We start from the raw sequence: 461,373 nt of genomic DNA on the forward strand, positions 1-461,373 counted from the left end.
TCGGGCAGCTGAGCCGGGCCGTAGATGTGCAGCAGGATGTACTGGAATCGCCAGAAGAAGCGGTACCCCAGGCTCAGGCCCTCGTTCTCGGGTTTGCTCATCGCGTCTGCTCCTCAGATTCTTGGTACACCAATAATTTGTGTACCAACTGTTACTCTAGTCAACAGCACCCGGAGGTGGGAAATTGCCCGAGCCGCTCGAGATGACGGTCACATCCGCGGACGACCTGCTGGCGCTCGATCGCCAGGTCTGTTTCGCGCTGGCGGTCGCGTCCCGCAACGTCATCGCGCTCTACCGGCCGCTGCTGGAGCCGATGGGTCTCACTCATCCGCAATACCTGGTGATGCTGGCGTTGTGGGAGGACTCGCCGCTCACGGTGAAGCGCCTGAGCGAGCTGCTCGCGCTCGACCCGGGCACGTTGTCGCCATTGCTCAAACGACTCGAAGCCGTCGGCTATGTGACCCGCCAGCGTGATCCCCGCGACGAGCGCGCGCTGGCGGTGACGCTGACCGAGTCCGGTCGGGCGCTGCGCGAGGAAGCGCTCAAGATCCCGCCGGCCATCATCAGCCGACTGGGCATGTCCCTGCCCGAGCTCGAATCCCTGCACACCGCCCTGACCCAGGTCATCAAAGCCGCCGCCAAATAGGTCAGGCGGAGGCTTCGCATTGCTGGAGTTGGGCGGCGGTGGCGATCTTGCCCTCGATCCAGCGGCGGCGCAGGAAGTGGGCCTTGGCGAGCCGGTGCACGCCGTCGAGCACGACGAGGCGACCGCGATAGGCGACCAGGTGGATCGGGAAGTCGAGATCGGCCTCCATCACCCGCTCGTAGTGGGGACGGAAGTTCATCGGGGTGGCGGTGACCTGGTTCGGGGTGACCTTGTAGCGCTCACCGTTCAGCTGCCACAGCGGCAGATCGAACATCCAGATCAGATCGGCGACCTCGATGGGCTCGACCTTGAGGTCCAGCGCCCAGAGTTTCTCGATCTGCCAGCGGGTGGTCGGAAAAGCCTCCCGCACCGCGGCCGGCATCAACGCGACCAGTTCCTCGAAGGAGACGTCCGGCGCGATCCGGTCCGCTCCCACTCCCTCACCCATCCCAGGACCCATCACAGCTCTGCACGCTACGCCATCCCACCGACAACCGGCACAGAACCAATCAGCTGACGCGTACGGCAGTGACCACGGTATTGCTCAGGTAGACCTTGCCGGTCCAGTCCTCACACGTCACCAGGACAAGCCGACCCGGCACGCTCTGACTCATGACTTTGGCCGCAACTTTCGCGAGGGCCTGCTTGCGATAGATCACCACGGTCCGTACGACGTACCGAATCGGGCCGCGAGTAGTCGCAACCGTTACGGCATCACCTGGCTTGAGGTCTTCCAGATCGTCGAACGCACCACCTCCGGCATGAAGGGTATGCCCCGTGATGACGGCCGAGCCCTGTCGCGCACCAGGCATCGCGCCAGTGGACCACCAGCCGACCGTGCGCGGGTTCGAAGGCGGCGTGAGCGAACCGCCGTCCATCCAGATCGGCACCACGGGCGCGGTGATGCCGAGCGAGGGCAGCAGCAGCTTCTTGGGCTTTGCCGGCCGGGGCGCGGGCGTTGCTTTGGTCCGCGACGGAGTCCTGGTCGGCTTGGTGGCCGGTTTCGGCGTCGGCTTGGTGCTCGTTCGCGGTGTCGGCGTACTCACGACCGGCCGGGAGGACTCAACAGATGGCCCGGCGACGCCGCCTGGTTTCGATGATGGCGTGGTCTGACCGAATTGAAGGTAGCCACCGATCGCGACGGCGACCAGTCCCAGAACAGTGATCAGCCCGCCGCCGATGAAGGCGGCGGGCCGAGCATGTTTCATACGGGCCATCCTCAGACCGTGTGACGTCCACGGCGACGGAGGCCGAGGTAACCACCCGCGGCCAGCAGGAGACCGCCCAGGGAGAGCAGCGCGATCCCGGCCGGGCTGGTCGGGCCACCACCGCTGGATCCGTCGTCACCCGAGGTGCCACCCAGACCCGCGTCGAACGAGGTCGGTACGGGCGGCTCGGTCGTCTCTTCCGGCTCCGTCGGCTGAGTCGTCGGCGGCTTGGTCGTCGGCGGCTTGGTCGGCGGCACGGTCGGCTTGGTCGGCGGCACCGTCGGCTTGGTCGTCGGCGGCACAGTCGGCGTCGTCGGCGGCGTGGTCGGCGGGGTCGTCGGCGGGGTCGTCGGCGGAGTCGTCGGCGGGGTCGTCGGCGGCGTGGTGGGCGGTGTGGTCGGCCCACAGCCCTCTACCCAGAAGACCTTGTGCTTGGTGTCGGCGCCGATCGAGCCATCAGCGTGGACCGTCAGCTTGATGTGGAAACCCTGGACCGGATGCGGCTCACCCGTGAAGTCCAGCGTGTAGGTTTCCTTGGCGTCGAGGTCGGTGCCACCGCCTGCGGCGTCCTCACCGATGTCCAGGACAGGGCTGCCGGAGACGATGTGAACGCCACCGTCGGCCGTCGGCGCCTGGTCCGTGAAGGACACAGTCGCCTTCAGTTCCTTGCCCTCTTCGGCCTTGTCGTAGTTGTAGAACTCGATGGTGAAGGTACAGCCCTGATGTGGGTTGTTGTCCGGCTGCGGGGACATGACGACCCCTTCGACCTTGACGAACCCGTTATTGCCTGGCGGGGCCTCCGCCAGTGGAATTTCAGCGGCCGCCATTGCTGGTGCGGCCAGTGCCAGTGCCCCCAGTAGCACAGCGATCGATCCACTCGTGGCCAGTGTCGTCACCAGACGTTGTCCAGAAGATTTCTTGGTGGACATCAGGCCTCCCTCCCTAAGCATGGTGACGAAATGTCACCGACAGTTGCAGTATGGCCCCATCGTTGCCCGAATCAACCACTCAGGGTGACGTTTCTGCAACGACTCGGGCAGTATGGCCGAAACTGTTGCTGTTGGCATCAGTTCGCGCGTCGCGAGGCAACTAAATCCTCGACGACGATTCAGCGACCGGAAAGGGCCCAGCGGACGACCTTCAGGCGGCGGTCCGGGACTTGATCCGGATCAGGGCCGAGCGGCGCCTGCGCAAGAGCGATTGGGACTTCACCCGGCGGCAATCGGTGGGCAGGACCAGGTCGGCCGGGTTGACCTGGCGGTGGATCAGCACGAGCGCCGAGTCATCGCCCGGGCCGCCGATCTCATGGACGAGCTCCTCGGCGGCGTTCTTGAAGCCGGTCCCGACGAGGCGCTCGGCATGACCCGCCAGCCGGTCCGTACCGAGACCGATGTCGCGGCGCCGGGTCTCGACCATGCCATCGCTGTAAAGGAACAGCGCGTCGCCCTGCTTGAGAGTGCCGTGATTGCTGGCGAAGACCGGGTGGTCGACCAGACCGAGCAAGGGCCCGTCGGCGTCCCGCGTCTGCCAGCGTCCTGACCACGCGTCGAACTGGATCGCCGGCGGATGGCCCGCCGTCCGCACCTCGAACTCCCCCGTCACCATGTTGACCGAGACATGCACCACCGTCGCGAAGTCGTCGTCCCAGTCCTGACGGCGCAGATAGTGGTTGGCGGCCGGGAGGAACTCCTCCACCGGCACCACTCCGAGCAGCCCGCCGAACGCGCCGGACAACAGCAGCGCCCGCGTGCCGGCATCGAGGCCCTTGCCGGAGACGTCGACGAGCGCGACCTCGAGGATGTCGCCGTGGGTCGAGGACACGACGAAGTCCCCCGCGAACGACGCTCCCCCGGCCGACCTGATGGCGACCTCGGCCCGCCAGCCGGCCGGTAGGCGGGGCAGCTCCCCCTGCATCGTCAGCTGGTCCCGCAGTTCGATCAGCATCGACTCGCCCCGGGTGCCCTGGACGCCGAGCCGGGTCCGCACCTTGGCCCCGGCCAGCACGATCCAGGAGACGACCGCGAGTACGGCGATGCCGACCTTCGGCTGATACCAGTCCGGCGCGGTGATCGCGTACGACCCCAGCGCGAGGCTCAGACAGGTCAGCACCACCAGCGCCCGGAACTTCAGCAGCAATCCGCCGATCAGAACAGGAATGATCAGCGCGGATACGGGTATCACTAATGGCATCACCAAGGCGGCGACGCCCAGGAACACGGCGAGTGACATCAACCCGACCGCGGCCAGGGCGTGGCTTTCGCGCGCACGACGGACCAGCGAACCGGACAGATATCCGGCTCGTCGCATGCTCATGCCCACTGAAGCAGGCCCGCCGCGGCTACTCATCGTGAGAAGAAGATAACGGCACCGCTCGGTCCGCGCATCAAGTCGGCCGAATTCGCTCTCGCTTTTCTGCTTGAACTCAAGCTTTTCTGGTCAAACCGGTGCGCTGGCACTTCGGGCACCAGAACAGATTGCGCCCGGCCATGATTTCCGTACGGACCACGGACTGGCACACGTAGCACCGCTGACCGTGCCGGCGATACACGTAGACCTCGCCGCCGTGGTCGTCCTTGCGCGGGTCGCGGCCCATCGCCTCGGGGGTGTGGTCGTCGCTCACGGTGTCGATCCGCCCGGTCTCAACGCCGTACTTCATCAGCTCGACCAGGTCGGCCCACATGCCGTTCCACTCGCGCTTCTTCACCAGCGCGCCCGGGGTGAGCGGATGCAGCCGCGCCCGGAACAGCGTCTCGGCGCGATAGACGTTGCCGACCCCGCTGAGCACGTGCTGCTCCATCAGCAACCGGCCGATCGGCAGCTGGCTCTTGTGGATCCGCTTCCAGGCCAGTTCCGGATCGGCGTCGTCGCGCAGCGGGTCGGGCCCGAGCCGGCCGAGCAGTACGTCGCGCTCGCCGTCGGTCATCAGCTCGCAGATGGTGGCGCCGCGCAGATCGGCGTACGCCAGGCCGTTCTCGAGGCGGAGCCGGACCTGACCGACCGGTTCGGGCGCCGGTCCGTCGCCGAAGCCCATCTTGCCGATCAGGCCGAGGTGGATGTGCAGCCAGCCCGCGCCCTCGAACTCACCCAGGAAGTGCTTGCCGTGCGCCTCGGTCTGGACCAGCAACCGGCCGTCCAGCCGGGCGGCGCCGTCGGCGAATCGGCCCTGCGGGCTGCTCGCCCGGACGGGCCGGCCGCCGAACGCCGCGAAGACGTCGGCCGCCAGGCGGTGCAGGGTGTGACCTTCAGGCATGATGCCTCCATGGGTGATAAGAGAGGCGCGCCGACACCGGCCGTCGTCGGCACGGCGCGATCCATGCGGGCCCGGGATGTCTCACGTCCCCATACCGTTCCCACCGAGGGCCCCAAAAAGAAGAAGGCCCCCGAAGCACCGAAGCCGCGAGCCCCGGAACAACAGGCTCAGCAACAGCGGAGTCAGGAAGCGGACGGCGGCAAGGGCGGCAGCTCGCCGGTCTCCTCGTAACCGCTGAGCATCTCGATCCGGCGGGTGTGCCGGTCCTCGTCCGAGTACGGCGTCGCGAGAAAGGTCTCGACGAAGCTCACCACGTCCTCGATCGGATGCATGCGAGCGCCGATGCCGACCAGGTTCGCGTTGTTGTGCTCACGCGCCAGCCGGGCCGTCTCGACGCTCCAGGCCAGTGCGGCGCGAGCGCCCTTGACCTTGTTCGCCGCGATCTGCTCGCCGTTGCCCGAGCCGCCGATGACGATGCCGAGGCTGTCCGCCTCCGCGACCGTGGCCTCGGCCGCCCGCAGGCAGAACGGCGGATAGTCGTCCACGGCGTCGTACACGACCGGGCCGTGGTCGACGACGTCGTGACCCGCCTTGATCAGGTGCTCGAGGAGGTGGTTCTTCAGTTCGAAACCGGCATGATCGGAGCCGAGATGCACACGCATGCCCGAAGTCTCGCATGCCGCCTACTGGCAGTCCGGCACCCCCGGCAGCTTGGCCGGGCCTGAGCCGACGTACACGTTGGTGACGTAGCCGCCGTACTTCGGCAGGTACGCCCACCACTCGCTGGTCCTAGGCGGCGCCGAGATCACCTGGCCTCGCTTCTGACATGAGACGAGTACGTCGACACCAGACGGCAGTGTTCCCAACACCTCGCCACTGGTGTTCGGAGCGGTCCGAACTCGCACCCCCGCGCCGTACGTCGTGTGCCACGAACCGGGTGCGCGTATCCCGCCTGGAACGTTCAAACCACGAGTAAGACGCGTGAGATCGGTATAAGCCTTGCCGTACGGCGTACCGTCCGGGTGCAACGTGTAGACGGCAATGATCGACCGGTCGTCCGTACCGACCGTGCCGGTGGTGTGCAAGGCCTCCTGCACCAGATCCACCCCAGCGGCCTTACCGGGGATCGCGCAACCGCCGGAGTTCTGGAAGCCGGACCAGCCCTGCTTGACCGAGTACGCCAGGTCGAAGACGGACGCGATCCCGAAGTACTGGTCGAAGCCGTCCGTGCCACACCGGGTCGCCTGGTAGAGGTTGCCCATCACGTACTGCCGAACAGGCGCCGGCGCACGGTCCAGCAGGTAGCGGTAGATCCGCACGGTATCGGCGGGCGTGATGGCGACGTACCCCCAGAAGCCCGGGTGGCTCGCCGGCGGCCGGGCCGTATGGGTCAGGCCCAGCCGCGGCACCATCCGGTCGATGATGTCGCCGCCGCCGAGGGTGTCCCAGTAATAACTGGCGGCCGAGTCGTCGCTGCTCTGCAACATCACGTCCAGCCGGGCGCGGTCGGCCACGGGGATGTCGTACGCCGGGGCGCGGTTCCACAGGTAGTCCAGCACGATCAGGAGCTTCACCACCGAGGCCGACCGGAATTGCAGGTCCGGGTTGAGCCGCTCGGTGAACGTCCCGGTCCGGCGGTCGAACACGGCCACTCCGGCCGTCACACCCGGCGGCACGTCGACCGCCTCGGCATCGGCCCCGGCCGGCAACGAGTTCATCGCGGCCGCCAGCAGCACACTCGAGCCGGCCAGGGCCATGCTGAGACCACCACGCAGTAATCCCATCTCGTAACCCACCTACCGCTAGACGTCGGTTGTTGGTGGATTACCTTCACGTAAGTCCTCGCCAGGTTCAACCTTTGAACGTCAAACGAAAAGGCGCCGTCGACCTGCACCTTTGCCACGGGCCACCCGGACGAAACCTGCGATCAGTCGAAAATCGGGTCCTTGTCGCGGGTCCTCTTGATCTCGAAGAAGCCCTCCGTACCGGCGACGAGCAGTACGCCGTCCCAGAGCTTGCCGGCGGCATCACCCTTCGGCGCGGGCGTGACGACCGGGCCGAAGAACGCCATCCCGTTGACGGAGATGACCGGTGTGCCGACGTCCATGCCGACCAGGTCGATGCCGGCCTTGTGCGACTTGCGCAGGACATCGTCGTACCGGTCGGTGTCGGCGGCCTCGATCAGCGATGCGGGCAGACCGACCTCGTCGAGGGCCTCCACGATCACCTCACGGGACAGGCCTCGGCGTTCGTTGTGGATGCGGCGGCCGAGAGCGGTGTAGAGCGGCAGCAGCACCTCGTTGCCGTGGGCTTGCTCGGCCGCGATCAGGACCCGGACGGGCGCCCATTGGTTCGACCGGTCCTGGTCCCGCTCCTCGTTCAGCACTGCGAGGCTCATCACATGCCAGGTCGTCTTCACGGTCCGGACCTGCTCGACCTCGAGCATCCAGCGAGACGTCATCCAGGCCCAGGGGCAGGCGGGGTCGAACCAGAAATCGGCGGATTGGGGGGCGGTATCGGGGATTGTGGTCATGTCCCCAACCGTACAAACCTGGGGCAATACGGTCACCCGGTGAGGCGGTTCGATCACGGTGTGAGATAGCGGCCGGGCCGATTGAGAACGCTTTCAATACGAAGGTGATGTCACGGGGAAACCCGCGGGTGCGGAACTGAACAGGTGCATAGGATGCCTGCATGCCTGGAACCAACCTGACGCGCAATGAAGCGCGCGCCCGTGCCGGACTGATCAGCGATGTCCGGTACGCCGTCGACCTGGATCTCACCGGTGCCGCGGGGGGCGCCGCGACGTTCCCGTCCATCACCACGGTGAACTTCACCGCCGAGCCCGGGGCCGCCACCTTCGCGGACCTGATCGCCTCGACCGTGCACGAGATCACCCTGAACGGCCGATCGCTCGATCCCGCCACCGTGTACGACGGGGCCCGGATCCAGCTGGACGACCTGGCGACGAGCAACGAACTGCGCGTGGTCGCGGACTGCGTCTACTCGCGCACCGGCGAAGGGCTGCACCGCTCGGTCGACCCGGCCGACAAGGAGACCTACCTCTACACCCAGTTCGAGGTGCCCGACGCGCGCCGCGTGTTCGCCACGTTCGAGCAGCCGGACCTCAAGGCCCCTTTCACCTTCACGGTGACCGCGCCGGCCCGCTGGGTCGTCATCTCGAACGCGCCGACGCCCGAGCCCACGACGTACAAGGGTGAGAACGGCGAAGAGCTCGGCCGTTGGGAGTTCCCGCCGACCAAGCCGATGTCGACCTACATCACCGCCGTCGTCGCCGGGCCGTACCACGTCGTCACCGATGCGTACGAGGGCCCGCACGGCACTTACCCGATGGCGCTGCTGTGCCGGCCGTCGATCAAGCACGCGCTGGACACCGAGGACCTGTTCGAGGTGACCAAGCAGGGCTTCGAGCTGTTCGAGAAGGCGTTCGGCACGCCGTACCCGTTCGAGAAGTACGACCAGGCGTTCGTCCCGGAGTACAACATGGGCGCGATGGAGAACGCGGGCTGCGTGACCCTTCGCGACGAGTACCTCTTCCGCAGCCGCACCACCCAGGCCGAGCTGGAGAGCCGCGCCAACACGGTGCTGCACGAGCTCGCGCACATGTGGTTCGGCGACCTGGTCACGATGACCTGGTGGGACGACCTCTGGCTGAACGAGTCCTTCGCGGAATGGGCCAGCCACTGGGCGCAGGCCACCGCCACCACCAAGTACGCCGATGCCTGGACGACGTTCTGCAACGCCCGGAAGAACTGGGCCTACCGCCAGGACCAGCTGCCCTCGACGCACCCGATCGCGGCGGACATGGTCGACTTCCACGCGGTCGAGGTGAACTTCGACGGCATCACGTATGCCAAGGGCGCGTCCACGTTGCGCCAGCTGGTCGCGTTCGTCGGCGAGGAGACGTTCATCGCCGCGCTGAAGGAGTATTTCGCGGATCACGCCTTCGGCAACACGGAGTTGACCGATCTGCTCAAGCCGCTGGAGAAGGCGTCCGGGCGCGACCTGGACGACTGGACCGAGCGCTGGCTGCGTACGGCCGGCGTGAACACGCTGCGCGCCGACTTCACCGTCGACGCTTCTGGCGCGTTCTCGAGCTTCGCGATCGAGCAGACCGCGGCGGCGGAGTTCCCGACGCTGCGCCCGCATCGCCTCGCCGTCGGCCTCTACAACAAGACCGATGCGGGTCTGGTCCGGACCGAGCGCTTCGAGGTCGACATCGACGGCGTGCGGACCGAGCTGGCCGAGCTGGTCGGCGCGACGCAGCCCGACCTGGTGCTGCTGAACGACGATGACCTCACCTACGCGAAGATCCGGCTGGACGAGCGGTCGCGGGAGACCCTGGTCTCGTCCGGCGGCGCGCTGACCGAATCGTTGCCGAGGGCATTGACCTGGGGCGCGGCCTGGGACATGACGCGTGATGCCGAGATGCCCGCCAGCCAGTACGTCGCGTTCGTGCTCGGCGGTATCCGTGGCGAGTCCGACCTGACCGCCGTCCGGTCGTTGCTGCTGCAGGCCACGGCCGCGATCAACAGCTACGCGGCGCCGGAGAATCGCGCCGACCTGCGCGCGCAACTGGAGTCGGCACTGGCCGAGCTCGTCGCGAGCGCGGAGGGCGGCAGCGACCACCAGCTCGCGTTCGCCCGTGCGTACATCGCGTCGGTCTTCTCCGCCGAAGGCGCCGACCGGCTGGCCGGCTGGCTCGCGGGCACGGAGTTGCCGGATGGTCTGGTCATCGACACCGATCTGCGCTGGACCCTGCTGGCCGGTCTCGCCCGGCTCGGCCGGATCGACGCGGACACGATCGACGACGAGCTGACCCGCGACACCACCATCACCGGTCAGGAGCGGGCCGCCCAGGCGCTCGCCGCCCGGCCGACCGCCGAGGCCAAGGCCGCCGCGTGGCACACAGCCGTCGAGTCCGAGGACACCCCGAACGAGACGCAGTTCCGCACCATCATGGGCTTCACCCAGCCCGGCCAGGAGGAGCTGCTCCGGCCGTACGTCGGCAAGTACCTCGAGGCCGCGAAGGACGTCTACGGCCGGCTCGGCTCGTCCATGGGTGAGAACGTGCTGGTCTATCTCGCGCCGAAGGGTCTGCCCGAGCAGGCCACACTCGACGCGCTGACCGGCTGGCTCGAGACCGAGTCGTCCTCGGTCGACGCGCCCACCCTGCGGTACGTCAGTGAAGCCCGTGCCGATCTCGCCCGGGCGCTCGCGGCCCAGGGGTGCGACGCCGCCCGGTGACCGACCCAGAGCTCACGGGCGCATCCGCGGCGGCGCGGGACCGTACGTTGGCCGGTCTGGCCGGGGCATACCGGCCACGACCGGTCACACCGCTGATGCCGTGGCGGTTCGCGCACCGGCTGGTCAAGCCGTACGTGATCACCGCCCCGCGGCGACCGTGGGACGACCTGATGGTGGTGAAGGTGCGCGACTTCTCCACCCGTCAGCTCGACTTCGACGAATCCCAGGGCGGGTTGGGTCTCGCCGTGGTGGTGCTGCACCTCGGCGCCGACTCGGCGTACGTGGTGATCCAGACGTGGTCGCAGGACTTCCAGAGCCGCCTCAGCCTGTTCCGCGGCCAAGACCTCGACACGCTGCGCCCTGCTCCCAGCGGCGTCGGCCCGTGCGTCTGGGAACAAGAAGTCCTCAGCCACGAACGCTCGGCGTACATCGCCAACATCCTCACCGGCAACGTCAACATCGAAGCCTGGCTAGACAACGTCCTAGACACCCGCCCCACACCCCCCACCGACGGCTTCCCCTCCGGCGTCTAACCCACCCCACACGCCGACCACCCGCCCACGTTGCGTCGAGCAACCATCCACCTTGCGTCGATTGGTCTGGATTTGACCGCTTCGAGCGGCGGGTCAGGTCGATCGCCTACGGTCTGCGGGCAAATCCTGACCAATCGTCGCCTGCGTCCGCCACGCATCACCCGGTCCCGCGAAGCGCCGTACGGGACATCTCGGCTTCGGTCATACCGGGCAGGCGATGGCGACGATTGGTCAGGATTTGCCCGCCGACTGTTTGTGACCACAGTGGCCCGCCGCGGTAGCGGGCAAATCCAGACCAATCGACGCAAGGTGGACGGTTGCTCGCCGCAACGTGGACGGCTGGGCGCCGTCGCGGTGGACGGTTGCTCGCCGCAAGGTGGAGGGTTGCTCGCCGCGGTCAGTGGGGGGACGTGGCGTGGGATAGGAGGCCGTCTACTAGGGCGCGGAGGCCGGGGGGGTAGGTGTTTTGGGCCGACAGGGTGGCCCATTGGTGGGCGATGGCGGATAGGTGGGGTAGGTGGGTGGTGTCTAGTTGGTTGATGCGGGTGGTGATGTCTAGGTCGCGCTCGTTGGTGGCGCGGTCGGGGGCGGAGCGGGCGCGGACGAGGATTTCGCCGACCGTGTAGTACCAGATGCTGCGGAAGATGTGGACGCTTTGCGCGGGCGTGCATCCGTAGCCGACAGCTCCGGCCAGGATGGTTTCGACGAACCAGAGGGCCGATTCACCAAGCCGGCCGATGAACCCGTCGACGGTGAGGACCTCCGCCGCCCAGGGCCAGGCCGCGAGGGCGTCGTGGGTAGCAATGGCGGCCACGATGATCCGGTCCCGCGGCTCGCTCGGCAGCTCGGGATGCGGGATCTGATCCGCATACTCCGTGATCAGCAGAAGTAGCAGATCCTCCTTATCCCGCACGTGGTGATACAGCGTCGTCGCCCCGATGCCGAGCTCTGCGGCCAGCTGGCGAATCGTCAGCTTCTCCCACCCATCCCGGTCGATGAGCTGGCGAGCGGCCGCCAGGATCTGCGCACGAGACGTCAGGCGTGGCCGGCCGGTGCGGCCTTGCGGTGCTGGTGGTCGGGGCATCGTCCCATCATCCTTTCCCCCCTCCCATCCGTGGAACCGCCCCTCCCAGCCGTGGAACCGGGCCAACGTAGTCGACAGCGGGTTGATCTCGATGCTACTTTCGGAACATGTTCGAAAAGTCTACTCGCCCCGCCCTCGTCCTTGCCGCGGTGGCCGTCGTGCAGTTCATGGTTTCGCTGGATCTGTCGGTCGTGAACCTCGGACTTCCGCAGATCGCCGCCGCCCTCGGCTTCACCGAAGTGGGCCTGACCTGGGTCATCCACGCGTACGCCCTCTCCTTCGGCGGCCTGCTCCTCCTCGGCGGCAAGCTCGCCGACCGGTACGGCCGCAAGCGCGTGCTGCTGCTCGGGCTCGCGTTGTTCGGCCTCGCCTCACTCGTCGGCGGTTTCGCCCAGGAGGCCGGTCACCTTGTCGCCGCCCGTGCCGCCCAGGGCGTCGGCGCCGCCGCATTGGCGCCGGCCGCGCTGTCCCTGCTGACCTCGACCTTCCCCACCGGCAAGCCCCGCGTCCGGGCGTTTGGCGTGTGGAGCGCGATGAACGCCGCCGGCGGCGCGCTCGGCGTACTGATCGGCGGCGTGCTCACCGAGTACGCCAGCTGGCGTTGGGTGATGTTCGTGAATGTGCCGATGGTCGCCGTCGCACTGGTTCTGACCTGGCGCAGCGTCCCCGCGGATCCGCCCGCTGCGCGCCGCGGCCGCCCTGACGTACTGGGTGCTGTCCTGGCCACGGCCGGAATGACGTTGCTCGTGTTCGGCGTCGTCCGCACCGACCGGTACGCGTGGACCTCGCCGGTCACCTGGGCGACCCTCGCAATCGCCGTCGCCTTGCTGACCGCGTTCGTGTACGTCGAGCGGACCACCACCCGAGACCCGCTGATCCGGCTTGGCCTGTTCACCAATCGCGCGGTCGCCGGCGCCAACGCGTACAACCTCCTACTCGGCGCCGCCATGGCCTCGGCCTTCTATTTCGCGTCCCTCTACCTTCAGCGAGTGCTCGGGACCGGCCCGGCCATGACCGGGTTCCAGTTCCTGCCGCTCGCACTCGGCGTGGTCGTCGGCTCTGTGCTCGCCGTCAAACTCGGCTACCGTTTCCCGGCCCGGGTCCTCTTGACCGTGGGCGGACTGCTGACCGCGGCCGGGTTCGCCTGGTTCGGATTCATCAGCGCCGACGGCTCCTACGTCGTCGACGTACTCGGCCCGTCGATCGTCATCGCCATCGGCTTCGGGCTCTGCCTCGGACCGGTCGTCTCCACCGCCACCATGGGTGTCGCGCCCCACGAGACGGGCACCGCCTCCGGCTTGCTCGCCAGTTCACGTCAGATCGGTGCCTCGCTCGGACTGGCCGCCCTCGGCACCGCCGCCAACGAGCGAACCGGCGCGACCCGCACACTCGAGGCCCTCAACGACGGGTACGCGCTCGGCCTGTCACTCGGCGCCGCGCTCTTGGCCGGTTCCGTCCTCATCGCCCTCACCGTGCTGCCCCGTACGAGCGAAGAGGCAGCGGCAGGCGACGTCGCGACGAAGTTGACGAAGACGGGAGCGCGATGACCACGAGGCAGCTGCTGCGCCCTTATTTGCCAGGCTTCGCGGCCGTGATGGTGCTGCAGGTCGTCGGCGCTGTCGCGGGTCTGGCGCCGCTGCTCGCGGTCGTCGAGGTGGGTCGCGCGCTGCTGGCGCCCGAACCCGTTAATCGCGATCACGTCTGGCTCGTCGTGATCGCGGGCGCGGTCGGCCTGTTCGTCCGGCTGCTGTTCACGGCCGCGTCGTCCGGCATCGGGCATGTTCTGGACGACCGAGTGCAACTGTCGTTTCGCCGCCAACTGGCCGCGCGACTTGGCCGCGTACCGATCGGCTGGTTCTCCCGGCGCCGTACGGGCGAGCTGGCAAAGGTGGTGGGCGATGACGTCAGCGCCGTACATCCGTTCATCGCACACACCCCTGGCGAGGTCGTCGCCGCATTCGTGGTGCCGCTGGTGTCACTGGCCTATTTGTTCACCATCGACTGGCGGCTCACCCTGATCGCCCTGATCCCGGTCGCGCTGGCAATTGCGCTGGTCCCCCTGATGATGACGCCGACGCGGCTGCGTGAGCAGGAACAGTTCGACGCGGCCATGGGACGGATCACGAGTTCCGTCGTCGAGTTCGTGCAGGGCATCGCGGTGGTCAAGGCGTACGGCGGATCCGAGCGCGCCCACCGCAAGTTCCTCGCGGCCGCCGACGATTTCGTCAGCATCTTCTTCCGCTGGGTGCGCGGTATTTCGGGGATCGCGGCCGGGATGCAGCTGGCGCTCGCACCGCCGTTCGTACTGCTGGTCGTCCTGATCGGCGGAGCGACGCGGATCACCACCGGCGGCCTCGACCCGGCGGACCTGTTGCCGTTCCTGCTGCTCGGGCTAGGCCTCACCGCTCCGGTCGCCGCCCTCGGCCACGGCTTCGACGACATCCAGGCGGCCCGCCGTGCGGTCGGCCGGATCCGCGACGTACTCGACGTGCAATCACTACCCGAGCCTGCGCATCCGGTCACACCACAAGGTCACCGGGTGGAACTGCGTGACGTTCGATTCGGGTACGACGCCGATCACGAGGTGCTACGTGGGATCGACCTGGTGCTCGAACCCGGCACGGTCACCGCGATCGTCGGGCCGTCGGGCAGCGGAAAGTCCACCCTGGTTCAGCTTTTGCCGCGCTTCTTCGATCCGACGCGTGGTTCGGTCACGCTGGGCGGTGTCGATCTGCGCGAGCTCGGCAGCCGGGAGCTCTACCGGACGGTCTCGTTCGTCTTCCAGGACGTACGTCTGCTGCGCGCTTCGGTCGCGGACAACATCGCGCTGGCGGTACCGCATGCCGACCTCGGCGACGTGATTCGCGCCGCCCGGTTGGCGAATATCCACGACCGAATTCTCGAGCTGCCGCAGGGATACGAGACGGTCATCGGCGCCTCGGACTTGTCAGGCGGAGAGGCGCAGCGGATCGCGATCGCGCGCGCCTTGCTCGCCGACGCGCCCGTACTGGTGCTCGACGAGGCGACCGCCTTCGCCGACCCACAAACCGAACAGGCGGTACGACGTGCCCTGGCGACGCTTGGCGGCTATCGGACGATCCTCGTCATCGCCCATCGGCTCGAGACGGTCGCGGACGCCGACACCGTCGTGATGCTGGAGAACGGGTCGATCGTCGAACGCGGCAGGCCGGCCGACCTACTCGCGCAGAACGGAAAGTTCGCCGCGTTCTGGCAATCCCACCAAGCGCCCGACGACGTACGGCAAGGAGTTGAGCCCCGATGATCCGAATGCTGCTGCGCGTGTTGGGCAACGAGTACGCCAAGCCGATGCGACGAACTGTCGCCCTGATGACGCTGACCGCGATAGCCGAGGGGTTGTCGTACGCGCTCTTGGTTCCAGTGCTGCGGGCGTTGTTCGGGAGCACGCCCGGGGACGCCTGGCCGTGGCTGATCGCGTTCGGGGTCGCGGTCGCGGTCTACGCGGCGTTGCGCTATCGCAGCGACTTGTCCGGGTTCCGCGTCGGGACCGTGTTGTTGCGGGGGATGTATCACCGGCTTGGCGATCACCTGGCCCGGCTGCCGATCGGCTGGTACAGCGCCGGCCGCGTCGGGGAGGTGTCGGTACTGGCCGGACGCGGCCTGCTGGAGGTGATGGGGGTGGCGGCGCATCTGCTGGCGCCGTTCATCTCCGCCTGTGTCACTCCGTTGACGATTGTGGTCGTGATGCTGGCCTTCAATTGGCAACTGGGGCTGGCCGCGTTGGTCGCCGTACCGCTGGTGATGGCGATCCAGATCTGGACCGGACGCTCAATGGCCGCCGCCGACGCGGAGCGCGCCGAACGCGACCACGAGGCGACCGGGCGAGTCATCGAGTACCTGCAGGCTCAACCGGTATTGCGGGCCGGTGGCCGGACTGCCGAACGCTTCCGGTTGCTCGATGACTCGTTGCAGGAGGTCCAGCGCGCGTCCCGCCGTACGACGCTGTCAGCGCTGCCTGGCGTGGTGGGCTTGGCGCTCGTGGTGCAGGCGATGTTCACCGTGGTGTTGGTCTTGGGTGTCTACCTTGCGCTCGGCGGGAACATCGGTGCGGCAGAGCTCTTGACGATTCTCGTACTGGCTTCCCGTTGCGCAGATCCGGTTCTATCGCTGGCGGATATCGGCGGGAAACTCCGCGGAGCGCGGGCCGAGTTGGCGAGACTCGACGCGGTGTTGCGTACTGAGCCGCTGCCGGAACCTCGCGAGCCGATCCAGCCGGAACGCTATGACCTGTCGTTCGAGTCCGTTGGTTTCCGGCATGGCGATCGGGTGGTGATCGACGACGTCTCGTTGTCCGTGCCGGCGGGGCAGCGGCTTGCGATTGTTGGGCCGTCGGGCGCTGGTAAGAGCACCTTGCTGCAGTTGCTCGCGCGGTTCTATGACGTGGACGCGGGCGTGGTGTGTGTGGGCGGGGTCGACGTACGCGCGATCAGTACCGAGGTGTTGATGGCGCAGATCGCGATTGTCTTCCAGGACGTCTATCTGTTCGACGGCACGATTGAGGAGAACGTACGTCTCGGCCGTCCCGACGCGAGTGTTGCCGAGGTGCGGGCGGCCGCGACCGCGGCGCGGTTGGACGACGTGATCGAGCGACTGCCCGGCGGGTGGGCGACGAACGTCGGCGAGGGCGGCGCGCTGTTGTCAGGTGGTGAGCGCCAGCGGGTCTCGATCGCGCGAGCAATGCTGAAGAACGCGCCCATCGTGCTGCTGGACGAGGTGACGTCCGCGTTGGATCCGGTCAACGAGGCGGCAGTGCACGACGGTATCGAGCGGCTGATGGCGGGCCGGACCGTGGTAATGGTGGCGCACCGCATGCGAACCGTCCAACGCGCCGATCGCGTCGTCTTCCTGGACGCCGGTCGGGTCGTCGAGCAGGGCACCCACGACGAGTTGGTAGGTGTTGGCGGCCGCTATGCCGACTTCTGGGAGCTCTCCCTGACACCGGCCGCAAGCGACTGAGCCGCGTCTAGAGGCGCTACAGGTCAGGGATCCCTGACCTGTAGCGGCCCTCAGAACAAGGTGTAGCCGCCGTCGATGGTGACTACTGAGCCGGTCATGAAGCTAGAGGCGTCAGAGGCTAGGTAGACGACAGTGGGGGCGATCTCTTCAGGGAGGGCGTAGCGCTGCATTGGTGCGTCATCGATCCAGCGCGGCTTGAACTGCGGGTCGTCGACCGGTGCCATCTCCGTCTTGACGTAGCCGGGGGCGACCGCGTTGACACGAATGCCGAGCGGCGCCCACTCAGCAGCCAGTGACTTCGTCAACTGATGTACGGCGGCCTTTGAGGCGTTGTACGCCGGTTGCCACTGCGGGCGGTTGACGATCAGCGCCGAGATCGAGCCGATGTTGACGATGTTGCCGGCGCCCTGTTCCGCGAAGTGCCTACCTGCGGCCTGGCACATCAGCCACAACCCGTGCACGTTGGTATCGAAGACCTCCCGCCACTCCTCAATCGGGACCTCGAGCGACGGCTTGTGGATGCAGGCGCCGGCGTTGTTCACCAGAATGTCGAGCCGCCCGGTGGTCTCGAGCGCGGTGGCGACCACGCGTTCCGCGGACTCCGGGTCGGCCACATCGAGCGCGGTCCCCACCACGGTACGACCGGTCTCAGTGGCCAACGCTTCGGCCGCCGCCACCGACGCCGCCTCATCTCTTGCGCCAATCACAACATCCGCGCCCGCTTCGGCCAGCCCTCTCGCAAAAGCAAACCCAAGCCCGCGATATCCACCAGTAACGATCGCCGTCCGCCCCCTCAGCGAGAACGCCTCAAGCACACTCATCCGCCCACCACCCCCAAGATCGACAAGCTCGACCGGGTCCGCGATCCGGCCGGCCTCTTCCTGCCCCGCGCGTCGGTATCCCTTCCCCCACGATCTCCTTCGTCCTACTACCCGCCATCCCCTCGCCCTCTCCTCGACCCACCCCGACGAACCCCGCCGAGGCCACTACCCAGCACCCTATGAACGCACAACTCGCCATCGCCATGAACGCACGGCTCGCCATCGCCTCGACCGCTCCCCCAGCCCTTTCCCCCACCTCCACCCGCGAACACCCCTCTCCACCTCAGCCCGCGCCCCCTCCCCCGGCTGCGTTGATTCGTCTGCATCCGCTCGCCCCTTCCCGCGGCGGATCAGACGTACGGCAACGTAGGCGGGCGGATTCGGACGAATCAACGCCGACGCCTGCCCGGTATCAGCCTTCGGGCCGGGGTCTTTTGGTGGGCACCCGTCCCCCCGAGTTCTTCCGAATTGTCAGGCCGGCCCGGGCCGCGTCAAGGGCTCCATCGGCTAGCGCCGACGCTGACGCGCCCTTGACCCGGCCCGAACCGGCCAATGGCAGCGGGCTATCAGGGGGACGGGTGAAGTCTGACCGGGCTTGGTGGTCGCCTGGCGCTGCCGCGTCGAGTGGTGCCGTCACGGATGGTCGGCGGCGCATCTTCCCGAGCAGACTGGACGTTTTCGGGCCCTGAAAACGTCCAGTCCGGTCAGGAAGATGCGCGCGGCCCTCCATGTGCGTCGAGTCGTGGATTGTGGTGCGGGAAAGGCTTTGCTGGCCGCGCAAATCCACGACTCGGCGAGTGGCGGACCGCCACGCAGGCACAACCCGCGGGTGAAGCGGTTCAACCCGGCGAAACCGCACTTGTGCCTGCCTGCCGGTCCGGCCCGGACACCAGCGCAGCCACAACCCTCGAGTTAAGCGCTTCAACCCGGCCGAATCGGCGGTTGTGGCTGCGCTGGTGACCACAGGCGGACCGCCAGCACTACACAACCCACGACTGAACCGTTTCAACCAGGGCGAAACGGCACTTATGTAGGGCTGGCCGTCCGCTGCGGACCTGCACAACCACACGACGCCCCGAAACGCCCGTCTCGGCAGGAAACCGGCCGTCGTGTGGGCGTGCACGTCCGCGACCGACCGCCAGGTCCACAAGCCGACCGACCAAACGCAACCACTCGCGGCAGACCTACGCGCAGGCACGACAAAGCCCTCCCGCAGCACAGACGAATGACCAGACCCGACCACTCGCGGGCAGAGGCCTCGCGCCAGCACAGACGACTGACCAGACGCGGCCACTCGCGGGCGGAGGCCTCGCGGCAGCGCAGACGAATGACCAGGGCGGCAGCACTTGGCGAAGAGCCAGCGCGGCAGCGTCTCGCGGATCGCGGCGCGGCAGCGTCCCGCGGATCCCGGCGCGGCAGCGTCCCGCAACCACCGCACCCGGTCAGACTCCACCCGTCCCCCTGATAGCTGCCGCCCTTGGTCGGTTCGGGTCGGGTCAGGGGCGCGTTAGCGTCGGCGGTAGCCGATGGAGCCCTTGACGCGGCCCGGACCGGCCTGACAATTCGCAAGAACTCAGGGGGACGGGTGCCCACCAAAACCCCGGCCAACAAGTCGATATCGGGCAGGCGATTAGCGTTGATTCGTCCGAATCCGCCCGCCTACGTAGGCGATCAAGCGACTCGCCGTAGAGAAGGGGCGAGCGGATGCAGACGAATCAACGCAAGGAAGGGAGAGGCGCGAGGGGAGTCGTTAGAGGGTGCCGGTGGTGGTACCGCCCGAGCCGGTGGTGGGGGTGGTGAAGGTGTTGTTGGGGTCGGGGCCCCAGGCGTCGGCGGTGTTGGGGTAGTTGGACTCTTGCCGTTTGATGCATTTCCATTCGACGAGGGTGTTGGGCGGCAGGTTGGGGATGGTGGCGGTCCAGGTTGGGTACGCCGTGGGGGATAGTTTGACGGCGCTGGCGACCGACCAGGCGCCTAGTTGGGGGATGTTGCCGACGGCGTAGACCGACTGGCCGGAGGTCGTCGTCCCGTTGGCGCAGCTGAAGGTTTTCGAGACGACGGCCTGGCCCAACGTGAAGACGAAGGACTTGGCCGTTGCCGTGGACAACGATGCCGACTTGGCGATGATGAGGTTGCCGCCCGCGTTGTACCAACCACTCGACGCGGCGTCGAAGGCGGCCTTGTTCGCGTGCTGGGTAAGGGCCGAGCCATTGAGCGTCACCGCTGACGCCTGCGTGTCGGCGACCAACTCGACGACATTGGCACGACTCGCCACGGCGCCGGCGTACGTGCCGGAGGATGCGGCGATGCCCACGGTCGCAGTGGAACCTGAGCGCGACTGAGACAGCAACGTCGTGCGCTTGGCCCCGGTCTGATAGCCGGTCGACGCCCCGTCGTCCTCGGCCAAAGAGAACGACGTTGAGGTGGTATCCGAGTAGACCCGAGCGATCAGCTCGTCGCGACTACTACCGTCGGCCCGTTTGCCGAGCACGTTCATGCTCTGGTCATCGATATGCATCTTCGGCAGGATTGCCCCCGCCCGAGCGTAAACCGGCAGCTGGAACTTCCCGTTTCGCCAGAGCGGTACGTCGGCCAACGTCTGTCCCGTGCTGACCGTCTTGGTGTTCGTGTAGTAGTCGAACCACGTCCCGGCCGGAAGATAGACGTCCCGCTTGCGCTGCCCCGCGCCGGCCACAACACCAACCAGCAGGTCCTTGCCGATCAGCTTCTCGTGACCGATCTCCCGCACATTCGGGTCGTTCTGGTAGTGGTAGACCAACGGCGGCACCAACGGTTCGCCCGTGGTGTTGGCGCGATGCGCGAGCGAGTAGTAGTACGGCGTTAGCTCATACCGCTGGCGCAGGTTGGCCAGGTTGCTCGCCACATCCCCAATCGAATCCGGCGAGGTCTCCAAGCAATTGCAGAGATTCTCGGTATGCGGCCGGATCGGTACATCGAACCAGGACGAGTTCGCGAACCACTGCGTGTAGAGCTCGTTCAAATCCGTGTTGAGCATCTCCCGGCGGAACCCACCGATATCCGACCCGAAGTAGTCAACCCCGGACATCGACATATGCATCTGCGCGTTCTGCTGCGCCGCGAGAGCGGTGAGCTTCGACCCGATATCCCCCGACCACATCGCCGCACCAGTCCGCTGGATGCCACCCGCACCAGCCCGAGCCAATAGGAACGGCCGCTTCGTCGAACCACTGTCCGTATACCCCTTAGCGATCCCGCGAGCCCACTCAAGGTTGTAGAGGTTGTGGTAGTCCGAGTGCGCGTGCTTCCCAGGCAGCAGGCCGGCCGTCCAGTCACCACCGTCGTACATCTCGGGCTCACCAAGGTCGAGCCAATGCCCCATCACACCCGTGTTGATCAGCGGAGTGCGCTGAGTCGCATGCCAATGAGCACTCGCCGCAGGCTGAGTCCAGTCGATCATGCCGCCGCGACCCCACCAGTCGTTACTGGTCAGGTAAACCGGCGAGCAGCTGGAACACCCCTGCCGAATGAGATACCCCGTACCGGCCAGGTCGGCATGCTCCGGCAAGTTCTTGCCGACGTACGACTCCTCGATCGCCATCACGCCGACGCCCTGGTTGCTCTGGTACGACGCGAGCTTCCCAGCCGGGTCTGGGAAGTTGACCGTGTCCCAGTCCAACGACCCCATCCGCGTGTTGTCCGAACCCGCGGTCACCCCACCGAACCAGTCCACGTCGAGCATCACGCCATCTGTGGGGAACTTGGCCGCACGCAATCCCGCCAGCGTGGTGTCGATCTCGGCCCAGTTGTCGTAGCCGAATTCCGACATCCAGAGCCCGAAGGCCTTCTTCGGCGGTACCGGCGGACGGCCGGTGAGTTCGAGGTAGTCCTTGCGCAAGTCCGGCAGATCCGGGCCCGACATCACGAACCACCGGAGCTGATCGCCGAAGGTATCAACGGTCCACGGATCGCCGGTCAGGTTCCAGTCCTGCTTGTAGACCTGGTCCACGAACAGCCCGTAGTTCGCATTCGCCGCACCGACCGCGAACAGAACCGGAATCTGCGTATTGCCCACCGGCCCGTTGTCCGTGTCATAAAGCATTGCGTTGCCATAGGTGCCAGAAGTCCGTTGCCGACCCACCCAATCGCCGTCGGCGCTACCGCCCATAAAGAACTGCTCACCCAGCCCATAAGCGTTCTGCATCGACGACTTGGTGAACGACAATCCCTTCCAGGCTCGGGAAAGATTGCGCGGACACGTTGTGTTGAGCAACAACTGCGGCACCCGAGTGGTGTCATAAACCGTCGCGCACAACGTCGATGTATTGACGTCCACCTTCAGACCGGGAGTGGTCAAAACCCCACCGCTCTGGGTCAAACTCGTCGGCCCGGGATAGTCCGACTTCGCGATCTGCGTAGTCGTGAACAACGGCGACCCCGTGCCCGGCCCAGACCCCGCACCCAGCTCGAAATGCACCAGATCGTCGTCGAGGAACTCCACCACCAGGTAGTTGCCACCAGCAAGGAACTGCACCCGCTGTACGGCGGCCTGCGCGACCGTCGGCGGTACGAACAACGTAGCGGCGACCAACGCCAGAACCAGCATCAGCCGCTTCATGGCCGCGCCACCGTGATGTTGTCGAGGTTAATCCCGAACGAGCCGTAATTGACCTTGACCGTGCGTTTACCCGCAGTCAGGTTGACCGTCAACGTCGCCGTCCCCCAGGTATCCCAGTTCGGCAACGTCGGCAGATTGACCGTCCCAACCGTGACCCCGTCCACCTGGATCGAGCGCGTCGCCGTACTGCCCGAAGCGTTCGCGTAGCGGAACTTCAGCACGTGGCTACCGGTCACGGCCGCATTAACGTCGACCGATACCGAGTCACCAGCAGTCTCAAAGCCGTCAACAAATCCCGTACCAGTGAAGCCCGGGTGATCGGTGTTCACAGACGTACCGACGTTGCTGCCGAACTCCGCCTCGTACGCCGCCTTGTCGACGCCGTTGAGCACGATGCTCCGGGCCGACGCACTCGACGCGGTCTTGACGAGCGTGAGCTGCTGAACCGGATCCCAGTACCAGCCATCCGTCGCCGCCTTGAGCGCGGCCAACGTGGCGTGAGCGGTCATCGCAACACCATCGCGCGTGACCGAAGTCGGCTTGCTCGACGCGACCTGCAGCGTGCTCTTCGTCGTCAGAGGCGGCACGCTCACCGTCACCTGGTGACTCGCAAAAGCCTCAACACTGGAGACCGTCCGCATCAACCCGGCCGAGTCCTCGAAGTAGTCGTAACTGGTCGTGCCCGACGGATAGACCCGGAAGGTCAAGTTCGGATAAGTCGTCACGCTGTTGCCAATAGTGCCGCCGAGCTCGTAATCCGCGTTGAGGTTGAGCGGCACGATCGCGCCCGCCTTCGCGAACACCGGGATGGTCTCCGTGCCCGCGTTGTAGACCTTGGTCCCAGCCCCTTGCGCCCGGCCGCCGTTCCAGAAGTCGTACCACTCGCCGGCCGGCAGGTAGACGCTCTTCGAGGTCGCGCCCTGCGTGGTGATAGGTGCCACCAGCAACTGCCTGCCGAACATGTACTGCTGGTCCTGCGCGGCCGCCGTGGCGTCGTTGCCATAGGCAATGCTCATCGCCTGCATGATCGGCAGACCGGTCGTGGACGCGTTCTTCGCCTCGGTGTAGAGGTACGGGATCAGGTTCATCCGCGTGTTCGCGAACTTCTTAAACTTCGGTACGACCGTGCTGTCGCCAGAGCGCGCCTGCACGTTCCACGGCGTACGGGCCTCGGAAACGCCCGGGTTCGACTTCTCCGAGTGGTACTGCATGATCGGCGAGAACGTCGCCTGCGCCGCCGACCTCAAGTACAGCTCACTCGACGGGAACGATCCCGTGAACCCGGCCAGATCCCAAGACCAGAAGGGAATTCCGGACTGCCCAGCGCTGATCCCGGCTCGCACAGCCTCCTGGAAGGCGCCGAACGTCGAAGCCTGATCGCCCGCCCAGAAGATCGAATTACCCTGCGCCCCCGACGTACCGGCGCGACTGAAGAGAGTGCCCTGGCCGGCCGTCTTGGTTTGCACGAAGTCGTTGTAGGCCCGGGTGTACTCGTTCGGGTACGCGTTGTGCAGCTCGTCGCCCTTGCGCCCGCTGCCACTGGTGACGTTGCGGCCGAACACCGCCTCGCTGCCGTCGGTCTTGAGCCCGTCGATCCCAATGTCGTCGAACAGGTAGGACCGCTTGCTCATCCACCAGTTCGTCGCGGTCGTCTTGGTGAAGTCCGGCACGGTCCCGTCGCCGAACCACTGCCCGGTCGGCACCCGGTACGGACCGCCCGCGCCATCGCCGAGAACGTAGCCCTGGGCAACGGCATAGTCCCGGTCGTTGACGTGTTGCTGCGGAGCCGTCGGTGGATTGCTGTCGAAGTTCTGCTTGAGCACAGGGATCTGCCAGAGCACGACCTTGATGTTCTGGTTGTGCGCCGCCGTGACCATGGCTTTCGGATCACTCCACGCAGATCCCGGCGGGAACGTCAGATCGCTATAGGCCAACGCCTGCGCACCAGGCTTCGGCGTGTACGTCGCACCGTGCCAGAGGTAGAACGTTGCCTCGTCACTCCATTGCTCAAGCACCATCGCGCTGTGCGGAATCCCGGTCGAGGTGACGTTTGCGAGTTCGGTGTTGACCTCGGCCTGGGTATTCCACTCGTTCGCGGACATCCACAGGCCGAAGCTCCACTTCGGCGGCAGCTTCGGCCGAGCCGTCACAGCCGTGTACTGGTCGAGCATCTGCGCCCGCGTACCGGTGAAGAAGTGGTAGTCCACGGTGGAGTTCAACGCGCCACCCGTATCAACCGTGAAGCCGGCCATATCGGCGAAATGCGTGCCCAGGTTGAAGATCGAGTAACGCGTACTCGGCACGTAGATGCCATAGCCGGCCGAGTTCGTGAAGAACGGCACGGACAGGTACGTCCGATGGGTCGCACCCTGATCCTGGTACTGGTTGTAGACATAGTTGTGTACGTCGCGACCGCGTTGGTCGAGCTGGTCATACCGTTCGCCGAGGCCCTCGAACCGCTCCCCCGCGGGCGAATGCCAATGGTCCTCCACCTTGGTCACACTCGTACTTCCGTCACTCGCCCAGCCGACATTCCGGAACGACGCAGGGTCGTACTGGCGCGCGATCAACGTCACGCCGTCAGCCTTGTAAACCGACACCCGGTACGGCGACTTCTGGATCCGCACCTGGATTTGCGAGGTGGCGATCTGCAGTTGCGAGGCGGTGTTCGTGATGGTGTACGCCGCTCCCCCGCTGATGTTCAGGCCGAGACCGCGCGGCGCGATCTGCACATGAAACCGGTCCGCGGCCGGGAAGGCGAACCGCACCTTCGGCGTGAAGCTCCCGGCGCTATCACCAGTGACGACGTCGACCGAGGTCCCGTTGTCGACGTACGAGCCGACAGCCGTCGGACCGCTCCAGGAAGTGACCGCGAACGAGAACGGCCCAGTGGTCTTTTGCCCAGCACCATCCACATCGGCATTGACCGTGTACGTGATCTGGTCGCCGCGGGCGAACGTGCCGAGCGTGAGCTTCCAATAGGTGTTGTTGCCGCTGTTGTAGTCGAAGGCGGCACCAACCGGCGTCTGCGCAACACCGTTCTTCGTCCACGTGACCCAGAGGGTCTGGCCGGATGAGATCGGCCAAGTGGTCGCCTTGATCTGGACGGCCTCACCGGCCATCGGGTCACGCGGCAGCCGTTCGGTCGGCTGCGCGGCGTACAACTCGTCGGCACCGGTCGGTGCGTGGAAAACGCCGGTCAAAGTACCGGCCCACGCCGGGGCGGGAGCCAACTGGAAGACCAGAAGCGCCAGCACCAGGATGGCGGCTCTGAACCTAAAGCGGGACATAAAACGGGACCTCACAACGGCCTCACTTCCCGACCCACCAGGGGCCGACGTCACAAACGGTCAGCTGGCCGAACGGGCTGTCAAAGAAGGCCTTCCGGCCTCGTCTGGCCGCAGATTCGGCTGGAAGAGCTCCCCCAGGAACAGACCCGCGGCACCTTGCGCCCAGGTCTCGTCATCCCATTGGCCGATCACGATCTCGAGATCCCGCTGCAGGCCTTCGAACACGGTGGCCCGCAGGGTCGAGTCGAACTCGGCCTTGAACAGATCGCTGAACCGCGTGCCCTCACCAGCGAGCACGATCAGGTTCGGATTGAGCAGATTGACCAGATTGCCGACGGCCATCCCGAGGGTGCCGCCGAGTTCAGCAAAGACCTCCACGAGTCGCTCATCACCTTCACGAGCCAGCGCCGCCGCCTCGTCCAGGGTGACCTCACGACCAAGCAAATCAACAGCTTTAGCGATCAGCGCTGGTTCCCCGATGAGGGTTTCCAGGCAACCCCGGCCGCCGCAAGGGCACTCGATGCCGTTGGCAACAACCTTGGTGTGGCCGAACTCGCCCGCACCACCACCGGCACCGCGGTAGAGCCGGCCGTCCAGCACCATACCGAGACCGACACCACGCCCGATACTGACCACGGCCACGTCGGCGACACCCCTCCCGGCGCCGAACCACTGCTCGTTCGCGACCAACGTGTTCACGTCGTTGTCGACCACGACGGGCAGCTCGAGCTCTCGATGCAGCAGCCCGGCCAGGTCGACGTCGTGCCAGTCCGAGTACGTGCCGTGCCGGACCACGCCCGCGGCCCGGTCGATGACGCCGGCCAGGCCGACCCCGACGCCGTACAGTCTGCTGGGCACGTCGGCCGCGAGGGCGTGGACGGCCTTCGCGACGGTCTGGATGACCGTCGGCACGGACGTCCGCGGCAACGCGAGAGTCAGGCGACCCAGGATCCGGGCGTTCAGGTCGGTGAGGACCGCGATGACCTGGGTCTCGGTGAGTTTGATGCCGACCACGGCGCCGGCGTCCGGTTTGAGGGCCAGCAGGATCGGGCGACGGCCGCCGCCCGATAGCCCGGTAGCCCGTTCTTCGATGATGCCGGTGTGCAGCAGGTCGCCGGTGATCTCGGAGACCGTCGGCAGGCTCAAGCCGGTTCGCTTGGCCAGCTCCGTGCGGGACAGCAGCGGTTCAGCGCGGAGCTCGTGCAGAACGTGGGCGGCGTTGATCTCGCGGATCAGCTCCTTACTGCCGGTACGGACCGGTTGCACCGCGTCACCGCCTTACTAAGGTCACCGAAGGAACTCGGACGCTAACGGCCAGTTTGCTGCCGAGTCAATGGCTCGGTGTAGAGATTCGCCGCATCTCAGATCGGCTCACGCGGCAGTCTGCTGCGCAAGTTTGGTCCGCCAGACCGGTGACGACACTCAGTACGCGATTGCCGGTGCTGCCTCGATGACCAAGACTGGAACCGGCTCAAGGACAGCGCTGAGACGCGCCGGGGGAGGTCGATTTGGACGTCGAGGTCCTTGCTGGAGACGATTGGAAGATCCTCCAGGACGTTCGTCTGCGTGCCCTCAGGGACTCCCCGGACGCATTCCTATCGAAGGCCGAAACGTCCTGGGGTGAGGCGGAATGGCGCGCCTTCGCTGTCGAAGATGCCTGGATCGTTGCTCGGAGCGGGGATCAGGTTATTGGTGTCCTGCGCTCCGTTCGTGTTGATGACCGACCGGCGGAAGAACGACATCTCGAGTCGGTCTGGGTCGATCCCTTGCACCGCAAGAAAGGTGTTCTGCGCGCGATCCTGCGCTACCTGGCCGAGTTGGAGCCGGAAGTCCGCACTTGGATGGCGTGGGTTCTCGACGGCAATGACGAGGCCCGTGCGGCTTACGAACGCTTGGGCTTCGAGACCACCGGGATGCGTCAGCTTCTGGCCGGTACTCCGCGCCGCGAGGAGCGGTTGAGGCTGGATCGCAAGGCAGCGATCAGCGACTCGATCGATCCCTGATCGGCGTCGTAACCGCAGGCAATCCAAGTCTTCAGCCCAAGCTCGTTCATGGCCTCGCGTTCGCTGAGAACAGTGCCAGTACCTGGCAAGACTTTCTGCCAGCGGTCGTTGTCCTCCCGCCACTTCTCGATGAAGTCGACGCAGAGATCTGGTGTGAAATTCTCCAGTTGATTCGCAGCCCGGCGCAGGGCCTCCTGCGCGGCCTGCACCGTCGTCGAAGCCGTCGAGGCACTGATGTACCGCGCAACTGAAAGACGATCGAGCGTCTCGGTAATCATGGAATGCCGGTCCTCTAAGAACAGTCGCCAGTGACGTCCGCTGGCCGCGGCTCTCAGTTGATCCATCAGGTCCCAGCCAGGCGTCCCACTGAACAACGCGTAGAGGCCCTCGGCAAGGACGTCACCCAACTCCTCGCGGGCTGCCCGCTCCGGATCGGCGTACGGCTCGTACTCGTCCTGCCGGACCTCGCCCACTTTGGGTAGTGAGCGTGCGGCCGCGTGCTGAGCGAAGAAGAACCAGTCTTCGTTGTAGATGTCGGGAAAGAACGACAGTGTCGGGCGCTGCGTGTTGACGCCAAGCACTGCTCCGCTGACGAACACGTCCTGTCCCAGCCCGGCCAGACGTCGCGCGTGACATACAACCGAGTTGTCCGGAAAGTACTTTGTGGCCATCGACGCGACCGGATGACGATCGAGCGAGCCGGCCAGCCGCGAAATGTCGTGCGGCCGCAGTTGGTAGATGTCGTCGTCGACGAAGAGGATCTTCTTCCACCCCCGTAGACGGGCTAAGACCAGTCCGATGTTGCGCTTGATGCTGAGATCGCTCGAACGTTCAGCGCTGGCTTTCCAAAAGGCACGATCGGAGGTGAGATGGCAATGATCCAGCAGTTGATAGTCGTCGGGCACATCGATGACCAGGGCCCGCGCACCGAACGTGTCCTCAACTCGTTCCGCGACCTTCTCTGCTTTCGCCTGTCGGCTACACAGCACTACCAGTGGAATTGACAGCTGGGCGGACAGTGAAATGAGGCGATGCAGCGATGGTCGCGCTGCAGGGACCACGATGGCATCCAGACGACTGCTCGCGGCCGACGAGGACACTGCCGACACATCTTGCAGAAGTGAAGCATGTGACGGCACATGCTTGGTCTGATGGTTCACTCGGCCTTCGCCTTCTTACTCGGAGACCATTCGTAGAGTCGGTACGAAGCGATCTCCAGATCCGGTGAGAGCGCAGCCCCGCTCACGACTGGTACTCGCATGAGCAACGCGAACGATCCGCCCGGAAAGTGTTCGGCGAGGTAGGCCTCGTTGCGCTCGCGGACGTTGAGATCGGTGAGGGCTCGCACGGATCCCAGCACGCCGCGGCTGTGAATGCCGTTGCAAATGGTGACCGTTCGGCTGTGATTGAAAGGATTACGCAGGCGTGCCAGCAGCGCGACGTCCTCGACCAGCACCCGACCGTCTTCCGCTTCTTCCCACAGCGGACGGAACTCCCGGCCGCCCGCTCCGCTGGACCTGAAGATCTCCCCTGTGTCCAGGTCCGCAACCTCGACCTGGGATACCGGCAACTCGCGGAATGTTTTCAGTAGCCGCTTCGCCAACTCGTTCCAGGCGATGCCACCGAGCACGACAAGATGACCGGACAGGTGGTCGGCAGTTACTTCTGAAGGCAGCCGATGGACCACAGTCAGGTCGGGGTTGACAGCGCGGATGTGCCCCCATAGTTCGATCAGTGCGTCAAGGTCGGCGTACCGATACATCCGTGTGTAGTTGGGGTCCTTCTCGTTTGCCAGCGGAGGCCAGTCCACTCTCGGGGCCTCTGGGCAGATGATCGTGATCGGCCCGTCCTCGAACTTCCATGTGGAGGAGCCACTCAGGGAAGAACCGCGTGCACCACCATGGACTGCGTCGCGTAGACCGATGAGCTCCTGGTGAAGGTCTTGATAGTGCCGGAGCTCATCTGCCGAGAGCTCGGTCTCCGGCACGAGTTGCGGTCGATCCGTGCAGAAGAACAGTGCGTAGGAGTGCAGTCGCTCGGCCGGCGGCAGCTTGGGAGTGGTCAACGACTCCCACGAACTGATCGTCGCGACTGCCACCGGTCTTTCAGCGCTCAGCGCATCGGCCAACATCGCCTGAGTCAGCCTCGGCTCATGCGATTCGCGGAGGTCACGTAGCTTGCTGGCAAGACGAACGGCCTCGGCTGAAGGGGCCAAGATCACTCCCGGATTGTTGACTTCCCGCGCACCAATGTGGTCGATAACCGTACACCTTGTATATACACCCGAAGACACCCGAAGTGCTGTAGGAGCGTGCCATTTGAGACCTTGCGGAGAGAAGTCAGGCTCAGCTTCGGGAACTTCCTCAGCACTCCGTGAAGAGAGACCAGCACACAGTAGCCACCTGCCACCGGTTCACACCAAATCGACTCGCCGCGTTGCAAGTCGACCATACCGGCTCTACTCTCTATATATGAAGTCTACTGACTTCAGGTGTAGTCAGCAGTAGCGGTAGAGGAGACGACAGGACCCCACTCAGCCATGCGAAGCGCTCATGGAGTCCTGCCCTGACTGGTCGGTTCGTCGATCACAGTGGGCGCCCACCGAGCGACGCAGCCGACGTGGCGAGTTCGTCCAAGTCCAGGCCTACGCCGATCTCCGACGGCGTTGCTGGTCCTCCATGCAAGTAGGAGGTGGTGACAATGCTGAAATCCACGCGCGGTACCTCTCGCTCCGCCACCAGCATGTGGGTCCTGATGGCTACCGATCTGATGGCAGTCGTCTGGATGCACACCTTCGGTCCGTGGCTGGACCACTCGTCACGGCTCACATCTACGGCAACGCTCGGCGGGCATCACCTGATCGTGATGGTTTCCGCGGGCATCGGCTTCGGCATGCTCGCCACTCTCGCGATCCTGACCGAAGGCTTCACGAAGTCGGACGCCAAGCTGGCCATGGCCACGAACGTCGCTTGCGTCATCTCGGTGATCGCCTTAGCGGGGCTCATCGCGCTTGTTCTGGCCGCTCTGCTTAGTCGGGTGCTCTTCGGGAAGCTGCGGCCCTGATGGGGGGCCCGTCCGGACTGGACGGGCCCGACGCCGAAATCTGAGATCTGGCGGATCTCGACCACTCGGAGGTCTTGACGTGCGAGCCTGGGTGACTTAGTTTCTGGCTAAATTTAGTAGCGAACTAAGTCGGATGGCGGTGTGCAGTGGCGACAGGACAGGGCCCGATTCCCCGTGGGGATCTGGTGCCGGCGGGCATTGTGGGCCTGCTCGGTACCCGCGGGCCGACCTCCCGGGTGGACATCTCCCGTGAGCTCGGGCTCAGCCCGGCGACGGTCACCCAGGTGACGAAGGACCTGATCGCCCGCGGCCTGGTCGAGCAGCTCGAGTCCGTGCCGTCGAACGGCGGCCGCCCGGCGCGACTGCTCGGGCTGGTCCAGCAGGCGGGCGTCGCGCTCGGCGCCAAGGTCACCGCGGACCACATCGCGATCGTCACGGTCGAGCTCGACGGCTCGGTCCGGAGTTCGACCAGCCAGCCCTTCGACCCGACCACCCCGGACGCGGCCCACGCGCTCGGCCGGATCCTCGCGGCGGAGGTCGACGGCCTGACCGAACGGCTGCTCGGCGTCGGCGTCGGCGTGCCGGGTTCGGTCGACACCCAGGCCTCCGGGATAGTCGATGCGCCAACGCTCGGCTGGCGCGCGATGCCGATCGGGCAGACCCTGCGGGAGCGCCTCGGCACCCCCGTCCTGGTCGACAATGACGTCAACACGTTGGCCGCGGCGGAGCGCCTGTACGGCGTAGGGCGCGCGCATTCGTCGTACCTGGTGGTGACGATCGGGCGCGGTATCGGCTGCGGGATCGTCGTCGACGGTTCGGTTTATCGCGGAGCGGCCGGGGGTGCCGGGGAGATCGGGCACATCCCGGTCACGGCCGACGGCCCGGTCTGCGGTTGTGGTGCGACCGGTTGCCTGGAGGCGTACATCGGGGCGGCGGCGTTGAAGGGCCGTGGCGTTGAGGCATTCGCTGAGGCGGGCGAACTGCTCGGCCGGGTCCTCGCGGGGATCGTGCACACGGTCGACCCCGAGGTCGTCGTACTGATGGGTGAAGGCGTCGACGACTGGCAGCATTGGGAGCCGGCGTTCGAGGCCTCGCTGCGGAGGTGCCTGCTGCCCGCGAGGCGTGGGCTGCCGGTCGTGGTCGAGCCTTGGACCGAGGACCAGTGGGCTCGTGGTGCCGCATCGCTCGTGCTCGCGTCGCCGTTCGACTCGTCCGGAAACGGCGGCGAACAAGGCCGTCTCGTTCGGGTGCGGCTCGGAAGGTCGGGCGCGTGAGGGGCGGGCACGTGAGGGGCGGGCACGTGAAGGCCGGGAGGCGTAAGCAGTACGGCTGGGTGCTGTTCTTCCTGTTGCCGAGCGCGATCCCGTTGCTGATCTTCACGCTCATCCCGATGGTGTCGTCGATCTGGGTCAGCCTGCACAAGTGGAACCTGATCTCGCCGATGGAATGGGTAGGCCTCGGCAACTACCGCAACCTGCTCACCGAACCGGCGACCGGTCGCGTCTTCCTGCACACCCTGCTGTACGTCGTCGGCTATCTCCCACTCGTGTACGTCGGCGGGCTCGCTCTCGCGCTGGCGTTGAACCGCAAGCTCAAGGGACGCGCGTTCCTCCGGGCGACGTACTTCCTGCCGGTGGTGACGAGCTGGGTAGTCGTCGCGCTCGTGTGGAAGTGGTTGCTCAACCCAACCAACGGCCTCGTCAACCAGATGCTCGGCGCGATCGGTCTGCCGGAGCCCGGCTGGTGGACCGATCCGGCCTGGGCCTTGCCCGCGGTCATCCTGTCGTCGGCCTGGAAGGACCTCGGTTTCGTCATGGTCATCCTGCTGGCCGGTCTGCAGTCGATCCCGGCCGACCTGTACGAGGCGGCCGAGGTGGATGGGACCAGCCCCTGGCAGCGGTTCTCCCGGATCACGCTGCCGCTGCTGTCGCCGTCGACCTTCTTCGTGGTGGTGATCTCGCTGATCAACGGGTTCCAGGTCTTCGACCAGGTCTACGTGATGACCGGCGGCGGTCCGTCCGGATCGAGCCAGGTGGTGGTCGGGCAGATCTACGACCTGACCTTCCGCTACGGCCGGGCCGGCGAAGCGTCCGCGCTGTCGTGGATCCTCTTCGCGGTCATCCTGATCATCACGGTCTTCCAGATCCGCGGCCAGCGTCGGTGGGTGCACTATGCGTGAATCTCGCTCTACGACAGGCCGGATCCTGCTGTACGTCGGCGTGGTGGCGGGCGCCGCGATCATGCTCTTCCCGTTCCTGTGGACGGTGATCACGTCGATCACGCCCGAGGGATCGCTGGCCGACGGCCCGAAGCTGTTCGTCCAGGACCCGACGCTCGACGCATATCGCACGCTGCTGGACGCCGTACCGATGTGGCGGATCGTGCTCAACTCGCTCGGGATCGCGATCGCGTCCACCGCGTTGCAGCTGGTCACCGGATCAATGGCGGCGTACGCCTTTGCGCGACTGTCGTTTCCCGGGAAGAACATTGTTTTCGGGTTCTACCTGGCTACGTTGATGGTGCCGCTGCAGGTGCTGGTCGTGCCGTTGTTCATCGAGATGAAGACGCTCAACCTGCAAGACACGTACTTCTCCTTGCTCGCGCCGACGATCGCCTCGGCCTTCGGGGTGTTCCTGCTCCGGCAGGCCGTGGCCGGCGTACCGGTCGAGCTGGACGAGGCCGCCACCCTGGACGGCGCGGGGCATCTGCGGATCTTCGCCGTCATCGTTCTGCCGCTGATCCGGCCGGCCCTCGCGACCGTCGCCGTGTTCGCGTTCATGGGCAGCTGGAACAGCTTCCTCTGGCCGCTGGTGGTGATCCGGTCGCCCGAGTTCATGACCTTGCCGCTGGGTCTGTCCACCCTGCAAGGCCAGTTCACCACCCAATGGGACGTCGTGATGGCGGGTTCCGTCGTCTCGATCGTGCCGATCGCCGTGGTCTACCTGCTCGCGCAGCGCCACATCATCGCCGGTGTGGCTCACACCGGTATCAAGTGAAGGGATCCCCTGATGCGCAAGATCAAAATCGCTGCCGGTCTGGTGACTGCAGCACTGGCGCTGACCGCCTGCGGGCAAGGTTCGGCCACCAAGCAAGAGGCCGGGCCGGACGGTAAGACCGTCGTCCGGTACATGAACTTCTCCGCCAACGACGGCCACGAGAAGGACCTCGACGCGATCGTCGCCGCGTTCCAGACGGCCAACCCGGACATCACCGTCCAGGTCGAGACGATCCCGTACGCGGACTACTTCACCAAGTTGCAGACGGCCGTGGCCGGTGGCACCGCCGCGGACACGTTCGAGCTGAACTACGAGAACTTCGTGACGTACGCGAAGAACGGTTCGCTGGCCGAGCTGAAGGACGTCGACTCAGCCGTTTACAAGAAGTCGCTGTACGACGCGTTCAATGACTCGGGCAAGCAATTCGGTTTGCCGGAGTCGTTCTCGAACGTAGTGCTTTTCTACAACAAGGCCCTCTTCAAGAAGGCCGGAGTCGCCGAACCGACGGCCGAGTGGACCTGGAAGGACGAGCAGGCCGCCGCGCAGAAGCTGACCAGCAAGGGCATCTGGGGCGACTACCAGCCCGTCTCGTACAACGAGTTCTACAAGGCGCTTGCCCAGGCCGGTGGCTCGTTCTTCAACGCCGACAAGACGGCCGCTTCCTTTGACTCGCCTGAGGGTCTCGCTGCCGCGAACTGGCTGATCGGCAAGACCGGTAAGACGATGCCGACCGAGGCCGATGGCGCGGGCACGCCCGACTTCGACTCGAAGCTGTTCAAGTCCGGCAAGCTCGCGATGTGGCACACCGGCGTGTGGATGTTCAGCGCGATGGCCGAGGCGCCGTTCGACTGGGACATCGTGGTCGAGCCGGGTTCGACGACGAAGGCCTCCGCGATGTTCGTGAACGGCCTCGTCGTTTCGGCCGCCTCGAAGAACGCCGCGGCCGCGCAGAAGTGGATCACCTTCCTGTCGTCGTCCGAGACCACCACCAAGGCCCGGCTGGCCACCTCGTGGGAGCTGCCGCCGATCGCCGACGAGGCCCAGCTCTCGTCGTACCTGGAGCAGAAGAAGCCGGCCAACCGCAAGGCCGTCCTGGACGCCCTGGAGGCGACCGTACTGCCGCCGGTGATCGAGCGTCAGCAGGAGATGCAGGACATCGTGACCGCGGAACTGACCGCCGCCGCGGCCGGCCGTAAGCCGGTGGCGAAGGCGCTGACCGATGCCCAGACCAAGGTGAACGGGCTGCTCAAGAAGTGACCACTATTGATCTGGCCCAGCTCGCCGTTCACAGTCATGCGGTGATCGTGGCCAACCAGGATGCCGGTGGTGCCTATCCGGCCGCGCCGACCTTCTCCGCCTACCGGGGTTACGCCTGGTTGCGAGATGGGTCCTTCACGGCCGAGGGTATCTCGCGGTACGGCGACACCGGGTCGGCGGATCGCTTCCACGATTGGGTGAACGGCGTGCTCGGGCGTCGTCGCGATCAGGTCACTGACCTGGTCGCGGCGGTTGCCCGGGGCAAGCAACCGGCCGTCGAGCAGATGTTGCCGACGCGGTTCACGTTTGACGGCAGCAACGGCTCGGACCCGTGGTGGGACTTTCAGACCGACGGGTACGGCATGTGGCTGTGGTCCGTCGTCACGCACGCCTCGCGTTTCGGCTTGAGCCTCGAGCGCTGGCGTGAGGGTATCGAGGTCGCGGCCGACTACCTCTTCGCGTTCTGGGATCGGCCTTGTTATGACTGGTGGGAGGAGCACGTCGAGCATCGGCACGTGTCGACGCTCGGCGCGATCTACGGCGGACTCATCGCCGTCGCACCCGCGCTGGATGAGGAGCGTCGTACGACGGCCTTGAAGGTGGCCGCCGAGATCCGGTCTTTGGTTGTTGCCGAGGGCACCAGTCGGGGGCATCTGTCGAAGTGGCTGGGTAGTCCGCATGTGGATGGCTCATTGCCTGCTTGTGTGGTGCCGTTCGGGTTGGTCCCTGCTGACGACTCGTTGGCTGGGGCAACGCTGGACGCGGTGGCGCGTGATCTCGATGTGGATGGCGGGGTGCATCGGTTCACCGCGGACGTCTTTTATGGTGGTGGCCAGTGGATCCTGTTGTCGGCGTTGCTCGGCTGGAACCTCGCGGCGCGGGGTGACACCGAGGGCGGGTTGAGGCATCTGCGGTGGATTGCCGCGCAGGCGTTGGAGAATGGCGATCTGCCTGAGCAGGTGCCGCATCACCTGTTGCACCCGGATTCGCGCGACGAGTGGATCGCCCGGTGGGGCGAGGTGGCGACACCGCTGCTCTGGTCGCACGGCATGTACCTGATTCTCGCCGACGAACTCGGCATCATCTCGAGGGATAACGTTCGATGATCCAGCACCGACCGCACGGGATCGAGCACCCGTACGCCGCCTCACCCGACCAGCGCATTCCGGTCATTCCGTTGGCCGGTTCCGCCGTCCGGCTTGGTGTGATCTCGTCTTCGCCAGTTGTTTGCGAATGGTCTACTGACGGCGTTGTGGCTTCGTTGCCGATGGCTCCTGGTTCAGTGGCTGCAGCTGACGCGGCAGCGCTTGCCGGTGGCGAAGGGCATTTGAGCGAGGCGCAGGCGAAGGCGCTTGGCGGGGATGACGCGTGGTCGGTGGAATCACCTGCGCTGGTTGACGGTACGACGTACCGCTATCGGTTTGTCGCCGAGTCGGAATCGACTGAGTGGTTCGAGGTGGTGCCGGCGGTGTGGACGTCGGAGCCGCGTGGGACCCTCACCGGCGCAAAGGTTGTCGGTGCGGTCGAGTGGCTCGTGGCCGGCCCTGTCGTCCATCGCGCGCGGTTTGCATTGGCGTTGGCGGCGGGCGATCACGTGGTGGGCTTTGGCGAGCGGTACGACGCGGTGGATCAGCGCGGACGTCGGCTGGATGCGGTGGTGTTCGAGCAGTACAAGTCGCAGGGCGTGCACGGGCGGACGTACCTGCCGATGCCGTTCGCTCAGGTGATCGGTGCTGACGGCAACGGGTGGGGCTTCCATGTTCGGACGTCCCGGCGGACTTGGTACGACGTGGGTGTTTCATCGCCGGATCGGCTGGTGGTGGAGGTCGAGCTTGGGGACTCCCCTGTGGTCGATCTGGGGATTTACGAAGGTGGGCCGGGCAAGGTGCTGACGGCGTTCCTGGATGAGGTCGGGCGGGCCGAAGAGCTGCCGTCGTGGGTCTTCCGGTTATGGGCCTCGGGCAACGAGTGGAACACCCAGGAACTCGTGATGGGTCAGATGGACACGCATCGGGACAGCGATATTCCCGTTGGCGCGGTGGTGATCGAGGCCTGGAGTGATGAGGAGGGCATCACCATCTGGCGGGATGCGACGTACAGCGTCTCCGCTGATGGCGCGGCGCATGCGGCTGATGACTTCACCTATCCCGCCGGCGGTGCGTGGCCGGATCCGAAGGCGATGATCGACGAGTTGCACTCACGTGGGATCAAGGTCATTCTCTGGCAGATTCCCTTGCAGAAGACCGATCCCGAGCTGACCGGGCAGGTCCGCGCGGATGCCGAGGCGATGGTTCGGGACGGCCACGCGGTGCTCGAGGCTGATGGTTCGGCGTACCACAACCGGGGTTGGTGGTTCCCGCAGGCGCTGATGCCGGACCTTTCGGTGCAGCGGACGCGCGACTGGTGGACGGACAAGCGGCGCTATCTCGTCGAGGACCTGGACGTGGACGGGTTCAAGACCGACGGCGGCGAGCACGCGTGGGGGCACGACCTGCGGTACGGCGACGGGCGGCTCGGTGCCGAGGGCAACAACTTGTTCCCGGTGCACTACGCCCGGACCTTTGGCGACTTGTTGCGGTCTGCCGGTAAGGCGCCGGTGACGTTCTCGCGTTCTGGTTTCACTGGATCGCAGGCGCACGGCATCTTCTGGGCGGGTGACGAGGACTCGACTTGGGAGGCCTTCCGGTCGTCGGTGACCGCCGGTCTGACGGCTGCGACTTGCGGGATCGTCTACTGGGGCTGGGACCTTGGTGGATTCTCGGGGCCCGTGCCGGACGCCGAGTTGTACCTGCGGGCGGCAGCGGCGTCGGCGTTCATGCCGATCATGCAGTACCACTCCGAGTTCAACCATCACAAGCGGCCACTGCGTGATCGCACTCCGTGGCACGTCGCCGATACGACTGGTGACGAGCGGGTGATGCCGGTGTTCCGGAAGTTCGCCAAGCTGCGGGAGGACCTGGTCGACTACCTGACCGAGCAGGCCCGCATCACCGTGGGCACGGACCAGCCGTTGATGCGGCCGTTGTTCTTCGACCACGGGGACGACCCGGCGGTATGGGAACACCCGTTGCAGTTCCAACTGGGCGACGACTTGCTGATCAACCCCATTACCCAGCCCGGCGCGACCACCTGGACGACGTACCTGCCGAAAGGTGATTGGATCGACGTGTGGACCGGTGAGGCCGTGCGCGGTGGGCGGCTGATCGAGCGGGAGGTGCCGATCGACGAGTTGCCGGTGTACTGCCGGGCGGCCGCCTGGTCGCGACTCGCGGGTGTGTTCGGCTTGTGACGTTCCACTCGGGAGTTATTTGCCAGGTAAGGTTAGTCACCTTGTCTGTCGGATTCTTTGGGTAGTTCTGTAGCACCGGCGCCGGTGCTCGAGAGGGGCTGAACGTGGCTCGACCGGCCGGTTCGTCGCGGCTTCTGCGAACCATGAACGAGACCGCCGCGCTGGCGTTACTGTTCGAGCGTGGTCCGCTCACGCGCAGTGACCTGCGTGATCTCACCGGGTTGTCCAAGCCCACGGCCTCCGAGGTGCTGCGCCGCCTCGAGGACGCGGGCCTGGCGATCGTCGTCGGTCATGCCAGCGGCGGCCCCGGCCCGAACGCGGCGATCTACGCGGCCAACGCGGCGGCCGGTTTTGTCATCGCGTTGTCGATCCGCGACGTCGGCGATACCGACCGGCCGACGGTCGCGGCGTCGATCGCCGACCTGGCCGGCGAGGTGCGGAACAGCGTCGAGCTGTCCGTCGACTTCTCCCTGGTCGATGCCGTCGACACGATCGTGGACCTGGTCGGCGACCTCTGCCGCAAGTCCAAGGTCGCCCGGAAGAACCTGCTCCAGGTCCAGCTCGGCGTGCCCGGCTCCCCCGATCCGCGCAGTGGCGACATCCGCTACATCGACGTGCCCGGCTTCGAGCGGCCCGGCCTGATCAAGGATCTGCGCACGCGGTTGCGGACCGAGGTGACGGTCGACAACGACGTGAACCTCGCCGCCTTCGCCGAACGCGCGCACGGGGTCGCCGCCGACGTGGACGGCTTCACCGTGCTCTGGCTGGCGGAGGGCGCGGGCTTCGCGATCGACCAGGGCGGCACGCTGATGCGCGGCGCCCACGGGTGCGCGGGCGAGCTCGGCTACATGCCCGTCCCGGCGACGAGTGACACGCCTGCCCGCGAGTTCCAGGACTTGGTGGGCGGCTCGGCCGTGATCGAGCTCGGCCAACGCTTCGGCCTGACGGGCAGTACGTCGCCCGAGGTCGTCGCTCAAGCCGTCAGTGACGACGCGCCCGCGGGTGCCGAGCAGTTCCTCACCGAACTGGCCGACCGCATCGCCATCGGCCTGATGACCGTGGTGACCCTGATCGATCCCCCGTTGATCGTGTTGGCAGGCGAACTGAGCCAAGCCGGCGGCGAACCCCTCCGCGACGCCGTGGTGGAAGCCCTATCCCGCCGCTCCCCCCTCGAAACCGAAATAGCCGTCACTGGTGTCCTCGACGACGCCGTCCTCCGAGGCGCCCTCTCCTCCGGCCTAGCCACCCTCCAAGACCGCCTCCTAACCGGCCTAAGCACCCCCACCCCACCCCGCGCCCTCACCAACTAACGCCTCCCGCGCGCCCGTCGACTCTTTGCGTTGATTCGTCTGAATCCGCTCGCCCCTTTCGTGCGGCGGGTGCGTGTGGTCACCGGCGTAGGCGGGCGGATTCGGACGAATCAACGCTAATCGCCTGCCCGGCATGCACTCTTCGCCGGGGCTTTTGGTTACCCGTCCCCCGAGTTCTTCCGAATTGTCAGGCCGGTCCGGCCCTCGTCAAGGCTTCAACCCGGCGGAAACCGGACTTGGGTATGCCTGGCGGTCGATTCCTGGCGGGCCTCTAGCGTTGATTCGTCCGCATCCGCCCGCCTGCGTCCGCTTCCACCTGACCCGCCACGGGATGGGCGAGCGGATACAGACCAATCAACGCAGCAAAGAGGTAATGGGCGCCGCCCGACTGTGGTGCTGGTTGGGGGTTTGTGGTGGCGTTTGGGGTTTTCTGGTCACGGATCTTGACCGGGTGGATACGCCAGGTCATCATCGGACGAGCGAAATGGTTAGGCAACCTTCCTGACCAAACCTGATCCGCCCGCAGGTTGGAGCACGTCATGCCCACTGTGTCCTGGCTGCGCCGTTGGTTGGCAGCCGTCCTGATCGTCGTCCTTACCGCTACCGTCCTGAGCCCGGTTGAAGCGTCGCCCCGGGCCGTGGCCGAGCTGCAGCATCCGCGGCAGCAGTTCCTTCGTTCGTCGACCGCGGGGTTGTTCCTGCACTGGGGAATGCGGACCTCGCCCGGTTACACCAGTTGCAGCGCCTGGGAGAACGCCGTCAAGGCCGGCGGCTGGGATCCGGCGTACTGGGTGACGGAGGCCCAGAAGCTGCACACGCAATACCTCGTACTCGCCACGTTCCACAGCCGACTTGGGTACGCACGGCCTTGGCCATCGGCGGTGCCGGGTAGTTGCCGGACCACGCGGGACATGGTGCGCGAGGTCATCGACGCGGCCACGGCCAAGGGGCTGAAGGTCGTGCTCTACCTGACCGATGACCCGCAATGGCATGCCGAAGGGCTGCCGGACGGGAAGAGCTGGCTCAATTCGCAGGCGTATTCGGCGTACAAGGGTCACAACGTGGACCTGACCACGCGGGATGGGTTCGGCGAGTTCAGCTATGACCTGTTCGTCGAGGCGATGCAGCGGTATCCCGACCTGGCGGGGTTCTGGATCGACAACGACAACGCCTACTGGGAACGCAACGGCCTGTACGAGCGGATCCGCCGCGACCGGCCGAGCTTCACCTTGAGCAACAACAACGAGGACACGCCGATCATGGACATGATCAGCAACGAGCAGAAGACCGGCATGTCCCCGGCGTACGACTATCCGCAGGCGGCGTACACCGCGGCGCCGAGGCTGATCGAGGCCGACTTCAAGCTCCCGTCCTCCGGACCCTGGTGGTACGGCGGCTCGGACCAGTCGGTCGACTACAAGCTCACACTCGGGCGGCTGATCACGAATGCCGGGTCGTCGATCAAGGCGCTGATGGCCGAGACCGCAATGGTCAACGGCAAGTTCCCGAGCAAGCAGGCGGAATTCAACAATCTCGCTGACAAATATCTCGGCGCCATCTGGCCGTCGATCGGCGGCACCGAGGGCGGCGGGTACTCGTTCGGCGGGTTCAAACCCGGCTTCTGGAACGACGGCGCGCACGGCGTCACCACGATCAGCAAGACCGATCCGAACCTGCACTACTTGCACGTCCTCACCCGGCCGTCCGGCAGCTCGCTCCGGATCAGGGACAACGGCTATCGGGTCACCCAGGTGACGAACTTCCGCACCGGCGCGGTCATCGCCCACAGCCAGAGCGCCGGCATTCTCACGCTGACCGGCATCTCCTCGTGGGACCCGTACGACACCGTCTTCCGCGTCACGACCAACGGCCGCGCCGGGATCATCCCGCCATCGTCGTACGTGATGAGCGCGTCGGCCGGGTCGTCGCCGAGCAACGTGGCCGACGGCAACTATCTGACGTACTGGGACAGCAACAAGACCACGCCGGTCTCATTGAGGTTCGACCTGGGGACCGCCCAGCGAGTGCAGTACGTCGGGATCAACCAGCGCGAGGATTCCGTCAGTTACGCCCGCTCGTCGACTGAGCAATCGGCGCGGATCCGTGACTACAAGGTGTACGTCAGCAGCAATGGCACGTCGTGGGGTAGCCCGATCAAGACGGGTACTTTGCCGAGCCGGCGAGGCGTCGTCTTCATCGACCTGCCCGTTACGACCACTCGCCATGTCCGCCTGGAAGTCGTCAACACCCATGCGGCCTCGAGCGACACCACTCGCTACAAGCGTCTGCGCATCGACGAAGCCTGGCTCGGCACGTCGTACTAACCCCACCCTCGAACGCTAGCCACTGGAGGAAGCTGTGAAACGACGATGGACCAGCATGACCCTGGCAGTAGCGGCTTTAGTCATTTTCCCAATCGGCCCGGTGGAGTCGTCGACCGCAGGCAGCACCGGGATGGCCGAGTTCAACGTCCGCGATTACGGTGCCACCGGCAACGGTTCGACCAACGACACCGCGGCCATCAACCGGACCATCAACGCGGCGAGCAGCGCGGGCGGCGGCACGGTCCGGTTCCCGTCCGGCACCTACCGGTCGGCGAACTCGATCCATCTGAAGAGCAACCTCACCATCCAACTGGACGCCGGATCGACGATTCTCGGTTCGCCCAACGACACCTACGATCCGCCCGAGCCCAACCCGTACGACGACTACCAGGACTACGGGCACAGCCACTTCCGCAACGGCATGATCACCGGCGACCGGTTGACCAATATCGCGTTCGTCGGCAGCGGCACCATCGACGGCGGCGGCAACCTCATCACCGGCAATCCAAAATCCGGTGAGGCCGACAAGATCATCTCGCTGACCCGCTGCGAGAACTTGACGGTCAACGGGATCCGGCTGCGCCGCGGCGGGCATTTCGCAATGCTCACCAACGCGTGCAACAACATCACGTCCGACGGGTTGCGGATCGAGACCGCCGACGATCGCGACGGCTGGAACGTGATCAACGCCAAGCACGTCCGGATCGTCAACGCGAAGATCGCGGCCGACGATGACGCGCTCGCGTTCAAGAGCGACTGGGCGCTCGGCAAGACGTACGACAACGGGGATGTCCGGGTCAGCGACTCGGACCTGTCGGCGGGCTGCTGCAACGCGTTGATGTTCGGGTCGGAGACCTGCGGTGACTTCACCGACTACCGCTTCGAGCGGATCAGGATCACCGGCGCCAGCAAGTCCGGCCTCGGCATGGTGTCGATGGACGGCACCACCATCTCCGACGTGCACTACCGCGACATCACCATGAGCGGGACACGCAGTCACATCATGCAGAAGATCGGCACCCGGCGCCGTTGCGGCGACAACCCAGGCGTCGGTTCGATCCACAACATCACCTACACGAACGTGACCGGGACGTACGACGGTGCGAGGGGTACGGCGTACAGCCCGACGTTGTGGGGTGAGGCGGGAGCCGCCAACCGGATCCGGAACATCACCTTCGACAACGTCGATCTGACCGTGCCCGGCGGCAGTCCGACCATGAGCACAGGGGTGCCGGTCAACGACCCGAACGACTACAACCCGAAGGCGATCGGCACGCGGCCGGCGTACGGGTGGTACCTGCGGCGGGTGGACGGGGTGCGGTTCGTCAACAGTTCGGTCCAGTTCACCGCGAACGACGGACGGCCCGCGGTGATCGCGAACGAGAGCGCGAACGTCGTCCTCGACGGCATCATCGCCGAACGCGGTACCGACAGCCCGCACGACCTCGGCTTCCAGACCGTCAACGGGTATTGCGCCACAGGCACCAACACCTCTGGAGGCATGCTCAGGATCTACACGAGTAGCTCGAGCCAGAACTGCGCTCCCGCGGGCAATCGCGCCGAGGCGGAACAGGCCGTCTGCCAGGGGTCGATCGACAGCGACCACGGCGGCTTCTCCGGCAACGGCTTCTGCAACACCACCAATGCCGTCGGCGCCTCGGTCGAGTGGACGGTCAACGCACCAGCGGCCGGGACCTACACACTCGCGCTCCGGAATGCCAACGGCACCACGACCAACCGGCCGATGAGCGTCGCCGTCAACGGCACGGTGGTCGCGCCCGCGCAGGCTTTCGCACCGACCGGTGCGTGGACCAACTGGCAGACGGTTCCCGTGACGGCGACCCTCCAGGCCGGCGCCAACACCGTACGGATCAGCGCGACCACAGCCGCCGGCGGCCCGAACATCGACTACCTGGAGAGGCAGCCATGAAAGTGAACGCCGACACGCCACGTCACAAGAGTCCGATGAACGGGGACACGCCGGGTCAGAAGGGTCCGATGAGCGGGAGGTGGTGGGGCACGAGGTTCGTCACTGCGGTGGTTGTCCTTGCCGCGGGGCTTACCGCCGTGGTGACGAGCTCACCGGAGCCGGCCGTTGCCCTGGACAACGGGTTGGCCAGGACTCCACCGATGGGCTTCAACAACTGGAACACCACCCACTGCCGGGCCGACTTCAACGAGGCGATGGTCAAGGGCATCGCCGACATCTTCGTCTCCCGCGGGCTGAAGGACGCCGGCTACCAGTACGTCAACCTCGACGACTGCTGGGCACTCCCCCAACGCAACTCCCAAGGCAACCTCGTCCCCGATCCGGCCAGGTTCCCGAACGGCATCAAGTCTTTGGCCGACTACGTGCACAGCAAGGGCTTGAAGTTCGGCATCTACACCAGCGCCGGAACGAAAACCTGCAACACCGCGGGCTTTCCCGGCGGGCTGGGCCACGAGCAGGACGACGCGAACCTCTTCGCCTCCTGGGGCGTCGACTACCTCAAGTACGACAACTGCAACAACCAGGGCGTCGACGCGCAGAAGCGGTACACGGCCATGCGCGACGCCTTACGCAACACCGGGCGGCCGATCGTCTACTCGATCTGCGAGTGGGGCCGGACCGGACCACCCCGCGTCTGGGAGTGGGGCAAACCGGTCGGGAACCTCTGGCGCACCACCGGCGACATCAGCGACAACTGGACCAGCATGATCGGCAAGGCTCAGGCCAACCGGGTGCTCGCCCAGTACGCCGGACCCGGCCACTGGAACGACCCGGACATGCTCGAAGTGGGCAACGGCGGCATGACTCCGACCGAATACCGCACTCACTTCAGCCTCTGGGCGATCATGTCGGCGCCGCTGCTGATCGGGTCCGACCTGCGCAAGGTCAACGAGGACACTTTCACGATTCTCAAGAACACCGACGTGATCGCGATCGACCAGGATAAGCTCGGCCGCCAGGCCACGGTGATCAGCTCATCCGGTGGACTCGTTGTCTACGGCAAGGTTCTCGCGAACGGTGATCGGGCCGTTGCCTTGTCCAACGAAACCACCAGCACCGCGACGATCGGCACCACCGCGGCCGCGCTAGGCCTCGGCGGCTCCTCGTCGTACACGCTGAAAGACCTGTGGAGTAAGGCGATCCGGACCACGACGGGTTCGATCAGTGCGTCGGTCCCGGCTCATGGCACCGTGCTCTACCGCGTGAGCAGGGCCGGTACGACGACGCGCCACGAAGCCGAGGCGGCGACGTTCACGACTGGCACGACGGTCGACAAGGATCACTCGGGCTTCTCCGGCCTAGGGTTTGCGAACACCCCGAACGCGGTCGGCAGTTACGTCCAGTGGACGGTCGAGCGAGCTGAGGCCGGACGAGCGACCTTGGTGTTCGACTACGCGAACGGGACCAGCACCGACCGCCCGATGACCATCGCCGCCAACGGCACCCCCTCGGCAACAGCGAAGTCCTTCCCCGGCACCGGCGCCTGGTCGTTGTGGCGAACCGCCCACCTGACCGTGGACCTGAAAGCCGGGACGAACGTCATCCGCGCCACCGCCACGAACAGCGGCGGCGCGCCCAACCTCGACTACCTGGAGGTGGCCACTCCCTGACTGCGGTTCCCGCCCAGCCGAACAGTTGAGAGGAAAGCAATGAAGCGCTACACAGCGGCCTTAGCGGCCGTCCTCCTGATCATCCCCACTACGGCCAACGCAATACCCGCCGCCGTTGACTACCAAGCCGAGAGCGGCACGATCTCCCAAGGGGTGGTCGAGTCCAACCACACCGGCTACACCGGTACGGGGTTCGTCAACTACAACAACGTGACCGGCAGCTACGTCCAGATCTCGGTGAACGCGGCCGCCGCCGGACCGGCGAGCCTGGTCTTCCGGTTCGCCAACGGCACCACCACCGACCGCCCGATGACCATCGCGGTCAACGGCACCAGCGTCGGCGCGGCCAAGTCGTTCCCCGGCACCGGCGCGTGGACCACCTGGCAAGAGGTCACGATCAACGCGACGTTGAACGCCGGCGCCAACACCGTGCGCGCCACCGCCACAACCGCGAACGGCGGCCCGAACCTCGACCGCCTGCGAGTAGACGCACCCGTCGACACCCAACGGCCGACCGCACCAGGTCAACCGGTGTGCAGCGATATCAGCTTCGACTCGTTGACGCTGACCTGGCCGCCTTCGACCGACAACGTCGGAGTTGTTGCCTATGACATCTACAACCAAGGCCAGAAGATCGCCGAGGCGCCGAACACGCCGCACCGGCTGACGGGTCTCCGGCCGAACGCCACCTATGAGCTAAGCGTCTTCGGTCGCGATGCCGCGGGCAACGTGTCGGAGACGAGCCCGGAGGCGATCTGTACGACGACCTCGGACCCGGGCGATCCGACCCCGCCGACCGCGCCGGGCCAACCGACCGCGTCCAACGTCGGGCAGACCTCCGCGACCTTGAGCTGGGGCGCATCGACGGACAACCGGGGTGTCACGCGGTACGACATTCGCAACACCACCGACACCGTCGTCGACTCCGTCACCGGCACCCCGCCGGCCACGACCAAGCAGCTCACCTCGCTCGCCTGCAACACGGCGTACACCTTGCACGTGGTGGCGAAAGATGCCGCGGGCAACACTTCGCCTCGCAGCGGCACGGTCAACTTCACCACCGGAACGTGTGCCGGGGGCAACAACCCGGGTACGCCGACACAGGTGTCGAGTGGCTGGTCGATCCCGTGGGACGTCAACTTCGCCCCGAGTGGCGCGTTCGCCCTGGTGACCGAGCGGGACAACTTCCGGGTCTACAAGATCAACAAGGACGGCTCCGGCAAGACCCAGGTCGGCACCGTGCCGAACAGCCAGACCACCAGCGGAGAGGGCGGCCTGATGGGCGTCGCGTTCTCCCCGACCTGGAACGGCACCACCGACCAGGAGGTGTTCTTCATGCACACCTCGACGGACAACAACCGCATCGCCAAGATGAACTTCAACGGCACCAGCCTGTCCGGATACAGCGTGGTGCTGAACGGCATGCGGAAGAGCCGCTACCACAACGGCGGCCGGCTGCGCTTCGGTCCCGACGGCTACATCTACGTCGCGATCGGCGACTCGCAGCAGAGCAACCTGGCCCAGGACAGGAACTCGCTGAACGGCAAGATCCTGCGCATCACCAAGTCCGGCGCACCCGCACCGGGCAACCCGTTCGGCACGGCGATCTATAGCCTCGGTCACCGCAACCCGCAGGGCCTGGCCTGGGACTCCGCCGGCCGGCTCTGGTCGTCGGAACTGGGCAACTCCAGCGTCGACGAGCTCAACCTGATCCTGCCCGGGCGCAACTACGGCTGGCCGACATGTGAGGGCAACTGCAGCGTCTCGGGTATGACCAACCCCAAGCGAACCTGGTCGACCTCGTCGGCCTCACCGAGCGGGCTGGCCTTCGCGAACGGCGCGCTCTACATGGCGGCACTCCGTGGTGAGCGGCTGTACCGGATCGTGCTCAACGGAGAGAGCGTCAGCTCCGTCACCTCGCATTGGACCGGCACGTACGGCCGCCTGCGCGCGGTCAACAAGGTGCCGGGCGAGAACGCGATCTGGTTCGGCACGACCAACGCCGACAACAACGGCGGCGAACCCGACGGCTCCGACAAGTTGTTCCGGTCCAACCTCTCCTAGGGAGTGCGTATGTCGTCGACCAAGTTCCTTCGCCGCGGTCTGGTCGCGGCGTTGACGGTCGGCTCCCTGGCGGCGGGCGTCCTGCCCGCCGCCCAGGCGAGGCCCGACCAGAGCACAACCCACGTGACCACCACCGAGACCGACTGGTCGGTGCAAGTGGTCGAGTCCACCATGGCCAGGTATACGCCGGCCACGCTGGGCGGATGGTCGTACACCCGCGGCCTCTATCTCTACGGCCAGTACCTGGTCTACCAACGCACGAAGGACCCGAGGTACTTGAACTACCTCAAGGCCTGGGTGGACCGATTCGTCGACAGCAGCGGCAACATCACCAACAGCTTCAACAACCTCGACAGCATGTTGTCCGGCCGCCTACTGGTCATCCTGCACAAGGAGACGGGCCAGGACCGCTACAAGATCGCTGCCGCCAAGATCCGCAACCGGCTGAACACGTACCCCCGCACGGCCGACCGCGGGTTCTGGCACGCCACGAGCCGGGAGCACCAGCTCTGGGCGGACGGCGTGTTCATGGTCAACCCGTTCCTCGCGGAGTACGGCCGCCAGTTCGGCGACTCGACGTACGCCGACAAGGAGACGGTGGACCAGCTACTGGTCTACGCAAAACGGCTGCAGCGTTCGACCGGTCTGCTCCGGCATGCGTACGACGAGGCGCGTGAGCAGTCGTGGGCCAACACCACGACCGGCCAGTCGCCTGAGGTGTGGTGCCGCGCCGAAGGCTGGTACGGGATGGCCACGATCGACGTACTCGAAGTGATCCGGCCGGACCACCCGCGCCGGGCGGAACTGCTCAGCGTGCTCGGGAAGCTCATCGCCGGGTATGCCCGCTACCAGGATCCGAAGACCGGTAGGTGGTTCCAGGTTGTCGACAAGGGCAGCAGGGCCGACAACTGGACAGAGACGTCGTGCTCCAGCATGTACGCGTTCACGATCGCCAGAGCCGTGCGACGCGGGTACGTCGCGGCGTCGTACCAGGCGACAGCTGATCGCGGCTACCAAGGGGTGCTCGCGAAGATCTCCCTCGGCACCGACGGCCGGACCAACCTGAACGACATCTCGATCGGCACGAACGTCGGCAACTACGCCTACTACATCGCCCGCGAACGCGCCACGAACGACTTCCACGGCCTCGGCGCTTTCCTGATCATGAACGAGCAGCTCAGGCCGAGGGCGAGGTGACTACTTGGTCTGGGCGCCTTGTTGGTGGATCTGGTCGGCGTGGAGCATCGGCAGCTGGCGGGCGTGCTCGCCCAGCTGCTGGACTCCCGTCACCAGACCACCGGTGAGGTCGCCGGCCGCGAAGGACGCCTGCATGGTCAGCGCGGCCAGGCCGGCCTGTACGTCGGTCACCACGCGCTTGGCCTGCGAGCCGGTCACGATCTCGAGCCGACGGCCGGCCGGGTCGACGTACACCAGGACACTGCGGTCCGGGTCGTCCAGCTGACCGAGCAACTCCAGCGCGAACGGCCGGGTCTCGGAGTCGGCACCGCCGACGTAGACCGAGAAGTGCAGCCCGGAGGCGTTCTCGGCGTTGCGAACCGCACGCTCGAGGTCGTGCAGCTGGTCCGGGGAGAAAGCGTCACCAGCTGGCACTTGCGCCTCCAGGGCTCTGAACGACGACGGTCTTGGCAGCCGCTTCGCCTGCGGTCAGTTCGGGTGCGGTCGTGGTGGTCCGGTCGCCAGGTCCACCGATCCAGACCGGCGGGGCCCACCAGGACAGGCCCGGGCGGTAGCGCGGGCCCTTGGCGATGGACGACGCGTACACGAGCAGCGCCACCACGGCAACGATCAGGGCCGGTATCCCGACGAACACCGCCACGGTGTGGCCGGAGAGCTGAGCAATCACGGCTACAGACTAGAGGCCGCACTGGTCCCCACGAAGCACGGGGGCCGGTGCGGGCTCAGGTCCCGGCGGTGTCAGCAGCCGCCGCAGTTGAAGTACGTGACGTCCCAGTGGTTGCTCTCGAGCGCGTAGATGTTGCCGGCGCCGGAGCGCCACTGTGCCGCGCCGTCACCGCGGTCGGCGATCCGGGTGAAGTTCCCCCGGATGTAGTTGCCGATGCAGGTGTAGAGCGAGAAGTCGACCTTGTAGCCGTTGCGGTGGCTGTAGGTGCCACTGGCGTGGCCGACCTCGGTGCCACCGGTGATGTTGAGTGCACAGCCGCTGGCCTGCTTCAGCGTCCGGGCGCCGTACACGGTGGTGTCGTTGATGTTGGTGAACGACGTACAGGTGCTGACGTTCCAGTCCGAGCAGTTGCCGGTCGAGGACCAGGTGATACCGGCGGCACGGAAGATCGAGGCGGCTTGCGAGTGGGTCATCTTGGTGACCGCCTCGGCCTGCTGGACCGCCATCACGCCGGGCAGGAACCCGACGAGGAGGGCGGTGAGCGGAACGAGAATGCGGCGGACGATGCGGTTCATGATGGTCTCCTCCGGGCGGGAAAAGGTTACCGATCCAACACTGCCCTCGAAAGATACTGGCGAAGTGTGGACCTGGCGAGCCCTCGGCACGGAAAAGCCAGATGAAAACTGGGGATAACGGACGATCCGCTATCCCCAGCCGGGATTACCCGAAGTTCACATCCGAACACTGGTAGAACGCGTTGGCCGTGTCATGAATGGTCCAAACCGCCAGGATGAGATGACGCCCGCTCCTGGACGGAATGGTGCCGGGGTGTTGCGGGTCGGTCGACGGTTGCGCGCCGTTGAGATTGACGGTGAGGAAGGGCGTGAGATCCAGTGCCGACCGGGTCAGTGGCGCGTTCGAATTCCAGCCCTGCTTGGTGATGTAGTACTTGAAGTTCGTGGTGCGATGAGGCGCCGTGAGGTGCCAGCGGAACGTGTAAGACTGTCCCGACCGCACCGAGGTGGTGGGCCAGGCGCCACCGCGCGGGTCGTCCAGTTGGGCGAACTGGCCGAGACCGGCGGAGCAGAGCTTTCCATCGGCGGGACCGGCACCCGGGAAGCCCTTCGGGCCTTCCACGCTCTGCGGCTCCCACTGGATCTGGCCGCAGTTGCTGACGGTGCCCTGCTGACAGAACTTGGCACGACTGGTCGGTGCGTTGGTGAAACCGTGACCGTAGGCCAACGGCACCGACGTCGTGACCATCAGGGACGCCGCGCCGAGGGCGATACAGGCCGAACTGAGCTTGCGCGAACGGAGCATTGCTGACCACTCCTTCTGTTTCCCGAACATGGGGGCAAGGGGGAACACAGGGGGTTAGCAGGGGATAAAGAAAGGGTTCTTGCACAAAGCGCGCTGGTGAATAGGTAACAACGTTGCCTTTCTGCTGTCAACCGTTCGACAAGCAGATATGCGGTGTTCATCCAAAACCTGCGGAGGCAGTTGCACGCCCTGCAATACAAGGCCTGCAATACAAGGCGGTTCAGATGGAAAGCGTGCCCACCAAGCGACGCAATCGGGCGTTGTTCGGCAAGTCCTCGAGCAACACCGCCGTACCGTCCGGCCCGCCCAACGGCACCCGCCAGTTCGGGTACTCGTCGGTGGTGCCAGGCTGATTCTGCGTACGACGCTCGCCCACAGCGTCAGCGAGCGCCACGCCGAGAAGCCGCGACGGCGTCTGCGCGACGTACCGGTGCAGCGCCTCCACCACGCGCTCGACGTCGGTGTCGTCCGGCCCGAGCAGCTTGCGATCGCGCAGCACCTTCAGCCAGGCCTCGCGCTCGGCCGAGTCGACCGCGATCTCGGTCTCGAGGTCCCGCGTGAGCAGGCCGAGGTCGTGCCGCAGCTGCACGTGGTCGCCGGCGAGATAGCCCGCGGTCGGCGGCAGGTCATGCGTGGTCACGGTGGCAAGGCACAACTCGCGCCAGCGCTCCGGCGCGAGCGGCTGACCGTGTTCGTCGCGCTCGAACCACAGCACCGACGTACCGAGAATGCCGCGCTCGGTCAGGTAATCCCGCACCCACGGCTCGAACGTGCCGAGGTCCTCCCCGATCACCACGACACCTTCGCCGCTGTCGGCTCGGGTTGCCTCGAGGACGAGGATGCCGAGCAGCGCCTCGTGGTCGTACCGCACGTACGTGCCGTCGGTCGGCCGATCCGGCGACGTCACCCACCACAGCCGGAACAACCCGAGGATGTGGTCGATCCGCAACCCACCGCCATGCCGGAGCACGGCGCGGACCAGGTCCCGCCAGGCGGCGTAGCCCGTTTCGGCGAGCGCGTCGGGACGCCAAGGCGGCTGCGACCAGTCCTGCCCCTGCTGGTTGAACGCGTCCGGCGGCGCACCAACGTGCATGCCCGCCGCGAGCACGCGCTGCAAGGCCCAGGCGTCCGCACCATCGGGATGTACGCCGACGGCGAGGTCGTGCACAACCCCGAGCGCCATCCCGGCCGAACGCGCCCGCGCCTGCACCCGTCCGAGTTGTTCGTCGAGCTGCCACTGCAGCCAGCAATGGAAGTCGACCAGCTTGGCGTGCTCCCGCCGGAAGGCCACCACCTCGGGCCCGACCGGATCCGACAACTCCTCGGGCCATTTGCTCCACTCGGGCCCGTGCACATCCGCGATCGCGGCCCAGGTGGCGAAGTCGATCAAGCCCTGGCCCTCGCGATCGCGGTAGGCGCCGTACTCCGCGATCCGGCCGACCGAGGGCCGCACGGCGAAGAGCAACTGCAGGGCCTCGCGTTTGGCGGCCCAGGCGACATCGCGTTCGAGCTGGGTGGCGTCCTCGTTGAGCGCGCGCGCCTGCAGACCGAGGGCCCGCACCTGGTCGCGCTCGGCCGGCGCGAGATCGCCGTACTCCTCGATGTCCTCGACGCGCAGGTAGATCGGGTTACCGAAGCGGCGCGAGGCCGGCAGGTACGGCGAGGGCTCCATCCGACCGGCGGTCTCGGCCGCGTGCAACGGGTTGATCAGAACGAACCCCGCGCCGAGGTCGTGCGCGGACCACGCGGCCAGATCGCCGAGATCGTGCAGGTCGCCGATCCCCCACGAACGACGCGAGCGCACCGAATAGAGCTGCAGCACCCAACCCCAGCTGCGCCGCCGCTGCCGGGCGTTCGGCTCGATCCGCTCGGGGGTGACGATCAACGAGCAGACGGCGATCTTCGTCTGACCGGCGACGCGGGCGTGGATCCGGTGGTACCCGAGCGGCAGATCGCCAGGCACCTGGTACGTCGCTTCGCCGACCTGCATGCCGTCGATCCACTCGGGCTCGACCCAATGCTCCTGCTGGGCGACATCGCGCCGCTGGCCGCCGTCCTCCAGCTCGATCCAGACCTCGGCGGTCGAACCATGCGGCAGATGTACGGCGAACCAGGGCGTCCAGCCTTCGCGGATGACCAACGTGGCCGGCAACGTACGACGCCAACGAGCCTGGCGGTGATCGACCAGAGCCTGCGCCGCGCGGTCGGGCGTGGAGGCGTCGACACCGAGGGCGGCGAGCACGGCCGCGACCACTTCGGTCGAGACGATGACGTGTTGCCCCTGCCAGTCCCAGTACTCGGTCGCCACTCCATGCGCGACGGCCAACTCGACGAGGGCGGGCGTAGGTGCGGTCACCGGCACGAGTCTGCCCCATCCCCGCACCCCGGGTGAACTCCTTCGCGCTGCGGGGTGTCGAGGAAACCTGGATTACCGATCGGAAGGCCGCTATCGGTCGCGGCGGGAGAGCACGATGACGGTGGCGATCAGGGCTGAGCTTGCGATCAGCAGGCCGATCGCGACACCTGCCACGTTGTCGGTCAGGCGGTAGAGGCTTGTCGGCCAGACCACCAGCAGGATCGAACACCCGACCACGACGTACGCCGGGGCGCGGTGGCGGGAGTAGGCCAGGAGCACCGCGGCCGAACCAGCGGTGCCGACGGCCAGGGCCATCAGCTCGCCACGGTCTTGGACCAGCCAGCACATCGAGGAGCCGAAGGCCGCCGCGCCCGCCAGCGTCCAGGCGGTGACCCGGTCGCGGACCAACCCGAGCAGGCCCATCACGGCCGCGACCAGGATGAACCCGGCGCCGGCCAACCCGGCCGTGTCGTTGCGGCTGCCGTTCTGGTCGATGAGGTCGAACACCACCTCGAAAACGCCGACCGCGAGGATGGCGAAGGTTGCCGCCAGCAACGACGTACCGCGTAACAACCAGAGCCCGATGCCCGCGACGATCAGGGCGACCAGTACGCCGATGAGGCGGCCCGGGGCGTCGGCGATGATCACCGAGGTGGCGAACCCGGCGGTGCACGCGCCGAGGGCGGCCAGCGCGGAGGACGGCTGATCGCGGTCGCGGATGTACGCGACGACGGCTGAGGCGCCGAGTAGCACGAGGGCGGACACCACCGCTGTGGTGATGCGGGCGCCTTGGCCCATCAGCGACCAGTTCGCCACGGTCAGTAGGCCGACGGCTCCGAGCAGTAGCACTCCGCCGATATAGCCGAGGACTTCGATCAGGGCGGAGGTTTTTCTGGGACCAGGGATCGGTGCGGGTTTTTCCGGCTTGGCGAGGCCGAGTGGGATCTGGCCGACGAAGGGCTCGGCGCGGCTCGCGGCCGCGTCGGCTTCCGCCGCGGCGCGCAGGGCATCCGCCTGGTAGATCCGCAGCACCCCTGCGCCGACCAAGCGGCGCAACTCGTCGTCGAGACGGCTCGTCATCCAGCCCCTTCCCGAGTACCCCTGGTCCAGCCTCTATACAGTAGGGCGACGAGATGGAAAAACTGCTGATACCCCTCGTGTCCAGCCTCGAATTCCCGACTCTGTGGCGAGTGGGCAACGACGGCAAGCTGGAACTGACCGACCAGGTCATCGTGTTGCCTGCCAAGATCGCCGGCCTGTTCATCGGGTTCTTCGTGCTGCGCTGGTTCCTGCACCGGGCGATCCACAAGATCGGCCGCCGTACCGGTAATGGCAATGGTCATGTCGCCGGTCTGCTGGCCAAGTCGAAGCGCGGCAGCCAGTTCGTCGAGTCCACCCTGCAGAACGAGCGCCGCGCGCAGCGGGCCGAGACCGTCGCGTCCCTGCTGTGCAGCGTCGTCACGATCGTGCTCAGCGCCGTCCTCCTGGTGATGCTGCTCAACGAACTCGGCTTCAACGTGCTGCCGCTGGTGGCGTCGGCCAGCATCATCGGCGTGGTGCTCGGCTTCGGCGCGCAGACCCTGGTGAAGGACTTCCTCGCCGGCATTTTCATGATCTTCGAAGACCAGTACGGCGTCGGCGACCTCATCGACATGGAAAAGGCAACCGGTGTGGTCGAGTCCGTGGGCCTCCGCATCACGCGGCTGCGCGGCGATGACGGCACCACCTGGTACGTCCGCAACGGCGAAGTCCTGCGGGTCGGCAACCTCAGCACCCGCTCCCCCGACCAGGTCGCCGCCGCCGAAACCAACGCCGAGGCCGCCGCCAGCGCGCGCGAATCCGCCGCCAACGCCCCCGCGCCGTACGAGGCTCCCGCCGAAGGCCATTGACCTGTTATGACGACAGCCCCCGGCCAGAAGGCGCGGGGGCTGTCGGTTAGAGCGAGGTCAGGCGGTGAAGGTGACGTCCAGGGTGATGGTCGTCCCGGTCAGGGCCTGGCTCACGGGGCAGTTCTTCTTGGCGTCCTCGGCGAAGCTGGCGAACTCCTCCGCGGTCAGGCCGGGCACCTTGCCGTTGACGGCGAGCTTGATGCCCGTGATGCCCTCGCCGGGCTGGAAGGTGACGGCCGCGGCGGTGTCGAGGGCCTCCGGCGGGTTGCCGGCGGTGGCCAAGGCGTGCGACAGGGCCATGTTGTAGCAGCTCGAGTGGGCGGCGGCGATCAGCTCTTCCGGGCTGGTCCGGCCGCTGGCGGCTTCTTCCGTACGGGCGGCCCAGGTGACGTCGAAGGTACCCAGTCCGGACGACTCGAGGTTCACCTGACCGGCGCCCTCCAGCAGCGAACCTTCCCAGTGGGCCCTGGCATTGCGGGTAGCAGCCATGCTCGTTTGTTCTCCCTAAAGATCAGCGATTAGCGGTTCTCGGACACGTCGATCGCGCCCGGGTGGATCGGCTCGTCGGCGTTCACCATGCTGTGCGCGGCCATCACCATGTACTTCCAGATCTCCTCGTCCCGGTCCGGGTCGAGCTTGATCCCGTCCAAGGCGTCGCGCATATGCCCCAGCCAGCGGTCCCGAGCGGCCGGTGTCACCGCGAACGGGTTGTGCCGCATCCGCAGCCGCGGGTGTCCGCGCTGTTCGGAATAGGTGCGGGGTCCACCCCAGTACTGCTCGAGGAACATCCGGAACCGCTGCTCGGCCGGTCCCAGATCCGCCTCGGGATACATCGGCCGCAGGACGGGATCCTCGGCCACGCCGCGGTAGAACGCCGCCACCAGCCGGTGGAAGGTGTCCGCCCCGCCGACGGCGTCATAGAAGCTCTGTGGTTCGGTCATCAAGATCATTGTCTCAAGTACCTGGTAAGTGCCGAACGCTCGGCATCACCTAAAGCCCGTTTCACGTGCGTGACGGCCTCCACCGCGACCAGCACGGACGTGGCCTTCGCGTACACAGCGTCACCGTCCACGATCCGGGATCCCAGCGTGTATGACGAGTTGCCGACCGCGTCGACCCAGACCTCCACGTCGTACGGCGGGTGGCGCAACACGATCGGCCGGAGGTAGTCGACGGTCTGGCTGACCAGCACGCACGGGTAGACGTCGAAGAAGCCCGCGTCCGGGAGCTCGGCCACCTGCGCGAGGAACGCGATCCGGGCCTCCTGGAAGTAGTCGAAATAGCGCACGTTGTTCACGTGGTCGTACGAGTCGATATCGGACCAGCGGACCAAGGCGGGATAACTGAAGGTCATGAGGACACCAGCTTCTCCAGCGCCTCGCGCTCGATCGGGGTGATCCGGCGCAACCGGTTCGCGGTGAAGTCGAACGGCACCAGCCGCGTGCGCGCCTCGACGTACACCTTGCGCTCGGGCTCGACGTCCAGGATCTCGTAGTCGACCTCGAACGAGGCGGCCCGGATCCGGCTGATCCAGAGCTCGATCCGCACCGGCGCCTCCCGGTAGACCAGCGGCGCGCGGTACTGCACCTCGTGCCGGGCGACCAGCAGGCCGGTATCCAGCTCGTCGGCGCCGAGCTCCTTGGCCGTCCGGAAGAGCAGATCGACGCGGGCGTCCTGCAGGTAGTCGACGTACCGGCTGTTGTTGACATGGCCGAGGGAATCCATGTCACCCCAGCGCAGCGGACAGTGATAGACGTGACGTGTCACACGCAGATCCTCCCACTCGTGTCACAGCGAGCACGAGCAGGCGTGAGTAGTCTCATGCCGAACCCCATCAGACTTGGTAAGGAGCATGGCCTCAATGAGCGAGCAGCAGAGCCGGGTAGCGATCGTGACCGGAGCGGCCCGCGGGATCGGCGCGGCCGTGGCCCAGCGCCTCGCCGCCGACGGTAACGCGGTCGCCGTACTGGACCTGGACCAGGCCGCCTGCGAGGCGACCGTCAAGGCCATCACCGAGGCGGGCGGCAAGGCCGTCGCCGTCGGCTGTGACGTGAGCAAGTCCGACCAGGTCGCCGCCGCGATCGAGCGGGTCGTGGCCGAGCTGGGCGCGCCGACGATCCTGATCAACAACGCGGGCGTCCTGCGCGACAACCTGCTGTTCAAGATGTCCGAGGACGACTGGGACACCGTGATGTCGGTGCACCTGCGCGGCTCGTTCCTGATGTCGAAGGCCTGCCAGAAGCACATGGTCGACGCCGGGTACGGCCGGATCGTCTTCCTCTCGTCCACCTCGGCGCTGGGCAACCGCGGCCAGGCGAACTACGCCTCCGCGAAGGCCGGGCTGCAGGGTCTGGCGAAGACGCTGGCGATCGAGCTGGGCAAGTTCGGCATCACCTCGAACGCGATCGCGCCGGGCTTCATCGAAACCGACATGACGGCCGCCACCGCCGCCCGGGTCGGCGTCGACTTCGAGGAGTTCAAGAAGGCCACCGCGGCGCAGATCCCGGTCAACCGCACCGGTAAGCCCGAGGACATCGCCGCCGCCGCGTCGTACTTCTGCAGCGACGAGGCCGGGTTCGTTTCCGGCCAGGTGCTGTACGTCGCCGGTGGGCCTCGGAACTGATTTCCGACTGGGTTGAGGAGACTCCTATGGCGCACGAGTTCACGGGGATCGATGAGGTCGCCCATTCCGTCGGGACCCAGTTGGGTGAGACCGAGTGGCTGGAGATCACGCAGGAGCAGGTGAACCAGTTCGCCGAGGCGACCGGTGATCACCAGTGGATCCATGTTGACGTGGCGCGGGCGGCCAAGGGGCCGTACGGCGGGACGATCGCGCACGGGTATCTAACGCTTAGCCTGATCGCGCGGTTCGGCGAGGAGCTGTTCTCGGTCAAGGGCGCGACGGCGAAGCTCAACTATGGGGTGAACAAGGTCCGCTTCCCGGCGCCTGTGCCGGTTGGGGCTCGGGTTCGGGCCAGCGCGCAGATCTCGGGCGCCCAGGAGACCCCGGCCGGCGTCCAGGTCTCGCTGCAATGGGTGATCGAGATCGAGAACAGCCCCAAACCGGCCTGCGTCGCCGAAACCGTCGTCCTCCTCGTCCGCTAACGCTCCCGCCTGCCTCTTGTTGCGTTGATTCGTCTGAATCCGCTCGCCCCTTGGTGCGGCGGGTCAGATGTACGACAACGTGGGCGGGCGGATTCGGACGAATCAACGCTAATCGCCTGCCAGGTACGGACTTGGGCCGGGTTGTGTTGGTTGCACCCGTCCCCTGAGGTCTTGCGAATTGTCAGGTGGACCCGGTCCGCGTCAAGGGTTCCATCGGCTACCGCCGACGCATGCGCGCCCTTGACCCGGCCCGGGTCCACCAAGTGCGGCGGGCTATCTCAGGGGACGGGTGAGGTATGACCGGGTTGGACGTCTCCCGTTGCGTCGACGCCTCCGCCCGGCAAGTTCGGCGTGCCACCTGGCTGCGTGTGAGTGGCTAGCCGTCGCGCGGGTGGCGCCTTGTGAGCTCGTCGGTCAGTTCGCGGCCCGGAAACGTCCAGCCCGCTCACAAAGGCGCCGACCAGCCCGAAACGCACCACTTCACGCAGTCCGACGGCCGCGCGCGCAGCTTGCTGAGCGGACTGGACATTTTCCGGGCCGAAAAACGTCCAGTCCGCTCAGGAAGATGCCCGCGCATCCTCGATGGGCATCCGCCCGCCTCTGTCCGACTTCAAACGACCCGCCACCGACAGGGCGAGCGGACGCAGACGAATCAACGCAAGGGAGGGGCGGGAGCCTTTCGGGCAGGGTGGAAGGGATTCCATCGTTGTAGGGCGGTGGCCCAGACTCCCTAGGGGGTCAAGGGGAGGCAGATATGCGTGGGATGAAGTTGGCGGCAGTGGTCGCCGCGCTCATGGTTGGTACGACGGTGGTGGCGCGGTCGGCACCCTCGGCGCCGAGTGGGACGACGGCTGGGGCTGCGGCGACGACGGTCGCGGCGTCGTACAGCAGTAATGCGGGGGTTCTCGACAAAGGCGTGCTGCTCAATGCGTCGCAGGGTGGTTACCTGACGATGCAGAACCTCAACTGGTTCGCCGACCAAGCGCCGGCCTTGGCCGAAATGGGGCTGAAGCAGGTCCGGCTCGACCACGTCTTTGACGACGACTTCTATGGCGTGGTGACCAGTGCCACGACGTACGACTTCCGCAAGCTCGATCGGGTCATCCTGCCGCTGCTGGAGAACGGGATGACGCCGTTCATCAGCCTCTCCTACATGCCGAAGGCGCTCGGGCCGGCCTGGAACAGCCCTGCGCGTGACAACAACCAGTGGGCCGCGGCGGTCACCGCGATCGTCAAGCATTACAAGGATCTCGGCCACACCGGGTGGAATTGGGAGTTCTGGAACGAGCCGGATCACGGCGACTTCTGGACTGGTACGCCCGCGCAGCTCCACGCGATGTACGCCGCGACGGCCACCGCGGTGAAGGCGGCCGATCCCACCGCGAAGGTCGGCGGCCCGGCGACGTCGAACGCGGACAACCCCTGGATGGACGGGTTCCTCGACTACATCGCGGCACGGACTTTGCCATGCGACTTCATCTCCTGGCATGACTACGACCTGACCACCCCGAACTTCAACCGGGTCGCCACGATCCAGGCCAAGCTGGCCGCGCGACGTTTGACGGGCAAGCAGTTGTACGTCACCGAGTGGAACGCCGATTGGCGGATGGCCCAGGGCGCGGGCGCTCCGCAGGACACCAACCTCAATGCGGCGTACGTCGCGCAGCGGCTGCACGACGCGTCGAACCGGCCCGGGCTTACCGGGGTGTTCTTCTTCAGCCCGGTCGAGGGATACAGCCCGAGTACGACGTTCAACGGCGACCTCGGTCTCATCACGGTCGACGGTCATCGCAAGGCTGCCGCGAACGTCTTCGAGATGGTCAACCGCCTCGGCGGCACCAAGCTCGCCACCAACGGCACAGCGCTCATCAGCAAAGACCCGGGCAAGGTCACCGCCTTGCTCTGGAACAACACCCCGAACGCGACCTCGACCGAGTTGGTACTCGACGATCTCCCGTTCACGACCGACTTCACCGCGACGCACTCGTTGCTCGACGCAACTAATGGCAACTACGCGTTCGACCATGGGACGGGCATCCACAACCAACGCGCCGGGCCCAACGAGAAGCTCAAGCCGCACTCGCAAACCATCCACGCCGCGTCGACGAACTGGTCGCGTTCGATCGCGATGCCGCCGCATTCGGTGCACCTGGTCGAGCTCGGCACCACGCCCGCCGAACCGCAGCGCGCGGCCGTCACGAACCACGCGCAGGAAAAGGCCGTCACGAGTACGTCGAACTACACCGGGCAAGGGTGGAGCCCGGAGGCACTCGTGGACGGCAGGCGGTATTCCTTCACGACGGCCAACGTGGGCCCGACGACGATGGGCTGGACCTCGACGAACCACCCGAGCGCCGTCGCGACGGAGTCGGTACAGGTGGATCTCGGCAGCAAGCGTTACTTCGACAACGTGACCCTTCGGCCACGCAGCGATCAGGCCTGGGAGGGGCATTCCTTCCCGGCGGATTTCGTCATCGCCGGGTCGAACGACGGCAACAGCTGGACGCCTTTGGTGACGAGGACGGGGTACGGCGCGGGGCAACCCGTGCTGGGGAAGCAGACGTTCGCCACGGCCGGAGCGTCGTACAGATTTGTGCGAGTGACCGCGACAAAGCTCGGGCTGCCCGTGACCGAGGGCGTGCCGACCTGGCGGTTCCAGTTGGCCGAGCTGGAGGTCAATCGCTGAACGAGCGGATGACCGTGGACTGGGTCGCGACCCGGTGGTAGCCGAGCCATTGGTTGACCGCGAGCATCGCCCGGTTGGCCTCGTCGTTCGCGGTGTAGGCGACGGTCGCTCCGGCATCGACGGCTCTGCGCAGAGCTGCCGCCTTGACGATCTTGGCCAAGCCCTGGCCGCGATAGGCCGGGATCGTGCCGGTCATCGTGGACCAGATCCGTTCGCCATCAGTGTCCACCGCGGTGAAGCAGACCACCTCATCCCCGGCGACGACTGCGACGCTCAGTTCGAGATCGGGCGACGGCCCGTGCCAGAACGAACGCAGCCACTCGTCGAAGGCGATCGCGTCCGTCGGTGAGTCGGCCGGCTTGTCCCGGTTGGCGATCACGTCGGCGGCGTACACCTGGCGTGGGTCGAGCTCGGCCAGCGCCACCAACCGCAACCCGGGCGGCGGTTCGAGCACCGGCGGCGAACGCAACTCGAGCCCGGCGAAATGGATTTGCCTGGTCTCGGCATAACCGCGGGCCTGGGCGAAATCCAGGTACTCGGACTGGACCCAGACCCGCACCCGGCGCGCGCCCGCCTCGCGCAGATGTCGTTCGCCGAGATCCGCGAGAGCGGTGCCGAGGCCTTGGCAGCGGTGATCCGGATGCACCGACAGGCCGAGATACGCGGCACCTCGCTCGCTGCTCCACCGTTGCAGGCCCACTGACAGTACGGCGGCCAGCCCGGTGTCGGCCTCAGCGACGTACATGCTGAAGCGCTCCTCCGGCGGCCGGCTGGCGAGGGCATGCCGGACACTGTCGGCGGGATGCACCAGGTACGGCGTCACGATTCGGCGCAGGGCGCAGATCGCCTCAGCGTCGCCGGTAACCGCTTGTCGTATAGAGGTCACACTTCACAGTGTGCGGGTCAAACCCGTATGCGTCGCGACTCGCCGGTACCCGAGCCACTCGTTCACCGCCAGCATCGGCCCGTTGACGTCATCGTTCGAGGTGAACGCGCCGACCACGCCGGCCTCCGCCGCGCGGCGCAACGCGACCGACTTGACCAGTTTCGCCAGACCACGACCGCGGTACGCCGGGATCGTGCCGGTCATACCGGACCAGACCCGATCGCCGTCCCGCTCGACGGCCGTGAAGCTCGCGATCTCGTCGCCGGCCATCACCGCGGCGCTGAGTTCTTTGTCGAGGCCGGGCGCATCCCAGACGTCCTTCACCCATTGCTCGAAGGCGACCGCGTCATTGGGGGAATCGCCCGGCTCGTCGGCACCCGCGACGACGTCGGCTCGGTAGGCCTGCTCCGCGGTGACGGTCGCGATCGAGACGATCTCCAGGTCCGCGGGCGTCGGCGGCATTTCCGGCAGCACGCGTGGGTCGGCGCCCGAGTAGTGCACGAGCCGGGTCGGCTCGAATCCCTGCCTGGTGGCGAATTCGACGGCGGCCTCGGTCGCGAACGCGCGGATCTTCTTCATCCCGGCCGCTACCAGATGGTCCTGCGCGATCCGGGCCAGCTCGGTGCCGAGACCGCGACGGCGGTACCCAGGATGGACGTACACGTCGATCATCGAGACGCCCTCGTCGCTGGTCCAGGTGTTGGAACCCCCCGAGCCCCAACCGACGACCTCACCATCTTCCGTGGCGACCCAGGCCTCGCGATGCTCCTCAGGCGTCCGCGTGGTCAGCGCGTACGACACCAGTTCGGGCTTCATCACGAGGTAGGGAAAGACGATACGACGCAGCGCGGCAACGGCCTCAGCGTCTTCGGGTACAGCGAGTCTGATGTCCACCTTCGGACAGTAGCGCCGGGCCATCGAGAACGGCCACGCGTTTTCCTGCCTGCGGATGGGCTGGCTTGCCGTTAGGGTGTGGGCCGTGCCCGTGATCGCGACCCAGTCGCTGACCAAGCGCTATCCCCGAGTGACCGCCCTCGACGAACTGTCGGTCGAGGTTGGTACCGGAGTCACCGGACTGGTCGGTGCGAATGGCGCCGGAAAGTCCACCCTGCTGAAGATCCTGCTCGGCCTGATCGCCCCGACCTCGGGCAGTGCCGTCGTGCTCGGCCACGACGCGGTCACCGGCGGCGAGGCGGTCCGGGCGCTGGTCGGGTACATGCCCGAGCACGACTGCCTACCGCCGGACGTGTCGGCCACCGAGTTCGTCGTACACCTCGCCCAGATGTCGGGGCTGCCCGCCACGGCCGCCCGCGAACGCGCCGCCGACGTACTGCGGCATGTCGGTCTCGACGAGGCCCGTTACCGGCCGATGGGCGGCTACTCCACCGGTATGAAGCAGCGGGTCAAACTCGCGCAGGCCATCGCGCACGACCCGAAGCTGGTCCTGCTGGACGAGCCGACGAACGGCCTCGACCCCGCCGGGCGCGACGAGATGTTGCACCTGGTTCGGCGGATCGGCACGGAATTCGGCATCCCGGTGCTGATCACGTCGCATCTGCTGGGCGAACTCGAACACGTCTGCGACCACATCGTCGTACTCGATGGCGGCCGGTTGTTGCGGTCGGAATCGAAGGCCTCGCTCACCGGCGAGACCGGCGTACTCGCGGTCGAGGTCCGTGACCTGAGTGGACGCGATCGCCTCTGCGCCGCGCTCGAACGCGCGGGTGCCCGGGCCCGCGCGGATGGGCCGTTGGTGCTGGTGGAGATCGCCGGCGACGAGACGTACGACTTGGTGCGCGACACCGTCGCCGATCTGGGCCTCGGCCTGGTCCGCGTCGAGCAGCACCGCCACCGCCTGGAAGAGGTCTTCAGTGTCTGAGCCCATTAACCCGGCGAGCGGTGTCATCCACGACATCGGCTATCGGCATTACGACGGCCCGCGCCTCGGCCGCGCCGCGATCACTCGCGCGCTGACGGTGAACAGCTTGCGGCACGCGTACGGTCTCGGCCGGTCAGGCAAGTCCAAGGTGATGCCGATCCTGCTGCTGGCCGCGATGGTGGTACCGGCCGTGATCATGGTCGGCATCATGACTGCGATGAAGATGCCGGACCCGATCATCAATCCGATCGAGTACGCCACCATCCTGCAGATGGTTATCGCGTTGTTCCTCGCCGCGCAGGCACCGCAACTGTTCTCGCGCGACCTGCGGTACCGGTCGATCGTGCTCTACCTGGCCCGGCCGCCGCATCGCTCGGACTACGCCTTGGCGAAGTTGATCGCCCTGATCGGCGCTCTCTTCATCCTGATCGGACTGCCGGTGTTCGTCCTGTACGCCGGTTCGCTGCTCGCGAAGCACGACTTCGGCACCTCGACCAAGCAGTTCCTGCTGGCGTTGGTCGGAGCCCTACTGCTGTCGGTGCTGCTCGCCGCCATCGGTGGACTGATCGCCGCCGCGACACCCCGACGCGGGTTCGCCGTCGCCGCGATCATCGCCGTACTGCTGGTCTCCTTCGCGGCGACGAACATCTCGATCGGGATCATCAACCAGGACATCGGCGGCCCGATGAAAACCGCCGCCCGGTACGCACACCTCGGTTCGCCGTTCACGCTGGTGGACACGCTGCAGACCTTCCTGCTCCGGCAGGTCCCGGACGGCGGCTGGATGCCGACGACCGAGCAGGGCATCGTGTTCGCCGCGGTGTACGTCGCACTCGTCGCCGTGTGCGTGTGGGGAATCAACCAGCGTTACGCGAAGGTGGCCCGCGGATGAGCGTGATCCAGATCCAGCAGGTCTCCCGCTGGTACGGCAACGTTGTCGCGGTCAACGACGTGACGATGACGATCGGCCCGGGTGTCACCGGTCTGCTCGGGCCGAACGGCGCCGGCAAGTCGACGCTGATCACGATGATGGCGGGATTCCTGCCGCCATCGGTCGGGGTCGTCACGCTGGACGGCGTACCGGTCTGGCGCAACGAGGGCGCCTACCGCCACATCGGGCTGGTGCCGGAGACCGAGGCGGTGTACGACACGCTGAACGGCTTGCAGTTCGTCCGGGCCAACGCCGAGCTCCAAGGGCTGCCCGATCCGGGTGCGGCCGCGGCCGCCGCGATCGACGTGGTCGCGATGGCCGACGCCGCCGACCGGCGCATCTCGACGTACTCGAAGGGCATGAAGCAGCGCATCAAGATGGCGGCAGCACTCGTGCATCAGCCGTCGGTGTTGTTGCTGGATGAGCCCTTCAACGGTATGGACCCGCGGCAGCGGCTGCACCTGATGGAACTGCTGCGCAAGATGGGTGCGGAGGGCCGGACCGTGCTGTTCAGCTCGCACATCCTCGAGGAGGTGCAGCAGGTCGCGACACATATCGAGGTGGTGGTGTCCGGGCGGCACGCGGCCTCGGGCGACTACCGGACGATCCGGCGGTTGATGACGGATCGCCCGCACCTGTACCGGATCCGGTCCAGCGACGATCGCCGGCTCGCCGCCGCGCTGATCGGCGACGGCTCGACTTCCGGCGTACAACTCGAAGGGCCCGCAATCCACGTGCAGGTGACGGATTTCGAACACTTCAGCAAGGTGCTGCCAGGGATCGCGCGCGATCTCGGCATCCGGCTGTGGGAGGTCTCGCCGACCGACGAGTCCCTCGAAAGCGTCTTCTCCTACCTCGTCGGAGGACGGGCATGACCGCGACCATCGCCCGGCTGACGTACTCGACCTTGTTCGGGCATCGGCGTGGGTTGCTGATGTTCATCCTGCCCGGCGTGATGCTCGGGCTCGCGTTGTTGTTGCGGTTGACCGTCGACGACAGCGCGTCCTTCAGTACCGACCTGCTGCAGCAGTTGGCGCTCGCGGTGATCCTGCCGTTGGTCGCGCTCGTCGCCGGGACCGGGGCGATTGCGACGGAGATCGATGACGGCTCGATCGTGTATCTGCTCAGCAAGCCGATCAAGCGGCACACGATCGTTTTGACCAAGGCCGTTGTTGCCTTTGCCTGCATCGCGGTGTTCGGTGCGCTGCCGACGTTGCTGTCCGGGGTGATCCTCGGCGCGTCGTTCAAGGTGTCGCTGGCGTTCGCGATCGGGGCGTTGGTGGCCGGAGCGGCGTACACGTCGATCTTCTTGGCGTTGTCGGTGATGACGGGGAATGCGGTCACCATCGGGCTGCTCTACGCGTTGCTGTGGGAGAGCGTGATGGGCAGTTACGTGCCTGGGGCAAGGACTCTCAGCGTTCAGCAGTGGGGGTTGTCGGTGGTGGACAAGCTTGCCGGGGACAACGTTGTTGAGCCGTCGGTGAAGCTGCCGCTCGCGCTGATCCTGCTGGTCGTCGTTACCGTCCTTGGTTTGGCGCTGGCTGTTTCGCGGCTTCGCTCGCTCACTTTGTCTTCGGCTGAATAGGGTCTTTCGGTTTGTAGAGCTCGATCACTTCGTTGGCGAGGCGGGTCAGGTCGTGCCGGAGGTCTTCGGGCTCTAGGACCTCGACGCCGTTGCCGAATCCGAGCAGTACGGCGCATGCGGCTTGCCTCACTCTGAACCGCATTCGCAGCTGGACCCACTCGTCGTCGGTTTCGATCTCTTCGGGCCGCTGGCCTTCGGTGAGCAGCGACGTACTGACCTGTCTCAATCGCTGCGCCAGGTCGGGACGGACCCTGACCCGCATTTCCGTTGCCTCCGGCATCGTTTGCTCCAGCCCTCGCCGGAGCCGGCGCCACTCTTCTTTCAGGTCCAAGTTGTCTGGTTTGGTCGCGGGTTCCTCGAGTACGTCAACGCGCTCGACCCTTGAAACGCGGTACATCTTCGGTTTGCCCTTGTACGCCGCGACGAGATACCACCGTCCGGCGTGCTCGACGAGCCCCCAGGGATCGACTGTACGACGTTGCGTCTTCCCCTCCGACGCCGATCGGTAGGCGAGCGCGATCCGCCTACCCGCCACGACCGCCTGCCTGAGCACGGGAAGCGCGTCGTTGTCCTCGGTCTCGCTGAACCACCTGCGCCGGTCCACCACCACGACCCCGGACAACGCCTCGGCATCGTCCTGAAGCTCGGCGGGCAGGGTCGACGCCAACTTCCCCATCGCCGACCGTAACGCTTTGTCCAGCCCAAGCTCCCCCATGACCGCCCGCCCCGTCCAGGCGAACAATGCCTGCGCCTCCCGCGGCGTCAACTCACTCACATCAGCGCGATATCCCGGCAGCAGCACGCACCCCCCATTGCGCCCCCGCTCGGTATAGACCGGCACGCCTGCAGCCGACAACGCCTCCATATCCCGCTGAATCGTGCGCCGCGAGACCTCCAACCGCCGCCCCAACTCCCGCGCACTCATCCGCTCATGCCGCTGCAACAACAACAACACCTGCAACAACCGATCCGCCCGCACACCCCAATCCTCCCACCCATACCCGACACCCTCTGTCCGGTATTCCCACCCCCGCTCTCCCCACCCACCCCCGGCGCCCCCGGTCCTCGGCCCGGCCCCGGCCACCCCGGCGTGTCGGTATCCCACTCATCGGGCCCTTGTAACGCGGCGCGTCGCCCTTCATCGGCCCCTTCTGACCAACCCCCGACGCGTCATCGGGCACTTGTGACGCGGCGTGTTGCCGTTCATCGGTCCCTTCTGACCACCGCGGAAGCGTCAGCATGAACGCCAGCCAGACCCCTTTGCATTCATTCGTCGGAATCCGCCCTCTCAGCCACAGCGGTCCGGTGCAGGTCAGCGAACGTAAGAGGGCGGATTCCGACGAATGAATGCAAAGAACGGACGGCTCGCCGCGGTGGTCAAAAGGGACCGATGAACGCCGACACGCCGCGTCACAAGGCCCGATGAACGGGATACCGACACGCCGGAGGCGCGGGAGCGCCGGGGCCGGCGGGAGCGGCGGGAGCGGCGGGGGCGCGCAGGCGCAGTGGGCGGGCGGTTAGGGGAGGCCGAGGTGGCGGTAGCGGGTGTGGCGGGTGGTGGTGCGGGATGACGGGGTTTGGGTGGTGAGGTGGTGGAGTTCGTGTTCTAGGGCTTGGCCTAGGCGGAGGCAGAAGGGTTTGGGTTCGTCGGCGGCGTCGGGGTGTTCGGGGATTACGCGGTCGACGATGCCGTGGGCCAGGAGGTCGGCGGAGCGTACGCCTTGGGCGGCGGCCATTTCGGGAGCGTGGGCGGTGTCTCGCCAGACGATGGCGCTCGCGCCTTCCGGAGGTAGTGGCGAGAGCCAGCCGTGCAAGGCGGCGAGGACGCGGTCGGCTGGTACCAGGGCCAGCGCGGCACCGCCCGTACCTTGGCCGAGCAGTACCGAGACGGTGGGCGCCTCGAGGGTGACGAGTTCGGCGAGGCAGCGGGCGATTTCGCCGGCCATACCGCCTTCCTCGGCGGCTTGGGATAGCGCGCCACCTGGCGTGTCGATGATCGTCACGAGGGGCAGACCGAGTTCGGCCGCAAGTCGCATCCCGCGCCGCGCTTCGCGCAACGCCGCCGGCCCCATCGGCTCCAGCTCGGTTTGGGCGCGGCGGTCTTGGCCTAGGACTACGCAAGGGGCTGTGCCGAAGCGGGCGAGGGCCAGGAGTAGGCCGGGATCGGTTTCGCCTTGGCCGGTTCCATTCAGTGGTACGACGTTGTTGGCCGCGTAACGCAGCAATTGGCATACGCCGGGGCGATCCAGTCGACGGGAGATCGTGATCGAGTCCCACGCCGGTATGTCGGGGAGTTCCTCCTGCGGCAAGTCCTCAAGAGACGGCCCGCCGCCGCGCGGACCCATCAGGACCGAAAGCGCCTTATCCGCAACGGCTGCGAGCGCCTCGGGTGGTTGGACCGCGTCGACGATGCCGTGGCGGTAGAGGTTCTCAGCGACCTGCACGCCTTTGGGGAACGGCTCGTCATAGAGCGCCTCGTACACCCGCGGTCCGAGGAAGCCGATCATCGCGCCGGGTTCGGCCACGGTCACATGCCCGAGCGATCCCCACGAGGCGAAAACGCCGCCGGTGGTGGGATGGCGGAGATACACGAGGTACGGCAGGCCCGCCGCCTTGTGCCGGGCGACGGCGGCCGCGATCTTCACCATCTGGAGGAACGCGACCGTACCCTCCTGCATCCGCGTACCACCCGACGCCGTTGCCGCGAGCAACGGTAGGCCTTCCGCGGTGGCGCGTTCGACGGCAGTCACGAGGCGTTCGGCCGCGGCCACGCCGATCGAACCGGCGAGAAATCCGAACTCGCAAGCGACCACCGCCACCCGGCGCCCACGCAGCAGCCCCTCCCCCGTGATCACCGACTCGTCCAACCCGGTCCGCTCCCGCGCCGCCGCCAACTCAACGCCATACCGCGCCGAAGCGTCATACCGGTCCGACGCGTCGGACCGTGTGGATACGCCAGACCCCGCCGAAGCGACGGCTCCGGACGACGCGGCGGACGCGGGCGGAGCGGCGGAGCGGGTGTCAGTTGGTACGGCGACGAGGGGTGTGTCCCAGCGGGTGAAGTCGTCGAGGACTAGGTCAAGGAGGGCGGACGCGCTCAGGCGATCCATGCGCGGACCTCCTGCTCATCCCCGTTAAGCAAGGGCGGTGCCGCATGCGCGGTCCGCGTCGTCTCGGCGCCACTGGAATCGAAGAAGCGCAACGGCGGCCCCGGCAGGGTGAGCGTCCCAGCCGACGCGTGGTCGACGTCGATCAGCAAACCCTGCGACCGCGTCTGCTCCCACTCGTACACCTCATCGAGCCGCCGCACCTTGCCCGCCGGTACGCCGATCTCCGCCAGCCTCGCCAACAACGCCTCCGCAGACCAATCCGCAAAGGACTTCTCGATCAGCGCGATCACCTCATCCCGAGCACCAACGCGCTCGGAGTTGGTCGCAAACGCGGCCGGGTCCAACCCGAAGCCCGCGCAGAACCGCTCCCACAACCCCTCGCTCCCAACAGCGATCTGCACCGCGCCATCGCGGCAGCGGAACAACCCGTACGGCGCGATCGACGGATGGTGGTTGCCCTGGGCAACGCCCACCTCGCCCGCCACCGTCCACCGCGTGCCCTGGAAGGCGTGTACGCCGACGATGCTCGCCAGCAACGACGTACGGACGACTTGGCCGCGACCCGTTCGCTCCCGTTCATACAAGGCGGCCAGTACGCCGTACGCGCCGTACATCCCAGCGAGCAGATCCCCGATCGGTACGCCGACGCGCTGCGGGTCATCCGGCCCCGGCCCAGTGAGCGACATCAGGCCGGCCTCGCCCTGCGCGATCTGGTCATACCCGGCGCGGCCGCCCTCCGGCCCGTCGTGCCCGAAGCCGCTGATCGACAGGATGACCAGGCGCGGGTTCAACTCGAGCAGCCGCTCGGCGGGGAACCCGAGGCGATCGAGTACGCCGGTGCGGAAGTTCTCCAGCAGCACATCCGCCTTGAGAACAAGGGCTTCCAGCGTTTCCCGGCCGTCGTCGGACTTGAGGTCGAGCGCGATCGACTGCTTGTTCCGATTGCACGACAGGAAGTACGTCGACTCACGGCCGCCATCCGGCGTCGCCACGAACGGCGGACCCCAGCCGCGCGTGTCATCGCCGGTACCAGGCGTCTCGACCTTGATCACCCGTGCACCGAGATCGCCGAGCATCATGCCCGCGTGCGGCCCGGCCAAGGCCCTGGTCAGATCGACCACGGTCACGCCGTCGAGCGGACCCGTCACGGCAGTGCTCCGGGCAGGACCAGCACCGTCCACGTCAGGATCGGCGCGACCACGACGATCGTCATTCCCCAGATCATCAGCTTCTTGAACACGACATCGCGTTGATCGAGATCGGAGTTCGCGACGACCAGTGCGCCATTGGTGGAGAACGGGCTGCAGTCGACGACCGAGGACGAGATGGCGAGGGCGACCACCAGGCCCACCACGCCGACCTGCCCGGTCTGCAGGAACGGAACCGCCAACGGGATCAGCGCGCCGAGGATGCCTGTGGTGGACGCGAACGCCGAGACCACCGCGCCGATGAGACAGATCAGGAAGGCCGCCAGCAAAGGCGATCCGACCTCGGCCACGCTGTCGCCGAGCCACTTGACCGTGCCCTGATCCTCCAGCAGCGAGACGTACGTGACGATGCCGCCGATCAGCAAGACGGTTCCCCAGCTGATCTTGTCGACCGCGCCACGTGCCGCCGACGGGAAGATCAACGTCAGTGCAACCGCGACGGCCAGCGCCAGGAAGCCGACGTCTAGGTCGAAGATCAGGGCGCCCGCGGCCAACGTGACCAGGCCGACCAACGTCATCGCGCGCTGCGGGTCGAGCCGGAGCCGGTCATCCGCAGGCTCATCGGCAGGACCGGGACCGCCGAGGCCGCGCTCGACCGCCGCGCCGGGCGTCCCGGTCACTGGGGCGCGAGTGGCCGCCGTACTGGTCTCAGCCGCGACAGTCGCGACGGCAACCACCTCGTCCTCATCGCGCCCGCGGCGGATCAGGTCGCGGCCGCCGAGCAGGATGAAGGCAGTCAGGCAGATGATCAGGGACGCGACCAGCGATCCGCCGAACAGGACGGCGGCATTGCTCTCCAGGTTGCTCTTCTCGACCACGCCGTTGGTGATCGCGCCGAAGATGCCGATCGGCGAGAAGCTGCCGGCCGTCGCACCCTGAACCACCATCAGGCCCATCAACACGGGGTTGATCCGGTAGCGCGCGGCGAAGCCCATCGCGATCGGCGCCACGATCGCGACCGCCGCCGGGCTGACCGCGCCGATGCTGGTCACCAGGGCGCAGACGAAGAACATCACCCACGGCACCAGCGCGACCCGGCCGCGGACCAGCCCGACCGAGGCCTGGACGATCCAGTCGACCGTGCCGTTGTTCTTGGCTAGCGCGAACAGGTAGGTGACACCCACCAGGATCACGAACAGGTTCGCCGGGAAACCGCCGAGCACGTCGGCCGCCTCCACGCCGTACGCGGTGGTGCCGACCACGAACGCGGCGACCAGCGCGAGGGCGCCCATGTTCACCGATCGCACGCTGGCGATCAGGAACACGAGGACCAGGACTATCAAAGCGATGACTTCGGTGGACATGACAACACCTCGCGGTCAGAATCGGATTGGCCTAGCCTCTTGGCCACTGAGCCAACTGTCAATAGGCTGTGCCAGTGAGCAAGCCGGAAAGCCCCAGCCCGGGTCCGTTACAACGGCCCCGGCTGTACGAACAACTCGCGGACCACATCGCCGCGTTCATCGACGCGCAGGGCCTGTCCCCTGGCGACCGCCTACCGCCCGAACGGCGCCTGGCGGCCGAGCTGGGAGTGAGCCGTGCGACGCTCAGCCGCGCCCTGGTCGCGCTCGAGGTGCAGGGCCGGGTCGAGGTGCAGCACGGCAACGGCGCGGTGGTGCGCGACCCGAATGCTGTCGCCTGGCCGTTCGAGAGCCGCGACCCGACATCGATCGCGCTGGCCCGCGAAGCCGTCATGGCCGGCCTCGCCCGGGACGCGGCAGCGCATCCCGACCGGAGTCTGCGCATCGCCTTGCTCGGCCCCGACGGCCGAAAACCTCAGTTGGCCGAGGTCTGGCGCTGCGTCCGGCGACTGGCCGGTACGTCGCTACTCGCCGAACTGGACGACGTCCTCGCCCCCGCCACCAATTCGCCCGACACCCCGCTCCAGCGCGAACGGGCAGCGGCCCTCGCGAAGGCGATCGTCGCCGGAAACGGCCAACTGGCCTCAACCGTCTGCCACCGCATGCTCACGGGAGAGCCAGACTGAGCCTTCCTTTTCATTCATTCGTCGGAATCCGCCCTCGCTCAGCACAGCGGACCTGCACAGGTCCGCGGTGGTCGAGGGCGGATTCCGACGAATGAATGAAAAGGAAACCGGACAATGGGTGTCGTATATACCTCGCGAGAGTGGGTGTCATCACCGAATCGATCGAGGAGACACCCTGATGAGCACCACCACCGATCCCCGCCCCGGCTTCGCCCTTGCCCTCGACCAGGCGGGCCGCATCATCGACGCGGTCGACCCGTCGCAATACGGCCTGCCCACACCGTGCGACGACTACGACGTACAGACCCTGCTCGGGCACTTCATCGCCGTCATCCGGCGGATCGACCTCGCCCTGAACGGCGGCATTCCGATGGAGCTCCCGACCGTCGTCACCGGTATCGACGACTACCCGGCCGAGTGGAAGACCGGCCGCGAGGCACTCGACCACACTCTCGCGCCGGACGACGTACTCGCCCGAACCTGCACGTTGCCCTGGGGCGTCGCACCGGGCGCGGCCGCGATCGGCGGCTACACGGCCGAGTTGACCACCCACGGCTGGGACCTCGCGACCGCGATCGGCCGCACGGACCTACTCAACGAAGACCTCGCGCGCGCCTGCCTCCCGATGATCCGCCAGTTCTTACCGGCGGACCCGCGCGGCGGACCCATCCCGTTCGCCCCGGTGGTCGACGTACCGGCGGATGCTCCGGTGTACGACCAGCTGGCCGGCTGGATGGGCCGCAACCCGCGCTAAAGCTAGACCAGCCCGCCGGTCAGCGTGACGCCACCATCAACGGTGATCGTCTGCCCGGTAAGCCAGCCGGCCTCGTCGGAGAGCAGGAACCACACCAGCCCGGAGATGTCGTCCGGCGTACCCAGCCTCTTCATCGGGTACGTCGCGGCGACCTCCTTCTCGCGCCCCTCGAACAAGGCGCCGGCGAACTTGGTCTTCACCACCGCGGGCGCGACCGCGTTGACCCGGATCGTCGGCGCCAGCTCCATCGCCAGCTCGGCCGTGACCCGGCTGAGCATGGCCTTGGTAGCGCCGTACCAGCCGATGCCCGGCGACGGCTTGAGCCCAGCGATCGAGGACAGGTTCACCACCGCACCACCGTTGGCGCCCATCCACGCGTTCCGGCAGGCCTTCACCCAGGCGATCGTGGCCAGCACGTTGGTGTCGACCATCTTCGCCGCCACCTCGGGCTCGATGTCGAGCAACGACCCATAGATCGGGTTGATCCCGGTGTTGTTGACCAGGAAATCGACCGAGCCGAACTTGGCGACGGCACCCGCGACCACGCTGGCCCGGTGCGCCGGATCGGCCGCCTTACCCGCGAAGGCGATCGCGTTCTCCGGGCCGAGCGCCTCGACCGCCTGGTCGAGGGTCTCCTGGGTCCGGCCGGTGATCACCACCTTCGCGCCGTCGGCGACGAGCCGGTGCGCGATCGCCAGCCCGATCCCCCGGGAGGCGCCGGTGATGATCGCGGTCCGGCCCTTCATCGTCGAAACGGGCATCAGCTCAGACGCTCGAGAATGATCGCCATACCCTGACCGCCGCCGACGCACATGGTCTCCAGACCGAACTGCTTGTCGTCGGTCTGCATCCCGTTGATCAGCGTGGTCATGATGCGCGCGCCGGTCGAGCCGAACGGGTGACCAAGAGCGATCGCGCCACCGTGCACGTTCAGCTTGCTCTCGTCGATGCCGAGCTCGCGGGCCGAGGCGATCACCTGGACCGCGAAGGCCTCGTTGATCTCGACCAGGTCGATGTCGCCGATGCTCATCCCCGCACGGGCCAGCGCCTGCTTGGTGGCGTCGACCGGGCCGAGGCCCATGATCTCCGGGGACAGACCGCTGACACCGGTGCTGACGATGCGCGCCAGCGGGGTGAGGCCGAGCTCGCGAGCCTTGGTATCGCTCATGATCACGACCGCGGCGGCGCCGTCGTTCAGCGGGCAGCAGTTGCCGGCGGTCACGGTGCCGTCGGGGCGGAAGACCGGCTGCAGCTGGCTGACCTTCTCCAGCCGGGTGCCGGCGCGAGGACCGTCGTCGGTGCTCACGACCGTGCCGTCGGGCAGCGTGATCGGGGTGATCTCGCGAGCGAAGAAGCCGTTGTTGATCGACTCCTCGGCGAGGTTCTGCGAGCGAACACCGAAGATGTCCTGCTCCTCGCGGCTGATCCCGCGCAGCGTGGCGACGTTCTCCGCGGTCTGGCCCATCGAGATGTAGACGTCCGGGATCTGACCGTCGGCGCGCGGGTCGTGCCAGGTCTCGTTGGTCTCGGCGTACTTCAGCGTGCGCTGCTGCGCCTCGGCGAAGAGCTCGTTCTGCGAGCTGGGGTCGTCCACGCCGGCCGAGCCGAAGCTCTTGTAGCGCGAAACGCACTCGACGCCCGCGCTGACGAAGATGTCGCCCTCACCGGCCTTGATCGCGTGGAACGCCATCCGCGCGGTCTGCACCGAAGACGCGCAGAACCGGTTGACCGTGGTGGCCGGCGTCGAATCCCAGCCGAGCTGTACGGCGATGCGGCGCGCCATGTTGCCGCTGTGCTCCTCGTGCGGCTCGGCGCAACCGACGGCGACGTCGTCCACCTGATCGCCGGTCAGGCCGATCTTGTCCATCGCGGCCTGGATCACCTGCACGGACAGGTCGTCCGGCCGGATGTCCTTCAGCGAGCCCTTGTAGGCGCGGCCGATCGGCGAGCGCGAGGTCGAGACGATAACTGCTTCAGGCATGTCCTTTTCCCTTTTCTACAAGGAGTTTTAGAGACCGAGATCGCGGCCGATGAGTTCCTTCATAATCTCATTCGAGCCGGCCCAGATCTTGGTGACACGGGCGTCGCGCCAGGCGCGGGCGACCCGGTATTCGTTCATGTACCCGTACCCGCCGTGCAGCTGGACACATGCGTCGAGGATCTCGTTCTGGATGTGCGCGCTCCACCATTTGACCTTGGCGGCGTCCACGGCCGACAGCTTCTTCTCGCTGTGCGCGACGATCGCGTTGTCGACGTACGCCTGGGTGACCTCGGCCTTGGTGACCAGCTCCGCGATCAGGAACTTGTTGTACTGGAAGGAGCCGACCGACTGACCGAAGGCCTTGCGCTGCTTCACGTAGTCGATGGTCTCGTCGAGGATCTGCACCGCGTGCGCGATATTCGAGACGGCCGCGCCGATCCGCTCCTGCGGCAGCCGCTCCATCATGTGGATGAAGCCGCGGTCCACCTCGCCGAGCACGTTCTCGTCGGGAACGAAGACGTCCTCGAAGAAGAGCTCGGAGGTGCCCGATTCGGTCTGCCCGGCCTTGTCGAGTTTGCGGCCGCGGGCGAACCCCTTCATGCCCTCCTCGATCGCGAACAGCGTGATGCCCTTGGCACCCTTGCTCGGATCGGTCCGGGCGGCGGTGATGACCAGATCGGCCATATCGCCGTTCGTGATGAATGTCTTCGAGCCGTTCACGATCCAGCCGCCGTCCACCTTCTTGGCGGTGGTCTTGAGCGCCGCGAGGTCGGAACCACCCGACGGCTCGGTCATTCCGATGGCGGTGACGAGCTCGCCCGAGCAGAACTTGGGCAGCCAGCGCTGCTTCTGCTCCTCGGTGCCGAGATCCACCAGGTACGGCGCGGAGCAGTCCGAGTGGATGCCGAAACAGCTCGAGAGCGAGGCGGAGACCTTGGAGACCTCTTCGGCCCAGATCGCGTTGAACCGGTAGTCGCCGACCGACGAGCCGCCGTACTCCTCGGGCACGTCCACACCGAGGAAGCCCTGCTTACCGGCCTCGAGCCAGACCGCCCGGTCGATCGTCTTCTCGTCGAGGAACTGGTCCATCCGCGGGATCAGCGAGCGCTCGGCGTACTCCTTGGCGCTGGCGCGAAACGCGTCGTGGTCCTCGTCGAAGATCGTGCGCTGCATCTGGTGACCCCTTCGGCCTGTCGACGTACGGCAGCGCTCCGTGGCCCTTACATGAGACGGGTCACTAAGCGCTTGCTTAGCTTCGCCAATCTGAGGCAGGGTGTCAACGTGTCCGCGATCACCACTGCCCTGACGGACTGGGAACACGTCCAGCCGCCGGCCGCCCGCCGCCTCCTCACGGGCGCCATCGCCGCCTTCGCCGAGCGGGGCTTCCAGGCGACGACCACGCGCGATATCGCATCGCGAGCCGGGATGAGCCCGGCCGCGCTCTACGTGCACTACCCGTCGAAGGAGCAGCTGCTCTTCGAGATCAGCCTGTACGGACACCGTGCCGCGCTGGACGTCCTGACGTCAGTGCAGGGTTCTACTCCGGCCGAGCGCCTACGGGGAATGGTGTCGGCCTTCACGATCTGGCACGCGGAGCACCACACAGTCGCGCGAGTAGTGCAGTACGAGCTGGCAGCCCTCTCCCCCGAACACCTGGCCGAGGTAGCCACCTACCGCCGCTCGATCAGCGCGGTGATGGAAGAGGTCCTCGCAGACGGCGTACGCGACGGCACGTTCCAGGTGGACGACCTACCCGGTACGGCGCTTGCCGTGCTCTCGCTATCGATCGACGTGGCCCGCTGGTACGACCCGGCCCGGCAGGCGCCTGAGCTTTTAGGCACCCTGTACGCCGACCTGGCGTTGCGAATGGTCCACGCCTGACGTTTCACGCCCACGGATGCGCGAATGGCCCTGGGGATACGCGAAGGCCCCGCGGCCACCCTGGACTGGGGGCGCGGGGCCTTTCGGTGGGCGCAGCCGTTCTGGCCGAGCACGCGGAGGGGTGCGCGCGGGTCAGGTCGGCCTGCGCCGAGGGGGTCAGGCCTGGAGGGCGGCCTCGACGATGAGGTGGATGTCGACCTTCTCGCCGATGACGAGGCGCTCGCCGGCACCCGGCATGTTGAAGTCGACGCCGAAGTCGTAGCGGTTGATCTTGGTCTTGGCCTCGAAGCCGGCCACGGTCTGGCCGTACGGGTTCTGCTCGACGCCGAGGAACTCGAACTCCAGCTCGACCTGCTTGGTGACCTCGCGAATGGTCAGGTCACCGGTCAGGATCCAGTCGTCGCCGTTGGCGCGGACCGAGGTGCTGACAAACGTCATCTTCGGGCTGGTCTCGATGTTGAAGAAGTCGCTCGAGCGCAGGTGGTTGTCGCGCGTCTCGTTGCGGGTGGTGACCGAGTTCAGGTCGATCTCGACCGAGACCTTGCTGTCCTCGACCTTCTCGGCGATCTCGATGGTGCCGCTGTACTCGGCGAAGACGCCGCGCACCTTGCTCATCAGGTGGCGAACGGTGAACCCGACCTCGCTGTGGGCAACGTCGATGGCCCAGGTGCCGGCGACGACGCCGGGGAGGTTCGCGATCGGGGTGGCGGTGCTGGTCTCGCTCATTACTGACCTTTCGGAGAGGGTCTCAAGGTTTGATCTGGACGCCGGGGATGCGACCATTGCTTTAAGCTTCAATCTTTCCCCGACACTAGAGCCAAACGATTTAAAAGTCAACTACATTCCCGGTACACTGGTCCCGTGACGATGATGACTGGCACCCGATGGCTGAACTCCGAGCAGCAGGTGGCGTGGCGCGCCTACCTGCTCGGCACCGCGCGGCTGATGGCGAAGCTGGACGATGATCTCCGGCAGTTCGGCATCGGCATCAACGACTACGAGATCCTGGTCCGGCTCTCCGAGGCGCCCGATCGGCGCCTGCGGATGGCGGATCTGGCCGACCGTCTGCACCAGAGCCGCTCGCGTCTGACCCACACGGTCGGCCGCCTCGAAGCCGCCGAGCTCGTCCGGCGTACGTCGTGTAAGAGCGACAAGCGCGGAGTCTGGGCGGAGCTGACCGAGGCGGGCTTCGGTCTGCTCGAGCAGGCGGCGCCGCATCACGTCGAGGGCGTTCGCGAGAATCTGCTCGATCTCGCCGATCCGGAGGACTTCGCCGCCGTCGGCCGGGTCTTCGACGCCGTCTCCGAGCACATCGGCCAGCGCTGACCTCTCAAACGACGACGCCCGGTCCCACCGTGAGGTGAGACCGGGCGCCTTTCGTTTGCTTCGTTCGCGGTTTTAGTCGCGGGTCAGCTTGCGGTACGTGACGCGGTGCGGGCGAGCCGCCTCCGGGCCGAGGCGCTCGATCTTGTTCGCCTCGTACGACGCGAAGTTGCCCTCGAACCAGAACCAGTTCGACGGGTCCTCGTCGTTGCCCTCCCAGGCCAGGATGTGGGTACACACGCGGTCGAGGAACCACCGGTCGTGGGAGATCACCACGGCGCAACCCGGGAACTCGAGCAGCGCGTCCTCCAGGGACTGCAGGGTCTCGACGTCCAGGTCGTTGGTCGGCTCGTCGAGCAGCAGCAGGTTGCCGCCCATCTTCAGGGTGAGGGCCAGGTTCAGCCGGTTGCGCTCACCACCGGAGAGCACGCCGGTCGGCTTCTGCTGGTCCGGGCCCTTGAAGCCGAACGAGGCCACATACGCCCGGCTCGGCATCTCGAAGTTCGCGACCTTGATGTAGTCGAGCTCGTCCGACACCATCTGCCAGACCGTCTTCTTCGGGTCCAGCCCACCGCGCGACTGGTCGACGTACGAGATCCGGACGGTCTCACCGATCTTCAGCGCACCCTTGTCCGGGGTCTCCTCGCCGACGATCATCCGGAACAGGGTCGACTTGCCGACGCCGTTCGGGCCGACGACACCGATGATGCCGGCCCGGGGCAGGCTGAAGTCGAGCCCGTTGATCAGCGTGCGGTCGCCGAAGCCCTTGACCAGGCCGTGCGCTTCGAGCACGGTGCTGCCGAGGCGCGGACCCGGCGGAATGGTGATCTCCTCGAAGTCCACCTTCCGGTTGCGCTCGGCCTCGGTCGCGAGCTCCTCGTACCGCGCGAGACGGGACTTGCTCTTGGTCTGCCGGGCCTTCGCGTTCGACCGGACCCACTCGAGCTCGCGCTCCAGGATCTTCTGCCGCTTCTGGTCCTTGCGCCCCTCGACCACCAGCCGCTGCTGCTTGGTCTCGAGGTACTTGGAGTAGTTGCCCTCATACGCATACGTCCGGCCGCGGTCGAGCTCGAGGATCCACTCGGCCACGTTGTCCAGGAAGTACCGGTCGTGGGTGATGGCCAGGACGGCACCGGAGTACTGCTTGAGGTGCGCCTCCAGCCACTGCACAGACTCAGCGTCCAGGTGGTTGGTGGGCTCGTCGAGCAGCAGCAGGTCGGGCGCCTGCAGCAGCAGCTTGCACAACGCGACCCGGCGGCGCTCACCACCGGACAGGATGTCGACCGGCGAGTCCGGTGGCGGGCAACGCAGCGCGTCCATCGCCTGCTCGAGCTGCGCGTCGATATCCCACGCGTTGCGGTGATCCAGGTCCGTCTGCAGATCGCCCATCTCGGCCAGCAGGGTGTCGTAGTCCGCGTCCGGGTCGGCCAGCTCGGCGGAGATCTCGTTGAACCGGTCGAGCTTCGCCTTGGTATCGCCGACGCCCTCCTCGACGTTCTCCAGGACCGTCTTGCCCTCGGTCAACGGCGGCTCCTGTAGCAGGATCCCGACGGTCCCGCCCTCGGCCAGCCGGGCCTCACCGTTGGAAACCTGATCGATCCCGGCCATGATCTTCAGCAGCGACGACTTACCCGTACCGTTCGGCCCGACGACGCCGATCTTCGCACCCGGCAGGAAGTTCAGGGTGACGTTGTCGAGCACGACCTTGTCGCCATGGGCCTTCCGCACGCTACGAAGCGTGTAAATGAATTCCGCCATGCCCCGAAGACTATGCGCTCACACCCGCCGCATCCCAACCGGCGGCCCCAGCCGGACGGGCCAGGACCGCCACGAATCCCGTCAGGCGGCCCGCCGATCGGCCTCCAGAGCCTCGGAACCCTGCGGCGGGAACGGATTCGCCTCAGCCTGTGAGTCGACGAACTCGGACAACTCGCGCATCTCCTCCTCCAGCGAGCTCGTCTGCACGCCGACCTGAGGTGCACGCTTGGTGAACATGGCGACACCCCTGGTCAGGTCATGACCGATCGAGGTCGCCTCCAGCACCGTCTTCGACCGGGGATTGCCCTCGGCGTCCTGCCACTCGGTGGTCTTCAGCTTGCCGAACACGACCACCGGCTGGCCCTTGCCGACCGATTCCTTCACGTTCTCCGCGAGACCGCGCCAGCACTCGACCGTGAACCAGGTCGTCGGCCGGTCCACCCAGCCTTTGTCGCGGACGAACTGGCGCGGATTCGACCCGAGCCGGAACGACGCGATCGACACTTGCCCGGCCTGCCGGAACTCCACCTCGCTGCCGACCCGGCCCTGGATGGTCACATAGATCTCATTCACGACGTCCACCTTCCGTTGATCGTGTTCTGTGGGGACACCAGAGAAGATGCACCCGAGAACACCCGCCGGCAGACCCGATCTGAAACCTGTGGATGACGGCCAAAGCCCTCGCCTCCGAGAGGCCATCGCCTTGCACCTTCCTGCAACGGCAGACATTGCGAGCAACTTTTAGCCCGAACACCCCGTCACTGTTGGTACGAGGTCGAATCGGGGGCGGAAATGGAAGCGGTACAGGGGGGAACAGCGAGGGTCGACTGGTCACGGTTCGTGCCCGGCGTGCTCGTCTGGTTCGCGACGGCGCTGGTGCTGACGAAGTTCGGGACCACGGCGCTGGACGTCGTGCGCTACTCGGCGTACCTCGCCTTCTGCGTCACGCTGCCCGGCATGCTCGTCTGGCGTGTGCTGCGCGGAAACGTCGACGGATTCGCTGCCGATCTCACCTTCGGCACCGGCCTTGGCCTGGTCGGCTCGATCCTCACCTATCTCCCGGCCCGAGCGTTGGGTGTTCCGTTGGCTGGTCTGGCGGTGCCGGTGGCGGTGATCATCGCCTTCCTGGTGCTCCCCTCGCTGGCCATTCACTGGCGAAGCTGGGGGCCGGTCCTGCCACGTTGGTGGTCGTGGGGTGTGGGCGTGGCGTGTCTGCTCGGCTTGGCGGTCGTCACCCGGTTCGCGCTCGTCATGGAGCCGATGAAGTTCCCCGACGCCTCTTATCAGTACGTCGACATGCCCTTCCATCTGGCGCTTGCAGGGGAGCTGAGGCACCACTTTCCGGCGCAGATCCCGTACGTCACGGACGAGCCGCTCTACTACCACTGGTTCGTGCATGCTCAGGCGGCCGCGTCGAGTTGGCACACCGGGATCGAGCTCGACCAGTTGCTCCGACGGCTCCTCCCGGTCACGATCACGCTTCTGACGGTTCTCGCGGTCGCCGTGCTGGCAACCCGGCTCGCTCGCGTGGCCTGGGCCGGCCCGGTCGCGGGCGGGCTCCTGCTCCTGGTGACGACCTTCGACGCTTACGGCTGGAACGGCACCGGCTCGGTGCTGGAGATGGGCTTCTCCAGCGGGGTCCTGATCTACAGCCCGACCCAGGCGTTCGGGATGTTCCTGGCGATCCCCGTCGTCTGGCTCGTCATCGCGCTGCTACGGGGTGACGGCGCCAGGGCCGGCACCTGGATTCTGCTCGTCGTCGGACTGGTCGGCGTATCGGGTGCGAAGGCGACCTTCGTGCCGATGGTGACCGCGGGCCTGCTCGCGGTGGTCGTGGTCCGGTTGCTGCTGACCCGGCGGTTCGACCGGCTCGCGGCCTGTCTCGCGGCATCGACCGTCGTCATCCTGGTGTTCGCCCAGGCCGTGCTGTTCGGTGGGACGACGGCCGGCACCTCGGTGCGAGTCCTGCGTACGTTCGTCGATCTCGCGCCGCGCTACGGGCTCACCGCGAAGCCGGGCGAGGTCTTTGCCGTGCTGATGACCGCGCTGGTCTCCTGGGGCCTTGTGGCCGCCGGAATGGCCGGACTCGCGCGCGGACGAAAATGGCGTGAGCGCGACGCGATCTTCCTGGTGGGTTTCGTCGTCTCCGGCCTCGCAGCCGCCGCGGTCGCTTCGCAGCACGGCCTCAGTCAGGTCTATTTCCTTCGAGGACTGTTCCCGGTTGCGATCGCCGGCTCAGTCTGGGGTCTGAGCCTGCTTCTGGCCGGGCGCTCGTTCCGGGTGATGGCGCCGTGGCTCGTGATCGCGTTCCTGGCCGGTCTGCTGATCGGCTGGCGCGTGACGGTCGCGACGCCCGACAAACCCGGTCCCGGTGGTGGTGGGACGGTGGTGTGGCAGGTGACGTGGCCCTGGCTTGTCGTTGTGGGCAGTGCCTTGATGCTGGTCTTCCTGAGTCGGCTCACGCCACCCCGGTGGCGGTTGCGAGGCCTAGGCGGCGCCGTCGCCGTCATGCTGCTGTTCGGAGCCAGCTCGCTCAATGTGCCGACCAGGGTCGCTGACCTGGCAAAGGTCACGCTGTGCACAGCCGGTCCCGAGCGGCCGGATTGCTACAACCCGCTGCAGCGCGTCCCTCGTGATGGTCCCGCAGCCGCGCGGTTCATCCGCGACCGGTCAGCGCCGTCGGACGTGCTGGCCACCAATTCGCATTGCACCCCCACCTCACCACCCAAGCTCTGCGACTCCCGGAACTTCTGGCTCGCCGCCTATGCCGAGCGCCGCGTGTTGCTGGCCGGCTGGGCGTACACGCCGACGGCGAACGCGCGGGCGAGCTCGGCGTACGAGGCGATCTTCGGCGCCTACTGGAACCCCGGCCTACGCAAGGCCAACGACGCGGCGTTCCGGACGAATCCGTCGAGAGCCGACCTACGGTTGCTGCGCGAGCGGTACGGCGTGCGCTGGCTGGTCTTCGACACCACCCTCGGCGAGGCGTCGCCCGTGATCCGGAAGCTGCTGCCGCGACGGTTCAAGCAGGGCAGCCTGGAGGTCTACGAACTGGTCGAAATCCGCGACGGGATGCCGGCCACGCCCTCAAAGCACGTCGAGCGGGATGGCCGGGTTCCGTGAAGTCCGTCAGGAACGCGCCTTGCTGAGGTTGTCGCGGCAGGTCGAGTAAGCGTCGAGCTCGGCGAGGGCCGGGTTGATCACGTGGCTGTCGGCGACCGTCGCCAGCTCGGCCCGCATCGCCTTGTCCACCGCCGACGCACGACGCTTCGCACCCACGGCCGCGAACAACCGGCAGGTCACCGCGACGAGCACGCCGAGCACGACGCCGCCGATCAGCATGATCGTGGCGTACGGAATGCCCTGCCACTCGGGCAGCGACGGCTGATCAAGCTGGAGATAAGCGAAGCCGATCAGCGATCCCAGCCACAACGCACCGCCCAACGCGACCAGGAACAAGGCCCACTGCACGAACCGGGCAGCACTCCACCACCGCGGCACGCGCTCAGCGCCGAGGTCCGTCCGCGCGACCGCGGTATCGAGCTCATCGCTGAGGCCCTCCTCGCCGCGACGAATCGCCGAGCGGACCGAATCGGCCCACGGGCGGGACAACCCGGCCGCGGCCTTCGTCGTGATGTTCCGTACGGCGGTGTCGACTCGTGCGCGCTGGACCGGAGTCGCCGCCGGCAACGAGGTCCGCGCCAACGTCACTTCCTCGGCCGTCGTACGCCGCAACTCCCGGCGCCGGTCCTTCGGCACCCGGTCGAGGTGCAACCGCCGCAGCGGGTCGGGCTTGAACCGCACCAGCCACTTCGTCACCGGCCAGCCCGTCGCCCCGCGAGCGCGCTGCAGATACGAGCGCCGTACGGCGTCCACGACAACGGGCACACCCGCGGCCTCGGCCAGAGCGTCGACCAGCGTGGCGGTGTCGGCCTTGTCGAGCGCCGGCGTCTTCGCCTCACCGCACTGCGCGGCCATCCGGTCGGCGACCCGTTCGACGTCCGCGCCCAAGCGTTCGCGGGCGGCCTTCTTGTCCTTGACGCGCTTGACCATGAGCGTGCGGAGATCGTCGAGGCCGTCGCCGGTCGTGGCCGAGGTCGCGACGATCACGGCGTTGGTGATGCCGTCCGCCTTCAGTAGGCGGGTGAAGTCCGACATGCAGGTCTTGCGCTCTTCGTCGCTCAGCTCGTCCGCGTGGTTCAGGACGAAGATCATCACGCCCGCATGTGACGACAGCGGCTTGAGGTAGCGGTTGTGCAGTGCGGCGTCTGCGTACTTCTGCGGGTCCACCACCCAGATCAGCGCGTCCACCAGCTCTACAAGCCGGTCAACGATCAGCCGGTGCTCCATCTCGGTGGAGTCGTGGTCAGGCAGATCGAGCAGCACTAGGCCGTCAAGCTCCTCGGACCGCGCATCCTCGAGTGAACTCCGGTGAGCCACCTGGTGCCGCCGGGGAATGCCTAGCCAGTTCAAGAGCTCACCGGCCGGCTCGTCGCCCCAGACGCACGCGAGCGGCATAGACGTCGTAGGACGCCGTACGCCGACTGCAGCAAGGTCTAGCTCAGTGATCGCGTTGAACAGCGAGGACTTGCCTGAGCCAGTAGCGCCGGCCAGAGCCACCACTGTGAGCTCGCCGGACATCTTGAGCCTCTGACCGGCTCTGTCCACGATCTGCGCCGCCTCCGACAGCACGACCGGGTCAAGTCTCCCCCGGCCCGCCGCCGCAGCGTCTTGCAGTGCCTCGATTTTCGTCAGGACGTCGGCAGAGCCCCTCACCAGGCCCTTGACCGCCTCCACAATTCCCGTCACGTGCAGTCCTCCACCGCGCGCGCGGCCTCCGTCAGTCGTCTTGGGGCGTCGGGGTCGACCGGATGCTGGTCGAGCACCGTCAAATAGCGGGACAGCTCTGCATCCATCAGCGAACGAACTCTACTGTCCAGATCGCGGCGTGCCTTGGTAGCCAGCGTCCGGACGGCCTGGTCGCCGAAGACTGCCTCCAGCAACTTCTGGCCGACAGCGGCGGTTCCAGCGCCTACACCCACCTCTGCGCCGGTCGGGATCCCCGCGGTGCTGGCGAAGATCACGATCATCAGGGCGATCCCTAGACCGTTGAACCCGTACGCCAGGATCCGGGCGGTCGAACGCTTGTCCGCGCCTTCCTTGCGAACCAGCTCCAGCACGTACCCCTGCCAGTCACGGACCATCCGACCAGCCTGGGCGTTGAACTCGCGGGACGACCGGCCGAGGTCGCGATCGCCGGCCTCGAGCAGCTGGCGCCCGGCGACCGTCGACTGCCAGGACTCCTCGGCCCGCTCGGCGGCGGCCTCGGCGTGCTCGCGCAGCAACGACTCCAGCCCGGACTCCACCGCGTCGGCGACATCCCGGGTCGGCATCTGCTTGCCGCTGATCGCCGTACGCATCTTGTCGCGGAAGCGCCCGACGTTCGTCTGCAGACCCTTGAGCAACTCGCCCGTGCCGACGAACTCCTGCCAGCGCGCGAGCACCTCGCCACGCAGCATCGAGCCGTCCTGCGTGGCCTTGCTGATGTCCTTCACGGCTCGCACGTACGCCGTTTCGGCGGCAGAGCGCAGCTCGATGACGGTGTCGGCCTGGGCTTGTACGGCAAGCGCGAAGGCCGGCGTCTTCTTGGTCATCGCCGTGACCGCGCCCTGCAGCGTCCGCCGTACGACGGCAGCGCGAGCGCCCGCGTCCTCGGCGAGTTCGGACAGCCATTCCTTGACCGGGGCAACGACCTCGGGCGTCAGCAGGCCGCCGTCCGATACCTCCGACTCGGTGATCGCGAACATGGGCGAATCACCCAGACCACGCTCGAGCAGCATATGCGCGAGGTGGCCGCTGATGTCCTCGACGGACCCGGGCGGTACGCGATCAAGCACAACCGCGATCGCCGTACTCCGCTCGGCCGCGTCCTTCAGGAAGTCCCACGGTACGGCGTCCGCATAGCGCGCGGCCGTGGTGACGAACAGCCAGAGGTCTGCCGCGGCCAGGAGTTGTGCGGCCAGCTCGCGGTTCGCCTCGACGACGGAATCGATGTCGGGCGCATCCAGCACGGCCAGGCCTTGCGGAATGGTGTCAGCGGCAACTAGTCGCAACACGCCCGCATCTTCCGTGCCGCCGGGGGCGTCGCCGGTGGAGCGGGCCAGGCCGGGCAGCACCCGGTCGCCGGTGAACCAGTCGGTGTCGGCCGGGTTGTGCACGAGGACTGGGGAACGGGTGGTGGGACGCAGCACGCCGGGCTCGCTGACGACTCGGCCAACGAGGGTGTTGACCAGGGTGGACTTGCCCGCGCCGGTCGAACCGCCTACGACCGCTAGGACCGGGGCCTCGAGTTGGACCAGGCGAGGGAGAACGTAGTCGTCGAGCTGGTCGAGCATCGCCTTCTGCTGCTGCCGCGCCTCATCCGCCCCGACCACGTCGATCGGCAGCCGGCTGCTGGCCAACGCCTCCCGCAAACGCATCAGCGCCGCGATCAACGCCATCGCCACCTGCTCAGCGGGCGTCTGATCGTCCCCGGCGCCCCCAGCCGCCTTGCCAGCAGCCACCTTCGCACCAGCCGTCTTGGCGCCGGCGGTCTTCGCCCCAGCCGTCTTGCCCCCGGCCGCCTTCGCACCAGCCGCCTTGCCGCCGGCTGCCTCGCCGCCGGCTGCCTTGCCGTCAGTGGTCTTGACTTCGGCAGTCTCGGCGTCAGCTGCCTCGGCGTCGGTGGTCTTAGCTTCGCTGGTCTTGACGTCGGCCGTCTCGGCGTCGGCTGCCTTGGCGTTGGTGGCCTCGTCGTCGGTCGTCTTAGCGTCGGCTGCGTTCGCTTCGCTGGTCTTGGCGTCGGCCGACTTGGGGTCGGCTGCCTTCGCATCAGCCGACTTGCCGCCAACTGCCTTGGCCGCGACTGCCTTACCTTCGTCCGCCTTGCCAGCTGACTTGGCCTCGGGCGACTTGGCGTCGGTGGTCTCAGCCTTGGTCGTCTCTGCCTCGGCGACCTCGGCAGTGGCTTCGGCCGACTTGCCCTCGGGCGACCCGGTTTCGGCGGCCTCGGCCGTGGCCGACTTGGTCTTGGCGCCCGTCTTGCCATCCGTCTCGGCGTCGCCCGTCTTGCCGTGCGCCTCGGCGTCGTCCGGCTTGGCGTCCGCCTTGACGTCGTCCGGGTTGGCGCCGTCTGCCTCTGCCTTGGCGTTTGCCTCGACGGCGTGGGTGATGAGCGCTTCTACGGTTTCGGTCTCGGCGGCTGGTACCTCGACGGTTTCGTCGGTTTCGCCCGTGTTCTCGGCCGCATCGCCTTCGCCGGTGCCGGCGGCGTTGGTCTCGGCGTTCGCCGCTGGGGTGGGCTTGGCGGGATCGACCTTCGGTTTGGGCAGGCCGATGATGATGTCGTCGTAGTTGGGCGGGAGGTGCTCGGCCAGCTGAGATTCGTCCAGCTCGTCGTCCGCGCCGACCTCCGAGACCTTCGCGGATTCGACGGGCTTGGGCAGGCCGATGATCATGTCCATGTAGTTGTCGGGCAGACCATCGTCGAACTCGGCCTCGGACGTGCCCGATCCCCCGGCCGTACCCCCGACGGACGCTTCCTCCTTGGCCTCCACGCCCTTCGCGTCAGCCTCGGCGACATCCTCGTCATCGCCCGCTTCAACGGCCTCCGCCTCAGCGCCATCTTCTTCAACCGCGTCCGCGCCAGCGGCTTCTGCCTCAGCCGCGTCCGCTTCGGCCGCGGCTGCATCTGCTTCGGCGGCGTCTGCTTCGGTGACCTTTGCCTCAGTGGCGGTCGCCTTCTCGACGGTACCCGCGGCGGGCGCAGTCGGCTCGGCCTCGGACGCATCGCCGTCTTCGCCGACTTCGGCGGCGGCGTTGGAGGCGTTGGAGGCTTCGGGCTGCTTGGTGCCCGGTGCGGCCTTGGCGTCCTTGCCGTCGGCAACGACTGGGACCGGGCCGGGGGCCGGGACCATCGGTTCGCTTGCCTTGGGCCCGCTTTCCTTGGCGGCGGTCATAGCGGGTACGTCCGCGGCTTGCTCGGCCGGCTCCTCGGTGGAACTGACGTTTGTCGAGGTTTCATCGGCAGCGGTTTCGCTCTCGTTCGCAGAAGCCGCGGCCGCCTCGGGCGAGGCGCCTCCGGTCGTACCTTCCGACTCGTCGGCCTTCACCGCTTCGCCAGTCGAACCAGACTCCCCGGCCTCGTCGCCGGACTCGCGCGCATCCGCACCAGCCTTCACAGCCGGATCCACCTCGGCTGCGACGGCCTTCACACCCGGATCACCGTCAGCCGCATCGGCCGCGACGACTGGATCCACCTGAGCCGGATCGGCTGCGGCGACCGGATCCGCGTGAGCCGGATCGGCCTCGGGCGTCGTACGGGCTGGGCTCTCCGATGCGGTGTCACCCGAGGCGTTGGACGACGTACCAGCTGGGGCTGCGGACGACGTGTCGGCGTCGGGTGGGGTCTTACCCGGGTCGCGGACTGCCCAGGGCGACGGGTCGGCTGAGGGCTGCGGCGTACCGCTTGAGGCTTGTTTGTTCTTGCGGCGGAGTTTGCGCAGCAGTTTGCTCTTCGGCTGGTCCGGCTGGGCAGGCTGATTCGCGGCCGGAGCGTTCGGCTCATCCGAGCGCTCTGGACCGGCACCGGACGATACCGGCGTGGTGTCAGGCACAGCGTCCACCCACGAGCACAGAGTGCCCGGTCGGACAGCGCAGAAGCAAAGTCATCTTGATCCCGTGATGGCTCGGGCGGGCGGGGTCACTGCGACGGTGGGAACTGCGATGGTGGATACGGACCGTACCCTCCGGGTGGTCCCTGGTAGCCAGCGGGTCCCGGTGAGTAACCGGACTGACCAGGCGGCAGTCCCATCGCGGGCTGGGGTGGGCGGAAGACGGGCATCGGCGGGAACGGCACACTCGGACGCCGGGCGCGCAATTCGTCGAGCAACTTCTTCTCCACTGGCAGGGCCTCCGGGCCGATCACCTGGCGAACGATCTTGTCTCGCAGGTAGGCGAGTTCGGTCGCGGTGTGCTGGAAGGCCTTCGCGGCGGAGGCGGGGCCGGCGCCGTACCGCTTGGCGTTCTGGCGGAGCGCCTTGCGGCCGCGCAGCGACGCGATCAGGGGCACTTCGGGCGCGGTCAACCAGCCGAACCGCACGTAGTCGTACAGCCGGGACGCGATCATCTGCGACTCCCGCGCGCGCATGACCAACGCGAAGATGACGAGTCCGATGAAGATCGGGACCATCAGCACCAGATAGGTACCGAGGAAGCCGGCGGCACCGGCCCAGCTGGCGACACCGTTCCAGAGGGCGTGCGCGAAGACGGCCGCGAGATACCCGACGATCGGCGCGAGGTAACGGACCGCCGTGTTGCGATGACGGACCGCGATACCGATACCTATCGCGGTGAACGACGTGAAGAGTGGATGCGCGAACGGCGACATCAGCCCGCGCAACACGAACAGCACCAACGCGCCCTGCAGCCCCTTGTCGCTTCCGCCTTCTTCGGCCAGCTGCGTATAGATACGGCTGTAGTAAAGGATGTTCTCCGTGAACGCAAAGCCGATGCCGACCATGCCCGCGTACACAAGCCCGTCGATGATGCCGTCGAACTCCTTGCGCCGGATAAGCGCCAGCAACAAGATGACCGCGCCCTTGGCGAACTCCTCGACGGGCGGAGCGACGAAAACCGCCGCCCGCGAACCACCGGCGGCACTCTCCCCCAGCAGCCTGCCCGCCTCGGTGTTGATCCAGAGGGCCATCAAGGTGGCTATGAAAGCACCCCACGCGAACGCGAACATGATGTACTTGGCTGGCTCCGGTTCGTAGCGATCCAGGAGCAGGTACAGCAACACGATAATCGGCACCGGAATGAAGGCGAGAAGGATCACCCAGCCGAGCCCGCCGGCATCGGCCCCGGACAAGATCCGCCAGAAGACCGCAAGGCCCGCCACCGCCATCACCACCACGATCAAGGTGGCGAGCAGCACATTGCGGTTGCGCTGCTGTCCGGGCACGGGATGATCCCCGAGCACGTTGGGCTGCGGGTACGGGCTGCCCGGCGGATAGGCCGGACTGCCCGCCTCGGGAGGCTCGGGCGAAGCCCCCGACGGGATACCTGAGGGGTAACTCATGGCCGAAGCCTAGTCATGACCAGGCCCGAGCGCCCCGACCGCCACCAGGCGTTATGCGGATGGAACTCCCGCCACCCCGACACCACCCGTCACAACCGGGAGGTTGACGAGCGGGACAGGCCCTCGATCTGAGAGACTCTGAGCGGGTCACCGGGCCACCGGCGACCAGGCGCCCGTAGCTCAGCTGGATAGAGCGTCGGACTTCTAATCCGTTGGTCGCAGGTTCGAATCCTGCCGGGCGCGCCCTTCTCTGACCTCGCCATATGCCTCAGCTGACATCTTCAACTTGAGGCCCTTGGGAACAGTTTTGGGAACACGCGCCCCTAAACTGCCTGCATGGCAGGGCAATCCAAACAGCGCGGTCACGTCGAACCACACGGCAAGAAGTTCCGAGCGGTCGTCTCGGCCGGGAAGGATCCCCTGACCGGGCGACGTCGATTCCTCAAGGAAACGTGGCCAACTGAAAAAGAAGCCGAGGTCGCGAAGACGCGCCTCCTGAACCAGGTGGATGAACAGCGCCATCCCCGAAGCAAGATCCTGGTGCGCACTCTGATCGAGAAATGGTTCGAGGTCGAAGACCACGAAGACAGCACTAGTCAGCGGTACGCCGGTTTGAACGCCAAGTACATAGAGCCAACGTTTGGGTCTGTGCAGGCGGCCAAACTCGACCCCGAGCTACTGGAGACGTACTACGCGCGGCTCGGGCGCTGTCGAGAACTCTGCGCCGGAAAGCGCAGCGCGGCCGGCCATCAGTGCCGGCCATTGTCGAGCAGCTCTATTCGACAGATCCATTTCGTCCTTCGCGGCGCCCTCGATCGTGGGGTGCGGTGGAAGTACCTGAGCGTTAACGCAGCCGCGCTGGCTGAACCGCCGGCCGCTAACAGAACGACACCTGATCCGCCCTCAGCGGCCGAGGCGGCCGCCATACTCAACGAGGCTTGGAAGAAGCCGGCCTGGGGCACGCTGCTCTGGCTCGTCATGGTCACTGGTTGCCGACGCGGTGAGCTCTGCGCGGTGCGATGGTCAGATGTCGATCTGCAGCGCGGAAAGATAAGCATCGAACGATCCCTGCGCAGGGATCTGAGCGAGAAGCGGACGAAGAGCGAGCAAGACCGCCGCCTCACGCTTGATCCGTACACCATCAAGCTGCTCGAGGCGCACCGCGCAGCCAGCGAGGAACAATGCGACGCGCTGGGCATCAAGTTGAGTCCGCATGCGTTCGTGTTCTCGCTGGAGCCTGACTTCTCCGAGCCAATGAAGCCGGACACCGTCACGCAGAGGTACGCCCGACTGGCTCGGCGGAACAATCTACGCAGCACGAGGTTCCACTCTCTCCGGCACTACTCCGCGACGGAGCTGCTTGGCTCGGGCGTCGACCTGAGGACGGTGTCCGGCCGGTTAGGGCACGCGAGTGGTGCTACCACCCTCCGCTTCTACGCCGCGTGGCTCGAAGAAGCGGATAAGAACGCAGCCAGCAACATCGCCGAGATCATGGCTAGGCCCGAGCCACTGAAACGGACACCGCGCAGCCCATACGAGCTCATCGCCACGGAGCTTCGCATCGCGATCGAGCGAGGCGACTACCCTGTCGGCGCGCAGTTGCCTGCAAACGAGGAGATCCGAGCGCAGTACCGGGTGGCGACCGGCACCGTCAGCAGGGCGATTGCATTACTCAAGGACTCAGGCTTGATCGCTGGCCCCCGCGGTAAGAAGCCCAAGGTAGTCGCAACGAAGGCTCGCGCGCCCAGGGACGGCTAACGACCTGCTGCCAGCAGGAGGTCAGGCAGCCCCCACTCGCACCCACCGGGGCTACCAGAGCGGACGACCCGCGTGGCAACCTTGCCCCGTGCGAGTCGTCCTGTCGGCGCCCTACAGCGGTGCCCTATACCGGTGGTTCCGGGAGCTTGCCGGAGGGCGAACTCCGGACGCGCAGCCGTACTACAGCGCCCTCTACAAGGAAGCGGGGGCTGCAATTGACATCGCGTTAACGAGTCTCATCGTCTATGAGGAGATCGTTCTGCCTTTCGCAGATAACAACCTTCCGGGGCACGGCGACCTCCGCCATCTTGGGCTCGAGGAACTCGGTCTCTCGGTCACGCACGAGCCCGTCCACCGCGCAAGCGCAATTGCCGAGCGGTGGCTCGAGGAACTAAGCAACGACGGCAACCTGCAAGGGCTGTTGCACACTCAAGGCTTCTCCAGTCGGGAGGCGCCCATCGAGATCAACTACGCCATTGCCGACATCCTCATCTCGCAGGAGGTAGATGTCGCGGTGGTCGCTTCGCCTGGGCGGCAGCAAATCGCTCGACGAATAATCGAGCTAGGTGTGCTCGATGACGAGATCAGCGACGCCAACCGTCTCACGTTGACAGAATTCCGCGAAGGCCCAGCTGATCCAGTTGCCGAGTATGTCGACCTTATCGGACTCACAATCCGGCGAGATGACTACAACGCGATCGTCGATCTGAAGCACGATCCCAATATCGCCCGATATAGCCGCACCTTCCGAGATCGTCTCGGACCATCAGGTGCGCGGGAACCGATCGACTTCTCCGACGCCCTGGGGGAGGTTCTCGAGAAGCAGGCTGCGCAAGGAACTGTTCGAGGCGTCTTCAAGCATGGAGGTAGGGCGTTGGGTCTAGCGGGCCTGATACCAGGTGTCGGGACCGCAACCGGGCTTCTTGGCATCGCGGGTGACGCGGCCGAGGCTGCTCTCGAAGGTCGTCGCTACACGCTCTGGCACGAGCTAGGCACAGCCATAAAGGCACGCGAGTTCGATGTGGCAATGCGGCAGCGCGTTCAGAAGGCCCGAAAGCAAACGACCGATGAGCTCCTCACGGACCTCGGCTTCAGCGACGGCTAATGTCCCACTCAGGCGGTTCCGCCCTACGACGGTGCCGCCATCCGCTGTCCCCGCGATTGGGGGTGGCGACGGCAAGGTGTCGAGCCGCCGACCAGGGATTATGAGTCCGCAGTCATTGCTACCACTGGGAAACTTCAGGCTGCAGGAGTGACGAACCCAAGCCCATCAGTCGCCTTAACCCACTTTGATAGACGTGAGTTGATGGCACAAGGCATGGCACGTGTGAGCACCACGAGGCGGCGGTGTCGCCAGCGTAGAGCTCGGATCCTCGACTGACTAGGCAGCCTTGCGACCAGGGACTCTGCGGATCACCAGCGAGGCACTAGCAGGGTGCCAGCGGCCCGAGGAAAGGCACCGCGGTCTCCCTGTGATCTGCGAGTCATAAGCGAGCCGAGGGCGCGGCTCTCAGGATTTTGGCGGTTCCGATGAGGGCGACCCAGTCGCGTCCAGCAACGTACCCGAATCCTCGCTGAGCCGTTACCGGCCCGGGCTGGTGTACACAGGCAGTGACAAGGCAAGGTGTAGCAGGTCGCCCTGGGGGGATCGGGGACAAAGGGCACATCCGAGGGGAATTAAGCATGAAGCTGGCCGAACTACAAAACACGATCGAGCATTCGAGCGCCGAGAACTGGTCAAAGCTCTCGCACCATGGCTTCCGGTACAGCCTGCATCCGGCCTCGATCAGTGCCGTCGGCATGGTAGAACTCGACGCCGACTTCCACCACACGCTCCTCACCTATCGCGACGACATCGATATTCAGGTGGCGTACGGGATCGATCAGAACTTCGCCGGCACAGGGCAAGTACAGCACCACGCACCCCAATTCGACTGGGCCGAAAAATTCATACACCCCAAAGCCACAGTCGTTCACGTGGACTACCTGTACCGCGGAAACATCGTGGACAGCATTTGGGTTCTCTCTTTCGACGGAGCATGGCTGCCCTTTCCGGAACGTTCCGACGAGAACCCCGACGGTCAATTCAGCGGGCGGTCACTCAGAATCGCCCGACTCCTGCAGAAAGTCGACTACTCCGTCCATGACTTCAGCGAGCAGGAGAGCCTGATGAGGCAGTCCGACTTGCCTACCGTCGAGGACTGAACGGCCCGTCGTATAAGTGGAGCGCCCGCTCCTCTGATCGGGGAGGTGGACGCCTTGCTGGGTCTGTCAGAGCGGAACCATTCGCCAAAATGCTGCGTCGAACGCGCACCGTCGCGCTGCGCAGCAGAAGGAACATCATGGACGTCGTAACGCTCATCATCGCGATCTTGGGCTTCGTGATCGCCCTCGTCTCATGCGTCTGGCAGATCGCGACCTGGTTCTGGTCGACGGCGCGGCCACGGGCGACGATGATGCACGGCATCCTCATTGGGTCGGGGGCAGGCATGACAGTGACCCGGTCGGTCGGCAAGAACGGCAATCCTTACCCCGTCGAGCAGATGCGACGGCAGGGCTACAACGGTCCCGAGATCATTGGCATCGAGGTCGTCAACCACGGCCGAGCGCCAATGAGCATCACGAAATTCGAAGTAAAACACGAGTCTGGCGCCAGCTTTGTGCCGATCGGCGAAGCGATCGGCCCGGCCTTCCCTCACCGGATCGAGCCGGGTGCCTCGCAGAGCTGGTTTGCCCGCATGGAGATGATCCGCGAAGCAGCCAGCGCTGCGTCGGACGTGTGGAAGACAGGCCGTACAGTCTCCATCGAGGCGACGCTGGCCACGGGCAAAACGATCAAGACACGGCAAAGCATGCAGGTCTAAGGTCGCCAGCCCCCCGACCTTCGTTGTGTTGGGACCTCGCTCCTCGACGCACTGCGAGCGGCGGCAGCGCCGGGCAGTGTGGGAGCGGAGGCTGGCTGCTGCAGCCGACCTCACGTGCACCGCCGCCGGAAACAAGGGCACCCGAGCAACAGCCGCGCCGGTCATCACCTCAGCGAATCAAAGCAATATTGACATGGCGGGCCAGAACGCGCCTACGACGGGGGCTACAGTTCGCAAGGTTGTCGGAGTTGCTGATGGCACTGCCGCGTCTGTGGTGGTCAGTTGACTGCACCAGCTTGGGTTCGGGTTGTCATCCTCGTGGAATTGATGATGAGCTGCCGCGTAGTCGATGGCAGTCGCCGACGTCAGGTGAGCCACCGACGGACTGATCGTTCTGCCCCGGCCTGACGCCCTGATTAGTGGCACAGTGGAGTCTCTTTTGTGGCTGGTAGCAACTCGCGCTCCACGCCGACAATTATCTTGCCAACGCGCTGGAGCGACCTTAATAACTAGGCCTCCGGAAAATGCGCACGTCGAGGGCAATACGGGTACGGTTAGGCTCAGGAACCGAAGAAAGGTGCCCCAGCCCATGAGCGATAACGAGCGGATCAAGTCGTTGGCAGACGCCGCGATCAGCGGAGGTTCAGCCATCCAACAGTTGCAGGCTGCCTATGATGAAGTCGGTTGGCGAATTCAGGAACCGTCGTGGGCCAAGGCACGGCACCTTCTATATCACCTGCTGTCTGCAACCACTGAGCTGGCGCTGTTGGTCGAAGAGGTTGAACATGCCGAAGACCGTGGCGAGACCGTGACCAGCGACGAGTTCATCAAGACGATTTCCGAACATGCAAGCGTCAGCGCACACCTACTTTTCCACGCCGCACAGATCGCTAACATGGCCGGCGCGGACCTCGGCGCCGAGTTAGTCAAGCTTCACCACGGGAACGCCCAGCGCTTCGCCCCCGATTCTGGGTTCGCCCAGCTCGACCTCTGAGCGCGACTCACGTCACTGTCGCCCGCGAGAGGTCCCCCAGGGCATCTGAAACGCGCCTGTGATCCTGCGTCCGACGAGTAGATCCGGGATCCGCGATTCGCCTGCCGAGAAGAGCGCAGCACAAGACACCTGATAGCCAAGTCCCTCTAGCTCGACGCGCACAGCAGCTTGGGCATCTCCAGTCAGGACCCGATCATCCACCAGGGCGATTCGGTATCCGATTGGAAGATGCCTCAGTGCTCCGGGCAGGTAGATAGACCACTTTGATGTTTCGACATGAAATCCATTGCTTATCCGTGTCGCGCGGGCGAACTGACGCTCCACGTCGGATTGCGTATTGCGTCGAGGGAAAGTCACTGCCATCACGACCGGGACGTCACGCGGATTGAACTGCATCATGTAGCAGGCCGCGAAGCTCCCCGGCCCGGACATGGTGATCACCAGGTCCGGGCTGAGTTGCTGCTCAAGTGTGCGGTGGAGGTCGCGGGCGCTTCGTTCTAGCGCATCGAAGCTGAGATGGATCTCTGGTTCTAGTGAGGCAGGCAATGCGAGTGCGCCCACCCAGGCACCAAGGAAGCCTGCGAAAGCGCGGAGGAGACCGTCCTCATACTTCCTCCGGAACTGGTCCCAGCTGACGTTGTAGACCTGGCCGGCGTGGGTGCGGAGGCCGCCGGGTCCGTTCAGGACGCGCTTGCCTCGATGACTGTCCAGGTCGAGAAGTTTCTCAACCGCTAAAGCATCTTTAGGGGCCGCATCTTGCCATGCGACAAGCGCGGATTTGATCGTTCGCGCGAGGATGCGGCTGCCGGTTGCGATGTCCGATGTACCGCCAGCATCGATGAAGGGTTGCCACGCACGGAATACCGTGAGTGTAGGAAACGAAGCCCACACTCCACGCTTGACGACATCGTGGAGTTCAGACTCCAACGTGTTTCCCATTATCCGAGGATAATCCCAGATACTCCGCGATTTTTCCATGTTTACTCCGCGTGCATCCCAGTTCGGACCGCACACGCTGGCTTTGACATTACCGAAGCCGTGGGAGCACAACATGAGTACACGAACACAAACACAAACCAAATCCAACCGGGCGCAGCGATCAAACGCTTGGGCGACCTTGGTTTTAACCGACACCGAGAGGGACATTCTGGCCACCGCCGCAGGGTCAACCGCGCCCGACCCGCACCTCGCGCCGTCGGCGTTTCGTGCGATCGCGCAGGCGGCCTGGAGCGAACTCCGGAGCAGCACCCGCGACCGTTTCATCGAGCTACGTACCGGGACCTCCGAGCGGCCTGAGCTCCACGTTCAGAACCTTCCCCTGGTGCCGGCACTGCCGCCGACACCGCTCGCATCGTCATGGTCGCGAACAACCGCAGGGCACTTCAGCGAGCTGCTGATGATCGCGTTTACGACTGAACTCGGCTATCCCATCTCCTACGCGGACCAGCGCGACGGGGCGCTGTTTCACGACATCTACCCGACGCGGGCCAACGCCACGAAGGTGTCCAGCCAAAGCCACAAGGTAGGCCTCGGCTTCCATTCCGAGATGTTCTTCCACCCGACCCCTCCTGCCTTCCTCCTCCTCCACTGTCTCCGCCCTGATCCGGCCGGAGTAGCGCTCACCAGCGTGGCAGATCTCGCGACCATCGAGAGGTCATTGTCCTCAGGCGACCGCACCGCATTGCGTCAGCCCGCCTACGCACTCGACCTCGCTCGACTGCACGGCAGCTACACCTATAAGGGACGACCAATCACCAAAGACGACCCACGCCCATGCCTCCCGGTCATCTCTTCCGATGACCGGGCAAAGTTCCGGTTCGAGCCGGCGTTGACCACCCCCATGACGCAGGTTTGCAGCGACGCGTTGCTGAACGCCGAGCACGCTGCAGATGCCACCGCCGTGCACGGCGCTCTGCGGACGGGCAGTCTGCTGATCATCGACAACCGCCGTGCAGCTCACTCTCGATCCTCGTTCCCAGCTCGCTTCGACGGCTCGGACCGCTGGTTGCGCCGAATGATGGTCGCCGCCAGCCCGGCGGACCCCGCAGATGGCGTGGTCCGGTCGGAGAATTTGGATCTGTTCACGCCCTGGCAAGACGCCGGTGCATCCTTCGCTCACGTTCCGTACGTCGCGAACTGCGGAGGGCAGGCATGAGCAGCGTGTTGGCTCCAGAACTCGAAACCATCAGCTGGAGGCGGATGGACGGCCCCGAGCTAGTACATGCCGCGCGCGCGGCTCTCGCGGGCCCAGGTGTCCTGCGTGTCAGTGAATTCCCCACCACGACAAGGGAGTACCTGCGGTTCCTACGAGCATTCGGCGAGCCGCTCAGGTACTACGGCAGCGACGCTGGCACGCATCCAGAAGCCAGTGAAATCTGGCAGATTAAGTACGACCCGGAATCCGCCGCACGCGGCGAGACCCACGCACTCGCCGGACCGCTGTCCGCCCATTCGTCGCAATCCCTCAGGGACCCCCGCCCTCGATTCTTCAGCATGCTCATGGTCAACGCCGGCTGGCAGCATCTGCCGCTCAGAACAAATGGGGAGTCTGTACTGGCGCCATGGCGGCTCGCCGTGGAAACGATGCGGGCCGACCTTGGGGCCGCATTCGACTCGGTTCGCCAAGCGCTACTGGACGAGGTCCCTTTCCCAGACGGATCCAGCCGAACGGTCGCTTACCAGCTCGCATCTGCGCGGTCCGTGGACGACCTCGGCATCCGTCTCAAGAGCGACCTTCTGCCGTTCCTGGAACAGGCTTGGCCCATGCATCGTGGTACCCACGCCGTGCGGCACCTCGTAGATGCCGCCCAGAAGACCGCGCTTCGGATCAGCCTCCAGTCCGGGGACCTGGTGCTCCTCGACAACGACCGATGGGGCCACGGAAGGGAATCAGTCGTCGGTACGGCGCAGAACTTGGGTGGCGAATTGACGCTCAACCCGCGCGAGCTGTGGAGCGTGACCATTGACTAGCGAACGCTCGAACCGGTGATCGGGCGTTCGAGGTCGTTTGCGTGACATGTGTTGAATCGCCAGCTCACCCAAAGGAGGCGAAGGCGCCTGCATCTTCTGCTCGCACACAACCTCGACTTGCACCCACCACCGACACCGATCGTCACGCGCGTTCGGTCGGCCGCCGCAGCGCGGGTGAGGCCCCAGGCAGCGTATGCGGCTGCCTGAGGCCTCTTCGTCGTGCTGCGGGGCAGGTCATCGTCGAGAGCGCGGGTTGTGGGCTCCTGCCGTCAGTCCTGAGTTGATGGCGCGTTCCGCTTCGGCCCTGGGTAACCCGACCCGACCGGCCGCCGAGATCAGCTCGTCGCGGGTGCTGACTTCGTCAAGCATGCCGGCACCGACCAGCGTGCCCAGCACGAACGCTGCGCCGGTGAGAGCGTCGCAATGGTCACGGCACCGCCGCAGCTCCGCGTAGAAGGAATCGGTGATCTCGACATCTATCGCGCGGACCTTCTGCGTACCGATGCACCTGAGGATGTGCTTGTCCGCCTGGCTGCGGTAGTTCTTGCAGTCGTGAGGCCGAGCTTCGCGTCGGCAAGATGGCGCTCGATGAGCTGTTCAACGGTCGCGTTCGTCCGAGGGTGGTGGCGCTCATAGCTCGTGCCGGAATCAAATCGATGACCTTCTCATTACGAGGAAGATATTCACTGGCGCATATGGCCTCTCCAGGCGCAAATCCTCACAGCCGAGCTGGTGTTGCGCCCCTTATTCCTCATGTCTGTCCGCGTTGGGGTCCACGGAAGGATCCACGGGCTAAGGCTCGGCTGGCGACCTGCAAACTGTCGGTGGCGGGTGGGACCGTTGAGGTATGCAGATCACGAGCGAGGTACTGGCCGGTGTGCCGGCCGAGAACGTGCGCGTGCCGGTGGAGGACTTCGGCGCGGTATGGCGGCGGGCCGAGAGCGAGTGTGTGCGGCTCGTGCTGTCGTCGTCGAGGGATATGCGTGCAGCGGACTACGCGTCGGGTGTGATGGGGGCGTGTCGCTGGCTCGCGGCGGCCGACGTACCACTTGGCGGTGGTGGCGGGATGGAGCCGTTGTGGACACCCGCCTCTGCACCGATTCCGGTGGATGGCCAGTGGCCGGCGGCCACGCCTGCGACGATCGAGGCGGTTCGACGTGAGGGGTGGTCGTTGATGGAGCGGTTCCCGGGCGGTTACGTGCGTCGGCCTGGTGCTGAGGCGCGGCCGGGGTTCCTGGAGGGCATCGTGGACGCGCTCGTCTGGGCCTACGGCCAGGGTCCACAACCGAAGCTGGGAGCCACCGATCACCACCACGCCTGACCACTGCTCTGCCGCTCCCTGAGGGGCTTCCACCACCGACCTGGTGCTGGAAGCCCTTCACTGCTTCATGAGTCCGTAGGAGACCGATGGTGGCCGGAGGCGGGAATCAGGCTTGCGCGATGGACCGGGCGCGTGCCTACCCTGGACAGATGAAGGGGGCTTACGGCAACGAACCAATCCAACAGACGGCCACCAGGCAAGGGAATCCACCGGCCATTCCCGTACCGCAGCCAGTGACACGACCGGGTGAAGCAGGCCGCGGGATTGGTGTGCTTCCTCCACTACCTCGACGTTCAGGCGGCTTCGAGGCGTCCGGCTGGACCGACCTGTGGCTCGCACTCCCGTGGGCGCTGTGGTCATACCTGGCGTTGACGGCGGTGTTCGGTCTAGTCGTCGACCTGGACGAGACGCCGACACTGTCGATGGTGATCGCACTGTGGATCGTCTCGGGCCTGGCCGTGCTGCACCCGCGCACCGAGGACCTGATCGCCCGGTGGGTGTACCGGCTGCGGGATCTCACGGTGAAGGAGGAACTCGCCGTGCGTCCGGCGTGGCAGGAGGTGTGCGCCACGGCCGGCGTCGACCCGAGCGCGTACCGGTTGTGGATCTACGAAGGTCAGCAAGTGACAGCGCCGGCCACGGCCGGCCGCACGGTCGCGGTGACGAGCTGGGCGGTCGAAGAGCTGCCGCCACGGCCGTTGCGGGCGGTGCTGGCGCACGAGCTGGGCCACCACCTTGGTACGCCGCCGCGATGGTCGGTGCTGGTGCTGTGGTACTCGATCCCTGCCCGGCTGGCAGCGGTCGCGATCCAGCGCGGCGTCCCCGCGCTACGGCAGTTCCCCGCCGTGGCCATCGCGGCCCTGGTGTTCCTGACCACCGCGCTAGTTGGCCTGATGTTCTACGTGTTCTTCCTCGACGTGGGCGCGGCTTCGCTGCTGCTGATGCTGTCGCCGTTGGCCGGTCCGCCGATACTCGGTCTGGCCGGCCGCGCAGCCGAGAGGTTTGCCGACCGCAAAGCCGCCGACCTCGGCTACGGCAACCAACTGCAAGACGTGTTCTACGGCTGGATGCGGCAGGCCCGCACAAGCGGCACCACCCCCGGCGTGATCACGACACCGGTAGATCCGAGTATCCCGCGACGCCTGACCGCACTGGAAGGCCACCTGGGAGATGTGGCATACCTGCCGTTCGGTGGCCGTCCCGGCGCACCATGAAGCGGGACCGTCACTCGGTCCGCGCGGGATGCCACGTGCACCGCAGCGTCAGTTCCCTAGTGCTTCGTCGGTTGTTGCGGCCGCAGCTCTAGCTCGGGGCTCGTCCATCAGTCAGACTCCTCAACAGCAGCTCGTTGCAAGGGGGGCAGATGGGAAAGAAGGCGCGAGACGCTCGTCGGCGCGAGAGGCGCGAGCTCGATGCTCAGAGGGCTGGACAACTTCGGATCGCGGTGGCAACGTCACCGAGGATGACCAACGGTGAGATCGATGCTCGCCATGACGTCGAACTCGCAAAGGCCGCGTTGCTATACGCCGATAGCGTGGAGATGTACAGCGCCACCATGACGTTGATAGGCCACTCGGAGCTGTTTGCCAATAGCGGACCAGGCGCATTCGGCGACCTGCTTGCTGGCCTCACTGACGCTGAGGCGACCCATCTGATCCGCAGCCAGCTAAACCCCGATTGGCGAAACGAGCTGTCGTACCTGCGGAATCCCCAGACTCCAGCGCATCGTCGGCTGGCGCGGGAGATCGAGGAAGAACTACAGAAGGTCATCCGGACGTTTGTTCATGACTCGGGGGCTATCGATCTCGCACCAGCTTTTCGCGCTGGCATCGTGACGCAGTCCGACACGGTCTTGAGCATAAGCGGAGACCAAGCTGAAGCGTTCCTCGTAGAACTTCAGCGTCTATTGGCCGACAACTCGGTGCGGCTGCTTGTTGACGCTGAAACCGGCGAGTTTGCTCAGGCGTTGATCGATGAGGGCCTCGTCCAGCCTGGAACGCTCAGCTTGAAGCACGCAAAGGAAGCGTTGGTAGGTAGTGGTCTCATAGCGCGGCTTCCCGCGTTCCACCAAGCACCCACCGACGAGCTGCTGAACCTGAGGTCCGACCTCGGCGGTCCGCTTGCCAGGTATCGATCGGCAGTCGTGCAACTCTCCCAGACGCTGACGACCCCAGCGTTCGACACGGCAGCGGCCGAAGCAGTCAACGACCTTTGGACATCGGATGTGGCGCCCGAGCTAGTCGAAATTCGCGAATCCCTAGCCGATCACGGGTTAGTACGCGAGATCGTGAAATCCGCCGGCCAGGATGTCGGCTCAGTTATCAAGGGTGTTGCCGCCTGGCCGGCGATTTACATGGGACTTGATCACATGACGAATCTCAGCACGTGGGTGGCAGCTGCAGCCACAGCAGTCCCGGCGGCCAGCGCCCATGTCGGCAAGGGGGCAGTGGCTCGGTACACCGGACGTCGCGCCATCACGCGACACGAGCTCTTCTACCTGTACGAGACCAATCGTCGGCTGACTCACTAGACGAGTCGGGTCACCGTGGCGGCGTTTAAAGGTCACACCTTCAACGCCACTCGGGATCACCTGTTGGCGGGTAGTACTGGAACGTCCTTCGGCCCGAGGTCTGCACGTATCGCTGGGAGTAGGCGTTATCAGAGCGCTGCAGTATGCGTCCGTGGGGTAGAGCAGACGCACTGGGCCACTCCTGTCGAGCGGTCGGCAGCCCGGCGCTGGGACAGTCCTTCGCCGGGTCGCGTTTCTGGAACTCAGCTGCACAGTCGTTTGTCCGCTCACCCATGTTGAGACATCGTCATCGAAAGTCGCACACAATGGCCGCGCAATTGGGCAGGACTGCCAACAACTGTGCTATTCCACGACTCCCGGATCCTCCACCACCGCTATGCATCGCCCGAATCGTTGATCGAGTTGGAAGCGCCAAACATTACGGCCATCGGAGCCTCTGAATCTCGGCCGTTCGAGCCCCCGACTGAAGACGACTGGGAGCCTCCCAAGCGTGCGCCATGGCGAGTAACGTCGCTTGGTGTACATGATGTCTGTTACGTACTTATGCCCTTCGTGACAGAGCCCTAGCCAATGTCCGACTTCGTGGGCGAGCGTGAATCGACCCGTCGCAGCGGCAGTGGCGTTTCTCGGCCACAGATACGATACCGATGCTTGCCGAACGGCACCACGCTCGTCTACACGCGCGGTGACGCAACAGTTGTCGTCGCGATCGGCAGTCTGGCACGAGTTGGAGGGGTCGACAATATTCAGACCGAGCGTGACACCGCGAACGGCACCCGAACTTTCACGCCAGTTGGTTGGAGGATGTCCACTCAAGAAGGGAAACAGGACTCCGAAGGCAGCCAAGTCGCAGCCGTCTTTGAATTCGTTGTTATCCAAGAAGTCTGCGTGCTCGCGGCCCCCAAACCAGAACATCGGGAAGTCGTTCGAGACAGCTGAAACCTGCAGTCGATTCAGTTCTGTGTCACTCCACTGAATGAGAACGCCAACATCCTTAGCGATACGGGAGGCATATCTCATTGATCGGGCAGCATATTTGGGATGCATTGACAAGATCCTGAGGTCGGGAGCTCCGGTAGCCAAGTAACTCTCGATTTCCTCACGACTGGCTCTATCGCCAATTGCCGGAGAATACTCCGGTCCCCTCAATCTCTGCACCATCGCCTCTGGAAAGTCCTTCGGGTTCGACGGATACCTAAAGCCACCGAGTCCCAACAAATCGACTCCCCTCGCCCGGAGCAACTCGCGGAGGTCGGTGTCGAAGTCGTAGGTGTCGAAGCTGAGCAGATGATGTGATGCCTTCACGCGAATTCCCCACGGCGACCGGTCGATCCCCGCTGCCCTTCGGGCCGCATCCCTTTGACGGATGTCATCGGCATACGTCCGATCGATCAGGTCGGAGACAAATTGCCGAAGTCGATTTCGCTCCCAGTGGCGAGCCGACTCGTCAAGTGTCCTAAAAATACTGCTAGCGCCTTCGATACCTAAGATTACTCCGTCCGCAGTTGCCTTCAGGATATCGTCGAGAGAGTCGCGCCACCTGCCTTGGAGTGCGTGACCGAGCGAAGATCCAGCTGACTCGACGATCCGTCCAGAGATCCGAAGGGAACCTCCCAGAGAACTACCCAGGCCGGAAAGAATTCCGCCGCCAAACGAGCCGGCCACGCATAAAGCTTCACCATCGATGGAGCACGCCTGATCTGCGATCCACCCGCCGGCGCCCTCACCCGCATCCTCCACAGCATTCGCGGCTTCCTCCACGGCGCCCCCGACAGTCTCCACACCGTCGCGAATCGCACCGCCAACGGAGTTCGCGCCACTCTTGATAGCGCCCCATAAACCCACGTCAACCGCCTCCCCCCGCGTTGCACGCTTCAGCGCGAGCGCTTACATCCCTTGGTGGATAGAAAGCATATGAATGTCTTGATTCTGGCCGCCTTGAGCGAGCGCTCATTGTACCCACCACTACCGGATGAATTCGCGAAAAACCTCACGGTGCCTTCGCGACTAAGGATGCCCGCAGTTTATCTGAAAAGCGCTCCGACACCTTGACGCCTTGGGCGAATTCGACTCTGCGTTCAACCCCATGCCGACAAGCACGGCAACTCTGAAGCTAGCAGCGGAGTCTGCATACCGCCAGGGCCGCAGCCGATAGCGACGCTTCAGAAATCGAGCGTTTGCTGGATCTAGGTCAAGTTCTCAACACACCCCACCACGCAGAGAATAGGAGCGGGAAGGGCACCCGAGTGTGCATCCCTGATCAATGGGTCGCGCCAAGACACGACGTCAGTTGTCGCTAGTCGGCGGCCGGATGGCTGCTGTGCGCTCGAACGACGCTGCGGCCTGACAAATAGCCGGAGCTCGGTTAGACGAACTCGCCCCTGGGAGGTGTCGGAACGTCAGCGTCAGCGCTGATCTTGTCGGTGAAGTGCAGCTCCTCAACCGCGGGCTGATGAAGCTTGCGCGAGATGGATAGGTTGAGCGGATCGTGCTCTACGGGATCTACAAGTGGCGACTCCGGCGGCAACTGGTCGGCAAGCCGAGGGCGCAGCACGTCGGACTGGTGATGGACGGCAACCGCCGCCGGGCCCGCTGTCAAGGGCATGCGAACCCGAGCGTCGGTACGACGCGCTTCACGTCGAGAACGCCCTCGGCTGGTGTCAGACCGCTGGAGTTCAGCACGTCACAGTCTTCATCTGCTCGACCGAGAACCCGATCAAGCGCGGCAGAGAGAAGTCGCTACTTGATGCAGATGATCGGAGAGGTGGTCACCACCCGGCTGATCGAGCCCGGCGGGCGCTGGCAGGTCCACGTCGCCGGATTGGTCGACCGGCTCCCCGACACCACCGCGCTCGCGCTGAAGCAGGCCGTCGAGGCCACCAAGGAGATCGCTACCGGCAACCACGTCACCATCGCCGTCGGGTACGGCGGCCGGCAGGAGCTCGTCGAGGCCGTCCGTTCCCTGCTGGAGTCCGAGGCCCGCGCCGGCAACGACCTCGACTCTCTCGCTGACACCCTCGAGGCCGCCGGCATCACCAGCACCTCTACACCGCCGGCCAGCCCGACTCCGACCACCAGCGGCGAACAGCGGATGTCGAATTTCCTGCTCTGGCAGAGCGCCTACTGCGAGGTCTGCTTCTGCGACCCGTACTGGCCGGCCTTCCGCGAGATCGACTCCCTCTGCGCGCTCCGCTCCTACGCCGCCCGCCAACGGCGCCGCGGTGCATAAGGACATCAAGGGGGCGCCCGGTCCTCGCAGATTAGGGCTGTGCGGTTGCCGAGAACTTCGAGCATGGCCCGAGCTTCTTTCCCGCATCCGACACCGTTGCATCGAACACAACATTGATGCGTCGTGGCTAGGGCTACGGACGATTTCCATGGTCACAACGAGCATCGGGCCCAGGCGAGGCGATCGCATCACTCGTCGGCACCGGTACCAGGAAGTGTCGGAACGTCTTCCGGCTGCAACTCTGCTCGGATTCGGATGAGGCGCAGTGGGTGTCGGTATTGGCCAGCTTGCATGGCGGCGTCGGCGGCGACTTCGATCACGAGGCGTGGCTGCACCTTCAGCAGCGGCACCTTGGTGTCCTTGCCGCCCCAGCGGTAGGCCGGGATCTCGTCCGGCCACGGATGCGAGGGCCCGGCCGGCTTCAGTACCTTGGCCAGCTCGGCGGCCTGCGCGTCCTTCAGCGCCACGGTCCGCCCGACCGCCTCCAGCACCTTGCCGCGGTACCGACCCGCGATCACCGCCTCAGGTCGCGTCAGAGAGCCGGTAACCGCGCCCACGACCACCTCGACGGTGTCGCGATGACGGATCTTTCGTCGGGTCTCTAGGCGTGTCGCGCACTGTCGTGTTGAGCGTGTTGATCAGTACGTGTGCGACACCCATGTCGGGAAGTAGAGCTGCCTGGGTCGACGACAAGCAGGCGCCTGAATGGGGCCTCGCGCTGGCCGGATCGCCATGTGCGGACGCGGGGCTCCACCGATGTCGATCCATCGATTGCAGACCGGGGCTGCGATGATGGGCCCGGGTCGATTCGCTTGCGAGGCGGCTCGACTTGGGAGAGGTTGACGCAATGAAGTACACGCGTCTAGGGAAGACCGGCCTCAAGGTTAGCCGCATTGGTCTCGGGTGCATGAGCTATGGAAGAGCCGCGTCTGGTATGCATCAGTGGACGTTGGATGAGGCCGCCGCAGCGCCGTTCTTCCGACAGGCGGTCGAGTTGGGCGTGACCTTCTGGGACACCGCCAACGTCTACCAGGGCGGCACCTCCGAGGAGTTCGTGGGCCGCGCCATCCGTGAATTCTCCCGACGCGAGGACATCGTCCTCGCAACCAAGGTGCACGGGAGGATGCACGACGGTCCCGGCGGGAGCGGCCTGTCGCGAAAGGCCATCCTTGAGCAACTGGACGCGTCACTTCGCCGCCTCGGCACCGACTACGTCGACGTCTACTACATTCACCGCTTCGACGATCAGGTGCCGGTCGAGGAGACCATGGAGACTCTGCACGACGTCGTGAAGGCCGGAAAGGTGCGGTACCTCGGAGCGTCGTCGATGTGGGCATGGCAGTTCGTGAAGATGCAGCATGCCGCGGAACTGCACGGGTGGACACGGTTCTCGGCGATGCAGGATCAGTACAACGTGCTCAGGCGTGAGGAGGAGCGCGACATGATCCCGCTCTGCCTCGACCAGGGTGTCGGCCTGACTCCCTACTCGCCGCTGGCCAAGGGGCGTGCTGCGCGGCCCTGGGGCGAGCAGACCGCCCGGTCGTCTACCGACACGGTGGCCCAGGCATTCGACCGGGACGTTGACAAGCCGGTGGTCGACGCCGTTCACCAGATCGCCGAGGATCGTCGCGTCCCGATGGCGCAGGTCGCTCTGGCGTGGGTGCTGTCCAAGCAGGTCGTGTCCTGCCCGATCGTCGGTGCCACCAAACCCAAGCACCTCGAAGATGCCGTGGCGGCGCTAGAGGTGAGCCTTTCCGCGGACGAGATCGCGCCGCTAGAGGCGCCTTACACGACGCAGGACAACTACTGGTGGTGACACGTTGCCCGGCCGCTGCCGCGATCCGCCTCGACCGCTACCTCGCGGGAATCGCTCTGCTGGCCTATCTCGCCTTCACGGTTTCGCACCTGGTCTTCCACCTCGGCCATCTGGAAAGCGGCGAGCCCGGCTGGTCGATCGTGCTCGCGGTCTCCGTGAGTCTGATGGTCCTGGTCCCAGCCAGCGCCTTGCTCGGTGCCCGCAAGCTGACTTGACCACTGCGACAGACCTCGCGAACTGTTGGGACCTGAGTCTTCGCTATGTTTGACCGACTTGCCGATTCGCGTACCCCAGAATGGGCGGCGAGACGACTCCCTCTTGCCTCGAAGGGATCGACCACCCGAATGGCCGAGAGGGGCTGTAGTTGTGCGGGCAATACTCCTGAGCGGCGCGCTGGCCGTGGTCTGCTCGCTGCTGGGGACGCGGATCGCCGTCGGATGGTTCGCCCGTCACGGCTTCGGCCAGCCGATCAGGCACGACGGACCGACGACACATCATGTCAAGCGGGGTACGCCGACCATGGGCGGTCTCGTGATCCTGCTGAGTGCCGCTGCGGGATATTTGACGGCAACGATCTTGACCGGCGGGTGGCCGAGTGCCAGCGCTTGGCTCCTGATGTTGCTGTTCTTCGGCTGCGGGGTAGTGGGATTCCTCGACGACTTCATCAAGGTCTATACCCAGAACAATCAGGGTCTGAGTAGTCGGGCCAAGATGGCGGGTCAGACGCTGGTCGCGCTCGTCTTCGGGGTCCTGTCCACGCAATTCTTCGCCGACGAGCGCGGTGTCAGGCCGGCGTCGCAGTACATCTCCACCACTCATGACTGGGGGATCAAGCTGCCCCTGGTCGTGGTCCTGCTGGTGATCTGGTTCATCGTCACCGCGACCTCCAATGGCGCCAACCTCACTGACGGCGCCGACGGGCTGCTCGCCGGCGCCTCGGCGTTGATCTTCGGCGCGTACATCATCGTGAATGTCTGGCAGAACAACCAGCTGTGCGACTCCTCGCGGCCCACTGTGGTGCAGGCACAGTGCTACCAGGTGCGCGACCCTCTCGACCTCGCGGCCTTCGCGGCCGCCATCGCTTTAGCTTGTATCGGCTTCCTTTGGTGGAACGCCAAGCCCGCACGGATCATCATGGGCGATGTCGGCTCCCTCGCCATCGGTGGCGCCTTGGCCGGGCTGGCGATCATGTCTCGAACCGAGCTCCTGATGGCCGTCGTCGCCGGACTGTTCGTGCTCGAGACCATGTCCGTGATGCTGCAGATGAGCTACTTCCAACTGACCAAGCGACTCACGGGCACGGGGCGTCGCATCTTCCGAATCGCTCCCATTCACCATCACTTCGAACACCTGGGATGGGACGAAGTCACCGTAGTGATCCGCTTCTGGATCGTCGCCGGGGTCTTCGTCGCGACCGGGCTCGGGATCTTCTATGCCTCTTGGCTCGCCTGAGCCGAAGAGCAATTGGGTTCGTTCGGTACAGAAGTCGCATGGCCACTGGAACAGCTCAAGGTCCTCGGGTCGGATGCTTAGCCTCGCCCACGCTGGCGCTGAGTATCGACGCACTTGCTGTACGACTGCTTCAAGCTCGTCGCCTACAGCCGGATAGAGCGGTTCAAGCGTGGCGTCGTCGGGCGCCTGGGCACCAAATTGCTCGATTATGTCGATGGATGCGCCGACGTCCTGATGGCCAACGATGATCACTAGCACTCCCATGGGTGACGGCTCGAAACCTTGACCCGTACCCGTTGCCCCGGCAGCAAAGCCATACTCGCGCTCTCGAACCGCTCCACCGCTGCCACCGCTGCCACCGCGCCATTGCCTCATGCCTAGAGCAATTGAAGCAAGGTCGGCGGCGGCCAGACCCTGTCGCGTAATTCCGCCTCCTCGATGGTGCGGACGGGATCGCCGATGCCGAGCGTGCGACTCTGGTGGCATGGAGCCGTCCGATGGCGAGCTGGTCCTATCGGCGCGTGAGTACGAACCTCGGCGGTTTCGCACGAGGGCTGGCCTGCACCACTGCGGGCAGTTGTGGGCGGTCGGAGTAACCAGCTCGGCCTCCGTTGGCGCGCAAGTTGGGCCGGCGGGGCAGAATCAGCGTGTGAAGAAGCCCGAGGCCGACCCCGTGATCGCGCGCAACCGCAAGGCTGCCCACGACTACCAGCTGGGCGAGTCCTGGGAGGCGGGGATGCCGGGACGCCCGGAACGCCCGGAACGAGCTGATCGTGCAGGCGGTGGAAGCAGGCTGAGTCCGCGGCCGGGCCTCTTCCCGTAGGCCCATCGCACGCAGTACCGCGGCAGGTGGCGACTGCATCCGCCACCTGCTGGGGTACTGGCCGGTCAGAAGTCGTCGCCGTGGTGGTCATCTTCTGCTGGTCCGACGGGCCGTTCATGCATCGCCACCGGGAAGCTCCCCGACTAAACCCAAGCCGTACGCTGATGTTGTGGGCTTGACGATTCGGGATGGGCACAGGACCAGCACGGGTACCTGGCCTGACCTGGTCAGGCAGCTTGAGGTCTCGACTGTTCAGCCCAGTAGCACCGAGACCGCCACCTCCCCCTTGGATCGCGCAGTGCCTGACGACCCCGTCAACGAGTCACTGCCAGTGCGTACGAGAGGCCAGTCGCACGGCCGCTCGGACCGGCACTCACGCCAGCGCCGGCGAGATTGACATGTTCAGTGACGATACCTTTACTGAACACTCAAGGTTGCCATCCCCGAACTCTGTTGATGCTGCCTATGCGGGGTCGTCTGACCAAATGAGGGTGGTGGCGCTGACCGGGGCGATCGGGCTGCTGGGTTGGAGGCCGGTGACGTCGACGGTGTGGGCTCCGGGCGGTAGATCGGCGAAGGTCAGGTCAGCATGCCCGCGGGCGATGCGGGGTTGTCGACTTTGCAGCAGCTTCCGGTTTTCGTCGGTAATGCTGACCTTGATGGCGTGGCGGCTGTCGTCGTCGATGTCGATGGTGACGGCCAGGTTCTGGCCAGCGGTGATGAGGTCGGGCACGGAGACCCGGACTTTGACGGGTTGGGTGTTCATGCGCCGGACAGGCTGGGCGGTGATGATTTCTTCGATCTCGTCGAGAGCGGCCTGGTTGCGTTGGAGGTTGCCGTGTTGGTCGGCGACACGGTGCACCAGCGGTGTGTCCATCGGTTGGTCGTAGCCGATGGCGCCGGTGAGGGGGACGGTGGCGTCGCCGTAGTCGTTGTCAGTGCCTATGGTGTCCAGCGGGTCCACGCGGTTGTCGGACGTGATGCGCACGGTTGTCCATGTGGGTTGGCGGGTTCCGACGATGGCGTGGGTCATCGTCAGGCAGGCGGGTCGTGCTCGTTCGGCTGCCTGCAGGTCGGCATAGAACCGCATCGCGTCGGTGACTCGGGAAGTGCTGAGTTCGGGCAGCCCCCCGGTGACTTTGAGGAGTTGTCCTCCGGAGTCGATGCAGGCGTACTCGGGGAGGAGTTGGTAGGTCGCGGGCAGGCTCCTGGCGAAGGCGGTGAGATCAACGGATAGCGGTCCGATGCCCTTCGAGACGCCGTTGACGAGTTGTTCGACTGCCTTTGCGGACCCGCGGTAGGGCGTGCCGATGGTGATGAGTTTGCGGGTGATCTCGGCGCCGCCGCATTTCTCGATATACCAGCGGGCCACCAGGCCGCCCAGCGAGTGACAGACGAACACCACCTTTGCGTCGGCGCAGCGCCCTCCTTGAGAGCGCCACCGGTCGAGTGCCGGTTCGACGACCCTGGCCAGCCACCGACCGTTGTAGCGGGCCGAGAGGCGCCAGTCGTACGGAACCGGGACCAGGTTCGCCGGCGGCGCATCGTCGCCTGGCTGCTGTTCGCGGTAGCCGAGCCGGTTCAGCAATGCCAGCAGCCGGTCGTAGCCCTTGATCGGCGTCCAGATGCCGGGGATCGCGTGCACATCCGGCATGAGGGCGACCGGTGCGATCCCATCGCCCGGGTGGTCGTCGCCGATGCCGTCAGGTAGCTGGCAGTCTTTGATGCTGCGGCCGAAGGTTCGTATGGCCCGGAGGATCGCACCCCCTGAGGGTGCCCAGACGAGTTTGTCGTTGGGACCCTTGAGAGTGCTGCCCATAATGCCGGGCAGGACGATAACCAGGTCGGTGTTGGTCATACTCGCTCCATGGTGTCGCCGGGGTCGGTCTCGTCGGATTGTTCTGGGTCGCCGCGGCCGCTCGGGAGCGGTGCGAGCAGCTGCGGGATGAGGGTGTTGATCCGGGGCTCGAGCTGGCCGAGCTGGGCCAGGGTGGTGATCCAGGTGTCGCGGCTGGTCGGGTCCGGATCCACAGCGCGGGCTTCGTTGACCCATCCGGTCGCCGCGTCATGGTCGTCGGTGAAGGCGGCGACCACGGCGAGATAGAAGGCGGCGGTAGCGGCCTCGATCGGACTGGTAGCGGCAGACATGGCGCACTGAGCGACGGCGGCCAGCGACTCGGGATCGGACTGTTGAGCGGCTCCTCGGGCGGTACTGTGCAGCAGGTCCGGAAACCTTGACGGGTCATCGAGGGCGTCCAGGACATGCTCAAGGACGGCTTGGTCAGGGTTCGCGGCCAGATCGAGGAGCGCTAGTGCGCGGCGGGTTTGCCAGCTGTCATCGTCGGTGGCGAGCTGGGCCAAGACTTCGGTCACGATGTCGTCGAGGAGGTCGTCGCGTCGCTGGTGGAGGAGCTCTCGCTGGACAGTCGGTGATCCATTGGCGAACTCGGTGGCGAGAATTCTCAGCAGCAACGGCCGATAGGCAGCGGTCGTTCCCTGCACGCGAGCGGTCTCGCGATGCTCGCGGTATCGGTCGGCCTCCTCGGCCGGCACGGCCAGCAACGCCTCCTCGACAGCGCCGTCGAACGAGGGGTCAAGCAGCTCAGGGTGTGCACCGAGGTATTGGCACTCGTCCTCATATGTCGCGGTGTAGGTCCAGTCACGTGCGATAGCCAGCAGGTGATGATCGATATCGGCCCATACGGGCACCGGCTTGCCGGTGACATTCGTCCAGGCGAGGTCGAACTGGGGGTCGCTGGCCCGATGCCGCCGAACCTCGTCATGGATCGCCTCCACCAGACCGGGCTCCTCGCCAGCACAGTCGATGGCCTCGGCCAACCAGCCCGCCGCGTGAGCGTCGCCACCGTCCGCCTGCTGACTCCGAAGAATGAGCAGGAATGATCGAGCCTCTGGCGGTACGACTGACTGAGCCGCGTCCCACTCCCTGGCAGCGCCACCAGGTTGGTCGAGGTCGGCATAGTAGTTACCCAGGTTGTTCAACGCCTTGGCGAGAGCGGGTACGAACGCGGGGTTGTCGGCGGCCAGCTCCCGGGCCAGTCGGACGGCATCCTCGGTGGGTGGCAGCGCCTCGGCGTGCCGGCCCAGCTCGGCGTAGCAGTTGCCGAGGTTGTTCAACGCCGAGGCGAGGGCGGGCACGAACGCGGGGTTGTCGGCGGCCAGCGGCCTGCATAGCCGGACGGTCTCCTCGGTGGGTGGCAGCGCCTCGGCGTGCCGGCCCAGCTCGGCGTAGCAGTTGCCGAGGTTGTTCAACGCCGAGGCGAGGGCGGGCACGAACGCGGGGTTGTCGGCGGCCAGCGGCCTGCATAGCCGGACGGTCTCCTCGGTGGGTGGCAGCGCCTCGGCGTGCCGGCCCAGCTCGGCGTAGCGGATGCCGAGGTTGTTCAACGCCGAGGCGAGGGCGGGCACGAACGCGGGGTTGTCGGCGGCCAGCTCCCGGGCCAGTCGGACGGCATCCTCGGTGGGTGGCAGCGCCTCGGCACGCCGGCCCAGCTCGACGTAGCAGTTGCCGAGGTTGTTCAACGCCGTGGCGAGGGCGGGCACGAAACCGGGGTTGTCGGCGGCCAGCTCCCGATACAGCCGGACAGCCTCCTCGGTGGGTGGCAGCGCCTCGGCGTGCCGGCCCAGCTCGGCGTAGCAGTTGCCGAGGTTGTTCAACGCCGAGGCGAGGTCGGGCACGAAACCGGGATTGTCGACGGCCAGCGGCCTGCGTAGCCGGACGGCCTCCTCGGTGGCTGGCAGCGCCTCGGCGTGCCGGCCCAGCTCGGCGAAGCGGATGCCGAGGTTGTTCAACGCCGTGGCGAGGTCGGGCACGAACGCGGGGTTGTCGGCGGCCAGCGGCCTGCCTAGCCGGACGGCCTCCTCGGTGGCTGGCAGCGCCTCGGCGTGCCGGCCCAGCTCGGCGAAGGATTCGCCGAGGTTGTTCAACGCCGAGGCGAGGTCGGGCACGAAACCGGGATTGTCGGCGGCCAGCTCCCGGTCCAGTCGGACGGCCTCCTCGGTGGGCGGCAGCGCCTCAGCGTGCCGGCCCAACTCGGCATAGCAGGCGCCGAGGTTGTTCAACGCCATGGCGAGGTCGGGCACGAACGCGGGGTTGTCGGCGGCCAGCGGCCTGCATAGCCGGACGGTCTCCTCGGTGGGTGGCAGCGCCTCGGCACGCCGGCCCAGCTCCGCGTAGCGGTTGCCGAGGTTGTTCAACGCCTTGGCGAGGTCGGGCACGAACGCGGGGTTGTCGGCGGCCAGCGGCCTGCCTAGCCGGACAGCCTCCTCGGTGGGTGGCAGCGCCTCGGCACGCCGGCCCAGCTCCGCGTAGCGGTTGCCGAGGTTGTTCAACGCCTTGGCGAGATCGGGCACGAACGCGGGGTTGTCGGCGGCCAGCGGCCTGCCTAGCCGGACAGCCTCCTCGACGGGTGGCAGCGCCTCGGCGTGCCGGCCCAGCTCCGCGTAGCAGTTGCCGAGGTTGTTCAACGCCGTGGCGAGGTCGGGCACGAACGCGGGGTTGTCGGCGGCCAGCGGCCTGCGTAGCCGGACAGCCTCCTCGACGGGTGGCAGCGCCTCGGCGTGCCGGCCCAGCTCGGCGAAGCGGATGCCGAGGTTGTTCAACGCCGTGGCGAGGGCGGGCACGAAACCTGGGTTGTCGGCGGCCAGCTCCCGATATAGCCGGACGGCCTCCTCGACGGGTGGCAGCGCCTCCGCGCGTCGGCCCCAGCGGCGCAGCGTCGCAGCCTGATCGATTCCGGTCGCTGCGACGTCTGCGCGCAGATCGAGGGCTTGCTCTGCCAGGCCGCGGATAAGGCGCAGTCCTTCCTCGCCGGCGGCTGCGGCATGCCGCCAGGCGTGGTACCACAGGTACCGGGGCTGGTCAGCCGGGACACCGGCAGCCAGGAGGTCGCGATACCGCTTGAGCAGCGCGCGGGCAACCGGCAGCGCAGCGGGATCAAACGGCTGGTCGGGCCGGGCCGTGAACGACCGAAGGCGGTCAGCGAGTCCTTGGTGCGCGATCTTGTAGACCGCCACTCCGTCCTCGCCGTCTTGGACAACATAGCGGCCCAGGTGGTCCAGCACCCAGTCGATATCGGCCGGACCGATCGCGTTGGAAGCAACGGCCGCCGCCACAGCCATCCATTCGGCATCAGGGAAACCTGCACCCAACCCCCACGTAAGCGCAACCAGCAACCGACGGGCGAAAACCGCCGGGGGGCTATCTGCCGGTAGCGTCCGATGGCTCGGCGGTGGAACCATGGCTAGGTCCTGCTCGAACGCCGTGTCCATTGAGTCGGCCACTAGTTCTTGCCAGCCAGGCGTGTGGGTGTCAATCGGATTCGCACGCAGCTGATCTGTCACCAGCCTGGCGAAGAGGAACGGATGCTCCCCGCCGTCGAAGGCCGCCCGCCGCACCTGTTCGGCGACTGCGCCTGCGTCCATCCGTTGGTCGACTCCCCTCAGCCGAGCGACGACGTAGTCCGCCAGAGCATCCCGGCCGGAGTCCGCCCAGTGCTCATCGTCCAGGTCCATCACTTCGAGCGGATCCAGCACGCCGACTAGGCTGCCCGACGAGTCACCGCCGGGCTCGGGCAGGTCCCGGGTCGCCACTACCACAACCGCGTAGGGGGCGAGACGAGTCAGAAGGTCCCGGGTGATCGTAAACGCCTGGCCACGAGCTTCATCCAACCCATCGATCACCAACACCGGTGGTGTGCTGCTCCGCGGACCGATTGACGTCTGGAGGCTGCCGACCAACTGCGCGGCGTTGCGCCGGCCGGACGCATCCGGTTCAAGCACTGTGGCGCGCACCAACTGGCCGTCCAACGACTCGGCGACCTGATCTGCGGTGCGGCCACGCGCGTGCACATGCGCCGCCACCGACCGTTCACCGGGATCGGCATGGCCCCAGTCGCCCTGCGCGGCGAGACGTCTCCGTTCCTGCGGGTTGGCCACGCTCACCACCCGGCCCGCGATCGCGGACTTGCCGGTGCCGGCCGAACCGGTCACCACCCGGACACCCGGCTGCCCTGACGTCACCCAGCCCACGACCGTGTCCACTTCAGCCCGACGGCCGGTAAACCAGGAATGGTCCTCCGCGATCGCGGCGCCTCGGGCAGCCAGCAACAGGTGCTCCACCACCACCTCAGGCGCCCCGGGATCGAACAACGGGTTCGGAAACATCCACCATGCGCTGCCCTCGCGGCGAAACACCGGCTGCTGGACCTCGGCGTCCCATTCCGCCACCAGGGCCGCACCCAGATCCTCACCCTGCACAAACTCGTTATGCACCGACCATCGTCGCCGCTGATGCGGCGAGGTCGGCCCATCTTTCAGCAGCCGCCTCAGCTGCTCACCGAACAAGCCATCGATCGCGGTCTCGCTCGGCAGACACGACGCCAGCACACCCACCCACACGTGAGTACTGTCCGGCGGCCTCGACGCCATCACCGCCGACGCTACATCTGTCGCAGAAGGAACGCCCTGCCCAGAGAAACACGCATCGAGCACAACTAACAGCTGTCCGGCACCTGACTGGGCGCACTTGCCCGCCACCTCGCGCACCGGCAGGCCGTCCATCGGATCGGTACCGCTGTCGGCCGCAAGCAAGTGCAACGCACCATCCGGCGCCGCAACTCCATGCCCGGCCCACACCAACACCAATGGCTGCCCATCGGCCACCGGCTCGATAGATCTCAGAAACGCCCGCACGCCGGACTCGTCCGGATCGTGCAACGACTCACCCACGAACTCAGCGCCCATCAAGGCACGAAACGCGTCGACCCCTGCGACCGCATTTGGCAACTCGCGGTGCGCCGGATTCGTGTAGACGCCCACACCCACCCCGACAAACCTTCCCCCACCCGCCATTCCACGAGCATGACCACAACCCGCGTTCCTGACAACACGTAGTGCATACCGAGATCGGGTTGCTGGAGGGACCTGCAAGTGAGCTCCGGATTCGGCCTATCTGGACGACCCACACGGGGCGCGCCAGGCGCGGCCAGCATTGATTCGGGCCGCCACTTGGGAACACCGTTGGGAACCAACTCTGGTCAACTGGCGCTGCCAGAGTGGGTTTCGAGCGAACTCCAGAGGCTCTTCTGGGCTCAAGTAGTCGCGTGTAGGCCAGTCCCGTCAGACTTCTAATCCGTTGGTCGCAGGTTCGAATCCTGCCGGGCGCGCATCTACCTGAGACGTATTACGCACGGCTCGGCCGGTGTCGACAACCTCTGCCCAGGGAAGCGCAAGGATCACACACCCGCTCCCTAGCCAAACGGCGTGTTTGTCAGACGTCTCGGCTGCCGGCGCCTTCGTCATCCACACGGCTGAGCAGCTTCCTGGTCACCTTGGCCAGTTGCGTGATGTCGTCCCTGGTGAGCCGGGAGAACAGATGGCGCTCCAGGCCGTCGTAGTGGGTGTCCTGAGCCGCCCGCAGCAAGCCGAAGCCCTTCTCGGTGATCGTCACGATCACCGAACGGGTGTCCCGCTCGTCCGTCTCGCGGCTGACCAACCCATCCCTCTCCAGCTCCGCGACGAGGCGCGACATACGGCTTTGGCTGAGCGGCGCCTGCACGGTCAACTGTGTCATCGGCAGCCGGCCGTCCGGCGAGAACGCACCGAGATGCAGCAAGACCTCGAACCCTCGCAGTCCGATACCGTGGGCGCGGCGCAGTTCCGAGTCGAGCTCTCGCTCCAGGTGCTCCCCCGCACGCACCAGGCCCAGGAACGCATCGGCGTACGTCGGTGAGAGGGATCGGATCGCGTGGCGGTTGATCCGGAACGCCGTCTCGCGCCCGTCTCCACCACTGCGATCGTTCGTCGCCACCATCCCGCCATCATACATGCTTGCGCATGCATTAACTTTGATGTATGCTCATGCATATAAGCCACCCCAAAGGAGTCGAGCGATGAGAGTCCTGGTCATCTCCGGGTCCAGCCGGCGGGAGTCTCTGAACACCCGGCTGGCGCGACTTGCCGCCGCCACGCTCACCCAGGACACCGTGACTGTGGTGAACGACTTGGACCGTGTGCCGTACTACAACGGCGACGTTGAGGCAGCCGGTCTCCCGGCTCCCGTCGTGGAGTTGCGGCAGACAGTTGCCGACGCCGACGCTTTGGTGATCGTGACGCCGGAATACAACGGCACCGTGCCTGGCCTGTTGGGCAACGCGGTGGACTGGCTGTCACGGACACCCGACAACTCCGTGCTGCGGGGAAAGCGCGTCGTGGTGCTCTCTGCTTCGCCGAGCAGGTACGGCGGCATCCGGGCCGCCTCACACCTGCGCACCGTGCTCGGCCACATCCGTGCCGACGTCGCTCCGCAAGGAGTCAGCGTCTCCAGAGCACCTCAGCGTCTGGGCGATTCGTCGGCAGACCCTGACCTGGTCGCCGAGCTGGCGAGGGTGCTCAACGAGGCGCTGCACCCAGCACCAGCCCCTGACGAGGACATCCTCGCGCTCGCGGCCTGACCGAATCTGCAGGTACTTGGACCACCAAGGTCCAGACAGGAGGACACCATGTACGCCGTACTCCGGATCAACACATTCGACGCGGCCAAGCTGGGCGCCTCGACGGCCCAGCTTGAGGAATTCGACCGAATCCACGCCTCACAGCCCGGCTACGAGGGCAACATCACCGTGGATCTCGGAGGCGGACGCCGCATGATGGTCAACCTCTGGAACAGCGAGGAAGACGGCAAGGCGGCCTTCGCCCACCTCAGGCCTGAAGTCGACCGACTACTGACACCTCTCATGTCGGCTGCGTCCGAGTTCCTCGGCGCCGGTCCCGTCGTCGCCGCCGACCTGCCGAGCACGACCGAGGCTTAGCCGATCCCCCGGGCGACCCCCGGGCACCGGACACGCGGTCGGCGGCGGTTGCGGCGGGACCTCGCCCGGTTCTGGAACTTCGCTGGGGAGCACGGTCGTGCCCGGGTCGGGCGGCAGGCTCGCCCGACCCGGGAGTGACCTATCTGATGGTCAGGTCGCGGATGTTCGTCCCGTCGCCGGTGAAGACCAGGTAGACGTCGCGGACGCCGCGGGCCAGCTGTGGGTTGAGCTGGGTCGTCGTCGCGGCCCAGGTGTAGCGGTTGCCGGTGGCAGGGATGGTGAGCGTGCCTGCGAGAGACCCGGTCGGGCTGCCAAGGCGGATCTCCACCTTGGCGGTTCCTTCCGAAACTCGCGAAACGGCGGCTTCCAGTCGGGTGGCGCCATGGCCCAGTTGGACGTCCTGGAAAGAGATCCAGTCGCCCGCCGTCGTCTTGCCGACTGCATCGCCGCGCACCTTGGCGGCATCAACGAGCTCGATACCCGAGTAGTCGTCGAAATCCGTGGCCGCCGTACGCCTGCTCAGGTCCCGGGGCGGGATCACCTCACCACGGACCGCCACCGTCGTACGGGCCCTGATGTCGGCCGAAGAACTGCCCACCTGGACGTCCTGGACAGCCGACTCGACCACCCACTTGTTCCGGGTCACGTCCCAGAACGCCAGCTCACTCGCCTTCACTTCGAAGGAGACCGTACGACGTTGACCGGGCGCGAAGGCCAGCCGCTGGAACCCACGGAGCGTCTTGACCGGCTGGGCCACCCGCGAGGTGCGCTGAGCGGTGTAGAGCTGGACGACCTCCTCGCTCGCGGTCCGGCTGGTGTTGGTCACGTCGACGCTAACCTTGAGCCGTCCGTTCGCCGCGACAACGGGTGAGCCGACCCGCAGTCCGGAGTATCGAAAGGCGCCATAGGTCAGGCCATGGCCGAACGGGTAGAGCGGACTCGCCCGGTGGTACTGATAGGTCCAGCCGGCCTTGATCACGTCGAAGTCGAGTGGATCCGGCAGTTCCTTATCCGTGCGATACCACGTCTGCGGGAGCCGGCCCGACGGCGAGTAGTCCCCGAACAGCACGTCTGCAAGAGCCCGGCCGGTCTCCTGGCCCGCGTGCGACGTCCACAGGACCGCGTTCGCCTGCGCCCAGTCGCCCGTCAACGGATAGCTGCTCTCCAGCACCACAACGGTCCTGGGATTGGCGGCAGTGACGGCCTTCACGATCGCCTGCTGGCCGGCGGCGAGGGCAGTGTCCGTACGATCGTCGTCCTCGCGTCCGTTGATGAACGGAGTACTGCCGACCACCACGACCGCCGTGTCCGCCTTCTTCGCGGCCGCCACCGCCGCGGCCGTACCACTGACGAGGACTTCACGCGCGAACTGAGCCGCCATGTCCTGAGTGGCCGCGCCGATTGCCAGCGTCCCGTCAGCCCGCAGTACGACGTACTGGTTGGGGCCGTTCCAGGGCTCCTTGACCTCATTGCCGCGGTATCGCAGCGCGTAGTTGCCGTTAGCAAGCTTTTCCAGGCCGAACTGTTGCTGCACGAACCAGCCATTGGGCTTGTCCTGATCGTTGACCAACGACTCCCCGCTCCGCGAGACGTACTTGCCATTGGCAACCGAGCGCAGTGCGAGGGTGCCGCCGCCCCAGTCGAAGACGTCCAGCGACTGAGCCGCTCCCGCCGTCGCCGCGTCGGCGATCAGCGCACCACCGGTAGCGCCGGCCGGCGCGGTCACATACTTGCCAGTGGCAACGGAACGGAGCGCGATCCGATCCACGCCTTCGGTCGCGGTGACGGTGCTACCAGCGCCGAGTCGCTCGGCGATACCGGCCCGTGGGGTGATCCGGTACGGCATCGTGCCCGAGTACCAGTCCTCGTAGATGGTGTCGGCCAACGGACCGATGACCGCGACGTCCTTGGTCCTGGCCGAATCGAGCGGCAGGGCCCGGTCCTCGTTCTTGAGCAGCACGAGCTGCTTGCGTGCGGCTTCCCGGGCGAGCTGCTGGTGAGCCGGACTGTTGATGCTGTCCGGCCCGATCTTCTCGTACGGGTTCCGCCCAGCCGGGTCGAACTCGCCCAGCCGGAAACGGATCGAGAGCAGGTGCCCGACCGCCTTGTCGATATCCGCCTCGGTGAGCAGACCCTTGGCCAGCGCCTCTTTGACCGCGGCGACGGTCGGACCGCCGTTCCTGTCGTTCTCGGTGAAGCTGTCGAGGCCTGCCTTGATCGCCGCAGCCGCGCCCTCGGCAGCCGTCGGGTAGTACTGCTGTGAACCACTGACGTTGCCCGCGCCCGCGGCGTCGCCGACGATCATCAGGTCGTCGGCCGACCAGGAGCGCACCGTCTCCCCGAGCTCGGGTGACACGTGGGTCGGCCTGCCGTTGAGCAGGTTGTACGACGCCATCACGCCGGTAGCGGCTCCCGCCGTAAGGGCCGGCTGGAACGCCTTGTATTCGTACTCGTGCAGCACCCGGGGCCGGACGCTCGCCGATACGCGGGCACGGTCCGCCTCGACGTTGTAGGCAGCGAAGTGCTTCAAGGTCGGAGCTGTCTTGAGATAGCGCTGGTCGTCGCCCTGCAGGCCGCGGCCGTACGCCGTCGCGATCGCACTCGTCAGCAACGGGTCCTCGGCGTAGCCCTCCTCGTTACGACCCCACCTGGGGTCACGCAACTGGTTCACCACCGGCGCCCACAGGTTCAGCCCGTTCTTCGCCGGGTCGAGCTTGTTGAAGGCTCTCGCCTCATCTCCGACGGCTGAACCGACTCGCTTGATCAGGCTCGGGTCCCAGGTACTACCGAGCCCGACTGCCTGAGGGAAGACAGTCGCCTCGCCCAGCCAGGCAACCCCGTGCAGCGCCTCCGTACCGGTCTTGAAGGAAGCGATGCCCAGTCTCGGTATCGCGGGCTGGTACTGGTGCAGCAGCGAGATCTTCTCGTCCAGCGTCAGGCGGCTGGTCAGGTCGTTCAACCGGACTTTCAGCGGCAGGTCGGGATTCCGGAACTCCGGAAGAGGCTCGGCCCGCGCGGGCTGCCCCACTAGAAACACGGGCACGAGTAGCAGCGCCACGAGGGCGCCCCCGACTCGATGGCGATAGGTCATGGCGGTTCCCCTTCGGCGGTTTATCGAAGCGCTTCGACTCTCGGGGGAAGAAGCCGAACCGTCAAGAGCGGACAAGCGGATTTCTGGCTCTCCGGTCCAATGCTGGTCAGCAGCTATCTCATCCTCGGGCGCGCGTGGGGCTATTCATGGTGCGACCTGCGCTCCGAAAGGCCTCGACGGAAGTCCCGACGGCGGTGTCGGATCGGGGGCGAGGTGTTCGTAGCAGGAGTGAGGGGCGCCCACGAGGGCGGCCACCGTACTCAAGGAGGGCATCGTGACCGCGACCTATACCTTCGACGTCTTTTCCAGTCTCGACGGCTATGGCTCCCACAGCGGCAACTGGGGCGGCAACTTGGGTGGTTACTGGGGCAAGCAAGGCCCCGAGTTTCTCGGCCGCCGCCTCGCCTTGTACGACGAGGAGCAGCGGATGGTCTTCGGAGCCAACACCTATCGGGCGCACGCGGGAATGTTGGCCTCGAACCCCGACGAGTCCGAGCTGCATGACCCATGGGTCACCCGGATGAGGAACCTGCCGGCAACGGTGGTGTCGAGCACACTCGAAGGCCCCCTCGACTGGCCGGACGCGACCCTCGTCAGCGGCGACGCCGTCGACATCGTCACCCGGCTCAAGACGGAGTCCGACGTGCCATTGCGCTCACACGGCAGCCTGTCGCTGAACCGGGCCCTGATGGCCGCCGGCCTCGTCGATCGCATCCAACTAACGATCTTCCCTGTCATCACCGGTCAGACCGGAGTGGCCCCAATCTTCCAGGGCGCGGCCGACTTCGACCTCGAACTAATCGAAAGCCAAACCCTCGACGGCCACATCCAAGAACTCACCTACCGCCCCACCCTGCACGTCTAAGTGCGTGTTTGAGAAGGGTCTTGTCAGGTGTATTCGAGGTGGCGTCGGTGTTGACGGACGGTGGGGCGTCCGCCGCGGGCTAGGCGGCGGGTCATGAGGCCGATGGCGGCCCAGCGGATCATGGCTTCGGATGTGGCGGGGTGGCGTTCGTAGTCGCGGGCGAGTCGCCGGTGCGCGGTCAGCCAGGCCAGCGTCCGCTCCACTGATCAAGGCCGTCTCTTAACGATTTTCGTACGGCGGTCGTGCCGGCGAGCGGAGGCGGACCCCTATAGTTCTGTCGCATGACTTCGCCGCCGCGCTCGTACGGTTTCACCGGCAGGCGACCGGCCGCGGTCGAGATCGCGTTCTGGATCGCGGTCGTGGTGCCGCCGCTGGCGACCGTGCTCAACGTGGCCGCCTTCGTGGTCGTGAAGAGGGCTGTGGACGACGTGTTCGGCACGACGGGCGGGGACGCTCAGGCGTCGATGGTCGAACTCCGTGACAAGGTGAACGGGCCCCTGCTCGGCTTGTTCATCTTCTTCACAGTCCGAGACCTGCTCCTGAGCGGCCTCTGGATCCTGCTCGGCCTCAAGATGCGCAGCGGCCGACACTGGGCGCGGATCACGCTGACCGTGTTCGCCTCCCTGTGGGCCCTGTCCAGCCTCGTCGCGCTGATCCGGGGCGACACCCAGGGCTTCACGACCGCGGACATACCCCCATTCTTCGAGTTCCCGAGTTCGTACTTCGTACTGGACTACGCGCGAAGCGCCCTGGATCTGCTCGCGATGGCCGCATTCATCCCGCTGGTCTTCCTGAGGCGGTCCAACCGGTATTTCACGGCCCGCGCCCACCTGCCTGAGTGCGTGTTTTGAGAGGTTGATCTTGTTTGGTGTGTCTGCGTGATCTTGTGGGGTGGTTCGGTCAGGATGCCGGGGTGATGCGGAGGCGTGTTATCCCTCGGACCTGTCCGATGATGAGTGGGCGTTGGTTGAGCCGCTATTGCCGCCGCCTGGGGAGGGTGGGCGGCCGGAGAAGCATCCGCGGCGGGCGGTGGTGGATGCGATCTTGTACGTGGTGCGGACCGGGTGTGCGTGGCGGGCGTTGCCGGCGGATTTCCCGCCGTGGCAGACGGTGTACTGGGCAAGAAGATCAACGGGCGGAAACGGTTCATCGTCACCGACACCCTCGGCCTGCTGCTCACCGTCACCGTGTGCGCCGCCAGCGTCCAAGACCGCAACGGCGCCAAGACCGCCCTGCTCGGCGCGTACCTGACCGCACCCGCCTGCCGATTCGTCTTCGCCGACGCCGGCTTCGCCGGACGCCTCGTCGACTGGGCCCACGACGTGCTGGCCACCACGATCAGTATCGTCCGCAAACCCCCAGACCAGAAGGGCTTCGCAGTGCTACCCCGCAGATGGGCAGTGGAGCGGACGCTGGCCTGGCTGACCGCGCACCGGCGACTCGCCCGCGACTACTAAGTCCGTTCCTGTCCGACTCGACCGGCAGGCGGTCACCGTGGGCCATTCATGGTGCGAAGCGGTTGGTTAGCCAGGAGTTCCGGTCGTTGAGGGCGGCTTTGGCCATGGGGGTTGGGTGGGCGGTGAAGGCGTGGGGGGAGGCTGGGTAGATGCGGAGGTCTACGTCGGCTCCTGCTGCCGAGAGGCGGGCGGCCATGGCCAGGTTGTCCTCAAGCAGGATGTCCGAGGCGCCGACGATCAGGAGTGTGGGCGGCAGGTCGCGCAGGTCGGCGAAGATGGGTGAGATGTCGGGAAGCGTGCGATCGGCCACGTGACCGACGTACGCCTGCAGGAAGTATTCGTCGGCGATCAGTCGGCCCGCGGCGGTCAGGCCACTCAGGTCATACGTTCCGAACTGCAGTACGGCACCGGCGAAAGAATCCGCGTCGCCGCTTCCCCGAAGCCGGAGCAGCGTCGTCATGGCAAGCGTGGCTCCGGCCGAGCTGCCGCCGATCGCCAGCTTGGTGGTGCCGAATCGCGTCTCGGCCTCGTCGATGAGCCAGCGCGCTGCGGCCTCGCAGTCGTCTGGCGCGGCCGGCCACGGGTTCTCGGGCGCGAGTCGGTAGTCGACACTCACCACGGCGATCCCGAGCGACTCGGCGAGCTCCAAGTTGCGCGCGTCCCCGCCTGCCGCCGAGCTCAGGTAGAAGCCGCCACCGGGTATATCGAGGTACACGCCCCGCACCTTCTTGTTCCTCGGCACAACTATCCGCAAGGAAAAGACATCCTGCTCGATGATGACCGTTCCCGGCAGCGGTGCAAGGACCTGCTTGGCGCGCAGCACCTGCAGCTCCTCGAGCGACGCCGGTCCTCGCCGCTCGCCGCGCGCGGCATAGAACGCCCGGCTCTCCGCGACGTGAGCCGCAAGTTCCGGTTGGACCAGACTCCTCAACCCGATTTGCACGATCACCCTTCAGCCAGTTGTTCGGTCGCCGTCGACCGTATCGACCACCCGGGAGCAACGGAGCCGGCCCACGGGTTAGCGTTCGGGGATGAGCGACTTGGTGAGCGACGGGGTTCTGCGGGTCGGGATCAATCTGGGCAATCCGGTGCTGGCGCAGGGCACTGCCGAGGCGCCAAGTGGCGTGTCGGTCGACATCGGGCGTGAGATCGCAACCCGGCTGGGCGCAAGCGTCGAGCTGGTGTGTTTCGGCGCGGCTCGGGAGTCGTTGGCCGCCTTGGTTGACGGCCGTGTGGATGTCGGGTTCTTGGCGCTGGAGCCCGCGCGCGAGAACGAGGTGGCGTTCACTGCGCCGTACGTCATGATCGAGGGCGTGTACGCCGTACCGCGAGCATCCCGGATCCAGGGCCGCGAGGACGTGGACCGCGCCGGCGTACGAGTCGGGGTAAAGCGCGGATCGGCGTACGACCTGTATTTGAGCCGGACCCTCGAACATGCCGAAGTGGTTCGTGGAGACGAAGGCGTCGAGATCTTCCGGGCCGAGGGCCTGGAGGTGGCCGCAGGCATCCGGCAGCCGTTGAGCGAGTACGTGGCGGCCAACGAGGACCTCCGCCTGATCGATGAGCGCTTCATGGAGATCCGCCAGGCGGTGGCAATCCGACGCGGAAGACGGCCAGAGACACTGCGTTTCCTCGCCGAGGCGGTCGAGGACCTGAAGTCCAGCGGATTCATCGCGGCCGCGCTCGAACGCTCCGGCCACTCCCCCGACCTGGTCGCCCCACCCGCCTGACCAGCTCGCCGAAACTTCAGTAGGTACTACTGAGGACGTCCCATAGCGCCCAGTGGTGAGCTTGATCTCGGCGCGGTCGCCCAGAAGACGCGCCGCACACAGATCGAGGGGGAGAAGTGAAAACACGCACTGTACGGATGGCCGCTGCGGGGGTAGCGGTATTGGCTCTGACCGGTGGCCAGCTGCTGATGGCGAGTCAGGCCCAGGCGGTAGCGCCGTCGGCGGTCTGGATCGAGGCCGGCACGCTGCGCTTCCAGGACGTGTCGAACGTCCAGAACAACGTCACGCTGGCGCTCGTCGGCAGCTCGTACGAGTTGACGGACAGCCTCGGCAACGTCTCGGCCCAGTGGCCGTGTGCCGCGGTCTCGGCGCACCGGGTGCGCTGCCCGGCCGGCAGCGTCTCGCGGTACTCGTTCAGCTTCCTGGCCGGCAACGACCGACTCGTCAACACGACCAAACTGCCGGGGTACGCCTTCGGTGGCACGGGTCATGACCTGCTGATCGGTGGCTTCGGTGCCGAGATCCTTTCCGGTGAAGCCGGGAACGACTCGGTGATGGGTCGGCTGGGCAACGACCGGCTGTACGGCGGTACGGGCATCGACTGGGTCCGGTACGACGACAGGTCGGCGCCGGTGCGCGTCCGGCTCGACAACACCGTCGCCGACGACGGCCAGCCGAACATCGGTGAGAAGGACCTCGTCTGGCCCGACATCGAGAACGCCAACGGTGGCGCGAGCAACGACCTGCTCGTCGGCAGCAACGGGTCGAACTGGCTCGCGGGCCTCGGCGGCAACGACTCCATCTTCGGCCAGGGTGGCAACGACCGCCTGACGCCTGACCTGGGCAAGGACCGGGTCTACGGCGGCACCGGCGCGTACGACTACATCGACTACACCACTCGTACGGTGGCGGTGCGGGTCACGTTGCACGACGGCACGGCCAATGAGGGTCAGACCGGTGAGGGCGACTACGCCGACGCGGGCGTGGAGGGCATTCTCGGCGGGCAGTCGAGCGACTACCTGGTCGGCAACAACGGCAACAACGTGATCCAGGGAGCGGCCGGGAACGACCGGATCTACGCTCTCGGCGGTAACGACAGCCTGTACGGCGGTCTGGGTTCCGACTACGGCAACGGCGGCCTGGGTTCCGACTTCTGCTCCTCGGTGGAGTCGAAGGTCAGCTGCCCCTGACGTAAAGACCAGATGCCCTGCTCCCTGAGATGGGAGCAGGGGCATCACCATGCCAGGGCTGTGGCCAGTTCGTTGCGGCCACGGACGCCGAGTTTGGCGTAAGCGCGGAGCAGGTGGCTGTCGACCGTACGGACGGACAGGGTGAAGTGTTCGGCGATCTGCTTGCTGGACAGGCCGCGGGCCGCGAGTGCGGTGACGTCACGCTCGCGCGTGGTGAGGGTCGCCGCGGGACCGGCCAGTTCCAGCGCGGGAGTACGCGCCTGTTGGCAACGGGCGGCGAGGTCTTGGGCCCGCGCGGCCAGACCTTCCGCTCGCCGACGATGCTCCTGCAGACGGGCCTTGCCGGCGGCCATCGCGTACGCCTCGGCGGCGAACAGCGGCAGGTTCATCGCGGCGAATCGGTCGGCCGCGTTGACCAGCAGTCCCAGGTCGCCGATGGCCATCCCCCGAGCCTGCAGTACGCGGGCCACCATCAGCTCGCCATCGACGTGATCGCTCAGCTGGGCCAGGGCGGCGGCGGCCTCGTCCGTGGCGGTAGCGCTGATCCGGACCAGGTCATGCCAGGCCGCGGCTTCCTGCGCGTACGCCTTGGCCGCTTCCGCATTCTTGACTGCCAGGTGGAGTTGATGGCGCGCGAGTTCAAGGTTGCCGACGGCAACGGCTTGCCAGGCCTGCGCTCGCAGCAACTCGGCCTCGTGGAACGCGCCAGGTTCTCCGTCGAGCGCGGCGGACGCCTCACCTTGCTGGGCGGCGGCTATCGCCCGGCCGGTCAGGCACCACCGGCGGAGCCCAGCCATACCGAGGTCCTTCGCCACCGCGGCGCCTTCGGCGTACAGGGTGGTGGCCGTGGTGAGTTGTCCGGTCAGGACAGCGAGATTGCCACGGAGTAGTGCCCACCAGGCCTGGTGGGATGGGTAGCGCTGGTCCAGTGCCGATTGGTAGCCAGCGGCAACGATCGGCTCGGCCTCCGCAACGGCCCCGGCCTGGAGGTGAGCCATGGCTTGGGCCAGGCCGTGCAGTACTGACTTGTCCTGCTCGGGAACCTCGGGGGCAACCTCAACCTCGGCGAGGGCAAGTCGGGTGGCGAGAGTCATGCGCCGGCGGCGGACGTGACCGTGCACTGGCTGCTTGAGGCGGATCAGGTCCGTACCGACGGCTGTGGTCAGTCCGCGGTGTTCAAGGCTGTGGAGGACGTCTCGGTCGATTAGGCGGGCCTCGATCGGTTCACCGACGGCTAGGAGGTCTAGCGCGCGGTGTTCGGCTCTGTCGAGGTCTACGAGTTCTGACTCGACTAGTTCGCACAGGCGTTGTGAGATCGGCAGGCGCTTGAGCCGCCACAAGCCGTCGTCGCGGTGTAGGTCGCCGGTGTCGAGTGCAGCTTGGACAAGTTCGCGTAGGTAGAGCAGGTTGCCGCGGCTCGTCTCCCAAAGGTCCCGCCGACAGGCTCCGTCGATCGGACCTGCGAGTACGGCGTCCAGTAGCTCGTTGACGCACTCAGAGCCGAACGGTTCGAGGTCCAGCCGGTCGAGCAACCTGTCCTTCCAGAGCGAGAGCACGGACGCAGGCATCGGTACGCCGGGCCCGGAGCGCATCGTAAGAATGACGACCGCCTGCCGACGTACGACGATCTGATGCACTACAGCGGCCGATGCGTCGTCGAGGAGGTGTGCGTCGTCGATCAGGAGTAGCTGCCTCCCGCCCGGTAAGAGCGGCCCTAGCCCGGCTAGCGGGATCGCCTTGACCACGGCGACAGTAAAGCCGAGGCCCTCGGCTCGAGTGGCACACTCGGCGGCCAGGCGGGACTTGCCCACACCCGCTTCACCCGCGATTACCAAGCCCCGGTACGACGGGTTGGCTAGTGCGGTCTCTAATTGGTCAACCGCGGCGTGCCGGCTGACGAACGGCCAGGAAGTGGTGGAGGCGATGACGGCTGCTGTACTCCCCCCTGCCGTCATCACCACCACACCCCGCTGGTCGTGCCATTCCCCCTGGAGACAACCAAACCATCACCAGGTTGTCGCAGGGTTGCGAAGCGGTTGCGCGGGCCAATCTCGTGGATGGGAAATAGGACGACAGACGCATCGGTTGTACCCGATATGAAGTCAATCGTTCATGACCAGCTAGGCCCGGCAGATTCCGTACTCCGACTGACCGATCGAGAAGTTCCCGAGCCCGGCGAGGGTGAGGTACGGATTCGGGTGGCCGTTTCCGGCGTCAACCCGACCGACTGGAAGGCTCGCACCGGCCTGTACGGCGGTAACGTGGTCGAGTCGGTCCCGAACCAGGATGGCGCGGGTCTCGTCGACGCCATCGGGCCGGGTGTTGACGGCGTCGCGGTCGGCGATCGGGTCTGGGTGACGCTCGCGGCGTTCCAGCGGCCGTTGAGCGGGACGGCGCAGGAGTACACGGTCGTCCCGGTCGAGCGGGTGTTCCCGCTGGCCGACAACGCCTCGTTCGCGCTCGGCGCGAGTATCGGCATCCCGGCGATCACGGCACACCGCGCGCTGACGGTCGCCGAGGGCGGACCGACGCGTCTGTCGCCCGGAGCGCTCAAGGGCAAGGTGGTCCTGGTGGCCGGTGGCGCCGGCGCGGTCGGGCATGCGGCCGTGCAGCTCGCTCGTTGGGCCGGGGCGACCGTCATCGCGACGACCAGCCCCAAGAAGACGGACTACGCCGAAGCCGCTGGCGCGCATCACGTCGTGAACTATCGCGACGAGGATGCGGCAGCCCAGATCCGCGGGATCGCGCCCGATGGCGTCGACCTGGTGGTCGAGGTGGCGGCAGGCGCCAACAACGAGCTCGACCTGGCCGTACTGCGGCCGCGCGGCACCATCGCGATCTACGCGAACGACGGCGACCAGCCGTTCGCGATCGACATCCGCGCCAACATGGGGCTGAACTCGCGATACCAGTTCGTGCTGCTCTACTCCGTCGGCTGGGAGTTCCTGACCGCCGCCGCCGAGGACATCAACGAGGCGATCGCGGCCGGCGTACTCCCGGTCGGTGCGGAAGCTGGTCTGCCGCTGCATCACTTCAAGCTCGACCAGACCGTCGAAGCCCACCAAGCGGTCGAGTCCGGCGCGACCGGGAAGGTCCTGATCGACGTCGCGGACCTCTGACCCATCACCAACACCTACAGGCGGTGGAGTGATCTCCACCGCCTGTAGGCCTAGATCGATCTCTAGTTAACTGTGTCGACCACCAGTGAGCCGGAGCCGACAACGGCGCCCGCGTCGGTCTGGACGGTCAGTGTGCCGGTGATCTTGCGACCGACACCTGGTTGGGCGTTGACGGTCAGCGTCGCGGTTGGCGACCACGACGAGCCTGACGGACGTAGAGCGTTGCTGTCGCTAGAGGTCAGCGAGCCGAGTGCCGGCGCTACGTAGCTGTCCACCAGGTCGTACGCCGTAGTGCCCTCAGGTACAGCGAATCCGTCGATGAGGATCCGGTACAGCGACGCCACCGGGTTGGTGAGCGTCACCTGTTCGACGGCTGTCGCGCCGGCGCTGAACCCAACCTGCACACAGGTTGGGTTACAGCGGAAGACGAACAGGTCGATGTCCGCCCGCTGGTCAGACGCGTTCCCGGTACGGATCGTGTACGACGAAACGCCGGCCGGCAGCGTCACGTCGAACGTCTGCTGCGCCAGGTGTGCGATCGTCGGCCGCTGGGTCTGCGTACTCGCCAACGCACCGCCACCCACTAGCCGTCCGGTGAAGGCGGCGAGCTGGTTGGAGACCGTGTAGTTGCGCGTCTGCGGCACCCCGATCGTTGCCGAAGGCACCAGGTCCGGGTTGGGCGAGATCACTGTGCCCAGCACGGTCGCGGTCAGCCCGAACGGCGCCGATGCGGTGTCGGAGGTACGACGCGCCTCCATCACGAGCTCCCAGACCCCTGGCAACGGGTTCACCACGGTACGGCTCGTCGGCGTGCCACCGGCGCAGCCTCCACCCGAGTCGGGGTTGTAGCAGTTCAGGCTGGAGGTGTTGTCGATCGGCAGACCATGCGGGCTGTACCGCAGGAAGCGGATCTGGCCGGCTCCCGCGGCGGCGCCGCCACCGGTCATGTCCACCTTGAGCGCGCTCGCGCCGACCGGCACCCGCACGAAGTAGTGCCGGGTGGCGTTCCTTCCCACCTGACCACTGGTCTGGAAGGTGTACGCGTTGGCCGCCGTCAGCTCGCTGGGAACGAACACCGCGTTCATGGTCATCAGGTCGACGCCGGGCGTGGCCGAGTCGTCGAGCTGCAGGATCGCGGAGTGTGCGCCTGGACTGGACGGGTTGACCTGTACGGCGAAGTCGACCGCCTCGTTCAACGGCAGGGTGACCTTGGTCCGCGAACTGAACGAGCCGTCGTTGCCGAGCCACTTCACCTGGTACGCCACCGGCTTGGCCGGACCGGTCGTCCGGGTCAGGGTGTACGTCCGGTTGTACTTCACCCCGAGGGTGACGCCTTCGCGATCGTGAATGCCAACGCCGACGTTCGGCGTGGCCAGCAGGTTGCTGAGCGCCGTGCTCACCGGCACGGTCGCGGTGATCGCGTTCGGCCGCTGCCCAGCACGGAGCTGGTCCCAGGCCGGGTTGACCGCGAACAGGCCGGCGCCCTGCTCGTAGGCACCAAGCTGCGACTGGTACGTCGCGCTGGTCCGGATCGCGCTGCGCAGCGCGGCCGCGGTCGGCCGGTTACCGCCGAAGTTGGCCTTGTACGCGCTGACCAGCAAAGCGGCAGCGCCCGCGGCCTGCGGAGCCGCCATCGAGGTGCCGTTCAGCATCGAGTAGCCGGGCGGCAGGCCGTACGTGCCGGCCACCGGGCCGCCGAACTGCCAGCGCGGCGTGGTGGAGACCGCCGCACCGGGCGCGACGATATCCGGCTTGAAGCCGCCATCCTCTCGCGGACCGCGCGACGAGAACGGGTGCAGACCCTTGTCGTTCAGCGGGTCCGATCCGTAGTTCGACAGCCAGGTCTCCCGCGTGATGTACGAGCCGACGCTGATCGAGTTGGTCGCGACCGACGGGTCACCGACCGAGTTCGCCCCGGCGCCGCTGTTGCCGGCCGAGATGAAGATCTGCATGTTGAACTCGTCGATCGTCCGGTTGTAGAGCTCCGCCCGGGCGTTGTTGCCGTCGTTGAGCGCGGGCAGACCGCCGATCGAGATGTTCACGACGTCGGCGCCGTTGTGCGCGGCGTACAGAACACCGTCGATCAGACCGCTGCTCGTGCAGGAGCTGGTGGTCAGGCAGACCTTGACCGCGAGCAGCTGTGCGCCTGGAGCCGCTCCGCTCATCGCCCCGCCGAACAGGCCGTTGGCGGCCGTGATGCCGGCGACGTGGGTGCCGTGCTGCGCACCCGCGATACCCAGGTTGACCACCGATCCGGCGTCCGAGGCCGGGTTGTATACGGACCGGTCTGTCACCACGACGAACGGGACGGACTCGATGACGCTGGTGGCCGGGTTGTCCGTACCGAGGAAGCTGAAGTCCCGGTTGACCTTGAAGTCGATCATCGGGGTCTCGTCGGTGAAGTCGGCATCCTGGTCGCGGTCGACGTACACGACCTTGGTGGTTCGGTCCTGCAGTACGCCGATCGATTCGGCGGGTACGCCGTCGCGGTCGATGTCGCCGCCGAGTTCACCCGCGGCAAGCTCGCCCGCAGCCTCGCGGAGCACGCCGAACGCGTACGGTCCACCGGTCGCCGGTGCGGTCCAGGTCCGGCTACTCGCGGTGAAGGTGCCGTTGAATCGGCCGGACGTGGTGATCCAGGTGGCGTCACCCGAGGTCGGCGAGTTCGCGTTGTACCAGTCGATGATCTTGTGCTGACCCGTCGTCGTGGTCTGCAACGCGGGGTGGTTGAGGTCGATACCGGAGTCGAGGATCGCGACCTTGGTGCCGCGGCCGTCCCACGTCGGGTTGGCCAGGGCGAACTGTGCGGCCTGCGTGTCGCCTGTCGGCAGGTACGGGTTGATTCGCGGCGTGCTCGCGTCGGGCGGTGTCTGCGGGATCGGCAGCTGGGAGCCGTCCGGCTTGGGGTCGTCTCTGACGATCAGCCCGTCGACGTCCACCGCGGCGATCGAGCTCAGCCTGGCGGCCTGGTCGGCCTTCCCGATCGGGATCTCCACCTTGAGGTAGTCGACATCGCCGTCGGACTTCAGTACTACGCCACCGAGGGCGCGTAATTGGGCCGCGGCGGTCGACAGTTTGCCGCGCTCCGCGGCTACCAGGAGCGTCACCGTCTTCTTACCGGCGGCCTGGGCCGCGGCGATTCTCGACCGGTCGGCGGGACCGAGGTCCTTGTCCGACTTCGGATGCGGCTCGTTCGCCGCCGCGGCCGCCGCGGCCGCGTGGCCGGTGCCGCCCGGTGGGGCGGCTGCACCCGGTAATGCGGTCATGGAGGCTGTCGCCAGCCCCAACAATGCGGCGGAGACCGCCGTGAACCGAGCCACCTTGCGATGCGCAGGCGTCATCGACTGAGTCATGCGTGGAGTCCCTCCCCTTGTCCCCGAGACTTAGGAGCATTTGACTCCGCCGCACCAATCAGCACAAGACCCTGCCGAAAAAGGGTTCAAAAGCAACTATCTCGGCGAGGCCATGCGAAGGGAGCCTTCGAAATGCCTTTTAGCTGGGCGGCCTGGGATCGCCTGTGCTCAGGGCGGTAAGCGCTTCCGGCGCTCCCGGCGCTCCCGGCGCTTCCGGCTTCGGGCTGAGTAGGCGGCCGTTGGCGGCGACGCCGAGGAGCAAGGGCAGCAGTACGGCGAACGTCCACGTCAGGCCGATCAGCTGGGCGGACCAGCCGACGATGGCCGGTCCGATCAGGATCCCGGCGTACGTGAACGTTGTCAGCCGGGACACCGCTGCCGCCGCGGCCGCACCGCCTTCGCGACCGACGGCGCTGAAGATCAACGGCATCAGTACCGACCCGCCAAGGCCGAGAATCGCCAACCCGGCAAGGGTTGCCGGCCATACCGGCACCACCAGCACGATGCTCAGCCCAACCACCGAGACCAGTCCGCAAACGCGAAACAGCGACGACGCCCCGTACCTCTCAGTCAATCGGTCGCCAACCACCCGGCCCACCGTCTGGCAGGCCGTAAACGCGGTGAACCCCAACGCCGCCAACGCCAACCCGGCCCCACGCACGTCGTGCATGAACACACCACTCCAGCTAATCACCGCCGCCTCACCAATCATCACCACAAACCCCATCCCACCAAGCACCACCACCGCCCTCGTCCACCCGGTCCTGGTACTCGCACGTGCCTCGTCGCCGCCTGACCCAGCCGTCTGGTCGGCGGACGACGGCAGGAGCCACCGCGTGACGATCAGCCCGGCGACGAGCAGCACCACGGCGGAGTACAGGAAGTGTTCCCCCGGCGAGACGCTTGCCCGCGTCACGACGGCCGCCGTGAGCGACGCGAGCACCGCACTCGTACTCCACGCGGCATGACAACCACTCATCAGCGGACGCCCCCGAAGCCGCTCGACGGCGACCGCGTGCGCGTTCATCGCGACATCCACTGAGCCGTGTACGACGCCCATCAGCACGACGGCAATCCCTAGCTGGACACCATCACGCGCTTGCCCGACACCCACCAGCGTCATCGGCAGAACCACCAGCGCTAGCCGGATGATCCGCCTGCTGCCGAAGCGGCTGACCAGCCCGCCGACAAACTGCATGGAAACCAGGGCCGCCGCACCGAAAAGCGTGAGCACAACCCCCAATTGCCCATCGGTCAGCTGATGCCCCAGCTTCAGCGACGGGATCCGGGAAATGTAACTCGAGATCGCACACCCGTTGACCAAGAACACCGCGGTCACGGCCCAACGAGCCCGCTCGACTACCAAGACGTCCACGACACTCTCCAACCCGGGCACACCTCCTGCACGCCCACGCAAAGAACGTCGTCACCACCCCACCCACCTCGACATTTCACCGCTGGTGCCTCCGCTCAGATGGAGGTTTGGCCCGGGCCGACGGCTGCCGCGGGTGATGTAGCCGTGGCAACGAGGCGCATCTCAGCCGAGTTCGCTGCTGGTCTGCGCGACCGGAGGCGTCGCCAGGGCCTTCCCCCACAGATGGGCAGACTGGTTGTATCCGAAGAAAGCACCTATTAGGCGCGCAGTTATGGCCGCGCGAACAAAAAGGCCGGCAGCAGAGTCAAGCCCACAAAGCTGACCACGAGTGCGGTGCGCCGCCGATTCATGCAGCGATTCTGCCTTGTCGCCGTAGCGGCCGCCTCAGCCCGAGCAACTACCGCGACGCATTCCGATCCGCACTCGGCTACTCCGCCTGACTCGAGACGGGTGGGGCCCACGAGGGACGGTTGATCAAGCAGAACGGATGGCCGGCCGGGTCCGCGTAGATGTGGGCCCGGTCGTCGTGCGCCGGCAGCCGGGTCGCCCCCAGCTCGCGCACCTGGACGTCGGCCACGGCGACGTCGTCGACCATGACGTCCAGGTGGTACTGCTGAGGCGCAGACGGGTCGCCCCACCGAGGCGGCTGATGGTCCGGCGCCAGTTGGAAGGCCACGCCCGACGACCGGTCGTCGGCCGCGATCACGACCCAATCGTCACTGCGATAGGTCACCGCCAGCCCGAGCAGTTCCGCGTAGAACCCGGCCAGCGCGCCGGGATCAGGACAGTCGAGCACGACGTGATGCATCCGGCCGATCATGCGCCCACCTCCCGCACACGAGAATGCCACGCAAAGGGCTTCGGTACCGCTCGTGGCAGGCCGCGATGGTTCAGGGGGACGCCCCTGTCCACACGGTGACCGATTTCGCCCTCATTCGGCCTGTTCGGAGTCACCGTGTGGACGTGGCGGTCCGGGCGGACAGCCAGCACTACATAAGTGCCCGTTTCGACCGCCTGAAAGGATTCAGACGAGGGTTGTGTAGTGCTGGCCGTCCGTCGCGGACCGCCACGCAGGCACAACCTCCGCCTGAAGCGTTCAACACCGCGGAAAACCGGAGTTGTGCCTGCCTCGCGGTCCGGCCACGGCCACGGAAAGGACACGAGAGCCGCTTTCACCACTCGTGTGCTAGACAGGGGGCAACTTAAGGGGCCCTTGTGGACCAGCTCACCCTCGGCGTCATGGCTCGTTCTCGCAAGGAGAACGAACACCGGCTGCCGATTCACCCGATGCACTTCGACCGGATCGAGGCCGATCTCCGGTCCCGCATCTTCCTGGAACGTGGTTATGGCGAGCGTTTCGGCCTTTCCGACGAGCAGCTCGCCGAGTCCGTCGGTGGGGTGCGCAGCCGTGAGCAGTTGATCGCCGACTGCGACGTCGTGCTGCTGCCGAAACCGCAGACCGAGGACCTCGCCGAATTGCGTACGGGTCAGGTGCTCTGGGGCTGGCCGCATTGCGTCCAGGACGACAAGCTCACCCAGCAAGCGATCGACCGCAAGCTGACGCTGATCGCGTTCGAGGCGATGAACCACTGGACCGCCGACGGCCGGTTCAACCTGCACGTCTTCCACAAGAACAACGAGCTCGCCGGCTACTGCTCGGTGCTGCACGCGCTGGAGACCATCGGCTCGACCGGGGTGTACGGACGACGCCTGCGCGCGGTGGTGATCGGCTTCGGCGCGACCGCCCGTGGCGCGGTGACGGCGCTGACCGCACACGGCATCCACGACGTCGACGTACTGACCGCCCGTGGGGTGACCGCGGTGAGTTCGCCGATCCACTCGGCGCGGATGGTGCAGTTCGACCACGACGACGAGACCGACGACATCCTCGACCCGCGCCGCAGTCACGCGATGACCGATGACGGCCGCGTGCCGCTCGCGGGGTTCCTGGCGGAGCACGACATCATCGTGAACTGCGTGCTCCAGGATCCGGATGCGCCGCTGACCTTCCTGATCGAGGAAGACCTCGGCCTGCTCGCACCGGGCACGCTGATCGTCGACGTCTCGTGCGATGACGGGATGGGCTTCAGCTGGGCCAAACCGACCTCGTTCAACGACCCGACCTTCATCGTGGGCGACAACGTCACCTACTACGGCGTCGACCACACCCCGTCCTACCTGTGGAACTCGGCCAGCTGGGAGATCAGCGAGGCGCTGCTCCCATTCCTGCCGACGGTCCTGGCCGGCAGCGAAGCCTGGGAAGCCGACGAGACCATCCGCCGGGCCATCGAGATCCAGCAGGGCGTCATCCGCAACCCAGGCATCCTGTCCTTCCAGCACCGCTCCGCCCTCTACCCCCACCAAGTGGCTTAACCGCCCGGGCTGAACGGCACAGGAACCCCCTCGGCGAGCTGCACGATGACGCGGCCGGCGAGGGGCTTCGGCAGGTCCACCGTCACCGTTCGCTGCTTGGCCACGGTCGGGCACGCGCCGTCGCCCCGGTGGACATCCGCGACGACGATGATGACGACCGCCTCGCCGGACTCGACGGCCTGCGCCGTGTAGTCCGCTCCGCAAGGCTGGCTCCGCGGCCCGACAGCGCCACTGAATTCGACGGTCACCGTCCGGCCATCGGCGCCGACCTTCGCCGCGTCCAGGCGGTACCAAACGTGGGATTGGCTCGGCTTCTGCGGCAGAGGCGTGACGGTGGGCGGCGGAATTGCCGAGCGGACAAGCTCGACCTCCGTGTCCCGAAGGCTGAAGCGCCACGCCGGTACGCCCACCGGGCCACGGGCGGTCTGGATTGTCATGCTGGTCCGCCGTGCTCCAGTCACCTCTAGTGGCTCACAGGCTGCACAGGTGGCTACGGGCATCGGGAACTGCTCGTACGTCGCATTCGCTGTCAGGACCATCGTGGGCCGTTCTTCGCCGTCGGCCCACACAAGCTTCCCGGGCGGCTGGATCTTCTGATCCAGCTTCGCGCCGGGCTTGACGGCTCCGGACGCGATGGCTTCTGCATGCCTTTTCAGGAAGGCTGGTTCCCACTGACCGATCACCTGGGTTGTCGGAAGCACACCGACCGCCGGGTTGGCTCGTACGGCTGCTTCCCAATGTGCAAGGGCCTGTCGGGCCTGAGCCATGCTTGCCTCATCGACAGAGCTTGAGCCGGGTACGGCCGTTCCCCCGCCTACGACGATCGCTAGGCCGCCCGCGATGGCACCGATGACGGCCGCGGCGGCGACGAGGGGCGCGGCCAAGCGTCGTACGACGTCTCGGCTGGTTCGGTGCGAGGGCGTCATCGCCGTACGGGCCAGAGCGTGCAAGTCGATCGAGGCCGGCGGCTCGGGGGTGGTGTCGTGGAGGAGGTCGGAGAGTCGGCGTTCGGTGTCGCGTAAGTCGTTCATGAGGTGGCCTCCGTGGTGAGCAGACCGGTCAGTGCCTGGTGGGAGCGCAGTGTCGCCATGGCTCGGGCGTTCTGGCTCTTGACGGTGCCGATCGAGCAACCGAGCGCGTCGGCGGTCTGGGCCTCGGTGAGATCGGAGTAGTGCCGCAGTACGACCACGGCCCGCTGTCGCGCGGGAAGTGCCGCGAGCGCGACCCGCAGGCTGTGCCGTACGTCGCTGTCGCCCATCTCGTCCCGCCCGGGCTCTTCCGGCAGCACCTCGGTCGGCAACTCGCCTTTCCACCGGCGCCGGTTGTGCCGCAGATGGGTGTTGATCAGAATCCGGCGTACGTAAGCGCCGGGATCATCGGCACGCTGGATCGACCGCCAGCCGTCCCACGTCTTCGTCAGCGTCGTCTGGACCAGGTCCTCGGCACCGGCCCAGTCGCCGGTGAGTAACCAGGCGGTGCGCAACAAGGCCCGGCCTTGTTCCGTCACAAACTGCTCGAAATCCCCCATGCCACCCTCCCGGCCAGGAACCCTGTCACCCCATACCAGTCCCTGCCGAGGTCAAAAGGTTGTCACCCGCCTCCTTTTGCGTTCATTCGTCGCAATCCGCCCTCTCCCCTCGCCGACCTATACCTGTCAGTCGGGTCTAAGAGGGCGGATTGCGACGAATGAACGCAAAAGAGTGGGCGGGAGGCGTCCAGCCGTTCGAGCAGGACGGTGCCGGTCGACGCGTTATCGGCCAACACTCGTACGACCGGCAAGCCCTGCCAACCGAACGGCCTACCGCAGGTGCTGGTCGAAGAACACCCGCATGAGCTTCCGGATCTGCGGGGTCGACCGGCAAGGGTCCCCAGCGCCGACCAGCTTGATCCGCGTCTCGCGACTCAACAAACCGTCGAACTCCAATTGCGGTGCCATGGCGGCGTAGTCGGTGAAGACCCAGTGGTTCGCGTCTTTCACTTCCGTACGGCGAACCGGCCCGCCGTGCGCGAGCACCATCCCCCACGTACGGTCGAACCGCTCGTCGCGGAAGCCGTCGGTCCCGACCAGCAGCAACGGCCGATCCGTCCCGGCCCGGGCGATCGGAAACGCCTCACCCGACAGATGATCGAGATAGCCCTCCAGATTGACCGCGGCATCAATCCGCCGATCCTCGTACATGGCCTCCGCGGCCGTCGCGCCACCCGCCGAGTGCCCGTAAATCCCGACCCGGCCCAGGTCCAGCGCCCGCCCCAACCCACGCGGCAAAGCCCTGCCCGCCGCGTCAGGATTACCGCCCGCCGCGAGCACCTCCAACCGATCCAGCACAAAGCGGACATCAGCGAACCGCGTCATCATCATCGTCCGGGCAATCGCGGCATCCGTCCGCGGATCACCCGGCAAGTCGAACCAGCGCACCCGTCCACCCGGGAATTCCACCTCACTGGTCTCCCCCGGATGGTCGATCGTCACCACCACATAGCCGCGACTGGCGAGTTCCTCCGCGAGCGTCGTTCCGACGGTTCGCGGGTCGGCGCCACCCGGGCTATAGAGCAGCACCGGCCGTCGTCCAGGCAGTACGGGCGCATCAACAGCCGAGTGGGTCTTCGTCGCACCCCAGTCGACGTTTGCCGTCGGCAACGAATGCCGCTGAACGTCGATCCGCTCGAACCACTCCACCGCCCCCGGACTCAACTGCGGCGCAATCGGATACTCCCGGACATCCCGCGCCGGATAGTAGACCGACGCCATCACCTCCCGCGGCGCCCCCGCCTTCCATGGATCCACCCGCTGACCGTCCACAAGATGCAACGACGTGACACCCACGTCGTACGCACCACTCGGCCCAGGCAACCGCAAAACCATGGGAGCCGCGGAGACCGGCAACGCGATCGAACTGAAGAACAAACCGGCGATCAAAGCAGTAAGAATTCGCATGCCAGACAGCCTGCCGACCATCAGGCCACGAAGTCTCGCTAAGCGACGACAGACCAACCCTGGGAGGGATCCGGGCTCAACCCGGCCTCCACCCAGGGCTGGTTGAAACGCTCAGGCAGCAGGCCCGGTCAACCGAGTCGGCGTGATCCGGATGACCGTGCGGACGACCTCAACCGGCAGGTCCAGGTACGTCGCGCCCGCGCCCGGCCCCTCGTACGCCTCGGCCAAGGCGACCGCCACGACCCGATCGACGTCCTCGGCCACGGTCGACGTACCCCGGATCTCGACGTACTGGTCCGGGTCGTCCTTGTCGATCACCGTCAGACTCGCCCGCGGCTCGCGGCGCAGGTTCTTGTCCTTGCGACGACCAGCCTCGGTCGAGATGACCAGATCGTCGCCGTCGCGGCCAACCCACACCACCGAGGTCTGCGGACTGCCATCCGGGTTGATCGTCGCGAGCACGGCGAGGTTGGCGCCGTCCACGAGCTTGCGGGCCTGGTCACTCAGGGGAATGGTCACCGGGCGATGGTACGCAAGACCCGTCTCAAATCGCCTTCGCGGCGGCCTTGACCGCCTTCTTGAAGGCACGCACCTCGGCCAGCGTCTCGGGGCTGGTGACATCGGCGATGGAACGCCGCGAGCCCTCTTCGGCGTACGCCCCGGCGGCCTCGCGCCAGCCCTCCGGCTGAACGCCAAGCTGCTTCCCAAGGAGCGCGACGAAGATCCGAGCCTTCTGGTCGCCGTACCCCGGCAACGCCTTCAGCCGACGCAGCAACTCCTGGCCGTCCGGCTTGCCCTGCTTCCAGATCTTGTCGGTATTGCCGCCGTAGTTGTCCAGGACGTGATGCGCCAGCGCGTGCACCCGACGTGCCATCGAGCCGCCATAGCGGTGGATGGCCGGCGGCTTCACGCACAGCTCCACGAACTCCTCGACATCGGTCTCGGCGATCTTGGTGATGCTGAACCCATCCATCCGGTCCGCGATCTTCCGGGGCCCGGCAAAAGCGTGTTCCATCGGGAACTGCTGATCGAGCAGCAACCCGGTGAGCAGGGCGAACGAGTCCTCGGACAGGAGCTTGTCGGCTTCGGCATCGCCCGTCAGTCGCAGCTTCTTCGGCATGCCGAAAGGCTACCGCCTCAAACCGGCCGGGCAACCTGCCGCAACGCGTCAAGAAAGGCGGTCACCGAGTCATCCAAAGGGCCGCGGGTCGCGACGTACACAGCACGCTTGGGCGGATCGGCCAGTTCGCGGACGACGAGGTCGGGCCGCAGCGCCGGTACGACCAGTCCCGGCACCAGCGTCACGCCGTACCCGGCGGCCACGAACGCCTGCTTCCCGAGCCAACTGCCGCACTCGATGTCGATCCTCGGCACGAACCCGGCCTTCGCACACACTCCCATCAGTACGGCGGCCGCGCCCGCGTAATCCTCGACCCAGCTGTCCTCCGCGAGCTCGGCCAAATCCACCACCCGGCGATCGGCCAACCGATGCTCCCGGGGTAGCGCACAGAGCAGAACGTCGTCCATCAGATGCGCCAACGAGACGCCCTCCGCAGTCGGCAGACCGGGCGGGTAGTCCGTGATCACCGCCAGGTCGATCGCACCATCGCGCAACTTGGGCAGCAGCTCAGGCGTCACGCCCTCCACGAAGGTGACCCGGTTGACCCCACCGAAAGCGCGAAGAGCTTCGGGCAGCAACCGGGCGCTCGCGGTCGGGATCGCGCCCACCCGGACCGGCCCGCCTCGCGTTTCAGCGGTCCGTACGTCGGCCAGCGCGCGATCGACCTGGCCGAGGATGCCCGTCGCGTGCGTCAGTAACACCTCGCCCGCCGCGGTCGGACGAACGCCCCGCGAATGCCGCTGCAACAACGGCAGACCCACCTGCGTTTCCAGGCTCGCGAGCTGCCGGGACACCGCGGACTGTGTGTAGCCGAGTGACGCCGCGGCAGCGCTGACCGTGCCCAGGCGGCAGACCTCGCGGAAGGCTCGGAGCTGGTTCAGATCCACGGCACCACGATATCCCTATCGCGCATACCTAACCTGCAAGATATGCGCTGGTCGGATACCGACAGACCCGGCAGGATGGCATCACCAGCCGAAATCGGAAGGAACCACCTTGTCCCAGCTCTCCCACCCCAAGCCCGACGGCGTCGCCCCGGGCAACGGGTACAGCCACGTCGTGACCGGCCCCGGCCGCTGGGTCGCCATCGCCGGCCAAGTCGCGCTCGACGCGAACGGCGATCTGGTCGGCCCCGGCGACGCCGAAGCGCAGGCCCGCCAGGTCTTCGCCAACCTCGACGCCTGCCTCAAGGCGGCCGGTGCCACGTTCACCCAGGTGGTCAAGCTCGGCATCTACGTCACCGACCTCGCCGTGCTGCCCGCGATCCGCAAAGCCCGCGACGAGTACGTCGACACGGCCAACCCGCCCGCCAGCACCGCCGTACAGGTCGTCGCGCTCTTCCGGCCCGACGTACTCCTCGAAATCGAGGCCTTCGCGATCGTGGCCGACTGATGCGGGTAGGGGTCTGCGGCCTCGGCCGGATGGGCCAGGCGTTCGCCATCTCCCTCGAGGAACACGGCCACCAGGTCATTCGCTGGAACCGCAGCCCCCGGCCCGGCTACGAACCGACGGGCCTGGAGGTGCTCGCGACCGCCGAGGCCATCGTGGTGATGGTGCTCGACGGCAAGGCCTCGGCCGACGTACTGGCCGGCCTGATCCAGTACGTCGAACCCGGCACACTGGTGATCAACGCGAGCACCATCGCGCCCACCGAGTCCCTCGACCTCGCGGGCCGGGCGATCGAGGCAGGTCTGCGGTACGTCGAAGCGCCCGTGCTCGGATCAATCCCGGCCGTCCGGGGTGGCACGCTTCGCGTCCTGGCGGGCGGCTCTACCGAGGACGTCGCCGCGGCGCGGGCGCTCCTGCAGTGCTGGACGTCCAACGGCGACATCCGGCACACCGGCCCGATCGGTACGGCGACCGCCGCCAAACTCGTCGCGAACCTCAGCCTTGGCGTGGTCGCCGCCGGACTGCACGACGCCGTCCAACTTGGCGAAAGCCTCGGCCTCGACCGCGCACTCGTTCTCGACGTACTGAGCGGTGGCGCCTTCGCCAGACTGGTCACAGGCAAGCGGGAGCGGCTCGACTCCGGCGACTACGCGGCTGCCGATTTCACGGTCGGCGCCTTGCGCAAGGATCTCGGTCTGGCGCTCGCGGCCGCACGCAGTCCGTTGCCGATGGCAACCGCCGCGCATGCCCTCCTGGACGTTGACGCGGCGGCCGACATCTCGATCATGGGGCAAGCTGGAGGGTGATCAGCCCCAGAAGGTGTTCTCGGCGTCCTGGTCCTCGGTGAACAGCCAGGCCTCGACGATCTTGCCGTCGGCGATCCGGAGCAGGTCGATACCGTCGCCGTCCAGGGTCGCGCCCTCGCGCTGACCGGCGAAGTGCACGGGCGCGGCGACCAGGTCCTCGTTGACCATGAGCGGCGCCCGGACCGACAGCGCGAAGGTGCCGGCGCTGACCGTCATCATGCCGCCGATCATCGCGTTCACCGCGTCCGCGCCCTTGTGCATGCCGGAGAACTGGTTGGCGCCGGGCTGGTGCCAGACGATGTCGTCGGCGAAGAAGCCCGCCACCTTCGCGTACTCCTTGGCCGCCAGGGCGTTGAAGTAATCCGTTGCCACAGTCACCGCATTGCTCATGGTTCCTCCTAGGGTTTAGCCTTCTGGAGGTCAATACTTACTAATGGTGACCATTCACCTCAACGTAACTAACGGGATGTGGCCTGATGAATCTGAAATACGCGCCGCCGCCAGGGCAAAGCTGGAACATCCTGGTGGCCACCTGCCCGTCCCGCACCTCGCTGGCCCGGATCGCGAACAAGTGGACCGCGATGATCATCACCGTTCTGGACCCGGGCCCGCTGCGCTTCGGCGACATCCGGACGGCCCTGCAAGGCATCAGCGGCAAGGTCCTGACCGACACCCTGCGCGATCTCGAACGCGACGGCATGCTGATCCGCCAGGCGTACGGCGAAGTCCCACCACGAGTCGAGTACGAACTCACGCCACTCGGCCGGACGCTGATCGACCCCCTCAACGTCCTCTGCCGCTGGGCCGAACAACACATCCCCGAAGTCCTAGCCGCCCGCGACGCCTACGACGACCGCTAACCCCCGCAGGCCGCCTTCTTGAACTTCTCCAACGGCTCGGCCAAGGTCACGGTCTTGCCGTCCACGAAGTCCACCGAGAGCACTTCACCCGGCTTGACCTTGGCGAGGTCGGCGACCTTGAACGTCAGCGTGCCGAGGGTCCAGGACTGATTCTCGTCCCACGCCCCCACGACGTACGACGTCCCGGGCTTCAGCGGCTGCCACGGCGATGACGCCTTCCACGCGGGATTCCCCGTCTCCAGGTTGAGCGCGTGCGAGCCGTCCTTCAGCTTGCCGATCGTCCACTCGCCAAGCCGGACGCGCTCAGAACCCTGCGCCTCAGAGCCCTCGGAAATCTCGGACAACGACACGTACTCGATATCGCCCCTGCACTTCTCCATCACGGCGACCAACCGGCCCGCGTCGTCCACCGTGACCGAGATTCCCCCGGCCAGCCCCGGCGAACAACCGGTCAGCACCCCCACCACTAGCGCCAGGCAAAGCCCCACGCCGTACGGCCGAATCCTCATCAGACCAACTTACGCGGCACCCCGGTGCAACTGCGCCCCGCGCAGGGCGGCGCGCATTGACGGCAGCATGATGCGCTCCAGCTCAGCCGACGGCAGCTCGGCGGCCGGGCGGAGCGGATTGAGGTAGCGCGTGAAGACCAGCCCACCGATCACGGCGACCGCGGCGGTGGCCCGATCGGTCGCACCAGGCCCGCGCAGAAATTCAGCAAGCCGGCCGTGCAACTCGGTTTCGAGGTACTCGCGGAACACCTCCATCGCGTCCGCGTCGCGCATCGCCAACCCGTCCGGCGGCGCGCCTTCCCACAACGCCATCACCGCGCGCAACAGCCGACTAGGCAGACCCGCGAGATCCCCCTCGAACGCCGCGGCCAAGTCCGGCGACTGGCAACTGAACCCCATCGACTCGGCGAACAACCCTTGTTTAGAACCGAAGTGGTAACTGATCAACGCCGAATCAACCTCAGCGGCAGCCGCGATCGCGCGCACCGTCGTACCGCGATAACCACGCTCCAGGAACAGCGGCCGCGCCGCCTCGGCGATCCGCGCGCGAGTCGGCGGATTGCCACGCGGACGACCTCGAGATTTATTCATCACCGTTGAATATGCGGGACCGCGCAGGCGAAGGTCAAGCCTCAACCGATCAAAGGAACGCACATGCGCATCGTCGTCTTCGGAGCAAGCGGATCAACCGGCCGCCAGTTGACCCAGCAGGCGGCCGCCGCCGGGCACGAGGTCATCGGCGTCGCCCGCCGGCCCATCGAAACCACACCGGGCGTCACCACCGTGCAAGCCGACGCCACCAATCCCCAAGCCATCGCGCCGATCATCCAAGGCGCCGACGCCGTGCTCTCGGCCATCGGCGGCACCTTCACCCGGCAACCCGTGAGCCTCTATTCACGGGCGACGACGGCGATCGTCGAGGCGATGGAGCGGTACGACGTACCCCGGCTGGTGATCGTGACCTCGATGCTGACCGATCCGGGCTACCAGCCGACGGCCGACTTCTTCTACCGGCGCGTGATCGACCCGATCGTCAACCGACGGCTGGCGCGGACGACGCACGAGGACATGCGCCGGGCCGGGGCGATCGTCCGCGCCAGCTCGCTGGACTGGACGATCGCGCGTCCGGCCGGGTTGTTCGACCACCCGGCACCGACGACGTACGAGCTGACGGAGAACCACGCGGACGGCCTCTTCACCGCCCGCGCCGACCTGGCCGCGGGGATGCTGGCGCAGCTCACCGACGACAAGTTCAGCCGTCGCGCGATGGCCGTCATCACCACGGAGATCACGCCGACACCGGGTCAGATGATCTGGCAGAACGTCACGAAGAAGTAGGCGGTGGACGCTCGCCGCTGCCACGGGGAATGAGGGTGCAGGGCAGCACGATGCGCTGGGGTGGTTTGGCGGAGCCGTCGGCGCGTTCGAGCAGGAGGCGGGCGGCGACGCGGCCGAGCTCACCGATGTCGGAGGCAACGACCGTGACGGGGGTCGGCAGCATGTCGGCCAGCCGGAAGTCGTCGAAGCCGACCACGGCCGCCTGCGAATCGGTCTCGCCGAGGGCCCTGAGCACGCCTTCGGTGAGGAAGTTCGTCGACGCGAAGATCGCCGTGGGAGGTTCCGCCCGGTGCATCAACTCACGAGTGGCCTTCTCGGCGGCCTCTTGCGAACCCTCCGGCAAGGTGATGACCAGACTCTCGTCGACCGTTTGATCGGCCAGGCGGAAGGCGCGGCGATACCCGCGAAGCCGGCGGCCGACCGTGTAGTACGACGGCGCGAGCAGGATCGCGACCCGGCGATGGCCCTGGTTCAGCAGGTGCTCCGTCGCGATCCGGCCACCGGCCTCGTTGTCGACCATCACCACGTCAGCCTCGATACCGTGCGCCGGCCGGTCCACGAAGACCACCGGCACACCCGCACCCGCCGGCCCGGCCAGGAACGAGTGGTCGCCCTGGTCCGGCACGATCATCAGGCCCGCCACCCGCCGGCCGATCAGCTCCTGGATCGCCCGCCGCTCACCCTCGGGATCCTCGTCCACACTGCCGAGTACGACGGCATACCCGGCTTGGCCCGCCACCTCCAGCGCGGCCTTCGCGATGGTGGCGTAGAACGGGTTGGTCAGGTCGCCGAGCACCAGCGCGAGACTCGTCGAGGTCTTACCCGGCCGCAAAGCGCGGGCCACCTCGTTGCGCTGGAACCCCAGCTCGTCGATCGCGGCGCGGACCCGGCTGGCCGTGTGCTCACGGACACCGGACCCGCCATTGACGACGCGCGACACGGTGCCGAGGCCGACGCCGGCCCGCTTGGCCACATCGACCATCGTCGGGCGTGCGGTCTCGGGCCGCCTTGGAAACGTTTCGGACACAGGGTTGACTTCCTTCTCACGACACGGCATCGTCACAAAACAGTAAGCCGTTGGAAACGTTACCGTCCAGGGAGTGGGCATGAATTCGATCCAGCACATCACCTCCGGCCCCCCAGGCGCTGACAGGACACGCCAGTGCGGGTGACCGCAGCAAGACGCCCAGACACAGCACGCCCAAAAGGCCGCCTTCAGGCCCGAGGCGCCGGATCGGATACCAAGGCAGCGTACGTCTTCATCGGCCCGGCCGTGATCGGCTTCACCGTCTTCGTGGTCTATCCCCTGATCCGCTCGTTCTACCTGGCGCTGACGAAGTACAACGGCCTGAGCGACCCGATCTTCGTCGGCTTCGACAACTTCCGCAGGCTCTTCACCGTCGATCCCGCCTTCTGGCCCGCGATGCGCGCGACCGCTTATCTCGTCCTGCTCTACGTCCCACTGTCACTGGCAATCGGCCTGGCACTCGCGGTCTTCTGCAACCAGAAGTTCCGCGGCGTGCGAATCGTACGGACGATGGCCTACCTCCCTGTCGTACTCCCGGCCGTCGCGACCATCACGCTGTGGAAGTTCATCCTGAACCCGCAAGTCGGCTTGATGAACACGATCCTGGAGAAGCTGCACCTGCCGACCAGCCAATGGCTCGCCAGTCCGACGATGTCGATGCCGTCGATCGTGATCGTGATGCTCTGGGGTGTTGGCAGCACGATGATCATCTTCCTGGCCGCGCTGCAGGCCGTACCGACCGAGTTGTACGAGGCGGCCAAGGTCGACGGCGCCGGGCCGTACTCGGTGTTCTTCCGGATCACCATGCCGATGATCAGCCCGATCATGTTGCTGCAGGTGATCCTGCAGACCACGGCCGCGCTGCAGACGTTCAACCAGCCCAAGATCCTCACCGACGGTGGGCCCGGCTTCAGCACCAACGTGCTGATGCTGTCGATCTACAAGAACGGCTTCTCCAACCTCGGCCGGATCCCCCAGCTCGGTTACGCCTCCGCGCAGGTGTGGGTGCTGTTCATCGTGATCATCGCCGTGATCGCCCTGACCGCGAAGTTCTCCTCCCTTTGGACCTACAGTGACAACTCTGCTGACTGAAGAACGCGGCAGCGCCGAGGTCGCGGCCAGAGCCGTCGGCACCAAGGACCGGACCAAGTCGCTCCGGACCGCCTCCTGGTATGCGACCGCCTTGTTCGTGTGCGCGGTGATGGTGGTGCCGCTGCTGTGGATGATCACCATCGGCCTGAAGAGCCGCAGTGCCGTCTTCGAGGTGCCGCCGCGGCTGTTCCCGAATGAGTTCCACTTCGAGAACTTCATCAAAGGGCCCGAGGCGATCCGCTTCCCGCGACTGCTGCTGAACTCGTCCATCATCACCGCGCTCAGCGTCTTCGGCGGCGTGCTCACCGCGATGATGGCCGGCTACGCGCTGGCCCGCTTGCGCTTCCCCGGCCGGAAGATCTGGTTCTACCTGTTCGTCGGCAGCATGTTGCTCCCCGGCGTGGTCGGTCTGATCCCGCTGTTCCAGATGTACAAGAGCATCGGCTGGTACGACACGTGGTTGCCGTTGATCGTGCCGGCCTTCTTCGGCGGCAATCCGCTGTTCATCTTCCTGGCCCGGCAGTACTTCCTCGCCATTCCGTACTCGATCGACGAAGCGGCCAAGATCGACGGCGCCGGCCATTTCCGGATCTTCACCCAGGTGATGCTGCCGCTCACGAAACCGGCCTGGATCACGATGTCGATCCTCGCCTTCCAGGCCTCGTGGAACGACTACCTCAATCCGCTGGTCTACCTCTACTCGTCGGAGAAGTGGCCGCTCGCGGTCGGCATGGCGTCGTTCATCTCCCCGTTCGCCGGGCAGACGCCGGACTGGAGCTACTACATGGCCACCAACCTGCTCTACATGCTGCCGCCGCTGATCCTCTTCTTCGCCGCGCAGCGCTACTTCATCCAGGGCCTCGGCTCGCTCGGCAGCACCACCCAGAAGTGATCCCCACATTCAAGGTTTGAGGAGGACGGCCGTGAGGCGTTCAAGAGTTATCGGTACGACGCTGGCGTGTGCCGGGTTGCTGACGGCAACGGCCTGCGGCGGCTCGGATGATGGCGGCGGCACGGACGGCCCGGTCACCGTCACGATCATGACCTGGGAGTCGCCCGAGACCAACAAGGCGATCGACGCGGCCCTCAAGGGTTTCAGCGATCCCAACATCACCGTCAAGCGGCTCGAAACCCCCGGCGGCGGGTACGGCGACAAGCTCGCGTCGCTGACCCAGGCCAAGAAGCTGCCCGACATCTTCTGGTGCGGCAACGACACCGAGCAGCAGTACACCTCGCAAGGCCTGCTGGTCGACTGGACGAAGCGCGTCAGCGAGGGCGAAGGCGATTTCAAGGCCGCCAACTTCGTGCCCTCGGCCTTCGAGAACTGGAAGACCGCCGACGGCCAGATGGGCGGCATCCCGGCCCTGCTCAATACGTACGGCGTTTGGTACAACGCGGACGCCTTCGAGGCCGCGGGCATCCCGGTGCCGAAGGCCGGCTGGTCCTGGGACGAGATGTACGACGCCGCCGGCAAGCTGGCCGGGAAGAACGGCGCGAAGCACGGGCTCGTCGCGGACCAGCTCACCGCGGGCGACGGCCCGTTCACGATGGGCATGTACTCGCTGTCGGCCGGTGGCGCCGCCTTCACCGACAACGTGAACCACCCGACGAAGGCCGAGGCCGACGCGACGTACGTCGAAGGTGTCACCAAGTTGGCCGCCGCGATCAAGTCCGGCGCGGTCGCACCGCCGGGGTACGACGTGTCGAACGCGCCCGCGCTCTTCTCGGCCGGCAAGGTGCCGATGATGTTCGGCGGGCAATGGCTCGCGGCCGGGTTCCAGACGGACAAGCCGAAGGTCAAGTACGGCTTCGCGCCGTTCCCGCAGGTCACCACGCCCGCGACGCTGTCCGACTCGATCGGCTACTGCACCCCGTCGTACACCGCGAGCGAGGAAGCGACGTACAAGGTGATCGAGTACTTGAGCACGAAGGTCTGGAGCGCCGTACTGCCCGCCGCCCCGGTGGCACCGCCGGCGTACGTGCCGACGCAGGGCAGCTACTTCGACGCCCTGTCCAAGGCGGGCCAGCCGACGGTGATCGATACGGTCAAGGCCGATCTGGCCACGGAGAAGACGACCGGCGTGCGGTTCACCACCCAGTGGGCGTCCCAGGTCGCCGACCTCACCACGGCGTACTGGCAGCCGATCCTGAACGGCAAGAAGCCGGTCGACGAACTGCAGGTGTACGTCGGCAAGGTGAACGAGTTGATCAAGTCCAACGGCTGACTTCTCGTGCTTGGCCGAAGGGCGCATCCGGGCTTCCGGATGCGCCCTTCGCGCATGTTCTGGGGTGAATCGGGCACGGGAGTGAGGTAGTTCACCGCCCTGGAACGCGCTGTGCGCGCCTCTGTAACGGGGATCACGTGAGATGTGGGCATAACCGGTTCAGTGGGCTGGTTGAATGTATACAGAAGCCAGTATTTCGGAGCCGCGATGGTTCCGGAATCAAGTTGAGAGGAAAGCAAGACCATGATCTTCACCCGTAGGTTCGGCGCTCTCGCCGCTCGTCCGCAGTTCGAGGACGCGCCCGAGCTGCTCGAGGCCAACCTTCAGCTCGAGCTCGAGCGTGAACTCGAGACGCTGCGCAAAGACACGGAAAACGAGCAGGCCAGGAACGAATCCGCGGCCTGAGCACTTGGTAGACTGTCTACACAAACCAACGGCTTTTCAGGTCCATGACCCGATCGCCGGTGGATGATCGGATGATCAGTGCGGGCTGACTTTGAGAGGGCCAGATGACAACAACGAGTGTTGGCACGGGAAGCGGCGCCGACGGTGCCACCGGTGTCCGTCATCTCAAGCGGCCGACGCCGCTTCGGGAGTCGGTCTACGAGGCCCTCACCGAGATGATCATCGACGGAACCCTCGAGCGTGGCAAGCACCTGGTCGAGGTGGAGCTGGCCGGCATGCTGGGCGTGTCCCGGCAGCCGGTGCGGGAGGCTCTGCAGCGGCTGAGCAACGAGGGCTGGGTCGATCTGCGACCCGGCTTCGGCGCCCAGGTGCATGTGCCCGCCGAGGACGAGGTGGACCAGCTACTGGCCGCCCGGGCCGCGCTCGAGTCGGAATCGGCGCGGCTGGCGGCCCGGCACGCGAGCAAGGACGCGGTCACCCGGCTGCGAGAGCTCTGCAAGGAGGGCGCCGCCTTCCTGGACGCCGGTGACATCGACGCCACCGTGCGCACCAACGCCGAGCTACACCGCTCGATCACCGAGATGTCGGGGAACAAGTTCCTGGTGGACTTCGCCGCCCAGGTCGACCGCCGCGTCCGCTGGTACTACACCCCCGTCGCCCCCTTCCGCGGCCAAGCCTCCTGGCGAGAGCACACCCGCCTCGTAAAGGCCATCGCCGACGGCGACGAGGACAAGGCGGCCGAAATCATGCGCCAGCACACCGAACACACCCGCAAGGCCTACCACGACCTCCAAGCCGAATCCGCCACCCCGGCTCCCGCCGCCGAGCCCAAAAAGCCGTCCCGCCCCCGCCGCCCCACCTCCTAACCCCCCTCGAACGCCGGCCCCTGTTTTCCGGGGGCCGGCGTTCTTGCGCGTCCCACGCTTGTGGGTCTCACGCCGTACGTCGACCGCGAGCGCAGTCCGCGCCTGGCGGCCGGGTGGTGCCGGACTTGGCGACGAGTGGACGCGTTTTGCGCCCTGTCGCCTGCCACGCACAAACCTTGATGCCACGTCCAACCTGGCTCGATGCGGGGCGCAAAACGCGTCCACTCGTCGCCAAGTCAAAGGCGGCCCGCGTTCGCCATTCCCCACACGCCGCACCTCGGTCCCCGCAGTACGACGCTCCCGGTCGGCCGTACGACGTCCCTGGTCCCCGTCCCCCCGCCGTACAACGCCCCGGTCCTCGGTCCGCCAACGAAGTCCCGGGCCACCGCGACTACCCGGTGACGGTCGGACGTGGAATGCGGCCCGCCTGCGGATACCGCCGCCACGGTCGGACGCAGAATGCGGCCCACCTGCGGTACCGCCATCACGGTCGGACGTGGAATGCGGCCTGCCTGCGAATGCCCTGCCACGGTTGGACGTGGAATGCACACGCGTGGGCCGAATTGGGGATAAGTCTCTCGCGAGGTGCCTTGTTGTGTTTGCAGACGCGCGACACAAGGAGGCACTTCGCGGGAGGGTTATCCACAAATCACGCCGTACGTCGACCGCGAGCGCAGTCCGCGCCTGGCGGCCGGGTGGTGCCGGACTTGGCGACGAGTGGACGCGTTTTGCGCCCCGTCGCCTGCCACGCACAAACCTTGATGCCACGTCCAACCTGGCTCGATGCGGGGCGCAAAACGCGTCCACTCGTCGCCAAGTCAAAAGGCGCGCGCTCTTGCCAAGGCCGAGGCGGCGGGCGTTTCGGCGGGATGGGCTACGCGGATTCGGCCGGTTCCGTGACGGGTTCGGGTGTGGGGGTGTCGGTGGGGGTGTTGCGGGTGGTGTGGGCGGATTTTAGGAGGCTGGCTATGGCGGTGATGGTCAAGGTGCCGAGGATTACGCCTAGGGAGACGAGGATGGGGATTTCGGGGGCCCAGGCGACGCCTTCGTGGTGGAGGGCTTCGAGGATGAGTTTGACGCCGATGAAGCCGAGTACGACGGATAGGCCGTAGGAGAGGTAGACCAGGCGGTCGAGTAGGCCGCCGATGAGGAAGAACAGTTGGCGTAGGCCCATTAGGGCGAAGGCGTTCGCGGTGAAGACCAAATACGGTTCTTGGGTGAGGCCGAAGATGGCCGGGATCGAGTCGAGCGCGAAGAGCAGGTCGGTGGTGCCGATGGCAACCATCACGATCAGCATCGACGAGGCCGGCAGCACGCGCTTGACCGCCTTCAGGGCGGCGTTCTCCTTGAACTCGTCCTCTTCCTTGGCGGTGGCGAGCTTCCAGGCGGTGTAGATCAGGAACGCGCCAAAGATGAAGAAGACCCAGTCGAACCGGGAGATCGCCTCCGCGCCGATCGCGATGAACGCGCCGCGCATCAGCAGGGCCAGGGCCACACCGACGAGCAGCACCTTCTGCTGCAGATGCCTCGGTACGGCGAAGCGGGACATGATGATGATGAAGACGAACAGGTTGTCGACCGACAGCGAGTACTCGGTCAGCCAGCCGGCGAAGAACTCACCACCCGACCGGCCACCGGCGGCCAGCGTCAGGCCGACACCGAAGGCCACCGCCAGGCCGACGTAGAAGACGACCCAGTAGGTGGCTTCGCGCAGGCTCGGTTCGTGCGGCTTTCGGGCGACGATCAGGAAGTCCAGTGACAACAGGGCCGACAGGGCGATGAGCGTGACGATCCACGCCGAGAGCGATACGTCCATGAACGGTCTCTCCAGCAGGTCTAAAACGCGATGACGGGACTAAGCGCCAACCAATAGGCGCCAAACCACTTAGCGCCAAACGTCTAAGCGCCGTACCACTAAGCGGGGGCGCGCCGTTTTCTGGGACGCGGACGGCCCCGGCCCGCGGCGGCCTTGCGCTCCTCGAGCGAGACCGCCATCTCCTTGTACTGCTCGACGCAGCGATAGGCGTACTCGTTGTGCTCGCGGATCCGCGGCCACCAGTGCCGCCCTAGCTGCTCGTGCATCCAGAGGAACCCGATCGCGAAGCCCATACTCAGCAAGGCCCGGAACGCGAGGAACTCCAACGGCGATTCCGGCAACCCAGGCGAACCAACGATCACCCACTCGGTCACGGCCGCATGCGCCATCAACGCCAGCGGGAACCCGACCAACCAGTAGACCGCGGCCGGCGCGAACACCCCGGTCGGGACCTTGCCGAGGGCAACGAGTACGGCGTACCCCGTGCTGAAGAACGCGATGGGTACGCCGAGGGCGAGACCGGTGAGGACCGCCCAGCCGGTGGGCTGGCCCGCAAAGGCGGCCAGCCCACCGGCCACCAGGCCGGCGGCGACTCCGATCGACAGGGCAGGGACTGAGAACTCAGCCAGCTGCCGGACCTGGACCTTGGACATGATCAGCCCACGACCACACCGAAGCGGACCAGGCTGTAGAACAACATGCCCAGGTAGAACACCGCACCGAAGCCGATGATCAGGTTGCGCCCGATCCCCGGACGAATCGGTTTGGGTAGCAGCTTGTTGTTCACGAGCAACAACACCACGCAGTACGCACCCATGGCGAAGGTGGACAGGAACGCGAGGATATCCAGGATGCTCGCGGGACCATCCGCCGGACCGAACAGCAGGATCAGGATGCCGAACGTGATGACTCCCCACAGGAAGCCCGCGTACAACCGGGACATACCGATCTTCTTCGCACCAGGCACGAAGTAGTACGTCATATCGGCCTGTCCCCGGGAGAAGGAGTCGAACAACCCGAGCGTCGCGTTCAGGCCGATCAGCGCGATGAAGCCGAAGAACGCCGTACCGAGGATCGGGCTGCCGGCCGAGGCGAAGGCGTCCGACATGGCCTTCAGTGCTGCCTCCCGGTCACCACCCTCGATCAGAGCGCCGACGTTCGGATTCTCCCGGGCCGCCGACATGGCCAGCACCGTGAACGACACCGTGACGAGCATCGTGATGCCCCAGAAGAGCAGGAGCGCGTCGAAGGTGACCCACCGGCGCCACCCCTTCCACTTCTCCATCTCGGCCGGGTCCTCGGTGTCGAACATGTACCCGCGGGACGGCATCGACTCCGCCTCGCCGGCGGTGCGCAGACCCCGAACCTTCGGGATGTGCGAACCCATCGCGGCACCGCTGTCGCGCAGCTGCAGCGTGTACCACATCTGCTGCATACCCGACGGACCGGCGAACGCGATCGATCCGACGATGATCGGGAACCACACGTCGGACAGGGCCTTGTCCGGCAGGAACCCGAAGGCGAACATGCCCGAGATGGTCGACGCCAGGTCGTCCCAACTGCCGACGATCGACGCGATGATCGCCGTACCGACGACCAGGAACCCGATCAGGAATCCCAGCACCTTCTCCAGGAAGCTGTAGATCACCGAGAGCATGCTGAACAACACGCCCACCCCGACCAGGGCGACACAGGCCGAGACCTGCCAGGGAATACCCGATATCTCCTCGAAGGCGGCGGCACCGGCCGAAAGGTGTCCGGGCCAGATATAGATCAGGATCGCCGCGACGTAGAAGAACCACATCATCGGTTTGAAGATCCGCGCGGCGCCGAAGAAGATGCTCTCCCCGGTCGCCATCGCGTACCGCGCCATCTCCAGCAGCACGAACGCTTGCAGGGTGACACCGACCAGGAACAGCCAGCGGATGTCCGGGCCGAACACCAGCACCAGCCGGGGCCACATGTAGGACTCCCCCATGCCCACGCCGAGCGCGACGAGGAAGACCGTCGGCCCGAGAATGTGGATCGATGGTGGTGCCTTAGGCAACTTCCGGATCGGCATCGGTTCGAGCCGGCCCGCCCGCCAGACGCGCTCCTCGGTAACCGGGGAGGGACCGTCTGGCAGATCTGAGGTACTGCTTGTGACGTCCAAGGCGGACTCCTTAGGATCGACGCCAACTGGGAATTTACCCCCGCCGTACTGCTGCTGCTAGGTTCCTTGGGTACCGACCAGTCCCGCATTTCGCGCCCAGCGGTACTTGGCGCCGAGCACGGCCACCGGAGTTTCGGTGGTGTACGGGTACGCCACCACCCCGCGCTCGTAGAGGTACTGGCTGGCCTCCTCGACCTCGACGTCACCCGAAAGTGAGGCGACGACAGGCTTGGAAATGCCCTTGGCCCGGTATTCGGCCACCACGTCCGCGACCAGTTCGGCGAACACCATCGGTGGCGTGACGATGGTGTGCCAGTAGCCCAGGATGAGCGCGTGGATGCGGTCGTCCTGCAGGCCCAGGGCGATCGTGTTTCGATAGGTGGACGGGGGTTCGCCGCCGGTGATGTCCACGGGGTTGCCCGAGGCACCGAACGGTGGGATGAACTTCTTGAACGCCTCGTCCAGGTCGGCCGGCATGCCCATCAGGTGCAGACCGTTGTCGACGCAGGCATCGGAGAGCAGCACTCCGGACCCGCCCGCGCCCGTGATGATGACGACGTTCTCGCCCTGCGGAGTGGGCAGCAGCGGGATGCCCCGGGCGTACTGCAGCATGTCGTTCAGTCCGGGGGCCCGGACCACACCCGACTGCCGCAGAATGTCGTCGTACACCTTGTCGTTGCCCGCGAGCGCTCCCGTGTGGGAGCTTGCCGCCCGCGCGCCCAGATCCGTTCGGCCGGCTTTGAGCACGACCACCGGCTTCTTCTTCGACACCCGCGAGGCCGTCTCGGCGAACGCGCGACCGTCCTTGAGGTCCTCGAGGTGCATCGCGATCAGGTTGGTGTTGTCATCGGCCTCGAAGAACGTGAGCAGGTCGTCCTCGTCGATATCGGCCTTGTTGCCGACACCCACGATCGCGGACACCCCCATCCGGCTCGACCGGCTGAACCCGAGGATCGCCATCCCGATACCGCCGCTCTGCGAGGAGAGCGCCACGCTGCCCTGGACGTCGTACGGCGTGCAGAACGTGGCGCAGAGCTTCTCCGGCAGGTAGTAATAGCCGTAGATGTTCGGCCCGAGAATGCGGACGTTGTGCTTGCGTGCGACCGCGAGTACCTCGTCCTGCAGGGCCTGCTCCCCGGTCTCGGCGAAGCCCGACGGGATCAGGATCGCCCCGGCGACCCCCTTCTGACCGCACTGCTCGAGCGCACCGGCGACGAACTTGGCCGGTACGGCGAACACGGCGACATCCACGTCTCCGGGTACGTCGGTGATGCTCGGGAACGCCTTCAGCCCGAGGACCTCGCCACCCTTCGGGTTGATCGGGTAGATGTCGCCCTGGTAGCCGCCGTTCACCAGGTTCTTCATGACCGAGTTGCCGATCTTGCCGTCCTCGTTGGAGGCACCGATCACGGCGACGGCGCGCGGTTTCATGATCCGCGTCATCGCCGTCAGGATCTCCTCCTGCGTGAACCGCTCCACCGGTACGCCGGCGGTGGGATCCACGATGATCCGTACGTCGACCGCGGTGGCGCCGTCCGGCCCGGCCAGTACCGGGTTCAGGTCGACCTCGGCGAACTGCGGGAAGTCGCTGACCAGATCCGACAACGCGGTGATGATCCTCGCGATGGCGGGTTTGTCGACCGGCTTCGAGCCGCGGACGCCGTTCAGCATCTCGTGCGCGCTGATGCCCTCCACCATCGAGGCGGCTTCCCCAGGCGACGTCGGCGCCAGCCGGAAGGTGACGTCCTTCAGTACCTCGACGAGCACCCCACCCAGGCCGAAGGCGACGAGCTTGCCGAAGGTCTGGTCGGTGATCGCACCGACGATGACCTCCTGCACGTCCGGCCCGCGCTGCAGCATCTTCTGCACCTGCACACCGGTGATCTCCGCGTCGGCCTGATAGTTCTTCGCATTGGCGACGATCTGGCCGAACGCCTCCCGCGCCGCGGCCTCATCGGTCACGCCGACCACGACCCCACCGGCGTCCGTCTTGTGCAGGATGTCCGGCGAGACGATCTTCAGTACCACCGGGAAGCCGATCTCGGCCGCGAGCGCCGCGGCGCCGTCAGCGGTGGTCGACAGACCCTCGCCCGGGGTGGGAATGCCATAGGCGTCGGCCACCAGCTTGGCCTCCGGCGCGCTGAGTGCGGACCGGCCCTCTGCCAGGGCCTGATCGAGGACCGCCTGGACCGCTGCCTTGTCGTAACTCATATCTCTCCTCCAGAGGTGCCAGGGTCAGACGACGCCGGCGGTCTTCAGGGCTTCGAGGTCCTCGGCGCTGATGCCGAGCTGGCCGTAGATGTCCGCGTTGTGCTCACCGAGACCGGGTGAGGTCTCGATCTGTACGGGTGAGTCGGACAGCTTGATCGGCATGCCGACCGTCTTGAAGCTGCCGCGCTGCGGGTGCTTGACCTCCACCACCGCACCGAGTTCGGCCAGCGTCTCGTCCTCGATCAGCTCGCGGGTGCTGAGAATCGGGCCACAGGGCACGTTCAGCGCGTTGAGCTTCGCCATCACCTCGAACTTGGTGTGCTCCTGCGTCCACGCCTCGATCAGCTCGAACATCTTGTCGAGTTTGTCGAGCCGGGCCGGCGGGGTGGCCCACTCCGGGTCCTCGGCGAGCTCGGGCCGGCCGATCAGGTTCGCGATCGGCGCCCAGCCGGGCGGCTGCACGATGACGTAGATGTAGTCGTTCGGGCCACCCGGCGAGCAACGCACCGCCCAACCCGGCTGACCACCACCGGAGGCGTTGCCGGAGCGCGGGACCTCGTCGCCGAAGTCCTGGTTCGGGTACTCCTTCAGCGGGCCGTGCGCCAGCCGCTGCTGGTCGCGCAGTTTGACCCGGGTCAGGTTCAGTACGGCCTCTTGCATCGCCACGCTGACCCGCTGACCCTTGCCGCTCTGCACCCGCTGGTAGAGCGCCGCGAGAATGCCCGCGACCAGGTGCATACCGGTACCGGAGTCGCCGATCTGGGCGCCGGTCGCAACCGGCGGGCCGTCCTCGAACCCGGTCGTGCTCATCGCGCCGCCCATGGCCTGGGCGACCACCTCGTACGCCTTGAAGTCCTCGTACTTGCCAGGGCCGAAGCCCTTGATCGAGGCGAAGATCAGCCTCGGGTTGATCTCCTGCAGGCGCTCCCAGGTGAAGCCCATCCGGTCGACCGCGCCGGGGGCGAAGTTCTCCACCAGGATGTCGGACTCCTGCACCAGCTTGGTGAAGATCTCCTTGCCCTGGTCGGACTTCATGTTCAGGGTGATGCTGCGCTTGTTGCAGTTGAGCATCGTGAAGTACAGGCTGTCGACGTCCGGAAGGTCGCGCAGCTGCTGGCGGGTGATGTCGCCCGTAGGCGCCTCGAGTTTGACGACATCAGCGCCGAGCCAAGCCAGGATCTGGGTGCAGGACGGTCCGGACTGCACGTGGGTCATATCGAGTACTCGGACACCTTCAAGGGCTTTGCCCATGATCAGCCTCCCGGGCTACTTGTACATGGTCTGGTTCAGCGTTCCGGGCGCGTACGCATCCGGATCAACCCACACGTTGATCAGCGACGGCAGCCCGGACTCGCGCGCCCGCTGCATGGCCGGCCCGATGTCCTTGGGATCGCGGACCTCTTCGCCGTAACCGCCGAGCATCTTCGCGAACTCGTCGTACTTGACGTCACCGAGCGTGTTGCCGATGCGACCACGGTCATGGCCGTACTTCTGCTCCTGGCCGTACCGGATCTGGTTCATCGACGAGTTGTTGCCGACCACCCCCACGAACGGGAGGTTGAACCGCACCAACGTCTCGAAGTCCCACCCGGTAAGGGAGAACGCGCCATCGCCGAAGAGCGCGACGACCTCCTTGTCCGGCCGGGCGTACTTGGCCGCCATCACGAACGGGATGCCGACGCCGATGGTGCCGAGCGGTCCCGGGTCCATCCAGTGACCGGGCGACTTCGGCTGGACGACGCCACCGGAGAACGTGACGATGTCGCCACCGTCGCCGATATAGATCGAGTCCTCGGTGAGGAACTCGTTGATCTCGTGCGCCAGCCGCAGCGGGTGGATCGGGTTCGCGTCGGACAGCTGTCGCGGGAGGCGCTTCTGGTACGACGCGTCCTCTTCCGCGCGCAGCTCGTTGAACCACGCCTTGCGGTCGTTCGCCTTGTTGTGCAGGCGCCCCGACGCTGCCTGGGTAACAGCGGCGAGGATCGCGCCCGGGTCGCCGACCAGCCCGAGGTCGATATCGCGGTTCCGGCCGACCGTGCGGTAGTCCATGTCGATCTGTACGACGGTCGCGTTCTTCGGCAGCCGGCGGCCGTAGCCCATCCGGAAGTCGAACGGTGTACCGACGATCAGGATGACGTCCGCGTTGTTGAACGCGTACCGGCGGGAGAGGTGGAAGTGGTGCGGGTCGCCGGGCGGCAGCGTGCCGCGGGCCGAACCGTTCATGTACGCCGGGATGTTCAGCGTGCGGGCGAAGTCGATCGCCGCGTCCGTACCGCGTGACGTCCAGACCTGCGTGCCCAACAGAACGGCCGGCTTCTCGGCCCGGACCAGCAGGTCCGCCAGGGCCTCGATACCGGCTGGGTCGCCGATGCTCTTGGTGGAGGCGCGGTAGCGGCCGGCCTCCGGAATCACTGCCTGCTCGATCGGTACCGAGCCGTCCAGGATGTCCCGCGGGATCTCCAGGAACGACGGACCGGGTGCGCCGTTGTAGCACTCCCGGAACGCCATCGAGACCATGTCCGCCACTCGCGACGTGTGCGGCACCGTCGCGGCGAACTTCGTGATCGGGGTCATCATGTCGACGTGCGGCAGGTCCTGCAGCGAACCCATCTTGTGCTGGTTCAGGGCTCCCTGGCCGCCGATCAGCAACATCGGGCTCTCGGCCCGGAAGGCGTTCGCGACACCCGTGACGGCGTCCGTCGTACCCGGGCCGGCGGTGACGACCGCGCAACCGGGCTTACCGGTCATCCGGGCGTAACCGTCGGCGGCGTGGGCGGCGACCTGCTCATGCCGTACGTCGACGACCGCGATTCCTTCGTCCACGCAGCCGTCGTAGATGTCGATGATGTGGCCGCCACAGAGGGTGAAGATCACGTCGATACCCTCTGCTTTGAGGGCCTTCGCGACCAGATGACCACCTGAGATGGTGGTGGCCTCCGCGTCCGACTTCTGGTCCGGCGAACTGCCGTTCGCGGCGACACTGGTTTCCGACACTGTTTGAGCCATCTGTGTAGTCATCTCCTCGAGGGGGAGGCCGGTTGTTCTGGTCTATGAGTCCAGCCGGTTCGTAGATTGCATACCGTATGGTGTAGCCGTATTCATAGCCCACCTACCGGCCGGTTGTCCAGGCTTCGGCGAGTTCTAGGCGACTGTATGCAGTATCCCGTATGCTCGGCAAGAGTACTCTTTCAGAGTGTGGTTTCAGAGTGTGGGGAGAACGCCTGTGAACATCCGCGAAGACCTTGACCAGGCCACCCGTGCGGCAAGGGATCTCGAGACCGCCGTACGTCGCCTGCAGAACCGGATCGGCCGGCACCTCGACGTCCAGCGCCTGGCCGAGGACGTCGAGCGCTGCCAGTCGGACCTGCGCCGGCTGATCGGTCAGACCCGCCGGCCCGCAGGCCATCCCGAGCTCGTGATCATCCCTGACGACGACTACGACGCGAGCATGTGGCAGGACGCTGACCACGAGGGAGTTCGTCCCTAAACAAGGGTGAGGCGCCGTGGGGGCGGTGCCGAGGAGAGGCATAGTTTGAGGAGCCGCCGGAGTTGGGCGTCACGACCGGCGCCGGCGGCTTTCGCTGTTACGGCGACAGCTTCGGCCGCGTGTTCGGTGGAGACATAGGTGCGGTAGAACGGCTCGCTGAGGCCGACGCGGTCCAGTACGGGGAACCACCAGCGCGCCGGGCCGGCCAACGCCGGTTTGCCTTCCATCAGGAACAACGCCGTACGACGAGCCAGCTCGAGGCGCCGACGTTCATCGTTGCTGATCAAGTCCGACCGGGGACTGGCGAGCGCGTTCGAGACGCACAACGCGACCAGCCGGGCCGACGTACCGAATCCTGCGTGCGCGGTGTTCACGAACGCGGGCGCGAACTCCCGGAGGGCAAGCCTGCCGGAGATACTGCTGTGGTCGTGCACGGCTCTCGCGATCGACCCGAGCGTCGGATGGACGCAGCTCGGGTGATCCGTCCACGGCTCACGGGCGAGCTTCGAGACGAGCTCAAGCAGACAAGGCGATTGGCGCTCGGCGGCACTGAGGCGGTCGTACCGTGACTTCATCGTCGACTCACTCACCCGGCCGAATGGCGGCGACCACGGGCTGACCGAGCTGACTTCGTTGCCCCTCAGCCGTCAGCACGGGTCTGCCCGGCTGGCGTAGGAACCGCACCGGCAAAGCCGCTATGAGGCCAAGGACTCCGGCTACTGCGAAGACGGGTTGGTAGCCGACGGCAACTACCAGCGAGGCGGCTGCGCCTACACCCACCAGGCCACCGAAGGCCTTTGCGCTGTAGAGGATGGCCTGGTTCTGCAGGAGGCTGTTCTCGCCGAAGTACTCGAGGACGAGGTTGGCCATGATCGCGTAGAAGGCGCCACCACCAAGGCCGGCGAACATCGCGCACACCACGAACAACCACGCGATGCCGGAACCGCCCGCTAGTGCGAGCCCGACATGCGTCACGCCCTCGACCGCGAAGACGGCCGCCAATACCCGGCGCCGCCCGAACCGGTCGGACAGATGGCCCGCGGTGGACCGGCCGAATCCGTTGACCGCGGCAAGCATCGCGGCCGCCACGCCCGCCGTTGCCGCACCCACGCCCGCCTCAACGCCGTACCCGAAGACAAAGGCGATCCCGAACAACGAGATCGCCGTACTCATCGCGAGCGCGAGCCACATCAGCGGCAGCGCCCCGGTGCGGAAGGCCTCGCCGGGTGCATAGTGCCGTACGGCGGGCCGGTTGTGCGGGTAGCTCCGGTTGAGTTTGCGGTCGACCGCCCACGCTTGCGCGTCGAGCTCGGCCGGCCACCAGTGCGGCGGCGGATCCTTCAGCACCTTGGCTGCCACTAGGACCACGACGAGGGCGGCTGCCGCTGCCAGGTCGAATACCAAGGTGGACGACCAGACCTGCAGGAGCAGGATGCTCGGCACCGCGCCACAGGCGAAACCGCCGGTCACGAATCCGATCGTGGCGGTACGACGCTCGGGGAACCACCTCGCGGCCGTGGTGATGCAGGCGGAGTAGACGATCCCCGCGCCGACACCTCCGATGACGGCATACCCGGCGAGCGCGGCGCCGTACGAGCTGGTGTGCGCGAGTGAGATCAGGCCGATCGCGGCGAGTGCTCCGCCGAGTACGACGAGGTGCGCGGGGGTGACGCGGCGCTGGCGGTGCACTCGGGCGACGGGGACGGCGACGATGGCCTGGCAGGCGACGAAGAGCGCGAGCAACCACATTGTCTGGACAAGACCCCAGCCGTGTTCGCCTTGCAGAGTGAGAGCGGTAACACCGAAGGAGTACTGCAGTGGGCTGATCGCGACCAGGCACGCCCAAGCCGTCCAGAGCTGCCAACTTCGGCTTCGTCCGGTCAGCTCCCGTGGATCCTCACCGACGCGATACCGCCGGCCGTAGACATCACGCACATCCCGCGTTGTGGTCATCCGGATCGCCTCCTCGGCTACTGCATACCGTATGAAGCCTTCGTACTCCTCCGACCTCCGGCTTGTCCAGAGGCGAAATATTGCGACTTCTTGTGAATCGATGTGTATACAGCATACAGTCGACCCAGCGGTCTGCGACTGCCAACTGTTCTTTCCCGCGAGTGGTCGCGTCTGGTCCCCGCGGCGGTCCGGTAGCGGTCGGCGGGTCCGGACCAGACGCGACCACTCGCGGGAAAGAACAGACCACTCTGCCCCGATGCTTGGGAGGAACCACGCTATGGATCTGATGGAGTACCAGGCCAAGGAACTCTTCGCGAGACACGACGTACCGGTCACGCTCGGCACGGTGATCGACGACGCCGGGCTCGCCGCCGAGGCCGCCGAGGCGCTTGGCGGCCGGGTCGTGGTGAAGGCCCAGGTGAAGGCCGGTGGCCGCGGCAAGGCCGGTGGCGTCAAGCTCGCGGCCGATCCGGCCGAGGCGGCCGCGCGGGCGGAGGAGATCCTCGGCATGGACATCAAGGGCCATACCGTGCGGCAGGTGCTGCTCGCCCCGGCGGCCGAGATCGCCGAGGAGTACTACTTCTCCTTCCTGGTCGACCGGGCGAACCGCGGCTACCTGTGCATCGCCAGCACCGAGGGTGGCGTCGAGATCGAGGAGGTGGCCCGCACCAACCCGGACGCAGTCGCCAAGGTCGCGATCGACCCGCTGGTCGGGGTGGACGATGCCAAGGCTTTGGAGATCGTCGCGGCCACGGGGTTCCCGGCTGAGGCTGCTGACGTGATCAAGAAGCTGTGGGATGTCTTCATCAAGGAGGACGCGTCCCTGGTCGAGGTCAATCCCCTGGTGCGGTTGGCCGACGGCCGGCTGGAAGCGCTCGACGGCAAGGTGACGCTGGACGAGAACGCCGCCTTCCGCCACGCCGAGCACGCTGGTTTTGAGGACGACGCCAGCGGTGACCCGTTGGAGGTGGCGGCGAAGGCCAGGGGCTTGAACTACGTGAAGCTCGACGGCCAGGTGGGCATCATCGGCAACGGCGCGGGTCTGGTGATGTCGACCCTGGACGTCGTCGCGTATGCGGGCTCGCGCCACGGTGGCGTGAAGCCCGCGAACTTCCTCGACATCGGCGGCGGCGCTTCGGCCGAGGTGATGGCGAACGGCTTGCGCATCATCCTCAGCGACCCGCAGGTGCACAGCGTCTTCGTGAACGTCTTCGGCGGCATCACCGCGTGCGACGCCGTTTCGAACGGGATCGTGCAGGCGCTCGAACTACTCGGTGACCAGGCCGACAAACCCCTCGTCGTACGGCTTGACGGTAACAACGTCGAGGCCGGCCGGCTGATCCTGCACCAGGCCGACCATCCGCTGGTCACGTTGGTGGAAACCATGGACGGTGCGGCCGATCGCGCCGCCGAACTCGCGGCGCTCGCCGTGGCCAAGTAGAGGAGTGTCGACATGGCGATCTTCCTGACCGAAGAGAGCAAGGTCATCGTGCAGGGCATGACCGGCTCGGAAGGCCAGAAGCACACCAGCCGGATGCTTGCCTCCGGCACCGATATCGTCGGCGGCGTGACGCCCGGTAAGGGCGGGCAGTCGGTCGAGTTCGGCAGCCGGGTGGTACCGGTGTTCGGGTCCGTCGCCGAAGCGGTGAAGGAGACCGGCGCGGACGTGTCGGTGGTGTTCGTACCGCCGCGCTTCGTCAAGGGCGCGGTGATCGAGGCCGTCGACGCGGGCATTCCGCTCGTGGTCGTGATCACCGAGGGCGTGCCGGTGCATGACACGGCGACGTTCTTCGCGCATGCGCAGGCGTCGGGCACTACGCGCATCATCGGGCCGAACTCCCCTGGTCTGATCAGCCCTGGCCGTTCCAATGCCGGCATCATCCCGGCCGATATCAGTGCCGAGGGGCGGATCGGGCTCGTCTCGAAATCCGGCACCTTGACGTACCAGATGATGTACGAACTGCGCGACTTCGGCTTCTCCACCGCCATCGGTATCGGCGGCGACCCGATCATCGGCACCACGCACATCGACGCGCTCGAGGCCTTCCAGGCGGATCCGGATACCGACGCCATCGTGATGATCGGCGAGATCGGCGGCGATGCCGAGGAGCGCGCGGCGGCGTACATCGCTGATCACGTGACGAAGCCGGTCATCGGGTACGTCGCGGGGTTCACCGCGCCCGAGGGCAAGACGATGGGCCATGCGGGGGCGATCGTGTCGGGCTCGTCCGGGACGGCTGCCGCCAAGCAGGAGGCGCTCGAGGCCGTCGGCGTGAAGGTCGGCAAAACCCCATCCGAGGCCGCGCGGTTGATGCGCGAGGCGCTGCAGCGTCAGCCGGTTTAGCTTCTGTTGAAGGGATCGAGTATGAAGATCGGATTCATCGGCCTCGGCATCATGGGTTCGCCCATGGCCGCGAACCTGCTGCGCGCTGGGCACGAAGTCACCGGGTACGACGTGGTGCCGGCCTCGGTCGAGCGGCTGCTCCGGGCCGGCGGCAAGCCCGCGCCAACGATCGCCGAGGCGGTCGCCGGCGCGGACGTGGTGATCACGATGCTGCCGGACTCCCCGCAGGTCACCGAGGTGGTGCTGGGACCTAGCGGCGTACTGGAGTCGGCCGTCGAGGGCCAGCTCTTGATCGATATGAGCTCTATCGCTCCCGAGACGTCTAACGCGGTGGCGTCGGCTGCTTTGCCGTTGGGCGTGCGGGTACTCGATGCGCCCGTGAGCGGCGGTGAGGCCGGCGCGATCGAGGCGTCGCTGTCGATCATGGTCGGCGGTCCTTCTGAGGTCTTCGAGGCGGCTAAACCTGTGCTCGACTTGCTGGGGAAGACCGTCGTACACGTGGGCCCGGCCGGCTCTGGGCAAACCGTCAAGGCGGCGAACCAGCTGATGGTGGCCGGCATCATCGCCCTCGTCAGCGAAGCCATCGTCCTGCTCGAGGCTTCGGGGGTCGACAGTACGAAGGGCCTCGAAGTGCTCGCCGGTGGTCTTGCGGGCAATACCGTCCTCAACCGGAAGGCGTCGACGATGCTCGCGCGCGAGTTCGCCCCGGGCTTCCGGATCGACCTCCACCACAAGGACATGGGCATCGCCCTAGCCTCCGCCCGAGCCGCCGGCGTCTCCCTCCCGGTAACCGGCCTAGTAGCCCAACTAGTAGCCTCCGCCCGCTCCCAGGGCTACGGCTCACTAGACCACTCGGCCCTACTCCAGGTAATCGAAAACCTCTCCAAGCCCTAACCCACACACGGCCGGGTGGCTCCCCCATCGGGAACCACCCGGCCTCCCCACGTCTATGCATTCATTCGTCGGAATCTGCCCTCGCCAGGCTGCTTACCTGTATAGGGCTGCGGTGGTCGAGGGCAGATTCCGACGAATGAATGCATAGACGTTTGCGCGGTTAGGCGGTGCCGAGCGCGCTACCACCCCACCCGCCGACTACCAGCCTGAGCCCCGCGCCGCACACGCACGGGCCGATTTGGGGACAACTCTCTCGCGAGGTGCCTTGTTGCGCTTGCATACGCGCGGCGTAAGGAGGCACCTCGCGGAGGGGTTTTCCACAAATCCGCCCGCGGGGGTTGACGGTTGGGGGTTTGGGCGGTGCCGTCGTTGGGGGGTTAGGCGGTGCCGACCTTGGTGCTTAGGAGGTCGGTTACGGCGTGGACTGCCTTGAGGGTGGGGGCGGGGGTGGCGGTTAGGTCGGCTAGTTCGACTACGGCGGCGAGGATTACGTCTAGTTCTAGGGGTTTGTCTTTTTCTAGGTCTTGGAGCATGGAGGTTTTGTGGGCGCCGACTCGTTGGGCGCCGTCGAGGCGTTTGTCGACGGAGATCGCGGGGTGACAGCCGACGGCTGCCGCGATGGCGAGGGTTTCTTCCATCATGAGGCGTACGGTCGCGCGGGTGCCGTGGTGTTTGGCGATCTCGACCATCGTCGCCCGGGCGAGCGCGCTGATCGGGTTGAACGCGGCGTTGCCGAGCAGCTTGATCCAGATGTCGTTGCGGATATCCGTTTCCACCGGGCATTTGAGGCCGCCCGCGATCATGGCCGCGCTGAACTCGAGGCACCGGTCGGACGTCGTACCGTCGGGCTCGCCGATCGAGAAGCGGGTGCCTTCGAGGTGACGGATCAGCCCGGGCCCTTCGATCTCGGTCGAGCAGTAGACGACACAACCGACGGCACGCCGCAGCGGTAGCACCCGGGTGACCTCGCCGGCCGGATCGACCGACTCGACGCGGCGGCCTTCGTACGGGCCCTTGAGTCCGTGAAAGTACCACCAGGGGATGCCGTTCTGCGCGGCCACCACCGTCGTACTCTCGTGGAGTAGTGGCTCGATCAATGGCCCGCAGGAGGCGTACGAGTTGGCCTTCAGGCCGAGGAAGACGAAGTCGACCGGGCCTACCTCGGCCGGGTCGGCCGTCGCCGGGGTCATCGCGACGAAGTCACCGCGAGGCGAGAGGACCTTGACGCCATTGGCCTGGATCGCTTCGAGATGGGGGCCTCGGGCAATCAAGTGGACCTCGGTACCACCCCGGTGCAGGGCCGCTCCGACATAGGCGCCGATCGCGCCCGCACCCAAAACCGCGACTCTCATGCCGGTCACCTCCTAGCCCTTCCCCGAAGTCGACGGCTCGGCCTCGAACTCGATGACGTTGTCGATCTCCGTGCCCATCGACACGTTCGTGATCCGCTCGAGGATGACCTCGACGATCACCGGCACCTCGAACTCGGCCATCAGCTTGCGCGCCTCTTCCAGCGCGGGCTGGATACCGTCCGGTTCGAAGACCCGCAACGCCTTGCAGCCAAGGCCTTCCGCGACCTTGACGTGGTCGACGCCGTAGCCGCCGACCTCCTCGCTGTTGATGTTCTCGAAGGCCAGTTGCACGCAGAAGTCCATGTCGAACATGCGCTGCGCCTGCCGGATCAACCCGAGATAGGCGTTGTTCACCACGACATGGATGTAGGGAATGTTGAACTGGGCACCGACCGCGAGCTCCTCGATCAGGAACTGGAAGTCGTAGTCGCCGGACAACGCGACCACCGTCGCATCCGGATCGGCGACCGCCACGCCAAGCGCGGCCGGTCCGGTCCAGCCGAGCGGCCCGGCCTGCCCCGCGTTGATCCAGTGCCGCGGCTTGTAGACGTGCAACATCTGCGCGGCCTGGATCTGGGACAGCCCGATCGTCGAGACGTACCGGGTGTCCGGCCCGAAGACCGTGTTCATCTCCTGGTAGACCCGCTGCGGCTTGATCGGGATGTTCTCGAAGTCCGTACGTCGCTGCAGGGTCCGCTTGCGCTCGCCACATTCGCCCGACCAGCGCGAGCGGTCCGGCAACTGTTGCGCGCGAGCCACTTCGAGCAGAACCTCCAGGGCGGCCCTCGCATCGGAGACCACGCCGAGGTCGGGCGCGAACACCCGGCCGATCTGCGTCGGCTCGACGTCGATGTGGATGAAGGTCCGGCCCTTCGTATAGGTGTCGAGGCCGCCGGTGTGCCGATTGGCCCAGCGGTTCCCGATCCCCAGCACGAGGTCGGACTCCAGCATGGTCGCGTTGCCGTAGCGCTGCGAGGTCTGCAGCCCGACCATGCCAGCCATCAGCGGATGGTCGTCCGGGATGGTCCCCCAGCCCATCAGCGTCGGCACCACCGGGATACCGGTCAGCTCGGCGAACTCCACCAGTAGCTCCGCGGCATCGGCATTGATCACGCCACCGCCGGCCACGATCAATGGCCGCTCGGCCTCGGCCAGTAGCTGAAGCACCTTCTCGGCCTGCGCTCGGGAAGCGCGTGGTGTTGCCACCGGCAACGGCTCGTACAAGTCCGGGTCGAAGTCGATCTCCGTGAGCTGTACGTCGAGGGGCAGGTCGACCAGCACCGGGCCGGGTCGTCCCGATCGCATTAACTGGAAGGCTTTCTGGAAAGTACCCGGGACCTGCGCGGCTTCCATCACGGTGACGGCCCACTTGGTCACGGGTGCCGCGATCGCCTGGATGTCGACGGCCTGGAAGTCCTCCTTGTGCAGCTTCGCCACCGGGGCCTGGCCGGTGATGCACAGGATCGGGATCGAGTCGGCCGACGCCGAGTACATCCCGGTGATCATGTCGGTACCGGCCGGGCCGGACGTACCGATGCAGACGCCGATGTTGCCTGCCTTGGCGCGGGTGTAGCCCTCCGCCATATGGGAAGCGCCTTCGACGTGCCGGGCGAGCACGTGCTTGAGCTCGCCCTGGTCGCGCATCGCGGAGTAGAACGGGTTGATGGCCGCACCGGGCAGGCCGAACATGTGGGTGATGCCCTCGCGGCGCAGAATCTCCACCGCGGCACGGGCCGCTGTCATTCGGGGCATGGGCGTGCTCCTTGCAAGGTTCAAGTGCAGCAGATGTTTCAGTGCATCCAGCCGAGGCTCTCCAGGGTCGACGCCGTGGACGGTTTGTACTCCAGCGCGAATCGACCGCGATAACCCGCGGCCTCGAGGTCTTCGAGATGCCGGGCGAGCGGGATCGACCCGGTCCCCGGTTCGTTCCGGCCGGGCGCGTCCGCGATCTGCACGTGCGCGATCCGGTCGCCGTACGTCGTGATGACCTTGCCGACGTCATCGCCGTTGACCGTCAGGTGGTAGAGATCCGCCAGTAGGCCGAGGTTCGTGACCCCGGTCCGCTCGACGTTGGTGATCACGTCGACCACATCCGCCGCGGTCAGCAGTGGATAACGGTCCGCCCCGCTGAGCGGTTCGACCAGTACCGTGCCGTCGATCGGGCGTAACGCCGCGGCCGCGAGGGCGAGATTCTCGATCGCGAGCTCGTCCTGCGCGGCCGGGTGCACGCCTTCGATCCTGTTGCCGTACAACGCGTTGAACGCCCGGCATCCCGTCCGCTCGGCGATGCCGAGGACCACCGCGAGATTGTCGCGGAACTCCAGCGAACGGGCCGGCCAGGAGGCCAGACCCCGATCACCGGCGGCCATATCCCCGGCGGCGAAGTTCAGCCCGATCAGGCTGACTCCGGCATCCGCCAGGGCGCGTTCGAACCGGTCGACCTCGCCATCTTCGGGCACGGCCGATTCGAATGGCCACCAGAACTCCACCTCCTCGAACCCAGCAGCACGCGCGGCCGCCGATCTCTCGTAAAGGGGAAGCTCGGTGAACAAGATCGAGCAGTTGACGGCAAAGCGCAGCGACATCTGTCCCACCTTCCGGAGGGGCTCGGTATACGGGATACAGTAGGCCGCACCCCCACCCCGGTCAACCCTCCACCCCACGTCCTGACATGCCTCGGCATTGGGCAAGCGCCTTCCAGGATTGGGTGATGGGGCCGCGCGCTGACCAACGGAGGGCGGGTGAGTGAACGAGAAGTGGCGCCGAAACATTGCGTGGAATGGTTCGTTAAAGGGCTGTAATGCGCAGGTGTTGACAGTGCGGCGGGGGTGCGGTGTGCTGGCGGGCGTTGTTTCGAGTCCGTCCGCCCCGGAGGAGAAATCGTGAAGCGTCGTGATCTGCTGCGTGCGTCCGCTGCCGTTGCAGGGTTCAGCTTGTTGCCCATCAATTTGCGTAATGCGCTCGCGTTACCGGCACCGACCGGTGGTGGGCTGGAGATGATCGAGCACGTCGTCATCTTCATGCAGGAGAATCGCTCGTTCGACCACTACTACGGCAGCCTTCGGGGAGTTCGTGGGTTCAGCGATCCGACGGCTATCGGGTTGTCGAGCGGCCGGTCCGTGTTCCACCAGCCGACTGGCAATGGCAGTGGCTATGTCCTGCCATACCAAGTGGCCGACCAGTTCATGGCCGGCACTCCGCACGGCTGGGGTGACAGCCATGCCGCGTGGAACAACGGCCGCAACGACCAGTGGGTGCCGTACAAGACAGTGCGCACTATGACGCACCTGCGCCGCGAGAGCCTTCCCTTCTACTACGCCCTCGCCGACGCGTTCACCCTGTGCGACGCGTACCACTGCTCAGAGGCCGGCCCGACGAACCCGAACCGGATGTACATGTTCACCGGCACGATCGGCTACGAACCCGGTACGACGAACAGGGCCATCGGCAACGACAGCTGGGACAACCCGACGCACACCGGCTACACCTGGACGACGTACGCCGAGCGGTTGCAGCAGGCCGGCCGGAGCTATCGCGTCTACCAGGAGTGGGACAACTACGGCGACAACTCGCTGGAGTACTTCACCACTTATATGGACGTCGCGAAGAAGGCGCTCGCGTACACCGGCCATGCCAAGCTCTACTCGTTCTACTACGCGATCGAGAAGGCCACGCCCGCGGACCAGCAGACGATGCTCGCGAATCTGGCCAAGGGTGTCGCCACGCTGACTCCCGAAGAGCGGACCATGTACGACGGTGGGCTGCGGCGGGAACGGCCGGGCCAACTGGCGAGCGCCTTCAAGGCCGACGTCGACGCGGGCCGGTTGCCTGCGGTGTCGTACGTCGTGGCGCCCGAGGACCAGAGCGAGCACCCGGACTGGGGACCGAATACCGGCGCCGAGCTGGTGAAGCGAGTGCTCGACGCGATCGCGGCCAAGCCGGAGGTGTGGAACAAGACCCTGGTGCTGCTCAACTACGACGAGAATGACGGGTTCTTCGACCACCTCCCCGCGCCCGCGCCGCCGCTGAGCACGAACGACGGCCTGAGCACGGCGCCGATCACGGACGAGGTGACGCTGAACGCGCCGATCGGCCTGGGCGCGCGGGTGCCGATGATGGTGGTGTCGCCGTGGAGCCGCGGCGGCAACGTCTGCTCGGAGGTCTTCGATCACACCTCGGTGGTCCGCTTCCTGGAGCAATGGACCGGAATCGCCGAGCCGAACATCTCGCCCTGGCGCCGGGCCGTCTGCGGCGATCTGACCAGTGCTCTCGACCTGACCACGGCCGTGGTGACCTATCCGAACCTGCCGACGCCCGTCCCGACGAGTGGTCCGTGGAGTACCAAACCGACGCCGCCGAATCCGCAGGTCTTCCCGCTGCACGAGCCCGGCGTACGGCCGGCGCGTCCGCTGCCGTACAACCTGACTGTGTCGAGCCGGGTGACGCAGGAGCGGTTCTGGATCGACTTCCGGAACGACGGTATGGCGGGCGCGCACTTCTTCGTACACGCGACGGGCGCTCGCACCGACGGCCCGTGGCGGTACACGGTCGAGGCCGGCAAGACGCTGACCGACTACTGGATCGCCGGTACGCCGACGGGCGCGTACGACTTGACGGTGACCGGGGCGAACGGCTTCCTCCGGCGCTTCGCGGGCAATCGCATCACCACCGGCAAGGCGAATCCCGAGGCCACGCTGCGCTACGCCCCCGCGGATAATCAGGTCTGGGTCAGGTTCGCCAACCAGGGCAGCGTCGCGTGCACCTTCACCGCCCGGGTGAACAACCGCGCGGGCGGGCCGTGGACGTACACGGTCCAGCCGGGTGGTTCGGTCGAGGACTTCTTCAACGTCGGCGGAACCTACGGCTGGTACGACGTGACCCTGACGACCGACGGCGGGTTTGTCCGCCGATTCGCCGGTCATGTCGAGAAAGGGGCCCAGAGCAACAGTGATCCCGTGATGGGGTCCGGCGCTCTGCCCAGTACCGTGAAAAGCTCGGCGGATAAGGAGATCCAGCTTTCACTCGGCACCTCCCGCACCATCACCGGCGTGCGCTTCACGCCTCGGGTGGCCGGCCAGTTCGAGCTGTTCCTCAGCAATGACGGCATCACGTGGGGCTCACCTGTTGCCGTCAGCAACAGTCAACCGCTTCGCTGCTGGCCGGCCAAGGCGCAGTACGTCCGGGTGCGCGCGTCCACGGGCGGCCAGCAACCGTGGGCCGTCACGCCTCTGGGCTGGTAGGCCTCTGGTTGGTAACTACGCCGACGCCGCGGCGGTGATCGCCTCGACCGAGAGGTCGACGTCCGCCGCCGTGGTGAGGTAGTTCGAGACGGAGATCCGCATGTACCGGCGGCCGTGCCACGTCGTACCGCCCATCCAGCAAACGCCACCACGCTGGACAGCCTCGATCACCCGGTCGGTCGTGGCGTCATCGCCGTACGACACCAGGACTTGATTGAGTACGACGTCGTTGCCGATCTCGAACCCAGCTGCCGCGAGCTGGTCCGCGAACCGGCGGGCCAGTTCGCAGCAGCGGTCCACCAACTCCGTGACGCCGTCGCGGCCGAGCTCCTGCAGACCCGCCCAAACCGCGAGACCACGGGCGCGACGCGACGACTCGGGCGTGAAGTCGCCCAGCTCGTACACGTCGCCCGCTCCGACCAGGTACGGCGCCCGGTACGACATCGCCGCCGCGTGCGAGGTCGGGTGTGCGCAGAACGCGAACCCACTGTCGTACGGCAAGTTGAGCCACTTATGCCCGTCGCAACTCCACGAGTCGGCGCCTTCGAGCCCTTTCACGAGGTGTTTCGTCCGTGGGCTGGCGGCCGCCCAGAGACCGAACGCGCCGTCGATATGGGTCCAGCCGCCGTACGCACGGACCAGCGCGATGGCGGCTTCGAGTGGATCGACAGCACCGGTGTTGACGTTGCCCGCCTGCAGGCAGACGATCAGCGGGCCTTTGTTGCCTGGGTCAAGCTTTTGGCTCAGATCCTCGATATCCAAGGCGCCTTGGGCATCGGTCCGGACCGGTGTGATCGCCTCGGTGCCGAATCCAAGCAGGCGCAGAGAGCGATCGATGGTGCCGTGACGTTCCTCGCTTGCCAGGATCCGCACGCGCGGCGCGCCGGCGAGGCCGAGGCGTTCGACGTCCCAGCCGGCTTGCGCGAGGACGTGGTTCCGCGCTGCCGCGAGGCCGACCGTGTTGCCAGCCTGGGCGCCGGTGACGAATCCGGTCGAGGCTGTGGCCGGGATGCCCAGCACGTCCTTCAGCCAAGTGCCGGCCGTCTCTTCGGCCGCGGCGGCGGTTGGCGACAGGACGCCGTTCCAGCCGTTCTGGTCCCAACCGGTCGCGACGATCTCGGCAGCTGTTGCCGAGGGCAAGGATCCACCGTTGACGAAGCCGAAGTACCTTGGCCCGGCGCTGGCGACCAACCCGCCATCCGCTGCCTCAACCAGATCAGCCAGTACGTCGGAAGCAGGCCGCCCCGCCGCACCCAGCGGCCTCGCGAACCCAGCCTTGAGCTCGGCGCCCGACAACCGCGCCCGAACCGGCCGATCCGTCAACGAAGCCCGGTAGTCGGCGGCATGCGCGGCAGCAACTCGCAACAAGTGCTCCATGACCCGACTCTACCGAGGACCTTCTTTTGCGTTCATTCGTCGGAATCCGCCCTCCAGCCGAGCGGACATGTGCGGGTCCGCGGCGGGAGAGGGCGGATTCCGACGAATGAACGCAAAAGAAGGGGCCTAGCGGACGGTGAAGGATTTGGTGTCGCGGGTGGTGAGGGCGCCGTCGTGGGCGGAGTATTCGGTGCATTCGATGAGGTAGTCGCCGGGCGGCAGGCGGGTGGTGAACTCGAACGGGCGCAGGGTGGCGGGGTCGTCGCCGCTGAGGACCATGGCGGCGTTCCGGTCGACGGTTTTGCCGGTGCGGGTGTTCCAGATCCGGTAGGTGACGTTGCCCTCGAAGGTCATCGCGAGTCCCGTGATCTTCACCGAACCGGCTGCGGCGATGGTCGCGTTCTCGGTCGGGCTGGTGATCCAGACCGGCGCGAGGATCTTGGCCGCGGGCAGCGCCTTGCTGTCCAGCGCCCCGCTCCGGATGCCGAGCGCCTTGCCCTGCAGGGTGATCCGGACCGGGAGTTGCTGCGCAAACGCACTCTGGACCGTGTAGACGAGCTGCTGCATGGCCGCGTCGCTCAGCCAGTCATCCCCTGAGGCCTGCGAGGTCTGCGAGGCCCGTGGGGTCTGCGAGGTGTTCGGCAGCGAGGCGAAGTCGACCACGATCACGCCGTTGGTCTCGCTCACCGAGGACACCTTCGCGCCGGTCCAGCCGGAGAAGTAGTCCGGATCGGGCACCTTGCCGGTCAGCCTGCGGACGGCCTGGACCGCCGCGAGACCGGTGAAGGACTCGACCGTGCGGTACAGCCTCGGGGTCTTCGAGCCGGGTTGATACCCAAGCCAATAGACCGAGAACTTGGCAACCGGCTTGCTCACTCCCCTGGACGGCTGGGACTCGCCACGCACGGAAGCACCAGCCGCCTCCGGCACCGGCACGACCACGCCGGACTGCTGCACGGCCCCGGGCAGCATCGTGAACAACCCGATGGTGGCCGCCGTACCGATGACCGCGGCCCCGATCGTCGTCCGCAACCACGGCCGGTGGCGAGCCTCGTCAGGTTCTTCACCAGCCCGGATCCGCGCCTGGATCGCCTCCAGCCCTTGCCGCGGCTGCTCGCCGAACTCCGCCTCACGCCACAGCGATACCCGGATCACGTCATCGAGCGACTCTTCGTCGTCGCTCATGACGCACCCGTTTCCCGGTATCCCGCGGAGAGTTCCGCTAAAACCTGCACGTACTTTGACGCCGAACCAGCCCGTCCGGTTGGCGCGCCCTCCTACTAAAGGACGAGCCGGTCCCCCAACCTCGAGCCGGACAGCGTTGTCACATCCGACCATTGCGCCAACTCATTCCGTGCGTTAGTGCGTGAAAAGCGCAGATTTCGTGCACTCACGGCCTTGCGTCCCAGTGCGTAGACGGGAAAGACTTCCGAAGGTCATCCGATCACTGGTCGCGCCCTGGAGGTATCCGCCCATGTCCCGTCCGAGGATGCCGTTTCGGTTCCTTGTCCCCCTCGCCGTGCTCGGTGCAGTCGTCGTACCGGCCGGCCAACCCGCCACCGCGGCAAGCGGCGGCGATCTGCCGGTGGTGTCACCCACACCGCAGTCGATCAGCCGTGCCGGAGACCCGGTCGAGGTACCGGACCGGGTCCGCCTGGTGACCGGCGCCGACACCGACCCGATCGCGCTGCAACGCCTGCGGGCCGTACTGCGCAGCGCCGGCGCGGAACAACTCACCTCAGGCCCCGCCGCCCTCACCGTCCGGCTGGGTGCCGCCACCCGGGCCGACGTGAAGGCAGCCCTCGGTTCGACGCCGGTGCCGGCGCACGCGGAGGGCTACGCCCTGCGAGTCGGTCGGTCGACTATCGCGCTCGGCGGCGTCGACGCTGCCGGACAGTTCTACGCCGTCCAGACCCTGCGGCAGCTCGTCCAAGGTCACCGGATCGCGGGCGCCGGGGTCAGCGACTTCCCGTCGATGCCGTTGCGTGGCTCGATCGAGGGCTTCTACGGTCCGCCCTGGACACCCGCGGAGCGGCTTGACCACCTGGACTTCCTCGGCGACACGAAGGCGAACACCTACGTCTACGCGCCGAAGGACGACCCATACCACCGCGAGCAGTGGCGCGAGCCCTACCCCGCTGAGAAGCTCGCCGAGCTGACCGCGCTGGTCGACCGGGCGGTCGCGAACCACGTCCGGTTCACGTTCGCGCTCTCGCCGGGCAACTCGATCTGCTACTCCGACCCGGCCGACACGGCCGCGCTTCTGGCCAAATTCCAGGTGTTCTACGACCTCGGCGTCCGGTCGTTCTCGATCCCGCTCGACGACATCAGCTACGGGAGATGGAACTGCGCCGCCGACCAGACCAAGTACGGCGCGCCCGGCCGTGGCCCGGCGGCGAAGGCCCAGGTGGACCTGCTCAACACCGTGCAACGCCAGTTCATCGCCACGCACGAGGGCGCGAACCCGTTGCAGATGGTGCCGACCGAGTACGGCGACCTCACCGATACGGCGTACAAGCAGACCATCCGTACGACGCTCGACGGCGCGGTCCAGGTGATGTGGACGGGCACCGACGTGGTGCCGCCGGAGATCACGAACGCGCAGGCGTCGCGGGCGGCCGAGCTGTTCGGCCGGAAGGTGTTCGTCTGGGACAACTACCCGGTGAACGACTTCGGCCGCACGGCGGGACGGCTGCTGCTGGCGCCGTACGACAAGCGGGAGGCGGGCCTGTCCGACCACCTCAGCGGAATCGTGTCGAACCCGATGAACCAGTCCGCGGCGAGCAAGCTCGCGGTCTTCACGATGAACGACTTCTCCTGGAACGACCGGGGCTACAACCGCGCCGTGTCCGGCCGGCAGGCTGCGCTATACGTTGCCGGGGGCAACAGTCGTACGGCGGACGCGGTGCAGTTCTTCGTCGACCTCAACCACGCCGCGCCAACGTTCGGCTCGCAGCTTTGGCAGCCCCAGTCGCCAGTGCTGAAGGGGAAGCTGGACCGCTTCTGGGCGTCGTACGAGACCGAGCCGCGGGCCGCGATCTCGGAATTCCGCACGACCACGCGGCAGCTCGAGCAGGCGCCCGCGGTGATCCGGGCCGGCGTACCGGACCGGCTGTTCCTGCACGACGCGTCCCGCTGGCTCGACGCGACCCAGGTCTGGGCGCGATCGATGGCGGCCGGGCTGGACGTGCTGTCGGCGATCGACGCCGGCGACGCCGACCGGGCGGCAACGGCACGCAAGTCGATGGAGGCCCTGGCGGCCGCTGCCGGCCAGATCGTCGTCGATCCCGCCGAGCACCATCAGCGTGGGCCGGTGAAGATCGCCGACCCGTATATCGAGGAGTTCGTCACCGCGGTCCAGGCGCGGCACGACGAATCGCTCGGTCTGCCGCCGCTGGTCGAGCTCGCGAAGGGCAAGACCGCGACGCAGGTATCGGACTACGACGCGGCGTACAGCGCGGACAAGTCGGTGGACGGAGACCTGTTCAACTTCTCCACCACCGGCGGGACCGAGCCGCAGCCGTGGTGGCAGGTCGACCTCGGATCGAGCGCGGACCTGGAGCAGATCAAGGTCTACAACCGGACCGACTGCTGCGCGGATCGGGTGAAGGACTACCACGTGCTCGTCTCGGACCAGCCGTTCACCGGCACGCTGGCGGACAACCTCGCCAAGCCAGGCGTCTGGAGCCACCACGAGACCGCGCAGGCCGGCAACCCGACGGCGATCCCGGTCACGGCCCGGGGACGCTATGTCCGGGTCTGGCTCGCCACCACCGTCAACACCGAACTCAACCTGGCCGAGGTGCAGGTGCTTGGCCGAGTCTCCTGACTTACCCGCGAAGCGCGATCGCTAGGAGGTCGCGAACCGGCCCGGCGGGCGGTGTGGCGGAGCCGGCCCACACCGCCCGGAGGGTGCGCGTCAGGTCCAGCCCGTCGTACGGCACCTCCACCAGACGACCTGAGGCCAGGTCGGACTCCACGGCGTACCGGCTGAGGATCGCGGGCGCGTTGCCGGCCCGCACAGCCTCCCGTACGGCGGTCGAGGTGGTGAGTACGACGGCGGGCTCGGCCGGTTCGAGGCCGTGCGCGGCGAGGGCCTTGTCGAGTACTTGGCGGGTGCCGGATCCGTGTTCGCGCGCGCTCAACGGCGTACGAGCGATCTCGGCCGCGCTGATCGGCGTACGGCGGCGCGACCAGGGGTGGGCCGGATCGACCACGAGCACGAGTTCGTCGGCCCCGACCGAGCGGCTGCGCAGGCCCTTCGGCGCGGTCGGGCCTTCGACGAAACCGACCGAGGCGGCGCCCGATCTGACCGCGTCGGCCACGTGATCGCTGTTGGTCGCGGTGAGGTTGATCGTCGGCCGCCCGTTGCCCTGGCGGAGCTGGACCAGCCAGCGCGGCAGCAAGTGCTCGGCGATCGTCATACTCGCGGCGATCGTCAGCTGGCCGGCCTGGTCGTCGCGCAGGGTGGCGATGGCGTTATCGAGCTCGTGCGCGTGGTCCAGCAGTTTTGCGGCCCATTCGACCAGGACCGTGCCCGATTGGGTCAGCCGCGAGCCGCGTGGGGTGCGCTGGAGCAGGGTGCTGCCGACTTGGGCCTCGACCGCCCGCAGGCGCTCGGAGGCGGCCTGCTGGGAGATGCCGTGCAGGCGCGCGGCCGCGCCGATACTGCCTTCGCGGGCGGTATCGACCAGCAGCGCGAGTGACGACAGGTCGGGCATCCGCGGACTCAAGCTCACCTTGTGACCGTACCGCAGTCACAAGCTCCCCCTGTGACCACACAAGAACGCGCCCGCTACCGCCGACACGCGCGGGCGGCGAACCTCGACCTATGACCGCAACAACGCTCGACCGGCCAACGCTCACCACGCCGGCCAAAACGAAGGCTCCCTGGTTCGACAACGTCGGGCCGAACTGGTTCGCCGCCGTGATGGGCACCGGCATCGTCGCGAACGCCGCGGTCACCCTGCCGTTCGAGGTTCCGGGCCTGCTGGTCCTGGCGAAGGCCATCTGGCTCCTCGATGTAGTGATCCTCACCACACTCCTGGCCGCGACCACCCTGCACTGGGTGCGTTATCCACAGGTCGCCCGCAGCCATCTCGAGCACCCCGTGATGGCCAATTTCTACGGCGCTCCGGCGATGGCCTTCATGACCGTCGGGGCGGGCGCGCTGCTACTCGGCAAGGACCTGATCGGCATCCGGCCGGCACTCGCGATGGCCGCCGTTCTGTGGATCGCCGGTACGGCGCTGGGCCTCGCCACGGCCGTCGTGGTGCCGTACAAAGCCATCACCAAACACCGGGTGCAAGCGGACTCGGCCTTCGGCGGCTGGCTGATGCCGGTGGTGCCTCCGATGGTCAGCGCGGCGACCGGTCCCTTGTTCCTCCCGCACCTGCCGGCCGGGCAGTGGCGGCTTTCCTTGCTGGTGTGTTGCTACGCCATGTTCGGCCTGACTCTGTTGGCAAGTGTGCTGGTCATAGCCATGATCTGGACCAAACTGATCCACCACGGCGTGGGTGCCGCCGCAGCCGTTCCGACGTTGTTCATCGTGCTCGGACCGGTCGGCCAATCCATCACCGCGGCGCACAATCTGGGCGAGGCGGCGACCCCGACGTACGGCCCGGCGTTCCGCGCTTTCGGCCTGCTCTACGGGTTGCCGATGTGGGGTTTCGCGATGCTCTGGATCGCCCTCGCGGCGGCGATCGTCGTACGCACCGTGCGGACCACTGGACTGCCGTTCACGCTGACCTGGTGGTCGTTCACCTTCCCCGTCGGCACGGTGGTCACGGGCACCTCCGGACTGGCCGTCGCGACCGGCTCGACGCTGCTCGCCGTGACCGCCGGAATCCTCTACGTAGGACTCGCCGCCGCGTGGCTCGTCGTCGGTCCTCGAACACTTGGCCTGTTGCGTGCTAGGGTTTGACCAGGTTGCTCGCTGTTTTGCAGTTCCACGAACGTTGCTTTCGAACGCCCGCGGATTGTGATCCGCTGGGCGTTTTCTCATGAATGGACCTCGTCCGACGTGGGAGGGCTCACCCGGCAGTGACCGGGGTGCCGGTAATTTCGCCGGCCCCTAGTACCCCACGAAGGAGATTTAACATGGCTAACGGAACCGTGAAGTGGTTCAACTCGGAAAAGGGCTTCGGCTTCATTTCGCAGGAGGGCGGCGGCGCTGACGTCTTCGTTCACCACTCGGCGATCCTGACCGACGGTTACCGCTCGCTGGACGAGAACCAGAAGGTCGAGTTCGACCTCGCCCAGGGCCCCAAGGGCCCGCAGGCGGAGAACGTTCGCCCGCTCTGATTTTCAGCAGCATCTGAACCACGCTTAAACCGAAGGGCCCGGCCTAACCGCCGGGCCCTTCGGCCGTTCTCAAGCGACTTGGTGCCGGTTCTTGCCGGCTTGATGCCGGGTCTCTTGAGGCAGGGCAATCGTGGGGCGGAGGTGGAGGCGCCAGCGGACCTCGGCGGCCTGCAGGCGGGCCGTGGGCGTCAGGCCTGCTGCGGCGGCGACCGCGGCCGATGCGGCGTGGTCCGGATGGACGTGGGCGATCACCGTCGGCACGTCGTGCGAGACCAGCCAGCCGACCAGACCGCGCGCGGCTTCCTTGGCGTAGCCGTGGCCCTGGAAGGCGGGCGCGACGACCCAGGCGATCTCACCGACCAGCCCGTACGCCGACGGCGAGACCGTGGCCTGGACATAACCGATCAGGCCGGGGGCTTCGTGGCGGCGCAGCACCCAGTTGTGCCAGGAAGCTGACTTGTCAGGCGGTCCGGCGAGCTGACGCTGGTAGCGAATGGACAGGTCGGCGACTGTCGGCGGAGTCCCGCCGGTGAAGGTGTAGAGGCTCTCGTCGGACAGCGCGCCGGCCATCTCCTCGGCGTACTCAACTCGTAACGGAAGCAGCGCGAGCCGCTCTGTCCGAATGGCCTCAGTCTCGACTAGGGTCACGGGCGCACCTTCCCGGCCGGTGTCTTACACCGGTCTCGCTCGTTCTCTCATCGATGTAAGTCCATCGATACCCGCTCCACGCTCCGCCTAAGCCTGAAAGTCGTCGTTGATGAATGAGATGGTTTCCGCCCGGTGACCCGACGTCCTCGCGCGGCCGCAGCCCTGGTCGCAGTGCTCATCCTGGTGGGTTCGGTGCGAACCGTGCAGGAGAACATCTGGTCGACCTCGTCCGGCGCGCCCGCGGACCGCGCGAAATCCGACACCTCGCTGGCCGCGCAGAACGTCACGCCGACGCCTACGCCATCGCCATCCCCCACGCCGACGCTGCCGCCGGTCAAACGGATCACCCAGCGCCCGTTCACGTTGCGCGGCAACCTGGACGGCGCGCCGTACGAGATCCGCGTGCCGAAGAAATGGAACGGCACGCTGGTGATCTACGCGCACGGGCTGCGCAATGCCCTGCCTGACGGTGGCCGGCACAACACCCCGGCCGAGGCGTTCCTGAGCGATTCCGCCGAGAAGGAGCTGCTTGCGCGCGGTTATGCGCTGGCCGGTTCGGCGTACCGGACGGATGGCTGGGCGGTCGACGAGGGTACGACGGACCTGCGCCGGCTGGCGACGTACTTCGAGGCCCTGGTGTCGAAACCGCGCACCACCTTGCTGGCGGGTTTCTCGATGGGCTCGGTGATCGCGTTGAGCGAGGCCGAGCGGAACGACCTGTACGACGGGGTGCTCGGCGGTTGCCCGATCGGCGCGGGTACTCCCCGGACGTTCGACGCGATGCTCGATCTGGCGCTGGCCTATGACGCGATCTGGGGCTGGCCCGCGGCGTGGGGAACGCCCGGCGATCTGCGGGACGACCTGAACTTCCCCAAGGAGGTGCTGCCGGTTCTGCTGCAGCGCCTCGCGGAGCCGGGTGGCCCGGCCCGGTTCGAGCTGATGCGCACACTCGCCGGCATCCCGAAGGGGCCCGAGTGGCCGGAGCGGGTCTGGGGTTTCGCGACCACGACCCGGGCCCAGCTCGAACAGCGCGCGGGTGGCCCGTTCGTGCAGAACCTCGATCACACGTACGGCCTGACCGGGATCGACCAGCTGCGACTGCGACAGCTCGGCCTGCCGCAGCTCGAGATCGACCTGGTGATGTCGCGCATCGCCCGGGACCGGATCAGCGCCGGCCCCGGCCGGTCGTACGTCGAACGGTTCGGCACCTTCCAGGGCGACCTGAACCGGCCGGTGCTCCTGCTCGGAACCCGGGCCGACGCGCTCGTGCCGCCGTCCCACGTGCGGGCCTACGAGCTGCAGGTGAGCGCCAAGGGCGATTCCAAGTTCCTGATGGATGCCTGGACCAACGGGCTCGGCCACTGCAACTTCAACCCGCGCCAACTCGCCACCGCCATCACGGCCCTGGAGAACTGGGTCAAGACAGGCCAACGGCCGGGACCGCTGCCGGCGAAGTTCGGATTCTTCGAACGTACGCCGGCCCCGTGGCCCCAGCCGTAGGTACTAGTTGGAGCAGAGTCCCCGCATCTGCACGGCGATCAATACGCCTTCGAGCCGCTTGCACCGCGCCGTGTTGACGTAGAGCCAGTACGAGCTCGAGCCCGACGGCAGATCGACGTACATCGTGTCCGGGGTAGGGAAGCTGTAGCTGCCGCCACTACTCGTACCGTTCAGCGGCCGGTCGAACGACGCCCGCCACACGTAGTTGGCGAAACCCTTGGTGGGCGAGATACCGGCGCCATACGGATACCGCGCGGCTACGACCAGACGGTACGACAGGTAGGACGCAGGCCGGGTCAGGTTGACGGTGACGCCATTGCCCGACGTCCGGCCGCTACCTACGGTCTGCCACTTCGACGCCAGCCAGTGCTGCAGGTACACGGTCGTGCCTGTCGGCGGCGCCGGGAAGACGCGGCCGGTCGCCCGCATCGCGCCAGTGGTGTTGTTCGTGGTGGTGATGCTGTCGAAGAAGACCTTTCTGGTTGGTGACCGGATAGCGCACTGGGCTGTAGGCGCCGGTGTAGACGGGCGACCCGGCGAAGTAGGCCCGGTAGTCGTACGCCCCGGACTGGACCACCTAGAACGCGAAAGTCCCGTCAGCGTTGGTCTTAGCCGTCTTGTACGTCGCCCAAGCAGCCTTGTTATGCGCAGTGCGCTGCAACTGGACCCGTGAGAGCCACACCAAGTGCCAATGCGGCGGCAAGGGCTCTGAAAACCTTCATTCCGTCCTCCCCAGTGGTTTGTGCAGGTGTTCCAGCAGATCGAACAGCGGACTGCGATGGTCCATGTACCGGTAAGGCGCGACACGTTCCTCGTAATGCAGGCCGTCTCCCCCCGTCGCGCCGAGCCGGTCCCCCGTCTCCACCCACGCATCGCAGTCCACCGCCGCTTCCGACAGATGAGCGTAGAAATGACGAATTCCATTGCTCTCGACAACGACCAGCAGGCCGTACGTCGGTGTCGGCCCGGCCCGCACCACCACCCCCGCCAAGGTGGCACGGACCGGCGTCCCCCAAGCCGCTAGATAGTCCCGCCCGGTGTGGTACCCGGCGGGCCACCGGTCCCCGGCCACCCCGAACTCGCACCCCACGAGCACAGGCCGGACAGGTATGGCCATCAGTCCCTCCTCGGATCGCCATCGGCTGGACCCGATCCTGCTCAGGAACCTTCAGCCAGTCTTAAAGCGGCTACTAGATCGAGCAGAGACTCCGCATCCGGACTTCCACCCGGTAGTCGCCGCCGAGCTGCGCGGAGAACCTGATCGTCATCTCGTTCTCCTGAGCGATGAGGTCCGCGGAGTACGGCACGTTCGTCCCCGGCAGCAGGTCCGCACTGAAGAGGTACCGACCAGTGGCGAGGATGACGTAGATGTTCGTTGGGTTGGACGTAGACGCGATCAAGCCGCCTTCGACCAGCCTGCAGCGGCTGGTGTTGACGTGCACCCAGTACTCACTCGAGTGCGGCGGCAGATTGACGTTCATGATGAACGGGCCGTTGAAGGTGTGGCTGCCGTCGCCGGTCGTCTTGATGATCGGCCGGCCGAACGAGGGCCGCCACTGGTAGTGCGCGAATCCCTTCGTCGCCGAGATACCCGCGCCATACGGGTAACGAGTAGCTACGACCAGCCGGTACGACAGGTATGACGCAGGCCGGGTCAGCTTGATCGTGACGGCGTTGGAGGACGTCCGTCCGCTACCGACCGTCTGCCACTTCGATGCCAGCCAGTGCTGCAGGTACACGGTCGTGCCTGTCGGCGGCGTCGGGAAGACCCGGCCCGTGGCCTGCATCCCGCCGTTCTCGTAGTTGGTGGTTTTGATGGTGTCGAAAATGACCTTCTGCGTGGTGACCGGATACCGCACCGGGCTCAGTGCGCCGGTGTAGACGGGCGACCCGGTGAAGTACGCGCGGTAGTCGTACGCGCCGGACTGCACCACGGAGAACGCGAAAGTCCCGTCGGCGTTGGTCTTCGCCGTCTTGTACGTCGCCCAAGCAGCCTTGTTATGCGCAGTGCGCTGCAACTGGACCGTCGCGTAGTTCACGCCCGTCGTCGTGCCGTAGCGCCACAACCTGCCACTCAGCTTGATCGTCGTGCCGTAGACCCCGGACGACGGTGCCGCCAGACTCACGGCGGTAGTGATCTTCGCCTGTGGCGCGGCCGCGGCCGGCCCCAGACCAGTGAGTGCCACGCCTAGTGCCAGCACAGCGGCAACGGCTCTGAAAAGCTTCATCCTTACCTCCCCAGGTGGTTAACCGTCACCACCCAACCAGCGAGGCTTCAGCCAGTTTTAAAACCGGTCTCCGCGGCACTGGGGAAGGGGGCGGGCTCTACGTCTAGCTCGCCCATGCGGAGGCTGTAGGTGCGGTAGGCCCGGCGTGCTTCGCCGTGGGCGCCTGAGGCGACTAGGGAGGTCACCAGCGCCAGGTGGGCCCGTTCGTCGTACTGGTCGCGCTGGAGAACGCGGAGCAGGTAACCCGCCGCAGCGTCGTGGTCGTACCCAGCGGTCGCTCTAGCCGCCAACTGCCGCGCCACCCGGACGTAGAGCGCCCGAGCCTCCTCGCGCAGACCCGCGGCCCAGTCGGCGTACAGGTCCTCCTCCAGGAAGTCACCGCTGTACGACGCCTCGGCTGCTCGCAGCAGGCGGGTACTACGGCCCGCGTCGGCGGTGTCGAGACCGGCCCGGGCGTCGCGTAGGAAGGCCTCGACGTCCACTGCGATCTGGTCACCGTCGAGCCAGGCAGTTGCTCGGTCTGCTCCGACGTACTGATCGGCCGGGTACTTCTTCTCCGGGTCGAGCACAGACCGCACAGTCGACAGGGCGACGGACAACCGCGGCGACGCGACACTCTCGTCCTCGTCCGGCCAGAGCAGGTCCAGCAACTGCGCACGCGCCGTCGGACGGCACCGCTTGGTTACAAGGATCTTCAGGAGGTCTCGGGCCTTCTTGGACGGCCACTCGTTCAACTGCACGGCCTTGCCGTCGCGCAGTACTCGGAAGCCGCCAAGACACTCAATACGAACAGCGGGCGGCCCTGTCTGCTCGCTGACCGCAAGGGCCTCTGCAGCATGCCTAGTCGCCCCTGCAGCCAGGAACCGCTCACGAGCGCGAAGAGCCAGCTCACGCGCCTCAGACCCGCTAGAGCGACGTGCGAGCATCAGCTCCGCCCGGGCCTCCCCCAGCGGGTCCCCGATCTCCCGACGAATGTTCAGCACCTCATGTACGTCGCCCTGGTTAGCCGCCGCTAGAAGTTCTAGAGCGTCCGCCAGACCGCACCGATCGCGTCGCCGCCTGCAGAGGGCTGCAGCCTCGTCGGCGGCATCAGTCGCTCCTACGGGATCCCCACTGTGCAAGGCAACCCAGCCAAGTGCCACCAGCGCGCCAGACTGCCCAAGGACGGGCCCGAACGACACTGCACGCCTAGCCAACTGTGCGAGCTCCACAGCGCGATCAGGCTCTTCCTCCGCCAGCACGCGGGCCAACCCGGACAGCGCGGGCACTAGCGCCTGCAAGTCCTTGGCGTCGCCCACCATCGTTATGGCCTCTTCGTAGCAGGCCCGGGCCGTTGCTAGGTCTCCCCGCTCGCGGTAGACCTCACCAAGCCCAGCTAGTGGCTGTGCCGCCCGCTTCGAGTCCAGCCGCTGGAAGACCTCACGGGATGCCTCGAGCTCGCCAATGGCCTCGTCCAGTCGTCCGAGCCGCAGCAGGGCCTCACCCCGGTTGTTGAGGGCCAGACCGCGGTAGATGGCGAATCCGGCCCGGGCGGACAACTCCAGGGCGATATCGAGCTCCGCGATGGCCAGGGCGTAGTTGCCCTCGCCGTTGTGATGCGAACCCCGGTTCACCCGGATCCGGATGACCTGCAGCAGATCGCCGGCCTGTTCGGCATAGTCGAGCGCCCGCAGGTAATTGCTGGCGTTGCCGCGCGGATCGCTGTCGCTCGCGGCCAGCATCGCCAGCACGGTGTGAGCGGCCGCGAGCGCGCGCGGATCCCCTGCCCGGCGTGCGGCGTCATGCCCGGCCGCGGCAAGTCGCCGGCACTCCTCGAACTCACCGCGGACCCAGTGCGCCCCCGCCCACCAGGCCTGCAACATCCCTTCGTCCGCGAGGTGCTGCCCATCGATCCGGCCCCGGCTGTACGTCGCGACGGCCAGGTCCGTCCGACCGCGCAAGTGGTGGATCTGCCCTAGCCGCCAGGCCACGCCCGCGTCGATCGAACCGGTGGCCGGGATGATCCGGTCGAAACAACGCTCGGCGCCGGCCCAATCGCCGAGGACTTGGCGCGCTTCGCCTTCCAGTTGGTCGATCGCGGCGTCGCGCAGGTCGGGCGGCAGCTCCTCGATGGCCCGCACGACGCTCTCGGGGCGGCCCTGCGTGATCATGGCCTGACCCCGGTCCCGGATCAGCTTCGCCGCCCGCGAATGGTCGACCGGCAAGAGGCAGGCCAGCGCATCCGGCAATTCGCCCGCCTGCTCGAACCATGCACCGGCCTGCCGCATCAGGCTCGCCAGCTCATCCGGCGCCAACGGGATCCGGGCCCGGGCGAACTCCCGCACCAACGGGTTGAGCTGATAGCTGTCGCCTGCCGTGACGAGTAGACCTCGTGTATGCAGTTCCTCCAGTATGTCGCTCGCGCCCTCGAGCCCGATCGCCTGACAGAGCTCGGGCCCGAATCGCGGCAACTCCGCCACGCGCGCCACCAGCCGCCGTACCCGCTCGGGCTCTGCCGCGAAGATCTCCTCGGCCAGGAAGTCGTACACCGGGCCATCCGGCCGGAGCGCCCGGGTCAACCGGTCCTGGCGCTGCTCGGCGGGCGTCGTCCGCAACGCCTCCACCGCAAGCCGTACGGCGGCAGGCCAGCCACGGACCGCGGCGTGCAACCTTCCCGTTAGCGCCTCACCGCCGTCACCGAGCACCGCCTCGGCCACGGCCCAGGTCTCGGGCCCGGTGAACGCGAGCGTCGGCCCGTCGATCTCGAGCACTTGCCCTCGGCCCCGAAGCCGGTCGATCCCGAATGGCAGCGGCGTACGCGAGGCGAGCACGAGGTGCAGGTTGGCCGGGGCCACCCGGACGAGGGCCTCGATCAACCGCGAGGCCGGATCGCCGGGCGCGATCTCCTGCAGGTCGTCGATGACCAGCACCAGGTCACCGGTGAGGTGTTCCTCGAGGGCGTCGGCCAGGACAGCGGCGTACGCCAGGGCGCGGGTCTGCTGCTCGGCGTCCGCATCGGGACCGCGCGCGCCCTGCAGTTCGGCGGTCAGCACGGCCGAGATCCCCGGCACCTTGAGCCGTAAGGCCTCGACCAGGCCCGTCACCATCGCCGCGAGCGACCCGTCATCGGAGCGAACGGTGAACCACGCGCACGAACGCTCCGCCGCCCACGACGCGAGCAACGTCGACTTGCCGAACCCCGCGTCGGCGACGACCGCGGTGAGCCGGCGGCCCGCTCCTTCGTCGAGCAGCGCGAGCAGGCGCGGGCGCTCCACCGTGCCCCCCGGCACCTCCTGTGGCACCGCCCGTCCCGTAGTCCGGCGACGCTGCGCAGCCATCCCGCCTCCCTCTGCTGTCGACCCAAGGACAGCAGGTCCGGGAGGCGCCCGCAAGCACCTTTCGGCCAGCCGCCGTCGGCTGGCCCGGCGGCGCCCGTAAGGTGGGTGATCATGAACGACCGGCTGGTGTGGATCGACTGTGAAATGACCGGCCTCGACTTAGTGGCCGACGCCCTGATCGAGGTTGCCGTACTTGTCACGGACTATGAACTGAACGTGCTGGGTGACGGCATCGATCTGGTGATCGCGCCACCCCCGGAAGCCCTTGCGCAGATGGGCGATTTCGTCCGCGACATGCACACCGGCTCCGGCCTGCTCGAGGAACTGCCCAACGGCATCACGCTGGCGGACGCCGAGCAGCAGGTGCTCGACTTCATCTCCGGCTACGTGCCCGAACCGCGCAAGGCCGCGCTGGCCGGCAACTCCGTCGGCACCGACCGCACCTTCCTGGTCCGGGACATGCCGCGGGTCGAGGCGCACCTGCACTACCGCAACGTGGACGTCTCCTCGATCAAGGAACTCGTCCGCCGCTGGTACCCGAGGGTCTACTACGCGACGCCGGCCAAGAACGGCAACCACCGCGCGCTGGCCGACATCACCGAGAGCATCTCGGAGCTGCGGTACTACCGGCAGACCGTTTTCGTGCCCCAGCCCGGGCCCGACAGCGACACCGCGCGGGCCGCGGCCAGCCTGGTTTCGGGCCCGATTTCGTCCCTCTGACAACCGCCGCTATGATTACCCAGCCGCCGCGAGAGCGACGACATGGTGGGTGTAGCTCAGCTGGTAGAGCACTTGGTTGTGGTCCAGGTGGCCGCGGGTTCGAGTCCCGTCACTCACCCCATGCAGGAGACGAACGGCTTCGCCCTCGGGGCGGGGCCGTTCGTCGTTCAGGTGCCCGCCGTTCGTCGCCGGGCCGGCCGGAGGGGCTTGAGCATGGCAGGTCGTGACATCCGCGTCGCGTACGCCGGTGCCATCGTCGTCACCACTCTGATCGGCCTCCTGTCCTTCAGCGTCTTCGTCCTGGCGCAGGTCTTCGGCGGCTCCCCCTCCCCCGATCCACAGCCTGTCGCTGAGCAGCCGGTCGTCACCTCGGTCACGCCTTCGCCGACGACCGGCTGGGTGGAGAAGCGCGCGACGATCGTTGGCGTGCGGGCCGGGAAGAAGAACCCGCGCGCGCTCGTCATGGTCGTGGCCCTGCCGGTCGGATCACCCGGCTGTGCGCGCGGGCTGCACGCGCGCATCATCGACGAGACGTCGACCGAGGTAGCCGTGGAGACGCGGGTTTCGAGTCTGCGTCGTCGCTGCGAGGTCATCTCGAAGACCATCGCAGCCACCGCCCGCGAGCCGCTCGGCGATCGACGGCTGATCGTGAACGGCGACGCGTGGACGCGCAACGCCAAAGGCAGCTACCGCCGCTGCGGCGCCACCTGCGGCTAGTCCCCGTTCCTGCGGCTAACCCCCGGGCCGAAGTGTCAGCACTTTGACAGTTCGTTCGTCACCGACGTCAACGACGCCACGCTGCTGCCGTTCCACCATCGAGTCATCCGCTTTTCCCACCGAGGAGGACCCGATGAACACCACCAAGAACACCCGACTCTTCCGAGCTTTCGCAGCCGGCGTGCTCGGCCTGGCCGGACTGGTCGGCGCCGCACTGCCCGCGTCGGCCTTCGACGGCGGCCCGCCACCGCCGCCCAGCGACGAAGATCCGGCCGGGACTTACCTGGACCTGGCCGGCGGCAGCGCCAAGGTGACGCCGTACGGAAGCACGGAGTGGCAGGTCGACGTGACCGTGCATAACTTCGGGAACACCTACACCGCGCCGTTCACCAACACCTTCCACGTGGACGGCACCACGCTGGTCGCCACCAGGTCGATGGGCAGCATCGCGTACCACGGATCCCGGACGGACTCGTTCCGGATCCCCCGCACCGGCTGTTTCGTCCAGTTGAAGCTGACCGTTGACTCGGGCAACGTGGTGACCGAGCGGTTGGAGAGCAACAACACGACGTGGCTGGTCGGTCAGGCGACGAACCCGTGCTCGACCGCACCCAAGTACACGATCAAGGCCGAGACGTTCCGGGCGGCCGACGAGAGCAGCTTCAACCAGGGCTCGGACGAACCGTTCTGGAACTTCAGCTCGGTCGGTACCTCCGGCACCGCCAGGACGACCCAGACCAAGGTCTTCTCCGGCGTCGACACCGGTGAGACCCACGCCTTCGCCTCGACCGAGGGCTGCCTGTGGCGCACCTGCGGCGTGGGCGACTACGCGCCCAACGGCGTCGGAATGTCCGTGCAGTTGTGGGAGAAGGACCAGGGCGACATGACCGCGAACCAGGCCAAGGCCGCGGAGTACTTCCGCTACGCCGGCTATATCGCCACGGCGGCCGGTGCACCGCCGTGGGTGACCAAGGCGATCCCGTACGTCGCTGAAGGCGTCAAGTGGGCAATGGAGTACCTCGAAGACGACCTGATGAAGACCGACACCTTCGCGTTCTCGCCGGCCGACCTGGCCGCCAAGGCTCCGCTCAAGGGTCAGTCGACCATCACCCCCCGCTACCTGGAGGGCGGGGGTGGCATCTACTACCTCAACCTGCGCGTCACCCGCGTGAGCTGAGCTGCCGAAACCCCTCTCCGCCGTCGCGGAGAGGGGTTTCGCCATGTCAGCGGGCGGTCTTGGCCAGGCCCGACGCGTCGAGCACAGTGATCCGGCCGCGAGCCACGACCAGCACCCCGTCGCGTTCGAACTCACCCAGCACCCGGTTGACGGTAGCCCGCGAGGTGCCTGCCAGGTTGGCGAGATCCTCCTGGGTGAGCGGGATCTCGGGCTCGTCGGCGTAGGTACCGGCCAGGTCGAGGAGGCGGCGAGCCACTCGTTTGTCCGCGGGCAAGTAGAGCGCCTCGACGAGATGCTCGGACAGCCGGCGTACATAGTCGGCGAGCAGGTCGATCAGGACCTGGTCAATGGCAGCCCCCTCGGCGCGGAGCCGAGTGAACTGGGCCCGGTTCAGCGTCCAGGTCTCGGTCCGCTCCAGCGCGACGGCGGTCGCGGAACGAGTAGCCGCGTCGTCGAGCAGCGCCAGCTCACCGAACCCCTCGCCGGGACCGACGATGGTGAGTGTGGCCACCTCACCTAGCGGAGTGGTGATGCGGATGGCGACGTGACCGCGCTTGACCAGATGAAGGGAGTCGCCCGGATCGCCCTCATGGAAGATCACCTCGCGGCGTGCGAACCGGCGGTGTCTGCCGCTCGCGAGCAGCTGACGGCGGGCTTCCGGAGTGAGCGATGCGAGCAGTGGCCAGTCAGCCATCAGGTCACCCCCGCAACGTCTCGAGGACAAAGGCAGCGACCGGCTCGCTCTTTCCTTTCACCGGGACCAGGCCGAGCGGGCGCAGGTCGGCACGATCGCCGAGCAGCTCCCGCGTTATCGGCCCGATCACGACTTCGCCGGGCTCGGCCAGGGCTTGCAGGCGGGCGGCCAGGTTCGTCGTATCCCCGATCGCGGTGAAGTTGCGCATCTCGGCGCTGCCGATGTTGCCGACCAGGGCCGGTCCGCTGTTGACTCCGACCCGGAACGGCGGCCAGTCCCGCCCGGCCGCCACCTGCGCGGTCGCCTGCTGGAGCCGCAGCCCCGCGCGGGCCGCGCGGGCGGCGTGGTCGGCCTGCCGGACCGGGGCGTTGAAGACCGCCATCACCTCGTCGCCGACGAACTGCACGATCGTGCCGCCCTGCTCGAGAATGACCGGCACCGCGGCACCGAAGTACGCGTTGAGCATGGTTACGACCTGGTCGGGAGCGGTCCGCTCGGCGAACGGGGTGAATCCGCGCAGGTCTGCCATCAGCACGCTCACCTCGGCGATCGAACCGCCCAGGCCGGCCTGGCTCGGATCCGCCAGCAGCGCGGTGGCCACGTCGGGTGACATGTACGAGCGGAACAGCCCGTCGAGCTGGTGGTAGAGCCGCGCGTTCTCGAGCACGATCGACAGCTGGCTGCCGAGTGAGCGGAGCAAGGAGCGATCGACCTCACCGAAGGCGGCGTACGTCCGCTTCGCCTCCAGCACCCCGGCGGCATGGCCTTTCACGTCCAGCGGCACCAGGTAGCGGTGACCGTCCGGGCTTTCGACCGGCTCCAGAGACCTCAGCGCCTCGTCGCGGTCGGCATCAGCAGCGCCGGCGGGGCTCAGGTCGCGGCCGACGAGGGCGAGCGTGAGCCGATCGGGGGCGAACGCGTCGGCCACGATGTCCATGGCGCGAGTCAGCAACTCGGCCTCGTCGCGGATGACGCGGGCATCGCGGCCGATCCTGACCAGTCCACCGAGGCGCTGGCGTTGGGTCCGTTCCGAGCCGAGCGCGCCGGCGCCGCGTTCGAGCACCTCCAGTTGCCGTTCGGTGAGGTTGAACCGAGCCGCCAACCGAGTCGCCACCCGCGACACCGGCTCACCAACTTGGCCCTCGGCCTGGCGCTGCATCGCGGTCGCCATCTCCTCGAGCGCCGCGGCGTGGTCCTGCCGGATCTGCTCGATCGTGCGGTCCAGGGCGACGCCGTGGAACAGCCCGGCCGGCGATCCTTCCCGGACGTACTGGACATAGGCGCTATAGGCAACGAACGCGAAGGCCGCGGTCATCAGCAGATGCCACTCCCACCACGACGCCTGCCAGTTCCGCCCGTACGCCACCGAGATCATCGCCTCGGCGAGCAGCACGAAGGCGGTCGTGATGCTGATCAGCATCACCGCGGGACGGCGGCGATGAAGACCGAAGTACCGCAGCGCGGCGTACAGATACAGCGCCGTGGCACCGAAGGCGGCGTACCGCAGCGGCCCAGCCGTGTCCTGCGGTGGAATCGCCCGGTCGAGCGGGGGCAGGCCGGCGAGCGACAGGACTCCCCAGGCGGCGAGAAGGACCAACACCACCACTCGCAGCGGTGTCCTGAGCCGCCGTACCCGCGCGGCGCCGGTCTGACCGAGCTCGAGCGAGGACGCGGCCGCGAGAACCGAGGCCAGGGCCAGCCCCACCGGGGTGGCGAACACGAACCCGGCATTCGGACCCGACAGGATCACCTGCGGCGTCGCCAGCGCGTGCAGACCGAGGAATCCCGCGCTGATCACGAAGGCGATCGAGACCAGGAACAGCCGTGCGTCGTCTCGGCGAGCCGCGGCCCGGCTGATCAGCACGGCGAGAACGACGTTGACAACGGCGGTCACCAGCACGAGGCCGAAGTGGGCTCCGTGGTGCTCCCAGTGGACGTCGAACCGCGGTTGGCTGACCAGCAACCACAAGGCCACCAGGGGAATCACCAAGTGCAACGCCCAGACGGCGACGCGTATCCACGCGGCGCTCGCGCCGCGCGTCGTCGCTGACCGCCCGATCCCCGTCACAGCAACTCCTCCCTTGGATCGTACGACGACCTGCGGCAGTCGGCTGGTTCGTCATTGCGATCGGTCGCACACAGGCCGATCATCAGGACCATGGGGGATGCGACGATCGGCTCCCTGCCGGGCATGCCGTCCCCGGCACAGGCACCGCCGATACCCGCGACGGTGCTGCGAACGGTGCCCGCCGGCCTCGGACCGCGCCCCGGCCCGCGCAAGCGAGTGGTCATCATCGGCGCGGGAATGGCCGGCCTGGTCGCCGGGTTCGAACTGGCCCGGCAAGGCCACGAGCCGGTGATCCTCGAGGCCCAGAACCGGGTGGGTGGCCGGATCTACACCCTGCGCAGCTTCGCACCCGGTCTGTACGCCGAGGCGGGCGCGATGCGGATCCCGCGGGTCCATCAGCTCACCCTGGAGTACTGCCACTTGTTCGGGCTGCAGCTCCGGCCGTTCGTGATGGACAACCCCATGGCCCCGGTCTATCTCGCCGGCCGCAGGATGACGCTGGCGCAACTCGACCACGACCCGTCGCTGATCCCGTTCGAACTCGCCTCGCACGAGCGCGGCCGGACCTACGCCGAGCTCTGGGCCGAGGCGACCCGCGAGGTCCGCGAGCTGTACGAACAGAAGGGTGAGGCAGCACATACGATCCTCGGCCGGCTGTACGACCAGTACTCGATCCGCGATTTCCTGAAACAGCAGGGCTTCTCGGAAGGCGCCGTAGAGCTGTTCGGCGTACTGAGCTACCGCGAGGCCAACCTGGGCGCCTCGGTGGTCGAGCAACTGCGGGAGATCCTCGGCCGCGCCTTCGAGGACATGCAGGAGATTGCCGGCGGCATGGATCTGCTGCCGAACGCCTTCTACCAAAGGCTTCGCCGGCAGGTACGACTCGGCGCCCAGGTCGTTGCCGTCGATCAGGATGCGGACCACGTCACCGTCCACTACAAGACAGCCTCCGGGACGTACGCCGAGTCCGGCGACTACTGCATCTGCACGGTGCCCTTCGGCGTACTGCGTCACCTGGACTTCGTGCCGCACCTGTCCAAGGGCAAGTACCGGGCCATTCGGTCGCTCAACTACAACCCGTCGACGAAGATCCTGCTGCAGGTTCGCCACCGGTTCTGGGAGCAGCACCACGGCACCGGCGGCGCCACCCCCACCGATCTGCCCATCCGGCGCATCGTCTACCCGTCGCACGCACCGGCCGACGAGGAGCGCGGCGTCCTGCTGGCGAGCTACACCTGGGGCCAGGACGCCGCCCGGTGGGGAGCCCTCGGCCCGGCCGAACGGATCGCGCTGGCGCTGAAAGACGTGGCGAAGATCCACCCCGAGATCTTGCGGGAGGTCGAGGGCGGCGCCTCGCACGCCTGGTACAACGACCCCTATGCGGTCGGAGCCTTCGCCCTGTTCGAGCCCGGCCAAGAGACCGCCCTTCACAGCGACATCGTGAGACCCGAGGGACGTGTCCACTTCGCCGGCGAACACACGTCGCTGTGGCACGCGTGGATCCAGGGCGCCCTCGAATCAGGGACCCGCGCCGCCACCGCGATCCACGAAGCCCCCGCGGCACACGACAGCCGGTGATTCAGGGGTGCAGCGTCAAACCTTTGGCCAAGCACGATGACGGCAGGTCGAACCAGCGCAAGTGGTCGAAGTCGGCGTTGACCAGTCCCTCGGCGCCATCGCCCGACGCGACCGCCGAGGCGAACAGCTCCTTCGCCTCCGCGAGGTAGTCCTCCAGCACCGACTCGGGCGCGGTGTCGTCGTGATGGGGATAGGTCATCTGGCCGTCGGCGTCGTACCCGACCTGGGACAACCTCAGCGGCGGCTCGACCGGACCGCGGTGGTGCTTCCACAACCCGGTCGCCGGGTCGAACCGGTAGTCCCCGAGCAGGCGCCACCCGTCACGGGCAACAAGGCGCACGGCCTCCACGACGTACTCGAAAACCGGCTCGGCGATGAAGTAGTTGAAGTTGACCCGCACCCAGCCGGGCTTGATGCCCTCGCAGCCGTGCTCGATCTCCTCGGCGAACTCGTGCGACCGCTCGAGGTTGATGCCGAGCAGGTAATGCCCGTACGGTCCGGCGCACGAACAACCGCCGCGCGACTGGATGCCGAACAGGTCGTTCAGCAGGGCCACCACGAAGTTGTGGTGCAGGTATCGCCCGGACGGCGCGCGCACGACGAACGACACGATCGAGAGGCGCTCGGAATCGAGGTTGCCGAGGATCTCGATCGCCGGCTCCTCTTGCCAACTGGAGACCGCCCGGCGCAGGTAATGGTCCTCGTGCGAGCGGATGACGTCGAGCCCGACGGCCTTCTTCAGCTGGAAGACCAGACCCGCGCGGATCGAGTCGACGATCGCGGGCGTACCACCCTCTTCGCGGTGGACGGGGTCGTCGAGATACCGATGCTCGGTCGGGTTGACGTACGCCACGGTGCCGCCGCCGGGCACGTCCGGGACGCGGTTGCGCAGCAGTTCGCGCCGGACCACCAGCACACCGGGAGTGCCGGGCCCACCGATGAACTTGTGCGGGCTGAGGAACACGGCGTCCTTGTACGCCAAGGGGTCCGCGTCGCAACCGCCGTACATGTCGATGTCGACGTACGGCGCGGCCGCGGCGCAATCCCAGAACGCGAGCGCGTCGTGGTGGTGCAACATCGCCGAGACGCGGGCGGTGTTGCTGACGATGCCCGTCACGTTGCTCGCGGCCGAGAACGAGCCGATCTTCAGCGGCCGATCGGCGTGCTTGGTGAGCTCCTGCTCGAGCCGGTCCAGGTCGATGTGGCCGTCATGGTCTTGCGGAATGACGACGACGTCGGCGATGGACTCACGCCAGGGCAACTCGTTGGAGTGGTGCTCGTACGGCCCGATGAAAACGACCGGGCGCTGGTCGGGCGGGATCAGCGCGGTGAAGTGATGCTGGTCGTCGAGTGCGGCCGGAATGCGCAGGCCGAGGATGCCGATCAGTTTCGCGATCGCGCCGGTGGCACCCGAGCCCGCGAAGATCACCACGGTCTGGTCGTCACCACCGACCCCCTCGTGCACGATCTTGCGCGCGTCCTCGCGCAGCCGGGTCGTCTGCAGGCCGGTGCCACTGGATTCGGTATGGGTGTTCGCATACCTCGGCAGCACCTCGTCGCGGATGAAGTCCTCGATGAAGGTGAGAGCGCGTCCTGACGCTGTGTAGTCGGCGTAGGTAACCCGGCGCGGCCCGTACGGACCAGGCATCACCTGGTCGTCGCCGATCACGGACGCGCGGATCTGCCTCAGCAGCGGTGTGTCGAGCGGCGTGTCCACGGCATCAGGTTAGGCGTGACTCGCCTTGACGCCAGCTGTCGCGTGTCTCGGTTCGGTTAAGGTCCGGGCATGACGTTTTCCGCTGAACTCTGGGACCGCGGCGCCGCGAAGGTGTACGACGAGATCGTCCGCCACCCGTTCATCACCGGACTGACCGACGGCACGCTGAGTCACGACGCGTTCCGTTACTTCATCGTGCAGGACAGTCACTATCTGCGTGCGTACTCCCGCGCCCTCACCCTCGTCGCCGCCCGCGCGACCGATGAGGAGGCGGTCAGCATGTTCGCCCGGCACGCGGCCGAGGCGATTGAGGTCGAGCGCGAGCTTCATACCGGCCTGCTCGCACAGCTCGGGCTGACGCCCGCCGACGTGGACGCGGCTGGTAGTGGTCCGACTACTACGGCGTACATGTCGTATCTGACCGCTGTTTGTGCCACGGGGACGTACGCCGAGGCGGTGGCCGTGGTGTTGCCTTGCTACTGGATTTATCGCGATGTCGGGCGGGAGCTGCTGACGCGGTCGTCGCCGGATCCGGTCTATCGGGAGTGGATCGCGACGTACGGCTCTCCTGAGTTCGACGCGGTGGTCGAGTCGGTGCTGGCGGTTACGGATCGTCTTGAAATGGGGGTTGCCGAGCGGGAGCGGTGTCACCAGCATTTCGCCACTACGTCTCGGTACGAGTGGATGTTCTGGGATGCGGCTTATCACCAGCTCGATTGGCCGGTGTGACATGGCTGATTCTGTTGTTTCTAAGGGCTTTTACGACGTCATCATCGTTGGCGGTGGGCACAACGGCCTGGTCGCCGCGGCGTATCTGGCCGGCGCGGGGCTGAGCACGCTGGTGCTCGAACAGCAGGACCACACCGGTGGTGCCGCGGTCAGCGAGCGCGTCTTCCCCGGCGTCGACGCGCGCCTGTCCCGCTACTCGTACCTGGTCAGCCTGCTGCCCGACAAGATCGTGGCAGACCTCGGCCTGTCCCTCGATCTGCGCTCGCGCCCGGTCGCGTCGTACACGCCGATCCATCGCTCCGGCCGCGACCTCGGTCTGCTGGTCGAGCGCCCGGAGGCGGCGGGCACGCGTTCGTCGTTCGCCGCGCTGACCGGGAGCGATCGCGAGTACGACGCGTGGGTGCGCTTCTACGACGAGGTGGCGTCGCTCGCCGCGGTCGTCGCGCCGACCTTGCTCGAACCGTTGCTCCCGGCAAGCTCTTTGCGTTCCCGAGTCGATCCGGCACTCTGGTCCGCCTTGGTGGAAAGGCCTTTCGGAGAGGTCGTCGAGTCGCGCTTCAGTGATGACACCGTACGAGGCGTGGTCGCGACGGACGCCGTGATCGGGACTTTCGCCCGCTTGCACGACGAGTCGCTGATCCAGAACCGGTGCTTCCTCTACCACCTGATCGGCAACGGCACCGGCGAATGGCGCGTGCCCGTTGGCGGCATGGGCGCGGTGACCGATGCCCTGGCGAACGCCGCTCGCCAGGCCGGCGCCGTACTCGTGACAAACGCCGAAGTCCTCTCGATCGATGCCGATGGCAACAATGGCGCGGTGCGCTGGCTCGGCGGCGACGGCGAACGCTCGGCCGACTGCTCGTACGTCCTGGCCAACGTCGCCCCGGCCACCCTTGCCCGCCTGCGCGGTGAGTCTGTCGCTGACCGGCCCGAAGGCTCGCAACTCAAGATCAACCTCTTGCTGAACCGGCTGCCGCGCCTGCGCTCGGGGGATGACCCGGCGCGCGCGTTCGCGGGGACGTTCCACATCAACGAGGACTACTCCCAGCTCCAGACGGCGTACGACGAGGCCGCCGCGGGCGTACTCCCCGCCGTACCGCCCGCTGAGGTCTATTGCCATTCCCTGACCGACCCGTCGATCCTCTCGCCGTCACTGGTCGCGTCCGGTCATCACACGCTCACCGTCTTCGGCGTCCATTTCCCGGCCCGCCTCTTTGCCTCCGACAACGAATCAACCCGCGCGGAGGCCGTACGACGCGTGCTGGCCGGCCTCGAGTCGTACCTCGACGAGCCCCTCGAACCGTGCATCGCCCGCGACGCCAACGGCAACCCCTGCCTCGAGGCCAAAACCCCGCTCGACATCGAAGCCGCCGTCGGTATGCCCGGCGGCCACATCTTCCACGGCAACCTCCAATGGCCCTGGCTCGACGACAACGCTGAGGCGGGCCCTTGGGGTGTCGAAACCGACACGGCCAACCTCCTCATCTGCGGCTCGGGAGCCCGCCGAGGCGGCGCGGTAAGCGGCATCCCCGGCCACAACGCCGCCCAGGCCATCCTGACCCGCCGACCCTGACCGAACCCCTCCGGGCACCTCCAGATCGGGGTGCCCGGAGCTCCCTCAGGTCCTGATCCGGCTCCCAAAGAACCGATTTCGTACTTGCGGCAGACCCCTGCTACGATCTTCCACGTTCGCCAGAAACACCGGTTGAACACCAGCAACACAACGAAATACACGCGCCGCTAGCTCAATTGGCAGAGCAGCTGACTCTTAATCAGCGGGTTCGGGGTTCGAGTCCCTGGCGGCGCACATCAGCCCAGGTCACGTGAGTGTCCTGGGCCTCTTCATGTCCCCAGCGCACCCTTTACGCACCCCTATGGCGGGCGTTCCGTTTCAGCTGATCCGACTGCGCCGTCCTCGACGACCGGTGGCCAGCGCTGGACCTGCTCTGGGGATCTTCATCTGACCGTAACGGTGTGTCACGTCACGTCGATTGTCACTGTTATCTCGATCCCCGCCTCGCCGACAGACCAGCCGTTGAGCAGCCAACCATCAAACAGGTTGGAGGCTTGAGATGCCGAGGCCACCTCTTCCGATCGGCACTTGGGGCAGCGTCCGCACCCAGGTCGTCAAAACAGATGACAACGGGAAGGCGCTCAGCCACAGGGCACAAGCGAAGTTCCGCGACCACGACGGTCGGGTGCGCCTGGTCTCCGCCTTCGGCAGAACCAAGACCGCGGCCACGAACAGCCTGTTGACCAAGCTCAAGGACCGAGCCAAGACCGGCCATTCGGGCGAACTGACCGCGCTGCATAAGGTCGACCATCTTCTCGAACTGTGGGTGGAGAAGTTCGAGGAGCAGGTCGCCGACGGTCAACGCTCCCCCACCTCTCTCGACACTTACCGACGCGCCATCAAGAACCACGTGCGACCCGCTGTCGGCGAGTTGCGCATCGGGGAGACCACCACCCCGCGCCTCGACAAAGTGATCGCCGCGATCAAGAAGAAGGCTGGCCCCCCGACCGCCCGAACCTCCCGAGCGGTCATCTCCGGCATGATGCAACTGGCCGTCCGCTACGGCGCGATCTCGGTGAATCCGGTCCGCGAAGTCGACCGCATCGAACACCCAACCAAGAAACTCCCCCGAGCCCTGCGCACGGACGAGGTCAAGCTCCTCCGCAAGCAGCTCAAATCCGACAAAGCCGCGGTCCGAGCAGATCTCCCCGACCTGGTCACCTTCATGCTCGGCACCGGCGTACGCATCGGCGAAGCCCTCGCCGTCCACTGGTCCCAGGTCGACCTCGATGCGGGCACCGTCGACGTCACCCACACCGTCGTCCGCGTGAAGGGCGAAGGTCTCCTCCGTAAACCACCCAAGTCGGCTGCCGGAGACCGCCAACTCGGCCTCCCCAACTGGCTGGTTGCCACTCTCCGCACCAGATCCGCCGCTGGCATCCGCCTCGACGGCCCGATCTTCACCGATGCCATTGGCGGTTACCGCGACCCCGCCAACGTCCGCCGCTCCCTGCGAGCAGCGCTCTCCCCCGTTGGCAGCACCACCCGCCGCGACCTTGGCCTAGCCCTTCGTGCCGCACGCCGCGAAGCCGGCCTAACCCGCGACCAAGCCGCCAAGAAGCTTGAGTGGCCGAAGACCAAGATTCAACTCATCGAAACAGGCCGCACCAAGGTGGACCGGGCTATCGCCACAACCCTCGTTCAGATCTACACAGTCACCACTGATGCAGCCGAGGCGCTCCTTACTCAGGTCGACCAAGCCGCCGAGCCCGTCCCCGCAGATAGTCTCGCCTGGATCACCTCCCACGCCTTCCGCAAAGCCGTAGCCACCGCCCTCGACAACAGCGGTCAGACAGCCCGTGGAGCCGCAGACCAACTGGGCCACTCCCGCGTCTCCATGACCCAAGACAGGTACTTCGACCGCCAAGCACCTAACCCCGCCGCAACCGAGGCCATCCAGCAAGCCTTTGAAGACCCGGATTCCCCCTAACCGCCATCCTGCGTGCCGCCGCCCATGCTGCGGCGGCCGCGCCTCTACGTCGCCACGGCCTAGCCGTCGCTCTCAAGTCGGGCTAGCAGCATTCGCGCCGACAGCATGCTTCGAAGGCCTACATGGCGCGCCGATCGCTTCGCTCGCTGAACCCTTGCCAGGTGTGTCATGGTTTCGACCGCTCGGCCTGCCCGACGGCCTGTCGATAGGCTTCTGACCTGCTATCCCAGCTCTGAAGAGAACTCGCCGAGGACGCGGCGGGCGACGACTGGTTGCTGGATTCGCTGGGTGCCTTCGAAGATGTCAAGGATCTTGGAGAGGCTCACGCGATCAAACGCGACAACAAGCTCATCCACGACCTGACCTGCGGTTCACCCTCCAACAGTTGCCACCTCTGATCACCGCTTGCCGACGCCCGACGGAGCAGGGACGGAGCAGGGACGGAGCAGGGACAGGCAGCGGTCAGGAGCCAACGAGAGGACTCGACCCCTAACTACCGCGTTACCGGCCAAGTCCTTCAATCAGTTCTCAGCATTCCTCAAAATCGCTTCTGACCTCGCGATATGCCACGACAGGCATGCTGATGTGCCGTCACTTGCCGTGACCTGCCGCCCATTGAGGTGAGTAAAAAAGGTGAGTGCCGGGGAGTAAGTAGCACTCCTAGACCCGTCTTGGCCCCGAGAGGTATCAGCCACCATGCCAGCATCGCGTGCGCGCCAAGGTGGACAAACCCGAGCCCATACGTGGTGTCTAAAGGAATGTTGAGCGATCTCCGAAGATGCGTTGCCGGTTTGCCGCCATGTTGTCGACATCTGCCGGGCGGCACCGAAGTGCGACCAGCGGCTGTTTCGCGGTGGGATGAACGACCTCTAGCCACTCAACCCCACCGTGTTCCTCGAAGCAGTACAGCATCGCACTGAAACGCCTGAGATTGAATCCGACGAAGTAGGGGGTCGTCGCGCCATCAACGATGTCGACCCCCTGAAGATGGCCCGTGTGAAGGTCGATCCCCCGTTCATGCAAATGGCTCAGTGACGCTTCTGCTGCGCGTCGTAAATTGCTAGCCGATGTCCATCGACGATCAAGATGAGGTCCAACGACGCGCTCGCCGATGATCTGCCCGATGGGAAGGTCTAACCGGTCGACCAAGAGGATTCGCGCTTCGATGAGTTGGATCAACTCCTGGAGCACGTATCGCGGAAGCCAATGCTCAAGCCCTTCAAAGGCGGGCAGCATCGCGTCACGTGCGGCGCGACCAGCGCTGGGATCCGGCGTGATCCCGTCGATGCGCTCGAAGGCTGTCTCAAGGGTTTCACCTCGTCGCCGGACGATAGTCATTGGCACATCGTCGTGCCCGGTATGCCGCTCGAAGAGAATTTCGATAGAGCGCGTTCGCCCGCGTAGCGCCATCCGGAGCGCAGCGTATGGATCGCGACCGCAGGACATGCTGGAGATGAAATGCGACCGCCACTCCTTATCATGACGATCGATGTCAATGGCCACATCGACATCGCTGGGCTCGAAGCTGCCTCGAGCATACGAACCGAAGACCTGTCCTGCATCTCTGCTTGACTGCAGCGAGTTCTGTAGGCAGGGAAACGCCGCCGGATGCGTAGTCTGGGTAGAGTCGTGCTGTCAACGGCAGCTGAAAATGAACCCCTTTGCGGCGGCCGCCTGGGGGTCAGTTTCCACGCGCCGGCGACACGTGCAATGAGCGATTCCGCTGGTACACACCCGCAGGGCTCGGAAGGCGCGGTTCATGCTCAGCTCGTCGCCCTCGCCGAAGAGTGGGCGACCGCGATAGTCTCCAACAACGCTGCGCGGATCGCCAGTTTCATGGACGACGAGTGGGTGATCGTCTCCGAGTCAGGTGTCTCGTCCAAGGAGCAGTTCCTCTCGGTCGTCGAGTCTGGAGAGCTGACCCACTCGGCCATGCAACGCGTCAGCGAGCCCAGGATTCGAGCTTACGGCGATACGGCGGTCTATACGGCACGGGTGACGAATACGGCCCACCACCTGGGCCGGCAATTCGACGCCGACGAATGGACGACCGATGTATTCGTGCAGCGGAATGGCCGCTGGCTATGCGTGCTCAGCCACATCGCGACAGCAGCCCCGGCCTGAGCAACCGCTAGCCCTCAATGTCTCGGTCCACACCCCCGCTGACGGAGTGGCTCGGCGGGGTCCTGCGCGGTAACTGCACTCAGGCAGAAATGCAGGACACATGTACGTTCTGAACCAGACTCACTGGCCAACCTTCTCCGGCGGCGCAGCTGACGAGGTCCTTCAGCGGTTCTGTGGCCCGCCCTCTCTTCACCCTTGGCCCAGCACTCGGCGGCCGAGGAATCGAGGGACAAGACGAGTGACGCTGCCTCCTTCAGGTGTCGCCCTCCGGGTCCGCGGAAAGGGCCTCTTGCTTGGTATGGAGATCGATGCCGGGGCGGGTGAGGTGCAGATCGAGGGATAGGTCGGCCAGCGTCGGCCGGATCCACGACCGGATGCCGGTGGCGATCACCCCGGAGCATTGGGGCGAGTGGCTCGACCCGCGCAACCACGACATCGACCAGCTCCGCTCGCTGATGGCTCCGCCGCTCGACGGCAGCCTCGACATCTACGCGGTGTCGAAGCTAGTGAGCAGCGTCAGGAACAACGGCCCCGAACTACTGGAGCCGCTTCCCGCTAGCTGACAGCCACCCGTCCGGGTCCTTGCTGCTGGCAAGCTATTCATCGTGTCCAGTCCCATCAGGTACGGTGCCGGATCCTGAGAAACTACGAGCTGAAGCCTCTGAAGGGCGACTGGGTACTTGGAGTACGTCGCCCAAGGTTGAGGCGACTGTATGAACTGCTCGGCCGGCAAGGCGCGTAGTTTGCGTTCGTTAGAGTGCGGGCGTGAGCGCGCGAGTAGTAGCCGACGAAAATGGCATCTGGACAACGGAATCCGGGGTCACCCACGGGTTCTCCTGGCCGGAGATCGCGGGCGCGGGCGTGTATGTGTTGGAAGTTCCACCAAACGATGAGCGCGTGCTGACCGTCGAGATCGATCACGTCTCCGGCGAGTTCCTGACGATCACCGGTGATTTCGATGGCTTCGCGGAAGCGATTGCCGCAGTCGCTGCTCGCATGGGCTGCGTGACGCCCAACCTGGCGGCGCTGACTCCGGCTGACGATGTCGTTCAGATTCGGCCTGCTGGCTGATGGCGCCGATGTCGCGCGGGTAGCCGGTGCACGGGGTGATGGTGCCAAAATGCTGGTAGTGGTCGCGGTATGTCTCCGTGAACTTGAGGACGCACGGTCCTGCCCTCGCGCCTGCTCGTGTACCGGAGACCCCGGGGCGGCTGTAACGGTGGATGGGGCTCGGCTGGAGACGAGTCGGGTGGGAAGACGCGGTCACGGCTCGCATCGCGGCCGATACCGAAGCAGCAAGAGGCGCTCGGTGCGTATCGAGCCGTCCTCGCTGACAGCCCCCAGGCCGTACGGGCAGCCGCCTGGGCCGAGGTTGCAGAGGCGCTCAAATCGTTCGAACCCCGGAGGGATTCGTCGCCCCAGCCGAGGTACTGCTTGCCGCAGGCACCAAGCCGGTGTTAGACCGGCTCAGCGAACGAACCATCGCGGACGACGCTTCGAATCCCTGCTCACCTCGTGTCGACCAGTCCGCACTCGTACGCGGCGATTACGAGGCCGACTCGACTCTGGGTGCCAAACCTCTCCAGCAGTCGGCTGACGTAGGACTTCACGGTGGCCGCGCCGACGCACAGGTCGGCGGCGATGGCCTTGTTGGACAACCCGCGACGGACGCCATCGAGCACGTCGCGCTCGCGATCGGTCAGGGCGGGCGCGGCCCGTCGCTGGTGGCTGGTCCGTCGCGTCAGGTAGTCATCGAGCAAGGTGCGGGTCACCGAGGGCGACATCACGGCATCGCCCTGGGCGACGAGTCGCACGCACCGAACGAGCTCGTCGGGCTCGGCATCCTTGAGGAGGAACCCGTCAGCGCCCGCGCGGATAGCGCCGAAGACGTACTCGTCGAGCCCGAACGTCGTGAGCACGACAAGGCGGGTGCCCGCGCACGCCGGGTCGGCGCGGATCCGGGCGACGGCATCGATCCCGTTGAGGACCGGCATCCGGATGTCGACGAGCGCGACGTCCGGGCGCACCGCCCGGACCAGCCGGACCCCCTCCTCGCCGTTGCCTGCCTGGCCGACGACGGTGATGTGGTCGGTGCCGTCAAGGAGAGAGGCGAGCCCCGCCCTGACCAGGTCCTGATCGTCGATCACGACGACAGAGATCGCGGTCATCGGGTGCCTCCGCGGCTCAACTCGGCGTGGACGGCGAACCCACCGGCCGCGGTGGCGCCCGCGGTGAGCGTGCCACCGAAGAGGGCGACGCGCTCCCGCATGCCGGCCAGGCCGAGCCCGCTCCCGGGCGACCGGGGAAGGGAGGAGGAGGCGGCGCCGTCGTCTTCGACGTCGACGACAAGGGCTCCGTCGGTGGCTGCAAGCCGCACCGTTACCCGCGCGCCGGGCGCGTGCCTGTACACGTTCGTGAGTGCCTCCTGGACTACGCGGTACGCCGTAAGGCGCGCACTCTCCGGCTCGCGGGCGACGGCGGGGTCGATTCGGACATCGACCGGGCCGTTGACCTCACGATGGCGGTCGGCGAGCGCCTTGAGGTCGGCCAGGCCGGGTGCCGGGGACAGGCCACCGACGTCCGGCCGGGAGAGCGCATCCAACATCGCGCGCAGGTCGGCCAGCGCCGCACGTGCCGCCTGCTCGATCGCGGTCAAAGCGGCTGGGTCGGGGTTGCTGGGGCGGCGCCGGGCGGCGGCGGCCTGCAGCGTGATCGCCGCCAGGTTATGGCTGACCAGGTCGTGCAGGTCGCGGGCGACGGCGAGCCGCTCCTCGGCCAGAGCGCGCTCGGTGGCCACCGCGCGGTCGCGCTCGGCGGCGATCGCACGCTCGACCTGCTGCTGGTCGGACAACCGGCGCTGCCGGATCACGGCGCCCAGCACCCACGGCAGCGTGAAAACGATGAACGCCCAGACATCGAACTGGTCCAGGCCGAGCGCCACCATCAGCCCCATCACCGCGTAGAGGCTGATCAGGGCAGCGATCCCTCAGGCGAGGGTTGCCCATGCCCCGAGGGCATAGGTCGCGATCAGCACTGTCCCCGGCAGGTTCCCGGTCCGCCAGCCGAGGGCGGTCACCGCAAACACCGCAGCGACAACCACGGCGAGCGTCGCGACCGGATGCTGCCGCCGGATGATCAGCGCCAGCCCCGGCACGGCAGCGAGGACGACGAGCAGCGGCAGCACCGGATCGGCATAGCCGGTCGTGACGCTCGGATCGGGCGCCACGGACCCGGTCACGTTCAAGACCGCGACCCCGCAACCGAGCGCCACGTCGACCGGCCAGTCCGGCGGCCGGCGCGCACCCTGGCGCGCACCCGAGCCGGACGGTCGTCCCAACCAGTCGCGTCGACCAGCGCGCGCCGCAGGTCGGGATCGGCGTCTTCGAGCACCGGGCTCGAGGCAGGGTCGCGGAGCGCGAGCAGCATCCGCCGCAGATCGTCGGTGGCGCCCCGACTGCTGCGCTCGATCATCGCGAGGACGCCGTCCGGTTCGCCGTCCGCATGCTTGCCCGCCGCCTGCAGAGTGATCGTGGCGACGGCGTCGCCGGCGGCGTCGTTGAGGTCCCGCGCCACCCGCAGCCTCTCGGCCAGCACAGCTCGCTCGGTCGCCTGGGCGCCGTCGCCTGCCAAGGCGAGCTCGCGCTCCCGGGCAGTGTCCGCGAGGGAGCGGCGCCGGGTGACGACCCTGCCCAGCAGCCACACGACACCCACCTGGCCGAGCACTGCGACCCCGATGATCGAGTCGAAGTACGGCGCCCGCACCGCGAAGAGCAGCCCGACGCCGGCGGCGGCCGCCGTCAGCCCGACGATGCCGTCCCGGGCCGAGCCGTGCGCGCCGAGCGCGTAGGCCGCGGTCAGGATCGTGAATGGCACTCCACCGGCGTCCCAGTGCAGCACGATGATCGCGCCCGTCACAGTGACGACGGACAGGAACGTGAGCAGCGCGTGGCGACGACGCGCCACCAGCACCAGGCCGGCGAGCGCCGCGGCGATCACCAGCGGTGGATGGCGGGTCTGGAGGTCGTACGCATTGTCGGCGTCAGGGAAGAGCACGGACGAGACGTTTGAAGGTCGTCACCGCGAGGGCCAGCGCGACGTCGGGTGCGCGCTCGCCAAGCGGGGACCCGCCAGCGCAGAAACACCGGCACACACTCAGCGTAGGGCCGCCCAGCGGGCGCGGGCCACCACCGAATGGGGGAAGCACAGGTTCCCCCCGATGGCTCTACCACGCGGCCGCGTCACACTCGACGCTGGCGGACACCTAATCCATTTCGAACAAGGAGCAAACAGATGTCCAGCTCCACCATGCCCTCCGAGGCCACCTCGGCGTCGTCGAACGCGGTCGCCACGGCGTTCGCGGTCGGCTCCGTGCTGGCCGCCCTCGGATCCGTCGGCTACATATCCCTCAACGACGACTCTCCTCGCGAAGCCTTCAGCAACCCGGTCAGCACCGCGGCCGGCGTCGCCGCCACCGTTGGTGCCGTCGTTCTGGCGCTGGCACTCGCGAGGTGGCGTACGACGCTGCCGGTCTGGGCCCAAACCTCCGCCGCGGCCGGCCTAGTGATGGTCGCGACCAACTCCTGGTTCAGCGGCACCGGGATCCGTGCGATCTCCGACCATACCGACGACCAGCTGTTCGAGCGGCTCATCTTCGAGGCGCCTTGGATCATGGTGATGTCGCTGCCGAAGATGGTGCTGTGCCTAGTGGCATTCATTGCGCTGGCCGTCGCCGGCTGGCGCAAGCGATCACTCCCACGGTCGTCCAGCGTGCTGCTGGTCCTCGCCGGCGTGGTGTCCGTATGGCCGCCGTACCCGCCCGGGCTGCTGCTCGCCTCGGCCGCACTCTTCATAGCCTCGCGGTCGGTCGCGCGATCACTACGGCACCCTGCCAGCCAGCCGGGGCATTCAGCACCGTGATCTTCGCCGGTGATCGCTCGGACGGGTCGGGGCTGACGCGTCGAGGGCTTCGTGTTTTGCCGAGGACTAGACACGTGCAATCGGGCGGGTAGAGCGTGAACAGTTGTCCAGCTGAGGCCGGCCCGGCTGTACGGATTCGGGTCGACTTCGTGTCGACGGCGTTGAGCGTCTCCCGAGAAGGTGGTTCGTGATGGACATTGCTCACAACAAAGCGGTAGTGGCAGAGTTCGACGAACTCGGCAACAGGGGCGGCGATCTCGCGATACTTGACACCCTGTGTACCCCGGCCATGATCAACCATGCGCTGGCAGCAGGCCGGTCACAAGGGCTAGAGGGAACTCGGCAGTTTCTACGCCGGGCTCGTCGTGACATGGCGCCCGTTGGCTCAGCTCCATTGTCGTCGCCGAAGGCGACATGGTGGTGCAGTTCGGCACGCGTGAGCTCACCTGGCCGGGTGGGGCCCTCCTCGGCTTCGAGACGCCACCAGGGACCGCCAACAGGGACGTTGCGTTCGCCTATCAGCTCATGGACGGGCGGATAGCCGAACGGTGGGCCATCCGCGATGACCTGTCCATGCTCGTTCAACTCGGAGCGCTACACCGCTGACAGGCGTCGCCCGTGGCCCCCGACCAACGTCCGCACGTGCCGCGTACAGGGAAAGCTCTGCGTCCGAACCGGTCGGCGTCGTGGCGGCGATCACGCCGTTCAGCTTCCCCGTCAACCTGGTCCTACACAAGATCGCGTCCGCGATCGCGTCCGGATGCCCCGTGGTGCTCAAGCCGTCCGAGAAGACGCCGCTGTCGGCCGGGCTTCTGGTCGAGCTCTTCGAAGCCGCCGGGCTGCCGGCCGGTCAGCTCAACCTGGTCACGGGCGACCCCGCTGAGATCATCGCGGTGATGAACCGGTCGCCGCTGGTCAGCCTCCTGACGTTCACCGGATCGGCAAGCTCGGGGTCGGGAACCCACAGGACCCGGCGACCGACGTCGGGCCATTGATCACGCCGGAATCCACCGAACGAGTCCTCTCCTGGCTGTCCAGCGCCGTAGCCGCCGGCGCGAGGATCCTCTGTGGTGGAGGTGTGGTCGACGGAGTATTGGAGCCCACCATCGTCACCGACTGGACCCCAACTCTCCGCTGGTCTGCGAAGAGGTGTTCGGCCCGGTGGTCACGCTGATTCCGGTCTCCTCGCTCGATGAGGCTGTCGCCGCGGTCAACACCTCCCGCTTCGGCCTCAACACCGCCATCTACACGGACAAACTCAACGATGTACGCCACTACATCACCAACGCGCAGGCCGGAACGGTGCTGGTCAACAAGCCGCCCTCGTACCGGTCCGACCACATGCCGTACGGCGGCGTGAAGGAGTCCGGCGAGGCCGAGAGGGCATCCGCTAGGCGATCGACGCGATGACCCACCAGAAACTAGTGGTCCTGGGCTGACCGGTCCGCTGGCCTGTCGTCGCGCTGCCGCTGTTTGGCTCTGATGATGTCGGGATCTCGGGGGTCGAGCGGCAGAGCGTCGAGCAGTCCATTCCGCCGCCGCTGACTCTTCGTTGTCCGGCTCATCTTCGTGACACGAACCTGTCGCATTTCACACCCCCCGGTGCCAAGCGCATCGGATGCTCGGTGCGGTGTGACTGGGTCGTTCACCAAGTGGTGGTGCGGCAGACCTGGCGCCGAGTACAAGGGGCTCAAGACGCCAGGTCCGCCGGTCTGGTGGGGTTGTTGCGTAACCACGTCGTGCACAGTCGCGCAGTCTTCGATGCTGCTGGTCTGCCACTGCGTTCGGCCGGGCGTTCATGCCGCCTCACCTGCCGAGTCCGCCGGCGGCGCCAACACGTACCAGGCGGCGCTGTTCGGCGGCAGCTTGTCGCCTGCATCGTGGTGACTGGCGAGCAACAATTCGCCGTCGACCGGCGCGGCGACGACCCGCGAGGAACAGTTGACCACGCAGCAGAAGCCGTCGCCCCGGGTAAAGGCGAGCACGCCCGGTTCGGTCCGCAACCAGCGGAAATCGTTCGAAGCCAGCGCGGGGAGCCGACGCCGCAACGCGAGCGCCTCGCGGTAGAGGTGCAGCATCGACTCGCCCAAGCTCAGCTGCCGGTCCATGGCGTGGTCAGCGAACCAGTCAGGCTGAGGAAGCCAGGCGGCGGCGGAGGAGAAGCCGAAGCCTGCCTGGCCGGCGGCCCACGGAAGAGGAATCCGGCAGCCGTCCCGCCCGCGGCGAGCGCCCTCGCTGCGGTGAAACATCGGATCGGTCAGGACATCGACAGGGAGATCCGTGACCTCGGGCAGGCCGAGTTCCTCGCCCTGGTATACGTACGCCGCTCCTGGCAGCGCCAGCATCAGCAGGGCGCTCGCCCGCGCTCGGATGGTGCCGAGATCGACGTCTCCGGCGTCGATGCCGGGAGCACCACCGCCATACCGAGTGACCGACCGGGGCATGTCGTGGTTGTTCAGCACCCAGGCGACCGACGAGCTGGAGCCGGCGATAGTGCCGAGGCCGCGATCCACTACGTCGTACAGGGTCTGATCGTTCCACTCCGCGCGCAGGAACTCGAAGAAGAAGCTCTGGTGCAGTTCGTCCGGGCGCTGGTACAGGGCGAGCTGCTGGGCGTCCAGGACGCCGACCTCGCCGATCAGCGCGCGTTCGCGGCCGGTCATGACGGTGTACTCCTCGGCGATGCTCCGCCACCGGCGCCACACCTGGTGCACCTCGGGCTGGTTCCACGCGTAGGGATTGAGTGGGTCGCCGGTGAGCTCGTCGTCCGTCGCGTTCTCGTGGTCGGGCAAGCCTTCGGCCTTGTGCAGCCCGTGGGCCACGTCGATCCGGACGCCGTCCACGCCGCGCTCGAGCCAGAAACGCAGCACCTGCTCGAAGTATGCCGCCACGTCTGGGTGCCGCCAGTTGAAGTCGGCCTGTTCCGGCGCGAAGCTGTGCAGGTACCACTGCCCTGTTGACCCATCCGGTTCGGTCACCCGTTGCCAGGCCGGTCCGCCGAAGATGGATCGCCAGTTGTTCGGCGGCAGATCGCCGTTGTCGCCGTGGCCGTCGGCGAAGTGGAATCGTTCCCGCTCCGGGCTTCCCGGACCGGCTGCCAGTGCCGCGGCGAACCATGAGTGCTCGGTCGAGCAGTGGTTCGGGACGACATCGATGAGGACCCTGAGGTCGAGCCGGTGTGCGTCGTGGACCAGCCGGTCGAAGCATTCGAGGGTGCCGTAGTCCGGGTGCACCGCGAGATAGTCGGATACGTCGTACCCGTGGTCATGCTGCGGCGAGGGGTAGAACGGGTTGAGCCAGATGCCGTCGACGCCGAGGCTCCGCAGGTACGGCAGCCTGGCCCGCACACCGGCCAGATCACCCACACCGTCGCCATCGGAGTCCTGGAAGCTGCGTACGTACACCTGGTAGATGACGGCACTCCGCCACCAGCCGGACTGAAGCCGGGTACCTGATGTGGTCGTGTCCATCGCGATCAATCCCTTGGCCGCCCGCCGTTCGGTGGGCCTGTGGCAACCATCCCCTTCCCGGGTGGGGCACGTCTGCACCGCCAGCGCCCACGCCGGCTACCTGCTAGCCGGAACCTTGGGGTCTCGCTGGCAGGCAGCCCCGTACGACGGCGAGTCCGCGATCAGCGGGTTTCGAGAAAAGTGACCACCGCGAGCACCCGGCGATGATCGTCGTCGGTCTCGGGCAGGTCCAGCTTGGCCAGGATGTGCCGGACGTGCTTCTCCACAGTGCCTTCGGTCACCCAGAGCCGGCGGGCGATGCCGGCGTTCGACCGCCCCTCCGCCATCAGCGCGAGCACCTCGTGTTCGCGGGGACTGAGCTCGGCGAGCGGGTCGTTGTGCCGGCGGGCGCTCACGAGCTCCTGCACCAGCGCGGGGTCCATCACCGATCCACCCCTGACAATCCGCTCCAGCGTCTCGATGAACTCGCCCACATCGGTCACGCGGGTCTTCAACAGGTAGCCGATTCGCTCGCCGGTCGCCAGCAGCTCCATCGCGTGCTCGACTTCGGCATGGGCCGACAGCACCAGGATGCCGGTCGCCGGGAACTCGTTGCGAATCTCCCTGGCGGCATCCAGTCCTTCGGTGGTGTTCGTGGGCGGCATCCGGATGTCCAGCACGACCAGATCCGGCACCTGCTCGCGGACCAGCGGGAGAATCCATGCGCTGTTGCCGGTCTGCGCGACGACCTCGAAGCCCGACCTCTCGAGCAGGCTGGCAAGCCCCTCGCGGAGAAGGACGTCGTCCTCGGCGAGCAGGACACGAGTGCGGGCCGCATTGTCGTCCCGATCCGGTAGATCGCCGGCCGGCTTGATCGCCATGCCACAGAGTATCCCTGCCCTCCACCCGCCTCAGCAGCCTTCGGCGCCGTCGAGGATCCGGCGAATGGCCCCGGCCGACAGGCGCGACTTGGACAGAAACGCCGCCGCAGGCGCGGCCTGGACCAGATCCCCGAGGTCCTCCTCCGCGTTGGTCGAGATCAGGATCACCCTCGAAGGATCCAGACTCGTCTCGCTCTGGAGCCGGCGAGCGAGATCGAAGCCGCTGTCACCGCCGAGGCCGACATCCACGAGGACGACATCCGGCTCCGCGTCCTCCACCCGTCGCAGCGCCTCCTCGGTGCTGGAGGCGACGCCCACCACGGCCAGGCCTTCTCGTTCGAGCAGCGCCTGGGCGGCGGCCAGGTAATGAGGGCTGTCGTCGACGAGGAAGCAGCGCAGAACCATGCTCCCAGGGTCGCGCGCGCCACTGCCCATCCGCATTCCTGGTAGCTGGACCTTTGGGACCCGCTCCGACTACGTTGAGTGGTGGCGGGATTAGCTGATGAGGTGTGGCGTGCAGCCTGCTCGGTGGATGGCAGTCGGATCCGCCCACGGTCTCGAGACGGGAGCTGGGGCGCGGGCGGCGGACGACGCCCTTGTCCGTGACGACGCGAAGCTGCTGATCGTGTTCTGCTCGCAGTCGCACGACCTGCACGGACTGCTAGCGGAAATCCGGCGGCGGGCACCCGGGGTGCCACTGATCGGCTGCACGACCGCTGGTGAGATCGCGGCGACGGGCCCGAGCGAGACCAGTGTCGTCGTCACCGCGATCGGAGGCGATGGGTTCGCCGCCGAAACCGCCGCTGCCACTGGAGCGTCGCGAGACCTGCGAAACGCGGGAGCGCGGGTGGCCCGCTGCCTTCCAGTGCGGGACGACCTCCCTCACAAGGTCCTCGTTCTGCTCAGCGACGGCCTGGCGGGCGACCAGCAGGAGCTGGTCCGGGGTGCGTACGGCGTGCTCGGCGCGGCGGTACCGCTGGTGGGCGGCTGCGCCGGCGACGACCTGAGGATGACGCAGACACATCAGTTGCATGGCGACCAGGTGCTGACCGATTCGGTCGTCGCCGCCGGGATCGCCTCGAACGCGCCGTTCGGGATCGGTGTGCGTCACGGCTGGCGCCGGGTCGGCGAGCCGATGCTCGTCACCGCAAGTGCCGCCAACCGCGTGTACACCCTCGACGACCTTCCGGCGCTGGACGTCTACCTCAAGCACCTGGGTATCGACCTGTCGGCCGGCAGCGATCATCGAACGCTGGCGCGACTGGCGCTCACCCACCCGTTCGGTCTCGGCCGGCCGAGCGGAGAGGACGAGGTGCGCTGGATCAGCGGTGGGGACTTCGTCGAGCGGTCCCTGTCCTGTATGGCCGAGGTACCGCAGGGCGCCCTCGTCTGGATCATGGAGGGCGACGCGACATCAGTGCTCGAGGCAACCGAATCGGCCTGCGGGGACTCGCTCGCAGCCCTCGGCGGGAAGGCGCCGCTCGGCGTGATCGCGTTCGACTGCATCGCCCGGCGGGGAGTCCTCGGCGACGCCGGTATCCGGACCGAGATCGACCGGCTCACCGCTGTCACGGCCGGCGCACCCGTCGCAGGTTTCTACACGTACGGCGAGATCGCGCGGACGCGCGGCCTACGCGGCTTCCACAACCAGACGTTGGTTGTTCTCTCGGTCGGCTGAGATGGATGCCTCGACCTGGTCGACCCAACAACTCGCCGAGTTCGTCGCTGTCGTTTCGACCGCGCGGAGCGAGGCCGAGGCCGCCCACCTGGCCGTCGAACGGGCGGCCGAGGCTCTGGACGCCGACGTGGCAGCGATCGTCTGCGCAGGCGAGTTGGTCGCAGCCGTCGGATATCCGGAAGGCTCGGCACCTGTGGGCGATCTGGAAGCCGCCGGACCGGGTCCTGAGTACGCACGGCAGCTCGACGTACCTGGAGTAGGCAAGTGCGACACGGCAACGGCCCTTCTCGAGCATCCGCCCGGCGCAACGATGGTCGTGGCGCGCCTGGACGGCCTGACCCGCGAGGAAACCGGCCTCGTCCGGGGCATGGCCAGGGTCACCGCGATCACCATGCGAATGCTCCGTGTCCTGGACGACGAGCGCACCGCCCGCGAGGAGATCGAGCGACTCGCAGCTGAGCAGGCGGCGTTGCGCCGCGTCGCAACGCTCGTCGCCACAGCGGCATCCCCCGACGACGTCTTCGCCGCGGTCGCTGCGGAGGTCGGACAGCTCCTCGGTGCCGACTACACCGAGCTGACACACTTCCTTCCCAGCGAAACCGCCACCGTGGCGGCGTGGAGCGCAACCGGCGAGCCGGTCCCGAGCATGGGCCCTACCGCTCTCGGTGACCGGAAACTGGCCGCCCTCATCGACCAGACACACCGGCCGGAGCGAGTCCAGTACGGCGAGGACGAGGGCCCACCGGTCACCGCGGCGGTCCCGCTTCGGATCCGCTCGGCAGTCGGGGTCCCGATCATCGTCCATGGCCACCTATGGGGAGTGATGGCCGTAGGTTCGGCCGGCGACCAGTTCGCCCCGCCCGACACCGAGTCACGGCTCGCGGACTTCACCGAGCTCGTCGCGACCGCGATCGCGAACGCCGGGGCCCAGGCTGAGCTGAAGGCGTCCCGCTCGCGGATCGTTGCCAGCGCCGACGAAACCAGGCGCCGGATCGAACGCGATCTGCACGACGGCGCACAGCAACGCCTGGTCTCGCTGGCGCTGCGGCTGAGAGCGGCGCAAGCAGCCGTACCGCCTGAGCTCGACGAGCTCTCCGCGAACCTCGACAGCATCACCGACGAACTCACCAGGGCGCTTGAGGACTTGCGCGAGATGGCACGCGGTATCCACCCGACGATCCTGGCCGAAGGTGGACTCGGTCCGGCTCTGAAGACGCTCGCTCGCCGTTCTTCCATCCCGGTCGAGCTGAATGTGCGGATGCAGGAGCGCCTGCCCGAACGCGTCGAGGTCACGGCGTACTACGTATTGTCCGAAGCGCTGGCGAACGCGGCCAAACATGCTTCAGCTGCGGTGATTCACGTTCAGGTCGACACAACCGACGGCGTCATGCGGCTCGCGGTCAGCGACGACGGCGCCGGCGGTGCGGACCCGGCCCGCGGCTCCGGCCTGGTCGGCCTCAAGGACCGGGTCGAAGCCGCTGGCGGCGAACTGACCATCCACAGCCCGCCCGGAAAGGGCACCCGCCTCGTCGTCGAGCTTCCAGTCGCGCCCCAACCAACGGACGGGTGATGACCGCCGGCGCCGCAGTGCTTGACCGACCTGCCGATAGTTGCCGGGCGATTGACGATCATCGCCGAGATGGAGCCGACGTTGACAAGGGTTCCAGACTTGCGTTCGACCATCTGCCGGCCGAGCGCCTGCGACATGTTCCACAGGGCGGTCAGGTTCGTGTCGATCACATGGCTCCACACGACGGTACGTCGAGCAAGGTGCATGCTCGAGGTACCGTCGATGGATCCGGCGCTACCCGGTGATCGCGAACTCGGCTGTTCGGTAGGTGTCCTCACCGAGTTCTAGCCGGAGCGTCTTGCAGGAGCCGGCGTAGTTGTCCGGGACCTTCCAGTTGATCTGGTAGTAACCGTCGCCGAGGTTCTGCAGGCCGCTGTCGCCGGTGAGCTTCTCCTCGGGCTGGTCCGCGGTCCAGCCTTGACCACACCACGTGCCACGGGTCGAGAGGCGTACGGAGGCGATGTCGGTCACCGGTGTGCCGTCGGTGGTGGTGATCCGCCATTTCAGCGGTACCGCCTGGCCGGCCTTGATCTGGTTCACTCCCGAGCCCACGGGATCCTCGAAACCGGTGAAGGTGTAGCGCGGCCCTCCGGTATAGCGGATCTCGGGCCGCGCCGGGGCCAACATACCGTCACCGAGGTAGAAGCTCGGGTGCGGCGGCTGGTTGTAGCCGACGTTCTGCCAGGCCACGCCGAGCCGGTAGACCGGGTCATGCATCAGCGTGCGGATCCGGTGACTGGTCATCGCCGTGGTGGTGTAGATCCGGAGTTCGGAGCTGTCCTCGCTCCGCCAAACGATCTCTTCGCGCCAGTCGCCGAACAGGTCGGCTTGCAGGGAGGGGTTGGCCTTGGTGCCGTTGTTCGACGCCGCTCCGGTGGCGGTGAGCAGGTTGTCCGTCGTGGACGTCAGGTAGTTCCACTTGTCGATCCGGTTGTCGTCCTGCAACTCGCGCAACAGGTCGCCATCCCACCAGATACCGGCGTTCGTCGACGAGGGAATGCTCGAAGAGATGACCTCGCCACGGGCGGAGTACACCTGCGTCAGCGGAATGTGCTGCTCGTTGGTGATCGTCGCGCCCCAGGATTCCTCGCCCGGGAAGCGCGGGTCGATGTCGGCTGACATACCGCGCCCGGTGTCCTTCCCGGTGAACACTCCCCACAGGATCTGACCGGTCGCCGCGTCGCGCATCTCCAGGCCGTAGTCCGCGTCGGTGTGCTCGTGGACGTCCACGACCTCCAGGCCGTCGCGCGTCGGGTCGAGATCACCCAGGTGCATGGCGTCGCCATGGCCGAGACCCGTGTTATACAACGGCTTGCCGTCGTCGTCGACCGCCATCGCGCCGAAGGTGATCTCGTCCTTGCCGTCGCGATCCACGTCGGCGATCGACAGACCGTGGTTGCCCTGGCCGGTATAGCCGCTCAGGCCCGGGTCGTTCGTGTCGAACCGCCACCGCTTGCGCAGCTTGCCGTCCACGAAGTCGTACGCCGCCAGCACCGTGCGGGTGTAATACCCGCGGCTGAAGACCAGGCTCGGCCGTTCACCGTCTAGGTACGCCACAGCCGCCAGGAACCGGTCGACCCGGTTGCCGTAGGCGTCGCCCCAGGCGGAGACATCGCCCCGCGGCGGGTCGTAGTCGACTGTGTCGATCGCGGCACCTGTCGGGCCGTCGAAGATCGTCAGGAACTCGGGCCCCTGAAGGACGTAGCCCGAGCTGTTCCGGTGGTCGGCGTACCGATCGCCGATCACCTTGCCGCGACCATCGACCGTGCCGTCGGCGGTCTTCAGGGCCACCTCGGCCTTGCCGTTGTTGTCGAAGTCGTAGACGAGGAATGGCGAGTAGTGCGCACCGGCCCGGATGTTCGGGCCGAGGTTGATCCGCCACAGACGTTGCCCGTCGAACCGGTAGGCGTCAAGGTAGGTGATGCCGGTGTAGCCCGCCTGCGAGTTGTCCTTGCTGTTGGACGGTGTCCACATCAGAACGATCTCGTAGCGGCCGTCGCCGTCGAGGTCACCGACGCTGGCATCGCCGGCGCGATAGGTGTAGGGCTGGCCGTCCTTGGTGTAGTCGTCAGCCGGCTTCTGCAGTGGCACCGAGAGGTATTGCTTTTGCCAGACGCCGAAATCCTCGGTGACACGTCGTTCCTGACGGCCTTCCACCGCCGTCACGTAGTACTTCGAGTTCTCGTTGCCCAAGGCATCCAAGTAGTTCGTGCTGTCACGCAAAGGCGTCACGGTGAGCTTCACGCCGTCGCGGTAGAGGTTGAACGCGATCGAGTCCGGGTCCAGGCCCAGCATCCGCCAGCCGACAGAGACCCCGCCCGTCGTCTTGACTGCGACCGGTGCCCGGTCGATGCGCTCCATCGGCCGGTCCAGCACCGTCACCGCCGGAGTGGTCAGCACCTCCGACCGCTCGGAGATACCGCCCATGTTGACCGAGGCCACCGTGTAGAAGTACCGGATCGTCGTCAGTACGGTCGTGTCGGTGTACGACGCCTCGCCCGCGCGGCCGACGAGCGTGTAGGGACCGCTCGCCTTGGTGGCCCGGTACACGTTGTACCGCCGAGCGCCGTCCACCGCGTTCCAGCTGAAGGTGATGTCGTTCTTGCGCACTGACCGCAGCGTGAGGCTGTCGGGTGTTGCGGCCTTCGGCACCGACGGGTCCACCATCGCCACCGTGAGCGGCGCCGAACGCACCGACTCGACTTCGGTGGGATCGACCGCGGTGACGGTGTAGGCGTACTCCACGCCGAGGGCTCCGCCCGTGTCCCGCAGCGTCGTGCCAGTGGTCTCACCCACCAGCACCGGCGTCGCCGTACCGGTCTCCTGCCGGTACAGGCGGTACGACGCCGCGCCGTCGACCGCGTTCCACGAGATCGTGGCCGAGACAGGATCGGACGCCAAGTCCTTGGACTCGAGGGTGACACCGGTCGGCGCCAGCAGCAACGGAGTGATCTCCAGTCCGTTGAGGTGCCCGGTCTGGCCGGTGATGCCGACGTTGAGCTGGCCGTCGGCGACCTGGATACCGGTGAACACCTTGCTGCTGACAACCCGTGACCCGGAGTTCGCCGAGCCGAACGACTTGCCTTCGAAGGCCACGTTGGTGCGGGTCGATCCGATCAGGTCGCCGGTGATCACCTTCGCGGCATAGGTGCCATTGGGAAGGTCGACCTTGAACTCGTACGAGCCGTTGAAATAGGCAACGAAGTCCCGGCCGACCTCGTCCGCGCCGCCACGATCACGGTCGATCATCCCGGTGGAGCTGGTCAACCCGTAGCCGCGTTCCGTCGTGTACAGCACGCTCCGCGTCACCTCGGTGTAGCCCGCCTTCACGGGCGACCCGACCGGGCCGAAGTCGAAGCGGTACTGCGCGGAACGCGTTGTGAACCGCACCGGTGCCGACGGCTCCGACTCGCCGCGACCGTTGACCGCCACCACGCGGACGTCGTACGAAGTGCCCTCGGCGAGCCCGCCGAGCGAACCGGTCGGGATCGTAGAGGTCGCGGCGAGCTGGTACGCCGAGTCCGGCTCGGTTGCAAGCTTGCGCTGCACCCGGTAGATCTCGGCCGTGTCGGATGCCTTCCACCGGAGCACTGCGCCCGCGTTGCTGATGCTTCCGGCTACGACGCCGGTCGGTGCCGGGGGCACGTTCGGCGGCGGCTCGACCTCCTTCACCTGGGCGGCGAGTGGCGTCGGGAGATCCTTCACCGCGTTGGCGATCATCCGTGCGAGCTGGATGGCGCCGTACTCCTGGAAGTGCGTGTTGTCTTCGTTGCCGTTCGGCCAGGCTTCGTAAACGCCGGCCGGGACGTGCATGAAGACGGCCTTGGTGCCTTCCGGGCCCATCTCGTCGTAGTAGGCGATGCTCAGCGTGCTCAGGTCCACCAGTAGCACGTCGAGCTCCGCGGCCACTTCTTTCATCGCCTGCACGTACTCGGCGAAACTGACCCGGAACTTCCCCGTCTCGGGATCGAAGTCGCGCCGGCCCATCGGCGTCACCAGGACCGGTGTCGCACCACGCTGGCGCGCACCCTCGACGTACGTCTTCAGGTACACCTTGTAGTCAGCAGGCGACGCGTAGCGCTCCGGCACGCTGATGGTCGCGTCGTTGTGGCCGAACTGGACGAGGAAGTAGTCGTTGGGGCGCAGCTGCCGCAACACCTCGTCCAACCGTCCCTGGACCAGGAACGACTTCGAGCTGCGCCCGCCGATCGCCCGGTTGACGAAGGCGGCCTTGTCGGTGAAGAAGCGCGGCATCATCTGGCCCCAGCCGGCCTGCGGTCGCCAGTACGGGTCGTAGGTCTGCACGGTCGAGTCACCGGCGAGGAAGACTGTGGGCTTCTCCCCCGGTCCGCGCGGTGCCTGCCGGGTGATCACCAGCGCGTTGATGTTCGGGTCGGTCCCGGTAAAGTCGAGGTTCAGCTGACCGTCGACCAGCGCGATGTCGAACGCCATCTCGAGATACTGGCCGGCAGCCTTCGTGGTCGGCTGGACCTTCTGGATCGACTCGGCCTTGATCGCGATGTTCGTCCCGCCGGCGTCGTCGCCGGCGATCAGCCGGACGGTGTAGTCAGCGTTGGGCAGATCCACGGCGAACGAGGTGTCGCGAGGCGTCACGAAGTCGGACCGCAGCGGATCGGCGGTGCCGCGATCGGTTCCGCTGACGGCGCTGGTGTCGGCGAACCCGTAGCCGCGCTCGGCGGAATACGCCGTACTGGCGCCGACACCGGTATGGCCGTCGGCCACAGCGCCCGGTCCGAAGTCCAGTCGCAGTACGCCGTCGCCGGGAAGTGGGGTGGCAGCGACCGCGGTCCCCGTCAAGGGCAGGGAAGTCGCCAGCAGGGCTGTGGCCAGCCCGGCGGCAAGCCCCCGCGCGCGACGGCGAGCGCCGCGCACAGGGGTCCGGTGGTTGTCAGGCATGCAAATGTCCAATCGTCTTGTCAGGAAGCCGTCACGAAGCACAGCCGGTGAGTTTCGCGGCGCCCCAGTCCGCATGGTCGTTGCCCTTGTTCGCCAGATCGTCGACGACGAGCCGCAGCTTGCCGACCCCGGTGACATCGAGGGTGACGGCCTGCCCGGCGTCCCGGCCGGTCGCGATCGGGTGAACCCAGACCGGCTCACCGTCGGCCTCGACCGAGAACGACACCGAACCGCCGTCGCCGACCTCGTCATCCACACCGACCACCGCGCTGAACTGCTTGCACTGGTCGAGGGCGACCGTCACCGCCGAATCCGCGTGAACACCGAGCCCCTTCTCGAACCCGGCACCACCGATGCTCAGCGGGCGGCCGTCCCCGGCTCCGGTGTCGCCGTTGGACATGTCCCGCTCGACCGGGCCCCAGCCGTTGACCTCCTCGACGAACGGCAGGTCGCTGACCCACTGGTCTCCCGGCTGCGGCTGCGGCTCGGGCGCCGGCTTCCCGACCAGCACCTCGTCGGTTGCCGTCCGCGCCGTGCCGGCCTGGCGGAACGTGGCAGTCACGGCCAACGCAACCGCATCCGCACCGCGCCCGCTCGTCGGCGCGGTCACGTCCCAACCCGCGTAGTACGGCAGCCGCTCACGAACCTTCCGGCTGGACCACCCGTCCGGTACCCGCAGGTCGAGCCGAACATTGCTGACCTCGCCGACCGTCGGCGGGATACGCAGGTCCGCCACATAAGTGCCGGTGGCACCGTCCAGCAGTTCGGCGGGACCGGTCAGCCGGACCGAGACCACGTCGGAGTACACCTTCACCTCGCCCAGCTGCATCCGGTACGTCAGGTCTGCCGGACTCTGGCGTAGCCGCGTGCCGGCCACCTTCACGTACCGGCCCCGCGTGGCCGGGAACGTCAGCTCCTGCGGCCCCGCCGGCACCGGCGCCCCCTTGACCGATGCGACGGTGGTCCAGGCAGCCCCGTCCTCCGACACCTGCACCGTGTAGTCGACCGGGAAGTGCACACCGACGTTGCCCTGGTCGTTGCGTGGGGCAACCATTATCCGGGTCAGCGGCGACACCGCGCCGAGGTCGACCTGGACCCACTCCGGGTGATCGACGACGTTCAGCACCTGGTCGTTGCTGCTCCAGCCCAGGCCGTGCGGATCCGCGTCCAGCCGGCCGTCGGTGATGTTCCACCGGTACCAGCCGTCCGCCTCCAACGAGCTGCTCGCGGTCACGACCGCCTCCTCGGCCAGGTTCCATCCATCCGCGCCGTCGAACCGGACGTTCCGCGCCAGCGGCAGGCCGGCGGAAACGATGCCCTCAGCAACGAACCGGGCGAGCCACCGGGCGCCGTACTCCTGGAAGTGCACGTTGTCCTCGCGACCGGTCTGGTAGTTGTCGCACTCATCGGGGTCGCAGTACAGGAAGATCTCCTCCGTGGCCGGTACGCCGATGCGGGTGTAGAAGGCGATGCTCCTGGTGTTCAGGTCGATCAACGGGACGTCGTACTCGGCCGACAGTTGCTTCATCGCCTGCGCGTAGTCGTAGAAGTCGTTCTGGAACTGACCCTTGTCGTCATAGCTGCGCCGGCCCATCGGCGTCACCAGCACCGGGGTCGCGCCGCGCTCACGGGCGCCGACGATGTACTTCGTCAGGTACTCCTTGAAGCTCGTGTAGGGGTCGGTGTGCCGATTGCAGTACGTCTTGTTCACGCTGCACAGGTTGTCCGTGTTCTGCCGGTCGTTGTGCCCGAACTGAACGAACAGGTAGTCACCTGCCTTGATGTCCGCGAGCAGCCGGTCGAGATGGCCTTCCAGCACATAGGACTTGGCGCTGCGTCCGCCGATCGCGCGGTTGTCGACCCGCACGCCGGCGTCGAAGAACTCCGGCAGCACCTGCCCCCATCCGGTCAGCGGATACTGGGACGGCGCGTACGACGCCACAGTGGAGTCGCCGGCCAGATAGACGGTCGGCACCTCCTCCGCGGACGCTGCCGGAACACCGGCGAGTAACGGAACGGCACAGAGAACCGAGGCGGCGAACGCCACGAACTTTCGGAACATCGGGATCTCCCCTTCCACCTGAGGTGCCACCGGGCAGGCGGCATCGAATCCGCGGCCGGGACGGCGGCGGGCGGGACGGCGCGTCAGCTCCCATCGGTCGCGCCGCGTCGAGGGGTGGGGACGGGCGCATGCGGCCCAGGCGGGAGGCCGAGTACGAACTTCACAAGCTGTGAGAGAGTTGTAACGTTTTAAGCCTGTCGCGACAAGAGCTCGCCGGTGACCGCATCCGGTCACAGCGAATGCGACCGCATCACTGCCGAAAGACCCTCACTTCCTGGTTGGATTCGGGTTGACACGATTTAATCGGTCGCGCCCAACGATGGAGATGACAACTGTGCGGACGGTCGGAATCAAGGACGTCGCCCGGCATGCCGGCGTCTCACCGGCGACGGTCTCCAATGTCCTCAACCATCCGCACAAGGTCGCCTCCACCACCCGCGCCAGGATCGAACACGCCATCCACGAACTCGGCTTCGTCCGTGACGGCTCCGCGGCGAGCCTCCGTTCCGGACGCGGCCGCTCGGTCGGCGTCGTCGTCATCGACATCACCAACCCCTTCTTCGCCGAACTCGCCCGCGGTGTCGCGGACGCACTCACCCCGCACGGCTACGCCATGATCCTCTGCAACTCCGCCGACGACCCCGGCCGCGAGAACGCACACCTGAGTGTGCTCGCGGAACAACGCGTCCGCGGCACCCTGCTGAGCCCGATCACCGGGTCGACGCCGCGAATCGACCTGCACGGCGAACCCGTCGTACTCGTCGATCATCCAGCGGCCACCGCGGACCGATGCTCGGTCGCCGTCGACGACGTCACCGGCGGCCGGCTCGCCGTCACCCATCTCATCGAGGCGGGCGCCGAGCGGATCGTCATCGTGAACGGCGCCCAGACGAAACGGCAATGCGCCGACCGCAGCCGCGGCGCCCACCTCGCGGTCGAAGGCACAGCCGTGACCCTGGAGGAGATGGACGTCGGCCGCCTCAACGTCGACACCGGCGAACAGGCCGGCGAGGCGCTGCTGCGAGCCGGCGACCTGCCCGCCGCGATCTTCTGCACCACCGACCTCGGAGCACTCGGCGTGCTCCGCGCACTACTCCGCGCCGGCGTCCGCGTACCCGACGACATCCGCCTGATCGGGTACGACGACATCGGCCTCGCTGCCGCCTCACCCGTCCCGTTGACCTCGATCCACCAGCCCGCCTACCAGCTCGGCAAGGTCGCCACCGAACTGCTGCTCGAGGAGACCGACGAACCCGGCACCCACGCCCACCAGCAGATCCTGTTCCAGCCGACGCTCGTGATACGCGAATCAACCGGCTGACCAAGCGAGCGCCCATCCCGCAACCGATACGGACTGCCTCCTCAGCGGAATGTGGCTCGGACCGTGACCCGCGCGGTCTTGGCGCCGTGCTCGGTCAGCCGGACCACGATCGTCTTCGGTCCGCTGCCGTGGTCGGTGGTGTTCAGCAGGAAGGACCAGTCCTTCAGCCCGGTCGCCGGACGCCATGCCTGCGGATCATTCGCGGCGTTGCGCGACACGACCTGCCATTCGACCGAGGCGTCATCCACCGAGACCTCGACGACACGGGTGGCAGGGTGGTCTCCGGCACCGGCCGGATCCGTGCCCTGGTCCGGGAAACTGTAATTGCCTCCAGCAACGACACCTTGATCCTCGTAGACCATGGGGGACTCGCACTGCGGAGCCTGCTCGCCGAGCAGATCCTATGCTGGCGGATTCGTGCGCGCGCCAGCGGCCTGGCCCCCTCACTGTCCGCCGCCTGGCCCAGGTTGACTGCGCACGACATCGACCCCGCGACGCTGCTGGCCGACGCTACCTCCTGAGGTAGAGGGCCCCGGCGCAGGGCCCGTTTCGAGCTCGTTGCTTGAGGCAATCACTGTCTGAGGGTCGCTCATCAGTTGCATCGGCCTGCGTGGACGTGAACCCCTGGACGACGCTGGACCGCTTGGCCGAGGAGCTCGACCCAGCTTTCCGCACCATGATGGAGAGGCGGAGGATCAGGGGCGCCTGTTGGCGCCCGGCCTTGGTTTGGTGGTTAGCGGCGCCCAGTGAGCTCCGGGAAGTCGTCGGTTCGCCATTCGGTGCTGATCCGGTCTGGCGCCAGTTGCTCCTCGCGCGTGCGCAGCTCGACGCGGCGGATCTTGCCGGAGATGGTCTTGGGGAGTTCGGAGAACTCCAGCCTGCGAATCCGCAGATAGGGGACCAGGTGCTCGCGCGCGTGGGTCAAGATCGACAGTGCCGTGTCCCGGGTGGGTTCGTGGCCGGGCGCGAGGACGATGTATGCCTTGGGCACGGTGAGCCGGACTGGGTCGGGTGCTGGGACTACGGCGGCTTCGGCGACGGCTGGGTGCTCGATGAGGACGCTCTCCAGTTCGAAGGGACTGATCTTGTAGTCGGAGGATTTGAAGACGTCGTCGGTGCGGCCGATGTAGGTGACGTATCCATCGTCGTCGATCGAGGCAACGTCTCCCGTGTGGTAGTGGCCGCCGGCCATCGCCTCGGCGTTTCGCTCGGTGTCGCCCTGGTAGCCGGTCATCAAGTTGAGGGGGTGCTGCTGGAGGTCGAGGCAGATCTCGCCCTCGCCTGGTTGGTCGATAGGTGCTCCGGTGGCTGGGTCGACGAGCACAACTGGGACGCCGGGTAGCGGTCGGCCCATCGACCCGGGCTTGATGGCTTGGTTCGGAGTGTTGCCGATCACGGCTGTGCACTCGGTCTGGCCGAAGCCGTCGCGGACGGTCAGCCCCCACCGGGCCTCGACCTGGTTGATCACCTCCGGGTTGAGAGGCTCCCCGGCCGCGATGAGTTCACGCAGAGCCGTTGGTCGTTCGCCCAGCTCGGCGTTGATGAGCATGCGCCACACCGTAGGGGGTGCGCAGAACGTCGTCACCGATTCGGTGCGCAGCCGGGCGACGAGTGCGTCAGGGGCGAATCGGCTGTAGTTGTAGACGAACACGGTTGCCTCGGCGAGCCAGGGCGCGAAGAAGTTGGACCAGGCGTGTTTGGCCCAGCCAGGTGAGGAGATGTTGAGGTGCACGTCGCCGGGACGCAAACCGAGCCAGTACATCGTGGAGAGATGACCGATCGGGTAGCTGACGTGGGTGTGTTCGACCAGCTTGGGGCGGCTCGTCGTTCCCGAGGTGAAGTAGAGCAGCAGGCGATCATCGCTGCGATTGCCGGGGTGTGGTGTCGGGTCGTTTGACAGGTCATAGGCGTCAGCGTGGTCTTGCCACCCCGTGAGGTTTCCGCCGACGCTGTAGCGGCGGTAGTCGCCAGGAACGGTGTCGAACTTGGAGCTGTCGTGAGTGTTGCAGATGACGGCCCGGGCTGCTCCTCGATCGATTCTGTCGGCGAGGTCGGCGCCGCCGGCCGCGGTGGCGGTGGGCATCACGACTGCGCCCAGCCTGATGACTGCCAGCATCGTCTCCCAGAGCTCGATCTGGTTCCCCAGCATCACCAGGACACTGTCACCAAGACCGATCCCGTCTGCCGCGAGGCGGGCCGCCACTAGTTCGGAACGGCGAACCAGGTCGTCGAACGTGTAGGCCGCGCGTGTTCCGTCCTCCTCGGCGATGACCAGCGCGTTGGCCGGATTGCCTCGGGCGAACGAATCGAACCAGTCATGAACCCAGTTGAAGTTCGGGCCGACGTCGGGCCAGCGGAAAGCTGCCGTCGCGGTCTCGTAGGACGTGCGCGACTCGACCAGAAGGTCACGCGCCGCGCGAAGTGCTGCGGTGGGGTTCATGCGCTCGCACCTCCTCCTTCCTCTTCCTGGCGAGGCCGAGCGCTGACTGCGGACGACCTTCTTGGACGCGGGAGCGTTGCCTGATCAAGCAGCTCGATGACATGTCGGTACGTCGCGCCGACGGCTCGGCTCATGCCGATCTCACAGGTGCGATGGGACGAGACGTGGGCCGATGCTCCAGCTTCCCGGATCTCGCGGGCCTGATCCGTGGTGGCGGCCGCCGTCAGCTCGGGATGCAGCATTCCGCGATCACCGGCGAACCCGCAACAGTTCCACGACTCTGCGACATATGCCGACTTGGCGAAGGCCTCGGCGAGCGCCAGCAGATCGGTCGTCGCCCCTAGCCGAACGGCAGCGCAGGTCGGGTGGACGGCGACCTTGTCGTGTGTGATCTCCACATCCACACGAGGAAGCACTTCCCTGGCGGTGAACGTCACGACGTCCTCGACATCTATGCCGACCTCGACCAGCGTCGCGCGAAGCCCTTCCGCGCACGACGAGCCGTCGACGACCACGGTCACGGCTCCGTTCCGGGTGACCTTCAACAAGCTGTCCCGTACCCGTCGCGCCATAATCTTCCGCCCGACACTCAGGCCTTTGGACGACCACGGCATCCCACAGCAGCGCGATTCGTTCCGTGGAACAGTGGCCACATCGATATCGGCCTTCGCACACAACGAGCGGAACGCGTCTGACGCCGTGACACCATCCGCGGTGCCGAACATCTCCTGGGTGCAACTGGTGAACAACACGACATCTCCACGGACGTCCCGGTCGGCCACGCGTCGTGAGGACCCCGGGGCCAGATCACGGGAATACAGTGGAACGACGTCACGGCCGAGGATGCGACGACCGGTGCGCGAGAGCAGAGTGGCTGACGCCGGGAAGACGCGGGCGAGCACTAGGCCCCAGCGAATCCCACGTGTCACGGCACCCCACCGGCGGGCAGCAGCGGCACCGGCCGCCTCCGCCAGGCGTCCGGCGTTCTCGGCACGCAAGCGTCGTGCCAGCGCGCCCGTGTCGATTGCGACGGGGCAGGCTGTCTCACACATGCCGTCGGCCGCGCAGGTCTGGATGCCGTCGTAGTCGTAGGCTGACGCCAACTCGCGGACCGTCTCGCCGTTCCCGGACGCCATAGCGGAGGCGATGGCGCGTCGCGTCACGATCCGCTGGCGCGGCGTGAGAGTGAGGTCTCGACTCGGGCAGACCGGCTCGCAGAAACCGCACTCGACGCAGCGATCGACCTCAGTCTCGACGGCGGGAATCGTCTTGAGGTCCCGCAGATGCCTCGAAGCATCGGTGTCGAGAACTACTCCCGGATTGAGCATCCCGGTCGGATCACACAACCGCTTCACTGCGCATATCACCTCGTACAGGTCGTCGCCGTACTGCCGCCGCACGTAGGGCGCCATCGCCCGGCCGGTGCCGTGCTCGGCCTTCAGCGTTCCACCGTGCCCGAGGACGATGTCGACCATGGACTCGGTGAAGGCGGCATAGCGATCGACCCGCGCGGGGTCGTCGAACCGCTCACACAGCATGAAGTGAACGTTGCCGTCCTTGGCATGGCCGAAGATCACGCTCCCCGGATAGCCGAACTCGTCGAAAGCCTCCGTGAGCTGCCGGCAGGTGTTCGACAGGGCGGTGACCGGGACCGCGATGTCCTCCAGCAGCGCCGTCGTTCCCGGTGGGCGCTTCTCCGCCACCGCGGCGTAGATGCCTTTGCGGACGCGCCAGAGACTCGCCCGTTCACCAGCGTCGCCGGTGAAAACGTGGTCGTCTCCGATCGCCGGCCGTGCCTGCTCGATGATCGCCTCCAGCGCCTCACCGTCGGCGGCCTGGTACTCCACCAGCAGCGCCGCGTGAGACTCGACCGTCACATCCTGGAGCCGGCCCGGCGCCCGCGGGTCGGCTGCCGCGACCCGCAACGCATGCGCATCGAGCAGTTCGATCGTGTGCGCTCCGCTGGCCACAAGGGCCGGCAGGGCCGCCGTCGCAGCGCTCAGGTCGCGGAAAACCAGCAGTCCCGTGGCGGCCTCCGGCAACACCGGGAGCGTCTCGAATGTCGCGTCAGCGACGAACGCCAGTGTGCCTTCGCTGCCGACGATCAGGTGGGCGAGGATGTCGGCCGGCCGATCGAAGTCGAGGAAGGCATTGACGCCGTATCCCATGGTGTTCTTCATCGAGAACAGCCGGGTGATCGTGGCCCGCATCGCCTCGTCGGCGCGGACTCGATCCCGCAGCTCGCTGAGCCCCCGATACAGCTCCGGCTCGACCGCGGCCAGCCGGCCGTCGGCATCATGCTGCGAGGTATCGACGACCGTGCCGCCTGGCAGCACGAATGTCAACGCACGCAGCGTGCTGTAGGTGTTCGCGGTGGTGCCGCAGCTCATTCCACTGGAGTTGTTGGCCACCACGCCGCCGACCGTGCACGCGCTCTCGCTGGCCGGGTCCGGACCGAGCCTGGTGCCGTGGCGCCGCAGCGCCGTGTTCACAGCGCGGACCGTCGCGCCGGGCTGCACCCGGACGGCACGGCCGTCGTCGAGCACCTCGATGCCGCGGAAGTGCCGCCGGGTGTCGGCGAGCACTCCCGCGGTGACCGCTTGTCCGGACAGGCTGGTCCCGCCGGAACGGAACGTCAGCGGAAGCCCCGCGGCGGTGCACACGCGCATGAGCTGCGCGACAGCGGCGGAGTCCGGTGCCACAACCACAGCACCCGGCGTCAGCAGGTAGTGCGACGCATCAGCCGCACGCGCGACGCGATCGATCATCCGCCCGCGCACCGCGGCGGGCGGGATACCCGCACTGATCAGCTGTTCGGCGGTCGTGGCACCGCTCACTGTGTCCTCCTTCGTTCCGTTCGTACCGCCGGACGGTCAGTTTCCGTTGATGCAGCTCTCATACAGCGCGTCCGTGTACGGCTGCTGGATCGTGCCCGACGCGTACCCGGCCGAGACCGACGCGCCCACAACCGCCCGCGGACAAGGCGAGGCCTCGTCGGCAAACGTCACCGGCAGCGTGTTCCCGGTCACCGTCGCATTGAGCATGCCGGCCACCGCCGCACCGGCAGCGACTCGGGTCACGATGCCGCCGGTGCTGTTGTTGATGAACGACGCCCCGGTCCCGGTCGACGACAAGCCACCGAACCATGCCCGCGTTCCGACCGCCAGACCGATGTCGATGTGCGTTCGCGCGCCGGACCAGAACACGTTGTCGTGCACAGTCGAACCGGTGAAGTCCGGCGGCTGAGTCTTGCCCGTTGTCCCGTCGGCGGCGTACGCGCCGTACGCGCTGTTGCCCGCGGACAGCACCGTGTTGAAGCGCACGTCGGTGTGCTGCCGGCCGCCGGACGACGGCGCGAACAGGATGATGCCGACATCGGTGGCGTCGACGACCCCGTTGTACTCGATCACCCCACCGTCGCAGTAACTGCTGATGCCGTCGCTGAAGTCGCCCTGATGAAGGCTCGGGTACGACGTAACGAGGTTGCCCGCGACCGTTGCGTCGCAGACCGTCCCGTCGGACGTGCCGAGCTGCATCGTCGTCCATCCGGCGCTCCCGGTCAGCGTGTTGTTCACCACCGTGCCACCCAGCACCGACACGTTGATCGAGGGCTGTCCCTGCCCGGACAAGCGCAGGATCGAGGATCGCTGCCCGTCGGCCCAGACACCTTCCAGACGGGACCCAGGCATCAGTCGGACCATCTCACTGGTCATCAACGCCTCGCGGACCAGCCGGCCCTGGAGCGCGTACCGCGACGGTACAGGCGCACCGGTGGTCGCCAGCGTGACGCCGGACGGGATGACGATCGTCCCCTGCACCCGGACCAGCGCCTTCTGCGCGAGCCACACGGTGCCACCCGCCGGCGTCGCGTTGAGCAGCGCCTGGAGATCGGCGCCTGTGCCACCGGTGAAGCCGGTGCCCGAGGTGGGGATCGCCATCGCAGGCGTTCCACCCCAGCCGTACGTCGGGTCGGTGCCGCAGATCTTCGGTACGAGCGTGTTGGTGAACTCGGGCGCGCCGACGATCGCGTCCACGACCGTGCTCCACGGCGTACCGCCGTTCAGCAGCCCGAGGTAGTAGCTGTACCCGTCCGGGTCCGGCTCGCGGTTGAGCCCGCCGCGGTACAGCGTGAGCAGCCGCGCCGCGTTGTCGTACGCGCGGCTGTCGTACTCGGCCGACAGGAAGGCGTTGCGGACGAACGCCCGGACGGTGGCGGCCGAACAGCCTGACGTGTCGAATGCGGCGACCGCGGACTGCCAGTCGGTCGTGCTGGGCAGGCGCCCCAGCACTTCGGTGTAGGCCTTGGCGATCAGCTGCGTGGGAACCGCGGTCGGCACCGCGGCCGCGGGTGTGGTCGGAGCGCACAAAGAGACGATTCCGGCGACCGCGACGGCGATCGCGGTCAGAACTCGACGTTTCATGGCAGTTCTCCTCCAGACGTGATGCGTGGGCGGTGGAAAGACGCTCAGCCGGCCGCGGGGACGCGGCGGATGTCGGGATCGGTGAAGATGTCGAACTCGTCGCAGTTCATCGTGGCGAACTCCGACACCACGGCCTCACCGCCAACGGCCTGGAACCAGTGCCTGGTCCCCGGTGGGATCGTGTACTGCTCGCCGGCCTCGAGCCTGACCTCGTGCCAGACCGTGTAGTGCTCCGCACGTGGCGGCACGCAGCGGGGATCGGCCGTTGGCGTGCCCTCGACATACAGGTAGACCGTTCCACGGCGCACCCGGAAGGTCTCCTCCTTGCCGATGTTGTCGCCGAACGGCGGATGAAGGTGCTCGGGGCACGTCTGTCCGTCGAACAGTACGAGCTCCTTCGCCGAGCAGCGCTCCGTGTTCACATACGTCGCGAGCTGCAGCCCCGTCGCCTCCAGCTCGCCCAGCCCGAAGTCTGCGACCTCGATTCGCAACGCCTCCTCAGGGGTCAGCGCGATCCCCGCGTCAGCGAGGATCATGGCCGCTCTCCCCCGGGCCTGCTCCGCTTCGACATCCGTCATGGTCATCCAGCCATCTCCTCACGTTCGTGTCTGCGGGCCCCGGTAGGAGCCCGTTCGGTCCTATGGCCACTGATCCTGCGAGCCGCGGCCTGCGCCGCGGCATGTGCGGCGACCTCCGGATCAGAGCCCTGGAGCACCGCGTGCAGGAAGCCGGCCGTGGCGGCGTCCCCGGCTCCTGTCGTCGTGCGCACCTCAACCGGGAGCGATGGCACCCACAGCTGCCGGTCCGCCCACTCACCGGCCCGAGCGGCCAGGCCCGCCCCAGCGGCCTCGAGTCGCGCACGCGATCCGGTGGTGAGCTGCAGGCCCGACCTCCCCGCCGTGAGCAGAACCACCGCCGCGCCCTGCGCCACCAGTTCCCGCGACATCGCGGTCACCTCATCCTGCGACGCCGGCCTCCGACGACCGAGCGCACTCGCGACGTCGTCGACACTCGGTGAGACCACATCGGTGTACGGCAACACCCGGTCGAAGAGCCGCCGCCAGTTCACCCCGGCTGCCCGTGACCGCGGATCGATCGTCGCCAGGTCGAGCGAGGTGATCACGCCCTCCCGCCGGGCTCGCCGGAACAGACTCAGCCAACGCTCGGCGTCAGCCTCGCACAGAGCAGGCAGCAACGACGGGTAACCCAGGTGCAACAACGACACCCCCGTCAAGTCGATGTCGGTGCCGTCAAACGAGTCGTTCGCGCCGGAGTGGTGCCAGAACGCCCGGTCGCGGCCGGTCGGCTCGACCACGACGCTGTACGACGTCGACAGCTCGGCGTGCCGTGCAACGCCGGACGTATCCGGCGCGAACCGCCGCAGCTGCGACAACAGCACATCGCCGAGCTCGTCCTCGCCGATGACACAGGCCAGGCGAGTCGGCGTGCCGAGCTCGGCGAGCGCGCGCCCGGTTCCGCCAACACAGCCACCCGCCGACACAGCGAGTCGCCCGACCTCGGTCAGGACACCCGGAGTCGCCGGCGGAGGCGCCGATAAACCCGGACTCAGATCCACGCAGACATGGCCGGCCACCAGTGCTTTACCCATGACACCTCATTCACACCCTGCGGAGCACAAAATGACAACGTTGACTTTCATACCATGCAAGGGTGAAAGGGGCCAAGGGGTGAACCATTGACAACGTGATCATTTTTTTCCTACGCTCGACTCTGCGGCACTTCGCCGCCATCGGAACTTCAGGAGAGTCATGGGCAACTTCCGCCTCAACCGACTGTTCAACCCCGTCTCCAGGCGCTGCCTGGACGTGGCCGTCGACCACGGGTTCTTCGGCGAGCCGAGCTTCCTCATGGGCATCGAGAACCTGGACACCGCAGTCGCCACTCTGGTCGCCGCGGGCCCGGACGCAATCCAGCTGACCCCTGGGCAGGCGCACCGGCTGCAGTCGGTTCCAGGTCGGGCCAAACCGCAACTGGTGCTGCGCACCGACGTGGCGAACGTCTATGGCCAACCACTCGACCGCCATCTGTTCAGCACGCACTTCCCCGACGCCGTCGAACAGGCCGTCAGGCTGGACGCGGTGTGTGTGGTCGCGAATCTGCTCCATCTGCCTGACCGGCCCGAGGTTCGCGAACACTGCATCCGCTCGATCATGGCGCTGCGCCACGAGTGCGAGCGCTTCGGGATGCCGCTCATGATCGAACCGCTCGTCATGCAGGACAACACGGTCGCCGGCGGCTACATGGTCGACGGCGACCTCGCCAAGATCACCGCGTTGGTCCGTCAGGCCGCCGAACTCGGCGCCGACCTGATCAAGGCCGACCCGACCGACGACGTCAATCAGTACTACCAGGTGGTCGAGGCCGCCGGCGTCCCGGTTCTGGTCCGCGGTGGCGGTCGGGTGGCCGACGCCGAGTTGCTCCAGCGCACAGCCGATCTACTCGAGCAGGGCGCAGCCGGCATCGTCTACGGCCGCAACATCATCCAGCATCCGAACCCGGCCGGCATGACCCGCGCCCTGATGGCCGTGCTGCACGACGGGTACGACGCCGCGGCCGCGCTCGAACTGATCGACAAGGAGTGAGATGAGCAGGAAGCGTGTCAATGTCGGCATCATCGGGGGCGGGCTCATGGGCCGGGAGATCGCCGCAGCCTTCGGTCGCTGGCCTGCTCTGCTCGACGTCCCCGTCGATGTCCGGCTGACGGCCGTCTGCGACGTCCGCCCGGAGGCGATGGACTGGTTCGACCGGGTCGACTCCGTGGTACTCAAGACGACCGACTATCGCGACCTGCTCGCGGACAGCTCGGTCGATGTGGTGTACGTCGCGGTCCGCCACGATCTGCACGAACAGATCTACGTGGACACGATTCGCGCGGGCAAGGACCTGCTGGCCGAGAAGCCGTTCGGTATCGACCTCGGCGCCGCGGAACGCATCTGTGCCGCTGCGAGCAGACATCCCGAGGTCTTCGTCCGGTGCTCCAGCGAGATGCCGTTCTACCCGGGCGCTGACCTCGCCTTCAAACTCGTGCGATCCGGCGAACTCGGCACAGTGATCGAAGCGGTCAACTCGTTCAGCCACTCCAGCGACCTGGACCTGTCGAAACCGATCAACTGGAAACGACAGGTCGCCAGTTGTGGTGCCGCCGGCGTGATGAACGACCTCGGGATGCATGTCGCCCATGTCCCGTTGCGGCTTGGCTGGCTGCCGACCAGCGTCTACGCCGTACTCCAGGATCTGGTCGGCGAGCGTCCAGGTCCGGACGGCGCGATGGTTCCGTGCGACACGATCGAGAACGCGACACTGCTGTGCACCGTCGCGCAGAACGGCTCGCCCTTCCCGCTGACCTTGGCGACGAAGCGGATCGACCCAGGGCAACAGAACAGCTGGACGTTCCGGGTGACAGGCCTCGAGGGCGGCGTCGAGTTCTCCACTCGCTATCCGAAGACCCTCCGGCGGATGGAGGTGCGTCGCGGCCATCAGGTCTGGCAGGAGCAGGAGACCGGCTCGCAGTCGGTCTTCCCCACGGTGACCGGGCCGATCTTCGAACCCGGCTTCTCCGACACGATCCTGCAGATGTGGGCGGCCTTCCTGACCGAGCGCGAGGGCCTGCTCGGTGACCGTTTCGGCTGCGTCACACCCGACGAAGCACTGGCCAGCCATCGCCTCTGGACAGCTGCGCTTGCCTCAGCCAACGAACGACGGGCCGTGGATCCCGGTCTCGAGACCGCGCGATTCAGCGACTGAGCCCGGCTACGCCGAACAAAGCGGAAGGGGCGCCGGGCATAAGGCCCGGCGCCCCTTCGTTGATCCAGCGCGAGTTCAGTACCCCGTCGTGATGCAACTGTCGTAGAGCACGTCGGTGTACGGCTGGATGTCACCGGAAGCGAACCCGGCCGAAACCGATGCTCCCACCACAGCTTGCGGACACGGTGAGGCCTCCGCGGCGAATTCCACCGTGAGAGTGTTCCGCAGCACGGTTACGTCAAGCATGCCCGACACAGCGGCGCCTGCCGCCACCCGTGCCGGCACGGTTCCGGTCGTGTTGTCCGTGAACGACGCCCCGATGCCTGACTGCGACCTCCCACCGAACCATGCCCTGGTACCGACGACCAGGCCGACGTCGAAGTGAGTGCGGCCACCGGTCCAGAACAGATTGTGATGCACCGTCGAACCGGTGAAGTCCGGCGCGGGCACCTTGGTGAAGAGACCGTCGGCCGCGTACGCGCCGTACCCGCTGTTTCCGGCGGACAGAACGGTGTTGTAGCGAACCTCGGACCGCTGCGGTCCCTCGGAGTTCGGCGGGAAGATGATGATCGCGACGTCGGTGGTGTCCACGACCTGGTTGTGCTCGATCAGCGTGTTGTCGCAGTAGCTGCTGATGCCGTCGGTGAAGTCGCCGTCATGTCCGCTCGCGTACGCCGTGACGAGGTTTCGCGCGACCACTGCCGTGCATACCGAGTGATCGATGGTGCCGAGCTGGACGGAGGTCCACCCGGAGCTGCCGATCAGTGTGCTGTCGGTGAGTGTGCCGCCGACCATGTTCACGTCGATGCCGGTGCCACCCATCACCTCGGGGCGCGGGATCACGCTGCGCTGGCCGTCCACCCACACGCTCTTGACAGTTCCGCCGGGCTGGATCCGGATGACCTCACCGGCGAACAGCGAGGCCCGGTAGAGCCTGCCCTGGAGGGCATAGCGCGTCGGTCCAGGCGTACCGACGGTCGCCAGCGTGACCCCGGCTGGCACAATGACCGGGGCGTCGACGCGCACCAGTGCTTTCTGGGCGAGCCAAACAGTGCCACCGACCGGAGTCGTGTCGAGCAAGAGCTGGAGCTCGAGACCGGTCCCGCCAGCGAAGCCCGTCCCCGATGTCGGGATGGCCATCGGGGCTGTCGAGCCGAACCCGTAGCTCGGCTCGGGACCGCAGATCCGCGGCACGGTCTGTTCGACGAACTCGGGCCATGCCAGCATCGAGTCGACGACCGCGGACCACCTGGCACCGGACTGAAGCTGGTCGAGCACCGCCGTGTAGCCGGCGGGATCCGGGTCCCGGTTGAGAATCGCTCGATACAGCGTGACTGCCCTCGCCGGATTGTCGTACCCGAGCTTCGCGTACTCGGGCGACAGGAACACTCGACGCACGTACTTGCCGACCGAGGCCGCCGAGCACCCCGACGACTCGAAACCCCTCACCGCGGACTGCCACACGTTCTGCTCCGGCAACCTGCCGAGCGCCTCGGTGCCGACCTTGGCGATGAACTGCGTCGGCACCCGCGGCTCCACCGCCTCCGAGGGCACCGCCGCGGCGACGACCTGAACCATCGTGGCGACCAGCAGTGCGGACACCAACCGAACATGACGCCTCATGGCGCCTCCTTTCCTCGGTGCCGCAGGGCCTCACCGTTGGCGGGCATGCAGCACCATGACCTGTTGTGGACCAGCGCCCATGACGTCGTCGTCATCGCGCCTGTGTACCCCGAGGCTCCCGGAGACCGGCCACCGACGAGCCATGCGTCTCAGCCCTTCATCGAGCCACGAAGTCCCTCGACGAAGTAGCGCTGCAGGAAGACGAACACCACGATCACCGGAACGACGATGATCACGGAACCGGCCATCACCTGGTTCCAGTTGACGACGTTCGCACTCAACAGGTTCTGCAGGCCGAGCGGCAGCGTGTACTGCTCGGGATCGTTCAGCGTGACGCTCGGCAGGACGTACTCGTTCCAGATGCCCACGAAGTTCAGCATCGCGACGGTCACCAACGCGGGTCTGGCCAGTGGATAGTAGACCCGCCAGAACACCCGGAACTCACCGCATCCATCGAGCAGCGCCGCTTCCCGGAGCTCACGCGGGATTGCCTGGAAGTAGCTGCGGAGCAACAGGATCGCGATTGGACCGGAACCATTGACGATCGGCAGGATCACGCCCCAGGGCGTTCCGAGCACACCGAGCCGGTAGTCGAGCAACACGATCGGCAGCAGCACGGTCACCCCTGGCACGAAGAGTGCCGACAGGAAGAGACCGAAGAAGAGCGTACGCAACGGGAACCGCATAACGGCGAAGGCATAGGCCGCCAGCGGGAAGATCACCAGGATCAGCACCAGCGACGCGGCCACGATGAACACCGTGTTCCCGACATATGCGCCGAAGTCCAGCACCTGCCAAGTCGTTCGCAAAGTCTCGAACGTCGGCCGCCGCGGTACCGGCCACGGGTTGGTCAGTACTTCCCTGTTGTCCTTGAACGCGCCGGAAACCATCAGCACGAACGGGTAGCCGCTCACCACCGCATACAGCCCGAGTGCGGCGTACGCCGCCCCGCGCAGCGGCCAGCGCGACGACCGGCTCGACGCCGTTGAGCTCACTGATGCCACGATCACCTCCGTTGAGGTCATGACCGGGAGCGCAGGATGCGCAGGTTGACGATGGCCAGAACCAGTGCGACGACGAACAGCGTCCACCCGAGTGCGCTCGCCTGCCCGAGATTCGCAGACGGGCTGAAGGCGAGCTTGAAGACCTCCAGGCCGAGCACGTTCGTGCGATCGATCGGCCCGCCATTGGTCATCAGCAGGTAGATCTGGAAACTCTGCAGAGCCTCGCGGACCTGGATGATCACCAGCAACGCGGTGAGCGGATTCAGCAGCGGGACGATCACGTGCCGGAACGCGCGCACCGATCCCGCGCCGTCCACCCTGGCCGCGTCGATGAGTTCCCCGTCCACCGTCTGCAGGCCGGTGAGGTACAGCAGGATTCCCAACGGGACGCTCACCCAGATCTGGACCCAGACAGTCGCGGCCAGCGCGGTGTCCGGGTTACCCAGGAACCCATCGGGTTCGGCCAGCGCGCCCAGCCCGATCGCGCGCAGACAGGTGTTGATGATGCCGTCCGGCTCGTACATGAAACGCCAGGCGTAGAACACCGCATTGCCCGACGTGACGAACGGCAGCAGGTAGATCGTCCGCAGCGGTGCCCGGAACCGCCGGACCGAGTTGAGCAGAACAGCGATCGGCAGACTGATCGCGATAGTCGCCAGGGGTAATACGACCATGACGACGGCCGTCCGCCCAGCAGAGGCCTGCACCACCGGCGCGAGCAGCGGATCATTCAGGAACAAGTCACGGAAGTTCTGCAGACCCACCCAGGTCCACTGCGGCGCGAGACCATTCCAGCTGGCGAAGCTCAGGGCCAGGCCGTACCCGACCGTGTACACCCCGAAGACCGCGAACAGGATCACCGCTGGCGCGATGAAGAGGTAGCCGGTCAGGTACCTCTTGGCGTTCACCCGCTTCGGCCGCCGTGGCGCCGCCGGGACCGCAACCGGCTCGGCGGCGGCCCCGGACCGGGGCGCGGCCGCCCCGGTCCTGGTCCACAGCTCGGTTGGTGGCACTACTTCACTCCCGCCCAGGCCGTGGCGTACTGCTTAGCGAGTGACTTGCCGAGTTCTTCCGGAGTCGTCTTGTTGGCCTGCAGCTTCGCCAGTTCGGTCCCGGTCGTCAGCGTGATCGGACCGCCGCCGCCCGGGTCGGCGGACCAGTCGTTGATCTTGAAGCTGTTCGCCCCCGGCTCGCCGAACGCCGCCACCATCTTCTGGATCAGCGGATCGAGCTCACTCGGCTCGATCGCCGTGGCCGGCACATCGCGCGACTCCGCGGCAAAGATCTTCGCCCCCGCCGGCGAGGTGAGGAACTTGAGGAAGTCCGTAGCCTCGGCCTGGTGCTTGCTCGTGCTGGCGACACCCGCCGACACCAGCGGCGACGGGTGCAACCCGACGTTCCGCTCGGCTCCGGCCTTCGACATCGGAATTGGGAACACCAGGATGTCCTCGGGCTTCAGACCTTGCTGTACGACGAACGGAAGTGTGAAAGTACCACCGACGAGCCAACTGGCCTTGCCCTGGGCGAACGCCTGATCCGCCTGGTCGATGCCGAGAGCCAGCACACCCGGCATCCACAGGTCGCTCAGCTGGCCGTACAGCTTCAGCGTCGCGATGCTCTGTGGGCTGTCCCAGGGGGTCGTCGGATTCCGGCCCTGCCGGTTCTTGAACGCCTCCGGACCGAGGTAGCCGAAGGCCATCGGCCGGTACAGCCAGCCGTACGCGGTCAGGTTGTTCTGCAGGCCGACGGTGAGACCGCCCGACTTCGCGTCGGCCGCCTTCGTGGCACGCATCGCAGTGACCCAGTCCTCCCACGACTCCGGCGCCTTCTCGGGGTCCAGTCCGGCCTTCTTGAGGGCCGGCTTGTAGGCATAGACCAGGCCGGCCGAGCCCATCAAGTACGGGACCGCGTAGAAGTGGTCGGCCTTCAGGTTCTTCAGGTTGCCGTTCGGGTCCTTGGCCTTGCTGTCGATGATTTGCTGGGTCAGGGTCGTCTCGGTGACCGCCGACGGGCTCAGCTGCTTCTTCCAGCCGTCGTCGAACTTGTCGGTGAGGTCGGTCAGGAGGCCGGCGTTCGCGAACGACCACTCCTCCCAGGAGCTGTGCGCGGTGATCAGGTCGGGCAGGTCCTTGGTCGTGCCCCCCGCGCGGATCTTGGTCGCGTACGTCTCGTCGGGCGTGTACGCGGTGACCTTGACCGTGTAGCCACTCGTCTTCCCCCACTCGGCGCCGACCGCCTCGAGAGCCTTCACATGGGACTGCTTGAAGGTCCACATCGTGAGCACCTTCGGTTCGGCAGCCGTCTTGCCGCCACCCCCGCAAGCGGCCATCGACGACGCCAGCGCCGTGACCACCGCGACCGAAACCGCTGCCCGCCAAACCCGCGGCGCGCGTCTGCGTACCCAGCCCATCATCTTCATCGCCTCGTTCCTCGCACCCTGCCCGCTGACAGGGAGTCGACATCGGCGGACACTGGGATTCCAGCGCCGTGTGGGAGTTGCGACATCACGACTCCCGCGGAGTGATCGGCTCCGACTCTTCGAGCAAAGCAGAGCAGAATGATCACGTTGTCATTCGCACGATAGTGACGACTCACGGCGCCGTCAAGGGCGAGACACAGGCCATTTTCCACCGAGCGGGCGACGACGAGCGACCATCCGGACCTTGACACCGATGGACCCCGAACCGGACCTCGTCACCGATCCTGCGCGGGAACGACGCGACATGCCACTGGCTCGCGCCACCACTCCTCCCGCAGGCGGACCGGCATCTTGTTCACGTTGTCATTTTCTCGTACATTCGCGCCATGTCGCAGAGCAATCATGATCTCATCTCCCTCTCGTCGAATCCGTGGAAGATCACCGGCTACATCGGCGACGAGTGGCACTATCGCAACGCTTTCGTGTCTCAGCAGCCGCTGAACACCCAGCACCCGGCCTCGGTTCCAGGGTCGATCCACTGGGACCTGATCAGGGCAGGTGAGATCACCGACCCGTATCTGGACCGCCAGAGCCGCGCCTGCGAATGGGTGTCGCAGCGTCAATGGGTGTACTCAACCGATTTCGAGATCCCGGAGGACTGGTCGCCGCGCCGTACCTTCCTGGTGTTCGGCGGGATCGACTATCTTGCCGACGTCTTCCTGGATGGACGTCTCGTCGGCGCCACCGACTCGCTTTTCACGCCCACCAGGTTCGAACTACCGTCGGATCCGGGCCGGCACGAGCTGGCCGTCGTCCTGCACGAGGCACCCGCCGAGCAGGCCCAGATCGGGCACACCAGCCTGGTCCGGTCCCGCAAGCCGCGAATGAGCTACGGCTGGGACTTCGCCCCACGCCTGCTCGACCTCGGCCTGTGGGCCGACGTCGAGTTGGTCAGTAGGGGTGCCCTCGGCATCGCTGACGTCTGGCTGCGCCCACAGTTGCGCGAGGACAACCAGGCCGCGACCGTCGCCATCGAGATCACCTTCGACGGACCGGCGCCGCGGGAGACCTCGGTGAGGCTCCGGATCGAGCACGACGACGCCGAGGTTCTGACTGTCGAATCTCCGGTCGCCAAGGGTGCCGAAACGCTGACCGAGCAGATCGAGATCAACGAGCCGGCGCTGTGGTGGCCCAACGGCATGGGTCCGCAGCATCTCTACTCCTGTCACGTCTCGGTCACCGTCGCGAACGAGGAGACCGACGCGACGTCGGACACATTCGGCGTCCGCCGGCTCAGCCTGATCCACAACGCCGACGGCGAGAACGTGAGGAACGACGCACTCCCGTACACGCTGGAGATTAACGGCCAGGGCGTCTACCTCAAGGGCTGGAACTGGGTCCCGGTCGACGCGATGTACGGCCGCCCGGATCTCTCCGAGCGGTACGCCGAACTGATCGGGCTGGCCCGCGACGCACACGTGAATCTGCTCCGGGTCTGGGGCGGCGGCCTGATCGAGCGGCGCGAGTTCTATCGGCTGTGCGACCGCAACGGGCTGCTGGTCTGGCAGGAGTTCATCCAGTCGTCGTCGGGGCTGGACAACGATCCGCCCACCGATCCCACTCATCTCGCCGATCTCGTGGTCGAGGCCCGCGGCATCGTTCGGTCGCGCCGCAACCATCCGTCACTCGCGATCTGGTGCGGAGGCAACGAGTTGTCCACGGCCGACGGCCCGGTGACGGTGGACCATCCGAACATCGCGGCACTGCATGATGTGGTCCGCGAGCTGGACCCCGACCGGCCGTACGTACCGTCGTCTCCGAGTGGTCCGGTGTTCTACCTGACCGAGGAGTGCGCGACCGCGCAGCCGATGGACCAGCACGACGTCCACGGTCCCTGGGACTATAGCGGGCCGAACCAGTCGTACACGGTGTACAACAGCTCGACCGCCCTGTTCCACAGTGAGTTCGGCGCACCCGGTGCCGTCGCCCGAAGCTCCCTCGACAAGTTCATGAGCCCCGATGCACAGTGGCCGCCCGACGCGACCAATCCCAACTGGCTGCATCACGGGGCCTGGTGGCTGCAGCGGGACTGGCTCGACGGTCTCTTCGGGCCCGTCGACGATCTCGACGACTACCTCCAGTTGTCGCAGTGGCTCCAGGCCGATTTGCTCGGGTATGCCGTCGACAGCAATCGCCGGCGCTGGCCGATGTGCAGCGGCTCGCTGCCATGGCAGCTGAACGAGCCCTGGCCGAACGCGGCGTGCACGAGCGCTGTGGACTACTACCTCCGCCCCAAGCTGGCCTACTGGGCCGTCCAGCAGTCGTACGCCCCCGTGTCTGCAAGCCTCCGCCACGACGGTCTCGCGCTTGGCGGCCGGCCGATGACGGCGGCGGTCCATGTGAGCTCCGGCCATCCGGCCGACGGCACCGTCGAGGTGGACACCTACACGCTCAACGGATCACAGCTCGGGCACGAGAGTTTCACCTTCAGCGGCTCCGGCTCGCGTGCCGTCGGACCGCTGACGGTCGATCCGGCCGCCGCGGACGTCGTACTTGTCCGGCTGACTCTGACCACGGATACGGCTTCGGTACGACGGCACTACGTCTTCGGCAACGGTGACGCCGACTCTGCCCCGCTGCGGGGCCTCTACCAGGCGCCGCGTGCCGAACTGCGGGCCTCCTGGGAAGGTGACCGGATCGTCCTGCGCAACGAGGGTCCTGGGGTCGCGCTTTTCCCCGCCGTCGACATCGATGACGAGTCGGTGCGCTGGCAGGTGTCGGACAACGGTCCGGTGATCCTGCCCGGCGAGACGTGGGACTGCGGCCTGACGCTGGGACGACGTCAGCAAGCCGTCGGGCCGCACTCGCCGCGCCGACCCGGCCCGCCGCCTGCGGAGGTTGCCGTCGGCATCAGAAGCTGGAACTGTGCCACCCAGTTGAAGATCCCCACGCCCTGGGCCTGACGTCATAGAACAGTCGGCGTGTGGAGCGAGCCGCGGCTCGCTCCACACGCCGGCTTTGTCATGTCACCCCGCGGTGAGCGTACGGCCGCACCCGGCCAGGTTTACAGTCACCGGACCATCCGTGGCCACCTCGATGTCAGCCGCGCAGGTCAGCCCCGCGCGGGCCGGATCCACGGTCACCGCTCCGACGTTCGTCAGGTTGAGGTGCAGTCGATCCTGCTTCGGCGCCGTGATTTCCTGGCCCGGACGCTTCCGCTGGAACACGTAGGGATACGGGTTCGTCGGATACACGCCCTGCCCGGACTCGGTCGCGACCGGGGCCGGGTCCGCCTTGCCGAGACCGGACGACACCGCGTCGACGCTGCCGATCGGGGGCCCGCTGGTATCACGCACCTTGAGGCCGGACAGCCAGTAGGCGTGGTCAGCGTTCAGCCCGACCTGGGGCTGGCTCATCTCCTCGTTCACGACGTACGTGACGTGCGCGGGATCGGTGACGACACGGCGGCCGGTGAAGAAGTCGACCGCCTGGGTGGCGTCGTCGAGCAGCAGCAAGCCGACCGCCGCGTGCTCGGCACCGATGAACGAATACGCCTCGTACTCGTAGTTCAGCTCGTCCAGACGCTTGAAGATCGCCGCCGCACCCTTGTCACCGGAGTACTGACACGCCTCGTCGTTGACCGACTGCAGTGACAAGGAGGGGACGTGCCGCAGCGATGGCGCCACATGGACGATGGCCGACGCCTCCCCACCCGGAACCGGACCGCCCGGGACCATCAGCACTCCGCCGGACGGGCATGGCACGATGGGCAAGATCGCCTCGAACAGATCCGGGAACATCGACGCCAGCTTGTACGTGCCGTACCCACCCATCGAGCCGCCCATCAACGCCGTGTTCGATGGATCGAGGTGATAGGCACGCGCGATGTCGGCCCACGCCTCGAAGATGTCGGCAGCGGCTTGCCCGTAGTAGAAGTACGACGGTCCGCGGCCTTCCGGCATGAGGATGATCGATCCGCCCTCACGCTCTCCCAGTTGGGTCAGCATGTGACTGGCCTGGTAGCTGTTCTCGGTCGAACCCGAGCCGTGCAACATGATCGTGAGGCCATAACCGGCGGACGGCACCAGCCTGGCCGGCAGGTAGATGCTGTAGCTCTGTAACTGCCCCGCGCGGTCCGGGGCGCACCCCTGGGCACAGTTCTCCGTCTGCAACGAGGCCGCCGATCCGCGGCCCTGCTGATCCTCGAAGTGGCTGGCATAGATACGGTTCATCACACCGCTGGTAGGAGCACCACCACGTTTGCCCCGCAGCTCGTCATCGACACGCGACGCGAGCTTCACGAAGTCGACCGTGGCGAAGAACGGCGAGATATCACCCGCGGCCAAGGCCTCGCTCTGCTGCTTCTCCCGGATCTGCTTGACCTGAGTGCCGACCAGCGGCTCGTCGTACCGAAAGCCGACATTGAAGAACGCTGACGGGGTCAGCCCGCTCGCGCCACCGGGGTGCCTCTCGTCGGCCACCGCCTGCGGGATGAGGTAGCGGCCGGCGGCACGGTCCCAAAGACCGGTGGCCGCAGCCACCCGGACTCCGGTCTGTCCGCGCGGGTCGAAGATCCCATACGGGATCTGCACGTCGACCTGCCGGCGCTGCGGACTCACCGAGACACCCACCGCCGGATACGGGATGCGCTGTCCCGTCGCGGCGTTCACCGCGTCCCCGGACGAGCCGTGCACGGTGACGAACACCTGGCCGGGGGCGCGCGTGTTGGCACCGTGCGGCATGGCACGCAGCAGCGGCGAATCACCCAGGGCGATCGTCGTCGCGACGAGCTCCGGGTCCAGCATCGTGTTGTACGTCAGCCGGACGACCATTGCCTCGCGCAACGGACGCAACCTGATCTCGACCAGATCGGCCGCGTTCCCGGCGTAGTCCGGGTAGGTAGGGTACGTGTACAGCTCCGATGCGCCCAGGTCGTCGTACAGGTAGTCCTGGTACAGAAATTCGCCGTCGCGGTAGGCGGAAGCACCCGACACCATCAACGGGGTCGCGCGCCACGGACGGGCATTTTCCAGCTGCGGTGCGGCGGCCGGCGGGGCGTAGAGGATGTCCGGTCCTGGACGGCCGGGCAAGGTGGCTTTCTGTGTGGTCGCCTCCTGTCTCGTGGCGCCGACCGCTGGAGCAGCGCCGACCACCATCGACGCGATCACTACCAGCGCGGTCGCCACGGACAGCCGCCTTCTTGGGACGGCAGCGCCGCGAGCTCCGAGTTGCTTGTGTGAAAATTGCATTTACGGCTCCTTTTCGTACAGTGCGGTGCGGACACCCCGACGGGCCAGTCAGGCGAACAGGTGGTCGAAGACCTGCCGTTCGGCGCTCAAAGTGGAGTACAGCTTGCGGAAACGCTCTTCGTGATCGCGGGACCGGGAGCAATAGGTCCGCAGCCCGCGCAGGACGTCCGTGCGTTCCTCCTCGAGTTCCGCGGAATCCACCACACCGCTTCCCAGTCCGATCCAGTCGGCCCCCTGGTAGCGATCGGCCAACTGCTCGAGCTTCGCCGCGGTCAGCTGGCCCGGCTCGACCGGACGCTCGAAACACTCCGCCATCAAGCCGTCGACGGCTACCCTGACGCTGTAGCGGAAGTGGCCGATGTCCGGATCCGGAGCGCCCTCATCGAGGATCATCACCAGCCAGCGGCGCTCGTGATCCGGCGGAGCGAGCACCACCTCTGGCTCGGCGTTCACATCCACCATCGGAGGTGTGCCCGCCGGGATGTCCAGCACCCGGACCTCGACCTCGCCGTCGTCCAGCAGATCCAGCAGGCGCAGCCTCACGGCCTCCGCGGCCGCTCCCTGACAGACCACCGCAGGATCCACGGGATACATCGCCGGCGCACCCGCTATAACCCGATCGGTGAACGGCCCACCCACTTGGGGATACGGGACAAGGACATCGGCCGTCGTGAACCACACTGCGACCCGGCAGGTGATCCGGTTGAGATGTGCCAGCGGCGAAGCGGCCAGCATCCGCGGATCGGCAGCGCCGCCGTACTGCGCCAGCAGCTCGTCCAGCAGCTTGTCCGTGTCCGCGTTCCCGGCGAACGCCATCGCGGTCGTCGTACCGTCCGGCCGCAACGACGAGATCGTCGACCGGTCGTAGTCCCAGCAGGACACCTCGTAGGGCAGGTTCACCGGCGGGACGGCCGGAAACGCGCCGGCCAACGGGAAGGTCGCCGCGGCGGTCATCAGTGTCATGTAGCCGCCGGCGCTGCCTCCAGTGATCGCGACACGCGCATCGTCGACGTACGAGAGCCGGCGGGCCACGCGCAGCAGGGCGGCATCCATGCCGAGCCCACGGCAGAGTGGGTTCGGGCCCGGCCATACGGCGCCCTCTTCTGGTGTGGCGGGCGTGACCACGACCCATCCGTGCTTGGTGAACTGCTCGGCTGCGGTGGCCTCGGCCTCGTAGCCGGCGACGTAGATCAGCGGCCGGGGCGCCAGATCGTTGTCCGGACGGTAGATCCTGCCGGCACCCTGCATCGCCAAGCCGCGGCCGTCACGCCAACGGAAAGGAATTTCGTCGGTCTCCATGACCGGAAGCTAGCACCGGTCCGGAACTTTGACAACGTGAACATTTTTGCCGGAGAACTCGGCCCCGGCGTTTGTGAGATCGCTTCAGATCTCACAGCTTCCGGCGTGCGAACGGCGGAAGTGGTCGTGTCAGCGGCCGGACGGAAGCCAGGCAGGTGGGACTGTCTGATCCTTGTGCATCTCGCAGGGAATCAACTCGGCGGGAATCACGACACGCTTCGGCTTCACGGCATAGCCACCGATCCTGGCGAACAAGAGCTCGGCCGCCTGGGTGCCCATGTCCGCCGCATCGTGGGCAACCACCGCGAGCATCTCCGGGACGAGGTAAGCCAGCTCGAACTCGTCGAATCCGATCACCTCGACCGATCCCCCGCGGCCGGCGACCTGCGCAAGGGCGCCGATCGCGGTCCGGTTGTTCAGGGCAAAGATCGCCGTCGGCGGCCGGTGGCGCGCGAGGATCCCCGCGGCGGCCGCAGCGGCCGCGGCTGGTGTCCGCAGACCGGTCGCCACGACGAGCTCGACACCGGCCCGGTCCGCGACCGTCCGCGCTGCGCGCAACCGCTGGCTCATCGTGTAGAGCCGGTCGTCCTCGGCGAGGATGGCGATGGACTTGTGCCCGCGCTGGATCAGGAACTCGAGGCCCGCGCGCGCACCACCCGCGTTGTCGGCAAGCACCACGTCGGTCTTCACACCGGTGGGGGGCCGGTCCACGAAGACAGCCGGTGTTCCCATCTCCATCTCCTCGTTCACGAACGACTGGTCGCCCACCGATGGAACGATGATCAGCCCGTCGACGCGGCGTTCGCACATCTCGTGGACAAGCCGGCGCTCCAGGTCGAGATCGCTCTCGGAGCTGGCGGAGATGAGCAGCGAGTCGTTCTTGCGAGCGACGCTCTCCACCGCGCGGGCCAACATGGAGTAGAACGGGTTGCCGAGGTCTTCGATGACCAGGCCGATACTCGAGGTGGACCGGCCGGACCGTAGGCTCCGCGCCGCGTCGTTGCGCCGGAAGCCGAGCTTCGCGATGGCCGCGGTCACCCGCTCGGCCGTGGCCGGCTTGACGCTGGGCTCCCGGTTGATCACCCGGGACACCGTCTTGACACTGACACCGGCTTCCCGGGCCACGTCGGGCATGGTTGGACGAGACAAGTCGACTACTCCTTCGGCGCGATCATCTTGGTCCGCGATCACGCACCGAGTGCTGTGTCGCCCCCAATTTGTCCATGATGACAGATGGGAGGTTCTCGCCCAACCATCCCGTACGGCGCCTTGTCCGATCGGACAAAACGCCGTACGGCGATCGCCAGGGTCAGCCGGCCGTGATCGTGCGGCCACATCCGGCGAGCGTGATCGTCACCGAACCATCCGTCGTCACGTTGACCGCGGCATCGCAGCCGATCCGGGCACGCACCGGGTCAACCGTGACCGCGGACAGGTTGGTCAGCGTCAGGTCGAGGCGATTCTGCACCGGCTGAGCCGAGCCCGCGGACGGATACTTCCGCTGATAGCTGAATGGATAGAGCACTCCCGGGTACAACCCGGTGCCGGTGTCGGTCGGCACCACCGCCGGATCCGACACCCCGTAGCCGTAGGAGAATGCCTCGACGCCGCCGGTGGGTACGGCTCGAGCCTTGTCCCGTACGGTCAGACCGGACAACCAGTAGACGTTGCCGGTGGTCAGTCCAACCTCCGGTTGAGTCATCTCCGCATTGACGACGTAGCTCAGGTGCACCGGGTCGGGCACTCGCCGGTACCTGCTCACGAAGTCGACGATCGGACCGGGGTTGTACGGCAGCAGGTTCCCGACCAGCAGGTGTTCGGTGGCATAGAACGACCACGCCTCGTACTGGTAGTTCAGCGCGTCGAGTCGCTGGAAGATCGACGCCGCGCCGAGCTCGCCAGTGTAGGTGCAGATCGGATCGTTGACCGACTGCAGCGAGAAAGCCGGAACGTGTCGCAGGGACGAAGCGACATGCACGATTGCCGACGCCTCACCACCGGGCACGTGTCCGCCGGGCGCGTAGAAGACGCCTCCCGTCGGGCACGGCACGACCGGCACGACCGAAGCGAACAGGTCGGGGTACGTCGCCGCCAGCTTGTAGCTCCCGTATCCACCCATCGATGTACCAGTGACCACCGTGCTGTCCGGATCGAGGCGATACAGCCGCGCGGCGTCGGCCCAGGCCTCGAACACGTCCGCCGCGGCCTGGCCGTAGTAGAAGTACGACGGACCGCGCGCCTCGGGCGTGATCACGATGGACCCAGTCCCACGCTCGCCGAGCTGAATCGCGCCCTGCGATCCCTGGTACTGGTTCGCGGTACCGCCCGACGAGTGCAACATGACTGTCAGACCGTAGCCGGCCGTGGGCAAGGGTTTCGACGGAATGTAGAGGCTGTAACTCTGCAGCCGGCCCGCTCGTGCCGGAGCGCACGGCTGCGGACAATTCTGAGTTTGCAGGGAGGTCGCGTCACCGCGGCCCTGCTTCGTCTCGTAGTGGCTGGCGAAGATGCGGTTCATGAAGCCGGTCACCGGGACGCCGGTGTGTTGTCCGGCGAGATCGTCGGTCACCCCGGCCGCTAGCTTGGTGAAGTCCACCTCGGCGAAGAATGGCGACACGTCGCCCGATCCGAGCACAGAGCTCTGCTGAGACTCCCGCATCCCGACGGTCCCCCCGACCAGCGGCTCGTCGTACCTGAACCCGGCGTTGTAGAACACCGAGCCGGTCGCCGTACCACCGGGCGGCGTCAGGTAACGGTTGTTCGTGGTGTCCCACAAGCCGGCCGCTGCCGCGATCCGGACGGCGCTGCGGCCGCGCGGGTCGTAGACGGTGTAGGGCACCCGCACCTCAACCTGCCGACGTACGAGGTCCACCGTGACAGTGGGAGCCGGTAGGGCCATCGGCTGTCCGGTGGCGGCGTCGACGGCGTCGGCCGTTGTGCCGTATGCGGTGACGAACACCTCGCCCGGCGCCTTGGTGTTGGCACTGTGCGGGAAGGCCCGTGTGGCGGCCGACGTCCCGAGCGCGATCGTCGTCCCGACGAGCGCGGGGTCGAGCATCGAGTTGAAGGTGAGCCGGATGGCCGTCGCATCCGTGAGCGGCTTCAGCCGGATCTCCACGAGATCCGCCGCGTTGCCCGCGTACCCGGGCGCGGCCGGATAGGTGTACGCCGAGGACGCACCGAGATCGTCGTACAGGAAGTCCTGGTACAGGAACTCGCCATTGCGATAGGCGGACGCGCCGGCCACCAGAATCGGCGCGGCCTGCCAGACACCGGTGTTCTCCAGTTGCGGAGCAGCCGCCGGCGGCGCGTAGAGGATCTCCGGACCGGGCTGCTGTGCTACCGCCGCCGTAGCGCGTGGACGCACAGGCCGACGACCGTCCCCCGGTGATGCCGCCGTAGGTAACGCCTGCCCGAGGACGAGGCACCCCACGAGCAGAGCGAGCAAGCGGCGCGCGGCTTGTGCTCTGCCACACGCTCTTCGTGCGTAGGACATGGACGGACTCCTTGTCTGTCTCGGCCGCCCGCTGCGGCCACCTCAGGATCAGACGACGACGCACCAAAATGACAACGTGATCAGAGTGACTATGGCTACCCCGGACGTCAAGAGTTCACGACGATCGTGGCGCCCGGACGCGGCCGCGAATATCGCCGAGACCACGGGCAACGACCAGACCATTGCCATCAGCAACTGCGACCCATCCGCCTCGGGCTTGATCCCAGCGCCGGCAGATCCGAGAGTCGATCACTACCCGAGCCGTGACGGTTGCACCCGGCGCGACGGTGACCGAGGTCCAGCCGGCGAGCCGGATCGGCTCCTCGGTGCCGGCCGGTTCGACGTACACCTGAACAACCTCTCGGCTTTCGCGGATACCGGCGTTGGTCACCTCGACGGTCACCACCACGTCATCGCCCTCACGTGCGGCGGTGGGCGACCCGTACTCCCATGCGCCGTATCCGAGTCCATGCCCGAACCAGAAGGCCGGCTCCGGAGCCAGTCCTGCCCAGTGACCTCGGTACCCGATGAAGCGGCCCTCGCGGTAGGTCAGGCGTCCCTCGGACGGTGTCACGGCCCAGGCAGGCGCCGCTCCGTCCTCGGCCGGGAAGGTCGTCACCAACCGTCCGGCCGGCTCGATATCGCCGAGCAGTGCCGCGGCGACCCCGCGGCCACCTTCCTGACCGGGCAGTCCGCACCACACGATCGCGTCGACCTCGTCTAGCCACGGCATCAGCACCGGTGTCGCGGCATTGACGACGACCACGGTCCTGCGGGCCCTCGCGGCGACGGCGGACACCATGGCGTCCTGCGCACCCGGCAGTCTGATCGTGGACTTGTCGATCGACTCGGTCTCCTGCTCCTGTGTGGTTCCGACCACGACGACGGCCACGTCGGCCGCCGCAGCCGCCGATGCCGCGCGGGCGATCGAGTCGGCATCGTCCGGCGGTACAGAGCGCGCGACCAGCCCCCAGTTGCCATAGACCGGCCTGTGTGCCTGGAAAGCCGGCCCGACGGCGACGCGAGCCTCTACCAGCGTCCCCGGCGACATCACCACGCGCGCCGTGCTCACCGGCGGCGCCAACGCTTCCTCACCAAAACACCGGCCAGAAACCCGCAGCGAGAAGGTGATCCGCTCGTCGCCCGCCAGGATCTCCCAGTCCCCCACCCCGATGCCGCCCACCTCGAGATAGCCGCCGAGCGGGACCAGCGCCCGCAGAAGAATGGTGTCGACGCGGCCGCCGGGCGGATCGGAAATCAGATCCTTGGCCGCGGGACGATGCCCGTCGACCAGAACACAGCCGTCCTCGGACAGCACGACGCACCGGACCCCAGGCCGACCGGTGACAGGATCCGTGACGACCTCGGGCTGTGCCGCCGGAGGCCGGTCACGTACTTCGACACCGCCGGCGACGATCAGTCGATCGCCCAGGAGCTCACTCAGCCCTTCGGCGATGCTGACCGTGTACGGCGGCATCACCTCTGCCGAGCCACCTCCCAGACAGACCGTCTCGATGGCGTGGCGGCCTATCAACGCAACGCGGGAATCCCTGTCCAGCGGAAGCGTCGCGCCGTGGTTGGTCAGCACAGTGCACCCGGCCGCGGCCAGTGTCGTGAGTTGTGCACGTCGGCTTTCTGGATCCTGTGTGGAGCGGAGTGGCGGGCCCGAGCCGTCCAGCACCCCCGTGCGCATTGCCAAGATGAGAAGTCTGACGACGTGCTCGTCGATCACCGATTCCGCCAGCATTCCGGTCTCGACCGCGTTGACGAGGGCAGCGCCCCAGGGGCCCTCTGGACCCGGCATGACCAGGTCCAGTCCAGCGGTCGCGGACGCGACGTCACTCGTCGTGGCGCCCCAGTCTGAGACGACGAGCCCGTTCCACCCCCACTCGTCACGCAGCACGCCGGTCAGCAGGCGCCGGTTCTCCGTGGCGGGCACGCCGCTCACCCGGTTGTACGCCGCCATGATCGACCACGGATCCGCGTCCTGCACCACGATCTCGAACGGCAGCAGGTAGACCTCGCGCAGCGTCGCCTCATCCATCTCCACACTGACCGTCGTACGCTCGGTCTCGGACTCGTTCGCGACGAAGTGCTTCGGACAGGCGCCGATCCCGCGTCGCTGCAGCGCCGAGACATAGGCGGCAGCCAGGCGGCCGGTGAGCAAGGGATCCTCGGAGAAGGCCTCGAACAGCCGGCCACCCAGGACACTGCGATGCAGGTTGATCGTTGGACCGAGCAACAGATGGACGTTCTGCGCAGCCGCCTCCTCCGCCAGGATCTCGCCGACAACAGACGCAGTCTGTTCGCTCCAGCTCGCCGCGACAAGTGTGGCGTTGGGCAGCAAGGCGGCGGCCTGCGGCGCGTCGGTTCCCCGTACCCCTGACGGGCCGTCCGACATGCGCAGCTCGCGCAGGCCGATCGACTCCTCGGCCGCCACAGTGAAATAGCCGCTGCCGGTCAGCAGCCTGACCTTCGTCCTGAGGTCGAGCGACGCGGCGAGGTCGCGGCAAGCCTCGACCGCCGGCGCCGACCCCAACCGCTCGTCGCCGGCCGCGCCTGGATTCGCCATGTCCTCACCGTCCGGTGGTGATGCAGCTCTGGTACAGCACGTCGGTGAACGGCTGGATCGAACCCGATGCATACCCAGCCGATACTGACGCACCCACCACCGCCCGCGGGCAGGGCGACGCCTCGTCCGCGAAGCCCACCTCCACCGCGTTTCCGGTCACGGTTACGCCCGCCATGCCCGACACCGCGATGCCGGCGGCCACTCGGGCCACCAGACCGCCGGTGCCGTTGCCGGTGAACGACGCCCCGGTTCCGGTCGAGGACGTCGTTCCGAACCAGGCTCGCGTTCCTACCGCCAACCCGATGTCGAAGTGCGTCCGCGCACCGGTCCAGAACACGTTGTCGTGCACACTCGAACCCGTGAAGTCCGGCGGCTTGAGGTGCCCGAAGGTGGGATCGGCCGCATAGGCGCCGTACCCGCTGTTCCCTGCGGAGATCACCGTGTTGAAGCGCACCTGCGATCGCTGCGGGGTGTCGAAGGAGGGTGGAAAGATGATGATGCCAACGTCCGTCGTGTCAACAACCTCGTTGTCCTCGATCACTGTGTTGTCGCAGTAGCTGCTGATGCCGTCGCTGAAGTCTCCGTCATGACTGCTCGCGTATGCCGTAACCAGGTTGCGCGCGATGAAGCCGTAGCACGGCCCGGTGATGTCGGGCAGCCGTTCATCGAGGTGCACATTCGTTCCACCCTGGAGTGATGTCCAGCCAGAGCTCTCCGAGAGGCGGCTGTTCACGACTGAACCACCAACCAGCCAGACATTGACCCCGGTCCCACCCTGCAACGGCGGCCGTACGACCGCGGACCGCTGGCCGTCGACCCAGACGCTGTCCAATCGCGCACCCGGCATGATCCGGACCACTTCACCGGCGAACAACGAGTTGCGGACCAAGCGCGCCATCGCGGCATACCGCGACGTCCCCGGCCGGCCAACGGTGGCCAACGTGACTCCTGACGGCACGATGACCGGCGCGTCGACACGCACCAGCGCACTCTTCGCCAACCACACTGTGCTCCCTGGCGCCGCCTTGCTCAGCAGTGCCTGGAGTTCCGCGCCTGTACCGCCTGCGAAGCCCTCGCCCGAGGCCGGAACCGCCAATGCGGGCGTCGATCCCCACCCATAAGACGGGGTCGGCCCGCAAACTCGCGGCAGGAGGCCGGTGGTGAACTCGGCACTGCTCAGGAGGTCGTCAACGACATCTGCCCAGGGCGTGTCGGCTGTCAGAGCCGCCGAGTAGTGGGCAAACCCGTCTCGGTCGGGGTCGCGGTTGAGAACACCCCGGAACAGCGCCAGGAGCCGACTCGCATCGTCGTACCCCAACTGCTCGAACCGCGGCGCGACGTAGAACTTCCGTAGGAAGCGTCCGACCGAGTGCGCCGAGCACCCAGCCGTCGTCAGCTCTCGGGTCGCGGACCTCCACTCGAATGCGGTAGGCAACCGTCCCCACGCCTCCGTGTACGCCTTGGCCACCAACTGCGTCGGGACGGCGTCAGCCGCACCGGACGCGGCCAGGGGCAGCGTCATTCCACCCACAGCCCACGTCACGATGGCGGCCATGAGGAGCCGGCTGATTCTAGTCGCCAAGGCCCTACTCCCTCACAACAGAAGTCGATTCCGACAAACCCGCAGAAAATGATCACGTTGTCACTGGCGACAGTAGAACTGTGCCGACAGCTGCGTCAAGGGTTCGGCCGCGCGATCGCCTCACCCGCGCACGGCATCAGCTCAAGCGGCCGTTCACGGAAGTAGTCCCCTGGCGCCCGGCCATCACGACTGCCTCGAGGCGCGTGTGCGCATCGCCACCCTGAGGTAGTTCTTGACCTTCTCGGTTAAGAGATACAGCCCATCTTCCGATTTCCGCGTTGCCGCACCCCAGCGCCACCATGGCCAAAGTTGCCGTGGGGTGAGGAGTGCCGGCGTATCTTCGCCGGCGGCCCGAGCCACCAGCTGGTGGAGTTGCGGATCGCCGGTGCGACGGCGAGGATCCGCAGTTCGCCGTACAGTTCGCGGAGGCTCTCGGTCGACGGTCCGCCGGGGTCGGCGGGGACCGAGCGAGGCGACCCGGCGATCGACCCTCGTCACGGACGCGAATCTCGTAGGCGACGTCGTCGGCGGCTCGCCGGAGGTGATCGGACATCCAGCCTTGAATCGACGACGAGGCGCGGACGCCGGCGTACACCAGCCCGCGGACATCCCAGTTGACGAGGACCGCGGCAACGCAAACGGACGTCATCCGTTCGGCGAGCACGGCGGGAACGTAGTCGTGGATGATCACGGTCGATTGTGCGTAGTCCTGCACGGCGACGCTGGAGCGGTGTCGCCAGCCAGGCCGCCAAGGCCTCGAGAGGGATGGATCACGACGCGGGTCAGCTCGTCGGTCAGGTTCCCTTACAGGTTCCTTCTCGAGGAAACCGACGAACCCGGCACCCACGCCCACCAGCAGATCCTGTTCCAGCCCACCCTCGCGACCCGCGAATCAACCGGCTGACCAAGCGAGCGCCCATCCCGCAATCGATACGGACTGCCTCCTCAGCGGAATGTGACCAGGACCGTGTCCCGCGCGGTCTCGGCGCCGTGCTCGGTCATGCGGGCCGCGATCGTCTTCGGTCCGCTGCCGTGGTCGGTGGTGTTCAGCAGGAAGGACCAGTCCTTCAGCCCGGTCGCCGGACGCCATGCCTGCGGATCATTCGCGGCGTTGCGCGACACGACCTGCCATTCGACCGAGGCGGCCGGCTCGACCGTGAAGAGGCTCGTCGCCACCGCGGAGGTCGTCGTGTCGATGCGCGCCCGCGAGTACACGAGGTGCTCCCCGGCCGGCAGCTTGCCCAGGTCGGCACGCCACGTCCCACTGTTCTCGTCGAGCACGAGATACCCGACGCCCTCACCGGCGAGCCTGTGGGACAAGGGATCGCGGGAGCCGCCCGCCCGGACGTTGCACGGGGAGTTGATGTTGATGAGTACGGGGTTCGCCATCTTGTACGCCGTCGCCGTCGGGCTCTGCTGCTACTTGGCAGCGACACGATCGCTGAGCGCGGAGGCCATCGCCGAGGAGGCCTCCCCTACTGGCAGCGCAGAAACAACGATTAGCTGTACGGGTTCGCACCTGGAAGACCTACGCGCCCGGCGACCACAGCCAGTGACCACAAGCGGGCCTCAGGCAACGAATACCAGCTACTCGATCAGCGGAGCTCACCAGTATCACGGGCCGGTCAGCTCCGCCTCGGCCACCGCCAGGCCGGCCTGCTCGATCATCTCCGGGGTAAGATCCACGCCCACGATCCGGCCGTTCGGCCCGACCTTGCGGGCGGCGAGGATCACATCGAGGTCCACGACCACCTCGCCAGGTGTCAGTGCGGCGAACCCGGCCGGGTTGCCGCAGCCACGGGCCAGGTTGATGGCCAGGTCCGGGACGAAGGCCAGCTCGGGCGGGCTGTACAGCCCGTGCTTCCGGGCATAGCCCGCCGTGGCGGTCATCGCGGCACAGCACGCCTCTTCCGCCCCGCCCGCCGCGGCGAACGCGCCGTAGCGGCGTTTAACGGTGTCCTTGATTTCCTGACAGCCCATCATCGTGGGCACTCCTCACGTGATCGTGGGGCTCTTCACGTGCCGAACGCCCGGCTGAACGATGGGCTCTCGGGGCCCGCCGTGTTGCCGGGGGAAGGGCACACGCCGAGCCAAGGATCAACCCGACCGGACGCCTGCTGCGCCGCCGCGGCGCGGTCGTGTTGGCCGCCGAGTTCGGTCTGAACCCGTCCACGGTGGGGCCGGTGCTGGCCCGCCACCGGGTGCCGCACCTGGCCGCGATCGACCCGATCACCGGCCAACCGGTCCGCTCGGCGCGACACTCAAACGTCCGCTACGACCAGCTTCGGAAGTCGGTGGCGCGGCGTTGACGCGGTCGGTGTGCGGGACTAGCGTCGGGATCAATCCCCTGATCGGCGCCGGTTCTGCGTGTCCAGGCAGACGATGGGCGCTCGGATGAGGGACTCACCTGGTACGGGGCAGGCGACGACCGCATCGCTTCCATCACAGGGCGGTCGCGGCCCACAGGTTGAACAGCGAGACGTTGAACAGCGAGACCTGGCCGAACTCGGACGCCCACGCCGCCGGGTCGTGAGGTGGTGATGCCACTCGCCCGACACATCACACGTCACAGCAGACCGGTTTCGCATGGTCCACCGCGGTGGAGCCTCTTGGAGAGGAGCACTTCTCGTGCCAGGCAACAGGGCAGTGATTTACAAGGGCCCAGGCGACGTGGCGGTCGAGTCGATCGACTACCCGACCCTGGAACTCAAGGACGGCCCAGGCGTCAACCCCGCCAACGTGGGTCGCCAGGTCCCCCACGGGGCAATCCTCAAAGTAGTCGCCAGCAACATCTGCGGCAGCGACCAGCACATGGTCCGCGGCCGGACGACGGCACCTCCGGGACTCGCTCTCGGCCACGAGATCACCGGCGAGGTCGCCGAGGTCGGCCGGGACGTCGAGTTCATCAAGGCCGGCGACCTGGTCTCCGTCCCGTTCAACATCGCCTGCGGGCGATGCACCAACTGCAAGGAGGGCAAGACCGGCGTCTGCCTGAACGTGAACCCCGATCGGCCGGGATCGGCGTACGGCTATGTCGACATGGGCGGCTGGGTCGGCGGCCAGGCGGAGTACGTGCTGGTGCCGTACGCCGACTGGAACCTGCTGAAGTTCCCCGACAAGGACCAGGCGCTCGCGAAGATCCGCGACCTGGCGATGCTGTCGGACATCTTCCCCACCGGGTACCACGGCGCCGTCACCGCCGGCGTCGGGCCCGGTTCGACCGTGTACATCGCCGGAGCCGGACCGGTCGGGCTGGCCGCGGCCACGTCGGCGTTCCTGCTCGGCGCGGCGGTCGTCATCGTGGCCGACCTCCAGTCGGAGCGGCTGGAACAGGCACGCAGTTTCGGCTGCGAGACGGTCGATGTATCACAGGGCGAACCGAGGGAACAGGTCGAACAGATCCTCGGCGTGCCGGAAGTCGACGCCGCCATCGACGCGGTCGGCTTCGAGGCACACGGCCACGGCACCGATGCCCGGGCCGAACGTCCCGCGACAGTGCTCAACACGGTCATGGACGTCACCCGGGCCGGTGGCGCGGTCGGCATCCCGGGGCTGTATGTCACCGGCGATCCCGGCGCAACCGACGATGCGGCGAAGATCGGCTCACTGTCGATCCGGCTGGGCCTCGGCTGGGCGAAGTCGTTGTCGTTCATGACTGGGCAATGCCCGGTCATGCGCTACAACCGTCAACTGATGCAGGCGATCCTGCACGACCGTACGCAGATCGCGAAGAACGTGAACGCCACGGTCATCCCGCTGGACGGCGCACCCACCGGGTACGCCGAATTCGACAAAGGCGCGGCGCGCAAGTACGTGCTCGACCCGCACGGACTGATCAAGTAACAGCGCCGGGCAACCGACGGGAGCGGGGCCACATCAGCCCGGCTCCCGTCGCCTTGCACTCGTGACCGTGGCGAAATGCCCTGGTAACAACTCTCTAGTCATACTGCGAAGGAAGGTAATTCCGTCACGAGAGCGATTTTCATGAGCAGCGACCAACGGCTGGACCTCGAGTTCGCCTATACGACCTACCGGGACTCCTGCCGCGACCTCTATTCGCCGCACTACTACTGTCGGCGCCCGCTCGGCCACGACGGCGTCCATGCCGCGGGCTTCGGCTCGGGCCGGCTGCGCTGGGAGCATCTGTCCGGTCACCTTCCGCACATGCTTTCGTAGCGGACCACCGAGCTGAGCCGCCGCGTTCCAGCACCGTCGGCAGTGACACAGTGGAAGCGTGCTCAGCGATGAGTAGCCACCGCTACTGTCCGCGCCTGGTCTGGGCGGGTTCGCCAGCGCAAGCCAAGGGTTCGGCGAGGGAACGGTGGGAGCAGGGGTCTCGACCTGGTTCATCTATAACACCGCGCCATTCGCACCGCTGTCGACAACGCCATCACCAAGCAGGCCAATACCAGTCCACGGTCGCTCCGCAGCGGTGGGACAACGGTCAGCGTGGACGGCCTCCGGACCGAACTGTCACTTGCCGGTGAGGAAATCGGTGCCTTGCGGGCCGAGCGCGACAAGCTCGCCAAGAAGGTTCAGCTGCTGCTCGGCGGTCAGCTCGAGCAGGTTCCGCACGACAGACTCGTCACCTGGCCTGGGTGCGCGGACTTCGGTCTCCTCGAGCCTTGAGGTCGCGGCGCGACGATCACGCTGCGCTGGGCTATGTGTGCGTGATTCATCTGATCCTCTCGGCGCGGTGCGGGTGTCGATGAGCTCGAGGCGCCGGTCGTCACTTCAAGGCTCCTTGCATCAGCGCCTTGACGAAGTTGCGCTGGAAGATCAGGAAGATCACCAACGAGGGCAGGATGATCAGCAGCGATCCGGCGCAGAGCAGCACGATGTCGGTGCCGTACTGGCCCTGGAAGGCGCCCAGCCCGCCGGCCACGGTTCGCTTCGTCGGGTCGTCGACGAGGACGAGGGGCAGGAGGTACTGGTTCCAGCTGGCGAGGAAGAAGAGCACGGCCAGCGCGGACCACGCGGAGGTGGCGAGTGGCAGGTGGATGCGGCGGAATGTCTGCCAGGCGTTGGCGCCGTCGACCTTCGCGGCTTCGGTGAGCGCCGGCTCGGCGCCGAGGAAGTGCGCGCGCATCCAGAAGACGCCGAAGGGCATGAGCAGTCCGATGAGCGGCAGGACGATCGCCAGCCGCGTCCCGAGCAGTCCCATGCTTTGGAGGTTGTAGTACAGCGGGGTGATGAGTGCCTCGAACGGCAGGGTGAGCCCGACGAGCAGAAGACCGTAGATCGCCTTGCCGAAGGGCACGTGCAGCTGGGCGAGGGCGTAGCCCGCGGCGGTGGCCATGGCGACCGTGGCCGGGACGACGCCCAGCACGATGAGCGTGCTCGAACCGAACAGGGCAAGGAAGTTCGCCGCGCTCCACGCGTCCACGAAGTTGTGCCAGTGCGGGTCGCTCGGCCAGGTGAGCCCCTGGGGCGTGCTGCCCGGCGCCGCGAGCGCCGTGGTGAACATACTCAGCAGCGGCACGATCGCGAACAGCATCAGCGCGAGCAGGATGCCGGTGCGCGTGACGCGGTGGGCGACCCCGGACGTCGTCATTTCTCCCTCCCTAGACGCTGGATCGGCCAGATGACCACCAGCACGAGGGCGGCCAGGAACACCGCGAGCGCCGAGGCCTGGCCGACGTGCTGCTGCAGGAACGTCAGCCGGTAGATCTCCACGCCGGGCACCATCGTCTGGTAGCCGGGGCCGCCCTGCGTCGCGATCTGGATGACGTCGAAGCTCGCCAGCGCGGCGATGATCGTGAACGTCGTGCAGACGACGAGTTCCCGGCGCAGCCCGGGCAGCGTCACGGCGAAGAACTCGCTGATCCGCCCGGCGCCGTCCAGCCGGGCCGCCTCGTACAGCGCCGGATCGATCTTGCCGATGCCCGCGAGCAGCAGCACCGTGCAGAAGCCGAGCATGACCCAGACCCCGATCACACCGACCGCGGGCAGAGCGAACGTGAAGTCACCGAGCCACGCCCGAGTGTGCTGATCGAGGCCGACCGCGCGCAGGACCTGGTTGACCAGACCGTCCGAGGAGTACATCCAGGTCCATGCGATGCCGGCCGCGACCAGTGGCAGCACCTGCGGGATGAACAGCACTACCCGGGCGGTGGTGCTGAACGCGCCAGGCCGGAGTTCGCGGATGAATGAGGCGGCGATGAGCCCGAGGCCGACCGGCAGGATGGTGTAGAAGACGACGAGGATGAATGCGTGCTCCACGGAGTGCAGCAGCTCGGGCTGGGTGAAGATCGCCTTCCAGTTGTCCAGCCCGGCCGGCGTCGCCGGGCCGATGCCGTCCCAGTCGTAGAACGAGTACTGAACGGACTGGAGCATCGGATACAGCACGAACACGGCGTACATGCCGAACCCCGGCGCAACCCAGAGCAGCGCGCTCCAGTGCCGTGCCCGCCGTGCGTTTCGGCGCGGTACGACGGGTTGCGTTGCTGCTGACGCGCTCGATGGGGCCGTCATAGGCGAAGCATGCCGCTTCACCGGCGGGCTCGAGATGCTCGGCCCAGCATTACCTCCGGGCCGGTTCGCCGAGATCATTGCCCGAGGTCGCGCTTGTAGTCGGACTGCACCTTGGCCGCGTACGCCTCGGGCGTCGTCTTGCCGGCCAGCAGCAGCTGCGTTTGCGGGATGAGGCTGTTGACGTGGATCGAAGCCGTCGCATCAGCCATGAAGCCGACCAGCCCGTTGCTCTTCAGCAGGTCCTGGAACGCGCTGATGGTGGCGGCGACTGCCGACCCCTCTGGCGCGGTCGGAGCGGGGGCGCCCGACGGGCCCGCGGGCACGAGGCCGCCGAGGGTCACTGTGTCCTGCCGCGCCTCCGGGTTGGTCTGCACGAAGTCCAGGAACGCGGCCGCGACGTCGGCATGGGGCGACTTCGCCGGGATTCCCAGGTTGGCGGCGGCGGTCATCGCGTACGACGGCCCACCGGCGTCGCCGGGCGGGAAGAGGAAGAACCCGAACTGGCCGGCTCCGGCCTTGTCCAGTCCTGGCGCCTGCCAGTTGCCGCTCGGGAAGAACACGCCGTTGCCCTTGGCGAACTCGGCTGGTGCCCGGGTCTGGTCGATGCTGTTCACGTCGGCCGGCAGGTATCCCGCTTGTCCCCAGCGCTGCAGCGTCGTGGCGGCCTTCACCGTCGCCGCGTTGTCGATACTCGCGCCGGGCTTGGCGTAGTTCCAGTCCTGGACGGCTTGTGCCTCGTCGGCGTAGGACATCACCAGATTCTGGAGTGGATAGACGCTGCCGCCGTCCTTGCCGTTGATCATGATCGGCTGCAGCCCGGCGTCCTTCGCCTTGGCGAGCAACTGCTCGAACTCGGCGACGGTCGCCGGCGGCCGTGTCATGCCGATCCGCTGCGCGAGCGTCTTGTTGTAGTAGACCCCGGTCAGGCCGAACCCGGGGCCGGCAGCGTAGAGCGATCCCGTGCCGCGCTGCTTGCCGTCGGGCCCGACCCGGGTGGTGGCGAACTGCGACTGCGGCCACTTGTCCCATCCGTATGCCGTGGCGTACGGATCCAGGTTGGTCAGCAGGTGGTTCTTGATCAGGTTGCCGAACTGCGGCACGCGAACGAGGTCGGGCACGTTGCTCCCTGCGAGGATGTGCGCGATGTTCGTGGTCAGGGCGGCGTAGTCCTGGCTCTCCACCTTGACCGTAACGTTGCCGTACCTGGCGTGGAACAGCTTGCCGAGGGCGGTGAAGTACGGCACGTCGACGCCGCTGGTGACGAGCAGCTTCAGCGTGACGGGCTCGCTGCCGACTCCGGTGGCCACCGGCCTGGACGGCATCGGACCTGCTTCGGAGTTCCCGCCGGGTGCACAGGCGGCGAGGAGCAGTGCAGCGGCCGCGGCTACGGCGGCCACCGGGACGGTTCCGCGGTACTGGGTCAGCGATCGCATGAGAACTCCTTCGAAGGCTGGATGGGGTGGCTGGACTGGAAGGCGCGGCGGACGGCGTCGCCGGCCACGCCGACGGCGTGATGCGCGTCGGTCATGACGGTGAACATCTCGAAGAAGCCATGGATCTGGCCTGCGTACTCGTCCAGCTCGACCGGTACGCCGGCCGTCTTCAGGCGCCGCGCGTAGTCCTCGGCCTCGCCGCGGAGGAAGTCGTGTTCGGCAGTGATGATCGCCGCGGGCGCGACGCCGCCCACAGATTCGGCGTGGAGCGGGGACGCGTACGACGCCTTGCGGGCCGCTGGGTCGGGAACGTAGGTCTCCCAGATGTGCTTGAGCCGCCGGTAGCTGTTCGAGCCGAAGCCTGGCCGGCCCGCGAAGCGCGCATATCGCTGCTGGAACGCGACCTTGTAGTCGGTGCCCTCGGTGCTGTCGAGCACCGGGTAGACGAGCAGCTGGGCCGCCAGCTCGACGCCTTCATCGCGCGCCTTGAGCGCCGCCGCCGCGGCTAGATTGCCGCCCGAGCTGTCGCCACCGACGGCCACGCTGCCGAAGTTGCGCCGTGCCCACGTTATGGCGGTCCAAGCGTCGTCGAAGCCGGCCGGGAAGGGATGTTCGGGCGCGAGCCGGTAGTCGATCGACAAGACCGCGCAGGCGGCCCGGTTCGCCAGAGCGCGGGCGACACCGTCGGCGGTGTCGAGGTCGCCGTGCATCCAGCCGCCGCCGTGAGCCCAGACCAGCACCTCTCGTTCCGCGCCGGTGGGCCGGTAGAGCCGGCCCGGCACGCCGTCCGCATCGATCGGCTCGACGGAGGCCACCGACGAGGGCTCGCCGGTCACTGCCAGGACCTTCTCGCGCGCGTCCGCCCGCACGGTCGCGATGTCGGCGCTCCACGGGTCGGGCGATGAGCCTGAGCTGTCCAGGAATGCCTGGACCTGCTCGTGCGGCCGTGGCGGAGTGTCCCCATCGCGGATGACCGGGGATTCCCGCCGGAACGCTGCGCTCATCGGATCCGTCCTCTCGTTGCCACCATTCCAGACTGAGTACTCAGTCTGTTTTGCAAAAGCTACCGAGTACTCAGTCAGTTGTCTATGCTTGGCCGCGACCGTCTCGGCCACTGCGAGGGAGATCGACCGTGCCCGCTACCCAGAAGCCCAAGACCTCGTCGGCCAAGGGCCTCGAGACGCGGGAGCGCATCGTCGACGTCGCCGTGCGATTCATCGCCCGCAATGGGGCGCGCGGCACGAGCCTCGCCGACATCGCGGCCGAGGCGGGCGTGTCACAGACCGGGTTGCTGTACCACTTCGGCAGCAAGGAGGCACTGCTCAACGCCGTCCTGGACCGCCACCTGGCCTTCACCGAGGAGTGGCTGTGGGGCGACGGACCCGACCCCGGCGTCAAGATCGTGGACATCATCGCCAGGCACATGGCCAGCTGGCCGAGCCAGCACGACGACAAGGTGTACAGCCTGCTCGGCATGAACACCGTCGTGCTCGGGGAGAACGTCAGCCCCGATACCGACCTCCACCCGCGCCTGGTCGAGGGCTACCGGACGACGATCGACCGCGTGACGGAGACCCTGCGGTCCGCACAACAACGCGGCGAGATGCGCGACGACGTCGACCCGCAGCTCAAGGCGATGGAGATCATCGCGTTCTGCTACGGCCTGGAGGCCGCGTGGTTGGTGAACCCGACGATCCCGGTCGCCGACGCAGCCGCCCAGTGGGCAGCGCAGCAGACCACGCAGATGACGACGTCCTGACGACACGCCTCCCGGGAGTCGCATCGGCAAGTAACGTGAGCCTCGATGTGACATCGAACGTCCTCAGTACCGAGCTAACGTTTGAGCCTCGCCGGCACGTGGTCTTTCTCAGTCGCCTGGGCGCTAGCGCCGCGACTAGCCTGTTGATCGGACTTCTAGCTACCGGCATAGGAACCGGGGCGGCGTTCGTTGTGGTGAGGGCGCTCGCTGCGACCGAGGCTGACGCGCGAGGAGATATGTCTCGGCTATTGGAGTTCTCGGCCCGCTCCACTCTTGTTGTTGTGGCAGTGGGTGTTGCTGGATTTGCGCTGACATGGCTAACACGACATGCCTTAGCTGCGCTGCTCATCATCGCAGCATGGTGCGCTTTCGTGGAGCTGCCAGTAGCTCAACTGTCAGCCCTAACTTTCCTTCGGCCGTGGACGTTCGCTTCAAACTTCGGAGCATTGGCCTACGGTCGTGGTAGTTACGAGTCGATGTCGTGCGATCCAGTCGGTGGTTGCGTCACGAATTTTCTGACTTTTTCTGTTATGCACGCAATACTGCTATTTACGGTGCTCCCGCTAGTACTCGTTGCAGTGGCCGGCGTGCGGTTCCGCCGACGTGACGTGTTCTAGACGTTCTCGGGAACTCAACCGATGGCGGCGTCTAGCATGTCGCCGCGAAGCGTATTGCCAGACTCGTCGATCAGTTCGGCCCGTACAGCGGGACCGAACTGCTCTCGCGACCATGCAAAGATCGCAACGCCACTCTCGACGCGCTCTCGCATCTGCCGGTCATCGCGATCGAATAGCGCTACTTCCGCTGCGTTGCCGTCGGCGACCCACCCAGCAAAGACGATCAGCTCGCCAGCTGTAAATCCTCCGTAGTTGGACCACACCGTCGATCGATCGCGTGAAGCATCAGCCACACCGACGTACGAGCCTTCCGCCCGCCAGGTATCCACTGTGTTAAAGGAAAACAGGCCGCGCATTGGCACACACCTCTGCGCGGCCTTCTGTAGATATCCATCACACTCGACGGCAATGAGTTGCCTCTCGTGTTTCGATACTGTGCGCCGGATGACAACAGTGTCCGGATCGATACGCCGCTGGCGGCGAAGCTCTTTCAGTACTGCCTGATGGGTATCCATAACGCGCGCCTCCTATGCGGCCCTTTGGCAACGCTACGCCTGTTATGGTCGGCATCGATCAGGGATTCCCCTGGTCTTGCCTGGATTCCCTGGCTCATGTCCATGACTCGGCCGTTGGCCGTCCGGCACATCTGGAACACCGTGGACCAGTCGACAGTCGCAGTGCTCTGCTGCCTCCCGCTGCGGTGAGGCCAGTTCGACCGCAGCCTGATCTGAGGCGGCCCAGCAACCACATGCGAGCCTCAGGCACGTCGTCAGCTGTCCCCGACGCGTTCGCGATCTCACCACCTAACGCCGCAGCGCACCCTTACCGCCATGAAACGCCCACAGAACGCCGCCACATAGCGTCGTGAACGACAGCGCCGCCGTTCCGGAAGTCGTCCCACAAATGATGTTTCAAAAAGCAGTCACAGAGCTGACTTCCGGCACGGTGACGGCATGGCCATCCCTCACAACCACCCGGCCGGACTCGACCTCGGCTACGCCCGAGTCTCCACCACCGAACAAAGCCTCGAACGGCAACTCGACGCACTCTCCGCCGCAGGCATCCCGGTCGAGCGGATCTACACCGACAAGAAGACCGGCACCACCATCGACCGCCGCGGCCTGACCGAGGCCCTCGGCTACGCCCGCGCCGGCGACACCATCGTGGTGCACACCCTGGACCGGCTCGGCCGCAACCTGCGCGAAGTCCTCAACCTCGTCCACGACCTCGCCGGACGAGGCATCGGCGTCCGGTCGCTGGCCGATCCGCTACCGATCAACACCACCGACGACGGCATGGGCCGGATCGCGTTCCTGCTGCTGGCGCTGTTCGCCGAGATGGAACGCACCTTCACCGCCGAACGCGCCGCCCACGCCCGCGCCGTCGCCGAAGCCAAGAACCGGCGCGTCGGCCGCCCGATCGCCCACCCCGCCGACAAGGTCGAATACGCCCGCCTCCTCAAAGCCAAAGGCCACAGCCTCGGGCAGATCACCGCCAAGACCGGCACCCCCAAGACGTCGCTGCACCGCTACCTCGCGGCCGCGGCGACCGGGGACCGTGCCCGGTGAACACGAACAGCGGCTCGCTCGACCAGGCCGGACGGCCCAAACCCAACCGATCGGAGTCCAGCCACGCCACCCGGCAGCGAAGTCAGGTCAGCCGGACAAGCCCCAGCGATCGCGGTCGCGCCGTGGCGCGACGTACTCCCGCCTGGTCGCGCTGTGGCTGACGAGGAGGAGGGCGTCGAGTTACGCCGCACGACCGACGGGAAAGGCGACGGGGTTGTGGCCACCCACCCGTTCGCGGCCGGCGAGACCGTCATGGTCGGCTTCCTGGTCGGGCCGCTGACGGGCAACGACGCGCACGCGACGCAGATGGGTCCCGGCCGCTGGGCCCGCCACGGCGGCCTCGGACCGAAGGTCAACCACTCCTGCGACCCCAACTGCGGTATCCGCCTCAACGACGGGCACGCCTTCGACATCGTCGCCCGCCAGCCGATCCGCGCCGGGCAGGAACTGACGTTCGACTACGCCATGCGCAACTACACGATCGACCACTTCCCGGCCGCGTGCCTGTGCGGTGCCGCGCGCTGCCGCGGCACAGTCACCGGCTGGAAGGACCTGCCCGCCGCACGCAAGGCCGACTACGGCGAACTTGTCGCGCCCTACCTACGCACGATCGACGACCAGACCCAGCAACCCGCCAACGGCTGACCGCGAGGGAGCGTCTCCAGGTCTGCCGGTTGCCGTTGCAATTGTCCACGGCCAGGCCCGTGAGGGGACCGCCGAACAGGCTTAACGGGACTTTCCCGCGTGTTGGTCCTCACGGGCCTCATAGGCATCCCGGGACTGGTCAGACAGGTCAGCGCGGGAAGCCATGACCACGTCCCTCACCCGGGCGGTGGCCTCGGGTCCGTCGGGGTCACCGCCCGCGGTAGTGATCTCCGCGGGCGGATCTCGGCGCTGACGGCTTCAACAGAGCCGATCCATTCGGCGAACGCTGCCGCGACATCACCTACCGCGGCGTCGAGGCGGGCGTTACCGGTGTTCGGCATGGCTGTCTCCTTCGAGGTCGACGTGATGGGTCGGGGCACGCAGCGGCCGGTAGCCGTCGGCGTCGAGCTTGGCCAGCTCGCCGTCGACGTCGACCGAGTGGGTGCCGTAGAAGTTGACGTTCTCGTAGTGGCTGGGCCAGATGTGGGCCAGCACTTCGTCGTCGATGTGCCGACCGGCGCGGCGTAGTGCGGCGATCGACAGTCCGTAGTACTCGGTGGTCCAGGTGACGATCGCGTTGGTGGCCAGGGTCCGCAGCACGACCGAGCCCGGGTCGCCGATCCGGTGGCAGTGCAGCGGCTGCGCCGACGAAGGAGTGATCAGCAACTGGGAGGACTCGCCGTTCGATCTGCGCCGCCAACGGCTCACCCTCGCTAGTGCCGTCGGCCAGATCGTCATCGGTGCCGAGGTGGCCGCGGCACTGCGCGAGTTGCGGCTGCTGGACCCGGACTGCGAACGACTGGTGTTCCGGATCCGCGCGCACCCCGACGGCGGTTCGTGGCCGCCGAAGCCAACCATGAACCCAACCGGCGCCGCCGCCGGCGACTCGACACCGCCTTCGACGCGCTCAACACCGCAGCCCAGATGGGCCAGTCCCAGAGATAGGTTTCCTGCCGTGGCCAAACACACCCGCTGGATTCAGTACGACGTTCCGCCGCTCGTCCGGTCGAAGTCGATCACGAGTTCCTCGACGAAAAGGTGACCCAGGCCGTGCTGGCGATCCCCGTTCCCGATCCGGGGTTCCAGCCGCCGCAGGAGGGCATCGAACTGGCCCGCGATCACCGCGGCCAGTTCCTCGTTTACGACGGGGATCCCGGCGCCGAGATGGTCCGATCGACGACGGCCTTGCCGATCGGGCCATCAGCGTGGCCGAGTACCGATCGGACTGGCCGCAGCGTGCCGACTGGGAAGAGGGCCCCGACCCGCGCCGGATGCCCGGCCTGTACGGCGACTACCCGAAGACGGTGACAAGGGCGACGACCCGGCGATGCAGGAGCGCCACCCGGCCGAGTGATGGCCGGGGAACGCTTTGGCGCGGCGATGATTGATCTGCATCGCTGCCCTGGACGACCATCGGTCGCTGCCCTTCGTGCACCAACCGGCCTTGAAGGGATGGCTAGGGAAGACACCTGGATCTCGCGCGATCTGCCAGTCCTGGAGGCTGCAACGGGCTTCCCTGCTCATTTGGTTGCACCGGCGGTTAGTCCTGCGATGACTTGTCGTTGCAGGAGCAAGAACAGGATGACCGGGACGATCATGACGAGGGTTGCGCCGGCCAGGGAGCCGGTGACGTTGCTGCCGAATTGGGATTTGAAGCCGGCGAGCGCGAGTTGGACGTTCTGGTTCCGTTGGGAGACGGTGAGCAGGTTGGCGAAGAAGAATTCGTTCCAGATCAGGACGAACGACACGACGGCGACGGTCGCCAACGCGGGTCGTGACAGGGGCAGCACGATGGTTCGCAGGATGGCGAAGTATCCGGCTCCATCGACGTGGGCTGCTTCTTCGAGTTCGGGTGGCAGGCTTGCCAGGAATGATCGCAGTACCACGAACGACAGTGGAAACATCAGCGCCGCGTAGAAGATCACCATGCCGGGTCGGGAGTTGAACAGGCCGAGCTCGCGCATGATGAAGAACTCTGGGGTGGCCAAGCCGACCAACGGGACGGCAAGGGCCAGGCTGAACGCGGCGGTGATACTTCCGCTGCCGCGGAAGCGATAGCGAGCCAGCGGATATGCGGCCAGTAGGGCCACGGTGAGTGCGCCGGTGGTGCCTCCGACCGCGTAGAGCAGGGTATTGGCGACGTACTCGTGGAGGCGTACCTGGGTGAACGCGTCGATGTAGCCAGAATCGGTGAAGGGGCTCGGCCAGAATCCGGACCCGGAGGTGAACTGATCCGCTGTTTTGAAGGACGACAACACGACCCACAGGGTGGGGCCTAGCGACAGTAGGCAGGCGAGGATCAGAACCAGATAGAGGCCCGCGACAACAAGCCTTGAGTTGTGACGTGTGCGTGAGCCGGTCACAGGGCTCTCTCCCCTATGCGGAAGGCCCGGCGGACGGTCACGATGAGGATCAGCCCGATAAGCAGGATTGTGGTGCCGACGGCGTTGGCATAGCCCCAGGCGCCGTCGAGGTAGGCGCGGTAGGCGTAGAGCGCGAGGGTGACGGTGGAGTCGTTCGGGCCGCCGGAGGTGAGGATGAACACGACGTCGAACATTCCAATGTCACCGAGTAGCCGGACCAGGATGCAGGTGCCGATCACGTTGCGCAACAGCGGAAGGGTGATCCGTAGATGCTGTTGCAGCAGGCTGGCGCCGTCGGTCTCGGCCGCCTCGTAGAGCTCGCGCGGGATGGAGGCGATCTCGGCCATGACGAGGATGACAGTGAAGCCAATGATGAACGCGAAGGTCGCGGCGACCGCCGACCGCGCGGTGCTGGTGTCGTAGAGCCAGTCTTTCCCGCCGGCGCCGACCACTGAAAGTGTCTGGTTGAGCAGTCCGTAGCGGGAGTTGTAGAAGGCGGCGTAGACCAATGCGTAGGCAGCGCCGGAGATCACGAAGGGCACGAAGATGACGGTGCGGAAGGTGCGCCAGCCGGGCAGCTTCTGGCTGAGGATGATGCCGACGACGACGCCGAACGGCACCTGGATGACTATGCTGACTGCACTGTAGAACAAGGTGTTGCGGACGGCTTTCCAGAACACCGGGTCCTGGACCATGGTCTGATAGTTGTCCCACCCGGTGAAGGTGAAGTCGAGGCCGCCCCAGCTGGCGAAAGAGCTCCCGATCAAAACGGCGAACGGTGCCAGGAAGAAGACCGTGAAAAGTATGGCTCCGGGCGCAATCGACACTGCGACTGGTCTGGCCATGCCGGGCGGGACGCGGGACGCGACCACTAGTGGTGTGGGGCGCGGCCGGCGTCGGGTTGCGGGGCGAGTCACTTGGCGCCGGCCTGCTTGGTGGCGTCGGTGCCGAGGCGGCTGAGGAACTTGTGGGTGTCGATCTCGCCCTTTACGTAGGCGGGCCACAGGTTTTTCCAGGCGTTGCCGAAACCGGCGGGGCCGTAGACCCGTACGTGGGGGTAGGTGTATTTGGTGGTGGCAACTGTCTTGGCCAGGCCGGTGGACAGCGGCTCGAGACCGGCGTTGGCGATGGCGGATGTTTCGACCTTGACGGGTGGGTTCGCGCCGGTGGCCTGGGCTTGTTTCAGCGACTCGGCCGGGCTTGAGATGAACTTGGCGAACTCGGTCACCGCTTTGGCCTTATCGCCATCGGCTTGAGTTCCGCTGACCCAGCCTGCACCTGTGACGACGATGACTCCACGCTCGCCGTCGGCCCACCCGGGCGCGGTGGTGTAGGCGGTGTCGTGGTAGAGGTCTGCCGGCGCGGACTTGGACTTGAGGGTCGTCTTGACGAACCAGGGGCCGTTGGCAACGGATGCTGCCGACTGTGAAAGGTACGCCGCGGCAGCGTCTTGGAAGTCGCCGGAGAAGGCATCGGAGTTGACCCAGCCCTTGTTGTGCCAGGCGCGAAGCGTCTCGCTGGCCTTGACCGCTTGGGCGTTGCCCGAGTAGTCACCGGAGTCCAGTTCGCCGGTGAGGAAGTCCTTGCCTCCGGGCTGGGTGCCGATCAGGTTGACCCATATCAGCATGGTCGCCCAGTCACCGTCGGCGGCCAGCGCTGTCGTGCCGCGGGCTTTGAGTTTCGCCGCGGCCTGCTCGAAGGCAGCCCACGTGGCAGGGAACGCGGCGTAGCCTGCTGAGGCGAAGAGCTTGGTGTTGTAGAACATGCCGATGGCGTCGCGTTGCTGGGGGATGGCCCAGATCTGCCTGTCGTCGCCGCTGAGTGCGTCGAAGACCGACGGGAGGAAGGTGTCCTTCCAGGCGGGATCGGCGTTGAGGTCGCCGGAGAAGTTCCGTAGCTTGTTCGTCGTCTGGAGCGACTTGATCTCGCCGCTGTTGAGCTGGAACAGGTCGGGCAGGTCGTCGGCAAGGGCGAGCCGCTGGTAGTACTGCAGCCGGTCTGGACTGGATCCGGCGTTCTGGTTCTGTTGCACCTCGATGCGGTACGTGCCGGCGAACTGCTGGTTGAAGCGCTGGGCTGCCTCGTAGTTGTACTGAAGGAACGGATCGGTGGGGCTTTGCTGGCACGCTGCGCATGTGATGACAACTTCACCGCTGCTCGTGGCGTCGTCGCTGCACGCGGCGACTGTCAGCCCCAGGCTCGCTAGTGCGAGCATGGCGATTGTTTTGCTTGAGAGTGATCTGGTGCCTGTCATCGTGACACTCCATCTTCATCGTGCTGGCGTGTCCAGCATTTCGTGTGTCAGCTCATGCTCGGCCTCTGACAGGCGGGAAGGTATGGCCAGCGTGCGCGCGCCTGTGTCCAGGAATGATCAGCCGTTGCGAGCTACGGCTGCCAGATCGCGGCACGTAGCTCTGTCGGTGATTGACCTGTCGCCTCGCGTATGCGGCGGGCGAAATGGAAACTGGTTTTGAACCCGCTGCGGCTGGCCACGGTCGCTACCGTGAGACCGGTGCTGGTGAGCAGTTCGATGCCCAGGGTGATTCGCCTGTCCCACAGGTAGCGGACGGGAGTGGTGTCCATGTGTTCTCGGAACAGCCGGATGAGGTGCGCGGGGGTGACGGCCGCGGCCTCCGCGATGTCGGTCAGGTTGATCGGTTCGCTTACGTGGGTGTGGATGAACAGGCGGGCAGCCTCGATCGGGGCGGGGAGTGCAGCGGGGTAGTTCTCGAATTCGGCGATGAATCGCCACAGCAAGGCTGTGGCTAATGCGTCGAGGAGGGCGCCGTCGGCGGTGAGTCTGGTTTGTTCGGTGACGACCGCCTCGCGGGCGAGATAGGTCATTGCCGACGACAGGCGCCGAGTCGGGCGCACGGATTCGAGCCACTGATGCATCTGCGGGGTGAGATCGTCCAGACGTCCGCGGACAAGTGTCTGGCGGACCTCGCTGTCGCGGCCCATCCGGATCGTTTCGGTGTGACCGGGCAGCAGCATGCAGATCTCGCCTGCGCCGACCGCGAAGGCCGTCTTGTCGTCCACTTGGATGTGCATCGTTCCGGCATGCATCAACAGAAGCTGGAGCCCGCGCTGGACGCGTGGCCCGATCACTGATCCCGCGGGGTGCGGCACCTCCCGTGCAGTGGCGTCGACAACTCGGAGCCGGCGGGATGCAGAATCAACGTGAGACACGCGTTGGATCACGTGAGCCATTCTATGACGGCGTAGTCCGTCGATAACCTGCGAGCATGAGCGAATTACGGACACAGATGCTGGTGGTGGGTGGAGGGTTCGGCGGCGTCGCGGCTGCCCTGGCAGCGGTCAGCCGAGGTGTGAATGTCGTCATTACCGAGCCCACTCGCTGGCTGGGCGGCGTTCTGACCAGTCAGGCCGTGCCACCGGATGAGCACGTGTGGATCGAACAGTTCGGGTCCACCGCCTCCTACCGCGACTTCCGGGAACGGATCCGGGCATACTACCGGGCGCACTATCCGCTCACAGCCGAAGCCCATGCTAGTCGTGCGCTGAATCCGGGAGCGGCCAGAGTCAGCCATCTGTGCCACGAACCCCGCGTCGGTGTCGCAGTGCTCGAGTCACTTCTCGCGCCGCACCGATCATCAGGTCGGCTGCGCGTCCTGCTTCAACACGACCCGATTTCAGCGTCCACGACTGGAGACCGGGTGGACGCTGTTACGTTTCGCGACAGCACCACTGGCCAGCACATCACCATCACGGCACCGTGGTTCGTCGACGCCACCGAGACGGGGGACCTCCTGCCGATGGCAGGCGTCGAACATGTCACCGGCGCGGAATCCCAAGCCCAGACCGGGGAACCTCACGCTCCAGCAAAGGCTCAACCGCTGAACATGCAGCCGGTGTCGGTGTGCTTTGCCCTAGATCATCTTCCCGGCGCTGACCTGACCATCGACAAGCCATCCGGGTACGCCGGCATCGCGGCAGCCCGTTCGCTCGACTGGCCGGAAGGCCAGCTCTCCTTCATCACCCCGCACCCAAAGACCCGCCAACCCATGCAGCACCGGTTCGAGCCCAACCCCGACGGCAACCCCGACGACATCACGCCGGACTACGACGACCGCCGGGCACACACCATTGACCGGAACCTTTGGACGTTTCGTCGGATCACCGCCCGCAACAACTTTGTCCACGGCAGCTACACCTCCGACATCACGCTGGTGAACTGGCCCCAGATGGACTACTGGGGAGGCCCCCTCTACGGGGTGTCCGACGAGGACGCCAGTGAGCACCTGCAGGGGGCCCGCAACCTCAGCCTGAGCCTGCTCTACTGGCTTCAAACCGAAGCGCCACGCCCCGACGGAGGCACTGGCTGGCCAGGCCTGCGGCTGCGAGGTGACGTCGTCGGACACACCCCCGACGGACTCGCGATGGCGCCCTACATCCGCGAATCGCGCCGAATCGCCGCCGAACACACCATCGTCGAGCAAGACATCGCGCTCGACGTCCGTGGCCACCACGGGGCCGTTCAACACCCCGACAGTGTCGGCATCGGCCTCTACCGCATCGATCTGCACCCGTCCACCGGAGGCGACCCCTACATCGATATCGGCTGCTGCCCCTACCAGCTACCGCTCGGCGCGCTCCTGCCAGTCAGAGTCGAGAACCTGCTGCCGGCCGCCAAGAACATCGGCACCACCCACATCACCAACGGCGCCTACCGCATGCCCCTTGTTGAGTGGAACATCGGTGAGGCCGTCGGCCATCTAGTCGCCTTCTGCACCGCAAATGACGTTTCCCCGCGCGCGGTACGCCACACAGAGGAGCTGTTGGCCCAATTCTCGACTGAACTCGACAGAGTCGGGGTGGAACGAGCGTGGCCAAATGTCCAAGGCTACTGATTCGAGACCCATGCCGCCCGCCACCGACACGAACTAGAACCAACAAACGAGTTACACCGAAAAGTTGCCAGCCCCCACACATGTGGTTGTGTCCGTTGATCACCACATCGACCCGATAGGTGTCGAACAGTGGCGTCCACCGGTCATGGACCCGGGCATCCGAGCCATGCCGCACCGAGGAGCGCGACAAACCCGACATTGCCGATCCGCAACGACCAGTTAGTCGCACCAGCCGGGTGATCGAGGCCAGTGGCCGGTGGAGTGAACCGCGCGAAGTAGGACTCATAGCCCAACTCGCTGCCGGTCGCCTCCACCTCGTGGTTTCCCAGCACCGGCATCCACGGGATGCGAGCCTTCGTGCCCTGGTCACCGAAGGCGGTGAACCGCACAACTCTGTCGCTCCTCGCGGTACTCGGCGCGACGGTATCGAACGAGAAGTCATCGCTCTGCCCACCGTCGTGGGCGGCCCGGTAGAAGTACCCAGCGTTCGGATCCAGCCCAGTCAGCCGGGCGTGATGCTGCACTGTCGCCAGTCCCGGCGACGGCCTCGACTCCACCGCGATCAGCTCACTCAACTGTCCACTCGTTTCGCCCAGCCGCAGCGGCCCCACGACGGCACCGCCACCGATCGCAAGTGCCCCGCCCAGCAACCGCCGCCGCGGATCAAACCTGCCACCTCGATGTCCTCTCGTCCGGCGCATCCGACCGCAGGCGGGTGAACGACGCCTGACCGTCACACCAACACCGGGAACGGAGGGCGAGGCCTTCGCCACAGGGTCGGCACCAAGGCGGTCCACGGGACGTCCGCCTCGGCATACGGGAGAGGCGCGCCACCTCACCGCGGCCCGCCGAATCAGCGGGCGGGCAGGATCGCCACCACGGTGAGGCCGACTACTCATTCGGGAACTTCAGGTTGTTGCCCTCGGCAACGCCTGCGGTGATCGACGGTGGGATCGCCAAAGGAGACGCCGCTGGGCCCAGCGGCCGCCCGACTCGTCGCGGCCACCTTCAACCTCGACCCCGAATCCCGGGAGGTGTGCTCTACCGGCGCCGCCGGGTTCGGCCGACCCCGGGGCAGGCCGAACCGGGGCAGGCCGCCGCTGAACAGCGTTGCTCGATGAGCTCGGACGTCACCGCGTACCCCGCGGTAACGGGGCTTGAGTTATTGACGCGCGCAAGGCTGCTCTCCATGATGCTCATCAGACATCAGAGGAGTTCGCCTCGAGGAGCCGCCCCGATGAGCACAGGTACGGAAACAACCGCCACCGATCCGTACACACTGACCGCGGACGGCATCAAGGAGCCACCGACCGGCTGGCGCGCCAGCATTCGGTACCTCGGCCCAGGTCTCATCCTGAGCGCCTCGATCGTCGGATCGGGCGAGCTCATCGCGACCACCACGCTCGGTGCCCAAGCCGGCTTCGCGATCCTGTGGATGGTCATCTTCAGCACGCTCGTGAAGGTGGCAGTGCAGGTCGAACTGGCGCGCTGGACCATCGCCACCGGACAACCCGCCCTCACCGGCTACAACAAGGTGCCGCCGAGGCTCGGGCGGCTGGGCTGGATCAACTTTCTCTGGATCATCCTGGCACTGTCGAAGCTGCTCCAACTGGGCGGCATCATCGGCGGCACGGCGGTCGCGTTCAGCATCCTGCTGCCGTTCGGCGACGACCCCTTGGGCAAGACATCTCTGACGATCTGGACGGTCATCCTGGTGATCGTCAGCATCGCCATGCTCTACAAGAGCAAGTACAGCCTGATCGAACGCGGCGCCGTCGCCCTGGTGGTGATCTTCTCGGCGATCACGATCCTGATCGCTCTCGGCCTGCCATTCACGCCGTATCCGTACGACGCCGGGGACATCGCCGGCGGCCTCACCTTCATGATCCCGGCCGGGGCGCTGGGCGCGGCGATCGCGATGTTCGGCATCACCGGTGTCGGCGCCGACGAGATCACCTTCTACACCTACTGGTGCGTCGAGAAAGGCTATGCCCGCTGGGCAGGTCCGAACGACGGTAGCGAGGAATGGGCACGCCGGGCCAACGGCTGGATCAAGGTGATGTACAAGGACGCCTTCATCTCCTGGTGCGTCTACACCTTCGGCACCCTCGCCTTCTTCATCATGGGCGCGGCTGTACTGAAACCACAGGGCATCCTGCCCAAGGGCAACGAGATGATCACCTCGCTGTCACGCATCTACACCGACACCCTCGGCGAATGGGCGAACGTCCTGTTCCTGATCGGTGCGATCGCGGTCCTCGGGTCGACCTTGTGGGCCTCGATCCCGAGCTGGTCGCGAATGTACTCCAACGTGCTGGCGACCCTCGGAGTGTTCGACTGGCAAGACCCGGTCGCCCGGCTCCGCTGGATCCGTATCTTCACCGTCGCCCTGCCGATCCTGTGGGGCATCGCCTACCTGACTATCCAGTCACCGGTGATCATGGTCCAGATCGGCGGCGTGATGACCGGCATCTTCCTGGTAGCCGTCGTCATCGCGGTCTGGTACCTGCGTCGTACCGAGACCGACCCGAGGCTGTACGGCGCGAACCTGTTCAACATTCTCCTGGCTGTCAGCAGCATCGCGATCGGCTTGCTCGGGGTGTACACACTGCTGCAGGTCTTCGGCGTCAAGATCGGCTGAGCAGGTCAACCGGTCGCGGGATCGGCTATATCGTCCGGACCCAGGAAGGTCTCGAAGTCCTCCTCGGTCTGGAGGAGGTGGGCCTGCATCGCCTCCCGGGCCGCCACCGGATCCCCCGAAGCCACCGCGTCGAGGATGAGTCCGTGCCGGATCAGAGCGTGCTCCCGGATCTCCGCCACCGACGAGGTCTGATCCCTCAGACTGCGCACGACGGACTCGAGCGGCTCGAACAAGGCATTCAAGAAGACGTTGTCGGCGGCCTCGAACAGCACACCGTGAAACGCCAGATCCGCCTCGGCACATGCAGCCACATCGCCACGTCCGTGCGCCACGCGCATCTGATCCTGCAGCGTTCTCATCCGCTCGAGGTGCGTGCCGTCGCGACGAAGCGCCGCGAGCTCCGCGATCGCGACTTCGACCACGCGGCGAGCCTCCAGCAACCGCCTTGGCAGCATCAGCGGATCGGCACCCGCACGACTGCGTGCCTTGAGCAACCGCCCGTCCAACGGCGACCACTGCTCAACGGGATTGACGATGCTGGACTTACCCTGCCGGACAGCGATCACCCGGGTCGACGCCAACGAGCGGATCGCCTCGCGGACAGTCAGCCTGCTGACATCGAACCGGCCGGCCAGCTCGACCTCGCTCGGCAACGCCTCCCCCACCCCGAACGTGCCGTCGAGCACCAGCGCAAGCAAGCTCTCAGCGACGGCATCCGCGCGCCCCATCCGCATACCCGCAGCGTACAACCCCGGGGCTACGCGCTGAGGCCCCCGCGCGCCGCACGGGTAGGCGCACGGATCGTCGTCCGCCGAGATCGCGGAAGCGGGTCGTCGCCGGCCCGTGGTGGCCTCAATGGATCGGTTTGTCACCGCGGAAATTAACTGACGGGGATGAACTTCACGGCGCTGGTGCGCAGGTAACCTCGGCCGGCGGCGTTGGAGACGGTGACGTGCCCCGCTGTGCCGACGTCGAACTCGTGCCGCCCGAGCAGAATCCATTGGTTCCCGCCGGTGGTCTGATCGATGTCGGTGATGCCGGTGCCGCCCGCGTGAGTGACGGTATAGCGAGCGGCGGTCGTGCTGTTGGCATGGTTGGGTACCCACGCGTACACGTCGTACGTTCCGGCCACGGCCAGCTCAGGATGCCATTGCGCTGTGGCCGAGGTGACGTTTGTGGTGCGCGTTGGCGAACTCAGCCAGCCTCTCACGCTCGACGGCGTCCAGGCGCCCTGTTCGGTGTATCCCTCGTCCCCGATGCCGACGATGTTCATGGGCAACGGCGTGACGGCGACGGCAGCCGGCCGCGACTCGTTTCCCGAGAGGTCGACGGCGCGCACCTCCAGGCTGTGTTCCACGTTGTTGGCCAGGCCATGCACCGGGAAGCCCAGCCGGGTGAAGTCTGGGTCGGCGGGATGTCCGACCGGATCGCCGGTGGTGACCAGCTCACCGTCAGCGTAGATGCGGTAGCCGAGCAGATCGACCTCCGAGTTCTGTTCCCAGTACAGGATCGCCATGCCGTTGGCTGCCTCGCCGATCAGAGTGTCGGGCGCGGCAGGCGGGCGCGTGTCGGCCGGGATCCGGATCGGAACCCGGCGCGACGGCGCGGACTCGTTGCCCGAGCTGTCCACGGATGTCACGCTGATCTTGTACGTCTGGCCGGCCAGCATCTGACGCATCCGGAAGGATGGCCGCTGGACTGGCTTCCAGCTCACCCGCTGGCCGTCCAGGTAGACGTGGTAACCGACCAGGTCCGGCTCGTGCACTGTGCGCCAGTGCCAGGTCAGGACCGCGTCGCCGGTGTCGGGAACGGTGTAGACGTCGCCCCGGACGTCGGATGGTACCGCTGGTGCGTCATCGTCGGCGGCGGGCACTGGGACGAACTTCACGGCGTCGGCGCGCAGGTTACCTGTCACCCCGGTGTCTTTGCCCAACTCGACGTAGCCACCGGCGCCGGCCTCGAAGGCGAATGTGCCCAGCTTGGTCCATCGGTCGACGTGATCCACTTCGACGACGGCTGGTCCGCCGTTGTGGACGACCTTGTAGCGCGCGATGTTCGTGTTCGATTCGTGAACGGGTGTCCACGCATACACGGCGTATGTTCCGCTCTCGGGCAGCTCGGGCGTCCAGCGAGCGGCAGACGTGGAGCTACTGGCGTACCGGGTGTCGGTGTCGCGCCAACCGGCTACAGCCGACGACGTGGACCACGTTCCCGTTTCCGAGTAGCCGGAGCCGGTGACCCCGATGGCGTCCAGGGCACCGCCGTTGTCGACCACGATCGCCGGTGTGAACATCGCAGAGTCGGCGCGCAATGTGCCCTTACCTGACGTGTCGCCGGTGAGGCGCAGGCCATGACCGGCACCAGGTTTCATCCGGTAGGAGCCGAGGCTGACCCACTGCTGCCCGGCTGTGCTCTGGTTGACCACCACGTCGCTGCTTCCTCCGGCATGAGCGACGGTGTAACGCGCCGCCGTGTGCCCGGTGGCGAGGAAGCTTGGATTCCAGGCCAAGACCTCGTACTCGCCCGCGTCCTCCAGTTCCGGTGTCCAGGTGGCGGCCGCGTCAGGTGAATCGGACCGACGGGTCTGGCGATCCTGGAAGCCGAACGCCTCTTCGTGGCTGTCGGTGACGGCGTCTTTCCATTCACCGGACTCCGCGTAGCCGGCATCGCCGTTGTCCACGACGGCGCTGCCCGGCGCGGCGTCGTTGCCGCCGTCGGTGGGAGCGTAGTAGCGGAAGTAGTCCCAAGTGGTCTCGCCAGGCAGGTTGCCCTCGTCGACCGGGGCCGTGTAGCCGAGCGTCGTGAGCCAGATGCTCTGTAGTCCGTGCGGGCCTGCATACGGCTGGACCCGGGCGAGCATCCCGTCGACGTAATACCGGATCTCGGTGGGCAGCCACTCGAAGCCGTACGTGTGATAGCCGTCGGAACTGTCCGGCCCGACGTAGAGGCCGCCCTGATTGCCGATGTGACGTGGCACGAACCAGTGCGAGTGATGGGCGATCCGGGTCGGGGCGTGAGAGTCGATCTCGAACCCGTCGATCTCGTTGACGCGGTTGTTCGGGCCCTTGTAGCCGGGCGTGTCAGGCATGCTGTCCGAGAGGCCGGTCGTCCAGAACGCGGAGTGGAACCCCCGATCTCCCCATAGCTCGGCTCGCGTCTCGTAGTAGCCGTAGCCGAACCACTGCTTGCTGATCACACCGCCACACGTGTACTGCTTGCCGTTGCGGTCTTGACGCTTGAGCGCGATGCGGAGCTTCCCGCCGGCGACCGAGACGTTGTCCGGGCTGTTGGAGCAGATCGCCTTCTCGCCCTCCCGGTAGTACCACGCATGGGTGTCGAGCCCGGTCCCGCCCGGTTCAGTGCCGTCGAACTCGTCCGTCCAGGCGAGCTCGTATCCGGCCGGCCGCGGGACGTCAGCCGACGCGACCGTGGACGATTCCGCCGCGGCAGGTGTTGCTGGCGGGGCGACTGGCGCGCCCGCGAGTCCGCCGGCGGCAAGAGCCACCGCCACGGCGGCGTGGATGGTTCTCCGGATATTCACAACACGAACCTCCTGCATGGAAGGGAGCCGAATCAGAGGCGGACGAATTTGATGGCGTCAGCGCGAATACAGCCGGGGCCGTCCTTGTCGATGCGGACGATGTACGTGCGGCCGCCGACCAGAGAGAGGTTGCGGAGCGGAACCCACTCGCTGCCGCTCACCGTGAGATCGACCCGCATTCTGGCAAGCGCCGTGCTGCCGTCCCACACGGTGACGAGAGCGTCGGCCTGCCCGCCGGTCCCGCCTACTCGGTAGAAGGAGGCGGCATACGAGCCGGTGGCCGGAGGGTTGAGCGTCCAGCGACCGGCCGTACCGCTGTCGCAGGAGTAGCGAGCGGTCATGCCAGCGAACCCACGCAGGCTCGACGTCAACCACCCGGTGCCGATCTCGGTATAGCCGGCCGGCGCGTCGTTGTCCGCGTAGGCGTCACGCTCGTAGAAGCGGAAGTACTCGAACTGCACCTTGCCCGGAAGCGCGCTTGTGTCTACGAGATCCTGATCGTTGATCTTGAGAGCGATGGCGGTCAGCCACACGTTGAGGAAGTTGTGCATGTACGTGTCGGGCGAGTAATCCGTGTGCCACGCGTACTGGCCGTCGACGTAGAACGTGACGGAGTCTTCGCGCCACTCGAACCCATACGTGTGGAACGCCGCCGAGGTATCGAACCCGACCTCGTAGGGCCCCTCGCTGAGGTAGCCCTGGGTCCATGGGATGACGTTGTGCCGGATCATGGTCGGCGCGTGCGAGTCAACCTCGAACCCGTCGATCTCGGTGCGCGGGCCGTCGGCACTACCCGCCGCCCAGAAGGCCGAATGCCAGCCGCTACCGACATTCGTCTTCGCACGCGTCTCGTAGTAACCGTAGCGGAAGTTGCGCTTACTGATCAGCCCGCCGCCCGTGTAAAAGTCGCCGGTATCGCCGGACAGCGCACAGTTACGACCGAACCGGCCCTTGGGACATAGGTGGATGGTCATGATGCCGTCGCCGACGGTGACGTTCTCCGGCCGCTGCACACTCAAACTCTTCGTATCCGTACGGAAGCTCCACCGGCTGCTGTCCACCGACGTGCCGCTGAACTCGTCCGCCCAAGCGAGCTGGTAGCCGGTCGGCACGTAGTCGGGCCCGGCCACCGGATCGGCTGCTGCCGGTCCGGTCCCGGCCAGCGTGGCGGCGGTCAGGGCGAAGGGGATCAGAACAGGTGAGGCCAGGAATCGGGCCGGGCGGAGGGTCATCGGGCGGCTCCCAACGTTTCAGATGTGGGGCGACTCTATGACGAAGTGATTTCAATGTCCATAGTACGGATTAGACATCCGCATAATGCATGCCCTGCCATGGGCGGGTGGGCGGGCCGCTGACACCGACGTCGGCCGCGAAGAGATGTCCACTGCCGGCCGGGGGCTGATCGAGCCCGAGGGACGCGGTCGTGATCACCAGCGTGCTGCCCTGGAAGCAGACGGCGGTCGGTCTGGGGACGGGTAGTTCGACCGTGGCAAGGAGTTCCCCGGTCGGGGCGTAGCGGCGTACTTCGCTCGCGTCCCACACCGCGACCCAGACGCAACCGTCGTCGTCGAGGACCAGTCCGTCGGGGTTGCCGCCACTGATCTCGGCGATGGTGGTCCGCCGGCCTGGCCTCCCGTCATCCAAGGTGATGGCCTCGAGGCGGCGGCGCGGGAGGGTGTCGACGAAGTAGAGGGTGTGGCCGTCCGGGCTGAAGTCGATGCCGTTGGCAACAGTCAGGCCGGTCATCATCGTCTCGGCCTGGCCGTCCGGCGAGAGCCGGAAGAGGGCGGCGCGAGGTTCGCGCGGGATGGCCTGCGAGCCGGCCCAGAAGCTGCCGTCCGGGTGGCAGGCCCCGTCGTTCATCTGATCCTGGCCGCTGGTCAGCCCGCTCACCAGGGTCGTCACTGTGCCGTCATCGGCCAGGTGCGCGAACCCGTCCCGTACGGCGAGCGCCCAACCGGCGCCTAGAGAAGCCAGGGGTACCGCGACCCCCACCGGGCGGCCGATGTCGTAGCTCCGTACGACTGCCAGCACCCCCTCGGCCAGGCGGCCGCGATGCACGTGCCCGGCCTTGATGTTCACCCAGATCAGCTCACCGGTTCTGGCGTCGAGCCGGGGAGATTCTCCTTGGATATACGAGTGTGCGGAGATGCGGTCAGCTTTTGACCGCACCGGCGATCCCCTCGACGAAGGTCCGTTGCAGGAACAGGAAGACCACCACGACCGGGATCACGCTGATACAGGCCGCAGCCGCGAGCCCGGTCCAATCGGTGGTGTCCTGGCCGTAGAACCCGTACATGCCGACCCCGAGCGTGCGCAGGTCCGGGTTGCCCAACGTGAACACGAGCGGGATGAAGAAGGCGTTCCACGCGCCGATGAAGTTCATCAGCGCGACCGTGCCCAGCACCGGCTTCGCCAACGGCAGCATCACCCGCCAGTAGGTGCGGAGATACCCCGCGCCGTCCATCCGCGCGGCCTCCTCCAACTCCTTCGGGATACCGCTGAAGAATCCCATGAACAACAGCACCGGTACGACGAGCGCCGGGCCGGCCTGGGCCAGCGCGGCACCGAGCAGACCGTTGCCCAGCCCGATGCCGTTCACCAGTACGAACGTCGGGATAATCGTGTATCCGTGCGGGATGAACATCGTCGCGATCAGGATGCCAACCAGGATCTTCTTGCCGGGCAGGCCCGGTCGTGCCAGCGCATACCCGGCGGTCGAGGCCACCAGCAGGACGAGGATCACCACCGCGATCGAGAAGGTGATGGTGTTCGCCGTGTAGGTGCCGAACTTCGCGGTCGTCCAGGCCCGCCGGAAGTTCTCCAGCGTGGCATCGTTCGGCATCAGGGACAGTCCACCGATCAGCATCTCCCGAGGGGTCTTGAAGGCCGCCGAGACCATCCAGACGAACGGATAGACCCAGACCAGACACAACGGGATCAGCAGCAGGTGCCAGATGTTGCGCCGGGCAACAACCCGCCAGCGCCCGGTCATCGGTCACCTCCCATCCGGCGCTTCAATAAGGGAGCCTGCAGCACCGTGACGACCAGCGTCAGCAGGCCGAAGACCACCCCCGCCGCAGAGGCGAACCCGTACCGAGGCGCCTGCAGCGACGGGTCGAACGCGTACCGGTAGATGTAGGTCGGCACCACGTCGGTGGCGTAGTCCGGGCCGCCTTCGGTGACGGCCCGGACCAGGTCGAATGTATTCAGGCTGCGCTGGAAAACCAGCAGCAGGATCACGATCGCGATCGGCATGACGACCGGCAAGGTGACGAACCGCAAAGCCCGCCAGAACCCGGCCCCGTCGATCGCGGCCGCCTCCTGCAGGTCCCTCGGCACCGTCTGCAACGCCGCGAGCCAGTAGATCAAGGTGATCCCGAACCCCTTCCAGACGTCGATCGACAGCAGCGTGGGCAGCGCGATCGATGTACTACCGAGGAAGTTGACCGGCTGGTCCACCAGGCCGGTGTCGAGCAGGATCCGGTTCACCAGCCCGCCGGCCGGGTCGAGCAGGATGGCGATGACGATCCCGATCACGGCAGTGGTCGCGACCACCGGCAGGAACAGGACCAGCCGGTAGAGGTTGCGGAACCGCAGCCAGCTGTTGTTCAGCAGGATCGCCAGCACCAGGGCCAGTGGCATCTCGATGAAGATCGCCGCCAGCGAGAAGACGAACGAGTGCCAGAACGCCCGCCAGAACGAGTCGGCCCCGAGAACCTCGCGGAAGTTCGCGAGGCCAACCCAGTCCGTCGGTGAGCCGACGCCGTCCCAGTTGAAGAACGAGTACCACCAGCTGGCGATCATCGGCCACACGGTGAAGCCACCGAACAGCAGCAGCATCGGGATCAGGAACACGAAGCTCCACAGGTGCTTGCGGAACCGTCCCGGTCGGCGAGGTCCGCGCTCCGCGACCGGGACCTTTCCGAGCGGACGCTCGACGGTCGTCGTCATGCGGTCAGCCTCCCGGCGTGTAGTCCTTGAGCGGGTCCCAGCCGGAGAAGGTCAGATCCTTGGCGGACGCCTCCTTGCCCTTCGCCGTCAGGTCGGCCGACGTTTTGTCCAGGTAGGTCTGCAGATCCTTGTCGAGCTTGGCCGCGGCCGGCGCGAACGGCTGGTTCTTGATGATCGAGCTGAACGCGGCGTCGGTGTGCTTCAGGTCGGGGTTGGCCGCGAGCGCGTCCGTCATCGCCCGGCCGCCCGCGGTCGCTAGCGCCGGGTTCGGCGCCCGCCGCATGCTCTCCTGCGCGACCTTCAGGATCGCGGCCTGGTCCGGGTTCTTCTCCGCGTCGGCCTTCCAGGCGCTTTCGAGGGCGGTGAGCGTGCCGAACTTCTTGTAGTAGGCGTTGTGGAAGGCCTCCGAGGCGAGGAAGTCCATCACCTTCCAGCTCTCGGCCTTGTGCGTCGACTTGGCCGACATCGACCAGAGCGGGCTGAACGACTTGGTGATCGGCAGGTAGGCGCCACGGCCGGCCGCGGGCACCGGCAGACCGGTGATGCCCATCTTGATCTCGGGCGCCAGCTTGCGAACCTCGGCGACATGCCACGGCGGCGTCGGGTACATCGCGAGCCGACCGGCGGCGAACTCCTTGAAGGCGCGGCTGCCGTCCCAGCTCTCCCACCCCGGCATCATCACCTTCGCGGCCTGCATCCGGCGGTGCAGCTCGACGGCCTCGACCAGTCCCGGGCTGGAGGTGGCGGGCTTGCCGGTCCGGTAGTCGATGCCGGTCGCCGGTACTGAGTACGGGACGGCTGTGTCGGCGAGCATCTCGACGCCCACTGCCTTGGCTGCGGTCGGCGAGTATCCGAAGTACTTGCCCTTGCCGTCGGCACTGACCTTGGTGGCCATCTGCTCGAGCTCGGTCCACGTCTTCGGCGGGCCGTCGAAGCCGGACTTCTTCAGCAGATCCTCGTTGTAGAGGAAGACTCGCAGCGTCGACCACGGTCCCCACACCAGCGGCAGGCTCATCAGCTTGCCGTCGCGGTGCAGGCCGGAGGTGGCCGGGTCCATGCTGCCCTCGGGGAACTGCTTCAGGAAGTCCGGCGTGACGAACTCGTCGAGCGGCGCGACCCAGCCGCGGGCCGCCATCCGGTCCATGCCGTCGTCCTGGGCCCGGAAGACGTCAGGAGCGTTGTTCTGCTGGAACATCAGCTCGACCGCGTTCAGCTGCTGGTCCGACGGGTTCTCCAGCACCTTCACGGTGATGCCGGGGTTGGCTTTCTCGAACTCGTCGAACTGCTGGCGGTAGAACTGGCTGGCGCCGGGCGGATCCGGGACCAGCGCGACGGTGACGGTGACCTTGCCGGTGGCGTCGCCCGAGTCCGGGCTGCCTCCGACCAGGTTGCACCCGGACAGGGCGAGCGCCACCGCGCAGGTGAACGCGGTGAGTGCAGGGCGGATCTTCATGATCGGCTCCGGAGGTTGTGGCGCAGGGGCGCCGGGGTCTGACGGTCGGTCGGGCCGTGGTGGCCCAACTGCGAGTTGATGGCGTCGGCGGTCTCGACCACGAGGCGGGACAGCTCCTGCTCCCGACCGGGAAGGTCGACGACGCTGGACGGACCGGACAGGGACAGCGCGGCGACGACCTGACCGGTGCGGTCGCGAAGCGGCGCCGCCAGGCAGGACCGGCCGAGCGAGAGTTCCTCTGTCTCGGTCGAGTAACCCCGCCAGGCGACCTGTTCCAGTGCGTCACCCAGTACGTCGTGGTCGGTGATGGTGCGCGGGGTGTATCTCTGCAGCTCCCCCAGCAGGTCGCGGCGAGCCTCGACTCCCAGCAGCAGGCACTTGCCCAGCGCGGTGGCGTGCAGAGGGTTGCGGCGGCCGGTCAACGCGAACGACCGCGGCGCGAGGTGCCCCTCGAAGTTGCAGAGGTAGAAGGCGTGATCACCACGCCGTACTGCGACGTTCGCGCCGAGTCCGGTGGTCGCCGCGAGCGACTGGGCGTGTTGCCGGGCCGCGTGGTGCACGGGGTGACCGTTGAGCGCGGCACCGGCCAGTGTGATCAGGTCGGCGCCCAGCCGGTACTGCCCGTCCGCGTCGCGCTCGACGAAACCGGTTTGCTCGAGGGTGCTGAGCAGCCGGGAGGCAGTGGACTGCCGGAGGCCGGCCAGCTTGGCGACCTCCGTGACGCGCAGGGCGCCCAGACCCGTGAATGCTCGCAGCACGGCCACAGCGCGCTCAACGCTCTGGTTCGTGTCGGCACCCATAACTGCATCCCCTGCCTCGAATCATGGACGTTGTTATCCACTATGTGGCAGCCTTACGCACATGATGGATCTCGTCAAGCATCCATCGGATGATGAATACCGATCACCGAGGAGCACCCTGTGACCCACCCCGTCCAAGGCCTGGTCCCGATCCTGGCCACGCCCTTCCATCCCGACGGCAGCCTGGATCTGCCGAGCCTGCGCCGGCTGACCGGGTTCCAGTTGGCCAGCGGGGTCGACGGCGTTGCCGTGCTCGGCATGGCCAGCGAGGCGTTCGCCCTGACCGCGGCCGAGCGCCGGCTGGTCACCAGCGCGGTAGCCGAGGTGGTGGCCGGCCAAGTGCCACTGGTGGTCGGGGTCGCGGCGACTTCGACGGTGACGGCAGTCGAGCAGACCACGGAAGCAGCGGCAGGTGGAGCCGTCACCGTCATGGTGTTGCCGCCGTACATGGTCCCGGCGAGCCCTGCGCAGCTCCCGTTGTTCTATGCGGCCGTGGCCGCGGTCGGCCCTGAGGTGATGGTGCAGGACGCTCCGGGTGTCACCGGGGTGGCCATGTCACCGCAGCAGATCGCCGAGCTCAGCAGCATCCCGGGGGTCACGTCGGTGAAGGTCGAAGCACCTCCGACCGCGCTGAAAGTCGCCGCCGTGGTGGATCGCCTCGACGAGCCCGGCTTCGTCGTCCTGGGCGGGCAGAACGCCCAGTTCCTGCTGGACGAACTAGCAGCCGGCGCGGTCGGCTCGATGCCCGCCTGCGAGATCCCCGACCTCCTGTCGGCCGTCTTCACCGACTGGCGGGCAGGCCGCTACGACGACGCCCGGGCCCGGTTCGACCTCCTGCTGCCGCTGCTGGTGTTCGGCTTGCAGTCCGGGATCGCCTGGGCCGTGCACAAGGAAGTGCTGGTTCGCCGCGGACTGATCGAGCACGCCACGGTCCGGGTGCCGGCCCGTGAGCTCGACAGCAGGGCACGGGCGGGCCTGACTGCAATACTCGACCGGCTGGACCTTCCTGCCGGAACCACTCCGCTGACGGGGATTCGCTGATGCCGACCATCATCGACGTACAGGTTTTTCCTCTGGTGCTGGGAACAGACCGCGCTTACACCACCAAGCCGCCGTGGCCGAGCATCTACGCCTCGGGACGGGAGGCCCTGCTGGTCAAGCTGACCGCGGACGACGGCTCGGTCGGCTGGGGTGAGGCGTTGGCGCCGGTGGCTCCGGAGGTTCCGGCCAAGATCATCGAGCTGCTGCTGAAGCCCGCCCTCCTCGGAGCCGACCCGACCAGGGTCCGCCCGCTCGTCACCGCCCTTCGCGCCCTGATGCGGGAGCGGGGCCACCTCGGCGGACACCAGGGCGACGCGGTCGCCGCGATCGATGTGGCGCTGTGGGACCTGGCCGGCCGGATCGCCGGGGTGCCGGTGCACCAGTTGCTCGGCGGAGCCCAGCGGGAGGTAGTACCGACATACGTGTCGGGGCTACCGGGGAAGAAGGACAGCGAGCGGGTTGCCATCGCGCGGGAGTGGGTGGACCAAGGCGTACGGCAGGTGAAGCTCGGACTCGGCTACGGCGTGCGGGCCGACCTTGCGACGGTCGAGGCCCTCCGCAACGTCCACGACGACTTGCTGGTCGCTGTCGACATCCACGGCGTGTACGAAGTCGCCGAGGCGGTCCGGCTCGGCCGGGGACTCGACAGTCTCGGCGCCTGGTTCCTGGAGGCGCCGGTCGGCTTCGAGGACGTGGCCGGGCATGCAGAGGTGGCTCGGCGCATCGATACGCCGGTCGCGATCGGAGAGAGCCTGCGGCACCGGCAGGAGTTCAAGCCGTGGCTGGTCGGCGGTGCCGTCTCGATCCTGCAGCCCGATCCTGGCCGCACCGGGATCACCGAACTGCTGGATCTCGCGGCGGTCGCCGAAACCTGGTTCACGCCACTGGCCCCGCACCACTCGTCCGGGCTCGGGGTCATCATGGCCGCGAGCATCCATGCCTCGGCGGCGATCGGGAACCTGCTGGCGTACGAGTTCCACCCGATGCTGTTCGGGCCGGTGAACGACGTCCTGGTGACGCCGTTGGAGCCAGGCATGCTCGGGTTCGCCGTACCGGCCGGGCCGGGGCTCGGCATCGAGGTCGACGAGGATGCCGTGCGCGCGGCGTGCATCCGGTGACCCGCCGCGCCCTGGTGATCGGGGCCACTACGGCCATCGGTACGGCGATCGTCGCCGCGCTGGTCGCGGATGGCTGCCGGGTCGCCGGCGCTTCGCTGGAGGACAAGCCGGTGGATGGCCTCGACCTGCATCTGGCTGCTGACTGCTCCGATCCGGTAAAAGCGACCGAGGTGGTCGAGCAAGTGGTGGCCGAGTTCGGCGGGCTGGACGTCCTGGTCACCGCGGCCGCACGGATGCCGCTCGAGCCGGCCCACCGAACCACGGATGCGCAGTGGACCAGCGCCCTGTCGAACACACTCGACACCGTCTTCTATCCGGTCCGGGCCGCACTGCCATACCTCTTCGAGAGCAACGCGGCCGCAGTGGTTGCCGTGTCGTCGGTCAACACGCTGGTCGCCGCTCCCTGGACCGCCGCCTATACAGCAGCCAAGGGCGGCGTCGATGCCCTCGTCCGCCAGCTCGCAGTGGACTACGCGGCCCGCGGAGTCCGGGTGAACGCAGTAGCGCCCGGCATGGTCGGTGGGGAGTCGTTGCCGGATGCCGCAGCGGGTTACCCGATAGGCCGCACCATCAGGCCTTTCGAGGTTGCGAATGCCGTGGCATTCCTGGCCGGGCCGAGAGCGTCAGCCATCACCGGGGTGGTGCTGCCAGTTGACGGCGGATTGTCTGTCCTCTCCCCTGCCGCTGTCAGCCGGGCCGATCTGCAAGCCAGGTTGAGGGATGCCTGACTTTGAGCTGGCAGGGCGAGCCGCCCCGGTCTACCGATTGCTCGACTGGCCTGTGCGGCTTGCACTGGTCACATTGCTGTGGATCGTGGGCGTTGCGGCCGGCCTGTTGATCGCAGGACTGGCTCCCGCGACACTGGCGGCCCACCATGTGCTGCTGGCTTACCTGGATGAGGTCGAGGTGCGCCCATGGTCCCGGTTCTGGAGGGCGTGGCGTGAGTGGTTCGGCCGAGGTCAGGTTGTACTAGGCCTGCCTCTTGCGACTGTCTGGGTCCTGCTGTTCTACCTGTCCACTGCACGACAGACGGTGCTGGCCCTGCCCCTTTCGATGGTCCTGCTCGGCTACCTGGTCACGTTGTGGCTACTGCCTGCCGCAGCAGCTACGGTCGGCCCACGGTCGGCGAAAGCCCTGTGGGCGTTGACGATCCACCTCAGCTGGCGCCACCCAGGACCACCACTCGCGGTGGCCGGCGTACTCGCCGTACTGGCTGTCGGGGCCTGGTACGTCGCACCGGCCGCACTGCTATTCGGCCCGGCCGCCGCCGGGCTTGCCGCAGTACTGGTGGTGCGGCGGGTCAGCTCACCGCGGCCGACGCGTGGTAACCGAGGCCCGACGAGATCTGGTCCGCCTGCTCGATGACCTGCATGGCCAGGGACTCCTCGCGGTGCGGCAAGTCCATCGCCGACAGCGGGCCGGATGCCGACAGGGCTGCGACGATCGCACCCGTTCGGTCCCGGATCGGCGCGGCCAGGCAGGCACGGCCGAAGGCCAGCTCTTCTACTTCCAGGGCATAGCCCCGCTCTTGCACCAGCCGGAGCATCTTCTCCAACTGGGCATGCGCCGTCACGGTGTGCGGCGTGTAGCGGGCCAGGTCCTCGCCAAGCAGCTCCTGCCACTCCGCACGTGGCAGCTCGCTGATCAGCGCCTTTCCGATGGCCGTGGCATGCAGCGGACCGGTCCGGCCGACCAGGGTCGACGACCGACCGACCGCGCGGCCCTCGAAATGACACAGGTAGAACATCTCCGCGCCACGCCGCTCGGCCACATTGGCACCCAGGTTGAGGTCGGCGGCCAGGTTCTGCGCGACCTGCCGGGCCTGCTGGTGCACGGGCATCTCGTTCAGCCCGATACCGGCCAGCGTGATCACCTTCGGCCCGATGCCGTACAGGCCGCTGCGCTGGTCGTAGGCGAGGAAACCGAGCGCCACCAACGCAGCGACCAACCGCGACACGGTGGACTGTCCGAGCCCGGTCGCCGCGACCAGCTCGGAGACTCGCCGCTGCGGATGCGCCTCGGTGAACTCGGCCAACAGCGACAACGCCCGCTCGACACTCTGCGTCCCCGGTCCCGCCTCACGGCCGATCGCACGCGCCACGACTCACCCCTCCTAAATTATGGTTCCCTCATCCACATCGTAGATGGCCGAGGGATCGCATTCCAGCAAACGCACTCTTCACGCCTCTAAACTGACGGAGATGGTTGACACTCGGGCCTCTTGATCACTGAAGGAATTCGGGTGAGTGAGTTGAACCACCAGGCGCGTCGGCGTCTGGCGGTCTTGCATCATGTCGAGGAAGTCAGCGGCAACGTGGCCATGACCTGCCGGTACTACCGCATCAGCAGCCAGACCTACTATGCCTGGCTGCGCCGCTACGAGACCGAGGGCACCGATGGTCTGCGTGACCGGTCCAGGCGGCCGCGGTCCAGCCCGAATGCAACTCGTGCCGAAGTCGTCGAGAAGATCATTCATCTGCGGTCGAATTACCACTTCGGGCCGCAGAAGATCGCCATGTACCTCAAGCGATACCACGACGTCACGATCAGCACGTCTGGCGTCTGGCGTCTGGCGTCTGGCGTCTGGCGTCTGGCGTCTGGCGTCTGGCGTCTGGCGTCTGGCGGATCCTCCACCACCTGGGCATGGGCCGGCTACCCGCTTCCCAGCGTTACAAGCGCCACGAGCAACGCTGGAAGCGTTACGAGAAGCAGCGCCCCGGACACGACGTCCAGTGAAGCCCTAAAGCCGGGTATTCACAGCACCTCACCGCGGGTCTGATCGAGCGGCGCGAGTTGGAACCAGCGCTGGCTGGGTGGGACGAATTGCAGCACGATCGCCGCGACCGCGAACACCGCGGGCAGCAGCGCGAGGCAACTCGCGCCACCCATCATCAGCAGCACCAGTCGTACGTCGCGACCGCTTGCGAGCAGCGTCCCGAACTTCCGACCACCAACGGCCACGTAACCCTCACCCTCGACGGCGCACCACGCATCTACTACGGCCTGGCACCCCAAGCAAAGCGCGGCACCTACACCCTCGCCGGCTGCCGGCCCGGACGGCCACGCAGGTGATAAGCACAGAGCAGCGGGTCCAGCCAGGTCGAGGCGCTGCTCACAGGGTCACCTCCCCATGCTGGGTAGCCGGCACACCGTAGACAATGGTGCGGGCCTGCACATCCTTGGTCACGACCGATGCGGCGCCGACGAGGGCCTGTTCGCCAACAGTGACGCCGGCGAGGATGACCACACCGGAGCCGACCTTGCAGCCGTAGGCGAATGACGGAGGCAGCAGCGGCTGCTCGTGGTCCGGATCGCGCCAGATCAATTCCTTGTCGTTGATGGTGCGCACCCCGGCGCCGATGCCCGGTCCGAGATCACGGTGTCGGCGGTCAGGTGCGACCCCGGCGAACAACGCACCCCATCGCCGATGACACAGCCGCGCTCGATGGTCAGGTTCGCCGCGAGCTGGCTGCCGGAGCCAACCCTGACGTTGGTCCGCAGCAGTGTGTTGTGCCCGATCGTGGTGTCGTCACCGATGGTGGCCCCTGCATAGATGCTGGCCCCGGGAGGCAGCACCACCCCAGCGCCAACCACCGTGGATGCGCCGGTGCCCGGGTAGACCCGGCGTACGGCATATCCATACTCTGGCTCGCCCACAACGGTCCGGCGCCCGATGCGGGTGTCGCGGCCGACCGTGGCGCCGCCGTGCACGATCGCGAACGCGCCGACGGTGACGCGACGATCGACGGATGGTGCCGAGCATGTCGGCCGGCAGGAACACTGCAGTCGGGTGGTCAAGCAGGTCGAGCCGCTGCCTCCGTCGCCGCCGGACGCTCCGGTGACCGAGCAGTTCACCATCGCCGCCGGCGACCCCGCCAACGTCGTCGATCCAGGCGTGACCGGCACCGAGTTCGTCAACACCTGCAAGGCTCCCCCGACCAGCCAAGACACCGACGGTCACGTCACCACCCTCACCGGCGAGTCCGGCGACGGCGCCCACGCCATCTCGGTCGAGGGCGCAGGCGTCGGCACCTGGGACCTGGACCGGTACTTCTACAACTCCACCTGCCAACTCCTCGGCCAGGTCGCGACCTCAGCGGCCGACGAAACCGGCATCATCCCCTCCAACACCAAGTACGTCGTCACCCACCTCTTCCTCGGAGCGGCCTTACCAGTAACCCTCACCATCACCGACACCCACAAGTGGTTCCGCGACATCTCCGCAAGTCGGTGGCATCCACCGCGGTCTGACGGCGGTCGTCGATCAGCGCCCGGACGGAGGCTCTGATCGACGACCGGCGAGACCCCTAGCAGTCCACGGTGCCGTGCCCCCCGCTGATAGTGCTTTGCAGCGGTAGGTGGCGGGACGAGGAGCCGACCTGTACGTCGTAGCAGCCGGGTGCGACTCGCCAGTCGCCGGCCTCGGTGCTCCAGTAGGAGAGGGCGCGCTCGTCGAGCTGGAAGGTGACCCGCGCACTGTTGCCTGGGGCAAGGGTCACCTTCTCGAATCCCTTCAGCTGCTTCGGCGGCTGCTCGACGCCTACCGCCGGATTGGGCAGGCCCAGGTACAACTGCGGCACCGCGGTCCCGGTCCTCTTGCCGGTGTTCGTCACCTTGACGCTCACTGACGCCGCCACGCGGCTGCCAGGCGTACCGCGGGCAATCCGCAGATCGCTATAGGCGAACGAGGTGTACGACAACCCGTACCCGAACGGGTACGCCGGTGTCACGCCGCGAGCGTCGTACCAGCGGTAGCCCACCAGGACGCCCTCCTTGTAGACGGCGTTCTCCAGCACACCAGGGTAGGCTTCAGGATCGCCGCCGGTGGTCGGCAGATCCCGTTCGCCCCGCGGGAAGGTGACGGGCAGCCGGCCGCCGGGGTCGACGTCGCCGAAGAGCACCCGGGCCAGCGCGGTGCCACCTTCGGCTCCCGGGTACCAGGCCTCCAGCAGGCCGCGCACTTTCGATCGCCAGGGCGTGAGCACCGGACCGCCTGTCTCCAGGACGACGATGGTGTTGGGTTGCTTGGCGGCTACCTTTTCGATCAGCGCGTCCTGGTCGCCCGCTTGCCCGGAGTCGATGTCGAGCGAGGCCTTGTCTGATCCTTCGGAGGCCTTGTCGGAGGCGAAGACGACGGCCACTTCGGCGGCTGCGGCGACCGAGGCCGCGCGGTCGGCGTCGCTGCCGTCGTCGTAGGTCACCTTGTCCGCGCCCACTCGGCGTTCGATGCCCTTTCGGGGTGTTGTGAAGGAGTATGGGTCGATCTGGGACGAGCCGCCGCCGGTTTTGAACTGCTCGGCCTCCTCGCCGATCAGGGCGATCCGGCCCAGCTTGGTCGCGTCCAGCGGGAGGATGCCGTCGTTGCGCAGCAGGGTGATCGCCTGCTCCGCTACCTCCCCTGCGGTTCGGGCGTGGCCCGGCTTGTCGATCCGGGTCTCGTCGTCGGCGTACGCCGGTCGGTCGAAGAAGCCGAAAGCGAACAGCGTGCGCAGGATGCGGCGCACGTGCTCGTCCACCGCGGCCGAGCCGGCCTGGCTGGTCAGCAGCGCCCCCTTGACGGCCAGCGGCGAGTAGCTCAACCCCGGCCAGGGCTCGAAGTCGAGGCCGTTGTTCAGCTGGTTGGCAGTGCTGTGGGTGGCGCCGTAGTCGGCCAGCACAAAACCCTTGAATCCCCATTCCTGTTTCAGGATCTCGTTGAGCAGTCGCTGGTTCTCGCAGGCCCACTGACCGTTGACGCGGTTGTACGAGCACATCACCGAGCCGACGCCTGCCTCCTTGACGGCCGCCTCGAAGGCCGGCAGGTAGATCTCCCGCAGGGTTCGGTCGTCGATCACCGCGTTGGTGGTGAATCGGCTTCCGATCAGCCCGGTGAGCGGGGGGACCGCCAACTGTCCCTCCTGGTTGTTGGCGGCGAAGTGCTTGACGTTGCCGATCACGCCCTCGCTCTGCGCACCGCGGAGCCAAGCAACTCCGGTTCGGGCCGAGAGGTACGGATCCTCGCCGTACCCCTCGAAGGTCCGGCCAGCCAGTGGAGTGCGCATGATGTTGACGGTCGGCGCGAACACGACGTCGTTGCCCTTGTGCTTGACCTCGTTACCGACAACGGCGCCGTGGCGCTGCGCCCATAGCGGCGAGAAGGTGGCGGCCAGGCCGAGCGGGGACGGCATCGCCGTCGCCTTGCCTTGCCTCGGGCCAGCGGGTCCGTCGCTGTAGAACGTCGTGGGCAGTTCCACCCGCTCCACCCCATCGCTTGTACCGGTGTGAGTGCCTTCACCGCCGAGTACGCCGAACAGGTCGTCGCCGGCCAGCAACGACACCTTCTCGTCGAAGGTCAGCAAGCCGAGCAGCCTCCCGGCCCGCTCGTCCGGCGACAGTGTTGTGTCACACCATGGATGGTCACCACACCTCCCGGTGCTCGGCGTCGCGGTCGAACCGGACGCTGGTGGCGCCAGGGTCGCGAACACGAGCACCGGTACGGCGACCAGCCCCACGCGAGCCATCGACGGAAAAGACATCGGGAACCACCTTTCTCGGTTGGTGCTATTCCATCGGTGACGAGACAGGCGCTTGTCCGAGCGCACGCCCGCCGGGCCCGTCGGTGTACGAGAGCCACGCGATAGCTGGTTGCTTCCCGACCGCGGGCTTCCGGTAGTCACACACCCCCGACGGGAAGGCGGCTTGGAGACGCTGCCACTGCGCATCGGTGAAGCTGACGCGGTGGTCGGCACGGTCGAGCGGCTTGAGCTCGCACTTCAGGACGTCGTCGGACAGCGGGCCACCGGCTGCGATCCGCGGGTCTCCGAAGTACGGGAACAGGGCCCGGCAAGTCGCCTGGTCGGTCACCGGGCGACCCTCGAACCAGCAGGTGTCGACGGCGGCCGCAGGCCTGTGCAGCCGCACCTTCTCCTCGAGTGGGAGGCCGCTGGGGTCCGCCTCAATCCGCCTCAGCCACTCGTCGACCAGGTCGAAGGCGGTGGTGAACGAGGTGGGGTCTGGAACCTGCGGTCTCAAGCCGGTGAAGATCACCTGATTGTCATGATGCCCGTTGACACGGTCCAGCCGCGCGCGCATCTCGTAACTGTGGAAATCGGCGTGGATCTCGTAGTTGTCGTGACCGCGGACGTCGAGGATCGGCACCTTCGCCAGCTCGCGCCCCTGGTTCAGTAGTCCTGAGCGATAAGCGACGTCCAGGGCCGCGCGATCGGCGGTGCTGCGCTGCGGCTGGTGCTTCCAGTCGACGTCGAGTCCGCCGAGCTTCTCGTTCAGGTCGACGAACTGCTCAGGAGTGATCGTTCCCGACTCCAGTGCCCGGAGCCCGTACTGGACACCCACATTGTCGTACTGGCGGTTCGCGAACCCGTCGGAAGCGCGGCGCCCGACGATCGATACGAGGTAGTCCTGCAAGGTACAGCGCACCCCTTGCCCGTTGGCCTGGGCATCGTACACCTGTTCGGCCGGCAGACCGCAGCCGGTCGCGTTGGAGGGATCCATCCAGGTGCCGGCGTAGTTGCCGACGACCGGCGTGCCGAGCCCGTGCGGTCCGTCGAACTGCGTCCGGCAGCCGAGCGAGCCCAGCGTGCCGAGGACGGCGCTCCGCTGTGTCTCGAGGAGCCACAGGTGTGGGGACACGGTGTCGAAGTAGCGCATCAGCAGATGGCAGTCTTCGGCCTCGTTGACCACCGACCAGGTGTCCGGGAATCCGCTCACCGGCTGGAGCCCGTCCAGCAGCCCTGGGTAGGCCGCCGCGATCAGGTGTTGCTGCATGGCACCGCCCGAGCCGCCTGCACCGATGGTGTAGCGGATCTGCCCGTAGGTCTCGGTGATGTGCTCCTTGAGCATCATCACCGCCTCGGCCGAGACCACCGGGTTGCACTGCTCCCCCAGCTTGTTGAGGCTGCTGGTCGCCACCATGAACCCGCGCGACAACCCGACTGCCGCGTTGCCGTTGCCGAGTATGCTGCCGAGGGCCTCGTCGAGACCGGGATCGATCAGGCCGCCGAGGTCGGGATCGAGCTGTACGCCGCCGAGGACGTCGATCGGTTCGGCCTGTCGGTGCCAGGGCTTGCAGTCGCCGCCGAAGGGCCAGATCAGCTTGCCGTTCCAGCCGGACTGTGCAGACCACGGCTCCCAGGGCCGATCGGGGTCGTACAGTACGCCGACGGCGTACGTGCCCCGGTCCATCGTCCCGGTCTCACGCCGCACGATGAAGGGGACGTTTTCGCCGCGGTCGGTCGTCGTACGGGCTATATCGGCCGGTGGATGCTCCACGTCATACGGCCGGAAGCCGGGCTTCAGCGGATCTGTCGACTTGTAGAAGAAGTCGAACCGGGTGGCGGCGTCGCAGTCGGTCGTGCAGAGCCAGGGCTGCACCTGTGGTCCGGCGAAGACCGGGCCGCCGATCGGGTGGTTCGTGATCCTGATGCGGGCCGCACCGCCCGGACCTCGCGCGGTCAGTTCGTTGCCTCCGACCCGCAGTCCGTCGACCAAGCCGAGGTAGCGCCCGTCCGCGCGGACCGCGAAAGAGTTGGTGACGTCCCTGCCATCCAGGGCGACCCGCATCCGCGCCGGATCCGCACCGATGGGCATCAGCACCTGGACCAAGGCGTTACCACCAGAGATCAGATCCGCCCGGTTGGACAGCACCCGGATCCGCACGCCCTCCGCGGCGGTCGACGGCAGACCTGTGATGCCCAGCATCGCCAACACCGCGACCAGAACGGCCAATGACCGCTTCATCGGATCGCCTCCGTCCACGACGTCGCGCAACGAGCCGGTGGCTCACCGAAGGGCAGCAGCGGAACCGAACGCTGGCAGCGAGCGGGAATCAGCGGCACGAGCACACTGGAGGCACCACGGTGGATGGTCACCGCACCGGCACCGCCCAGCCGTACATCGACGCTGCTCCCGGCCACCGGCAGGATGTCGAGCCGGATCCGATGCCCGGACCGGAACACGTTGGACAACGGCGCCACCTCGACGAGGTACTCGACCGGTTGCGCCAAGGGGACCGGCTGGACCGTGTCGAAGCGGTGCCAGGGCCGGACGACCTCGCCGGCGGCGTTGCGCAAGGACTTCTGCTGGTCGACCTGCCGGAGGGTCGCCCGCAGGTGGCCGTCGCTGATCCATTCGCTGCGGCCATCCGGCCAGACGTCGGTCAGCCGCACGGCCCAATCCAGGTCCGGCGCGGTCGATGAAGCGACCAGTCGCAGCGTGATCGGTCCGGTGAGCTCCACGTTCCGGGTGAGCTCCGGCGTCGTGTACGTGAGCCCGGAGCGCTCGTCGTCGCGCTGGTCTGTTCGCGCCGCGCTGCCGGCGAGCCAGGCCGTGGTTCTGAAGTCACCTCGCGAGTTGGGGAACGAGATCACCGGCGCGACATCGGCCCCGATCTCCGGAGGTACCGCGCTGAGCGTGCCGTCGTTGAGCGACGATGCGGTGCCGCTCGGGCCGCTATCGAGGTAGAGCCGGGTCCAGTTCGTGCCAGGCAACGGCCAGGATGCCTCGTTTCGCACCAGCGCCTCACCCGCGCGCCATCGGGCGTTGCTGCCCGTCGTCGTGGCGACGACGACCCGCGGGTCGTGCTCGGCGCCGTTGTCGTCACCCAATCCGTAGTGCGCGACGAACCGATCCACCTGACGACGTACGAGCTCAGCATGCCGGCCGTCGCTGGCCACTGCCGGCTCGACCGACGTGTGGCCCATGCCGAGCACGAGCCGCGCGTTGGGGGTCCGCTGGTAGGCGTCGAAGCTCTGCACGATGTCGTAGGGGTCGGTGGTGTACAGCACCGGGATGGTTGTCCCGGGCAACTTGTCCAGTGCGGACCGGGCCGACCAGAAGCCGTCGTTCACATCGTGGGCCTTGGTCGCCGCGAGCGCCGAGACGAAGGCTGCCTGCTGCTCGACCGGTATGGGATTGGTGCTGGTTCCAAGGCGTAGCCGGTCCGCCAGCGCGCCGAGGTAGCCGCTCTCGGTCCCGGCGAGATACACGCCCGGCAGTCCGTTGTCGGCGCCACCGCGGCGAAAGCAGCGGTACATGTCGGCGCAACTGGTGTAGATGACGGCCGCGCGCACCGCCGGTTCGCGGAGGCCGTGGTGCGCCGCGAACCCGGTGCCGGACTGACCGGTGAGCACGATGTCCCCGGTGCTCCACGGCTGGTCGGCCGCCCAGGCGATCACCTCACGGACGTCTCGCTGCGTGTCCGGCCCGGTCAGGTCGAACACCCCCTCGCTCGAGCCCGCCCCTCGGTAGCTCACATGCACGAGGGTGAACCGGTCGATGAGCTCCGGCGACAGGAAATGCGGGTAGTAGTCGCCGGGCAGGAACGTCGGGCACTTGTTACCGGGACGCGCGTAGGACTCGATCTCCAGGAGGACCGGCCGCGGCTTGTCCGGCGCCACCCGGCTGACCCAGGTGTGCAGCCGGACACCGTCCGACATGCTGACCAATTTCTCCTCACATACCCGGGCCGAGTCGGTCGCGGCGGTGGCGGCCGTCGCGGCCGATAGGGCAGCCAGTAACAGGCAGAGCACCAGCATCAGCCGCTTCATCGTGGTCCCTCCCCACGGGAGATCGAGGCCCGCGCGAAGGGGACCAGACGCACCGGCCCGAGCAAGCCATACGGCTGAGTCGCGGGTTGTGCCGCTATCGTCAGAGGTCTTGGATCACCGCGTACCGCAAGTCCGGCGAGCCGGTTCTTCAACGTCGTGGCCAGCACGATCTCGAGATCGTTGCTCCCGGCCCGGATGAACTCGCTCACGTCGAAGCGGCGACCGGCAACCGCGTCCGGCGCGACACGCTGACCGTTCATCGACACTTTGATCGCACCATGAACCAGGCCGAGATCCAAGAAGGTCCCCCGGTTGGACGCGACCCAGCTCGACGGCACCATCAAGCTCGTTCTGTAGGTGCCAGTACCTGAAGCACGCGAGAGCTCCGAGATGTCGCGCCAGTCGGCGAGCTCGGTCAGCTCCAGGTCGTGTGGGGTCGGGCCGTTCGGTCCCACCTCGTCGACGTGCAACGACCAGCGCGCCGGTGAAAGCGGTTCTGGCAACTCCGGCATCGTGACCTTGCGCTCCGAGCCGTCGCTGAGTCGGACCGAGTGTGCACCCGAGCTGGTGTCTCGCAGTTCGAGCCCACCGTCGCGGGATACGACCTCCCCGGCATCGGCCGACACCGCGTGCAGCTGCTGGGAACGGCCGTGCCGGAAGGCCAGCACCTTCGTCTCTCCCGGTCCGAGTTCGAGCGGTACGACGACCCGGTCGCCAGTGGATCGGTAGCGACCGAGCGGCTGGATCTCGCCCGTCCACATATTCAGCTCCGACAGCGCGCCACTGGTGCGGAAAGAGCCGTCGAAGCTCACCGCGGTGGTTCCCGCGTTCCACAAGTACCAGTAGTCGACGCCGTCCGTGCGCCGGTGGTTCGAGTACACCGGAAGAGCTCGCGACCAGCTCGCCGCAGGGGTCACACCCGCGTCCGCCAACGCACCGAGTACGCCTGCCTGGGCGGTGGAGCGTCCTACCGTAGGCATGGCGAGCATGCGCTGGACGGCGGCACGCACGCGGGTGTCTTCGTCGGTGGCGGCGGCGTACCCGGTCCCACGGTCCGGCAGCGCCCCGACGAACACGACCCGCAGGCCCTTCTCGGCCTCCCGGGCGATCGCCTCCGCCACCGTCGCCGGCAGCGCGCGCTCGTCGATCACCAGCGCGCGGTACGACGGTCCGCCCGGGTACAACACACCGTTGCCGGCGGCACCCGGTTCGAGCAGCCCCTGCGGGTCGACGTACTCGAAGGTGAATCCGGCCCGTTCGAGCGGTTCGCCATCGAAGAGCCGGGACGGCTTCAGCTTCAGCGTGTCGTCTACCAGCTCGCGCCCATCCGGAGTCGTGAGCACTTGAGCCGGTAAGGCCGGGTCGACCTGGTGGTTGAGCGCATCGGTGGCCAGAGCCGCGAAGCTGGCCGCACTCGTGAGGAACCCGTCCCGGTACACCGCGAGATCGACCTGCGGGCGCCCCTGTTGTAAGACGAGATTGCCCCGCGCCCAGTAGTCGGTCAGCGGCCGCCACATGCTCCACTGCGGGAAGTTCCGGTGGTTCCAGCTGTCAGAGACGATCCCGAAGAACTGGCTGCGCCCGGGCCATGCGGACCCTGGCGGCTGGTAGGCGAACCCGTGCAGGATCGGCGTCGTGACGCCGGCGGCCCACTGCTTGTCCATCACGGCCTTCAGGTCCGCAAGGCCCGGCTCGTACTCGCGCCAGAACATCGCGCCCAGCTCGCTCGAGATCTCCCGGCCGCCGCCCTGATGTACGCCGCCGACGACGCTGCGGTAGTGATCCATCGCGAACCGCCAGTTGGTGTCGCCGAGCATCGCCGGATCGCCGGCGTTCAGCGACTCGTCGTCGGCGATGCCACCGGCCTTCGCCACCTCGCGCGCGCTCCGCGTCACGTCAAGCGCGGCACCGAAGGCCGGCTGGGTCCGGAACCGCATCCCATGAGTCCCGGCCCATTGCTGGAACGGCTGGATGTGTTCGTCGACATACAGGTCGGTCAGCGTCTGGAAATAGTCGTGCCGAACCCGCTCACCCGCACCACCGGGCAGGTCGAAGTCCGCCGCCGGCGACTTCTCCAGCACCGGATAGTGGTGGATGCCCTGGACGAACAGCAACGGCAAGTACTTCCGTACGTCGTACCCACGCCGCCGGCGGAACTCGTCGGCGAACCGGCCGGTCCACATCACCTCGGCGACGTCGAGCTCGAGCGAGTCCTCGAAGAAACTCCCGCCCGTCCCCGGCAGCAGCGAAGCGGTGTCACCGAGCATGTTCGCGTCGAGATAGTCCACCACCGCCCGGGCGGAGTCCGCGTTGAAGTGGTCCATCACATTCTCGGTGGCCGGTCGTTGCCAGAACCCGAAGAGGACCCAGTGCCCGGGCGGCACCTTCCAGGAAAGGTTGCCTGCAGCATCCACCGCGCCGGTCAGGTCAACCAGGGACGCCGGGTCGAGCACGGTGCTGTACATTGGCGCGGCCGTCGGACCGGTCGGCGTGAGGTTCGGCCCCAGCAGCGGCACCGGCACCGGAGTGCCCGGGAGCACGACCCGAGCCGCGGTGACGGCATACAGGGTCCCAGCCGTCCCGTCCCCCGGCCCCGGCGGCGGGCCGGCGTACACCGAAGGACCGAGCAGGTCGCGTCGGCCGTACTGCAACTCCTGCTCCGACAGCCCCGTGCTCTTGTCGACAGCGGGACTGCGGACCGGCCACGCGGCTCCCATCGTCATGTCCAGGCTGATACCGTGCCGGTCCGCGGCCGCCAGCGAGGTCCGCAACATCTCCCGCTGCGCCTCGGTCGCCCAGCCCTCCTCGTTGAACGCCACCTCGACGCCACCGAAACCCGCCTTCGCGACCTCCTCGATCTCGGCGGCGAACTCCCCCGCGTCGTAGGGAGTGGCCCACCACCACCGGGTCTTCGGCCGGAACGCCGCCGGCGGGTTCGCGAAGGCGGCCGGGTCGAGCAGCGGGTCCGCTATCGCCGTGCTGTCCGCGGTCGTTGCCGCGGCCGCCGATACCTGCGGGCCTGTTGCCGGCAACACCGCGGCGAGCAGGGCGGCCGTCACCGCCACCGCTGCCGTCCATCGCATTCTCGAGCTCATGCCGACTCCTGTGATTCATCCGAAGCCCTCAGCGGACCCGGCCGGTACCCCGATTGAAAGGTTTCATCAGCATGGGACCGGTCGGTCGCTCCGACAAGATCCTGAACCTGGCCGAATCCGGCAGCAGCCTTGCCACCGCGAGACAACGGCTTAGGGCAAGCGTTTGCCGCTCGCACGCCGGGCCATGCGTCTCAGGACTTCCTCACAGCCGATGCCGTGAGCAACTGATCCCAGGTGAGGTACAGCGGCTCGTCCCCGGCTCCGGCTGTGAGCAGGGCCAAGGCCTGGCGAAGCGTGTCCGTGGACAGCTCTTCGCCGAAACGGTCGACGAAGGCGAGCGCCCGCGGGCGCGACAAGCCGCCCAGCACTTCGCGCACCGCGTCCAGCAGATCACGGGCCACCGCGTCGTCCGCTTGTGCCTCCGGCGTCAGCACAACGGCCGCGGCCAGCGATCGACCAAGCTGCGGGTCGGCCCGCTCGAACACCTCGGCCGCCTCGACGAACGGCTGTTCGAGCAGCACCTCGCGCACCTCGCCGAGCGACACCAGCTGCCCCGATACGCTGACCACCTTGTCGATCCGGCCCAGGAACTCCAGCGTTCCGTCCGGCCTGCGGCGAGCCCGGTCGTACGTCGAGTAGGCCCCCGGGCGGTGCCAGTGCCGTCGTACCACCTCGTCGGCTCCGGAACCCTCGATGCTGCGCATCGTTCCGGCCCAGGGTCTCCGCATGATCAGCTCGCCACGCTCGCCCGGCGCGACCTCGCGGCCCTGCTCGTCGACGATCGCGAACCCCGGATCCGGTAGCGCGGCGGTCTCGACCGGATGGTCGACGGTGACGATGCCGCCGAGCTGCACCTGCCCCCACGCGTCGGCGACACTGATCCGGCCCCGGCCGACGTCGCTGCGCAGCCACTCCGACAGTGCCGGGTCGGCCGGCTCCGCCATGGTGACCACTCGGCGCAGGCTGGCGATCACGCCCCGGGCCGGCGGGCGGTGAGACCAGCCGCGAAGCTGCCGGACGACCGTCGGCGTGGTCAGCAGCGTGGCCACGCCGTACCGCTCGACGATGTCCCAGGCGCGGTGCCGCGTGGGCACGTCCAAGGTGCCTTCGAACATGACCGCGGTGGCACCAGCCGCCAGTGGTCCGTAGATGCCGTGCGACTGCGCACCCAGCCAGGAGATGTCACCGGCGCACCAGAAGACACCGTCGGCCGCCAGCCCGTGGCGATGCACGGCGAGCGCGGAGGCGATCAGCGTGGCCCCGCCATGCAGCAGCGAGACCGTCTGGTCGCGCCGGTTGGCCAGATGGACGGCGAGTACCGGGTGTTCTGGGTCGAGAGAGGCCCGGCCTTGCTCGGTGGATGCGCCTCCGGGCCTTGCCCCGACCACGAGATCGTGCAGCCACCGGTCGCCCTCGAACCAGGCCACGTCCACGCCGGTACGTCGTACCACGACCGTGTGCTGCACTCCGCCGACAGCGGTCAGCGCCTCGTCGGCGCGGGCCTTCAGCGGCAGAATCGTGCCGTGCCGCCACGCTCCGTCCTGGGTGAAAAGCACACGTGGCCGGAAGTCGGCCAGCCGCTCGGCCAGGGCCTCGGCCGGCAGAGGCGTCGGCAGCACCGTGTAGATCGCGCCGATGCGCGCGCACGCCAGCATCGCGGTCACCGTCTCGGGCAGCCAGCCGAGATGCAGCGCCACCCGGTCACCGGCGGCGACGCCCAAGCCACGAAGGGCACCGGCGAGCAGCACCATGTCGTCGTACAGCTCGCGATAGGTGAGTTGCCGCCGGTCGCCGGGCTCACCTTCCCAGAGCAGTGCCGGCTGATCGCCACGCAGCCCGACATGCCGGTCGACGCAGCTGGCGGTCAGGTTGAACCGGCCACCGGCGAACCAGCGGCCGACCTGCGCCTCCGGTTCGTACAGCGAGGTCCACGGCTCGTCCCATTCGAGCTGGTCGGCGACCGCAGCCCAGGCCGCGAGCTCGCCGGGGACGAAGCGGTCAGCCATGACCGACCGCCCGGCCTGCCGCAAGCGCGGTCCGGGACAGGTGCTCGGCCGTCTGCTCGGCCTGCCCCGGGGGCGCGCCCGGCGGCAGGGTCGCGGCCAGTGCGGCCAGGACCCTGCCCTGGCTGTCCAGGACCGGTACGGCGACCTCGCCGGGCCCCGCGGCGCCACCTCCGGGTGTGACCAGGTAGGCGGCCGCACGCCAGGAACCCCGCTCTGCCTCCGCGATCTTGCGATCCGCCGGCGCGGCCGCCGCGGTGAGCTGTCGCCAAGCCTCCTCGTCAGCCGCAGCGGCCAGCACCCGGCCTGCTGCGGTGCTCAGCGCGCCGGTGACCCGATGGCTGTCGCGATAGATGCCGCCGCCCGCGCCGTCCACCTGGTCGACGTACACCACGCTGCCGCGCACCAGGACGGCGACCTGGACCGTCGCGCCGATCGCGTCGCGCAGCGGAAGCAGGTAGGGCGAAAGCCCGCTGAGGATCGGCAGCCGCGCGAGGTAGCGGTGGGACAGCCGGGTCACCCCGGGACCGAGTCCGTACCGGGCGGACCGGTAGTCCTGCTCGACCAGGTCGGCCAGGACCAGCGACCGCAGCAACCGGTGCACCGTCGGTACCGAAAGGCCGGAGCGCTCGGCTAGATCGGTCAGCTGTTGATGGGCCTGGCCCTCGCTGAGCAACTCAAGCAGCAGCACTGCATTGCGCACAGTGCCCAGCGTGCCCCGCGCCTCACTGCCGGCCACGACCTCACCCACCTATGCCTCCCAGCCTGCATCTGCCACGGACCGCACACGCGGCCCCGCGTTCGACCACACTTCCACATATCGACCACGTCACGCTATCAATCGCAAGAGATTTCCGAATTCCACTATTGCCTTCCAGATAGTGGAATCGTACGCTCATCGAAACTTCCCCGACGTCGAGAGGTGCAGCCAGTGCTCACTCGGGCCTACCTCCATCAGCTCAACAGCAGCAACGTCCAGTCCGGACAGCCGCTGCTCGAGGTTCGCGACATCTCGCTGCGGTTCGGCGGGGTGCACGCGCTGGCCGACGTTGGCTTCACCGTCACCCAGGGCAACGTCCACGCGGTGATAGGGCCGAACGGTGCCGGCAAGTCCAGCCTGCTGAACTGCATCTCCGGCCTCTACCGCCCGCAGCGGGGCGAGGTCGTCCTGCACAGCATCGGCAGCGGCGGCAACCAGGAGCAGCGCGACCTGACCGGCCTGCCGCCGCACCGGATCGCCCGGCTGGGCGTCGCCCGGTCGTTCCAGAACATCGAGCTGTTCTCCCACCTCACGGTGCTGGAGAACCTGATGCTCGGCCGGCACGTGCACATGCGGCACCGACTGCTGCCGTCGCTGGTGTGGTTCGGCCCCGCCCGCCGGCAGGAGATCGCGGAGCGGGGACTGGTCGAGGAGGTCGTCGACCTGCTGCAACTGCAGGCGCACCGGCACCAGCCGGTCGGATCTCTTGCCTACGGCATCCAGAAGCGGGTCGAGCTCGGGCGGGCGCTGTGCCTGCAGCCGGCGTTGCTGCTGCTCGACGAGCCAATGGCCGGCATGAACGCCGAGGAGAAGGAGGACATGGCCCGCTATGTCCTCGACGTGCACGAGCTCGCCGGCGTCACCGTCGTCCTGATCGAGCACGACATGAACATCGTGATGGACATCTCGAACCGGGTCACTGTGCTCGACTTCGGGCGGGTCATCGCCGACGGCACACCGGCGGACGTGAAGGCCGACCAGCGCGTGATCGAGGCCTATCTCGGGGCGGAGGGAGCAGCGTGATGACCGACGCACACCCGGAAGCCACGCGGTCAGAGCCCCGGCCCGTCGAGGTCCCCGAAGCGGCCCGTACGACGTTCCCGCGGCTGCTGGCGGCCCTCGCCGCGGACCGGCCGGAGGCCATCGCCGTACAGGAGAAGCGCTACGGCATCTGGCAAGGGGTCACCTGGCGGGAGTACGCCGACCGGGTGCGGGACTTCGCTCACGGGCTGGCCGCACTCGGAGTGGACCGCGGCGACGTGGTCGCGGTGCTCGGGGACAACCGGCCTGAGTGGCTCGTCGCCGAACTCGCCGCGCAGTCGGTCGGCGCCGCCGTGGTCGGGATCTACCCGACCAGCATCCGCGAGGAGATCCTGCACGTCCTGACCGTCGCCGACGTACGCGTCGTGGTGGCCGAGGACCAGGAGCAGGTGGACAAGCTGATCCACCTGGCCGGCGACCTACCGGAACTGAGCACGATCGTGTACTACGACCCGCACGGCCTGGAGAGCTACGACGAGCCTTACCTTCGCGACTTCGTCGCGGTCGAGCAACTCGGCCGCGAGTGGGCGGCCGACCATCCGGGCTGGCTCGACGAACGGCTGGACGGAGCCGGTCCCGACGACATCGCGGTCATCTGCACGACCTCCGGTACCACGTCGCGACCGAAGCTCGGCGAGCTCAGCCACGCCAACCTGCTGGCGATGGCGGCGCACCTGACCGAGGTGGATCCGGTCGGTCCGAAGGACCGGTACGTGTCATTCCTGCCACTGGCCTGGATCGGCGAGCAGATGCTCGGCGTCGCCTGTGCACTCTCGCGGGGACTCACGCTGTCGTTCCCGGAGGATGCCAGCACCCAGCGAACGGACCTGCGCGAGATCGGCCCCGACCTCCTGTTCAGCCCGCCGCGGATCTGGGAGTCGATGTTGTCGGAGGTCCAGGTCCGGATCGACGAAGCCGGCCGGCTGAAGCGGCGGGTGTTCGGCTGGGGCTACCGAATCGGTGACCGGGTGGCCGGGTTGCGCGTCCAGGGTAAGCGGCCGGCGGTTCTGCTGCGAGTCGGTCACCGGCTCGCCGACTGGGTCGCGCTGCGACCGGTGCGCGACCAGCTCGGCCTGGCCCGGATCCGTCGCTGCTACACCGGCGGCGCACCGCTCGGTCCCGACGTGTTCCGCTTCTTCCACGCGATCGGCGTCAACCTCAAGCAGATCTACGGCCAGACCGAGATCTGTGGCATCGCCATCGTGCACCGCGATGACGACATCAAGTTCAACACCGTCGGTGTTCCACTGCCGGGCACTGAGGTCCGGATCTCCGCCGATGGCGAGATCCTGCTGCGATCGGCGTCGGTCTTCCACGGCTACCACGGCAACCCCACCGCGACCGCCGGCACCGTCGACGCCGAGGGCTGGCTGCACACCGGTGACGCCGGCTACCTGGACGACGACGGCCATCTGGTCGTCATTGACCGGGCCCAGGACGTTATGACGACGCCGGACGGCGCCCAGTACTCCTGCGCGTTCATCGAGAACAAGCTGAAGTTCTCGCCGTACGTCGATGAGGCCGTGGTCTTCGGGGGCAGCAGTGGAGGCATCACCGCACTGGTCGTCATCGAGCCGAAGACCGCCGGCTCGTGGGCCGAGCACGAGCACCTCAGCTACACGACCTACACCGACCTGGCCCAGAAGCCCGAGGTGTACGACCTGCTCGCCGAGGAGGTCGACCGCGCCAACGCCGATCTGCCGGACGCCATCAGGGTCACAAGGTTCGTTCTGCTGCACAAGCAACTCGACCCCGACGACGACGAGATAACCCGCACCCGCAAGGTCCGCCGCAACGTCGTCAACGACCGGTACGCCGACATCATCGCCGCACTCGACACCGGCGAGCCGTCAGTCACCATCCACAGCCAGGTGACCTATCAGGACGGCACCTTGGCGGACCGGGAGATCGCGCTGCGCATCTTCGACCTGCGGGGCTACACCGTACCGGCCGGCCTCGGCCGCCGGCCGATCTGGAGCGGCCGCCGATGAGCAACCTCTTCAACCTCACCGTCTACGGCCTGGCCGACGGCGCGATCCTGGCGCTGGCCGCACTCGGCTTCGTGCTGATCTACAAGGCCACCTCGGTGATCAACTTCGCCCAGGGCGAGTTCCTGCTGGTCGGCGCATACACCGTCTACGCGGTGTTCGTGCTGATGGGCCTGCCGGTGGTCGCGGCGGTCGTGGTCGGCCTCGGGATCGCCGTGCTCCTCGGGATCGGAATCGAACGCTTCGTGTTGCGACCGCTGGTCGGCGAGAGCGCGATCAGCGTGATCATGGTGACCATCGGTCTCGCGGCGGTGCTGCGCGCGGTGGTGCAGATGTTCTTCGGGACCGCGGTGCGCGAGCAGCCGGCGATCCTGCCGCGGGGGTCAGTGCGGATCCTCGGTGCGCTGGTGCCGCTGGATCGGCTGCTCGTCATCATGATCGCGGCGGTGGTCCTGACCGGGTTCACTGTGTTCTTCCGCCGGTCCCGGCACGGGATCGCGATGCGGGCGGTGGCTGACGACCAGCAGGCCGCGCTCACCGTCGGCATCTCCGTACGGCGGGTGTTCGCGATGGCGTGGGCGCTCGCCGCGGCCAGCGCGCTGGTCGCCGGCGTACTGCTCGCAGACATCTCCGCCGTCGAGCAGAACATCGCCGCCTTCGGCCTGATCGTCTTCCCGGTGGTGATCCTCGGCGGGCTCGACTCGGTGCCCGGCACGATCGTCGGCGGACTCACCATCGGCCTGCTGAAGGTGTACGTCTCCGGCTACGCCGATCCGGGTCTCGCCGAGGTCGTGCCATACCTCGTGCTCGTCGCGATCCTGATGGTCCGGCCCTACGGGCTGTTCGGCGAGACACGTATCGAGAGGGTCTGATGTGAGTACTGTCACCGCCACCGGGATCCATCACCGCAGCTACCGCGGCGAGCTCGCACTCCGGCACACCAGAGCCGAGTACGCCCGCCTGGCACTCGTCGTCCTGCTCCTGGTCGCGCTCCCCTACATGCTGAACATCTACTGGCTGGGCATCGTCAACACGATCCTGATCGCGGTCATCGGTGCGGTCGGGCTGAACATCCTTGTCGGCTTCACCGGGCAGATCTCACTCGGCCAGGGCGGGTTCCTCGCCGTCGGCGCGTTCACCTCGGCGATCCTGCACGAACGGGCCGGGCTGCCGGTCCCGCTGTCGGTGTTCGCCGCGGTGCTGACGACCGCCACGGTCGGTGCGTTCTTCGGCCTGCCGGCGCTGCGGCTCAAGGGGCTGTATCTCGCCATCGCCACCCTGGCCAGCCAGGAGATCATCGTGTTCACCGTCAAGCGCTGGTCCTGGCTGACCGAGGGCCAGGGCTTCCTCGACGTGTCCCGGCTCGAGATCTTCGGCTGGCGGATCGAGCGCACGATGTTCGAAGTCCAGTGGTACTGGATCCTGCTGGTGATCGCCGCCGTCGCGGTCGTTGCCGCGCGCAACCTGTTCCGCACCGGGCTCGGCCGGTCGTTCATGGCGGTGCGCGACCAGGACATCGCGGCCGCCGCGATTGGCGTCAACGTGACCCGCACCAAGGTCACCGCCTTCGCGGTGTCCAGCGGCTTCGTCGGGCTCGCCGGCGCCCTCACCGCGCACTACACCGAGACGGTCACCTGGGAGCGCTTCACGCTCGACGTGTCGGTGCTGTACCTGGCGATGATCATCGTCGGCGGCCTGGGCTCGATCGCCGGCGCGGTCTACGGTGCGGCGTTCCTGATCCTGCTGCCCGTCCTGATCTCCGAGCTGAGCGAGGCGGTCGAACCGGCGTTCCCCTTCCTGTCCACGCAGCTCCCGGCGATCCGGAACGCGGTGTTCGGCCTGGTCATCCTGCTCTTCCTGATCTTCGAACCTCGCGGCCTGGCTCGCGTCTGGCAGCGAATGAAGGACTACGTGCGGTTCTGGCCCTTCCGGTACTGAACCAACTGACTTGTTCGACCCACTGCAATCGGAGGAACGGCAATGAAGCGACTCAGCGCGATCGCGGCACTCTCGACGGCCGCCTTGCTCGGCCTGTCGGCGTGCGGGGGCGGCGCGGCGACAGGCGGCGGCGACACCGAAGGCCCGATCAAGATCGGCGTCATCGCCGACCGGTCGGGCGCCACCGCCGACGTCGGCACGCCGTACAACGAGGGCATGCTCGGCTACGTCGAATGGCGCAACGCCAAGGGCGGCATCGAGGGACGCAACATCGAGGCCATGTCGAACGACTACGCCTACCTGGTGCCCAAGGCCGAGGAGCTCTACAAGAAGTACATCGCCGAGGGCGCGGTCGCGATCCAGGGCTGGGGAACGGGCGACTCCGAGGCACTGCGCAAGAAGGTCGCCGCCGACGAACTGCCGTTCATGTCCGCGTCGTACGCCGAGGTGCTCACCGACGTCGCGGAGTCGCCGTACAACTTCGTCGTCGCACCGACGTACTCCGACCAGATGCGGGTCGCGCTGGACTGGATCGCCCAGGACAGCGGCGGGCAACGCACCCAGGTCGCGGTGTTCCACCACGACTCGCCCTTCGGCACCGCACCGGTCGCCGACGGGCAGAAGTGGCTCGTCGAGAAGGGCTACGACCTCGGCTACAAGTCGTTCGCGATGCCGAAGACCCCGAACTTCGTGGGTCTGCTGTCACAGGCACGGTCCCTCGGCGCGAAGTACATCGTGATCCAGAACGTCTCGAGTCCGGCCGCCCAGGTGGCCAAGGACATCAAGGCGCAGAACCTCGACATGAAGATCGTCTGCCTCAACTGGTGCTCCGACGAACTGTTCATCAAGACCGCGACACCGGCCGTTGCCGAGGGCCACATCATGATCCAGCCGTTCGCACCGCCGACCACGGCGAAGCCCGGACACGCCGACATCGAGGAGTTCCTGAAGAGCAAGGGCTCCTCACTGCAGGACAAGGGGCTGCACTATGTCCAGGGATGGTGGACGATGGCGGCCATGGCACAGGGCATCGAGAAGGTCCTGAAGGACGGCGACGAGCTCAACGGCCCGAACATCCGCAAGGCGCTCGAGGGACTGCAGCTCGACACCGGCGGCGTCGTCGGCGGCGGCACCGTGAAGTTCAGTACCGACAGCCACCGCGGGTCGACCGGCACCGGCATCTACCAGGTCAAGGGTGGCCAACTCACCGAACTCACCGCCAACGCGGCCCCGAAGGAGTAGCGATGGCCGTCGAGACCAGTGCGGGAGCGGGCAGTTCGCCGGCCTCCTCACCCGGAGCGACGCTGCTGGCTCTCAACAACGTCGAGGTCATCTACGACGAGGTCATCCTGGTGCTGCGCGGCCTGTCCCTGGAGGTACCGGAGGGGAAGATCGTCGCCCTCCTCGGCTCCAACGGTGCCGGGAAGTCGACGACCCTGAAGGCGATCTCCGGCCTGCTGCCCACCGAGCACGGCGAGATCACCGACGGCCGGATCAACTTCGGCGGCACGGACATCACCCGCATCGACGCCGCCGAACGGGTCCGCCGTGGACTCTCGCTATGCATGGAGGGCCGGCACGTCTTCGAGCACCTGAGCGTGCACGAGAACCTGGTCGCCGGTTCCTATTCCCGGGGCCGGGCCTCGACCGAGGACCTCGACCTGGTCTACGGCTACTTCCCGAAACTCGCCGACATGCGCACAAGGGTAGCGGGATATCTGTCCGGCGGTGAGCAGCAGATGCTCGCGATCGGCCGTGCGCTGATGTCCAGGCCGCGGCTGCTGATGCTCGACGAGCCGTCACTCGGTCTCGCGCCTCTGCTGGTGCAGGAGATCTTCGGCTACATCGCCCGGCTGAACGCCGACACCGGGCTCACCGTCCTCGTCGTCGAGCAGAACGCCCGGCGCGCACTCGAGGTCGCTCACCACGGCTACATCATGGAGCAGGGCCGCATCGTGCTGGAGGGAACGGCAACCGAACTGCGGGACAACCCGGACGTCAAGGAGTTCTACCTCGGTCTCGGCGAGGAAGGCAGCCGCAAGAGCTACCGCGATGTCAAGCACTACAAACGCCGGAAGCGGTGGCTATGACGGAGGCGACCATGCCCGAAAGCACAACACACCCGCTCGACGACCGCGTCGTGGCCATGGTCCGGGAGGCTGCGTCCCGGGTCACGGTGTTCGCCGACCGCCTGCGAGCGGCCGGCCTCTCGCCCGACGACATCCGCGGCGTCGGTGATCTCGACGCGTTGCCGATCCTCACGAAGGACGAGGTCCTGGCCATGCAGCGGGAGCAGCCGCCTTACGGTGGCCTGCTCGCCGCCGACGCGACCGTGCGGCGGGCATTCCAGTCCCCCGGACCGATCTACGAGCCACAACTGGACGGGGCCGATCCGTGGCGCTGGCGTGAGGCGCTGGCCGCGGCAGGGTTCGCCTCGGCGGACATGCTGCTGAACTGCTTCGGCTATCACCTCTCCCCCGCCGGCGCGATGTTCGAGGAAGCAGCACTCGCGGCAGGCTGCACCGTCGTACCCGGTGGTGTCGGCAACCTCGACCTGCAAGCGCAGGCCATCGCCGACCTGGGCGTCACGGCGTACACCGGGCTGCCGAGCTACCTCAAGGCACTGATCGAGCGGTACGACGAGTCCGGGCTGGACCCCGCTCGCTGGCGACTGGACAAGGCAATCGTCACCGCGGAACCGCTACCCGACTCGCTGCGCGCGTTGCTCACCGAGCGGGTACCGGTCGTCCGGATGGCCTACGGTACCGCCGAGACCGGGCTGCTCGGCTACGAGACGGAACCGGCCGGCGGGCTCGTCGTACCCAACGACGTACTCGTTCAGGTTTGCGACCTCGACACCGGCAGATCCCTCGCCGCCGGTGAGGGCCAGATCGTCGTGACGCTGCTCAGGCCGGACTATCCGCTGGTCCGGTTCGGCACCGGCGACCTCTCGGCCTGGCAGCCAGGCCCCGTGCCCGGCGACAGGCCCCGGCTGGCCGGGGTGCTCGGCCGCGTCGGCGCCGCGGTGAAGGTCCGCGGGATGTTCCTGCACCCACGCCAGATCGAGGCCGTGATGCGCGACCTGCGCGGCGTCACGTCGTACCGGTTCGTCGTCGACCGCGTCGAGCACCGCGACGAGCTCCGCTGCGAGGTGGTACCGGCAGCCGAAGCCACGGCTGAACGAGTGGCCGCCGCGGTGCGGGACCGGATCCGATCCGGCCTGCGCTTCGCGGCGCGCGTCGAGGTCGTCGCCGACCTGAGCGAAGGACCACTGCTGGTCGACGTCCGCACTTGGGACTGACCGACCGCGGGCAAGGCAGGAGACATCAAGAGACGGATCGCAATCATCGCCGCGGCCATGGCGCTGCTGGTCGTCGGTGCCGGCCAGGCCATGGGACAAGACGCTGCCCGCCGGATCCGACCCAGCGAAGGTGCGGGTCGGCGTTGACGGGCGCGACATCACGGCCGCCTTCGCCGTACGCCCGGACGGGCGGTTCGCCGGGCTCGTCACCGGTCTGCGGGTGGGCGCCAGCACAGTGACCGCACGTGGCCCGGGAGGAGCGGTCCGGCTCACCGTCACCAACCACCCGGTCGGTGGCCCGGTGTTCGCCGGCCCGCAGGTGCAGCCCTGGTTCTGTGCCACCGAGCAGAACGGCCTCGGCCCCCCTCAGGACGCGCAGTGCAACGCCGGGCCGCGGTACGACCTGTTCTACCGGTCCTCGCTCACCGGCCTATTCCGCTCCTACGACCCGGCGAATCCCCCGATCGACCTCGCCTACACCACTACCTGGCCGTCACGGTGAAGGTGTAGGACGTGCCGTTGTCGAGGTTCGGGATCGAAGCATTGGGCGTCGCCGAAGGGATTTCCGCACCGCCAGGGCTGACTTTCACCGTGTAGCCGCTGATGGTGAGGTCACCGGTGTCGGCGGGCGCGGTCCAGGAGACTGCCGCCGAGCGGTCGCCCGCCTGCGCGATCACGTTCGTGGGCGCTTGGGGCTTTCCTGGGTTGAGCGCGTAGCCCTGAACATCGACATACAGGCGGGCCGCGGCGTTCGTGCGGTTGGCGATGGTGATGTCGCCGGAGGCGTTCGGCCGGACCCACAGCTGGTTGAACTGGTGCGGGCTAGGAGCGAAGATCACATCGGTCGCGGCAGGTGCGGACTGTCCCGCGGTATACGCCTTGAACTCGCCCGACGTGGCCGACCCGGACGCGACCAGGTTGATCGCCGCCGCCGCGAGGTTGCTTGCCGGTATCCCGCCCACGCCGGTCAGCCGCAGATTCACCGTGGCACCGGCCGCGACCAGCGTGGTGCCCGTGTCGAGGATCCGGCGTGACGACAACGCGACCACGCGGCTGGACGCAGCGGTCGCGTTCGAGGCGCTGGTGAAATAGCCGGTCACATCCACCGTGAAGTGCGTCGTGCCGGTCGAGGTATTGGTCAGCGACAAGCGGCCGTCGGTCGCGACCTTGACGATCGAGCTGCCGGTCTTCGGCCGGGTCTGCAGGTGTAAGCCGTGATTCACTCCAGGACGGGTAGCCCCAGCCGGGAACAGCGTCCAGCCACCGAAAGCCGACGGAACCAAGGCCGTGACGTTCACGGCGACCGCCGAGATCGACGAGGCCGCAGGCAGGCCTCCGACTCCGGCCACCTGGAACGTGATGGTTCAATTCGCTGCCACCGGGGCGGTTCCACCCACGCCGATCTTGGCGCGGGTGTCGACGATCCGGGACTGCTTCAGCGGGACGAACCGCGAACCCGCGGTGGTCGCGGTGTCGCCGGTGAAGTAGCCCGTGACGTCGACGCGGATGCGTAGCGTCCCTGCGCTTTTATTGGAGAAACTCGCCTGACCTGACGCGTTCAGCCGGATCACCGCCGAGCCGGACATGTACTTCATGTTCGCCGCGAACAGCAGCCCCGACACCGCCGGCCGGGTCTCGCCGGCCGGCCACGCGGGCAGTGAGCCGGACGCGGTCGGGCTGAGGACCTGGACCGTCGCGGCGATTGCCGTTACTCCGGTGGCCGGGATCCCGCCGAGGCCCGTGAAGGTGGCTGTTTTTGTCTCCTGAGCCTGGACCAGTGTCGTCCCGGAGTCGTAGAGCCGCTGAGTGGTTGCCAGCGGGACGTACAACCCGCCACCGGCACCAGGAGCGGCAGCAGCCGCCGCCGTGGGCGCCGCGGTTGAACTGGGAGCCGCCACGGCCACCGGGGGCTGGATGGTCGACGTCGCGTGCAGCCCTGTGGCCAGCACGGCCAAGACAACGAGGTACCGGATGAGTCGCCGCGCTGATATCTCCCGAGCGCTGGTTCTATTGGGGCGGAGCGCGGCCACGAGTGACTTAGGCATCAGGGGAAGACCTCCAGGAAGGGTCGACAGACCGGCGGGTGCCGATTCTGGTGACCACACCCGTCACGCCACTGCCCGTACTCCGCCCGTACGGCCGATCAGCCGTAACGGCAACGGCTTCGCCGCTATCGAGACGGCGTGTTCGCAAGGGATCAGGCAGGCGGAGCGGGTGCTTCGAGCCGGATCAGGACGCCCTTCGACGTCGGGGTGTTGCTGATGTCGGCAACGCTGTCGAGCGGGACGAGCACGTTCGTCTCCGGGTAGTACGCCGCCGCGGACCCACGGGCGGCCGGGTAGCCGACGAGCCGGAACCCGGCGGCCCGGCGCTCGGTGCCATCCCGCCACACGCTGACGAGATCGACCAGGTCACCGTCGGCGAACCCGAGCCCGGCGATGTCCTCGGGATTGACCATCACAATCCGGCGGGCGTTGTGGATGCCTCGGTAGCGGTCGTTCATCGAGTACGGGATGGTGTTCCACTGGTCGTGAGAGCGCAGCGACTGCAGGATCAGGTGGCCGGGCGGGGTCTGCAGCCACTCCAGCTCGTTGCACGTGAACACCGCCCGCCCGCTCGGCGTCGGATACACGCCGGAGTTCACCGGGTTCGGTAGCGTGAAGCCGCCAGGCTGCTTGACCCGCTCGTTGAAGTCCTCGAAACCCGGTACGACGCGCGCGATCCGGTCCCGGACCAGGTCGTAGTCGGCTTCGAACTCGTCCCACGGGATCGCCGGCGAATCACCCAGGGTGCGCTGCGCGAGCCGGGCAATGATCGCGACCTCGCTGAGCAGGTACGGCGACGCGGGCGGCAAGGTCCCGCGCGACCGGTGCACCGCGCTCATCGAGTCCTCGACGGTGATGTACTGCTCGCCCGTCGCCTGGATGTCGCGATCGCTCCGACCCAGCGTCGGGAGGATGAGGGCGGTCCGTCCGGTCACGGTGTGGGACCGGTTGAGCTTGGTCGAGACCTGCACGGTGAGAGCGCAGTTGCGCAGGGCCGCCTCGGTGACCTCGCTGTCCGGTGTGGCCCGGACGAAGTTCCCGGCCACGCCGACGAACACTCGCGCGGCCCCGTCCCGCATCGCCCGGATGGCGTCCACCGAGTCCAGACCGTGTTCCCGCGGCGGATCGAAGGCGAACTCGTCCCGCAGCGCGTCCAGGAACGAGTCGGGCATCCGCTCCCAGATCCCCATCGTGCGGTCACCCTGGACATTGGAGTGGCCGCGAACCGGGCAGACCCCGGCCCCCGGTTTGCCGATGTTGCCGCGCAGCATCAGGAAGTTGACCACCTCGCGGATGGTCGGTACGCCGTGCTTGTGCTGCGTCAGGCCCATCGCCCAGCAGACGATGACGGACCGGCTGGCCAGGACGGCCTCGTGCACGGCCTCGATCTCGTCCCGGGTCAGGCCGGTGGCTACGAGCGCGTGCTCCCACGTGATCGTCCGGGCGTGGTCGGCGTACGCCTCGAAACCGGTGGTGTGCCGCGCGATGTAGTCCCGATCGAGTACGTCGTCCTCGAGCAGGCGGCGGTTCAGCATCTGGAACAGCGCGAGGTCGCCACCGGGCCGGATCTGCAGGAACTGATCGGCGATCTCCGTACCGCGGCCGACGATCCCACTGGGCTTCTGTGGATTCTTGAAGCGCATCAGGCCGGCCTCGGGCAGGGTGTTGACGGCGATCACCCGGCCGCCGTTCTTCTTCGTCTGCTCGAGCGCGGAGAGCATCCGCGGGTGGTTGGTGCCCGGGTTCTGCCCGACCACGAAAACCAGGTCGGACCGGTAGATGTCCTCGAGTTGCACGCTGCCCTTGCCGATGCCGAGGGTCTGGCCGAGCGCGGAGCCGCTGGACTCGTGGCACATGTTCGAGCAGTCCGGCAGATTGTTGGTGCCGAAGGCCCGGGCGAACAGCTGGAGCAGGAACGCCGCCTCGTTGTTCAGCCGGCCGGACACATAGAACAGTGCCTCGTCGGGTGAGTCGAGCCCGTTCAGCTCGTCGGCGACGATCCCGAATGCCTCGTCCCAGCCGATCGGCGCGTAATGGGTGGCACCGGGCCGCCGGACCATCGGCTCGGTCAGCCGGCCCTGCTGGTTGAGCCAGAGGTCGGACTTGCCGTCCAGTTCCTCGATCGAGTGCTCGGCGAAGAAGTCGCGGGTGACCCGGCGGGTGGTCGCCTCGTCGTTGATGTGCTTCGCGCCGTTCTCGCAGTACTCGTTCGTGTGCCGGTGATCCGGCTCCGGCCACGCACACCCGGGGCAGTCGAAACCCTTGACCTGGTTGAGGTTGAGCAGCGTCAGCGCGGTACGGCGTACCGTGGTCTGCTCGACTGAATACCGCAGCGCATGCACGACCCCCGGCAGGCCGGCCGCGTACGTTTTCGGCTTTCCTCGCACTGGTGGTCTCCGTTCTCGTGCGCGACAGGGTGGGGTTTGGGCGCCGGAAGTGGCTTCCGGCGCCCAACCCCGAACCGATGGGAGTGCTCACCCGGGCAAGGGTTGACCCATCGGTCGTCTGGGCGTGTCCGCGGGCAGGACCTGGTTCGCGTCGCCGACGGTCACGACCGAGCCGGTGACGAGCACCAGGCCGTCGGGCTCGTTCCCGGGCAGCGGCGCCGCGAGTGTGCGGGCCTTGTCGAGCGCGGTCGCCACGTTGAACGCGACATGGACGCGCTGCGCCCCGAACACCTGCCGGGCGGTGGCGGCGAGCTTCGCCGGCGCGAGGCTGCGTGGGCTCGAGTTGCGGGTGCAGACGACGACGTCGACGACCGGCTCGAGCTCGCGCAGCATGCCCTCGACGTTCTTGTCCGCCATCGCCGCGATGACCGCGAACGTCCGGCAAGGCGCCAGCTCCGTCAGCGACTCGGCCAGCGCGCGGGCGCCGTGCGGATTGTGGGCGGCATCCAGAATCACCAGCGGCGAGCCGGGCCGAACGTCGAAGCGACCCGGCGACGCAGCCTGGCCGAGAGCGGCTCGCACCGCGCCCAGTTCCAGTTCCCGGCCGAGTGCTCCTTCCGCTGCGGCGATGGCGCAGGCAGCGTTCTCGGCCTGGTGACGACCGTGTAAGGCCAGGAAGACGTTGCTGTACGACCGGTACAGGCCCCGCACAGAGATGACCTGGCCACCCTCGACGACAGTCCGGCGCTCGAGGATGAAGTCCGCGCCCTGGCTGACCAGACGGGCGTCCACGGTCTGTGCCCGTTCCCGCAGTACCGCGGCGACCTCCTGGCTTTGCAACGCGCTGACGGCGACCGACCCCGGTCCGATGATGCCTGCCTTCTCCTCGGCGATCGCGGTCGTCGTCGGGCCGAGGTAGTCGGTGTGATCGAGGTCGACCGGGAGTACGACGGCGACGTCGGCGTCGATCACGTTCGTGGCGTCCCACCGCCCGCCCATCCCCACCTCGACCACGGCGATGTCGATCTCCGCATCAGCGAAGGCGCGGTAGGCCATGGCCACCGTCATCTCGAAGAACGACAGCGGATGCGGCATCGACGCGTCGACGAGTTCGGCCTGCTTGCCGACCGCGCTGAAGGCGGACCGGAAGGCCGGCACTCCGATGACCTCCTCGGCGATGCCGATCCGCTCCCGGACGCTCGTCAGGTGTGGGCTGGTCAGCCGGCCGGTGCGCTCGCCGGACCCGGCCAGCAGTGCCTCGATCATCCGAGCCGTGCTCGTCTTGCCGTTGGTCCCGGTGATGTGGACGCTGCGGTACCTGCGCTGCGGATCGCCCAGCAGCCGCAGCACACTGACGATGCGGTCCAGGGACGGCTCGAGCTTGGTCTCCGGCCATCGGGCCAGCAGCCGTCGTTCGATCGCCCGGATCGACGGGCTGTTCGACAGGCTCATGAAACTCCCCGTCCCGGGACACCGGCCGCCGGGCGGACGCCCGTCCGGTTGCGCAGACGGGCCAGCTGGGCCAGCCGCCATTCCTCGGTCGCCGCGATCTGGTTGAAGGTGAACAGGTGCAGACCGGCCACGCTCAGGTCCTCGCGGCCGAGCGTCGCCGCGGCTCCGGTGAGGAACCGGGCCGGGTCGGACCCGCCGGGTGCCGCGATGCGGGCGAACAGTCCGCGGTGCTTCGCCAGGAACCTGGCCGACTCACCGACCCCGATCTTCGTTGCCATTCGCAACAACCTGGCGCGCTCGACCGGCCCCGGCACCCCGACCAGGATCGGCAGGTGTACGTCGCGGGCGCGCACGCGCCGTACCCAGGACGACAGCACGCGCGGGTCGAAGGTGAGGTTGCTGACCAGCTCGGTGGCGTACCGGCGCTTGTCCCACATCGCCTGGATGGTCAGGTCGTCGGAGATCCCCGGATGCGACTCGGGGTAGCCGGCGATCCCGACGCCGGCGAACGGATTGCCCAGCTGCGCCAACTCCGTCAGCACCTGCAGGGCCGAGTCGTAGCCGCCGGCCGGGTCGGCATCGCCGCCGGGGACGAACACCTTCGTGATCCCGGCACTGCGCAGCCTGCTGACGAGCTCAGCGAGTTCGCCCGGTCCGGCGATCATCCGCGCGGCGAGATGTGGCACGACATCGAAGTCCTGCGCCGCCAGCCGTTCCGCCGTACGAAGGGTCGCTTCGAGACCCTTCGCGGGTGACGCGGTGACCGTGACGGTCGCGCCGCTGGGAAGGCCGGCACACACCTCGTCCACCACGCTCGCCGTCGGCAGCACTTCGTAGCGGACCCGGGTGAGCAGTCCTTCAAGTACGTCGCGCGTGTGCCGGCGCATCATCGACCACCTACCGCCGCGATCCGGGCAGCGACCCGTACGGCGGCTGCCGCCGGAGGAACCGTGTGCACGCGAACCCCCCACACTCCCGCCGACGCCGCGAGCGCCGCGACCGCGCTGGAGGCGTCGTCGCGATCCAACGGGCTGTCCGGATCAAGTCCGCCGTAGTCCACGCAGTCGGCCAGGAACCGCTTGCGGGAGGCACCGATCAGGATCGGGAAACCGAGCTCACGCAGGGCCGGGAGAGCGCCGAGCAGGGCCCAGTTGTGCTCAGCCGTCTTGGCGAATCCCAGCCCCGGGTCGAGCACGAGCTGCTGGGTCAGGATCCCCGCGGACAAGGCGGCATCCACACGCTTCGACAGTTCGGCGCGGACGTCGTCGACCACCGCGTCGTAGCTGGCGAACGCGTCCATGACGGCCGACTGCGCACGCCAATGCATCAGGACGCAGGATGCCCCCGTGTCGGCGATCAACGGCAGCATCGCCGGATCCGCCAGCCCACCCGACACGTCGTTGACCAGCTCTGCTCCGGCATCCAGCGCCTTCGCGGCGACACTCGCCCGCATCGTGTCCACCGATACCCTGATCCCGGCGTCGCACAACGCGGCGATCACCGGGATCACCCGTCGTACCTCCTCGGCCGCATCCACGCGGACGGCGCCGGGCCGGGTCGACTCTCCCCCGACGTCGACGAGGTCCGCGCCCTGCCGGACCAGTTCGAGGCCCCGGGCCACTGCCTCGTCGTACGCGTCGTGCTGACCGCCGTCGGAGAACGAGTCTGGCGTGACGTTCAGGACGCCGAGCACCTGGCACTGCGTCACCACCGTCTGCCGGGCTGTCGCCGCTTCGGCGACCCGCAACCCGTTCATGCCACCGCCGCCCGCTCGGCGATCTCGACGATGTTCATCAGCAGCATCGCCCGGGTCATCGGGCCGACGCCGCCGGTCGCGGGACTCACCAAGCCGGCCACCGCGTCGACCTCGGGATGGACGTCGCCCAGGATGCCTTCGATCGTGCGGGTGACACCGACCGACAGCACGGTCGCCCCGGGGCTGATCCAGTCCGGCTTGACCAGATGGGCCACCCCGGCGGCCGCGACGACCACCTCCGAAGCCCGCGTGTGCGCGGCGATGTCAACGGTCGCCTCGTGGCACAACGTGACCGTCGCGTGTTCGCTCGGACGCGTCAGCATCAGCCCGAGCGGCCGGCCGACGGTCAGCCCGCAGCCGATCACGCAGAACCGCTGCCCGGTGATCTCCACGTCGTGCCGGCGGAGCAACTCGATGATTCCGCGCGGCGTGCAGGGCAGCGGGCCGGGAATGCCGAGCACCAGCTTGCCGAGGTTGGTCGGATGCAGGCCGTCGGCGTCCTTCGCAGGGTCGATCAACTGCAGGACCCGATGCATGTCGACGTGCGGCGGCAACGGGAGTTGCACGATGAACCCGGTGCACGCCGGGTCGTGGTTGAGCCGCCGTACCGCCGCCTCGATGTCTTCCTGGGTAGCGGTGGCCGGCAGTTCGACCCGGATCGACTCGATTCCGACCTCGGCACAGTCACGGTGCTTGCCGGCGACGTAGGAGTGGCTGCCCGGGTCGTCGCCGACCAGGATCGTGCCGAGACCAGACCGGATCCCCTGCCTGCGTAGGACTTCGACGCGGACCGCCAGCTGCGCCTTCAGCTCACCGGCGACCGCCCGTCCGTCAATCCTCGTTGCGATAGCCACCGGCACGCCTTTCCGAGACTCGTTGGGGGAACACGGAGGTTCAGACCGGTACGGCGGCATTGAGCCGCCGCCGCCATCGGCCGAACAGACGTGGCTGGTTCATGCCGAGGACACCGACGGGGATCTCGCCGCGGCGGTACACGGCCAGCAGGTCGCGGCCCTCCGCCGTACCGTCCTCGACCGTGACCGAGTCGGCTTCGGCAGCATGCCCGGCGAACTGGATCCGGACGTCGTACTGGTCGGACCAGAAGTAGGGAACGGCCGCCTGGCGTGGGTTGTCGCCGCCGAGGAGAGCGGCGACCGCGATGGCCGGTCGCTCCATCGCGCCGGTCCAGTGCTCGACCCGGTGGCTGCGGCCGAGCCGCTGGTCGTACCAGGCAGCGCAGTCGCCGACCGCCATCACGGTGGGAACGCTGGTACGACCCTGGTGGTCACACTCGACCCCGTTGCCCAGGGCAACGCCAGAGCGGATCAGCCATTCGACATTGGGGATCGCGCCGATGCCGACCACCACCACGTCGGCGGGCAGCACGGTGCCGTCGGCGAGTTCGACGGCCTCGACTCGCTCGGCACCGACGAGCCCTCGGACCCCGACGCCGCACCGCAGCGCGACGCCGTGCGCAGTGTGCAGCCCGCTCACCACAGCGCCCATCTCCACGCCCAGCGGCCCGGCGAGCGGCGACGCCATCGCCTCGACCACCGTGACCTCGAGGCCGAGTGCGTTGGCCGTAGCGGCGACCTCGCCGCCGATGAAGCCGGCACCGATGACCACCAGGCGCGCTCCGGGCTGCAACTCCGCCCGCAGCGCGACGGCATCCTCGAGCGTCCGCAACGAGTGCACGCCGGCCAGGCCCGCCGATCCGGGCAACGCGCGGGCGCGGGCGCCGGTCGCGAGAATCACGCCGTCGCTGCCGACCCGGGTGCCGTTGGCGAGGATCACCTCGCGGGCGGCCGGGCTCAGCGAGACGGCCGGCGACCCGAGCAGCCAGCGCGCTTCCAGGTCGTCGTCATCGGCCGACTCCAGCGCCAGCACGTCAGCGTCGATCTTGCCGGCCAGGAACTCCTTCGACAGCGGCGGCCGGTCGTAGGGCCGGTGCCGCTCGTCGCCGACGACCACGACCTGACCGTCGAACCCCTGTGTCCGCAGCGCCTGCGCGGCGTAGAGACCAGCGAGCGAGGCACCGACGATCGTGATCGTCCTCATGACGACACCCCGAACGTGACACCGGGCGGGAGGTTGGGCTCGGCATCGGACAGCTCCACACAGATGTGGTCGTCCTCGATGTGCACGGCGTGGGTCCGGATCGGCCGCTTGGCCGGCGGCGCGTCGACGGCACCGGTGCGCAGGTCGAACTTCGAGGCGTGCAGCGGACACTCGACCTCGCAGCCCTCCAGCCAGCCGTCGGCCAGGGATGCGTCCTGGTGTGTACAGGTGTCGTCGACGGCGAAGACCTCGCCGTCCTCGGTGTGGAACACCGCGATCGGCGGCTCCGCATCGACACGCAGAGCCTCTCCGGGCGGGAGCGCGGAGAGAGGACAGACTCGAATCATTTTCTCCACCTTTGGTGCGAATAGCACAACCAGTCGCGCAATGCGCAACAGTCTGAAAAGGGATGGGCCTTGCTGTCAAGGGCCCGCGTCGATGTCGATCGCAATTCGCCGACAACCCCTTGAAGTTAGGGCACCCTTACCAGGTAGGGTTGCGTTATGAGCAACGGGGAGCAGAATTCGACCGGCAAGGGCAGCACGCGCGGCGACAGCCCGGGCGGCGTGCAGTCCGTCGACAGGGCCATCACCGTGCTCGAGATCCTCGCCCGCGAGGGCCATGCCGGGGTCAGTGAGGTGGCCGCGGAGATCGGCGTCCACAAGTCGACCGCGTTCCGGCTGCTGGCGGCGCTCGAGGAGCGCGACCTGGTCGAGCAGAACACCGAGCGCGGGAAGTACCAGCTCGCCTTCGGCATCCTGCGGCTCGCGAGCGCCATCCCGACCCGCATCGACATGGCACGCCAGGCCCAGCCGATCATGGACGCGCTCGCGCTCCAGTTCGACGAGACGATCAACCTCGCGGTGGTCCGGGAGCACTACGCGGTGAACGTGCAGCAGGCGCGCGGCTCGGCCGCCGTTGCGAGCCACAACTGGGTCGGCCAGCTGACCCCGCTGCACGCCACCTCCAGCGGCAAGATCCTGCTCGCCTACATGCCGGACGACCAACGCGACGCGATCCTCGCCAAGGCGGGCCTGCCAGAGCTCACCGAGAACACCATCACCTCCCGGCAGGCCCTGCTCGACCAGCTCGCCGAGATCCGGGAAGCCGGCTTCGCCACCGCATTCGAGGAGCTCGAGATCGGCCTGAACGCCGCAGCCGTCCCGGTCCTCGACCACACCGGCACGGTCGTCGGGGCACTGAGCGCCTCCGGCCCGGTCTTCCGGTTCGACGAAGCGCGGATCAAGAGCACCGAGGCGGATCTCAAGCTGGCGGGCAGCCGCATCAGCCATCGCATGGGCTGGCTGGGCTAACCACTTCTTCCCCACCGGCAAGGTGCCCCAGGTCAGCTGGCGGCGCCTTCTCTACCTGCGCGCCGACCCGTAAGTATGTTTCATTTGGCGCGATCCGTTGCGGATCACACAACTCAGTCCTACAGTCGGAGACCACCCGGGCACTGTGGCACCCCACTGAAGGGACTCTTCGCAATGTCAACCATGCCTGAGAAGCCGCCAACGTCGGACCGCCCTGATCGGTTCGCCCGTCTGCCCGCCGACAGGATCGTGCTGGCCACCTCGGCCGCGATCGCCCTCGCGTTCATCCTCTGGGGAATCTTCGACAACAAGGGGCTCGCCGGTGTCGCCGGCGATGCGCTGGCCTGGGTGATCAAGAGCTTCGGATGGCTCTTCGTCCTGGCGAGCGTAGGGTTCGTCGCCCTCGCAGTGGTCCTCGCCTGCAGCCGCTACGGCCGGATCCGGCTCGGACGCGACGACGAGCGCCCAGAGTTCAAGACGGTCAGCTGGATCACCATGATGTTCAGCGCCGGTATGGGCATCGGACTGATGTTCTACGGTGTCGCCGAGCCACTGTCCCACCTCAGCACGCCGCCGATGGGCCTGGCCGAGCCGAACACGCACGAGAGCGCCCAGCTCGCCATCCAGTACTCCTTCTTCCACTGGGCCTTCCACCCCTGGGCGATGTACGCCGTCATCGGCCTGGCCCTCGCGTACTTCTCGTTCCGCCACGGCCGCGCGAACCTGATCAGCTCGACCTTCTTCCCGCTGCTCGGCAAGCGGTCCGAGGGCGGCGCGGGCCGGGCCATCGACACCTTCGCGATCGTGGCGACCCTGTTCGGCTCGGCCACGTCCCTCGGCCTCGGCGCCCTGCAGATCAACTCGGGCCTGAACCAGCTGTACGACGTCCCGAAATCCACGCCGGTCGCCATCGCGATCATCGCGGCGCTCACCCTGGCGTTCATCGTCTCCGCGGTCAGCGGGGTCCACCGCGGCATCCAGTACCTGTCCAACGTGAACATGGTGCTCGCCGTCGCGCTGCTGTTCTTCCTGTTCGTGGTGGGACCGTCCGTCTTCATCCTCAGCACCTTCACCGAGTCCGTCGGCGACTACCTGTACCAGATCGTCCCGATGAGCTTCCGCGCCGGCGCCTTCGGCGGGCAGGAGTGGCTCAGCGGCTGGACCATCTTCTACTGGGCTTGGTGGATGTCGTGGACGCCGTTCGTCGGCGCCTTCATCGCCCGCATCTCCCGAGGCCGCACGATCCGCGAGTTCGTCTTCGGCGTCGTCCTCGCTCCGAGCCTGGTCACCTTCGTCTGGTTCTCCGTCCTCGGTGGCATCTCGATCAACCTGCAGCTCGGCGGCACGGACCTGGCCGCGGCCCTGCAGCAGGGCCAGGAGACGGCGCTGTTCGAACTGCTGCGGCAGTATCCGTTGTTCGCCCTGACCGCACTGGTCGTCGTGATCCTGGTGGCGTTCTTCTTCATCTCCGGCGCGGACGCCGCCGCGCTGGTGATGGCCATGCTGTCTTGTCGCGGCTGTCGCGAGCCGCGCAACCTGGTGACGATCTTCTGGGGCGTCATGACCGGCGCCGTGGCGGGCATCCTGCTCCTCGCCGGCGGCCTGCCGGCCTTACAGACGCTGTGCATCCTGGCGGCTTTCCCGTTCATGTTCGTGATGATCGGCGCCGCCGTGTCGCTGGTGAAGGAACTCCGCAACGAGCCTGATCCGGCGCCACGGAAGGGGCGCAGGAAGCTGACCACCGAGACCCTCGAGGAGCTCGACGGGAAGGAGCTGGCCGCGACCACGAACGGCGCCGCGCCGGCCTTGCAAACACCTGTCGGCTAGCTGACCGCAGCACCACACCGGCCGGGAGAAGGGCTCATCCAGGGCCCTCCTCCCGGCCTGTCCGCATGTCCGGGCGACGCACCCGCGGACCGCCGTACCGGCCGAAAGTCGGCCTCGGCAGGCCCTTGACCTGGCCGATCCCGGCAGGCACGCTGTTGCGTATCGCTCAAGCTGTTGTGTAATACGCAAAGGAGAGATCATGGCGCCTCGTCCCCCGGCCGGCCACGAGTACGTCCTCACGCTGACCTGTCCGGAGGCGGCCGGCATCGTCTTCGCGGTCAGCCGCTTCGTCATGGAGCAGGGCGGGAACATCTTCGCCAGCCAGCAGTTCGACGACAGGCTGACCGACACCTTCTTCATGCGCGTCCAGTTCCGCGCGGACGACGTGAGTGTCGAGTCGCTGCGACAGGACTTCGGCGCGATCGCTAGTGAGTTCGCGATGGCGTGGCAGTTGCACGACCTGCACACCCCGACGCGGACGCTGATCATGGTGTCCCGCTTCGGGCACTGCCTGAACGACCTGCTGTTCCGCACCAGCACGGGTGCGCTGAACATCGAGATTCCCGGCATCGTCTCGAACCACCGGGACTTCGAGGCCCTCGCCGACGCCAACGGCATCCCGTTCTTCCACGTCCCGGTCACGCCGGATACCAAGCCGGAGGCCGAGGCGCGCCTGCTCCAACTGGTGGACACCCTCGACGCCGACCTCGTCGTCCTCGCCCGCTACATGCAGGTCCTGTCGAACGAGCTGTGCGGCAAGCTGGAAGGGCGGGCCATCAACATCCACCACTCGTTCCTGCCGAGCTTCAAGGGCGCCAAGCCCTACCACCAGGCCCACACCCGCGGCGTGAAGCTGATCGGCGCGACTGCGCACTACGTGACCCCGGACCTCGACGAGGGGCCGATCATCGAGCAGGACGTCGCCCGGGTCGACCACTCGCTCGACCCCGCCGACATGACCGCCGCCGGGCGGGACGTCGAGGCCCAGGTCCTTTCCCGGGCCATCCGCTGGCACAGCGAGCACCGCGTGCTCCTCGACCGCAACCGCACCGTCGTCTTCCGCTGAGCTCATCCACCACCACAGAACAAGGAGCCGCATGTCCGTCACCGTCAAGGGCGTTATCGCCCGCAGCAAGGGCGCACCGGTCGAGGTCGCCGACATCGTGGTCCCCGACCCGGGCCCCGGTGAGGCCGTGGTCCAGATCCAGGCGTGCGGCGTGTGCCACACCGACCTGCACTATCGCGAGGGCGGTATCGGCGACGAGTTCCCGTACCTGCTCGGCCACGAGGCTGCCGGGGTCGTCGAGTCGGTCGGTGCGGGTGTCACCGAGGTCGCTCCGGGCGACTTCGTCATCCTCAACTGGCGCGCGGTCTGCGGCCAGTGCCGCGCGTGCGCGAAGGGCAAGCCGCAGTACTGCTTCAACACCCACAACGCCACGCAGGCGATGACACTGACCGACGGTACGCCGTTGTCGCCCGCCCTCGGCATCGGCGCGTTCATCGAGAAGACGCTCGTGGCAGCGGGCCAGTGCACCAAGGTCGACCCGCACGCGCCGGCCGGCGCCGCCGGCCTGCTCGGTTGCGGGGTGATGGCCGGGTTCGGCGCCGCGGTGAACACCGGTGGCGTCGGGCGGGGCGACTCGATGGCCGTGATCGGCTGCGGTGGCGTCGGCAACGCGGCGATCGCCGGTGCGGCCCTCGTCGGGGCCGCCACCATCATCGCGGTCGACGTCGACGACCGTAAGCTCGGCTGGGCCAAGGAGTTCGGCGCGACCCACACGGTCAACTCCCGCGACGAGAACGCCGTCGAGGCGATCCGCGCGCTCACCGGAGGCTTCGGCGCGGATGTCGTGGTCGACGCGGTCGGGCGGCCGGAGACCTACGAGCAGGCGTTCTTCGCGCGTGACCTGGCCGGCACCGTCGTCCTGGTCGGCGTACCGTCGCCGGACAGCGAGCTCACCCTTCCGCTCCTGGAGGTCTTCGGGCGCGGCGGCGCGCTGAAGTCATCCTGGTACGGCGACTGCCTGCCGTCCCGTGATTTCCCCATGCTGGTGGACCTGGCGCAGCAGGGCCGGTTCCCGCTGGCCGCGTTCATCACCGAGACCATCGCTCTCGACGAGGTCGAGGACGCGTTCGCGAGGATGCACAAGGGCGAGGTGCTGCGTTCGGTGGTCGAGCTGTGAGCCGGGCGGAAATCACCCGTGTGGTGACCGCGGGCTCCTTCAGCCTCGACGGCGGCGTCTGGGACGTCAAGAACAACGTCTGGGTTGTCGGCGACGACTACGAGTGCGTCGTCATCGATGCCGCGCACTGGGCCGAGCCGATCGTCGCGGCGGTCGGCGGCCGCACCGTGCGGGCCGTCCTGCTCACCCATGCGCACGACGACCACATCAACGCGGCACCCGAGCTGTGCGCGGCAACGGACGCTCCCTCGTACCTGCACCCGGCCGACCGGGTCCTGTGGGACCAGGTCCACGAGTCCACACCGGACGGCGAGCTTGCCGACGGCAACGAATTCGAAGTCGCCGGAATCACGCTGCGGACGCTGCACACGCCCGGTCACTCGCCGGGCGCCTGCTCCTTTTACAGCCCGGAGCTGGGTGTCGTCTTCACCGGCGACACCCTCTTCCAGGGCGGGCCGGGGGCGACGGGGCGCTCGTACAGTGACTTCCCGACCATCATCGACTCGATCCGGGACAAGCTGCTCCCCCTGCCGGAGGAAACAGCTGTCCACACCGGACACGGTGACGACACGTCGATCGGTGCCGAGCTCCCCGACCTCGAGGCGTGGATCGCCCGCGGTCACTGATCAACACGGCAAGAACAGAGGTCCGGTCCCCAGCGCGAGGGACTGGACCTCTGTTCTTGCGTCGGGCGGCGATGCGGCCGACGGCTTCAGCACTCGATGACGTTGACGGCGAGGCCGCCGCGGGCGGTCTCCTTGTACTTGACCGACATGTCCCGGCCGGTGTCGCGCATCGTCTTGATCGCCTTGTCCAGGCTCACCTTGTGGCTGCCGTCGCCGTTCACGCCCAGCCGCGCGGCGTTGATCGCCTTCATCGAGGCGATCGCGTTCCGCTCGATGCACGGGATCTGCACCAGGCCGCCGACCGGGTCGCAGGTCAGGCCGAGGTTGTGCTCGATCCCGACCTCGGCCGCGTTCTCGACCTGGGCCGGCGTACCGCCCAGGACCTCGGCGAGACCGCCGGCGGCCATCGAGCAGGCCGAGCCGACCTCTCCCTGGCAGCCCACTTCGGCCCCGGAGATCGACGCGTTCAGCTTGAACAGGATGCCGATCGCGGCCGCGGTCAGGAGGAACCGCACGATGCCGTCGTCGTCCGCGCCGGGCACGAAATGCGCGTAGTAGTGCAGGACGGCCGGAATGATCCCCGCGGCGCCGTTGGTCGGCGCGGTGACGATCCGGCCGCCGGACGCGTTCTCCTCGTTGACCGCGAGCGCGTAGAGGTTCACCCAGTCGACGACGTGCAGCGGATCGTCGTACCCCTTGCTCGACAGCTCGCGGTACAGGCCCGGGGCGCGTCGCGGTACGCGGAGCCCGCCGGGAAGAACCCCGTCCCGGTGGATGCCTCGTTCGACGCACGCGGTCATCACGGACCACAGGTGCAGCAGGCCGGCGCGGATCTCGTCCTCGGTGCGCCAGGCCTGCTCGTTGGCGAGCATGACGTCGCTGATCGACAGCCCTTCCCGGGCACAGATCTCGAGCAGTTCCGCGCCGGTACCGAACGGGAACTTGACCTGCGTGTCGTCCAGTACGACGCGATCTGCGGCGGTGGCCTCCTCGTCGACGACGAAGCCACCGCCGACCGAGTAGTACGTCCGGAAGTCCAGCTGCCGCTCGTCCGCGTCGAAGGCGGCGAACGTCATGCCGTTCGGATGGGCCGGCAGACTCTTGCGCCGGTGCATGACCAGATCGGAGTCCAGGTCGAAGCCGACCGGGCTCGTACCGTTCAGGCGCAGCAGGCCGCTGTCCCGGATCGCACCGATCCGGCGGTCCGCCCGATCGGTGTCCGTCGTTGCCGGATCCTCACCCTCGAGACCGAGAACCACCGCCTTGGGCGAGCCGTGACCGTGCCCCGTCGCCCCGAGCGAGCCGAACAGCTCGGCCTTGACGCGGCGGACGTCGGCCAGCTGCCCGGACTCGGCCAGCCGGTCCACGAACCGCTTGGCAGCCCGCATCGGACCGACAGTGTGCGACGACGAGGGCCCGATACCGACGGAGTAGAGATCGAACGCCGAGAGCGCCATCAGGAGCCGCCGGCGCTCTGGTCCCACGGAGCGAATTCCTCCATGGCGTCGAGCAGCCAGCGACCGACGTACGACGCGAACGAGGCGCGCGGCAGGATCCGGAACCGCGTCCGGTCGACCTTCCAGAGCAGGACCGGAACCCGCGCGAGCGTGGTCAGGACAGCGGTGTCGTCGGCGAGCACCCGGGGGTGCAGGTCGACGGGACAGCCCTTCTTGAGCACGTCCCGTGCGATGGTCCCGGACAGTTCGAGCAGCACCCGGTTCGCCGACACGTCGACCACGGCGGACGCCGAGCCGGTCGCGGCCGCACGGAGCTCACCGGCGAGCGATCCAGCCCCGCTCTCGGAAACGACCAGCCACTCGTCGGGTCCCAGCCACAGCACCGAGTGGGCGCCGTTCCGGGTGACCACACCGCAGGTTCGCGGCAGCGCCGTACCCAGAACGGCCTCGATGCCTCGGGCTCCGTCGGAGTCCGGATCGACCCGGACGCTCACCATGCTGAGGATCGGCGTCTCCAGCGGACTGCGTTGCAGCAGGGTCAGATCAGCCATCTCGCTTCGTCCCTTCGGGGTCGTAGAGCACGGGTGAGGTCACCTCGACCTCGACCAGCCGGTCACCGACCGGCGCCACCAGCACGTCGCCGATCCGGTCCCGGCCGCCCTTGATCAGGGCGAGCGCGAACGGGCGCTCCAGCGCCGCGCTGTGATAGCTCGACGTCACGTGCCCGAGCATCGGGACCGGAGCGGACCCGTCGAGTACGCCGTCCGCCGCCGCGACCACCTGACTGCCTTCCGGAAGCCGGGTGCAACGATCGACGGGCAGCAGGCCGACCAGGTGCTTGCGGTCGGCGCGTTGCGTGTCGGCCCGCGCGTACGAACGCCGGCCGATGAAGTCCTTCTGCTTCGAGACGACCCATTCCATCCCGGCGTCCTGGGGCGTGACCGTGCCGTCAGTGTCCTGCCCGACGATCGGGTACCCCTTCTCGGCCCGCAGGACGTGCATCGTCTCCGTGCCGTACGGAGTGATGCCGAGATCCTGACCGGCCGCGTACACCTGCTCCCACACCGATCGGCCGTGGAAGCCGGCCACGTTGATCTCGAACGCGAGCTCCCCGGAGAACGAGATCCGGCAGATCCGGGCCGGGATCCCCGAAGCGAGTACCGTCTCGCGGAACGTCATGAACGGGAACGCCGCGTTCGACACGTCCAGCTCCGGCGCGACCCGCGCGACGACCTCGCGAGACCGAGGACCCACGACGGCGACCGTCGACCACTGCTCGGTCACCGAGGTGCAGTACACCTCGAGACCGGGCCACTCGGTCTGCAGCCACTCCTCGAGCCAGTCCAGTACGCCGGCCGCGCCACCGGTCGTGGTGGTCATGAAGTACCGGTCGTCGGCCAGCCGCAGCGTTACGCCGTCGTCGAAGATCATCCCGTCCGGCGTGCACATCACGCCGTACCGCGCCGAACCGACCGGCAGCTTCTTGAACGCGTTGGTGTAGATGCGGTTCAGGAACTCACCGGCGTCCGGGCCCTCGATCTCGATCTTGCCGAGCGTGGACGCGTCCATCATGCCGACGCCGGTCCGCGCGGCCCGGCACTCCCGCTCGACCGCGGTGTCGAGGTCCTCCCCCGGCTGCGGGTAGTACCAGGGACGCATCCATTGACCGACGACCTCGAACTCCGCGCCCGCCTCGACGTGCCAACTCTGGATCGGCGTGGTCCGCCGCGGGTCGAAGAGCTCGCCGCGTTCCCGGCCGGCGAGCGCGGCGAACGAGACGGGTGCGTACGGCGCTCTGTACGTCGTGGTGCCGACCGCGCCGACGCCGCCGGCGCCGAGGGCGGCCGAGATGACGCCGATCGCGTTGATTCCCGACGTCTTCCCCTGATCCTGACCGGTGCCGATCGAGGTGTACCGCTTCACGTGCTCGACGCTGCGCATGCCCGCGCCGGTCGCCCGCCAGACGTCCGCGACCGTCTGGTCGCGCTGCAGATCCACAAAGTGCTCGTCCCACTCACCGGGTTCGCCGTCGAGACCGGCGATCAGCCAGAGCTGCCGCGTCGGTCCCGCCACTGGCTGGCGGCTCGACCCACCGATGTCGAGCGGGTCGACCGCGAAGCCGGCGGCCGTCGCTGCTTCGGCACCGGCCACCGAACCCGCGCGCAGTCCTTCGTCGAGCGTCATCGTGCCCGCCGCCGAACCCACGACCTGCTGGTTCTTCACCACGCTGCCGGGCACGAAGGCGGCCAGTTCGTCGTCCCACCGCAGCGTGCCCTGCCGCTGGCTGTGCAGGTGCACCACCGGACTCCAACCACCGGAGACGGCCAACAGGTCGGCATCCAGCGTCTCGGCGTACGCGACCTCGTCGGCGTCACCCAGCTTGCCCACATCGACCTTCGTGAGCAGTCCGGTGGCCGGGTCGGCCTCTGCCCGCTCGACCGTGCTGCCCGGGATGATTCGTACGCCGCTGTCGGATACCTCGGCCGCCCGCGGGGACAGGTCTGTCCGGGCATCCAGGACGGCGACGACCTCCACGCCGGCGGAGACGAGGTCCTCGACCGTTTCGTAGGCGCTGTCGTTCGTGGTCGCGACAACCACCTTGCGGCCGGCGACGACGGCGTACCGGTTGAGGTACGTCCGGACCGCGCCCGCCAGGAGCACTCCCGGGGTGTCGTTGCCGGCGAAGACCAGCGGCCGCTCGTGCGCGCCGGTCGCCAGCACGACCTGACCGGCCCGGATGTGCCACACCCGCTGCCGCGACACCCCGGGGGCCTGCGAGGCCGGGCGGTCCTCGACCGCGAGCACGTAGTTGTCGTCGTACGAACCGAACGCCAGGGTCCGCGTCCGGACGGTCACCTCCGGCTCGGCCGCGAGTGCCGCGGCCACCTCCGCCACCCAGTCGATCGCGGGCTTGCCGTCCACGAGTTCAGTGCTTGCCGAGAGCAACGAACCGCCGAGCTCCGGCTGCTCGTCGAGGAGCACGACCCGCGCGCCCGAGCGGGCCGCCGACAGCGCCGCGGCGAGACCGGCCGGTCCACCGCCGATGACCAGGACCTCGGTGTGCACGAACAGCTTGTCGTACATCGCCGGGTCCGGATCAGGATCGAGTACGCCAAGACCGGACAACATCGACGCGCGGAACCCGTCGACCAACGGACGGATCGTCGCCGGCACCATCGGCTCGGACTGTTCGCCACCCACCTGGAGCAGCGCGTTCGGCTCCTCCGGACCAGCGGCCACGATGCCACGGGGACGGCCCCGGTAGATCGAGTCACCGACTCGCACGCGGCCGTTGGCGAGCAACGCGGATGCCACCGTGTCGCCGGGATGGCCGGTGTAGTCGATACCGTCAACAGTGAAGGTCAGCACCGTGCTTCGGTCGATGCGACCGCCACTCGGGAGCCGGTGGTACTGGCTGCTCATCGCTGGCCTCCTGCTGCGACGCCCATGCCGAGGTCGGGCCGCGGCTCGGTGTTCGTGTAGACGGCCAGGACCTCGTAGGTCCGGGTGTCGCGGACGACGTTGAACCACCGACGGCAGCCGACACTGTGAACCCACCGTTCGGCGAAGGGACCCTTCGGGTTGTCGCGGAAGAACAGATACTCCGCCCACTCCTCGTCGGCGAGGGCACTCGGGTCCTCGGGGTACGGGACATGGGCCTGGCCGCCGTAGTGGTACTCGGTCTCGTCCCGCGGTCCGCACCACGGGCAGTTCAGCTGCAGCATCGCAGGTGCTCCTTCGGGATCAGTGGGCGACGCCGGCGGCGCCGTGTTCGTCGATGAGGGCGCCGGTGGTGAACCGCTCCAGCCCGAACGGGCGGTTCAGTTCGTGCGGCTCGCCGGTGGCCATCGTGTGCGCCATCACCCAGCCGGCCGACGGCGTCGCCTTGAAGCCGCCGGTGCCCCAGCCGCAGTTGACGTACAGGTTCTCCACCGGGGTGGCCCCGATGATCGGCGAGGCGTCCGGGGTGACGTCGACGATCCCGCCCCAGGTTCGCAGCAGGTGCGCCCGGGCGAAGATCGGGAAGAGCTCGATCGCGGCCGCCATCTGCCGCTCGATCACGTGGAACGAGCCGCGCTGGCCGTACCCGTTGTAGGCATCGACGCCGGCGCCCATGACGAGCTCACCCTTGTGGGCCTGGGAGACGTACACGTGGACGTAGTTCGACATCACCACGGTCGGGTGGACCGGCTCGTAGAGCTCGGACACCAACGCCTGCAGGGGATGCGACTGCACCGGCAACCGGAAGCCCGCCTTCTCGGCGAGCACGCTGCTGTGGCCGGCCGCGACCAGACCGACCAGACCGGCGTTGATCCGCCCGCGCGTGGTGTCGACCCCGACGACCCTGTTGCCGTCCTTGACGAACCCGGTCACCTCGCAGTGCTGGATGATGTCCACACCCATCGCGTCACAGGCCCGCGCGAACGCCCAGGCGACGTGGTCGTGCTTGGCGATTCCGGCCCGCGGCTGGAAGGTCGCGCCGAGGACCGGGTAGCGCAGCTCGGGCGAGACGTTGATGATCGGGCAGACCTTCGCGACCTCGTCCGGCTCCAGCCATTCGGCGTCGACGCGGTTCAGCCGGTTCGCCTCGACCCGGCGGACCGAGTCGCGGACGTCCTGGAGCGTGTGGGCGAGGTTCAGGACTCCGCGCTGGCTGAACAGGAAGTCGTAGTCCAGCTCGGCCGGCAACAGCTCCCACAGCTTGAGCGCGTACTCGTAGATCGCCGCACTCTCGTCCCACAGGTAGTTGGACCGGATGATCGTGGTGTTGCGAGCCATGTTCCCGCCCGCGAGCCAGCCCTTCTCCAGTACGGCGATGTTGGTCAGGCCGTGGTTGCGGGCCAGGTAGTACGCCGTAGCCAGGCCATGACCACCACCGCCGATCACGATGGCGTCGTACGACGACTTGGGATTCGGATCCCGCCAGAGCCAGGCGGGGTGCTCCGGAAGCTGCTTGGCCATCAGTCCTCCTGCGGCGGGTACAACGGGAACTTGGACGCGAGAGCCTCGACCCGGCGGCGAAGTTCGACCGGATCGCCGGACCCGGTCAGCGCGGCGGCGATGATGCCCGCGACCTCCTCGAACGCCGCGGCGCCGAAACCTCGGGTCGCCAGCGCCGGGGTGCCGATCCGCAGACCGGACGACACCATCGGCGGTCGCGGGTCGAACGGTACGGCATTGCGGTTCACGGTGATCCCGATCTCGTGCAGCCGGTCCTCGCCCTGCTGCCCGTCGAGCTCGGAGTCACGCAGGTCGACCAGGACCAGGTGTACGTCGGTGCCGCCGGTCAGGACCGAGATACCGGCCACGCTGACATCCGGCGCCGACAACCGGCGGGCGAGCAGCTTCGCACCCTCGAGCGTGCGCTCCTGACGGTCCCGGAACTCCGCGGAAGCGGCCAGCTTGAACGCCACCGCCTTGGCCGCGATCACGTGCTCGAGCGGACCACCCTGCTGCCCCGGGAAGACCGCGGAGTTGATCTTCTTGGCCAGCTCGGCCCTGCTCAGGATCACCCCGCCCCGCGGGCCGCCCAGCGTCTTGTGGGTCGTGGTGGTGACCACGTCGGCGTACGGCACCGGGCTGGGGTGCAGACCGGTGGCGACCAGACCGGCGAAGTGCGCCATGTCGACCATCAGGTAGGCGCCGACCAGATCCGCGATCCGGCGGAACTCGGCGAAGTCGAGTTGCCGCGGGTACGCCGACCAGCCGGCCACGATCATCTTCGGCCGGTGCTCCAGGGCCAGCCGCTCGACCTCGGCCATGTCGATCCGGAAGTCGTCGGCCGACACCTGGTACGGCACCACCTTGTACAGCTTGCCGGAGAAGTTGATCCGCATGCCGTGGGTGAGGTGACCACCGTGGGCCAGGTCCAGCCCGAGGATCGTGTCGCCCGGGTCGAGCAGCGCGAACATCGCGGCCGCGTTCGCCTGCGCGCCGGAGTGCGGCTGGACGTTCGCCGCCTCTGCGCCGAACAGCGCCTTGACCCGGTCGATGGCGAGCTGCTCGACCACGTCCACGTGTTCGCAGCCGCCGTAGTACCGACGGCCCGGGTAACCCTCGGCGTACTTGTTCGTGAGCACCGATCCCTGGGCCTGCATGACCGCCCGCGGCGCGAAGTTCTCGGAGGCGATCATCTCCAGCGTGTTCTGCTGGCGGCGCAGTTCGTCCGCGACGGCGGCGGCGATCTCCGGGTCGAAGTCGGCCAGGCTGCGGTCCAGGACGGTCTCGGCCAGTGCGGTGCTGTTCGTCGTCATCAGGTTCTCCTTCAGCTGCGGGGCTTGAGCGAGTCGAGGACCCACTGGTGGAACTCGGCGATGTGATGCTCGCTCGGCACCAAGACCCCACCTGCTGCGTACATCCGCGAGTCGGTGGCGTCCTGGCAGCGCTCGCAGGCCTCGAAGTCCTGCTGGTTGACCCGGTGGAAGAGCTCCACCGACTTGCTCAGGTCTTTGCCTTCGGCAACGACGTTCGGCAGGTACAGCCAGTCACACTCGACCACCGTGTGGTCGGGGGCGAGCGGGAACATCCGGTGGATGATCACGTGGTCGGGGACCAGGTTGATGAAGACCTGCGGCCGGATCGTCACGGCGTAGTAGCGGCGGTCCTGGTCGTCGGAGATGCCCGGGATCCGGTCCAGGCCCTCGGAGCCGTCGACCGTGAATCCCTTGACGTCATCGCCGAACAGCGCGCCGTGCCCGACGAAGTACTGTGCCGCGAAGCCGTCGGCGAACTCCGGCAGTACCTCGGTGAGCTCCGGGTGGATGGTCGCGCAGTGGTAGCACTCCATGAAATTCTCGATGATCAGCTTCCAGTTGGCTTTCACGTCATACGTGATCCGCCGGCCCAGCTCGAGGTTCTCGATCCCATAGTGCTCGAGCGCCTCGACGTCGCCGAGGCGGGTCAGTACCGCGCCGACCACGGTCTCCTCGAACGACGGCGCCTCCTCGGCGAGGCAGACCCAGATGTAGCCGAGCCACTCGCGGACGTGGACCTTGCGCAGGCCGTACTCGACCCGGTCGATGTCCGGCATCTTGGTCAGGTTCGGGGCGGCGATCAGCTTGCCGTCGAGGTCGTAGGTCCAGGCGTGGTACGGGCACTGGAAGGCCCGTTGGGTCTCGCCGGACTCCTCGGTGCACAGCTTGGCGCCGCGGTGCCGGCAGATGTTGAAGAACGCCCGCGCCTCACCGCGGCGGGAGCGGCTGATCAGGATGCTCTCGCGGCCGATCTGGACGGTCCGGAAGGCGCCCGGCTTCGCGATGTCACCCGAGCGGACCGCGCAGAACCAGAGCTGCTCGAACAGCACCTCCTGCTCGCGAGCGAACAGGTCGGGGTCCGAATACGCCGCACCCGGCAGGGTCGGCAGGAAACTGTCAGGGAGGGTCTTGTTCTCGGTGACGGTCATGGAGACTCCTTGCGCGATGAATCGGAAACGTCGATCGGGGGTCAGCCGCGGAGGCGGGTCATCTTCGGGTCGAACAGCGGCTCGGCCGTGACGACGGCCTGCACCCGGTGGTCGAAGTAGCCGATCTCGACCGGTGTCCCGGGGGTGGCGGCCTCGATCGGCAGCCAGGCGTAGGCGATGCCCTTGCCGATCGTGTAGCCGTAGGCCGCGCTGGTGACGTACCCGGCCGGGCGCCCGTCGACGAAGACCGGTTCCTTGCCGGCGACGACGTCGACCGGGTCGTCGATGGTCAGGCAGGCGAGCGTGCGAGTCTGGTTCTCCTTGCGGCGCAGCAGGGCATCGCGGCCGATGAAGTCACCCTTGTCGAGCTTCACGGCGAAGCCCACGCCGGCCTCGTACGGGTCGTGCTCGAAGGTCATGTCCGCACCGAAGGACCGGTAGCCCTTCTCCAGCCGCAGGCTGTTGAACGCCGCGCGGCCGGCAGCGATGATGCCGTGCTCCCGGCCTGCCTGCCAGATCGAGTCCCAGAGCCGGAGCCCGAGGTCGGCGCTGGTGTAGAGCTCCCAGCCGAGCTCACCGACGTACGAGAGCCGCATCGCGGTGACCGGGACGTTGCCGATGCTGAACCGGGCGGCACGGAAGTACTTCAGACCGGTGTTCGTCAGGTCCGCGTCGGTCAGCTTGCCGAGCACCTCGCGGGCCTTCGGGCCCCACAGGCCGATACAGCATGTGCCCGGCGTGATGTCGGTGACGACGACCGACCCGTCGCCGGGCAGGAAGCGGTTGAACCAGTCCTCGTCGAGCGCGCCGTTGGCACCGACCTGGTACTCGTTCCGGCCGAGACGCGCGATGGTGACGTCACTGCGGATGCCACCGTCGACGTCGAGCAAGAGGGTGTAGACGACCGACCCGACGGACTTGTCGACATCACCGGTCGCGAGCCGCTGCAGGAATGCGGTGGCACCAGGGCCCTTCACCGACAACCGCTTCAACGCCGTCATGTCGTACATCGCGACGCCCTCGCGGGTGGCCCGGGCCTCAGCACCGGCCACCGGCGACCAGTAGCGCGCGGCCCAGTCGTTCGGCTCCGGTACGTCGTACCGCTCGAGGAGGTCCTTGTTGGCGTCGTACCACTGCGGCCGCTCCCAGCCGGTGGCCGGCAGGAAGTAGGCGTCGAGCTCCAGCTGGCGCGGGTAGAACGGCGAGGTGCGGACCGCACGCGGCGAGTCCATCGGCTGGAGCGGGTGCAGGATGTCGTACACCTCGACGAAGTTCTGGCAGTCGCGTTCGAGAACGTACTCCGGGACGAGTTGATAGTCCTCGAACCTGTTCACGTCGAACTCGTGCAGGTCGAAGCTCTCGCTGTACCCGTTGGCCAGCCACTCGGCCACCGCCCGGCCGACGCCGGCGGAGTGCGTCACCCAGACCGCCTCCGCGACCCAGAAGCCGGACAGCTCGGGCGACTCGCCGAGCAGCGGCATGCCGTCCGGCGTGAAGGAGAAGACGCCGTTGATCCCCTCCTCGATCTTCGCGTCCGCCGTCGACGGGAGCAGAGCCTGCGTCTCGTCCCAGGCGGGCGCGAAGTCGTCGGGGGTGAACTCGAGGACCGACGGCATCACGTCGGCCTCGTCGACTGCGACCAGGTCGTTCGCGTCGATCGGCATCGGGCGGTGGCCGTAGTAGCCGATCCCGAGCTGGTCGTAGCGGTCGCGGTAGTAGAGGTCCGCGTCCTGGTGCCGGAGGATCGGGCGGACCGCTTCCTCGGTCTGGCCGGCCAATGCCGGGACGGGGCCGGTCCAGGCAAGCTGATGGGCCAGCGGGGTCAGCGGAAGTCGCATGCCGGCCAGGGCCGCGACCTTCGGGCCCCAGATCCCGGCGCAGCACACGACGACATCGGCCGGGATCTCGCCGTGGTTGGTCTCGAGCCCGACGACCCTGCCGTCCTCGACCGAGATCCCAGTGACCTCGTGGCGCGGCAGGAACCGCACACCGCGGCCCTTCGCCCGTTCGATCTGCGCCTCGACCGCCCACAGTGCCTTGGCCACACCGTCGGTCGGGCAGTGCAGTCCGCCGAGCACCCGGTCGCGGTCGACCAGCGGGTGCAACTCGACGCAGCGATCCGCATCGACGACCTCCGCCTCGACACCCCAGGACGTGAGCCAGCCGTGCCGACGGTGGATCTCGGCCAGTCGCTCCGGCGTCGTCGCGATCTCGAGGCCCCCGACCTGGAGAAAGCAGGACTGCCCCTCGTGCTCGAGCTCGACGAACTTCTCGACCGTGTATCGAGCCAGATCAGTCAGGGCCTTGGAACCGCTGGCCTGGAAGACGAGCCCGGGCGCGTGCGAGGTCGAGCCGCCGGTGGCTGGCAGGTCGCCCTGGTCGAGCACGACGATGTCCGTCCAGCCGAGTGCGGACAGCTCATCCGCAAGCGCCGCGCCGACGACTCCGGCTCCGATGATGGCGGTTCGACGTCCGACCATTCCGAGACCTCCCGTGTTGCGTATCCTGCATTCGATTGCGACACAAGCAACAATGCAGTGGGACCCGCGAGGCCGTCAAGACCTCCGACACCAAAGATTCCGGTGCTCGGTGTGTGCCTCGCGATGCAAGGCCTGGTGACGTCATACGGCGGGACGGTTGAGCGGATCTCGGGTCTGGCCCGACGGCGACGGTTTCGTCATTCTCGACGTCTGGCGCACTGAAGCTGATGCCCGCGCCTTCCTGGAATCTGTAGTGCATCCCGTCATGGCGAAGATCGGCTCGATGGTTGGTCTCCTGGTCCTGGCCAAGCCGAAGCCCACAAAGACAGCCAGCAGCCGGGGCAAGACAGCGCTGTATGCCACTTAGCGTCGAGAAGCTCCCCAGGGTGGTGTTCTCCCACTCGTCACGGCCGGAGGTCCGGTAGTCGGTGAGCACGCGGTCAAGGAAGGTGGCGAACTCCGTCTCGGCTCGACATCACGGATGCGTCTGGTCTCTGTGGTCAAATCAGTCATGAGTTATGACTTCGCCGTCCTCACGCCGGAGGCTGCCGGATCCGACGACCGCGCCGCGCTCGCGGCGGCAGTCGCAGTATTCGAAAGTGAGAACGTGGCCGACGGCCAGGCGGACCCACGGCTGACCGCCTTCCTCGCCGACCGCGAAGCGGCCGGGGCAGCGGACGAGAACGACGGATGGCTCTCGGTGTGGCCGCTAGCTGGCAGGGCCGATGGACTGGCGGTGCCGATCACGTACGCGGACGTCGACAACAACTACGTGGCCCTGCTCAGGCTCGCGGCGCGTCACGGGCTCGTCCTGGTCGACCTGAATGCCGGGGACGTGAATCGGCCCGCCCCAGGCGAACCCATCGGGGTCAAGGCCGGTGACGGCACTCGTCTCGGCGCATTGACCTATGGGCGGCTCGAGTCGCTCGTGGCTGGCCTTTCCCCGTCAGCCCCGTGGATCGTCCTTGAGCGCGCTCCGGAGGTGTACCTCCAGACGTAGCGTCACGAGGACGGAACGTTCGTGCTCGAGCATCGCGACGGCAGCGCTGACCGGCACTTCAGCACGATGGTGCCCGACGCTCACGAGGTGCTGACGCGCATGTGGTCGTGGCTAAAGGATCAACCCAACTGGAACACCAATTCCGACTGGGAACGTGTTCAGTTCTAACAGTTGACACGGTCGTCCAGGCTACCGCCTGACGGCAGATCCGTATGTCAACCGCACTGGAGCACGAGCCAAGTGAGTTCCCAATTGCGGTCGACAAGGTCGGACTTCCGGATCCAGTAGTAGAGGCGTCCTACGTCGCCCCACATCATGTCGGCTTCGTCCTCGGAGTCGATCTGCATGAGGAGGCGCCAGTCGGCTGCGCCAGGGCTCAACTCTGCGGCGCGCGGATCTTGATAGCCAGTTGAGTCACCGCAGTAGAGACCGTTGGTGGCGAGCTGGCATTCAAGTTGCATGTCCCCCTGCACAGGGTCTGGATGCCCGAGGAGCCGATGCTTCGTCGCATTCTCGTCGTCGAACAGCTCCGCGTAGGCGAACAGCTCCGCGTAGGCGAAGCGCTCGTCGCGGGTCATGCCGACGGACTCGATGTCGAACGACTCCCATGGCGCGAAAGTCATCTCCGCCATCGGCTTCAAGGTGAATGCATCGAACACGCCCTGATCCGTCAAGTCCGACGGGAGTCGTCGTGGCTCAACCGGGATCCCCGCAGGCGTGTAGAGGACGGCGGATGCTCCATGGTCAACCGGATCGAATCCCCACGCGTCCTGAGAAACGGCGTCGTAGAAGAACGACAAGAGCCCGTCTCGGGGCAGGGCTCCATCGACGTCGTACGGCGCCACGTCGGCAAGATTCACCTGTGCGATGAAACTCAGATGCGAAGCGTCGTCCCGCGGCCACGGCGTCCCCGTTGGCAGATCGGGTGCGCCACCCAGCCGGCTGGTCCGGAGGCTATGAGTCTGGGCGGAGAGGTCTGGTGTGAGTCGGATGCTCGGCCGCGCCAACCGCACCAGAGAGTCGGCGAACGCTGCAAGACCAGCTGATTCCACGCGACCTCTGAAGGCCGCAACTTCATCCTCGAGTCCGCTCATGAGAGCAAGTCTGACAGTGCGCGCGCCGAGCCGCTGACTCGTCTGCAGATCGACGTGCGAGACTCGGTGCGCGCGGACAGCGGCACGAGCGTGCGTTCGGAAGGTCGTCACCACGTGGTGACGACCTTCCGATCGAAGTGGCGGACTACGACAGGTCCCGTGGAGTCGTTCTGCTGACCGAGGAAGGTGGGGACATCGTCGTCCGCCTCGGGCCCGACGGCGTGGAGATTGAGGCGAACCTCGCGAGCCCGCGCGACCTGGCTCGCTGGTGCCTGGCTCTCGCTGATCCAGATGCACCCTCTGGGTCGCACATCCACTTCGATCCGGGCGTATACCTACTCACTCCCGACAGCGAATCGCTAATACTCGGACGCTCGGACGGTCTTGTGGCAGTAGACCGGGGCACGTCGCATGCTCGCTCATCGGCAGATCCGGAACTGCTCTGGTGGGGTTGACGAGGACTCTGACGCCAGACCGGTCACCAGCCGTACATCTGAGCCGGCGTGGATTGTCCTTGCCGCGCATCCGTTTGATGGTCAAGCGTGCCCGCCACGCAGTACCGGCAGGCCGAGATCGGTAATTCGTTCGGTCAGGTTGTGGATGACCTCAATGAGGCGCGGGCGCTGTCGTGGGTCGATGTCGAGCATGGGGGCCTGAGGAAGACCGATGAGGGCTCCAAGCCCGACCATCCCGATCAACGGCTGTGTCTTCCGCGGCTACGCGTCCCGGTCGAGCACAACGGAACGATCCCGACCTGCCAGTCGAGCTGAACCAAGGCTCGGAAAACCGCCACCCGGCGTCAGCGAGCGCCTGGTGCTTCCTGTTAGGAGAACGTGAATGAACATCACATCCACAGTGGGGCGTCTTCGTCGCAGCACCAGGGCGTTGATCGCGGCTGTCACCGCGATCTTGGTCGTCAGCGCAGTCACCCTGACGAGCGCGGCTCCGGCACATGCGTCGGACTGGGGTGGCGACGGCACCCCCTCCGGTTGCTCGAGTCCCATCACAGTCGCCACCGCTTCGATCTATGGATCTCGCGGCAACCTCGCGGGCAAGAAGATCGGTGAACTCCAGCTCCGGTGGTCGTGGTCCTGTCACGGCAACTGGTCCCGCGTCATCATGTACGGCGGAATGTACTCCAGCCCGGTGACCGCGGAGCAGAACATCCAGTCGGAGGGCCGTGCTGCAGGCGCGACCGACTTCGTCTCCACGGGCAGCGGCGGAAGAAGCGCCTGGTCGCCTTACATTCGCCTCGCGAACTCGCAGAGTACGGCGTGCGCGCAGGCGTGGTTGTCGTCGGACTTCGGCACGCTGAATTTCCACACCAACGGAGCGCGCATCTGCGCCTAGACGTGCTCGGTGATGAGGCTAGTAGCGGCGGGTTGGGGTTGACGTGAGGAGAACCTCCGGTTGAGGCGGGCTTACCTAAGGCCGACCGCATCAACCGGAGGTTCTCGTGGTTGCGTTGACCGCGCCGCTGGTGTCCGGTCTCATCTGATCTGACGCACGGACGCGGCGCTGACCTGGGGTGCACCAGATTCACCACTGCAGGTCCAGGTCTACTGACCGTCTTGTACGGTGCATGGGAACTGTTAGCACCCAACAGGATCTCCGCTATCGGCGCTTGGTCAGCGGGAGTTGGGCGCCGGAACCGCCCCCGCGAGGCCGACTCTCGGCAACTGCCCACGATCGCGGAACTGGCTCCCTCACAGCGGGCGTGCTATTCCGAGGGCGGCGATGGCGGAAGGCGGTTCGGTGCTCGTGCACCGAACCGCGATCGCGAAGGACCGGCCGTATGACGTGACTACCCCGTGTAGATCGAGGCGCGCAGATCGGCCGAGGTGTACGCCGCGTCAACGAAGACCATGCCTGTCACTTCGCCCGGGTCGGTCTGGCCGTTGCCGTTGGAGTCGTGGACCGTACGCCCATGCACGGTGCCCCGGGCGTCGACGGTACCGCTGGCGGTCGTCCGGTAAACCGGCCCGCCGGAGTCGCCCGGCTGGGCCTGGGTCGAGTCGGCCCAGATGAGGCCGGTCCTACCGTTCCAGGCGGTCGACCCGATGGTGCCGCTGCCACCGCCCGAGGTCATTCCGTAGAAGGCGACGACCTCGCCGAGCTTGTTCGGGGTCGCGGTGGTCACCGTGCGCTCCGAGAAACCGCCACCCGACAGCCACACCCAGGTGGTGGCGTTGAACGAGGTGTTGGGGGCGGGGCGGAGGAGCAGAACGTCGTTGTTCACCGCTGTACCGGCCTGTGTTCTGGTGCCGAAGTGCCGGCCGTCGTGGTACCACTCGATCCAGGGGTTGGTGCCCTGGTAGCAGTGCAGCGCCGTGCTGCCGAGTACTGCGCCGGTGGCCCAGCTCTTCCAGGCAAAGCCCGCGGTGCACCCCGAGCGCTTGCCCAGGGCATTCCACGATTCGATGTGGTTGCCGGCGGTCCAGCCACCGCGGTCGCTGGACGGCGAGCCTGCGGTCAGTTCCACATGGCCGCGAGCGACGGAAACGTACGGCCGCAGGGCGCTGGGCACCCGGTCGTGGATCTCGTCGACATGGTCCTTCACCAGCACCATCAGCTGGCCATGGTCGGGGTGGATGGTAGCGATGTCGTCGGCGTATTCACCGGCCCACTGGGCCTTGGACCGCCACAGGTCGTCGACCTGAGCCGCTACGGCCTGCACACTCACCGACTGCCGCGCGACCGCGCTCCGCTTGAACGGCTCCTCTTGCTGGGCATTTCCACTGCCCGTGGCGCAGACCGTCGCCACCGCCATCACCGCCACCCCTACGACAGCCTTCCAGACCACGTTTCTCCTCACGGAACCCCCTGTGCTCTCATCCCCAAGAGCAGCGAATCGCTGCCGCACTGATGGCCAGCTTCGATTCGCCACCGTCACAGGACAAGGCCTTTCCAAGATCTTGCAGCAACCTGCAGCACGATCCGCGGACAACAGGGTGAGCGGTTCGGTCTGAGGATTGTCGGCGGGTGACGGCATCTTGGCTATCGGCACTTTGCCATAGGTGACTTCCACCCGCGCGGCAGGCGGGCACTCAGATGGACGATGTAACCGCGCCGGAAGCGCCAGGCGAATCGCCGTACGAGGAACGAAGGGCCACCCATCCATGCCGGTCGTCCGCGGATACCTCTTCAAACGCTTCGAGGAGCTGAGGGATGTAGGCCCATCCACTGGTTAGGCTTCGGCTCTTTGCATGCTCTTTGGTGGGGAGAGTTCGGATGATCGCAGTACGACGGATCGCAGCCGCAGCGGCGGCGATGAGCCTGATGGTGGGGGCAGTTCCTGCGGGCGCAGCCCCGACTGCAAAGGCCAAGGCAGCGGTCAGCCTGAAGGGACCGACGAGCGCGCCCTACGGCAGCACGATCAAATTCACCGGTCTGCTGTGGAAATATGGCACCACGCAGCGCATCGCCGGGGCGACCGTGACCCTGCAACGCGCGACCCACGGAACAACGAACTGGACCACGATCAAGTCCGCCAAGACCTCATCCGCGGGCGCCTTCACCTTCGGCGTGAGCGCCGGCGCTCGATACGACTACCGCGCCCGCTGGGGCGGCTCGGCCGCCTACACCACGGCTCTGAGCGGCGTTCTCAAGCCCGCCACCGCGCACAAGGTGGTTGTCGATAGTTTCCGCGCTACCACGGCAGATGGCGACGGGATCGCTTCGATCGATGTCCGAGGCCGGGTCTTCCCGAAGCCGCCTGCCTACTCGACCGGACGGCTCCAGCGCTGGAACCCGGACAGCCGTCAATGGGTGAACATCGGGCTCGCCAGCAACACCGATTCCGGCAGCGGTTCGAACATTCTCGACGCCTGGGGCCGGGGCACGCAGGGCATCGCGACCTACCGCCTGCTGGCTGTTGCCCGTGGCCCCTGGGCCGCCGGGGCATCGGCGCCCTTCACGCTTCCGATCTACCGTTCCCGCGAAGCGATCAGCGCAAGCCGCTACACCGAAGGCGCCTCGGGTGCTTCCGCTGGAAGCCGGTGGATGCTGGTGGACGGAAGCCGCCTGGAGCAAGGCATCGAGACGTCGACCGCACGCTGGGTCACCTTCCCGACCGCCACCTGCCGCACCATGGTCCTCCGGTCCTACGCGTACAACGGTGACACCATGCGGGTGGCTCCGGTCATCTCGGTCGTCTCAGACGCCGGGACCTTGTTCGCCAAGCCGTTCGAGCGAGCCGGTACAGGCTGGAGCGTGCCCGATCACTACCCCATCCCCCTCAAGGGAGCCCGGCAGGTACGCGTCACCGTGACCAACCGGGACGCCGGCACAGGCTCCTTCTACCAGCTGTCCGGCGCGCTCAGCTGCTACGGAGCTTGAGCTGCCGGCGTAGTCGAACGCGAGCCGTCCAGCGCTGGGCACGCGACGACCTCAAAACGCGACCGCACCAGCATCACCTTCCGATACCAGAGGACCTCATGCGGGCGATGTGGCTCGTCGTCTTGACGAGCGTGAGGTTCGAACCATCGGCATTGGAGGTCCAGAGGCCGACCACCACACTGGCCACCGGGCAGGTCGATTGTGGCACCGACGGTCGCCGTGCCGGACGATCCGTTGCACTTACCTTGGTTGAGGAGTGTGCCTGTGTACGCCGTGGTCCCCGCGTATGGAACCACTGAGACCCATCGGCAACCGCTTCCGGCGACCGAGTGGAGCAGGCCCGTGGCCGTGACCAAACGGCTGGAGAAGGTGACGCTGCCCGGGGTGACGGAGCCACGGCTACTGGATGTTGAGGTAGCGGATGTAGGTGTAGGTGGGTCGGCCGGGGCCGCCGTCGGGGAGGTAGACCACGCGCACGTGAGTGTCCACCGTGGCGGTCCAGTTCGAGTAGTAGTAACCAGTCGACGTGGTGGTCGCGGTGGCCACCGTCCGGTATGGCGCGGTCGGGGTTGATCCGGGCCGGGCTTGGACGAGGATGCGGCGGTTCGTGAACGGTGTGGTGACGCCGTTCGGGTCGGCCAGGGTCAGGTTTCCGTACGTCGCCATCGTGGTGCCCGGCAGGACCACCGTGCCGGACTTCGGCAGTGCCTTGCCCGTCAGCCGGACAGTCGGCTCCACCACATCCACGTCGAGGCCGGGGTTCATGATCCCGCCGGCTGGGCTGTTGGGCGGGGTGACGAGGACCATGGAGTCGGATCCACTCCAAGGCGTGTAGCGAAGGACAAAGGTCCCGTCGGCGGCAGTGGTCGCCCGCGCTCCGGTGTCGACGTCCCGGCTGCTGTCGACGTCGTACTCGCTCAGGCCGACCACGCGGATGCCAGGGCCGGCGTATCCCCTGACAGTCGTTGGCACGCCGATCGCCACTTTGCTGTGGTACGGCGACGTCAGCACGACGCCCGGCCGGAACACGGCGTTCTGCCCGCTCTGCGCCGCCGCAATCAGCGCACTCGCCGGTGGTGTGGCGAACTGGAACTGGAATTCCTGGGTGAGCTTGCGCGAGTAGGTGAACCAGCCGTTCGCATCGCTTCGCAGGGTCGTGATCGGGTAGTACCAGCTATCGAGGTACTTGGAACCCGTCACCTTGACGCTGATCCCGGCCATCGGCACCAAGGCCCCGGTCGAGGTGTACTTCAGCACCCGCGTCCTGATCGTGTACGTGCGACCGGCCGCCGACCAGATGACCTCGCGCATCGGCATGATCGAGGCCCGCGGTACGACGAAGGTGATCGGCCGGCTGAGCGGATAGGTCCCGGACGCGTCCTGGGCGTGCGTGATGAGCCAGGTCCCGACGCCATTGGCCACCGGCACCACGAGCGATCCCCAGGTACCCCAGCCGTCCGGAGTGTCGTTGGTGTCGGTCAGGCGCACCTGCTGCCGGAGCGTTCCGTCGACCCGTTGCACGATGACCGAGCTGCCCTCGCAGATCTGCCGCATCCGAATGGCCTGGGCCGTCGGGCGATTGGTGACCGGGTTGATCGTCACCTCGAAACTCTCGCCCACACATCGGGCGACCGCATCGGCCGCGATCGCCGCCCCTGACGGCCCACCGGCGAACACGCCGAGCAGCCCTGCCACCAAAACGATCGCTGACTTCCTCATAGCCACCCCTTCCGGGTCTCTACCCCTGACGATGCGGGCGGCTGCCCCAAAGTTGCGGAGGGCTGAGGGGTAGACGTTTGCGGCGTGGAACCGTCTGTCCCAGTCCGACCCGGGGAGCATCGACAATGTCCCCATGTCGCGTCTCCGTTCCGTGGTGCGGTGGGTCTTCCTGCGAGGACCCGCCGCGTTCTACCAGCTGGCCGATTCCAGGCCTGGACTGCTGTCTTTGCTGGCCGTGGTCGCGTTGGCCGCCGCCGGTGGCCTGGGCGCCGGCATCGGTGCGTTGATCGCACTGGCGACAGCGCGGCCTCTGTCACCAGCAGTCGACACCGGGGCGTTGGCCGCGATTCTCGCGCTAACTGGCTGGTTCGGGATGTCAATTGTGGTGGTCGGCGTGCTTTGGGTTCGCGGAGTCACGCCGGCTGAGGCGGTCGCGGGGCAGCCCGCTGGGCGCCATGCTGCAGGATCGGCCCCTGGTTGGCGGCGGCGGGGGCAGCCGCTCGTCCCCGGGTCGTTGGTCGGCTTCTTTGCGATCGTGGCGGTGATATTCGGCGCGGTGGGTGTGCATGCCTGGCAGGTGTCGCGACCGTGGTCCGAACCGACAGCTGTCGTCGATGGCGTGGTCGTCAACTTCCATGAGCCCGGGCTAATCGAGAAGGGGGCGGGCACCGTTGTCGTGCGCTACACAGTCGACGGCTCGTCGCACACTCTGGAGATCGACGCGGACACCGGCGGCCGTGTGATCAAAGTCGGCGACACGCTGCCGGTGGAATACGCCGTCAATCGACCAGCACGCGCCCGGGCCGTCTGGACCGTCGAAACCGCGCGCACCGATGCGCCGATCTGGGCTGGCCTGTCCGGTCTCTGTGCAGTCCTCGGCGCGGCCAGTGGAATCGCGTACCTCGTTGGACACCGACGGCGTCGTACCTGATGACGGACGCCGGGCGGCGGAGAGCAACAGCCTGCCTGGCCATCGGCGGTGGCGGAAGGTTTTTGCAGCAAGTTGCAAGAGGCAATGACCAGCAAGTCTTTCAGTTGTTGCCTCTAGCAACTTGTTGCAGGTATTGACAGTGCGGGGAGGGATCGGGGCTCGGTAGGTTCGCCGAGCCCGTTTCCGACCTGGGAGGCACTGTGCGCAGATTCACCCGGAAGGCAATCGTCGCCATCGCGGCGGCCCTTTTGGCATCGATACCGCTGACAGCCAAGGCCGTCGAAACCACACCACCTCCACCACCGGTCACGCAAGCGTCCGCCGCGGCGTACACCGTGAGCCCGGGCAGTTCGATCAACGTCAATGTCCGCAAGGTGATCTTGCCGGGCATGAAGGTCCAGATGTCGATCTCGCTGGGCAACTACAGCGCGACGCCGTCGCAGGCACAGATCAAGTTCAAGATCCGCTGTACCACCAAGGACTTCAGGTTCCTCACGGTCTATGGCAAAACCCAGATCGTCACCGTGCCCGGCGATCCGGCCAACCCGCCCAAGGGTGGCAAGGACCTCAAGTCGGTCAGCGACGAGATCGAAGTTCCCGCTGAGTGCGCGTCGCAGAAGGACAGCGGCCCGATCACCCACGACGGCAGCTTCGTGGCCGAGATGGGTCCCGTCGGCGCGGAGTACATCGGTGTCAAAGACGCCTTCTTCCACGTCGGCCTGCCGTTCACCGTTACCTACTTCCGGGAGAACTTGGTCCTGCAGGACGGATTGGTTGCCGAGTCGCAGGCGCATCACACGCTGCCGCAGAAGTTCGAGGGCAACTTCGGCCTCGCGGGAATCAACATTCACGACCCGATCTACCTGCGCTGGTGGTGCTCCAGGGCAGGTGTTCCAGGCAACCACAGCAGCAAGGCCTTCGAGTACAACCAACTCTGGGAGACGTTCTTCAGGACCAATCCCAACGCGACCGCAGCACAGATCCTCGCCTATCGTGCGTCCATCCAGGGCCGGTACGTGTACACCTGCCCGAAGCCATAGGAAGCAGAAAGCCGTTGCCGTACGAACTGCAGGCCAACTCAGACGCCGACGATCTGTGGGTCAAACCGAACTTCCCGGGCGCACCGGCACTCGGACCGTTCCTGAACGCCAACGGTCAAGAGCTCCACAAGCTAGTGGCCGACGGCAACCTCGAGCAGGTTGACTTCACACCACGGTTCGCGCGTACCAACGCCGGGTGGCGCATCGGGGACCTGTTGTGGACCACCTACTTCATGAAGATCGCGTCCCGACGGCTCATCGACGTGCTGGAGGCGATCGAGGCCACCGGCTACCGATCGTTCCCTGTCGAGGTAGTGGACACCGACGGCTCTAGCCTCGGAGCCTTCGATGGCCTGGCAGTCCTCGACGCCGATCCCTCCCACGACCTGTACTTCTCCAATGGAGCACAGTTCTGGAGCTTCATCGCCTCCGACCGAGTCGTCGAAGCTCTCCGGGCGGCCGACGTCACCGGGCTGTCCATCAAGCCCGCCTGGCAGTAGTCCGAGGGCGGCGCAGACACCGTGTCTGCGCCGCCCCACCAAGTCTGCAGCAAGGTGCAAAACGTTGGCGTGCCGCCGCCGACTGCTACTAACTTCGGCCTCTCGTTCGAACCTAGGAGAGCTATGCGCAGACTTCACACCGCCGCCGGCATCGCCGTGGCATCCACCATCCTGCTCGGCACCGCACTCCCGGCCATGGCCGGCACGACGGACCGCGAAATCGAGCTGAATTGGCCGGGCGTGGGCGGCTCGTTCAACCTCACCGACAAGGACATCGCGGTCGGCGACGAGGCTTGTGACGACGACTCCGTCTACGCGCAGTGGAAGACCATTCCCGGCAACACCATCATGATCAGAAACAACGACGGATGCAACGGCCCCTGGAAACACGGGTCGGTGCCAATGGGTGACGGCACCTGGGTGTACTGGCGAATTTGCGTGGACAAATCATGGCCGACCAGCGACTCGTGCACTGGGTGGGACAGCGGGGTGGTGGGCTGATCCAACGATCGCCTGACGAACGCTGAGGAAGCCTGCCCGCCTTGGCCGCGGAACGCCCGGCACCACTGCCCGGTCTTCTTTCGAAGGCTGAGCAGTGGTGCCGAGCCAGCGATTCTGCATAAGTGGGTTATATAGGTTGCTGATAGAGTTGGTGCATGTCTCCGAGTAAGTCGACGGCCGGTCTGGATGTTGGGGCGTTGGGGCTTGCTATGGAGGAGTTCACGGCGGTGTTCATTCGGCTGGCGTCGGTGGAGCAGAGGAGCTTCACCACGTTGGGTGTTCTGCACACGTTGGCGACACGCGGGCCGATGCGGCTGTCGGAGCTGACGGCTAGCGAGCGGGTCACGCAGCCGGCGATGACGCAGCTCGTAACCCGGCTCGAGCGGGACGGGCTGGCCGTGCGGTCGCCGGACCCGTCGGACGGCCGGGCGGTGCTGGTGCAGATCACGCCCGCCGGCGCCGAGGCGGTCGAGTCGCGGCGACAGGAGCGCATCGGCCGCCTGGCCGCCCTGGTCGACCAGCTCGACCCGCGGCATCGGCGAGCACTCGCCGCATCGCTGCCCGCCTTCCTCGAAATGGCCCGGCTCGCCGCCCAACCAAGCAACCAGCCGAACCCCACCCAGCAAGGAACCACGTCATGACCACCCAGCAGGGGACCACGCCATGACCACTCGGCACGACTTCCCCCTGGAGCCCACACCGATCCAGGTTGCCGACGAAGTGCTCGACGACCTGCGCGCCCGGCTCACCCTGACCCGTCCGCCGTTGGACGAGGACAACGAGGACTGGTCGTACGGCGTCCCGGCCGGCTATCTCGGTGAGCTGGTCGCCTACTGGCGGGACGGGTACGACTGGCGCAAGGCCGAGGCCGCGATCAACGCCTACGAGCACTACCAGGTGGGCGTCGCCGGTGTCCCGGTGCACTTCATGCGCAAGCCCGGTCGCGGCCCCAGCCCGATCCCGTTGATTCTCACCCACGGCTGGCCATGGACGTTCTGGCACTGGTCGAAGGTGATCGACCCGCTCGCCGACCCGGCCGCGTTCGGCGGCGACCCCGCCGACGCGTTCGACGTCATCGTGCCGTCGCTGCCCGGCTTCGGATTCCCCGGCCCGCTCACCGGCTTCCCGGACGTCAACTTCTGGAAGGTCGCCGACCTCTGGCACACCCTGATGACCGAGACGCTGGGATACCAGAAGTACGCCGCCGGTGGCTGCGACATCGGCGGGATCGTCTCCAGCCAGCTCGGCCACAAGTACGCCGACGAGCTGTACGGCATCCACATCGGCTCCGGGCTGCCGCTCGACTTCTTCACCGGCCCGCGCGCCTGGGACCTCGCCCGGAACCGTCCCCTCACCGGTGACGAGCCCACCGACGTCCGCGCCCGCATCATCGAGCTGGACCACCGCTCGGCGTCCCACCTCGCCGTGCACATGCTCGACGGCGCCACCCTCGCCCACGGGCTGAGCGACTCACCCGCCGGACTGCTCGCCTGGCTGCTGGAACGCTGGAACGCCTGGAGCGACAACGGCGGCGACCTCGAGTCCGTCTTCACCAAGGACGACCTGCTCACCCACGCCACGATCTACTGGGCGAACAACTCCATCGCCACGTCGATGCGGTACTACGCCAACGCCAACCGCTACCCCTGGTCCCCGGCCCACAGTCGTACGCCGGTCGTGCAGGCCCCGGTCGGCCTGACCTTCGTCGCGTACGAGAACCCACCTGGCATCACCACCGCCGACGAGCGCGTCCAGGCGTTCAAGTCCGGACCGCAGGCCGCCTGGTTCAACCACGTCAACGTCAACGCCCACGACCACGGCGGCCACTTCATCCCCTGGGAGAACCCCGACGCCTGGGTCAGCGACCTACGCCGCACCTTCCACGACTACCGGTCCTGAACTAGTACGACGTGTTAGTCCCCCAAGGCGCGGGCGATGGGCCAGGCGCCAGGAGAGGTGTTGGAGAGCACGGTGCAAGTGGTGCCGGTGTGCGGGTCGTGGGTGGACTTGAACGACGCGCCGGCGTCGTACCCGACCAGCATCGCCGTGTCGGTGCTCTCGTGCAGCCAGAAGCCGAGACCGTAACGCTTGGATTCCTGGGGTACGTCGCAGCGTGGCCGTACAACCTCATCGACGGAATCCACGATCTCGCCGGCGAAAAGCGCGCGCCAGAAGGTGGAGATATCGGCGGCAGTGGTGTGGATGCCGCCATCGCCGTTGGCCAGCACCGGCAGGTGGAAGATGTTGGAGCGGTCCACCCCGTCCAATGGCAGGTAACCCACGGCCGCGTCAGCGGGTAGCTCGTCGCCGCGGAGGAAGTCGGTTCTGGTCATGCCGGCCGGGCGGAGCACCCGCTCCCGAACCAGGTCGTGGTAACCGACGCCGCTGGCCCGCTCCGCCAGCAGCGCGAGGACCACGAAACCACCATTGCAGTAGCCGAACCGCTCACCGGCCCGGAACTTGGTGGGATGCCCGTCCAGCAGAGGCAGGAAAGCCTCGGTGGTAGTCAGCTCGTGGGCCGCGCCCATGAAGTAGTCGGTGATCTCGGTGTCGGCCTCTTCGTCCAGGTAGTCACCGATGCCAGAGGTGTGCGTGAGTAGATGTTCGACGGTCACGTCGTCCGCGATCAGCGGAAGATCCTTGCCGAGCAGGGATCGAGCGGTGGTGCCCAACTCCAGCACCCCCTCACGCACCAGCGAGAGGACAGCCAGGGCGGTGAACCCTTTGCTGCCGCTGGCGATGCCGAACCTCGTGTCCAGGGAGTTGGGAACGCCGTACGTGCGGTTGGCCAGCCCGTAAGCCTTCGCGAACTCGATCTCGCCGGCCCGGTCGATCCAGACCACACCAGAGAAGCCGGTCTCCCCAGCGATCTTGTCAATATCCCCCTGCGCCATTGCCGCAGATTAACCCAGCCTCGCCCCAATGCCGACCCTATTTATGGGGCGAGCGCCCGGCGCTACACCAGGACATGATCGACCAGGACGGACACCACCACCTCCCGGCGTAGTGGTGGTGTCCGTCCCTTACTGCGTTAGTAGGCCTCTGCCGTCCAGCCGACGAGGCCGAGGGAGCCGCCCTTGATGTCGGTTCCGACGCCGTCGGTCTTGTTCGCGTCGAAGTGGATGGACGCTCTGCCGGCGGCGGTGATTCCGAGCAGCGGGCGACCGTTGGGGTGTGAGTCGCACCATCCCGTGTTGAGACTGGCAAGGGATGCCCAACCACTCGTCCGCAACACCTTCGGGGTGATCCTTGCCGGGGTGGCGTAGTTGATCCGCCACTCCTTGAGCTCCCCGTTGGCCTTCGTACCGAGCAGCACGTCCACGGCGGTACTGCCCGTTCCCGCGGTGCGCTGGTACGCCAAAGTGCGGACCGTGTCCCAGCCGACGCCGCTCAACTTCACCGGCGCCGACATCGTTGGCTGACCGTCGGAGAAGGCGAACTTGTAGCGATAGAGCGAGGTGCCGGCGACGCGATACACGTACGGCCACGCCATCTCGAGGTGCCGGGTGCCGGCGAACCCCGATTTGACGCGTGTGAGTTTGTGCTCCGTGACCTTCCAGACGCCGTCGGTCCGCGTGACCACGCGCTTCAGCAGGTAGACGTTCCCATCGGTCGGGTGTGCCACCAGACTGCTCGCCGCGCGCGAGTCCGCGCCACCGGATTCGAGGAACGTCACAACTGCTGATGGGACCCAGCCGAGTTTGTCGCCGGAGATCGCCTGGGTGCCGGTCTTCCTGGCGGAGTAGCTGTAGGTGAGACGTTGTCCATCGGAGCGGTACGCAGTCGTGTAGACGCTGCAATCCGCCGGTACGTCGCTGAGGGCCGCGGTCGCCGGGCGAGCGGTCACGACGACTCCGGTCACAAGTCCGGCCGCGACAACGGTCAACGCCGTCGCGGCGGCCAGGATGGATTTACGCATAAGGGGAGATCCTCCACGGGATATCGAGTTCGGGTGCAAGGTGGATTCTGCGGATCTCCACCGGCGCGCGACTGCCCGTACTCCGCCCGTACCCCGCGGGCGTTGAGCCGGGGCTTTGCGGGTACTGGATAGACGTGGCCGTTTACGGGGTTGTTTGGCGTGCGGTGTGCTGGCTGCTGGGCGCAGTCGGCGTTCCGCTTGCGTGCATCGCGTTGCCGCTGGATGGGGTGGTGGCGATCGTGGTGCTTGCCATCGTGGTGGGCGGGACCACGGCTGCTGGCCATTGGTCGGTGATCTCCGCGACCAACCCATCGCCGGGGCTGGCGCGATCCGCAGTGTTTGGAGTTGCGGCCTGTACGGCGGTGCTGGCCATCGCCGGGTTCGCCGTCCTCTTGGGTGTGGGCGTCGTGGGTCTGGTGTTGCTCGTCGGGATGACGTCACCGCAGGCGATCGGATGGTGCGGCCGGCTGCGGGGCACTTCATCGGCAAAGGCAAAGGTCCAGGCCGATCGGCCGTCGAAGGACACGAGGACGAGTACGACGAGTACCAGCGAGCTTTGCCGGCAATGGCAAGCGACGTACGACGCCCTCCGGCGCGCGGAGTCACCCGAGGCGAGGCTGCGCATCGTCCAAGCGCGCCAGCGCTGTTTGGACGAGCTCGAACGCCGCGATCCCGACGGCCTGCACGCGTGGCTGGAATCGAATGCCAGCGCCGCCGGCGACCCCAGCCGGTTCCTCGCCGGGAGCTGACCCGGGAGCTGACCCGGCCGCTCACCGGCACCTGACGGACATCACCAGGTGCCGGTGAGCAGCGAAGGTCAGGGCTGAACAGTGGTCGTCGTGCTGACGGTTCGGCCCAGAGCCAAGCCCAGCAAGACCATGCCGGCGCCGAGGCCCAGGTGGAGCCAGTTGTCGGCGGTGTTCAGCGGGACGAAGTTCGCCGCGCTGGACTCGTCGATCACAAGACCGTAGACCCACAACAGCAGGTACACGATGCCGCCGCCGATCAGGAAGCCGCGAGCGCCCGACGCGGTACGGGCCAGCACCAGGCCGGCGACGCCGAAGAGCAGGTGGACGATGTTGTGCAGGATCGACACCTGGAAGACCCCGAGCAGCATCGCGTCGGAGTCATGGCCGGCGAACATCATCGAGTCGTAATCCGTGGTGATCCCCGGAATGAACCCGACGACTCCGACGGCTAGGAACACGACCGCCACTGCCAGCGCGGTCTTCTGCACCGCCGTGGCGGTCATCGAGCTTGCGTTGGTCTGCGACATCATCGCGACCTCCTGAAGGATCCGTCCCGATGGAACGGAGGTGGATTATGCACGCATCCGGTACCCACAGTCGCCGCTTGTCATGCCGCCTCTCACGCAGCGTTACCGAGCGACGTCCCTCTGCGACGTGTAGACGACCGTCGGCTCCTCGACGTACGGCCCAAGCGTGATCCCGAGCTGCCCGAACGTCCGCAGCGGCTTCCCCTCGATGACCACGTCCCGCAGTACGACGCCATCGATGCCGCCGTCAACGTTGTCCGCGGCAACAAGTGGCGCCATCCCGCCCTGCGCACGGACGTTGACGCGGTTGACCAGCACACCGGACACCGGCCCTATCCCGAGACCGCGTTCGCGGGTGTGGATCAGCAGCCAGTTCTGGTTGCCGCGGTTGTGGTCGAGCGACTCGATATCGATGTCCTCGTAGACGATGTCCGTACAGGGCTCACTCCCGTACGCCGGGTCCACCGCGATCGCGCGGGTCGCGTTGTAGACGTACCCGTTGCGATAGGTGACATCGCGCTGGTACGAGTAGTGGCCGTTGCCGATCTTGAACGCGGCGCAATGGGTCCACGCCACCACGTCCTCGAACAGCACCCGCTCGACCGGCTGCCGCGGGTGCGGCCAGCTCAACGCGATGTTGGCGTCCTCGGCCCAGGCCTTGGTGGAGTACGGGTCGTCCTCGCAGATCGCGATCGTGTGCCGGACCGTCACGTCCTGGCATTCGTTGATGTCGAGCACGTCGTTCTCGAACTGGCGCTGGGTCTGGAATCCCTTGTAATTGGTGATTCGTACGTCGGAGCAGCGGCTGGGCAGGAACGCCCACGAGCCGGAGTCGCGGCCGATCACACCGTCGACGGTCAAGCCGCGGGTGCCGACCGGGACCAGCAAATGGTTGAGATAGTTGCCGTCCTTGCGCATCCGCGCACCCTGGCCGTCGATGGTGCCGCGACCGGAGATGGTGATGTCGGACGAGCCCGGCTCGGTCGAGATCAACCAGGTGCCGTCCATCCCCAGGCTGTCGTGGTGGAACTTCTTCGCGTAGTCGGCCGGATTACCCGTTGCCCTGAGCACCGATCCCCCGGCCAGGTAGAGTTGCACCCGGGACCGCAGCACGATGCTGCCGATCATGAATACACCCACCGGTACGTAGACCACCCCACCGCCTGCCGCGTGGGCCGCGTCGATCGCCGCCTGGACCGCCTCGGTGGCCAAGCTTCCACCGGTCCGATCGGCGCCGAAAGCCGCCACGTTGAAGATCCCGGGCCCGTAGGCGGCCGGCGCATCCAGCTCCTCCGGGTCGGCCGCGATCACCAACTCCTTGAGATCGTCGATCTTCACGATCAGATAGCGGCTGCGATCGAGAGTGAACGACAGCCTGTTCCCGCTGACCTGGCTCGGAATCTCCAACGCCAGCGGACTGACGGTGTAAAAGTCGATCTGCTCAAGCGTGGTGACCTCCACCGTCACCGTGCCGCTAAAGGAGAAGTGCGCGTAGTGGTACTCGACGCCGCCACCCGGCTCCGGCGCGAACGCGGTGACCGGCACGGATTGCCCGTTCACGGTGACGATGAAGTCGTCCGAAGTGGGATAGATCGACGGCAGCGGATAGGTCTGGGCCATAGCGCTAGGCAGCCGACGCGGCATGGACGTCGACGGACCGTACGGCGCGAGCCGCGCGCTCGGCGAGGCCGGCCAGGTCGCCGCCGGGCAGCAACGCGTCCCGGGTCAGATCGCGACTGACCCCGACGAACGCGGCTCCGGCCGTGAGATAGTCGCCCGCCTCGTCGATCCGGACCAACCCGGTCGGCATCAGCCGGATGTCGGGCAGCGGACCGACCAGCTCCGCGACGTACGAGACACCGCCGACCGGACCGACCGGCGATACCTTCACCGCCTGGACGCCGTACGACCAAGCAAGCACGATCTCGTTCGGCGTCAGCGCGCCGGGAACGAACGGCACGTCGCGGCTGTGCGCGGCCTCGATCACGGCCGCGTCGGTGACCTGGCTGACGAGGAAGGACGCGCCCGCGTCGATCGCGCGGTGCGCCTGCTCGACGGTACGGACCGAGCCGGCCCCGACCAGAACGCCGGCCGGCAACTCGTCCCGGGCCCGGCGCAACGCGTCGAAAACGCCGGCGGAGGTGAGGGTGAACTCGACCGCCGGGATGCCGGCCTCGATCAGCACCGAGGAGACCTCGATGAACCGGTCGGCATCGGGCGCCCGCAGCACGGCGACCACCGGTCGCGCCCGCAGCGCCTCGCTCAGCTGAATCATCTGGTCTCCTGAGTTGTGTTGGTGATGGTCATCAGCCCTTCATTGCGCCGGAGGTGATGCCGCGGATCATCGACTTCTGCATCAGCAGGTAGACGATCAGGCTTGGAAGCAAGGCGATCAAGGCGCCGGCCAGCAGTACGCCGGGCCCGACATCGGCGTCCGTTCGCAGGAACGCCAGCGCCACTGTCAGGGTGTAGTCGCTGGGCTCGTTGGCGGCGATCAGCGGCAGCAGGTACTGGTTCCAGATCATCATGAACCCGAAGATCGTGATCACGCCGAGCACCGGCTTGCACAGCGGCAGCACGATCGTCCAGAGCATCCGGATCTCGCCGACCCCGTCGATCCGGGCCGCCTCCTCGATCTCCTGCGGGATCTCCTTCATGAACTCCGACATCACCAGGATCGAGAATCCCCAGATCGCGACCGGCAGGATGACGCCGAGCACGCTGCCCTTCAGGCTGATCCCGAGCAACGGCAGGTCCGCGATCACCTGCGCGAGCGGGATCGCGATCACTTCCTCCGGCAGCATCATCGTCAGCAGGAAGAGCATCAGCACGACCAGCTGGCCGCGGAAGCGCTGCCGCGACAACGCGTAGGCCGCCAGCACCGACAGCGTCACCTGCAACAACAGGCCGCCTCCGACGATGATCAGGGAGGTGGCGAAGTATCCCCAAATCCCTTTCTCTGCGGCGATCTTGAACCCGAGCAGGGTCGGATCGGACGGATAGACGTTCACCTGAGTGGAGTCGGTCGTCTCGTTGAAGGCACCGGAGATGATGATCAGGAAGGGCGCCGCGAAGATGAACAGCACCAGTGCGCAAAGGGCGATCCGCAAGACCAACGCGGGACCGAACCGCGGCGACCAGCCCAGTGCGGTGTCGAACCGAGTGCCTTGGTCTCTCATCGTGCCTCCCGGCTTCTGGTGATCAGCCGCACGGCGACCGTGAGCATCACGGTGACGAGCAGCAGCAGCATCGACGCGGCCGAGGCGACGCCCAGGTTGTTGCGCTCGAAGCCGAGCGAGTAGACCCGCGTCATCCAGACCTCGGTCGATCCGGCCGGACCGCCGCCGGTGAGCACGTAGACCTCGGTGAAGATCCGCAGGCCCCGGATCGCCGCCAGCGTCAGCACCACGGTGAGCGCCGGTCGCAGTCCCGGCAGCACGATGTGGAGCAGCCGCTGCCGGCGGTTGACGCCGTCCACCGCGGCCGCCTCGTACAGGGTCCGGTCGATCCCGGCCAGTCCCGCGAGGATGATCACCATGTCGTACGGCGCGCCGGTCCAGATGCCGACCGCCATCACCGACGCCAGCGCCGAGTCCGGGTCGCTCAGGTAGCCGAACGGCCCGAGCCCAATGGCGCCGAGGATCTCGTTGACGAAGCCGGTGTCGGTCGGGAAGTACAGGATCCGCCAGACCTCACCGATCACGGCGATGGCGGTGACCACGGGCAGGAAGACCGCGGTCCGCAGGATCCACAGCGACCGGGCCTGCCCCTCGAGCAGCAGCGCCAGCCCGAACCCGACGACCAACGCACCGACCGTCTGGCCGACACCCAGCACAACGGTGTGACCGAGAGCGTCCCGAAACCGCTGGTCGGCGAGGACGGTGGCGTAGTTCTCCAACCCCACCCATTCGTCACCGAGGAACGGCTGCACCTTGTACAAGCTCATCCGGATGCCCTCCAGCATCGGGAAGAACTTGAACATCGCGGCGAACAGCAGGGCGGGGGCCAGGAACATCCAGGGCAGCCAGGACGACCCACGCAGGGCCGCCGCCGGCCGCCTGGCCACCGTCATTCGGCGAGATCCTGTCACTCGGCGAGATCCTGGGACTTGAGTTCGGCGGTGATCGCCTCGTCGAGCGTCTTCAGGCCCGCGTCCAGGTCGCTCGTACAACTCGACATCATCTTGTTGATTCCCTCACCGAGGGCCTGCCGAATCGGCTGGAAGTCGATCGCCCAGACGAACGACTTGGAGTTCGCGTTGTACTCGTCCTGGAACAGCTTCCAGCGCGGGTCGTTTCGTACCGCTCCGGCGTCGAGCGTCTTGTTCACCGGGAGCCGGACGACCGGTTGGGTTGCCCCGCTCGCGGCCATGCCGATCTTCTGCGCCTCTGGCGAGATCAGGAATTCGGCCAGCGCCTTCTGCTGGTCGGTCTTCTTCGATCCCGCGCCGAAGTAGATGGTCTCGCCGTCGGCCAGCGTCGTCGTACCGACGGGGCCCTTCGGCATCGGGACCACCTCGTACTTGTCCTTGCCGAGATTCTTGTCGTACCCGGAGAGGGTGTACGGCCCGGTCAGGTAGATGCCGGCCGTGCCCTCGCCGAAGAACGGCGTCTCGCTCGTGGTCAGGTTCAGCGACCCGGGGACCACGTTGCCCGGCGTACAGAACTGCTTGCGGATCCACTCCAGCGCTGTCTTGGTCTGCGGGGAGTTGATCACCGACTTGTACTTGGCTTCACCGGACTTCTCGACGATGCCGCCACCGGCCTGCCAGATGTACGACGACGCCCACCAGCCGATGTAGCCCTTCTTGCTCGAGCCCGGGACGACCATCCCGTAGGTGTCGGCCTTGCCGTTGCCGTCCGGGTCCTTGGTCGCGAACGCGTTCGCCAACGCGGCCAACTCGTCCCAGGTCTTCGGCTGCGGCAGACCAAGCTTCTTGCGCCAGTCCGACCTCACCAGGGTGCCGAAGGTCTGCCGGGAGAACGGCACGCCGTAGATCTGCCCATCGACTGCCTGATTCTGGGCCCAGGTCTCGTCCGGGATCTGGTCGCCGCCGGCGATATCGCCCTTCTCGACCTTGGTCACGTAGCCGTGCGACTGGTACGAGCCGAGCAGATAGGCGTCGTTGATCCAGACGTCCGGCAGGTCCTTCGACGAGGCGCGCGCCTGCAGCTGGGTGTCGAGCTCGATCACGCCCTTGTAGTCGACCTTGATCCCGGTCTTCTTCGTGAAGGCCGCCATGATCTCCTGATACGTCTTCGCCGGGTCGGGCGAGCTGCGCGACCAGACCTCCAGCGGTTCACTGCTGCTGCCGGCGCTGTCGCCATCGTCGCCCCCGCAGGCGCTCAGTAAGCCGACCAGGACCATCGCGGACAGGGCGGCTGCCGCCCTCTTCGCCGGCGAAATCCTCATCGTCAACCCTCATCTCTTCGATTCACATATGTGAATGCGGTACATACTGGCGGAACGATTTGAAACGTATTAGCTTGTTCATGTATCTGTCAACGCGCCGAAACGTGCCGCAACGTACGGACGACCGGATTCGGTCAATCAGGAGGTTCGGGTGGTGAGCATCGACGAGATCCGGCTGGTCAAGTCGGCCGAGCGGGCGCTGCGGATTCTCGAGGTGCTCGGCGACGCCCGCGGGCCGCTGTCGGTGACCGAGCTGCACAAGGAGACCGGCTACCCGCGGTCGAGCCTGCACCAACTGCTGCACACGATGATCGCGATGGGCTGGATCGAGTCCACCAACGAAGGCGCGATGGTCGGGATCGGGTCCCGCGCGCTGCTCGTCGGTACGGCGTACCTGGACCGCGATCCGGCGCTGCCACACGGGATCCGGACGCTGGAGCTGATCCGCGAGGAGACCGGCTACACGTCGCACTACGCGCGGCTGGACGGCGCCAGCGTGATCTACCTGGCGACCCGGGAGGAGACGGCTCCGCATCGTGCGACCAGCCGGGTCGGCCGGCAACTTCCCGCGCACGCGACCTCGCTGGGCAAGGCGTTGCTCGCCGAGCTGACCACTACCGAGGTGTCGCTCGAGCTACCGTCCGATCCCCTGCCCGCGCTCACCGCGAACACGGTCACCTCGCACGCGGCGCTGGCCGACGAGCTGGAGGACACGAGGCGTCGCGGGTACGCGTTCGAGCGCGAGCAGAACACGCTCGGCCTCGGCTGCGTCGGCGTACCGGTGCCGTACCGGATCCCGGCCACCGACGCGATCAGCTGTTCCATCCCGATCGACCAGTGCACCGACGCGGAGGTGGCGCGGGTGGCCGCGATCATCCGCGACCACGTCCAGCGACTCGCCACCTTGTTGCGTTCGGAAGGTATCCGCTAAAGCCCTCTGGAAGGGACCGCCCATGTTCCACCGTCTGATTCGTGCTGCCCTGATACCGGTACTCATCGCCCTCGGAGGTGTCGTGCCCACCGCCCACGCCGAGGAGGTTGCTCCTGCGCGGATCGACGCGTACGCGCAGCCGTCGATCTACCAGCGCTCCCCCGACTACGAGCTGACCGTCAACGGTCAACGGATCGACGTGGTCGACTATCCCGGCTACGACTACGCGCACTTCTCGATGGGATCAGGGCCGGCCACGATCGCCGTACGGAAGCTGAACAACACGAACATCGGCGCGTACACGATCTCGCCACGCAAGCTCGGCCTGCAGGGCAGCGTGTCCGGCCCGACGCTGACGTTCACCATCCCGAACGACGAGTACGTGATCGTGAAGCTCGACGGCCGCCCGGACCTGGTGATCGCGGCGGACCCGGCCGAGACCGACAAACCGGCCAGCTCCGGACCAGGCAACCACAACGTCATGACGTACGGCGCTGACGCCACCGGCTCGGCGCTTTCCACAACTGCCGTTCAACGGGCTGTCGATGACGCGACCGCGGCCGGAGGTGGCACCGTCTACGTACCGGCGGGCGTCTACCTGGTCGGCAACGTCGTCCTCAAGAGCAACGTGTCGCTCTATCTCGAGCCTGGCGCGGTGTTCCGCTTCACCGGCAACCCGGCGGACTACACCAAGCACTGGCACAAGAACTCGCAGAACCGCGACATCACCTGGTGGATCTCCACCGAGTTCGGCTCCAAGAACATCCGCGTCTTCGGCCGCGGAACGCTGGACGGCAACGGCGACGCGGCCATCCGCAGGTACAACTTCGCCGCGAACATCCTGGTGCCGATCGCGACCAAGGACTTCTCCTTCGACGGATTGATCGTGCGCGAGTCCGGCGCCTGGGCGATCGTCACCGCGCGGTCGAAGAACCTCACCTTCACCAACGTGAAGATCTTCAACCGGCTCGACATGGGCGAGAACGACGGCATCGACGTGAACGAGTCGCAGAACGTCGTGGTCCGGCACGGGATCGGGATCAGCCTGGACGATCCGTGGACCACCAAGGCGTGGCGCGAGGACACCGATATCGCGCTGCCTTGGCCCGGCGCGCCGCAGCCCGTGCAGAACGTACTGTTCGAGGACCTGATCTCGTGGACCAGGTGCTACGGCTTCAAGATCGGCCAGGGCACCCTGCAGCCACAGAGCAACGTCGTGTTCCGTGATGGTGTCGTGTACGACGCGGCGATCGGAATCGGCATCCACCACCGGTACGGCTCGGCCCTGGTCAAGAACGTACGGTTCGAGAACATCGACGTGGAACGGATCGGGGTGAAACTGGTCAACGATCAGACCTGGTTCCGTTTCATCATCGAGAATCCCGGCCTCGGCGCCGGACCCGTCCAGAACGTTGTCGTCAGCAACATCACCGTTCGCGACAAAGGCAAGAGCTATGCCGTTCTCAAGGGGTACGACGCGGCCGCGGCCTTCAGCAACATCCAGTTCGACCGGGTAACGATGCCGGGGGCAACGACTCCGGCCACCACGCTGACGGCGATGAACATCCTCAGCAGCGCCAACTACTCGAACGTCGTCATCACGCCCGTACAGGACCCGGAACCGCAGCCCCGTCCGAACCTTGCCCTGGGCAAACCCGCGACCGCGTCGACGGGCGCCGCCATCGCCGGACAGGCCGTCGACGGCGATTTCTCCACCCGCTGGGGATCCGATCGCACCGACGACCAGTGGTTCCAGGTGGATCTGGGCGCGCCGGCAACGGTCAGCGGGGTGACGATGCACTGGGAGGTGGCGTACGGAAAGTCGTACGCGATCCAGGTCTCCGACGACGGCACCACCTGGCGCGACGTGTACTCGACCACCAACGGATCGGGCGGGATCGAGGCGATCGACTTCACCCCGACCACCACCCGCTTCGTGCGGCTACGCGGCATCCAACGCGGCACCCAGTACGGCTACTCCCTCTGGGAATTCCAGGTGCACTAGTAGCACTCAGCGGTCTCTCAGCGACGGGCGGGCATCATGAAAGTGACCGCTCGCCACCCTGGGGGGAGGAGAGCCGAGGTGTGACCAATGAATCTGCTGCCGTGGATCCTGGCTATCGATGCCCTCGCCCTGATCGTGATCGCCGTCGTCTGCGGACTCGCGCAGGCACGTGCCAGCAGCGCCCGCCGGCGGGCTGAAGCCGCCGACTGGGCGCTGCTCTACTCGTGGCTCAAGCAGCCGCTGCCTCCGGATGCGCCTGACGCTTCCTCGCGAACCTCAGGTAGAGGGCAGGCACCACCAGAAGGTTGAGCAGCGTCGCCGTGATCAGGCCGCCGAGAATGACCACCGCCATCGGGTGCTCGATCTCCTGGCCCGGGATCGACCCGGTCACCAGCAGCGGGATCAACGCGAGCCCGGTGGTCAGCACCGTCATCATGATCGGCACCAGCCGTTCCTTCGCGCCCTGAAGCACCAGTTCGGGCCCGAACGGCAACCCCTCTTCCTCCTCCAGATGCTTGCAGTGACTGATTAGCATGATCCCGTTGCGTGCCACGATCCCGAACACGGTCAGGAACCCGACCAGCGAACCCAGCGTGATCACCTTCGACCCCAGGTACGCCGCGATCAGCCCGCCGACCAGCGCGATCGGCAGCGTCACGAACGTCAAGATCGCCAACCGCCAGCTCCGATAGGACGCCTGCAACAGCAGCAGGATCCCGATCGCCGCGGCGATCGCGAAGATCAGCAGCCGCTGCTGGGCCGCCTGTCGTTCGGTGTACTCGCCGAGCATCTCCGCGCGGAACTCCAGCGGCATCTCCACCTGGTCGAGCCGCTGTTCGATGTCCTTGACCACGGACCCGAGGTCACGGGACCCGTCGAGCTCGGCGCCCACGTCGATGTTGCGGAACATGTCCTCGTGCTGGACCACGTTCGGCACGGACACGATGCTGATGTCGGCGATCTCCCGCAGTGCCACATGGCCGCCACCGGGCCGGTCGATCTGCAGGTTCTGCAGATCAGTGATGCTGCGCCGCTTCTCCGGCGCGGTCCACAGCTGGACGTCGTACGCCCGGCCGGCCGTGTAGACGTCACCGGCTTCCTCGCCGGCCATCAGCCAGGCGGCCGCGCGCCGGACATCGCCGGGCTTGAGACCGTGCTGCTTCGCGGCCTGGATATCGACCTCGACCCGGACCTGCGGAATGGCGTCCTGGAAGTCGGCGGTGTGATCGCCGACGCCGGGGACCTCACCGACGATCTTGTTGATCTCCTCGGCCTTCGCCCGGAGGGTCTCCAGGTCGTTGCCGAAGATCCGGATCGTGATCGGGTCGCTGGTCCCGGTCAGGACCTCCCGGATCCGTTCCTTCAGATAGGTCAGTACGTCGCGGAACACGCCGGGGTAGCCGTCGACGACGCCGTGGACGCTGTTCACGGTCTCGTCGTAGTCGACCGACTTGTCGACGCTGATCCAGTTCTCGCCGAAGTAAACGCCATGAGGCTCATCACCGAAGAACGCGTTCCCGATGTGCGAGCCGGCGTTGCGCACTCCGGGGATGGTGAGGAGTTCGGCGTTCACCTGCTTCGTCGTCCGGACCTCTTCCTGCAGGGAGATGTCGGGCTTACCGAGCCAGTGCATCAGGAAGTCGCGTTCCTTGAAGTTCGGGAGCAGGGACTGCCCGAGCAGTGGCAGGACCACGAGTCCGCAGGCGGTGGTGAGAGCGACCGCGACGTACGCGCGACGCGGCCGCTTCACCAGCCGGATGAGCATCCACTCGTAGCCACGTTTCATCGGCGGCACGAGCGGCGACTCGCGGTGCGCCAGCGACTTCGGGTTACGGAAGAAGATCAGCGCCAGCGCGGGTGTGACCGTCAGCGCGACCAGCATCGACGCGCCCAGAGCGAGCGCGTACGCCACGGCCAAGGGCCGGAAGAACGCCCCGGACAGCCCCGCGAGCAGGAAGATGGGGGCGATTGCGACGATCTCGATGATGGTCGCGTAGACGATCGCGCCCCGGACCTCCAGCGACGCCTCCAGGATGATCTTGGCGGTCGACTTGCCGCTGCCTTCGGCGCGATGCTGGCGCAGTCGCCGGACGATGTTCTCGATGCCGATGATCGCGTCGTCGACGACGTCGCCGAGGGCTATCACGAACCCGGCGAGCACCATCGTGTTGATCGTGGCACCGCGGATGTCCAGCACGAGCAGCGCGGCCAGCAGCGACAGCGGGATGGTGACAACACTGATGAGCGCGGTCCGCCAGGAGTACAGGAACAGGGCGAGCATCAGGATCATCAGCAGCGCGCCGAGGATCAGCGACGTGGTCAGGTTGTCGATCGCTTCCTCGATGAACGTCGCGGGCCGGAAGATCGCGGAATCGACGGCGATGCCCTGCAGACCAGGACTCAGCTCCGCGAGTGCCTCCTCGACTCCCCTGGTGACGTCCAGTGTGTTTGCCCACGGCAACTTCTCGACGATCAGCATCAGGCCGTCGCCCTCGTTGATGACCGCGTCACCGATCAGCGGCTGGTGATCCCGGACCAGGGTGGCCACGTCGCGGAGCCGGATCTGCCGGCCGTCGAGGGTCTGGATCGGCAGGTCGGCCAGATTGTCGTGGGTCACGATCGGCGTGACGTGCCGGATCCCGATCCGTCCGGTCGAAGTGTCGACGAAGCCGCCGCGCCCGATGAAGTTGCCGTCGGCGTACCGCTGCAGACCGGCGTCCAGCGCGTTCGCCGTCGTCGTCATCACCCGTTCCAGGGTGACCTTCTGCTTGGCCATGCGTTCCGGGTCGGCCTGCACCTGGAGCATCTCCAGGCGTTCGCCCCAGATCGGCACGTTGGCGACACCGGGCACCTGGAGCAGCCGGGACCGGATCTTCCAGTACGCCGTCATCGACAGGTCCATCATGTCCAGGTTCGGATCGGTGGACGACAGGCCGATCTTCAGCACCCGGCTGGTGGCCGACAGCGGCTGGAGCATGACGGGTGGCGCCGCCCACGTCGGCAGCGTCGGCGTGATCGCCGCGATCCGCTCCGCGACGTGCTGACGGGCGGTCAGCAGATCGGTGCCCTCCTCGAAGAGCAGCACGACCTGCGACAGTTGCTCGACCGAACGGGACCGGACGGTGCTGACACCGGGAATCGCGTTCAGCGACTGCTCCATCGGAACCGTGATCAGCTCTTCGACCTCGGTCGGTCCCAACCCGACGGCCAGCGTGTGCACCTCCACCTTCGGTGGCGCGAACTCGGGAAAGACGTCGACGGCTGACTTACCCAACTGCTGGGCGCCGAAGAACATCAGGAACGCGGTCAAGGCCACCACGAGGAACCGGAATCTAAGACTCGAAGCCACGATCAAACGCATCACGGCACTGCCCCCTTTCAGTGACCGATCTCTTCTTCGACGCCGTACAGCGACGGCACACCGACGGTGGCCACCTTGGTTCCAACGGCCGGACCGCTCAGCAGGTAGGCGAGATCGCCGGCCTGTCGCTGGATCTTGATCTCATGCCTGACGAACACTCCGGGCTCCGGGTTCGTATAGACCCACCAATGCCCCTTCGGATCCACGAACACCGCTGCCGACGGGACGACCAGCACATTCGCCGACTTCACCACCGGTACGGTTTCGATGGCGAGCCGCTTCACCGCCGCCTCTTCCAGCACGATCCGCGGAAGGCCACCGGCCACCTCCTCGACGTGGGCGGGTTCGTGACCGACGGCGTACTTGTCCGTCACCGCCCCGCCGCAGGAGGAGACGAGCAGTACGGCGGCCAGCGCCGCGCCGAACTCACGCTTCCTGGGCATCATCAGGCCCCCGCTCCTGCCTCTGCCTCTTGCGGGGCCGGGGCTGGAGTCTCCTCGGCTTCTGACGACACCGGTTCGTCGGCCCACAAATCCTGCTCCTCGGTCGAGCCGAACCCCAGATAGACGACCGGTACGACGTACAGGGTGACCGCCGCCGTGGTCAGCAAGCCGCCGACCAGTACGACCGCCATCGCGTGCACGATCTCGAAACCGGGTCCACCGCCGACCACAACGATCGGCGCGAGCAGCACGATCACCGCCAGCATCGACATCAGGGCCGGCGCCATGGCCTGTCTGGTGCCGGTGACGACGAGGCCTGGACCGGACTTCATCCCGTCGTCCCGCTGCAGGCGCTGGTATCTCCGGAGCAGCAGGATCACCGTCCGCGCGGCGATCCCGAGCACACCGACCAGCCCGGCGATCGAGCCGAGACTGAACGTCCGGCCGGTCAGGATGACCGCGGCGAAGCCACCGACCAAGGACAAGGGCAAAGCCAGGAACGCGATCAGCGCGAGCCGCCAGCTGCCGACGGCGGCCTGCAGCAGCAGGGCCACCGCGATCACCGCGGCGATGATCACCGCGATCATTTGCGACTGGCTGGACTGCTGTTCTTGATATCCGCCGAGTAGTTCGGCGTGATGCTCCAGCGGGAACTGCACCTGCGCGAGCCGGTCGCTGACGTCGCTTGCGACCGCGCTGATATCCCGCCCGGCCACGTCGGCGATCACGTCGAGGTACGGCGCGACGGCCTCGTGCCGGATCACGGTCGGGTTCGGCACGACCTCGACCTTCGCCACGTCACCGAGCCGGACGTGACTGCCGAACGGCGTGTCGATCAGGAGCTCCGCGACATCGGTCGCGTTCTGCCGGATCTCCGGCTTGCCCCAGACCACGACGTCGAACACCTTCTGCTGATCGAACAGGCTGCCGACCGTCAGACCACCCATCAGTGCGGTCGCGGCCCGGCGTACGTCACCGGGTTTGATGCCGGCCGCCTGGGCGCGAGCAAGGTCGACCTGGACCTGCGCGGTGGGTTCGTCGAGCGCGCGGTCGACGTTCACCGTGGCCACGCCGTCGACTCCCGTCAGCAGGGCACGGATCTCGTCCGCCTTGTTGCTCAGGTGCTCGGGGTTCTCGCCGTAGACCCGGACGACCAGGTCCTCGCTGGACCGGCCGAGGACGTCAGTGACGCGCTCGTCCGAATAGGTGAGTACGTCGGTCGTCACCCCGGACAGGCCGCGGACCGTGCTCCGGATCGAGCTCAGGGTCTTGTCGTAATCGGCGTCCGGGCCGATCTTGGCCCAGATCTCGCCCGCGTTGACGTTGACGATCTGGTCCGAAGCGACCGCCCGGCCGACCTGGCCGCCGACGTTGACGACCCCTGACACCGAGCCGAGCTGCTGAACCGCCTGCCGGGTGAGCTCGGTCATCTTCGGCAGCGACGTACCGGGCGGCGCCTCGATATGAACCAGAACGTCGCGTTCCTTGAGCGCCGGCCGCAGCGAAGCATTCAGGAAGGGCAAGGCGATCAAACCGATCAAGGCCAGGACCCCGGCCACGATCAGGGCAGCGCGCGTGCCGCCGACCAGGTCATTCGCCCGGCGCTGATAGCCGCTGCCAAGTCGGCGGGAAAGCGCGGACTGCCGGGGTTCGCTATTGGACAAGAGCATCAGTGCGACCACCGGCGTCAGCGTCAGCGCCACCAGCATCGACGCGGCGACGGCGAGCAGGTAGGAGAGCACGATCGGCGGCAAGAACGCACCGCCTTCGCCCTCCAGGAAGTAGAACGGCACGGTTGCGGCGACCACGATCAGGACCGCATAGAGGATTCCACTGCGCATCGCGGCGGACTCACTCACCACCGCGAGTGCGGCCGACCCGCCGTTCTTCTCACGGCGTTCACGAAGCCGGGCAGCGAGACCATGTGAGTCGGTCATCGCGTCGCCGACGATCGCGGTGAGACCGAGCACGAGCCCGGCCACGACCATGAAGTTGATCGGCGCATCCCGCAGAGACAGCACCACGGCCACCACGGCCAGCGGCACCGGGATCGCCACCAAGGCCACCACGGCCCGGCGCCAGTCCCAGAAGAGCAGGACGATCAGCAGCAGCAGGAGCACTCCGCCGATCAGCAGCGCCCATTGCAGATCGTTGAAGGACGACTCGATGAAGGACGCCGGCCGGTACAGCGACGTATCGATATTCAGACCGACGAGACCCGGCCGCATCGCGTCCAGGGCGGCCTCGACGTCCTTGGTCACCTGAACGGTGTTGGCGCCAGGGAACTTCTCCACCACGAGGAACTGACATGCCTCGCCGCCCGGGCAGATGGAGTCACCGATCAGTGGCTGGTGGTTCTCGACCACCTGCGCCACCTGGCCCAGGGTCTTGGAGGTCGGCTTCCCGGCGGAACTCTCCAGCGGGACCTGGGCCAGCTCGGCGGCGGTCTTGATCGTCTGCTCGTGGAAAATGCCGAGCCGCTGATTCACGGTGTCGATGAACCCGCCGGTCCCGGGCGTGGACGCCTCCAGGAAGGACAGCGGCGACACCTCGAGCGCGTTACCGGTGGTCTCGATGACGTCGGCCAGCGTCGTGCGGTGCTGCCGCAACTGCTGGGGATCGACGAGAACCTGGAGCTGCCGGTCTCGGAAACCCCAGACGCTGACGTGGGCGACACCGGGCACCGACATCAGTCGCGGCGTGATCACCCAGCGGGCGAGCACGGACTGGTCGATCGGGGTCAGTGAGTCGGAGGAGATCTTGATCATCGACAGCCGGCTGGTGGACGACAGTGGCTGGATCATCTGCGGCAGTTTCGACACTTGTGGCAGTCCCGCCACGGCGGTTGCCTGAGACAGCCGTTCCTGGACGACCTGCCGCGCGGCCAGCAGCTTCGTGCCCGGCTCGAACGTCATCACGACCGAGGACAGGCCGGGCATCGACACCGACTCGATCCGGTCCAGGAACGCCACGCCGGCCAGCAGATCCTGCTCCAGCGGGACGGTGACCATCTGCTCGACCTCTTCGGCCGACAACCCCGGCGCCTCGGTCTGGACCTCGACCGTCGTCGGCGTGAACTCGGGCAGCGCATCCACCCGGGACTGGCCGATCTGGACGATGCCGAGGACGATCAGTCCCAGCACTACGGCGATGATCAGCCGCTGGAATTTCAGGCTCGAAGATACGATCCAATTCATGACTGTCGGCCCTCCCCCACAGGAGGCGAGCGCGGGTGGGCGTGCGCATCCAACGACGCGGCGCACCGGAATCCCCCCGGATCGCATCCCCCACATATCAATCCCACGTAGCTTGATACCGCCTACGTGAGCCCCTTATTCGGAGAGTAAGGCCGAGGACCGGTCCTGTCTACGCGCCGGTTCTCAGGACTTTCTTGGCAACCGTGGTGCATACTGCGCATCCGCAACCGGCAGCCGTACCTCGAACCGGGCGCCGCCGAGTGGTGCGTCGCCGATCTCGACCACGCCGCCATGCGCTTTGACGATGTCCGCGACGATGGCCAGTCCGAGGCCGGCGCCGCCGTGGTCGCGATCACGGGCGCCGTCCAGTCGGGTGAAGCGTTCGAAGATCTCCTGCCGGCGCTCCCTCGGTACGCCGGGACCGTCGTCGTCCACGGTCAGCACCGCCTCATCGTCCACAACGGACAGGCCGACGCGGACCTCCCCGGCCGCATGAGCGACCGCGTTGTCGACGAGGTTGCGCACGAGTTGCTCCAGCAGCAGCGCGTTGCCGCTCACCTGCACGGGCTCGACGCCCTGGCGGTCCACCCGCGCCGGACCGCTCGCGGCCAGATGACCGACGGCGATATCGATCACGTCGTCCAGGTCGACCGCGGTTCGCGTCCGTCCCAGGGTTCCGGCGTCGGCACGGGCCAGCAGCAAGAGTTGCTCGGCGAGGTGCTGCATCCGGACGGTCTCGTCGAGCAGATCCGCGCTGACCCTCGACCAGTCGACCGGACGACGGCTGGCCCGGGCGGTCTCGAGCTGGGTCCGCAGGCTGGCGATCGGGCTGCGCAACTCGTGCGCGGTGTCGGCGACGAACCTGCGCTGGCGTTCGGCGCTGTCCTGCAGGCGGCCGAGCATCGCGTTCACCGTGCGCGCGAGGCGGCCGATCTCGTCGTACTGCGGCGGTTCGGAAACCCGCCGGTCCAAGTGCCGGCCGCTGATCGCGTCGGCCTCCTGGCGGATCGTCTCGACCGGCGTGAGAGTCCGGCCGAGCACTCTCCACATCGCGACGGACAGCAGCAGGACCAGGATCGGAATCCCGGCGACGCTGATCTCGCCAACCAGAACAACGATCTCGTCGACCTCCTCGATCGAGACCGCGACGTAGACGGTGGCCGGACCGGACGGCGTACTGATGCCCTGGGCAACGATCCCGTATTCGCCCGAATCGGCCAGCGGCAGACTGGCCACCCTGACCTCCCGGGTAGACCCAGGTGACTCGCGGGGCAGTTCGAGGGCCGGCCGGCCGGCGATGTTCGCGCTCGCGCCGAGCACGCGGCCGTCGGCGGCGACGATCTGCACCAGGTCGGAATCATGGCCGATGGGCAGTGCAGGCGGTAGCGCGTTGCCGGCGGCGAGTGCGCCGAGGTCACGGGCCCGCAGCCGGCTGGCGTCCATGGCCTCGTCGATCATCACCACCCGCAGGGTCAGTACGAGCGCCGCGGCCCCGGCCATCAGCACCACGGCCGTCGTCGCGGCGGCGATCAGCACCATTCGGGTCCGCAGTGACGGAGTCCGCCGCCGGGACGGTCGATCAGCCATCGGAGCCGACCAGGTAGCCGTGGCCGCGGATCGTCTGGATGGTGTCGGTACCGAACGGCTGGTCGATCTTGCGGCGCAGGTAGCCGACGTACACCTCGACGACGTTCGGCTCCCGGTCGAAATCTGCTCCCCAGACGTGATCGAGGATCTCGGCCTTCGACCGGGTCTGGCCGATGTTGCGCATCAGGTACTCCAGCAGCGAGAACTCCCGACGGGTCAGCTCGATCGAAGCCGTTCCGCGCCGCACTGTGCGTCGCGCGGGATCGAGTTCCAGATCATCGACCAGCAGCTTCGCCGGCCGGGCCGGAGCGCCACGGCGCAGCAGGGCGTTCAGCCGGGCGATCAGCACCTGGTACGAGAACGGCTTGCGGAGGAAGTCGTCGGCGCCGAGATCGAGTCCGCGGGCTTCGGCGTCGTCGCTGTCCCTGGCGGTGAGAATCAGGATCGGCGTCCAGCAACCCTCGGCCCGCAATCGCTTGCACACCTCGTACCCCGGCAGCCCGGGCAGCATGAGGTCGAGCACGATCGCGTCGAACTCCTGCTCCCGGGCAAGCCACAACCCGGTGTCGCCGTCGTGCGCCAGCTCGACGGCGAACCCATGGTCCTCCAGCCCGTGGCCGATCGCGCGCGCAAGTCGCCGCTCGTCTTCGACCACCAGGATGCGCACGGTTTCTCCGGACTCACTTCATCGGCGCGGTCCGGCCATAAACATCCTTGCTGTACCGGTACGCGCGCTTCTCCAGACTCAACGCGGCGGCCCGGGCCTCGGCGAGACCGGCCTTGCTCAGGCGTTGCACGCTGACCAGTTCGAGCGTTTCCTTGGTCGGATCGTTGCCGTAGAACCCGACCCGGACGTTGCCGATGCCGGCCGCGTAGTACTTCAGCTGGTGCGCGCCCGGCTCGTCCGCGCTGGTCTCGTCCGTGACCAGGACACCCTGGAAGCAGCCCGCCTTGACGCAGGTCTTCTGGTTCGTCTTGAACACTTCAGCTCGGTCAGACCAGCCGACCGCCGGACCCCAGCCCTGCGAGTAGCTGCGGCCGCCGAGCTGTGGCTTCGCCTTGATGGTGATACCGGCCCGCGCGCCCTCGACCCCGTGGATCCAGGCCGGCACCTCGGTGAGCTGGCCCCCCTCGTACACCTCGGGATACTGGCCGAAGTGCCAGACGTCGCCGCCGTCGGCCTGGGCGAAGAACGCCAGCTCGGCCTCCTCCAGCACGCCCTCCCGGTAGTCCCGCTCCCAGAGCACCACGTTGCGGACACCGTCGATGACCTTGGTGAGGTCGGTGACGATGAAGGTCACGGTGTGCGGGATGGCTTCACCGTCTTCGATCGTCTGCCCCCGGTAGTTCAGCCGCGTCCCCGGCCGCAGCGGGAACCACTTGTTCGTGAACATGGTCGGGCGCGAGAACGCGGACCGGTCGTACCCAGGCTCCGGGCCGGTCTCTGGTTGCTTGCCCGGTGTGCTGGGCTTCCCGGTCGGCGTATTGGTTGTCGCCGGCGGTGTGGTCGTCGGCGTCGCACTCGGGCTCGCGTCCGGTCGGCTACTCGGTGTGACCGTCGTCTGGCTCGGTGCCTGGACCCCGGACGAATCACCGGACGAACAAGCCACCAGGGCCAACGGGCCGGCCAGACCTGCGGTCAGGGCGAACGCGTAGCCGATGCGTATTCTGCGCATCTCTTACCCCCCTCGGCACCCGATCGCAGGCCGGTGGCCTGTTCCCCGGTCAGATGCCCGTGAGCCGAGTGTCGCGCGCCAGGCCCGTCCTGAGAAGTGGCTCGGAGGTTTCACTCCGCAATCAATTTCGGCGCACCCTCTTGCCGAACCGCCACTATCCGGCGCACTCTGACCGCATAGCGCATGGGCGGCAGTGCGGGCCTGTTCTGCGTACGACGCCCCGGTGCGCTTGATGAGGGGGCGTTATGGGGGCATTACGGGGTTCACGGCCAGAGCGAGGCAATTGACCATGCCTGCGGACAGATCCGGCGAGATCGCACTCGAAGCGAGCGGATTGCGGAAGACGTACGGGCGGCTGGTGGCCGTGGAGTCGCTGGATCTGCGCGTCGCGGCCGGCACGGTGCTGGGCTTTCTCGGGCCCAACGGTGCCGGCAAGACGACCGCGATCCGGATCCTGACCACGATCCTGCCGCCCGACAGCGGGTCGTTCACGGTCGCCGGCGTACCGCACACCAGGCCGACCGCGATCCGCCGGCGGGTCGGCGTGCTGCCGGAGAGCGCGGGCTATCCACTCGGCCAATCCGGGGAGGAATGGCTGCGCTACCACGCCGAGTTGTTCGGCCGGAGTCGCGCCGACGCCCGGGACACGACCCGACGGCTGCTCGCGGATGTCGGCCTGGCGGATCGCGGGCGGGCGCTCATCTCCAGCTATAGCAGGGGAATGCGGCAACGACTCGGGATCGCGCGTGCCCTGGTCAACGACCCGGACGTCGTCTTCCTCGACGAGCCCACGCTCGGCCTCGACCCGATGGGCCAGGCCCAGATGCTCAACCTGATCGGCCGGATCGCCCGCGAGCGCGGCTCGACGGTCTTCCTCAGCACCCACGTGCTGGCCGACGTCGAACAGGTGTGCGACCGCGTCGTGATCCTCAACCGCGGCAAGGTCGTTGCCGAAGGCACCGTCGCCGAGGTGGTTCGGCAGGCGGCCGCGCCACGGCACGGGCACGTGAAGGTCCCGCCCGAGCTGCTCGACCGGGCCCTGGCCGCCCTGGCCCGCACCGAGGTGCACGCGGCGTCGAACGGCGGCGGTCCGCTGGGCGAGCTGGAACTGAGCATGCCCGCCGGGCTCGAGCTCGAAGCCGCCGCCACCCAGGCGATGAAGAGCCTGCTCGAAGCCGGCGTACCGGTGCTCGGGTTCACCTTGGCGGGTGGCCGGCTCAGCGACGCCTTCCTCGCTGTCACCGAGGAGGTCTGATGACCGTCGAAGCCGAACCTGCGACCGCCGGACCGGTAGCCCGCGCGGGGCGCCCGTCCTGGCTGGTCGTCGCCGACCGGGAGATCCGTGACCTCTGGCTGGGCGGACGTGCGCTGATCCTGCTGTTCGCCTATTCGGTCGTGCTCAGTGTGACCACCTATCTCACCGCCACCAACGAGGCACTCAACTTCCTCGAACAGCGCGAGTCCGTCGCCCTCACCCTGCAGGTGGCGGTGGCGATCGGCGTCCTGCTCACGCTGCTGGCCGCCGCGGACGCGTTCAGCGGCGAGCGCGAGCGTGGCACCCTCGAATCGTTGCTGCTGGCCCCGATCTCCCGCCGATCGCTTGCCCTCGGCAAGGGAATCGCCGCGCTGTCGCTGTGGTTCGCGGCGTTCGTGATCTCGGTGCCGTACCTCTGGTATCTCGGCCGCGGCGTCGGCGTGGTCCGGACCTCGCTGCTGAACGGACTCCTGGTGGGCAGCCTGCTCGCGCTGACGATGGTCGCTCTCGGCCTGCTGATCAGCACGTTCGCCGGTTCGAACCGGATCAGCCTGTCGGTCAGCGTCTTCACCTTGCTCGCGTTGTTCGCACCCACCCAGATGCCGAGCTCGGCACAACGCGGCTGGTTCGGGGATCTGCTCCAGCGCACCGACCCGTTCACCGCCGGCCTGCGCTACCTCGGCAAGGTGATCATCAATGCCCGTACCTTCGCCCAGGAAGGTCATTGGCTGCTCGGTCCCGCGATCGTCGCCGGAGTCTTACTGGTGCTGGCCATCGCCGTCGCGGGCAGGCTCAGACTCGGAGGCCGGGAATGACCAGGACCTACGCGATTGTGGCGACCTGCTTCGCGACCCTGGCCGCCGTCGTACTGCCCGGAGTGGCTTCGGCAGACCCGGGCCGCGCGACCTCGCTGGATGTCGACGTGGTGACCGTCGAACTGGACAAGACCCAGGCCTCGCTCGCGCTCGGCCGGAGCCTGACCTTCACCTCGACCGTGCGCAACCCGGGCGGGCAGGAGGTCAGCGGCGCGATCGCCCACCTCAACGTGCTCGCCGTCGACCCTGGCGTCTACGTCGACCCCGAGGACTGGTCCGGCGAGCGGACGCAGTACCTGGACCCGATCGGCGCCGGTGAGGCGGAAACGCTGGAGTGGGAGATGCAGGTCGTGAACAGCGGCCGGTTCATCGTCTACGTGGCGATCACGTCCTCGGAGGCCGCCGGCACGGTCATCGCGAGCAAGTCGCTCCGGCTCGATGTCGCCGCCGAACGCACTCTCGACGCCAGCGGACTGGTGCCGATCGCGGCCGGCGTACCCGGCGTACTCTTGCTGCTGATGGGACTCGTCATGATCCGTCGCCGGCAGCACCGGCCGCGGAATGGCTCAGCCGACAACGGCTGACCTCACCAGGGAGCGGCCGATGGTCGACATCGCCGAACGCAGCGTAACCGTGCAGGCGAGGGACGTGGGGCGGCGAAGTAAGGGCGCGCTCGTGGTCAAGTGGCTGACCACGACCGACCACAAGCTGATCGGTCACCTCTACCTGCTAACCTCGTTCGCCTTCTTCCTGATCGGCGGCGTGATGGCGCTGCTGATCCGCGCCGAGCTGGCCAGGCCGGGCCTGCAGATCGTGAACGAAGAGGTTTACAACCAGCTCTTCACGATGCACGGCACGATCATGCTGCTGCTGTTCGCGACCCCGCTGTTCGTCGGCTTCGCGAACGAGATCATGCCGCTCCAGATCGGCGCGCCGGATGTCGCCTTCCCGCGGCTGAACATGTTCAGCTACTGGTTGTTCCTGTTCGGCGGCCTGATCACCCTGAGCGGCTTCATCACGCCCGGCGGTGCCGCGGACTTCGGCTGGACCGGCTACACACCGCTCTCGACCGAAACGCGCTCGCCTGGAGTCGGCGCGGACCTGTGGATCATGGGTCTGTGGATGGCTGGGCTCGGCACGATTCTGGGTGCGGTCAACTTCGTCACCACCATCATCACGATGCGTGCGCCGGGTATGACGATGTTCCGGATGCCGATCTTCACCTGGAACGTCCTGGCCACGTCGATCCTGGCACTCATCGCCTTCCCGGTATTCGGGGCCACCCTGCTGATGCTCGAAGCCGACCGCAAACTCGGCGCCCAGGTATTCGACGCCGCGAACGGCGGGCCGATCCTGTGGCAGCACCTGTTCTGGTTCTTCGGCCATCCCGAGGTCTACATCATCGCGCTGCCGTTCTTCGGCATCGTGACCGAGATCCTGCCGGTGTTCAGCCGCAAGCCGGTCTTCGGCTACGTCACGCTGGTGTTCGCCACCCTCGCGATCGCCATGCTGTCGGTGGCGGTCTGGGCGCACCACATGTTCGTCACCGGTGCGGTGAATCTACCGTTCTTCTCGTTCATGACCTTCCTGATCGCGGTGCCGACCGGGGTGAAGTTCTTCAACTGGATCGGCACGATGTGGGGCGGCTCGCTCACCTTCGAAACCCCCATGCTCTGGTCGATCGGGTTTCTCGTCACCTTCTTGTTCGGCGGCCTGACCGGCATCATCCTGGCCTCCCCGGCGCTCGACTACCAGCTCAACGACAGCTACTTCGTCGTCGGCCACTTCCACTACGTGGTGTTCGGCACGGTGGTGTTCGCGATGTTCGCCGGCTTCTACTTCTGGTGGCCGAAGTTCACCGGGCGGATGCTGGACGAGCGGCTCGGCAGGCTGCACTTCTGGCTGCTGTTCCTCGGTTTCCACACCACGTTCCTGGTGCAGCACTGGCTCGGTGTCGAGGGCATGCCGCGCCGCTACGCGACGTACAGGGCCGAGGACGGCCTGACCACACTGAACGCGATCTCCAGCGTCGGAGCGGTCCTGCTCGGGGTGTCGACGCTGCCATTCCTCTACAACGTGTACAAGTCGCGCAAGTCGCCGCTGGTCGGTGTCGACGACCCGTGGGGCTGGGGCAGGTCGCTGGAGTGGGCGACCAGCTCGCCACCGCCGCGGCACAACTTCACCGAGCTGCCGCGGATCCGGTCCGAGAGCCCGGCGTTCGACCGCAACCATCCGAAGACCTCGATGACCGACCCCCACAGCGGCCCGGGCGGCAACCTGCTGGACCTTGAGCCTTAGGTCGCTCAGTGGTGGTACTGGTGGACCACGGCGTGGCCGCGGCCGCGGCCGATCAGCCAGCGGTTGACGGGGACGGTGACCACGAAGGCCACCAGTAGGGCGAACGCGAGGCTGCCCCAGAACAGCACGTTGGTCAGACCGGCCTCCATCGCGCCCGGAACGGCGAGCATGACCCCATTGTCGACGATCTCCATCACCAGGATGGACACGGTGTCGGCGGCGAGGGCGACCTTGACGGCCTGCTTGAACGGCAGACCGGAGCGCAGCACCGGGCCGATCGTGAGCAGGTAGCCGAAGAAGAAGGCCAGCACCACGGCGAGGCCGATGGTCGACCAGTCGCCCCAGCCCAGCGCCGTACCGATGATCATGCCGAGCACCTCGCCGATGGCGCAGCCGGTGAGGCAGTGCAGCGTCGCCGAAACGGCGAGTTTGGTCAGCTCCCGCCCAGCCACGGCCGGGGCCTCGTGGCCGTGCTGGTCGTGGTGGGCGTGCGCGTGGTCAGTCATCGGTGAACCCTTCGTTGGTGCTGCGAACATCGAGACCATATACCCCCTATATGTATGAAGCCAAGTCAATATCTGCCGCCTCACGCCCATCACGCACCGTCAGTTTGCGCCTACAACGCCGGGTTTCCTATACCCCCTTCCCGTATCTGTCGCAGCGTGCTAAGTTCTGACCCGAACCGAGATACCCCTAGGGGGTATCAGAAATGGAAGGGTTTGAAATGACTACTACAAACACCGGCTCGCGGCGCTGGTGGGCGCTCGGCCTGATCGCCGCCGCCCAGTTCATGGTCATCATGGACACCTCGATCATCGGAGTCGCGCTGCCGGAGATACAGGCGGATCTCGGCTTCACCCCCCAAGACCTCTCGTGGGTGTTCAACGCCTACGTCGTCGCCTTCGGCGGTCTGCTCCTGCTCGGCGGGCGCCTGTCCGACCTGTTCGGCGCACGCCGGATCTTCTCGACCGGCTGGCTCGTCCTGCTCGCGGGATCAGTCCTCGCCGGCGCGGCGAACGGGGTCGGCCTCGAACTGGCCGGCCGCGCGGTCCAAGGCGTCGGCGCCGCCCTGATCGCACCGTCCGCGTTGACCCTGTTGATGATGCTGTTCGGCGCGGAGCCGAAGGAACTGACCAAAGCACTAGCGCTGTACGGCGCCGCGGCACCAGCAGGCGGTACGGCGGGCGTGTTCCTGGGCGGCGTGATCACGGAGTACGCCAGCTGGCCGTGGGTCTTCTACCTCAACGTGCCGATCGCCATCGCCGTACTCCTGGCCACTCCGGCGCTCATGCCGGCCGTCGCATCGCGTCGCGGCAGCATCGACCTGGTCGGTGCGCTGACGGCCACCGGTGGAATCGGCGCCGCCGTCTACGCGATCGTGCGAGCGCCAGAGGCCGGGTGGACGAGTGCGGAGACACTGTTGACCGGGCTCGCCGCCGTCGTACTGCTCGCGGTGTTCGTCTGGGTGCAGGCGCGTCGTTCCGAACCGCTGATGCGCCTCGCGATCTTCCGCGCGCCGAACCTGGCCGCCGCCAACATCGCCCAGCTGCTCCTGGGCGCCGCGTGGGTGCCGATGTGGTTCTTCCTGAACCTCTACCTCCAGCAGGTGCTCGGCCTGAGCGCCTTCCCGAGTGGTTCCGCTTTGTTGCCGATGACAACGTTCATCATGCTCGGCATGATCGTGGTCGCACCACGGTTCATCGCTCGCTTCGGGCCGAAGCGCACGCTCGTCATCGGGATGACCGTGCTCACCGCCGGTCTGGCCGCGCTGTCGCTGATCCGGTCCACCGGGTCGTTCTGGGTCGACGTACTGCCCGCCTCGCTGATCGCGGCCGCCGGCATGTCCCTCGCGTTCATCCCGAGCCTCGGCATCGCGTTGTCCTCGGCGCGACCCGAAGAAGGCGGACTGGCCTCGGGAATCGTCAACACCAGCTACCAGATCGGCTCCGCCCTCGGCCTGGCCGCGATGACCGCGGTTGCCGCGGCCGCCGGCGCCGACCAACTCGGCAAGCCTGACGCCTTGACCAACGGCTACTCGGCCGCTTTCCTCGGCGCCGCCATCATCGCCGCCATCGGCGCCCTACTAGCCGCGGCAACCCTACGAATCCCCACCCCTGCACAGGAGGAGGCCCTGACCACGATCTGACCTAAGCCACCGCGCCGGCCACCCCACCTCCGGGACGGCCGGCGCTGGTCTTTTCAGCGAGCGCGTACGACGTCCAGTTCCGCCCCTGCGGCAAAGCGGTTCTGCGGGCCGTATTCGCTGATGACCTCGAGTGCCACGTGTCGTGCGGTCGTGGCGCGGAACGGCGCGATGAACTCGGTCCGGTCCGGCGCGAACCGACCGCGGGTCGCTTCTGACCAAGACGTACCGTCGTTCGACACCAGAACGCGGAAGTCCTTCGCCATGCCGTTGACGCCGCCGTCTTGGCGCGGCATGTACCGGACGCCGGCGATCCGCTGCGGCCGGCCCAGGTCAACGCTCAGCTTTTGCGGCAGGCCGGCGTCGTACCGGCTGTGCCAGAGCGTATAAGGATCGTTGTCGGCGGCCCGGCTCGCCCGCCCGTCCTCCCCGGTGGTCTCCTGGCTGGAGGCCATCGCGGTCCAGCCGGTTTGGCTGAGCAGACCGGTGTTCGCACCGATCTGCGACTCGAGGTCCGCCGGGTCCGGCGTACTGCCCGGGCTCGCATCACCAACCTGGTCGTAGCGGTCCAGAAACGGTCGTACGTCGGCAGCGGGCGAACCCCAGGACCGATCTGCGACGACCGCGATCGGACGCCGGGCGAAGTAGTCGACCCAGCCGGTGGCGAAAGTCTGGGTACGGTCCGACCAGCGCGCGACGTGGTAGCCCAGAATGCCCGGCGACGACGCGAACGAGTAACTGCCGTACGTGCTGCGGACATCGAAGAAGCCGTAGCTGCCAGGCCGTGCACCAAACCCGGGGCTGACGTACAGCGGTCCGTCCTGCACCCCCACAGTTCGGTATCCCGCAGCCGCGCGCTCCTCCGGCCGACGCAGCCATTCATGCACGATCACCCGCTTGTCCACCGTCAAGCTCGTCTGCTGCTGGTAGTCCCACCACTGCCACACCTGCGTGGTCTTTCCGTGCGACCGCACGACCGCGTCCAACTCGTTGATGTAGTCGACGAAAACGTCAGCCACGTAGGGAAAACCGCGCTGCTGCTGGTACTGAACCAGCTCGGGACAGGCCACCTGGTACGACGTCAGCGGCACCTCGTCCGTCCCGATGTGCACGTACGGACTGTCGAACAGGTCGGCCACCTCGGCCACGAGCCGCCGGGAGAACTCGCGCACCGCCGCCTTGGTGACGTCAAGCGTCCATCCGCCGGAGTCTGCCCCCTCCCACGAAACGCCCGCGGGCTTCGACATGCTCTCGCAACCGAAGGCCAACTCGGGCTTGGCCTTACTGATCGCCGCCGCATGCCCGGGCAGGTCGATCTCCGGAATGATCGTCACGCCGTACGACGCGGCGTATCGCTCGAGGTCGCGCAACTCGGCCCGGGTGTACGCCTGCGGTGACGTGATCTCGGGATACGCGAGGCTCTCGATCCGGAAGCCGTTCCAGTCCGACAGGTGCAGGTGGAACGTGTTCAGCTTGTACCAGGCCATCTGCCGGATCTGCTGCTTCAAGTAGTCGACGCCGAAGTACTTCCGGCCGACATCGAGCATCTGCCCGCGCTGCGCGTTGTCCGGCCAGTCGGTAGCCGTGCCCCGCGCCACCGACCGCGGCTGCGGCGACGACCTTAAGGCCTGGAGCAACGAACGGGTCCCATTGAAGACGCCACCCCGCGAGGTCGCCGTGATGGCGACCGACTCGCCGACCACCATCCGGTAACCCTGCGGCGATGGGGTCACCGGGCCGCCGACCAGGTCGAGCCGGATGTCGCCGGCCCTGGCCTGCCCGACGACGACTCGCGCGGACACGCCCTCCTGCAGCGCCAACTCCTCGACGACCCTCTGCCCTAGTTCTCCCAACTTCGCCTGATCGCCGAGATCGACGACGATGCGAGCGCCCGGCACCAACCGCCAACTCCCGACGCCACCGGTCCACGACCGCAACGCCGGCACCGTCACCGGCGCCGCGTTCCCCACCACCGCATCGGGCAGCGCCTCCGCGGCACTGGGCCCAATCAACGAAGTGACCATTGCCATCGCCGCAACTCCGGCCGCCAACTGTGCCCGCATGCGCCCACCTCTTCCAGAAACCCAAAGTGCTCTCTAGTGAGCACTACCCTCCCGAAGCAGACAACTTCGCGCAATAGGTGAGGCTTGCCGTCTCACTTGAGCTGGTGGCGGGTGAGTCTCCAGCCTGGGGTTCGGGTGGCGCGGATGGCGTCGGCGGTGGGGCGCACCTTGCGCGGGGTCATCCAGGACTGGGAGGGCTTGTGCAGCATCCAGCCATCGCCCAGGGAAACGGCCGCGTGCTGTACGGCGTTGTCCACGGTCGAGCGCCAGACGTGCACAACACCCGGTACATCGTGCCGAGAGGTGCCGACTCGTCGGGTTGACGTGGCCAGCCAGTCTTCGAATGGCGCGCGCTGCATCCACTCCAGCTCGGCGCCCCGCACGCCGGCTGCTGCCATCACCGTGCCGAAGCAGTTCGGACCGCTGCCGCCCGGCCAGGTCCCGGCCAATTCCTGCGCTCTCGGCAACACGGAGACCGGCCAGTTCGTGAGCTCGGAATGGCAACTCGGCTCGAGGTCTTCGGTGATGACGGCCGGGATGATCGTCGCGTTGTGCTCCGCCAGCAGCGAGGGCCACCAGACGAAACGACGCCCATCGGCCTGGTCGCGAACAGCCTTGCCGAGCAGGCTTCCCCACCGCGCGACCGTCGGTACGGCGCCGCGCTCGTGCCGCGCCTGGGCGCGCACCAATCCGGCCCGAGTCTGCCGCGGCAGCGCGTGGAATTCGGTTTCGCTCAGCCAGACCGGCCGCAATGCCTTATCGACGTTGTACACGAGGTACGTATCGCGGAGCTGCCGGTCAGTGACGTCATCACGTGCCGCGCCGGACAAACGCCAGCGCCGTACCTCATCGTCGGTAAGGAAGAACGGTTGCCGGTCCGGCGCGAGCCAACCCGCCCATTCCAGCAGGTGGGCTGGCTCGACCTCGATGTTCAGTACGCGCATCGGGCCACCCTAAGGATGCGGCCAGACCACCGCATCCAGGTTTACGGGCTCAGCCGATGGGTTTGCCTCTCACCTCGACTTCGGCCAGGGAGAGGGGGTCGGTGGTCGACTCGAGTTGCACTCGGAGGTAGCGGCCCTGGGCGCCGTCCGGTAGATCGATCTGGGATGGCGTTGCGGCCGTCGCGGCGACTCGGACAGCCGTGACGCCGGGCGTCGATCGCGCCTCTTCCAGCGAGTCGGTGGTGAACGGTTGCTCGGACAACATGACCCAGTAGTTGCTCAACCGGCTGGCACAGCAGTCCGTCCGGTTGTAGATCTCCGCACGATCCACAGCGGCCGCTGTGCCCAGGTCCACCTGCCACCATGCTTGGTTCGACGGCTCTGCCGTGTGGGTCACGGAGTTCGCGCCGAAGTTCCCGTTGCGGTTGCCGTCAACCGCCCGCTCGGCCGCTCCACCCCAGGCCGTCGAGGACTGGCCGACTTGCTTGCCCAAGGCAAGGTTCGGCAGCTTGATGCTTACCGGCGTCCGCACCGTGGTCGAGATACCGCCGACGGTTGTGGTGGCGGACAGCTCGTACGTCGCAGCTTGGACCTCAGGCGGAACACCTACCGTCACGGGAACCGTGTACGACTCTCCCGGCGCCAGTGCCGGGACCGCCTTGGCGCCCGGCTGCACAGACCAGCCGTTCGGCCCGGCGATCGTGACCGTACCGGCCGCCGACGCCTTGCCGGCCGGATTGGTAATGGTGACGTCCCCGGCCACCGTCGCCCCCGCCGACACCTCCGACGGTACGGTGAGTTTCGTCCGCAGCAGTGGCCCAGCATTCGGTGTCTCGATCTTGAAGACGAAGGCGTGCTTGCTGATAGTGGATCCCTCCCCGGCAGCCGGCAGCTCGATCCGGACCCGGCCGTCCGTGGCGCGGCTCCAGGGCAGCGGCTTCCCGTCGGATCCGAGCAGCGTGACCTTCGTCCCCGATCCGAAAGGCAGATCCGCTCCCAGCGACAGCGACTCTCCCGGCCAACTCATTGCCGTGGCGTACAGCGCGCCATCCTTGGCGGTGTACCGGATCGGTACCGCTGAGCCCGGCTCCTCGGCCCGGTTGAAGTACGTCGTCCCGTAGATCGCCTCGCCGTTGATCTTCAGCCAGGCACCGATGTCGCGCAGCCGTTGGGCCTGCAGTTCGGGGATGGTGCCGTCGCCCTTGGGACCGATGTTCAGCAGCAGGTTGCCGTTCTTCGACACGATGTCGACCAGCGACTCCACCAGTTGGTCCGAGGTGAGATAGTCCTCGATCGGCTCGTTCTGGTTGAACCCGTACGAGTGGGCGATACCCCGGCTCGACTCCCACTTGTCGGCATCGATGTCCGGCTTGACGGTGTACTCCGGCGTCTGGAAGTCCAGCTCGGTCGAATCGAGATTGCCCGACTCGATCTTGCAGCGGTTCGCGACCGCGACCTCCTTCGGGTTCGGACGGTTCTTGGCCTTGTTGTAGTAGTCGGCGAGAACACCCGCTGTACGCCAGTACGACGCGGACTTCTCCCACTGACCGTCACACCACAAGATGTCCGGGTCGTACTGGTCGATCAGCTCCTGCATCTGCGGCAGCATGTACTGCCCGACGTAGTCGGAGACAACGGGCGCACCCGTGTACGGAACGGTGGCGCCGGTGTAAGGATTCGTGACCGGCCGACCGGTGTACGACGGGTTGGACCACTCGTAGAGCGAGTAGTAGAACCCGGCCTTTAAGTCCGTGCGTTCGCGAGCGGAGTCGAACAACTGCCGGGCCAGGTCCTTCTTCGGACCGAGGTCGACGGTGTCGCGACCGCTGACCTTCGAGTCGTACAACGCCACGCCCTCGTGGTGTTTGCTCGTCAGTACGAAGTACTTCGCGCCCGCCTCCTGGAAGAGGTCCACCCACTGGTCCGGGTCGAACTTGTCCGCCTGCCATTGGTCGATGAACCGGTCGTACGGGAATTCGGTTCCGTACGTGTTGCGGTGGTGGACGTTCGTCGGACTGCCAGGATTGTTGAGGTAGTTCCAGTACCACTCGGCGTAAGAACCTCGCGGTCCCCAAGCGGGCTGGGAGTAAGCGCCCCAATGGATGAAGATGCCGAACTTGTCATTGTTGAACCACTCGGGCGTCGGGTGGCTGTTCAACGACGCGACGGTCGGGAGGTAGTCCCAGGCCGGCCGATCGTAGGTGTCGAAGTGTCGCGTGACGGCCGCTGCGCTGAGCGGCTCGTCCCAGGTCACGAGTTCGTCCAGGTCGCCGCGCAGCGATACCGACGGGGTGCCGATGGAGCGCAGCGGGAGCGGGATCGACGCGGCGACCCGGCCGACGCGCCGCCCATCGGCGTACAGAGTCGTCTCCCCCGGTACCGCGACCCAGGTGAGCTGCACCCACCGGCCCGCGGGCAAGGTGAAGTCGAACGAGTGGTCGGCGACGCCGTACCGGGTGAAGCCGACCTTGCCGGTGCCGCTCTGCCGGAGTTTGAGTGCGCCGTCCTTCGAGCTGAGCAGCACCTGCTCGCCGGTGGTCTGGGACAGGTTCACCCAGGTCGATACGGTCCAGGGCTCGGCGACATCAACCCCGCCGAAGCCGACGCCGTCCCGGTTGTGGTCGAAACGGAATGCCTGTCCCTTCACGCCGCCGTCGACGACCGTCGGGTTGTTGATGATGTAGCTGGTGCCGGGAAGGTCGCCGGCCTGGTCATCGGCCATGATCGTATTGCCCGGACTCCCTGCCCAGGTCCAGCCCGACGGGTACTCCGCGGCGTCGAACGTCCAACGGTGGCTGGGCTTTTCATCATTCACACGAGGCGGGACAGCCTGGGCGCGTACGCCGACAGGGTCGCCCAGCGCCTCGAATCGCCGGGTGAAGTCGGTGATCGTGTCCGGCGTATCGCCGCCGTTCCAGGTCCGGTCCGCCAGCACCGCCCGACTCAGGGCGAGCTGCTCCTCGAAGTACTGGTCATCGGCCCAGAAGTTGTAGTCCGCCCAGCTCGGCATTCCCGAACCGAGCATGTCCGGCGCCGTGCTGACCGTCCAGGTGTCGTAGATCCAGCGGGGATCCGGGTACGTGTTGTGGTAGTTGTTCGGGGTCAGGTAGAACGGCCCGATCGCGATCTCGTCATGGTTCGGGATCGCCGGCTCGCTGCCGGTGCCCTCCCAGGTGAGGTGGACCACCGACCGGTTCAGGTCCTGCTTGGGCGAGCTCATGTGCTCGACACCGTTGAAAATGGCCGTGCGCCCGCCGTTCGCCGTCACCGCTTCGTCGATGGTGTTGATGTAGCGGGTCAGCAGGTCGCCTAGCGTGTCCAGGTCCGGATCGTCGGCAATGGCCTTTTGAACCTTGGGGCAGTTCGCGAGTTGGCCCGGCAACTCGTCCGCGCCGATCGAGAACAAGGGCGCGTCGAACCAGGCGGAGAACTCGGAGACGAGCTCGGCGGTCTTCGCGACGGCCGCCTGGCTGGTCATGTCGATGATCCAGTCCGCGGTCAGGTGCGAGTGCGTGTGGGCAGCGCCGCAGGGGTTGGTTCCCGATCCCAGGCCGATGCCGAAGGTCTTACTGATCCGGGTGGCGTGGCCCGGAACGTCGACACCGCCCATCAGCTGGACGTGTTGCTTCGCTGCCAATGCCTTCAGTTCTTCGATATCCGCACGGCTATAGGAGTTTTCCGGATCGGCAAGCCCGGGGAACTTCTTGCTGTCGAGCCGGAAACCCTCCGACTCCGACAGGTGCAGGAAAAGCGTGTTCAGCCGCACCTGCCCCATTCGCCGGATCAGGTTCTTCAGGTAGTCCATCGACCAGTACTTCCGTCCGGCGTCCAACTGGACCATGCGGACTGCCTGCGTCGGTACGTCGGTGGCAGACGCCCGCGGAACCGAGCGGTGTTGGGGATCGGCGCCGAGCAGTTGCACCAGTGTTCGCGAGCCGTAGAACAATCCGTTGGTAGTGGCCGCCTCGATGACGATCGGCCCGTCGCTGTTCCAGCGGTAGCCCTCGGCCCCCAGCGCGGCATCATCGACCAGCCGCAGTACGACGTCACCGGCCCTCGCCTGCTGCACGTCACTGGAGATCCCGAGCTGCAGCCCGGTCACGGCAGCCAGTTCGGCGCGGAGCTCGGTGGCGAAGTCCTGGGTGATCTGCTTGACCGGGCCCGGAAATTCCGCCACACCACGCGGCCGCAGGCTGAGCTCGCGCGATGACGGATCGACCAACAGCCGTGATCCCGCGCCAAGCCTGACCGCCCCCTCACCGGCCTGCCACGAAGTCGGACGCGGCACCACGGCGTCGATCCCGCCCGACGTACCAGGATCGGCGCCGACGGCCGGAACAGGGTTAAGAGATCCGATGACCAGTGCACCTACGACCAGCAGCGTGCGGAATCCATGCCTCATGCCCCAGCTCCTCACCCTCGACAGATGGGATGAATGTAGGAGACCTACTCGGCAGAGGCAAGAGTCAATCTGCAAGAATCTGCACGAAATAGCCGATTACCGATCACGATCGCCCTCGACGGCTAACCTCCGCCGCGACGGACTGCCGTGCTATCGACGCGAGCGGTGTTCGCGCAGGGAGTCCAAGGTCTGTTCCAGCCGGCGCTGGCGCGTCTCCGGCTTCTTGGCCTGCTCGATCCATTCGGTGTAGCCGCGTTTCTGGCTCGCAGTCAGTCCCTCGAAGAATGCGCGCGCGTCCGGTTCGGCGGCGAGCGCGGCTTGTAGATCCTCGGGGACCGCGACTCGAGCGGGCGCTGTCGCCAACTCGATCTCGACGTCGAGCCGATCACCGGCTTCGATACCTGCTGCGCTCCGGGCCGTCGAACTTCATGGCGCACCTTTCTTCGATGGCGAGGCAGTGGCCTGGGCGTCCACAGCGTCGAGGATTTGTACGGCGAGGTCGCGGGCGGGCGTTGCCGGGTTGGTTTCGGGCCGGGTGGCGCCGACCGCGAGCGTGCCGTCGATGAGCAGGAGGAACTGGTCTGCGGCGTACGCCGGGCGCGGGTGGCCGAGTTCGGTGAGCTCCCGCTCGAGTAGCCCGTGCAAGTGCCGGCGGTACTCGCGGGTGATCTCGTGCGCCGGGTGGTCCGGATCGGACAGGGAGAGGTCCGCGGCCAGGTAGCGGCAACCGTGGAAGGCCGGTTCGGTGATGACTTCGCCCAGCCAGTCGAAGATGGCCAGCAGCCGCTCGCGAGGATCGTTGCCCGCGGCCCCCATCACCCGCTCGTAGGCGGCCTGGTCCTCGGCGGTGCTTCGGCGCAGCACTTCGGCGATCAGGCCGTCCTTGCCACCGAAGTGCTCGTACAGCGATCGGCGGGCGACGTTCGCCTCTTTGAGCAGTGCGTCGATGCCGATGCCCGTGCCCTGGGTGTACGTCAGGCGCTGGGCGGCGTCCAGCAGTCGCTCGCGTGGCCCTGGCTTCGTACGAGTGCTCACGAGTGCCGCCTTCCTATCGGTTGACAAGTAGATCAACCAGTCTATATACATAGGAGTAGACCAATCGTTCTACTTTTGGGAGTGGACATGTCGTACCGCAGCACCACCGAGGTCATCGACCGTTTCAACCGCGCGTTCGTCGAGGGCGACGCGAGCCTGCTCACCGATCTGATCGGCGCGGACTGCGTGATGGAATCCGTCCAGCCGGCCCCGACCGGCGAGCGCGTCGAAGGCGCCGACGCCTGCCTGGCCTGGTGGAGCGTGCTCGTCAACGACACCACCAGCCAGTTCGAGCCGCAGGAAGTCGTGATCGCCGACGACCGGGCGACCATCCGCTGGCACTACCGCTTCGGCGAAGGCCCCAACGACTGGGTCAGCGGCGTCAACCTGATGCGGGTCCGCGACGGCCGGATCGTCGAGGCCCTCGGTTACAGCAAGACCGCCGGCGAGGTGCCGCTCGCGACCAGCACCGACTGACTCCGCTCGCCTGGCGGCCCGGGTGTCCGCTATCGGCCACACAGAGTGCAGCGAAGTGGCTACTCACCGTTGACTTCAGCGAATGGCCAAGGCGAGACTCGCCGGCACGGAAAGCGGTTGCCCCCCGCCCTTGGAGAATGCCATGACGTTCGATCGACGGAGATTCCTGCTCGCCACCGGCGCCGCGATCGCTGGTGCCGGAGTCGTCGGAACCAGCCCCGCGCACGCCCGTCCGCAAGCCTGGGAAACGGTGATCGGCACGAACACCTTCGCCAGCTATTCGGCTCTGGAATCCACCTGGAACTACTTATATCCCTGGGGTTCCGACCACAACGGCACGGCCCGGATGTACGCGAGCCCGACCGATCACAACCACGTCTACCTCGAATCGGGTGGCGTCCTAGTGCTCAAGGCGTCGCGGATCAGCTGGAACGAGGGCAACAGCAGCAAGGACCCCTACCTGCCGATCCGGTACCACTCCGGCGCGATCCACTCGAAACTTCGGCTCACGGTCAACGACCAGTTCCCGGACTGGGAGGTCAAGGGCGACTTCCAGGCGCCTTCCGCTCGCGGCACCTGGCCCGCATTCTGGGTGACCGGCGCCAACAGCTGGCCGCCCGAGAGCGACATCCTCGAGTACAAGGGCGACGCCCGGAACTGGTTCAACACCTACGACGGCGGCTGGGAGAACACCATCGTCTCCGTGTCGAACCCCGGCGCCTGGCACACGTACCGAGCGTGGATCACCAAGGTGAGCGCGACCGACGTCGACATCCACTACTACCTGGACGGCAACTGGGTCGGCCGCCACCGCGGCTCGAACTTCGTCGGCAAACCCATGCACATCATCCTCAACCTGCAAATGGAAGGTGCCTCCGGCTCCGGCCCCACCACCGACACCCACTACCGCGCCCGCAATATCTACGTAGGCCGCACCAACAACACCTAACCGCCACCCCGCACACCCCAACCCCAATCTGTGGAAACCCCTCCCGCGAGGTGCCTCCTTACCTCGCGCGCCAGGCACCTCGCGGAGGGGTTATCCACAAATCCGCCCGCAGGATTGGGGAATGGGGATGCAACATGTACGGCGTCCGGGCCGGCGCGAGGCGTTGGCGCTCGGCGTCCACTGGCCGGATGGCGCCGAGGCGCTGCCGGGTCGGCGAGGCATACACCGGAACCTCGTCCCCCCTTCCTTTGTGCGCGAGTGGACGCGTCTGAACCTCCCGCGAGTGGACGCGTTATTACGCGACCACTCGTGCCCAAAGATTTCTCGCGGGTGGTCGCGTTATGACCTGACCGCTCACGGGAGGTCATAGGCGTCCACTCGCGGGAAGTTCGGACGCGTCCACTCGCGGGAGGGTCAGACGCGCCCACTCGCGGGAGACCGCTAAGCGAGGGGGAGCCAGACGCGCATCGCGGCGGGGCCGCGGTTGGCCCAGGCGTGATACGGGATGGCTGTGACGGTGATGGGGGCGCCGGTCGCTGATGCCGGCTCGTAATGCTCGTACAAGGCGGACCCGAGTGGCCGGATCACGGCGGACAACCGGAGTCGTACGGGCGTGATGTCGTCCGCCGCGTGCTCCTCGGTAATGCTCGCCGACGGGTCCAGGCGCAGCTGCTCGACCAAGACGCCGTCGGGCAGGTCGACCTGCTCCACGCAATACACGAGTGGGCCGCGTTCGACCGCCACACAGCCGCGTACGGCGTCGACGCGCTCGTCGGCGCGCACAAGGCGTGGCGTCATCGGCAGCGTGAGCCGCACCGTGGCGCCATCCTCGCAGGACACCCGCAGATACGAGCCGGGCGTCGGTTCTGCCAACACACGCGCACCGGCAACGTCGACGGTGGCGCCTTCGGCCCAAGCCGGAACACGTACGGCGAGTTCGCCCTGGCCGCTGACGGTCACCAGTACGTCGCCGTCCCACGGGTAGCCAGTCTCGACGACGACCTTCATACTCCCCGCGGTGAACGTCCCCGGGGTCAGGAGATGCAGCTGTACGCCGGAAGCGTCCGACGTCGCCGCGTAGCCGTGCAGGGATGCGAACAGGCGAGCGAGGTTCGGCGGGCAGCACGCGCAGTCGTACCAGGGCAGGCGCTCGCTGGGCGCGTCCTCGCTCGAACCGTCGTGACCATTGCGCAGCTGCAACGGGTTGGAATAGAAGAAGGCGGTCCCGGTGTGGGTCATCGACGCCGCGATCGCGTTGAGCAGCGCGCGTTCCATCTCCTCGGCGTACCGGGCCCGCCCTGTCGCCAGGAGCATGCGCCAGCACCACTGCAGGGCGGCGATCGACGCGCAGGTCTCGGCATACGCGCGGTCCGGCGGCAGCTCGTACGGATCGCCGTACGCCTCGTCGCGGTGCCGGGAGCCGTGCCCGCCGGTGATGTACATCTTGGTGCCGAAGGCGCTTTCCCACAGCTGCTCCATCGCGTCGAGCAGCGTCTGGTCGCCGTTCTCCAGGTACAAGTCCGTGACGCCGGCGGCCAGATATAGCTGGCGAACCGAGTGCCCGATGGCCTCGGTCGCCTCGCGCACTGGGAGATGGTCCTGGAGGTACTGCGGGCCGAAACGCCCAGCTTCCAGGGAGCCATGCCCACGCCGTTCGACCTGAAGCTCGGCGGCGCGTAGGTAGGCCTCCTCCCCTGTCTCGCGGTAGAGCTCGATCAGCGCGGTCTCCACTTCGGGATGCCCGTCGATGATCGGCCGGCCGTCTTCGCCGAAGGAGCGGACCACCAGGTCCGCCATTCGCCGCGCGATCGTCAGGAAGCGCTCGTCGCCGCTGCCGCGATGAAGCGCGACAGCGGCCTGCATGAGGTGTCCGGCGCAGTAGAGCTCGTGCGTGAACTCGGGGCGGTCGAACGGCACCTCGCCCGGCGTCCCCTGCACATACGTGTTGAGGTAACCGTCCGGCAGTTGCACCCGTTCGAGCAGGCCGGCCACGTCGGTCAGCATCGCGGCCCACTGGTCGGTGCCGGTGCGCCCGATCTCCCAGCCGATCGCCTCGAGGGTCTTGTAGAGGTCGGAGTCCGCGAACCAGAACCCCCGGAACTTGCCTTCTGGTGTTTCCTGGCCGGCCTCGTCGAGGCGGCGGAAGTTCGCGATGACGCCCGTGCGCTCCACGTTCTGCACGCAATGCGGAATCGTGGCCGCGGCGTTGAGCTCCTGCCAGCCGCCGAGCAACGATGCGGGATCCAGCTGTACGGCGCTCAGCGGCAACGGCGTGAGATGCGCGAGTCGTCGCGGCACGGCCGGTCCAAGGGTGCGAGTCAGCGCGTCGATGTGAAGATTCACCTGCTACCTCTCGGGGAGATTTGGGAAACTTTGGACAAACGTTTTCCCGTCCGTCAACATAGGGAATCTCCCCGGAACGGTCAAGACCTCACTCCAACCTCGTGTAGTCTTTGAGGAAAGTATTTCCCACTTTGAAGCCCAAAGTTTCCCGCACAGACCAGGACCGCCGATGACCGACGAACCAGCCCTCGGGGCCGCCGCCCGCCGCGTCGGCATCGCCGATGTGGCCGCCAAGGCCGGCGTTTCCCTGGGCACCGCCTCCAAGGCGCTTAACGGCCGCGGCCGGCTCCGCGACGAGACCCGCGCCCGCGTGCAAGCCGCCGCCGACGAGCTGGGCTTCGCCCCGAGCAACGTCGCGCGAAGCCTGCTCACCGGGCGCACCTTCACCGTCGGCATCATCACGACGGACAGCTACGGCCGCTTCGGTATCCCGGTGATGCGCGGCGCCGAGGACTCGCTGGCCGCCGGCGAGATGATCGCGTTCCTGTGCGACGGCCGCGACGACCCGATCCGCGAGCAGCACCACCTGCGCAAACTGCTCGAGCGCAGGGTCGACGGCATCATCGTCGCCGGACGCCGCACCGACCCACGCCGGCCGATCGGCGACGACCTACCCGTTCCGGTCGTGTACGCCTTCGCGCCCAGCAGCAGCCCGGCCGATTGCAGCGTCGTCAGCGACGAGCGTGGCGCCGCCCACCTCGCGGTCGAGCACTTGGTCAAGACCGGCCGCCGGCGCATCGCTCACATCACCGGCCCGCAATCACACGCCTCGGCCCGCGAGCGCGCCACCGGACTGACCGAGGCGCTTGCCGCCCACGGTCTGGAGCCTGTCGGCGAACCGTTCTTCGGTAGTTGGACCGAGGCCTGGGGGCGCTTCGCGGCAGTGCAACTGCTGCGCGCGAACGAAGACGTCGACGGCGTGTTCTGCGGCAGCGACGTACTGGCCCGCGGGGTCACCGACGGATTGCGCGAGGCCGGCATCTCGTTGCCAGGCCAGATCGGCGTCGTCGGCGTCGACAACTGGGGGCTCGTCGCCGAGGCGGCCCGGCCGCCCTTGACGACAGTGGATCTCGGGCTGGAGGAAATCGGCCGCCGCTCCGCCGAACTCTTGCTCGAAGCAATCAACGGCCACGCGCAACCGGGCATTCACGTCGTACCGGGTCATCTGGTAGTCCGCGAATCGTAAGCCGGAGCCCCCGGCGGGCCGAATCCCGCCGGAGGCGCCGGAGACCGGTTAGTTGTCCTTGGCAACCATTAGCCAGCTGATCTGGATGTCCGGCGAGCGCGTCGGTGCAACGGTGACGGTGATCTTGCCGTCCGCTCCAACCACGATGCCGCCGTACGCCGCTGCCGCGTTGGTGCCGGTGAAGAGCCGTTCCTGATCGACGACTGCTCCGTTCACCATCACCTGAGCCGCGCGATTCGCCCACGGCCAGGGATCGAAGTACCCCGCGTGCACGGTGTACGTCCCAGGCTCCAAGCCCTCGAACGTGTAGACGAGCGACTCGTGGTTCTTGGCGTACCGCAGGGTGCTGTACAGATCGCCACTACCCGCCGGAGCACTCGAGCCCGTGTATCCCCAGGTCGTCCCGGTGACGGGATCCACGCCCAGCGCTTGCTCAGGCCCGGAGTTGAGCAGCGGGCCTTCGCCGGCAGCGACCTCCGTCAGACGTTTCCAGTCCGGAGTGGCCACCCCGCCCGCGTTGACGGCGTACCGCAGGCCATGCGGGACCACCACGACCGTCCGGGTGAACGTGCGCCCGTCCGAGAGTGTGCCGCGGAGACTCGCCGGCCCTGGCTTTGCGACCGTTGACGCGTCCCAGGTGACCGACAGCTGGGTCGATCCCTTTGCGGTCGTGACGCTGACCTGGTTCGGGAGATTGCTCGTATCGTCCAGCCACACGTGGTCCGGTAGCACCGTGCTGACGGTCCAGCGTTGATAGGGCTGGAGGTCGCCGAGCTTCCACTCCTGGTCCGGGCCGATCGACAGGCTGCCGCCCTCACCGAAGCGCATCGGCATCCAGACGTACGGCGCGTTGGCGAGGTCGTTGGGGGTCCACCGGTCGCCCATGTAGAGGTACTTCCCGGCCGCGCGGTCGTACGGAATCACGTTGGTGCTCTGCGATCGGAAGGTGTTCGCCGCGCCGTCCCCGCTGATCGGGTTGCCGCGGTCGGTCCATTGGCCGAGGATGCTTTGCGCGGTGGCATACCTGGCCGGGTTGGGATCCCAGCCGGTCGCGCCGGACGTGACCAGGTAGTACGTGCCCTCGGACTTGAACATCGCCGGCGCCTCACGCTGGTTACACGGCAGCGTGCGAACGAAGTCCTTGCCCTGTACGGCGTCCTCGGGCTTGGCGGAAAGGTACGTGTAATCCCCTCTGAGCTTGGAGATGTACATCGTCCGGTTCTCCTCGGACGAGTAGATGATGTACCCACTGCCGTCGTCGTCGACGAAGAGCGTCATGTCCCGGGCCATGCCGCCGGCCGGGTCGAACGCCGACGACGTACCGCACCAAGGCACGGAGTCACTCGGCACCCGGTTCAGCCGGTATGAGTCGATCCAGCGGAACGGCCCCTTCGGCGAATCGGACACCGCCACACCCGCCTCGGCGCGCGCGTACGTCGACGTACTGGTCGGTGATGACGGCCCGTCGGAGTGCACCCACATGACCCACTTGCCGGTCGACTTGTTGTAGATGACCTTCGGGCGCTCGAGGATCGACGGCCTCGCCCAGCCGTCCGTGCGCACGCTGTTCGTCGACAGGTCCCGCCAGACGATCTCCTTCTGCGCTGCGGTGTATCGCCCGTAGAGCTTGGCGAAATACTTGTCGGTCTCGAACTGGTCGGGAGAACTCAGAGCCCGCAGTGCGAGCCCTTCGTCCTTCCAGTTGTAGAGGTCGTACGACGCGTATACGTGGACGCCGGGGCTGTCGTAATACCCCTTGCTGCGGTCCTCGCCGTACCAGTACCAGATGCGTCGGCCGTAGTCGTCGGTCGCGGGAACGACCTGGCCACCGTGAGCCTGGATCACCTTCCCGTTCGTATCCCGCCACTCCGCCCCCGGCCGGAACGACTCGTAGGCCGCGGCGGAAGCGGACTCGGCGGATGCCGGGCCCGCTCCCGCCGAGACGAGCACGGACAAGGTCAGAGCCGCGAGCGTGACGGCACCTGTGGCGAGGAGCTTTCTGAGGTTTTGACGTCCTCCACCCGCCTGAAGGCGAGGGATTCCAACCCGCCACCCGGAGGTAGCAGGCTGCGGTTCGCGGATCGTAGCCGTGCCCAACTGCGCAAGAAGGCTCACCGCGCTGCCACGGCCCGCCCGGCCGCAGTCACCACAAGGTCTAACGATGGTGCAGGTGCCGGCCGCTTGGTTATCGCAGGCCAGCACTGCAAAACGTACCCGACGCCCCCGACAAAACCCTAAAAGGAGAGACCGGCGCTTCCTCCCCGCCATGACGGACGGGGTGCCCACGCCGGACGATCGATTAGAGCTGGGCGATTTCATAGGATTGTCCTCACTCGCAATGGGCTAGGAACGGGTCCAGCGCTGGTTGCTTTCGTTGTTGCAGTGCCAGACGTCGATCGCCGTACCGTTGCCGGTCCCGGCACCAGCCGCGCTCAGGCAAAGACCCGGGTAGGCGATGCTCGTGATCGACAGGTCGGCGTTGAGCTCCCAACCCTGGTTGGCCGCTCCCGTGCAACTCGTGATGATGGCCGGGCTACCCGCACTGGCACCGTCGCCGCCGATCGTGAGGCACTTGTCGCCGTACACCGTCAGCTGCTTGGTAGCCGTCCAGTTCCACGACTGGTTGCCGCCGCCGTTGCAGTCCCACAGATCCAGCGCCGTGCCATTCGTCGTCGAGAAGCCCGGTACGTCGACGCAGCGACCACTGCCCTCTCCTCGCAACACCTCACCAGGCGGCGTCGGCGGCAGGTCGTTCGTCGGCTCCTCCGCGAGCAAGCCCCAGCCCCACTGCAACTGCGCCAGACCACTGGAGCTGTTGACCTCCAGATCGCCGTCGCCGACGAGCGTCGTCATCGAGTACGCGTCGCCGTTCCGCAGACCCGGCCAGTAGACGATACCCATCCGCTGCGCCCGCGCCGTCTCGGTGAGCGCGCCCATGTACGACGTGTAGACGTTGCCCTCGTGGTTGCCGTAGTTCAGCCCGGCCGTCATCGGCGAACCGGCCTCGTCGATGATCGTGCGCCAGCCGTACGAGCCGATGCGCGGCCGCAGGTTCGCCAGCCACTCCGCCTCGGTCGTGTGGGAGGCCCAGAAGCCGTAGAAGTGCAGCGAGAGCAGCGTGCCCTTCAAGGCCGGCTCCGCGCCCACACCGGTGACGTTGTCGTTGTACCCGGTGCCCGAGATGACGACCCGCCCGCGGGGCACGCTCTTGTGCCGCGCCAGCCAGGACGACGTGAGCGTCACCCACTCGTCGAGCGAGTAGCCGAACGGCTCGTTCATCGGCTCGAAGTAAACCAGCGGATTGCCGCGATACCGGTTGACCACCCGGTCCCACATCGCGGCGTAGGCCGCGGGGTCGTCGACCCGGCCGTCCTTCGCGTTGTTCGCCTCCCAGTAGCTCAGGATCACCTTGAAGCCGTGGCGGGTGGAGGCGTCGATGGCGGCCTGGTACGACTTCCACCAGTCGGTCCCGACGCTCGACGGGTTGATCGGCAGCCGGATCGTGTTGGCCTTCAGCTCGCGCCGGAACTCCAGCACGATGCCCGAGGACTTGCGGTACGTCGTCGCGTAGTCGTCGGTGGTGCTCAGTCCGGACGGCACGACCGCGTCTGCCGCGTAGTTGTCCCGCGGATCCGCCCAGTTGACGCCACGGAACGCGCTCGTATCAGCGGGCCCGGTGCCGGCTGCCGCATCGGCTTCGGTGGCTTCCGTGGATGCGGTGGATTCCGTCGTTGACGCGGTGGGTGAAGCCGTGGCCGGCGCTGTGATGGCAGCCACCACGGCCGTCAGGGCGAGCGCTGCGCAAGCGATACGCCGAACAGTGGGTCTCACGCGATCTCCTCTCGAGCGATGCCCGAAGGCCTCGCTTGATCCGGGTTGAGCGGCTCATGTTTGCGTAAACATCGGCCTCGGTCTACAGCCAATGTTTGCGTTAACATCAGTTGTGACGAGCGTCACATCCGGCCCGAAGCGGAGTCCTCCACCGGATCTCAGCCGGCCGAGTCGATGTCCTTCTGCAGGTCATCGACGAAGGCCTTCGCCGCCTGCGCCGGCGTCTGCCGCCCGAACAGCACGTCCTCGCCGTGGCGCCGCAGAAGGTCCTCGACCCCGCTGGCACCGTTCGGCGTCACCCGCGGCGGATCGGCCACGGTGATGGCATCGAGGTACGCCGCGGCCGCCTTGTCGGTGGCGTCCAGCTTCGGCGTGATCGCGCTGCGCACCTTCGGATTGGCGGGCACACCTCGATCGGTCAGCAGGATCGCGCCCGCCTCCTCGCTGTTCGCCAGGAAGTCCAGGAACAACGCGGCCTCCGCCGGGTATTTGCTCCGCGACGAGATCGACCAGAACATCGACGGCTTGTAGTACGCGCCCGGCGACTTGGCCGCCGACTCCCCCGGCAGCTTCAACAGCGCGAGGTTGTCGCCACTCGCCTTCGTCAACGCGGTGAGCTGGGTGTTCCACCAGAAGCCGAACGCCGACGTGTTGGTCGCCGTACCGGACTGGTCGAGCGATCCGCTAGCTCGTTCGACCGTCACCGCCGGAGTGGGCGTCACGCCGTCCTTGGACAACTGGGACATCTTCGCGAAGAGGTCCTCCACGGCCTTCGGCTCGACGACGACGTTGCCCGCGTCGTCGTACAGCGAGCCTCCCTGCTGGCGGGCCCAGATGTTCAGCCCGCCGACGTCCATCCCCCACGACTGCACGCCGGTGACCTTGCCGCCGCTGGCCTTCGAGATCCGCTGGCCCACGGCCCACAAGTCGTCCCAGGTCCACTTGCTGTCGTCCGGCATGGGGACGCCGTACTTCTTCAGCAGGTCCGTGTTGACGACGACCGAGTACGACGCCAGCCCGACCGGCAGGGCGTACTGCTTGCCGTCGACGGCACCGGTGGCCAAGGCCAACTGGTCGATGCCGTCCAGGCCGAGATGCGTTCCCTGCGTCTTGAGGTCGAGTAGCGCACCACGATCGGCGTACGACGAGAGGTACAACTCGTCCATCTGGATCACGTCGGGTGCGTCATTGGCCGCCACTGTCGTCGCGAGGCTGTCCCAATAGCCGTTCCAGTCCTTGAACTCACCCTTGATGGTGATGTTCGGGTGCTTGCTATGGAACAAGTCCATCACCTGCTGCGTGCGCTGATGCCGGGCGTCGGACCCCCACCACGTGAACCGCAGGGTCACAGGTTCGTCAGACAGCTCTGTCGAGCCACTCGAACCGCCGGAACATGCGGACGCAACGAGAACCATCGACAGAAGAAGCCCAATCAGCTGCAACCATTGGCGTTTTGTCTTTGCATTCATTCGTCGGAATCCGCCCTCTGCCCGCCGCTGACCTGTGCTGCTTCGCGGCGCTGAGAGGGCGGATTCCGACGAATGAATGCAAAGACAAGGCAGGCCGTCGTGTGCAAGTGGCATCGGGGGGTCCTTTCAGAGGCCGTGGGCGATGCGGACACAATCGACGTACGCATTGCCGTAGTTGGAACTGTTGGCGTAGAACGCGATTCCGCCGATGGCCGGCATGGCAGTGCGGAACTGCTGGTCGTTACTGACCAGGGCGCCGTCGAGGTACAGGTCGTACCGCTGGTTCACGGTGTCGACGACCAGCCGTACGTCGTACCAACGGTCGAGCTCGTACGTCGCAACCGTGCGCGAGGTGGCGCCCTCGGAGGCGATGACGTTTCCCTTGTCGAAGGCGAGACTGATCCCCGCGACACCGCTCTCGTTGTAGAGGTAGGGCAGGCCGAACCAGTTGCTGCCGGAGACGTACGGCTGGTCGCGCATCACGCGGGCCTCTACCGTCACCAGGCCGCGCAGCGGAGTGGCCAGCGTCTGCGAGATACCAGTGCCCGCAGTACCTCCGGTGTTCGCCAAGCGGGTGAGCCGGACGCTGTGGTCAGCGGCCGACGGGACTTCCACAACGTCAACGGCGTTGCCAGTGGCGCTCACCGTCCAGCCGCCACTCCCGTCCGGCAACGCGCCCGCAGGCCTGTCGTCGAAGTCGTGAACCTGTACGTCTTCGCCGACCGGCTTCGGCAGTAGGAACGCGCCCGCGTCCGCGACACCCGCTGGCGGCACAGTGAGGCCGGCCCGCTCGACGGTCTGCCGACCTTCAAGGCTTGCCACGACGGAGTAGCCCGGCCCCATCGGCATAGCGGGCACCGCGAAGCCGCCGTCCACACCGGACTGGACTGTTGCGACTTGCTGGCCGTCACGGCTGATGGAGACGACAGCTCCGGCTAGAGGCGCTGCCCGCTCGTCTAGTACGCGGCCGCCGATTGAACCGTCCGTGTTCCGCAGTACGACGGTGAGGTCGCTGCGGGTGGTGTTGCCATGGCGAACGCTGACCGTCGACCTAGCCGCGTCGTACCCGTCCTTGACCGCCGTGACGACAGCTTCGCCGAACGGCACCTGCGCGATCCGGTAGAACCCGTCGGCCTGCGTAGTGCCTCGGTAAGTTCGGCCGCGCGTCGTGACGGCAACACTCGCGCCTTCGACCGGATGGCCGAACTGGTTGCGCACAAAGCCGTTGACCGACTCCCAGACCTGCCCAATTGGCGTTCGGTACTCGAAGGCGCCTACGTCCGGCAACCCGTTGTAGAGCGTCGTACTCGCGTAGTCGCGTCCACCGTTGTCTGCGATCGCTAGACCGGTCCCGACCGCCGGTGAGCCCGAACCCGATCGCAACGCGAGTGCGCGGTGTAGCTGCGGCCCGGTGGTCTCAGTGCCGTACGGACCAGCCAGGACTCCTGCGAACAAGGGATCGCCACTGAGCGCACGAGTGTCTGACGCCGGTACGGCGAGCTGCGCCCCGGCGTACAAGTTGTTGCCATAGGTGATGGTCGGACTCGTCGTCAGGGACGCGCCTGCTCGCGTGGAGTAGAAGACGTTGTTGCGAAGGTCGTAGCGCGCCAGCAGGGAACTGCCGTATCCGTAGACCAGGTGATCGCTACGGTCGCTGTAGATCGTGTTGTTGTAGATCTGCGCGTTCGCCGCCCGGTCGGAGTGCAGGTAGATCTGGTAGCGCGTATTGGCGGCAATGGCGTTGTAGCGCACTACTACGTCACCGAACGAGAACTGGCAGATCAGGATGCCGTCGCCGTTGTGGTGGACGAAGTTGTACTGCACGACGACCCGCGTGGTGGCCTTGTCCGGGTCGATCGCGTTGGAGTCGGCACCGCCCGCCTTTTGCTGGGTCTCGTAGACCTCGTTGTACTGGATCACGACGTCGTCGGCGTAGTACGCCTCGATCCCCGACGTCCCGGCCCGGTAGACGACGTTGCGCTCGATGAGTGCACCCCGTACGTCGGTGAGGTACATGCCGTTGCAGGCGTAGTCGCTGCCGTCCTGCTGGACGAAGTTGTTCCGGATGACCACGTTGGTGTGCGGGGTGAACCGGGTGTCGCCCGCGTTGGCACGCTCGCCCCAGCCGGTGGGGACGGCGCCCGGCGTGGAACCCGTGTGCTGCTTGACGATGATGCCGGCGAACGAGGTTCGTTTGATGGTGGAGTTCTCGATCACGATGTCGTTCAGCACGGTCGCGGCGCCGGGGGCCGTTTCGTCGGCGACGGTGCCGCGGAAGACGATCCCGCCGGTGTTCTTCGAGCGGTCCCAGCCGGTCTTGAAGGTGACGCCGGGTGCGTTACCGGCCGGGTCACCGCCGATCCAGTTCACCTCGCCGGTCACGTCGTGGACGTAGACGCCGTCGATCCTGAAGTGGTCCAGCCGGCCGCCTTGATCACCGCTGACTTGGATTCCTCGCAGGTCGCGAAGGTTCGTACCCGGCTCACCCGCGAGCGGGCGGGTGTTGGTGACCTCGAGGTTCCGGATCTCCCAGTGCTGCTGGTTGAACAGGCGAACCGTCTCAGCCACCTCGCCGGCACCGTGCACGGCCGGTTTGGCGCCGGGACCGTACCGATCAACGACGATCGGGAGGCCGGCTGATCCCGAGCCCTTGGGCCATAGCTGTCCCGTCCAACTCTGACCGGCCCGGAGCAGAATCCGATCGCCGGGCTCGAACGTCGTCGCATTCACCTTCGCCAACGTCCGCCAAGGCTGCAACGGCGACGTCCCCGCCGCCGCATCGGACCCACGCACGGCATCGACGTAATAGCTCGCGCCATCATTCGAATCGGCGGTCGCCATCCCGGGCGATACGAGAAGCAACGCAAGCGTCAGCGCAATGAGTCGGGCCTTGATCCGCATTCGCCACCCCTTGGAAAGCCTTTTCCAGTCGCAGCGATCCTGCAACCACGCCAGCCCGATAGCAATGGGTAGCCAAGAGGTGACCGAATCCGGCCAGCCCTCCCTTTCTTTGCGACGACCCGGCGCAAAGAAAGTGGCGCGCCGTCGCAAAGAAGGGGGCCGCGTCGTCGCAAAGAAGGTGGCGCGGGTTAGGTGCGGGGTGGTGCGGTGCTGGTGCGGATGATTAGTTCTGTGCCGACGCTGACTGGTTGGTGGTGGTGTTCGCCGGCCTGGATCTCGCCGATCAGCGAGTCGACGCTAAGCCGGCCAACCTCGGCGAACTGCTGCCGGATAGTGGTGAGCGGCGGCCAGAAGTGCGCGGCCTCCTCGACATCGTCGAAACCGACCACGCTGACGTCACCCGGCACCGCCCGCCCCGCCTCATGCAGAGCACGCAAAAGCCCCAACGCCATCTGGTCATTGGCTGCGAACACGGCCGTGACGTCCGCATCGGCCGCCAACTTCCGCCCGGCCTCATACCCGGAACCCGCCGACCAGTCCCCGACCAACACCGTCGGCACCACGCAACCGCGATCCGTCAACGTCTGCTGCCACGACCGCCGCCGCCTGGTCGCGGCAAACGAGTACGGCGGCCCACCGAGGTGCCACACCGTCGTATGCCCGAGATCCAGCAGATGCTCCGTGGCTAGACGCGCGCCCTGCGCCTGGTCGGTGTCGACAACGGGATAGTCGTACAGCGCGCTCGAATCGACCACGACAACGGGCAACCCCTCAGGCAGCAACACCTCGGCCTCGTCGAGTTTGTACGCCTCGATCAGGATGATCACACCATCCACCGCCTGCTGCCCCAGCCGGGTGAACGCGTTCGAGACCGCGCCCTGGGTGGCGTCCAGCACGGGCAGCAGGTTGACCGCATAACCCCGGATCGTGGCCGCCGCGGCGATGGCGTCGAGCGTGCGGGTGGTGCCGATACTGGAGAGCTCGAAGACGATCACGCCGATGCTCCGGGACTGGCCGCTGCGCAACGCCCGCGCGGCACTGTTCGGCCGGTAGCCGACCTTCCGCATCGCCGCCAGCACCCGGTCCCGGGTGGCCGCGTCCACGTTCGACCGATCGTTCGCGACCCGCGACACCGTCTGTCCGGACACCCCGGCCAGGCGGGCGACATCGGCCATCGACGGCCCGCGCCGCCGTACCGGGCTCGGTGTTTCGTCCCCCGCCATCGGAGCTCCTTTCGGACTGTGGACATGTTGACGTAAACACGCTACCGTCCCCCGGGTGATGTTGACGTAAACATCGACGCGTCGGGCGAAATCAGAAGGAGGTCGACCGCATGGCCGGGCCCATCGCACTGCGGCAGCGGCGCAGGTGGTTCAGCACCGAGAGCAAGGGGTGGATCTTCGTCGGTCCCTTCCTCGCCGTCTTCGCGCTCACCTTCCTCGCGCCGATCGCCTACGCGATCTATCTCAGCCTCTTCCGCGAGCAGGCCTTCTTCGGCGGCAACGTGTTCGTCGGCCTGGACAACTACGTCGACGTGATCGGTGACGCGAAGTTCTGGGAGTCGTTCCTGCGGGTGCTGCTGTTCCTCGTCGTCCAGGTGCCGATCATGTTGGTGCTGGCACTGGTCGCCGCACTTGCGATCGACAGCGCCCGCCTGCACGGGGCGAGCTTCTTCCGGATCGTGATCTTCCTGCCGTACGCCGTTCCCGGCGTAGTCGCCGTACTGATGTGGGGCTTCATCTACGGCAACAACTTCGGTCTCGCGGCAGACCTCAACGAACTGCTCGGCACCACGTCGATCCAGCCGCTGAGCAAAGGCTGGATGCTGCCCTCGATCGCGAACATCGTGACCTGGGAGTTCGTCGGCTACAACATGCTGATCTTCTACTCTGCGCTGCGAACCGTGCCCGAGGAGCTGTACGAGTCGGCCGCGATCGATGGCGCGGGCACGTTCCGGATCATCCGGGCGGTCAAACTCCCGGCGCTGCGCGGCGCGATCGTGATCGCCACCATCTTCTCGATCATCGGCAGTTTCCAGCTGTTCAACGAGCCCAACATCCTGCGCACGCTGGCGCCGAACGTGATCACGACCTACTACACGCCGAACATGTACGCCTACAACCTCTCCTTCGCCGGGCAGCAGTTCAACTACTCGGCCACCGTCGCCATCGTGATGGGCATCATCACGGCCGTGATCGCCTACGTCGTGCAGCTGCGCGGCTCGAGGGAGGCATTGTGAGCACCAGGCCCTCTGTGAGCAACTCCTCGCCGCTCCGGCCGCGCCGGTCGCCCTTGCTGACCGGGATCATGGTCCTCTACCTCGTCTACACATTGGTGCCGCTGATCTGGTTGTTGCTCAGCGCAACCAAGTCGCAGGACGACCTGTTCTCCAGCCCCGGCCTTTGGTTCGGCGAGGGGTTCGCGTTGTTCAGCAACATTCGCGACACCCTGACGTACGACGGCGGCATCTTCCTGCGCTGGCTCGGAAACACCTTGCTGTACGTCGTTGTGGGCGCGGGCGGGGCCACCCTGCTCGCCACGGCCGCGGGGTACGGACTGGCCAAGTACAAGTTCGCCGGCCGCCGAGCCGTCTTCGCCGTACTGCTGGGCGCGGTCGCGATTCCCGGCACGGCGCTCGCGGTGCCGACGTTCCTGATGTTCTCGAACCTGGGCCTGACGAACACCGTGTGGGCCATCATCATTCCGTCGCTGATCAGCCCGTTCGGCCTCTACCTGATGTGGGTCTACGCCCAGGACGCCGTACCGCCGGACCTGCTCGAGGCGGCTCGGCTCGATGGCGCCGGCGAGATCCGGATCTTCTTCACCGTCGCCTTGCGATTGCTTGCCCCCGGCATCGTTACGGTGCTGCTCTTCGCGGTGGTGTCGACCTGGAACAACTACTTCCTGCCGCTGATCATGCTCAGCAAGCCGAGCCTCTACCCGCTCACGGTCGGCCTTACCCAGTGGAGCAATCAGGCCACCGGCGTCGGCGCCCGTCCCATCTACAACCTGGTGATCACGGGGTCCTTGCTGACCATCGTCCCGCTGGTCATCGCCTTCCTTCTCTTACAGCGGTTCTGGCAGTCGGGCCTGACCGCCGGCAGCGTCAAACAGTAGGTGTCATTTCAATGAAGGGGAACAACGCCATGAAGACCAACCATCGGCGCGGCATCCGGCGTCTAGTCGCTGCCGCTGCCGTCATCACGGCCTCCTCGCTCGTACTGGCCGCGTGCGGCTCGGGCGACGACGCCGGTGCCGGCGACCAGCCGCAGGGCTCTCCGGACGCGGTCAACGCCGCGCTCGAGGCGGGCGGCACGATCACCTACTGGAGCTGGACCCCGTCCGCGGAGGCCCAGGTGAAGGCGTTCCAGAAGGAGTACCCGAAGGTCAAGGTGAACTACGTCAACGCCGGTACCGGCAATGACCACTACACCAAGCTGCAGAACGTCATCAAGGCCGGCTCGGGTGCTCCGGACGTCGCGCAGATCGAGTACCAGGCGCTGCCGCAGTTCGCGCTGCCCGGTTCGCTGGTCGACCTGCGCCAGTACGGCTTCGACAGCTTCGAGTCCGCCTACACCCCGTCGACCTGGAACGCCGTACACGCCGGCGAGGGTCTCTACGGACTGCCGCAGGACTCGGGACCCATGGCGATGTTCTACAACAAGGACGTCTTCGACAAGTACGGCCTGACCGTGCCGAAGACCTGGGACGAGTACGTTGCCGCCGGCAAGAAGCTGCACACGGCGGACCCCAAGAAGTTCATCACCAATGACACCGGTGACGCCGGCTTCGCGACCAGCATGATCTGGCAGGCGGGCGGTAAGCCGTTCAAGACCGACGGAAAGAACATCACCGTCGACCTGGCGGACGCCGGCACGCAGAAGTGGACCGGGGTCTGGAACCAGCTGGTCACGGGCGGCCTGGTGGCGAGCATTCCCGGCTGGTCGGACGAGTGGTTCAAGGCGCTGGGCGACGGCACCATCGCCACCCTGCCCACCGGCGCCTGGATGCCCGGCGTGATGGAGGCCTCGGTCAAGCCCGGCGCCGGCAAGTGGCGTGTCGCGCCGATGCCGACGTACGACGGAACGCCGGCGACGGCCGAGAACGGCGGCAGCACGCAGTCGGTCCTCAAGCAGAGCGCGAACCCCGCGCTGGCGGCCGCGTTCGTGCGCTGGCTGAACCACGACGGCGGCGTCAAGCCTTTCCTCGAGAGCGGCGGCTTCCCGGCGACCACCAAGGACCTCAAGGACCCGACGTTCGTCGACAAGAAGAGCGCGTACTTCGGTGGCCAGCAGATCAACCAGGTCCTCACCGCGGCGGCCGGCGAGGTCGTCAAGGACTGGAGCTACCTGCCGTTCCAGCTGTACGCCAACAACATCTTCGGCGACAGCGTCGGGAAGTCGTACCAGACCAAGTCGGACCTGAACACCGGGCTCAAGGCCTGGCAGGACGCGTTGGTTGCCTACGGCAATCAGCAGGGTTTCCAGGTCAACGGCTAACCCGCTTCACCCAGTAGAGAGAGCAGCAGAAAGAGACCCATGGCCGACTTCGCGATCGGTGCGTCCGATTTCCTTCTCGATGGCAAGCCGTTCCGGATCCTGTCCGGGGCCCTGCACTACTTCAGAGTGCACCCGGGGTCTTGGGCGGACCGGATCGAGAAGGCGCGGCTGATGGGCCTCAACACCATCGAGACGTACGTGCCGTGGAACGCGCACAGCCCCCGCCGGGGTGTGTTCGACACCGAGGGCATGCTCGATCTCGCGGCCTTTCTGCGACAGGTGTCCGAGGCCGGGCTGTACGCCATCGTGCGGCCCGGCCCGTACATCTGTGCCGAGTGGGACAACGGCGGCCTGCCGGCCTGGCTGTTCCGGCAGCCCGGCGTCGGCGTCCGGCGGTACGAGCCTCAGTTCATGGCAGAGGTCGAGGAATACCTCCAGCAGGTCTTGCGCATCGTGCGGCCGCTCCAGGTCGACCAGGGCGGGCCGGTTCTGCTCGTCCAGGTCGAGAACGAGTACGGCGCGTTCGGCGATGACCAGGTTTACCTGAAGTCGGTGGCCGAGATCATCCGGCGTTCGGGCATCACCGTGCCGCTGGTGACGGTGGACCAGCCGGTCGACGCCATGCTCACCGCCGGCGGCCTGGACGGCGTACTGCGGACGGCCTCGTTCGGATCGCGCAGCGCCGAGCGGCTCGAGACGCTGCGCGCTCACCAGCCGTCCGGACCGCTGATGTGCATGGAGTTCTGGGACGGCTGGTTCGACCACTGGGGCGGGCCGCACCACACCACCAGCGTCGACGAGGCGGCCGCCGAACTCGAGGCGCTGCTCGCCGCCGGCGCTTCGGTCAACATCTACATGTTCCACGGCGGCACGAACTTCGGATTGACCAGTGGTGCCAACGACAAGGGCGTCTACCGTCCGACGATCACGTCGTACGACTACGACGCGCCGTTGGACGAGGCCGGCAACCCGACGCCGAAGTACGACGCGTTCCGGGAGGTCATCTCGCGGTACGCGCCGGTCCCGGCCGAAACGCCTTCGCGCGGCGCCTCGGTGCCGTCGTACACCGTGCCGCTGGGCGATCCCGTTCGCCTGCTGGCGAATCCCGGCCGGTGGGGCGCCTGGAGCGACCACGGTTCGATGCCATCGCTCGATGAACTCGATGCCCGGCTGGCCCTTTTCCGGACCGACATCAACGTCGAAGGTCCGGCGTTGCTGGCCGTCGACGAGGTGCGGGATCGCGCGACGGTGTTCCTGGACGGGGATCCGGTCGGCGTGCTCGATCGCGAACGCCATGACCAGGCGATCATGCTGCCGCGCGGAACCGGCCGGCTCGAGATCGTCGTCGAGGACCAGGGCGGGGTGAACTACGGAACCCGGATCGGCGAGGCGAAGGGCCTGATCGGGCCGGTACGCCTCGGCTCGGAGGTGCTGTCGAACTGGTCCGCCTGCGCGATCGACCTGGATGCCGTGCCGCGTCTATCCCTGGAGAGCGACCTCCCGGGCGTTGGACCGACGGCCTGGCGGGCGTCGTTCGAGGTGGGGCAGACCACCGACCTCTTCCTCCACACCGAGACGTGGGGCAAGGGAATGGCCTGGCTCAACGGCTTTTGCCTCGGCCGCTACTGGCGAAGAGGTCCGCAGCACACGCTCTTCGTGCCCGAACCGGTCGTACGCTCCGGCCGCAACGAGCTTGTCGTACTGGAACTCGACGTCATGCCCGATCCGACTGCCCGCTTCGGCCCCGCAGCGTCTTTGGGGCCTTTGGAACTGTGAGCCGGTCGGTTCCGATCGACTCTGATCGTTTCTGTTCGGCTCGTTGACCGGCACTACGCCATGCACTGAAGTGGTCTTCCGTCACTCAACCAGGGGACGGCTATGACGCTGCGTGCGCAACCGCCCGGCGCGCGCGTCACCTTTCAATGAGGAGAAGCGCCATGGACTCACCCGTAAAGATCAACCGCCGAACCCTGCTCGCCGCAACCGGCGGCGCGGTCGCGGCCGGAACCCTCGGCACCGGCGTGGCGTGGGCCGACGCCACCGTGGGTGTCGACCCCGCCGCCGACCAGGGCGCGTGGGAAGGCTGGGGCACCTCCCTCGCGTGGTGGGCCAACGTGTTCGGCGATCGGGACGACTTCGCCGACCTGTTCTTCACCACCAAGACGGTGAGCTACAACGGCGCCTCGCTGCCCGGTCTCGGCATGAACATCGCCCGCTACAACCTTGGCGCCTGCAGCTGGAACGACGTCGGCGGCGAGCGCATGGTCGCCTCGCCCAACATCCCGCGGTTCAAGCAGATCGAGGGCTTCTGGCAGGACTGGCGCAACGAGGACCCGGCGTCCTCGGCGTGGAACTGGAACGCCGACGCCAAGCAGCGCGCGATGCTGGTCAAGGCGACCCAGCGCGGCGCGATCAGCGAGCTGTTCGCCAACTCGCCGATGTGGTGGATGTGCTCGAACCACAACCCGTCGGGCTCGGCAAGCGGCGGCAACAACCTCCAGTCGTGGAACCACCGCCAGCACGCGCTGCACCTGGCCGTCACCGCGCGCCGCGCCCGTGACCAGTGGGGCGTGAACTTCCGGACGGTGGACCCGTTCAACGAGCCGTCGTCGAACTGGTGGAAGGCCGATGGCGGGCAGGAGGGCTGCCACATCGACGCCACGACCCAGCGCAGCGTTATCGCCAATATGCGCACCGAGCTGGACCGGTTGGGCTTGAGCGGCGTGGCGATCTCGGCGTCCGACGAGACGAACTACGACCTCGCCCGCACGACGTGGAACAGCTTCGACTCGACCACCAAGGGCCGAGTGAAGCAGGTCAACGTGCACGGCTACCAGGGCCTGAGCGGTCGTCGCGATCTACTGAGCAACGACGTACGCGCGTCGGGCAAGATCCTGTGGAACTCCGAGCACGGCGACTCCGACGGCAGCGGCATGATGACGGCCCGCTGCCTGCTGATGGACTTCCGCTGGCTCAAGCCGACGGCGTGGTGCTACTGGCAGGTGATGGACCCGACGGCCGGCTGGGGCGCGATCCGGTACGACGGCAACTCGGGGACGGCCGGCGCCATAGAGACGAAGTTGTACGTGCTCGCCCAGTTCACCCGGCACATCCGGCCAGGGATGCGGATCATCAACGCAGGGGTGGATTACGCGGTGGCGGCGCACGACTCGGCCGCGAGCCGACTGGTGATCGTTGCCGCGAACAACGGTGCGGCGCAGACGTTGACGTTCGACCTGTCGCGGTTCGGCACGGTCCCGAACGGCACGGCCACCCGCTGGTCGACGCTGACGTCGGGATCCGGCGACCGGTACACGCGGCGGCAGGACCTCACGGTGAGCGGGAAGGTCGTGCGCGTGCCGTTCGCGGCGGGCGCCGTGCAGACGATCCAGGTGGACGGCGTGGTCCGATGAGGACGTTCGTGGCGGCCGCCGTACTCGCCGCTTCCCTGGTCCAGCCCGGTGTCGCGCACGCCGCACCGGGCGTCACCCTGTTGTCGGACTCCGTGCTGGACCAGTCCGCGCTGTACTTCGTGTCGTACGACGGGTTGGTCAACAACAACGCGTTCCAGGATGCGCTGATCACGTACAACGGGCACCAGTACGCGGCGTGGTACACGTCCAGCCGCAACGCCGTGGTCGCGCGGCGTGCGCTGGGCGGCAGTTGGGAGAAGGTCGTGCTGCCGCACCGGCTGAGCGTCAACGACTCGCACAACGTGATCTCGCTCGGGATCTCGCCGCAGGACGGGACGCTGCACGTCGCGATGGACACGCACAACACCCGGCTGTACTACTCGAAGTCGGTGGCGGGGCTCGCCACGCAGCCCGGTTCGCACCAGTGGTCGTCGTCGGTTTTCGGTGCGGTGCAACGGACTTTGGGTGGCGCCGAGCTGGGGAACATGACGTACCCGCAGTTCGTCGTGGCGCCCGGGGGTGCGTTGCAGTTCAGCTACCGGACTGGTGGGTCGGGCAACGGCGTGAACGAGTTGTCCGAGTACACCGGCGGCACGTGGCGAAAGCTTGGCGGGTGGTCGTCCGCGAGTGGGAACTACACCGGGCCGAACGGTGTGGTGTCCACGACGCGGAACATGTACCTGCACGGCCTCACCTACGACCGGCGAGGGCGGCTGCACGCGGCATTCACCTGGCGTGAGGGCAATGCCCGGGTGCTGTGCAACTCGGGCGGCATCACCAACCACGACACCGGTTATGTCTATAGCGACGATCGGGGCCGGACCTGGCGCAACGGCGCGGGCTCGGTCGTCGGGACCACTGGCGGCACGCGCGTCTCGATCAGCTCGCCGGGCCTGATCGCGGACCGCCTGGACCCGAACCACGGTCTGATGAACCAGGAGGGGCAGGGCGCGGACTCCGCCGGCACACCGCATGTCGTGATCAGCTACGTACCGGGGCGGTTCACGCAGTGCGTCTCGAACTATGCGCAGCAACGCACGCAGTACGGCCGCACCTTCCACGTGGTGCGCAACTCGAATGGCACGTGGACCAAACGCGAGGTCCCGGTCGCGCCGGGGAGCACGCAACGCACGAAGCTGGTCTTCGATCGCAACGACAACGCCTACCTGGTGATGCCGCGTGGCCGGATCGTCTCGGCGAGCAGGGCTAGTGGCTGGACCGACTGGGCCCTGGTCTTCGATCGGCCGTCGATGAACGCGTTCGGCGAGGTCAACGTCGACACGTCCAGAGTGGCGGTGGACGGCGTCCTGTCGTTCCAGTACCAGCAACGCTCCACCGGCACGACACCGTCGGCGATCCGGGTGGTCGACGTCCGCCTCGGCCTCGGCTGACCGGGTTTGATCGGGATAGGTCCGCAGCAGCGGTCAGCTCCCTAGCGTGGTGGCTCCGAGGGGGCCGCCATTGTTAGGGAGTGCGCTGATGAGAGTTCGACCGGGCCGGGTTGTGGCGATCGTGTTAGCTGTGGGCGCAGCGTTGAGCACGTTGCTGACCGCACCGGCGACCGCGGTGGTTGCGGAGCCGTACACGTTTTTGAATCTGAGCTTCAACGTCTGTGGCAACAAGTGCAACAACGGCACGCTCGGGGTGGCGGACCACGTCGCGAACTCGATCCTGGACCGCCCGACCAGACCCAGGACGGCAACCCTGCAAGAGATCTGCGCCGGCCAGGCCGACCGGATCCGCAACCGGCTGGCCGCTGCCGACTACCGGGTGATCCACGTGCCGACCGCGCACCACTGCGACGACGGCTCGGCGTACGGCATCGCACTGGTCCATCGCGGCGATCGCGACTGGTACAAGGTGCACGACCTGCCGAACCCGGGTAACCACGAACCCCGGAAGATGGTCTGCGCGATGCTGTCGAACCAGCGGTTCATCGCTTGCTCGACCCACATCGACTTCCACGGCGATGGCACTCGCGGCGCGCAGGTGAGGCGAGTCGCGGCGATCATGGGCGACTACGCCACCGCGGGCCATCCGGCGTTCGTGGCCGGTGATTTCAACGCCGAGCCGACCGACGACGCGATGGACGACATGTACCGCCCGGCCTACGGTGGCGGCGCGACCGGCATTCACACCGAGGGCAACGGCTGCTGCCAACGCTCAGGCCCCGCGACCGCCGATGGTGGCCGCACGATCGACTTCACCTTCATGCGCGCCGCCTCGTTCACCGCGAACTGGTCGGACGTCGCACCGACCACCGTCTCCGACCACCACAAACTCTGGGCCAGCATGACCTTGAGCTGACGCGGGTCATTCCGGGGCGGGTTGGTCGCAGTGTTCGCGCACTGCCGCCAACTCGCCCTCGACCACGGCCATCTGCGCCGCGATCGCGTCGTCAGGCGTGCCGGGCGGGAAGAACAGCGTGAACTGGTATTCGCTGCCGTCCCCGTTGGGCAGCACACGAGTGAACGCGCCGAGGCGCGGGTCATCGGCGGACAAGAGGTCGACCGTGCCGTGCTCACGAGACACCCGTACGGCGATCCGCGTCTCCGCCTCGCCGTTGTCGAGGATCCAGTGATCGCCATCGGGACGGACCGCGCGCGCCACACCAGGAGCCCAGCGGGGAAGCGAGCGCGGATCCGCCACGAAGTCGAAGACGGTCTGCGGATCGGCCTGGATCGAGGTTGATCGGGTCTCGGAGTGGAGAAACGAAATAGTAGGCATGTGTAGATCATATGCATCTGCTTACGATCGGACAACTCCTACGATGCAGACATGGAACGCGAAGAACTCGGCGCGCTGTTCGGGCGCATCGTGCGCAGGCTGATCGCCGCCGAGGGACCAGTGCTGGACGAACACGGCCTTTCGATGTGGGGCTACACCGTGCTGTCGGACCTCGCGCATCGGCCGGCGGGTACGCAACTAGCGCTCGCCAAGGCCATCGGGTACGACAAATCGCGCCTGATCCCCTTGCTCGACCAGTTGGAGCGCGACGGGCTGATCGTTCGCGAGCCGGATCCCGCGGATCGCCGCGCCCACACCGTTCGCCTCACCGAGGCCGGCCAGGCGCTACAGGCCGCTGCGCAGGCAGACATCCGCGCCATGGAGAACGACTTCCTCAGCAACTTCAGCCCCGCCGACCAGCGAGCCCTGTTCCGCATGCTCTCCAACCTGGCCCACGAAGACTGACCACAGGCTGCCGTTCTCGGCGTCAGCCAGGGCGGTACTTCGCCCTTCCTACCCTCTCTCTGCCGCGAATGGTCACCTCTGATCCTCCCGCGAGTGGACGCGTCATGACCTGACCACTCACGGCAGGACGGGACATGGACGGCCGTCGTTCGAGCCGTACCTCGCGCAGTTCGCTTCCGACCGTGGCCAGGGTCGGTGTTGCGGACGCGCAGGTCCACACGGTGGCCGATTTCGTCCCGATTGGGCGTGTTTCGCGCCATCGTGTGAACCTGGCGGTCCGCCAATACCCACGGAACGACAGACACGCTGGTCACCTCGTGCGCATGGCTGTCGCGCGGAGGGGTTCGTTTCGCTGGATTGTGCCGATCCGGTGGTCCTTGGGGCGTGCGGGCTGCTGCGTTCCGCCGTCTCCAGAGATGACGAGCCCAACCACGTGGCACTAGGGGCGCAAGACGCGTCCAATCGCCGCCGTGCAGTGGTGCCACCTTCATCATGATCCGCCCTTTGGTGCCTAGGCGGTGCCGTGATCGGCGCTGTCGGGTGCCTGATCGCGGTTGTGGTGGTTACAGTCAGGTCTATGGCTGAGATGAGTATGAACAAGGCTATTCACGGGGCGTTTCGGCGGGATTTGGATCGGTTTGTGGCAGCGCTCGCGGCGTTTCCCGCCGGGGACAAGAAGCGGGCTGAGCAGTTGGGGTTGGCTTGGGACAACTTCGACGATCAGTTGATGCACCATCACACCAGTGAGCACGCGATCGCGTGGCCGGCGCTGGAGGCGATGGGCGTGAGCCGTGGCCTGATCACCGAGATGGACGCCGAACACGACACCATGGCGACTGCCCTGGGCACCACGCGTTCGGCGATGAGCGCGCTGCGGGCGAGCGCGAGTGCCGAGGACGCCGTGGCGGCGCATTCCGCCATGCTCGAACTGCGGCGAGTCACCGTCGTGCATCTCGACCACGAGGAAGACGAGATCGAGTCGGTGTACCTGGCGAATGAGGGCACGGACGAGATGAAAGCGATGGGCCGCAAGTTCAGCAAGGTCAGCCCGGCCCGCGGCGGCCGCTTCTTCGCCTGGGTCCTGGACGGCGCCACGCCGGCCGAGACGGCCGCCGTCACCGGCACCATCCCGGGCCCGGTCCTGCTGATCATCAACGGCATCTTCGGCGCCTCCTACCGCCGCACCGTCGCCCCCACCTGGCGCTCCTGACCTGCGAGCGCTGTTCCCCAGACCTCGGCGAGGCCGCTGAGGTGCTGGGCCGCGGTCAAACTACGGGCGATCGAAGCCGGGCCCTCCAGTTGGAGGGTGTCCGGCTGGTCGGGGAGGCGGGTGCCCAAGGTGGTGATGGTGTCGAGGCAGCGGGCGTTCCCGAGCACGGCCCAGCCATCGTCGGGACACAAGTCCTCGGCCAGGAGAATCTCGGCGCCGAGCCAGACGCGCGTAGTCGTTCGCAGGCTGCCGCCCGACTCCCCGTGGCGGCCGAGGACAAGCGACTCCCGCAACATTGCCGTGCAGCCCGGCTCGAGGCGCGCGTGCATCGAGCGGGTGACGTCGGCGCCTTCGGAGACGACGAAGGGCTCGCCGTGCCAGGTTAGGCTCGCGCCTTCGGTCAGGGTGATGTCGACGTCCCATCGGCTGGACGCGCCACGCATCGCGTACGCGACGGTTCCAGCGGTCTCGACGATCTCCAGCCGTACGGCGCCGCGCACGACCACCTCGATCCGCACGTGGTCCCCCGCCAGCAACAACGCCGACGCGGCAACCAACGCGACCCGTACGACGCCCTCTCCAGCGGGTAGTCGTCGCGGCGATAACAGACCAGTGGTCAGCACACAGCGAGGTCTGACCGGGTCTGCCGCCACCTCAATGCGTGTGTGTGACAAGTACGCCGTCCTCCCCCAGATGCGAATGCGGCGCCATCGGCCCCGGATCCACCGGCGTATGCGTGCCGCTGCTCACTGCTGACGCCATGGCCAACACCCACGCCTTCAACCGTGCCACCGACTCCGGGTCCGTCCGGGACAGCGCGAGCACCGGCTTGCCGTCGCGAGCGGCCTCCGCGTCGCGGACCATCTGCGCCACGTCCACCCCGACGTACGGCGCGAGGTCCGTCTTGTTCACCACCAGCAGATCCGCTCGGGCGATCCCGGGTCCACCCTTGCGGGCCACGTCACCACCGCCCGCGACGTCCAGTACGAACACCTGAGCGTCAACCAGCGCAGGGGAAAACGTGGCCGTGAGGTTGTCCCCGCCGGACTCGACGAGTACGACGTCCAGCGGCGCGAAGTCCCGTTCGAGGTCCTCTACCGCGATCAGGTTCGGCGTGACGTCGTCGCGGATCGCCGTATGCGGGCAAGCACCAGTCTCGACCGCCCGGATCCGCTCCGGCTCGAGCACGCCCGCGGAACGCAACAGGCGCGCGTCTTCGTCGGTGTAGATGTCGTTGGTGATCACACCGAGGCGTAGTTCGCTGGAGAGTTCCCTGCAGATCAACGCGATCAACGAGCTCTTGCCGGTACCTACCGGTCCAGCGACCCCTAGGCGAAAGGAACGATTCTCAGGCATGGAACAACCTCATTCTCTCGGTGACGTGGGCCTGGGCGAACGTGTCGATCAGTGGAGCGCCACAGGCGGGTATGTCTTCAGGGACGGCTAGTGACGCCGCAACCGCGACAAGCCGCTCGATGTCGCCGTACAGGGAGACGAGCCAACCAGCGGCCTCAGCCGGGTCTACCGGCAACAGCTTGAGGGACGCGGCCACAACCGTCTGCGCGTCTTCGTACCCGACAAGCCTCGCCGTCTGGTCGGCAGACAGACCAGCACAAGCTGCGACGGCTCCAACCACCACAGGCCTCGGTACCTCACTGTCCGGCCGTAGGTGCTGCAGAACCTCAGGCCAAAGCCTCGTGGCCAGACGCAGGTACGCCCGGCCCTGACGACGTGACGCGGCCCGAAGCGCCTGACTCGGCGTACGGGCGTTCCAAGCGGTCTCTACCGGCTCTAGCGACTTCCCGGCCAAGGCGAACGCTCTAGCGACTACTGCCGTACCAGCCTCGACCAGAGCGACCGTACGCAGGCGATCCCGGGCATAGCCGGCCACGTCCGTCACACCCGCGCGAACGGCCGGCTCCAGCCCACCCGACTGCGTATGCCCGCCAGTAGGCAAACGCCCATCGGCCAGCATCATCGCAACGAGTTCAGCGGTCATCAGAACATCGAATACAGCTGCGCCATCGGCAGGACCGAAGCCGGAGCGGGCTCCACCTGCTCACCATCAACGCTGATGGCGAACGTCTCCGGGTCGATATCGATACTCGGCAGGGCGTCGTTGTTCTTCATCTGCGCCTTGCCGACCTCGCGCGTCGGGCGTACGCCGAGCAGTTGCCGCCGCAGCTCGAGTCGATCCGCGAGGCCGTCGTCCAAAGCCGCGGGCGATACGAACGAAACCGCGAGGTTGTCGCCGAAAGCCGGTCGCATCAGCACGGGTTGCGGCGTCGGGATGGACGCGTTCGGGTCCCCTAACCCGGCCCACGCGATCGACCCGCCCTTGATCACCAGTAACGGCCGGACTCCGAAGAACGCCGGATCCCAGAGCACCAGATCCGCCATCCGGCCCTCCTCGACCGAACCGACGACGTGATCGATGCCGTGGGCAACGGCCGGGTTGATCGTGTACTTCGCGACGTACCGCCGGGCGCGCTCGTTGTCGGCCGGCAGGCTGGAACCGAGTGAACCGCGACGAGCCTTCATCACGTGCGCGACCTGCCAGGTCCGCGTGATGACCTCACCGATCCGGCCCATCGCCTGGGCATCGGACGAGGTGACCGACAACGCGCCGAGGTCGTGCAGAATGTCCTCGGCCGCGATCGTGGTGGCCCGGATCCGGGACTCTGCGAAGGCCAGGTCCTCGGGTACGTCGGGGCTCAGGTGGTGGCAGACCATCAGCATGTCGAGGTGTTCGGCGACGGTGTTCACGGTGTGCGGCAAGGTCGGATTCGTCGAACCGGGAATGACGTACGGCTCGGCCGCGATCGACAGGATGTCCGGCGCATGCCCACCGCCCGCGCCCTCCACGTGGAAGGCGTGGATCGACCGCCCGCCGATCGCCGCGAGGGTCGACTCGACGTACCCCGCCTCGTTCAGGCTGTCCGCGTGCAACGCGACTTGCAGACCCCAGTCGTCGGCCGCGCGCAGGGCCGCATCGATCGCGGCGGGCGTCGACCCCCAATCCTCGTGGACCTTATACCCAGCGGCGCCCGCAAGCGCCTGCTCGGCCAATGCCGGAGCGCTGACCGTATTTCCCTTGCCTAGAAGGAGAAAGTTCATCGGCACGGCGTCCAGCGCGCGATGCATGCGCGCCAAATGCCAGGCACCTGGCGTGACGGTAGTTGCCTTTGACCCCTCACTCGGCCCAGTGCCACCACCGACGACCGTGGTGATGCCGGTCGCGAGCGCCTCGTGCAATTGCGACGGCGACAGCAGATGCACGTGCGAGTCGATTGCGCCCGCGGTCAGGATCCGACCCTCCCCCGCGATCACGTCGGTGGAAGGCCCGATCCGCAACCGCGGATGGATGCCGTCGGCAACATCGGGATTACCCGCCTTGCCCAGGGCAACGATCAGGCCGTCGCGAATGCCGACGTCGGCCCGCACGATGCCCCACCAGTCGAGCACCAGCACGTTGGTGATGACCGTGTCCGGCGCCCCCTCCGCCCTGGTCGTCGTACCTTGTGCCATCGATTCCCGGATCGACTTGCCACCGCCGAAGACGGCCTCTTCACCCCCGACCGTGAGGTCTTGTTCGACCTCGATCCAGAGGTCTGTGTCGGCAAGCCTGACCTGGTCGCCAACGGTAGGCCCGTACAACGCGGCGTACGCCGTACGCGAGATCTCAACCATCGTGGTCCTTCAGTTGGATGCCGGGCACACGTCGATTTCCCCGCAGCGCGACGGCCGCGACCTCGCGGGATGCGCCGGGCTCGAAGCGCTGCGACGTTCCCGCCGGTACGTCCAGGCGGAAGCCGAACGCGGCGACCCGGTCGAACTCCAGCGCGGAGTTCGCGTCCGGCAAGTGCAAGTGCGACCCGATCTGGATCGGCCGATCGCCGGTATTGACCACCACCAAGGTGATTCGCTCAGCGCCGGCGTTCAACTCGATCGTCCCCGGCTGGACCCGTACGGCGCCCGGGCCGCTCGTCCTGAGGCCGGCCATCAGAGGATCGGCTCGTGGATCGTGACCAGCTTGCGGCCATCCGGGAACGTCGCCTCGACCTGGACATCGCGCAACAACTCGGCCACGCCGTCCATCACCTCATCCCGGCTCAGCACCGTCCGGCCGCGTTCCATCAAGTCGGCCACCAGCGCACCTTCGCGGGCTCGTTCGATCACCCAGGTGCTCAGCAACGCGACCGCCTCGGGATGGTTGAGCCGCACACCCCTGGCCAACCGATCCCGCGCGACCATGCCGGCCACGGAGAGCAGGAGCTTCTCGGTTTCGGCAGGCGTGAGGTTCATGACGCCGGCAATACGTGGTCGGCAACCTTGTCCGTGCTGAGGCACAACGAGCACACGTAGGCCTCGTGAGTCGCACACGCGGCCATGTCGGGCCGCTCGTAGTCCTGACGACAGACGTGACAAGTCAGTACGTCGCCCGAGGGGTTCCCGTGCTCGTCGTACATCGGCAGGTCGATGCCGTCGTCGGTCCGGCGCAGGTAGTACCGGCCCTTGGTGGCAATGGCGATCACCGGCGGCAGGACGGCCGCGAGCACGATCGCGACGAGCGGGGAGTACGGCTTGATGGCGTCACCGAGTCCGCCGAAGAAGACGAGGATCGAGACGCCCGCGGCGACGAGCATCGAGACGAACCCGACCGGGTTGATGTCGTACAACATGCCGCGACGGAATTCCGGCGCCTTCGGGGACAGGCCGAGCAGGTATTTGTTGATGGAGATATCCGACGCCACCACCACGATCCAGGCGATACCGCAGTTCGCGTAGAACCCGAGAATGGTGTTGAGGAAGTCGAACATGTTCGCCTCCATCAGGACCAGCGCGATCACCAGGTTGAGCCCGAGGAAGACCAGTCGTCCCGGGTAGTGTTTCGTCAACCTGGTATAGGAATTCGTCCACGCCAGCGAGCCCGAATACGCGTTGGTGACGTTGATCTTGATCTGGCTGATCACCACCAGCACCACCGCCAGGGCCATCGCGAACCAACCCGGCAGGAAGCCCTGGTAGATCTCGAGGAATTGGTGCACCGGCTCATTCGCGACACCCGCGCCATCGGCAACGTTCGCGATCAGGTAGACGGCGAGGAACAGACCGACCACCTGCTTGATCGCGCCGAACACGACCCAGCCCGGACCGGCCAGCAGCACGGCGGACCACCAGCGGCGCGAGTTCTCCGGGGTCTTCGGCGGCATGAACCGCAGGTAGTCGATCTGCTCCGCGATCTGCGCGATCAGCGAAAGGCAAACGCCCGCCGCGAGCAACATCGACCCGAAGTCCGTGCCGGTGTTGTCCTCACCGCGATAGGCGAAGAACGTCGACACCGAATCCGGATGCGAGACGACCAGGTAGACGAACGGCAGCACCATCAGCACAAGCCATAGCGGCGTCGTCCAGACCTGCAACGTCGAGAGCACCTTCATGCCGTAGATGACCAGCGGGAAGATGACCAAGGTGGAGACGGCATAACCCAACCAGAGTGGGATATTCAGGCCCAGCTCGAGTCCTTGGGCCATGATCGAACCCTCGAGCGCGAAGAAGATGAAGGTGAACGTCGCGAAGATGACGTTCGTGACCACCGAGCCGTAGTACCCGAAGCCGCTGCCGCGGGTGATCAGGTCGAGGTCGATGTTGTACCGCGCGGCGTAGTAGGCCAGCGGCAGACCGGTCAGAAAGATGACGACCGCGAAGATGCCGATCCCCCAGAGCGCGTTCGTCGTACCGTAGGAGATGCCGATATTCGCGCCGATCGCGAAGTCGGCCAGATACGCGATACCACCCAGCGCCGAGGTGGCGACGACCCCGGTGGACCATTTCCGGTAACTGCGCGGCGCGAACCGCAGGGTGTAATCCTCGAGCGTCTCGCGGGTCGCCGGATCGACGTCCAGCACACCGTGGCGGTCTTGCCGATCGAGCGTGGGTTCTACGGTCACGTCACTCCCCAGTCACTCCCACTGCTCCGGAGCTGGATGCATCCGGATGGAAGGAACCTAGGAGCGGCCTGTTTCCGCGAGATTTCGCAACGACTACGTTCGTGTATTTCCATCTGGAAGTAAGTCGCCGAGCAGCACAGCCTCGATCTGCCGCTCCTCGGTGCGGACCCGCTCGGCGACGGCTATACCGACCGGCGAGAGCGCGGTGACGATGCGGCGGCGGTCGTCGGGGTGGATCCGCCGTACGACCAGACCGCGCTCGACCAGTTTGTCGACGTGCCTGGTCAGACTCGCCGCGGGCAAGGCGGCCGCCTCGGCGAGGGTCGACATCGGCTGACCGGGGTCGGCGAGCAGCACCGACAGGACGCGCCAGTGCTCGATGGTGAGCTCGAGCTCGGCAAGCGTGGGCAGCAGGCCCTGCTCGATCCGGCGCTCGAACTGCCGCAGCACCAGCAACAGGCTGGAAGTCATCAGTGGACCTCCTCCACATCGGTCAGCGACCATAGCCTAAGTGGTCGACTGCCCCGGGAGGTCAACATTGCGTGACGCCGATGCGTGACGTGTTGTCGATCGCCTTCGTGGTGCCGATGGGCGGGCCGACCGGGATCTACGGTCCGTCCTGCCTGGCCTGCGGTCAACTCGCGGTCGAGCAGCTGAACGCGCGCGACGGGATCGCCGGCCGCCAGGTCGAACTCGTTCACGTCGACGCGGGCCGCGCGCCCTCCGTGGTCGCGGCTGAAGTCGGCCGCCTGGTCGATAGCGGCCGGGTGGATGCCGTTGCCGGCTGGCACATCTCCGCGGTACGGGTCGCGCTGACCCAGCGGATCGGCGGCCGGGTGATCTACGCGTTCGCCGCGATGCACGAGGGCAGCGACGACACCCCTGGCGTGTTCATGCTCGGCGAACGCCCGGTCAATCAACTGCTGCCCGCGACCCGGTGGATGCGTTCGGAGCTCGGCGCGGATCGATGGGTGGTGGTGGGCAACGATTACGTCTATCCCCGCGTCACCGGCGGCACCGCCCGGCGCGCGCTGACCGGGACGGGCTCCAGCATCGTGGACGAGGCCTATGTGCCGCTGGGTACGTCGGACTTCCGCGGCGTACTCGCGGATCTCGACCGGTCCGCGATCGACGGCGTGATCATGCTGCTGATGGGGCAGGACGCGGTCCACTTCAACCGCCAGTTCGCCCGCGCCGGTCTCAGCGATCGGCTATTGCGGTTGAGCCCTGCCATCGAGGAGAACACGCTGCTCGGTGCGGGCGCCGATGCCAACAACGGCCTGTACGCCGCGGCCGCGTACTTCGACGCCCTCGGCACGGTCGAGAGCGGCGAGTTCGCCCGCGAGTACAACGCCCGCTTCGGCCCCTGGGCACCAGCCCTGAACGCCGTCGGCGAATCCTGTTACGAGGCGATCCACTTCCTCGCCCGCGTCGGCCGCGTCACCGGCTCCATCGACGTAAGCGCCGCCGCCGCAATGACCTCAGGCCACTTCTACGACAGCCCGCGCGGCCTTCTCCGCCTAGCCGGCAACCTCGTCGACCAAGACGTCTACCTAGCCGCCGCGCACGGCCTCGACTTCCAAATCCAAGCCCAAATAGCCCACACCACCTGACAGAATCCGGGCATGCTGCGTGCCGTGCTCTTCGACCTCGACGACACCCTTGTCGACCAGCACTCCGCTGCCGTTGAAGCCGTTCTGGCTTGGGCCGCCGAGCGCGGCATCACGGAGCCGGACGTCAGCGAGAGATGGGCACGCGTATCCGAAACCCACTACACCCGATACCAACTGCGCGAGTTGACGTTCGAGGAGCAACGACGCGAGCGGGTTCGCGAGTTCCTGGACCTCAGCGTCAGCGACGACGAGGCGGACGCGATCTATTCCGGCTACCTGACCCGCTATGAGGCGGCCTGGCGACTGTTCGACGACGCGATCCCTGCCCTTCGCCGAGCACGTGCGGCCGGCCTGACGGTCGGCGTGCTCACCAACGGCGACGAGACCCACCAACGGTTCAAGCTCAACCTGCTCGGCCTCGCCGACGAGGTCGACCTCCTGATCGCGTCCTCCACCCTGCCGGCCGGCAAGCCCGCCCCCGCCGCCTTCCACCACGCCATCAACCGCATCCAGACGCCCGCGCCCGAAACGCTAATGGTCGGAAACTCCCTCGAGAACGACGTCCTCGGCGCCCAATCCGCCGGCCTACCCGCCGTCCTGCTAGACCGCCACAACGCCCACCCCCAGGCCGCCGTACCCCGCATCCAGTCCCTCAACGACCTCGACTTCAACCTTCCACCTCGCTGACCAATCGTCGGCAAACGCCCGGTTCGACGACGGTAGAGGTCTGCTTTGGTGATCAGGTTTCGTCGGTGTCGGGACGGGATCGGCCCGGACGGCGGCCTGGTCGCGGGGAGTTGCGTGCGGGTGGGGCGAGGTTCTGGGTACGACGACTCGCGGCTAGTCGGCGGCCGCCGTGGCCGGTCTCGGAACCGGTGCTCACGGGTCGCGGCTCGACCGGGTAGATGTCGCGCGCGATCGCCGACCGCTTGGGTGGCTCGGTGGCCGGATCGCTTGCCTCACGAGATGAGATCGCCCGCCAGCGAGTGGCACCGAGGACGGCGACTGTCGCCTCTTCCTCGACAACGGCCACCGATTGCGGTCGGCGCGAGGCCTTCTTCCCGGGCGTCGCCTTCTTCGCAGGCGTCGGCGCCAGCGCTTCCTTTTCGCGCGCGGTCATCTCGCGCGAGGGTTTCGCCGGACTCTTCGGCGCGCGATGGGTCTTGGGTGCGGGGAGTTTGGTGCGGAGGACGAGGCCGAGGCTGTGGGCGAGTTCGCGGACGACCGCGAGGTTGAGGGCGATCACCGGCAGGCTGACGGCACTCATCAGCACCGCCTGACCGCCGACGGCCCAGTCCTCCGGACCGGTTCGCCACATTGCCCCGAACATCACCACCAGGCAGATATTGGTCAGACCGCCCGCGAGCGTGGTGGCGACCGTCCAGCGCAACACCGGGCCGCTCAGCTCGAGATCGTCGGCCGCCGCGATCAGGCAGCCGATCAACCCGGCCAGCAGCGGCACCGTGTAAAGCGCCGCCAGGCCGAGACCGGTCCCGCCCAGCACGTAGAGCGCGTCGAACACGAGCGCCGTACCGGCCAGCGCCCCGGCGAAACAAACCACCATCGGGTGGAACGCCCGGATCAGACTCAGGGCATCCGCACCGAGATTCCCGAGCGCCCGAACGATATTGCTGAGCAAAAGACCCTTCCCCGCGAGTCGAAACGAAACCGCTGCCTTGATTCTGCCTTCTTTCGCCGGTTCCTGCTTCAGCACCGTATGTTACATTTTCGATGTCACATGAGGAGTGGCGGATATCCGGTCAAAGGAGGCAGGTATGTCCAGCACTGATCACGCGGTGGCCCGGCGGTTGCTCGACTCGGCCGCGCAGTTGTCGTACGACCCGGCCGTCGAGGTCGATTGGGACACTCCCGTCGATCCGGACCACTACGGCATGAGCCCGGAGTGGAGCACGCTCTACGGCACGGCGCTTTGGGCTGAGCTGACGCCTGCTCTGCAGCGCGAGTTGACCCGGCACGAGTCGGCATCCGTCGCCAGCACGGGGATCTGGTTCGAGATGATCCTGCAGCAGATGATGTTGCGCGACATCTATCGCACTCCGCCGGCCGATGCCGAATTCCAGTGGACGCTGACCGAGATCGCGGACGAGTGCCGCCACTCGATCATGTTCGCCCGGACCTGCGCGAAACTCGGCACCCCGCCGTACCGGCCGACGCGCACCGTGCTCGAACTCGGTCGCGCCTTCAAGACCTTGGCGTACGGCGAATCGGCGTACGCGGCGATTCTCGTCGCCGAGGAAGTGCTCGACGTGATGCAGCGCGACTGGATGCGCGACGACCGGGTGGCGCCGTTCATCCGTACGGTCAACAACATCCACGTGGTGGAGGAATCCCGGCACATGAAGTTCGCCCGGGACGAGGCGCGCGAGCGGTTGCGAGGCGCCAGCCCGGCGAGGCGTCGTACGAGCGCGTTCGTGGTGGCCGCGGCGGCGTACTTCATCGTGACGAGCATGGTCAGCGACGACGTCTACGCTAACGTCGGACTGGACCCGCGGCGCGCTCTTCGCGAGGCACGGGCGAACGAGCATCACAAGTCGCTGATGCGATCGAGTTGTGCCGGCCTGATGGACTTCCTCGGCTCGGTCGGGCTGCTCACGCGGCCGGCGATCCGGATCTACCAGCGCGCCAACCTGATTTGAGATGGCGTTCGCGATCACCCAGACCTGCTGCAGCGACGCCACCTGCGTTTCGGTCTGCCCGGTCAACTGCATCCACCCGACGCCCGACGACCCGGACTTCGGCAAGACAGAGATGCTGTACGTCGATCCGCAGACGTGTATCGACTGTGGAGCTTGCGCCGACGCTTGTCCGGTAGACGCGATCTTCCCGGTTGACGAGCTTCCTGCGGCTCAGGCGTCGTATGCCGGTCTTAACGCGTCGTACTACGCGGACAAGCCGTTGGCGCCTGTGGTCGCTGGGCCTACGTTTCACGCTTGGGGGCCGCCGTCGTTCCACCGGAGCTTGCCGGCCGACTTCGCGCCTCTGCGGGTTGCGGTTGTTGGTACTGGGCCTGCGGGGATGTACGCGGCTGAGGATCTACTGCTGAATACGAACGCGCAGGTGACGTTTGTGGACCGTTTGCCGCTTGCTGGCGGGTTGATCCGGTATGGCGTGGCGCCGGATCACCTGTCTACTAAGAAGATCGGTGAGACGTTTGAGAGGTTGTACCGGCATCCGCGGGCTCGGTTGAGGCTTGGCGCTGAGGTTGGTCATGGGGAGTTGGCGGCCTCGTATGATGCGGTGATCTATGCCGTTGGGGCTACGGACGATCGGCGGTTGGGGATTCCGGGTGAGGATCTGCCGGGCAGCGTCGGGGCTGGTGCGGTCGTTGCCTGGTACAACGATCATCCCGAGGCGGTGCGGATCGCGTGTGACAGCGAGCGGGTAGTGGTGGTGGGGACGGGCAATGTCGCGTTGGACATCGCGCGGATCCTGCTCAGCGATCCGGCAGCACTTGCCGCGACCGGGATGCCGTCCGACGTCTTAGCGTCCCTTGGGAAGGTGCGCGAGGTGGTCTTGCTTGGGCGACGCGGGCCCGCCGAAGCGGCGTACACCGGCTCTGAGTTCCTAGCGATGCGGTCGCTACCTGGCGTTGAGGTCGTCGTGGACTCCGCGGGCTGCGCCCCCGATCCTGGTGTCGGGCAGACCGGACTACTGGCTGGGATGCGCGCCAACGATCCTGATGTCGGGCAGACCGGACTGCTGGCTGGGGTGCGCGCCAACGATTCTGGGGGCGGGAAGGCCGGGCTGTTGGCTGGGGTGAAGGTCGAGAAGGTCGACTGGGCTCGGCCGCCTGGGGTTGGGCGTCGGTTGGTACTGCGGTTCGGTTCGGTGCCGTCGCGGGTGTTGGGTTCCGCCGCCGTTCGGGGGTTGGCGTTGGCTGATGGCACCGAGATTCCGGCGGGATTGGTAGTGCGGGCGATCGGCTTCCGCGGGCGGCCGATCCCGGGCCTGCCCTTCGACGAGACCACTGGGACCGTGCCTCATTCGGCCGGCCGAGTGGACGGCGTGCCTTTCACCTACGTCGTCGGCTGGATCAAACGCGGCCCATCCGGCGGTATCGGCACCAACCGCCCCTGCGCCCGCGAAACCGTCTCCACCCTCCTCGCCGACACCCTCGCCACCCGCCGGCCCCACCAACCCACTCCGCCCTCCCCCATTCGCAAGAGCCGCCCGCTCTAGCTCGCCCCGCCCTCCCATTTCCGAGGACGGCCCGCTCCAGCTCGCTCAGCGCCCCCCCACCCGCGAGGCGGCCCGATCTAGCTCGTTCAGCGCCCCCCACCCGCGAGGCGGCTCGTTCTAGCCCATTCAGCGCGCTCCCCATCTCCGAGGCGACCCGTCCTAGCCCGTTCAACAGCCCCAATTCCGAGCGTCGACCCTCGGAATAGGGGGTGGGACTCGCCAAACTTGGGGGGTCGACTCCCCATTCCGAGGGTCGACCCGCGGAATAGGAGCGACCGGGTCGGGCCCGATCGCGTCGGAGTCGCGGCACGGATGGCGGGGGTTTGGGGTCAGGCGTCGGTGGCTAGGACTAGGCGGCGGAGGAGGTTGTTCAGGAGGTCCTGGTCCTTGGCGGGGAGGTGGCGGATGAGGTCTTGTTCGACCTTTTGCTGGTCCTCGATCGTGCGTTCCCAGATCTTGTGGCCTTCGCGGGTGAGCGTGACGAGGACGCGGCGGCGGTCGTCGCGGTCGTGGTCGCGTCGCAGGTAACCCGCTCGCTCCATCGCGTCGAGGCGGCTGGTCAGCGTGGCCGGGGACAGGCTGAGGTGTTTGGCGAGCTCGCCCGGCGTGGCCCGGTACGGCGCTCCGCCGCGGCGCAGCATGTGCAGGGTTTTGAAGCCCCAGTGCGGGAGGTTGTGGGCCGAGAGCGCGGCCTCACGCTGGCGGTCGAGATGCCGGACCAGCACCTGCATCCGGACGGCGATGCCCTCGACTCGCGCGTCGATACCTTCCTGCTCGTCGCGCCAGAGTTCGATGTGGGCATCCACGAAGTCCTTCATAGTCCAAACTTTTTACCAGCTAAAGGTTTGTTGTCCAAAATTTCGACATCGAAACACTCTGGCGGCAGGTTCGACCAGTCGGCGGGTTCGACCAGTGGGCACGACGGGGTTGGACCTCCTGATGAAACCTCTAGCTGGAAGTGGGGCCGGGATGGCACAGATCGGGATGGACGTCATTGCGTCAGCAGGAGCCGCGTTGTTGCGCAGCGGGCAGTGGGAGGCGGCTCGCGATCTTCTTACGGCTGGTACGCCGGCGGACGCCTCCGAGCGGCTAGCGCTCGCGATGGCCGAGGCAGAGGTTGCTGTGGACCAGGACTTCGCTCAAGGTACCGACACGGCGCCGGCCAAGCTCGACGTACTTGCAGGGCTTGTAGAAACCACTGAGGCCCAGTGGGACTTGGAGATGCTGCGACTCCGGTACGCCTACTTGAGCGCGCTGTTCCGCCCAGCGCAGCCCGAGACGACCAGGGCCGCCGCGACGGCTGGTGCCGACGTGCCGGCTGGTGCCGACCTGTTGGCGGAGAGGGCGGCCGGGTTGCGGGAGACGGCGCCGGATGATCGGCGGGCCGGTTCGGTGGCGTTCTACTCCGGGTTGATCGAGGACAACCTGCGGAGTGACTCACCGAAGGCCTTTCCCTTCTTCAGCGAGGCTTTGACGCTCGCGGACAAATGCGGGGACGGGCTGTTGGCGGCGTTGGCGCTTCGGCATCTTGGGGATCACGCGCATACGGCAGGGGACCTGCAACTCGCTCGGGCTCAGTGGGAACGGTCGACCGAGTTGCGGCAGACGGCCGGCCACGTGCTCGGCGTACTGGCTCAGCAGATGTTGCTGGCCCAGCTGATGCGGGATGAAGGCGATCCAGGTGCGGCTCGTGGGCTGGCTTTGGAGGTACGGCGCTGGGCCGGTTCGCTGGAGATCGGCTGGATCGCCGGCGAGGCCGATTCGCTGCTGGCGTCCGTCCCGCCCCATTGAGCTGTCGTCACATCCTGGGGGTGGGATCCGTCATCATTACGGATGCCACCCGAATTCCGGAGGAGAACAGCATGACCGTGCCACCGCCCCGCGCCCTGAAACAGCGTGTGCAGGACAGCCTCGAGCGCTTCGAGCAGGACGTGGACGCCTGGGTGGCAACGGCCTCCGCCGATGACGACGTGCCGTACCTGATCCCGCTCTCCTTCCTCTGGACCGACGGCACGCTCCTGCTCGCCACGGCGGCGTCGGCCCCGGCCGGGCGGAACCTGCTCGCCGGCGGCAAGGTCCGCCTCGGCATCGGGCAGACCCGGGACGTCGTCCTGGTCGAAGGGCTCGCGGAGTCCATCCCAGCCGCCGAGTTGGACGACGCGACCGGTGATGCCTTCGCGGTGAAGACCGGGTTCGACCCGCGCACGCTGAGTACGCCGTACTTCTACTTCCGGGTCCGGCCCCAGCGCGTACTGGCCTGGCGCGAGGAGAACGAACTGCGCGATCGGGTCATCATGCGCGACGGCCAATGGCGTACGGACTGAAAGTGTCGGTGGCTGGTTCTAGGGTCGGTTCATGACTCTTGACCGGGATGGTTACGAGCTGGAGTTCGAGGACCAGTTCGACCAGGCCGAGCTTGATGGGCGCTGGTTGCGGTTCTACGCGCCGCATTGGAGTTCGCGCGCTGCCACGGCGACGCGGTTCACCACGGGCGACGGGCGATTGCGGCTGCGGATCGACGAGGACCAGCAGCCGTGGTGTCCGGAGTTCGACGGGCCGATCAAGTGCTCGGCGTTGCAGACCGGGCAGTTCTCCGGGCCGGTCGGCAGCGAGATCGGGCAGTACCGCTTCCAACCGGGCCTGGTGGTTCGGGAGGAGCAGGAGAACGTCCGGCTGCACACCCCGCAGTACGGCCTGTTCGAGATCCGCTGTCGCGCGCTGGACGATCCGGCCGCCATGGTCGGGCTCTGGATGATCGGTTACGAAGAGGAGGCGCCCGAGCAATCCGGGGAGATCCTCATCTGCGAGATCTTCGGCAAGAACGTCGGCGCCGGGCGGGCCGCGGTCGGCATGGGCATCCGCCCGTTCGGCGATCCGGGTCTGACCGACGAGTTCGAGGAGGTCGAGCTGGCCATCGACGCCCGCGACTTCCACGTGTACGGCGCGGAGTGGACGCCCGACCTGGTCCGGTTCTTCGTCGACGGCGAACAGGTGAAGATCAGCCACCAATCGCCGGACTACCCGATGCAGTTCATGCTCGCCCTGTACGAATTCCCCGGCGAGCAGACCACTCATCCAAAAGAGTTCGAGATCGACTGGTTCCGCTCCTACCGTCGGGCGTGAAGTTTTTCTGCCGAAGCGAGAAGGATCCGAGCGACTGCGGGCAAGTGGTGATCGATCCGTCCGGTAGCGAACGCTGCCGCGGGACCCATCGGGTATCCGTCGACGGCTGACGTAGGAGTTCGATGACCACCCTGATCCATGATCCGCCGGCGCAGCGGATGACGGACTCGGTCAGTGCCGAGGACGCCGCTGCCGATGCCGAGGCGATCGCGGCGTCGGTGCGCGATCCCGACCGGTTCACGCCGATCTTCGACCGGCACTTCGCGGCCATTCACGCGTACGTCGTACGGCGCCTGGGGGTCGAGGCGGCCGACGACATCGCGGCTGAGACGTTCCTGATCGCGTTCAACCGGCGGAACCGGTTCGACCGGCGTAACGGGATCGCCCGCGGCTGGCTATTCGGTATCGCCACCAACCTCATCCGCCGGCACCAGCGCGACCAGCTCCGCGGCCGCCGCGCCGTCGCCAAAGCCGGCCCACCGCCGGTCGACGGGGCCCACGACGATCCGGTCGGCACCGGCGTCACCGCCCGCCTGACCAGCGAGCCGTTGGCCAATGCCCTTGCCCAGGTCAACGCCAAGGACCTCGAAGTCCTGCTGCTGGTCGCGTTCGCCGAGCTGACGTACGACGAGACCGCGGCCGCCCTCGGCATCGCGTACGGCACCGTCTGCTCCCGGCTCGCCCGCGCCCGCCGCGTGATCCGAACCTCTCTCGACTCTTCCCCGAAGGACCTCCGATGACCGAACTCGACGACCTGCTCGCCGCCTCCCCCACCCCGCGCCCGGCCGCGGCGGACGTGATGCGCAACGCCCGCGGCGATCTGCACGACCTGGTCCGCCAGGCCCGGAAGACCCCACGCCGTTCCTGGCTGATGATGCACCGGCGCCACCTGGTCACCGCGGGCGTCGCCACGCTCGCGATCGGCGGTCTCGGTGGGCCGCTACTGCTCTCCGCTGCGAGCCCGGCCGATTCTGGCCCGCCCTCGCAGGCTGGACCGGCACCGGTGGCGACGACGCCCGCCGAGCGACCGGTGACCAGTGATCAATTGCTGCTGTCGGCCGCGTCGTACGCCGAGTTGCAGGCGACCACCGGCAAGTACTTCCGGAATCGCCAGTTGAGCATCCACAGGTCCCAGCGGATCGGGACAGGCGCCGCGTCGTACCGGCTGGAACAGCGCACGATGATCGAGAACTGGACCGGTGCGCCCGGGCAGAAGTCGTACTATTCGAGCCGCCATCTCAGCGCCAAGCCCGCGACGGCCTCCGATCGGGAGAAGTGGCTCGCGGACGGCGCCCCGAAGCAGTGGAACCTGGGCCCGGCCGACAGCGCCGAAGCCCGCGACGTGATCATCACGATGGGCCCGGGCAAAGCGCGATTCGGTGAGGCGACCGACTCCGACCGGTACTACCTGCTCGGTGACAAGAGCCAGACGGCGGCCGAGATCGCCAAGCTGCCGACCGATCCGGCCGCTCTGCGCGCGCTCTTCCTCAAGGACAAGGCGGCCGACGTCGCCGAGGCGCGCTGGCTGCTGGGCAAGACGCACAACCTGCTCTTCTGGACTCCGGCACCGCCCGCCGTCCGCGCGGCCGCGTTCCGGATGCTCGCCGGAACGCCCGGCCTGAAGGTCGAGCCCGGTATCCGCGACGGCCTCGGCCGTACCGGCACCGGCATCACCGCCACCGGCAACGGCGACACCCACCAGCTGGTCATCGACCCGAACACCGGCCGCCTACTCTCCGGCCGCTACAACAGCCAGAACATCAAGATCGGCGAAAACCTCGCCCTCGAATCCGGCTGGACCAACGCCACCCCCAAGCCCCTCCCCGCCACAGCCAAGTAGCTGTCTCAATCCGCTGATCAAGCTGGGAGGTCGGTTCGCTCCGGACGTTGAGGGCGTTCGGGGCGGCCGCGGCGGCGGCCGTTGAGGAAGCGTTCGCCGGCGGCGGTGCCGGTGAAGCCGGTTGCGCGGGCCCACTCGCGGCATTGGTCGAGGACCGGGCACCCGGTCAGGCAGACCTCGCGGGCCTTGCGCTGCTGCCAGGCGCTGGCGGTCTCGTCGTACGCGGGGGCTTGGCCGATACACGCCGCCTTGGACATCCAACGGTCGGCGGGGTCGGCGATCACGGTCAAGGTTGGCCTCACCACTAGATAATCTCAACCAAATTACTGTACTTTGCGGCCGTCTCACGCTGCGGGACGGCCCAGCAAGGGTCCACGCGGTGGAATCAGGATGAGCGGCAAACGGTTCCACCCTGCTGTCCGGCTCACTTGGGCCGGACAGCAGACTGGTGTCCGCATGGTTCGTCGTTCAGCCCTCACCCGCAGGAGACTTGATGAGCTCAGCAGCTCAAGCCCAGATCGCCGTCACCGGACTGGCGACGATGGGTCGCAACCTCGCCCGGAACCTGGCCCGCAACGGATTCCGCGTGGCCGTGCACAACCGCAGCAAGGCGAAGACCGACGCCCTGATCGCCGAGTTCTCCGACGAGGGCGAGTTCACCCCGGCCGACGATCTGCCCGCACTGGTCGCCGCTCTGGAGACGCCGCGCAAGGTCATCATCATGGTCAAGGCCGGTGCGCCGACCGACGCCGTCATCGAAGAGCTGGTGCCGCTGCTGGACCAGGGCGACATCGTCATCGACGCCGGTAACGCGCACTTCGCCGACACCCGCCGCCGGGAGAACGCGCTGCGCGAGAAGGGCCTGCACTTCGTCGGCGCCGGGGTCTCCGGTGGCGAGGAGGGTGCGCTGCTCGGGCCGAGCATCATGCCGGGCGGTTCGCCCGAGGCGTATGCCGCGCTCGAGCCGATGCTGACCAAGATCGCCGCCCACGTCGGCGACGAGGCCTGCTGCTCGCACGTCGGCCCGGATGGCGCCGGCCACTTCGTGAAGATGCTGCACAACGGCATCGAGTACGCCGACATGCAGCTGATCGCCGAGGCGTACGACCTGATGCGCCGCGTCCTCGGTCTGAAGCCGGCCGAGCTCGCCGAGGTCTTCCGCACCTGGAACTCGGGCGACCTGGAGTCGTTCCTGATCGAGATCACCGCCGAGGTGCTGGACCAGGTCGACGAGTCGAGCGGCGGCCCGTTCGTCGACGTCGTGCTGGACCAGGCCGAGCAGAAGGGCACCGGTCGCTGGACGGTGCAGAGCGCCCTCGACCTCGGCATCCCCGTCAGCGGTATGGCCGAGGCCGTGTTCGCCCGCTCGCTTTCGGGCGACGTTCAGCGCCGTACGGCGGCCAGCGGCGTACTACCCGGCCCCGAGGACATCCCGGCCGACGTCGACCGGGACAAGTTCATCGACGACGTACGGCACGCGCTGTACGCCTCGAAGCTGGTGGCGTATGCCCAGGGCTTCGACGCGATCCGCGCGGCCAGTGACGAGTACGACTGGAACATCGACCTCGGCGAGGTGTCGAAGCTCTGGCGCGCGGGCTGCATCATTCGCGCGAGCTTCCTCGACCGCATCAAGGAGGCGTACGACCGGGACGCGGATCTGCCGTCGCTGCTGGTCGACGACTACTTCAAGAACGCCGTCGGCGAGGCGCAGGACTCGTGGCGCCGGGTGGTCGCGACCGCGGCCACGGTCGGCGTACCGGCGCCGGGCTTTTCGGCCGCGCTGTCGTACTACGACGGGCTTCGCGCCGAGCGGCTGCCGGCGTCGTTGATCCAGGGATTGCGCGACCTCTTCGGTGCGCACACCTACCGGCGGACCGATCGCGACGGCAGCTTCCACCTCGAGTGGGCCGGCGATCGCAAGGAGCACCAGACGGACTGAGGTTTGCCCAGGGCGGCGGAGGCGATTTCGCTTTTAGTCGAACGTGTGTTCTACTGTGAGCACAGCGCCTTCGTCGCTCCGGTGCGGCGAAGCAGGTATGAGGAGTTCGCCGCAACCATGACTGTAGACACTCTCACCGCAGAGGCCGGTATCACCGACAGCGACACGCAGGTCACTCCGGAGTCCCCGGAGAGCGCGCCTGTGGCCGAGGCACCCGAAGCACCTGTTGCCGAGGCAGTGGAGAAGCCGAAGAAACGCGCGACCGCGGGCAAGAAGACCAAAACGATGGAGCTCACGCTCACCGTCACGGGCACCGCCGATGGCGAATGGACGGCCGAGCTGAAGCAGGGCAGCAGCTACCTGGCTCGCGGCCTCGCCGTTGCCGCCGCGGCTGTTTCGCGTGCGGCCAAGGAGCTGCACGAGGACCTGTCCGGCCCGATCGACGAGGTCATCGACGCCGCCCGCGAGCAGCAGGCCGCCCGCGTCGCCGCCCTCGAGGCCGAGCTGGAGGCCGCCCGCAGGACCCTGGCCGATCTGGCCGAGTAGTAGCGCGAGCAGCAGCTGGGTCGAGTAGACGTGCAGGGCTTCTCGCCCGGTGATCTCGTGACGACACTCACAGTCATCGGGCGAGCCGCTCCCGCTCGGCGTACGGTGTTTTTCCCGGGCGGATCGCGGAGGCAGCACATGACCACTGTCGAAGACCTTGACGGCCTACTCCAAGTGCGCGGTGCCGATGACCTCGAGCACGCCGGCGGCACTTTGTTCGTGCACCTGCACCGAGTCGCGCGACGACTGTCCGGCCTCGGCGCCTCGCAGGACCTCGTCCTTGCCGCGCTGGCCCACGCGGCGTACGGCACGGACGGTTTCCCGTCGAGCCTGTTCGATTGGCAGACCGAGCGCGGTGTGCTCAGATCCGTCATCGGCCCGGACTCGGAGCGACTCGTCTACCAGTACGGCTGCTGTGCCCGCGAGGCCAGTTGGCCCGGGCTGGCCGAGCACCAGACCGTGCAGGACCGGTTCACCGGCGCCAGCTACGAGCTGACCGCCGGCGAGCTTCGGGATTTCGCCGATCTGAGCATCGTGAACGAGCTGGACGTGCTCGACCACGCGCCGGACCTTGAGCCGCAGCTACGCGAATACCTGTCCGACCTCGTGCCGCGCTGGACCGACATCCTGTCGCCGGCCGTTCGCGACCACGCCCAGGAGCGACTCGGCATCCCGGCCGGCCGCACGCCAGAACCTTCCTGATCCCACCGACAACACCGGCAGCCAGCGCGGCTGCCAGTGCCCTGCGCCCTAGGCGTCTCGGGGTACGTCGAGTTCGGCGCGGAGGTGGGGTGGATTCGGCAGCGGGTTGCGGGGTTCGCGATCGCCTGCGGTGCCGGGCTCGCCCGGATCGGCAGGGTTGACCCAGGAGCGGACGAGGGTTGGGCATTTCCCGCGAGCGAGGCGGTGCACGTCGATCTGACGGACCTGGCTCGCGGGAATGCCGAGCACGGCGAGGGTCCGGTGGGTCAGCTCGTTGGCACGGTCGGGGTTGCGGGAGCTGAATTTGCGGTGCAGCACAATGGCGATCTCGCCGTCGGGCCGTGGTTCGACGCGCTCGAAGCGCATGCCCTCGGACAGACCGCGGCCCTTCAGGGTGAGGTCGATGGCGTCGGTCCGGCACAACTGCCGTCCAACCTGTGCGCGGGCGATCACTTCGTAACGGGCCATGTACCGATCATCTGTCGGTGATCGGCCCTTTTCCAGGGATTCACAATGTACCTGCCAAACTCATTGCTGACAGACCAGGTTCACCGAGGGGAAGCGCTCGTGGCGCACGTGGATGCTGGGGACATGGCGTGGGAGCCACCGTGGTGGTTACTCGTCTTCGGCCCGCTGATGTGGCTGTTGCTGTCCGCGCTGGCGTATGACCGTCGCGGCTGGACGATCGCCGCAGTGGTCGCCGTACTGCTGGCGCCGTTGGGAGCTCCGGTGTCGGCGCTACTGCGTTGGGCGCACCAGCATCCGCAGCTGGGCGCGATCTACTGCGGACCAGTGGCCTTCGCGCTACCGATCGTGGCCACGCCATTGCCGATCTGGGTCTGCGCGGCCGTCGGCTTCGGCGGTGCGCTGATCGCCCTCATGCTCGGCGCGATGCGCGGCTTCGCCCACAGCTGACCTCTGGACCTCGACCGGGTGGCGTCGGATCATCAAAAGATGGCCCGGTACGACGTGATCGTGCGGCTCCGCACCGGCTGGCCCGTCTCCGCCTCCGGCCTGGTCCACCTGCGCCAGGTCGGCCGTCAACTGCCGGGCCGTTGCCGACTGCGCGGGATCCTGGTCTTCACCGAGGGCTACATCGAACTGACCATCCGGATGCAGAGCCCCGGCCATCTCGAAGCCATCGACCAAGCCCGCCTGCTCCTCCCCCGATTCGGCTTCCCCCGCCACGCCCTCCGCCGCGTCGAGATCTACCGCCCGCACCCCCTCCCCAGCCACCGCGCCCTACTCGCCTGCTGGCACCCCCGCACCAACCCCACCAAACCAGTCCCTCCCTCCGGCACCCGCGCCGCCGCCTGACCCCCGATCCGCCCTTCGCCGCGAGCGGTCAGACGCGACCACTCGCGGACAAGGAAGGACGGAAGGAAGGACGGGAGGAAGGGGCTAGGACCAGCCGAGGTTGTAGACCTCGAAGGGGGCGGCGAAGGTGGTGCCGAGGCGGGTGCCGGTCTGGCGGGAGAGGCCTTCGAGGAATTCGGCCGGGTCGAAGTGTTCCCAGCCGAGGCCGTCGATGTAGGCCTTGTGCGCCTTGAGGGATTCGACGCCGGACTGGAAGGTGTCGGTGGTGTCGGCCGCGTGCCGGGCGAGGGGTGAGCCGGCGGCCCAGACCTGACGTACGCCGCCCCACGGTTCGCCGCCTTCGCCGGGGAAGATCCAGCGGTTGCCTGCATCGCGGACCGCGTCGAGTACGGCGCGGCCGGTCGCGATGTGGTCGGCCTGGTTGAGGAAGCCGCCCGGGAAGGTGTCGCGGAAGTTGCCGGTGATGACGATCTCCGGGCGATACCGCCGGACCACCCCGGCGATCACCAGGCGCAGCTCGACGCCGTACTCGATGATGCCGTCGGGCAACCCGAGGAACTCGACCGAGTCAACGCCGACGATGCGCGCCGATTCGATCTGCTCGGCCTCACGCACCGCGCGGCACTGCTCGGGCGCGAGTCCGTCGATCCCGGCCTCGCCCGAGGTGACCATGCAATAGCCGATCTCCTTGCCCTGACCGGTCCACCGGGCCACGGCAGCGGCCGCGCCGAACTCCATGTCATCGGGATGCGCGACGATCGCGAGGGCGCGCTGCCAGTCTTCGGCGAGCGGTTCCAGCGGTTCGAGCGGTTCAAGCGGCTCTGGTGTCATGCCCCGAGGCTAATCCCCGAAGACCTGCCGGGTGTAGGTATTTGCGAACACCCGATCCGGGTCCACCCGATCGCGCACGGCCAGGAAGTCGTCGAAACGGGGATAGCGTTCCCGAAGATCCTCAGCGCCGAGCGTGTGCAGCTTGCCCCAATGCGGACGTCCGCCGGCGGCCTTGGCGATCTGCTCGAAGGCGGCGAAGTACCGCTCGTGCGGCAGCCGGTGGTACTGGTGGATCGCGACGTACGCCGTCTCACGGCCGTAGGCGGTCGACAGCCAGACGTCATCCGCCGCGGCAACCCGCACCTCGATCGGGAACGGGATGTGCTCGCCGGAGGCGTCGATCCAGGCCCGTAGTTCGCGGACGACGGCGGCCACCTCCGAGCGCGGTACGGCGTACTCGGACTCCTTGAAGCGGACGTTCCGTTCGGTGCAGAAGACCCGGTCCGACGCGTCGACGTACTCACGAGCCGTCAGCGCCCGAGACGCGAAAGCGTTGATCCGCGGTACGACGCTGGGGCGGCGTGCGCCGAGGCGGTTCGTCCACTCGAAGACGCGGTTCGACAGGAGGTCGTCGTCGAGCCAACCGCGGAACCGGCCGATCGGGCGCGGGCCGACCTCCGGACCGACCCGGTTGTTCCGTTTCGTCAACGCCACCGACGTATGCGGGAACCAGTAGAACTCGAAGTGATCGTTGCCGTCGGCAAGTACGTCGAACGAATCCAGCACCTCGTCCACCGGCATCGGGCCCTCCTGCGCGTGCAGCAGGAAGGCCGGCACGCACTGCAACGTGAGCGAGGCCAGTACGCCGAGAGCGCCGACCGAGACCCGGGCGGCATGGAAGAGCTCCGGATCCCGGTCAGCCGTACAAGAATGCACTGCGCCGTCAGCCGTGACCAGGTCCAGACCGATGACCTGGGTCGCGAGACCACCGAGGCGAGCGCCCGTGCCGTGCGTACCGGTTGAGATCGCACCCGCGAGCGTCTGCTTGTCGATGTCGCCAAGGTTGGCCATCGCGAGATCGAACGCGGCCAACCCCTGGTTGAGGCGATGCAGGTCCGTCCCCGCTCCGACGACGACCTCGCCGGTCGAGCGATCAGCGCGTTCGATCGACGCGAGACCGTCGAGCCGGACCATCACCTCGGCCGGTACGGCGCACCCGGTGAAGGAATGCCCGGAGCCGACGGCCTTCACCTTCTTCCGAGCGGCGGCAGCTGTGCCGACGGCCGAGGCGAGCGCATCAACCGAGGGCGGCGTGAGCACCTCGGCCGGGGTGGCGGACTCGGTCCCGGACCAGTTACTCCACCGCGTCACCCGAAGTTCTTCCCTTCACCCCGGTACGTCGGCAGCGGGGTGAGCTGGTCACCGTCGATCGCGTACAACGTGTTGAACCGCTCGCACATCTCGCCCGCCTTGGCATGCCGCATCCAGACCCGATCACCGATGCGCAGGCCGTCGGCGGTATCGCCCCGGACCGGAGTCTGCACCTCGCCCGCGCCCTCGGTGCCGATCAACTTCAAGCCGAACGGCCAAGCCGGCTTGGGCAACCGGGACTTGCCGGCGCCACCGCTGGCGATGTACCCACCGCCGAACAACGTCGCGAACCCGCGCCCGGGTCGACGTACGACGCTGAGGGCGAAAGCGACGGCCGGCTCGGGCTGGAAGACGTCGTACCGGTCGAAGAGGGTCGGACCGAACAGGCCGGAACCGGCGGTGACCTCGGTGACGACCGGGTCCGCGCTACTGATCTCGAGGCTGCCGGTGCCGCCACTGTTGACCAAGTTCACCGAGCCGACCTGCTTGACCGCGTCCACCACGGCCCCACGACGATCGGCAAGCTCTGCCGCGGAACGGCGCTTCACCCAGCGAACGGCCGGCGAGCTGTCGGGCATACCCGCGATCTGGGCCTCGTAGAACATCACCCCGACGAGCTCGAACCGGTTGTCGTCGGCAACGATCCGGGCGAGGGCCTGCACCTGCGCGGGCGTGCGCAACGGCGAGCGCCGGACGCCGAGGTGCTGCCCGAGCAATCGCAGCGAGGCGTCCACGTCGAGGCACACCCGGATCCGCGCGCCGTCGGGAGCGACCGACCGGATCAGGTCGAGCTGGTCTTGGTCATCGATCATCAGCGTGATCCGGGCCGCGGCCTCGGCGTCGGCCGCCAGTTCGCGCAGCGCCGCCCGGTGCACGGTCGGATAGCCCATCAGGATGTCGTCGAACCCGTTTCGCGCCAGCCAAATCGCCTCCGGCAGCGCATACGCCATCACGCCTTGGAAGCCCGGCCGGGCCAGCGCCTCGGTCAGCAGCGACCGGCAGCGCACGGACTTGGCCGCCACCCGGATCGGCGTACCGCCGGCTCTTCGGACGAGGTCATCCGCGTTCCGCCGGAAAGCGGCGAGATCGACCACGGCGAAGGGCGGATCAAGCTCGCTGGTGATTGGCGAGTAGCTACTGAAATCGGCCATGCTGGCAGTGTAGGCAGCAGAAACTGAAACCTTCGCTACTTTTCCATCACGGCAGCCAACTCCTGTGCGGCTTTGCGGCTCCACGCGAGGTCGGCCGCGGGCTCACCGGCCGCGCTCGCCAGTAGACCCACCGACTTGCCCTTGAGCGCTGAGACCTCGATGAAGGACTCACCGGCCTCATACCGCCGGATGACCGCTGCAGCAGCCGGCTCGTTCCACTGGGGCTCAACCGTCAAGGCGCCTCGACCGCAGGCCCGCATCCGCAGGTTGTAGCCCTGGTAATAGGCGGCGGCCTGGTCGGGCTTGTCGAACCGCAGGATCAGTGCAGTGGCAGGAGCACCTCGGGCGTTGCGGTAGGCGCCCTGCAAGGCATGAGTCGGCACAGGCATCGCCGTGTCCGGTAACGGCTGTGAGCACCCGACAGGCAACGCCTCGAACGCTGCCTGGTGTGGATCGCGTCGCCTGGTCCAAGTCTTGTTGCCCTGGAAACCGTGCTCGGCGCCCCCCGGGTCGTTGTACGTCTTCCAGCCACTTCCAAGCGCCGTGGGCTTCGGGAGATTCTCCGCATTCACCGGACCGGCAGAGGCGGGCGGAGGCGCCGTAGCTAACTCCGGCTTCTCGGGAGGCGTCGCAGCGTTAGTGCCGACCGTCGGCGTCGCTGTCGTCGTCGGCGTTGGAGGCGTTGGAGAAGACGCCGGCGGCCCAGACGTGTCAGCGGAACAACCAGCGGCCACAACCACCAGCAGTACTACGAGACCGCGTACGCCGTTCATCGCGGCTGGAAGTGCTGGTAGTCGGGATTACGCCACAGGGCTCCCCAGATGTACGCCTGCGCCAGGAGCGCCTTGGTCGGCGTACTGCCCTTGAAAAGCATGCCCGGACGAGCCCAACTGCGATTGCGGTACGACAGGCCGTTGCTCGGGTACCAGACGCCGTTGGCCGCGAGGTACGGGTTCTCGACGGTGTTGATGTCGATCGCGTAGCCGTAGCTGTGCGGGGACAACGCATACGGGTTGCCAGTCACCTGGCGGCAGTTGAAGGCGGACGTGTTGTCGGCCTCCATCGCCTTGATGTCGCTACCGCCGAACACGTCGACCCGCTGCATCCGGCGAATCGGGAAACGGGCGATCACGGCTGCGTTCCATACGCTGATCATCTTCGATACGGCCGCGTCGCGCACGATCAACTCGCCACGATGCAGGCGCGCGTCGAAACCCCAATGCGTCAGCACGAGCCGCCGCAACTTGGACGGTCCGACCGGACAGCCGCTGCGGTACGTCGACGGGATGTCCGACGCGGTGACGGTGTAGACGCGCGGATTCAGGTAGGCGTGCACGGTGAAAGTGGCGGCGGACGTGTACTCCGCGGCGGGCTCGACGGTCCGGGCGCGAACGGTCCAGCGAGTGGGAAAGTTGTCCGGCACGGCGGCACGGAAGTTGCCCTGGGCATCTATCCCGACGGTTCGCAGGCCGCGCCAGGTCCCGCCGGAGAGATAGTCGAGCACGACCTGGCGACCAGGCTCGGCCGGGGTGACCTTGCCGCTGACCGAGACACCGGTGAGGGCGACGTACGCCGAGGCGGGTTTGACCAGGACGATCGAGCGATTGCTGATCGTGCCGTACCGGATGGGCGAGCGGCCGAGCTTGCCGGAATACGAGCCACCGATGACGGCCTGCAGAGTCGGATGGCCAGGGGCCGACCAGGTGTGGGTGATGCGGTACGCGCCGCCGGTCGTCGTCCGGGTGGTGCCGCGCAGAACCCAACCGGAGCTGGTGTTCTGCCACAGCGAGATGAACCAGCCGGACGCGCCCGTCGAGAGTCGGCCGCCCAGCACGACCGGGCGATCCTCCCACTGCGGCGCGGGCTGGTCCAACGTGAGACCCAGCGCGGACGTCGTCGGCTCGACCGGCGACGGAGTGGGCTCAACAGGATCAGCCGGCGTGGGATCAACAGGCGTCGGGGTAGCTGTAGGCGTCGGCGAGACAGGCACCGAAGGCGTCACAGACGGAGTCGGCGAAGGCGATTCAGACACCGAAGGCGAAGGTGAGCCGCTAAGTATCACCGTGATCGCCGAAACGACGCTGACCATCGTTCTGAGCATGCCAAGCCCCTCTCCCCCGGAGCCCCACGGCTCCACGCCTGTACTACACAGACGTCCCCAGCTCCCGAAATGTCACACCTCGAAAGCCCGTCTATCTATCAAGACGCACTCCGGGACCGGAAGGTTGGATCAACCGGCCAACCGTTTTGCGGCCGCGTCCACCCGCTCATCGGCACCGGTCAGCGCCACCCGCACATGCCGCTCCCCTGCCGCCCCATAGAACGATCCAGGCGCCACCAAGATTCCGAGCTCGGCCAGCGCCGCGACGGACCCATAGGCGTCGTACGACGGATGCGTCGCCCACAGGTACAACCCTCCCTCCGACAGGCTGATCTCCCAACCGGCCGCCGTGAGCGCCTCCCGCAACACCGCGCGCCGCCGGACGTACCGCGCGCGCTGCTCCTCGACATGCTCGTCATCGGCAAAAGCAACCGCCATCGCAGCCTGGATCGGCGCCGGCACCATCAACCCCGCATGCTTGCGAACGGCCAGCAGCTCGGCGACTACCTCCTCGTCACCGGTCACGAAGCCCGCGCGATACCCGGCCAGGTTCGACCGCTTCGACAGGGAGTGCACCGCCAGCAGGTTCGCGTGGCTGCCGCCGCACACGTCCGGGTGCAAGACCGACTCGGGCTTCGAGTCCCACCCGAACTCGGCGTAGCACTCGTCACTCACCAGCAGTACGTCGTTCGCCCGGGCCCACTCGACGGCCTGGCGCAACTCGTCGGCCGAGGTGATCTCGCCACTCGGGTTGCGCGGGGAATTGAGGTACGCGATCCGCACCGGCCCAGCGTCGTACCCGATCGGCGAGACCACGGGCAAGCTCGTCGCCCGGGCGAGCGCGGCGCCGGCCTCGTACGTCGGGTAGGCCAGATCCGGGATCAGGACGGTATCGCCCGCGCCAACACCGAGCAGCGTCGGCAGCAGCATGATCAGCTCTTTGGTCCCGATGACCGGCAATACGCCGCGCTGCGGGTCAATCCCGGCCACGCCGAGGCGCCGGTCCATCCAGTCGACCGCCGCCTGCCGGGCCGCCGACGTACCCAAAGTGGTCGGGTACGCCGGGGCGTCGGCCGCCTCGGCGAGCGCCGTCCGGATCAGCTGCGGAACCGGGTCCACCGGACTGCCGATCGAGAGGTCGACGATGCCGTCGGGATGAGCGGCCGCCTTCTCCTTGTAGGGGACGAGTTTGTCCCACGGGAAGTCGGGCAGCCGGCTGGAGGTCTTTTCCGTCACCCGTGCATTGTCTCCCGGACCTGCCGCACGTCGTCGCTCACCACCTGATCCGTGGACAGGAAGTCGGTCACCGACAGCACCACCAACGGGTCCCGCAGGATCCGGTTATGCCCCAGGCCGTCGGTCAGCTCGAGCCGAGCATCCGGCCAAATCCGGGCGATCTTCTCGGAACCGGTGTACGGCGTTTCGGCGTCACCGCGGTCGTGGATCGCCAGCAGCGCGGGCAGATCCCGCTCCTCCACCAGCTCGTCGATAATCCGAACCGCCTCGAAATCCGCCAGCGGCCGCCCGATCCGCCGGATGAAGCGCGCCTGGAACCGCGCCACGATCCGCGGCCCGAACCCGAAGACCCGCTGGTATCCCGCGAGCGCGTCCGCGAAGTCGGTCGCGGCCGACAGGTAGACCACCCGCCGCGCGCTCAGTCCCTCCGCCAGCGCCAGGGTGGTCGCCGCCGCGCCGAAAGAGTGCGCCACCACGCCGTACGCCGGACCGTGTGCGGCGATCATCGCCTGCAAGGCATCGGCGAATTCCGGCATGGTCGACGTGCCGGGTCCGTGCCGGCTGGGGTCGGACGCGCCATGACTCGGTACGTCGAACGCGATGACGCGGAATCCCGAATCGGTGAGCGGAGTGATGAAAGCGGCCAGCTGCAAGGCCCAACCACCCCAGCCGTGGAAGAGGTAGACCGTCGGCCCCGAACCCCACGCCGTACCGCGAATGGTCCCGCCGTCCAGCGGGGCCTCGATCGGCGTACCCGCGGGCAGTTCGACACGGAGGCGCTTGGCCCGATCCGGCACCACGGGCAGCCGGAACCAGATCCGGTCCAGGATTCGCGCGCCCACGCCGGGAGCGACGTACTCCGTGATGCGGAAGGCTGATCGCAGCAGAATAAACCGACCGTTCGTGCTTTTCTTTGAACTCATGTCCGCACTCCTCGAAAATTCAGGAAATCAGGGGATCAGGTCCGGGCGGCCCGGAGCAGCGCCTCGAACGAGGTGCGGGCCCGGTCCTCGGCCTTGGGATCGGCCAGCAACCGGCAGGCCTGGTGATAGGCGAGCAGCACGCCCTTCAGATCGAAGGCGAACTGCTCGGGATCTGCGTCGGCGGAGAAATGGCCTTCGGTGATGCCGGTGCGGAAGACCGTCGCCAGGGTGTCGATGTAGTCGCGCTCGATGCCGACCAGCCGATCCCGGACCGGGCCGGGCGTCTCGTCGTCGAGCTCGGCCGAGATGGTCATGAACAGACAGCCGCCGGGCAGCGCGAGATCGCCGTTGTCCCAGCGCAGCAGGCGATCGAACAGCGCCCGCAGCCGAGGCTCACCCCGCGGCGCCTTGATCGCCGGCCGGACCACGACCTCGGCGAAATGGTCGGCCCCGGTGTTCATCACGGCGACCTGGAGTTGCTCCTTGGAGCGGAAGTGCGCGAACAGGCCACTCTTGGACATCCCGGTCCGGTCCGCGAGCGAACCGATGGTCAGCCCACGGAAACCGACGCTGCTGGCCATCGCCATGGCCTCGTGCAGCACCGTCGCCCGGGTGTCCTCACCTTTGCTCACCAGACCATAAAAGCACGATCGGTCGTCAGTGACCAGCCTTTTGTGCGGTTGGGCAGTTACTGGCGGGGTCGACCTTGGTCAGGATGACCTCGCCGATCTCGCGCAGCTGGTCGATCTGCTCCGGGGTGAGTACGTCGATCACGTACTGCCGGGCGGCCTCGACGTGACCCGGCGCGGTCACCACGAGCTTGGCGAACCCCTCGTCGGTCAGCTCGGCGACGGTGATCCGGCCATCCTCGGCCGACGGCTTGCGCCGGATCCAGCCGCGCGACTCCAGCCGCTTCACCACGTGGGAAAGCCGCGAGAGCGAGCCGTTCGCGAATTCGGCCAGCCGGCTCATCGGCAACATCCGGCCGGGCGCGTCGGACAGGCCGGCCAGCACCAGGTACTCGAAATGACTCAGGCCCGCGTCGCGCTGGAGCTGGACGTCGAGCACGGCGGGCAGCTTGATCAGCACGGCCGTCAGCGTCATCCACGCGCTCAACTCGTCCGGCGACAGCCAGCGTGGAGCGGCGATCGGCGCGGTGATCTCTTCGGACATAGAGACATCATAACTGTGATGGTTGACGCTTCAAGTCATTTGGAGCTACCTTGTCACTTGAAGCGTCAATTAATTCTATCGGAGAGCTGAAGCCCCATGAATGTCGTGCTCTGGATCATCGCCGGTCTGCTCGCCCTGCTGTTCCTCACCGCCGGGCTGATGAAGTCGACCCAGCCGAAGGAAAAGCTGCTCGCCAACCCGAGCATGGGCTGGACCAAGGACTTCTCCCCGGCTCAGCTGAGGGCGATCGGCATCATCGAACTGCTCGCCGCGATCGGCCTGATCCTGCCCGCCCTCGTCGACATCGCGCCGATCCTGGTACCGCTGGCCGCGGCCGGCCTGGTGATCGTGATGATCGGCGCGATCGTGGTGCACCTGCGCCGCAAGGAGACCCAGCCGGCCGGCTTCAACGCGGTGCTGCTGGTACTGGCCGCCGTACTGGCGATCTTCCGCTTCGGCCCCAACGCCTTCTAAGCGTTCCGAGGCTTTAGAGGCTTTAGAGGTAAAGGCCGGTCTGCCCGTCTTCGAGCCGGCCGGCCGCCACCGCGTGCAGGTCGCGCTCGCGCAGCAACACGTAGTCGTCGCCACGGACCTCGACCTCGGCCCGGTCCTCCGGGTCGAACAGCACCCGGTCGTCGACCTCGACGGTGCGCACGTTCTGCCCGACCGCGACGACCTTGGCCCAGGCCAGCCGGCGGCCCATCTGGGCGGTGGCCGGGATCAGGATGCCGGCCGACGACCGCCGCTCGCCTTCCTCGCGGTCGAGCGCGACCAGGACCCGGTCGTGCAGCATCCGGATCGGCAGTTTGTCGTCGGCGGCGCGTTTACGGCTCGTCACCGGCGGCCCACCAACTTGCGGAGCAGCAGTAGGAGACCGATGACGCCCACGGCCGCACCGCCGACCGCGATCAGCTTCTGGGTCCGGAGCCGGCCGTCGACGTCGAAGACCTGCGCCCGGGCCGACTCGACCTGGCGCCTCGCGACGTTCTTCGGGTGGGCCTTGTCGACCAGCTCGTCCACGGTGGCGGCCAGCCGGGCGCGGGTGGCCGCGATGTCCGCCTCGATCTGCTCAGTGCTCCGAGGCGCGGTAGCTCTCGTATCGCTGCTCATACCGCCATCCTCGCAGGTCGGTCCGGCACAAGCTCACGCGAGCCGGGTCATGTCGACCGTGACTTCGATCGCGCTCGCGGCGCCACCCGAGTAGATGCCCTTCAGCGGCGACACATCCGCGTAGTCCCGCCCGGTCGCGACCCACACATGCCGATGGCCGATCGGGATGTCGTTGGTCGGGTCGAACCCCCACCACGCGCCGGTCCAAGCCTCGATCCAGGCATGGCTCTCCCCCACCACCGTCTCGCCGACCGACGCCTCCGGTTTGGTGTGGAGATAGCCCGAGACATAGCGGGCGGGTACGTCGACCGCGCGCAACATGGCGAGCGTGAGATGCGCGTAGTCCTGGCAGACGCCTTCACCGGCTTGCCACGCGTCTACCGCCGACGAGTGCACGCCAGTCGTACCGCGTTGGTAGGTGAGCGTCTCGTGCACCCATCGAGAGATCGCCAGTACGGTCTCGGCCGGGCCGTTGCCCTTGCGAAGGCCTCTGGCGATCGCAGCGAGCTCCCGGTGCCTTGGTACGTATTTCGTCCACTCGACGTACTCGGCGAACTTGTCGACCGTGTCGGGCGAACGGACCTCCGCCCAGCTCGTATCCGGCGCAGGCGCGTCATCCTCGGCAGTCTCGACCACAGACGACGCGACGACCTTGAGCTCGGTGTGCGGTCTCTGGAGGTCAAAGGTCGTCACCTCGGTCCCCCAGTAGTCCGTGTACTTGTAGGACCTGGTGGTCGGTACGGTCTCCAGTCGCGCCACCATCAGGTTTTGCCGGTCGTCGCTTCTCGGAGTCAACCGAGCCTCGTTGTACGACTGAGTGGCCGGGGTTTCGTACCGATAGCCAGTGGTGTGCACGACACGTAGGCGCCACTTGTTCACAGGTTGACCTCCGCGTTGTTCCACTCAACCCACGGGACGGCGTGGAAGTACTGCAGCGACACAGCCTCGCCTACCTCGCGCACAGTCGCCTGCAACGACTGGAGCCGTCCAGTGAGGTCGTCGAGCAGCTCTGCCGGGTGCAAAAACTCCAACTCGCTACGAGCCTTCCCGAGCAACCGACTGGCCTCAGCCCTTGCACCCACGCGTACGTCGGGCTGGTGGTCCAACTCCTCCAGGCAGGCCTCGGCCTTGGTAAGCGCGTGGAACACCGAGCGCGGGAAGAGCCGGTCCAGCAGCAGGAACTGCACCACGCGGGATGCGTCGAGCGCACCCCGGTACGTCCGCAGGTAGGTGTCGTGAGCGCCTGCGGAGCGCAGTACGGTCACCCAGCCGGGAGAGGTCGGTTTGTCGCCCACGCGGGACATGAGCATTCGCACGATCATGTCGACGCGTTCGAGCGATCTGCCGAGCACGAGGAACCGCCAGCCCTCGTCGCGGCTCATGGTCGAGTCGGCCAGACCGGCGAACATGGCGGCCCGTTCCTCGACGAACGACAGGAACACGTGCGGCCCGACCCGGCGAGCCGCGCTCTGCCGCTCGGGTACGGCATTCCACATCGAGTTGATGCACTCCCAGAGCTCGGTCGACACCACCTCGCGGGCGACCCGGGTGTTCTCGCGGGCGCTCGAGATCGAGGAGACGATCGAGCCCTCCCGATCGGCCGACATCGCGACCAGCTCGGTCAGCGTCCACACGTCCAGGCTGGTACCGGTCGGCGGGGTGATGCCGAGAACCGAGAGCAGCGTTCGGCTGGCGACATCCGGATCGACGGTCGCGTCCTCGAGCAGTTGGTGCACGGACACGTCGAGGATCCTGGCCGTGTCGTCCGCGCGTTCGACGTACCGGCCGATCCAGTACAGCGACTCCGCATTGCGTGCCAACATCGTCAACACCTCACTGTTGTTGCTGCTGTTGGGCGAAGGTCAGTTCCGGTCCTCGCTCTGGGGTGAACTCGCCTGCGCTTGTCACGGCCAGACCGGCTCCGCGCAACTCCGCGTCTGCAGTGGAGGTCCGGGCGGCCAGCACCCAGGTGTCCTTGGAACCGCCGCCTTGGGACGAGTTGACCACCAGACTTCCCTCCGGAATCGCTACCCGCGTCAGGCCGCCCGGGAGCACGAAGACGTCCTCGCCGTCGTTGACCGCGAACGGGCGCAGGTCGACGTGCCGGGGTCTCAGGCGCTGCCCGACCTTCGTAGGGACGGTGGAGAGCGGTACGACGGGTTGGGCGATCCAGCCGCGGGGATTCGCGTTGATGCTTCGCCGGAGGGTGTTGAGCTCCTTGGCGGTCGCGTCCGGCCCGAAGACGATTCCGTAACCGCCCGAGCCTTCGACCGGCTTGGTGACCAGTTCGTCCAGCCGGTCCAGTACTTCCGCCTGCTCGTCGGGAAGCCAGCAGCGGTAGGTGTCGACGTTCGGGAGTAGTGGCGTCTCGTTGAGGTAGTACTTCAGGATCTCGGGGAGGTACGTGTAGACGAGCTTGTCGTCGCCTACACCGTTTCCGACGGCGTTGGCGATCACCACGTTCCCCGCGCGTGCCGCGTTGAGTAGGCCCGCCACACCGAGTACGGAATCGGGCTCGAAGTGCACCGGGTCGAGGAACTCGTCGTCGATACGGCGATAGATGACGTCGACCCGGCGCTCCCCTTCCGTCGTACGGAGGTAGACGACGTTGTTCCGCGTCAGGAGGTCCCGGCCTTCTACAAGTTCCACGCCCATCTGCCGCGCCAGTAGCGAGTGCTCGAAGTACGCCGAGTTATAGACGCCTGGAGTGAGTACGACGACCGTCGGGTCCGCCGCCCCGGTAGGCGCCGCCGCACGCAGTGCCCGCAACAGGTGTACGGCGTAGTCGCCGACCGCCCGCACCCGGTGTTTGGCGAACAGGTCCGGGAATACGCGGGCCATCGTGCGGCGGTTCTCCATGACGTACGAGACCCCGGACGGGCTGCGCAGGTTGTCCTCGAGCACCCGGAATTCGCCGACCTCGTCGCGTACGACGTCGATCCCAGCAACGTGAATGCGTACGCCGTTCGGTGGGGCGATACCGGCCGCCTGCCGGTGGAAGTGCTCGCACGAGGTGATGAGCCTGCGCGGGAGTACGCCGTCTTTCACGATCTGCTGTTCGCCGTACACGTCGGCCAGGAAGGCCTCTAGCGCCCGTACGCGCTGGACGATGCCACGTTCCAGCCGGGACCACTCGGACGCCGTGATGACGCGTGGGACCAGGTCAAGCGGGAACGGCCGCTCCTGGCCGGACAACGAGAAGGTGATGCCCTGATCCACTAGTGCCCGGTCTAACGCCTCAGACCTTGCAGTGAGGTCTGCTGGTTTCGAGTCGGCTAGTGATTCGTACAGCCTCTTGTAAGCGGTACGGACTTCCTCGCCGGCGTCGAACATTTCGTCGTACGCCTCGGCATGCGGGCGCGCCGGATCGAGGTACTTCTCGAACAGGTCCTCGGACTGCGACTGGGACTCGGACGTCGGGCGGGATGTCCTGCGGCTCATCCAGAAATCTTGACCTACCAGGTATGTCCTCGCATACGGATCGGCAATCAGTTTTCAAGCATGTAACACGGAGATCAGCTCTGGAGGTCGACAACGACCTTGATGTCGGCCGGGCCCTTCTGTAGAGCCTCCGGCCATTTGGTGAGCGGAACCGTCCGCGTGATCAGCCTGTCGAGCCAGTGGGCGTCCGCGGCGGCCAGTACGTCTATGGCCTGCGCGTAGTGCCTCTTGCCCGCATTGACCGACCCGACGATCGCCGCATTCCGCACCACCAACTGCCGCGTTAACGGGTCCATTGGCGCCTCTATCGGCTCAGTGCCGGGAGAGATGCCCGTGAGGCACATGATCCCGCCAGGGCCGAGTAGACCCGCGCAGTCGAGCACCAGCTGGCCGTTGCCGGTTGCCTCGATCACAACGTCCGGTACGACGTCTAGGTCCTTCAAGTCGGTCAGGTACTCCCCACCAAGGTCTTCCACCAACTGCGGCTTAGGCCCGTCGGTAGCCCGGTCGAGCACGTGTACGACGTACCCCCGCTGCTGGGCGATCAACGCCGCTAGAAGCCCGATAGGTCCTGCGCCCGTCACCAGCACGTGTTCCGGCTCAAACCAGGACCTGGCTCCTACTTGGTCCACCTGGTCCCAGGCCTTGGTCAGGATGCTCGCGGGCTCTGTGAGAACTCCGAGGCGGCCTAGCTCGGGTGGCACCTTCACGGCGAAGTACGGATCCACGCGCCACTGCTGCGCGCCGTACCCGTCTGCCTCTTTGATCCCGCGCTCGGTGTACCGGCCGTTCCGGCAGAAGTCCCAGTCGCCGCGGGCACATGCCGGGCACGGCTCCGGGTCAGGCCGACGTACGACTCCGGCCACCAGGTCACCCGGGACGAACCCGGACTTCGGTGGAGCCGTCAGTACCCGGCCGAGCGACTCGTGGCCGAGCACCATCCGCTCGGCACCGCGCCGGCCGCTACCGAAATCCCCGGCCGCGATCTCGACGTCCGTACCGCAGATGCCGAGTAATACGCCCTCGACCAGTACGGACCCGTCGGCCGGATCCGGCTCTTCCACTTCGGTGATGTCGGCTGAGTCAGGCATGTTCGGCACCACGGTCATTGCCCGCATGAAGCCACTCCATCCCCGTACGGCAGACTGTGCAAGTCACCCCGCCAGTCCCACCTGTCACAGCTTGAGGGAGCCAGTCATGACCGATCGTCTGTCCGTCGGCGATGCCGCACCGGAGTTCACGCTGCCCGACGCGGATGGCAACGAGGTCTCGCTGGCGGACCTGCGCGGCAAGAACGTCATCGTCTACTTCTACCCGGCCGCGATGACCCCTGGCTGCACGAAGCAGGCCTGCGACTTCCGCGACTCGCTCGACTCTCTGCAGGCCTCCGGCTACACCGTGCTCGGCATCTCGCCGGACAAGCCCGAGAAGCTGGCGAAGTTCCGCGACCGCGACGGCGTGACCTTCCCGCTGCTGAGCGACCCCGCCAAAGAGGTGCTCGTGGCGTACGGCGCGTTCGGTGAGAAGACGATGTACGGCAAGAAGGTGACCGGAGTGATCCGCTCCACCTTCGTGATCGACGGCGACGGCAAGATCGCGGTCGCGCAGTACAACGTCAAGGCCACCGGGCACGTCGCCAAGCTGCGTCGCGATCTCGGCCTCTGATCCGGTTGCGGACTGTAGGCATACAAACGTTTGAAGAGTGAAACCGGCTACCGTTTCATGGTCAGCGGTCTACGGAACGCCCGAAATGCCCCAATGACACTGTGATTCGCGTCACAGCGGGTTTCACACCTGGGAAACCGCCCGATCACGGTCAGTAAGATATTTTGCCGATTCAGGCAGCCAGTACCTCGCATAAGCATTCACAGGTCCTTTCAAACTCGCTCCGTAGCCGATTGACGTGGTTGCGGACCTTGGCCGTGACCAGTGCAAACCGGGTAATCTGCGCCCGCAGTCTGCTTCGGGAGGGAGGTACCCGTCCGCATGGGACGACACAGCGCTTCGGTGACATCGGGTAATCGTCGTCGGCCGGTGATCATCACCCTTGTCGGCGCCCTGGTGATTTCACTGGGCGCCGTCTTCATGGTCAATTCCTTCGGCAACGAGAACTCCGCCGATGAGGGACCGCTTTCCAACGCCGACTGCGATACGCCTGTCACGGTGTCCTTGAGCACCACCCCGGAGATGAAGGCCCAGCTGGAGACCGCCGCCAAGGCGCTCACCGGCCGCGACGACAGCCGCACTCCGTGCACCAACTTCAGCATCAACGCCGTCGCCCCGGGCGCGGTCGCCCAGGCGGTCGCAGCCGGTGACGAACAGATCCCGGACCTCTGGGTGCCGGACTCGTCCCTGTGGGTGGCCCGCGCGGACGACGGCCAGTCGCTGCCCACCGTGGCCGTGCCCTCGCTGGCGACGTCGCCGATGGTCCTGGTCGGCGATTCGGCCACTTTCGCCGACACGTCCTCCTGGCTCGGCGTGTTCTCCAAGGCGCCGCCCGCCCTGCTGGATCCGCTGAGCACCTCGATCGGCGCCGCGGCCCTGCTCGCCGTACAGGCCGAGCGCGCCAAGACCTCCACCTCGGACACGCAGGTGGCCCAGGTGCTGGTGCCGCTCGCGCAGCGGCACGGCTCGATGGCGAAGGCGTACACCGATCTCAACGGCCTCTTCACCCGGGCCGCCCAAGAGGGCAGCAACCTGGTGGTGCCGTCCTCGGAGCAGGCCTTCGTGGCGTTCCAGGAGGCCCACCCGGACACCGGTCTGAAGGCCGTCGTCCCCGCCACCGGCACGCTGCTCCTGGACTACCCGCTGGTGGTGACCGCCAAGGACGACGTCGAGCGCGTCACCGAGACGGCCAAGCTCCTCGGGCAGCAGCTCCGCTCCGCCGGTGGCACCGAAGGCACCGACAAGGCCGGCTTCCGGTCCCCGACCCGTGAACCGCTGACCGGCGGCCGTGGCGTCGGAAACATCGAGATGCTCGGCAAGCCGGCGGTCCAGGTCGCCGAGCAGGTCCTGCAGCAGTGGGCCACGCTCGCGCTGTCGGCCCATTCGCTGGCCGTGATCGACACCTCCGGCTCGATGAACGAGAAGGTGGCCGGCGGCAAGCGCCGCATCGACCTCACCATCGCGGCCGCCGAGAGCGGGCTGAAGATGTTCCCCGACAGCGCCGCACTCGGCCTGTGGTCGTTCTCCACCAAGCAACCGCCGGCCAAACCGCTCGACTGGCAGCCGCTCGTCCCGATCCGCAAGCTCAGCGCGCAGCAGCGGGTCGAGATGGTCACCGCCCTGCGCCAGCTCGGCAACAAGGCCAACGGCGGCACCGGCCTGTACGACGTCGCGATCGCCGCCTACCGGACCGTCCAGGACGGCTTCGACCCCAAGGCCGTCAACGCCGTCCTGATCTTCACCGACGGCAAGAACGACGACCCGGGCAGCATCAGCCTTGACGAGGCCGTCCGCACCCTGCAGAGCCTCCGCGACCCGGCCCGCCCGGTCCGCATCATCGCCCTCGGCATGGGCCCCGACGCCGACCAATCCGAACTAGACAAACTAGCCCGAGCCACCGGCGGCCGCGCCTACGTAGCCCGCAACCCCGCCGACCTCCAGGCAGTCTTCATCGACGCACTCCAAAACCGCTAAACCCGTCTTCACCCGAACGGCCCGCCGCCCCGCGCGACGGGCCGTTCGCCATTCCCTCACTGCCACCCACCCCTGTCGCGAATGGTCAGGTCACGACGCGGCCCCGCTGACCAGTTCTTCAGACCACCTGGTCAGCCACTAGGATGTGGCGAGCCAGCCAGAGTGGTGGAACGGCAGACACGCCGGCTTTAGGTGCCGGTGCCTTCGGGCGTGAGGGTTCAAATCCCTTCTCTGGCACCCAACTCGACGAGCGATTCCGGGGTTCAAGCCAGGTCGCGCCGGCCCAGCCTGTGGCCGAGTCCGGCCCGGGCATCGCACTGAGATCGGCGCCAGACGCGTCTGCCGCCGCATGGGTAGGTCTGCCGATGCGGCGGTGCCGGCCATCGGACGAGGCTGTAGCCAGCAGTCCGAAGGAGGAACCAGTCATGAGCACCAGCATCATCGTCAACGGCGTTCGGATCGCCTTCCAGGACACTGGCGAAGGCGAGCCCCTCGTACTCGTCCACGGATCCTGGGGATCGCACCACAACTGGGACCCGGTCGTCCCCGGGCTGGCGGAGCACTACCGGGTGATCAGCTACGACCGAAGGGGCCACAGCGAAAGCGAGCGGGTGACGGGCCAGGGCACCTTCGCCGAGGATGTCGCCGACCTGGCAGCACTGATCGAGACGCTGGACGCCGCGCCCGCGTGGGTGGTCGGGAACTCGGCCGGTGCCGTCATCACCCTGCAGCTCGCCGCCACGCGGCCGGACCTGCTCCGTGGCGTTATCGTGCACGAGCCTCCCCTGTGGGTGCTGTCAGAAGATGGGGCGCTTCGGGAGGTGCTGGACCTGATCCGCACGGGCGACCACGCCGGTGCCGCCGAGAGGTTCGTCGATGACGTGGCGTTCGGGCCCGGCGCTTGGGCTCGGCTACCCGAGCGGCTGCGGGCGACGATGGCCGGCAACGCCACGACCTTCCTCGACGAGGCGCTGGCGCCGGACTCGCTGACCGTCGACGAGGCCGCCCTCGCGCGGTACACAGGCCCGGTCATGGTCACCTCCGGCGGCCAGAGCCCTCAGCTGTTCCAACCCGTGGCCGAACACCTCGCGACGCTGCTGCCGCAGGCTCACCGCGTCGAGTACGCCGACGCGGGCCATGTCCCGCACGTGACCCATCCGGAGGCGTTCGTCAACGAGGTCAGGGCGTTCACGGCCCGGATGAACCGCCGGATCAGCGCGGGAGCGCTGCGATGAGCCGCGCGAGCGACGTCGTCGCCACGCGGTTCGATGTCCCCGCCCCGGACGGGACCGCTATCGCCGTCTGGGTGGACGGCGACGGACCTGCGATGGTGTTGGTGCACGGTTCGCTGCAAGACCACAGCATTTCGGCCGCGCTGGTCGCGGAGCTGCGTGACGGCATCACCACGTTCGCTGTCGACCGGCGGGGCTTCGGAGCCAGCGGAGATGGAGCCGGCTACGCGATCGAGCGCGAGTTCGAGGACGTCGCCGCGGTTGTCGACGCTGTCGCCGCGCGGGTCGGTGGGCCGGTTGCCGTGTGGGGCCACTCCTACGGAGCAAGCCTTGCGATGGGTGGCGCAACGCTCACGGGGAACATCAGTCACCTGCTGTTGTACGAGCCCAGTCTCGGGTTCGCCTACCCGGAGGGCTCGATCGAGACACTTGAGAAGACACTCGCCAAGGGCGACAACGAGACTGCGGCCATCTTCGTGTTTCGGGAGATCCTCGAGTTCACCGACGACCAGATCGACGCCATGCGTGCCGGGCCGGAATGGGCGGGACGGGTCGCCGTGGCGAAGACCCTGGCTCGGGAGGCTCGCGCCGAGCAAGGGTGGGTGTATCGGCCCGGCCAGTTCAGCGCGATCACGGCGCAGACGCTCCTGCTGTCAGGTTCGGAGAGTACGCCGGCGATCAAGCAGGCCACGGACACAGCTGCGGCGGCGATGGCCGGCGCCCGGATCCACGTCCTTGACGGTCACGCGCACATCGCCCACCGAACCGAACCTGCCATGGTGGCGTCAGTCGTTCGGGGCTTCATCGCGTCGTCAACGTGAGACGGACAGCGAAGCGGGCTCACTCGCGCAGGAGGTCGTGTTCCATGGCGAAGAGGGCAGCGGCTGCCCGCGTCGAGGTGCCGATCTTGGCGTAGACGTGCTGGAGGTGATGTTCCGCCGTACGCCGCGATATCACGAGCGTCTGCGCGATCTCCCGGTTCGACAGCCCTCGCGCCGCCAGCCGGAGCACCTCCACCTCCCGGTCGCTCAAGCCGCTCGGCCAGGTGCCTCGAACGAGCGTCGGCTCCTGCCCCGCGGCCGCGATCACAGCCCGCGCGCAATCAGTGTCGAGTCGCCCGGCCCTCGCGTCGTCGGCCAGGCGCTCCGCGGCTTGAGCGGGAGAGCGGGCGGCCCGATGCGGCCGGTTTTGAGTCAGGCTCTGGAAGGTGTCGGCAGCCGCGAGAACCCTGGCAGGTAACGGAATCGCTGCCGCGGCGAGGCCGTGGTGGTAGCCGCTGCCGTCCAGTCGTTCGTGGTGCAGACCGGCGATCCGGCCCAACGGCGCGAGCACCGGCGAGCAGGCAAGGATTCGCTCGGTGTGGTACGGGTGCAAGCGCACCTGTTCCTGCTCGCTGCGGGTGAGGGCTCCCTGCTTGTCCCAGATACCGCTGGACACGCCGGCCCTGCCCAGGTCGTGCAGCAGAGCCGCCCGGCGCAGGTCCACGATCGCCGGATCGTCGAGGCCGACCTCGCGCCCGGCGACCTCCGCCAGTTCGGCGGTCCGCGTCGAATGGCCCAGCGTGTAAGCGGACTTGAGGTCGACCATGTCCGCGAAGCAGCGGGCCACGCGGTCGAGTTCGCCGGCCCGGATGCGGTGCACCGGGGCCGGCTCGGCCTCCAACACCGCCTGCCACGGATCAACGGCGTCGTTGGCGCGCAGCAACCCTTCGCCGTACCGCTGGAACGCTTCGGCCACGGACGGGTCGAACCAGCTGCCCGCCCGGTCGCGCAGCATCGACATGGCGGCGTCCGCGCCGCCCGCCTGGTGGAACATCAGTGCCTGGGTCGCGACCTCACTCACGCGCGCCGGCAGCGTGATCTCTTCCTTTGCCAGCCCGTGCGGTCCACCCTTGCCGTCCCAGCGCTCGAACTGCTGGGAGATCGCGTCCGCGACCCGCTGTCCGAGCCCGAGTCGCCCGGCGAGCATGGCCCCGGCTTCGCAGACGGAGGCGACGATCTCCCGACCGTGCAGCACATCGCCTGCGACTGCCCGCCCAAGGACCAACGCACGTCGCGGGCCACTCCCGCGGCCCATGCCGAGGGTGAACGCCAGCATCTCCCGGCGGTTCCCGAAGTCAGCGGGCTCGGCGGCGCGTCGGGACGCGAGCTCGTCGCCGCCGAACAACCTGGCTTCCAGCGAGGCCGTCGCCGTGCAGCCGAGGTGCCGTAAGAGCGATGCGAAGTAGACGTCGTGAACCTCTTCGTCCGGCAGCCCCAGTGCGCGGCCGAGCCCGGTCGCCAGCAGGCATGACCGGATCGCCTTCTCCGGTTGCTGTCCCATCCCAAGGTCTGTTGCCACCGACAACGCGGCAAGAAGGTCGGACAGCCGTAGATCGGCGTGCGTGTCCACCCTTCATCACACCACGATCGACCGCACGTCGGTACCGTTGCAGGCCGTCAGCCGCGTTCCCGAGGCGGGCGATTGCGCGGAATCTAGGGTGCCGGAGAGCGGTTTCGCCTTAGCTGCTGAGGATGCGGCGGATGTGGTGACCCAATTGGTCGAGTTCTTCGGCATCCGCATGGAGTTGGAGGGTTCGCGGCAGGTTCAGGGCCTTGGCGGCCTCACCAGACAGGGACAGCGTGAGGGAGCCTGGGGTGAGGTTCCAGGTTTCGACGCCGCCATAGTGGGTGGCGCCGAGTGTGTTCGACAGGCAGTAGGTGGCCAGGCCCAGGGCCGCGTCCTGTGCGTCGAATTCGAGGGCCCGCTGGAGCTCGAAAGACGTTCCTGACGACTCGTCGAGGAAGACGACGGCCTCGTAGTTCAGGGGCGCGTCGCGCGTGTAGGCGGCCTTCATGGACGGCTCAGGTGAGGGTTTTTAGGTAGGAGTTGCCGCGGGGGGTGAGGGTGTAGCCCTTTTCCAGGCTGAAGGTCAGGCCTAGGTTTTTTAGTTTGCGGATGTCGGTTTTGAAGGGGAGGAGGTCGCGGCCTACCTCTTCGGCGAGGACTGCCGCCTTGACGTTGGGCTTGGCCTCGATGAGGCGGAGGTACGCGAGGGTCCAGGGGCCGTGGGCGCTGCGGGCGTCTAGGCCGTCCAGGCGGGACTGGAGGTCCGCTAGGTCGTCTGCCGAGAAGGTCGTGGTGTTGGCGAGTTCTTCGCGGGGGTCCGGGCCTTCGACCAGGTGGAAGGCGATTCGCCAGGTCGGGAGGGACTCGTCGCCACGGAGGCGGCGGCGGATGTCGCGGGCGTTCTCGCGGCCGGTGCCGGTGATGTCGGCGTCCACGATCAGGTCGGGGTTGACCTGGCTGATCGCGTCGATCTCGATCCGGCCGGCGTTGGTGCGATAGACCCGGCCGGGTACGACGCGGGCTTCGGCCCAACGCCGGTAGGCGACGGTGATCTCGCCGGATTCGACGCCCAGGACGTCCGTACCTTGGAACAACATCAGCTCAGTGCCTTCGCGATCAGCGGGGCGATCTCCCGCAGGGACTTGCCGCGATGGGAGATCGCGTCCTTCTCTTCGACCGACAACTCGGCCGTCGTCCGGTCATAACCTTCAGGCACGAACAGTACGTCGTACCCGAAGCCGCCCGTACCACGCAGCTCGCGGATGACCGAACCACGCGCCTCGCCTCGTACGACGTCCTCCTCGCCACCCGGCCGAACGAAGGCAACGGCCGCCACGAAGGCTGCACCACGTCGCGAGTCCGGGACGTCCTCGAGCTGGCCGAGGAGCAGCACGTTATTCGCGTGGTTGTCCTTCGCAGGGCCACTCCATCGGGCCGAGAGCACGCCCGGCATCCCGTTCAGCGCGTCGACGCAGATGCCCGAGTCGTCGGCCAGCGCCGGCAGACCGGTCGCGGCGACGGCGGCACGCGCCTTCAGCAAGGCGTTGCCCTCGAAGGTCGGCTCCGTCTCGGGCGGCTCTTCGTACGGCGAGACGTCGGCCAGGCCGAGGACCTCGATCCCGGGCACGATCGGCTCGAGGATGCGGCGCAGTTCCGCGAGCTTCTTGGCGTTGTTCGAGGCCAGCAGGATCTTGCTCACGCCAGCGCCTCCTGCTGGATCTTGGTCAGGTCGGCCACGCCCTGGGCACCGAGCTCGAGCAGACCGTCGAGCAGCTTGCGGTCGAACGGCTCGCCCTCCGCCGTACCCTGCACCTCGACGAAACGGCCGTCGCCGGTGAGCACCAGGTTCATGTCGGTCTCGGCCCGCACGTCCTCCTCGTAGCAGAGGTCGAGCATCGGCAGGCCGTCGATGATGCCGACGGAGACGGCCGCGACGGATCCCTTCAGTGGCTCGCCTTTCAGCGCTTTGCGGTCACGCAGGTACGAGACGGCGTCCGCGAGGGCGACGTACGCGCCGGTGATCGCGGCGGTCCGGGTGCCGCCGTCGGCCTGCAGCACGTCGCAGTCCAGCACGATGGTGTTCTCGCCGAGGGCCTTGTAGTCGATCACCGCGCGCAGCGAACGCCCGATCAGCCGGGAGATCTCCTGCGTACGGCCGCCGATCTTGCCCTTCACCGACTCCCGGTCCGACCGGGTGTTGGTTGCTCGCGGCAACATCGCGTACTCCGCCGAGACCCAGCCGAGGCCGGACCCCTTCCGCCAGCGCGGTACCCCTTCGGTCACGCTGGCCGCGCAGAGCACCCGGGTCCGGCCGAACTCCACCAGGACCGAGCCCTCGGCGTGGTCCAGCCATCGTCGGGTCAAGGTCACGGGCCGGAGCTGCTCCGGGGTACGTCCATCGATACGGGCCATGCGGAAACCCTATGCCCCAGAGCCATCCGGGTTGCCCACGGCATCAGGTCCGAAGCACGACGGCCCACCCACGGAATGCCCTCGCGGACCATCCAGACCGCGTCATTCCACTTGGACGGCGCGTAACGCGCGTCACTTTCCAGCGCTGGGAGTACGTCGATGGGCAGCCCGCGCGCGACCAGTTCGTCGGCGAACGAACGGGCCAGCCGGCGGTGCCCGCGCTCCCCCGGATGCAGCCGGTCGACGCTCCAGAAGTCGCGCTGGTAGATCTCCGGCCGATCCGCCAGGTCGATCCGGATGCCGCCGTACGACGCGACCAGGTCGTCGTACAGCGAATTGACCACCTCGATCCGGCGCCAGAGCGGGCGTCGCAGCCACTTCGGCAGGCCGAATACCTGGCCGTGGTCGTGGAATCGTACGGTCAGCAGCAGTGCGCCGCGGGCCGTCAGCCGGTCGCCGCATTCCTGCAGGCTGTCGCGGATCTCGATCGGGTCGAACGTCGAGCGCATCGTGTCGTTGACCCCGACGATCAGCGAGGCCAGGTCGATCCGGTCGTCGCCGGTCGAGGGAAGTTGTTCGCGGGCCACCAGTGGAGCCGTGGCCCCGCTGGTGGCGACGTTGGAGAAGGTCACACGGTGGGAACTGCCCAGGGATTCGGCGAGCAGCGAAGCCCAGCCTCGCCAGCCCTGCCCGGGTACAGCTCCGGCACCGGAGAGTCGAACCGCACAACCCGCCAGGGGATCTCCCACACCCACGGTGGTGGAGTCACCCAGTGCCACATAGTGGAGGTTCACATTCAGCCACGGTGACGCCGCCACCCACCCAGGCGCCGACGGCCGGGTGACCGATCGGACAACGTCCGGCCAACGATCCCGATTGCCGATCGCAAGTGCGCAGACATAGGCTGTACAGAACATAAACGAGCATTCCGGAGGCCTGATGAGCGGGAAAGACCTGAAACTGGGCGTGGTCGGGCTGGGCGCCCGCAGCAAGCTCGCCCAGAACGCCGACCAGCCTGACCAGGGCTCCAGCGTCGTCGCGATCTGCGACCCCATCCCGGCCTCGCAGGAGTCAGGCCTGGCGAATTTCCCCGGCGCCAAGGCGTACGGCGACCACCGCGACCTGCTCGACCTCGGCTTGGACGGCGTCTTCCTCACCACGCCGGACCACCTGCACGAAGACCCGGCAGTCGATTTTCTCGAGGCGGGCATCGCGGTTTTCGTCGAGAAGCCGCTCGCGATCACCACCGAGGGCTGCGACCGGGTGCTCGAGGCGGCCCGTCGCAGCGGCGCGCGGTTGTACGTCGGGCACAACATGCGGCACATGCCGGTCGTGCAGATCATGCGCGAGCAGATCCTGGCCGGCGCGATCGGCGAGGTGAAGGCGATCTGGTGCCGCCACTTCGTCGGGCACGGCGGCGACTTCTACTTCAAGGACTGGCACGCCGATCGGTCGAAGACGACGAGCCTGCTGCTGCAGAAGGGCGCGCACGATATCGACGTGATGCACTGGCTGGCCGGCGG

Annotated in this window: 400 protein-coding genes, 4 tRNA genes and 4 pseudogenes (2 of these 408 cut by a window edge); 178 read left to right on the forward strand and 230 right to left on the reverse strand. The window is 67.1% G+C overall.

Going from position 1 to position 461,373, the window contains the following annotated elements; translation table 11 throughout:
* A protein-coding gene (locus tag OG394_RS14680; protein ID WP_328995898.1) for a hypothetical protein crosses the window boundary here: on the reverse strand, positions 1–101 show its 5' portion. It extends 88 nt beyond the left edge of the window; only the first 101 of its 189 coding nucleotides appear in the window; it begins with the start codon at positions 99–101; its stop codon lies off the left edge, out of view.
* An 83-nt stretch (positions 102–184) separates the two neighbouring features.
* Between OG394_RS14680 and OG394_RS14685 the strand changes: the two genes are divergently transcribed.
* Entirely contained in the window at positions 185–646 is a 462-nt protein-coding gene (locus tag OG394_RS14685) for a MarR family winged helix-turn-helix transcriptional regulator (protein ID WP_328995899.1), read from the forward strand.
* A 1-nt stretch (position 647) separates the two neighbouring features.
* Here OG394_RS14685 and OG394_RS14690 read toward each other — a convergent pair whose 3' ends face one another.
* The 8 genes from OG394_RS14690 to OG394_RS14725 form a co-directional block, all read right to left on the reverse strand.
* Complete coding sequence (locus OG394_RS14690) at positions 648–1,094, reverse strand: hypothetical protein (RefSeq protein WP_328995900.1); 447 nt, start codon at positions 1,092–1,094, stop codon at positions 648–650.
* Between the two features lie 61 nt (positions 1,095–1,155).
* On the reverse strand, positions 1,156–1,854 hold the full coding sequence (locus OG394_RS14695; RefSeq protein WP_328995901.1) for a class F sortase: 699 nt from the start codon (positions 1,852–1,854) through the stop codon (positions 1,156–1,158).
* An 11-nt stretch (positions 1,855–1,865) separates the two neighbouring features.
* On the reverse strand, positions 1,866–2,783 hold the full coding sequence (locus OG394_RS14700; RefSeq protein ID WP_328995902.1) for a hypothetical protein: 918 nt from the start codon (positions 2,781–2,783) through the stop codon (positions 1,866–1,868).
* Between the two features lie 211 nt (positions 2,784–2,994).
* Positions 2,995–4,167 carry a PP2C family protein-serine/threonine phosphatase gene (locus OG394_RS14705; RefSeq protein WP_328995903.1) on the reverse strand — a complete coding sequence of 391 codons (1,173 nt, stop codon included), beginning with the start codon at positions 4,165–4,167 and terminating at the stop codon, positions 2,995–2,997.
* Between the two features lie 109 nt (positions 4,168–4,276).
* Complete coding sequence (locus OG394_RS14710; RefSeq protein ID WP_328995904.1) at positions 4,277–5,104, reverse strand: Fpg/Nei family DNA glycosylase; 828 nt, start codon at positions 5,102–5,104, stop codon at positions 4,277–4,279.
* A gap of 182 nt (positions 5,105–5,286) precedes the next feature.
* Positions 5,287–5,766 carry a ribose-5-phosphate isomerase gene (locus tag OG394_RS14715; RefSeq protein ID WP_328995905.1) on the reverse strand — a complete coding sequence of 160 codons (480 nt, stop codon included), beginning with the start codon at positions 5,764–5,766 and terminating at the stop codon, positions 5,287–5,289.
* 21 nt (positions 5,767–5,787) lie between these two features.
* Positions 5,788–6,888 carry a hypothetical protein gene (locus OG394_RS14720; protein WP_328995906.1) on the reverse strand — a complete coding sequence of 367 codons (1,101 nt, stop codon included), beginning with the start codon at positions 6,886–6,888 and terminating at the stop codon, positions 5,788–5,790.
* A 143-nt stretch (positions 6,889–7,031) separates the two neighbouring features.
* On the reverse strand, positions 7,032–7,637 hold the full coding sequence (locus tag OG394_RS14725) for a mycothiol-dependent nitroreductase Rv2466c family protein (protein ID WP_328995907.1): 606 nt from the start codon (positions 7,635–7,637) through the stop codon (positions 7,032–7,034).
* Between the two features lie 161 nt (positions 7,638–7,798).
* Here OG394_RS14725 and pepN point away from each other — a divergent pair, with 161 nt between their 5' ends.
* Both pepN and OG394_RS14735 read left to right on the forward strand, forming a co-directional pair.
* Entirely contained in the window at positions 7,799–10,372 is a 2,574-nt protein-coding gene (gene pepN, locus OG394_RS14730) for an aminopeptidase N (RefSeq protein WP_328995908.1), read from the forward strand.
* Positions 10,369–10,905: a hypothetical protein gene (locus OG394_RS14735; protein ID WP_328995909.1), complete on the forward strand. Its 537-nt coding sequence runs from the start codon at positions 10,369–10,371 to the stop codon at positions 10,903–10,905. Before pepN ends, OG394_RS14735 begins: the two co-directional genes overlap by 4 nt.
* A gap of 397 nt (positions 10,906–11,302) precedes the next feature.
* Here the strand turns inward: OG394_RS14735 and OG394_RS14740 are convergent, their stop codons facing one another.
* Entirely contained in the window at positions 11,303–11,989 is a 687-nt protein-coding gene (locus tag OG394_RS14740) for a TetR/AcrR family transcriptional regulator (RefSeq protein ID WP_328995910.1), read from the reverse strand.
* A 107-nt stretch (positions 11,990–12,096) separates the two neighbouring features.
* Between OG394_RS14740 and OG394_RS14745 the strand changes: the two genes are divergently transcribed.
* From OG394_RS14745 to OG394_RS14755, 3 genes are read left to right on the forward strand one after another with little or no spacing between them, the layout of a single operon-like run.
* Positions 12,097–13,536 carry an MFS transporter gene (locus OG394_RS14745; protein ID WP_328995911.1) on the forward strand — a complete coding sequence of 480 codons (1,440 nt, stop codon included), beginning with the start codon at positions 12,097–12,099 and terminating at the stop codon, positions 13,534–13,536.
* Positions 13,533–15,272, forward strand: coding sequence for an ABC transporter ATP-binding protein (locus tag OG394_RS14750; protein WP_328995912.1), 1,740 nt, complete (start codon positions 13,533–13,535; stop codon positions 15,270–15,272). Before OG394_RS14745 ends, OG394_RS14750 begins: the two co-directional genes overlap by 4 nt.
* Positions 15,269–16,984: an ABC transporter ATP-binding protein gene (locus OG394_RS14755; protein ID WP_328995913.1), complete on the forward strand. Its 1,716-nt coding sequence runs from the start codon at positions 15,269–15,271 to the stop codon at positions 16,982–16,984. Before OG394_RS14750 ends, OG394_RS14755 begins: the two co-directional genes overlap by 4 nt.
* A gap of 50 nt (positions 16,985–17,034) precedes the next feature.
* Here the strand turns inward: OG394_RS14755 and OG394_RS14760 are convergent, their stop codons facing one another.
* The 4 genes from OG394_RS14760 to OG394_RS14775 form a co-directional block, all read right to left on the reverse strand.
* Positions 17,035–17,805: an SDR family NAD(P)-dependent oxidoreductase gene (locus OG394_RS14760; RefSeq protein ID WP_328995914.1), complete on the reverse strand. Its 771-nt coding sequence runs from the start codon at positions 17,803–17,805 to the stop codon at positions 17,035–17,037.
* 1,750 nt (positions 17,806–19,555) lie between these two features.
* Positions 19,556–22,402, reverse strand: coding sequence for a TIM-barrel domain-containing protein (locus OG394_RS14765; RefSeq protein WP_328995915.1), 2,847 nt, complete (start codon positions 22,400–22,402; stop codon positions 19,556–19,558).
* Positions 22,399–25,692: a TIM-barrel domain-containing protein gene (locus OG394_RS14770; RefSeq protein WP_328995916.1), complete on the reverse strand. Its 3,294-nt coding sequence runs from the start codon at positions 25,690–25,692 to the stop codon at positions 22,399–22,401. The genes OG394_RS14765 and OG394_RS14770 overlap by 4 nt, the downstream gene beginning before the upstream one ends.
* Positions 25,693–25,752: 60 nt before the next feature.
* Positions 25,753–26,958, reverse strand: a complete 1,206-nt coding sequence (locus OG394_RS14775; RefSeq protein WP_328995917.1) for an ROK family transcriptional regulator — start codon at positions 26,956–26,958, stop codon at positions 25,753–25,755.
* Between the two features lie 242 nt (positions 26,959–27,200).
* Here OG394_RS14775 and OG394_RS14780 point away from each other — a divergent pair, with 242 nt between their 5' ends.
* Positions 27,201–27,695, forward strand: coding sequence for a GNAT family N-acetyltransferase (locus OG394_RS14780; RefSeq protein ID WP_328995918.1), 495 nt, complete (start codon positions 27,201–27,203; stop codon positions 27,693–27,695).
* Here the strand turns inward: OG394_RS14780 and OG394_RS14785 are convergent.
* Positions 27,611–28,855: a hypothetical protein gene (locus OG394_RS14785; RefSeq protein WP_328995919.1), complete on the reverse strand. Its 1,245-nt coding sequence runs from the start codon at positions 28,853–28,855 to the stop codon at positions 27,611–27,613. The two genes, OG394_RS14780 and OG394_RS14785, sit on opposite strands and share 85 nt — an antisense overlap.
* Positions 28,852–29,988 (reverse strand): hypothetical protein, encoded by a 1,137-nt coding sequence (locus OG394_RS14790; RefSeq protein WP_328995920.1) that lies wholly within the window; start codon positions 29,986–29,988, stop codon positions 28,852–28,854. Before OG394_RS14790 ends, OG394_RS14785 begins: the two co-directional genes overlap by 4 nt.
* A 407-nt stretch (positions 29,989–30,395) precedes the next feature.
* Here OG394_RS14790 and OG394_RS14795 point away from each other — a divergent pair, with 407 nt between their 5' ends.
* From OG394_RS14795 to OG394_RS14855, 13 genes are all read left to right on the forward strand, one after another.
* Positions 30,396–30,758, forward strand: a complete 363-nt coding sequence (locus OG394_RS14795; RefSeq protein ID WP_328995921.1) for a hypothetical protein — start codon at positions 30,396–30,398, stop codon at positions 30,756–30,758.
* Between the two features lie 185 nt (positions 30,759–30,943).
* Positions 30,944–32,032 (forward strand): ROK family protein, encoded by a 1,089-nt coding sequence (locus OG394_RS14800; protein ID WP_328995922.1) that lies wholly within the window; start codon positions 30,944–30,946, stop codon positions 32,030–32,032.
* Between the two features lie 26 nt (positions 32,033–32,058).
* A complete protein-coding gene (locus OG394_RS14805) occupies positions 32,059–32,937 on the forward strand; it encodes a carbohydrate ABC transporter permease (RefSeq protein ID WP_328995923.1) in 879 nt (292 codons plus the stop codon).
* Complete coding sequence (locus OG394_RS14810; protein WP_328995924.1) at positions 32,930–33,754, forward strand: carbohydrate ABC transporter permease; 825 nt, start codon at positions 32,930–32,932, stop codon at positions 33,752–33,754. Before OG394_RS14805 ends, OG394_RS14810 begins: the two co-directional genes overlap by 8 nt.
* Positions 33,755–33,766: 12 nt before the next feature.
* Positions 33,767–35,011, forward strand: a complete 1,245-nt coding sequence (locus tag OG394_RS14815; RefSeq protein ID WP_328995925.1) for an ABC transporter substrate-binding protein — start codon at positions 33,767–33,769, stop codon at positions 35,009–35,011.
* Complete coding sequence (locus OG394_RS14820) at positions 35,008–36,117, forward strand: glycoside hydrolase family 15 protein (protein WP_328995926.1); 1,110 nt, start codon at positions 35,008–35,010, stop codon at positions 36,115–36,117. The genes OG394_RS14815 and OG394_RS14820 overlap by 4 nt, the downstream gene beginning before the upstream one ends.
* Positions 36,114–38,300 (forward strand): glycoside hydrolase family 31 protein, encoded by a 2,187-nt coding sequence (locus OG394_RS14825; RefSeq protein ID WP_328995927.1) that lies wholly within the window; start codon positions 36,114–36,116, stop codon positions 38,298–38,300. Before OG394_RS14820 ends, OG394_RS14825 begins: the two co-directional genes overlap by 4 nt.
* Positions 38,301–38,443: 143 nt before the next feature.
* Complete coding sequence (locus OG394_RS14830; protein ID WP_328995928.1) at positions 38,444–39,610, forward strand: ROK family transcriptional regulator; 1,167 nt, start codon at positions 38,444–38,446, stop codon at positions 39,608–39,610.
* A gap of 539 nt (positions 39,611–40,149) precedes the next feature.
* Positions 40,150–41,934 (forward strand): discoidin domain-containing protein, encoded by a 1,785-nt coding sequence (locus tag OG394_RS14835; RefSeq protein WP_328995929.1) that lies wholly within the window; start codon positions 40,150–40,152, stop codon positions 41,932–41,934.
* A gap of 100 nt (positions 41,935–42,034) precedes the next feature.
* Complete coding sequence (locus OG394_RS14840) at positions 42,035–43,864, forward strand: glycosyl hydrolase family 28 protein (protein ID WP_328995930.1); 1,830 nt, start codon at positions 42,035–42,037, stop codon at positions 43,862–43,864.
* 68 nt (positions 43,865–43,932) lie between these two features.
* A complete protein-coding gene (locus OG394_RS14845) occupies positions 43,933–45,534 on the forward strand; it encodes a carbohydrate-binding protein (RefSeq protein WP_328995931.1) in 1,602 nt (533 codons plus the stop codon).
* Between the two features lie 39 nt (positions 45,535–45,573).
* Positions 45,574–47,598 (forward strand): PQQ-dependent sugar dehydrogenase, encoded by a 2,025-nt coding sequence (locus OG394_RS14850; protein WP_328995932.1) that lies wholly within the window; start codon positions 45,574–45,576, stop codon positions 47,596–47,598.
* 9 nt (positions 47,599–47,607) lie between these two features.
* Positions 47,608–48,795 carry a glycoside hydrolase family 88/105 protein gene (locus OG394_RS14855; RefSeq protein WP_328995933.1) on the forward strand — a complete coding sequence of 396 codons (1,188 nt, stop codon included), beginning with the start codon at positions 47,608–47,610 and terminating at the stop codon, positions 48,793–48,795.
* Here OG394_RS14855 and OG394_RS14860 read toward each other — a convergent pair whose 3' ends face one another.
* The 6 genes from OG394_RS14860 to OG394_RS14885 all read right to left on the reverse strand — a co-directional run bounded on the left by OG394_RS14860 (position 48,796) and on the right by OG394_RS14885 (position 54,218).
* A complete protein-coding gene (locus OG394_RS14860; RefSeq protein WP_328995934.1) occupies positions 48,796–49,209 on the reverse strand; it encodes a DUF5130 family protein in 414 nt (137 codons plus the stop codon).
* Positions 49,196–49,462, reverse strand: a complete 267-nt coding sequence (ctaJ, locus tag OG394_RS14865; protein WP_328995935.1) for an aa3-type cytochrome oxidase subunit CtaJ — start codon at positions 49,460–49,462, stop codon at positions 49,196–49,198. The genes OG394_RS14860 and ctaJ overlap by 14 nt, the downstream gene beginning before the upstream one ends.
* 71 nt (positions 49,463–49,533) lie before the next feature.
* Positions 49,534–50,037, reverse strand: a complete 504-nt coding sequence (locus tag OG394_RS14870; RefSeq protein WP_328995936.1) for a hypothetical protein — start codon at positions 50,035–50,037, stop codon at positions 49,534–49,536.
* Positions 50,038–50,182: 145 nt separating this feature from the next.
* A complete protein-coding gene (locus tag OG394_RS14875) occupies positions 50,183–50,782 on the reverse strand; it encodes a lytic polysaccharide monooxygenase auxiliary activity family 9 protein (RefSeq protein ID WP_328995937.1) in 600 nt (199 codons plus the stop codon).
* A 220-nt stretch (positions 50,783–51,002) separates the two neighbouring features.
* A complete protein-coding gene (gene malQ / locus OG394_RS14880; RefSeq protein ID WP_328995938.1) occupies positions 51,003–53,138 on the reverse strand; it encodes a 4-alpha-glucanotransferase in 2,136 nt (711 codons plus the stop codon).
* 90 nt (positions 53,139–53,228) lie between these two features.
* Positions 53,229–54,218, reverse strand: a complete 990-nt coding sequence (locus tag OG394_RS14885) for a hypothetical protein (RefSeq protein ID WP_328995939.1) — start codon at positions 54,216–54,218, stop codon at positions 53,229–53,231.
* 53 nt (positions 54,219–54,271) lie between these two features.
* Here OG394_RS14885 and OG394_RS14890 point away from each other — a divergent pair, with 53 nt between their 5' ends.
* A complete protein-coding gene (locus OG394_RS14890; protein WP_328995940.1) occupies positions 54,272–55,027 on the forward strand; it encodes a mechanosensitive ion channel family protein in 756 nt (251 codons plus the stop codon).
* Between the two features lie 57 nt (positions 55,028–55,084).
* Here the strand turns inward: OG394_RS14890 and OG394_RS14895 are convergent, their stop codons facing one another.
* The 4 genes from OG394_RS14895 to OG394_RS14910 are packed head-to-tail and all read right to left on the reverse strand — an operon-like array spanning position 55,085 to position 56,794.
* On the reverse strand, positions 55,085–55,516 hold the full coding sequence (locus OG394_RS14895) for an OsmC family peroxiredoxin (protein WP_328995941.1): 432 nt from the start codon (positions 55,514–55,516) through the stop codon (positions 55,085–55,087).
* A 29-nt stretch (positions 55,517–55,545) separates the two neighbouring features.
* The gene (locus tag OG394_RS14900; protein WP_328995942.1) at positions 55,546–55,968 is read right to left on the reverse strand and encodes a globin; all 423 of its coding nucleotides are present in this window, start codon (positions 55,966–55,968) and stop codon (positions 55,546–55,548) included.
* Positions 55,969–55,973: 5 nt separating this feature from the next.
* The gene (locus tag OG394_RS14905) at positions 55,974–56,381 is read right to left on the reverse strand and encodes an acyl-CoA thioesterase (protein WP_328995943.1); all 408 of its coding nucleotides are present in this window, start codon (positions 56,379–56,381) and stop codon (positions 55,974–55,976) included.
* The gene (locus OG394_RS14910; RefSeq protein ID WP_328995944.1) at positions 56,378–56,794 is read right to left on the reverse strand and encodes an acyl-CoA thioesterase; all 417 of its coding nucleotides are present in this window, start codon (positions 56,792–56,794) and stop codon (positions 56,378–56,380) included. Before OG394_RS14910 ends, OG394_RS14905 begins: the two co-directional genes overlap by 4 nt.
* Before the next feature lie 94 nt (positions 56,795–56,888).
* On the opposite strand from OG394_RS14910, the gene fabG reads away from it, so the two are divergent.
* From fabG to OG394_RS14925, 3 genes are all read left to right on the forward strand, one after another.
* Entirely contained in the window at positions 56,889–57,650 is a 762-nt protein-coding gene (gene fabG / locus OG394_RS14915) for a 3-oxoacyl-ACP reductase FabG (protein WP_328995945.1), read from the forward strand.
* 26 nt (positions 57,651–57,676) lie between these two features.
* Positions 57,677–58,132 (forward strand): MaoC family dehydratase, encoded by a 456-nt coding sequence (locus tag OG394_RS14920; RefSeq protein WP_328995946.1) that lies wholly within the window; start codon positions 57,677–57,679, stop codon positions 58,130–58,132.
* A gap of 754 nt (positions 58,133–58,886) precedes the next feature.
* Entirely contained in the window at positions 58,887–60,818 is a 1,932-nt protein-coding gene (locus tag OG394_RS14925) for a GH39 family glycosyl hydrolase (RefSeq protein WP_328995947.1), read from the forward strand.
* Here OG394_RS14925 and OG394_RS14930 read toward each other — a convergent pair.
* Positions 60,808–61,704 carry a GNAT family N-acetyltransferase gene (locus OG394_RS14930; RefSeq protein WP_328995948.1) on the reverse strand — a complete coding sequence of 299 codons (897 nt, stop codon included), beginning with the start codon at positions 61,702–61,704 and terminating at the stop codon, positions 60,808–60,810. The genes OG394_RS14925 and OG394_RS14930 overlap by 11 nt on opposite strands.
* Positions 61,705–61,707: 3 nt before the next feature.
* Positions 61,708–62,598, reverse strand: a complete 891-nt coding sequence (locus OG394_RS14935) for a GNAT family N-acetyltransferase (protein WP_328995949.1) — start codon at positions 62,596–62,598, stop codon at positions 61,708–61,710.
* 85 nt (positions 62,599–62,683) lie between these two features.
* On the opposite strand from OG394_RS14935, the gene OG394_RS14940 reads away from it, so the two are divergent.
* From OG394_RS14940 to OG394_RS14955, 4 genes are read left to right on the forward strand one after another with little or no spacing between them, the layout of a single operon-like run.
* On the forward strand, positions 62,684–63,583 hold the full coding sequence (locus OG394_RS14940; RefSeq protein ID WP_328995950.1) for an ABC transporter ATP-binding protein: 900 nt from the start codon (positions 62,684–62,686) through the stop codon (positions 63,581–63,583).
* The gene (locus OG394_RS14945) at positions 63,576–64,475 is read left to right on the forward strand and encodes an ABC transporter permease subunit (protein WP_328995951.1); all 900 of its coding nucleotides are present in this window, start codon (positions 63,576–63,578) and stop codon (positions 64,473–64,475) included. The genes OG394_RS14940 and OG394_RS14945 overlap by 8 nt, the downstream gene beginning before the upstream one ends.
* The gene (locus tag OG394_RS14950; protein ID WP_328995952.1) at positions 64,472–65,389 is read left to right on the forward strand and encodes an ABC transporter ATP-binding protein; all 918 of its coding nucleotides are present in this window, start codon (positions 64,472–64,474) and stop codon (positions 65,387–65,389) included. The genes OG394_RS14945 and OG394_RS14950 overlap by 4 nt, the downstream gene beginning before the upstream one ends.
* The gene (locus tag OG394_RS14955) at positions 65,386–66,099 is read left to right on the forward strand and encodes an ABC transporter permease (RefSeq protein ID WP_328995953.1); all 714 of its coding nucleotides are present in this window, start codon (positions 65,386–65,388) and stop codon (positions 66,097–66,099) included. The genes OG394_RS14950 and OG394_RS14955 overlap by 4 nt, the downstream gene beginning before the upstream one ends.
* Here OG394_RS14955 and OG394_RS14960 read toward each other — a convergent pair.
* The 4 genes from OG394_RS14960 to OG394_RS14975 all read right to left on the reverse strand — a co-directional run bounded on the left by OG394_RS14960 (position 66,077) and on the right by OG394_RS14975 (position 71,721).
* Positions 66,077–67,078: a helix-turn-helix transcriptional regulator gene (locus OG394_RS14960; RefSeq protein WP_328995954.1), complete on the reverse strand. Its 1,002-nt coding sequence runs from the start codon at positions 67,076–67,078 to the stop codon at positions 66,077–66,079. The two genes, OG394_RS14955 and OG394_RS14960, sit on opposite strands and share 23 nt — an antisense overlap.
* Positions 67,079–67,616: 538 nt before the next feature.
* On the reverse strand, positions 67,617–69,209 hold the full coding sequence (locus OG394_RS14965) for a carboxyl transferase domain-containing protein (protein WP_328995955.1): 1,593 nt from the start codon (positions 69,207–69,209) through the stop codon (positions 67,617–67,619).
* Positions 69,197–70,357, reverse strand: a complete 1,161-nt coding sequence (locus OG394_RS14970) for a CaiB/BaiF CoA transferase family protein (RefSeq protein ID WP_328995956.1) — start codon at positions 70,355–70,357, stop codon at positions 69,197–69,199. Before OG394_RS14970 ends, OG394_RS14965 begins: the two co-directional genes overlap by 13 nt.
* On the reverse strand, positions 70,354–71,721 hold the full coding sequence (locus tag OG394_RS14975) for an SLC13 family permease (RefSeq protein ID WP_328995957.1): 1,368 nt from the start codon (positions 71,719–71,721) through the stop codon (positions 70,354–70,356). The genes OG394_RS14970 and OG394_RS14975 overlap by 4 nt, the downstream gene beginning before the upstream one ends.
* A gap of 74 nt (positions 71,722–71,795) precedes the next feature.
* Between OG394_RS14975 and OG394_RS14980 the strand changes: the two genes are divergently transcribed.
* Entirely contained in the window at positions 71,796–72,404 is a 609-nt protein-coding gene (locus tag OG394_RS14980) for a FadR/GntR family transcriptional regulator (protein ID WP_328995958.1), read from the forward strand.
* A gap of 178 nt (positions 72,405–72,582) precedes the next feature.
* Positions 72,583–73,158 (forward strand): TIGR03086 family metal-binding protein, encoded by a 576-nt coding sequence (locus tag OG394_RS14985; RefSeq protein WP_328995959.1) that lies wholly within the window; start codon positions 72,583–72,585, stop codon positions 73,156–73,158.
* 2 nt (positions 73,159–73,160) lie between these two features.
* Here the strand turns inward: OG394_RS14985 and OG394_RS14990 are convergent, their stop codons facing one another.
* From OG394_RS14990 to OG394_RS15000, 3 genes are read right to left on the reverse strand one after another with little or no spacing between them, the layout of a single operon-like run.
* Complete coding sequence (locus OG394_RS14990) at positions 73,161–73,919, reverse strand: SDR family oxidoreductase (protein ID WP_328995960.1); 759 nt, start codon at positions 73,917–73,919, stop codon at positions 73,161–73,163.
* Positions 73,919–75,139 (reverse strand): acetyl-CoA C-acetyltransferase, encoded by a 1,221-nt coding sequence (locus OG394_RS14995; RefSeq protein ID WP_328995961.1) that lies wholly within the window; start codon positions 75,137–75,139, stop codon positions 73,919–73,921. The genes OG394_RS14990 and OG394_RS14995 overlap by 1 nt, the downstream gene beginning before the upstream one ends.
* 27 nt (positions 75,140–75,166) lie before the next feature.
* Positions 75,167–76,312, reverse strand: coding sequence for an acyl-CoA dehydrogenase family protein (locus OG394_RS15000; RefSeq protein WP_328995962.1), 1,146 nt, complete (start codon positions 76,310–76,312; stop codon positions 75,167–75,169).
* A gap of 108 nt (positions 76,313–76,420) precedes the next feature.
* Between OG394_RS15000 and OG394_RS15005 the strand changes: the two genes are divergently transcribed.
* Positions 76,421–77,020, forward strand: a complete 600-nt coding sequence (locus OG394_RS15005) for a TetR/AcrR family transcriptional regulator (RefSeq protein ID WP_328995963.1) — start codon at positions 76,421–76,423, stop codon at positions 77,018–77,020.
* A gap of 156 nt (positions 77,021–77,176) precedes the next feature.
* On the opposite strand, the gene OG394_RS15010 is transcribed toward OG394_RS15005, so the two are convergent.
* Positions 77,177–77,746, reverse strand: coding sequence for a YceI family protein (locus tag OG394_RS15010; RefSeq protein ID WP_328995964.1), 570 nt, complete (start codon positions 77,744–77,746; stop codon positions 77,177–77,179).
* Between the two features lie 141 nt (positions 77,747–77,887).
* Between OG394_RS15010 and OG394_RS15015 the strand changes: the two genes are divergently transcribed.
* Positions 77,888–78,346 (forward strand): MarR family winged helix-turn-helix transcriptional regulator, encoded by a 459-nt coding sequence (locus OG394_RS15015; protein WP_328996835.1) that lies wholly within the window; start codon positions 77,888–77,890, stop codon positions 78,344–78,346.
* A gap of 72 nt (positions 78,347–78,418) precedes the next feature.
* Here the strand turns inward: OG394_RS15015 and ettA are convergent, their stop codons facing one another.
* Complete coding sequence (ettA, locus tag OG394_RS15020; RefSeq protein ID WP_328995965.1) at positions 78,419–80,101, reverse strand: energy-dependent translational throttle protein EttA; 1,683 nt, start codon at positions 80,099–80,101, stop codon at positions 78,419–78,421.
* Between the two features lie 81 nt (positions 80,102–80,182).
* A complete protein-coding gene (locus tag OG394_RS15025; RefSeq protein ID WP_328995966.1) occupies positions 80,183–80,674 on the reverse strand; it encodes a single-stranded DNA-binding protein in 492 nt (163 codons plus the stop codon).
* A 219-nt stretch (positions 80,675–80,893) separates the two neighbouring features.
* On the opposite strand from OG394_RS15025, the gene OG394_RS15030 reads away from it, so the two are divergent.
* Complete coding sequence (locus tag OG394_RS15030) at positions 80,894–83,224, forward strand: hypothetical protein (protein ID WP_328995967.1); 2,331 nt, start codon at positions 80,894–80,896, stop codon at positions 83,222–83,224.
* Positions 83,225–83,230: 6 nt separating this feature from the next.
* Here the strand turns inward: OG394_RS15030 and OG394_RS15035 are convergent, their stop codons facing one another.
* The 3 genes from OG394_RS15035 to OG394_RS15045 form a co-directional block, all read right to left on the reverse strand.
* Positions 83,231–84,910 carry a YfjP family GTPase gene (locus OG394_RS15035; RefSeq protein WP_328995968.1) on the reverse strand — a complete coding sequence of 560 codons (1,680 nt, stop codon included), beginning with the start codon at positions 84,908–84,910 and terminating at the stop codon, positions 83,231–83,233.
* Positions 84,907–88,755 (reverse strand): AAA family ATPase, encoded by a 3,849-nt coding sequence (locus OG394_RS15040; protein ID WP_328995969.1) that lies wholly within the window; start codon positions 88,753–88,755, stop codon positions 84,907–84,909. Before OG394_RS15040 ends, OG394_RS15035 begins: the two co-directional genes overlap by 4 nt.
* An 86-nt stretch (positions 88,756–88,841) precedes the next feature.
* On the reverse strand, positions 88,842–90,218 hold the full coding sequence (locus OG394_RS15045; RefSeq protein ID WP_328995970.1) for a PrsW family intramembrane metalloprotease: 1,377 nt from the start codon (positions 90,216–90,218) through the stop codon (positions 88,842–88,844).
* A gap of 169 nt (positions 90,219–90,387) precedes the next feature.
* Between OG394_RS15045 and OG394_RS15050 the strand changes: the two genes are divergently transcribed.
* The 6 genes from OG394_RS15050 to OG394_RS15075 all read left to right on the forward strand — a co-directional run bounded on the left by OG394_RS15050 (position 90,388) and on the right by OG394_RS15075 (position 95,834).
* Positions 90,388–90,461 (forward strand) — tRNA-Arg (locus tag OG394_RS15050).
* Between the two features lie 93 nt (positions 90,462–90,554).
* A complete protein-coding gene (locus tag OG394_RS15055) occupies positions 90,555–91,976 on the forward strand; it encodes a tyrosine-type recombinase/integrase (protein ID WP_328995971.1) in 1,422 nt (473 codons plus the stop codon).
* Between the two features lie 88 nt (positions 91,977–92,064).
* A complete protein-coding gene (locus OG394_RS15060) occupies positions 92,065–93,081 on the forward strand; it encodes a hypothetical protein (protein ID WP_328995972.1) in 1,017 nt (338 codons plus the stop codon).
* Positions 93,082–93,659: 578 nt separating this feature from the next.
* Complete coding sequence (locus OG394_RS15065; protein ID WP_328995973.1) at positions 93,660–94,181, forward strand: hypothetical protein; 522 nt, start codon at positions 93,660–93,662, stop codon at positions 94,179–94,181.
* Between the two features lie 89 nt (positions 94,182–94,270).
* Complete coding sequence (locus tag OG394_RS15070) at positions 94,271–94,840, forward strand: hypothetical protein (RefSeq protein WP_328995974.1); 570 nt, start codon at positions 94,271–94,273, stop codon at positions 94,838–94,840.
* 589 nt (positions 94,841–95,429) lie between these two features.
* Complete coding sequence (locus OG394_RS15075; protein WP_328995975.1) at positions 95,430–95,834, forward strand: hypothetical protein; 405 nt, start codon at positions 95,430–95,432, stop codon at positions 95,832–95,834.
* A gap of 12 nt (positions 95,835–95,846) precedes the next feature.
* On the opposite strand, the gene OG394_RS15080 is transcribed toward OG394_RS15075, so the two are convergent.
* Positions 95,847–96,773, reverse strand: coding sequence for a hypothetical protein (locus OG394_RS15080; RefSeq protein WP_328995976.1), 927 nt, complete (start codon positions 96,771–96,773; stop codon positions 95,847–95,849).
* A 112-nt stretch (positions 96,774–96,885) separates the two neighbouring features.
* On the opposite strand from OG394_RS15080, the gene OG394_RS15085 reads away from it, so the two are divergent.
* From OG394_RS15085 to OG394_RS15105, 5 genes are all read left to right on the forward strand, one after another.
* Positions 96,886–97,989, forward strand: coding sequence for a TauD/TfdA family dioxygenase (locus OG394_RS15085; RefSeq protein ID WP_328995977.1), 1,104 nt, complete (start codon positions 96,886–96,888; stop codon positions 97,987–97,989).
* Complete coding sequence (locus OG394_RS15090; protein WP_328995978.1) at positions 97,986–98,804, forward strand: TauD/TfdA family dioxygenase; 819 nt, start codon at positions 97,986–97,988, stop codon at positions 98,802–98,804. The genes OG394_RS15085 and OG394_RS15090 overlap by 4 nt, the downstream gene beginning before the upstream one ends.
* An 847-nt stretch (positions 98,805–99,651) precedes the next feature.
* Positions 99,652–100,125: a hypothetical protein gene (locus OG394_RS15095; protein WP_328995979.1), complete on the forward strand. Its 474-nt coding sequence runs from the start codon at positions 99,652–99,654 to the stop codon at positions 100,123–100,125.
* 269 nt (positions 100,126–100,394) lie between these two features.
* On the forward strand, positions 100,395–101,339 hold the full coding sequence (locus tag OG394_RS15100; protein WP_328995980.1) for a M48 family metalloprotease: 945 nt from the start codon (positions 100,395–100,397) through the stop codon (positions 101,337–101,339).
* A 248-nt stretch (positions 101,340–101,587) separates the two neighbouring features.
* Positions 101,588–102,655 carry a hypothetical protein gene (locus OG394_RS15105; RefSeq protein ID WP_328995981.1) on the forward strand — a complete coding sequence of 356 codons (1,068 nt, stop codon included), beginning with the start codon at positions 101,588–101,590 and terminating at the stop codon, positions 102,653–102,655.
* Between the two features lie 342 nt (positions 102,656–102,997).
* Here OG394_RS15105 and OG394_RS15110 read toward each other — a convergent pair whose 3' ends face one another.
* Entirely contained in the window at positions 102,998–104,437 is a 1,440-nt protein-coding gene (locus tag OG394_RS15110; RefSeq protein WP_328995982.1) for a hypothetical protein, read from the reverse strand.
* A 583-nt stretch (positions 104,438–105,020) separates the two neighbouring features.
* Positions 105,021–105,260: a hypothetical protein gene (locus OG394_RS15115; protein WP_328996931.1), complete on the reverse strand. Its 240-nt coding sequence runs from the start codon at positions 105,258–105,260 to the stop codon at positions 105,021–105,023.
* On the opposite strand from OG394_RS15115, the gene OG394_RS15120 reads away from it, so the two are divergent.
* A complete protein-coding gene (locus OG394_RS15120; protein WP_328996836.1) occupies positions 105,222–105,884 on the forward strand; it encodes an undecaprenyl diphosphate synthase family protein in 663 nt (220 codons plus the stop codon). The two genes, OG394_RS15115 and OG394_RS15120, sit on opposite strands and share 39 nt — an antisense overlap.
* Positions 105,885–106,072: 188 nt before the next feature.
* Here the strand turns inward: OG394_RS15120 and OG394_RS15125 are convergent, their stop codons facing one another.
* On the reverse strand, positions 106,073–106,402 hold the full coding sequence (locus OG394_RS15125; protein ID WP_328995983.1) for a hypothetical protein: 330 nt from the start codon (positions 106,400–106,402) through the stop codon (positions 106,073–106,075).
* Positions 106,403–106,731: 329 nt separating this feature from the next.
* On the opposite strand from OG394_RS15125, the gene OG394_RS15130 reads away from it, so the two are divergent.
* The 4 genes from OG394_RS15130 to OG394_RS15145 all read left to right on the forward strand — a co-directional run bounded on the left by OG394_RS15130 (position 106,732) and on the right by OG394_RS15145 (position 109,975).
* Entirely contained in the window at positions 106,732–107,700 is a 969-nt protein-coding gene (locus OG394_RS15130; protein ID WP_328995984.1) for an aldo/keto reductase, read from the forward strand.
* The gene (locus tag OG394_RS15135; RefSeq protein ID WP_328995985.1) at positions 107,694–107,915 is read left to right on the forward strand and encodes a hypothetical protein; all 222 of its coding nucleotides are present in this window, start codon (positions 107,694–107,696) and stop codon (positions 107,913–107,915) included. Before OG394_RS15130 ends, OG394_RS15135 begins: the two co-directional genes overlap by 7 nt.
* A gap of 151 nt (positions 107,916–108,066) precedes the next feature.
* A complete protein-coding gene (mraY, locus tag OG394_RS15140; protein WP_328995986.1) occupies positions 108,067–109,152 on the forward strand; it encodes a phospho-N-acetylmuramoyl-pentapeptide-transferase in 1,086 nt (361 codons plus the stop codon).
* 649 nt (positions 109,153–109,801) lie between these two features.
* Positions 109,802–109,975, forward strand: coding sequence for a hypothetical protein (locus tag OG394_RS15145; protein ID WP_328995987.1), 174 nt, complete (start codon positions 109,802–109,804; stop codon positions 109,973–109,975).
* Positions 109,976–110,438: 463 nt separating this feature from the next.
* Here OG394_RS15145 and OG394_RS15150 read toward each other — a convergent pair whose 3' ends face one another.
* From OG394_RS15150 to OG394_RS15160, 3 genes are all read right to left on the reverse strand, one after another.
* Positions 110,439–111,833 (reverse strand): esterase/lipase family protein, encoded by a 1,395-nt coding sequence (locus OG394_RS15150; protein ID WP_328995988.1) that lies wholly within the window; start codon positions 111,831–111,833, stop codon positions 110,439–110,441.
* Positions 111,830–116,737 carry a tetratricopeptide repeat protein gene (locus OG394_RS15155; protein ID WP_328995989.1) on the reverse strand — a complete coding sequence of 1,636 codons (4,908 nt, stop codon included), beginning with the start codon at positions 116,735–116,737 and terminating at the stop codon, positions 111,830–111,832. The genes OG394_RS15150 and OG394_RS15155 overlap by 4 nt, the downstream gene beginning before the upstream one ends.
* 526 nt (positions 116,738–117,263) lie before the next feature.
* Complete coding sequence (locus tag OG394_RS15160; RefSeq protein ID WP_328995990.1) at positions 117,264–117,806, reverse strand: MarR family winged helix-turn-helix transcriptional regulator; 543 nt, start codon at positions 117,804–117,806, stop codon at positions 117,264–117,266.
* Between the two features lie 79 nt (positions 117,807–117,885).
* Between OG394_RS15160 and OG394_RS15165 the strand changes: the two genes are divergently transcribed.
* A complete protein-coding gene (locus OG394_RS15165; protein ID WP_328995991.1) occupies positions 117,886–118,446 on the forward strand; it encodes an NADPH-dependent FMN reductase in 561 nt (186 codons plus the stop codon).
* A gap of 48 nt (positions 118,447–118,494) precedes the next feature.
* A complete protein-coding gene (locus tag OG394_RS15170; protein ID WP_328995992.1) occupies positions 118,495–118,803 on the forward strand; it encodes a hypothetical protein in 309 nt (102 codons plus the stop codon).
* Positions 118,804–118,942: 139 nt separating this feature from the next.
* Here the strand turns inward: OG394_RS15170 and OG394_RS15175 are convergent, their stop codons facing one another.
* Complete coding sequence (locus OG394_RS15175; protein WP_328995993.1) at positions 118,943–121,894, reverse strand: glycoside hydrolase family 3 protein; 2,952 nt, start codon at positions 121,892–121,894, stop codon at positions 118,943–118,945.
* A 274-nt stretch (positions 121,895–122,168) separates the two neighbouring features.
* Here OG394_RS15175 and OG394_RS15180 point away from each other — a divergent pair, with 274 nt between their 5' ends.
* Positions 122,169–122,759, forward strand: coding sequence for a dihydrofolate reductase family protein (locus OG394_RS15180; protein WP_328995994.1), 591 nt, complete (start codon positions 122,169–122,171; stop codon positions 122,757–122,759).
* A gap of 23 nt (positions 122,760–122,782) precedes the next feature.
* Here the strand turns inward: OG394_RS15180 and OG394_RS15185 are convergent.
* Positions 122,783–122,962, reverse strand: a pseudogene (locus OG394_RS15185) (hypothetical protein); the annotation flags it as partial.
* A 78-nt stretch (positions 122,963–123,040) separates the two neighbouring features.
* Here OG394_RS15185 and OG394_RS15190 point away from each other — a divergent pair.
* Entirely contained in the window at positions 123,041–123,610 is a 570-nt protein-coding gene (locus tag OG394_RS15190) for a hypothetical protein (RefSeq protein WP_328995995.1), read from the forward strand.
* 40 nt (positions 123,611–123,650) lie between these two features.
* Positions 123,651–124,207, forward strand: a pseudogene (locus OG394_RS15195) (transposase); the annotation flags it as partial.
* Between the two features lie 55 nt (positions 124,208–124,262).
* On the opposite strand, the gene OG394_RS15200 reads toward OG394_RS15195, so the two are convergent.
* A complete protein-coding gene (locus tag OG394_RS15200; protein WP_328995996.1) occupies positions 124,263–125,159 on the reverse strand; it encodes an alpha/beta hydrolase in 897 nt (298 codons plus the stop codon).
* Positions 125,160–125,247: 88 nt separating this feature from the next.
* Between OG394_RS15200 and OG394_RS15205 the strand changes: the two genes are divergently transcribed.
* Complete coding sequence (locus OG394_RS15205; RefSeq protein WP_328995997.1) at positions 125,248–125,946, forward strand: transporter substrate-binding domain-containing protein; 699 nt, start codon at positions 125,248–125,250, stop codon at positions 125,944–125,946.
* Between the two features lie 116 nt (positions 125,947–126,062).
* A complete protein-coding gene (locus OG394_RS15210; protein ID WP_328995998.1) occupies positions 126,063–127,136 on the forward strand; it encodes a calcium-binding protein in 1,074 nt (357 codons plus the stop codon).
* A gap of 44 nt (positions 127,137–127,180) precedes the next feature.
* Here OG394_RS15210 and OG394_RS15215 read toward each other — a convergent pair whose 3' ends face one another.
* On the reverse strand, positions 127,181–129,091 hold the full coding sequence (locus tag OG394_RS15215) for a helix-turn-helix transcriptional regulator (RefSeq protein ID WP_328995999.1): 1,911 nt from the start codon (positions 129,089–129,091) through the stop codon (positions 127,181–127,183).
* 141 nt (positions 129,092–129,232) lie between these two features.
* On the opposite strand from OG394_RS15215, the gene OG394_RS15220 reads away from it, so the two are divergent.
* Positions 129,233–130,255, forward strand: coding sequence for an NADPH:quinone reductase (locus tag OG394_RS15220; protein WP_328996000.1), 1,023 nt, complete (start codon positions 129,233–129,235; stop codon positions 130,253–130,255).
* 62 nt (positions 130,256–130,317) lie between these two features.
* On the opposite strand, the gene OG394_RS15225 is transcribed toward OG394_RS15220, so the two are convergent.
* From OG394_RS15225 to OG394_RS15235, 3 genes are all read right to left on the reverse strand, one after another.
* On the reverse strand, positions 130,318–133,608 hold the full coding sequence (locus tag OG394_RS15225; RefSeq protein ID WP_328996001.1) for a S8 family serine peptidase: 3,291 nt from the start codon (positions 133,606–133,608) through the stop codon (positions 130,318–130,320).
* Positions 133,609–133,747: 139 nt separating this feature from the next.
* Complete coding sequence (locus OG394_RS15230) at positions 133,748–134,983, reverse strand: MFS transporter (protein WP_328996002.1); 1,236 nt, start codon at positions 134,981–134,983, stop codon at positions 133,748–133,750.
* A gap of 427 nt (positions 134,984–135,410) precedes the next feature.
* Positions 135,411–135,803, reverse strand: a complete 393-nt coding sequence (locus OG394_RS15235) for a VOC family protein (RefSeq protein ID WP_328996003.1) — start codon at positions 135,801–135,803, stop codon at positions 135,411–135,413.
* Positions 135,804–136,222: 419 nt separating this feature from the next.
* Between OG394_RS15235 and OG394_RS15240 the strand changes: the two genes are divergently transcribed.
* The gene (locus OG394_RS15240) at positions 136,223–137,356 is read left to right on the forward strand and encodes a N(5)-(carboxyethyl)ornithine synthase (RefSeq protein WP_328996004.1); all 1,134 of its coding nucleotides are present in this window, start codon (positions 136,223–136,225) and stop codon (positions 137,354–137,356) included.
* Here the strand turns inward: OG394_RS15240 and OG394_RS15245 are convergent.
* The 6 genes from OG394_RS15245 to OG394_RS15270 form a co-directional block, all read right to left on the reverse strand.
* Positions 137,353–138,387 (reverse strand): hypothetical protein, encoded by a 1,035-nt coding sequence (locus OG394_RS15245; protein ID WP_328996005.1) that lies wholly within the window; start codon positions 138,385–138,387, stop codon positions 137,353–137,355. The two genes, OG394_RS15240 and OG394_RS15245, sit on opposite strands and share 4 nt — an antisense overlap.
* Positions 138,384–138,884, reverse strand: a complete 501-nt coding sequence (locus tag OG394_RS15250; protein ID WP_328996006.1) for a SigE family RNA polymerase sigma factor — start codon at positions 138,882–138,884, stop codon at positions 138,384–138,386. Before OG394_RS15250 ends, OG394_RS15245 begins: the two co-directional genes overlap by 4 nt.
* A gap of 270 nt (positions 138,885–139,154) precedes the next feature.
* On the reverse strand, positions 139,155–140,291 hold the full coding sequence (locus OG394_RS15255) for an alpha/beta hydrolase family protein (RefSeq protein ID WP_328996007.1): 1,137 nt from the start codon (positions 140,289–140,291) through the stop codon (positions 139,155–139,157).
* 111 nt (positions 140,292–140,402) lie between these two features.
* Positions 140,403–140,810, reverse strand: coding sequence for a PPOX class F420-dependent oxidoreductase (locus tag OG394_RS15260; RefSeq protein WP_328996008.1), 408 nt, complete (start codon positions 140,808–140,810; stop codon positions 140,403–140,405).
* Positions 140,811–140,835: 25 nt separating this feature from the next.
* The gene (locus OG394_RS15265) at positions 140,836–141,411 is read right to left on the reverse strand and encodes an HhH-GPD-type base excision DNA repair protein (RefSeq protein WP_328996009.1); all 576 of its coding nucleotides are present in this window, start codon (positions 141,409–141,411) and stop codon (positions 140,836–140,838) included.
* A gap of 17 nt (positions 141,412–141,428) precedes the next feature.
* Positions 141,429–142,298: a LysR family transcriptional regulator gene (locus OG394_RS15270; RefSeq protein ID WP_328996010.1), complete on the reverse strand. Its 870-nt coding sequence runs from the start codon at positions 142,296–142,298 to the stop codon at positions 141,429–141,431.
* 109 nt (positions 142,299–142,407) lie between these two features.
* Between OG394_RS15270 and OG394_RS15275 the strand changes: the two genes are divergently transcribed.
* Entirely contained in the window at positions 142,408–142,803 is a 396-nt protein-coding gene (locus OG394_RS15275) for a RidA family protein (protein WP_328996011.1), read from the forward strand.
* On the forward strand, positions 142,803–143,606 hold the full coding sequence (locus tag OG394_RS15280) for an NAD(P)-dependent oxidoreductase (protein WP_328996012.1): 804 nt from the start codon (positions 142,803–142,805) through the stop codon (positions 143,604–143,606). Before OG394_RS15275 ends, OG394_RS15280 begins: the two co-directional genes overlap by 1 nt.
* On the opposite strand, the gene OG394_RS15285 is transcribed toward OG394_RS15280, so the two are convergent.
* Positions 143,607–143,996 (reverse strand): nuclear transport factor 2 family protein, encoded by a 390-nt coding sequence (locus OG394_RS15285; RefSeq protein ID WP_328996013.1) that lies wholly within the window; start codon positions 143,994–143,996, stop codon positions 143,607–143,609.
* Positions 143,997–144,082: 86 nt separating this feature from the next.
* Here OG394_RS15285 and OG394_RS15290 point away from each other — a divergent pair, with 86 nt between their 5' ends.
* Positions 144,083–144,466 (forward strand): winged helix-turn-helix transcriptional regulator, encoded by a 384-nt coding sequence (locus OG394_RS15290; protein WP_328996014.1) that lies wholly within the window; start codon positions 144,083–144,085, stop codon positions 144,464–144,466.
* Here OG394_RS15290 and OG394_RS15295 read toward each other — a convergent pair.
* Together OG394_RS15295 and OG394_RS15300 are read right to left on the reverse strand one after the other, a co-directional pair.
* Positions 144,463–144,975, reverse strand: a complete 513-nt coding sequence (locus tag OG394_RS15295) for a hypothetical protein (protein ID WP_328996015.1) — start codon at positions 144,973–144,975, stop codon at positions 144,463–144,465. The genes OG394_RS15290 and OG394_RS15295 overlap by 4 nt on opposite strands.
* Before the next feature lie 9 nt (positions 144,976–144,984).
* The gene (locus OG394_RS15300; protein WP_328996016.1) at positions 144,985–145,566 is read right to left on the reverse strand and encodes a TetR family transcriptional regulator; all 582 of its coding nucleotides are present in this window, start codon (positions 145,564–145,566) and stop codon (positions 144,985–144,987) included.
* Positions 145,567–145,629: 63 nt separating this feature from the next.
* Here OG394_RS15300 and OG394_RS15305 point away from each other — a divergent pair, with 63 nt between their 5' ends.
* Positions 145,630–146,313 carry an NAD(P)-dependent oxidoreductase gene (locus OG394_RS15305; protein WP_328996017.1) on the forward strand — a complete coding sequence of 228 codons (684 nt, stop codon included), beginning with the start codon at positions 145,630–145,632 and terminating at the stop codon, positions 146,311–146,313.
* Here OG394_RS15305 and OG394_RS15310 read toward each other — a convergent pair.
* Complete coding sequence (locus OG394_RS15310; protein WP_328996018.1) at positions 146,300–147,340, reverse strand: LacI family DNA-binding transcriptional regulator; 1,041 nt, start codon at positions 147,338–147,340, stop codon at positions 146,300–146,302. The two genes, OG394_RS15305 and OG394_RS15310, sit on opposite strands and share 14 nt — an antisense overlap.
* Before the next feature lie 141 nt (positions 147,341–147,481).
* Here OG394_RS15310 and OG394_RS15315 point away from each other — a divergent pair, with 141 nt between their 5' ends.
* The 5 genes from OG394_RS15315 (at position 147,482) to OG394_RS15335 (ending at position 151,928) form a co-directional block, all read left to right on the forward strand.
* Entirely contained in the window at positions 147,482–148,432 is a 951-nt protein-coding gene (locus OG394_RS15315) for a carbohydrate ABC transporter permease (RefSeq protein ID WP_328996019.1), read from the forward strand.
* Positions 148,413–149,324, forward strand: coding sequence for a carbohydrate ABC transporter permease (locus tag OG394_RS15320; RefSeq protein WP_328996020.1), 912 nt, complete (start codon positions 148,413–148,415; stop codon positions 149,322–149,324). The genes OG394_RS15315 and OG394_RS15320 overlap by 20 nt, the downstream gene beginning before the upstream one ends.
* Positions 149,325–149,355: 31 nt before the next feature.
* A complete protein-coding gene (locus tag OG394_RS15325) occupies positions 149,356–150,657 on the forward strand; it encodes an ABC transporter substrate-binding protein (protein ID WP_328996021.1) in 1,302 nt (433 codons plus the stop codon).
* 243 nt (positions 150,658–150,900) lie between these two features.
* Positions 150,901–151,062 carry a hypothetical protein gene (locus tag OG394_RS15330; RefSeq protein WP_328996022.1) on the forward strand — a complete coding sequence of 54 codons (162 nt, stop codon included), beginning with the start codon at positions 150,901–150,903 and terminating at the stop codon, positions 151,060–151,062.
* 104 nt (positions 151,063–151,166) lie between these two features.
* Positions 151,167–151,928 (forward strand): GntR family transcriptional regulator, encoded by a 762-nt coding sequence (locus tag OG394_RS15335; protein ID WP_328996023.1) that lies wholly within the window; start codon positions 151,167–151,169, stop codon positions 151,926–151,928.
* Positions 151,929–152,802: 874 nt separating this feature from the next.
* On the opposite strand, the gene OG394_RS15340 is transcribed toward OG394_RS15335, so the two are convergent.
* The 6 genes from OG394_RS15340 to OG394_RS15365 form a co-directional block, all read right to left on the reverse strand.
* Complete coding sequence (locus OG394_RS15340) at positions 152,803–153,744, reverse strand: TerC family protein (protein WP_328996024.1); 942 nt, start codon at positions 153,742–153,744, stop codon at positions 152,803–152,805.
* Positions 153,745–153,842: 98 nt separating this feature from the next.
* Positions 153,843–154,397, reverse strand: a complete 555-nt coding sequence (locus tag OG394_RS15345) for a hypothetical protein (RefSeq protein ID WP_328996025.1) — start codon at positions 154,395–154,397, stop codon at positions 153,843–153,845.
* Between the two features lie 2 nt (positions 154,398–154,399).
* Positions 154,400–155,896 carry an Nramp family divalent metal transporter gene (locus OG394_RS15350; protein ID WP_328996026.1) on the reverse strand — a complete coding sequence of 499 codons (1,497 nt, stop codon included), beginning with the start codon at positions 155,894–155,896 and terminating at the stop codon, positions 154,400–154,402.
* A 57-nt stretch (positions 155,897–155,953) separates the two neighbouring features.
* On the reverse strand, positions 155,954–158,107 hold the full coding sequence (locus OG394_RS15355; protein ID WP_328996027.1) for an acetate--CoA ligase family protein: 2,154 nt from the start codon (positions 158,105–158,107) through the stop codon (positions 155,954–155,956).
* A gap of 24 nt (positions 158,108–158,131) precedes the next feature.
* Complete coding sequence (gene frc, locus OG394_RS15360) at positions 158,132–159,358, reverse strand: formyl-CoA transferase (protein ID WP_328996028.1); 1,227 nt, start codon at positions 159,356–159,358, stop codon at positions 158,132–158,134.
* A 15-nt stretch (positions 159,359–159,373) separates the two neighbouring features.
* Positions 159,374–161,113, reverse strand: coding sequence for a thiamine pyrophosphate-binding protein (locus OG394_RS15365; RefSeq protein WP_328996029.1), 1,740 nt, complete (start codon positions 161,111–161,113; stop codon positions 159,374–159,376).
* 217 nt (positions 161,114–161,330) lie between these two features.
* On the opposite strand from OG394_RS15365, the gene OG394_RS15370 reads away from it, so the two are divergent.
* The gene (locus OG394_RS15370) at positions 161,331–161,594 is read left to right on the forward strand and encodes a hypothetical protein (protein WP_328996030.1); all 264 of its coding nucleotides are present in this window, start codon (positions 161,331–161,333) and stop codon (positions 161,592–161,594) included.
* Here OG394_RS15370 and OG394_RS15375 read toward each other — a convergent pair.
* Both OG394_RS15375 and OG394_RS15380 read right to left on the reverse strand, forming a co-directional pair.
* On the reverse strand, positions 161,591–162,169 hold the full coding sequence (locus tag OG394_RS15375) for a hypothetical protein (protein ID WP_328996031.1): 579 nt from the start codon (positions 162,167–162,169) through the stop codon (positions 161,591–161,593). The two genes, OG394_RS15370 and OG394_RS15375, sit on opposite strands and share 4 nt — an antisense overlap.
* A 7-nt stretch (positions 162,170–162,176) precedes the next feature.
* A complete protein-coding gene (locus OG394_RS15380; protein ID WP_328996032.1) occupies positions 162,177–163,547 on the reverse strand; it encodes an MFS transporter in 1,371 nt (456 codons plus the stop codon).
* 277 nt (positions 163,548–163,824) lie between these two features.
* On the opposite strand from OG394_RS15380, the gene sucC reads away from it, so the two are divergent.
* Genes sucC through OG394_RS15395 form a run of 3 tightly spaced genes read left to right on the forward strand, consistent with a single transcriptional unit; the run spans position 163,825 to position 166,785 of the window.
* Positions 163,825–164,988, forward strand: coding sequence for an ADP-forming succinate--CoA ligase subunit beta (gene sucC / locus OG394_RS15385; RefSeq protein WP_328996033.1), 1,164 nt, complete (start codon positions 163,825–163,827; stop codon positions 164,986–164,988).
* A 12-nt stretch (positions 164,989–165,000) separates the two neighbouring features.
* A complete protein-coding gene (sucD, locus tag OG394_RS15390; protein ID WP_328996034.1) occupies positions 165,001–165,891 on the forward strand; it encodes a succinate--CoA ligase subunit alpha in 891 nt (296 codons plus the stop codon).
* A gap of 21 nt (positions 165,892–165,912) precedes the next feature.
* Positions 165,913–166,785 carry a 2-hydroxy-3-oxopropionate reductase gene (locus OG394_RS15395; RefSeq protein ID WP_328996035.1) on the forward strand — a complete coding sequence of 291 codons (873 nt, stop codon included), beginning with the start codon at positions 165,913–165,915 and terminating at the stop codon, positions 166,783–166,785.
* A 377-nt stretch (positions 166,786–167,162) separates the two neighbouring features.
* Here the strand turns inward: OG394_RS15395 and OG394_RS15400 are convergent, their stop codons facing one another.
* Genes OG394_RS15400 through OG394_RS15410 form a run of 3 tightly spaced genes read right to left on the reverse strand, consistent with a single transcriptional unit; the run spans position 167,163 to position 170,722 of the window.
* A complete protein-coding gene (locus tag OG394_RS15400; RefSeq protein WP_328996036.1) occupies positions 167,163–168,137 on the reverse strand; it encodes a 2-dehydropantoate 2-reductase in 975 nt (324 codons plus the stop codon).
* 12 nt (positions 168,138–168,149) lie between these two features.
* Positions 168,150–169,889: a glyoxylate carboligase gene (gene gcl, locus OG394_RS15405; protein WP_328996037.1), complete on the reverse strand. Its 1,740-nt coding sequence runs from the start codon at positions 169,887–169,889 to the stop codon at positions 168,150–168,152.
* Positions 169,890–169,927: 38 nt separating this feature from the next.
* A complete protein-coding gene (locus OG394_RS15410; RefSeq protein ID WP_328996038.1) occupies positions 169,928–170,722 on the reverse strand; it encodes a hydroxypyruvate isomerase family protein in 795 nt (264 codons plus the stop codon).
* Between the two features lie 297 nt (positions 170,723–171,019).
* Here OG394_RS15410 and OG394_RS15415 point away from each other — a divergent pair, with 297 nt between their 5' ends.
* Positions 171,020–173,377, forward strand: a complete 2,358-nt coding sequence (locus OG394_RS15415) for a phosphocholine-specific phospholipase C (RefSeq protein ID WP_328996039.1) — start codon at positions 171,020–171,022, stop codon at positions 173,375–173,377.
* A gap of 15 nt (positions 173,378–173,392) precedes the next feature.
* Here the strand turns inward: OG394_RS15415 and OG394_RS15420 are convergent, their stop codons facing one another.
* Together OG394_RS15420 and OG394_RS15425 are read right to left on the reverse strand one after the other, a co-directional pair.
* A complete protein-coding gene (locus OG394_RS15420) occupies positions 173,393–174,754 on the reverse strand; it encodes a pyridoxal phosphate-dependent decarboxylase family protein (protein WP_328996040.1) in 1,362 nt (453 codons plus the stop codon).
* Positions 174,755–174,880: 126 nt separating this feature from the next.
* Positions 174,881–175,939, reverse strand: coding sequence for a Gmad2 immunoglobulin-like domain-containing protein (locus OG394_RS15425; protein WP_328996041.1), 1,059 nt, complete (start codon positions 175,937–175,939; stop codon positions 174,881–174,883).
* 304 nt (positions 175,940–176,243) lie between these two features.
* Between OG394_RS15425 and OG394_RS15430 the strand changes: the two genes are divergently transcribed.
* Positions 176,244–178,583: a beta-N-acetylglucosaminidase domain-containing protein gene (locus OG394_RS15430; protein ID WP_328996042.1), complete on the forward strand. Its 2,340-nt coding sequence runs from the start codon at positions 176,244–176,246 to the stop codon at positions 178,581–178,583.
* A 1-nt stretch (position 178,584) separates the two neighbouring features.
* Here OG394_RS15430 and OG394_RS15435 read toward each other — a convergent pair whose 3' ends face one another.
* Complete coding sequence (locus tag OG394_RS15435) at positions 178,585–179,493, reverse strand: LysR family transcriptional regulator (RefSeq protein ID WP_328996043.1); 909 nt, start codon at positions 179,491–179,493, stop codon at positions 178,585–178,587.
* Positions 179,494–179,585: 92 nt separating this feature from the next.
* Between OG394_RS15435 and OG394_RS15440 the strand changes: the two genes are divergently transcribed.
* Both OG394_RS15440 and OG394_RS15445 read left to right on the forward strand, forming a co-directional pair.
* Positions 179,586–180,677 (forward strand): TDT family transporter, encoded by a 1,092-nt coding sequence (locus tag OG394_RS15440; protein WP_328996044.1) that lies wholly within the window; start codon positions 179,586–179,588, stop codon positions 180,675–180,677.
* A gap of 176 nt (positions 180,678–180,853) precedes the next feature.
* Complete coding sequence (locus OG394_RS15445) at positions 180,854–181,057, forward strand: cold-shock protein (protein WP_328996045.1); 204 nt, start codon at positions 180,854–180,856, stop codon at positions 181,055–181,057.
* A gap of 69 nt (positions 181,058–181,126) precedes the next feature.
* Here OG394_RS15445 and OG394_RS15450 read toward each other — a convergent pair whose 3' ends face one another.
* Complete coding sequence (locus OG394_RS15450) at positions 181,127–181,705, reverse strand: GNAT family N-acetyltransferase (protein ID WP_328996046.1); 579 nt, start codon at positions 181,703–181,705, stop codon at positions 181,127–181,129.
* 132 nt (positions 181,706–181,837) lie between these two features.
* Here OG394_RS15450 and OG394_RS15455 point away from each other — a divergent pair, with 132 nt between their 5' ends.
* Positions 181,838–183,205, forward strand: coding sequence for a hypothetical protein (locus tag OG394_RS15455; RefSeq protein WP_328996047.1), 1,368 nt, complete (start codon positions 181,838–181,840; stop codon positions 183,203–183,205).
* A 3-nt stretch (positions 183,206–183,208) separates the two neighbouring features.
* On the opposite strand, the gene OG394_RS15460 is transcribed toward OG394_RS15455, so the two are convergent.
* The 4 genes from OG394_RS15460 to OG394_RS15475 all read right to left on the reverse strand — a co-directional run bounded on the left by OG394_RS15460 (position 183,209) and on the right by OG394_RS15475 (position 188,750).
* Positions 183,209–183,634 carry a hypothetical protein gene (locus OG394_RS15460; RefSeq protein ID WP_328996048.1) on the reverse strand — a complete coding sequence of 142 codons (426 nt, stop codon included), beginning with the start codon at positions 183,632–183,634 and terminating at the stop codon, positions 183,209–183,211.
* Positions 183,635–183,923: 289 nt separating this feature from the next.
* Positions 183,924–184,322, reverse strand: coding sequence for a M23 family metallopeptidase (locus OG394_RS15465; RefSeq protein ID WP_328996049.1), 399 nt, complete (start codon positions 184,320–184,322; stop codon positions 183,924–183,926).
* A gap of 73 nt (positions 184,323–184,395) precedes the next feature.
* Complete coding sequence (locus tag OG394_RS15470) at positions 184,396–185,433, reverse strand: hypothetical protein (RefSeq protein WP_328996050.1); 1,038 nt, start codon at positions 185,431–185,433, stop codon at positions 184,396–184,398.
* A gap of 47 nt (positions 185,434–185,480) precedes the next feature.
* Complete coding sequence (locus OG394_RS15475; RefSeq protein WP_328996051.1) at positions 185,481–188,750, reverse strand: tetratricopeptide repeat protein; 3,270 nt, start codon at positions 188,748–188,750, stop codon at positions 185,481–185,483.
* A 111-nt stretch (positions 188,751–188,861) separates the two neighbouring features.
* Between OG394_RS15475 and orn the strand changes: the two genes are divergently transcribed.
* The 4 genes from orn (at position 188,862) to OG394_RS15495 (ending at position 191,364) form a co-directional block, all read left to right on the forward strand.
* Complete coding sequence (gene orn, locus OG394_RS15480; protein WP_328996052.1) at positions 188,862–189,470, forward strand: oligoribonuclease; 609 nt, start codon at positions 188,862–188,864, stop codon at positions 189,468–189,470.
* A gap of 45 nt (positions 189,471–189,515) precedes the next feature.
* Positions 189,516–189,591, forward strand: a tRNA-His gene (locus tag OG394_RS15485).
* Between the two features lie 92 nt (positions 189,592–189,683).
* On the forward strand, positions 189,684–190,187 hold the full coding sequence (locus OG394_RS15490; protein ID WP_328996053.1) for a hypothetical protein: 504 nt from the start codon (positions 189,684–189,686) through the stop codon (positions 190,185–190,187).
* 133 nt (positions 190,188–190,320) lie between these two features.
* Complete coding sequence (locus OG394_RS15495; RefSeq protein ID WP_328996054.1) at positions 190,321–191,364, forward strand: CARDB domain-containing protein; 1,044 nt, start codon at positions 190,321–190,323, stop codon at positions 191,362–191,364.
* A gap of 46 nt (positions 191,365–191,410) precedes the next feature.
* On the opposite strand, the gene OG394_RS15500 is transcribed toward OG394_RS15495, so the two are convergent.
* Both OG394_RS15500 and OG394_RS15505 read right to left on the reverse strand, forming a co-directional pair.
* Positions 191,411–192,058, reverse strand: coding sequence for a Crp/Fnr family transcriptional regulator (locus OG394_RS15500; RefSeq protein WP_328996055.1), 648 nt, complete (start codon positions 192,056–192,058; stop codon positions 191,411–191,413).
* Between the two features lie 4 nt (positions 192,059–192,062).
* Positions 192,063–194,126: an adenylate/guanylate cyclase domain-containing protein gene (locus tag OG394_RS15505; RefSeq protein WP_328996056.1), complete on the reverse strand. Its 2,064-nt coding sequence runs from the start codon at positions 194,124–194,126 to the stop codon at positions 192,063–192,065.
* Between the two features lie 90 nt (positions 194,127–194,216).
* Here OG394_RS15505 and OG394_RS15510 point away from each other — a divergent pair, with 90 nt between their 5' ends.
* Complete coding sequence (locus OG394_RS15510; RefSeq protein WP_328996057.1) at positions 194,217–195,704, forward strand: flavin monoamine oxidase family protein; 1,488 nt, start codon at positions 194,217–194,219, stop codon at positions 195,702–195,704.
* A 1-nt stretch (position 195,705) separates the two neighbouring features.
* Here the strand turns inward: OG394_RS15510 and OG394_RS15515 are convergent, their stop codons facing one another.
* Positions 195,706–197,421: an aminotransferase class V-fold PLP-dependent enzyme gene (locus OG394_RS15515; RefSeq protein WP_328996058.1), complete on the reverse strand. Its 1,716-nt coding sequence runs from the start codon at positions 197,419–197,421 to the stop codon at positions 195,706–195,708.
* 69 nt (positions 197,422–197,490) lie between these two features.
* Between OG394_RS15515 and tenA the strand changes: the two genes are divergently transcribed.
* From tenA to OG394_RS15535, 4 genes are all read left to right on the forward strand, one after another.
* Positions 197,491–198,150, forward strand: a complete 660-nt coding sequence (gene tenA / locus OG394_RS15520) for a thiaminase II (protein WP_328996059.1) — start codon at positions 197,491–197,493, stop codon at positions 198,148–198,150.
* A 1-nt stretch (position 198,151) separates the two neighbouring features.
* Positions 198,152–199,723: a phytoene desaturase family protein gene (locus OG394_RS15525; RefSeq protein WP_328996060.1), complete on the forward strand. Its 1,572-nt coding sequence runs from the start codon at positions 198,152–198,154 to the stop codon at positions 199,721–199,723.
* A 161-nt stretch (positions 199,724–199,884) separates the two neighbouring features.
* Positions 199,885–199,957 (forward strand) — tRNA-Lys (locus OG394_RS15530).
* 265 nt (positions 199,958–200,222) lie between these two features.
* Positions 200,223–201,653, forward strand: a complete 1,431-nt coding sequence (locus tag OG394_RS15535; protein WP_328996061.1) for a tyrosine-type recombinase/integrase — start codon at positions 200,223–200,225, stop codon at positions 201,651–201,653.
* A 221-nt stretch (positions 201,654–201,874) separates the two neighbouring features.
* Here the strand turns inward: OG394_RS15535 and OG394_RS15540 are convergent, their stop codons facing one another.
* Both OG394_RS15540 and OG394_RS15545 read right to left on the reverse strand, forming a co-directional pair.
* Complete coding sequence (locus tag OG394_RS15540; RefSeq protein WP_328996062.1) at positions 201,875–202,009, reverse strand: hypothetical protein; 135 nt, start codon at positions 202,007–202,009, stop codon at positions 201,875–201,877.
* Between the two features lie 394 nt (positions 202,010–202,403).
* On the reverse strand, positions 202,404–203,156 hold the full coding sequence (locus tag OG394_RS15545) for a hypothetical protein (protein ID WP_328996063.1): 753 nt from the start codon (positions 203,154–203,156) through the stop codon (positions 202,404–202,406).
* A 126-nt stretch (positions 203,157–203,282) separates the two neighbouring features.
* Between OG394_RS15545 and OG394_RS15550 the strand changes: the two genes are divergently transcribed.
* Positions 203,283–203,777 (forward strand): nuclear transport factor 2 family protein, encoded by a 495-nt coding sequence (locus OG394_RS15550; protein WP_328996064.1) that lies wholly within the window; start codon positions 203,283–203,285, stop codon positions 203,775–203,777.
* Between the two features lie 253 nt (positions 203,778–204,030).
* On the opposite strand, the gene OG394_RS15555 is transcribed toward OG394_RS15550, so the two are convergent.
* Complete coding sequence (locus tag OG394_RS15555; RefSeq protein WP_328996065.1) at positions 204,031–204,168, reverse strand: hypothetical protein; 138 nt, start codon at positions 204,166–204,168, stop codon at positions 204,031–204,033.
* Between OG394_RS15555 and OG394_RS15560 the strand changes: the two genes are divergently transcribed.
* Together OG394_RS15560 and OG394_RS15565 are read left to right on the forward strand one after the other, a co-directional pair.
* Complete coding sequence (locus OG394_RS15560) at positions 204,158–204,340, forward strand: hypothetical protein (protein ID WP_328996066.1); 183 nt, start codon at positions 204,158–204,160, stop codon at positions 204,338–204,340. The genes OG394_RS15555 and OG394_RS15560 overlap by 11 nt on opposite strands.
* Positions 204,341–204,542: 202 nt before the next feature.
* Positions 204,543–204,848 carry a hypothetical protein gene (locus OG394_RS15565; protein WP_328996067.1) on the forward strand — a complete coding sequence of 102 codons (306 nt, stop codon included), beginning with the start codon at positions 204,543–204,545 and terminating at the stop codon, positions 204,846–204,848.
* A 437-nt stretch (positions 204,849–205,285) separates the two neighbouring features.
* Here the strand turns inward: OG394_RS15565 and OG394_RS15570 are convergent, their stop codons facing one another.
* From OG394_RS15570 to OG394_RS15585, 4 genes are read right to left on the reverse strand one after another with little or no spacing between them, the layout of a single operon-like run.
* A complete protein-coding gene (locus OG394_RS15570; protein WP_328996068.1) occupies positions 205,286–205,945 on the reverse strand; it encodes a response regulator transcription factor in 660 nt (219 codons plus the stop codon).
* Positions 205,942–206,730 (reverse strand): sensor histidine kinase, encoded by a 789-nt coding sequence (locus tag OG394_RS15575; protein ID WP_328996837.1) that lies wholly within the window; start codon positions 206,728–206,730, stop codon positions 205,942–205,944. Before OG394_RS15575 ends, OG394_RS15570 begins: the two co-directional genes overlap by 4 nt.
* A gap of 33 nt (positions 206,731–206,763) precedes the next feature.
* On the reverse strand, positions 206,764–207,015 hold the full coding sequence (locus tag OG394_RS15580) for a hypothetical protein (protein WP_328996069.1): 252 nt from the start codon (positions 207,013–207,015) through the stop codon (positions 206,764–206,766).
* A gap of 2 nt (positions 207,016–207,017) precedes the next feature.
* Positions 207,018–207,830, reverse strand: a complete 813-nt coding sequence (locus OG394_RS15585; protein WP_328996070.1) for a histidine kinase dimerization/phosphoacceptor domain-containing protein — start codon at positions 207,828–207,830, stop codon at positions 207,018–207,020.
* A gap of 237 nt (positions 207,831–208,067) precedes the next feature.
* Here OG394_RS15585 and OG394_RS15590 point away from each other — a divergent pair, with 237 nt between their 5' ends.
* From OG394_RS15590 to OG394_RS15605, 4 genes and pseudogenes are all read left to right on the forward strand, one after another.
* Positions 208,068–208,694, forward strand: a complete 627-nt coding sequence (locus OG394_RS15590; protein WP_328996071.1) for a hypothetical protein — start codon at positions 208,068–208,070, stop codon at positions 208,692–208,694.
* Positions 208,695–209,108: 414 nt separating this feature from the next.
* Positions 209,109–209,300, forward strand: a complete 192-nt coding sequence (locus OG394_RS15595; protein WP_328996072.1) for a hypothetical protein — start codon at positions 209,109–209,111, stop codon at positions 209,298–209,300.
* 80 nt (positions 209,301–209,380) lie between these two features.
* Positions 209,381–209,689, forward strand: coding sequence for an aldehyde dehydrogenase family protein (locus OG394_RS15600; protein ID WP_328996073.1), 309 nt, complete (start codon positions 209,381–209,383; stop codon positions 209,687–209,689).
* A pseudogene (locus tag OG394_RS15605) lies at positions 209,686–210,104 on the forward strand (aldehyde dehydrogenase family protein). The gene OG394_RS15600 and the pseudogene OG394_RS15605 overlap by 4 nt, the downstream one beginning before the upstream one ends.
* Before the next feature lie 386 nt (positions 210,105–210,490).
* On the opposite strand, the gene OG394_RS15610 reads toward OG394_RS15605, so the two are convergent.
* From OG394_RS15610 to OG394_RS15620, 3 genes are all read right to left on the reverse strand, one after another.
* On the reverse strand, positions 210,491–212,164 hold the full coding sequence (locus OG394_RS15610) for a glycoside hydrolase family 13 protein (protein WP_328996074.1): 1,674 nt from the start codon (positions 212,162–212,164) through the stop codon (positions 210,491–210,493).
* Positions 212,165–212,325: 161 nt separating this feature from the next.
* Positions 212,326–213,024 carry a response regulator transcription factor gene (locus OG394_RS15615; protein WP_328996075.1) on the reverse strand — a complete coding sequence of 233 codons (699 nt, stop codon included), beginning with the start codon at positions 213,022–213,024 and terminating at the stop codon, positions 212,326–212,328.
* Positions 213,025–213,054: 30 nt separating this feature from the next.
* Positions 213,055–213,429: a response regulator gene (locus tag OG394_RS15620; RefSeq protein WP_328996076.1), complete on the reverse strand. Its 375-nt coding sequence runs from the start codon at positions 213,427–213,429 to the stop codon at positions 213,055–213,057.
* Between the two features lie 127 nt (positions 213,430–213,556).
* On the opposite strand from OG394_RS15620, the gene OG394_RS15625 reads away from it, so the two are divergent.
* Both OG394_RS15625 and OG394_RS15630 read left to right on the forward strand, forming a co-directional pair.
* The gene (locus OG394_RS15625) at positions 213,557–214,702 is read left to right on the forward strand and encodes an FIST signal transduction protein (RefSeq protein WP_328996077.1); all 1,146 of its coding nucleotides are present in this window, start codon (positions 213,557–213,559) and stop codon (positions 214,700–214,702) included.
* A gap of 1 nt (position 214,703) precedes the next feature.
* Positions 214,704–216,272 (forward strand): GAF domain-containing sensor histidine kinase, encoded by a 1,569-nt coding sequence (locus tag OG394_RS15630; protein WP_328996078.1) that lies wholly within the window; start codon positions 214,704–214,706, stop codon positions 216,270–216,272.
* A gap of 74 nt (positions 216,273–216,346) precedes the next feature.
* Here OG394_RS15630 and OG394_RS15635 read toward each other — a convergent pair.
* The 3 genes and pseudogenes from OG394_RS15635 to OG394_RS15645 all read right to left on the reverse strand — a co-directional run.
* Positions 216,347–216,478 (reverse strand): annotated as a pseudogene (locus OG394_RS15635) (SDR family NAD(P)-dependent oxidoreductase); the annotation flags it as partial.
* Between the two features lie 28 nt (positions 216,479–216,506).
* Positions 216,507–221,189 (reverse strand): rhamnogalacturonan lyase family protein, encoded by a 4,683-nt coding sequence (locus OG394_RS15640; protein ID WP_328996079.1) that lies wholly within the window; start codon positions 221,187–221,189, stop codon positions 216,507–216,509.
* Positions 221,190–221,220: 31 nt separating this feature from the next.
* A complete protein-coding gene (locus OG394_RS15645) occupies positions 221,221–223,251 on the reverse strand; it encodes an NPCBM/NEW2 domain-containing protein (protein WP_328996080.1) in 2,031 nt (676 codons plus the stop codon).
* 325 nt (positions 223,252–223,576) lie between these two features.
* Here OG394_RS15645 and OG394_RS15650 point away from each other — a divergent pair, with 325 nt between their 5' ends.
* On the forward strand, positions 223,577–224,572 hold the full coding sequence (locus tag OG394_RS15650; protein ID WP_328996081.1) for a LacI family DNA-binding transcriptional regulator: 996 nt from the start codon (positions 223,577–223,579) through the stop codon (positions 224,570–224,572).
* Between the two features lie 41 nt (positions 224,573–224,613).
* Here the strand turns inward: OG394_RS15650 and OG394_RS15655 are convergent, their stop codons facing one another.
* The 6 genes from OG394_RS15655 to OG394_RS15680 form a co-directional block, all read right to left on the reverse strand.
* Positions 224,614–224,934, reverse strand: a complete 321-nt coding sequence (locus OG394_RS15655) for a hypothetical protein (RefSeq protein WP_328996082.1) — start codon at positions 224,932–224,934, stop codon at positions 224,614–224,616.
* A gap of 371 nt (positions 224,935–225,305) precedes the next feature.
* On the reverse strand, positions 225,306–227,012 hold the full coding sequence (locus tag OG394_RS15660) for an AMP-binding protein (protein WP_328996083.1): 1,707 nt from the start codon (positions 227,010–227,012) through the stop codon (positions 225,306–225,308).
* Positions 227,009–229,849 carry an FAD-binding and (Fe-S)-binding domain-containing protein gene (locus OG394_RS15665; RefSeq protein ID WP_328996084.1) on the reverse strand — a complete coding sequence of 947 codons (2,841 nt, stop codon included), beginning with the start codon at positions 229,847–229,849 and terminating at the stop codon, positions 227,009–227,011. The genes OG394_RS15660 and OG394_RS15665 overlap by 4 nt, the downstream gene beginning before the upstream one ends.
* 36 nt (positions 229,850–229,885) lie before the next feature.
* Positions 229,886–231,433: a DUF4214 domain-containing protein gene (locus OG394_RS15670; protein WP_328996085.1), complete on the reverse strand. Its 1,548-nt coding sequence runs from the start codon at positions 231,431–231,433 to the stop codon at positions 229,886–229,888.
* Between the two features lie 44 nt (positions 231,434–231,477).
* Positions 231,478–232,017 carry a D-lyxose/D-mannose family sugar isomerase gene (locus OG394_RS15675; protein WP_328996086.1) on the reverse strand — a complete coding sequence of 180 codons (540 nt, stop codon included), beginning with the start codon at positions 232,015–232,017 and terminating at the stop codon, positions 231,478–231,480.
* Entirely contained in the window at positions 232,014–233,042 is a 1,029-nt protein-coding gene (locus OG394_RS15680) for a carbohydrate kinase family protein (RefSeq protein ID WP_328996087.1), read from the reverse strand. Before OG394_RS15680 ends, OG394_RS15675 begins: the two co-directional genes overlap by 4 nt.
* 160 nt (positions 233,043–233,202) lie before the next feature.
* Between OG394_RS15680 and OG394_RS15685 the strand changes: the two genes are divergently transcribed.
* Complete coding sequence (locus OG394_RS15685; protein ID WP_328996088.1) at positions 233,203–234,036, forward strand: class I fructose-bisphosphate aldolase; 834 nt, start codon at positions 233,203–233,205, stop codon at positions 234,034–234,036.
* Between the two features lies 1 nt (position 234,037).
* On the forward strand, positions 234,038–235,198 hold the full coding sequence (locus OG394_RS15690) for a Gfo/Idh/MocA family protein (RefSeq protein WP_328996089.1): 1,161 nt from the start codon (positions 234,038–234,040) through the stop codon (positions 235,196–235,198).
* Positions 235,199–235,273: 75 nt separating this feature from the next.
* On the opposite strand, the gene OG394_RS15695 is transcribed toward OG394_RS15690, so the two are convergent.
* The 4 genes from OG394_RS15695 to OG394_RS15710 form a co-directional block, all read right to left on the reverse strand.
* Positions 235,274–236,821 (reverse strand): DUF4214 domain-containing protein, encoded by a 1,548-nt coding sequence (locus OG394_RS15695; protein ID WP_328996090.1) that lies wholly within the window; start codon positions 236,819–236,821, stop codon positions 235,274–235,276.
* A gap of 149 nt (positions 236,822–236,970) precedes the next feature.
* Positions 236,971–237,846 carry a carbohydrate ABC transporter permease gene (locus tag OG394_RS15700; RefSeq protein WP_328996091.1) on the reverse strand — a complete coding sequence of 292 codons (876 nt, stop codon included), beginning with the start codon at positions 237,844–237,846 and terminating at the stop codon, positions 236,971–236,973.
* Positions 237,843–238,838, reverse strand: a complete 996-nt coding sequence (locus OG394_RS15705) for a carbohydrate ABC transporter permease (RefSeq protein ID WP_328996092.1) — start codon at positions 238,836–238,838, stop codon at positions 237,843–237,845. The genes OG394_RS15700 and OG394_RS15705 overlap by 4 nt, the downstream gene beginning before the upstream one ends.
* Positions 238,838–240,244: an ABC transporter substrate-binding protein gene (locus tag OG394_RS15710; protein ID WP_328996093.1), complete on the reverse strand. Its 1,407-nt coding sequence runs from the start codon at positions 240,242–240,244 to the stop codon at positions 238,838–238,840. The genes OG394_RS15705 and OG394_RS15710 overlap by 1 nt, the downstream gene beginning before the upstream one ends.
* 386 nt (positions 240,245–240,630) lie before the next feature.
* Between OG394_RS15710 and OG394_RS15715 the strand changes: the two genes are divergently transcribed.
* Positions 240,631–243,207 (forward strand): glycoside hydrolase family 2 protein, encoded by a 2,577-nt coding sequence (locus OG394_RS15715; RefSeq protein ID WP_328996094.1) that lies wholly within the window; start codon positions 240,631–240,633, stop codon positions 243,205–243,207.
* 63 nt (positions 243,208–243,270) lie between these two features.
* On the opposite strand, the gene OG394_RS15720 is transcribed toward OG394_RS15715, so the two are convergent.
* From OG394_RS15720 to OG394_RS15755, 8 genes are all read right to left on the reverse strand, one after another.
* Positions 243,271–245,493, reverse strand: coding sequence for a prolyl oligopeptidase family serine peptidase (locus OG394_RS15720; protein ID WP_328996095.1), 2,223 nt, complete (start codon positions 245,491–245,493; stop codon positions 243,271–243,273).
* 48 nt (positions 245,494–245,541) lie between these two features.
* Complete coding sequence (locus OG394_RS15725) at positions 245,542–246,792, reverse strand: alpha/beta hydrolase family protein (protein WP_328996096.1); 1,251 nt, start codon at positions 246,790–246,792, stop codon at positions 245,542–245,544.
* A 129-nt stretch (positions 246,793–246,921) separates the two neighbouring features.
* Complete coding sequence (locus OG394_RS15730) at positions 246,922–247,941, reverse strand: LacI family DNA-binding transcriptional regulator (RefSeq protein ID WP_328996097.1); 1,020 nt, start codon at positions 247,939–247,941, stop codon at positions 246,922–246,924.
* Between the two features lie 160 nt (positions 247,942–248,101).
* Complete coding sequence (locus tag OG394_RS15735) at positions 248,102–250,159, reverse strand: alpha/beta hydrolase-fold protein (protein ID WP_328996098.1); 2,058 nt, start codon at positions 250,157–250,159, stop codon at positions 248,102–248,104.
* A 244-nt stretch (positions 250,160–250,403) separates the two neighbouring features.
* A complete protein-coding gene (locus tag OG394_RS15740) occupies positions 250,404–252,860 on the reverse strand; it encodes a beta-glucosidase family protein (RefSeq protein ID WP_328996099.1) in 2,457 nt (818 codons plus the stop codon).
* Between the two features lie 4 nt (positions 252,861–252,864).
* Complete coding sequence (locus OG394_RS15745) at positions 252,865–254,415, reverse strand: DUF4214 domain-containing protein (protein WP_328996100.1); 1,551 nt, start codon at positions 254,413–254,415, stop codon at positions 252,865–252,867.
* Positions 254,416–255,387: 972 nt separating this feature from the next.
* Complete coding sequence (locus tag OG394_RS15750; RefSeq protein ID WP_328996101.1) at positions 255,388–255,831, reverse strand: hypothetical protein; 444 nt, start codon at positions 255,829–255,831, stop codon at positions 255,388–255,390.
* 225 nt (positions 255,832–256,056) lie between these two features.
* A complete protein-coding gene (locus tag OG394_RS15755; protein ID WP_328996102.1) occupies positions 256,057–256,422 on the reverse strand; it encodes a hypothetical protein in 366 nt (121 codons plus the stop codon).
* A 158-nt stretch (positions 256,423–256,580) separates the two neighbouring features.
* Here OG394_RS15755 and OG394_RS15760 point away from each other — a divergent pair, with 158 nt between their 5' ends.
* The 3 genes from OG394_RS15760 to OG394_RS15770 all read left to right on the forward strand — a co-directional run bounded on the left by OG394_RS15760 (position 256,581) and on the right by OG394_RS15770 (position 258,618).
* The gene (locus OG394_RS15760) at positions 256,581–256,751 is read left to right on the forward strand and encodes a hypothetical protein (RefSeq protein WP_328996103.1); all 171 of its coding nucleotides are present in this window, start codon (positions 256,581–256,583) and stop codon (positions 256,749–256,751) included.
* Positions 256,752–257,070: 319 nt separating this feature from the next.
* Positions 257,071–258,285 carry a formaldehyde dehydrogenase, glutathione-independent gene (gene fdhA, locus OG394_RS15765; protein ID WP_328996104.1) on the forward strand — a complete coding sequence of 405 codons (1,215 nt, stop codon included), beginning with the start codon at positions 257,071–257,073 and terminating at the stop codon, positions 258,283–258,285.
* A gap of 141 nt (positions 258,286–258,426) precedes the next feature.
* Positions 258,427–258,618, forward strand: a complete 192-nt coding sequence (locus OG394_RS15770; RefSeq protein WP_328996105.1) for a hypothetical protein — start codon at positions 258,427–258,429, stop codon at positions 258,616–258,618.
* A gap of 553 nt (positions 258,619–259,171) precedes the next feature.
* Here OG394_RS15770 and OG394_RS15775 read toward each other — a convergent pair.
* The 4 genes from OG394_RS15775 to OG394_RS15790 form a co-directional block, all read right to left on the reverse strand.
* Positions 259,172–259,996: a carbohydrate ABC transporter permease gene (locus OG394_RS15775; protein WP_328996106.1), complete on the reverse strand. Its 825-nt coding sequence runs from the start codon at positions 259,994–259,996 to the stop codon at positions 259,172–259,174.
* Positions 259,993–260,916: a carbohydrate ABC transporter permease gene (locus tag OG394_RS15780; RefSeq protein ID WP_328996107.1), complete on the reverse strand. Its 924-nt coding sequence runs from the start codon at positions 260,914–260,916 to the stop codon at positions 259,993–259,995. The genes OG394_RS15775 and OG394_RS15780 overlap by 4 nt, the downstream gene beginning before the upstream one ends.
* Before the next feature lie 74 nt (positions 260,917–260,990).
* Positions 260,991–262,349, reverse strand: a complete 1,359-nt coding sequence (locus OG394_RS15785; protein WP_328996108.1) for an ABC transporter substrate-binding protein — start codon at positions 262,347–262,349, stop codon at positions 260,991–260,993.
* The gene (locus OG394_RS15790; protein WP_328996109.1) at positions 262,337–263,353 is read right to left on the reverse strand and encodes an alpha/beta hydrolase; all 1,017 of its coding nucleotides are present in this window, start codon (positions 263,351–263,353) and stop codon (positions 262,337–262,339) included. Before OG394_RS15790 ends, OG394_RS15785 begins: the two co-directional genes overlap by 13 nt.
* 128 nt (positions 263,354–263,481) lie before the next feature.
* On the opposite strand from OG394_RS15790, the gene OG394_RS15795 reads away from it, so the two are divergent.
* Positions 263,482–264,108 (forward strand): TetR/AcrR family transcriptional regulator, encoded by a 627-nt coding sequence (locus tag OG394_RS15795; RefSeq protein WP_328996110.1) that lies wholly within the window; start codon positions 263,482–263,484, stop codon positions 264,106–264,108.
* Positions 264,109–264,739: 631 nt separating this feature from the next.
* Here OG394_RS15795 and OG394_RS15800 read toward each other — a convergent pair.
* A complete protein-coding gene (locus OG394_RS15800) occupies positions 264,740–265,240 on the reverse strand; it encodes a hypothetical protein (RefSeq protein ID WP_328996111.1) in 501 nt (166 codons plus the stop codon).
* A 438-nt stretch (positions 265,241–265,678) separates the two neighbouring features.
* On the opposite strand from OG394_RS15800, the gene OG394_RS15805 reads away from it, so the two are divergent.
* Together OG394_RS15805 and OG394_RS15810 are read left to right on the forward strand one after the other, a co-directional pair.
* A complete protein-coding gene (locus OG394_RS15805) occupies positions 265,679–266,293 on the forward strand; it encodes a recombinase family protein (RefSeq protein ID WP_328996112.1) in 615 nt (204 codons plus the stop codon).
* A 153-nt stretch (positions 266,294–266,446) separates the two neighbouring features.
* On the forward strand, positions 266,447–266,938 hold the full coding sequence (locus OG394_RS15810) for an SET domain-containing protein (protein WP_328996113.1): 492 nt from the start codon (positions 266,447–266,449) through the stop codon (positions 266,936–266,938).
* 176 nt (positions 266,939–267,114) lie between these two features.
* On the opposite strand, the gene OG394_RS15815 is transcribed toward OG394_RS15810, so the two are convergent.
* From OG394_RS15815 to OG394_RS15845, 7 genes are all read right to left on the reverse strand, one after another.
* Complete coding sequence (locus OG394_RS15815) at positions 267,115–267,279, reverse strand: hypothetical protein (protein ID WP_328996114.1); 165 nt, start codon at positions 267,277–267,279, stop codon at positions 267,115–267,117.
* Positions 267,263–267,676: a Tn3 family transposase gene (locus tag OG394_RS15820; RefSeq protein ID WP_328996115.1), complete on the reverse strand. Its 414-nt coding sequence runs from the start codon at positions 267,674–267,676 to the stop codon at positions 267,263–267,265. The genes OG394_RS15815 and OG394_RS15820 overlap by 17 nt, the downstream gene beginning before the upstream one ends.
* 240 nt (positions 267,677–267,916) lie before the next feature.
* The gene (locus OG394_RS15825) at positions 267,917–268,060 is read right to left on the reverse strand and encodes a hypothetical protein (RefSeq protein WP_328996116.1); all 144 of its coding nucleotides are present in this window, start codon (positions 268,058–268,060) and stop codon (positions 267,917–267,919) included.
* Between the two features lie 398 nt (positions 268,061–268,458).
* Complete coding sequence (locus OG394_RS15830; protein ID WP_328996117.1) at positions 268,459–269,196, reverse strand: carbohydrate ABC transporter permease; 738 nt, start codon at positions 269,194–269,196, stop codon at positions 268,459–268,461.
* A 101-nt stretch (positions 269,197–269,297) separates the two neighbouring features.
* Positions 269,298–270,173: a carbohydrate ABC transporter permease gene (locus OG394_RS15835; protein ID WP_328996118.1), complete on the reverse strand. Its 876-nt coding sequence runs from the start codon at positions 270,171–270,173 to the stop codon at positions 269,298–269,300.
* Between the two features lie 41 nt (positions 270,174–270,214).
* Positions 270,215–271,516: an ABC transporter substrate-binding protein gene (locus tag OG394_RS15840; RefSeq protein ID WP_328996119.1), complete on the reverse strand. Its 1,302-nt coding sequence runs from the start codon at positions 271,514–271,516 to the stop codon at positions 270,215–270,217.
* A 170-nt stretch (positions 271,517–271,686) separates the two neighbouring features.
* Complete coding sequence (locus OG394_RS15845; RefSeq protein WP_328996120.1) at positions 271,687–272,367, reverse strand: AraC family transcriptional regulator; 681 nt, start codon at positions 272,365–272,367, stop codon at positions 271,687–271,689.
* A gap of 179 nt (positions 272,368–272,546) precedes the next feature.
* Between OG394_RS15845 and OG394_RS15850 the strand changes: the two genes are divergently transcribed.
* Complete coding sequence (locus OG394_RS15850; RefSeq protein ID WP_328996121.1) at positions 272,547–274,172, forward strand: FAD-dependent oxidoreductase; 1,626 nt, start codon at positions 272,547–272,549, stop codon at positions 274,170–274,172.
* Positions 274,173–274,315: 143 nt separating this feature from the next.
* Here the strand turns inward: OG394_RS15850 and OG394_RS15855 are convergent, their stop codons facing one another.
* Positions 274,316–274,747 (reverse strand): fibronectin type III domain-containing protein, encoded by a 432-nt coding sequence (locus tag OG394_RS15855; RefSeq protein WP_328996122.1) that lies wholly within the window; start codon positions 274,745–274,747, stop codon positions 274,316–274,318.
* Positions 274,748–275,409: 662 nt separating this feature from the next.
* Between OG394_RS15855 and OG394_RS15860 the strand changes: the two genes are divergently transcribed.
* A complete protein-coding gene (locus OG394_RS15860; protein ID WP_328996123.1) occupies positions 275,410–276,813 on the forward strand; it encodes an Nramp family divalent metal transporter in 1,404 nt (467 codons plus the stop codon).
* 5 nt (positions 276,814–276,818) lie between these two features.
* Here the strand turns inward: OG394_RS15860 and OG394_RS15865 are convergent, their stop codons facing one another.
* The 8 genes from OG394_RS15865 to OG394_RS15900 all read right to left on the reverse strand — a co-directional run bounded on the left by OG394_RS15865 (position 276,819) and on the right by OG394_RS15900 (position 286,561).
* Entirely contained in the window at positions 276,819–277,547 is a 729-nt protein-coding gene (locus OG394_RS15865) for a FadR/GntR family transcriptional regulator (protein WP_328996124.1), read from the reverse strand.
* 146 nt (positions 277,548–277,693) lie between these two features.
* Entirely contained in the window at positions 277,694–280,354 is a 2,661-nt protein-coding gene (locus OG394_RS15870; RefSeq protein WP_328996125.1) for a golvesin C-terminal-like domain-containing protein, read from the reverse strand.
* Between the two features lie 32 nt (positions 280,355–280,386).
* Positions 280,387–281,586: a family 16 glycosylhydrolase gene (locus OG394_RS15875; RefSeq protein ID WP_328996126.1), complete on the reverse strand. Its 1,200-nt coding sequence runs from the start codon at positions 281,584–281,586 to the stop codon at positions 280,387–280,389.
* Positions 281,587–281,656: 70 nt separating this feature from the next.
* A complete protein-coding gene (locus OG394_RS15880) occupies positions 281,657–282,526 on the reverse strand; it encodes an SMP-30/gluconolactonase/LRE family protein (protein ID WP_328996127.1) in 870 nt (289 codons plus the stop codon).
* Positions 282,510–283,349, reverse strand: a complete 840-nt coding sequence (locus OG394_RS15885) for a carbohydrate ABC transporter permease (RefSeq protein WP_328996128.1) — start codon at positions 283,347–283,349, stop codon at positions 282,510–282,512. The genes OG394_RS15880 and OG394_RS15885 overlap by 17 nt, the downstream gene beginning before the upstream one ends.
* The gene (locus tag OG394_RS15890) at positions 283,346–284,308 is read right to left on the reverse strand and encodes a carbohydrate ABC transporter permease (protein ID WP_328996129.1); all 963 of its coding nucleotides are present in this window, start codon (positions 284,306–284,308) and stop codon (positions 283,346–283,348) included. Before OG394_RS15890 ends, OG394_RS15885 begins: the two co-directional genes overlap by 4 nt.
* A 4-nt stretch (positions 284,309–284,312) precedes the next feature.
* Complete coding sequence (locus OG394_RS15895) at positions 284,313–285,761, reverse strand: ABC transporter substrate-binding protein (protein ID WP_328996130.1); 1,449 nt, start codon at positions 285,759–285,761, stop codon at positions 284,313–284,315.
* Positions 285,758–286,561 carry an IclR family transcriptional regulator gene (locus tag OG394_RS15900; protein WP_328996131.1) on the reverse strand — a complete coding sequence of 268 codons (804 nt, stop codon included), beginning with the start codon at positions 286,559–286,561 and terminating at the stop codon, positions 285,758–285,760. Before OG394_RS15900 ends, OG394_RS15895 begins: the two co-directional genes overlap by 4 nt.
* A 120-nt stretch (positions 286,562–286,681) precedes the next feature.
* Between OG394_RS15900 and OG394_RS15905 the strand changes: the two genes are divergently transcribed.
* The 4 genes from OG394_RS15905 to OG394_RS15920 are packed head-to-tail and all read left to right on the forward strand — an operon-like array spanning position 286,682 to position 290,085.
* A complete protein-coding gene (locus tag OG394_RS15905; protein ID WP_328996132.1) occupies positions 286,682–287,602 on the forward strand; it encodes a dihydrodipicolinate synthase family protein in 921 nt (306 codons plus the stop codon).
* Positions 287,602–288,720: a mandelate racemase/muconate lactonizing enzyme family protein gene (locus OG394_RS15910; RefSeq protein WP_328996133.1), complete on the forward strand. Its 1,119-nt coding sequence runs from the start codon at positions 287,602–287,604 to the stop codon at positions 288,718–288,720. Before OG394_RS15905 ends, OG394_RS15910 begins: the two co-directional genes overlap by 1 nt.
* Positions 288,708–289,448, forward strand: coding sequence for an SDR family NAD(P)-dependent oxidoreductase (locus OG394_RS15915; protein ID WP_328996134.1), 741 nt, complete (start codon positions 288,708–288,710; stop codon positions 289,446–289,448). Before OG394_RS15910 ends, OG394_RS15915 begins: the two co-directional genes overlap by 13 nt.
* Positions 289,441–290,085 carry a YesL family protein gene (locus OG394_RS15920; protein ID WP_328996135.1) on the forward strand — a complete coding sequence of 215 codons (645 nt, stop codon included), beginning with the start codon at positions 289,441–289,443 and terminating at the stop codon, positions 290,083–290,085. Before OG394_RS15915 ends, OG394_RS15920 begins: the two co-directional genes overlap by 8 nt.
* Here the strand turns inward: OG394_RS15920 and OG394_RS15925 are convergent.
* Positions 290,021–290,821, reverse strand: a complete 801-nt coding sequence (locus OG394_RS15925; RefSeq protein ID WP_328996136.1) for an IclR family transcriptional regulator — start codon at positions 290,819–290,821, stop codon at positions 290,021–290,023. The two genes, OG394_RS15920 and OG394_RS15925, sit on opposite strands and share 65 nt — an antisense overlap.
* Positions 290,822–290,962: 141 nt before the next feature.
* Between OG394_RS15925 and OG394_RS15930 the strand changes: the two genes are divergently transcribed.
* Positions 290,963–291,499, forward strand: a complete 537-nt coding sequence (locus OG394_RS15930) for a helix-turn-helix domain-containing protein (RefSeq protein WP_328996137.1) — start codon at positions 290,963–290,965, stop codon at positions 291,497–291,499.
* On the opposite strand, the gene OG394_RS15935 is transcribed toward OG394_RS15930, so the two are convergent.
* The 3 genes from OG394_RS15935 to OG394_RS15945 form a co-directional block, all read right to left on the reverse strand.
* Positions 291,475–291,681, reverse strand: a complete 207-nt coding sequence (locus OG394_RS15935; protein WP_328996138.1) for a hypothetical protein — start codon at positions 291,679–291,681, stop codon at positions 291,475–291,477. The genes OG394_RS15930 and OG394_RS15935 overlap by 25 nt on opposite strands.
* Before the next feature lie 151 nt (positions 291,682–291,832).
* Positions 291,833–292,069, reverse strand: a complete 237-nt coding sequence (locus OG394_RS15940; protein WP_328996139.1) for a hypothetical protein — start codon at positions 292,067–292,069, stop codon at positions 291,833–291,835.
* On the reverse strand, positions 292,042–292,377 hold the full coding sequence (locus OG394_RS15945; RefSeq protein WP_328996140.1) for a hypothetical protein: 336 nt from the start codon (positions 292,375–292,377) through the stop codon (positions 292,042–292,044). Before OG394_RS15945 ends, OG394_RS15940 begins: the two co-directional genes overlap by 28 nt.
* A 16-nt stretch (positions 292,378–292,393) precedes the next feature.
* On the opposite strand from OG394_RS15945, the gene OG394_RS15950 reads away from it, so the two are divergent.
* Positions 292,394–293,008 carry a hypothetical protein gene (locus OG394_RS15950; RefSeq protein WP_328996141.1) on the forward strand — a complete coding sequence of 205 codons (615 nt, stop codon included), beginning with the start codon at positions 292,394–292,396 and terminating at the stop codon, positions 293,006–293,008.
* Positions 293,009–293,027: 19 nt separating this feature from the next.
* Here the strand turns inward: OG394_RS15950 and OG394_RS15955 are convergent, their stop codons facing one another.
* The 6 genes from OG394_RS15955 to OG394_RS15980 form a co-directional block, all read right to left on the reverse strand.
* On the reverse strand, positions 293,028–295,235 hold the full coding sequence (locus OG394_RS15955; RefSeq protein ID WP_328996142.1) for a beta-glucosidase family protein: 2,208 nt from the start codon (positions 295,233–295,235) through the stop codon (positions 293,028–293,030).
* Between the two features lie 25 nt (positions 295,236–295,260).
* The gene (locus tag OG394_RS15960) at positions 295,261–297,456 is read right to left on the reverse strand and encodes a DUF6351 family protein (RefSeq protein WP_328996143.1); all 2,196 of its coding nucleotides are present in this window, start codon (positions 297,454–297,456) and stop codon (positions 295,261–295,263) included.
* Complete coding sequence (locus tag OG394_RS15965; protein ID WP_328996144.1) at positions 297,453–299,264, reverse strand: CocE/NonD family hydrolase; 1,812 nt, start codon at positions 299,262–299,264, stop codon at positions 297,453–297,455. Before OG394_RS15965 ends, OG394_RS15960 begins: the two co-directional genes overlap by 4 nt.
* Entirely contained in the window at positions 299,261–302,359 is a 3,099-nt protein-coding gene (locus OG394_RS15970) for a glycosyl hydrolase (RefSeq protein ID WP_328996145.1), read from the reverse strand. The genes OG394_RS15965 and OG394_RS15970 overlap by 4 nt, the downstream gene beginning before the upstream one ends.
* Before the next feature lie 191 nt (positions 302,360–302,550).
* On the reverse strand, positions 302,551–304,365 hold the full coding sequence (locus OG394_RS15975) for an AMP-binding protein (protein ID WP_328996146.1): 1,815 nt from the start codon (positions 304,363–304,365) through the stop codon (positions 302,551–302,553).
* Positions 304,358–305,113, reverse strand: coding sequence for an IclR family transcriptional regulator (locus OG394_RS15980; RefSeq protein ID WP_328996147.1), 756 nt, complete (start codon positions 305,111–305,113; stop codon positions 304,358–304,360). Before OG394_RS15980 ends, OG394_RS15975 begins: the two co-directional genes overlap by 8 nt.
* 180 nt (positions 305,114–305,293) lie before the next feature.
* On the opposite strand from OG394_RS15980, the gene OG394_RS15985 reads away from it, so the two are divergent.
* The 8 genes from OG394_RS15985 to OG394_RS16020 all read left to right on the forward strand — a co-directional run bounded on the left by OG394_RS15985 (position 305,294) and on the right by OG394_RS16020 (position 313,892).
* Positions 305,294–306,145: an ABC transporter ATP-binding protein gene (locus OG394_RS15985; protein ID WP_328996148.1), complete on the forward strand. Its 852-nt coding sequence runs from the start codon at positions 305,294–305,296 to the stop codon at positions 306,143–306,145.
* The gene (locus OG394_RS15990; protein WP_328996149.1) at positions 306,145–308,154 is read left to right on the forward strand and encodes an AMP-binding protein; all 2,010 of its coding nucleotides are present in this window, start codon (positions 306,145–306,147) and stop codon (positions 308,152–308,154) included. Before OG394_RS15985 ends, OG394_RS15990 begins: the two co-directional genes overlap by 1 nt.
* Positions 308,151–309,023, forward strand: a complete 873-nt coding sequence (locus tag OG394_RS15995; protein ID WP_328996150.1) for a branched-chain amino acid ABC transporter permease — start codon at positions 308,151–308,153, stop codon at positions 309,021–309,023. Before OG394_RS15990 ends, OG394_RS15995 begins: the two co-directional genes overlap by 4 nt.
* Position 309,024: 1 nt before the next feature.
* Positions 309,025–310,089, forward strand: a complete 1,065-nt coding sequence (locus OG394_RS16000) for a branched-chain amino acid ABC transporter permease (RefSeq protein WP_328996151.1) — start codon at positions 309,025–309,027, stop codon at positions 310,087–310,089.
* Positions 310,090–310,131: 42 nt separating this feature from the next.
* Positions 310,132–311,331, forward strand: coding sequence for an ABC transporter substrate-binding protein (locus OG394_RS16005; protein ID WP_328996152.1), 1,200 nt, complete (start codon positions 310,132–310,134; stop codon positions 311,329–311,331).
* A gap of 2 nt (positions 311,332–311,333) precedes the next feature.
* Positions 311,334–312,179 (forward strand): ABC transporter ATP-binding protein, encoded by an 846-nt coding sequence (locus OG394_RS16010; protein ID WP_328996153.1) that lies wholly within the window; start codon positions 311,334–311,336, stop codon positions 312,177–312,179.
* 11 nt (positions 312,180–312,190) lie between these two features.
* Positions 312,191–313,390, forward strand: a complete 1,200-nt coding sequence (locus OG394_RS16015; protein WP_328996154.1) for a phenylacetate--CoA ligase family protein — start codon at positions 312,191–312,193, stop codon at positions 313,388–313,390.
* A gap of 76 nt (positions 313,391–313,466) precedes the next feature.
* The gene (locus OG394_RS16020; protein WP_328996155.1) at positions 313,467–313,892 is read left to right on the forward strand and encodes a DUF6351 family protein; all 426 of its coding nucleotides are present in this window, start codon (positions 313,467–313,469) and stop codon (positions 313,890–313,892) included.
* Here the strand turns inward: OG394_RS16020 and OG394_RS16025 are convergent.
* The 9 genes from OG394_RS16025 to OG394_RS16065 form a co-directional block, all read right to left on the reverse strand.
* Positions 313,873–314,739, reverse strand: coding sequence for a fibronectin type III domain-containing protein (locus OG394_RS16025; RefSeq protein ID WP_328996156.1), 867 nt, complete (start codon positions 314,737–314,739; stop codon positions 313,873–313,875). The two genes, OG394_RS16020 and OG394_RS16025, sit on opposite strands and share 20 nt — an antisense overlap.
* A 15-nt stretch (positions 314,740–314,754) precedes the next feature.
* The gene (locus OG394_RS16030; RefSeq protein WP_328996157.1) at positions 314,755–315,435 is read right to left on the reverse strand and encodes a hypothetical protein; all 681 of its coding nucleotides are present in this window, start codon (positions 315,433–315,435) and stop codon (positions 314,755–314,757) included.
* A gap of 152 nt (positions 315,436–315,587) precedes the next feature.
* Positions 315,588–317,822: an FdhF/YdeP family oxidoreductase gene (locus tag OG394_RS16035; RefSeq protein ID WP_328996158.1), complete on the reverse strand. Its 2,235-nt coding sequence runs from the start codon at positions 317,820–317,822 to the stop codon at positions 315,588–315,590.
* An 87-nt stretch (positions 317,823–317,909) separates the two neighbouring features.
* Positions 317,910–319,274: a bifunctional folylpolyglutamate synthase/dihydrofolate synthase gene (locus OG394_RS16040; protein ID WP_328996159.1), complete on the reverse strand. Its 1,365-nt coding sequence runs from the start codon at positions 319,272–319,274 to the stop codon at positions 317,910–317,912.
* Positions 319,271–320,161, reverse strand: coding sequence for a methylenetetrahydrofolate reductase (locus OG394_RS16045; protein WP_328996160.1), 891 nt, complete (start codon positions 320,159–320,161; stop codon positions 319,271–319,273). Before OG394_RS16045 ends, OG394_RS16040 begins: the two co-directional genes overlap by 4 nt.
* Positions 320,161–321,030: a dihydropteroate synthase gene (gene folP, locus OG394_RS16050; RefSeq protein ID WP_328996161.1), complete on the reverse strand. Its 870-nt coding sequence runs from the start codon at positions 321,028–321,030 to the stop codon at positions 320,161–320,163. Before folP ends, OG394_RS16045 begins: the two co-directional genes overlap by 1 nt.
* Positions 321,027–321,884, reverse strand: coding sequence for a bifunctional methylenetetrahydrofolate dehydrogenase/methenyltetrahydrofolate cyclohydrolase (locus OG394_RS16055; RefSeq protein WP_328996162.1), 858 nt, complete (start codon positions 321,882–321,884; stop codon positions 321,027–321,029). The genes folP and OG394_RS16055 overlap by 4 nt, the downstream gene beginning before the upstream one ends.
* A 40-nt stretch (positions 321,885–321,924) precedes the next feature.
* Positions 321,925–323,088: an NAD(P)/FAD-dependent oxidoreductase gene (locus OG394_RS16060; RefSeq protein WP_328996163.1), complete on the reverse strand. Its 1,164-nt coding sequence runs from the start codon at positions 323,086–323,088 to the stop codon at positions 321,925–321,927.
* The gene (locus tag OG394_RS16065) at positions 323,085–323,435 is read right to left on the reverse strand and encodes a bifunctional 3-phenylpropionate/cinnamic acid dioxygenase ferredoxin subunit (RefSeq protein ID WP_328996164.1); all 351 of its coding nucleotides are present in this window, start codon (positions 323,433–323,435) and stop codon (positions 323,085–323,087) included. The genes OG394_RS16060 and OG394_RS16065 overlap by 4 nt, the downstream gene beginning before the upstream one ends.
* A gap of 156 nt (positions 323,436–323,591) precedes the next feature.
* Between OG394_RS16065 and OG394_RS16070 the strand changes: the two genes are divergently transcribed.
* From OG394_RS16070 to OG394_RS16090, 5 genes are all read left to right on the forward strand, one after another.
* Positions 323,592–324,401 (forward strand): IclR family transcriptional regulator, encoded by an 810-nt coding sequence (locus OG394_RS16070; RefSeq protein ID WP_328996165.1) that lies wholly within the window; start codon positions 323,592–323,594, stop codon positions 324,399–324,401.
* Between the two features lie 183 nt (positions 324,402–324,584).
* Positions 324,585–326,228, forward strand: coding sequence for a BCCT family transporter (locus tag OG394_RS16075; RefSeq protein WP_328996166.1), 1,644 nt, complete (start codon positions 324,585–324,587; stop codon positions 326,226–326,228).
* Positions 326,229–326,427: 199 nt separating this feature from the next.
* Entirely contained in the window at positions 326,428–327,294 is an 867-nt protein-coding gene (gene purU, locus OG394_RS16080; RefSeq protein WP_328996167.1) for a formyltetrahydrofolate deformylase, read from the forward strand.
* Between the two features lie 31 nt (positions 327,295–327,325).
* On the forward strand, positions 327,326–328,411 hold the full coding sequence (locus OG394_RS16085) for an S-(hydroxymethyl)mycothiol dehydrogenase (protein ID WP_328996168.1): 1,086 nt from the start codon (positions 327,326–327,328) through the stop codon (positions 328,409–328,411).
* Positions 328,408–329,037: an MBL fold metallo-hydrolase gene (locus OG394_RS16090; protein ID WP_328996169.1), complete on the forward strand. Its 630-nt coding sequence runs from the start codon at positions 328,408–328,410 to the stop codon at positions 329,035–329,037. Before OG394_RS16085 ends, OG394_RS16090 begins: the two co-directional genes overlap by 4 nt.
* Positions 329,038–329,123: 86 nt before the next feature.
* Here OG394_RS16090 and OG394_RS16095 read toward each other — a convergent pair whose 3' ends face one another.
* Genes OG394_RS16095 through OG394_RS16130 form a run of 8 tightly spaced genes read right to left on the reverse strand, consistent with a single transcriptional unit; the run spans position 329,124 to position 340,376 of the window.
* A complete protein-coding gene (locus OG394_RS16095; RefSeq protein ID WP_328996838.1) occupies positions 329,124–330,494 on the reverse strand; it encodes an L-serine ammonia-lyase in 1,371 nt (456 codons plus the stop codon).
* Positions 330,494–331,045, reverse strand: a complete 552-nt coding sequence (locus OG394_RS16100) for a sarcosine oxidase subunit gamma (protein ID WP_328996170.1) — start codon at positions 331,043–331,045, stop codon at positions 330,494–330,496. The genes OG394_RS16095 and OG394_RS16100 overlap by 1 nt, the downstream gene beginning before the upstream one ends.
* Entirely contained in the window at positions 331,038–333,917 is a 2,880-nt protein-coding gene (locus tag OG394_RS16105; protein ID WP_328996171.1) for a 2Fe-2S iron-sulfur cluster-binding protein, read from the reverse strand. The genes OG394_RS16100 and OG394_RS16105 overlap by 8 nt, the downstream gene beginning before the upstream one ends.
* Positions 333,914–334,219, reverse strand: coding sequence for a sarcosine oxidase subunit delta (locus OG394_RS16110; RefSeq protein ID WP_328996172.1), 306 nt, complete (start codon positions 334,217–334,219; stop codon positions 333,914–333,916). Before OG394_RS16110 ends, OG394_RS16105 begins: the two co-directional genes overlap by 4 nt.
* 19 nt (positions 334,220–334,238) lie before the next feature.
* Positions 334,239–335,456 carry a sarcosine oxidase subunit beta family protein gene (locus tag OG394_RS16115; RefSeq protein WP_328996173.1) on the reverse strand — a complete coding sequence of 406 codons (1,218 nt, stop codon included), beginning with the start codon at positions 335,454–335,456 and terminating at the stop codon, positions 334,239–334,241.
* Positions 335,456–336,748, reverse strand: a complete 1,293-nt coding sequence (gene glyA / locus OG394_RS16120) for a serine hydroxymethyltransferase (protein ID WP_328996174.1) — start codon at positions 336,746–336,748, stop codon at positions 335,456–335,458. Before glyA ends, OG394_RS16115 begins: the two co-directional genes overlap by 1 nt.
* An 11-nt stretch (positions 336,749–336,759) precedes the next feature.
* Positions 336,760–337,896 carry an aromatic ring-hydroxylating oxygenase subunit alpha gene (locus OG394_RS16125; RefSeq protein ID WP_328996175.1) on the reverse strand — a complete coding sequence of 379 codons (1,137 nt, stop codon included), beginning with the start codon at positions 337,894–337,896 and terminating at the stop codon, positions 336,760–336,762.
* Between the two features lie 41 nt (positions 337,897–337,937).
* Positions 337,938–340,376, reverse strand: a complete 2,439-nt coding sequence (locus tag OG394_RS16130; protein WP_328996176.1) for a GcvT family protein — start codon at positions 340,374–340,376, stop codon at positions 337,938–337,940.
* A gap of 157 nt (positions 340,377–340,533) precedes the next feature.
* Here OG394_RS16130 and OG394_RS16135 point away from each other — a divergent pair, with 157 nt between their 5' ends.
* Positions 340,534–340,743: a hypothetical protein gene (locus tag OG394_RS16135; protein WP_328996177.1), complete on the forward strand. Its 210-nt coding sequence runs from the start codon at positions 340,534–340,536 to the stop codon at positions 340,741–340,743.
* A gap of 144 nt (positions 340,744–340,887) precedes the next feature.
* The gene (locus OG394_RS16140) at positions 340,888–341,376 is read left to right on the forward strand and encodes a hypothetical protein (RefSeq protein ID WP_328996178.1); all 489 of its coding nucleotides are present in this window, start codon (positions 340,888–340,890) and stop codon (positions 341,374–341,376) included.
* Positions 341,377–341,591: 215 nt separating this feature from the next.
* Here OG394_RS16140 and OG394_RS16145 read toward each other — a convergent pair whose 3' ends face one another.
* Complete coding sequence (locus OG394_RS16145; protein WP_328996179.1) at positions 341,592–342,470, reverse strand: YwqG family protein; 879 nt, start codon at positions 342,468–342,470, stop codon at positions 341,592–341,594.
* Between the two features lie 107 nt (positions 342,471–342,577).
* The gene (locus tag OG394_RS16150) at positions 342,578–342,781 is read right to left on the reverse strand and encodes a hypothetical protein (protein ID WP_328996180.1); all 204 of its coding nucleotides are present in this window, start codon (positions 342,779–342,781) and stop codon (positions 342,578–342,580) included.
* Here OG394_RS16150 and OG394_RS40080 point away from each other — a divergent pair.
* The 3 genes from OG394_RS40080 (at position 342,692) to OG394_RS16160 (ending at position 343,820) form a co-directional block, all read left to right on the forward strand.
* A complete protein-coding gene (locus tag OG394_RS40080) occupies positions 342,692–342,925 on the forward strand; it encodes an Imm32 family immunity protein (protein WP_442914306.1) in 234 nt (77 codons plus the stop codon). The two genes, OG394_RS16150 and OG394_RS40080, sit on opposite strands and share 90 nt — an antisense overlap.
* Positions 342,926–343,012: 87 nt before the next feature.
* The gene (locus OG394_RS16155) at positions 343,013–343,240 is read left to right on the forward strand and encodes a hypothetical protein (protein ID WP_328996181.1); all 228 of its coding nucleotides are present in this window, start codon (positions 343,013–343,015) and stop codon (positions 343,238–343,240) included.
* 67 nt (positions 343,241–343,307) lie between these two features.
* Positions 343,308–343,820, forward strand: a complete 513-nt coding sequence (locus OG394_RS16160; RefSeq protein WP_328996182.1) for a hypothetical protein — start codon at positions 343,308–343,310, stop codon at positions 343,818–343,820.
* Between the two features lie 454 nt (positions 343,821–344,274).
* Here OG394_RS16160 and OG394_RS16165 read toward each other — a convergent pair whose 3' ends face one another.
* Positions 344,275–345,285 (reverse strand): hypothetical protein, encoded by a 1,011-nt coding sequence (locus tag OG394_RS16165; protein ID WP_328996183.1) that lies wholly within the window; start codon positions 345,283–345,285, stop codon positions 344,275–344,277.
* A 416-nt stretch (positions 345,286–345,701) separates the two neighbouring features.
* Here OG394_RS16165 and OG394_RS16170 point away from each other — a divergent pair, with 416 nt between their 5' ends.
* The gene (locus OG394_RS16170; protein ID WP_328996184.1) at positions 345,702–346,808 is read left to right on the forward strand and encodes a hypothetical protein; all 1,107 of its coding nucleotides are present in this window, start codon (positions 345,702–345,704) and stop codon (positions 346,806–346,808) included.
* 399 nt (positions 346,809–347,207) lie between these two features.
* Here OG394_RS16170 and OG394_RS16175 read toward each other — a convergent pair whose 3' ends face one another.
* Positions 347,208–348,527, reverse strand: coding sequence for a hypothetical protein (locus OG394_RS16175; protein ID WP_328996185.1), 1,320 nt, complete (start codon positions 348,525–348,527; stop codon positions 347,208–347,210).
* A 133-nt stretch (positions 348,528–348,660) separates the two neighbouring features.
* Here OG394_RS16175 and OG394_RS16180 point away from each other — a divergent pair, with 133 nt between their 5' ends.
* The 6 genes from OG394_RS16180 to OG394_RS16205 all read left to right on the forward strand — a co-directional run bounded on the left by OG394_RS16180 (position 348,661) and on the right by OG394_RS16205 (position 353,398).
* Positions 348,661–349,458, forward strand: a complete 798-nt coding sequence (locus OG394_RS16180; RefSeq protein WP_328996186.1) for a hypothetical protein — start codon at positions 348,661–348,663, stop codon at positions 349,456–349,458.
* A gap of 200 nt (positions 349,459–349,658) precedes the next feature.
* The gene (locus OG394_RS16185) at positions 349,659–350,498 is read left to right on the forward strand and encodes a hypothetical protein (RefSeq protein ID WP_328996187.1); all 840 of its coding nucleotides are present in this window, start codon (positions 349,659–349,661) and stop codon (positions 350,496–350,498) included.
* A gap of 14 nt (positions 350,499–350,512) precedes the next feature.
* A complete protein-coding gene (locus tag OG394_RS16190; protein WP_328996188.1) occupies positions 350,513–350,998 on the forward strand; it encodes a hypothetical protein in 486 nt (161 codons plus the stop codon).
* A gap of 123 nt (positions 350,999–351,121) precedes the next feature.
* The gene (locus OG394_RS16195) at positions 351,122–351,499 is read left to right on the forward strand and encodes a hypothetical protein (protein WP_328996189.1); all 378 of its coding nucleotides are present in this window, start codon (positions 351,122–351,124) and stop codon (positions 351,497–351,499) included.
* A 155-nt stretch (positions 351,500–351,654) separates the two neighbouring features.
* On the forward strand, positions 351,655–352,140 hold the full coding sequence (locus tag OG394_RS16200) for a MarR family winged helix-turn-helix transcriptional regulator (protein ID WP_328996190.1): 486 nt from the start codon (positions 351,655–351,657) through the stop codon (positions 352,138–352,140).
* A 22-nt stretch (positions 352,141–352,162) separates the two neighbouring features.
* Positions 352,163–353,398, forward strand: coding sequence for an epoxide hydrolase family protein (locus OG394_RS16205; protein ID WP_328996191.1), 1,236 nt, complete (start codon positions 352,163–352,165; stop codon positions 353,396–353,398).
* Positions 353,399–353,412: 14 nt separating this feature from the next.
* Here OG394_RS16205 and OG394_RS16210 read toward each other — a convergent pair whose 3' ends face one another.
* Together OG394_RS16210 and OG394_RS16215 are read right to left on the reverse strand one after the other, a co-directional pair.
* Entirely contained in the window at positions 353,413–354,393 is a 981-nt protein-coding gene (locus OG394_RS16210) for a serine hydrolase domain-containing protein (RefSeq protein ID WP_328996192.1), read from the reverse strand.
* 137 nt (positions 354,394–354,530) lie between these two features.
* Positions 354,531–355,418: a hypothetical protein gene (locus OG394_RS16215; protein ID WP_328996193.1), complete on the reverse strand. Its 888-nt coding sequence runs from the start codon at positions 355,416–355,418 to the stop codon at positions 354,531–354,533.
* A gap of 134 nt (positions 355,419–355,552) precedes the next feature.
* Between OG394_RS16215 and OG394_RS16220 the strand changes: the two genes are divergently transcribed.
* Positions 355,553–356,167 carry a hypothetical protein gene (locus OG394_RS16220; RefSeq protein WP_328996194.1) on the forward strand — a complete coding sequence of 205 codons (615 nt, stop codon included), beginning with the start codon at positions 355,553–355,555 and terminating at the stop codon, positions 356,165–356,167.
* 68 nt (positions 356,168–356,235) lie between these two features.
* Here OG394_RS16220 and OG394_RS16225 read toward each other — a convergent pair whose 3' ends face one another.
* The 6 genes from OG394_RS16225 to OG394_RS16250 all read right to left on the reverse strand — a co-directional run bounded on the left by OG394_RS16225 (position 356,236) and on the right by OG394_RS16250 (position 362,106).
* A complete protein-coding gene (locus tag OG394_RS16225; protein ID WP_328996195.1) occupies positions 356,236–356,697 on the reverse strand; it encodes a DUF4383 domain-containing protein in 462 nt (153 codons plus the stop codon).
* Positions 356,698–356,796: 99 nt separating this feature from the next.
* The gene (locus tag OG394_RS16230; RefSeq protein WP_328996196.1) at positions 356,797–358,314 is read right to left on the reverse strand and encodes a glycosyl hydrolase family 28-related protein; all 1,518 of its coding nucleotides are present in this window, start codon (positions 358,312–358,314) and stop codon (positions 356,797–356,799) included.
* Between the two features lie 4 nt (positions 358,315–358,318).
* Positions 358,319–358,969, reverse strand: coding sequence for a bifunctional 4-hydroxy-2-oxoglutarate aldolase/2-dehydro-3-deoxy-phosphogluconate aldolase (locus tag OG394_RS16235; RefSeq protein ID WP_328996197.1), 651 nt, complete (start codon positions 358,967–358,969; stop codon positions 358,319–358,321).
* A gap of 31 nt (positions 358,970–359,000) precedes the next feature.
* The gene (locus OG394_RS16240; protein ID WP_328996198.1) at positions 359,001–359,873 is read right to left on the reverse strand and encodes a carbohydrate ABC transporter permease; all 873 of its coding nucleotides are present in this window, start codon (positions 359,871–359,873) and stop codon (positions 359,001–359,003) included.
* Entirely contained in the window at positions 359,870–360,766 is an 897-nt protein-coding gene (locus OG394_RS16245; protein ID WP_328996199.1) for a carbohydrate ABC transporter permease, read from the reverse strand. The genes OG394_RS16240 and OG394_RS16245 overlap by 4 nt, the downstream gene beginning before the upstream one ends.
* Before the next feature lie 14 nt (positions 360,767–360,780).
* A complete protein-coding gene (locus OG394_RS16250) occupies positions 360,781–362,106 on the reverse strand; it encodes an ABC transporter substrate-binding protein (protein WP_328996200.1) in 1,326 nt (441 codons plus the stop codon).
* Between the two features lie 154 nt (positions 362,107–362,260).
* Here OG394_RS16250 and OG394_RS16255 point away from each other — a divergent pair, with 154 nt between their 5' ends.
* Together OG394_RS16255 and OG394_RS16260 are read left to right on the forward strand one after the other, a co-directional pair.
* Positions 362,261–363,037 (forward strand): IclR family transcriptional regulator, encoded by a 777-nt coding sequence (locus tag OG394_RS16255; RefSeq protein ID WP_328996201.1) that lies wholly within the window; start codon positions 362,261–362,263, stop codon positions 363,035–363,037.
* 22 nt (positions 363,038–363,059) lie between these two features.
* Entirely contained in the window at positions 363,060–365,042 is a 1,983-nt protein-coding gene (locus tag OG394_RS16260) for a discoidin domain-containing protein (RefSeq protein WP_328996202.1), read from the forward strand.
* Between the two features lie 229 nt (positions 365,043–365,271).
* On the opposite strand, the gene OG394_RS16265 is transcribed toward OG394_RS16260, so the two are convergent.
* The 6 genes from OG394_RS16265 to OG394_RS16290 all read right to left on the reverse strand — a co-directional run bounded on the left by OG394_RS16265 (position 365,272) and on the right by OG394_RS16290 (position 375,306).
* On the reverse strand, positions 365,272–368,403 hold the full coding sequence (locus OG394_RS16265; protein ID WP_328996203.1) for an efflux RND transporter permease subunit: 3,132 nt from the start codon (positions 368,401–368,403) through the stop codon (positions 365,272–365,274).
* A 17-nt stretch (positions 368,404–368,420) separates the two neighbouring features.
* Entirely contained in the window at positions 368,421–368,846 is a 426-nt protein-coding gene (locus OG394_RS16270; RefSeq protein ID WP_328996204.1) for a hypothetical protein, read from the reverse strand.
* A 2-nt stretch (positions 368,847–368,848) separates the two neighbouring features.
* On the reverse strand, positions 368,849–372,043 hold the full coding sequence (locus OG394_RS16275; protein ID WP_328996205.1) for an efflux RND transporter permease subunit: 3,195 nt from the start codon (positions 372,041–372,043) through the stop codon (positions 368,849–368,851).
* 183 nt (positions 372,044–372,226) lie between these two features.
* Positions 372,227–373,630 carry a sensor histidine kinase gene (locus OG394_RS16280; protein ID WP_328996206.1) on the reverse strand — a complete coding sequence of 468 codons (1,404 nt, stop codon included), beginning with the start codon at positions 373,628–373,630 and terminating at the stop codon, positions 372,227–372,229.
* Positions 373,623–374,297, reverse strand: coding sequence for a response regulator transcription factor (locus OG394_RS16285; RefSeq protein ID WP_328996207.1), 675 nt, complete (start codon positions 374,295–374,297; stop codon positions 373,623–373,625). The genes OG394_RS16280 and OG394_RS16285 overlap by 8 nt, the downstream gene beginning before the upstream one ends.
* Before the next feature lie 13 nt (positions 374,298–374,310).
* Positions 374,311–375,306: a hypothetical protein gene (locus tag OG394_RS16290; RefSeq protein WP_328996208.1), complete on the reverse strand. Its 996-nt coding sequence runs from the start codon at positions 375,304–375,306 to the stop codon at positions 374,311–374,313.
* A 289-nt stretch (positions 375,307–375,595) separates the two neighbouring features.
* Between OG394_RS16290 and OG394_RS16295 the strand changes: the two genes are divergently transcribed.
* From OG394_RS16295 to ctaD, 4 genes are read left to right on the forward strand one after another with little or no spacing between them, the layout of a single operon-like run.
* Entirely contained in the window at positions 375,596–376,561 is a 966-nt protein-coding gene (locus tag OG394_RS16295) for an ABC transporter ATP-binding protein (protein ID WP_328996209.1), read from the forward strand.
* On the forward strand, positions 376,561–377,376 hold the full coding sequence (locus tag OG394_RS16300; RefSeq protein WP_328996210.1) for an ABC transporter permease: 816 nt from the start codon (positions 376,561–376,563) through the stop codon (positions 377,374–377,376). The genes OG394_RS16295 and OG394_RS16300 overlap by 1 nt, the downstream gene beginning before the upstream one ends.
* Positions 377,373–377,960: a hypothetical protein gene (locus OG394_RS16305; protein ID WP_328996211.1), complete on the forward strand. Its 588-nt coding sequence runs from the start codon at positions 377,373–377,375 to the stop codon at positions 377,958–377,960. Before OG394_RS16300 ends, OG394_RS16305 begins: the two co-directional genes overlap by 4 nt.
* A 19-nt stretch (positions 377,961–377,979) precedes the next feature.
* Positions 377,980–379,674, forward strand: coding sequence for an aa3-type cytochrome oxidase subunit I (ctaD, locus tag OG394_RS16310; RefSeq protein WP_328996212.1), 1,695 nt, complete (start codon positions 377,980–377,982; stop codon positions 379,672–379,674).
* A gap of 5 nt (positions 379,675–379,679) precedes the next feature.
* Here the strand turns inward: ctaD and OG394_RS16315 are convergent, their stop codons facing one another.
* Entirely contained in the window at positions 379,680–380,180 is a 501-nt protein-coding gene (locus OG394_RS16315) for a DUF4396 domain-containing protein (RefSeq protein ID WP_328996213.1), read from the reverse strand.
* A gap of 218 nt (positions 380,181–380,398) precedes the next feature.
* Here OG394_RS16315 and OG394_RS16320 point away from each other — a divergent pair, with 218 nt between their 5' ends.
* Entirely contained in the window at positions 380,399–381,820 is a 1,422-nt protein-coding gene (locus OG394_RS16320) for an MFS transporter (protein WP_328996214.1), read from the forward strand.
* Positions 381,821–381,873: 53 nt separating this feature from the next.
* On the opposite strand, the gene OG394_RS16325 is transcribed toward OG394_RS16320, so the two are convergent.
* The 5 genes from OG394_RS16325 to OG394_RS16345 all read right to left on the reverse strand — a co-directional run bounded on the left by OG394_RS16325 (position 381,874) and on the right by OG394_RS16345 (position 390,261).
* Entirely contained in the window at positions 381,874–383,880 is a 2,007-nt protein-coding gene (locus tag OG394_RS16325; RefSeq protein WP_328996215.1) for a family 20 glycosylhydrolase, read from the reverse strand.
* Positions 383,881–383,972: 92 nt separating this feature from the next.
* Positions 383,973–384,824 carry a hypothetical protein gene (locus OG394_RS16330; RefSeq protein WP_328996216.1) on the reverse strand — a complete coding sequence of 284 codons (852 nt, stop codon included), beginning with the start codon at positions 384,822–384,824 and terminating at the stop codon, positions 383,973–383,975.
* 49 nt (positions 384,825–384,873) lie between these two features.
* Positions 384,874–389,226: an alpha-L-fucosidase gene (locus tag OG394_RS16335; protein WP_328996217.1), complete on the reverse strand. Its 4,353-nt coding sequence runs from the start codon at positions 389,224–389,226 to the stop codon at positions 384,874–384,876.
* Positions 389,227–389,376: 150 nt separating this feature from the next.
* The gene (locus tag OG394_RS16340; protein ID WP_328996218.1) at positions 389,377–389,589 is read right to left on the reverse strand and encodes a YdeI/OmpD-associated family protein; all 213 of its coding nucleotides are present in this window, start codon (positions 389,587–389,589) and stop codon (positions 389,377–389,379) included.
* Positions 389,590–389,652: 63 nt separating this feature from the next.
* Entirely contained in the window at positions 389,653–390,261 is a 609-nt protein-coding gene (locus OG394_RS16345; RefSeq protein ID WP_328996219.1) for a TetR/AcrR family transcriptional regulator, read from the reverse strand.
* An 87-nt stretch (positions 390,262–390,348) separates the two neighbouring features.
* On the opposite strand from OG394_RS16345, the gene OG394_RS16350 reads away from it, so the two are divergent.
* Both OG394_RS16350 and OG394_RS16355 read left to right on the forward strand, forming a co-directional pair.
* The gene (locus OG394_RS16350; protein WP_328996220.1) at positions 390,349–390,738 is read left to right on the forward strand and encodes a nuclear transport factor 2 family protein; all 390 of its coding nucleotides are present in this window, start codon (positions 390,349–390,351) and stop codon (positions 390,736–390,738) included.
* Positions 390,739–390,880: 142 nt separating this feature from the next.
* The gene (locus tag OG394_RS16355) at positions 390,881–391,687 is read left to right on the forward strand and encodes a hypothetical protein (RefSeq protein WP_328996221.1); all 807 of its coding nucleotides are present in this window, start codon (positions 390,881–390,883) and stop codon (positions 391,685–391,687) included.
* Between the two features lie 441 nt (positions 391,688–392,128).
* On the opposite strand, the gene OG394_RS16360 is transcribed toward OG394_RS16355, so the two are convergent.
* Complete coding sequence (locus OG394_RS16360; protein WP_328996222.1) at positions 392,129–394,030, reverse strand: glycoside hydrolase family 127 protein; 1,902 nt, start codon at positions 394,028–394,030, stop codon at positions 392,129–392,131.
* A 169-nt stretch (positions 394,031–394,199) separates the two neighbouring features.
* On the opposite strand from OG394_RS16360, the gene OG394_RS16365 reads away from it, so the two are divergent.
* Positions 394,200–395,216: a LacI family DNA-binding transcriptional regulator gene (locus tag OG394_RS16365; protein ID WP_328996223.1), complete on the forward strand. Its 1,017-nt coding sequence runs from the start codon at positions 394,200–394,202 to the stop codon at positions 395,214–395,216.
* A gap of 48 nt (positions 395,217–395,264) precedes the next feature.
* On the opposite strand, the gene OG394_RS16370 is transcribed toward OG394_RS16365, so the two are convergent.
* The 5 genes from OG394_RS16370 to OG394_RS16390 all read right to left on the reverse strand — a co-directional run bounded on the left by OG394_RS16370 (position 395,265) and on the right by OG394_RS16390 (position 404,640).
* Positions 395,265–397,166 carry a glycoside hydrolase family 43 protein gene (locus OG394_RS16370; RefSeq protein ID WP_328996839.1) on the reverse strand — a complete coding sequence of 634 codons (1,902 nt, stop codon included), beginning with the start codon at positions 397,164–397,166 and terminating at the stop codon, positions 395,265–395,267.
* Between the two features lie 393 nt (positions 397,167–397,559).
* Positions 397,560–399,047: a ricin-type beta-trefoil lectin domain protein gene (locus OG394_RS16375; RefSeq protein WP_328996224.1), complete on the reverse strand. Its 1,488-nt coding sequence runs from the start codon at positions 399,045–399,047 to the stop codon at positions 397,560–397,562.
* 158 nt (positions 399,048–399,205) lie between these two features.
* Positions 399,206–400,396 carry an ABC transporter substrate-binding protein gene (locus OG394_RS16380; protein WP_328996225.1) on the reverse strand — a complete coding sequence of 397 codons (1,191 nt, stop codon included), beginning with the start codon at positions 400,394–400,396 and terminating at the stop codon, positions 399,206–399,208.
* A 246-nt stretch (positions 400,397–400,642) separates the two neighbouring features.
* Positions 400,643–403,417, reverse strand: coding sequence for a carboxypeptidase regulatory-like domain-containing protein (locus tag OG394_RS16385; protein WP_328996226.1), 2,775 nt, complete (start codon positions 403,415–403,417; stop codon positions 400,643–400,645).
* 188 nt (positions 403,418–403,605) lie between these two features.
* The gene (locus OG394_RS16390; RefSeq protein ID WP_328996227.1) at positions 403,606–404,640 is read right to left on the reverse strand and encodes a LacI family DNA-binding transcriptional regulator; all 1,035 of its coding nucleotides are present in this window, start codon (positions 404,638–404,640) and stop codon (positions 403,606–403,608) included.
* A gap of 110 nt (positions 404,641–404,750) precedes the next feature.
* Between OG394_RS16390 and OG394_RS16395 the strand changes: the two genes are divergently transcribed.
* The 7 genes from OG394_RS16395 to OG394_RS16425 all read left to right on the forward strand — a co-directional run bounded on the left by OG394_RS16395 (position 404,751) and on the right by OG394_RS16425 (position 413,636).
* Positions 404,751–405,656, forward strand: a complete 906-nt coding sequence (locus OG394_RS16395; protein ID WP_328996228.1) for a carbohydrate ABC transporter permease — start codon at positions 404,751–404,753, stop codon at positions 405,654–405,656.
* Between the two features lie 68 nt (positions 405,657–405,724).
* Entirely contained in the window at positions 405,725–406,534 is an 810-nt protein-coding gene (locus OG394_RS16400) for a carbohydrate ABC transporter permease (protein WP_328996840.1), read from the forward strand.
* A gap of 29 nt (positions 406,535–406,563) precedes the next feature.
* Positions 406,564–407,916, forward strand: coding sequence for an ABC transporter substrate-binding protein (locus OG394_RS16405; RefSeq protein ID WP_328996229.1), 1,353 nt, complete (start codon positions 406,564–406,566; stop codon positions 407,914–407,916).
* Positions 407,917–407,955: 39 nt separating this feature from the next.
* The gene (locus OG394_RS16410) at positions 407,956–409,692 is read left to right on the forward strand and encodes a glycoside hydrolase family 35 protein (RefSeq protein WP_328996230.1); all 1,737 of its coding nucleotides are present in this window, start codon (positions 407,956–407,958) and stop codon (positions 409,690–409,692) included.
* 161 nt (positions 409,693–409,853) lie between these two features.
* Positions 409,854–411,329 carry a glycoside hydrolase gene (locus tag OG394_RS16415; RefSeq protein ID WP_328996231.1) on the forward strand — a complete coding sequence of 492 codons (1,476 nt, stop codon included), beginning with the start codon at positions 409,854–409,856 and terminating at the stop codon, positions 411,327–411,329.
* Positions 411,326–412,720 (forward strand): BNR repeat-containing protein, encoded by a 1,395-nt coding sequence (locus OG394_RS16420; RefSeq protein WP_328996232.1) that lies wholly within the window; start codon positions 411,326–411,328, stop codon positions 412,718–412,720. Before OG394_RS16415 ends, OG394_RS16420 begins: the two co-directional genes overlap by 4 nt.
* An 88-nt stretch (positions 412,721–412,808) precedes the next feature.
* Complete coding sequence (locus OG394_RS16425) at positions 412,809–413,636, forward strand: endonuclease/exonuclease/phosphatase family protein (protein ID WP_328996233.1); 828 nt, start codon at positions 412,809–412,811, stop codon at positions 413,634–413,636.
* Between the two features lie 6 nt (positions 413,637–413,642).
* Here OG394_RS16425 and OG394_RS16430 read toward each other — a convergent pair whose 3' ends face one another.
* Complete coding sequence (locus tag OG394_RS16430; protein ID WP_328996234.1) at positions 413,643–414,056, reverse strand: SRPBCC family protein; 414 nt, start codon at positions 414,054–414,056, stop codon at positions 413,643–413,645.
* Positions 414,057–414,107: 51 nt separating this feature from the next.
* On the opposite strand from OG394_RS16430, the gene OG394_RS16435 reads away from it, so the two are divergent.
* On the forward strand, positions 414,108–414,521 hold the full coding sequence (locus OG394_RS16435; protein ID WP_328996235.1) for a MarR family winged helix-turn-helix transcriptional regulator: 414 nt from the start codon (positions 414,108–414,110) through the stop codon (positions 414,519–414,521).
* A gap of 577 nt (positions 414,522–415,098) precedes the next feature.
* Complete coding sequence (locus tag OG394_RS16440) at positions 415,099–415,731, forward strand: hemerythrin domain-containing protein (protein WP_328996236.1); 633 nt, start codon at positions 415,099–415,101, stop codon at positions 415,729–415,731.
* On the opposite strand, the gene OG394_RS16445 is transcribed toward OG394_RS16440, so the two are convergent.
* The 8 genes from OG394_RS16445 to OG394_RS16480 form a co-directional block, all read right to left on the reverse strand.
* Positions 415,695–416,354: an urease accessory protein UreD gene (locus tag OG394_RS16445; protein ID WP_328996237.1), complete on the reverse strand. Its 660-nt coding sequence runs from the start codon at positions 416,352–416,354 to the stop codon at positions 415,695–415,697. The genes OG394_RS16440 and OG394_RS16445 overlap by 37 nt on opposite strands.
* Positions 416,355–416,385: 31 nt before the next feature.
* Complete coding sequence (gene ureG / locus OG394_RS16450; RefSeq protein ID WP_328996238.1) at positions 416,386–417,087, reverse strand: urease accessory protein UreG; 702 nt, start codon at positions 417,085–417,087, stop codon at positions 416,386–416,388.
* Positions 417,080–417,730, reverse strand: a complete 651-nt coding sequence (locus tag OG394_RS16455) for an urease accessory protein UreF (protein ID WP_328996239.1) — start codon at positions 417,728–417,730, stop codon at positions 417,080–417,082. The genes ureG and OG394_RS16455 overlap by 8 nt, the downstream gene beginning before the upstream one ends.
* A complete protein-coding gene (locus OG394_RS16460; RefSeq protein ID WP_328996240.1) occupies positions 417,730–419,421 on the reverse strand; it encodes an urease subunit alpha in 1,692 nt (563 codons plus the stop codon). The genes OG394_RS16455 and OG394_RS16460 overlap by 1 nt, the downstream gene beginning before the upstream one ends.
* Positions 419,414–419,734 (reverse strand): urease subunit beta, encoded by a 321-nt coding sequence (gene ureB, locus OG394_RS16465; RefSeq protein WP_328996241.1) that lies wholly within the window; start codon positions 419,732–419,734, stop codon positions 419,414–419,416. Before ureB ends, OG394_RS16460 begins: the two co-directional genes overlap by 8 nt.
* Positions 419,734–420,036, reverse strand: a complete 303-nt coding sequence (locus OG394_RS16470) for an urease subunit gamma (protein ID WP_328996242.1) — start codon at positions 420,034–420,036, stop codon at positions 419,734–419,736. Before OG394_RS16470 ends, ureB begins: the two co-directional genes overlap by 1 nt.
* The gene (locus tag OG394_RS16475; RefSeq protein WP_328996243.1) at positions 420,033–421,682 is read right to left on the reverse strand and encodes a purine-cytosine permease family protein; all 1,650 of its coding nucleotides are present in this window, start codon (positions 421,680–421,682) and stop codon (positions 420,033–420,035) included. The genes OG394_RS16470 and OG394_RS16475 overlap by 4 nt, the downstream gene beginning before the upstream one ends.
* A 93-nt stretch (positions 421,683–421,775) precedes the next feature.
* On the reverse strand, positions 421,776–422,153 hold the full coding sequence (locus tag OG394_RS16480; protein ID WP_328996244.1) for a MarR family winged helix-turn-helix transcriptional regulator: 378 nt from the start codon (positions 422,151–422,153) through the stop codon (positions 421,776–421,778).
* A gap of 80 nt (positions 422,154–422,233) precedes the next feature.
* Between OG394_RS16480 and OG394_RS16485 the strand changes: the two genes are divergently transcribed.
* Complete coding sequence (locus OG394_RS16485) at positions 422,234–423,295, forward strand: substrate-binding domain-containing protein (protein ID WP_328996245.1); 1,062 nt, start codon at positions 422,234–422,236, stop codon at positions 423,293–423,295.
* Between the two features lie 12 nt (positions 423,296–423,307).
* Entirely contained in the window at positions 423,308–423,982 is a 675-nt protein-coding gene (locus tag OG394_RS16490; RefSeq protein ID WP_328996246.1) for an HAD family hydrolase, read from the forward strand.
* Positions 423,983–424,034: 52 nt separating this feature from the next.
* Here OG394_RS16490 and OG394_RS16495 read toward each other — a convergent pair whose 3' ends face one another.
* Positions 424,035–424,934 (reverse strand): hypothetical protein, encoded by a 900-nt coding sequence (locus OG394_RS16495; protein WP_328996247.1) that lies wholly within the window; start codon positions 424,932–424,934, stop codon positions 424,035–424,037.
* A 136-nt stretch (positions 424,935–425,070) separates the two neighbouring features.
* On the opposite strand from OG394_RS16495, the gene OG394_RS16500 reads away from it, so the two are divergent.
* Positions 425,071–425,952, forward strand: coding sequence for an AurF N-oxygenase family protein (locus OG394_RS16500; RefSeq protein ID WP_328996248.1), 882 nt, complete (start codon positions 425,071–425,073; stop codon positions 425,950–425,952).
* Position 425,953: 1 nt separating this feature from the next.
* Positions 425,954–427,495: an FAD-dependent oxidoreductase gene (locus OG394_RS16505; RefSeq protein WP_328996249.1), complete on the forward strand. Its 1,542-nt coding sequence runs from the start codon at positions 425,954–425,956 to the stop codon at positions 427,493–427,495.
* A gap of 329 nt (positions 427,496–427,824) precedes the next feature.
* Here OG394_RS16505 and OG394_RS16510 read toward each other — a convergent pair whose 3' ends face one another.
* Complete coding sequence (locus OG394_RS16510; RefSeq protein WP_328996250.1) at positions 427,825–428,313, reverse strand: MarR family winged helix-turn-helix transcriptional regulator; 489 nt, start codon at positions 428,311–428,313, stop codon at positions 427,825–427,827.
* A gap of 151 nt (positions 428,314–428,464) precedes the next feature.
* On the opposite strand from OG394_RS16510, the gene OG394_RS16515 reads away from it, so the two are divergent.
* The 5 genes from OG394_RS16515 to OG394_RS16535 all read left to right on the forward strand — a co-directional run bounded on the left by OG394_RS16515 (position 428,465) and on the right by OG394_RS16535 (position 432,458).
* Complete coding sequence (locus OG394_RS16515) at positions 428,465–429,286, forward strand: hypothetical protein (protein ID WP_328996251.1); 822 nt, start codon at positions 428,465–428,467, stop codon at positions 429,284–429,286.
* A 71-nt stretch (positions 429,287–429,357) separates the two neighbouring features.
* Positions 429,358–429,819 carry a pyridoxamine 5'-phosphate oxidase family protein gene (locus OG394_RS16520; protein WP_328996252.1) on the forward strand — a complete coding sequence of 154 codons (462 nt, stop codon included), beginning with the start codon at positions 429,358–429,360 and terminating at the stop codon, positions 429,817–429,819.
* Between the two features lie 31 nt (positions 429,820–429,850).
* Positions 429,851–430,618 carry a glycoside hydrolase family 16 protein gene (locus OG394_RS16525; RefSeq protein WP_328996253.1) on the forward strand — a complete coding sequence of 256 codons (768 nt, stop codon included), beginning with the start codon at positions 429,851–429,853 and terminating at the stop codon, positions 430,616–430,618.
* Between the two features lie 122 nt (positions 430,619–430,740).
* On the forward strand, positions 430,741–431,358 hold the full coding sequence (locus tag OG394_RS16530) for an RNA polymerase sigma factor (protein ID WP_328996254.1): 618 nt from the start codon (positions 430,741–430,743) through the stop codon (positions 431,356–431,358).
* On the forward strand, positions 431,355–432,458 hold the full coding sequence (locus OG394_RS16535) for a CU044_5270 family protein (protein ID WP_328996255.1): 1,104 nt from the start codon (positions 431,355–431,357) through the stop codon (positions 432,456–432,458). Before OG394_RS16530 ends, OG394_RS16535 begins: the two co-directional genes overlap by 4 nt.
* A 17-nt stretch (positions 432,459–432,475) precedes the next feature.
* Here the strand turns inward: OG394_RS16535 and OG394_RS16540 are convergent, their stop codons facing one another.
* The gene (locus OG394_RS16540; protein ID WP_328996256.1) at positions 432,476–432,760 is read right to left on the reverse strand and encodes a WhiB family transcriptional regulator; all 285 of its coding nucleotides are present in this window, start codon (positions 432,758–432,760) and stop codon (positions 432,476–432,478) included.
* 191 nt (positions 432,761–432,951) lie between these two features.
* Here OG394_RS16540 and gndA point away from each other — a divergent pair, with 191 nt between their 5' ends.
* From gndA to OG394_RS16555, 3 genes are all read left to right on the forward strand, one after another.
* Positions 432,952–434,397 (forward strand): NADP-dependent phosphogluconate dehydrogenase, encoded by a 1,446-nt coding sequence (gndA, locus tag OG394_RS16545; protein ID WP_328996257.1) that lies wholly within the window; start codon positions 432,952–432,954, stop codon positions 434,395–434,397.
* Between the two features lie 117 nt (positions 434,398–434,514).
* The gene (locus OG394_RS16550; protein WP_328996258.1) at positions 434,515–434,943 is read left to right on the forward strand and encodes a DUF6319 family protein; all 429 of its coding nucleotides are present in this window, start codon (positions 434,515–434,517) and stop codon (positions 434,941–434,943) included.
* 138 nt (positions 434,944–435,081) lie between these two features.
* Positions 435,082–435,645 carry a DUF6817 domain-containing protein gene (locus OG394_RS16555; RefSeq protein ID WP_328996259.1) on the forward strand — a complete coding sequence of 188 codons (564 nt, stop codon included), beginning with the start codon at positions 435,082–435,084 and terminating at the stop codon, positions 435,643–435,645.
* Positions 435,646–435,693: 48 nt separating this feature from the next.
* On the opposite strand, the gene OG394_RS16560 is transcribed toward OG394_RS16555, so the two are convergent.
* Positions 435,694–436,113, reverse strand: a complete 420-nt coding sequence (locus OG394_RS16560) for a hypothetical protein (protein WP_328996260.1) — start codon at positions 436,111–436,113, stop codon at positions 435,694–435,696.
* A gap of 123 nt (positions 436,114–436,236) precedes the next feature.
* Between OG394_RS16560 and OG394_RS16565 the strand changes: the two genes are divergently transcribed.
* Both OG394_RS16565 and OG394_RS16570 read left to right on the forward strand, forming a co-directional pair.
* A complete protein-coding gene (locus OG394_RS16565) occupies positions 436,237–436,560 on the forward strand; it encodes a hypothetical protein (protein ID WP_328996261.1) in 324 nt (107 codons plus the stop codon).
* Positions 436,561–436,599: 39 nt separating this feature from the next.
* On the forward strand, positions 436,600–436,962 hold the full coding sequence (locus OG394_RS16570) for a hypothetical protein (RefSeq protein ID WP_328996262.1): 363 nt from the start codon (positions 436,600–436,602) through the stop codon (positions 436,960–436,962).
* Between the two features lie 84 nt (positions 436,963–437,046).
* Here the strand turns inward: OG394_RS16570 and OG394_RS16575 are convergent, their stop codons facing one another.
* From OG394_RS16575 to OG394_RS16615, 9 genes are all read right to left on the reverse strand, one after another.
* A complete protein-coding gene (locus OG394_RS16575; protein WP_328996263.1) occupies positions 437,047–437,793 on the reverse strand; it encodes a PIG-L deacetylase family protein in 747 nt (248 codons plus the stop codon).
* Between the two features lie 9 nt (positions 437,794–437,802).
* Positions 437,803–439,104 (reverse strand): D-arabinono-1,4-lactone oxidase, encoded by a 1,302-nt coding sequence (locus OG394_RS16580; RefSeq protein WP_328996264.1) that lies wholly within the window; start codon positions 439,102–439,104, stop codon positions 437,803–437,805.
* Positions 439,101–440,255, reverse strand: a complete 1,155-nt coding sequence (locus OG394_RS16585) for an amino acid deaminase/aldolase (RefSeq protein WP_328996265.1) — start codon at positions 440,253–440,255, stop codon at positions 439,101–439,103. The genes OG394_RS16580 and OG394_RS16585 overlap by 4 nt, the downstream gene beginning before the upstream one ends.
* A gap of 35 nt (positions 440,256–440,290) precedes the next feature.
* Complete coding sequence (locus OG394_RS16590) at positions 440,291–440,644, reverse strand: hypothetical protein (protein WP_328996266.1); 354 nt, start codon at positions 440,642–440,644, stop codon at positions 440,291–440,293.
* Positions 440,645–441,024: 380 nt separating this feature from the next.
* Entirely contained in the window at positions 441,025–442,356 is a 1,332-nt protein-coding gene (locus OG394_RS16595; RefSeq protein ID WP_328996267.1) for a M15 family metallopeptidase, read from the reverse strand.
* Positions 442,357–442,485: 129 nt separating this feature from the next.
* Positions 442,486–443,592 (reverse strand): succinyldiaminopimelate transaminase, encoded by a 1,107-nt coding sequence (gene dapC / locus OG394_RS16600; RefSeq protein WP_328996268.1) that lies wholly within the window; start codon positions 443,590–443,592, stop codon positions 442,486–442,488.
* A complete protein-coding gene (locus OG394_RS16605) occupies positions 443,589–444,515 on the reverse strand; it encodes an alpha/beta fold hydrolase (protein WP_328996269.1) in 927 nt (308 codons plus the stop codon). Before OG394_RS16605 ends, dapC begins: the two co-directional genes overlap by 4 nt.
* 35 nt (positions 444,516–444,550) lie before the next feature.
* Positions 444,551–445,147: a TetR/AcrR family transcriptional regulator gene (locus OG394_RS16610; RefSeq protein WP_328996270.1), complete on the reverse strand. Its 597-nt coding sequence runs from the start codon at positions 445,145–445,147 to the stop codon at positions 444,551–444,553.
* 25 nt (positions 445,148–445,172) lie between these two features.
* Positions 445,173–445,688 carry a MarR family winged helix-turn-helix transcriptional regulator gene (locus OG394_RS16615; protein WP_328996271.1) on the reverse strand — a complete coding sequence of 172 codons (516 nt, stop codon included), beginning with the start codon at positions 445,686–445,688 and terminating at the stop codon, positions 445,173–445,175.
* Between the two features lie 96 nt (positions 445,689–445,784).
* On the opposite strand from OG394_RS16615, the gene OG394_RS16620 reads away from it, so the two are divergent.
* Entirely contained in the window at positions 445,785–446,162 is a 378-nt protein-coding gene (locus OG394_RS16620) for a DoxX family protein (protein ID WP_328996272.1), read from the forward strand.
* 22 nt (positions 446,163–446,184) lie between these two features.
* On the opposite strand, the gene OG394_RS16625 is transcribed toward OG394_RS16620, so the two are convergent.
* The 6 genes from OG394_RS16625 to OG394_RS16650 form a co-directional block, all read right to left on the reverse strand.
* On the reverse strand, positions 446,185–446,526 hold the full coding sequence (locus OG394_RS16625) for a GroES family chaperonin (protein WP_442914287.1): 342 nt from the start codon (positions 446,524–446,526) through the stop codon (positions 446,185–446,187).
* Positions 446,523–446,798 carry a DUF3618 domain-containing protein gene (locus tag OG394_RS16630; protein WP_328996273.1) on the reverse strand — a complete coding sequence of 92 codons (276 nt, stop codon included), beginning with the start codon at positions 446,796–446,798 and terminating at the stop codon, positions 446,523–446,525. Before OG394_RS16630 ends, OG394_RS16625 begins: the two co-directional genes overlap by 4 nt.
* Before the next feature lie 33 nt (positions 446,799–446,831).
* On the reverse strand, positions 446,832–447,677 hold the full coding sequence (locus OG394_RS16635) for a transglutaminase family protein (protein ID WP_328996274.1): 846 nt from the start codon (positions 447,675–447,677) through the stop codon (positions 446,832–446,834).
* Positions 447,674–448,621 carry an alpha-E domain-containing protein gene (locus OG394_RS16640; RefSeq protein ID WP_328996275.1) on the reverse strand — a complete coding sequence of 316 codons (948 nt, stop codon included), beginning with the start codon at positions 448,619–448,621 and terminating at the stop codon, positions 447,674–447,676. The genes OG394_RS16635 and OG394_RS16640 overlap by 4 nt, the downstream gene beginning before the upstream one ends.
* Positions 448,622–448,631: 10 nt before the next feature.
* A complete protein-coding gene (locus tag OG394_RS16645; RefSeq protein WP_328996276.1) occupies positions 448,632–450,239 on the reverse strand; it encodes a circularly permuted type 2 ATP-grasp protein in 1,608 nt (535 codons plus the stop codon).
* A 74-nt stretch (positions 450,240–450,313) separates the two neighbouring features.
* The gene (locus OG394_RS16650; protein ID WP_328996277.1) at positions 450,314–451,330 is read right to left on the reverse strand and encodes a glucose 1-dehydrogenase; all 1,017 of its coding nucleotides are present in this window, start codon (positions 451,328–451,330) and stop codon (positions 450,314–450,316) included.
* 106 nt (positions 451,331–451,436) lie between these two features.
* Here OG394_RS16650 and bcp point away from each other — a divergent pair, with 106 nt between their 5' ends.
* The 5 genes from bcp (at position 451,437) to OG394_RS16675 (ending at position 455,931) form a co-directional block, all read left to right on the forward strand.
* On the forward strand, positions 451,437–451,904 hold the full coding sequence (gene bcp, locus OG394_RS16655; protein ID WP_328996278.1) for a thioredoxin-dependent thiol peroxidase: 468 nt from the start codon (positions 451,437–451,439) through the stop codon (positions 451,902–451,904).
* 342 nt (positions 451,905–452,246) lie between these two features.
* The gene (locus OG394_RS16660; protein ID WP_328996279.1) at positions 452,247–453,878 is read left to right on the forward strand and encodes a VWA domain-containing protein; all 1,632 of its coding nucleotides are present in this window, start codon (positions 452,247–452,249) and stop codon (positions 453,876–453,878) included.
* A gap of 156 nt (positions 453,879–454,034) precedes the next feature.
* Positions 454,035–454,115: transfer RNA gene (locus tag OG394_RS16665), tRNA-Leu, on the forward strand.
* A gap of 188 nt (positions 454,116–454,303) precedes the next feature.
* Positions 454,304–455,113: an alpha/beta fold hydrolase gene (locus OG394_RS16670; protein WP_328996280.1), complete on the forward strand. Its 810-nt coding sequence runs from the start codon at positions 454,304–454,306 to the stop codon at positions 455,111–455,113.
* The gene (locus OG394_RS16675) at positions 455,110–455,931 is read left to right on the forward strand and encodes an alpha/beta fold hydrolase (protein ID WP_328996281.1); all 822 of its coding nucleotides are present in this window, start codon (positions 455,110–455,112) and stop codon (positions 455,929–455,931) included. Before OG394_RS16670 ends, OG394_RS16675 begins: the two co-directional genes overlap by 4 nt.
* Positions 455,932–455,950: 19 nt before the next feature.
* On the opposite strand, the gene OG394_RS16680 is transcribed toward OG394_RS16675, so the two are convergent.
* The 6 genes from OG394_RS16680 to OG394_RS16705 form a co-directional block, all read right to left on the reverse strand.
* Entirely contained in the window at positions 455,951–457,501 is a 1,551-nt protein-coding gene (locus tag OG394_RS16680; protein WP_328996282.1) for an HD domain-containing phosphohydrolase, read from the reverse strand.
* A gap of 109 nt (positions 457,502–457,610) precedes the next feature.
* Positions 457,611–457,946, reverse strand: coding sequence for an Imm10 family immunity protein (locus OG394_RS16685; RefSeq protein WP_328996283.1), 336 nt, complete (start codon positions 457,944–457,946; stop codon positions 457,611–457,613).
* A gap of 7 nt (positions 457,947–457,953) precedes the next feature.
* Positions 457,954–458,535, reverse strand: coding sequence for a hypothetical protein (locus OG394_RS16690; RefSeq protein WP_328996284.1), 582 nt, complete (start codon positions 458,533–458,535; stop codon positions 457,954–457,956).
* Positions 458,535–459,137 carry an RdgB/HAM1 family non-canonical purine NTP pyrophosphatase gene (gene rdgB / locus OG394_RS16695; RefSeq protein ID WP_328996285.1) on the reverse strand — a complete coding sequence of 201 codons (603 nt, stop codon included), beginning with the start codon at positions 459,135–459,137 and terminating at the stop codon, positions 458,535–458,537. Before rdgB ends, OG394_RS16690 begins: the two co-directional genes overlap by 1 nt.
* A complete protein-coding gene (gene rph, locus OG394_RS16700) occupies positions 459,134–459,850 on the reverse strand; it encodes a ribonuclease PH (RefSeq protein ID WP_328996286.1) in 717 nt (238 codons plus the stop codon). The genes rdgB and rph overlap by 4 nt, the downstream gene beginning before the upstream one ends.
* Positions 459,805–460,668, reverse strand: coding sequence for an SGNH/GDSL hydrolase family protein (locus tag OG394_RS16705; protein WP_328996287.1), 864 nt, complete (start codon positions 460,666–460,668; stop codon positions 459,805–459,807). Before OG394_RS16705 ends, rph begins: the two co-directional genes overlap by 46 nt.
* A 121-nt stretch (positions 460,669–460,789) precedes the next feature.
* Here OG394_RS16705 and OG394_RS16710 point away from each other — a divergent pair, with 121 nt between their 5' ends.
* Positions 460,790–461,373, forward strand: partial view of a Gfo/Idh/MocA family protein gene (locus OG394_RS16710; RefSeq protein WP_328996288.1) — the 5' end (the start) only. It continues 595 nt past the right edge of the window; 584 of the gene's 1,179 nt are visible here — the first part of the coding sequence; it begins with the start codon at positions 460,790–460,792; its stop codon lies off the right edge, out of view.

Source organism: Kribbella sp. NBC_01245, from assembly GCF_036226525.1.
GTDB lineage: Bacteria > Actinomycetota > Actinomycetes > Propionibacteriales > Kribbellaceae > Kribbella.

Coding starts and splice junctions, on each gene's coding strand:
- OG394_RS14690 (WP_328995900.1), bottom strand. CDS start 1,094: ATGGGTGAGGGAGTGGGAGCGGACCGGATCGCGCCGGACGTCTCCTTC.
- OG394_RS14695 (WP_328995901.1), bottom strand. CDS start 1,854: ATGAAACATGCTCGGCCCGCCGCCTTCATCGGCGGCGGGCTGATCACT.
- OG394_RS14700 (WP_328995902.1), bottom strand. CDS start 2,783: ATGTCCACCAAGAAATCTTCTGGACAACGTCTGGTGACGACACTGGCC.
- OG394_RS14705 (WP_328995903.1), bottom strand. CDS start 4,167: ATGAGCATGCGACGAGCCGGATATCTGTCCGGTTCGCTGGTCCGTCGT.
- OG394_RS14710 (WP_328995904.1), bottom strand. CDS start 5,104: ATGCCTGAAGGTCACACCCTGCACCGCCTGGCGGCCGACGTCTTCGCG.
- OG394_RS14715 (WP_328995905.1), bottom strand. CDS start 5,766: ATGCGTGTGCATCTCGGCTCCGATCATGCCGGTTTCGAACTGAAGAAC.
- OG394_RS14720 (WP_328995906.1), bottom strand. CDS start 6,888: ATGGGATTACTGCGTGGTGGTCTCAGCATGGCCCTGGCCGGCTCGAGT.
- OG394_RS14725 (WP_328995907.1), bottom strand. CDS start 7,637: ATGACCACAATCCCCGATACCGCCCCCCAATCCGCCGATTTCTGGTTC.
- pepN (WP_328995908.1), top strand. CDS start 7,799: ATGCCTGGAACCAACCTGACGCGCAATGAAGCGCGCGCCCGTGCCGGA.
- OG394_RS14740 (WP_328995910.1), bottom strand. CDS start 11,989: ATGCCCCGACCACCAGCACCGCAAGGCCGCACCGGCCGGCCACGCCTG.
- OG394_RS14745 (WP_328995911.1), top strand. CDS start 12,097: ATGTTCGAAAAGTCTACTCGCCCCGCCCTCGTCCTTGCCGCGGTGGCC.
- OG394_RS14750 (WP_328995912.1), top strand. CDS start 13,533: ATGACCACGAGGCAGCTGCTGCGCCCTTATTTGCCAGGCTTCGCGGCC.
- OG394_RS14755 (WP_328995913.1), top strand. CDS start 15,269: ATGATCCGAATGCTGCTGCGCGTGTTGGGCAACGAGTACGCCAAGCCG.
- OG394_RS14760 (WP_328995914.1), bottom strand. CDS start 17,805: ATGAGTGTGCTTGAGGCGTTCTCGCTGAGGGGGCGGACGGCGATCGTT.
- OG394_RS14765 (WP_328995915.1), bottom strand. CDS start 22,402: ATGAAGCGGCTGATGCTGGTTCTGGCGTTGGTCGCCGCTACGTTGTTC.
- OG394_RS14770 (WP_328995916.1), bottom strand. CDS start 25,692: ATGTCCCGCTTTAGGTTCAGAGCCGCCATCCTGGTGCTGGCGCTTCTG.
- OG394_RS14795 (WP_328995921.1), top strand. CDS start 30,396: ATGCTGAAATCCACGCGCGGTACCTCTCGCTCCGCCACCAGCATGTGG.
- OG394_RS14810 (WP_328995924.1), top strand. CDS start 32,930: ATGCGTGAATCTCGCTCTACGACAGGCCGGATCCTGCTGTACGTCGGC.
- OG394_RS14815 (WP_328995925.1), top strand. CDS start 33,767: ATGCGCAAGATCAAAATCGCTGCCGGTCTGGTGACTGCAGCACTGGCG.
- OG394_RS14825 (WP_328995927.1), top strand. CDS start 36,114: ATGATCCAGCACCGACCGCACGGGATCGAGCACCCGTACGCCGCCTCA.
- OG394_RS14830 (WP_328995928.1), top strand. CDS start 38,444: ATGAACGAGACCGCCGCGCTGGCGTTACTGTTCGAGCGTGGTCCGCTC.
- OG394_RS14835 (WP_328995929.1), top strand. CDS start 40,150: ATGCCCACTGTGTCCTGGCTGCGCCGTTGGTTGGCAGCCGTCCTGATC.
- OG394_RS14845 (WP_328995931.1), top strand. CDS start 43,933: ATGAGCGGGAGGTGGTGGGGCACGAGGTTCGTCACTGCGGTGGTTGTC.
- OG394_RS14850 (WP_328995932.1), top strand. CDS start 45,574: ATGAAGCGCTACACAGCGGCCTTAGCGGCCGTCCTCCTGATCATCCCC.
- OG394_RS14855 (WP_328995933.1), top strand. CDS start 47,608: ATGTCGTCGACCAAGTTCCTTCGCCGCGGTCTGGTCGCGGCGTTGACG.
- OG394_RS14870 (WP_328995936.1), bottom strand. CDS start 50,037: ATGAACCGCATCGTCCGCCGCATTCTCGTTCCGCTCACCGCCCTCCTC.
- OG394_RS14875 (WP_328995937.1), bottom strand. CDS start 50,782: ATGCTCCGTTCGCGCAAGCTCAGTTCGGCCTGTATCGCCCTCGGCGCG.
- OG394_RS14885 (WP_328995939.1), bottom strand. CDS start 54,218: ATGACGAGCCGTCTCGACGACGAGTTGCGCCGCTTGGTCGGCGCAGGG.
- OG394_RS14890 (WP_328995940.1), top strand. CDS start 54,272: ATGGAAAAACTGCTGATACCCCTCGTGTCCAGCCTCGAATTCCCGACT.
- OG394_RS14895 (WP_328995941.1), bottom strand. CDS start 55,516: ATGGCTGCTACCCGCAATGCCAGGGCCCACTGGGAAGGTTCGCTGCTG.
- OG394_RS14900 (WP_328995942.1), bottom strand. CDS start 55,968: ATGACCGAACCACAGAGCTTCTATGACGCCGTCGGCGGGGCGGACACC.
- OG394_RS14905 (WP_328995943.1), bottom strand. CDS start 56,381: ATGACCTTCAGTTATCCCGCCTTGGTCCGCTGGTCCGATATCGACTCG.
- fabG (WP_328995945.1), top strand. CDS start 56,889: ATGAGCGAGCAGCAGAGCCGGGTAGCGATCGTGACCGGAGCGGCCCGC.
- OG394_RS14920 (WP_328995946.1), top strand. CDS start 57,677: ATGGCGCACGAGTTCACGGGGATCGATGAGGTCGCCCATTCCGTCGGG.
- OG394_RS14925 (WP_328995947.1), top strand. CDS start 58,887: ATGCGTGGGATGAAGTTGGCGGCAGTGGTCGCCGCGCTCATGGTTGGT.
- OG394_RS14950 (WP_328995952.1), top strand. CDS start 64,472: ATGAGCGTGATCCAGATCCAGCAGGTCTCCCGCTGGTACGGCAACGTT.
- OG394_RS14955 (WP_328995953.1), top strand. CDS start 65,386: ATGACCGCGACCATCGCCCGGCTGACGTACTCGACCTTGTTCGGGCAT.
- OG394_RS14965 (WP_328995955.1), bottom strand. CDS start 69,209: ATGGATCGCCTGAGCGCGTCCGCCCTCCTTGACCTAGTCCTCGACGAC.
- OG394_RS14975 (WP_328995957.1), bottom strand. CDS start 71,721: ATGTCCACCGAAGTCATCGCTTTGATAGTCCTGGTCCTCGTGTTCCTG.
- OG394_RS14985 (WP_328995959.1), top strand. CDS start 72,583: ATGAGCACCACCACCGATCCCCGCCCCGGCTTCGCCCTTGCCCTCGAC.
- OG394_RS14990 (WP_328995960.1), bottom strand. CDS start 73,919: ATGCCCGTTTCGACGATGAAGGGCCGGACCGCGATCATCACCGGCGCC.
- OG394_RS14995 (WP_328995961.1), bottom strand. CDS start 75,139: ATGCCTGAAGCAGTTATCGTCTCGACCTCGCGCTCGCCGATCGGCCGC.
- OG394_RS15000 (WP_328995962.1), bottom strand. CDS start 76,312: ATGCAGCGCACGATCTTCGACGAGGACCACGACGCGTTTCGCGCCAGC.
- OG394_RS15010 (WP_328995964.1), bottom strand. CDS start 77,746: ATGAGCGAGACCAGCACCGCCACCCCGATCGCGAACCTCCCCGGCGTC.
- OG394_RS15015 (WP_328996835.1), top strand. CDS start 77,888: ATGATGACTGGCACCCGATGGCTGAACTCCGAGCAGCAGGTGGCGTGG.
- ettA (WP_328995965.1), bottom strand. CDS start 80,101: ATGGCGGAATTCATTTACACGCTTCGTAGCGTGCGGAAGGCCCATGGC.
- OG394_RS15030 (WP_328995967.1), top strand. CDS start 80,894: ATGGAAGCGGTACAGGGGGGAACAGCGAGGGTCGACTGGTCACGGTTC.
- OG394_RS15045 (WP_328995970.1), bottom strand. CDS start 90,218: ATGAGTTACCCCTCAGGTATCCCGTCGGGGGCTTCGCCCGAGCCTCCC.
- OG394_RS15055 (WP_328995971.1), top strand. CDS start 90,555: ATGGCAGGGCAATCCAAACAGCGCGGTCACGTCGAACCACACGGCAAG.
- OG394_RS15065 (WP_328995973.1), top strand. CDS start 93,660: ATGAAGCTGGCCGAACTACAAAACACGATCGAGCATTCGAGCGCCGAG.
- OG394_RS15070 (WP_328995974.1), top strand. CDS start 94,271: ATGCTGCGTCGAACGCGCACCGTCGCGCTGCGCAGCAGAAGGAACATC.
- OG394_RS15075 (WP_328995975.1), top strand. CDS start 95,430: ATGAGCGATAACGAGCGGATCAAGTCGTTGGCAGACGCCGCGATCAGC.
- OG394_RS15080 (WP_328995976.1), bottom strand. CDS start 96,773: ATGGGAAACACGTTGGAGTCTGAACTCCACGATGTCGTCAAGCGTGGA.
- OG394_RS15085 (WP_328995977.1), top strand. CDS start 96,886: ATGAGTACACGAACACAAACACAAACCAAATCCAACCGGGCGCAGCGA.
- OG394_RS15090 (WP_328995978.1), top strand. CDS start 97,986: ATGAGCAGCGTGTTGGCTCCAGAACTCGAAACCATCAGCTGGAGGCGG.
- OG394_RS15095 (WP_328995979.1), top strand. CDS start 99,652: ATGCAGATCACGAGCGAGGTACTGGCCGGTGTGCCGGCCGAGAACGTG.
- OG394_RS15105 (WP_328995981.1), top strand. CDS start 101,588: ATGACCAACGGTGAGATCGATGCTCGCCATGACGTCGAACTCGCAAAG.
- OG394_RS15120 (WP_328996836.1), top strand. CDS start 105,222: ATGGACGGCAACCGCCGCCGGGCCCGCTGTCAAGGGCATGCGAACCCG.
- OG394_RS15115 (WP_328996931.1), bottom strand. CDS start 105,260: ATGCCCTTGACAGCGGGCCCGGCGGCGGTTGCCGTCCATCACCAGTCC.
- OG394_RS15130 (WP_328995984.1), top strand. CDS start 106,732: ATGAAGTACACGCGTCTAGGGAAGACCGGCCTCAAGGTTAGCCGCATT.
- OG394_RS15150 (WP_328995988.1), bottom strand. CDS start 111,833: ATGACCAACACCGACCTGGTTATCGTCCTGCCCGGCATTATGGGCAGC.
- OG394_RS15155 (WP_328995989.1), bottom strand. CDS start 116,737: ATGGGCGCTGAGTTCGTGGGTGAGTCGTTGCACGATCCGGACGAGTCC.
- OG394_RS15160 (WP_328995990.1), bottom strand. CDS start 117,806: ATGGTGGCGACGAACGATCGCAGTGGTGGAGACGGGCGCGAGACGGCG.
- OG394_RS15165 (WP_328995991.1), top strand. CDS start 117,886: ATGAGAGTCCTGGTCATCTCCGGGTCCAGCCGGCGGGAGTCTCTGAAC.
- OG394_RS15170 (WP_328995992.1), top strand. CDS start 118,495: ATGTACGCCGTACTCCGGATCAACACATTCGACGCGGCCAAGCTGGGC.
- OG394_RS15175 (WP_328995993.1), bottom strand. CDS start 121,894: ATGACCTATCGCCATCGAGTCGGGGGCGCCCTCGTGGCGCTGCTACTC.
- OG394_RS15190 (WP_328995995.1), top strand. CDS start 123,041: ATGACTTCGCCGCCGCGCTCGTACGGTTTCACCGGCAGGCGACCGGCC.
- OG394_RS15205 (WP_328995997.1), top strand. CDS start 125,248: ATGAGCGACTTGGTGAGCGACGGGGTTCTGCGGGTCGGGATCAATCTG.
- OG394_RS15215 (WP_328995999.1), bottom strand. CDS start 129,091: ATGACGGCAGGGGGGAGTACAGCAGCCGTCATCGCCTCCACCACTTCC.
- OG394_RS15220 (WP_328996000.1), top strand. CDS start 129,233: ATGAAGTCAATCGTTCATGACCAGCTAGGCCCGGCAGATTCCGTACTC.
- OG394_RS15225 (WP_328996001.1), bottom strand. CDS start 133,608: ATGACTCAGTCGATGACGCCTGCGCATCGCAAGGTGGCTCGGTTCACG.
- OG394_RS15235 (WP_328996003.1), bottom strand. CDS start 135,803: ATGATCGGCCGGATGCATCACGTCGTGCTCGACTGTCCTGATCCCGGC.
- OG394_RS15240 (WP_328996004.1), top strand. CDS start 136,223: ATGGCTCGTTCTCGCAAGGAGAACGAACACCGGCTGCCGATTCACCCG.
- OG394_RS15245 (WP_328996005.1), bottom strand. CDS start 138,387: ATGAACGACTTACGCGACACCGAACGCCGACTCTCCGACCTCCTCCAC.
- OG394_RS15250 (WP_328996006.1), bottom strand. CDS start 138,884: ATGGGGGATTTCGAGCAGTTTGTGACGGAACAAGGCCGGGCCTTGTTG.
- OG394_RS15255 (WP_328996007.1), bottom strand. CDS start 140,291: ATGCGAATTCTTACTGCTTTGATCGCCGGTTTGTTCTTCAGTTCGATC.
- OG394_RS15265 (WP_328996009.1), bottom strand. CDS start 141,411: ATGCCGAAGAAGCTGCGACTGACGGGCGATGCCGAAGCCGACAAGCTC.
- OG394_RS15280 (WP_328996012.1), top strand. CDS start 142,803: ATGCGGGTAGGGGTCTGCGGCCTCGGCCGGATGGGCCAGGCGTTCGCC.
- OG394_RS15285 (WP_328996013.1), bottom strand. CDS start 143,996: ATGAGCAATGCGGTGACTGTGGCAACGGATTACTTCAACGCCCTGGCG.
- OG394_RS15290 (WP_328996014.1), top strand. CDS start 144,083: ATGAATCTGAAATACGCGCCGCCGCCAGGGCAAAGCTGGAACATCCTG.
- OG394_RS15295 (WP_328996015.1), bottom strand. CDS start 144,975: ATGAGGATTCGGCCGTACGGCGTGGGGCTTTGCCTGGCGCTAGTGGTG.
- OG394_RS15300 (WP_328996016.1), bottom strand. CDS start 145,566: ATGAATAAATCTCGAGGTCGTCCGCGTGGCAATCCGCCGACTCGCGCG.
- OG394_RS15305 (WP_328996017.1), top strand. CDS start 145,630: ATGCGCATCGTCGTCTTCGGAGCAAGCGGATCAACCGGCCGCCAGTTG.
- OG394_RS15330 (WP_328996022.1), top strand. CDS start 150,901: ATGATCTTCACCCGTAGGTTCGGCGCTCTCGCCGCTCGTCCGCAGTTC.
- OG394_RS15335 (WP_328996023.1), top strand. CDS start 151,167: ATGACAACAACGAGTGTTGGCACGGGAAGCGGCGCCGACGGTGCCACC.
- OG394_RS15340 (WP_328996024.1), bottom strand. CDS start 153,744: ATGGACGTATCGCTCTCGGCGTGGATCGTCACGCTCATCGCCCTGTCG.
- OG394_RS15345 (WP_328996025.1), bottom strand. CDS start 154,397: ATGTCCAAGGTCCAGGTCCGGCAGCTGGCTGAGTTCTCAGTCCCTGCC.
- OG394_RS15355 (WP_328996027.1), bottom strand. CDS start 158,107: ATGAGTTACGACAAGGCAGCGGTCCAGGCGGTCCTCGATCAGGCCCTG.
- frc (WP_328996028.1), bottom strand. CDS start 159,358: ATGGGCAAAGCCCTTGAAGGTGTCCGAGTACTCGATATGACCCACGTG.
- OG394_RS15365 (WP_328996029.1), bottom strand. CDS start 161,113: ATGGCTCAAACAGTGTCGGAAACCAGTGTCGCCGCGAACGGCAGTTCG.
- OG394_RS15375 (WP_328996031.1), bottom strand. CDS start 162,169: ATGAAGTCACGGTACGACCGCCTCAGTGCCGCCGAGCGCCAATCGCCT.
- OG394_RS15380 (WP_328996032.1), bottom strand. CDS start 163,547: ATGACCACAACGCGGGATGTGCGTGATGTCTACGGCCGGCGGTATCGC.
- sucC (WP_328996033.1), top strand. CDS start 163,825: ATGGATCTGATGGAGTACCAGGCCAAGGAACTCTTCGCGAGACACGAC.
- sucD (WP_328996034.1), top strand. CDS start 165,001: ATGGCGATCTTCCTGACCGAAGAGAGCAAGGTCATCGTGCAGGGCATG.
- OG394_RS15395 (WP_328996035.1), top strand. CDS start 165,913: ATGAAGATCGGATTCATCGGCCTCGGCATCATGGGTTCGCCCATGGCC.
- OG394_RS15400 (WP_328996036.1), bottom strand. CDS start 168,137: ATGAGAGTCGCGGTTTTGGGTGCGGGCGCGATCGGCGCCTATGTCGGA.
- gcl (WP_328996037.1), bottom strand. CDS start 169,889: ATGCCCCGAATGACAGCGGCCCGTGCCGCGGTGGAGATTCTGCGCCGC.
- OG394_RS15410 (WP_328996038.1), bottom strand. CDS start 170,722: ATGTCGCTGCGCTTTGCCGTCAACTGCTCGATCTTGTTCACCGAGCTT.
- OG394_RS15420 (WP_328996040.1), bottom strand. CDS start 174,754: ATGGAGCACTTGTTGCGAGTTGCTGCCGCGCATGCCGCCGACTACCGG.
- OG394_RS15425 (WP_328996041.1), bottom strand. CDS start 175,939: ATGAGCGACGACGAAGAGTCGCTCGATGACGTGATCCGGGTATCGCTG.
- OG394_RS15430 (WP_328996042.1), top strand. CDS start 176,244: ATGCCGTTTCGGTTCCTTGTCCCCCTCGCCGTGCTCGGTGCAGTCGTC.
- OG394_RS15440 (WP_328996044.1), top strand. CDS start 179,586: ATGACCGCAACAACGCTCGACCGGCCAACGCTCACCACGCCGGCCAAA.
- OG394_RS15445 (WP_328996045.1), top strand. CDS start 180,854: ATGGCTAACGGAACCGTGAAGTGGTTCAACTCGGAAAAGGGCTTCGGC.
- OG394_RS15460 (WP_328996048.1), bottom strand. CDS start 183,634: ATGCGGGCGACCGGCCGCGTCTTCCCGGCGCCGCCGACAGGCACGACC.
- OG394_RS15465 (WP_328996049.1), bottom strand. CDS start 184,322: ATGGCCATACCTGTCCGGCCTGTGCTCGTGGGGTGCGAGTTCGGGGTG.
- OG394_RS15470 (WP_328996050.1), bottom strand. CDS start 185,433: ATGAAGCTTTTCAGAGCCGTTGCCGCTGTGCTGGCACTAGGCGTGGCA.
- OG394_RS15475 (WP_328996051.1), bottom strand. CDS start 188,750: ATGGCTGCGCAGCGTCGCCGGACTACGGGACGGGCGGTGCCACAGGAG.
- orn (WP_328996052.1), top strand. CDS start 188,862: ATGAACGACCGGCTGGTGTGGATCGACTGTGAAATGACCGGCCTCGAC.
- OG394_RS15490 (WP_328996053.1), top strand. CDS start 189,684: ATGGCAGGTCGTGACATCCGCGTCGCGTACGCCGGTGCCATCGTCGTC.
- OG394_RS15495 (WP_328996054.1), top strand. CDS start 190,321: ATGAACACCACCAAGAACACCCGACTCTTCCGAGCTTTCGCAGCCGGC.
- OG394_RS15500 (WP_328996055.1), bottom strand. CDS start 192,058: ATGGCTGACTGGCCACTGCTCGCATCGCTCACTCCGGAAGCCCGCCGT.
- OG394_RS15510 (WP_328996057.1), top strand. CDS start 194,217: ATGGGGGATGCGACGATCGGCTCCCTGCCGGGCATGCCGTCCCCGGCA.
- tenA (WP_328996059.1), top strand. CDS start 197,491: ATGACGTTTTCCGCTGAACTCTGGGACCGCGGCGCCGCGAAGGTGTAC.
- OG394_RS15525 (WP_328996060.1), top strand. CDS start 198,152: ATGGCTGATTCTGTTGTTTCTAAGGGCTTTTACGACGTCATCATCGTT.
- OG394_RS15535 (WP_328996061.1), top strand. CDS start 200,223: ATGCCGAGGCCACCTCTTCCGATCGGCACTTGGGGCAGCGTCCGCACC.
- OG394_RS15570 (WP_328996068.1), bottom strand. CDS start 205,945: ATGACCGCGATCTCTGTCGTCGTGATCGACGATCAGGACCTGGTCAGG.
- OG394_RS15575 (WP_328996837.1), bottom strand. CDS start 206,730: ATGGGGCTGATGGTGGCGCTCGGCCTGGACCAGTTCGATGTCTGGGCG.
- OG394_RS15590 (WP_328996071.1), top strand. CDS start 208,068: ATGTCCAGCTCCACCATGCCCTCCGAGGCCACCTCGGCGTCGTCGAAC.
- OG394_RS15595 (WP_328996072.1), top strand. CDS start 209,109: ATGGTGGTGCAGTTCGGCACGCGTGAGCTCACCTGGCCGGGTGGGGCC.
- OG394_RS15610 (WP_328996074.1), bottom strand. CDS start 212,164: ATGGACACGACCACATCAGGTACCCGGCTTCAGTCCGGCTGGTGGCGG.
- OG394_RS15615 (WP_328996075.1), bottom strand. CDS start 213,024: ATGGCGATCAAGCCGGCCGGCGATCTACCGGATCGGGACGACAATGCG.
- OG394_RS15620 (WP_328996076.1), bottom strand. CDS start 213,429: ATGGTTCTGCGCTGCTTCCTCGTCGACGACAGCCCTCATTACCTGGCC.
- OG394_RS15625 (WP_328996077.1), top strand. CDS start 213,557: ATGGCAGTCGGATCCGCCCACGGTCTCGAGACGGGAGCTGGGGCGCGG.
- OG394_RS15630 (WP_328996078.1), top strand. CDS start 214,704: ATGGATGCCTCGACCTGGTCGACCCAACAACTCGCCGAGTTCGTCGCT.
- OG394_RS15640 (WP_328996079.1), bottom strand. CDS start 221,189: ATGCCTGACAACCACCGGACCCCTGTGCGCGGCGCTCGCCGTCGCGCG.
- OG394_RS15645 (WP_328996080.1), bottom strand. CDS start 223,251: ATGTTCCGAAAGTTCGTGGCGTTCGCCGCCTCGGTTCTCTGTGCCGTT.
- OG394_RS15650 (WP_328996081.1), top strand. CDS start 223,577: ATGACAACTGTGCGGACGGTCGGAATCAAGGACGTCGCCCGGCATGCC.
- OG394_RS15655 (WP_328996082.1), bottom strand. CDS start 224,934: ATGGTCTACGAGGATCAAGGTGTCGTTGCTGGAGGCAATTACAGTTTC.
- OG394_RS15660 (WP_328996083.1), bottom strand. CDS start 227,012: ATGAACCCCACCGCAGCACTTCGCGCGGCGCGTGACCTTCTGGTCGAG.
- OG394_RS15670 (WP_328996085.1), bottom strand. CDS start 231,433: ATGAAACGTCGAGTTCTGACCGCGATCGCCGTCGCGGTCGCCGGAATC.
- OG394_RS15675 (WP_328996086.1), bottom strand. CDS start 232,017: ATGACCATGACGGATGTCGAAGCGGAGCAGGCCCGGGGGAGAGCGGCC.
- OG394_RS15680 (WP_328996087.1), bottom strand. CDS start 233,042: ATGGGTAAAGCACTGGTGGCCGGCCATGTCTGCGTGGATCTGAGTCCG.
- OG394_RS15685 (WP_328996088.1), top strand. CDS start 233,203: ATGGGCAACTTCCGCCTCAACCGACTGTTCAACCCCGTCTCCAGGCGC.
- OG394_RS15690 (WP_328996089.1), top strand. CDS start 234,038: ATGAGCAGGAAGCGTGTCAATGTCGGCATCATCGGGGGCGGGCTCATG.
- OG394_RS15695 (WP_328996090.1), bottom strand. CDS start 236,821: ATGAGGCGTCATGTTCGGTTGGTGTCCGCACTGCTGGTCGCCACGATG.
- OG394_RS15700 (WP_328996091.1), bottom strand. CDS start 237,846: ATGACCTCAACGGAGGTGATCGTGGCATCAGTGAGCTCAACGGCGTCG.
- OG394_RS15710 (WP_328996093.1), bottom strand. CDS start 240,244: ATGAAGATGATGGGCTGGGTACGCAGACGCGCGCCGCGGGTTTGGCGG.
- OG394_RS15715 (WP_328996094.1), top strand. CDS start 240,631: ATGTCGCAGAGCAATCATGATCTCATCTCCCTCTCGTCGAATCCGTGG.
- OG394_RS15720 (WP_328996095.1), bottom strand. CDS start 245,493: ATGCAATTTTCACACAAGCAACTCGGAGCTCGCGGCGCTGCCGTCCCA.
- OG394_RS15725 (WP_328996096.1), bottom strand. CDS start 246,792: ATGGAGACCGACGAAATTCCTTTCCGTTGGCGTGACGGCCGCGGCTTG.
- OG394_RS15740 (WP_328996099.1), bottom strand. CDS start 252,860: ATGGCGAATCCAGGCGCGGCCGGCGACGAGCGGTTGGGGTCGGCGCCG.
- OG394_RS15745 (WP_328996100.1), bottom strand. CDS start 254,415: ATGGCCGCCATCGTGACGTGGGCTGTGGGTGGAATGACGCTGCCCCTG.
- OG394_RS15750 (WP_328996101.1), bottom strand. CDS start 255,831: ATGGCGAACCCCGTACTCATCAACATCAACTCCCCGTGCAACGTCCGG.
- OG394_RS15755 (WP_328996102.1), bottom strand. CDS start 256,422: ATGGGCTGTCAGGAAATCAAGGACACCGTTAAACGCCGCTACGGCGCG.
- OG394_RS15770 (WP_328996105.1), top strand. CDS start 258,427: ATGAGCAGCGACCAACGGCTGGACCTCGAGTTCGCCTATACGACCTAC.
- OG394_RS15775 (WP_328996106.1), bottom strand. CDS start 259,996: ATGACGACGTCCGGGGTCGCCCACCGCGTCACGCGCACCGGCATCCTG.
- OG394_RS15780 (WP_328996107.1), bottom strand. CDS start 260,916: ATGACGGCCCCATCGAGCGCGTCAGCAGCAACGCAACCCGTCGTACCG.
- OG394_RS15785 (WP_328996108.1), bottom strand. CDS start 262,349: ATGCGATCGCTGACCCAGTACCGCGGAACCGTCCCGGTGGCCGCCGTA.
- OG394_RS15790 (WP_328996109.1), bottom strand. CDS start 263,353: ATGAGCGCAGCGTTCCGGCGGGAATCCCCGGTCATCCGCGATGGGGAC.
- OG394_RS15800 (WP_328996111.1), bottom strand. CDS start 265,240: ATGGATACCCATCAGGCAGTACTGAAAGAGCTTCGCCGCCAGCGGCGT.
- OG394_RS15805 (WP_328996112.1), top strand. CDS start 265,679: ATGGCCATCCCTCACAACCACCCGGCCGGACTCGACCTCGGCTACGCC.
- OG394_RS15815 (WP_328996114.1), bottom strand. CDS start 267,279: ATGCCGAACACCGGTAACGCCCGCCTCGACGCCGCGGTAGGTGATGTC.
- OG394_RS15820 (WP_328996115.1), bottom strand. CDS start 267,676: ATGACGATCTGGCCGACGGCACTAGCGAGGGTGAGCCGTTGGCGGCGC.
- OG394_RS15840 (WP_328996119.1), bottom strand. CDS start 271,516: ATGCTCGCACTAGCGAGCCTGGGGCTGACAGTCGCCGCGTGCAGCGAC.
- OG394_RS15845 (WP_328996120.1), bottom strand. CDS start 272,367: ATGCATGCCGGAACGATGCACATCCAAGTGGACGACAAGACGGCCTTC.
- OG394_RS15850 (WP_328996121.1), top strand. CDS start 272,547: ATGAGCGAATTACGGACACAGATGCTGGTGGTGGGTGGAGGGTTCGGC.
- OG394_RS15860 (WP_328996123.1), top strand. CDS start 275,410: ATGAGCACAGGTACGGAAACAACCGCCACCGATCCGTACACACTGACC.
- OG394_RS15865 (WP_328996124.1), bottom strand. CDS start 277,547: ATGCGGATGGGGCGCGCGGATGCCGTCGCTGAGAGCTTGCTTGCGCTG.
- OG394_RS15875 (WP_328996126.1), bottom strand. CDS start 281,586: ATGACCCTCCGCCCGGCCCGATTCCTGGCCTCACCTGTTCTGATCCCC.
- OG394_RS15885 (WP_328996128.1), bottom strand. CDS start 283,349: ATGACCGGGCGCTGGCGGGTTGTTGCCCGGCGCAACATCTGGCACCTG.
- OG394_RS15890 (WP_328996129.1), bottom strand. CDS start 284,308: ATGACGACGACCGTCGAGCGTCCGCTCGGAAAGGTCCCGGTCGCGGAG.
- OG394_RS15895 (WP_328996130.1), bottom strand. CDS start 285,761: ATGAAGATCCGCCCTGCACTCACCGCGTTCACCTGCGCGGTGGCGCTC.
- OG394_RS15900 (WP_328996131.1), bottom strand. CDS start 286,561: ATGGGTGCCGACACGAACCAGAGCGTTGAGCGCGCTGTGGCCGTGCTG.
- OG394_RS15910 (WP_328996133.1), top strand. CDS start 287,602: ATGCCGACCATCATCGACGTACAGGTTTTTCCTCTGGTGCTGGGAACA.
- OG394_RS15920 (WP_328996135.1), top strand. CDS start 289,441: ATGCCTGACTTTGAGCTGGCAGGGCGAGCCGCCCCGGTCTACCGATTG.
- OG394_RS15950 (WP_328996141.1), top strand. CDS start 292,394: ATGCGGGTGTCGCGGCCGACCGTGGCGCCGCCGTGCACGATCGCGAAC.
- OG394_RS15955 (WP_328996142.1), bottom strand. CDS start 295,235: ATGTCTTTTCCGTCGATGGCTCGCGTGGGGCTGGTCGCCGTACCGGTG.
- OG394_RS15960 (WP_328996143.1), bottom strand. CDS start 297,456: ATGAAGCGGTCATTGGCCGTTCTGGTCGCGGTGTTGGCGATGCTGGGC.
- OG394_RS15965 (WP_328996144.1), bottom strand. CDS start 299,264: ATGAAGCGGCTGATGCTGGTGCTCTGCCTGTTACTGGCTGCCCTATCG.
- OG394_RS15970 (WP_328996145.1), bottom strand. CDS start 302,359: ATGAGCTCGAGAATGCGATGGACGGCAGCGGTGGCGGTGACGGCCGCC.
- OG394_RS15975 (WP_328996146.1), bottom strand. CDS start 304,365: ATGGCTGACCGCTTCGTCCCCGGCGAGCTCGCGGCCTGGGCTGCGGTC.
- OG394_RS15990 (WP_328996149.1), top strand. CDS start 306,145: ATGACCGACGCACACCCGGAAGCCACGCGGTCAGAGCCCCGGCCCGTC.
- OG394_RS15995 (WP_328996150.1), top strand. CDS start 308,151: ATGAGCAACCTCTTCAACCTCACCGTCTACGGCCTGGCCGACGGCGCG.
- OG394_RS16005 (WP_328996152.1), top strand. CDS start 310,132: ATGAAGCGACTCAGCGCGATCGCGGCACTCTCGACGGCCGCCTTGCTC.
- OG394_RS16010 (WP_328996153.1), top strand. CDS start 311,334: ATGGCCGTCGAGACCAGTGCGGGAGCGGGCAGTTCGCCGGCCTCCTCA.
- OG394_RS16015 (WP_328996154.1), top strand. CDS start 312,191: ATGCCCGAAAGCACAACACACCCGCTCGACGACCGCGTCGTGGCCATG.
- OG394_RS16030 (WP_328996157.1), bottom strand. CDS start 315,435: ATGCCTAAGTCACTCGTGGCCGCGCTCCGCCCCAATAGAACCAGCGCT.
- OG394_RS16040 (WP_328996159.1), bottom strand. CDS start 319,274: ATGAGCCTGTCGAACAGCCCGTCGATCCGGGCGATCGAACGACGGCTG.
- OG394_RS16045 (WP_328996160.1), bottom strand. CDS start 320,161: ATGCGCCGGCACACGCGCGACGTACTTGAAGGACTGCTCACCCGGGTC.
- folP (WP_328996161.1), bottom strand. CDS start 321,030: ATGAACGGGTTGCGGGTCGCCGAAGCGGCGACAGCCCGGCAGACGGTG.
- OG394_RS16060 (WP_328996163.1), bottom strand. CDS start 323,088: ATGAGGACGATCACGATCGTCGGTGCCTCGCTCGCTGGTCTCTACGCC.
- OG394_RS16065 (WP_328996164.1), bottom strand. CDS start 323,435: ATGATTCGAGTCTGTCCTCTCTCCGCGCTCCCGCCCGGAGAGGCTCTG.
- OG394_RS16070 (WP_328996165.1), top strand. CDS start 323,592: ATGAGCAACGGGGAGCAGAATTCGACCGGCAAGGGCAGCACGCGCGGC.
- OG394_RS16075 (WP_328996166.1), top strand. CDS start 324,585: ATGCCTGAGAAGCCGCCAACGTCGGACCGCCCTGATCGGTTCGCCCGT.
- purU (WP_328996167.1), top strand. CDS start 326,428: ATGGCGCCTCGTCCCCCGGCCGGCCACGAGTACGTCCTCACGCTGACC.
- OG394_RS16085 (WP_328996168.1), top strand. CDS start 327,326: ATGTCCGTCACCGTCAAGGGCGTTATCGCCCGCAGCAAGGGCGCACCG.
- OG394_RS16095 (WP_328996838.1), bottom strand. CDS start 330,494: ATGGCGCTCTCGGCGTTCGATCTCTACTCCGTCGGTATCGGGCCCTCG.
- OG394_RS16100 (WP_328996170.1), bottom strand. CDS start 331,045: ATGGCTGATCTGACCCTGCTGCAACGCAGTCCGCTGGAGACGCCGATC.
- OG394_RS16105 (WP_328996171.1), bottom strand. CDS start 333,917: ATGAGCAGCCAGTACCACCGGCTCCCGAGTGGCGGTCGCATCGACCGA.
- OG394_RS16110 (WP_328996172.1), bottom strand. CDS start 334,219: ATGCTGCAGCTGAACTGCCCGTGGTGCGGACCGCGGGACGAGACCGAG.
- OG394_RS16115 (WP_328996173.1), bottom strand. CDS start 335,456: ATGGCCAAGCAGCTTCCGGAGCACCCCGCCTGGCTCTGGCGGGATCCG.
- glyA (WP_328996174.1), bottom strand. CDS start 336,748: ATGACGACGAACAGCACCGCACTGGCCGAGACCGTCCTGGACCGCAGC.
- OG394_RS16125 (WP_328996175.1), bottom strand. CDS start 337,896: ATGACCGTCACCGAGAACAAGACCCTCCCTGACAGTTTCCTGCCGACC.
- OG394_RS16130 (WP_328996176.1), bottom strand. CDS start 340,376: ATGGTCGGACGTCGAACCGCCATCATCGGAGCCGGAGTCGTCGGCGCG.
- OG394_RS16140 (WP_328996178.1), top strand. CDS start 340,888: ATGAGTTATGACTTCGCCGTCCTCACGCCGGAGGCTGCCGGATCCGAC.
- OG394_RS16145 (WP_328996179.1), bottom strand. CDS start 342,470: ATGAGCGGACTCGAGGATGAAGTTGCGGCCTTCAGAGGTCGCGTGGAA.
- OG394_RS16160 (WP_328996182.1), top strand. CDS start 343,308: ATGAACATCACATCCACAGTGGGGCGTCTTCGTCGCAGCACCAGGGCG.
- OG394_RS16170 (WP_328996184.1), top strand. CDS start 345,702: ATGATCGCAGTACGACGGATCGCAGCCGCAGCGGCGGCGATGAGCCTG.
- OG394_RS16175 (WP_328996185.1), bottom strand. CDS start 348,527: ATGAGGAAGTCAGCGATCGTTTTGGTGGCAGGGCTGCTCGGCGTGTTC.
- OG394_RS16180 (WP_328996186.1), top strand. CDS start 348,661: ATGTCGCGTCTCCGTTCCGTGGTGCGGTGGGTCTTCCTGCGAGGACCC.
- OG394_RS16195 (WP_328996189.1), top strand. CDS start 351,122: ATGCGCAGACTTCACACCGCCGCCGGCATCGCCGTGGCATCCACCATC.
- OG394_RS16200 (WP_328996190.1), top strand. CDS start 351,655: ATGTCTCCGAGTAAGTCGACGGCCGGTCTGGATGTTGGGGCGTTGGGG.
- OG394_RS16205 (WP_328996191.1), top strand. CDS start 352,163: ATGACCACTCGGCACGACTTCCCCCTGGAGCCCACACCGATCCAGGTT.
- OG394_RS16210 (WP_328996192.1), bottom strand. CDS start 354,393: ATGGCGCAGGGGGATATTGACAAGATCGCTGGGGAGACCGGCTTCTCT.
- OG394_RS16215 (WP_328996193.1), bottom strand. CDS start 355,418: ATGCGTAAATCCATCCTGGCCGCCGCGACGGCGTTGACCGTTGTCGCG.
- OG394_RS16225 (WP_328996195.1), bottom strand. CDS start 356,697: ATGATGTCGCAGACCAACGCAAGCTCGATGACCGCCACGGCGGTGCAG.
- OG394_RS16230 (WP_328996196.1), bottom strand. CDS start 358,314: ATGGCCCAGACCTATCCGCTGCCGTCGATCTATCCCACTTCGGACGAC.
- OG394_RS16235 (WP_328996197.1), bottom strand. CDS start 358,969: ATGATTCAGCTGAGCGAGGCGCTGCGGGCGCGACCGGTGGTCGCCGTG.
- OG394_RS16240 (WP_328996198.1), bottom strand. CDS start 359,873: ATGAGAGACCAAGGCACTCGGTTCGACACCGCACTGGGCTGGTCGCCG.
- OG394_RS16245 (WP_328996199.1), bottom strand. CDS start 360,766: ATGACGGTGGCCAGGCGGCCGGCGGCGGCCCTGCGTGGGTCGTCCTGG.
- OG394_RS16250 (WP_328996200.1), bottom strand. CDS start 362,106: ATGAGGATTTCGCCGGCGAAGAGGGCGGCAGCCGCCCTGTCCGCGATG.
- OG394_RS16260 (WP_328996202.1), top strand. CDS start 363,060: ATGTTCCACCGTCTGATTCGTGCTGCCCTGATACCGGTACTCATCGCC.
- OG394_RS16265 (WP_328996203.1), bottom strand. CDS start 368,403: ATGCGTTTGATCGTGGCTTCGAGTCTTAGATTCCGGTTCCTCGTGGTG.
- OG394_RS16270 (WP_328996204.1), bottom strand. CDS start 368,846: ATGCCCAGGAAGCGTGAGTTCGGCGCGGCGCTGGCCGCCGTACTGCTC.
- OG394_RS16275 (WP_328996205.1), bottom strand. CDS start 372,043: ATGAATTGGATCGTATCTTCGAGCCTGAAATTCCAGCGGCTGATCATC.
- OG394_RS16280 (WP_328996206.1), bottom strand. CDS start 373,630: ATGGCTGATCGACCGTCCCGGCGGCGGACTCCGTCACTGCGGACCCGA.
- OG394_RS16290 (WP_328996208.1), bottom strand. CDS start 375,306: ATGCGCAGAATACGCATCGGCTACGCGTTCGCCCTGACCGCAGGTCTG.
- OG394_RS16295 (WP_328996209.1), top strand. CDS start 375,596: ATGCCTGCGGACAGATCCGGCGAGATCGCACTCGAAGCGAGCGGATTG.
- OG394_RS16300 (WP_328996210.1), top strand. CDS start 376,561: ATGACCGTCGAAGCCGAACCTGCGACCGCCGGACCGGTAGCCCGCGCG.
- OG394_RS16305 (WP_328996211.1), top strand. CDS start 377,373: ATGACCAGGACCTACGCGATTGTGGCGACCTGCTTCGCGACCCTGGCC.
- ctaD (WP_328996212.1), top strand. CDS start 377,980: ATGGTCGACATCGCCGAACGCAGCGTAACCGTGCAGGCGAGGGACGTG.
- OG394_RS16315 (WP_328996213.1), bottom strand. CDS start 380,180: ATGACTGACCACGCGCACGCCCACCACGACCAGCACGGCCACGAGGCC.
- OG394_RS16320 (WP_328996214.1), top strand. CDS start 380,399: ATGACTACTACAAACACCGGCTCGCGGCGCTGGTGGGCGCTCGGCCTG.
- OG394_RS16325 (WP_328996215.1), bottom strand. CDS start 383,880: ATGCGGGCACAGTTGGCGGCCGGAGTTGCGGCGATGGCAATGGTCACT.
- OG394_RS16330 (WP_328996216.1), bottom strand. CDS start 384,824: ATGCGCGTACTGAACATCGAGGTCGAGCCAGCCCACCTGCTGGAATGG.
- OG394_RS16335 (WP_328996217.1), bottom strand. CDS start 389,226: ATGAGGCATGGATTCCGCACGCTGCTGGTCGTAGGTGCACTGGTCATC.
- OG394_RS16350 (WP_328996220.1), top strand. CDS start 390,349: ATGTCGTACCGCAGCACCACCGAGGTCATCGACCGTTTCAACCGCGCG.
- OG394_RS16355 (WP_328996221.1), top strand. CDS start 390,881: ATGACGTTCGATCGACGGAGATTCCTGCTCGCCACCGGCGCCGCGATC.
- OG394_RS16365 (WP_328996223.1), top strand. CDS start 394,200: ATGACCGACGAACCAGCCCTCGGGGCCGCCGCCCGCCGCGTCGGCATC.
- OG394_RS16385 (WP_328996226.1), bottom strand. CDS start 403,417: ATGCGGATCAAGGCCCGACTCATTGCGCTGACGCTTGCGTTGCTTCTC.
- OG394_RS16390 (WP_328996227.1), bottom strand. CDS start 404,640: ATGGCGGGGGACGAAACACCGAGCCCGGTACGGCGGCGCGGGCCGTCG.
- OG394_RS16395 (WP_328996228.1), top strand. CDS start 404,751: ATGGCCGGGCCCATCGCACTGCGGCAGCGGCGCAGGTGGTTCAGCACC.
- OG394_RS16400 (WP_328996840.1), top strand. CDS start 405,725: ATGGTCCTCTACCTCGTCTACACATTGGTGCCGCTGATCTGGTTGTTG.
- OG394_RS16405 (WP_328996229.1), top strand. CDS start 406,564: ATGAAGACCAACCATCGGCGCGGCATCCGGCGTCTAGTCGCTGCCGCT.
- OG394_RS16410 (WP_328996230.1), top strand. CDS start 407,956: ATGGCCGACTTCGCGATCGGTGCGTCCGATTTCCTTCTCGATGGCAAG.
- OG394_RS16415 (WP_328996231.1), top strand. CDS start 409,854: ATGGACTCACCCGTAAAGATCAACCGCCGAACCCTGCTCGCCGCAACC.
- OG394_RS16420 (WP_328996232.1), top strand. CDS start 411,326: ATGAGGACGTTCGTGGCGGCCGCCGTACTCGCCGCTTCCCTGGTCCAG.
- OG394_RS16425 (WP_328996233.1), top strand. CDS start 412,809: ATGAGAGTTCGACCGGGCCGGGTTGTGGCGATCGTGTTAGCTGTGGGC.
- OG394_RS16430 (WP_328996234.1), bottom strand. CDS start 414,056: ATGCCTACTATTTCGTTTCTCCACTCCGAGACCCGATCAACCTCGATC.
- OG394_RS16435 (WP_328996235.1), top strand. CDS start 414,108: ATGGAACGCGAAGAACTCGGCGCGCTGTTCGGGCGCATCGTGCGCAGG.
- OG394_RS16440 (WP_328996236.1), top strand. CDS start 415,099: ATGGCTGAGATGAGTATGAACAAGGCTATTCACGGGGCGTTTCGGCGG.
- ureG (WP_328996238.1), bottom strand. CDS start 417,087: ATGCCTGAGAATCGTTCCTTTCGCCTAGGGGTCGCTGGACCGGTAGGT.
- OG394_RS16455 (WP_328996239.1), bottom strand. CDS start 417,730: ATGACCGCTGAACTCGTTGCGATGATGCTGGCCGATGGGCGTTTGCCT.
- OG394_RS16460 (WP_328996240.1), bottom strand. CDS start 419,421: ATGGTTGAGATCTCGCGTACGGCGTACGCCGCGTTGTACGGGCCTACC.
- ureB (WP_328996241.1), bottom strand. CDS start 419,734: ATGGCCGGCCTCAGGACGAGCGGCCCGGGCGCCGTACGGGTCCAGCCG.
- OG394_RS16470 (WP_328996242.1), bottom strand. CDS start 420,036: ATGAACCTCACGCCTGCCGAAACCGAGAAGCTCCTGCTCTCCGTGGCC.
- OG394_RS16480 (WP_328996244.1), bottom strand. CDS start 422,153: ATGACTTCCAGCCTGTTGCTGGTGCTGCGGCAGTTCGAGCGCCGGATC.
- OG394_RS16485 (WP_328996245.1), top strand. CDS start 422,234: ATGCGTGACGTGTTGTCGATCGCCTTCGTGGTGCCGATGGGCGGGCCG.
- OG394_RS16490 (WP_328996246.1), top strand. CDS start 423,308: ATGCTGCGTGCCGTGCTCTTCGACCTCGACGACACCCTTGTCGACCAG.
- OG394_RS16500 (WP_328996248.1), top strand. CDS start 425,071: ATGTCCAGCACTGATCACGCGGTGGCCCGGCGGTTGCTCGACTCGGCC.
- OG394_RS16505 (WP_328996249.1), top strand. CDS start 425,954: ATGGCGTTCGCGATCACCCAGACCTGCTGCAGCGACGCCACCTGCGTT.
- OG394_RS16510 (WP_328996250.1), bottom strand. CDS start 428,313: ATGAAGGACTTCGTGGATGCCCACATCGAACTCTGGCGCGACGAGCAG.
- OG394_RS16515 (WP_328996251.1), top strand. CDS start 428,465: ATGGCACAGATCGGGATGGACGTCATTGCGTCAGCAGGAGCCGCGTTG.
- OG394_RS16520 (WP_328996252.1), top strand. CDS start 429,358: ATGACCGTGCCACCGCCCCGCGCCCTGAAACAGCGTGTGCAGGACAGC.
- OG394_RS16525 (WP_328996253.1), top strand. CDS start 429,851: ATGACTCTTGACCGGGATGGTTACGAGCTGGAGTTCGAGGACCAGTTC.
- OG394_RS16530 (WP_328996254.1), top strand. CDS start 430,741: ATGACCACCCTGATCCATGATCCGCCGGCGCAGCGGATGACGGACTCG.
- OG394_RS16535 (WP_328996255.1), top strand. CDS start 431,355: ATGACCGAACTCGACGACCTGCTCGCCGCCTCCCCCACCCCGCGCCCG.
- gndA (WP_328996257.1), top strand. CDS start 432,952: ATGAGCTCAGCAGCTCAAGCCCAGATCGCCGTCACCGGACTGGCGACG.
- OG394_RS16550 (WP_328996258.1), top strand. CDS start 434,515: ATGACTGTAGACACTCTCACCGCAGAGGCCGGTATCACCGACAGCGAC.
- OG394_RS16555 (WP_328996259.1), top strand. CDS start 435,082: ATGACCACTGTCGAAGACCTTGACGGCCTACTCCAAGTGCGCGGTGCC.
- OG394_RS16560 (WP_328996260.1), bottom strand. CDS start 436,113: ATGGCCCGTTACGAAGTGATCGCCCGCGCACAGGTTGGACGGCAGTTG.
- OG394_RS16565 (WP_328996261.1), top strand. CDS start 436,237: ATGGCGTGGGAGCCACCGTGGTGGTTACTCGTCTTCGGCCCGCTGATG.
- OG394_RS16570 (WP_328996262.1), top strand. CDS start 436,600: ATGGCCCGGTACGACGTGATCGTGCGGCTCCGCACCGGCTGGCCCGTC.
- OG394_RS16575 (WP_328996263.1), bottom strand. CDS start 437,793: ATGACACCAGAGCCGCTTGAACCGCTCGAACCGCTGGAACCGCTCGCC.
- OG394_RS16585 (WP_328996265.1), bottom strand. CDS start 440,255: ATGGCCGATTTCAGTAGCTACTCGCCAATCACCAGCGAGCTTGATCCG.
- OG394_RS16590 (WP_328996266.1), bottom strand. CDS start 440,644: ATGCCTGTGCCGACTCATGCCTTGCAGGGCGCCTACCGCAACGCCCGA.
- OG394_RS16595 (WP_328996267.1), bottom strand. CDS start 442,356: ATGCTCAGAACGATGGTCAGCGTCGTTTCGGCGATCACGGTGATACTT.
- OG394_RS16605 (WP_328996269.1), bottom strand. CDS start 444,515: ATGAGTTCAAAGAAAAGCACGAACGGTCGGTTTATTCTGCTGCGATCA.
- OG394_RS16615 (WP_328996271.1), bottom strand. CDS start 445,688: ATGTCCGAAGAGATCACCGCGCCGATCGCCGCTCCACGCTGGCTGTCG.
- OG394_RS16620 (WP_328996272.1), top strand. CDS start 445,785: ATGAATGTCGTGCTCTGGATCATCGCCGGTCTGCTCGCCCTGCTGTTC.
- OG394_RS16630 (WP_328996273.1), bottom strand. CDS start 446,798: ATGAGCAGCGATACGAGAGCTACCGCGCCTCGGAGCACTGAGCAGATC.
- OG394_RS16640 (WP_328996275.1), bottom strand. CDS start 448,621: ATGTTGGCACGCAATGCGGAGTCGCTGTACTGGATCGGCCGGTACGTC.
- OG394_RS16645 (WP_328996276.1), bottom strand. CDS start 450,239: ATGAGCCGCAGGACATCCCGCCCGACGTCCGAGTCCCAGTCGCAGTCC.
- OG394_RS16650 (WP_328996277.1), bottom strand. CDS start 451,330: ATGCCTGACTCAGCCGACATCACCGAAGTGGAAGAGCCGGATCCGGCC.
- bcp (WP_328996278.1), top strand. CDS start 451,437: ATGACCGATCGTCTGTCCGTCGGCGATGCCGCACCGGAGTTCACGCTG.
- OG394_RS16670 (WP_328996280.1), top strand. CDS start 454,304: ATGAGCACCAGCATCATCGTCAACGGCGTTCGGATCGCCTTCCAGGAC.
- OG394_RS16675 (WP_328996281.1), top strand. CDS start 455,110: ATGAGCCGCGCGAGCGACGTCGTCGCCACGCGGTTCGATGTCCCCGCC.
- OG394_RS16685 (WP_328996283.1), bottom strand. CDS start 457,946: ATGAAGGCCGCCTACACGCGCGACGCGCCCCTGAACTACGAGGCCGTC.
- OG394_RS16690 (WP_328996284.1), bottom strand. CDS start 458,535: ATGTTGTTCCAAGGTACGGACGTCCTGGGCGTCGAATCCGGCGAGATC.
- rph (WP_328996286.1), bottom strand. CDS start 459,850: ATGGCCCGTATCGATGGACGTACCCCGGAGCAGCTCCGGCCCGTGACC.